At 44.7% G+C, this 461,373-nt stretch carries 372 protein-coding genes, 7 tRNA genes, 7 pseudogenes and 1 riboswitch (2 of these 387 running past the window's edge); of the genes and pseudogenes, 161 read left to right on the top strand and 225 right to left on the bottom strand.

Going from position 1 to position 461,373, the window contains the following annotated elements; translation table 11 throughout:
* From KUA49_RS06290 to fucP, 6 genes are all read left to right on the top strand, one after another.
* Nucleotides 1-1,003, top strand: the 3' portion of a protein-coding gene (locus tag KUA49_RS06290; RefSeq protein WP_218412607.1) for a glucose-6-phosphate isomerase. 356 nt of this gene lie to the left of the window's left edge; the window shows 1,003 of its 1,359 coding nt (coding positions 357-1,359); its start codon lies off the left edge, out of view; its stop codon occupies nt 1,001-1,003.
* Nucleotides 1,004-1,006: 3 nt separating this feature from the next.
* Entirely contained in the window at nt 1,007-1,762 is a 756-nt protein-coding gene (locus KUA49_RS06285) for an HAD family hydrolase (RefSeq protein WP_218412606.1), read from the top strand.
* Nucleotides 1,763-1,892: 130 nt separating this feature from the next.
* Nucleotides 1,893-3,665, top strand: a complete 1,773-nt coding sequence (gene fucI / locus KUA49_RS06280) for an L-fucose isomerase (RefSeq protein ID WP_218412605.1) — start codon at nt 1,893-1,895, stop codon at nt 3,663-3,665.
* Nucleotides 3,666-3,714: 49 nt separating this feature from the next.
* A complete protein-coding gene (locus KUA49_RS06275) occupies nt 3,715-4,350 on the top strand; it encodes a class II aldolase/adducin family protein (protein ID WP_218412604.1) in 636 nt (211 codons plus the stop codon).
* Nucleotides 4,351-4,467: 117 nt separating this feature from the next.
* Nucleotides 4,468-5,859 carry a rhamnulokinase gene (locus tag KUA49_RS06270; protein WP_218412603.1) on the top strand — a complete coding sequence of 464 codons (1,392 nt, stop codon included), beginning with the start codon at nt 4,468-4,470 and terminating at the stop codon, nt 5,857-5,859.
* Nucleotides 5,860-5,892: 33 nt separating this feature from the next.
* Entirely contained in the window at nt 5,893-7,221 is a 1,329-nt protein-coding gene (fucP, locus tag KUA49_RS06265; RefSeq protein ID WP_218412602.1) for an L-fucose:H+ symporter permease, read from the top strand.
* A gap of 119 nt (nt 7,222-7,340) precedes the next feature.
* Here the strand turns inward: fucP and KUA49_RS06260 are convergent, their stop codons facing one another.
* A complete protein-coding gene (locus KUA49_RS06260; protein ID WP_218412620.1) occupies nt 7,341-8,969 on the bottom strand; it encodes an HAD-IC family P-type ATPase in 1,629 nt (542 codons plus the stop codon).
* Between the two features lie 388 nt (nt 8,970-9,357).
* Between KUA49_RS06260 and KUA49_RS06255 the strand changes: the two genes are divergently transcribed.
* The 3 genes from KUA49_RS06255 to KUA49_RS06245 all read left to right on the top strand — a co-directional run bounded on the left by KUA49_RS06255 (nt 9,358) and on the right by KUA49_RS06245 (nt 13,846).
* Entirely contained in the window at nt 9,358-10,707 is a 1,350-nt protein-coding gene (locus KUA49_RS06255) for a sigma-54-dependent transcriptional regulator (RefSeq protein WP_218412601.1), read from the top strand.
* Nucleotides 10,708-10,970: 263 nt separating this feature from the next.
* A complete protein-coding gene (locus KUA49_RS06250; RefSeq protein WP_203039394.1) occupies nt 10,971-11,210 on the top strand; it encodes a hypothetical protein in 240 nt (79 codons plus the stop codon).
* A 206-nt stretch (nt 11,211-11,416) separates the two neighbouring features.
* Nucleotides 11,417-13,846: a hybrid sensor histidine kinase/response regulator gene (locus tag KUA49_RS06245; protein WP_218412600.1), complete on the top strand. Its 2,430-nt coding sequence runs from the start codon at nt 11,417-11,419 to the stop codon at nt 13,844-13,846.
* Here KUA49_RS06245 and KUA49_RS06240 read toward each other — a convergent pair.
* A complete protein-coding gene (locus tag KUA49_RS06240) occupies nt 13,803-14,627 on the bottom strand; it encodes an AraC family transcriptional regulator (protein ID WP_218412599.1) in 825 nt (274 codons plus the stop codon). The genes KUA49_RS06245 and KUA49_RS06240 overlap by 44 nt on opposite strands.
* A gap of 184 nt (nt 14,628-14,811) precedes the next feature.
* Here KUA49_RS06240 and KUA49_RS06235 point away from each other — a divergent pair, with 184 nt between their 5' ends.
* From KUA49_RS06235 to KUA49_RS06210, 6 genes are all read left to right on the top strand, one after another.
* Nucleotides 14,812-16,164 (top strand): TolC family protein, encoded by a 1,353-nt coding sequence (locus KUA49_RS06235; RefSeq protein ID WP_256624834.1) that lies wholly within the window; start codon nt 14,812-14,814, stop codon nt 16,162-16,164.
* A gap of 22 nt (nt 16,165-16,186) precedes the next feature.
* Nucleotides 16,187-17,224, top strand: coding sequence for an HlyD family secretion protein (locus KUA49_RS06230; RefSeq protein ID WP_218412598.1), 1,038 nt, complete (start codon nt 16,187-16,189; stop codon nt 17,222-17,224).
* A 78-nt stretch (nt 17,225-17,302) separates the two neighbouring features.
* Nucleotides 17,303-18,844, top strand: a complete 1,542-nt coding sequence (locus KUA49_RS06225; RefSeq protein WP_218412597.1) for a hypothetical protein — start codon at nt 17,303-17,305, stop codon at nt 18,842-18,844.
* Nucleotides 18,845-19,006: 162 nt separating this feature from the next.
* Nucleotides 19,007-20,209, top strand: coding sequence for a uracil-xanthine permease family protein (locus KUA49_RS06220; protein ID WP_218412596.1), 1,203 nt, complete (start codon nt 19,007-19,009; stop codon nt 20,207-20,209).
* Between the two features lie 91 nt (nt 20,210-20,300).
* The gene (locus KUA49_RS06215) at nt 20,301-21,023 is read left to right on the top strand and encodes a phosphatase (protein ID WP_218412595.1); all 723 of its coding nucleotides are present in this window, start codon (nt 20,301-20,303) and stop codon (nt 21,021-21,023) included.
* A 37-nt stretch (nt 21,024-21,060) separates the two neighbouring features.
* Nucleotides 21,061-21,603: a beta-class carbonic anhydrase gene (locus KUA49_RS06210; protein WP_203049569.1), complete on the top strand. Its 543-nt coding sequence runs from the start codon at nt 21,061-21,063 to the stop codon at nt 21,601-21,603.
* 78 nt (nt 21,604-21,681) lie between these two features.
* On the opposite strand, the gene KUA49_RS06205 is transcribed toward KUA49_RS06210, so the two are convergent.
* Nucleotides 21,682-21,966, bottom strand: a complete 285-nt coding sequence (locus KUA49_RS06205) for a putative quinol monooxygenase (protein ID WP_218412594.1) — start codon at nt 21,964-21,966, stop codon at nt 21,682-21,684.
* A gap of 178 nt (nt 21,967-22,144) precedes the next feature.
* Between KUA49_RS06205 and KUA49_RS06200 the strand changes: the two genes are divergently transcribed.
* Nucleotides 22,145-22,429 (top strand): hypothetical protein, encoded by a 285-nt coding sequence (locus KUA49_RS06200; protein ID WP_218412593.1) that lies wholly within the window; start codon nt 22,145-22,147, stop codon nt 22,427-22,429.
* Between the two features lie 331 nt (nt 22,430-22,760).
* Here the strand turns inward: KUA49_RS06200 and KUA49_RS06195 are convergent, their stop codons facing one another.
* The 13 genes from KUA49_RS06195 to KUA49_RS06135 all read right to left on the bottom strand — a co-directional run bounded on the left by KUA49_RS06195 (nt 22,761) and on the right by KUA49_RS06135 (nt 39,304).
* Entirely contained in the window at nt 22,761-23,252 is a 492-nt protein-coding gene (locus tag KUA49_RS06195) for a hypothetical protein (protein ID WP_218412592.1), read from the bottom strand.
* Between the two features lie 2 nt (nt 23,253-23,254).
* Complete coding sequence (locus KUA49_RS06190) at nt 23,255-24,823, bottom strand: ATP-binding protein (protein WP_218412618.1); 1,569 nt, start codon at nt 24,821-24,823, stop codon at nt 23,255-23,257.
* Between the two features lie 35 nt (nt 24,824-24,858).
* A complete protein-coding gene (locus tag KUA49_RS06185; RefSeq protein ID WP_218412591.1) occupies nt 24,859-26,874 on the bottom strand; it encodes an AAA family ATPase in 2,016 nt (671 codons plus the stop codon).
* Nucleotides 26,874-27,098, bottom strand: a complete 225-nt coding sequence (locus tag KUA49_RS06180) for a hypothetical protein (protein WP_203039415.1) — start codon at nt 27,096-27,098, stop codon at nt 26,874-26,876. Before KUA49_RS06180 ends, KUA49_RS06185 begins: the two co-directional genes overlap by 1 nt.
* Nucleotides 27,099-27,127: 29 nt before the next feature.
* Nucleotides 27,128-29,500: a DEAD/DEAH box helicase gene (locus KUA49_RS06175; protein ID WP_218412590.1), complete on the bottom strand. Its 2,373-nt coding sequence runs from the start codon at nt 29,498-29,500 to the stop codon at nt 27,128-27,130.
* A 13-nt stretch (nt 29,501-29,513) separates the two neighbouring features.
* A complete protein-coding gene (locus KUA49_RS06170) occupies nt 29,514-31,364 on the bottom strand; it encodes a site-specific DNA-methyltransferase (protein WP_256624832.1) in 1,851 nt (616 codons plus the stop codon).
* Between the two features lie 541 nt (nt 31,365-31,905).
* Nucleotides 31,906-32,136 (bottom strand): hypothetical protein, encoded by a 231-nt coding sequence (locus KUA49_RS06165; protein WP_218412588.1) that lies wholly within the window; start codon nt 32,134-32,136, stop codon nt 31,906-31,908.
* Between the two features lie 36 nt (nt 32,137-32,172).
* Nucleotides 32,173-32,571, bottom strand: a complete 399-nt coding sequence (locus KUA49_RS06160; protein WP_118253543.1) for a HEPN domain-containing protein — start codon at nt 32,569-32,571, stop codon at nt 32,173-32,175.
* Nucleotides 32,565-32,903, bottom strand: coding sequence for a nucleotidyltransferase domain-containing protein (locus KUA49_RS06155; RefSeq protein ID WP_118253540.1), 339 nt, complete (start codon nt 32,901-32,903; stop codon nt 32,565-32,567). The genes KUA49_RS06160 and KUA49_RS06155 overlap by 7 nt, the downstream gene beginning before the upstream one ends.
* Before the next feature lie 77 nt (nt 32,904-32,980).
* On the bottom strand, nt 32,981-33,619 hold the full coding sequence (locus KUA49_RS06150) for a hypothetical protein (protein WP_218412587.1): 639 nt from the start codon (nt 33,617-33,619) through the stop codon (nt 32,981-32,983).
* Nucleotides 33,620-33,917: 298 nt separating this feature from the next.
* Complete coding sequence (locus KUA49_RS06145) at nt 33,918-35,312, bottom strand: hypothetical protein (RefSeq protein ID WP_218412586.1); 1,395 nt, start codon at nt 35,310-35,312, stop codon at nt 33,918-33,920.
* A gap of 34 nt (nt 35,313-35,346) precedes the next feature.
* Nucleotides 35,347-38,178 carry a TonB-dependent receptor gene (locus KUA49_RS06140; protein WP_218412585.1) on the bottom strand — a complete coding sequence of 944 codons (2,832 nt, stop codon included), beginning with the start codon at nt 38,176-38,178 and terminating at the stop codon, nt 35,347-35,349.
* A gap of 52 nt (nt 38,179-38,230) precedes the next feature.
* The gene (locus tag KUA49_RS06135; protein WP_218412584.1) at nt 38,231-39,304 is read right to left on the bottom strand and encodes a metallophosphoesterase; all 1,074 of its coding nucleotides are present in this window, start codon (nt 39,302-39,304) and stop codon (nt 38,231-38,233) included.
* 333 nt (nt 39,305-39,637) lie between these two features.
* Here KUA49_RS06135 and KUA49_RS06130 point away from each other — a divergent pair, with 333 nt between their 5' ends.
* A complete protein-coding gene (locus tag KUA49_RS06130) occupies nt 39,638-40,213 on the top strand; it encodes a hypothetical protein (RefSeq protein ID WP_218412583.1) in 576 nt (191 codons plus the stop codon).
* A gap of 165 nt (nt 40,214-40,378) precedes the next feature.
* Here KUA49_RS06130 and KUA49_RS06125 read toward each other — a convergent pair whose 3' ends face one another.
* Nucleotides 40,379-42,169 carry a 1-deoxy-D-xylulose-5-phosphate synthase gene (locus KUA49_RS06125; protein WP_218412582.1) on the bottom strand — a complete coding sequence of 597 codons (1,791 nt, stop codon included), beginning with the start codon at nt 42,167-42,169 and terminating at the stop codon, nt 40,379-40,381.
* Between the two features lie 167 nt (nt 42,170-42,336).
* A complete protein-coding gene (locus tag KUA49_RS06120) occupies nt 42,337-42,705 on the bottom strand; it encodes a winged helix-turn-helix transcriptional regulator (protein WP_153083221.1) in 369 nt (122 codons plus the stop codon).
* A 374-nt stretch (nt 42,706-43,079) separates the two neighbouring features.
* Here KUA49_RS06120 and KUA49_RS06115 point away from each other — a divergent pair, with 374 nt between their 5' ends.
* Entirely contained in the window at nt 43,080-43,529 is a 450-nt protein-coding gene (locus KUA49_RS06115; protein ID WP_218412581.1) for a cupin domain-containing protein, read from the top strand.
* A 150-nt stretch (nt 43,530-43,679) separates the two neighbouring features.
* A complete protein-coding gene (locus tag KUA49_RS06110) occupies nt 43,680-45,476 on the top strand; it encodes an ATP-binding protein (RefSeq protein WP_218412580.1) in 1,797 nt (598 codons plus the stop codon).
* A gap of 64 nt (nt 45,477-45,540) precedes the next feature.
* On the opposite strand, the gene KUA49_RS06105 is transcribed toward KUA49_RS06110, so the two are convergent.
* Nucleotides 45,541-45,909 carry an MmcQ/YjbR family DNA-binding protein gene (locus KUA49_RS06105; protein ID WP_218412579.1) on the bottom strand — a complete coding sequence of 123 codons (369 nt, stop codon included), beginning with the start codon at nt 45,907-45,909 and terminating at the stop codon, nt 45,541-45,543.
* A gap of 183 nt (nt 45,910-46,092) precedes the next feature.
* Between KUA49_RS06105 and KUA49_RS06100 the strand changes: the two genes are divergently transcribed.
* The 5 genes from KUA49_RS06100 to cydB all read left to right on the top strand — a co-directional run bounded on the left by KUA49_RS06100 (nt 46,093) and on the right by cydB (nt 52,783).
* Entirely contained in the window at nt 46,093-48,342 is a 2,250-nt protein-coding gene (locus tag KUA49_RS06100; protein ID WP_218412578.1) for an outer membrane beta-barrel protein, read from the top strand.
* A gap of 137 nt (nt 48,343-48,479) precedes the next feature.
* The gene (locus KUA49_RS06095) at nt 48,480-49,499 is read left to right on the top strand and encodes a helix-turn-helix domain-containing protein (protein WP_218412577.1); all 1,020 of its coding nucleotides are present in this window, start codon (nt 48,480-48,482) and stop codon (nt 49,497-49,499) included.
* Nucleotides 49,500-49,731: 232 nt separating this feature from the next.
* Complete coding sequence (locus KUA49_RS06090) at nt 49,732-49,944, top strand: DUF4492 domain-containing protein (protein ID WP_040552976.1); 213 nt, start codon at nt 49,732-49,734, stop codon at nt 49,942-49,944.
* An 80-nt stretch (nt 49,945-50,024) separates the two neighbouring features.
* Nucleotides 50,025-51,560, top strand: coding sequence for a cytochrome ubiquinol oxidase subunit I (locus tag KUA49_RS06085; protein WP_218412616.1), 1,536 nt, complete (start codon nt 50,025-50,027; stop codon nt 51,558-51,560).
* Between the two features lie 86 nt (nt 51,561-51,646).
* Complete coding sequence (cydB, locus tag KUA49_RS06080; protein ID WP_218412576.1) at nt 51,647-52,783, top strand: cytochrome d ubiquinol oxidase subunit II; 1,137 nt, start codon at nt 51,647-51,649, stop codon at nt 52,781-52,783.
* 275 nt (nt 52,784-53,058) lie between these two features.
* Here the strand turns inward: cydB and KUA49_RS06075 are convergent, their stop codons facing one another.
* Nucleotides 53,059-54,516: an IS1182 family transposase gene (locus KUA49_RS06075; protein WP_218413607.1), complete on the bottom strand. Its 1,458-nt coding sequence runs from the start codon at nt 54,514-54,516 to the stop codon at nt 53,059-53,061.
* Between the two features lie 369 nt (nt 54,517-54,885).
* Here KUA49_RS06075 and KUA49_RS06070 point away from each other — a divergent pair, with 369 nt between their 5' ends.
* The 3 genes from KUA49_RS06070 to KUA49_RS06060 all read left to right on the top strand — a co-directional run bounded on the left by KUA49_RS06070 (nt 54,886) and on the right by KUA49_RS06060 (nt 58,823).
* Nucleotides 54,886-55,998: an aminodeoxychorismate synthase component I gene (locus tag KUA49_RS06070; RefSeq protein ID WP_218412486.1), complete on the top strand. Its 1,113-nt coding sequence runs from the start codon at nt 54,886-54,888 to the stop codon at nt 55,996-55,998.
* Between the two features lie 38 nt (nt 55,999-56,036).
* Entirely contained in the window at nt 56,037-56,657 is a 621-nt protein-coding gene (locus KUA49_RS06065; protein ID WP_218412487.1) for an aminotransferase class IV family protein, read from the top strand.
* A gap of 390 nt (nt 56,658-57,047) precedes the next feature.
* On the top strand, nt 57,048-58,823 hold the full coding sequence (locus KUA49_RS06060; RefSeq protein ID WP_256624826.1) for an ATP-binding protein: 1,776 nt from the start codon (nt 57,048-57,050) through the stop codon (nt 58,821-58,823).
* 79 nt (nt 58,824-58,902) lie between these two features.
* Here KUA49_RS06060 and KUA49_RS06055 read toward each other — a convergent pair whose 3' ends face one another.
* On the bottom strand, nt 58,903-61,791 hold the full coding sequence (locus tag KUA49_RS06055; protein ID WP_218412488.1) for a DEAD/DEAH box helicase family protein: 2,889 nt from the start codon (nt 61,789-61,791) through the stop codon (nt 58,903-58,905).
* Nucleotides 61,792-61,797: 6 nt separating this feature from the next.
* Nucleotides 61,798-63,714 (bottom strand): site-specific DNA-methyltransferase, encoded by a 1,917-nt coding sequence (locus KUA49_RS06050; protein ID WP_218412489.1) that lies wholly within the window; start codon nt 63,712-63,714, stop codon nt 61,798-61,800.
* 556 nt (nt 63,715-64,270) lie between these two features.
* Here KUA49_RS06050 and KUA49_RS06045 point away from each other — a divergent pair.
* The 8 genes from KUA49_RS06045 (at nt 64,271) to KUA49_RS06010 (ending at nt 71,010) form a co-directional block, all read left to right on the top strand.
* Complete coding sequence (locus tag KUA49_RS06045) at nt 64,271-65,263, top strand: hypothetical protein (RefSeq protein WP_203049517.1); 993 nt, start codon at nt 64,271-64,273, stop codon at nt 65,261-65,263.
* Nucleotides 65,199-66,041 (top strand): hypothetical protein, encoded by an 843-nt coding sequence (locus tag KUA49_RS06040; protein ID WP_318331679.1) that lies wholly within the window; start codon nt 65,199-65,201, stop codon nt 66,039-66,041. The genes KUA49_RS06045 and KUA49_RS06040 overlap by 65 nt, the downstream gene beginning before the upstream one ends.
* Nucleotides 66,042-66,477: 436 nt before the next feature.
* A complete protein-coding gene (locus KUA49_RS06035) occupies nt 66,478-66,864 on the top strand; it encodes a hypothetical protein (protein ID WP_218412490.1) in 387 nt (128 codons plus the stop codon).
* 211 nt (nt 66,865-67,075) lie between these two features.
* Nucleotides 67,076-68,410, top strand: a complete 1,335-nt coding sequence (locus tag KUA49_RS06030) for a hypothetical protein (RefSeq protein WP_218412491.1) — start codon at nt 67,076-67,078, stop codon at nt 68,408-68,410.
* 41 nt (nt 68,411-68,451) lie between these two features.
* Nucleotides 68,452-69,597 carry a CHC2 zinc finger domain-containing protein gene (locus tag KUA49_RS06025; protein ID WP_218412492.1) on the top strand — a complete coding sequence of 382 codons (1,146 nt, stop codon included), beginning with the start codon at nt 68,452-68,454 and terminating at the stop codon, nt 69,595-69,597.
* Nucleotides 69,598-69,648: 51 nt separating this feature from the next.
* A complete protein-coding gene (locus tag KUA49_RS06020; RefSeq protein WP_238405365.1) occupies nt 69,649-69,876 on the top strand; it encodes a DUF4248 domain-containing protein in 228 nt (75 codons plus the stop codon).
* Between the two features lie 257 nt (nt 69,877-70,133).
* The gene (locus KUA49_RS06015; RefSeq protein WP_218412493.1) at nt 70,134-70,334 is read left to right on the top strand and encodes a hypothetical protein; all 201 of its coding nucleotides are present in this window, start codon (nt 70,134-70,136) and stop codon (nt 70,332-70,334) included.
* A 64-nt stretch (nt 70,335-70,398) separates the two neighbouring features.
* Entirely contained in the window at nt 70,399-71,010 is a 612-nt protein-coding gene (locus KUA49_RS06010) for a DNA-binding protein (protein WP_218412494.1), read from the top strand.
* A gap of 72 nt (nt 71,011-71,082) precedes the next feature.
* Here KUA49_RS06010 and KUA49_RS06005 read toward each other — a convergent pair whose 3' ends face one another.
* Together KUA49_RS06005 and KUA49_RS06000 are read right to left on the bottom strand one after the other, a co-directional pair.
* Nucleotides 71,083-72,984 (bottom strand): SLC13 family permease, encoded by a 1,902-nt coding sequence (locus KUA49_RS06005; protein ID WP_218412495.1) that lies wholly within the window; start codon nt 72,982-72,984, stop codon nt 71,083-71,085.
* 79 nt (nt 72,985-73,063) lie between these two features.
* Entirely contained in the window at nt 73,064-73,990 is a 927-nt protein-coding gene (locus tag KUA49_RS06000) for a radical SAM/SPASM domain-containing protein (RefSeq protein WP_218412496.1), read from the bottom strand.
* 430 nt (nt 73,991-74,420) lie between these two features.
* On the opposite strand from KUA49_RS06000, the gene KUA49_RS05995 reads away from it, so the two are divergent.
* Nucleotides 74,421-75,749 (top strand): inositol-3-phosphate synthase, encoded by a 1,329-nt coding sequence (locus KUA49_RS05995; RefSeq protein WP_218412497.1) that lies wholly within the window; start codon nt 74,421-74,423, stop codon nt 75,747-75,749.
* Between the two features lie 179 nt (nt 75,750-75,928).
* Nucleotides 75,929-76,414 (top strand): low molecular weight protein-tyrosine-phosphatase, encoded by a 486-nt coding sequence (locus KUA49_RS05990; RefSeq protein ID WP_412178604.1) that lies wholly within the window; start codon nt 75,929-75,931, stop codon nt 76,412-76,414.
* Between the two features lie 285 nt (nt 76,415-76,699).
* On the opposite strand, the gene KUA49_RS05985 is transcribed toward KUA49_RS05990, so the two are convergent.
* Both KUA49_RS05985 and mnmA read right to left on the bottom strand, forming a co-directional pair.
* On the bottom strand, nt 76,700-79,150 hold the full coding sequence (locus tag KUA49_RS05985; RefSeq protein WP_256624827.1) for a TonB-dependent receptor: 2,451 nt from the start codon (nt 79,148-79,150) through the stop codon (nt 76,700-76,702).
* A 182-nt stretch (nt 79,151-79,332) separates the two neighbouring features.
* Nucleotides 79,333-80,460, bottom strand: a complete 1,128-nt coding sequence (mnmA, locus tag KUA49_RS05980; protein ID WP_218412529.1) for a tRNA 2-thiouridine(34) synthase MnmA — start codon at nt 80,458-80,460, stop codon at nt 79,333-79,335.
* A gap of 399 nt (nt 80,461-80,859) precedes the next feature.
* Between mnmA and KUA49_RS05975 the strand changes: the two genes are divergently transcribed.
* From KUA49_RS05975 to KUA49_RS05965, 3 genes are all read left to right on the top strand, one after another.
* Nucleotides 80,860-82,548, top strand: a complete 1,689-nt coding sequence (locus KUA49_RS05975) for a putative transporter (protein WP_218412499.1) — start codon at nt 80,860-80,862, stop codon at nt 82,546-82,548.
* Between the two features lie 9 nt (nt 82,549-82,557).
* Nucleotides 82,558-84,018, top strand: a complete 1,461-nt coding sequence (locus KUA49_RS05970) for a threonine/serine ThrE exporter family protein (RefSeq protein ID WP_218412500.1) — start codon at nt 82,558-82,560, stop codon at nt 84,016-84,018.
* A 145-nt stretch (nt 84,019-84,163) separates the two neighbouring features.
* Nucleotides 84,164-85,075 (top strand): LysR family transcriptional regulator, encoded by a 912-nt coding sequence (locus KUA49_RS05965; protein WP_203041830.1) that lies wholly within the window; start codon nt 84,164-84,166, stop codon nt 85,073-85,075.
* A gap of 205 nt (nt 85,076-85,280) precedes the next feature.
* Here the strand turns inward: KUA49_RS05965 and KUA49_RS05960 are convergent, their stop codons facing one another.
* Nucleotides 85,281-86,516: a hypothetical protein gene (locus tag KUA49_RS05960; RefSeq protein ID WP_218412501.1), complete on the bottom strand. Its 1,236-nt coding sequence runs from the start codon at nt 86,514-86,516 to the stop codon at nt 85,281-85,283.
* Nucleotides 86,517-86,746: 230 nt separating this feature from the next.
* On the bottom strand, nt 86,747-87,634 hold the full coding sequence (locus KUA49_RS05955; RefSeq protein WP_218412502.1) for a hypothetical protein: 888 nt from the start codon (nt 87,632-87,634) through the stop codon (nt 86,747-86,749).
* An 843-nt stretch (nt 87,635-88,477) separates the two neighbouring features.
* On the opposite strand from KUA49_RS05955, the gene KUA49_RS05950 reads away from it, so the two are divergent.
* Entirely contained in the window at nt 88,478-89,131 is a 654-nt protein-coding gene (locus tag KUA49_RS05950) for a hypothetical protein (RefSeq protein ID WP_218412503.1), read from the top strand.
* A 142-nt stretch (nt 89,132-89,273) separates the two neighbouring features.
* Here the strand turns inward: KUA49_RS05950 and KUA49_RS05945 are convergent, their stop codons facing one another.
* Nucleotides 89,274-91,019 (bottom strand): ATP-binding protein, encoded by a 1,746-nt coding sequence (locus KUA49_RS05945; protein WP_218412504.1) that lies wholly within the window; start codon nt 91,017-91,019, stop codon nt 89,274-89,276.
* Between the two features lie 252 nt (nt 91,020-91,271).
* Between KUA49_RS05945 and KUA49_RS05940 the strand changes: the two genes are divergently transcribed.
* Both KUA49_RS05940 and KUA49_RS05935 read left to right on the top strand, forming a co-directional pair.
* The gene (locus KUA49_RS05940; RefSeq protein WP_218412505.1) at nt 91,272-91,742 is read left to right on the top strand and encodes a hypothetical protein; all 471 of its coding nucleotides are present in this window, start codon (nt 91,272-91,274) and stop codon (nt 91,740-91,742) included.
* Nucleotides 91,743-91,766: 24 nt separating this feature from the next.
* Nucleotides 91,767-92,321, top strand: a complete 555-nt coding sequence (locus tag KUA49_RS05935) for a hypothetical protein (protein ID WP_218412506.1) — start codon at nt 91,767-91,769, stop codon at nt 92,319-92,321.
* A gap of 125 nt (nt 92,322-92,446) precedes the next feature.
* Here KUA49_RS05935 and KUA49_RS05930 read toward each other — a convergent pair whose 3' ends face one another.
* Nucleotides 92,447-93,325: a DMT family transporter gene (locus KUA49_RS05930; protein ID WP_218412507.1), complete on the bottom strand. Its 879-nt coding sequence runs from the start codon at nt 93,323-93,325 to the stop codon at nt 92,447-92,449.
* A gap of 305 nt (nt 93,326-93,630) precedes the next feature.
* On the opposite strand from KUA49_RS05930, the gene KUA49_RS05925 reads away from it, so the two are divergent.
* The 5 genes from KUA49_RS05925 to KUA49_RS05905 all read left to right on the top strand — a co-directional run bounded on the left by KUA49_RS05925 (nt 93,631) and on the right by KUA49_RS05905 (nt 98,764).
* Nucleotides 93,631-94,500, top strand: coding sequence for an aldose 1-epimerase family protein (locus KUA49_RS05925; protein WP_218412508.1), 870 nt, complete (start codon nt 93,631-93,633; stop codon nt 94,498-94,500).
* Between the two features lie 23 nt (nt 94,501-94,523).
* Nucleotides 94,524-96,503 carry an OPT family oligopeptide transporter gene (locus tag KUA49_RS05920; RefSeq protein ID WP_218412509.1) on the top strand — a complete coding sequence of 660 codons (1,980 nt, stop codon included), beginning with the start codon at nt 94,524-94,526 and terminating at the stop codon, nt 96,501-96,503.
* 514 nt (nt 96,504-97,017) lie between these two features.
* Complete coding sequence (locus KUA49_RS05915) at nt 97,018-97,281, top strand: hypothetical protein (protein WP_218412510.1); 264 nt, start codon at nt 97,018-97,020, stop codon at nt 97,279-97,281.
* 699 nt (nt 97,282-97,980) lie between these two features.
* Nucleotides 97,981-98,505, top strand: a complete 525-nt coding sequence (locus KUA49_RS05910; protein WP_218412511.1) for a hypothetical protein — start codon at nt 97,981-97,983, stop codon at nt 98,503-98,505.
* A 163-nt stretch (nt 98,506-98,668) separates the two neighbouring features.
* The gene (locus KUA49_RS05905; protein WP_238405158.1) at nt 98,669-98,764 is read left to right on the top strand and encodes a smalltalk protein; all 96 of its coding nucleotides are present in this window, start codon (nt 98,669-98,671) and stop codon (nt 98,762-98,764) included.
* A 68-nt stretch (nt 98,765-98,832) separates the two neighbouring features.
* On the opposite strand, the gene KUA49_RS05900 is transcribed toward KUA49_RS05905, so the two are convergent.
* From KUA49_RS05900 to rsmA, 5 genes are all read right to left on the bottom strand, one after another.
* On the bottom strand, nt 98,833-102,489 hold the full coding sequence (locus KUA49_RS05900) for a two-component regulator propeller domain-containing protein (protein ID WP_218412512.1): 3,657 nt from the start codon (nt 102,487-102,489) through the stop codon (nt 98,833-98,835).
* A gap of 129 nt (nt 102,490-102,618) precedes the next feature.
* Complete coding sequence (locus KUA49_RS05895) at nt 102,619-103,533, bottom strand: helix-turn-helix domain-containing protein (RefSeq protein WP_218412513.1); 915 nt, start codon at nt 103,531-103,533, stop codon at nt 102,619-102,621.
* A 47-nt stretch (nt 103,534-103,580) separates the two neighbouring features.
* The gene (rsgA, locus tag KUA49_RS05890; protein WP_218412514.1) at nt 103,581-104,513 is read right to left on the bottom strand and encodes a ribosome small subunit-dependent GTPase A; all 933 of its coding nucleotides are present in this window, start codon (nt 104,511-104,513) and stop codon (nt 103,581-103,583) included.
* Between the two features lie 42 nt (nt 104,514-104,555).
* Nucleotides 104,556-105,116, bottom strand: coding sequence for a ribosome recycling factor (gene frr / locus KUA49_RS05885; protein WP_203041437.1), 561 nt, complete (start codon nt 105,114-105,116; stop codon nt 104,556-104,558).
* Between the two features lie 23 nt (nt 105,117-105,139).
* Complete coding sequence (gene rsmA, locus KUA49_RS05880) at nt 105,140-105,949, bottom strand: 16S rRNA (adenine(1518)-N(6)/adenine(1519)-N(6))-dimethyltransferase RsmA (RefSeq protein ID WP_203041456.1); 810 nt, start codon at nt 105,947-105,949, stop codon at nt 105,140-105,142.
* A 221-nt stretch (nt 105,950-106,170) separates the two neighbouring features.
* Between rsmA and KUA49_RS05875 the strand changes: the two genes are divergently transcribed.
* From KUA49_RS05875 to KUA49_RS05860, 4 genes are all read left to right on the top strand, one after another.
* On the top strand, nt 106,171-107,169 hold the full coding sequence (locus tag KUA49_RS05875; protein WP_218412530.1) for a lysylphosphatidylglycerol synthase transmembrane domain-containing protein: 999 nt from the start codon (nt 106,171-106,173) through the stop codon (nt 107,167-107,169).
* A gap of 11 nt (nt 107,170-107,180) precedes the next feature.
* The gene (locus KUA49_RS05870; RefSeq protein WP_218412515.1) at nt 107,181-108,644 is read left to right on the top strand and encodes an aminoacyl-histidine dipeptidase; all 1,464 of its coding nucleotides are present in this window, start codon (nt 107,181-107,183) and stop codon (nt 108,642-108,644) included.
* A 366-nt stretch (nt 108,645-109,010) separates the two neighbouring features.
* Nucleotides 109,011-109,937, top strand: a complete 927-nt coding sequence (locus KUA49_RS05865; protein ID WP_203041439.1) for a magnesium transporter CorA family protein — start codon at nt 109,011-109,013, stop codon at nt 109,935-109,937.
* Between the two features lie 165 nt (nt 109,938-110,102).
* Nucleotides 110,103-111,869 (top strand): DUF349 domain-containing protein, encoded by a 1,767-nt coding sequence (locus tag KUA49_RS05860; protein ID WP_218412516.1) that lies wholly within the window; start codon nt 110,103-110,105, stop codon nt 111,867-111,869.
* A 160-nt stretch (nt 111,870-112,029) separates the two neighbouring features.
* On the opposite strand, the gene KUA49_RS05855 is transcribed toward KUA49_RS05860, so the two are convergent.
* Together KUA49_RS05855 and KUA49_RS05850 are read right to left on the bottom strand one after the other, a co-directional pair.
* Nucleotides 112,030-112,100, bottom strand: a tRNA-Gln gene (locus KUA49_RS05855).
* Between the two features lie 36 nt (nt 112,101-112,136).
* A tRNA-Gln gene (locus tag KUA49_RS05850) sits at nt 112,137-112,207 on the bottom strand.
* Nucleotides 112,208-112,408: 201 nt separating this feature from the next.
* Between KUA49_RS05850 and rsfS the strand changes: the two genes are divergently transcribed.
* Genes rsfS through KUA49_RS05835 form a run of 3 tightly spaced genes read left to right on the top strand, consistent with a single transcriptional unit; the run spans nt 112,409 to nt 115,820 of the window.
* Nucleotides 112,409-112,768, top strand: coding sequence for a ribosome silencing factor (rsfS, locus tag KUA49_RS05845; RefSeq protein WP_203041441.1), 360 nt, complete (start codon nt 112,409-112,411; stop codon nt 112,766-112,768).
* Nucleotides 112,769-112,815: 47 nt separating this feature from the next.
* Nucleotides 112,816-114,945 carry an ATP-dependent zinc metalloprotease FtsH gene (ftsH, locus tag KUA49_RS05840; protein ID WP_218412517.1) on the top strand — a complete coding sequence of 710 codons (2,130 nt, stop codon included), beginning with the start codon at nt 112,816-112,818 and terminating at the stop codon, nt 114,943-114,945.
* Between the two features lie 8 nt (nt 114,946-114,953).
* Nucleotides 114,954-115,820: a phosphatidate cytidylyltransferase gene (locus KUA49_RS05835; protein ID WP_218412518.1), complete on the top strand. Its 867-nt coding sequence runs from the start codon at nt 114,954-114,956 to the stop codon at nt 115,818-115,820.
* Between the two features lie 364 nt (nt 115,821-116,184).
* On the opposite strand, the pseudogene lpxB reads toward KUA49_RS05835, so the two are convergent.
* Nucleotides 116,185-117,324, bottom strand: a pseudogene (lpxB, locus tag KUA49_RS05830) (lipid-A-disaccharide synthase); the annotation flags it as partial.
* Nucleotides 117,325-117,334: 10 nt separating this feature from the next.
* The gene (gene surE, locus KUA49_RS05825) at nt 117,335-118,099 is read right to left on the bottom strand and encodes a 5'/3'-nucleotidase SurE (RefSeq protein ID WP_218412520.1); all 765 of its coding nucleotides are present in this window, start codon (nt 118,097-118,099) and stop codon (nt 117,335-117,337) included.
* A gap of 154 nt (nt 118,100-118,253) precedes the next feature.
* Here surE and KUA49_RS05820 point away from each other — a divergent pair, with 154 nt between their 5' ends.
* The 6 genes from KUA49_RS05820 (at nt 118,254) to KUA49_RS05795 (ending at nt 125,713) form a co-directional block, all read left to right on the top strand.
* Nucleotides 118,254-119,018: a ParA family protein gene (locus tag KUA49_RS05820; protein WP_203041446.1), complete on the top strand. Its 765-nt coding sequence runs from the start codon at nt 118,254-118,256 to the stop codon at nt 119,016-119,018.
* A gap of 63 nt (nt 119,019-119,081) precedes the next feature.
* The gene (locus KUA49_RS05815) at nt 119,082-119,993 is read left to right on the top strand and encodes a ParB/RepB/Spo0J family partition protein (RefSeq protein ID WP_203049488.1); all 912 of its coding nucleotides are present in this window, start codon (nt 119,082-119,084) and stop codon (nt 119,991-119,993) included.
* A 42-nt stretch (nt 119,994-120,035) separates the two neighbouring features.
* Entirely contained in the window at nt 120,036-120,755 is a 720-nt protein-coding gene (locus KUA49_RS05810) for a DUF5683 domain-containing protein (protein WP_218412531.1), read from the top strand.
* A gap of 62 nt (nt 120,756-120,817) precedes the next feature.
* Nucleotides 120,818-122,209 carry a lytic transglycosylase domain-containing protein gene (locus tag KUA49_RS05805; protein WP_218412521.1) on the top strand — a complete coding sequence of 464 codons (1,392 nt, stop codon included), beginning with the start codon at nt 120,818-120,820 and terminating at the stop codon, nt 122,207-122,209.
* Nucleotides 122,210-122,312: 103 nt separating this feature from the next.
* Nucleotides 122,313-124,595, top strand: coding sequence for a RelA/SpoT family protein (locus KUA49_RS05800; RefSeq protein ID WP_218412522.1), 2,283 nt, complete (start codon nt 122,313-122,315; stop codon nt 124,593-124,595).
* A gap of 128 nt (nt 124,596-124,723) precedes the next feature.
* Nucleotides 124,724-125,713: a pectinesterase family protein gene (locus KUA49_RS05795; protein ID WP_218412523.1), complete on the top strand. Its 990-nt coding sequence runs from the start codon at nt 124,724-124,726 to the stop codon at nt 125,711-125,713.
* 12 nt (nt 125,714-125,725) lie between these two features.
* On the opposite strand, the gene KUA49_RS05790 is transcribed toward KUA49_RS05795, so the two are convergent.
* Nucleotides 125,726-126,073 (bottom strand): MerR family transcriptional regulator, encoded by a 348-nt coding sequence (locus KUA49_RS05790; protein ID WP_203041451.1) that lies wholly within the window; start codon nt 126,071-126,073, stop codon nt 125,726-125,728.
* Between the two features lie 178 nt (nt 126,074-126,251).
* Between KUA49_RS05790 and alaS the strand changes: the two genes are divergently transcribed.
* From alaS to KUA49_RS05765, 5 genes are all read left to right on the top strand, one after another.
* On the top strand, nt 126,252-128,915 hold the full coding sequence (alaS, locus tag KUA49_RS05785; protein ID WP_218412524.1) for an alanine--tRNA ligase: 2,664 nt from the start codon (nt 126,252-126,254) through the stop codon (nt 128,913-128,915).
* 281 nt (nt 128,916-129,196) lie between these two features.
* Nucleotides 129,197-130,321, top strand: coding sequence for an AAA family ATPase (locus KUA49_RS05780; protein WP_218412525.1), 1,125 nt, complete (start codon nt 129,197-129,199; stop codon nt 130,319-130,321).
* Between the two features lie 60 nt (nt 130,322-130,381).
* Nucleotides 130,382-130,894, top strand: coding sequence for a gamma carbonic anhydrase family protein (locus KUA49_RS05775; protein ID WP_218412526.1), 513 nt, complete (start codon nt 130,382-130,384; stop codon nt 130,892-130,894).
* A 147-nt stretch (nt 130,895-131,041) separates the two neighbouring features.
* A complete protein-coding gene (locus tag KUA49_RS05770) occupies nt 131,042-132,745 on the top strand; it encodes an ISL3 family transposase (RefSeq protein ID WP_318331677.1) in 1,704 nt (567 codons plus the stop codon).
* A 167-nt stretch (nt 132,746-132,912) separates the two neighbouring features.
* A complete protein-coding gene (locus KUA49_RS05765) occupies nt 132,913-133,131 on the top strand; it encodes a hypothetical protein (RefSeq protein WP_218413004.1) in 219 nt (72 codons plus the stop codon).
* 620 nt (nt 133,132-133,751) lie between these two features.
* On the opposite strand, the gene KUA49_RS05760 is transcribed toward KUA49_RS05765, so the two are convergent.
* The 21 genes from KUA49_RS05760 to KUA49_RS05660 form a co-directional block, all read right to left on the bottom strand.
* Complete coding sequence (locus tag KUA49_RS05760; protein WP_218413005.1) at nt 133,752-134,762, bottom strand: helix-turn-helix transcriptional regulator; 1,011 nt, start codon at nt 134,760-134,762, stop codon at nt 133,752-133,754.
* A 298-nt stretch (nt 134,763-135,060) separates the two neighbouring features.
* Nucleotides 135,061-135,534, bottom strand: coding sequence for a DIP1984 family protein (locus KUA49_RS05755; protein ID WP_022120469.1), 474 nt, complete (start codon nt 135,532-135,534; stop codon nt 135,061-135,063).
* Between the two features lie 60 nt (nt 135,535-135,594).
* Nucleotides 135,595-136,488, bottom strand: coding sequence for a hypothetical protein (locus KUA49_RS05750; RefSeq protein WP_218413006.1), 894 nt, complete (start codon nt 136,486-136,488; stop codon nt 135,595-135,597).
* Nucleotides 136,460-137,272, bottom strand: coding sequence for a hypothetical protein (locus KUA49_RS05745; RefSeq protein ID WP_218413007.1), 813 nt, complete (start codon nt 137,270-137,272; stop codon nt 136,460-136,462). Before KUA49_RS05745 ends, KUA49_RS05750 begins: the two co-directional genes overlap by 29 nt.
* Nucleotides 137,235-138,002, bottom strand: a complete 768-nt coding sequence (locus tag KUA49_RS05740) for a hypothetical protein (protein ID WP_218413008.1) — start codon at nt 138,000-138,002, stop codon at nt 137,235-137,237. Before KUA49_RS05740 ends, KUA49_RS05745 begins: the two co-directional genes overlap by 38 nt.
* A gap of 140 nt (nt 138,003-138,142) precedes the next feature.
* A complete protein-coding gene (locus KUA49_RS05735) occupies nt 138,143-138,799 on the bottom strand; it encodes a hypothetical protein (RefSeq protein WP_218413009.1) in 657 nt (218 codons plus the stop codon).
* A 3-nt stretch (nt 138,800-138,802) separates the two neighbouring features.
* Nucleotides 138,803-139,393, bottom strand: coding sequence for a DUF4112 domain-containing protein (locus KUA49_RS05730; protein WP_218413010.1), 591 nt, complete (start codon nt 139,391-139,393; stop codon nt 138,803-138,805).
* Between the two features lie 5 nt (nt 139,394-139,398).
* Nucleotides 139,399-141,573, bottom strand: a complete 2,175-nt coding sequence (locus tag KUA49_RS05725; RefSeq protein ID WP_218413011.1) for a hypothetical protein — start codon at nt 141,571-141,573, stop codon at nt 139,399-139,401.
* A 24-nt stretch (nt 141,574-141,597) separates the two neighbouring features.
* Entirely contained in the window at nt 141,598-141,927 is a 330-nt protein-coding gene (locus tag KUA49_RS05720; RefSeq protein WP_218413012.1) for a hypothetical protein, read from the bottom strand.
* Nucleotides 141,928-141,957: 30 nt separating this feature from the next.
* Nucleotides 141,958-142,494, bottom strand: a complete 537-nt coding sequence (locus tag KUA49_RS05715) for a hypothetical protein (protein WP_218413013.1) — start codon at nt 142,492-142,494, stop codon at nt 141,958-141,960.
* Between the two features lie 103 nt (nt 142,495-142,597).
* Complete coding sequence (locus tag KUA49_RS05710; protein WP_256620698.1) at nt 142,598-142,723, bottom strand: hypothetical protein; 126 nt, start codon at nt 142,721-142,723, stop codon at nt 142,598-142,600.
* 14 nt (nt 142,724-142,737) lie between these two features.
* Nucleotides 142,738-144,249, bottom strand: coding sequence for an AAA family ATPase (locus tag KUA49_RS05705; RefSeq protein ID WP_218413014.1), 1,512 nt, complete (start codon nt 144,247-144,249; stop codon nt 142,738-142,740).
* 11 nt (nt 144,250-144,260) lie between these two features.
* The gene (locus KUA49_RS05700) at nt 144,261-145,418 is read right to left on the bottom strand and encodes a hypothetical protein (RefSeq protein WP_218413015.1); all 1,158 of its coding nucleotides are present in this window, start codon (nt 145,416-145,418) and stop codon (nt 144,261-144,263) included.
* A 15-nt stretch (nt 145,419-145,433) separates the two neighbouring features.
* Nucleotides 145,434-146,105 (bottom strand): hypothetical protein, encoded by a 672-nt coding sequence (locus KUA49_RS05695; protein WP_218413016.1) that lies wholly within the window; start codon nt 146,103-146,105, stop codon nt 145,434-145,436.
* Nucleotides 146,106-146,109: 4 nt separating this feature from the next.
* Nucleotides 146,110-146,427 carry a hypothetical protein gene (locus tag KUA49_RS05690; RefSeq protein WP_218413017.1) on the bottom strand — a complete coding sequence of 106 codons (318 nt, stop codon included), beginning with the start codon at nt 146,425-146,427 and terminating at the stop codon, nt 146,110-146,112.
* A gap of 117 nt (nt 146,428-146,544) precedes the next feature.
* Nucleotides 146,545-146,955 carry a GIY-YIG nuclease family protein gene (locus KUA49_RS05685; protein ID WP_218413018.1) on the bottom strand — a complete coding sequence of 137 codons (411 nt, stop codon included), beginning with the start codon at nt 146,953-146,955 and terminating at the stop codon, nt 146,545-146,547.
* A 15-nt stretch (nt 146,956-146,970) separates the two neighbouring features.
* Nucleotides 146,971-147,717: a hypothetical protein gene (locus KUA49_RS05680; protein ID WP_218413019.1), complete on the bottom strand. Its 747-nt coding sequence runs from the start codon at nt 147,715-147,717 to the stop codon at nt 146,971-146,973.
* Between the two features lie 15 nt (nt 147,718-147,732).
* Nucleotides 147,733-147,954: a DUF6140 family protein gene (locus tag KUA49_RS05675; protein WP_256624869.1), complete on the bottom strand. Its 222-nt coding sequence runs from the start codon at nt 147,952-147,954 to the stop codon at nt 147,733-147,735.
* A gap of 602 nt (nt 147,955-148,556) precedes the next feature.
* Nucleotides 148,557-149,780 carry a DUF4421 family protein gene (locus KUA49_RS05670; RefSeq protein ID WP_218413021.1) on the bottom strand — a complete coding sequence of 408 codons (1,224 nt, stop codon included), beginning with the start codon at nt 149,778-149,780 and terminating at the stop codon, nt 148,557-148,559.
* Nucleotides 149,781-150,229: 449 nt separating this feature from the next.
* Entirely contained in the window at nt 150,230-151,678 is a 1,449-nt protein-coding gene (locus KUA49_RS05665; protein ID WP_218413022.1) for a SusD/RagB family nutrient-binding outer membrane lipoprotein, read from the bottom strand.
* Nucleotides 151,679-151,695: 17 nt separating this feature from the next.
* Nucleotides 151,696-154,920, bottom strand: coding sequence for a SusC/RagA family TonB-linked outer membrane protein (locus KUA49_RS05660; protein WP_218413023.1), 3,225 nt, complete (start codon nt 154,918-154,920; stop codon nt 151,696-151,698).
* Nucleotides 154,921-155,406: 486 nt separating this feature from the next.
* Between KUA49_RS05660 and KUA49_RS05655 the strand changes: the two genes are divergently transcribed.
* Nucleotides 155,407-156,435, top strand: a complete 1,029-nt coding sequence (locus KUA49_RS05655; protein ID WP_218413024.1) for a hypothetical protein — start codon at nt 155,407-155,409, stop codon at nt 156,433-156,435.
* Between the two features lie 38 nt (nt 156,436-156,473).
* Nucleotides 156,474-158,612: a M3 family metallopeptidase gene (locus KUA49_RS05650; RefSeq protein ID WP_218413025.1), complete on the top strand. Its 2,139-nt coding sequence runs from the start codon at nt 156,474-156,476 to the stop codon at nt 158,610-158,612.
* A 104-nt stretch (nt 158,613-158,716) separates the two neighbouring features.
* On the opposite strand, the gene KUA49_RS05645 is transcribed toward KUA49_RS05650, so the two are convergent.
* The 3 genes from KUA49_RS05645 to KUA49_RS05635 form a co-directional block, all read right to left on the bottom strand.
* The gene (locus tag KUA49_RS05645; RefSeq protein ID WP_203041780.1) at nt 158,717-159,280 is read right to left on the bottom strand and encodes a TlpA family protein disulfide reductase; all 564 of its coding nucleotides are present in this window, start codon (nt 159,278-159,280) and stop codon (nt 158,717-158,719) included.
* Nucleotides 159,281-159,368: 88 nt separating this feature from the next.
* Nucleotides 159,369-159,872, bottom strand: a complete 504-nt coding sequence (locus tag KUA49_RS05640) for a thioredoxin family protein (protein ID WP_203049477.1) — start codon at nt 159,870-159,872, stop codon at nt 159,369-159,371.
* 56 nt (nt 159,873-159,928) lie between these two features.
* Nucleotides 159,929-160,594 carry a SprT-like domain-containing protein gene (locus KUA49_RS05635; RefSeq protein WP_218413026.1) on the bottom strand — a complete coding sequence of 222 codons (666 nt, stop codon included), beginning with the start codon at nt 160,592-160,594 and terminating at the stop codon, nt 159,929-159,931.
* Nucleotides 160,595-161,015: 421 nt separating this feature from the next.
* Here KUA49_RS05635 and KUA49_RS05630 point away from each other — a divergent pair.
* Nucleotides 161,016-161,097: transfer RNA gene (locus KUA49_RS05630), tRNA-Tyr, on the top strand.
* A 113-nt stretch (nt 161,098-161,210) separates the two neighbouring features.
* On the opposite strand, the gene KUA49_RS05625 is transcribed toward KUA49_RS05630, so the two are convergent.
* From KUA49_RS05625 to KUA49_RS05610, 4 genes are all read right to left on the bottom strand, one after another.
* On the bottom strand, nt 161,211-162,770 hold the full coding sequence (locus KUA49_RS05625; RefSeq protein WP_218413027.1) for a hypothetical protein: 1,560 nt from the start codon (nt 162,768-162,770) through the stop codon (nt 161,211-161,213).
* A gap of 127 nt (nt 162,771-162,897) precedes the next feature.
* Complete coding sequence (locus KUA49_RS05620) at nt 162,898-164,106, bottom strand: GDP-L-fucose synthase family protein (RefSeq protein ID WP_218413028.1); 1,209 nt, start codon at nt 164,104-164,106, stop codon at nt 162,898-162,900.
* Between the two features lie 47 nt (nt 164,107-164,153).
* On the bottom strand, nt 164,154-165,266 hold the full coding sequence (gmd, locus tag KUA49_RS05615; protein ID WP_203041784.1) for a GDP-mannose 4,6-dehydratase: 1,113 nt from the start codon (nt 165,264-165,266) through the stop codon (nt 164,154-164,156).
* A 278-nt stretch (nt 165,267-165,544) separates the two neighbouring features.
* Nucleotides 165,545-167,068, bottom strand: a complete 1,524-nt coding sequence (locus KUA49_RS05610; protein ID WP_218413037.1) for an ATP-dependent DNA helicase — start codon at nt 167,066-167,068, stop codon at nt 165,545-165,547.
* Between the two features lie 153 nt (nt 167,069-167,221).
* Between KUA49_RS05610 and KUA49_RS05605 the strand changes: the two genes are divergently transcribed.
* From KUA49_RS05605 to KUA49_RS05595, 3 genes are all read left to right on the top strand, one after another.
* Entirely contained in the window at nt 167,222-167,704 is a 483-nt protein-coding gene (locus KUA49_RS05605) for a hypothetical protein (protein ID WP_218413029.1), read from the top strand.
* Between the two features lie 39 nt (nt 167,705-167,743).
* Nucleotides 167,744-168,553 (top strand): DUF3822 family protein, encoded by an 810-nt coding sequence (locus tag KUA49_RS05600; protein ID WP_203049471.1) that lies wholly within the window; start codon nt 167,744-167,746, stop codon nt 168,551-168,553.
* A 114-nt stretch (nt 168,554-168,667) separates the two neighbouring features.
* A complete protein-coding gene (locus tag KUA49_RS05595; protein WP_218413030.1) occupies nt 168,668-169,198 on the top strand; it encodes an RsmD family RNA methyltransferase in 531 nt (176 codons plus the stop codon).
* Between the two features lie 79 nt (nt 169,199-169,277).
* Here KUA49_RS05595 and cls read toward each other — a convergent pair whose 3' ends face one another.
* Both cls and dnaG read right to left on the bottom strand, forming a co-directional pair.
* Complete coding sequence (gene cls, locus KUA49_RS05590; protein ID WP_218413031.1) at nt 169,278-170,702, bottom strand: cardiolipin synthase; 1,425 nt, start codon at nt 170,700-170,702, stop codon at nt 169,278-169,280.
* Between the two features lie 16 nt (nt 170,703-170,718).
* Nucleotides 170,719-172,680, bottom strand: coding sequence for a DNA primase (gene dnaG, locus KUA49_RS05585; RefSeq protein ID WP_203041355.1), 1,962 nt, complete (start codon nt 172,678-172,680; stop codon nt 170,719-170,721).
* 221 nt (nt 172,681-172,901) lie between these two features.
* On the opposite strand from dnaG, the gene KUA49_RS05580 reads away from it, so the two are divergent.
* From KUA49_RS05580 to tnpC (KUA49_RS05530), 11 genes are all read left to right on the top strand, one after another.
* Complete coding sequence (locus tag KUA49_RS05580; RefSeq protein WP_218413032.1) at nt 172,902-175,436, top strand: glycosyl hydrolase 115 family protein; 2,535 nt, start codon at nt 172,902-172,904, stop codon at nt 175,434-175,436.
* 228 nt (nt 175,437-175,664) lie between these two features.
* On the top strand, nt 175,665-176,174 hold the full coding sequence (locus KUA49_RS05575; RefSeq protein WP_218413033.1) for an RNA polymerase sigma factor: 510 nt from the start codon (nt 175,665-175,667) through the stop codon (nt 176,172-176,174).
* Nucleotides 176,171-176,776, top strand: a complete 606-nt coding sequence (locus tag KUA49_RS05570) for a hypothetical protein (protein WP_218413034.1) — start codon at nt 176,171-176,173, stop codon at nt 176,774-176,776. The genes KUA49_RS05575 and KUA49_RS05570 overlap by 4 nt, the downstream gene beginning before the upstream one ends.
* Before the next feature lie 45 nt (nt 176,777-176,821).
* On the top strand, nt 176,822-178,066 hold the full coding sequence (locus KUA49_RS05565; RefSeq protein WP_218413035.1) for a hypothetical protein: 1,245 nt from the start codon (nt 176,822-176,824) through the stop codon (nt 178,064-178,066).
* A 97-nt stretch (nt 178,067-178,163) separates the two neighbouring features.
* Nucleotides 178,164-180,560: a TlpA family protein disulfide reductase gene (locus KUA49_RS05560; RefSeq protein ID WP_218413036.1), complete on the top strand. Its 2,397-nt coding sequence runs from the start codon at nt 178,164-178,166 to the stop codon at nt 180,558-180,560.
* A 371-nt stretch (nt 180,561-180,931) separates the two neighbouring features.
* Nucleotides 180,932-181,342, top strand: coding sequence for a hypothetical protein (locus KUA49_RS05555; RefSeq protein WP_270532637.1), 411 nt, complete (start codon nt 180,932-180,934; stop codon nt 181,340-181,342).
* Nucleotides 181,330-181,677 carry an IS66 family insertion sequence element accessory protein TnpB gene (gene tnpB, locus KUA49_RS05550; protein ID WP_218413625.1) on the top strand — a complete coding sequence of 116 codons (348 nt, stop codon included), beginning with the start codon at nt 181,330-181,332 and terminating at the stop codon, nt 181,675-181,677. The genes KUA49_RS05555 and tnpB (KUA49_RS05550) overlap by 13 nt, the downstream gene beginning before the upstream one ends.
* Before the next feature lie 101 nt (nt 181,678-181,778).
* Nucleotides 181,779-183,359: an IS66 family transposase gene (gene tnpC / locus KUA49_RS05545; protein ID WP_318331635.1), complete on the top strand. Its 1,581-nt coding sequence runs from the start codon at nt 181,779-181,781 to the stop codon at nt 183,357-183,359.
* 168 nt (nt 183,360-183,527) lie between these two features.
* The gene (locus tag KUA49_RS05540; protein ID WP_270532637.1) at nt 183,528-183,938 is read left to right on the top strand and encodes a hypothetical protein; all 411 of its coding nucleotides are present in this window, start codon (nt 183,528-183,530) and stop codon (nt 183,936-183,938) included.
* On the top strand, nt 183,926-184,273 hold the full coding sequence (gene tnpB, locus KUA49_RS05535) for an IS66 family insertion sequence element accessory protein TnpB (protein ID WP_118189835.1): 348 nt from the start codon (nt 183,926-183,928) through the stop codon (nt 184,271-184,273). The genes KUA49_RS05540 and tnpB (KUA49_RS05535) overlap by 13 nt, the downstream gene beginning before the upstream one ends.
* 101 nt (nt 184,274-184,374) lie before the next feature.
* Nucleotides 184,375-185,955 (top strand): IS66 family transposase, encoded by a 1,581-nt coding sequence (gene tnpC, locus KUA49_RS05530; protein WP_318331635.1) that lies wholly within the window; start codon nt 184,375-184,377, stop codon nt 185,953-185,955.
* Between the two features lie 482 nt (nt 185,956-186,437).
* Here tnpC (KUA49_RS05530) and pepI read toward each other — a convergent pair whose 3' ends face one another.
* The 3 genes from pepI to KUA49_RS05515 are packed head-to-tail and all read right to left on the bottom strand — an operon-like array spanning nt 186,438 to nt 188,328.
* Complete coding sequence (gene pepI, locus KUA49_RS05525) at nt 186,438-187,319, bottom strand: proline iminopeptidase (protein WP_218412353.1); 882 nt, start codon at nt 187,317-187,319, stop codon at nt 186,438-186,440.
* A 54-nt stretch (nt 187,320-187,373) separates the two neighbouring features.
* On the bottom strand, nt 187,374-187,565 hold the full coding sequence (locus KUA49_RS05520; RefSeq protein WP_218412352.1) for a PDDEXK nuclease domain-containing protein: 192 nt from the start codon (nt 187,563-187,565) through the stop codon (nt 187,374-187,376).
* The gene (locus KUA49_RS05515; RefSeq protein WP_203050302.1) at nt 187,552-188,328 is read right to left on the bottom strand and encodes a DUF1016 N-terminal domain-containing protein; all 777 of its coding nucleotides are present in this window, start codon (nt 188,326-188,328) and stop codon (nt 187,552-187,554) included. Before KUA49_RS05515 ends, KUA49_RS05520 begins: the two co-directional genes overlap by 14 nt.
* Nucleotides 188,329-188,530: 202 nt before the next feature.
* Between KUA49_RS05515 and KUA49_RS05510 the strand changes: the two genes are divergently transcribed.
* Complete coding sequence (locus KUA49_RS05510; protein ID WP_218412351.1) at nt 188,531-189,133, top strand: riboflavin synthase; 603 nt, start codon at nt 188,531-188,533, stop codon at nt 189,131-189,133.
* A 147-nt stretch (nt 189,134-189,280) separates the two neighbouring features.
* On the opposite strand, the gene KUA49_RS05505 is transcribed toward KUA49_RS05510, so the two are convergent.
* Nucleotides 189,281-190,447, bottom strand: a complete 1,167-nt coding sequence (locus tag KUA49_RS05505; RefSeq protein ID WP_218412350.1) for an adenylyltransferase/cytidyltransferase family protein — start codon at nt 190,445-190,447, stop codon at nt 189,281-189,283.
* Nucleotides 190,448-190,777: 330 nt separating this feature from the next.
* Here KUA49_RS05505 and KUA49_RS05500 point away from each other — a divergent pair, with 330 nt between their 5' ends.
* The 4 genes from KUA49_RS05500 (at nt 190,778) to KUA49_RS05485 (ending at nt 195,560) form a co-directional block, all read left to right on the top strand.
* Nucleotides 190,778-191,647 carry an electron transfer flavoprotein subunit beta/FixA family protein gene (locus KUA49_RS05500; RefSeq protein WP_006847063.1) on the top strand — a complete coding sequence of 290 codons (870 nt, stop codon included), beginning with the start codon at nt 190,778-190,780 and terminating at the stop codon, nt 191,645-191,647.
* Between the two features lie 57 nt (nt 191,648-191,704).
* On the top strand, nt 191,705-192,727 hold the full coding sequence (locus KUA49_RS05495; protein ID WP_006847062.1) for an electron transfer flavoprotein subunit alpha/FixB family protein: 1,023 nt from the start codon (nt 191,705-191,707) through the stop codon (nt 192,725-192,727).
* Between the two features lie 35 nt (nt 192,728-192,762).
* A complete protein-coding gene (locus KUA49_RS05490; protein ID WP_218412349.1) occupies nt 192,763-194,466 on the top strand; it encodes an acyl-CoA dehydrogenase family protein in 1,704 nt (567 codons plus the stop codon).
* 92 nt (nt 194,467-194,558) lie between these two features.
* On the top strand, nt 194,559-195,560 hold the full coding sequence (locus tag KUA49_RS05485) for a hypothetical protein (RefSeq protein WP_218412348.1): 1,002 nt from the start codon (nt 194,559-194,561) through the stop codon (nt 195,558-195,560).
* Nucleotides 195,561-195,626: 66 nt separating this feature from the next.
* Here KUA49_RS05485 and KUA49_RS05480 read toward each other — a convergent pair whose 3' ends face one another.
* From KUA49_RS05480 to KUA49_RS05470, 3 genes are all read right to left on the bottom strand, one after another.
* Nucleotides 195,627-195,983 carry a hypothetical protein gene (locus KUA49_RS05480; protein ID WP_153086463.1) on the bottom strand — a complete coding sequence of 119 codons (357 nt, stop codon included), beginning with the start codon at nt 195,981-195,983 and terminating at the stop codon, nt 195,627-195,629.
* A gap of 6 nt (nt 195,984-195,989) precedes the next feature.
* Nucleotides 195,990-196,205 carry a hypothetical protein gene (locus KUA49_RS05475; RefSeq protein WP_153086464.1) on the bottom strand — a complete coding sequence of 72 codons (216 nt, stop codon included), beginning with the start codon at nt 196,203-196,205 and terminating at the stop codon, nt 195,990-195,992.
* A gap of 195 nt (nt 196,206-196,400) precedes the next feature.
* Nucleotides 196,401-198,467 carry an ATP-binding protein gene (locus tag KUA49_RS05470; RefSeq protein ID WP_218412347.1) on the bottom strand — a complete coding sequence of 689 codons (2,067 nt, stop codon included), beginning with the start codon at nt 198,465-198,467 and terminating at the stop codon, nt 196,401-196,403.
* 179 nt (nt 198,468-198,646) lie between these two features.
* Here KUA49_RS05470 and KUA49_RS05465 point away from each other — a divergent pair, with 179 nt between their 5' ends.
* The 3 genes from KUA49_RS05465 (at nt 198,647) to KUA49_RS05455 (ending at nt 201,137) form a co-directional block, all read left to right on the top strand.
* Nucleotides 198,647-199,249, top strand: a complete 603-nt coding sequence (locus KUA49_RS05465) for a hypothetical protein (protein WP_218412346.1) — start codon at nt 198,647-198,649, stop codon at nt 199,247-199,249.
* Between the two features lie 227 nt (nt 199,250-199,476).
* The gene (locus KUA49_RS05460) at nt 199,477-200,142 is read left to right on the top strand and encodes a DUF4476 domain-containing protein (protein ID WP_203050315.1); all 666 of its coding nucleotides are present in this window, start codon (nt 199,477-199,479) and stop codon (nt 200,140-200,142) included.
* A 215-nt stretch (nt 200,143-200,357) separates the two neighbouring features.
* Nucleotides 200,358-201,137, top strand: coding sequence for a class I SAM-dependent methyltransferase (locus KUA49_RS05455; protein WP_218412345.1), 780 nt, complete (start codon nt 200,358-200,360; stop codon nt 201,135-201,137).
* 59 nt (nt 201,138-201,196) lie between these two features.
* Here the strand turns inward: KUA49_RS05455 and KUA49_RS05450 are convergent, their stop codons facing one another.
* Entirely contained in the window at nt 201,197-201,850 is a 654-nt protein-coding gene (locus KUA49_RS05450) for an MgtC/SapB family protein (RefSeq protein WP_218412344.1), read from the bottom strand.
* A gap of 200 nt (nt 201,851-202,050) precedes the next feature.
* Here KUA49_RS05450 and ettA point away from each other — a divergent pair, with 200 nt between their 5' ends.
* Complete coding sequence (gene ettA, locus KUA49_RS05445; RefSeq protein ID WP_006847047.1) at nt 202,051-203,748, top strand: energy-dependent translational throttle protein EttA; 1,698 nt, start codon at nt 202,051-202,053, stop codon at nt 203,746-203,748.
* A 157-nt stretch (nt 203,749-203,905) separates the two neighbouring features.
* Here the strand turns inward: ettA and KUA49_RS05440 are convergent, their stop codons facing one another.
* From KUA49_RS05440 to KUA49_RS05395, 10 genes and pseudogenes are all read right to left on the bottom strand, one after another.
* Nucleotides 203,906-204,874, bottom strand: coding sequence for a DUF4465 domain-containing protein (locus KUA49_RS05440; protein WP_218412343.1), 969 nt, complete (start codon nt 204,872-204,874; stop codon nt 203,906-203,908).
* A gap of 68 nt (nt 204,875-204,942) precedes the next feature.
* On the bottom strand, nt 204,943-206,058 hold the full coding sequence (locus KUA49_RS05435) for a PKD domain-containing protein (RefSeq protein WP_218412342.1): 1,116 nt from the start codon (nt 206,056-206,058) through the stop codon (nt 204,943-204,945).
* 10 nt (nt 206,059-206,068) lie between these two features.
* Nucleotides 206,069-207,232, bottom strand: coding sequence for a hypothetical protein (locus KUA49_RS05430; protein WP_218412341.1), 1,164 nt, complete (start codon nt 207,230-207,232; stop codon nt 206,069-206,071).
* 46 nt (nt 207,233-207,278) lie between these two features.
* Nucleotides 207,279-209,207 carry a TonB-dependent receptor plug domain-containing protein gene (locus KUA49_RS05425; RefSeq protein WP_218412340.1) on the bottom strand — a complete coding sequence of 643 codons (1,929 nt, stop codon included), beginning with the start codon at nt 209,205-209,207 and terminating at the stop codon, nt 207,279-207,281.
* 135 nt (nt 209,208-209,342) lie between these two features.
* Nucleotides 209,343-209,563: riboswitch (cobalamin riboswitch) on the bottom strand.
* A gap of 120 nt (nt 209,564-209,683) precedes the next feature.
* The gene (locus KUA49_RS05420) at nt 209,684-210,322 is read right to left on the bottom strand and encodes an HAD family hydrolase (RefSeq protein WP_218412339.1); all 639 of its coding nucleotides are present in this window, start codon (nt 210,320-210,322) and stop codon (nt 209,684-209,686) included.
* A 70-nt stretch (nt 210,323-210,392) separates the two neighbouring features.
* Nucleotides 210,393-211,511, bottom strand: coding sequence for a glycerate kinase (locus KUA49_RS05415; RefSeq protein ID WP_218412338.1), 1,119 nt, complete (start codon nt 211,509-211,511; stop codon nt 210,393-210,395).
* A 9-nt stretch (nt 211,512-211,520) separates the two neighbouring features.
* Nucleotides 211,521-212,891, bottom strand: coding sequence for a RhuM family protein (gene rhuM / locus KUA49_RS05410; protein WP_218412337.1), 1,371 nt, complete (start codon nt 212,889-212,891; stop codon nt 211,521-211,523).
* 260 nt (nt 212,892-213,151) lie between these two features.
* Nucleotides 213,152-213,884, bottom strand: a pseudogene (locus tag KUA49_RS05405) (response regulator transcription factor).
* 82 nt (nt 213,885-213,966) lie between these two features.
* The gene (locus tag KUA49_RS05400) at nt 213,967-215,490 is read right to left on the bottom strand and encodes a sensor histidine kinase (protein WP_218412335.1); all 1,524 of its coding nucleotides are present in this window, start codon (nt 215,488-215,490) and stop codon (nt 213,967-213,969) included.
* Nucleotides 215,491-215,530: 40 nt separating this feature from the next.
* Entirely contained in the window at nt 215,531-216,274 is a 744-nt protein-coding gene (locus KUA49_RS05395; RefSeq protein ID WP_218412334.1) for a hypothetical protein, read from the bottom strand.
* A gap of 194 nt (nt 216,275-216,468) precedes the next feature.
* Between KUA49_RS05395 and KUA49_RS05390 the strand changes: the two genes are divergently transcribed.
* Entirely contained in the window at nt 216,469-217,695 is a 1,227-nt protein-coding gene (locus KUA49_RS05390) for a hypothetical protein (RefSeq protein ID WP_218412333.1), read from the top strand.
* A 15-nt stretch (nt 217,696-217,710) separates the two neighbouring features.
* Nucleotides 217,711-218,517: pseudogene (locus tag KUA49_RS05385) on the top strand (outer membrane beta-barrel protein); the annotation flags it as partial.
* A gap of 74 nt (nt 218,518-218,591) precedes the next feature.
* On the opposite strand, the gene KUA49_RS05380 reads toward KUA49_RS05385, so the two are convergent.
* The 3 genes from KUA49_RS05380 to xyl3A all read right to left on the bottom strand — a co-directional run bounded on the left by KUA49_RS05380 (nt 218,592) and on the right by xyl3A (nt 225,859).
* A complete protein-coding gene (locus KUA49_RS05380) occupies nt 218,592-220,274 on the bottom strand; it encodes a RagB/SusD family nutrient uptake outer membrane protein (RefSeq protein ID WP_218412332.1) in 1,683 nt (560 codons plus the stop codon).
* 12 nt (nt 220,275-220,286) lie between these two features.
* Nucleotides 220,287-222,983: a SusC/RagA family TonB-linked outer membrane protein gene (locus KUA49_RS05375; protein ID WP_412178599.1), complete on the bottom strand. Its 2,697-nt coding sequence runs from the start codon at nt 222,981-222,983 to the stop codon at nt 220,287-220,289.
* 185 nt (nt 222,984-223,168) lie between these two features.
* The gene (gene xyl3A / locus KUA49_RS05370; RefSeq protein ID WP_218412331.1) at nt 223,169-225,859 is read right to left on the bottom strand and encodes a xylan 1,4-beta-xylosidase; all 2,691 of its coding nucleotides are present in this window, start codon (nt 225,857-225,859) and stop codon (nt 223,169-223,171) included.
* 338 nt (nt 225,860-226,197) lie between these two features.
* Between xyl3A and KUA49_RS05365 the strand changes: the two genes are divergently transcribed.
* The 13 genes and pseudogenes from KUA49_RS05365 (at nt 226,198) to KUA49_RS05305 (ending at nt 240,847) form a co-directional block, all read left to right on the top strand.
* A complete protein-coding gene (locus tag KUA49_RS05365) occupies nt 226,198-226,635 on the top strand; it encodes an Hsp20/alpha crystallin family protein (RefSeq protein ID WP_203050350.1) in 438 nt (145 codons plus the stop codon).
* Between the two features lie 166 nt (nt 226,636-226,801).
* Entirely contained in the window at nt 226,802-227,923 is a 1,122-nt protein-coding gene (gene dinB / locus KUA49_RS05360) for a DNA polymerase IV (protein ID WP_203050352.1), read from the top strand.
* An 84-nt stretch (nt 227,924-228,007) separates the two neighbouring features.
* Entirely contained in the window at nt 228,008-228,901 is an 894-nt protein-coding gene (locus tag KUA49_RS05355; RefSeq protein WP_203050354.1) for a helix-turn-helix domain-containing protein, read from the top strand.
* A gap of 124 nt (nt 228,902-229,025) precedes the next feature.
* Nucleotides 229,026-229,853, top strand: a complete 828-nt coding sequence (locus tag KUA49_RS05350; RefSeq protein ID WP_318331676.1) for an MBL fold metallo-hydrolase — start codon at nt 229,026-229,028, stop codon at nt 229,851-229,853.
* Nucleotides 229,850-230,734: an NAD-dependent protein deacetylase gene (locus KUA49_RS05345; RefSeq protein ID WP_218412330.1), complete on the top strand. Its 885-nt coding sequence runs from the start codon at nt 229,850-229,852 to the stop codon at nt 230,732-230,734. The genes KUA49_RS05350 and KUA49_RS05345 overlap by 4 nt, the downstream gene beginning before the upstream one ends.
* Before the next feature lie 2 nt (nt 230,735-230,736).
* Nucleotides 230,737-231,417, top strand: coding sequence for a hypothetical protein (locus KUA49_RS05340; protein WP_218412329.1), 681 nt, complete (start codon nt 230,737-230,739; stop codon nt 231,415-231,417).
* Nucleotides 231,410-232,234 carry a Fic family protein gene (locus tag KUA49_RS05335; RefSeq protein WP_218412328.1) on the top strand — a complete coding sequence of 275 codons (825 nt, stop codon included), beginning with the start codon at nt 231,410-231,412 and terminating at the stop codon, nt 232,232-232,234. The genes KUA49_RS05340 and KUA49_RS05335 overlap by 8 nt, the downstream gene beginning before the upstream one ends.
* A 32-nt stretch (nt 232,235-232,266) precedes the next feature.
* The gene (locus tag KUA49_RS05330) at nt 232,267-234,252 is read left to right on the top strand and encodes a heavy metal translocating P-type ATPase (RefSeq protein WP_218412327.1); all 1,986 of its coding nucleotides are present in this window, start codon (nt 232,267-232,269) and stop codon (nt 234,250-234,252) included.
* A 66-nt stretch (nt 234,253-234,318) separates the two neighbouring features.
* Nucleotides 234,319-235,227 (top strand): annotated as a pseudogene (locus KUA49_RS05325) (Rpn family recombination-promoting nuclease/putative transposase).
* Nucleotides 235,228-235,320: 93 nt separating this feature from the next.
* Entirely contained in the window at nt 235,321-235,575 is a 255-nt protein-coding gene (locus KUA49_RS05320; RefSeq protein WP_218412324.1) for a hypothetical protein, read from the top strand.
* Between the two features lie 47 nt (nt 235,576-235,622).
* On the top strand, nt 235,623-237,728 hold the full coding sequence (locus tag KUA49_RS05315) for a DUF262 domain-containing protein (protein WP_218412323.1): 2,106 nt from the start codon (nt 235,623-235,625) through the stop codon (nt 237,726-237,728).
* A gap of 302 nt (nt 237,729-238,030) precedes the next feature.
* Nucleotides 238,031-238,876, top strand: coding sequence for an Rpn family recombination-promoting nuclease/putative transposase (locus tag KUA49_RS05310; protein ID WP_218412322.1), 846 nt, complete (start codon nt 238,031-238,033; stop codon nt 238,874-238,876).
* 1,131 nt (nt 238,877-240,007) lie between these two features.
* Nucleotides 240,008-240,847, top strand: coding sequence for a CPBP family intramembrane glutamic endopeptidase (locus tag KUA49_RS05305; RefSeq protein ID WP_218412321.1), 840 nt, complete (start codon nt 240,008-240,010; stop codon nt 240,845-240,847).
* Nucleotides 240,848-240,916: 69 nt separating this feature from the next.
* Here the strand turns inward: KUA49_RS05305 and KUA49_RS05300 are convergent, their stop codons facing one another.
* On the bottom strand, nt 240,917-241,390 hold the full coding sequence (locus KUA49_RS05300; protein WP_022121659.1) for a PaaI family thioesterase: 474 nt from the start codon (nt 241,388-241,390) through the stop codon (nt 240,917-240,919).
* A gap of 368 nt (nt 241,391-241,758) precedes the next feature.
* Here KUA49_RS05300 and KUA49_RS05295 point away from each other — a divergent pair, with 368 nt between their 5' ends.
* On the top strand, nt 241,759-242,799 hold the full coding sequence (locus tag KUA49_RS05295; RefSeq protein WP_218412320.1) for a carbohydrate porin: 1,041 nt from the start codon (nt 241,759-241,761) through the stop codon (nt 242,797-242,799).
* Between the two features lie 488 nt (nt 242,800-243,287).
* Nucleotides 243,288-244,319: a CNNM domain-containing protein gene (locus KUA49_RS05290; protein WP_218412319.1), complete on the top strand. Its 1,032-nt coding sequence runs from the start codon at nt 243,288-243,290 to the stop codon at nt 244,317-244,319.
* A gap of 63 nt (nt 244,320-244,382) precedes the next feature.
* Here KUA49_RS05290 and KUA49_RS05285 read toward each other — a convergent pair whose 3' ends face one another.
* Both KUA49_RS05285 and KUA49_RS05280 read right to left on the bottom strand, forming a co-directional pair.
* A complete protein-coding gene (locus tag KUA49_RS05285) occupies nt 244,383-246,419 on the bottom strand; it encodes a family 20 glycosylhydrolase (protein WP_218412318.1) in 2,037 nt (678 codons plus the stop codon).
* Between the two features lie 32 nt (nt 246,420-246,451).
* Entirely contained in the window at nt 246,452-246,829 is a 378-nt protein-coding gene (locus KUA49_RS05280; RefSeq protein WP_089544357.1) for an L-rhamnose mutarotase, read from the bottom strand.
* A 143-nt stretch (nt 246,830-246,972) separates the two neighbouring features.
* Between KUA49_RS05280 and KUA49_RS05275 the strand changes: the two genes are divergently transcribed.
* The 7 genes from KUA49_RS05275 (at nt 246,973) to KUA49_RS05245 (ending at nt 252,300) form a co-directional block, all read left to right on the top strand.
* Complete coding sequence (locus KUA49_RS05275) at nt 246,973-248,628, top strand: carboxylesterase/lipase family protein (RefSeq protein WP_218412317.1); 1,656 nt, start codon at nt 246,973-246,975, stop codon at nt 248,626-248,628.
* Nucleotides 248,629-248,658: 30 nt separating this feature from the next.
* Entirely contained in the window at nt 248,659-248,952 is a 294-nt protein-coding gene (locus tag KUA49_RS05270) for a hypothetical protein (RefSeq protein WP_218412316.1), read from the top strand.
* Between the two features lie 169 nt (nt 248,953-249,121).
* Nucleotides 249,122-249,589, top strand: a complete 468-nt coding sequence (locus KUA49_RS05265) for a copper resistance protein NlpE (RefSeq protein WP_218412315.1) — start codon at nt 249,122-249,124, stop codon at nt 249,587-249,589.
* A gap of 549 nt (nt 249,590-250,138) precedes the next feature.
* Nucleotides 250,139-250,540: a C-GCAxxG-C-C family protein gene (locus tag KUA49_RS05260; RefSeq protein ID WP_256624802.1), complete on the top strand. Its 402-nt coding sequence runs from the start codon at nt 250,139-250,141 to the stop codon at nt 250,538-250,540.
* 6 nt (nt 250,541-250,546) lie between these two features.
* Entirely contained in the window at nt 250,547-250,738 is a 192-nt protein-coding gene (locus KUA49_RS05255; protein WP_218412354.1) for a 4Fe-4S binding protein, read from the top strand.
* Nucleotides 250,739-250,756: 18 nt separating this feature from the next.
* Complete coding sequence (locus tag KUA49_RS05250; RefSeq protein WP_218412314.1) at nt 250,757-251,335, top strand: 4Fe-4S binding protein; 579 nt, start codon at nt 250,757-250,759, stop codon at nt 251,333-251,335.
* Between the two features lie 38 nt (nt 251,336-251,373).
* The gene (locus tag KUA49_RS05245) at nt 251,374-252,300 is read left to right on the top strand and encodes a LysR substrate-binding domain-containing protein (RefSeq protein WP_218412313.1); all 927 of its coding nucleotides are present in this window, start codon (nt 251,374-251,376) and stop codon (nt 252,298-252,300) included.
* A 204-nt stretch (nt 252,301-252,504) separates the two neighbouring features.
* On the opposite strand, the gene KUA49_RS05240 is transcribed toward KUA49_RS05245, so the two are convergent.
* Complete coding sequence (locus KUA49_RS05240) at nt 252,505-253,794, bottom strand: ATP-binding protein (RefSeq protein WP_218412312.1); 1,290 nt, start codon at nt 253,792-253,794, stop codon at nt 252,505-252,507.
* 560 nt (nt 253,795-254,354) lie between these two features.
* On the opposite strand from KUA49_RS05240, the gene KUA49_RS05235 reads away from it, so the two are divergent.
* Nucleotides 254,355-255,359, top strand: a complete 1,005-nt coding sequence (locus KUA49_RS05235; RefSeq protein WP_203050378.1) for a TerC family protein — start codon at nt 254,355-254,357, stop codon at nt 255,357-255,359.
* 183 nt (nt 255,360-255,542) lie between these two features.
* On the opposite strand, the gene KUA49_RS05230 is transcribed toward KUA49_RS05235, so the two are convergent.
* The 4 genes from KUA49_RS05230 to KUA49_RS05215 all read right to left on the bottom strand — a co-directional run bounded on the left by KUA49_RS05230 (nt 255,543) and on the right by KUA49_RS05215 (nt 260,035).
* On the bottom strand, nt 255,543-257,159 hold the full coding sequence (locus tag KUA49_RS05230; RefSeq protein ID WP_218412311.1) for a vWA domain-containing protein: 1,617 nt from the start codon (nt 257,157-257,159) through the stop codon (nt 255,543-255,545).
* 56 nt (nt 257,160-257,215) lie between these two features.
* Nucleotides 257,216-257,683, bottom strand: coding sequence for a C-GCAxxG-C-C family protein (locus KUA49_RS05225; protein ID WP_217764574.1), 468 nt, complete (start codon nt 257,681-257,683; stop codon nt 257,216-257,218).
* A 77-nt stretch (nt 257,684-257,760) separates the two neighbouring features.
* Nucleotides 257,761-259,017 (bottom strand): AAA family ATPase, encoded by a 1,257-nt coding sequence (locus KUA49_RS05220; RefSeq protein ID WP_218412310.1) that lies wholly within the window; start codon nt 259,015-259,017, stop codon nt 257,761-257,763.
* Between the two features lie 4 nt (nt 259,018-259,021).
* A complete protein-coding gene (locus KUA49_RS05215) occupies nt 259,022-260,035 on the bottom strand; it encodes an aspartate-semialdehyde dehydrogenase (RefSeq protein WP_089544301.1) in 1,014 nt (337 codons plus the stop codon).
* A gap of 498 nt (nt 260,036-260,533) precedes the next feature.
* Here KUA49_RS05215 and KUA49_RS05210 point away from each other — a divergent pair, with 498 nt between their 5' ends.
* Together KUA49_RS05210 and KUA49_RS05205 are read left to right on the top strand one after the other, a co-directional pair.
* The gene (locus tag KUA49_RS05210) at nt 260,534-262,066 is read left to right on the top strand and encodes a Na+/H+ antiporter NhaC family protein (RefSeq protein ID WP_218412309.1); all 1,533 of its coding nucleotides are present in this window, start codon (nt 260,534-260,536) and stop codon (nt 262,064-262,066) included.
* A 38-nt stretch (nt 262,067-262,104) separates the two neighbouring features.
* Nucleotides 262,105-262,584 (top strand): DUF4186 domain-containing protein, encoded by a 480-nt coding sequence (locus tag KUA49_RS05205; RefSeq protein ID WP_218412308.1) that lies wholly within the window; start codon nt 262,105-262,107, stop codon nt 262,582-262,584.
* A 169-nt stretch (nt 262,585-262,753) separates the two neighbouring features.
* Here the strand turns inward: KUA49_RS05205 and KUA49_RS05200 are convergent, their stop codons facing one another.
* Nucleotides 262,754-264,982, bottom strand: a complete 2,229-nt coding sequence (locus KUA49_RS05200; RefSeq protein ID WP_203050386.1) for a DEAD/DEAH box helicase — start codon at nt 264,980-264,982, stop codon at nt 262,754-262,756.
* Nucleotides 264,983-265,058: 76 nt separating this feature from the next.
* On the opposite strand from KUA49_RS05200, the gene KUA49_RS05195 reads away from it, so the two are divergent.
* Nucleotides 265,059-265,304 carry a hypothetical protein gene (locus KUA49_RS05195; RefSeq protein WP_203050388.1) on the top strand — a complete coding sequence of 82 codons (246 nt, stop codon included), beginning with the start codon at nt 265,059-265,061 and terminating at the stop codon, nt 265,302-265,304.
* Between the two features lie 1,068 nt (nt 265,305-266,372).
* Here the strand turns inward: KUA49_RS05195 and KUA49_RS05190 are convergent.
* The 6 genes from KUA49_RS05190 to KUA49_RS05165 all read right to left on the bottom strand — a co-directional run bounded on the left by KUA49_RS05190 (nt 266,373) and on the right by KUA49_RS05165 (nt 268,709).
* The gene (locus KUA49_RS05190; RefSeq protein WP_218412307.1) at nt 266,373-266,528 is read right to left on the bottom strand and encodes a hypothetical protein; all 156 of its coding nucleotides are present in this window, start codon (nt 266,526-266,528) and stop codon (nt 266,373-266,375) included.
* Nucleotides 266,529-266,995: 467 nt separating this feature from the next.
* On the bottom strand, nt 266,996-267,229 hold the full coding sequence (locus KUA49_RS05185; protein WP_203050392.1) for a dephospho-CoA kinase: 234 nt from the start codon (nt 267,227-267,229) through the stop codon (nt 266,996-266,998).
* Between the two features lie 145 nt (nt 267,230-267,374).
* On the bottom strand, nt 267,375-267,896 hold the full coding sequence (locus KUA49_RS05180; protein ID WP_203050393.1) for a DUF6169 family protein: 522 nt from the start codon (nt 267,894-267,896) through the stop codon (nt 267,375-267,377).
* Complete coding sequence (locus tag KUA49_RS05175; RefSeq protein WP_117661216.1) at nt 267,890-268,045, bottom strand: protein tyrosine phosphatase; 156 nt, start codon at nt 268,043-268,045, stop codon at nt 267,890-267,892. The genes KUA49_RS05180 and KUA49_RS05175 overlap by 7 nt, the downstream gene beginning before the upstream one ends.
* 386 nt (nt 268,046-268,431) lie before the next feature.
* Nucleotides 268,432-268,608 carry a hypothetical protein gene (locus KUA49_RS05170; RefSeq protein WP_203050394.1) on the bottom strand — a complete coding sequence of 59 codons (177 nt, stop codon included), beginning with the start codon at nt 268,606-268,608 and terminating at the stop codon, nt 268,432-268,434.
* A complete protein-coding gene (locus tag KUA49_RS05165; protein ID WP_218412306.1) occupies nt 268,563-268,709 on the bottom strand; it encodes an XRE family transcriptional regulator in 147 nt (48 codons plus the stop codon). The genes KUA49_RS05170 and KUA49_RS05165 overlap by 46 nt, the downstream gene beginning before the upstream one ends.
* Before the next feature lie 128 nt (nt 268,710-268,837).
* Between KUA49_RS05165 and KUA49_RS05160 the strand changes: the two genes are divergently transcribed.
* The 5 genes from KUA49_RS05160 to KUA49_RS05140 all read left to right on the top strand — a co-directional run bounded on the left by KUA49_RS05160 (nt 268,838) and on the right by KUA49_RS05140 (nt 273,903).
* Entirely contained in the window at nt 268,838-271,180 is a 2,343-nt protein-coding gene (locus tag KUA49_RS05160) for a VapE domain-containing protein (RefSeq protein ID WP_218412305.1), read from the top strand.
* A 548-nt stretch (nt 271,181-271,728) separates the two neighbouring features.
* Nucleotides 271,729-271,938: a DUF4248 domain-containing protein gene (locus KUA49_RS05155; RefSeq protein ID WP_203050397.1), complete on the top strand. Its 210-nt coding sequence runs from the start codon at nt 271,729-271,731 to the stop codon at nt 271,936-271,938.
* Between the two features lie 114 nt (nt 271,939-272,052).
* The gene (locus tag KUA49_RS05150; protein ID WP_218412304.1) at nt 272,053-272,601 is read left to right on the top strand and encodes a DNA-binding protein; all 549 of its coding nucleotides are present in this window, start codon (nt 272,053-272,055) and stop codon (nt 272,599-272,601) included.
* Nucleotides 272,602-272,765: 164 nt separating this feature from the next.
* Nucleotides 272,766-272,864, top strand: coding sequence for a smalltalk protein (locus KUA49_RS05145; protein ID WP_218412303.1), 99 nt, complete (start codon nt 272,766-272,768; stop codon nt 272,862-272,864).
* A 613-nt stretch (nt 272,865-273,477) separates the two neighbouring features.
* A complete protein-coding gene (locus KUA49_RS05140; protein ID WP_218412302.1) occupies nt 273,478-273,903 on the top strand; it encodes an N-acetylmuramoyl-L-alanine amidase in 426 nt (141 codons plus the stop codon).
* A 78-nt stretch (nt 273,904-273,981) separates the two neighbouring features.
* Here the strand turns inward: KUA49_RS05140 and KUA49_RS05135 are convergent, their stop codons facing one another.
* The 5 genes from KUA49_RS05135 to KUA49_RS05115 form a co-directional block, all read right to left on the bottom strand.
* A complete protein-coding gene (locus KUA49_RS05135) occupies nt 273,982-274,314 on the bottom strand; it encodes a type II toxin-antitoxin system RelE/ParE family toxin (protein WP_203050403.1) in 333 nt (110 codons plus the stop codon).
* Nucleotide 274,315: 1 nt separating this feature from the next.
* A complete protein-coding gene (locus KUA49_RS05130) occupies nt 274,316-274,567 on the bottom strand; it encodes a hypothetical protein (RefSeq protein ID WP_203050404.1) in 252 nt (83 codons plus the stop codon).
* A gap of 624 nt (nt 274,568-275,191) precedes the next feature.
* Nucleotides 275,192-275,797: a GNAT family N-acetyltransferase gene (locus tag KUA49_RS05125; RefSeq protein WP_203050405.1), complete on the bottom strand. Its 606-nt coding sequence runs from the start codon at nt 275,795-275,797 to the stop codon at nt 275,192-275,194.
* Complete coding sequence (locus KUA49_RS05120; protein WP_117588040.1) at nt 275,769-275,963, bottom strand: hypothetical protein; 195 nt, start codon at nt 275,961-275,963, stop codon at nt 275,769-275,771. Before KUA49_RS05120 ends, KUA49_RS05125 begins: the two co-directional genes overlap by 29 nt.
* 326 nt (nt 275,964-276,289) lie before the next feature.
* Nucleotides 276,290-277,249: a nucleotidyltransferase family protein gene (locus KUA49_RS05115; RefSeq protein ID WP_218412301.1), complete on the bottom strand. Its 960-nt coding sequence runs from the start codon at nt 277,247-277,249 to the stop codon at nt 276,290-276,292.
* Between the two features lie 102 nt (nt 277,250-277,351).
* On the opposite strand from KUA49_RS05115, the gene KUA49_RS05110 reads away from it, so the two are divergent.
* Nucleotides 277,352-277,606, top strand: a complete 255-nt coding sequence (locus KUA49_RS05110) for a hypothetical protein (protein WP_089542550.1) — start codon at nt 277,352-277,354, stop codon at nt 277,604-277,606.
* The gene (locus KUA49_RS05105) at nt 277,603-277,908 is read left to right on the top strand and encodes a type II toxin-antitoxin system RelE family toxin (protein WP_203050407.1); all 306 of its coding nucleotides are present in this window, start codon (nt 277,603-277,605) and stop codon (nt 277,906-277,908) included. Before KUA49_RS05110 ends, KUA49_RS05105 begins: the two co-directional genes overlap by 4 nt.
* A 249-nt stretch (nt 277,909-278,157) precedes the next feature.
* On the opposite strand, the pseudogene KUA49_RS05100 reads toward KUA49_RS05105, so the two are convergent.
* The 4 genes and pseudogenes from KUA49_RS05100 to KUA49_RS05085 all read right to left on the bottom strand — a co-directional run.
* Nucleotides 278,158-278,402, bottom strand: a pseudogene (locus tag KUA49_RS05100) (GDP-mannose 4,6-dehydratase); the annotation flags it as partial.
* Between the two features lie 29 nt (nt 278,403-278,431).
* Nucleotides 278,432-278,575 (bottom strand): annotated as a pseudogene (locus tag KUA49_RS05095) (NAD-dependent epimerase/dehydratase); the annotation flags it as partial.
* A gap of 43 nt (nt 278,576-278,618) precedes the next feature.
* On the bottom strand, nt 278,619-279,611 hold the full coding sequence (locus tag KUA49_RS05090; protein WP_203050408.1) for a hypothetical protein: 993 nt from the start codon (nt 279,609-279,611) through the stop codon (nt 278,619-278,621).
* A 23-nt stretch (nt 279,612-279,634) separates the two neighbouring features.
* Nucleotides 279,635-280,600: a leucine-rich repeat domain-containing protein gene (locus KUA49_RS05085; RefSeq protein WP_203050410.1), complete on the bottom strand. Its 966-nt coding sequence runs from the start codon at nt 280,598-280,600 to the stop codon at nt 279,635-279,637.
* Nucleotides 280,601-281,526: 926 nt separating this feature from the next.
* On the opposite strand from KUA49_RS05085, the gene KUA49_RS05080 reads away from it, so the two are divergent.
* A complete protein-coding gene (locus tag KUA49_RS05080) occupies nt 281,527-282,750 on the top strand; it encodes a transposase (RefSeq protein WP_153093847.1) in 1,224 nt (407 codons plus the stop codon).
* A gap of 185 nt (nt 282,751-282,935) precedes the next feature.
* Here KUA49_RS05080 and KUA49_RS05075 read toward each other — a convergent pair whose 3' ends face one another.
* The 50 genes from KUA49_RS05075 to KUA49_RS04830 all read right to left on the bottom strand — a co-directional run bounded on the left by KUA49_RS05075 (nt 282,936) and on the right by KUA49_RS04830 (nt 333,126).
* Entirely contained in the window at nt 282,936-284,297 is a 1,362-nt protein-coding gene (locus KUA49_RS05075) for a nucleotidyltransferase family protein (RefSeq protein WP_218413558.1), read from the bottom strand.
* 129 nt (nt 284,298-284,426) lie between these two features.
* Nucleotides 284,427-285,137 (bottom strand): WecB/TagA/CpsF family glycosyltransferase, encoded by a 711-nt coding sequence (locus KUA49_RS05070; RefSeq protein ID WP_218413557.1) that lies wholly within the window; start codon nt 285,135-285,137, stop codon nt 284,427-284,429.
* A gap of 15 nt (nt 285,138-285,152) precedes the next feature.
* Nucleotides 285,153-285,707, bottom strand: a complete 555-nt coding sequence (locus KUA49_RS05065) for a hypothetical protein (RefSeq protein ID WP_218413556.1) — start codon at nt 285,705-285,707, stop codon at nt 285,153-285,155.
* Nucleotides 285,673-285,825 carry a hypothetical protein gene (locus KUA49_RS05060; protein WP_218413555.1) on the bottom strand — a complete coding sequence of 51 codons (153 nt, stop codon included), beginning with the start codon at nt 285,823-285,825 and terminating at the stop codon, nt 285,673-285,675. Before KUA49_RS05060 ends, KUA49_RS05065 begins: the two co-directional genes overlap by 35 nt.
* A gap of 1 nt (nt 285,826) precedes the next feature.
* Entirely contained in the window at nt 285,827-286,549 is a 723-nt protein-coding gene (locus KUA49_RS05055) for a TIGR04255 family protein (RefSeq protein WP_218413554.1), read from the bottom strand.
* 14 nt (nt 286,550-286,563) lie between these two features.
* Nucleotides 286,564-287,646 carry a glycosyltransferase gene (locus tag KUA49_RS05050; protein ID WP_218413553.1) on the bottom strand — a complete coding sequence of 361 codons (1,083 nt, stop codon included), beginning with the start codon at nt 287,644-287,646 and terminating at the stop codon, nt 286,564-286,566.
* Nucleotides 287,643-288,773: a CDP-glycerol glycerophosphotransferase family protein gene (locus KUA49_RS05045; RefSeq protein ID WP_256624947.1), complete on the bottom strand. Its 1,131-nt coding sequence runs from the start codon at nt 288,771-288,773 to the stop codon at nt 287,643-287,645. The genes KUA49_RS05050 and KUA49_RS05045 overlap by 4 nt, the downstream gene beginning before the upstream one ends.
* Nucleotides 288,774-288,810: 37 nt before the next feature.
* Nucleotides 288,811-289,884, bottom strand: a complete 1,074-nt coding sequence (locus KUA49_RS05040) for a pyridoxal-phosphate-dependent aminotransferase family protein (protein WP_218413551.1) — start codon at nt 289,882-289,884, stop codon at nt 288,811-288,813.
* Between the two features lie 11 nt (nt 289,885-289,895).
* Nucleotides 289,896-291,239, bottom strand: coding sequence for a Gfo/Idh/MocA family oxidoreductase (locus KUA49_RS05035; protein ID WP_218413550.1), 1,344 nt, complete (start codon nt 291,237-291,239; stop codon nt 289,896-289,898).
* Between the two features lie 53 nt (nt 291,240-291,292).
* Nucleotides 291,293-292,435 (bottom strand): glycosyltransferase family 4 protein, encoded by a 1,143-nt coding sequence (locus KUA49_RS05030; protein ID WP_218413549.1) that lies wholly within the window; start codon nt 292,433-292,435, stop codon nt 291,293-291,295.
* A gap of 94 nt (nt 292,436-292,529) precedes the next feature.
* The gene (locus tag KUA49_RS05025; RefSeq protein WP_256624946.1) at nt 292,530-293,192 is read right to left on the bottom strand and encodes an acyltransferase; all 663 of its coding nucleotides are present in this window, start codon (nt 293,190-293,192) and stop codon (nt 292,530-292,532) included.
* Nucleotides 293,193-293,297: 105 nt separating this feature from the next.
* Nucleotides 293,298-294,986 (bottom strand): IS1182 family transposase, encoded by a 1,689-nt coding sequence (locus KUA49_RS05020; RefSeq protein ID WP_318331588.1) that lies wholly within the window; start codon nt 294,984-294,986, stop codon nt 293,298-293,300.
* 165 nt (nt 294,987-295,151) lie between these two features.
* Nucleotides 295,152-296,261, bottom strand: a complete 1,110-nt coding sequence (locus tag KUA49_RS05015) for a polysaccharide pyruvyl transferase family protein (protein ID WP_218413211.1) — start codon at nt 296,259-296,261, stop codon at nt 295,152-295,154.
* On the bottom strand, nt 296,258-297,475 hold the full coding sequence (locus tag KUA49_RS05010; protein WP_218413210.1) for a Coenzyme F420 hydrogenase/dehydrogenase, beta subunit C-terminal domain: 1,218 nt from the start codon (nt 297,473-297,475) through the stop codon (nt 296,258-296,260). The genes KUA49_RS05015 and KUA49_RS05010 overlap by 4 nt, the downstream gene beginning before the upstream one ends.
* A 5-nt stretch (nt 297,476-297,480) precedes the next feature.
* On the bottom strand, nt 297,481-298,404 hold the full coding sequence (locus KUA49_RS05005) for a glycosyltransferase family 2 protein (protein ID WP_218413209.1): 924 nt from the start codon (nt 298,402-298,404) through the stop codon (nt 297,481-297,483).
* Nucleotides 298,385-299,326 carry an acyltransferase family protein gene (locus tag KUA49_RS05000; RefSeq protein ID WP_256624893.1) on the bottom strand — a complete coding sequence of 314 codons (942 nt, stop codon included), beginning with the start codon at nt 299,324-299,326 and terminating at the stop codon, nt 298,385-298,387. The genes KUA49_RS05005 and KUA49_RS05000 overlap by 20 nt, the downstream gene beginning before the upstream one ends.
* A gap of 104 nt (nt 299,327-299,430) precedes the next feature.
* On the bottom strand, nt 299,431-299,835 hold the full coding sequence (locus KUA49_RS04995; RefSeq protein WP_256624892.1) for an acyltransferase: 405 nt from the start codon (nt 299,833-299,835) through the stop codon (nt 299,431-299,433).
* A gap of 40 nt (nt 299,836-299,875) precedes the next feature.
* Entirely contained in the window at nt 299,876-300,139 is a 264-nt protein-coding gene (locus KUA49_RS04990) for a hypothetical protein (RefSeq protein WP_218413207.1), read from the bottom strand.
* A gap of 9 nt (nt 300,140-300,148) precedes the next feature.
* The gene (locus KUA49_RS04985; protein ID WP_218413206.1) at nt 300,149-301,129 is read right to left on the bottom strand and encodes a glycosyltransferase family 2 protein; all 981 of its coding nucleotides are present in this window, start codon (nt 301,127-301,129) and stop codon (nt 300,149-300,151) included.
* A complete protein-coding gene (locus tag KUA49_RS04980; RefSeq protein WP_218413205.1) occupies nt 301,095-302,369 on the bottom strand; it encodes an O-antigen ligase family protein in 1,275 nt (424 codons plus the stop codon). The genes KUA49_RS04985 and KUA49_RS04980 overlap by 35 nt, the downstream gene beginning before the upstream one ends.
* A complete protein-coding gene (locus KUA49_RS04975) occupies nt 302,363-303,565 on the bottom strand; it encodes a CDP-glycerol glycerophosphotransferase family protein (protein WP_218413204.1) in 1,203 nt (400 codons plus the stop codon). The genes KUA49_RS04980 and KUA49_RS04975 overlap by 7 nt, the downstream gene beginning before the upstream one ends.
* Before the next feature lie 7 nt (nt 303,566-303,572).
* Nucleotides 303,573-305,009 carry a lipopolysaccharide biosynthesis protein gene (locus KUA49_RS04970; protein WP_218413203.1) on the bottom strand — a complete coding sequence of 479 codons (1,437 nt, stop codon included), beginning with the start codon at nt 305,007-305,009 and terminating at the stop codon, nt 303,573-303,575.
* Nucleotides 305,010-305,012: 3 nt separating this feature from the next.
* Complete coding sequence (locus tag KUA49_RS04965; RefSeq protein WP_218413202.1) at nt 305,013-305,831, bottom strand: acyltransferase; 819 nt, start codon at nt 305,829-305,831, stop codon at nt 305,013-305,015.
* Nucleotides 305,832-305,833: 2 nt separating this feature from the next.
* Nucleotides 305,834-306,826 carry an NAD-dependent epimerase/dehydratase family protein gene (locus tag KUA49_RS04960; protein WP_218413201.1) on the bottom strand — a complete coding sequence of 331 codons (993 nt, stop codon included), beginning with the start codon at nt 306,824-306,826 and terminating at the stop codon, nt 305,834-305,836.
* Entirely contained in the window at nt 306,814-307,539 is a 726-nt protein-coding gene (locus KUA49_RS04955) for an IspD/TarI family cytidylyltransferase (protein ID WP_218413200.1), read from the bottom strand. The genes KUA49_RS04960 and KUA49_RS04955 overlap by 13 nt, the downstream gene beginning before the upstream one ends.
* Before the next feature lie 204 nt (nt 307,540-307,743).
* Entirely contained in the window at nt 307,744-308,010 is a 267-nt protein-coding gene (locus KUA49_RS04950) for a hypothetical protein (RefSeq protein ID WP_218413199.1), read from the bottom strand.
* Nucleotides 308,011-308,386: 376 nt separating this feature from the next.
* Nucleotides 308,387-308,656, bottom strand: a complete 270-nt coding sequence (locus KUA49_RS04945; RefSeq protein WP_218413198.1) for a hypothetical protein — start codon at nt 308,654-308,656, stop codon at nt 308,387-308,389.
* A 41-nt stretch (nt 308,657-308,697) separates the two neighbouring features.
* Entirely contained in the window at nt 308,698-309,696 is a 999-nt protein-coding gene (locus KUA49_RS04940; RefSeq protein WP_218413197.1) for a ComEC/Rec2 family competence protein, read from the bottom strand.
* Nucleotides 309,697-309,705: 9 nt separating this feature from the next.
* Complete coding sequence (locus KUA49_RS04935) at nt 309,706-310,416, bottom strand: hypothetical protein (RefSeq protein WP_218413196.1); 711 nt, start codon at nt 310,414-310,416, stop codon at nt 309,706-309,708.
* Between the two features lie 17 nt (nt 310,417-310,433).
* Entirely contained in the window at nt 310,434-312,194 is a 1,761-nt protein-coding gene (locus tag KUA49_RS04930) for a DUF262 domain-containing protein (protein WP_218413195.1), read from the bottom strand.
* A gap of 2 nt (nt 312,195-312,196) precedes the next feature.
* Nucleotides 312,197-313,021: a hypothetical protein gene (locus tag KUA49_RS04925; RefSeq protein ID WP_218413194.1), complete on the bottom strand. Its 825-nt coding sequence runs from the start codon at nt 313,019-313,021 to the stop codon at nt 312,197-312,199.
* 205 nt (nt 313,022-313,226) lie between these two features.
* Nucleotides 313,227-313,565 carry a hypothetical protein gene (locus tag KUA49_RS04920; RefSeq protein ID WP_218413193.1) on the bottom strand — a complete coding sequence of 113 codons (339 nt, stop codon included), beginning with the start codon at nt 313,563-313,565 and terminating at the stop codon, nt 313,227-313,229.
* A gap of 7 nt (nt 313,566-313,572) precedes the next feature.
* Nucleotides 313,573-314,160: a dTDP-4-dehydrorhamnose 3,5-epimerase gene (gene rfbC, locus KUA49_RS04915; protein WP_218413192.1), complete on the bottom strand. Its 588-nt coding sequence runs from the start codon at nt 314,158-314,160 to the stop codon at nt 313,573-313,575.
* A gap of 98 nt (nt 314,161-314,258) precedes the next feature.
* Nucleotides 314,259-315,167 carry a glucose-1-phosphate thymidylyltransferase RfbA gene (gene rfbA / locus KUA49_RS04910; protein ID WP_218413191.1) on the bottom strand — a complete coding sequence of 303 codons (909 nt, stop codon included), beginning with the start codon at nt 315,165-315,167 and terminating at the stop codon, nt 314,259-314,261.
* A 678-nt stretch (nt 315,168-315,845) separates the two neighbouring features.
* The gene (locus KUA49_RS04905; RefSeq protein WP_218413190.1) at nt 315,846-316,817 is read right to left on the bottom strand and encodes a hypothetical protein; all 972 of its coding nucleotides are present in this window, start codon (nt 316,815-316,817) and stop codon (nt 315,846-315,848) included.
* A gap of 2 nt (nt 316,818-316,819) precedes the next feature.
* A complete protein-coding gene (locus KUA49_RS04900; protein WP_218413189.1) occupies nt 316,820-318,937 on the bottom strand; it encodes an NACHT domain-containing protein in 2,118 nt (705 codons plus the stop codon).
* A 58-nt stretch (nt 318,938-318,995) separates the two neighbouring features.
* The gene (locus KUA49_RS04895) at nt 318,996-320,990 is read right to left on the bottom strand and encodes an ATP-binding protein (RefSeq protein WP_218413188.1); all 1,995 of its coding nucleotides are present in this window, start codon (nt 320,988-320,990) and stop codon (nt 318,996-318,998) included.
* Nucleotides 320,987-321,235: a hypothetical protein gene (locus tag KUA49_RS04890; protein ID WP_218413187.1), complete on the bottom strand. Its 249-nt coding sequence runs from the start codon at nt 321,233-321,235 to the stop codon at nt 320,987-320,989. The genes KUA49_RS04895 and KUA49_RS04890 overlap by 4 nt, the downstream gene beginning before the upstream one ends.
* A 112-nt stretch (nt 321,236-321,347) precedes the next feature.
* Nucleotides 321,348-323,255 (bottom strand): IS66 family transposase, encoded by a 1,908-nt coding sequence (gene tnpC / locus KUA49_RS04885; RefSeq protein WP_318331659.1) that lies wholly within the window; start codon nt 323,253-323,255, stop codon nt 321,348-321,350.
* Nucleotides 323,256-323,319: 64 nt separating this feature from the next.
* Nucleotides 323,320-323,655: a hypothetical protein gene (locus tag KUA49_RS04880; RefSeq protein ID WP_203041573.1), complete on the bottom strand. Its 336-nt coding sequence runs from the start codon at nt 323,653-323,655 to the stop codon at nt 323,320-323,322.
* Nucleotides 323,652-323,984, bottom strand: a complete 333-nt coding sequence (gene tnpB, locus KUA49_RS04875) for an IS66 family insertion sequence element accessory protein TnpB (protein WP_218413610.1) — start codon at nt 323,982-323,984, stop codon at nt 323,652-323,654. The genes KUA49_RS04880 and tnpB (KUA49_RS04875) overlap by 4 nt, the downstream gene beginning before the upstream one ends.
* 2 nt (nt 323,985-323,986) lie before the next feature.
* Complete coding sequence (locus KUA49_RS04870; RefSeq protein WP_218413609.1) at nt 323,987-324,331, bottom strand: hypothetical protein; 345 nt, start codon at nt 324,329-324,331, stop codon at nt 323,987-323,989.
* A gap of 344 nt (nt 324,332-324,675) precedes the next feature.
* Complete coding sequence (locus KUA49_RS04865; RefSeq protein ID WP_218413585.1) at nt 324,676-324,912, bottom strand: hypothetical protein; 237 nt, start codon at nt 324,910-324,912, stop codon at nt 324,676-324,678.
* Between the two features lie 212 nt (nt 324,913-325,124).
* Nucleotides 325,125-325,535 (bottom strand): type II toxin-antitoxin system VapC family toxin, encoded by a 411-nt coding sequence (locus KUA49_RS04860; protein ID WP_118201387.1) that lies wholly within the window; start codon nt 325,533-325,535, stop codon nt 325,125-325,127.
* A complete protein-coding gene (locus tag KUA49_RS04855; protein WP_119229824.1) occupies nt 325,532-325,795 on the bottom strand; it encodes a hypothetical protein in 264 nt (87 codons plus the stop codon). Before KUA49_RS04855 ends, KUA49_RS04860 begins: the two co-directional genes overlap by 4 nt.
* 463 nt (nt 325,796-326,258) lie before the next feature.
* Entirely contained in the window at nt 326,259-326,426 is a 168-nt protein-coding gene (locus tag KUA49_RS04850; RefSeq protein ID WP_217764881.1) for an ABC transporter ATP-binding protein, read from the bottom strand.
* A gap of 102 nt (nt 326,427-326,528) precedes the next feature.
* A complete protein-coding gene (locus tag KUA49_RS04845) occupies nt 326,529-328,508 on the bottom strand; it encodes a hypothetical protein (protein WP_318331675.1) in 1,980 nt (659 codons plus the stop codon).
* Between the two features lie 574 nt (nt 328,509-329,082).
* Complete coding sequence (locus tag KUA49_RS04840; RefSeq protein ID WP_218413587.1) at nt 329,083-330,039, bottom strand: tyrosine-type recombinase/integrase; 957 nt, start codon at nt 330,037-330,039, stop codon at nt 329,083-329,085.
* A gap of 338 nt (nt 330,040-330,377) precedes the next feature.
* Entirely contained in the window at nt 330,378-331,541 is a 1,164-nt protein-coding gene (locus tag KUA49_RS04835) for an IS4 family transposase (RefSeq protein ID WP_218413642.1), read from the bottom strand.
* An 802-nt stretch (nt 331,542-332,343) separates the two neighbouring features.
* Nucleotides 332,344-333,126, bottom strand: coding sequence for a glycoside hydrolase family 25 protein (locus KUA49_RS04830; RefSeq protein WP_218413393.1), 783 nt, complete (start codon nt 333,124-333,126; stop codon nt 332,344-332,346).
* A gap of 222 nt (nt 333,127-333,348) precedes the next feature.
* Between KUA49_RS04830 and KUA49_RS04825 the strand changes: the two genes are divergently transcribed.
* Nucleotides 333,349-333,627, top strand: coding sequence for a hypothetical protein (locus KUA49_RS04825; protein WP_218413392.1), 279 nt, complete (start codon nt 333,349-333,351; stop codon nt 333,625-333,627).
* 347 nt (nt 333,628-333,974) lie between these two features.
* Here the strand turns inward: KUA49_RS04825 and KUA49_RS04820 are convergent, their stop codons facing one another.
* From KUA49_RS04820 to KUA49_RS04800, 5 genes are all read right to left on the bottom strand, one after another.
* Nucleotides 333,975-334,376, bottom strand: coding sequence for a DUF1810 domain-containing protein (locus KUA49_RS04820; protein WP_218413394.1), 402 nt, complete (start codon nt 334,374-334,376; stop codon nt 333,975-333,977).
* Between the two features lie 319 nt (nt 334,377-334,695).
* A complete protein-coding gene (locus tag KUA49_RS04815) occupies nt 334,696-338,718 on the bottom strand; it encodes a WG repeat-containing protein (RefSeq protein WP_218413391.1) in 4,023 nt (1,340 codons plus the stop codon).
* A 93-nt stretch (nt 338,719-338,811) separates the two neighbouring features.
* Complete coding sequence (locus tag KUA49_RS04810; RefSeq protein ID WP_218413390.1) at nt 338,812-339,492, bottom strand: WG repeat-containing protein; 681 nt, start codon at nt 339,490-339,492, stop codon at nt 338,812-338,814.
* A 188-nt stretch (nt 339,493-339,680) separates the two neighbouring features.
* On the bottom strand, nt 339,681-342,296 hold the full coding sequence (locus tag KUA49_RS04805) for a leucine-rich repeat domain-containing protein (protein ID WP_218413389.1): 2,616 nt from the start codon (nt 342,294-342,296) through the stop codon (nt 339,681-339,683).
* Between the two features lie 249 nt (nt 342,297-342,545).
* Nucleotides 342,546-343,277, bottom strand: a complete 732-nt coding sequence (locus tag KUA49_RS04800) for a UpxY family transcription antiterminator (protein WP_218413388.1) — start codon at nt 343,275-343,277, stop codon at nt 342,546-342,548.
* A gap of 610 nt (nt 343,278-343,887) precedes the next feature.
* Here KUA49_RS04800 and KUA49_RS17625 point away from each other — a divergent pair.
* Nucleotides 343,888-344,196, top strand: a complete 309-nt coding sequence (locus KUA49_RS17625) for a hypothetical protein (RefSeq protein ID WP_412178615.1) — start codon at nt 343,888-343,890, stop codon at nt 344,194-344,196.
* A 298-nt stretch (nt 344,197-344,494) separates the two neighbouring features.
* On the opposite strand, the gene KUA49_RS04790 is transcribed toward KUA49_RS17625, so the two are convergent.
* The 3 genes from KUA49_RS04790 to KUA49_RS04780 all read right to left on the bottom strand — a co-directional run bounded on the left by KUA49_RS04790 (nt 344,495) and on the right by KUA49_RS04780 (nt 348,424).
* The gene (locus KUA49_RS04790) at nt 344,495-344,836 is read right to left on the bottom strand and encodes a hypothetical protein (RefSeq protein ID WP_218413387.1); all 342 of its coding nucleotides are present in this window, start codon (nt 344,834-344,836) and stop codon (nt 344,495-344,497) included.
* Between the two features lie 702 nt (nt 344,837-345,538).
* Nucleotides 345,539-347,125 (bottom strand): ATP-binding protein, encoded by a 1,587-nt coding sequence (locus tag KUA49_RS04785; protein ID WP_218413386.1) that lies wholly within the window; start codon nt 347,123-347,125, stop codon nt 345,539-345,541.
* A 159-nt stretch (nt 347,126-347,284) separates the two neighbouring features.
* Nucleotides 347,285-348,424, bottom strand: coding sequence for an MFS transporter (locus tag KUA49_RS04780; protein ID WP_218413385.1), 1,140 nt, complete (start codon nt 348,422-348,424; stop codon nt 347,285-347,287).
* 206 nt (nt 348,425-348,630) lie between these two features.
* Here KUA49_RS04780 and KUA49_RS04775 point away from each other — a divergent pair, with 206 nt between their 5' ends.
* The 5 genes from KUA49_RS04775 (at nt 348,631) to KUA49_RS04755 (ending at nt 364,246) form a co-directional block, all read left to right on the top strand.
* A complete protein-coding gene (locus KUA49_RS04775) occupies nt 348,631-350,763 on the top strand; it encodes a cation:proton antiporter (protein ID WP_218413384.1) in 2,133 nt (710 codons plus the stop codon).
* Between the two features lie 212 nt (nt 350,764-350,975).
* Nucleotides 350,976-352,199 (top strand): transposase, encoded by a 1,224-nt coding sequence (locus tag KUA49_RS04770; RefSeq protein WP_153093847.1) that lies wholly within the window; start codon nt 350,976-350,978, stop codon nt 352,197-352,199.
* Nucleotides 352,200-352,440: 241 nt separating this feature from the next.
* Nucleotides 352,441-353,226 carry a UpxY family transcription antiterminator gene (locus tag KUA49_RS04765; RefSeq protein ID WP_218413516.1) on the top strand — a complete coding sequence of 262 codons (786 nt, stop codon included), beginning with the start codon at nt 352,441-352,443 and terminating at the stop codon, nt 353,224-353,226.
* A gap of 109 nt (nt 353,227-353,335) precedes the next feature.
* The gene (locus KUA49_RS04760) at nt 353,336-362,443 is read left to right on the top strand and encodes a DEAD/DEAH box helicase (protein ID WP_218413515.1); all 9,108 of its coding nucleotides are present in this window, start codon (nt 353,336-353,338) and stop codon (nt 362,441-362,443) included.
* 12 nt (nt 362,444-362,455) lie between these two features.
* A complete protein-coding gene (locus KUA49_RS04755; RefSeq protein WP_218413514.1) occupies nt 362,456-364,246 on the top strand; it encodes a nuclease-related domain-containing DEAD/DEAH box helicase in 1,791 nt (596 codons plus the stop codon).
* On the opposite strand, the gene KUA49_RS04750 is transcribed toward KUA49_RS04755, so the two are convergent.
* On the bottom strand, nt 364,182-365,717 hold the full coding sequence (locus KUA49_RS04750) for an ISL3 family transposase (RefSeq protein ID WP_318331687.1): 1,536 nt from the start codon (nt 365,715-365,717) through the stop codon (nt 364,182-364,184). The two genes, KUA49_RS04755 and KUA49_RS04750, sit on opposite strands and share 65 nt — an antisense overlap.
* Before the next feature lie 368 nt (nt 365,718-366,085).
* Between KUA49_RS04750 and KUA49_RS04745 the strand changes: the two genes are divergently transcribed.
* On the top strand, nt 366,086-366,412 hold the full coding sequence (locus KUA49_RS04745) for an ATP-binding domain-containing protein (protein ID WP_218412358.1): 327 nt from the start codon (nt 366,086-366,088) through the stop codon (nt 366,410-366,412).
* A gap of 65 nt (nt 366,413-366,477) precedes the next feature.
* On the top strand, nt 366,478-368,172 hold the full coding sequence (locus tag KUA49_RS04740; protein ID WP_218412359.1) for an RNA-binding domain-containing protein: 1,695 nt from the start codon (nt 366,478-366,480) through the stop codon (nt 368,170-368,172).
* A 147-nt stretch (nt 368,173-368,319) separates the two neighbouring features.
* On the opposite strand, the gene KUA49_RS04735 is transcribed toward KUA49_RS04740, so the two are convergent.
* From KUA49_RS04735 to KUA49_RS04715, 5 genes are all read right to left on the bottom strand, one after another.
* Nucleotides 368,320-370,788 carry a glycoside hydrolase family 2 TIM barrel-domain containing protein gene (locus KUA49_RS04735; RefSeq protein WP_218412360.1) on the bottom strand — a complete coding sequence of 823 codons (2,469 nt, stop codon included), beginning with the start codon at nt 370,786-370,788 and terminating at the stop codon, nt 368,320-368,322.
* A 15-nt stretch (nt 370,789-370,803) separates the two neighbouring features.
* On the bottom strand, nt 370,804-372,060 hold the full coding sequence (locus tag KUA49_RS04730) for a rhamnogalacturonan acetylesterase (RefSeq protein WP_218412361.1): 1,257 nt from the start codon (nt 372,058-372,060) through the stop codon (nt 370,804-370,806).
* A 138-nt stretch (nt 372,061-372,198) separates the two neighbouring features.
* Nucleotides 372,199-375,207 (bottom strand): DUF4450 domain-containing protein, encoded by a 3,009-nt coding sequence (locus KUA49_RS04725; protein ID WP_318331674.1) that lies wholly within the window; start codon nt 375,205-375,207, stop codon nt 372,199-372,201.
* Between the two features lie 76 nt (nt 375,208-375,283).
* On the bottom strand, nt 375,284-376,888 hold the full coding sequence (locus KUA49_RS04720; RefSeq protein WP_256624810.1) for a rhamnogalacturonan acetylesterase: 1,605 nt from the start codon (nt 376,886-376,888) through the stop codon (nt 375,284-375,286).
* A gap of 106 nt (nt 376,889-376,994) precedes the next feature.
* Nucleotides 376,995-379,112 carry a rhamnogalacturonan lyase gene (locus KUA49_RS04715; protein WP_256624805.1) on the bottom strand — a complete coding sequence of 706 codons (2,118 nt, stop codon included), beginning with the start codon at nt 379,110-379,112 and terminating at the stop codon, nt 376,995-376,997.
* A gap of 239 nt (nt 379,113-379,351) precedes the next feature.
* Between KUA49_RS04715 and KUA49_RS04710 the strand changes: the two genes are divergently transcribed.
* The 6 genes from KUA49_RS04710 to rhaM all read left to right on the top strand — a co-directional run bounded on the left by KUA49_RS04710 (nt 379,352) and on the right by rhaM (nt 389,331).
* Complete coding sequence (locus KUA49_RS04710) at nt 379,352-383,716, top strand: hybrid sensor histidine kinase/response regulator transcription factor (protein WP_218412363.1); 4,365 nt, start codon at nt 379,352-379,354, stop codon at nt 383,714-383,716.
* A 370-nt stretch (nt 383,717-384,086) separates the two neighbouring features.
* Nucleotides 384,087-384,962, top strand: a complete 876-nt coding sequence (locus KUA49_RS04705; RefSeq protein ID WP_218412364.1) for an AraC family transcriptional regulator — start codon at nt 384,087-384,089, stop codon at nt 384,960-384,962.
* A gap of 113 nt (nt 384,963-385,075) precedes the next feature.
* Nucleotides 385,076-386,575: a rhamnulokinase gene (rhaB, locus tag KUA49_RS04700; protein WP_218412365.1), complete on the top strand. Its 1,500-nt coding sequence runs from the start codon at nt 385,076-385,078 to the stop codon at nt 386,573-386,575.
* Nucleotides 386,576-386,617: 42 nt separating this feature from the next.
* Entirely contained in the window at nt 386,618-387,871 is a 1,254-nt protein-coding gene (locus KUA49_RS04695; RefSeq protein ID WP_218412366.1) for an L-rhamnose isomerase, read from the top strand.
* 97 nt (nt 387,872-387,968) lie between these two features.
* Complete coding sequence (locus KUA49_RS04690; protein WP_203040168.1) at nt 387,969-389,000, top strand: L-rhamnose/proton symporter RhaT; 1,032 nt, start codon at nt 387,969-387,971, stop codon at nt 388,998-389,000.
* A gap of 13 nt (nt 389,001-389,013) precedes the next feature.
* The gene (gene rhaM / locus KUA49_RS04685) at nt 389,014-389,331 is read left to right on the top strand and encodes an L-rhamnose mutarotase (protein ID WP_022110650.1); all 318 of its coding nucleotides are present in this window, start codon (nt 389,014-389,016) and stop codon (nt 389,329-389,331) included.
* Between the two features lie 109 nt (nt 389,332-389,440).
* Here rhaM and rhaD read toward each other — a convergent pair whose 3' ends face one another.
* Complete coding sequence (gene rhaD / locus KUA49_RS04680) at nt 389,441-390,250, bottom strand: rhamnulose-1-phosphate aldolase (protein ID WP_218412367.1); 810 nt, start codon at nt 390,248-390,250, stop codon at nt 389,441-389,443.
* A gap of 290 nt (nt 390,251-390,540) precedes the next feature.
* Here rhaD and KUA49_RS04675 point away from each other — a divergent pair, with 290 nt between their 5' ends.
* The 12 genes from KUA49_RS04675 (at nt 390,541) to KUA49_RS04620 (ending at nt 405,497) form a co-directional block, all read left to right on the top strand.
* Nucleotides 390,541-393,573, top strand: coding sequence for a sugar-binding domain-containing protein (locus KUA49_RS04675; protein WP_218412368.1), 3,033 nt, complete (start codon nt 390,541-390,543; stop codon nt 393,571-393,573).
* Nucleotides 393,574-393,849: 276 nt separating this feature from the next.
* Nucleotides 393,850-396,429, top strand: coding sequence for a glycosyl hydrolase (locus tag KUA49_RS04670; RefSeq protein WP_412178598.1), 2,580 nt, complete (start codon nt 393,850-393,852; stop codon nt 396,427-396,429).
* Nucleotides 396,430-396,458: 29 nt separating this feature from the next.
* A complete protein-coding gene (locus tag KUA49_RS04665) occupies nt 396,459-397,586 on the top strand; it encodes a glycoside hydrolase family 88 protein (protein ID WP_218412369.1) in 1,128 nt (375 codons plus the stop codon).
* 22 nt (nt 397,587-397,608) lie between these two features.
* Nucleotides 397,609-399,000, top strand: a complete 1,392-nt coding sequence (locus tag KUA49_RS04660) for a glycoside hydrolase family 28 protein (protein WP_218412370.1) — start codon at nt 397,609-397,611, stop codon at nt 398,998-399,000.
* A gap of 174 nt (nt 399,001-399,174) precedes the next feature.
* Nucleotides 399,175-399,924, top strand: a complete 750-nt coding sequence (locus KUA49_RS04655) for an ABC transporter ATP-binding protein (RefSeq protein WP_218412371.1) — start codon at nt 399,175-399,177, stop codon at nt 399,922-399,924.
* Between the two features lie 31 nt (nt 399,925-399,955).
* Nucleotides 399,956-400,798 (top strand): S1 RNA-binding domain-containing protein, encoded by an 843-nt coding sequence (locus KUA49_RS04650; RefSeq protein WP_218412372.1) that lies wholly within the window; start codon nt 399,956-399,958, stop codon nt 400,796-400,798.
* Nucleotides 400,799-400,896: 98 nt separating this feature from the next.
* Nucleotides 400,897-401,979, top strand: a complete 1,083-nt coding sequence (locus KUA49_RS04645; RefSeq protein ID WP_218412373.1) for a PDDEXK nuclease domain-containing protein — start codon at nt 400,897-400,899, stop codon at nt 401,977-401,979.
* A 596-nt stretch (nt 401,980-402,575) separates the two neighbouring features.
* Complete coding sequence (locus KUA49_RS04640) at nt 402,576-402,788, top strand: integrase core domain-containing protein (protein WP_228119428.1); 213 nt, start codon at nt 402,576-402,578, stop codon at nt 402,786-402,788.
* Between the two features lie 518 nt (nt 402,789-403,306).
* Nucleotides 403,307-403,777, top strand: a complete 471-nt coding sequence (locus tag KUA49_RS04635; protein ID WP_153127799.1) for a hypothetical protein — start codon at nt 403,307-403,309, stop codon at nt 403,775-403,777.
* A 245-nt stretch (nt 403,778-404,022) separates the two neighbouring features.
* Nucleotides 404,023-404,385 carry a hypothetical protein gene (locus tag KUA49_RS04630; RefSeq protein WP_256624806.1) on the top strand — a complete coding sequence of 121 codons (363 nt, stop codon included), beginning with the start codon at nt 404,023-404,025 and terminating at the stop codon, nt 404,383-404,385.
* Between the two features lies 1 nt (nt 404,386).
* On the top strand, nt 404,387-404,734 hold the full coding sequence (gene imm40 / locus KUA49_RS04625; protein ID WP_203040154.1) for an Imm40 family immunity protein: 348 nt from the start codon (nt 404,387-404,389) through the stop codon (nt 404,732-404,734).
* A gap of 262 nt (nt 404,735-404,996) precedes the next feature.
* Nucleotides 404,997-405,497: a hypothetical protein gene (locus KUA49_RS04620; RefSeq protein ID WP_218412374.1), complete on the top strand. Its 501-nt coding sequence runs from the start codon at nt 404,997-404,999 to the stop codon at nt 405,495-405,497.
* Here KUA49_RS04620 and KUA49_RS04615 read toward each other — a convergent pair.
* A complete protein-coding gene (locus KUA49_RS04615) occupies nt 405,475-405,753 on the bottom strand; it encodes a hypothetical protein (protein ID WP_218412375.1) in 279 nt (92 codons plus the stop codon). The two genes, KUA49_RS04620 and KUA49_RS04615, sit on opposite strands and share 23 nt — an antisense overlap.
* A 248-nt stretch (nt 405,754-406,001) precedes the next feature.
* The gene (locus KUA49_RS04610; protein WP_153098155.1) at nt 406,002-406,223 is read right to left on the bottom strand and encodes a dephospho-CoA kinase; all 222 of its coding nucleotides are present in this window, start codon (nt 406,221-406,223) and stop codon (nt 406,002-406,004) included.
* A gap of 381 nt (nt 406,224-406,604) precedes the next feature.
* Between KUA49_RS04610 and KUA49_RS04605 the strand changes: the two genes are divergently transcribed.
* The 4 genes from KUA49_RS04605 (at nt 406,605) to KUA49_RS04590 (ending at nt 408,032) form a co-directional block, all read left to right on the top strand.
* On the top strand, nt 406,605-406,772 hold the full coding sequence (locus KUA49_RS04605) for a hypothetical protein (protein ID WP_203050707.1): 168 nt from the start codon (nt 406,605-406,607) through the stop codon (nt 406,770-406,772).
* Nucleotides 406,773-406,812: 40 nt separating this feature from the next.
* Nucleotides 406,813-407,214, top strand: coding sequence for a DUF5053 domain-containing protein (locus KUA49_RS04600; RefSeq protein WP_203050705.1), 402 nt, complete (start codon nt 406,813-406,815; stop codon nt 407,212-407,214).
* A gap of 88 nt (nt 407,215-407,302) precedes the next feature.
* A complete protein-coding gene (locus KUA49_RS04595) occupies nt 407,303-407,611 on the top strand; it encodes a hypothetical protein (protein ID WP_218412376.1) in 309 nt (102 codons plus the stop codon).
* A gap of 97 nt (nt 407,612-407,708) precedes the next feature.
* Nucleotides 407,709-408,032 (top strand): hypothetical protein, encoded by a 324-nt coding sequence (locus KUA49_RS04590; protein WP_218412377.1) that lies wholly within the window; start codon nt 407,709-407,711, stop codon nt 408,030-408,032.
* Between the two features lie 81 nt (nt 408,033-408,113).
* Here the strand turns inward: KUA49_RS04590 and KUA49_RS04585 are convergent, their stop codons facing one another.
* From KUA49_RS04585 to lptB, 29 genes and pseudogenes are all read right to left on the bottom strand, one after another.
* Entirely contained in the window at nt 408,114-409,964 is a 1,851-nt protein-coding gene (locus KUA49_RS04585) for a TlpA disulfide reductase family protein (RefSeq protein ID WP_318331690.1), read from the bottom strand.
* 73 nt (nt 409,965-410,037) lie between these two features.
* Nucleotides 410,038-411,652 (bottom strand): annotated as a pseudogene (locus KUA49_RS04580) (AAA family ATPase).
* A gap of 94 nt (nt 411,653-411,746) precedes the next feature.
* On the bottom strand, nt 411,747-412,385 hold the full coding sequence (locus tag KUA49_RS04575; RefSeq protein ID WP_218412379.1) for a hypothetical protein: 639 nt from the start codon (nt 412,383-412,385) through the stop codon (nt 411,747-411,749).
* Nucleotides 412,386-412,766: 381 nt separating this feature from the next.
* On the bottom strand, nt 412,767-414,776 hold the full coding sequence (locus KUA49_RS04570; RefSeq protein ID WP_218412380.1) for a family 20 glycosylhydrolase: 2,010 nt from the start codon (nt 414,774-414,776) through the stop codon (nt 412,767-412,769).
* 64 nt (nt 414,777-414,840) lie between these two features.
* Entirely contained in the window at nt 414,841-415,386 is a 546-nt protein-coding gene (locus KUA49_RS04565) for a 2-oxoacid:acceptor oxidoreductase family protein (protein WP_218412381.1), read from the bottom strand.
* Nucleotides 415,387-415,391: 5 nt separating this feature from the next.
* Nucleotides 415,392-416,156, bottom strand: coding sequence for a thiamine pyrophosphate-dependent enzyme (locus tag KUA49_RS04560; RefSeq protein WP_218412382.1), 765 nt, complete (start codon nt 416,154-416,156; stop codon nt 415,392-415,394).
* A gap of 79 nt (nt 416,157-416,235) precedes the next feature.
* Entirely contained in the window at nt 416,236-417,324 is a 1,089-nt protein-coding gene (locus KUA49_RS04555; protein WP_218412383.1) for a 3-methyl-2-oxobutanoate dehydrogenase subunit VorB, read from the bottom strand.
* Nucleotides 417,325-417,327: 3 nt separating this feature from the next.
* Nucleotides 417,328-417,558, bottom strand: coding sequence for a 4Fe-4S binding protein (locus tag KUA49_RS04550; protein ID WP_203050688.1), 231 nt, complete (start codon nt 417,556-417,558; stop codon nt 417,328-417,330).
* Nucleotides 417,559-417,625: 67 nt separating this feature from the next.
* Nucleotides 417,626-417,805, bottom strand: coding sequence for a tetratricopeptide repeat protein (locus KUA49_RS04545; RefSeq protein WP_203040144.1), 180 nt, complete (start codon nt 417,803-417,805; stop codon nt 417,626-417,628).
* Between the two features lie 196 nt (nt 417,806-418,001).
* The gene (locus KUA49_RS04540; protein WP_218412384.1) at nt 418,002-419,288 is read right to left on the bottom strand and encodes an MATE family efflux transporter; all 1,287 of its coding nucleotides are present in this window, start codon (nt 419,286-419,288) and stop codon (nt 418,002-418,004) included.
* 86 nt (nt 419,289-419,374) lie between these two features.
* Nucleotides 419,375-420,460: a tryptophan--tRNA ligase gene (gene trpS / locus KUA49_RS04535; RefSeq protein ID WP_117586858.1), complete on the bottom strand. Its 1,086-nt coding sequence runs from the start codon at nt 420,458-420,460 to the stop codon at nt 419,375-419,377.
* Between the two features lie 214 nt (nt 420,461-420,674).
* Nucleotides 420,675-422,102 carry an asparagine--tRNA ligase gene (asnS, locus tag KUA49_RS04530; RefSeq protein ID WP_218412385.1) on the bottom strand — a complete coding sequence of 476 codons (1,428 nt, stop codon included), beginning with the start codon at nt 422,100-422,102 and terminating at the stop codon, nt 420,675-420,677.
* A gap of 65 nt (nt 422,103-422,167) precedes the next feature.
* Nucleotides 422,168-423,691 carry a pseudouridine synthase gene (locus KUA49_RS04525; RefSeq protein WP_218412386.1) on the bottom strand — a complete coding sequence of 508 codons (1,524 nt, stop codon included), beginning with the start codon at nt 423,689-423,691 and terminating at the stop codon, nt 422,168-422,170.
* 111 nt (nt 423,692-423,802) lie between these two features.
* The gene (purB, locus tag KUA49_RS04520) at nt 423,803-425,152 is read right to left on the bottom strand and encodes an adenylosuccinate lyase (protein ID WP_218412387.1); all 1,350 of its coding nucleotides are present in this window, start codon (nt 425,150-425,152) and stop codon (nt 423,803-423,805) included.
* A gap of 141 nt (nt 425,153-425,293) precedes the next feature.
* Nucleotides 425,294-425,368 (bottom strand) — tRNA-Val (locus KUA49_RS04515).
* 52 nt (nt 425,369-425,420) lie between these two features.
* Nucleotides 425,421-425,495 (bottom strand) — tRNA-Val (locus KUA49_RS04510).
* A 51-nt stretch (nt 425,496-425,546) separates the two neighbouring features.
* Nucleotides 425,547-425,621: transfer RNA gene (locus KUA49_RS04505), tRNA-Val, on the bottom strand.
* A 50-nt stretch (nt 425,622-425,671) separates the two neighbouring features.
* Nucleotides 425,672-425,746 (bottom strand) — tRNA-Val (locus KUA49_RS04500).
* 138 nt (nt 425,747-425,884) lie between these two features.
* Nucleotides 425,885-427,051, bottom strand: a complete 1,167-nt coding sequence (locus KUA49_RS04495) for an OmpA family protein (RefSeq protein WP_218412388.1) — start codon at nt 427,049-427,051, stop codon at nt 425,885-425,887.
* Between the two features lie 102 nt (nt 427,052-427,153).
* Nucleotides 427,154-429,031: a DNA mismatch repair endonuclease MutL gene (gene mutL, locus KUA49_RS04490; RefSeq protein WP_218412389.1), complete on the bottom strand. Its 1,878-nt coding sequence runs from the start codon at nt 429,029-429,031 to the stop codon at nt 427,154-427,156.
* A 30-nt stretch (nt 429,032-429,061) separates the two neighbouring features.
* Nucleotides 429,062-430,846, bottom strand: a complete 1,785-nt coding sequence (locus KUA49_RS04485) for an OstA-like protein (RefSeq protein ID WP_218412390.1) — start codon at nt 430,844-430,846, stop codon at nt 429,062-429,064.
* A complete protein-coding gene (locus tag KUA49_RS04480; RefSeq protein ID WP_203050672.1) occupies nt 430,843-432,294 on the bottom strand; it encodes a peptidylprolyl isomerase in 1,452 nt (483 codons plus the stop codon). Before KUA49_RS04480 ends, KUA49_RS04485 begins: the two co-directional genes overlap by 4 nt.
* Nucleotides 432,295-432,321: 27 nt before the next feature.
* Entirely contained in the window at nt 432,322-433,803 is a 1,482-nt protein-coding gene (locus tag KUA49_RS04475; protein ID WP_218412391.1) for a peptidylprolyl isomerase, read from the bottom strand.
* A gap of 17 nt (nt 433,804-433,820) precedes the next feature.
* Nucleotides 433,821-435,305, bottom strand: a complete 1,485-nt coding sequence (guaB, locus tag KUA49_RS04470; RefSeq protein ID WP_203040132.1) for an IMP dehydrogenase — start codon at nt 435,303-435,305, stop codon at nt 433,821-433,823.
* Between the two features lie 103 nt (nt 435,306-435,408).
* Nucleotides 435,409-437,592, bottom strand: coding sequence for a DNA helicase RecQ (gene recQ / locus KUA49_RS04465; RefSeq protein WP_218412392.1), 2,184 nt, complete (start codon nt 437,590-437,592; stop codon nt 435,409-435,411).
* A 114-nt stretch (nt 437,593-437,706) separates the two neighbouring features.
* Complete coding sequence (clpX, locus tag KUA49_RS04460) at nt 437,707-438,939, bottom strand: ATP-dependent Clp protease ATP-binding subunit ClpX (RefSeq protein WP_218412393.1); 1,233 nt, start codon at nt 438,937-438,939, stop codon at nt 437,707-437,709.
* Nucleotides 438,940-439,004: 65 nt separating this feature from the next.
* Complete coding sequence (gene clpP, locus KUA49_RS04455; RefSeq protein ID WP_218412394.1) at nt 439,005-439,667, bottom strand: ATP-dependent Clp endopeptidase proteolytic subunit ClpP; 663 nt, start codon at nt 439,665-439,667, stop codon at nt 439,005-439,007.
* A 135-nt stretch (nt 439,668-439,802) separates the two neighbouring features.
* Nucleotides 439,803-441,161, bottom strand: a complete 1,359-nt coding sequence (tig, locus tag KUA49_RS04450) for a trigger factor (protein ID WP_203040124.1) — start codon at nt 441,159-441,161, stop codon at nt 439,803-439,805.
* Nucleotides 441,162-441,316: 155 nt separating this feature from the next.
* Nucleotides 441,317-442,132, bottom strand: a complete 816-nt coding sequence (gene lptB, locus KUA49_RS04445) for an LPS export ABC transporter ATP-binding protein (RefSeq protein WP_203040123.1) — start codon at nt 442,130-442,132, stop codon at nt 441,317-441,319.
* Between the two features lie 145 nt (nt 442,133-442,277).
* Here lptB and KUA49_RS04440 point away from each other — a divergent pair, with 145 nt between their 5' ends.
* Both KUA49_RS04440 and KUA49_RS04435 read left to right on the top strand, forming a co-directional pair.
* The gene (locus tag KUA49_RS04440) at nt 442,278-443,024 is read left to right on the top strand and encodes an MlaE family ABC transporter permease (RefSeq protein WP_218412395.1); all 747 of its coding nucleotides are present in this window, start codon (nt 442,278-442,280) and stop codon (nt 443,022-443,024) included.
* Between the two features lie 47 nt (nt 443,025-443,071).
* On the top strand, nt 443,072-443,881 hold the full coding sequence (locus KUA49_RS04435; RefSeq protein ID WP_203050668.1) for an ABC transporter ATP-binding protein: 810 nt from the start codon (nt 443,072-443,074) through the stop codon (nt 443,879-443,881).
* 374 nt (nt 443,882-444,255) lie between these two features.
* Here the strand turns inward: KUA49_RS04435 and KUA49_RS04430 are convergent, their stop codons facing one another.
* The 14 genes from KUA49_RS04430 to rpmF all read right to left on the bottom strand — a co-directional run.
* Complete coding sequence (locus KUA49_RS04430) at nt 444,256-445,137, bottom strand: Rpn family recombination-promoting nuclease/putative transposase (protein ID WP_218412396.1); 882 nt, start codon at nt 445,135-445,137, stop codon at nt 444,256-444,258.
* Nucleotides 445,138-445,423: 286 nt separating this feature from the next.
* Nucleotides 445,424-445,780 (bottom strand): transposase, encoded by a 357-nt coding sequence (locus KUA49_RS04425; RefSeq protein ID WP_256624809.1) that lies wholly within the window; start codon nt 445,778-445,780, stop codon nt 445,424-445,426.
* A gap of 365 nt (nt 445,781-446,145) precedes the next feature.
* Nucleotides 446,146-447,417, bottom strand: coding sequence for a hypothetical protein (locus KUA49_RS04420; RefSeq protein ID WP_218412397.1), 1,272 nt, complete (start codon nt 447,415-447,417; stop codon nt 446,146-446,148).
* 24 nt (nt 447,418-447,441) lie between these two features.
* Nucleotides 447,442-448,500: a hypothetical protein gene (locus KUA49_RS04415; protein ID WP_218412398.1), complete on the bottom strand. Its 1,059-nt coding sequence runs from the start codon at nt 448,498-448,500 to the stop codon at nt 447,442-447,444.
* A 111-nt stretch (nt 448,501-448,611) separates the two neighbouring features.
* Nucleotides 448,612-453,882, bottom strand: coding sequence for a hypothetical protein (locus KUA49_RS04410; protein ID WP_218412399.1), 5,271 nt, complete (start codon nt 453,880-453,882; stop codon nt 448,612-448,614).
* Nucleotides 453,883-453,894: 12 nt separating this feature from the next.
* A complete protein-coding gene (locus KUA49_RS04405) occupies nt 453,895-455,430 on the bottom strand; it encodes an ISL3 family transposase (protein ID WP_318331687.1) in 1,536 nt (511 codons plus the stop codon).
* A gap of 285 nt (nt 455,431-455,715) precedes the next feature.
* Complete coding sequence (locus tag KUA49_RS04400) at nt 455,716-456,474, bottom strand: hypothetical protein (RefSeq protein ID WP_218413566.1); 759 nt, start codon at nt 456,472-456,474, stop codon at nt 455,716-455,718.
* Nucleotides 456,475-456,913: 439 nt separating this feature from the next.
* Nucleotides 456,914-457,129, bottom strand: coding sequence for a PD-(D/E)XK nuclease domain-containing protein (locus KUA49_RS04395; protein WP_256624950.1), 216 nt, complete (start codon nt 457,127-457,129; stop codon nt 456,914-456,916).
* Between the two features lie 13 nt (nt 457,130-457,142).
* On the bottom strand, nt 457,143-457,283 hold the full coding sequence (locus KUA49_RS04390; protein WP_256624951.1) for a hypothetical protein: 141 nt from the start codon (nt 457,281-457,283) through the stop codon (nt 457,143-457,145).
* 30 nt (nt 457,284-457,313) lie between these two features.
* The gene (locus KUA49_RS04385; protein WP_254880744.1) at nt 457,314-457,679 is read right to left on the bottom strand and encodes a hypothetical protein; all 366 of its coding nucleotides are present in this window, start codon (nt 457,677-457,679) and stop codon (nt 457,314-457,316) included.
* A gap of 83 nt (nt 457,680-457,762) precedes the next feature.
* Complete coding sequence (gene der / locus KUA49_RS04380; RefSeq protein WP_203041941.1) at nt 457,763-459,076, bottom strand: ribosome biogenesis GTPase Der; 1,314 nt, start codon at nt 459,074-459,076, stop codon at nt 457,763-457,765.
* A gap of 152 nt (nt 459,077-459,228) precedes the next feature.
* Nucleotides 459,229-460,110 (bottom strand): GTPase Era, encoded by an 882-nt coding sequence (era, locus tag KUA49_RS04375; protein ID WP_203041943.1) that lies wholly within the window; start codon nt 460,108-460,110, stop codon nt 459,229-459,231.
* Nucleotides 460,111-460,271: 161 nt separating this feature from the next.
* Nucleotides 460,272-461,285 carry a beta-ketoacyl-ACP synthase III gene (locus KUA49_RS04370; RefSeq protein WP_217761756.1) on the bottom strand — a complete coding sequence of 338 codons (1,014 nt, stop codon included), beginning with the start codon at nt 461,283-461,285 and terminating at the stop codon, nt 460,272-460,274.
* Nucleotides 461,285-461,373, bottom strand: the end of a protein-coding gene (gene rpmF, locus KUA49_RS04365) for a 50S ribosomal protein L32 (protein ID WP_006848356.1). Its footprint extends 97 nt past the window's final position; only the last 89 of its 186 coding nucleotides appear in the window; its start codon lies off the right edge, out of view; the stop codon is at nt 461,285-461,287. The genes KUA49_RS04370 and rpmF overlap by 1 nt, the downstream gene beginning before the upstream one ends.

Raw genomic sequence — 461,373 nt, 5'->3', positions numbered from 1 at the left:
TGAGGATTACCTCTTCGAGTTGACTTCTTTCTTGAAGGACAAGAAGTTTGGTGTCATCAATATCTCTAAGTCTGGTACCACTACTGAGACAGCTCTCGCTTTCCGTCTCTTGAAAAAGCAGTGCGAGGATCAGCGCGGCAAGGACGAGGCTAAGGATGTTATCGTAGCCGTTACCGATGCCAAGAAGGGTGCTGCCCGCACTTGCGCTGACAAGGAGGGTTACAAGAGCTTCATCATCCCTGACAATGTAGGTGGTCGCTTCTCTGTATTGACTCCAGTAGGTTTGTTGCCTATCGCAGTAGCTGGCTTCGATGTAAAGCAGCTCGTTGCAGGTGCTGCTGACATGGAGAAGGCTTGCGGCAAGGACGTAGCCTTCGAGGAGAACCCAGCAGCTATCTATGCAGCTACACGTCAGGCTCTCTATACACAGGCTGGCAAGAAGATTGAGATTGTATGCAACTTCCAGCCAAAGCTTCACTACTTTGCTGAGTGGTGGAAGCAGCTCTATGGTGAGAGCGAGGGTAAGGACCAGAAGGGTATCTTCCCTGCAGCTTGCGACTTTACTACCGACCTTCACTCTATGGGTCAGTGGATTCAGGAGGGCGAGCGCTCTATCTTCGAGACTGTTATCAGCGTTGAGACTCCTAACGAGAAGTTGCTCTTCCCACACGATGATGAGAACCTTGATGGTTTGAACTTCCTTGAGGGCAAGCGTGTTGACGAGGTGAACAAGATGGCAGAGCTCGGTACCCGTTTGGCTCACGTTGACGGTGGTGTTCCTAACATCTTGGTTAACGTACCTGAGTTGAACGCTTACTACCTTGGTCAGTTGATCTACTTCTTTGAGAAGGCTTGCGGTATCAGCGGTCTCTTGGAAGAGGTAAACCCATTCAACCAGCCAGGTGTTGAGGCTTACAAGAAGAACATGTTCGCATTGCTCAACAAGCCAGGTTATGAGGCAGAGAGCAAGGCTATTCAGGAGCGTTTGGCTAACGAAAAATAATAGATGAAAGATATTATTTCAAAATACTTAAAAGACCACGGCTTTGGGGAATTCAACCCTAAAGCCGTTCTTTTTGATATGGATGGCGTATTATATAATAGTATGCCTAATCATGCCGTAGCTTGGCAGGAATCGATGAAGCAGTTTGATATCCACATGACTGCCGCCGATGCCTACGCCACCGAGGGAGCCCGAGGCATCGACACCATCCAGATGATGGTGAAGAAGCAGAAGGGGATCGATATCTCCCTGGATGAGGCACAGAAGATGTATGATGTGAAGACCGATATCTTCCACTCGATGCCTACCGCCGAGATATTCCCTGGCGTGAAGGAAATCATGCAGAAAATCAAGAATGCCGGTATGCAGGTGGGAGTTGTAACGGGCAGCGGTCAGCGTCCGCTCATCATGCGATTACTCAACGACTTCGGCGACTTTCTGGACGAAGCACATATCGTAACCGCCTACGACGTGAAGCGTGGCAAGCCAAATCCTGATCCATATCTGATGGGCTTGCAGAAGGCAGGCAATCTGAAGCCTTGGGAAGGCATCGTGGTAGAGAATGCACCCCTGGGCGTTCGCGCCGGAGTTGCCGCCAACATCTTTACAGTTGCCATCAATTCCGGTCCACTTCCAGACAACGAGTTATCAGACAAGGGCAGCAACCTGCTCTATCATCAGATGACCGAGTTCTGTAATGACTTTGAAACCCTAATAGCTGCAACCGGAAGTATCAGGCACAACTGCGACACCAAATAAAGGAAAAAGAAACATAAAAAAGTATAAAGGAAGTGATAAGTATCAGGTTTTATCACTACCTTTGTGCTTGTATTATTGCATACAATGTACGCAGAAAATAATAACCTATAAAACTTAAAAGATAAAAATTATGAGTAACTACCCTAAAATCGGTATCCGTCCTACTATCGACGGACGTCAAGGAGGCGTACGTGAAAGCCTCGAGGAAAAAACCATGAACTTGGCTAAATCCGTAGCCAAACTCATTTCAGAGAACTTACGCAATGGCGATGGCTCACCAGTGGAGTGTGTGATTGCAGACAGTACAATTGGTCGTGTGGCAGAGAGTGCAGCTTGCGCTGAGAAGTTTGAGCGCGAGGGTGTTGGCTCTACCATCACCGTTACTTCCTGCTGGTGCTATGGTGCTGAGACTATGGATATGAATCCACATTGGCCTAAGGCTGTTTGGGGATTCAACGGTACAGAGCGTCCGGGTGCTGTTTATCTGGCAGCTGTTCTCGCAGCTCATGCCCAAAAGGGATTGCCAGCTTTCGGCATCTATGGCCATGACGTACAGGACTTGGAGGACGACTCTATCCCTGCTGATGTAGCAGAAAAGATCTTGCGCTTTGCTAGAGCTGCCCAGGCTGTAGCTACCATGCGCGGAAAATCATATCTTTCTATGGGTAGCGCCTGCATGGGTATTGCAGGTTCTATCGTTGACCCTAATTTCTTCCAGGAGTACCTCGGCATGCGCAACGAAAGTGTTGACCTTACTGAGATTATCCGCCGCATGACTGAGGGTATCTACGACCCTGTGGAATACGAGAAGGCTATGGCATGGACCCGCGAGCACTGTATGTGCAATGAGGGTGAGGACATCGCCAACCATGAAAAGGCAAAGACACGTGAGCAGAAGGATGCTGACTGGGAGTTCATCGTGAAGATGACTATCATCATGCGCGACTTGATGCATGGTAACCCAAGATTGAAAGAATTAGGTTTCAAGGAGGAAGCATTGGGTCACAATGCCATCGCCGGTGGTTTCCAGGGACAGCGTCAGTGGACAGACTTCTATCCTAACGGCGACTATCCTGAGGCACTCCTTAATACTTCATTCGACTGGAACGGTATTCGTGAAGCTATTATCCTCGCTACAGAGAATGATGCAGGCAACGGTGTAGCTATGTTGTTCAACCACCTGTTGACAGGTCGTGCTCAGATCTTCAGCGACGTTCGTACCTATTGGAGTCCAGAGGCAGTGAAGCGTGTTACCGGTAAGGAACTTACAGGTCAGGCAGCTGGTGGTATCATCCACTTGATCAACTCTGGTGCTACCACACTCGATGGCACAGGTCAGGCTACAGATGCTGAGGGCAACCCTATCATGAAGCAGCCTTGGGAGATGACCGAGGAGGATGTAGATAAGTGCTTGAAGGCAACTACCTGGTATCCTGCTAACCGTGACTATTTCCGTGGCGGCGGTTTCTCTTCCAGCTTCCTCAGCAAGGGCGGCATGCCTGTAACCATGGTTCGTCTGAACCACGTAAAGGGTCTTGGTCCTGTGCTCCAGTTGGCAGAAGGTTGGACCGTTGAGATTGATCCAGAGATTCACAAGGTTCTCGACAAGCGTACAGACCCAACATGGCCTACTACCTGGTTCGCACCACGCCTTTGCGACAAGGCTCCATTCAAGGATGTATATTCAGTGATGAACAACTGGGGCGCTAACCATGGTGCTATCAGCTACGGCCATATCGGTGCCGACCTCATCACCCTCTGCTCTATCCTTCGCATCCCAGTATGCATGCACAACGTAGAAGACGACAAGATCTTCCGTCCTGCATCTTGGAACGCATTCGGTATGGACAAGGAAGGCGCAGACTTCCGTGCTTGCAAGAACTACGGTCCTATATATAAATAAGGTGTAACACCATCAGTACGAATATCATTCAAATAGAAAGAAAAAGAAAATGATTACAGAAGAGCATATTCAGAAATTCCTGGAGCAGGCTCACCGCGTAGGCGACGCTGGTCTCACCATCTGCAGTAGTGGCAACCTTTCTTGGCGCATTGGCGACGAGGCACTTGTCTCTGGCACAGGTTCATGGGTTCCTAGTCTCCAGAAGGAGAAAGTATCTCAGTGCCTGGTAGCAACGGGCGAAGTACTCAATGGCGTTAAACCTTCTATGGAGAGCGGATTCCACCTCGGCGTACTCCGTGAGCGTCCAGATTGTGATGTGGTTCTCCACTTCCAGTCTCCTTTTGCAACAGCAGTAGCTTGCATGCAGGAAACTCCAAAAGACTTCAATGTAACCGCAGAGGTACCATGTCATGTAGGTAAGGAAATCCCGGTGATTCCATACTATCGCCCTGGTTCTCCAGAATTGGCAGCAGCCGTTATCGCTGCATTGAAAGACCACAATTCTGCACTCTTGCTGAAGCATGGTCAGGTGGTTTGCGGAAAGAATTTCGACGAGGTGTTCGAGCGTGCCATGTTCTTTGAGATGGCTTGTCGCATCATCGTTCAGAGTGGCGGCAAATACACCACACTGACACCAGAAGAAATCGACGATCTTGAAGTTTACGTTTTAGGCAAGAAACAATAAGCCTCTATCCTCTATATGAGAGAAGCGGTAGGAGAGAAAGCTGCCCGCTAACGGGGCACTCTCCTACCGCTTTTTACCAATTAACAGTTTATCTACCCTAACTTTTTAGAAATAACCATGATTTATCTAGCTATTGACTTCGGTGGAGGAAGCGGAAGAGTACTCGCCGGCAAATTGGAAAACGGCAAATTAGAAATGGAACTCATCCATCGTTTCCCTAACCGACAGGTAAGATTAGGCAATCACGTATATTGGGACTTCCTCGCCCTCTTCGAGGATATGAAGACGGGGCTGAAAATGGCAGGAGCCAAAGGTCTCAAGGTAGATGGCATCGCCATCGATACCTGGGGAGTGGATTTCGGACTCATCGACAAAGACGGTAACCTTTTGGGCAACCCAGTCTGCTATCGCGATGCCCGCACCAAGGGGATGCCGGAAGAAGTATTCAAGCAGATTGACCCATCGGCACATTATGCCATCAACGGCACGCAGGTGATGGAAATCAATACCCTCTTCCAACTCTACAGTATGAAGAAGGCCAACAGTCCGCAATTGGAAAAGGCTGCTCATCTGCTGTTCACCCCAGACCTCTTCAGCTATTATCTCACAGGCGAAGCCAACAATGAATATACCATCGCATCCACTTCAGAACTGCTGAATGCCAGCACCAAGGATTGGGATTGGGAAACCATCGACCAGCTGGACCTTCCACGCCACATCTTCGGTAAGATTGTGATGCCAGGCACCATAAGGGGAAAACTGCGCCGTGATATTGCAGAAGAAACCGGATTGGGCGAGGTAGATGTCATCGCAGTAGGCTCTCACGATACAGCTAGTGCCGTTGCTGCCGTACCAGCCACAGAAGATGAGAGCCCGGTAGCCTTCATCAGTTCAGGCACCTGGTCGCTCCTAGGCGTTGAGATAGAAAAGCCTATCCTCACCGAGGAAGCCCGAAAGGCTGAATTTACCAATGAGGGCGGCATCGGCGGCCGCATCACCTTCCTGCAGAACATCACAGGACTTTGGATTATGCAGAGACTGATGGCAGAATGGAAAGAGAATGGCGAGGAACAGCAGTTTGATGTCATCCTTCCTCTGGCAGATGAGGCTCACATCAATGCCATCATCCCTGTGGATGACGCAGCTTTCCAAAATCCAGCATGCATGCAGCAGGCCATCATCGACTATTGCGCCACCCATCAGTTGCAGGTTCCTCAGACCAAGGCAGAAATCGTGCGCTGCGTACTCCAGTCACTGGCAGCCAAATATGCCGAGGCCACTGCTCACCTCAACGAGATGTTGCCACAACCTATCAAGAGTATGCACATCATCGGTGGCGGTTCACAGAATAAGTTACTCAACCGTCTCACCTCCGAAGCCCTAGGTGTACCAGTGGTTGCAGGACCTATCGAAGCCACAGGCATGGGCAATATCCTGACCCAGGCACTCGCCAAGGGTGAAATTAAGGATATGAACGAGCTGAGAGCCGTTGTAAGACAAAGCATCTAGTTTAAACAAAACAACAATACTTTTCCTAAAAACATGGAACAGAAAAAGAAAGAATCAATTCTCATGAAGGATGGGGTTAGCTACCTCGTACCCTTCATCTTAATCACATCGTGCTTTGCACTTTGGGGATTTGCCAACGATATCACCAATCCGATGGTGAAGGCATTCTCCAAGATTTTCCGAATGTCTTCTACGGATGGTGCCCTGGTACAGGTAGCCTTCTACGGCGGTTACTTCGCCATGGCATTCCCAGCCGCCATCTTTATCCGCCGCTTCTCCTACAAGGCGGGCGTACTGCTGGGATTAGGACTCTATGCCTTCGGTGCCTTCCTCTTCTATCCGGCTAAGATGATGGGCGAATACTATCCATTCTTGCTCGCCTACTTCATCCTTACCTGCGGACTCTCCTTTCTGGAGACATCGAGCAATCCTTACATTCTCTCGATGGGAACGGAGGAGACGGCTACACGCCGACTGAACCTGGCGCAATCGTTCAACCCGATGGGTTCGCTGCTGGGTATGTATGTGGCAATGAACTTCATCCAGGCCAAGCTCAACCCGCTTGATACGGCGGGGCGCACCAATCTCTCGGAGAGCGAGTTTGAAGCAATCAAGGAATATGACCTTTCGGTATTAATCAATCCATACCTGATTATCGGTCTGGTTATCCTCACCATCTTCTTCGTCATCCTGTTCACCAAGATGCCGAAGAACAGCGAGAAAGACAACAAGATTAACTTCATGCCTACCCTGCGCCGCATCTTCCGCATGCCACACTATCGTGAAGGCGTATTCACCCAGTTCTTCTATGTGGGTGCGCAGATTATGTGCTGGACCTTCATCATCCAGTATGGTACCCGCATCCTGATGCAGGAAGGCATGGCAGAGATTGATGCCGAGGTAACCTCGCAGAAGTTCAACATCGTGGCAATGGTACTGTTCTGCTGTTCACGCTTCATCTGCACCTTCATTCTCCGCTTCTTCAATGCAGGTCAGTTGCTGATGATTCTGGCGACAGCAGGTGGTTGCTTCACCGTGGGTGTCATTGCACTCCACAACATCTGGGGTCTCTACTGCCTGGTAGCAGTCAGTGCCTGCATGTCGCTGATGTTCCCTACCATCTATGGCATTGCCCTGAGGGGTCTTGGCGACGATGCCAAGTTTGGTGCAGCAGGTTTGATCATGGCTATCTTGGGTGGTAGTGTCTTGCCACCTTTGCAGGCATCCATCATCGATATGCATACCGTATTCGGCATGCCATCAACCAATGTATCGTTCATCCTCCCATTCATCTGTTTCGTGGTCATCGCCATCTACGGATACCGCACCAAGTTGCGTAGCATAGGAAAACTATTCGGATAAGTTCCTATATAAAAGAGAAGTTCCTATATAAAACAAGAAAAAGCTGTGTTCATCTACGGATCAACACAGCTTTTTTATTTCATGAAGCCTCCACGCTTGCTGGAGGCTCCACACCATTCTTATCTCTTCTTCTTCAGCGTTCGCATAGCATTCAATACCGCCAGCACCGTAACGCCCACATCAGCAAATACCGCCATCCACATGGTGCCCAAGCCGACGGTGGCAAGAATCAAGACTGCCATCTTTACAGCGATAGCAAAAATCACATTCTCGTGAGCCACGTGGATCGTATGGCGAGCAATCTTCATCGCCAGTGCTATCTTTCTCGGGTCATCGTCCATCAATACCACATCGGCAGCATCAATGGCAGCATCACTTCCCAAAGCACCCATCGCTATTCCTACATCAGCACGCTTCAATACAGGGGCATCGTTGATACCATCACCCACGTATGCCAAGGTCTTGCCGGAAGGCTTCATCTTCAACAGTTCTTCCAGATGAGTTACCTTATCAGCAGGCAGAAGTTCGGCATAATATTCATCAACGCCCACTTGTCCGGCCACCTTCTTTCCAATCTCCTCATGGTCGCCCGTCAACATCACAGTCTTCTCCACGCCAAGTGTCTTCAGGCATCTCACAGCCTCAGCACTTCCCTCCTTGATGCCATCGTTCACCACCACGGGTGCTCCTTCATCAGCCTGTACAAGCACCTCGCCATGCGTCAAGGTTCCCGTCTTGTCGAACACAACGGTTCCTATTTTGGCAAGCGCATCCATATAATTACTTCCCTTAATCAGAATACCATTTCTTGATGCGCCGCCAATTCCACCGAAGAAGGTGAGCGGCACACTAATTACTAGGGCGCAAGGACAGGATACCACCAGGAATATCAAGGCACGGTTCAGCCACAGAGGGAAGTTTTCGCCAAAGGTTCCCCCACCCATCAGGCTGGTGGCGATGCCCATCGCTCCCAACATAGGAGGAATAATCGCCAAAGCCAATGCGGCGAATACCACGATAGGCGTATAGATTCGGGCAAAACGAGTGATGAACGCCTCGCTCTTCGACTTGTTCTTATCAGCACTCTCCACCAAAGCGATAATCTTAGATGCCGTACTCTCGCCGAAAGTCTTGATGGTACGAACCTTGAGTTCGCCTTTCAGGTTAATACAGCCCGAATAGATTTCTTCTCCTTCCTTGATAGCACGAGGCACGCTTTCGCCCGTCAACGCCACCGTATCCAGCAAGGCAGATCCTTCTGTCACGATACCATCCAGCGGAATCTTCTCGCCTCTTTTAATCAGGATAGTCTCTCCTATCTTTACCGTATCTGGAGCCACCGACTGTACTTCTTTATTCCTGATTACATTCGCCACATCCGGACGGATATCCATCAGATGCGAGATACTATCGCGGCTCTTTCCCTCGGCATATCCCTCGAAGAGTTCTCCCACCTGGAAGAAGAGCATCACGAAGACTGCTTCTGGAAATTCCGTTTCAGCCCCCGGGAAGAATCCGATGCAAAGAGCGCCGATGGTAGCTATCGCCATCAGGAAATGCTCGTTAAACATATCGCCCTTGGCGATGCCTTCTGCCGCCTCGCCCAAGGTCTCATGTCCTATTAATAAATAAGGTATCAGATAGACCAGGAGCAACTGCCAGGTGGCAAGGTCATAATGCTTCTCGATAAACACGGCGACAATCAGGAGGATGATGGTTACACCGATAAGATAGAGTTTCGACTTCAGGCTCCCTTCTTCGTGGTGATGATGATGGCAGCCACATCCATGATGCTCATGGTGCTCATGATGTTCATCCATGGAACAATCACAATGATGATGTTTCATTTCTTCCATAATTTTACAATACTTTTAATTCTATATCATTCGAAACATAACGTTCCGTTCTTGTTTTCGGTTGCAAAATTACGAAAAGGCTTCTGCAACTCGGTTGCAAAAGTCCATTCATGGTGAGATAAAAGCTCACTTTTATGAACTTTTGTGAGAAAAGCACCAAAATCTTTGGCGAAATTTCAAAATAAACTACCTTTTTCTTTGCTTATATCAAATATTAATGCTAACTTTGCGCACGCAATAAAGCATCTTTACGAGAAGAAAGTGACAAAAGGATTGTAATATGGAAAAGATTCTAATAGTTGAAGACGATATCGCATTTGGAACCATGATTCAGACATGGCTCAAAAAGAAGGGATTCGAAGTAGAGAAAGCTACTTCGGTAAAAGCGGCCATACAGATTTACGAGAAGACTGAAAGCGGATTTGATTTGGTTTTGTCCGATCTTCGTCTTCCCGACCACGATGGCATCTTCCTGTTACAATGGATGAGAAAGCACGGTATGCTGGTTCCATTCATTGTAATGACCAGCTATGCCGAAATCCAAAATGTGGTACTCGCCATGAAGTCGGGTGCCACCGATTATGTGGCAAAACCTTTCCAACCTGATATTCTCCTGGATAAGATTAAAGAAGCCATCAAGGCTCCGAAGAAGACTCAAAATACAAGCACCACAGAAGACAAGAACACCAAGGTGGCAGCACCTGCCGGCGATGTTCCTAAATATCTGGAGGGCGAAAGCGAAGCTTCCCGTAAGCTCTATAGTTTCGTTTCTCTGGTGGCCCCTACCCCTATGTCGGTTCTCATTCTAGGAGCCAGCGGAACGGGAAAGGAGTATGTGGCTCGCAGAATCCACGAATTAAGTCAGCGGGCAGGAAAGCCATTCTTCGCCCTCGACTGTGGTGCCATCCCAAAGGATGTAGCAGCTTCTGAATTCTTCGGTCATGTGAAGGGAGCCTTTACGGGAGCCGAGCAGGATAAGAAGGGTGCATTCGAGATGGCGAATGGCGGAACGCTCTTCCTCGACGAGATGGGAAACCTGAACTATGAGGTGCAGGTGCAACTGCTCCGTGCCCTACAGGAACGAAAAATCCGTCCGGTGGGAAGCACCAAGGAGATAGACATCGATATCCGACTGGTATGTGCCACCAATGAGAACCTGGCGCAGCGTGTGACAGAAGGAAACTTCCGTGAAGACCTCTACCATCGCGTCAACGAGTTCACCATCTACATGCCCGAGCTGAAAGACCGTGGTGCCGACATCTTCCTCTTCGCCGACCTCTTTATCAAGCATGCCAACAAGGAGCTTAACAGAAATGTAGAAGGACTCGACAGCAAGGCGAAGGAGCGAATTGCCGCCTACAACTGGCCAGGCAACCTGCGAGAATTGAATAATGTAATGAAGCGCGCCACCCTTCTCGCCACCGGCAGATACATCGGAGTAACCGAACTGGAACAGAGTATGGCACACATCCAGCCACAAGCCCCAACCACCCTGCACGATGAGGAAACCGAACTGCAGCGAATAGAGGCTGCGCTGAAAGCTGCAGGAGGCAACAAGAGCAAGGCTGCACAATTGCTCGCCGTGGATAGAAAGACGCTGTATAACAAGATGAAGAAGTACGGCATCTGATGATGTGGGGAAGTGGGGAATCTGATGCCATTCCCCAACTTTTTGGGGAATAATTCCACACCAGTTCCCCAACTTCCACAAGTTTGAAAACTGGCACAAAGAGAAGCTCTTACTGATTATCAGAAACTTACACTTTTTCATCATCTTTTGGCACGCAGATTGTGATATTAGATAGTGAACTCGCAAACAAGCAGCAATGCAAGTAAGGCAGTTCATGAAAGAAGTAATAAACATAATATTCACAATTAAAAAAATAAAAGATTATGAAAAAGTTAGTATTCGCAGCTATCGCTGCTATGGTAATGGTATCAGTTAGCAACGTATTCGCCAGCAACAAGATGGCAAGTGTTTCATCAGTAGCTCCAGTTGACACAGTAGCTCCAGCAGAGGCTCCAGCTGACACAACAGTAAAAGCAACAGAGGATTCTGCAGAAGAGAAGGCAGCTCCAGCAGAGACTCCAGTAGAGACTTCTGTAGCAGCAGATTCAACTGTAGCAGAGTAAATCACCTTTAAAAACAGTAATTAAAATCAAGATTACAAAGTAAAGTTAAAAACAACAATTACGCGTCGCTTTCAATCAGGCAGGAGACTAATGATGAAATTCATTGGTCTCCTGACTTGTTTTTACCCCTTTCTTTTCTTGGAATCATTTTTTTGTCGTATCTTTGCAGAAGATATAAACAAGGTAATTAATTAAATAGATTTCTCATGCACAAGAATAACATTCCTATCAAGGTAGCCCTCGGATATAGCGCCATTGCCATCATCATGATCCTGGCCATCAGTCTGGTGTATAGCAACACCAAGAGCATCATCGCCGTCAATGAGGCATCGCGCGATTATATACAGAAAAGAAGTGCTGCCGATAGCACCATATCTTCTCTGCTCAAAGAGGAACAGAAAAACCTGAAGCAACTATCCGACGTCATGGCAGGGAAACCAAACAAAAATTATCTGCACGATAAGGTAAAGAGTCTGAATACGGGCAAGGATTCTATCCTCGTTCACTCCAAGGCGCCACAAACCCACGAGGCGAAGAAGACAACGGTAGAGGTATTGAAGACCCGAAAGGGATTCTTCCGCCGACTTGCCGATGCCTTTAAGAAAGAGCACGCCGAGACCCTGAGCGTAAAGCAGGACAGCAACCGAGCTGTCATCGATTCCGTCACCACCCCAGTGAACGTGGCAGGAAACGTGGCAAACATCCTCGAACAGATAGACAGAAAGGAGAAAGTGGAAACACAAGACCATAAGCGGAACATCAACAGAGAGATGGAAGAGCTGAAGATGGTGAGCGCCAAACTCGCTCTCCGCTCCGCCAAGCACCTGAGCGATGTACACCAGCGAGAGAAAGATGCCATGCAGGAATCCATCAGCAAGGCGATGGAAGCCAGAAAGCATCTGTTGTGGCAGATGGAATTACTCGCCATCGTAGCCTTCCTAGCCATCGTTGTCATGATCTGGCTCATCTGGCGCGATGCCAAGAAGGAGCGCATCTATCAGGAAAATCTGGAGGCTGCCAACGAGGAGATTCAGCGCATCATGAACCAGCGCGAGCGCCTGCTCCTCACCATCACCCACGACATCAAGGCACCAGCTGCCTCCATCTCGGGCTTCATCGACCTGATGAAAGACTACGTCAGCAATCCTCAGGGCATCGAATGCCTCCAGAACATCAAGAATTCTGCCGCACATCTATCTCATCTCGTTGCCTCCCTGCTCGATTATCATCAGTTGGAAAATGGCTTGATGAAAGTGCAGCCTACCTCTTTCTCGCCAGCGCAACTGGTAGCAGAATCGGTAGAGGGAATGAGATTGCGGGCTGAAGAGAAAGGATTGGAGATTTCATTCGAATGCAAGATGAAGGGAATGGGAACTTCGGATTCTCCAATGAAGAAGGAATTCTTCCGTGCCGATGCCTTCCGCATTCGTCAGATTTTGGATAACCTGGTAAGCAACGCCATCAAATATACCGACCAGGGCAGCGTCACCATCCAGGCACAGGTTTCGAAAGTCATGGGCAAGCCAATGCTTACCCTGAGCGTAAAGGATACGGGCAAGGGAATGACCAACGAGGAAAAACAGAAGGTGTTCCACGCTTTCACCAGATTGAAGAGTGCTCAAGGCATCGAAGGCACCGGTTTGGGATTGTCCATCACCCAGGAACTGGTTTCGCTGCTCGGCGGAGAAATCATTCTCCACTCTACCCAGGGAAAAGGGTCCACCTTCATCGTCACCATCCCTGTAGAGCCTGCGCCAAAGGAAGAGACACAGAATAAAAACCAGACTGGAGTTGGCGATGACAAGGCACTAGATTCCAATCCGGAAGAGAAAGAAAATGATTCAGCAAGCCATCAGGTTTCTGAAGAAAAGAAGAAACCGGAATTTGCAAACCACAAGATTCTGATTCTGGATGATGACAAGCTGCAGCTCCAGCTTCTCCAGGAAATGCTGCGCCGCATCGTAGGCGACACCTGGCAGGTATTCGCCTGCAACCATGTGATGGATGCCCTCACCACGCTGCATAACGAGCAGCCAGCCCTGATGCTGATGGATATCGAAATGCCCGAGATGAACGGCATGGATATGATTACCCACATCAACCATACCCAGATGACGGTGGTGGCGATGACGGCTCACGACACAAGCATCCTGGAACAGCTCCAGAAAGCAGGCTTCGACGACTGCCTGTTCAAGCCATTCAGCATGGAGAAACTGTCTGATATTCTGGGAATAGAGTCCCAGCCTCAACTGGATGTCCAGTCTGAAACTCCATCCCAGCCAGATTTATCATCTCAGCAGAAATCCAAGCCTCAGCTTGATTCTCTCCTGGCTTTTGCCGGAGGCGATGAAGAGGCTGCAAAGGAGATTCTCGATACCGTGAAGCAGGAACTTGCCGCACACCTCGAGAACCTGAAAGAAGGCATAGAAGAGGAATCCTTATCTACCGACCGCATAGGAAAGGCGGCACATAAGCTCCTCCCTATCGCCACCATGATGCAGATGGGATGTCTCGAAGAACTCAAGGCTCTCTCCCCAGAACACATCGGCAAGATTGAAGAAGCTGAAATCAGAGCAAAACTGAAGGTTGTGATTACGACCTTATCTGCTGCGGTGTCAGACCTGTATGCTTCTTGAAATACCGGCAGAAGAAACTGACGTCGGCAAAATGAAACTCCCAAGCCATCTCCTTGATGCTTTGCGTGCTTCGCTTAAGATGCAGCTTGAGCTGCAGAATCACGTATTGATCGATGATGGTCTTGGGGGTATGCCCCGTCACCTGGTTCACGATGTTGGTCAGATATTTCGAAGAGATATTCATCTTTTCGGCATAATAGTTCACATCTCTTGAAATCTTGTAATCCTTCTCCAGAAGCATCATAAACCGATTGAACAGTTCTCTTACGCGATACGATTTTACCTCATCTGGCCGGTATTGCGGATTGCGCTGAAGATACTCATGAAAACCGATGAAGAATGCCTTCAACTGGCATAATACCAACTGCGAGATGCAGGTACATTCCGACTGGTCGAAATATACCTTCAATAAACCAAACATCCCATTGATGATGTTTGTCACCACAGGGGTATCCTTCCTGCAGCGGTCTTCCCGCAAGGAAGAATACACCGTCTGCTCCAGCTGCAAACTGGCTTCACGAAGCAAGGAAGGATTATATTTCAGGATTTCGACTTCAAAATCCCCATCAACCTTCAATTCCACCACATCATTCGGAAACAGCGTAATCACCGCCCCCTCATAAAGTTCCCAATCCTTATAATTCACATTCAGCATCGCCTTTCCTTTCCGGCAAATCAATATCGCTCCGTAAGTCAATACTTGCGGACCCTCCTGCCATTCCTCCAAACCAGAGCGAAAAAGGCTTGCTTCCTGATAACTGCTTAATTCTGATAATTCCATCTACACCTTATTATATATAGAGTTATTATGTCTCTTTATTCCTATTTCGGTTGCAAAATTACACAAAATATGTGATATAAAAGAACTATTATTCCCAAATCGTCCATCCGCCGCGAAAAATTTAAAGTGATTGTTCGCCCAAAACTCCGTACCTTTGCACCCGAAATTCAAAAAGTAATAATCAATGATTAAGAACATCTTATTTGTAAGCCTTCTGCTTGCAGGAGGAACCCATTGGGCTTCGGCTCAATCACAAACCACCGTAGGGGCGGCTGCTTCCTTGCCTGCCAGCAAGAAAGAAAACATGACCATCAGCCAACTCTTCCAGAAGGTGGAGGATAACAGCAAGAGCCTTCGCACTTCATTATCAGGAGTAGAAGCAGCCCACCTAGGCATCGAATCGGCTAAAAGCAAGAAACTGCCCGACCTTGATGCTTCCCTCTCATTCAGCTATATCGGCAATGCGCTGATTACCGACCGCGACTTCAGCAACGTTCACGGCTTGAAATCTCCACATTTCGGCAACAACTTCGCCTTCCAGGCACAGCAGGTGGTTTATGCCGGTGGAGCCATCAACGCAGGCATCAAGCTCGCCGAACTCGGAAAGCAGCAGGCAGAGGTAGGCGTGAAACTCACCCGACAGCAGATTCGCTTCATCGCCCTAGGACAATATCTCGACCTCTATAAGATAGACAACCGCATCAAGGTGTATGAAAAGAACATCGAGTTAACCCGCCAGCTCATCGACGACATCAAGGAGAAACAGACACACGGAATGGCGCTGAAGAATGACATCACCCGATACGAACTCCAGATGGAAAGCCTCAAACTCGGTCTGACGGCGCTCCGAAACAACCGGAGCATCCTGAACCATCAGCTTTGCAATACCCTAGGAATGAACCAGGATGCACAGATTATCCCCGATGCCACCATTGCCGACAAAACCTACAGCAAGGAAGGCGAGGCTTACTGGCAGACAGCAGGAACCCTGAACTCCCCACTCCTGGAGCAGAGCAGTAACGCCATCCGCATCGCCGAACAGAAAGAAAAGATTGCCAAGAGCGATCTTCTGCCAAAGGTAGCTTTCGTTGCCGCAGATAACTTCGATGGACCTATCCTCTTCGAATTGCCACCTGTTGACAAGAACCTCAACGTCTGGTATGTGGGCGTAGGCGTGAAATACAGCCTCAGCTCTCTCTTCAAGAGCAACAAGCGCATCAAGCAGGCAGCCGTGGAAACCCGACAGGCAAAAGAGGCACATGCCGTTCAGGCTGAGCAGCTTAACAATAATGTGCAGGCTGCCTACGTGCAGTATCAGCAAACCTACGTGGAACTGGAAACGCAGCGAAAGAGCGTAGAGCTGGCACAGCAGAATTACGACGTGATGAATGCCCGCTATCTCAGCCAGCTCGCTCTGGTTACAGACATGGTGGATGCCTCCAACCTCAAGCTCAATGCCGAGCTCAACGAGGTGGATGCCCGCATCAATATCGTCTATGCCTACTATCGCATGAAGTACGTGGCAGGAGAAATTTAGAAACAATAAAATAAATAAAGCAATGAACAAGAAGATTATCAAGAGAATATATAATGTAGTGATTATCCTCCTTTTTCTGGGAGCTATCGGCTGGTGCTTCAGCCATTTCTATCATGGCAGCGATGTGGCTTACACAGATGATGCACAGGTAAACCGCCATATCACCCCTATCAATACCCGTGTACCGGGATTCATCAAGGAGATTCGTTTCAACGACTATCAGCACGTAAAGAAAGGCGATACCCTTGTTATCATCGAGGATGCTGAGTTCCGTCTGCATGTGGCTCAGGCAGAAGCCGGCTTGCGTGGATCCAAGTCAAGTTCTTCGGTGGTAACCGCCAGCATGGGCACCACCAATACCAATGTGCAGACAGCGGCTGCCGGCATCGAGGAGGCTCGTGTGGATATGATGAATGCCAAGCAGGACTTCGACCGCTTTGCGGCTTTGATGAAGAAGGATGCAGTAACACGCCAGCAATACGACAACGCCTATGCCCGTTATCTGGGAGCCAAGGCACGCTATGAGCAGGCAAGCAGCCGCAAGGCCAGCGCCGCATCGGTTCGCAATGTACAGACCCAGCAGCTCGGCGGTTCACGTGCCGGAGAGAGCGTGGCAGAAGCACAGCTCAACCTGGCTCGCCTCAACCTTTCCTATACTGTAATCGTGGCAACCTGCGATGGCGTGATGGGAAGAAAGGATATTCACGAAGGCCAGTTGGTACAGCCTGGTCAGTTGCTGGCTCGCATCGTGGATGATAACGATGTATGGGTGGTAGCCAATTATCGTGAGACTCAGATGGACGGCATCACCGTGGGAAAGAGCGTAGATTTCACCGCCGATGCCATCCCGGGTGTAGTATTCCATGGCAAGGTAGAAGCCCTTTCTGCCGCAGCCGGCAATGCCTATTCCATGATTCCAGTGGATAATGCCACCGGCAACTTCGTAAAGGTAGAGCAGCGCGTGCCTGTTCGCATCGCCCTCACCAAGGACAATGACCCGAAACAGATAGCCTTGCTCCGTGCCGGACTGAACGTAGAGACCAAGGTTCGTATCAAATAGAATGTTCTATAAACTATAAATTATAAACTATCAAGAATGTTCTATAAACTATAAACTATAAACTATAAATTATAGAAAATGCCAGGACCTCCAATGCTTCAGGGACCCTTCCGGGTTCCATCGTTCAATGGATATATTCCTCGCCGGTTACAGCCATGGATTTATCTCCTCTTCGCCTTCATCTTCCTGATGTCGGGCGGAATCTATGGAGGAGCCATGAGCCAGGTGATGGGCGAGTACAGTTTGATGAGAGAAGACGTGCTCATGATTATCATGTTCAACGTAGTGGGCGTGGCGATGCCATTCCCCTTCCTCTTCAAGATGAAGTTCCACTTTACCAACCGCCAGCTCCTGCTGAATGCGGCACTGGTAGTGGCAACCTGTAATTTCCTCATCATGTGGACCGACTCGGTACCCTTGATGTGCATTCTCGCTTACATCGCAGGCTTCTTCAAGCTCTGCGGAACCTTCGAATGTATGAGCACCATCCAGTTGTGGATGACCTCCAAGCGCGATTTCACCATCTTCTTCCCCCTGCTCTACTGCATCGTTTTGGGAAACATGTTCCTCTCGCCCTGGGTCACCGAACACCTGATTTACATCTATCAGGATTGGCGCATCATCAACTGGGCGATGACGGGAGCCCTGCTCCTGGTGGCACTCATCGTGTATGTCACCACCCACGACTTCCGCTTCATGAACCCCCTGCCCTTCATCAGTCTCGACTATCTGGGCTGCATTCTGTGGTCGGCATGGATGCTGGAGTTCATCTTCTTCTTCACCTATGGCGAGCACTACAACTGGCTCGATTCGAAGATCATGCAGGTGGATGTATTGCTCTTTATATTTACCGGATATTTCTGCATCCAGCGAATGCTCCACATCCGTCACCCTTACATCGCTCCGGCGGCGTGGAAGTACAAGCGACTCATCCCGCTGCTCATTCTCTTCGCCTTCGTAGAGTTCATGGGCAGTACGCCTAAAGTGCTGCAAACCGCCTTTACGGGTGGCGTGCTGCATTTCGGCAACATCACCACCAATGTGCTCAACTTTGTGGAATGGACGGGAGCCATCGCCGGCTGCCTCTTCTGTCTCTTCTGGTGCAAGGTGCTCTGTCAGAAATACACCCGTCTGCTCACGATAGGTGTGGCAACGATGGTATGTTATCCTGTGATGATGTATTTCCTCATCGATCCGGGGCTCAACATCGAGGCGCTCTATCTGCCTTGTTTTCTCAGAAGCTTCGGCAACGCCATCTTCTTCTGCATGCTCACCGTGTATCTGGAAGAACTGATGCCGTTCCAGCATTTCTTCATGGGATTGACGATGGCAGGCATCATCCGCAACGGTCCGATGTCGGCGATGTGCTCAGGTCTGTACAGTTTCGGACTCCGTTATCAGATGGCAGACAACATGTCGCGCGGCTTACCCTACGATGCCACCAATCTTCTGATGCTCAGCATCCGGAATCTCTATGGCGTCACCTGTCTCATCGGCATTGCCGTGCTGATCATCTTCCTGCTCTGGGATGTACAGCCCGTGAGAAGTACCCTGAAGAAGATGCCTTCCTGGAACTTCGTGGGAAAGAGAATGAAGAAAAAGAAAGTATTTGCGAAATAAAACCTATTATCATTACGGCTGTCAGTTTCTTATAAACTGGCAGCCGTTTTTGCTATTCAGCAACCTAAAATAACCCCAAAAAGAGAAAAAGCCCGAAGAATCTTTGCTTTTTCAAACTTTATTTGTATTTTTGCAAAAATTTAGCAACAAATATTAAGAATTATGGATACAGAACAACTTTCTATGACCAAGAAAACCCTTGTGGGAGTACAATTCCTATTTGTGGCTTTCGGTGCAACGGTTCTGGTGCCTCTCCTGATAGGCATCAATCCGGCAACGGCTCTCTTCACCGCAGGTGTGGGAACCTTTCTCTTTCACTTCATCACCAAGGGCAAGGTGCCTATCTTCCTGGGCAGTTCCTTCGCCTTCATCGCTCCTATCATCGCTGCCACCAAGCAGTGGGGACTTCCGGGAACCATCGCCGGACTTACCAGCGTCTCCCTGGTGTATTTCATCATGAGCGCCCTAGTAAAATGGCAGGGCAAGAAACTGCTGGATAGGATTTTCCCTCCGGTAGTCATCGGACCCGCCATCATCCTTATCGGTCTTTCCCTTTCGGGCAGCGCTGTGAATATGGCTAAGACCAACTGGGTTCTCGCCTTCGCATCGCTTATCACCGCCATCCTGGTACTTACCTTCTGCAAGGGACTGATAAAGCTGGTGCCTATCATTTCGGGCGTTATCGTGGGTTACGTCATCGCCATCTGCATGGGCGAGGTAGATTTCTCGGATGTAGCAGCGGCTTCGTGGTTCTCCTGTCCGGTAAGCTTCGATACCATCACCCATTTCTCCTGGGCGCCATTTCTCTATATGTTACCCGTGGCGATAGCACCGGTGCTGGAACATATCGGCGACGTGTATGTGGTGAGTGCCGTGGCGAAGAAGGATTTCGTGGCTGATCCGGGATTACATCGCACGATGTTGGGCGATGGAGTGGCGTGTCTCTGTTCCGCCTTCCTGGGTGGTCCTCCTGAGACTACCTATTCTGAAGTAACGGGAGCGATGTCTATCACCAAGGTCACAAGTCCTGCCGTGATTCGCATATCCGCAGCCACCGCCATCTGTTTCTCTATCGTGGGCAAATTGAGTGCCTTGCTGCAGAGCATACCTCAAGCGGTATTAGGTGGCATCATGCTGCTTCTTTTCGGCACCATCGCCAGTGTGGGTGTTCAGAATCTGATGCAGAACAAGGTAGATATGAATGAAACCCGCAATGTCATCATCATCTCGGTGATGCTGACGATGGGCTTGGGTGGTGCCGTCCTCTCCTCCGGTTCCTTCGCCATTTCCGGCATCGGTCTCTCTGCCGTCATCGGCGTGATTCTCAACCTCGTACTTCCTAAAACGAAGAAGGAGGAGGCGTAAAAAGTGGGAAAACATCTATTTTCGAAGAAAAAAAATGTTTTTTAATCATGGAGAAATAAACTAATTCGCAAAATATCCGTACCTTTGCAGTATGAAAACATTATTAGACGTTCATACACATACCATAGCATCGGGTCATGCCTTCAGCAGTTTGCAGGAAATGACCATGGCTGCAAAAGAAAAGGGGTTGGAAATACTGGGAATCACAGAGCACGGACCACATATCCCGGGCACCTGTAATCCCATCTATTTCAGAAACCTGCATTGCGTTCCCCGTCAGCTCTATGGAATCAGGCTGATGCTGGGAGCAGAACTCAACATCCTCAATACCCAGGGCGATATTGACCTCGATGAGGATTACTGGCGCATACTTGATATCCGAATCGCTGGCATTCATAGCCTTTGCTGGCAGGGAGGAACCAGGGAAGAAAACACGCAGGGAGTCATCAACGCCATGCGCAATCCATTCGTGCAGATTATCTCCCATCCTGGAGATGGAACGGCAGAACTGGATTTCGAGGCTCTGATGAAGGTTTCCAAGGAGACGCATACCTTGCTCGAAATCAACAATCACTCCATGGCTCCCATCCGTCACAAAACAGTGGCAGCTCCTAATAACCTGGAACTGCTGGAACTTGCCAAGAAGTACGAAACACCTGTCATCTTCGGAAGTGACGCCCACTTCTCTGCCATGATTGCCGACTACAGCAACATCATGCCGCTGGTAGAGAAAGCAGAGTTCCCGGAAGAGCTGGTTCTCAACTATCAGCCGGAGAAGTTCATGGCTTATCTCAAGCCTACCCCAGAAAAATAGGAAAAAAATCGTTTCACATTTCATTTGCACTACTATGATTATAGAGGAAATTATCAAGTATAACGAGGAATTCGTAGCCAACAAGGGCTACGAGAAGTATCTTACGAGCAAATACCCAGACAAGAAGCTTGCCATCCTTTCCTGTATGGATACCCGCCTGACAGAGCTTCTGCCAGCAGCATTAGGATTGAAGAATGGAGATGCCAAGCTCATCAAGAATGCCGGCGGACTGGTTATCAGTCCATTCGACTCCGCCATGCGCAGCCTTCTGGTTGCCATTTACGAACTGGGTGTAGAGGAAATCATGGTCATCGCCCACTCCAACTGCGGTGCCTGCCACATGAACGGACAGCAGATGAAGGAATTGATGCTCAAGCGCGGCATCCATCAGGATGTCATCGACACCATCGGACTTTGCGGCATCGACCTAGACCATTGGCTGGAGGGCTTCCACGACACCGAGGATTCTGTAAGAAATACGATTAACACCATCCGTACCCACCCTCTTGTACCAAAGGATGTCAATCTGCATGGTTATATCATCGATTCCCAGACGGGTAAGCTCACAGAAGTAAAATAGAACTATATAATAATAATGAGAACATCAGCCGGTGATGAAGAAGACAAAGTATCACCACTGGCTGATGTCTGAAAAGATTTAGAAAGTGAACTGCTCCAGTTTCAAGCCGTTCTTGGTAAGAGCTTCAATCTTTGGAACCAATGTAGTGAAATGCTCAGAAGCCATGTGAGCTTTCAGAACTTCCTCGTTCTCCCATGTCTCGCAGATCATCATCACCCCATTACGAGTTCCACTGGTGAAATAGTCGTAGGCAATATTGCCATGGTCCTGCAAAGACTTCTCTACCAGTTCCTTGCATAAAGCGTTGATTTCCTCAACCTTTACCTCTTCCTTTTTCTCAAAAAATACATTTAATCTAATCATAGTTCCTTATTTTTAATATTAACTTTGTATTCAACAACTGGTTGCAAAATTACCATTTTTTTATGAATACCCAACAAATTATGCGTTATATTTTTGTTAAAATTAGAAGTTTTTCCATTTTTTCTTGCATCATTAAGATAAAAAACGTATATTTGCAGCAGATTAAATACGCAAGCTTATGAAAGAGAAAAGATATACATTGCCAGAAGAGCAGGAAGATGCAGCTTTCGTAGCAGAGTCAGCACCAGCCTATCACGGAAATGCCGCCATAGCACTTCCCGAAGATGAATGTGCAGAAGAAGATATTGACTGGAATAAGATTCCAGTGGGCTGGCATCCGGCCAATGAAGAAGAAGCCGTGGCTAGGATTGAAGCTATTGAGGCGGAGTATGAGAATGGGCAATATATTGATGCAGAAGAATTTGAAAAAGAACTAATTGCACAATATCCATGGCTAGCATAAGATTAACACTTTACCTCCGCCCTTACCATAGTGCGATTATCAAGGAGAATTGGAAGATTATCTATCGCTACGACGAAGCCAACGACCTCGTCATTTTCGTAGATTTATGGGATATGAGAAGAAGTCCCAGATATCTGATAAGGCAATTCAAAAGAAAACTATAAAGGAAAGAGCTCTAACTGTATGATTGAAACGGGCTGAAGGCCCAAAAGCTCTTAGCCCAGGGCAGCACCCTGGGTATGCTAGCAATCAGCAATGCGCCCTGTAAGGGCAAAAGCTTTGCATAATATTTTTATCACCAACAAGCATTCATAAATACTTCGGGATTGATTTATACGAGTTCCCGAAGCTTACACTCCAGTATTACAGCAGACTCTCTATTAACCATTAAATCATATAATTCCTGGTCTATTTCTGCATAAGCAAAACCATCACGCAAAGACTTTAAGCTAGAATAAAACTTACTTTCTTTGCATTTTTCATTTTTTACCAATCGCCAAAAGGGTTCATGCTGCAAATGATAATAGGGATTCTCTATGCTACATTTAAAAGGATAACTATGAGGTATATCCATGGCTAAACCCTCTGCTACAAAAATACTACCAACTGTATTCTGTTCACCAATATACAATCTCCATAACCTTTTAAACTCCCCAACCAACTCACTTGAAAGAACGATATGATTATCTTTTATGAACCCCCGCTGGCAGAGATTTAAAATAGCCAAGAGCAAAAGAGGCTTATGCGGAGCTTTTACGCCCCGCATAAGCGCCCTTTTCATCTTTTCAAAAGCACCCAGATAATAGTCTATATCTTTATCCATTATCAAATAAGATGAGTAACCTTAATTTTCTTCCAATGTTTGCCGATGCCGAGAGTCATAGCCTGGGCATCCTTGGTTATCAGTTCACCCTTCTGTAAACCAGCAATGGCTTGCTTCAGCTCCTGCAGAGCCATGCCACTCACACCAAACAAATCCTTCAACACTCCATCATTCTGTTGCTGTTGCTTCATAATGAGAGGATATTGGGCATTGGCATAGAAATCAAAAGAGGCTTTCTTAAACGAATCCATATTCTGTGTAGCAAGGATGATGCTCATACCCTTGTTTCTACCCACAGCTATCAAGTTCTGTAAAGGCTTGTTTTCGAAACCAAGCATATAGTGAGCCTCATCAATGATGGTGAAATGGCGTAGTTCCACCCTGTCCTCATTCTTTGCCTGTGGAGGCAGTTGCTCATAGATATTGTTCAACTTAGATGTCACGAAATATACGATAGCCTTTGCCATGATACCTTCCTTGTCAAACTTTCCTAAATTGATAATATAACAACCTTTCACCAAATCTACCTTGTCTTCCTCTGCAAAAATATTATTCAGAATCAACTGGTTTAAGACTGATTTTACACTATCCATATTACCCTGTTTCTTCTCGGGCATCAACATCGTATAATGGTCAAAAACTTCCTGAAAGGTGATTGGTTTCTGGTTCTTCGCCTTGTAGGCTTTGATGATAGCTTCGCTCAGTCTGTTATCCATCAAAGCACCAATCTTAGCGGAAGATATAGCACAGATGGCATTTGCTAAGGTCGTGGAATACAGGTGGATTTCATTGACAGGTCTGCCAGTAAAGTCCTTGAACGGAGTAAACGGCAAAGGTTTCTCCATCGGATTCAAGATGGCAGAGGAATCGGTCTCAAACTTCGACAGCCAATCGGCATGGGCTGGATCAGAGAACTCCCCCTTGTAATCGAACAAGAGAAAGTTGACAGGATAGTAGGTATCAGCCGATGCCATTCTGATTTGGTTGATAAGGACAGCCAGCAAATTTGACTTTCCAGAGCCAGTAGTTCCTGCCACCAATATCTGCGTATTGGCGATGGCTGTACTATTAATATCGAGGGCAGCATCCATGCCATTCTCGTATTGTCCGACATAGAGATTCAGCTCAGGAATATCCATCAACGACTTGCCACCTCGCAACGGACTGTAGTGCAACCACTCATCTATGCCACCTTCTTCCATCAAGATGTTCTTGCCTCTCATCATCTCGCTAAAGAGCACCTTGCTCAGAAACGTTGAGTTCTGCCAGTCGGCATCAATGTCGCAATAACGCATTTTAATAAGAGCCACGAAAACTTCCTTTATGTTCGACTTGGTAAAGAACGAACCACCCAATGGCTGCATACCAGCTGAGGTTTGAAGTTCCTCTACCTTTGCCTTGCTCCTTGGCGTCTTATCACTCAATCCAACGAGGAGGCAGATTCGCATAACCGTAGTAAAGTTCAGTACTACAGGGCGAACCATATCTGAGTAATCCGAAAGGTTTAGTTTCTGCTCGATAGCATATTTCACTTCTTCAAGCAAATCATGAGTTCCCTCCAGAATTCTCATTCCCTCAAGTTTTATATCTTGTACATTCATTTCTTCTAGAAATCGTAAATTTGTAATCCAAAGTAATCCTCACTTACCGTGGTACACTGTTGTTCCTGGTCTCTATGCAAGGTATAGGTCCTTGCCACGTATGCCACGATTTTCTTGAAATCCGTCTCGGTAGTGATCTCCGTATCCGTACTGAGCAAAATAGTTTGATGAGCCAAGTCTGGGAAGTATCGATTGATGATTACCTCTCGGCTCTCCTTGTCGAGTACACCCATCACGGTGTCTATCATCACAGGCGGGTCGTAGTCACCCAACTCATACAGCACTTTCAAAAGTACTTGCATCACCGTCTGCTTGGCACCGGCATTCAACTGGCTCAGATAAATCTCGTTACCATTCTTGTGGAATATCTTGAAGGATATTTCCTCGGAATCATCGGCTGACAATTCTACCCTACCGATATAGCCAGCATAAATCACCAAGTTGATGTTCAACTGCTCCTTCATCATACGTTCAATGCTCGCCTTCTTGGCTTGCAGCAATTTTCTCGACAGGGTCTTGAAGAAACCAGGCAACTTGCAAAGCATGTCATACTGTGGATCTGGCACTTGCGGCATATCATAATCGTAAGTGGAGATTTTCTTCTCCAGTTCCTTGATGCTTACTTTCTTCTCTGCTATCTTGGCTTTTATTTCCTCTATTCTTCGGTCGTTGGCCTCATAGAGTTCGATGATGCTATAGTCGCTTCCTGTCAAGGCTCGCTTATACTCTTCGAGTTGCTCTTTTTTCTTTGGCATGTCCACCAGTTCAAGATCCAAATTCTCACGTCGCTCATCCAGGGCTATATAAGGATTTGAATAGGATTGCTGCACGAGATTCTTCAGCACGCTGACATCCTTGTCGCTCAGATAGCTAAACTTGTCGTTGTAGTCTTCGCTCGCATCTTGTGCCTTTTTGATTTCAGCTATAATCTCCGAGATAGACACCTCGGCAAGTTGTGGATACTTTGCTTTCAATAGTTCCACCACTTCTTGCGTCACCTTTTCTATCTGTTGGTCGTTCAAGATGTTTCCCCTTGCCGAAGCTACCTGCTCCTTCTCATTCAGAATGAGTTCCACTTCCGTACTGATGATGTTGGCTACTTTCGGCAGGAAGACTCTCAGTTCCAAGTCCTTCGAGATAGCCTCGGCATCCTGTCTGTATTCCTTCTCCTTCTGATAGTAACAGTTGATGCTCTCCTCTATCTGGCGCATCTTGTCACGTATCACCTCGTCAGAGTTTCTACCATCTTTCAGTTGCTCATATTGCTGTTTGTGGTCGTTGGCATAGTTCAATGCATCGTTGTAAGCATCGTTGAGACTTGCCACATCCCTTTCCATCTCCACCTTCTGCTTGGTCAGTTTCAGGTATTCGGCACGCAGGTTTTCGTTCTCCAAGCGTTCCGCCTTCTTCTCGTCGAGATAAGCCGAGGCTGCATTTTGCAACTGAGTGTATTTATTGAAACCCATCACCGAATTGATGTTCTTCATGATGAGCTTGTTGATTTGCTCTTCCTTCACGAGGTCGGAAGTCTTCATAGCATCAAAGAGAAAATAGTTACTCAATTCAGCAGGCAGATTGGCAGAGATAATCTTGTTGACTATCGCTTCATTGGTGCTGCGTTTGACAGCCGTAGAACCAGTACCATAAGTATAACTGTTACCATTCATATTGAGCACATTGCTCTCCTGTATTTTGCCATCAACAAACTTATAGGCACGGCGCAACCTATAGGGCGTTTCCTGTCCTAGCACCACCCCAGAGAAAGTAATCTCCAGCATGATGGTCTTGCCTTCTATACCACTCTCGTTCTTCACCCCCGAATTGAAGATTTCCTCAAACTGTCGCTTGTTGGATATCTTCAATCCATAAAGTGCAGAATAGATGGCATCGAAGAGCGTAGTTTTTCCACAACCGTTGGCACCACCTATCAAGATGATGGGACGATTGCTCGTTACCTCTAAGTTCAAGTCCAACTTTCTGTAAGTCTTATAATTCTCTATGTAGATACGCTTCAGTTTCATTACTTCTTAATTTCTTTGAGAGCCTTCTTGAGTATTCTTGTCACCTTCTTTTCCTCAAGACTTGGCTCATTTTGGTTATTACGCTCTTCATGGAAAGGCTTGAGGATATAATCCTTGAGCCATTCAGCATCTATACCCTCCGATTGGCATGCACTCTCTATGAGTTGCATGTCTTCCTGCCTGATTCCATAATTCAGAAATGTTCTGTCCAAGCTTTTCTTCATACCTTATTATATATGATTACCTTATTATATTATAGGGTTTCCAGATGCAATGCCGACCACCCATCTATACTGTCGGTGTTATCGATAATGCCTCCAGGATAATACCAGTTATCTGTTCCTTCATCCTTGATAAGCACACCTCCCACAATCTTCTTTCCCTTTGCCTGATAGGCTTCAATGTATTGCATCAAGGCATTGTTCTTTTCTGGAGCATCCTCATCGCTACCTAGGGTCTTGGTATCAAAAAGACAAATGGTACCAGACTTTAATCTAACGATGAAATCTACATAGAAACAACGTTCTCTATTTCCTGAATCAGTATATGGCACAGCGAAATGCTGCTTACCCTCATCGCCATTCTTATACCACCAATCCACATATTCCATTTTTTCATCCAACCAACGGGCAAACTCCCGTTCCGGTCCTGATGCCTTAAACTGTTCAAAATATGGATACAGAGCATGATTAAAAATCTCACCCTCCGTGGTCTTTACAGCTGCGGCATTGTAAAGTCTTGTCTCCGGCACCTGCCATAATGACTCTTGATATTCTGTCTCCTTATCCTTGGCTTCACGCTTCATCATTGCCTCGTAGCTAACCAAAGCCTTACGAATCAGCTCCTCAAAACGGGGACGGTTCTGATGATAAAGCACCACCTTCGGAACATCCATCGAAAAGACCTGCAGATACTCCTCTAACGCACTTTCTATAGCTCCCTGCAATACTGGTGTACTATCAAATTTAGAAAAATTACCTACATTTTTGCGACAGAACATAGTGAAAAGGCTCTGCAGTTCGGAAGCGTTAAGAGCTAGTCTGGCCTTGTCAGTTATCTCTACAATACCAGAATCACCCGTAATCGGCGTATCCTTTGGTATAGCGACCAATATTCTGGAAACATCAGTCTGCACACCATGACGCTTGGCATTATAACGGTTCAACTTGATATTTTCATCCATGCCAGCCTCTTTCTTTTCTGCCTCGTCCTGGTCTTCCACTTCGCCATCATCCTCGAAGAAATCCTCTGGCGAAAACAGTAGAAGAGGATTCTGCTCCCATTCACGTTCCATGGTCTTATAAAAGACACTTCTGAATTGAGAACCTAATCGATTTCTCGTTGCCCCATGCTTATCCTTATAAGAAGAAAGAAGCAAAATGTTTTGAAGATCCCGTCTTCTGTTGGCATAGAGTGTACTGATATAGTTCATGTCATCACCAACAATGCTAATCATATCTGCCGCCAAATCTGTATAAACATAGCCATAGTTCAAACATTCATTTTGGTAGAAATGCTGTTCAGGCATACGCAAGATACGTCCCACGGTCTGCGTGGTAAAGGTCATGCTCTGCAATTCTCGGAATATCAGGAGGACGGATGCACGAGGACAATCCCATCCCAAGGCTATGGCCTGCTTGAACAGCAACACCTCGGTAATATCATCAGAATGAGTGATATTCTGAAGATTGGGCGATTTATCTTTTGATAGCCATACAGCCAACCTGCCATTTGCCACGCTGATGTCGCAAACCTGTTCTAAGTAGGCTTGCATCTCCTCGGCGATGGTCTTGTCCTTCGACGACATAGATTCGCTGCTATCATTAGGCAACTGAATGAGCAACAGCGGATTGATACCATATTCCTTGTAAGCCTCAGCCAACTCTTTGCGCTTGTCAAGTGCTTTCTTCAAGAGTCGCTGGTTAACCGTCAGTTCCGATTGTTCCTTACTGCTCTTTACATTCGGATTCAGTTCTATGCCCTTCTTAATCATCTCTTCATTGATTACATCTTGGCGTTTCACAAGAACTGCATGATAGCTTTGGGTGACTGGCGTTGCTGATACACGAAGTTCTATGTGTGGCTGGATAGCTTGCAATACCATCTCGCTTTTCTTGGCATTACGTCCTGCAAACATGTGTTCCTCGTCTATGATAACCACCACTGGCAGATGCTGCTCTATCTTGGTCTTTCGTATCAGTTCGTAGAGCGTGCGGTTCTGCTCATTATCACGTATCATCACGGCATTATCCTTATTGATGCTCTCCCAGTTTAAAAAGAGCACATCGCCAGGATGCAGACCATCCACATGATCACACTCATCAAACATAACAGGACGCAACGATCTTCGTTCACTAAAGAAATTGCGCATGGAGCGATAACTCTGCTGATGCAACTTGTTAGGAGCAATCCAAACCCATGCTACACGAGAATATCGGCACTGCCCATTCATAGGTAGGTCACGAGTCAGCTCATCCAGCAAGGTACTCACCATCACCGTCTTTCCTGCTCCTGTAGGAGCCTTGAATATCAACTTTTGGCGGTCTTCAGAATCATTGAGCATGTCAATCATCTTCTGTTTCAGTTCACGCACCGCCTTTTTCTGGTAATCTCGTAGTTCTATCATTTTCGTTACCTCCTTAGTCTATTATGTCATTAGTAACATTATCTTCTTTCTCCTTCAACACATAATCATAGTCATCGCTGAGAGCTTCTTTCACAACCTCCTCGTTTTGCATGGCGAGTTCCTCGTTTTGCTGAAACTCTTTCATCATAGCCTCACTATACTTTTGCTTTGGCAGAATATCCGTTCTACCTTCTAAAGCTTGCAAGAAAGCATCTGGCATGGCACACAGTTCTATAACAGGCATGACTTTATGGAATTCGTCCTCATATGCGTATGCGCCATCACTATAAACATAAACCTTCAAAGGATTCTGCTTGGTCGCAACCTCAGCTATCATCGGAATGACGATACTGACTACACGCTCGTCGAGGACAACAAGCATCTGTCCAGCCTCATCCTTAAAATAGCGCAATACGCTCTTCTTAAATTTCTTGCCTCCAAATGCTTCTTGCTCTTTATAGATATTGTTCTTGATGCAGAGGAGGTCAACGAGAGAAGCCATCAAGGCTCGACGACTTTTGGAGTTACTTTGGTCACGAGGCACAAACTCCGTTTTATAATAACGAAGATTATTGTGAGTCAAGCCAGGGACTTCTTCACCCTTCTGGTTCGTATAACCATTAATGACTCGTTTGTTTCGCTCGTAGGTTACTTTTTCGCAGATGTTATTCTCGTTGTTGGTCACCAAGATACATTTGCGATGACCGCCGTCTTCTGAGTTCAATTGCATCGTTGCGTGGAGAGTAGTGCCTGAGCCAGCGAAGAAGTCGAGGATAGTGGAGTCTTTTCCTTTTGTTATTGATATCAAATGTTTTAGCAACAACAATGGTTTTGGATATCCAAAAGGTTTATTACCAAATATTTCTTTAATATCATCGTTTCCACTTTCCGTTCGACCATAAATTGCATCAATTAAAAGACTCTTGGGCGTAATACCTTCAGGTCTATAATATTTAGTATATACCTTTCCATTTTTAAAAACAAGTTCATTATATTGCTTTGCCACTTTTGCTTTACTCCATCGCCAACAAGATTGTTTTCCTTTAACTACACGAGGATAATATTTTGTCCCATCAGGACCTATTATCTCATATATTAAGGACTGACTAATTTGAATAGAAGCCTTATCTAATGTAACCAATCCGTATTCTCCTTTATCGTCTTTGTATGGATATAAAGCTTTATCCAATTGATAATTTCTATCGAGCCCTATTATTTTGCCATTTAACAAACGTTTTGCATAACACAACACATACTCGTGTTCCGTAACAACATTACTTGAATCGTTACCTCCTCCTTGCTTTTTTTTCCAAATAAATTGTGCTATATTATTATTTGCTCCAAATAACTTATCACATAAAAGTTTTAACTGAGCTTGCTCATTATCATCAATAGAAATGAATATTACTCCATTGTCTGCAAGTAAGTTTTTAGAAACAATTAACCTTCTACTCATAAACGACAACCATTTGGAATGGCGAAAGCTATCATCTTTATCTACAAAAGAGTCATTGTAGATAAAGTCTTTATTACCTGTGTTATAAGGAGGATCAATATAAATTACATCAATCTTCCCTGCATAAGCATAAGTAAGAGCAGCAAGAGCATTGAGGTTATCACCTTCTATCAACACATGGTTAGGCGAACCTTCTGGCGCAGAATCCAAACGTTTACTTTCGTCTTCAACAAAAACAGGAAGTTGGTCTTGCATGTCATCCCAAGCTGTTTCTGAGCTATCTTCCCACACAAGTCCATAATGCTTCTTCTCATTAATAACCTCCAACAAATCATGCTTTAACTCCTTATCTATCTGAAGTTCTAATATCTGTTGGCGCAAAGCACCCAAATCCATTTTCTTCGCCATAACGGTGTACATTCCTCCCCCTTTTCCGTGCTCCACCGACTCCCTAAGTAGAGAAGATTATTAGATACAGGATTGCTATTATAAAATGATGGCGTAGGAATCTTATTACCTTTAGCCTCATCCTTGCCTTTCAGGTACCTCGGAATGGACCACAGCGTCAAGGATAAGAAGCAACAGATGCCTACGCCAAGCAGGTATATATATGATAGCATAGGGCGTACCCCCTCAGACGAAGGGGCACACCTATGCCATGTGTATATACACAGTGGGTAGACGCCCACCGCAGTCTCCATCTGAACGCTTATGAAATTTCCGAGGTTTCGAAAGGTCAGAAGAAACGTCAAGCAAACGTCTTCAATTTTAAAATAGGCCAAACCATGGATTTTTACCTAGCCAGCGACTCATCGCCAGCCATCCACGGCAAGACGATTGCAAAAGTACAAAAAAGAATTGGGATTTGCAAGAAAATCGAAAAGTTTCTTGCAAATCCCAATAAAATAGTTGATGATTTACTTCTAAAGCAGGTATCTTATACTCATGTCTAAGCCTCTAGATAGTTCATCATATCCTCCAATGTATCGAAGTTCTTGACATTGCCCATCTTTACATCCATAATAGCTTCCAACAAATCGCCCTCATACACTTGTGGTCTAGTATGCTTCTTATCATCCATAAAACGAACCACACGTACATAGCCAGAGCGACAAACCTTCGATTTTTCCTTCTTGGAACAATCAAAAGCGTTCTTAAAATCTATAGTAATCTGCTCCATTATTAAACACTATCATTTTAAATATTTACCCATGTTTTACTTATGAGTAATCAACGCTTCCATATCTTTGATAAAATTCTCTACTTTCTCAAAATACGGCAAAACCTCCTCTTCTGTAGCATCAAAGGTATCATCATAATCACCAGACTGCCGAAGCTCATAAAGACGAGAGAACAACTTTCCATAAGTTCGATCCAACAAACCTGTTGCAATAAATTTTTCTCCAACTAAATGTATTACGCCGGCATGGGTCTTTGCAGTAAAGCCCTTGTCAAGTAACAATGCAGAAGCCATATGGAATACAGTATAATACAAACGATTTCCCGTCAAATTCCAAAACTTCAATTTTGCCACACCTTTAGCCTCTTCAAAACTCTTATAAGCTTTTTCTATCCTGTAGCGTACAAGATCTCTACGTTGTTGACTCTCTAGCATAGCATCACCCCTTCCTCTTCCACGTTATTATAAAAAGGACTGCCTTTTTTGCTGTTCCAATCCTTCATCGAATACACTATCGGGTGAATCATCTGATTGATTTGCCATCCCAATTCCCAAAGAGGATAGGTGTAATTATCATGATCCTGCTCGTCTATCTTATCCTTATTCAGAAGCACAAGGATGTCCCAGTCGGAATCTGCCTTGGCATCCCTTCTGGCCCTTGACCCGAAAAGGATAACCTTGGCATCTTTCGGCATAATCGACTCCGCTTTCTTCTGAATCGACTTGAGTACCTCATCTTCAAGATGTTCCCTTGTTACTGTTGTCATAACACTACCATTTAAATCACACCGCAAAAATACGAAAAAGAATTGAAACTAACAAATATTCTGAGAGATATTTGCATTTATTCTTTTCTCTTCACCCAAACCTTGTGGCTGCCGCTGCCCATCGAATCTATCGGCGAAGTTTGGTCGGCGGTGATTTCCTTCAGCTCCAGGGAGGCGGCGGTGCGGCTCAGGTTGTTGATGTAGGCATAATCAGAGAGAGTGATGAGACCATTGGCTTCTATCATCTCCAGGGCACGAGCGATGCGCTCTTCCCTGGAATAGAGCTGCTTGCGAATCACCTTTACACCACCCATGTCTCGCTCCAGGTCACGATCGGTTTCATGCTTCACACTCTTGAGTAATTCAGGAGATGCCTTGAAGTTGATGTCCTTCACGCCCACCTTGCGATACGCCATCTTATCCTCTTCACCCTGCATTTCCGTAGGCTTATCGTCCTCGAAACCGAGGGAAAGGGAGAAGGTGCCGAGGCCTTCTAGATTCACATTGTAGCCCATGGAGAGCATTTCTACCAGCATATCAGCCACATCCATCAATACTGCCTCCGTGGTACTTTCCGAAATACCACGATGGTAGCCCTGCATCTTCTTGACGAACTCTTTTCTGGATAGTGTCCGATTGGTCACCATCTTGGGATAAACTCTGCGCTTGCCTTCATTACGCATATCAGTTAACTCTTGCAACTTGTACTTTGCCATAACGATTCCTTTCTTATTAATATTGTTATCACTCCATATTGAGATAGCCATTACAGTCAAGAGTAATGATGATTGCTCCTCATCATAATAGTTCTCAAACCTAGAGATAAAAGTATTTATCCCTAGATGAAAGTTCCGTTCAACGACGTTGAACCGACATTCAGCGACGTTGAATGCAGATTCAGCGACGTTGAACGTACATTCAACGTCGCTGAACGAAACTTTCTACTAGGCAAAAGTACATTTTTTCCTAATAACAACCAAGACTTTTCCTAAGATTAACACAAAATTAATCATTTTACAGCCACGCTCCGAATCTTGCGCTTGGCAATGGGGCGGCGAAGTAATAGTTCTGGTCGTTATTCTTATCCAGGAAATTCACCTGCTTCATGCCGAAGAATGGCAGACCCTCCGGGAAGAGGCGGGAGAAATCGGTGACACCTCCTGAGAGGGCAGGACTGCCTGCCTGATAATCGAAATTCCAGGTCTTGTCGAATGCCAATGGAGCACCTTGGGCTACATTATCTATCTCGCAATTGATATTCATCTTCTCGCTCTGCTTGAAACTCTTGAAGAGTGGGTTGAGCTGACCTGCCACGCTGCTCTTGATATCGGTATCAAACCAGATGCCGAGCTCTGCACCCTTCGCCATCTGCGCTACGCCTGTCTCTGTAGATGCAAAGTAGTAGTTTGGTGTAAGACGACTGTGCTCCATATCAGCACCATCCTTCTTTGGCTGCTTCAGTCCGAAACGGGAATCGTAGATGAGATTGTTCACGAAGATTGGCTTCGCTGCCTTCTCTACCCAGACAGAACCACCCTTCTTGTTTTTGGAACGCCGCCAGCCGCAATTGATGATGGTGTTGTTATAGGCGGTCATCTCAGAGAGAGGGATCACCTCGCTATTGCCGGCATTCGAAAGCTTGAAGGCGTTGGTGCAGGCGTTGTAGATGATGTTGTTGGCTACATCGAGCTTGCAACCTGCCTTTACGTTGATGGCCTCACCACCATCGGCTGCATTTCCGCTATCGGCAAAGATATTGCTGATAATCACGCCGTTACCACCGGTAAAGTAAGTCTGGTCGTTGTAGTTGTCATGGAAGAAACTGTTTGCCATCACAAACTTGCCGTTTACATTACAGAAGTGGAAGGCTGGCACACCGCCATCGATGGTGGTCTTGAAAAGCTTGTTCTGGAAAGAAGCTGAACTCTCGGTAGGAGTAGCGCCGGCATAGGCCACATCTACGTGGTTGAGCACCACCTCTTCTGAATTATATCCGCAGATGATGCCGCCCCAATCGGCAGGCTTTCCGGTATCAGAAGTAAAGACTACTGGCTTCTCGGCGGTTCCCAGGCAATAGAGATTGCCCAATACTACGATCTCTACCGGTACCTGAACCTCTGACTTGCAGGTAACGGTTACACCCGGCTCAATATAGAGCGATGCTCCTACTGGAATCTCAACGCTCTCGCTCAGGGTAGTATCCTTGCTCCAAACCACAGAACCTGCTGGATATTCTGCCACCTTCGTTGTGATGACATCCTTAGAACCCTGGTTCTCATTACCATCACTTCCATTACCGCCATTATTCACGTAATCGTATGGATTGAAATTATCGTTCTCGCAAGATGTGGAGAACATTGCAGCTGCTGCCATCAACAGCAAAGCAGCAAAAGTATTTATCTTTTTCATTTTTTACTTTTTTACCTTTTTACTTTTTTACCTTTTAAAGTTTATATCTTACTCCCAGCAGGAAGGTTCTGCCATACTGATAAGTGCCCACGATGGTCTTATCGCTCTTCTGACCCTCATACTCCAGGTTGCTCTTGTTCACGGTCTTCAAGAATCTCTCGCGCTTGGCATCGAGCAGATTGTTTGCCTTGAAGAAGATGGAGAAGCCGTTCTTGAATTGCTTCTCGGCACTCAGGTCGAGACCGAACATCGCCTTGTCCCACTGGTCGGCATCCTTGAAAGGAGAAACCAGGGCAAGCTTGGTGCCCGTGAAGGAAGAGGCCAGCTGCGCATTCCAGCCATGCTCCGTATCCTTATATAATAAGGAGATATTGGCGGTATGAGGAGCCTGGTTAACCAGCGGACGGGTCTGGGTTACGCCCGTTTTATACTCGGCACTACCCTCCTGGTACTCACGCTTAGAGGTGGTGATTTCAGAATGGGTGTAAGTATAATTCGCCTTCACTCCGAAGTGGCGGATGTACTTGATGAGGTCGATTTCGAATCCCATGTTCTTGGCATTACCCAGGTTATCCGGCATGTAGTAGGCATCGGTTCCGGCACCAATCTTGCCATCCGATGTTACGAACACCTGCTCTATAGGGTCTTTCAGATACTTATAGAATACGCCGGCAAGAATCTGTTCGGTCTTGCTTGGGAACCACTCCCAGCGCAGGTCGATGTTGTCGATGCGGGCACGCTTCAGGTTTGGATTACCTTTTTCCTGATACTCCTCGCCCTGAATCTGATAAGGCACTATCTCGTAGAAGCCCGGACGGTTGATGGAGCGATAGTAAGAGAGACGCACGTTCATCTTCTTGTTTGGTGTCCACTTGATGGATGCCGATGGCAGATAATCCCAATAGCTCTGCTCGCCCACCTGCCCCATGTTGCGGAAGTGCTGGAGCATGGTGTAAATCTGGTTGGTATGCTCGGCACGGAAACCGGCATTCAGTTCGCCCACCTCGCTCTTCAGGGTTACCATGGCGTAGGCTCCGCCGATGTGCTCCTTGGAATCGTAGTTGAGCTGAGAAGCCTGAGAATAAGGAGTCTTGCAAACCCAATCGATGTTGTCATACTGGTCTATTCCGTTGCCATCCAATCGCTGCGAGATGTCGGCAGGATTGAAGATGTAAGAATAATATCTATTGCTGCGCTCCTTTCTGCGATACTGTGCTCCCGCTTTCCAGAGAGCCTCCACAGAGTTGGCGAAATGGGTATCGTAAGAGAGATTGATGTAACCCGCCCAGTCGGTATCCTTGTTGTGCTGGAATCGGCGCTCGGCACTCTTAGGCAGGGTCTTGATGATGTTCTTGTCGCCTTCCCAGATGGAACCCGAAACGGCATCGCCGCCATTCTCGGCAGTTCTGCTTATGGTGTTGGTCAGGGTAACGTAAGTTCTGTCCGGATCTTCCTCCTTAGCCTGCGAGAATACGCCCGACCAATCGAGGGTAAAATCCTTGGTAAGATGATGCGTACCCTTCAGATTGGTGGCGAAGATGCTCTGGGTGGTTGAGAGAGAGCGAACTTCATCGTCCTGGGTATAGCTGTCGGCTCCGATGTATTCGGTATTGACGCTGTTATTGTATCTGATACCCTTGGAATTGGTGCGCACATACATGTTGTACCATTCCAGCTTGTGGCCAGGCAGGGTTAAATCTATCTTGGCATGAGCACCCGCAGTAAGGTCGTGGATGCTATAGTAGCGATGCTGCAGATTGGAAATGTACATGGCCTGCTCGCCCGAAGCCATCTTTACGGAATTGTAGGTACGCTCGGTGCCACGGAAAACATTCTGCACGCTTCCGGCAAGCATCACGCCCAGGCGGTCGTTCCAGAAGCGGTTGCCGATGCTCAAGCCTCCTATAAAGTTAGGAGCAGGCATGGAATGACTCTTCAACTGAACAGGACCGTTCCTGAAATCGCTCATCTGCGCCTTGTAGTCTTTTCCGAAAGCCTCGTAAGGAGATTTCTTTGTATAATCAGAGCGGTTGCTGGTAAGATAATCTCTGCCATCCTTCCAGAAATAATCACTTGCTCCGATGGCAGCATTCGCCTGAATCTGAAAGCGGGATGGGGCATCCTTCATCACCATATCCACCACGCCGCCGGCTGCATCGCCTTCCATATCGGCAGTCAGAGACTTGGAAACTACGAGGCGGTCCATCAGATCTGAAGGGAAGATATTCAATGGGATGTAACGGTTTTTATCATCCGGACTAGGAATCTTCACGCCGTTTACCAGGGTGTAGTTGTAGCGCTTGTCCATGCCTCGGAGGATGGCGTAGGAAGCCTCGCCCGATGCATCACGCTCCATGGTTACACCCGATACACGCTGCAGAACGCTCGCCACGTTGACATCAGGCGAAAGCTGGATGCTCTGCTGGCTCATCACGTTGAGCACGTTGCCGGCATTCTTCACGGTTTCTATGGCACTTCGGTCGCTGCGGTATTCACGGTGGCCGGTAACCACCACTTCGCCCAACTGCTTCTGGTCTTCATCCATGGCGATGGTCAACAGTCCATTCTTTCCCTCTTTTCCATCTTTGGAGAAGTCTTTAGCCACATCCACTACCATCTCCCTGCTCTTGTACGACATGTAGGAAACGATGATGGTCACCTTGCCTTTATCAGGCAATTCATGCAGGGTGAAAGTACCATCAAGTCCGGTGGTGGTACTCACGTTGGGCAGCTCCTTTACTCGGATTACGGTTCCGATGAGGGGTTCGCCCGTTTTGTTATCCTTGACTACACCATCCAGCGTGTGGGCCTGGATGGCGGTAGTCGCTGCGGCAAGAAGCGCCGCACTCAGTAAAAATCTTTTCATCTATATCGCTATTGAAATCTTCATTCGTTTCTTTTCGCAAAAAAGCTCCTTTTTACTTTTTTACCTTTAAAACCGTGTGGATGATTTTTCCATCCTTATCTATCATTGACATTCTCAGCTGCTTCTTATCTGCAGTAAAAACAGAGAAACCATCGGCTGGACTGCAGAACACGGTGCCATCGATAGGCTTCACAGGACGGGCCAGAGACGAAGAGGAATTGACTACGTAGTCGATGTTGTCGTCCTTTTTCTGGATATGCTGGAAGTTGTGGATGTGACCGCAGGCATAAATCGCCACATTATTATATTTATGGAGGATAGGCAGAAGGCGCTTCTGCATGTCGAGTCGCTCGCTCTCCTTCTTCGTGGTGTAGGCGTAGATAGGATGATGGCCTACCACGATGACCCAATCTTCCTTGGCATTCTTCAGAGTTTCGTCGAGCCAGGAGAGCTGAGCCTCAGCATCCTGCTTGCAGGCATCAGGATAGACTTCCGTATTCTTGCGATAGGAATCAATGAGGGGTGTGGTGTCGAGGAAGATGACGCGCACGGTGGTTCCCTTGTGGTCGAACACCTTGGTGTAATATTTGGCTGGCATCATCCAGCGGCGGCTCACCTTGCCGTAGTCCATAAAAGCCTGGGTATTACCACGATACTCATGGTTGCCGCAAACCGGGAACCAGTTGAGCATCAGGTCGGGATGAGAATAAACCCATTCGTAATTGGTAAGCCACAGAGGATCCTGGGTGGAAGCCACGCCATTGAAATGGTGGATGTCGCCCACGGCAAGTACGCATTCCGGATCTACCGTACCCGCCATCTCGCCCATCAGTTCGGCGATAGGCTTCTGGTCGTAGTAGCCGTTGCGGCCCATATCATTGGTCATGTAGAGGGTGATTTCACCCTTCAGTTTCTGCCATTCGGCAGCATTCGCCTTCCAGTTAGGATTCTGCGGAATGGCAGTTGCTGCACTCTGAGAGCAGGTGGTTAATGCTGTGTTTTGAGCCTGAGCAGTCAAGCCTCCGCCCAACAATAAAGCCGAAGCCAAAACTACAGTAGCTACTCTACCTTTCATCATAGCAAAGCCATTCATGCTGCTATGCTTACCCGATACTTTCTTTTCCATTTTTCTTTATTTGACTATAATACCTTTTATTAAAAATTGATGATACCTTTCCCCTTTCGGGGTGGTACCTGTTAAATCTCGGGTGCAAAGGTAGGGGTATTATGTGTCAAAGAGGTTACAAGGATTTGAATTAGCAGATAAAAGATACTACAATTTTATTACGGGAGTTTCCCCCGATGCTTTTAGGGAAAATCATACGCTGGTTTATGGTTTTCCCCTTGCTATTTTCAGCTATTCTCCCTATCTTTGCACCATCAAAAAGTTGATAGCGGCACCAAGTAGCCTCTTCAATTAAAATAAATGCAGTAATAACCCTTTAAAGAGAAGATAGTTATGAAAAGAATGATTATGACAATCGTAGCAATATGGATGATGATAACATCTATGAATGCTCAGAGACTGACAAACATTCAGGCAGAGGCTCGTTTTATCACAGATAAGATGGTGGTGGAACTGGGATTGAGCAGCGCCCAGCGCAACAATCTCCTGAACATCAACTTCACCTACCTGGACGGCATCCGCAGCTATCGCGACATCGATGCCTACGGCTGGCATTATCGCAACAAACAGCTCAAGCGCATGATGAGCGCCAGACAATGGAAGAAATTTAAGAACTCATACTATTTCTATCGCCCTATCGGCTGGCAGAATCATGTGTATGTTCACCATATTTACACCAAGTATCCAAAGCATAACTGGGGTCACGACAAGCGCCGCCCTCGCCCTGAGTGCAGCTACGGAAGACCAGGATGGCCAGGCGGAACCCATGTAACTTATGGACCAGGAAAGCCGGGCAAGCATCACAAGCATCACAAGCACGACAAGAAGTGGAAGCACGACAAGAAGAAGTGGAAGCACGATAGAGATTGGGATGATGATGATGACGATGATGACGATGACGATGATTGAGATAATGACTGGGATAATGACTGGGATGATGACTAAGATTAAGACAAACATTCGATGATAAAACAGAAGAAATCCAAGCTAGAGTTCATTCTCCGGCTTGGATTTCTCGTTAAATAAAAACTAACTATGCCGACTAACTAATCATTAAGAATTAATCATTAATAATTAATCATTAATCACTAACAAGATGTCTTCCACAATCTGCTCATCGAGCAGGCGATTATCCGAAAGCAACTGCTGCACATCATATCTATCGTAGAGACCCTTTCTGATGCCGCCCACCATCACCTTCATTTCTGAAGTGCCATAGTAAGAGGCGATGCGCTCTCCGAATCCGCCATCCTTCGAGCCATCCTCCAGGGTTACCACCAACTGATGGTTTGCCTTCAAGCTATCCAGCGTCTCGGCATCCACCTCATTCAGATAACGGGGATTGATGAGCGTTGCATCGATACCCTTATCAGCCAACAGGCGGACTACATTCTCGCCCTTCTGATAGAACGAACCGGCAGCGATGATTGCCACCTTCTCGCCCTGGTGCATCACCCTGTACTTTGCCTCGTAGCCATACTCAGCATCAACGGCTTCTGACGTATGAACCACGCCATTGCTTGGCACGCGGATGGCGACAGGTTTCTTATCCTGCAGAATGCTCCAGCGGAGCATGGCGAAATACTCCTCGCAGGTGGTTGGAGCCAGATAGATGAGCCCCGGAATGCTGCAGAGCATCGGAATATCGAAAAGGCAGATGTGGGTGATGTCGTTCATCGAGTTCACTCCGCCTCCTACCACGTTGATCACGGCTGGATTGGAATTGATGCAGAGGTCTTGCGCTATCTGGTCGTAGGTGCGCTGGATGAAGGTGCTGTAAACGGTCCAAACCGGATGCAATCCGCCCTTTGCCATTCCCGAAATCATCGCCACCGCCTGCTCTTCGGCTATTCCCATATCGATGTGCTGATTGCCAGCCTGTTGGCGCTTATCGGCAGTAAAGCCACCTGCGGTAGGAGTACCGGCGGTTACGGCGATGAGCGTCCTATCCTGCTTCATCTCGCTGAGCATCCAGTCAGAGAATAATGTACCGTAATCCTCTGTTGGAGCAACCTCCGGGAGGGTTCCATCGGCATTCTTTCTTGGTCGGCTGCCATCTTCCAGGTTGAAAGGCAATCCCCAATGCCAAGCCTCCTTGTTGGCTACGGCTGGCGCAAAGCCATGACCCTTCTCTGTGTGAATGTGAACCACGGTAGGCTTATCCGTATCCTTTACGCTCTCGAAAACCTGGATGAGTTTTTCGATGTCGTTACCCTCTTCCAGGTACTTGTATTCAAAGCCCCACGCCTTGAACCAGTTGTGCTCACAGGTGCCGTTGCTCAGGCGCAAGGCACGCAGGTTCTTATAGATTCCGCCATGATTTTCAGCGATAGACATTTCGTTGTCGTTCACCACGATGATGATGCCCGTACCGAGTTCCGAAGCCTCATCCAGTCCCTCGAAAGCCTCGCCGCCCGAAAGGGAGCCATCGCCGATGATGGCGATGATGTTCTCATCGGTACCCTTGATGTCGCGCGCCTTCTGCAAACCGGTGGCAAGACTCACAGAAGTAGAAGTATGCCCTACCTCAAAGTTATCATATTCCGGACATTCGGCAGGAGAAGAATAGCCCGAAATGGCATTCATGTCATCCACATCGCCGAGGAATCCCGCAGCTCGCCCGGTGAGCACCTTATGCGGATAGCATTGGTGGCTTACGTCAAACACAAGCTTATCCTTTGGCGCATCAAACACGTAGTGAAGCGCCACGGTAGCCTCCACGAATCCCAGGTTCGGTCCCACATGACCGCCATGCTTGCTCACACGGTTCAGCACAGCCTGTCTGGTTTCATCAGCCACCACCTGCAACTCCGTCAAATCCAGCTTCTTCAAGTCGACTGGCGACTTTATTTTCTCAATATACATTTTCTTATATTTATAATTATGATTTCCGGGTGCAAAGATACGAAGAATCCTGGAAACACGCATTACCCAAACTACAGAAAAAATGAATAATTTTCCGGAAAACTCATCTTGGAATATTTTTCAGAAATATCATCTTGGAATATTTTCCGGGAAACTCATCTTGGAAATCAGCCTACAGCCTTATCCCTATCCTTCAGAATCACAGCCATGTTATCCAGCGCCCATTCTATCAGATGATCCATAATAGGAATAAGGGTTTCTGCACGGGGTGTGAGAGAATACTCCACTCTTGGCGGCACTTCGGCATAAGCCTTGCGGGTAACGTAGCCATCAGCCTCCAACGATTTTAACGTGCTGGTAAGCATTTTCTGCGAAATATCCGGAATCAGCTTACGCAGGGCATTAAACCGGAGGGGGCCATCCTGATGATATTTCAGGGTGTAAATTACCAGTAGCGACCACTTGTCGCAAACACGCGCCAGGACGTTACGGATGGGACAGTCCTGCACTACCATTTCTTTTATCATTCTTCCCATAATCAATCTTCTTATATTCTACTATAATATTCTGCAATAATCTATAATATTCTGCAAAACTCTGCAATATTCTGCAATAGGCTACAAAAGTAACTAATATCCGGAAAGATACCAAACATGCAAAGTTAATCTAAGTTAACGCTTCATTTTTCTTTCTCCCATTCCCACGCAATAGTTACCTCCCGGTAACCATCTTACCCCCAAGTGCCCTCTTGCAGGAACCAGTTTTTTGCAGTATCTTTGCAGGGCAATTCAGAAATGAAAGCTGAAAGTAAGCGCTATTCAGAATTGAAAGCTGAAAACAGAAGTATTCACAAATTCACAATAAGAAATAAAAGAAAGAGAAATATAAACATTTAAAAATAACAGACAAGATGAAAGAAACAAAGACTATTGCAAAGGCTGCTAACTTTACAGCCGTAGATTTTGGTAAGATGAGTGAAATCAAGGATTACACCTTAGAGATGGGTCCTGAGATTAAGATTCCCGGAAAGGTATTCGGAGGTCAGAGCGTAAACGCTACTGGTGGTGAGTTCTCATTCCAAAGCTTTGCTCCTGGCACAGAGACAGGATTCCTCCACACCCACAAGAACCACGAGGAACTGTATTTCTTCCTCAGCGGAAAGGGCGAGTTCCAGGTGGATGGCAAGGTATTCCCAGTTCAGGAGGGAAGCGTGGTAAGAGTAGCACCAGCCGGCAAGCGCTCTGTTCGCAACAATGGTACAGAACCACTCGTGATGCTCTGCGTGCAGTATAAGGGCGAAACCTTTACAGCCGAAGATGCAACCGATGGAGTTATTCTCAACGATAAGGTAGAGTGGTAATCGAACTTCAGGGAATCTCCATACTTTTTTTAATGAATTTCCTTCAAATGCCTCTACTTTTTCATCCCCCAGCCCATTTTTTCCTTCCAAATCGCTTGCATTTCAAAAACTTTTCGTAACTTTGCCACAAAGAATAAAAATGCAAAGACTATGGCAGAAAGAATTTATCCTGTGGGAATACAGACATTCAGCGATATCATCAACAGAGGATGCGTGTACGTGGATAAAACAGACTTGATATACAAGTTGACCAAGAAGTACAAGTATGTATTTCTCAGTCGTCCCCGTCGGTTCGGAAAATCCTTGCTGAGCACAACCCTCCATTCCTATTTCGCTGGCGAGAAAGACCTGTTCAAGGGGCTTGCCATCGAAGGTTTGGAAAAGGACTGGACAGAATACCCTGTCCTGCACTTCGACATGTCCACATTCAAGTATTGCGACATCAAATATTTTGATGAGAAATTTGACATACAACTTGAAGATTACGAGAAGAAGTACGGAATAGAGCGCAGCAAAAAAACCCCTGGAAACAGATTGACGACGCTGATCAAGACCATCAAAGAGAAGACTGGTAAAGACCTCGTCATCATCATAGATGAATACGACGCTCCTCTGCTCGATGTTCTTCACGACAAAGAGAAATTAGAGCAAGTAAGAACCATCATGCAGGAATTCTACACTCCTATCAAGGAATGTGACAAGTATTGGAGATTCGCCTTCATCACGGGAATCACCAAGTTCTCGCAGCTCAGCATCTTCAGCGCCATCAACAATCTGACCAACATCTCCATGGACCCAGAGTTTGCTGCCATCTGCGGCATTACCAAGGAGGAACTCACCACCACCCTGAGCCAGGACATCGAACTGATGGCGAAGCACAATGGGGTGAGCAAGGAAGAGATGGCACGGTTGCTCCAGGAGAATTACGACGGCTATCATTTCACAAGAAACAGCCCCGACATCTTCAATCCGTTCAGTCTGATGCGAGCCTTGGCGTCGGGCGAGATAGAGGACTACTGGTTTGCATCGGGCACTTCTACCTATCTCATCAATCAGATGCAGAGATTCAAGACTGACGTGACGGAGCTGGATAATGTCTTCGCCTTCTCGTCTTCGTTCGACCGTCCTACGGAGAAGATGACGGATGCCCTGCCATTGCTCTATCAGAGCGGCTACCTTACCATCAAGGACTACGACCCTCTCACCAAAGGCTACTTTCTCGGCATTCCAAACAAGGAAGTAAGGGCCGGCTTGATGGAAAACCTGCTGCCGCTCTACACGAATCTGAGCGACGGCACATCGCTGGGGTTTGCGGCAAGATTCTATCAGGCATTGGTGTATGGAAACATCGACAAGGCGATGACGCTGATGAAATCCTACTTCGCTTCCATTCCTTATCCAGAAGGCGGGAAAGATGTATTGGCAGACATGCAGAAAAACGAGTATTATTACGAAACCGTTTTCTACATCATGCTTTCAATGATGAACATAGCCGTTCTCACGCAGGTGAAGAGTTGCAGGGGCAGGGCCGATGCCGTGATGTTCTCGCCCCACACCATCTTCGTCTTCGAGATAAAGATCAACAAGCCTGCCAAGGAAGCCCTCGCCCAGATAGACGAAAAAGGCTACATGGTTCCTTTCGAGGCTGATGAAAGAAAGCTCGTAAAGATTGGCATCAGCTTCAGCACAGAGACAAGGACTATTGAGGATTGGGAATACAGGGTTCTGGATAAAGCTTCAACAAAACCAACACATAAGAAAGCGTATTCTGTCGAAGAAAAAAGAAAAGAACACGGAAACGCCTATCTTCCTTGGGAAAAAGAAGCAGATGATATTCTGATAAAATTTTATAATGAAGGAAAAAAGATAAAGGAAATAGCAGAAATCATGGAACGCTCGAGAGGAGCGATTTACTCCAGACTCAAAAAGCTAGGAATTATAAATTAATAAGAAGACTCTGAATCAGCATTTCTTATGGCTAATTCAGAGCCTTCTTCTTTTTACTTTCTCCCTATTCCTTCACATCCAGCATTTCCGGATGCTCCATCCGCTCCTGTTTCTTGAGCTTCTTCACCACTTCGGAATAGCTGTGGCGAATCAGGGCCTGGATGAAATCATCTTCCAGCGTGCCATAAAGGTTTACCTGATTCCAGTATTTCTTATTCCAATGCCATGCGCCTTCTATTTCGGGATGCACTTCCCGGAGTTCGAGGGCGTAATCGGCATTACATTTCATCGTAACCCACTCGGGGCGCTCCAGGTCAACACAGGCAAAGATCTTGCCCAAGATGCGAAACACCAAGGTCTGCTCATCAAAAGGAAAATCCTCGGTTACGAGGGGAAGCGAGAGGCAATACTCTCTAACAGATTCTATATTCATAATCTTTTTTTTTTTGCAAAGATAATGATTTCTGATGAAACCGCAAGACTTATCTCATAAAAACACGAAGCTTATCCGAAAAAATTCCGTTATATTAAAATCCTTCTGTTTCCTTATCCGTAATTTTGCAACATCATTCGCATTTTTTTGCGGCATATTTACATTAAAATAAGAAAGAAGATTATGAAACATGAATTGATCATGAGCAGCTTGCTCATCCTGGGAAACCCGATGATGGCAAACGCTCAACAGACAAAGACCACTACTGCAGAGAGTATTTCTACAGCAAAGAATATTTCTACTGATAGCATCCAGGCGATGAAGGAAAAGCTGCGCCAGGACAGCATCCAATGGGAGAAACAGCTCTCGGCCGTAACCGTCAAGGGAACCCGCTCGCAATTCCGCCAGAAGAACGGAGGAATCGTGGCTCGCATCTCGGGAACTTCGCTCGAGAAGGAGCCAACAGCTACGGAAGTGCTTGCCAAACTTCCCGGAATGTTCAAAAACAAGGATGGCAAACCGCAGGCATTTATCGGCGGCGCACCCGAAATCTACATCAACGACAGAAAGGTGCAGGATTACAGCGTGGTAGAAAACCTGCCCGTTACACAGATAAAAGAGGTGAAAGTGATTCATCATCCCGGAGCCGAATACGGCAACAACGTGGGCTGCGTGCTGCTCATCACAACCAAGAAGAACCTGCAAGGACTCGCCATCGTGGAGAACTCCGGCTTCCTCTTCGACTCCTTCGTGAGCAACAACCATGACCTCGACCTTACCTACACCCGCGGCAAGATGACGTACTACGGCAAGCTTGGTTACGCCAACTGGCAGGGGAAATGGAAAGAACAGGACATCACCACGAATTACGTAAGCGGCAGTAATACAGGCGATAACGCCACCACTTACATTGCCTCCTCCACCCTCGACTGCAAGCATAACTACAACGACCACTTCTACTGGAGCGCCGGAGCCGACCTCGCCCTGACGGAAAAGCAAACCATCGGAGTGAAATACAATGGCTACAACATCCATCAGCCGATGCCTTTCAAGATGACGAGCTATGCGATGACCAACAATCAAGTAGATGACAACGTAACGGGCAACAACAAGTTTTTCTATTACGACTGGCAGCACCACGTGAACGCCTTCTACCAGGGTAATTACGGAGAAAAATGGAAGCTGAACTTCTTCGGCGACTTCGTGAAGCTGCACACAGAGCAAGGCCAATTCGTGGATGAGATTTCGGAGAGAGAAGCAGCCTCTACCCAGCAGGAAGCCAGAAACAAGTTTACCCTCCTGCCGCAAAGCGATGGAACCATCTGGGGAGCAAAGGCCCGCGCCAACTACACCATCAACGACAAGCAAACCTGGATGATGGGCGCCGAGTACAACTACGTGAAGAGCGAATCGCGTACCGATTACACCCCTGCCGATAAGGGAACCTCCACCCACAGCATCACCAAGGAAAATCATGCTGCCGTCTTCGCCGAATATTCACTCGACTTCAAGCCCTTCTCCCTAAGAGTAGGATTGAGATACGAGCACGTGGACAGCCGCCTGAACTATCTGAAAGATGAAACAGCCTCCACCGAGCCGCTTCATCGTAAATACGACAACCTCTACCCATCCCTCCTGCTCTCTCATCAGTCAGGCAGATTCTCCCAGTCCCTAAGCTACCGTTCCTCCGAAACCCGCCCATCCTTCCAGGAGCTGAACACGGGCACGGTTTACGCAAACCGCTACATGAGACAGGTAGGAAACAGCCAGCTGGAGCCATCCAAGCGCCACGAGTTCCAATACCAGGCAAGCTACGGCGACCTCTTCCTCCAGGCAAGCTACACCTACGTAAAAGATTACATCACCAGCATCATCAAACCCGATTCAGATGACCCGCAAACGGGCTACATCACCTGGACCAACATCGACCATTGCTGGAACTGGGGCAGCTTCCTCGGCTACCGCCACCGCTGGGGCTTCTACGAGCCGCAGCTACAGGCAGGCATCCAGCAGGGCTTCATCAAGGCCGTCAGCATGGGCAAGGAGAAAAGCTTCCACGACCCCTACTACATCTTCAGCCTCTACAACGGCTTCCATCTTCCAAAGGGCTGGTACATGAACCTCTCGTTCTCCTACCGAAGCAGCGGCACCTACAATTTCCTCACCATCTGCAGCGTGCACAACTTCGACTTCCAGCTCTACAAGAGTTTCCTGAAAGACCGTCTCTCGCTAAGCCTGAACGTGAACGACATCTTCAACACCAAGCGTCAAAAGACCGATGGCACCTACGGCAACGTGAGGTTCCAGCAGCAGAAGTGGGAAGACATCCGAAGCGTGCAGCTCCGCCTCACCTATCGCTTCAACCAGGCCAAGAAGCAATACCGTGGCGAGAACTCTGCCCAGGAAGCCGTGGGAAGAATGGGAGGAAAATAGAACAGAGACTTTTTTTTGCGAAAAGGGGTATAATTTTATAAATAAACTTGCATATTTTCTTAGAATATCGTATATTTGCAGCGTGATTCTTGCTTAATTGCAATTTCGCAGCATAAAAACAAATTAAAATAAAGCTAATGGTTGACTGTCAGATAATAAGAGATGGAAAGGTAGAAGGAGAGGTAAGACAGAACGGCCTTACCTTCATCGACAACCATGGGATGGAACGGAGCAATCACATCGAATCGGATGCAATGGAAGTTTCGCTCAAGGAGTGGCATTACCAGAAGTTTGGCATTATGAACCAACACTATTTTGGCAAGGCGAACAACTCCAAGTTTATCGCACAGCACGAGGTCAGACCAGCCCTGCTCTTCTCCATGCCAACCCTTGGCGGCAGCATGAAAGAAGTGTACGGCAGTCGTGGTGCGAAAAAGGAAATGATGTGGAAAACAGGCGAGGCAAGCCTCTGTTTTCTAAGCGGCGAAGGTGGTGCCAACACTCACCTGAACCAGGGCACCCAATTCGAAATCTTCAACGTGGTCATCCCGCAGCAATTCATAGAAGAGTTGATCGAGCACGACCCGGAGGCTTTTGATCAGCTCTCCCCCCTAACCAATCCTACCTTCGATACCCAGACCATCATCAAGTACAACCAGCCTGCCATAGCAGCAGTCATCAAGGCGGCACGAGACATCCAGCGTTCCCGCCTGTTAGGCAACCAAGCCTCCAAATACCTGGAATCGAAGATCTTCGACTGCCTCTCGGGATTCCTCCTGCCTGCCAGTCTCTTGCCAAGCAGCCAAGCCCTCAGCCTCAGCATCCGTGACAAGATACACGATGCCCAAAGCATCATCCGCACCCATTACCAGGAAATGCCTTCGCTCCACGAGTTGGCGGCAATGGTGGGCACCAACGAATGCACCCTGAAGAAAGCCTTCAAGCAGGAGTTTGGCACCACGGTATTCCAGTATCTCTTCGATTTCCGCATGGATTTAGCGGTTCATTATCTCCTAGATACGAGTTTGCCGATTGCCGACATCGGGGTCAAATTGGGCTACGATTACCAGAGCCATTTCTGCACGGCATTCAAGCGGAAGCACGGGGTGAGCCCGATGGAATTCAGATTAAGACGTGGAGTTATTGCAAGAACCTGATGATTACTTGCAATAACTCCAGAAATCCTGCAGCCTCGCCACCTTGATAATAAGCTATTTTTCTCATGGAGATTTCAACATAAGGGAATAAAATGCAAATTTTAGAGAAGATAGCCCCATTACATACCATCTAAAAACAAATTCTTTCCTTTTTTGTATATTTTTCAACAAAATATTTGGTAGTTACAAATATTTATTGTAGATTTGCAGCAGAATTTAAAAAAAGAAGCCAATGAAACAAGGACTGCTTTCACGGATATTCCATCTCTATTATGATGGTTTCAGGACGATGACCCTGGGCAAGACGCTCTGGACCATCATCCTCATCAAGCTTGCCATCATCTTCCTGGTGCTCAAGCTCTTCTTCTTTCCTGATTTTATCAATACAAATGCAAAGAATGGAGACAAGGCTGGATTCGTATCCAAGGAAATTCTCAACAGATAAAACTCTGAATTCAGACCTATTTCCATCGAAAGAAATACAAAAACATTATATAATAACAATTTTAAAACCATTAAGCTATGATGACAAATCTTTTGTTAGACATTACATCAGCCACCATCGACTGGTCGAGGGCGCAATTCGCACTCACGGCCATCTACCATTGGCTGTTCGTCCCGCTCACCCTGGGACTGGCAGTAATCATGGGCATCGCCGAAACATGTTACTACCGCACCAACAAACCGTTCTGGAAACACGTAACCCGTTTCTGGCAAAAACTCTTTGGCGTCAACTTCGCCATGGGCGTTGCCACAGGAATCATCCTGGAGTTTGAATTTGGCACCAACTGGAGCAACTACTCCTGGTTTGTGGGCGACGTATTCGGCGCTCCCCTAGCCATCGAAGGCATCCTGGCTTTCTTCATGGAGAGCACCTTCGTGGCGGTGATGTTCTTCGGCTGGGATAAGGTGAGCCGGGGCTTCCACCTTGCCTCCACCTGGCTCACGGGACTTGGCGCCACCATTTCTGCCTGGTGGATTCTCGTAGCCAACGCCTGGATGCAATATCCGGTGGGACAGGAATTCAATCCCGACACCATGCGCTTCGAGATGACCTCGTTCCTGGATGTGGCACTCTCGCCATTCGCCATCAACAAGTTTACCCACACCGTCACCTCATCCTGGATCATCGGAGCCACCTTCGTGGTAGCCGTAAGCTGCTGGTATCTCCTGAAGAAGAGAGAAACCCAACTTGCCAAGGCGAGCATCAAGATGGGTGCCGGCGTAGGACTCATCGCCACCCTGCTGGCTGCGATGACCGGCGACAATTCCGCCTATCGGGTGGCACAGGTGCAGCCAATGAAACTGGCTGCGATGGAAGCATTATATAATGGTGGAAAGGGTGAGAGCCTTACAGCGATAGCAGCCGTTCATCCCTTCAAGCAGCCCGATTACGAAAGCGAGCAGGAGCCAGCCATGCGCATCGCCATCCCCAACATGCTCTCGTTTCTAGCCACCCGCACAGCCGATGGCTACGTGCCTGGCGTGAACGATATTCTCAAGGGTTACACCCGCGAGGATGGAACCCGGGAACCATCAGCCCAGGAAAAGATAGCCCGGGGCAAGAAGGCGATTGTTGCCCTGAAAACCTATCGCGAAACCCAGGCGAAAGACCAGCTCCCTATCCTCAGGGAGAACATGAAATACTTCGGATATGGTTACATCAAGGACACCAAGGAACTGGTGCCGAGCATCCCGATCTGCTTCTACGCCTTCCGCCTGATGGTGGGAGTAGGATGCCTGCTCATCCTCTTCTTCGCCCTCAGCCTCTTCCTCGTCTATAAGAAGGAAATCGCCCAATACCGATGGTTCCTCATTTCCGCCATCATCATGATTCCGCTGGCTTACATCGCCTCAGAATCGGGCTGGATAGTAGCAGAAATCGGTCGCCAGCCTTGGACCATCCAAGACCTGCTGCCAGTAAGCGCCGCCATCTCCGACATCGAGGCAGGCAGCGTGGCCACCACCTTCTTCATCTTCCTGGCACTCTTCACCACCATGCTTGCCGTAGAAATCAGCATCCTGGTGAAGCAGATTAAGAAAGGACCGGAATACGAATAATCTCTCTGATAATCAATATTTTTCAGAAAGATTTCGAAAAGAATCATAGGATAGTTTTTCAGTAAACAACAAAACCCGAAAGTATTATGACATACGAATTTTTGCAATCATACTGGTGGTTCCTCGTATCATTATTAGGAGCCCTGCTGGTGTTTCTCATGTTTGTACAGGGAGCCAACACCTTGATTTTCTGTTTAGGGAAAACAGAAGAAGAGCGTCGCCTCATCATCAACTCCACGGGCAGGAAGTGGGAGTTCACCTTCACCACGCTCGTCACCTTCGGCGGAGCCTTCTTCGCCTCGTTCCCATTGTTCTACAGCACCAGTTTCGGCGGAGCCTACTGGCTGTGGATGATTATCCTGTTCTCGTTTGTGATTCAAGCCGTGAGCTATGAATTCCAGAACAAGATAGGTAATTTTCTTGGACCGAAGACCTTTCAGATCTGTCTTATCATCAACGGCATCGTGGGTCCGCTGCTCCTTGGTGGCGCCGTAGCCACCTTCTTCAACGGCAGCAATTTTCTGATTGATAAGGTCAATATTACCAACAGTCTGCAACCCGTTATCAGCCGCTGGTCAAACGCCAGTCATGGTCTTGATGCCCTGCTCGACCCATGGAACGTGGTGCTGGGACTTGCCGTACTGATGCTAGCCCGCATCCTGGGCATGCTCTACATCAAGAACAACATCGAGCACCAGCAGATTCAGGAACGCTGCACTCGCCAGTTGCCATGGAATGCCCTGATTTTCCTATTGTTCTTCCTGCCATTTCTCATCAGATTGCTGGTAAAGGATGGATTCAGCACTTCTTCTTCCAGCATTACGATAGAGAGCATGAAGTATCTTCACAATCTTCTGGAGATGCCAATCCTGCTTGTAATATTATTAATAGGTGTAGTACTCGTTCTCTTCGGCATTTACAAGTCATCGAGAAGCGTGCAGTATAGAAAGGGAATCTGGTTTACGGGCATCGGAACCGTGCTCACCGTGCTGGTTCTGCTGCTGATAGCCGGTTGGAACAACACCGCCTACTATCCGTCGAACATCGACCTTCAGAGTTCGCTCACCCTCGCCAACAGTTGCAACAGCGAGTTCACGCTCCGCACCATGGCGATAGTTTCCCTCCTCATCCCGTTCGTCCTCGCCTACATCGTCTTCGCCTGGCGCGCCATCGACCGCAAGCGCATCACTCAGGAAGAAATAGAGCAGGGAGAAGCGTATTAAAAAGGCAGGAAAAGCCTATTGAAAAGGCATGAAAAGCCTATTAAATATGCGCCACACGCCCTGAAAGGGCAGAAGCTCCTAGCCCAGGGAGGGCACTGAAAAAGGTACCCAATTTTAAGTTGCATAGCTTGTTTTTGAACTTTAATTCTTGTCCAAGAAGCATTTCATCTTTTAAAAGTGGAATACTTTTTTGGACAGGAATATAGCCCCAAATAGCTTTCTATAGCCTTTCTGGCGCTTAATTCGGCAATATATAGAGGAATCTACTTCCCCCCTTATGCATTTTGCATCAATTTGATGATTCTTTTCACATTTGCAGCGAAAATAGTCAAAGCACCCTGCATTTCCATGCACGACAAACCGTATGACAGGGCTCTGTCATATCCTAAGACATTCTTAAGTTCGGAGTTCTTGGCTTCTATCTTGTATCGTTTCCTCTGAAGATTTATAAACTCTTCTGTTTTTTGATATTCGATTTGCTCCAACTGTTCATCCGATTTGATGGTAACCGCATATGTTTTTGTCTTGGCTCCTTCCTTGTAGCAACCTTCACGCAATGGACAGACCTTGCATTTGTCCACATCAAAATAATAGGTAATGCTGGAGTTTCTGTGACGCTTGTCATTTTTGCGATTATTCATCTCTTTCCATTTCGCCAGATGCCCTGCTGGGCAGACGTACAGATCTGCATCCTTGTTGTATTCAAAAGGGAGTTTGTTTGTTCGATTACCGTCAATTACAGAGCTTAAACGAGCAGAGAGGCGCATATTGTTTTCCTTTGCCATTTTGAGATTCTCCTTGCTGGAATATGCCTTATCTGCTACTATGGAATCAACTTCCATTCCTGCTTCCTCTGTCTTTTTTATCAATTCCGGCAATTGCTGTCCATCACCCTTCTCGCCGGAGGTGACGGTAGCTGCGGTGATAATTCTCTCATCGCTCATAGCTATATGCGTCTTATAGCCAAAGAATGAAGAATGCGCTGTTTTATGTCCTGTACGGGCATCTTCATCTTTTGATATTACGCCTCGGGTCTCTGCATCGGAAATGGTTTCTTTCAGCATGTTAAGACGTTCCTTGACTGCAGGCATATTGGCAGTTGCAGCGTCAGCTTCTACTGTTGCAACTATTGTTTTGGCAGCAGTCATGATAGAAGAATACTTCTTTTCTTTTGGAAGCTCAGGCAATTCCATGCTGTCATCTACAGAATCAACGACCTTGATTACGTCCTTGCAATAATACTCCAAACTCTTTGCTGCACTGATAGGGTTGGAACGAGAATGCGTATGGGTTGCATCAACAATGATGGTTCTAGACTTGAGGACACCAGCTTCTATAGCAATAGAAACAGTCTTCTTGATGAGAAGATCCAACAGGTCCATATCCTTCAGGCGAAGTCGACGGAATTTGGTCAAGGAACTAGGATTAATCAGATTAGTCTCCTCAGGAGTTAATCCCAAGAAGTACTTAAACGACATATCATAGCGAGTACGTTCAACAACATCAACATCCGATATGTTATAGATTACCTTTAAAAGAAGATACTTAAACATACGGATAGGACTCTCTGCTGTACGACCATTGTCATGACAATACTTGTCCTGCAATTCCTGGTATACGAAACTAAAGTCCACCAGGTCAGTAATCTGGCGGAGCAGGTTGTCTTTTGGGATAATCAAGTCATACAAACTTGAATAATCACTGAATGATATGGTCTGTTGTTGCTCTAGCATAATCCTTGTATTTTCCTACAAAGATACAAAAAATATTGCACATATGCAACTTTTGGGTACACTATTTCAAAGATCGAATGTTAAACTAACATAACCAATGAAGGGACTTTTTCAGTGCCCTCCCTGGGCATCGCCCTGGGTAAACATGCAAGCAACAACGTCGCCCTGTAAGGGCAAAAGCTTTATCATCGCCGCATTTTAAAGCTTTTGCCCTTACAGGGCGCATTGCTAAAATCTTGCTAAAACCCAGGGTGTTGCCCTGGGCTAGGAGCTTCTGCCCTTTCAGGGCGTGTGGAGAAGGCGTCCCATCAAACAAAAATCTGTAACCAATATTTTGCCCTTCCAAAGAAAAGCAGTATCTTTGCAGGCATGAAACAGGAAATCATAGATAAAATCAATCGATTGGCAAGCCAGGATGAGCCTTTTCTCTTTGTTATTAACTATCAGGGAGACAAGGCCTTCATCCGCTTGCTATCCGATATAAATCCCGAAGAATGCCTCTTCGATTTTGAAGGAAGAGGAAACTTTTCTCATGCCAGGAAAGAGACTTTAAAGGAAGAAATTTTGAAGAAAGAGACTTTGAAGGAAGAGACTTCGGAGACCACCTGGCAGATAGAACCCCCACTTTACGAGGATTACGAGCGAAGCTTCAACATTGTGAAGAGCAACATTATGGCGGGCAACAGCTATCTTACGAATCTCACCTGCCGGGTTCCCGTGAGCTGCAATCTCTCTTTAGAGGATATTTTTCATCGCGCAAAAGGGAAGTATAAACTGCTGCTCAGAAGAAAGAGAAATCTCACCCCCTTCGTCTGCTTTTCTCCCGAAACCTTCGTCAGAATCAAGGGCGGAAGAATCTACTCCTATCCCATGAAGGGAACCCTGGATGCATCACTCCCCGATGCCGAAAAGCAGCTGATGGAAGACCGGAAGGAGGCGGCAGAACACGCCACCATCGTAGATTTGATAAGGAACGACCTGAGCCGGGTGGCAGAGAATGTAAGAGTGGATAAATACCGTTACATCGACGTGCTGCATACCAACAAGGGCGACATTCTGCAAACCAGTTCAGAAATCAGCGGTCGCCTGCCCGAAGATTACCCACATCATCTGGGCGAAATCCTCGATGCCCAGCTCCCAGCCGGTTCCATCACGGGTGCCCCGAAGGATAAAACCATGCAGATTATCCAAGAGGCAGAAGGCTACGACCGCGGCTTCTACACGGGCATCATGGGAATCTACGACCAGGTCGAGCTCAACTCCGCCGTCATGATAAGATTCATCGAGGAAGAAACTTCACCGGTTGATTTTGAAACAGATGGAGAAAAGAATTTCAAGGCAAAGGAAGGAAAGGCAAGCGAAGGAAAGGAGCCGAAGGCAAGCAGAAAACTGTACTTCAAAGCAGGCGGCGGCATCACATCAAAGAGCGATTGCCGGAAGGAATACGAGGAAGTGATTCAGAAAATCTATCTTCCGTTTTAAAACCACCTTTCGTCTTAGAAAAAAATATATAAGAGATTATGAAACAGCAATTTGTAGAAACAATAAAAATCAAGAACGGCAAGGCCCTGGCCCTGCCCTATCATCAGGCAAGAATGGAGAGAACCATCCGCAGGTTCTTTCCATCCTTTCTATCCCTCGCATCTGAAGAAATAAAACTCTCATCCCTCATTTCCCCAAATGAGGAAATGAACCTTTACAAAGCACGAGTGGTTTATGGCATCCAGGGCGTGGAAGCCATCGAATACGCCCCCTACAAGATGAAGGAGATTCATTCCCTCAAGGTGGTAGAGGATAATAATATCGACTACACCTACAAGAGTACCGACCGAAGTGCGCTCAACGCCCTGGCAGCCCAGAAAGGCGATTGCGATGAAATCATCATCGTAAAAAACGGCTTGATCACAGACACCTCCTTCACCAACCTCGCCCTCTTTGACGGCAACAGATGGCTCACCCCCAAGCATCCCCTGCTCCTGGGAACCAAGCGAGCCCAGCTTCTGGAAGCCGGCATCATCGAGGAAGCCAAGCTCACACTAGAAGACCTCAGAAAGGCGGAAAAAGTGAGCCTCTTCAACGCCATGATAGATTTCGGAGAGCGGGAAATAACCAAGATTCTCCTACCGGATTCTGGTGAATAACCCCATTAATTCATTAATTCAAAAGTCCCACAGATTCCACAGATTTACACAGATTCATTCTTGCCATAATCGGGAGAAGGATTCCCCCAAATATCCAAACAAAAAATCTGTGTTAATCTGTGAAATCGTAGCGTTTCCCGTACCCAGCATCGTAATTTGATTCGCAATCTTATTCGTTGTCTTATCCATTGTCTTATTCGTTGTCTTATCCGTAATCTTATTCATTATCTCGTTATTTCTCGTTATGATTCATATTTCGTTATCTATTTGATACCCGTCCGCAAAACTACTCATTTTTTTGATAAACCACCAAGAAAAAGCCCCAAAATCTTTGCGTATTCCAAATAATAATCTTAACTTTGCGGCATCAAACAAAAAATGGTTTCGATTATGGCAAAAATAGAAAGAATAGAAAGACAAAAGCGAATCTATCGCAAACGCATCCCTTACGGAATGCAGAACTTTGAAGATGTTATCAAGGACGATTGCTACTTTGTTGACAAGACTCCCTTCATCGAGAATATAGAAGAATCAAACAAGTATTTCTTCTTCATTCGCCCTCGCCGATTTGGCAAGAGCCTTACCCTCTCCATGCTCGAAAACTATTACGACATCAACAAGAAGGATAAGTTTGAAAGCCTCTTCGGCAAACTATACATCGGAGAAAATCCTACCCCCGAACGCAACAGCTACCTCATCCTGCATCTGAACTTTGCCATGATTTCAGCAGGATTGGATAATTACAAGAAGGGACTTGATGCCCATTGCAACAACAAGTTCAATTCCTTCTGCAACAGATACGCCAACCTTTTGCCACCAGGCATAAAGCAAGAGATGAACCAGAAGGAAGACGCCGTTGCCCAATTAGGATTTCTCTGCGACCAATGTGCAGAAGCAGGCCTGAAGATTTACCTCTTCATCGACGAATACGACCATTTTACCAATCAGATTCTTGCCCACAAGGAGCATGAAAAACGATACCGCGAGCAGACTCACGGTGAGGGATATTTGCGCCATTTCTTCGACACCATCAAGGGAGCCGCCGGAGATTCACTGGGCAGAGTTTTCGTTACAGGAGTTAGTCCCGTTACAATGGACGATCTGACCAGCGGTTTCAACATCGGCACCAACTATTCCCTATCACCGGAATTCAACGAAATGGTGGGATTCACCGAGGAGGAAGTGCGCCAGATGCTGGCCTATTACGCTAGCGTGCTGCCATTCCGCCATAGCGTGGATGAACTGATAGAAGTGATGAAGCCATGGTATGACAACTATTGCTTCGCCATCAAAAGATACGGCAAGACAACCATGTACAACTCTGTTATGGTACTTAATTTTGTGGACAATTATATCCGCAACGATTACGATATTCCTGATAGCATGTTGGAAACCAACATCCGCATCGACTACGACAAGATACGCATGCTCATCCGCCACGACAGGGAGTTTGCCCACGATGCCAGCATCATACAGGATATCGTGACCAAGGGATTCACCACGGGAACCCTGATGGAGAATTTCCCAGCCGAGCGCATCAACGATCCAGATAATTTCCTGAGTCTGCTCTTTTATTTCGGCATGGTAACGATAGACGGCACCTACCAGGGCAACACCCGCTTCGTGGTTCCCAACGAGGTGGTGCGCGACCAGATGTATACCTATCTGCTGGATACCTACAAGGAGAACGACCTCACCTTTGAGCAATACGACAAGACCCAGCTGGAGAGTAAGTTGGCTTACGAAGGCGCATTCAAGCCCTACTTTGCCTACATAGCCGATTGCCTGAAGCGCTTCTCCTCCCAGCGTGACAAGCAGAAGGGCGAGGCTTACGTTCATGGCTTCACCCTGGCGATGGCGAGCCAATGCAAGTTCTACCGTCCTATCTCAGAACTCGACAACGATGGCGGTTATGCCGACATCTTCCTGCTGCCCCTTTGCGACATTTATAAGGACATGGAAGACTCCTACATTGTGGAACTGAAGTATTGCAAGTCGGGCACCAGCGATGAGCAGTTGAATCATCTCTTCGAGGAAGCTTCTGCCCAGATAAGGCGCTACGCCGATAGCGACATCGTGCGCGAATCCGTGAAGACCACGAAGCTTCATCAGCTCGTTGTGATTTACCGGGGAGCAGAAATGGCAATGTGCGAGGAGGTGGAATAAAGTGAAATAAAAGACATACAGAGAGAAAGGGCAAAAGCATTTACCCGATAGATAGGATAATGCTTTTGCCCTTTTATCGTTAACGGATAATGTATTTCAAGATGCCGATGGTAGCAATCTTGGCTTCATTATCTTCTGGAATTTCTATGGTCTGGAAGCCATCTTTGTTGAGCGGCTGCAGTTCTATCTTTGAATGAACTTCCACCCCTTCTTCATTCACAGTTTTCTCACTATGAAACTTTTTGATGGTATATTTTCCGCCATACTCCTCGTAATATTCATTCACCTGCGAGAGTACGATTTCTCCTTCTCTCGAACCTCCTTGATAACGCTCAAACACGCATAAGTCTCCATCCTTAATTTTCGGCAGCATAGAGTTGCCTTTAGCGTGAACCACGAACATTTCCCTATTCGGAGTGAATGGTAACGAGGATACATCCACCCATCCTTCCGCCTCGGGTTCCTCATATTTATCAAAGTAGCCGCAGGCTGCCTGGATGGAATACAGAGGGAGGAAACGGGTGAAGCGGTCGGAAGGAGAGATGGCATGAAGAATTGCAGTATTCGAACTGTTCTTTTTCTTCACCTCATCAAACATATCTTGCATCATTTTCCAACCATCAGTACTACCAGGCTGATAGACATATTCTTCATTATTATTATAATACCATGTGCCATTAGCTGTTATTACAATACCGCCAACGTAATTTATTCTGCCTCCAGCCAAGTTGTTCAACATTGAAAGACGCTTCTGCAAAGCCTCAGCCTTGTTTTTCGTATCTTTAGATGCAGCCGTCTGCCCTCCTTTGGTATCAAAGATACCGATAGTACCATTCTTCTTTTTGAAAATCCAGTCGGGATAGAAAAGTGCTTCTTCGTTGCGCTCTTCGCTGAAATAACGAATGGCAAGCCAGTCCTTACCGCTATCTCCATTCTTAAACCACCATTCTATACCATCCTGGCTCTCAAGATACTTGTAAAAACTCTCTTCCGTTTTTCTGCCAGTATAGTCTTGCCCCAAGAAGAAAGGATGCAACAGACATTTCTGCTCCGTCAACTCATCATGTTCTTCTGTATAAGAATACATCTTCTTCAAGACAAAAGGAACACTCTGCCGTTTTCGGTTTTCCTCTCTGCGCTTACGTAATTGTTCTTCGAGCAAAGGATGGTATGCCTTAAGCGTTTCTGTGATAAGACGTCTGAATATACTTGAAGCTGAACCGTTTAATGCGTCATACAAGAAAATACGATACCATTTATCTTCGTCTTCATTCTTCAGAGCATAATACTTGAACCACAAGCGTATGGCACTTTTCAAAGTTGGTACAGAACGCACGATGTTTCCTACCTTGCAATCATTATCTGATTGCGAACGCAGGATTTCCACCAAAGTGAAAGTAAAGAGTTTCTGCACATCACTCCTACTCCACTCAAGCTCTACTCCTTTAGCTTCCTTGAGGTTGATTCCAATATTTTCGTAATCATAGAATTGAGCATCTGAAACTATCTCATGCGCCAAATTTCCCTTCAAGTTGAGTCCTTTAGTTTCTAGTTTTCTTTTTACAACATCATCAAACACATCCTCATCAGTAATGCCGAAATAGCGATTGAATGTATCAAACAAACATTGTTGGAATTCACCCGATTTACCCAAATCTCCATAATCTACACGCGACAGCATATCTGTCTTCAGATTCGGGTCGATGATGTAATCTTCCCCCTTTTTGTTGTAAGAGATAAGCGTTTTTGGCTTGTTGCCCATTCCGCCATAATCAGCCTCTGTTACAGCTTTGCGCGAGAAGTTGGTATAAAGATAACCATTACGGAAAACCTTAGACACTTCTTCGTGCATGATTGGAACACGGAGAATTCTACCGATGGTCTGAGTACTGAAAATTTCAGATTTAATATCACGAAACATGACCAGAACCTGAGCACGGGGACAATCCCAACCTGTACCGGCTGCAGTTTTAAACAGAAGGTATTCGTATTCGCTATCATTCCGTTCCAGCCCCTCAGGCTTAGCCTTACCAGTAAACCAGGATGCAATTCTGTTTGCCTTTACCCCCTGCGAGATAAGATATTCTTTCGTAATCTCTTCCTTGGTAGGCTGCCCCTGTTCTATCAAGGTTTCATCATCATTTGGCAACTGGATGATAACAAGCGGATTCACATTTTTGCCGAAGGCCTCAATCTCCGCTTTAAGTTCCCTGCGCTTTTCGATAGCAAGTTTCAGCAGGACATGATCTTCATCTTCGCCTTGATATTTATCCAAATCCTCTTTCGTCTGGGTAATGATGCTCTCCTTGATCAACCCTTGTGCTACCACATCTTCATGTTTTATTACCACATTCGAGTCATAATCTGCAGCTTTTGCCATCACTTCAGGAGGCGGAGTAGCAGAGACATGAATGCAGATTTTCGGGTCGAGTTTGCTAATCACGTCACGATTAGCTGCTTCGGTTACATTCAGATGGCACTCGTCGATTATAAATACTATTTCCACGCCGTTGGCATGGGTATTCTCTACAAAATCCTCGAAGTATACTCTACTCTCATGTCGCTCATCTGGATTTTCCGGTCGTCTGTATATACGGTTTCCGGCTTTCTCGCTCACCAGTTTTTGCCAGTTAATGAAAAGCACATCGTTTTTCAGCAGAGCCCCAAGGCTAAAATCTTCTATCGTCAACAATCGACCATGCTTACTCGTAGGGAAGTAGACATCAAACTTATGTTTGCTCTGCATGGCGAGGTCGTCGGAGAAGGTGATCCATACATAAGCCACATCTCTATCCCAATCTGGCTGTTCTGCCATCTCGCAAATCATCTTCTGAGTCATATAAGTCTTACCGCTTCCTGTAGGAGCTTTCAGAACAACAGGAATCTGGCGATCTCTATGTCCCCATAATCGCTTTATATTAGCCACCAGTTTATCAACGGCTTCTATCTGAAAAGGTATCTGTTCCATACTTTCTTAAGCATTTAAAGATTTGTAAATATCGAGGATTGGCTGAGGAATGCTCTTCAGATTTACCCCAGAAAGATATTCGAAATAGGAATCGAAAGAACCTACGTCGCCCCAACTGATAATATATACATTCTTCACGCCCTGAAGCTGCTCTACTTCATGAACAAATTCGTTGAAATATTTCGGGCGATAATCTTCTTTGAAATAGATTGCCGTCCATACCTCATGATTTTTGTCCTTGAATATCTGATAGCTATCAGTTTTCTTCATTTCGTAAAGCGTATTCTCAGCCAAGGCCAGCAGGCATCCAGCCTTTTGGGCAAGGATTGTCTTGTCATGGTCTGTAGCCTGATTAGCCGTACTTGTTCCTACGAAAGAAGTGCGATAGTACTTGAGAGAATTGCCGAGAGGTGGGACATCAGCATTCATTTTATGAGTTCCTTCCAACACTAGGGCATCTTCTTTTATTAAAGTCTTAAACGACTCATAATTATTTTCGTTATCTAATTGTATTTCTCTAATCTGAGACAACAAGTCTTCGGATTTCAAAATATTCTTTGTTGTAAGTTTTATGCGACACAACTCTTCCGTCAAATTATTGTGAGCTACATAGCCTTTTATTGCAGCAGAAACTCGCGGATAAGTAAAAGAAGAACACACTTTATCCTCATCATCGTTAGATTGACACAAGATACATTGTCTAGTTCCACCATCTTCTTCATTCAATTGCATAACAGCCTGTAACGTAGTACCAGTACCAGCAAAGAAATCCATGACGCAAATGTTTTTATCTTCATAGAATCCCATTTTTACCAAATATTTTATTAAGGAAAGTGGCTTTGCATAATCGAAACTTCCCACCAAACCTATACTACGCAATTCCTTCTTTGCATCCTCATTTGTTCCAACTCCTACTTGAGAATCTATTATGTTAGAGGGTATTTTATACGACTTATTAGCCTTCTGATAACGTATAGAAAACAACTTACTTTTAATCAAACAATATGTACCATTCCCTATTTCGTTCATCAAATTATTCTGCCCCCATTTAAAATGACCTGAAGCTCTAAACTTTTTGGCATTCAAACCATTCTTTACCACCACCTCATCCAACAATTTTATTTTTTTGTCATCAGATGCAGAATACACACCATCGGCTATGTTGAAATGTACAGAACCTATAGGAAACTCTAAAGTACCAATAGGATTACCTGCATTCAACAAAGGGGCATCATCTCCATCCACATAACCCTGAACAAACTGCCGTTTAGGAAGAGGTCTTGATGTATAACATAAGACATACTCTAATTTTCGTCTTACTTTATTCGACAAAGAAGGTGGCGTATCCGTTCTTTTCCATAAAAAGACAGCTGCAAAATTTGTTGAGTCGAAAATTTGATCACATAATTCTCGTAACTTTGAAAACTCATTATCATCTATAGAAATAAAAATAACTCCCCTATCAGATAAAAGACTTTTTGCCAACTTTAAGCGTTTAGCCATAAACGAAAGCCAAGAACTATGCCTTAGCGGATGGTTTGAAGGAACTTTTGCCCCATCAGGATATTTATCAAGGAATCTCTTATCCTTATACGTAAACCCATCACTACCCGTATTATAAGGAGGATCAATATAAATTACATCTACCTTACCTTGATGCGTATAATTAAGGCAAGTAAGAGCATGATAATTATCACCTTCTATGAGTATATGAGTAGGTTTTCCATCATCTGTCGTGATGGAAAGATCTGATACTTCCTCAAGAATCGGAATAGCATTTTCTCCCCCAGCTTCAAAAGCTTCAGGCACATCTATCCAATGAAGTCCGAAACGATTATCTTGCTTCAGCTGAGCATTAAGATAAGCCACTTCACCCTCCAATTCTTTTATTTTCCGATGTAGTTCATCAATATTGTCTGCCATATTCTGATAGTTATTAATAGCTGCATCCAACTATCAAAACGGCTTACATCAGGGGACTGGAATGAATAAAAAAGGTGCGGACACCTTTCCTTTCGCGTTCACGGGAAGCCTGAGAATGAAAACCCGATGCTCACATAGGACCGGATGTCCACACCGTATAGGTATGAACATCGACTTACTAATGTGAGCATACGGGCAATCCTCCTCAATAGAGGTCTTACCGCTAACAGCATTCCGATTACTCCTTCTGCGGAAAAGAAATCAGTTTCTCAGGCTTTTTCTTTATGAACGCGAAATAATAGTCAATGCTTTGTTTTTACTAAAATGTCTGGAAGCGGCTTCTGCCGAATCCATGCGCAAAGGTACAAAGAAACTGGCAAAAGACAAAATGAAATGGGATTTATTTTCATTTTTATACTCAAATATAACAAATATCTCACTTTTTTATATTCATTTCTCATTTTCTTACGATAATATTTTGTCAATTCAGTTATTAATTGTACCTTTGTATCTATAAAGCATCGTTTACCCTTGCTAAAAAAAAAAATAATATCTAATGAAACAACAGAAATTCATTTTTCTTAGATATAGCTTCCAGGAAGATCCTGATACTATACCTGATAAGAGAGTAACCATCGAAGAGATCAGAAAGCGTTTTACTGGCCTTTTCCATGCCGGAGAGAAATTAACTATGTACATGAAGAAAGGTAAAGCTGATGTCAGCTTGCGAAATGATACCTTTGCCGTGCGCAAAGATATCATCGTGTTTAGACTCAACGATGACAAAGATCTGAAAAGAACCTTGCCAACAGGTACCACAACCAATGCCGTAGATGACTATGAAGAAACGACAGAAACATCATATCCTTTTTGCCACATCATCTTCTTAAATCAGCCAGAAATGAAATATGTGGCTATAGAAAAAAAAGCGGGTGCATTCTATGGAAAGATGGACAAGATTACCAAGATTCTGAAGCAGAACTTCGATCGAATGATAAAGACATTTGGCTATACTGTAGACTTTGAGGAAATCTATATGGAAGCACAGGCATGGGATGTTGTAAAAAGAAAATGCAGAGAGAACAACGACTATGTAACCCAAGTTTGCCTGTCGGCCAAGCGTGACAAAGATAACACCACGTATTCTGATTACACCCGCAACAGCAATATCAATGGTTTTATCGAAGAAGGATTGGAGAACGAAGCCAAAGAGGTGTTTGCCGGATACAAATATGGCAAAGAGGCAAGCGAGCAGAGCGTTAGAAACTCTATCGATAAAATGTTCTATATCAACAAGTTTATAGAGAATAACGAGTGTGAGGTAAAGGTGAAATTGAGCAAAAGCGGCATCATCTGCCTCAACGACGAAGTAGTGCCTATGTACTTCCTCCCAGAGAGAGCTATAGAGAAATTCCAGATAGGTTCTTCTATAAGTGCAACCGAAGATGTTTCCACTCTGGAGGAATGGCTCAAGAACAGTATAAATGACATTAAGAAAACAGAAGATGCAACAACGCCTCCCAAAAAACTCACAAGACCTCATCAATAATTCTTTCAAGGACAACACTATTTTAAAGGTGATAGCCAAGAGTTGCAAACAGTATGAGAGCCGCATGAATGCCATGCGGTTCTCTACTATCGAATTTTTCGTGGAAGTAATAAACATGATAGACGATATAAAGGAACAATCAGAAGATTATGACTTTGAGAATGCTTTCGACAATCTTTTCTGTCGCCTGCGTGAATTCGACTCTAGCGAAAATAATGTCGATTCAAAATTGGCCACTAGTGTCAGTATAACATGGGTAGCCTACCTGCTTTTCCAATGTTATGACAAAAAAGATGCCTACGACCATTGGGCACATCGTCTGACGGGGAATCTTAAATCACATGATATTGATTATCGCAAGATCCTCGAAGATATTAATTCAAAACTTCCAGAACAGCAGCACGAAGAAATCAAAGTCTATACACTGGGCTATATAGATGACCCCGACAAATGGTTGTCGCAACTGATAGAAGATACCATTAAGTATGAGGGTATGAACAGAAAACTCATCCAAGACCTGAAACCATTTTTCTATACAGGCGAAGACCAACTGGCTCATATCATCGCCTATATAAAAGAGGTAAAAGCCGCCAGTTCTGATCCTGCAACAGCCAGGATTACAGCAAAATACATTCATGAAAAAAAGATTTCTAACTATGATAACTCTTTCAAAAGTCCTCTGTGGAAGATTCTGAATGAACATGAATTGTATAAAACCAAGAAAGACAATTGGAACAAGGCAATAAGCAAGGCAATAAGCAATGCGATGAACCAATAATCTTACTTTTTTATTGTTGTAGCCGAATATATTCCACATATTTCCGCAAAAATCTCCCGATTTTCCGCACAAATTCCTCGTTTTTCCGCTCATTTTCCTCGATAAGATAGAAAATCAGAGCGGAAAAACGATTTTTCCTTCCATAAAAACTGAAAAATACAAATTCATCAGAGTTCATTTCCCCTATTTTCCTCGATTCTTTCCTTTTTCTTTCCTTTTCATTCCTTTTCATTCCGCAGCCTGACGAAAGATTCTTTTTTCTCCCATGAGCTTTTCCTTTTTGCCTATCTTTGCATCGTCATTTGAAAACAAAATGACTACCCATCAAGTGAGTTGCAAATCACAAAATGGGGAATGACGGTACTAGAAAAGATGACAGGGAAACCTCTTCGAATGTCACCGTACCAGAGAGGCTTATTTAATACGCTAATAAAAGATGAATGCAGTATTAAATGCCAACATGAACGAAAGTTCTAAAAAGTTAGAAAAAGGTTTCTACCCCAACACAGAGTTGGGAATCGACCTCAAGTTGATAACCCGCAAGCCTGGACGCCTGGGCATAGGCGAGTATCTGGACGGAGCCATCACGCACGACGGCGAAGACCACTTCACATTCGTGCAGAACGACTCCGAGAAGAAGACGGATAAGGTGGTGCAGAGAAATCCGCACGTGTATGAAGGTACATACATCAACGTGAACCGCAAAAACGACGGTACACTCTATCCAACCTTCAACCGACCTCGGTTCACGGAGAAATTCACCTTCCAGAATTTCTGCCTGCTGGCAGCCAAGGAGCTGTGTGCAATAAGCGGACAGGGATAGAAAATCTCTCAAATCTCAGTCTCAGTTAGGAAAAAAGTCACAATCCAACCCTTTACCCGCTTTTAAAGCGTTTATAACTTATTGATATTTAATTAGTTATATATATAATATAAAGAGGCGGATGCCACATTTAAAACAACTGAGAGACTGAGACTGAGATTTTTGACCAGCCAACGACAAGTAATATTTTAATTTAATTCTCTAGAAAGCAATGAGTTACAATATTTTCAGCAGCACCGCTCCGGCGATGCCCAAACCCAGCAAAGGCACGGAATTCGTGAAATTAGCCATCTCGCAGGCATCAAAAGACATGCGAGAAGTGCTCATTCCGATGGCAATTCCGGCTTTGGCAGCCCATCTCACGGGCGTAAGATTCATGTATTCCGACAACAAATTCTATGAAATGTGCGGTCAGATGGGACATTTGATAGGCCCTTCGGGTATCGGAAAGGCGCAACTGGGTCATCTTGTAGAGGCCATCATGCGCACTTTTCGCAAGCATGATGAGACTGAGTTCAAGAAACTGGTGGATTGGCAGCGACAGATGAAAACCAAGGGCGCCAACAAGGAAAAGCCCGAGCGTCCTGACGTGAGTTTCTGGTTTCCACCTGCCGACGTAACCAACCCCGCCTTCATTCAGAATGCCATGGCATGCGAGAAACTGGGCGAGAGAACCCAATACATCAACCTGCCCGAGGTGGAGATGGCGGATAGAATCTGCGGTGGCCATAAGCAGGTGAGCCAGATGGTGAGAAACATCTACGACTGCCAGAGAGCAGGTGCCTTGCGCGCCACGGCTGATGGCGTAACGGGTAATCCCGTGCTCCGTGTGAATCTTACCTTCACTTCTACCCCAGAAGCAGCCCGCCTGTTCTACAAGAAAGACATCACCAATGGTTTCTTCGGGCGCATCCCCTTTGCCTACAAGGCTCGTGGCGAGCGTAGCGGCAGGATTCCACGACAGGGTTCGTATGACGAGGAATTCCTGAAGAATCTAGACAGCTATCTGCTGCGCCTGGACAACTGCAAGGGTACCTTTGTGGTGAAACAGCTCAACAAGGTGGCCGACCAGCTGGCAGAAGAAATGGCCAGGCTTGCCGACCTTGCCGATGATGATACTCTTTGGGAACTATCCCACCGCAGCATCTTTTCGGCATGGAAGAAGGGGGCTGTGCTCTGGATTCTGAACGACCAGACGTGGACGCGCTCCATCGGCGAGTTCGTAGTATGGTTTTGCTATTACGACCTGTGGTCGAAGGTGAAGGTGTTTGGCGACATGTTCAAGGGATATGATGCCCACGAAGAAGAGGTGCAGAGAAGTGGTCCTAAGAACATGCTCGACAGTCTTGAACATTCTTTCAACGAGCAGCAGCTGGAAGCACTTCGCCTGAGCCTTGGAAAGAGCAAGGAAGGCACCAAGCATCAAATCGACGTATGGAAGAACCGCAAGTTCATCACCTACAGCAGCCAGACAGGGCTTTACACGAAGACGCAGGAGTATCTTACGGGGTCGCCGGCAGCAAAGGTTAAGAGTAAGGAAAAATGAGATTAAATTGGAGAAATATAAGATTTTGAAAATGAAATTTTATGGAGAAATATGAGATTCAGAAGCTGCGCGACCTGCCTATTGAGGGGGTCGCCGAGCAGCTGGGAATGGTGGTGAAGCGGCACAAGGCGCTCTGCCCCTTTCATGACGACCACCACGCCAGCCTCTCGTTCAACACAAGAAGGAACAGCTGCCGCTGCTATGTTTGCATGGGGGATTCCGTAGGCACCATCGACCTGGTGATGAAATACCTGGGGAAGGATTTCCTCTCGGCCTGCCGATGGCTGGCGGAGGTGAATGGGGTTTATCTGGAAGATTCGCATCCGAAGGTGGTTTCTTCCTCTTCACCCATCTCCCTATCCTCTTCCTCTTCGGAAACATCTTCGGAAACTTCTTCGGAAGATTCTTCCGAAACTTCTTCGAAGGCATCACTATCCTCCTCCTTCGATGCCGGGAAGTATGCGAGATTCTTTGAGCATCCCTGGCTCAACGGGGCGGCCAGAAGATTCCTTTTCGATGAAAGAAGGATTGATGAGAGAGTGGCGAGATGGTGCAGATTGACTTCGTGGACGGATAGAAAGGGGGTGAACTGGCTGCAGATTCCCTACTTCGACATGGAGGGGAACCTGATCGGGATTCAAAACAGAAATCTGGATTACAAGAAGATGCCCACGGAGGCGAAGGGGCTTGCTGCTGACAAATCGCCCACAGATTTCACAGATGACACAGATGATACAGGTTTCACAGATGACACAGGCTTCACAGATGACACAGATGCTCCTTCACACGGGGTGGAAGGTTCACATCAGACGGAGCCGACAGCTCCCCGCTTCCGCTTCCCTTATGGTGCCCGATGCAGCATCTATAATCTTCCTGTGGTGAAGATGCTGAAGCCGGGCGAGAGGCTTTTCATTACGGAGGGAAGCAGCGACTGCTGGGCGATGCTCTCTGCCGGGCACAAGGCGATAGCCATCCCTTCTGCTACGCTGCTGAAGCCGGAAGATAAGAAATGGCTGGCGGAAATAGGAGAAAAGCTCCACACGGAGTGGCACATGTTTCCCGACAGGGATGCGCCAGGCGAAAGCCTCTTCATGCAGCTCAAGGAGATTCTGCCCCAGCTGGTGCACCACCAGTTGCCACCAGAGTGCAAGGACTTCAGCGAATATTATCTGAAAGAGAAAAAATAGAGTTTAGTAATTCCTTAAGCAAATAGAAGGATTATGATAAATTGAAGGATTATGATGATAGAAGATTTCAAGATTCGTACGTACACCAAGAAGGAACTTGCCTTGATGTACTTTCCCGAGAGTTACCCTCGCACAGCTGTCAACCATCTGATGGTCTGGATTCGCCGCTGCACCCCACTATGGGAGGAGCTGCAGATGATGGGATACTGCAAGACGAGCAAATCGTTTTCGCCCAAGCAGGTGAAGGCTATCGTGGAGTATCTGGGGGAACCGGGATAGAGCTGAGAGTTTAGAGTTAATAGTTTAGAGTTGATAGTTTAAAGTTATTAGCTTAAAATGTGCCGCCATCGCACGGCATCAGCCACCATCGCACAACTGATGGTGGCTGTTTTTGTATCTTTGCATCGTGATTCAGAAAGCGCTGGAAAATCACTTTCCTAGTTGGAGAAAAATATTTCTCCAGTTGGAAAAATGGAAAATGGCTTCTGGGGGAAAGACCGGATTGCTAGTATTAACAATTTAAAATCGTATTGCTTATGAAACAGAACATGAAAGTGAACATGAAGGCATTCATCAAGTATCTCATCGTGGCCGTATGCTCTGCCATCGTCACCTTCCTCACCAGTTCGTGCACGGCGGGGCTCGTGATTGGGAAGAACCAGCGGCAGCAGCAGGAGAACAACATCTCGACAAGGGCCGACTCGAGCCACTTCGTGCCTACTATCACCATTAGATAGTTTAGAGTTAAAAGTTTATAGTTTATAGCTCACAAAGTATTAACAATTTAAAATTCAAGATATTATGGCAATTAATCTGAAGGCAAAGGAAACCCTCATCCAGGTGGGTGAGTTGAAAGGTAAGTATCGTTTCGTGCTCGGCACCGAACTTTACAGTAAGCTCTCTGAGAGCAAGGTGATTAAGGAGGCGGCGCTCCGTAGTGGTGTGAGCCGCGGCGTGATGCAGGCGTGCTGGGACGCGGCTGGCGAGGTGATCAAGGCGTGGGCCACCGAAGGCCACTCCGTAGCTATTCCTGGTTTGGGAACCATGAGATTCGGCGTGAGAGCCAAGAGCGTGGAAACCGTGACGGAGGTGGCTAGCGGGCTCATTACCGCCCGACGCGTAATCTTCACTCCTAACGTGGATATCAAGGACGAACTGCAGCGCACCGCTATCCAAATCACCTGCTACGACAAAGACGGAAATGTAATCAAGAAGGTTACTTCCGGCGACAAGGGCGACGTGGAGGAGCCTGATAATTCTCCAAGCGGCGGTAACAATCCAGGCGGCGGAAATGCCCAGGGCGGCGGTGACAATCCAGGCGGCGGAACCGGAAACCCGGGAAGCGGCAATACCGACCAGGGCAAGACTGACACCGGCGGAAGCGACGGCGATTCTGCAGACGTAACCATCTAGCATAAAAAATAGAGATGCCACATGGCAAGCATTCATCATGCACCATGTAGCATCTCTTTTTTTATTCTGTCCCTAATATTCAAACAGCAGCGGCAGGACAAACGTCATGACCACGCCGATGATGATCTGCAGCGGCAATCCCACCTTTACGTAATCCATAAACGTGTAGCCGCCGGCCTTCATCACCAGCGCATTAGGCGGGGTGGAGAACGGCGAGGCGAAGCACATGCTGGCTCCCAGGGTCACGGCAAAGAGGAAGGAGTATGGACTCACGCCCACCTGCTGCGCTGCCACCAGGGCTATCGGTGCCATCAATACGGCGGTGGCGGTGTTGCTGATAAACATCGTCATCAGCGAGGTGGTGAAGTAGATGCCGGCAAGCAGAGCCGTAGGACCCATCGCCCCGAGACTGTCTACCAGCCCCTGAGATACCAAGGCCGATGCTCCCGTCTTCTCCAGTGCCGTAGACATCGGCATCATGGCGGCTATCAGCACGATGCTCTCCCAGTTGATGGTCTTGTAGGCCGCCTCCACGTTGCGGAAACAGCCGGCAAACACGGTGAGCAGTCCGGCGATGATGACCGCCGTTACGGGAGCCACGGGGATGAAATCGAACACCATCATGGCTATCATCAGGAGCATGATGGCTGCTGCCACGGGTGCCTTGTAATCCAGCAAAACCTTGTCGGCAGTCTTCTCAGGCTGATCCAAGACCACCCAGTTGGTGGTGTCGGCGGTGAGATGCGCCAGGTTGGTCCATTCGCCCTGCACCAGCAGCATGTCGCCCACGTGCAGTTTGGCGGCTATCAGATTATCCGTGATGTATTCGCTGCCGCCTCTGCCACCCTCAGAAGAAGAAGAGGATGATGAGCCTCGCTTCACGCCCAGCACGTTGATGCCGAATCGCTTGCGCAGGTTGGCCTCGCCTATGCGCAGACCGGCGAAATTGGAGGTTGGCATCACCACTATCTCGGTCAATCCCAGGTCGTAGAAATCTATCTTCACGTCCTTCATCTTCCGGAGTCCGTAGTCCCGGGCAAAGTGCTGCATCTTCTGCTCGTCACCTATTATATATAAGGTGTCGTGCACCTGGATGGTGCTGCTGCTCTTGGCCATGTTCTGGTTCACGTCTTTCACCAGCCCGAGTCGCGATTTCTTTTCGTTTCTTATCTCGATGATGCTCACGCCGTATTTCTTCTGTATGCTGAGTTCCTTCAGGGTCTTTCCCACGATGTCAAGCTGGTTGCCGTTTTCATCGCGGGCGGCAGAGGTGCGGCTGCTGGGCACGATGTAGCGATGCAGATTGTCGAGCAGCCGGTATTCATCCACCAGGTCGTCGAGCGACTTGGCGTTTTTCTTCTTCTTGCTTCCCTGGCTTTTGCTGAGGAAGATTTTGCTCAGGGGCATGAGCACGATGATGCCGATGGCGATGACGATAATGCCCACGGGGAAGAAGCTGAAGAAGGCGAGCGGCTGATAGCCGGCTTCGGTGAGCACCTCGTCGATGACCAGGTTGGGCGGCGTACCGATGAGAGTGAGCATTCCGCCCAGGCTTCCGGCGAAGGCGAGGGGCATGAGGAATCGTGACGACTGCATGCCCGACCCGGCTGCGATGCTCATGATGATGGGCATCATGAGGGCCACGGTTCCGGTGTTGCTGACGAAGGCTCCGATGAAGGATGTAACGAGCATCACGAGGAGGAAGGTGATGGTTTCGTTGCCTCGCGAGAGTGCCATGAGCTTATTGCCCGTGAGCTTGGCGAGGCCCGTCTGCATGATGGCTCCTCCCACCACGAAGAGTCCTATCATCATGATGACGATGGGCGATGAGAAGCCAGCCAGGGCTTCGGCGGGGGTAAGGATTCCGAGCACCAGCAGGGCTGCCAGGGCTGTGAGTGCCACGATGTCGGCCCTCACCCTGCCCCATATAAACATGGCAACCGTGATAACTAATATGATAAGGGTTATTGTCATGCTATATTTTTTTAAGATTTATATATTACTATTTTTTATTTTTCCGAGAGATTTTCCGAGAGATTACGAGCCGGAGCTTTTATTTTTCCGAGCTTCTGGCTTTTCCCCTGAAGCTGTTGCCAGCCAGGGCTGATTCGCAGTTCTGGCAGAGTTTTTCAGAAGCCGTGTGATGCTTGAATCCTTCTATCAGCGCCTGCGCCCGGGGCGAAGCGAGAATTTCTTCGAGAGATTGATGCAGAAGATTGCCCAGCACCACATCGCCATCGTGGTCGAGGCAGCAGGGCACGAGGCTTCCATCGGATAGGACGCCTATCTGCTTAATCAGGGCCTTGCAGAAAAGCTGTTTCTTTTCTTTTTTAGGAGATTCCTCACCTGATTCATTCTCCGATTCATTCTCCGATTTCTCCTTCAGATTCTTTTCCGATTCCTCCCCAGCCGTAGGCCATTCGAATTTCCGGTCGAATTCCAGATAGAGATGGTCTGTGAGTCGGAATCCGTCGGGGCGTTCCTTCCAGGGTTTCGGAACGTATTGCTCTATGAGCTTCATCACCTCCTCGTTTTCCAGGTCTCTTCCGCCCTGGTTCCAGAGTCGGAGCACCATGCAGGTGCCCTTTTCGGCTGCCTGCATGGAGAAATTCATCACCTCCTGCATGTAGCTTGCCAGTTCGCCCCGGGCATTACTTTCGTGCGAATGCAGCGAGAGCTGGATTTTATGGGGCAGGGCTTCGAGCAGCGGCAGGCATCGATGGAGCAGGGTTCCATTGGATGTGAGCACCGTCTTGAACCCCTTTTCGTTAGCCATCCTCACGAACTGCGGCAGCAGCGGATGGAGCAGCGGCTCGCCCATCAGATGGAAATAGAGGAAGCACACCTTGCCCCTCACCTTATCCGTGATGAGATTGAACTCCTCTGCACTCAACTGCCTCTTCTTGCGATGATGCTTGGGGCAGAAATCGCAATTCAGATTGCAGGTATTGGTTATTTCGATGTAACAGCGGTCTATCATAATTACTATTTTATTATTTTTCTGTATTCTTATTTTATTCTATTTTCTGTTTTCTATTTTATCATTAACTCTAAAACTTCTTACCTGCAAAGATACGGCAAAAAATAGAAAAACGAGAAAATATTCAAGAAAAAAAACATCTTCCTACATTTTGTCACAAAATCAATCCCCTTTTCCTTCAAATTATTGCCATTTTTACCATTCTCATGCTAATAATCTCGAATCCAATGCTAATATTTCTAAATTTCATGAAGAATTTCATCAAAAACTACACTTTATCCATCAGTTTTCATTATCTTTGCAATCAGAAAAGCGACATTCGGCTATCGGGGAAGGCACTCTTCCACCTTATCCGATGGAACAATTCAATCAATCAATCAATTCAAAAAAAGTTTAGAAGACTTAAATAACTGTTTAATAACTGTTAGTAATGGAACAAAACAATGTAAAGCCAGCTGAAGGTAAGCTGGGTATCATGGTCGTAGGTTGTGGAGCCGTAGCTACCACATTCATGACAGGTGTTTTCATGGCTCGCAAGGGACTTGCAAAGCCAGTAGGTTCAATGACTCAATACGATAAGATTCGCGTGGGCAAGGGTGCAGACAAGAAGTATCTGCACTACAAGGACATCGTGCCTATCGCCGACCTCAACGATATTGTTTTCGGCACTTGGGATGTTTATCCGCAGAATGCTTACCAGGCTGCCATGTATGCCGAGGTTCTGAAGGAGAAGGACATCAACCCTGTGCGCGAAGAACTGGAGAAGGTGGTGCCTATGAAGGCTGCCTTCGACAAGAACTACGCCAAGCGCCTGGAAGGCGACAACGTGAAGGACTGCAAGACCCGCTGGGAGATGGTAGAGGCGCTGCGCCAGGACATCCGCGACTTCAAGGAGAAGAACGGCTGCGCACGCATCGTTGTAATCTGGGCTGCTTCTACAGAAATCTACGTACCGGTGGACATGGAAATCCACGGCACACTGGCTGCTCTCGAGGCTGCGATGAAGGCCGACGACCGCCAGCACATTGCCCCATCCATGTGCTACGCCTACGCTGCCCTTACCGAGGGTGCTCCTTTCATCATGGGTGCGCCTAACACCACAGTTGATATTCCAGCCATGTGGGAACTCGCAGAGAAGACCAAGATGCCTATCGCAGGCAAGGACTTCAAGACGGGTCAGACTCTGGTGAAGAGCGGTTTCGCTCCTATCATCGGCACCCGCTGCCTGGGCTTGAACGGATGGTTCTCAACCAACATTCTGGGCAACCGCGACGGTCTCGTTCTCGATGAGCCAGCCAACTTCCACACCAAGGAGGTGAGCAAGCTCTCTACGCTGGAGACTATTCTGAAGCCAGAAGACCAGCCAGACCTCTATGGCCACGGCAACGATGAGGACACCCAGTATTACCACAAGGTTCGCATCAACTACTATCCACCACGCAACGATAACAAGGAGGGTTGGGACAACATCGACATCTTCGGATGGATGGGTTATCCTATGCAGATCAAGATCAACTTCCTCTGCCGCGACTCAATCCTTGCAGCTCCATTGCTGCTCGACCTCACTCTGCTGAGCGACCTTGCAGCCCGTGCTGGCCGTTACGGCACCCAGCGCTTCCTGAGCTTCTTCCTCAAGGCGCCAATGCACGACTATACCAAGGGCGAGGAGGCTGTGAACAACCTCTACCAGCAGTACACGATGCTGAAGAACGCCATCCGCGAGATGGGCGGTTACGAGGCTGATGAGGAAATCGACTAATTTTTTTATTAGTAATACTCCCCCTTTTTCCCGATAGAGACAGATTCCTGTTCTTTATCGGGATTTTTTTTGCCCTTTCTTTTTTTAAAAGGAAATAAAAAAGAATGGAAAAATCTTGCATAATAAAGATTATTATACTAACTTTGCAAACAAAACAATAAATATTAGATTTTTAAATGATGACAAAGAAAGGTAAACATACGGTATTATTCATTTGCCTGGGCAACATCTGCCGTTCGCCTGCAGGCGAGGGCATCATGAAGAGCCTGGTAGAGAAGGCTGGACTGCAGGATGAGTTTGAAATTGATTCTGCGGGAATAGGCAACTGGCACGTGGGTCAGCTGCCTGATAGCCGCATGAGAAAATGCGGAGCTGAGCATGGCTACAACTTCAACAGTCACGCCCGCCAATTTCAGAAATCAGACTTCAAGAAATATGAAACCATCGTGGTGATGGACAACGAAAACTATCGCGCCATCACCTCTATGGCTTCCAGCCAGGCGGATAAGGATAAGGTGGTTCGCATGGCCGATTTCCTGACGACTCATCGTGAATACACCAGCGTTCCCGACCCGTATTACGGCGACTACAGCGACTTTGAACTCGTCATCACGCTGCTGGAAGATGCCTGCCAGGAGTTGCTGAATAGCATTATGAATCAATAGGAAATACAGAATGAGGGTGTGTCATAAACCACATCCCATACGCCCTGAAAGGGCAGAAGCTCCTAGCCCAGGGCAGCGCCCTGGGTTTTAGAATAAATACAACAAAGTCGCCCTGAAAGGGCAAAAGCCTTCTATTTCAAAGCTTTTGCCCTTTCAGGGCGACTTTGTTTTTTGTCAACATTACCCAGGGCGCTGCCCTGGGCTAAGAGCTTCTGCCCTTTCAGGGCGTTCTCGGCTGCCATTATTTAGACTTGTGACACATCCTCATTCTTTTATCAGTAAGCATTAAAAGCGGAAGCTTACATCCACACCACATTGGAATGGATTGCCACGCTGGGCAAAGTATTCACGCTTGCCCGTAGCCGCATTATCCACGGCAAAGGTGTTGTAATTGGTGTCCGTAAGGTTCTTGCCCCACAGATTCAACTGCACCTTGCCCAAATCGAAGGCCACATGCGCACCCAACACGGCATAAATATCCTGACCATAACTGTTGGCGTTATCCCAATAAATCTTGCCCTGCATGTTGACGTTGGCACCCAGAACCATACTGCGCAAGAGACTGGAATCAAACTGCAGGCGATAATCCGCCATCGCCGAGAGAGTGTGCTCCGGAACATAAGGCACCTTCTTATCCTTGTAGCTCACGGCCTTATCTCCTTCTCTATCCGTGTATTCGTCAAACTCGGCTCGGGTGTAACCATAATTCAGCATCCAGTCGAGATTGCCGTTGGCAAGCTGTCCGCGCAGGGCAGCCTCGATGCCGCAACTGTGGCTCTTTCCGGCATTCACCATCATTCTTCCGAAGCCGTAGTTGCCAGCCATCACGGAGAGCTGCTGGTTCTTCACCTTCATGTAGAAGGCACCCAGGTCGAAATGGAGCGCATGGTCGAAGAGATTGAGATGGGCACCCACCTCGTAGTTCCAGGAAACTTCGGGCTTGTACGAAATCGTCTGGTTCACCTTTTCGTAATCTTCCGGCGTATGAGGCACGTCGTAATCGCCACGCATCGCCTGCTGGCGGTGGGCATTCAGTTCGGTTTGCAGAATGTCGCTGAACATCTGGATATTGTATCCTCCGGCACGATAGCCCTTGCTCACGGTGGCGTAGAGATTACTCTGCCGGTCGTCAAGCTGGTAGGTGATTCCTATCTTCGGCAAAATCTGGTTGTAATCATCTTTCGCCTTTCCATCCAGGGCACTCTTCAGGGTAAAGGTGGCCTTCTGCCCCATCATGTTTGCCGTCATTGCCATGAAGGCAGCCGACTGATAATGGATGCTGGTGTGCATCAGGTCGTAGCGGATGCCGAGCGTAGCCACCAGTCGGGAGGTGAGGTTGAAATTGCTCTCGTGATAGAAGCCCAGGTTGGTTTGCGGCGTATGGTAAACGCCCGGAGCGCCCATGCTCACCGCCATACTGATGCCGCCCGCCTTCTCTATCGCAGCCGCAGCCGCCGCATTGGCCGCAGCCTCGGGCATTCCCTTATCCATCATCGTCTTCACCATCAAAGCATGGATGGCGGAATACATCTGCTGCTGAATGCCGTTGCCTATCGGCGTGGTCATCGCCTCATCGAAGAACACGGGACCATTGGTCTTCAGCCATTGACGGGAGAAGAAGCCGCCCACGGCCCAATTCCAGAATCCGCCCACGGCACGATTGCTCTTGAAGGAGATTTCCTGGGTGAAGGAGTTCTGAAGCTGCTCCTGCAGGATGCGCATGTAAGGAGCAGAGAGATAATCCTGATCCATGAGCATGCGGTCTTTCAGATACTGGTAGCTGGTGACGGAAGAGAAGTCGAAGCCCCTGCCCGAATAGCCCAGTTTGAAACCCGAAATGAGATTGTTTCTTCTATAGGTGCCTGGGAAGGTGGAGGCAGGAAGATCTGCCTTTCCGGTTTCCAGGTTCAGCTTGCCATAAGGAAATCCATTCTGGTCTACGTATTGGTAATTGGCAAGCACATCCATCTTCCAGCCCGAATTGAAGCGAGCCTTGAGCAGCAGTTTGCCGCCAGCCTCATCATATTGGTCGGAACGTTCGCCCGTAAAGGTGTTTTTGAAGAATCCCTTTCCTCCCTCGTAGAAGCCCGCCAGGGAAAGGGCGAGATGATTATTGAACTTATGATAATGGGCTGCCTCTACGTTGCGATAATACTTGCTGCCGTAGCTGAGCTTTACCTCAGAGCCTTGATAATCAAAGGGATTGTGGGAATACATTTTTACCAATCCGCCCTCCGTATTCTGGCCGTAGAGGGTTCCCTGAGGACCGCGGAGCACATCCACCCTACTCAACTGATAGTTGTGGAGATTGAAAGCCGACTTGCTCATCACGGGGATTCCATCGAGATAGAGTCCGATGGCAGGACTGTTGACGCGGCTTCCGATGCCTCTTACGTAAACTGAAGAAGAGAGTCGGCTGCCGTAATTCGGCATCACGAAATTGGGAACAAAAAGTGAAAGGTCTCTCAAATCAGAGGCTCCCATTTTCTTCATCAGCGAGCTGCTCATCGAAGTGCTGCTGAGTGCCTGCTGGCGGAGTCGCATCACCTCCTTGGGTTGTGAAACGACCACCACTTCGTCAATATCAAATACCTTGCTGCTATCCGACAGGGAAGTATTTTCGGCATGGGCAGCAGTTGGGGCTGCATCGGTCTTAGCAGCCGCAGTTGCAGCATCAGCCGATACGGGCAAGACGATGCCGCAACCCGCCATCGCCATCATTACGATTCGATTCATAATATCCTGTTTTTATTATCTTTTTCGTTATCTTTTTTGTTATCATTCTAAAATCGGGTGCAAAGGTAATAAGAAAAAAAGAAATGGGGAATCCCCATTAATTAGGAAATCCCCATTTTTCGAAGTTCAAGAAGAAAAAGCTTCACCTTAATCTCATTTAACTACAGTAATCTCACCTTATATTATACCGTAATCTCGCCCGAACCATAGCAGCGATGATGATGCTCATCATACACTACGCAAAACTGACCGGGAGCCACGCCGTGAATCGCCTCCTCTGAATGAATCATCCATCTGCCATCTTCGAGCTTTTCGATAGTAGCAGGATGATACTCCGGCGTATGGCGAATCTTGAACGTTACCTTCTGCATCGCCACCTCGCGGGTGAGGAAATGGAAATCCTGAAGGGGGAAATCCTGCTTGTAAGCCGACTGAGGGTCGTAACCATGACTTACATACAGAATGTTGTTCTCCACATCCTTCTTAATCACGAACCAAGGACCGCCGCCGAAGCCCAGACCCTTGCGCTGGCCGATGGTATGGAACCACAAACCCTTGTGGCCGCCGATGCGCTTGCCCGTCTCCATCTCAATCACATCGCCCGGGTTCTCGCCCAGGTATCGGCGGATGTAATCGTTATAGTTAATCTGCCCCAGGAAGCAAATTCCTTGACTATCCTTGCGCTTGGCATTAATCAAATGCTCCTCTTCGGCTATCTCACGAATTTCATTTTTAATGTGATGACCGATAGGGAAAATCGCTTTTCGTAATTGCCAGCTCTCTATCTGAGCCAGAAAATCGGTCTGGTCCTTCACGGGATCAGGACTCGTTACGAGCCATTTGTCGCCGTTTTCATCCGTCTCGGTCTGCGCATAATGACCTGTGGCGATGAGGTCGTAGTTGTGGCCCATCTTCTCATCGAAGGCACCAAACTTGATGAGCCTGTTGCACATCACATCGGGGTTGGGAGTGAATCCCGCCTTCACCTTATCCATGGTGTAGCGGGTCACCTCGTTCCAGTATTCCTGGTGACAGTCAATCACTTGCAGCTTGCAGCCATACTTGCGTGCCACGGCTGTAGCCATCTCCAGGTCTTCCTCAGAAGAACAGTCCCATTCCTCCTTCTCTTCCGGTCCAATCTTGATGTAGAAGCAGTCAGGATGCAAGCCCAGACGGGCAAATTCCCACACCACCACCGAACTATCTACGCCGCCCGAAAGCAGCACGGCAATCCTCTTGTCCTTCACCTCGGCAAGAAACTGCTCGTCTCTGGTCTCCAATTCCTTTTCTCTTGGAGTATCTGTTATCATCTTATCCATTTATTATTCGATATTTACTATTCTATTTTCAATTCTATTTTCCAATAACTAAATCTGAAGGCAAAGTTACAACAAATTCCGCAAAATAGCGCCTACTTTCTCATAAAAATCTATTATTTCCCCGAAAACTTTTCCTTTCCCCAGCAAAATCCCCATCCATCCGCTTTATTTTCTATCGAAAATGCTTATAGCAGAAATCGACTCATTCCAACGCCAATCCTTTTTTGCTTTCGATTTTATCCATACCTTTGCAATCGAAAATCAGAGACATGCGAGTATAGTAAAATACTACAACAAGCATAGAAGATGGCGAAAGTAGTTATGGTAGAAACCAATAACATATAAAAGAAGAAATAAAAATAAGAAATCAATAACATATAATATAAGAATATGGATATCTTAAAAAATCTGTTTTATGGCTTCCCTGACCTATGGGGAGGCGGAGTGGCCCACTCCGTGCTGATCTTGGCGTTGGTCATCACCCTGGGCTTGAGTTTAGGAAAGTTGAGAGTGAAGGGTGTTTCCCTGGGATTGGCTTGGATTCTCTTCATCGGCCTCATCTTCGGTCACTTCTCTCTCAATCTCGATGAGCATCTGCTCCACTTCCTCAAGGAGTTCGGATTGATTCTCTTCGTCTATTCCATCGGTCTGGAAGTAGGACCAGGTTTCTTCGCTTCGTTCAAGAACGGCGGCAAGAGCCTCAACCTGCTCAGCATCATCGTGGTAGCGTTGAGTATCGTCACCACCCTCGCCATCTTCTCGTTCTCGGGAACATCCATCACTTCTATGGCTGGTATTCTCTCGGGTGCCGTTACCAACACCCCTGGACTCGGTGCTGCCCAGCAGGCATTCAGCGACCTGCGCCACATCGATGCCCCTTCTATCGCAGCCGGCTACGCCATCGCCTACCCTATGGGTGTGCTCGGCGTTATCCTCTCCTTTATTATATTAAGGTACGCGTTACGTATTAATAAGAGCGAGGAGGAAGCTGCTGCCAAGCGCGGTATGGGACACCTGGAGGCGATGACCCTGAACACCTTCTCCGTGCAGGTGACCAACCAGATGGTATTCGGCGACACCATCAAGCAGATGAGAGAAATCTTGAAGCGCGACTTCATGGTTTCCAAGATTATCCGCAAAGATAGCGATAAGCACGATGAGGTGGTGAACGGTCAGACCCGGATTAATGAGGGCGATATTCTGCAGATTGTAGCCAACCCTACCGTAGTGGAGCCTGTCATCGCCCTGCTCGGCAAGAAGGTACAGGTGAGCGAGGAGAAGTTTGGCGAGGATTTGATTACCCGCCGCATCCGCATCACCAAGCCAGGCATCAACGGCAAGAGCATCAGCCAGTTGCAGATTCGTTCAAGCCTCGGCGCCAACATCACCCGTGTCAACCGCAACGGTGTGGATCTGATTGCCACTCCACAGCTGAAGCTGCAGTTGGGCGACCGTGTCACCGTGGTGGGTACCGAGCTTGCCATCGCCCATACCGAGAAGGTTTTGGGTAACCAGATGAAACGCCTCAACTACCCTAACCTGATTCCTATCTTCCTGGGCATCATGCTGGGTTGTATCGTGGCAAACATCCCATTCTTCATCCCAGGCATCAACGAGAACCTGCGCCTCGGTTTGACCGGCGGTCCATTGGTAGTTGCCATTCTGATAGGTTACTTCGGTCCGAAGTACAACCTCGTGACCTACAACACCATCTCGGCCAACCTGATGCTCCGCGAAATAGGCATCTGCATCTTCCTGGCTTGCGTGGGACTGGGCACCGGCGAACAGTTTATCCAGACCGTGGCATCAGAAAGCGGAATGACCTGGATTCTCTACGGCGTTGCCATCACCATGATTCCAATCATCGTGGGCGGCATCATCGGAAGATACGTGTTCCACATCAACTATTACACATTGCTCGGTGTATTGGCAGGTGCCAACACCAACCCATCTGCCCTGGCTTACGTGCGTGAGCAGACTTCGGCAGATGCACCATCTGTGGGCTATGCGAATGTTTATCCATTTGCCATGTTCCTCAGAATCGTAACTATTCAGATTATCATTTTCGTATTCGGATAAATAAAATATATGGAAGAAAAAAACATGAAGACCTGCGACTGCGCAGAAAAAGGTATTGACAACTGCAACTGCAAGGAAATAGCAGAAACAGAACTGAGAAGAAAACTCGACTTGTTGTTACGCACCGGTAGCATTCTCATGGAGAGTGCTGCCGACACATCGCGCATCATGCGAACGATGAAGCGTGCAGCAGCTTTCCTCGGACTCGACGAACGCTACATGCACCTCTACATCAACTGGAATGTGCTGATGGTGAATTATAGCGACGAGGCGCACTCCTTCTCCAAATTCCAGCGCTGCGAGAAGCACGGCATCAACCTTACCTCTATTTCGATGGTAAGTAAGCTCACCTGGACAGCCATCAAGGAAAACTATTCGCTCGAACAGTATGAGCAGGCCCTGAACGACATCAAGGCTACCCCACGCAGCTTCACCCCATGGCAGGTGGCTATAGGCGGCGGATTTGCCTGCGGCGGATTCTGCATCCAGTTTGGTTGCGACTGGCCAGCGTTCTTCTTCTGTTCCCTGGCAGCCATCCTGGGCTTCCGCCTGAGAATGTTCCTGCCTACCAAGGGCTGCAACAACTATGTGGCCATCGGAATTTCGGCATTCGTGGCAACGCTGATTGCCTGGTTGACCTCGTTCCTTTCGCTCAACCCATCCATCGCAGCTGCCCTTCCGGGCTTCATGCATTCGGATACCCCTTGGCACCCATTGATGGCGTGCGCCCTCTTCATCGTGCCGGGAGTTCCATTAATCAACTTCGTGAGCGACATGCTCGACGGCTACATCGAGGTGGGAATGGTTCGTGCCCTAAACACCCTGCTGATGCTCTTTGCCATGGCATTCGGTATTGCCTTTGCCATCCAGGTGTGCCACATCGACAATTTCGTGACGGATCTCACCATGACTCCTCACCACGAATACTGGGAGTTCGCCATTGCGGCAGCCGTATCGGCGATGGGCTTCTCTACCATCTTCAGCATTCCTAGACGCCTGTTGCCAGCTGTGGCTTTGGGCGGTATCATCGCCGTCTGCTTCCGCAACTTCGTAAACCTGGGTCCATCCAACGGCAACATCGGTCTCGACATGGGCTTGAGCATCGGTTCGCTTGCCGGATCTGCGCTTATCAGCGTCATCGTAATCAAGGCACGCCACTGGTTCCACACCCCTCACCAGTGCATCACCATTCCTAGTGTCATCCCTATGGTACCTGGAGTTCTGATGTATCGTGCCCTGTTTGCCTTCATCGACATGCACGGCGTGGTAGGCGAGGTAACCGTGGGAATGAACAACCTGATCAAGGCTTCGCTCGCCATCATCTGCATTGCCCTGGGTGTTGCCATTCCTAATGTATTCTTCCGCCGCTTCATCGCCGACAACCGCAAGCGCCGACTCCTCAACATGCTGGTGGAGAGAAAGAAGAAGAATGGCGAATTCGTGGATTTGCACGAAGTGGAAATCAAGTAAAAATCTGTGTAATTTGTGTAATCTGTGGGACATTGAAACCCACGGATTACAGGATTTACCTGATTATTTTGCCCGAAAGCAGGGCTAATTAAAATAAAAGTTTTATCTTTGCACGCGTAATTATAAGACTAGTGAAAAAAGGAAAATGGAAATACGACAACTCAAATATTTTCTGAAGGTAGCCGAGACGCTCAATTTCTCGGAAGCATCACGCAAGCTCTACATCACGCAGAGCACCCTCTCGCAGCAGATTTCGCATCTGGAACAGGAAATAGGCTTGCCGCTCTTCGAACGTAACTCGCACGAGGTTTATCTCACCGAGGCAGGAAAGGAGCTTCTTCCCTATGCCCAGAATGCCGTAAACTGCACCATGGCTTGCGTTGACCACATGAACGACCTGAAGGAGATGCTCACCGGCGAACTGAACATCGGCGTTACCTACTCCTTCAGCAACATCATGGCAGAAACGCTCATCGCCTTCCTCCATGCTTATCCTCACGTGAAACTGAACATCCAGTACCGTTCGATGCAGGAACTGATGGATGGCCTGAAGAAGCGTGAACTCGACCTTGCACTTGCCTTCAAGCCTCTGAAGACAGACAAGGCGATAGACAGCCGAGCCATCTTCAGCAACCGCCTGGCGGCGATTGTGAACGAGAACCATCCCCTGGCGCGTCTTTCATCCATCAAGCTCTCTGAGCTGGAGCGTTACGACCTCATCCTTCCATGCAAGGGTCTGCAGGCCCGCAACGCCTTCGACTATCTGATAGACGGCAAGGACCTCGACTTCAAGATTATGGTAGAGGTGAACAATGTAAATATCATCTTCGACCTCTTGCATCGCAGCAACCTGGTAACGGTGCTTTCAGAATCCACCACCATCCTGGAAAAAGGCATGAGAGCGATTCCGATAGATGCGGCAGACAACGAGATGGATGGCTGCATCCACATCCTGAAGGATGCGTACATGAAGAACTCGGCGCAGGAGTTCATCCGCATGCTGAGCCAGAGCACCAGCATCCTAGCCAACTTCGCGCTGAAGGATATTCTGAGATAAAGAAAATGATTCTGAAATAAAGATGATTCTGAAATAAAGGAAAATAAAATAAGAAGAATAAAGGGTAAGATTATAATTCAATCTTGCAAGGCTGTCTCCGATTTCATTGCGGAGGCAGCCTTGATTCGTTTATTGCAGATAAGCAGGTCAACAACCTGTTACCCCCATGCTTTCTAACACAAAAGCATCATGGGAACCAGCCTAATTACTTACCCGCTTGAATTCTGTAATACTGCAATTGTTCGTCCGGATTAAAGTCGGAAGGCACAAAGACTACATTCTTGGCACCATTCTGCAACTGCTGCAACTTAGCTGTGCCACTATCCGTGAAGAAATCACCAAAAACCTCAAAGGTAACCTTTCCGTTCTCAAACGATGCAGTAGCCGATAATGTTTCTGGATTGTATGACCATGAGATACTCTTACCATATTGTTCTACTATCTTGCAATATGGGTCTTCTACACGCAAGACAACATTTCCAAATTTCACTGGAAAAACGTAAGACCCCACCTCTATACATTTAATCTTTCCATCTGGACTTCCGATGGCAGTAAACATAGTAGATCCAGTGCTGCTATCAAAAGCATAATATTTATCACCATCTGGTGCCTGCATGTCATAACAATTGTTGTAAACATCCTGCAAAGACTTAGGGAGCGTGTTTAAATCAGCACCAAGTTGCACAGGTCCAATACCAGTAATTGTAAAAGAAGGTCTATAATCCAAAATCTGATTATCATCAAGAATTAATATCTTGTCTATGCTATCCAACTCCAAACAAAAATTCATCATCATTTTGTATTTATCCTCGGAATTACAGGCTTTCAGCATCCCCTCCATATCGAGCATAACGTGGTCCATCATAATTGTCATTTCATACGAACCAGGAGTTTGCTGCTCTTCCAAGTTTCCATGCCTTATCGCTTTTCCCTGTTTATCGACCCCTGCATAATGCAAGATATTTTGTGGCAACTTTTTCACTTCCTCCGGATTTGCTTCAAATACAAATGCAATATCATGAGACTTACCATACGAATGTTTTACGCCAAGCTGAATCTTTGCCAGCTTCACGTTACATGATGTCTTATTCTCCCAGGCAACATCCTTCATTGATAGAAGCCTAGCAGAATCTGCAGCCAGATCTTCCAGCAAATCATCTGCACAATGCTGGTATCTCTCTTCCATCTTCGTTATTAAGTTGTGAATCTTTTCTATATCTTCCTTGGTCATCTTTCCCGACAACTGGGTATTGTCATTCTGGATATCTACACAAATATCTCTAGCCGTAGCCAATCTTACAGCTTGTCCCATAGGAATTTTTCCCAGGATTCCATCACAAGAAAAGTCGTAACCATCCAATACGGCACTTCCACTACTACCACACGATGCCAATAGAATCGCCATGACTCCAAGGCACAAATTAAAAAGAATCTTTTTCATTGTCTAACGTTTAGTTTAAGCTATTATTTAAGAATTTTCTGCTGGCAGGAACCATTCCTGCCAATATCAATACGAGCCAACTTACTCATTCCACATAAGTCTAGTTTTCTTCATAATTTTCTTTGTTTAGTTATTACTAGAGATAAAAATACATTTTCATATAAAACTATAAATCCATCTGCTGCATTTTTTCCAGGAAATGCAACAAATGGATTATAAGTGTTGGGTTATTATTTTGTGATAGAAATATCGTAGAAACGGGCTTTTGTATCAGCCCATGGATAGATGCCACTTGCAGTTGAAACATAGCCACTCAGAGCTGTAGCATTTTCACGTACGCTAAAAACCTTAACAACGAAGGTCTTGGTTTCACCAGCTTTCAAGGTTACTTCCTGGCTTACACGGAACTCTCCACCCTCAATAGCAATATCTGCATTATACTCCTCATTTGTATTATCCTTTACCTGATCATGGCCACCAAAATTCTGCAAGAAATTAGGAATATCCTTTGAAGAAGTGTTCTTTACCTGATAAGTAAGATAAACTCTATTTACCATACCATCCAAGCCGCCATCTTCCTGCACCATCTTGCAGCTAACAACCTTATACTCAAGAATCTGATCATTGGTATCAAATCCATTCTTCAAGATTCTGTTATCAACAACCTTGATATTGTTCACCTCAGCACGACCATCAAAGCTAACAGTCTGGCAACGGCCATTGAATATAAGATTGAATTTCTTGGAAGAGTTGGTAAGGTCATAGTTTTCTACCAAGAAAGAACCAGATACCGAAGCACCTTTAGCCAGGTTGGTCTCTACACTCGTCTTCCAATCACCTCCCTGCAAGGATACTGAAGAATAGTACTCTGAGCCCAAGTCATCTTTGCATCTGTCAGAGCCTCCACCATTCAACATAACGCCCTGCAGGTCCTTTCCGCTGATGTTCTTCAAGTTGAAATCAACTTTCAGGTTAGCACCAACACGCTCGCACTTAGTAACCTGCATACTGAAATAATCGGTAAACTTAGGCTCCTTGTTCTCGTCGTCCTTGTCTTCACATGCGGTAAATGCCAACACAGCCAGCATCACCATCAATAAATACTTCAATTTGTTCATTTTGTAAATTATTATTTAGTTAAAAATTAATAAAAAACGAAGATTTAGGACACAAAAAAAGCGTGAACCAGTCTGTCACTCGTTCCGCGCTTCGAGGCCTTCGCATTGCCCAGTGTTGTAGAACGAGCAACGTCGAAGCCCACGCCGATATGGATATACTATTCCCCTACGAACGCAGTTGCCACATTGTATATGGATACAATACGGCCTACGAACCATGGGGGATATGAATAAACATACCCCGGAGCATCTACCGTTGCTAAGTTCATGACAACACTAAGAAGTTTGCGAAGTTTCGAAGTGCCAAGAACAAAGCGTTAAGTAAACGCTTTCTCAAATGTCTCGATTCTATTTACCCACCCATTGCTTTCTCTGCGTCACACCTTATTATATAGTAACAGGTGGTCAACATCATCGGCGTAGGGCTTGAACCTCAAAGAACCCGATGCCTAAGCTAGTCGAATTCTTGCAATCAAACTGACCTGAAGTCGTAGAATCGTTTGCAAATATATAAAGAAATTCTTAATACACCAAATTTTAGCCTCAATATTTTCCCTTTTATCTGATTTTTCTCGATTTTCAAGAACCACAACCATCTTCATCCGCTATAATCATCCTCCCCTGTCCCAGCTTCCGAGACTCCAACTCCCGAACAATTCTTGCATTTCGCCCCTTGATTTTGTATCTTTGCAGGCGAAAAGGTTCTATCCGCCAGTGGCGGATGCACATCCGACAAAGGCGGACGCTTATACGCCAACACCGGATAAACGTACGCCAATGGCAAACGGAACCTATCACGAGAATTAAAAACAGGAATGTATCACCTAAAAATAATAAAAGACTATGGCTAATTACAAACTGCAAGAAATGAACGACCTTCGCAATACGGGCAAAAGAACCGTTTACCCCAAGGTGGTAACCAACCGAACGATGGACACCAACGACATCGTGGAAAAGATGAAGGGCTACAACCTCGGCATCGCTCCCAGCACCACCAAGGCTGTATTGGAGAACATCTCCAATATTCTTGTCACCATGCTTTCGATGGGCTACAACGTAAAACTCGATGGCATCGGCATCTTCTCCCTCACCATCGGTTTTGAAGATAACAAGCCCAAGGAATTGGAGGACGATGCCGACAAGATGCCCTATCGGAAGGTGGGCGTAAAAGGCATGAACTTCAAGATAGCTCCCAACCTCCTGAAGCGTCTGAAAAGCGAAACCGACCTGGAGCGTTGCGAGAGTGAAGTAACTCAACTCGCTAAGTCTCCATACACAGAAAAAGAGCGAATCCATCGTGCCCTGGACGTCATCAAGCACCACGGATTCATCAATCTGCAAACCTATGCCAACATCAACGAACTGAAACGCACCGCTGCATCAGAAGATCTGCGGAGAATTACGGCAAGAGAAAATCCGCCTCTGATGAGCGTGGGAAGCGGAACACATAAGGCTTGGATTGCAACTCCTCATCCAAGTGCGGAAATCGACAGATAAAAACAGCAGCGGCAAAGCGCAGGATTCCTGTGCCTTGTCGCTGCTGTCTTTTTCCTATCAGCCATAACTTTTCCTAAACTTTTCTCCCCAAATCCTTGCGAGTTACAAAATCATATATTATATTTCCATACTTTCCTCCTTTTTACACCTCATCCATCCTATACAATTTCCAACCGTCAAATTGCAGGATGATTCTGTGCAACTGGGTGCCCTGACGAAGCGCTTCTACCCTTGGAGCCTCAGCATATCGCTTGATTTGTGCTTCAGCATCTGACCATTGTTTTTGGATGGCAGACTGATAAGCCTCAGCTGTCATACCTTTCTCCTTTTTGGGAATCAGCTTCAACTCCAAAATATAACTATGCTTCGTTGGATAATGAGTCAAATCCGGCAAAAGGAAGAAATCACAGAAACCATGATTCAACTCTAGCTCCGGAGCCGTACAATAGTAATTGTTCAGATTCAGATACGCCATGAAGAAACCCTGCAGATTGCGCTCTGCCTCAATACCATCACGCACAGACGAAACCTTAGCATAACTATCTGCCAAAAACTGCAAACCCTCACGCCATCTACCATCATACGCCATATCGTAATAATAATCGGTAAGCTGATTGGTATTCAGATATGCTTTCTCCGAAAACATCTCCAGCAAATAACTGTAATACTGCTTCCTCACATTATTATTCGGAATCCCAAGAATCAGTTTATCCCCTCGGGTTGCCTTGATGGTAAGCATGCCGTAATAGAACAGCAGACTTGGAAAAACATCGGGATCCGTAATCTGATGTGCCGGGAAAGTTTCCTCCAGCCTGCAGGTTATCTCGCCCGTCTCGGCAATATTTCTGATAATGCCCTTGCGGTCGCCATCCAGTTTGTCGAGATTGATAAGCCGGCGCATCTTGTTGTAATCCGTCTTGGTGTTGGGATCAATCATCTCCTTCGGAGCCTCACCCGAACTCATGTAATTGCGGAGATAATAGAGAATCATATCACAATTAAACACCTTGCTCTGAGTTTCCAAAGCATCCACCGAGAAACAATAGTTATCATACCAGGGTTTCATGTTACTGATAATCGCCTCAATATCACTATCCGGACGGATGGCTCCCTTTTCCTTATAATAGGTAAACATCTCCCGAACATCCTCCGTAGAAAAGCCCAACATCTGGTTGAACTCCGGCTTCGTAGAAATATGCCAGCCGATGTTGAAACCACTCGTCACATCATCCAGGGTCACAGGACTTACTCCCGTGATGAAAATCCTGTCGAAATTGCCCTTGAACTTCTTGAAGATGTCACGATAGAAACCTTCGGCATGGGTGATTGCCCAATACACATCCTCACCCTGTTCGTTAAGCACGGTGTTGGTGAAGTTGTCGTATTCGTCGATAATCAGGTAAAGAGGGTATCTTTTTGATTTCGCCTCGTTCAGGATAACAGCCAGTTTTCCCGTCGCAGTTTCCGTTTCTTCCACCTTTTTAATCGCATACTCGCTATAATATTCCTGATAATCCCGGATAAAGCCGTCCAATTCCACACCCAGATAAAAATTGAAGTTCTGTTCAAGCTTTTCTATGCTGCCTCCTACCTGCGAAAAGTCAAGATGAAGAACCTGGAATTTACCCTGCAAGGGAGTAGGATGCTTGCCTATCCACAAATCACCAAACCACGCATCAAACCTATCCTGGGTTCGTAGGTCGTAATAAGCATGGAGCATGCTGATGAATACGCTCTTGCCAAAACGGCGAGGGCGAATAAAAAAGAGATTGTCTGCCTCCTCTTCCAAAAGAGGCAGATACATGGTCTTATCCACATAATACTGATTTCGCTCCACAACTTTTACGAAATCCGAAACTCCGTATGGTACTCTTTTCACATTCTCCATAATCCTACGTTTTAATTCTATCCTGCAAAAGTAAGCAAAAATATCGTAATCACAAAATTATATGCAATAAAAAATCCTAAGACTATGAGAGAAAATCCTCCCCTGATGAGCGTGGGTAGCGGAACGCATAAGGTTGGGATAGAAAAGCGTTAAAAAACGCTTCGAAAATAAAAATAATCGCATCAGAATTTGTTGATTTGAAATTAAATCCATATCTTTGCCATTAATTTTACTAACAAAAAACTGTGAACTATGAGAAAAAAGAAAATGATCAGATTGCTTTTAGCTTGCGGTCTGTTGATGTCGCCGGTTATTGCACAGGCTAACAACGAGCCCAAGATGGTTGTAACCACAGTTGAGGGGAGTTCTTATGAGTTCTTCATCGCCGACAATCCAACCATCCAGTACAAGGAGAACCTGTTGGTTTGCCAGAACGACAAGGGACTGTCTGTCTCCGTAGAGGCAGCTAACGTCAAGTCGTTCAAATTCTTCCCATCAGAGAGCGACACCGGAATCAACCAGGTTAGCTTCTCCAGCAGTTTCGGCTCGAAACTCTCTGGGCTGACAGCCGGTTCTAAAGTGCTGGTAGTATCCCTGGATGGCAAAGTAGTAAAAAGCCTGAAGGCCAACGACTCGGGCACCATCGACATCGACTTCACCCAGTTGCCACACGGCATCTTTGTGGTAAAGACGGAGAAAGGCGCATTCAAAATTCAACATTAGCAACAATTTTAAAATCAGACGATTATGAAAAAGAACTTTTTACTTGCAATGGTAGTTATGCTGATGACAGCTGTCAGCTCTTTCGCTCAGAAAGAATACAATATGGTGATTACGCTCAGTAACGGCACCACAGTAACATTGGGTCACAACGACATCAAGGAGATTACCTTCAATGATGGCGAGGTAGCGATTTCAGGCAACATGGTGAACACCATCGATAGTCTGGCTAAAGTTAGCCAGGATCTGGAGTATCGTATAAAAGAGGTAGAGGAAAGATCAATGAAAATGAGTTACGATATTTTAAATAGAACAGAAATGCTCAACCAGCAAGTTGAGGAAAAGATGGCCGTAACAAATACCAGAATTGAGAATTTGGAGTCTTATGATGGTGCGTTGAAAAACAATATTGCACTAGCAGAGGACAAGATTGCTGAAACCAGCGCTAGAGTTGCCAATACTGAGGCGGTTTTACAAAATGCCAATGAAATGATAAAGCTACAAAGTGAAGAGATTAATGCTTTGAATGCGAAAATTGCAATTCTCGAAACTTTAATCAAGAAATATCATCCGGAAGAATAACATCTAGCATTCAATAAAAAATCCTAAGATACATCATTCTTTGTATCTTAGGATTTTCTATTTTCTTATTTTCTTCTAATCTTGTATTTTCCTATCTTCTTTATCCTCCTATCTTATTTCTTCTCTTATTTCTTCCTGGCTATGATAATCGTTACACCTGCAAGGATGGCGAGGATGCCGATGGCAAGCTGAAGAGAGAAACTCTCGCCGAAAATGCAGACACCTATGATTACCGCCGTTACAGGCTCCAAGGCTCCCATGATGGCGGCTGGCGTGCTACCGATGAGATTGATGGAGATGGTCATGAAGAAAAGCGACAATACCGTTGGCAACAATGCAAGCTGGGCGGCATAAGCCCATTGCACCGGAGTTTGCAGCATCTGAATCTTCTCGCCCGCAATGAACGAATAGATGAGCATCGTGATGAGTCCGAACACCAGAATGTAGAAGGTGAACTTGATGTTCGACATGCCCGGATTCTTCCACTGGTTCACCGAGATGATGTAGAGCGAATAAAGCAGCGACGAACACATCACCAGCGCAAAACCAGCCGTGCTCAACTTGTCGTTGCCGTCGCCCTGATAGAGCAAGCCCACTCCCGATACTGCCAGCAGAATGGCGAGCGTGGTGGTCCACGTCAACTTCTCATGGAAGAATACCGTCATCAGAATCGCCGTCATGATGGGATAGACGAAGAGGATGGTGCTGGCTATTCCCGCCGCCATGTAGTGGAAACTTACGTAGAGCGTGGCCGACGAGAGGGAGAACATACAGCCCAGCGTGGCAAGACGGATCATGTGCCCCCACTTCACCTTGAAACTCTCCTTGCGGAACAGCATCACCACGGCAAACATCAATACCGCCAGTAGATAGCGATAGATGAGCACCGAACTGGAATTGAATCCGTCACCATAGAGCACCAACGTGCCCAAAGGATTGGTACCATAACACACGGCAGCTACAACGCCCGCCGCAAAGCCTTTCACTTTATTACTGCTTGTCATTTTTAATTAAAATGCTTTTTACTAATTACTAAGTTTTTTCCTATACCTTATTATACTTTTTATATATGATATGTATCTATCTATAATTATATATTAATATGTTTCTATTTCTATTGGCTTGCAAAAGTACTGCAAATTTTCGAGATAAACTAACAAAATCGGATAAATATCTTCTATCAACAGAGAAAAACTCCACATTTCTTGTTCTTTACAAAAATAAATAGTACCTTTGCAATATCTTTGCATTAAAGAATACAAACAAAATAGAATCAGAAATATAAACTAAACAATAAACATTTGTAACTATGGAACAGATTAAAAACGATCAGCTCACCGTTGAAATTTCAGCGCACGGAGCAGAACTCAAGAGCATCAAGGATGCTGATGGTAACGAATATCTCTGGGATGGCGACAAGGAATTCTGGGGCGGACAATCACCTCTCCTCTTCCCTATCGTAGGCGGATTGTGGAAGAACACCTACCGCATCGGCGACAAGGAGTACACCCTGTCTCGCCATGGCTTCGGCAAGCTCGTTGACTTCCAGCTCGTAGGCAAGACCGGCGACCGTCTTACCTTCGCCCTCATCGACAACGAGGAGACTTTCAAGAACTATCCATTCCACTTCAACCTCGCCGTTTCCTATCGTCTTGCCGGCAACGAGCTCCACGTTATCTGGCACGTTGAGAACACCGACGACAAGGTCATCTACTTCCAGATTGGCGGTCACCCAGCATTCAATGTGCCTGGCTGCAAGAAGGGCGAAAAGCTGAAGGCTTTCCTCAAGCTCGACAACGAGGCTCCTACCCGCCTTTTCGCAACCATCGGCGGATGCGTTGACCCTAACGCCCGTGAGACCGTACAGACCGACAACGGAATCCTGGAGGTAACAGACGAATCATTCGCAGATGATGCCTACATCTTCGACAAGAGTCAGGTGAAGCAGATTTCCCTGCTCAACGAGAAGGGCGAGCCACACGTAACCGTAGAGTTCAAGACTCCAGCCGTGGGTATCTGGAATCCGGGCAACCACGCTCCATTCGTCTGCATCGAGCCTTGGTTCGGCACATGCGACTGGGCTGAATACACCGGCGAGTTCAAGGATAAATACATGATGAACAGCCTGCAGCCAGGTGCCAGCTTCATGAGTGAATACATCATCAGAATAGAAAAATAATCCATCGTTCATAGCAATAAATAATGGAAGAAAAAGATAATATGCAGCTCCCCGAGAATGCATTCCGCGAACTCAAAGACGGGGAGGAATACAAGCCGCTGATGTCGCCAGACAAGGTTTATCCCGAGGTAAACGGATGGTCGGTGACCTGGGGCATCGTGATGGCCATCATCTTCTCCGCCGCCGCAGCCTATCTGGGCTTGAAGGTGGGTCAGGTGTTCGAGGCAGCCATCCCTATCGCCATCATCGCCGTGGGCGTAAGCACCGCCACCAAGCGCAGCAAGGCACTGGGCGAGAACGTCATCATCCAGAGCATCGGAGCCTGCTCGGGTGCCGTGGTGGCAGGAGCCATCTTCACCCTGCCAGCCATCTACATCCTGCAGGCTAAATATCCGGAAATGACAACTTCGTTTATGAAGATTTTCATGGCTTCTGCCCTGGGAGGCGTGTTGGGAATCCTGTTCCTCATTCCTTTCCGCAAATACTTCGTAAGCGATATGCACGGTAAATATCCATTCCCAGAGGCCACAGCCACCACACAGGTGCTGGTGAGCGGAGCCAAGGGAGGTGACCAGGCTAAGCCCCTGCTCATCGCCGGACTGGTGGGTGGTCTTTACGACTTCATCGTAGCCAGTCTGGGATGGTGGAACGAGAACTTCACTTCCCGTGTGGTAAGTCTGGGATGCGACCTTGCCGACAAGGCGAAGCTCGTGTTCAAGGTAAACACAGGTGCAGCTGTATTGGGACTGGGTTACATCATCGGATTGAAATACGCCTTCTACACCTGTCTGGGTTCGTTCGTAGTATGGTGGCTGATAGTGCCAGGCATGAGCGTCATCTTCCACGACAGCGTGCTCAGCGCCTGGGATCCTAGCATCGTGAAGACCGTGGGTGAGATGAGTCCGGAGGAAATCTTCCGTGCCTACGCCCGCAGCATCGGTATCGGCGGTATTGCCATGGCAGGCATCATCGGCATCATCAAGAGCTGGGGCATCATCAAGAGTGCCGTAGGACTTGCCGCCAAAGAACTGAAGGGCAAGAGCGATGTGGATGAGAACGTGAAGCGCACCCAGCGCGACATTTCTTTCAAGATCATCGCCATCGGTTCGCTTGTCACCATCCTCATCACCTTCCTCTTCTTCTGGTTTGGTGTGATGGATGGCAATCTGCTCTTCGCCGTCATCGCCATCCTGCTGGTGGCAGCCATCGCCTTCCTCTTCACCACCGTGGCAGCCAATGCCATCGCCATCGTGGGTTCCAACCCTGTATCGGGAATGACCCTGATGACGCTCATCTTCGCCTCTGTGGTAATGGTGGCAGTGGGCTTGCGAGGTCCTGGCGGAATGCTTGCCGCCCTGATTATGGGTGGTGTGGTTTGCACAGCCCTTTCGGTGGCAGGTTCGTTCATCACCGATTTGAAGATTGGTTACTGGCTGGGTACTACGCCTAAGAAGCAGGAGGGATGGAAGTTCCTCGGCACCCTGGTGAGTGCGGCTACCGTGGGCGGCGTGATGATGCTGCTCAACGAGACCTACGGATTCGCTTCCGGCTCTCTGGCTGCTCCTCAGGCCAATGCGATGGCTGCGGTCATCGACCCTTTGATGAATGGTGTAGGTGCGCCTTGGGTGCTCTATGGCATCGGTGCCCTGATAGCCATCGTGCTTACCTACTTCAAGATTCCAGCCCTGGCTTTTGCCCTGGGTATGTTCATTCCGCTGGAACTGAACGTTCCGCTGCTGGTAGGTGGTGCCATCAACTGGTATGTTACTTCGCGCAGCAAGGATGCCAAGGTAAATGCGGAGCGTGGCGAGAAGGGTACGCTCATCGCCAGCGGTTTCATTGCCGGTGGAGCCTTGATGGGTGTGGTCAGCGCCCTGCTGAAGTTTGGCGGCGTAGAGGCCAGCATCGCAGACAGCTGGTGGGCAGACCCAATGTCAGAAGTTTGCTCGCTCATCGCCTACATCTGCCTGATAGGTTTCTTTATCAGAGCAACGAAGAAATAAAAAGATTGATTTTCGGAAGAGATTGATTTTCGGAAGAGATTGATTTTCGGAAGAAAAGATTTTAAAAGATAAAAAGTCGGGACATACGATTGCATGTATGATTCCCGACTTTTTTGTTATGATGCACCTGATTCGATATTTAAAAATATCGTATTTACCAACACTAAAGTATTCAAGTTTCGCAAGTAGCATCCTGCCGTCCCCGAAGGGGGCGAATGTGAATAACCGCGGGTGGAATGACCGAAGGGAATGGAACCTGCGGATAGTGACAGATTCTCTCTTATCGTCCCCGAAGGGGGCGAACAGGGGCAAGACTGGATGTGGTTCGCCTCCTTTGGGGACGCTTTCTCCCTACTATTGGTTGTCCGCAGGTTCCATGACCTTCGGTCATTCCACCAGCGGTTATTGAAAGTTGGCCCCCTTCGGGGACCGGAGGTTACTTGCGAAACTTGAATAAAAAAGATGTAATATGTAACTTTGCAGCACCCAAAAATGAGAAAAAACTTCAAAAAACATGGGCAAAGAGGGATTTATTGCATTTTTAAACAAAACCAAAACATCAAAATATTATATTCCGTTCAATATCCGTTTATCCTGCATATTTTCAGCTATTTATAAAACATGCTTATGTTATCTTTGTTATGAAAGATTATATTATCTGCACGGAAAACGGCAAGAGAGAAAGAAATGGTTTTTCCAAGAATTATTAGCAGAAAGTAGCACTCGGGGCTATGAAAATGTGCCTCCGATGGCACTTTTCACCCCTACAGAAGGGTAAAAAGAGAGGGGCAAAGGAAGGTTAGAGAGGGCTCGAAAAAGCTATTTTTAGAACATATTTTACATTATTCACAAGAGTAAGAGGAAGGAAAAAGGGAACAAGAAGAGAGATAAAGCCCCTTAAGCCCCCCTTACCGGAACATAAAGCAAACTATCAAACGAATCAACAATAGTACATAACAGACTAATTATCAGTAGCTTAATTTTAACAAAAGCTTTCAGAAATAGTTTTCTTCAGAAGTTCTATCCGGTCATTTCCGGTCATGGTCATTTTCGGTCATTTTGGTTTCGGGGGCGCTAAATCCCCTTATAGTATAATATAAATATATATTTATATTATACTATAGAACAAATGACCAAGTTCCATTTGAAAATGACCGAAAATGACCATGACCGAAAATGACCGGGGGAAATGAACATGCAAAAATAGCATTTAGTTAAATTGTGACATATCAGCCACTTACGCCATTTTCACCATCTTATTCCCGTAAAAACTTGATTTCAGCCTCAAAATTTTGTATCTTTGCACCGGCAATCGAAAGAACAGCCTTTTGTGCCTCAGGGCGGTCATCATAGAAGACCGCAGCGGGTCTTAAATGATGGCAGGCGCCGGTCATCAATGAAGACCCAAAAAAGCACAGAAAACGGGGCTTTCCGGGTAGTTGTGATTTTAACGAACTCATTAAACACAAAAACGAGTATGATTAACTACAGCATCGTAATGCGCAGCGTGAACGCAAACCTTTTGGAGATTAACCAGGCAAAGTCACGCATCAACCAGGCTAAGCAGGAGGGTAAGAATCCTGACCAGAAGGACCTCGACCTCGTGAAGACCGAGAAGCAGAATGCGTTCGCCATCTCGCAGTACACCGATGTGATGACCATCGAGAAGTTTGCCAAGCACATCACTTCTCACGGCAGTGTGTATTCAAGAGCTGACATCAGCGCCATCCTCTACATGGCAGTGGACTGCATGAGAGAGATGCTGCTTGAGGGCAAGACCAACGTTGACCTCAACGCCCCTATCGACCCTGATGGCGGCGACGACGGCAACGGCGGAAGCAGCACTACTGGCGGCGGAAGCAATGCAGGCGGTAGCGGAACCACCGGCTCTGAGGGCGGCAACAAGGGTGACACGGGTACTTCCGGCGGCAATACCGGAGAGGGCTCAGGCAAGACCGACCCAGGTTCCAGTGACGGCGACAACACGGATGTAACTATCTAGCCGATGAGAGAGTGCCATAAGTATCTTGCCTAGGGTATAATAAGGCACGGATTACACGGATTTAGGCACTCATGTAAATAAAGCCGATTATAAATCTCATCAAGAATCCGAATGATCGTGAAAATCCGTGTAATCCGTGTAATCCGTGCCTAAAAACTAAAAGATGATGAAAAAGGAAACCTGGAAAATGGTGATTCAGATAGCCATCAGCATCCTGACGGCTATCGCCACCTCGCTCGGCGTAACGAGCTGCATGTAAGCTAATAAAAGAAACTGAAAAGAAAAGCAAACCGCTCCACCTATTTATATATATAGGCGGAGCGGTTTTTACAGCAGATTCACATACTCTGCCGGCTTCATGCCATACTGCTTCTGGAAGCACTTGGCAAAATAGCTGGAACTGCTGAAACCGGTCATTTCGCTCACTTCGCTGATGCGATACTTGCGCTCCTGCAACAGGCGGGCAGCCGTGCTGAGACGTATCGCCTGTATCAGTTCGTTAGGCGTTACCGCCAGCAGCGTCTTTACCTTATTAAATAAGGAGCTGCGACTCATGCCCAGCTTATCTGCCAAGAACTGTACATTCAAATCCGGATTCGCAAGATTGTCTTTTATCAGCTTCTCCAAATCCACCAGGAACCTGCGCTCTGGAGAATAATTCTCTTCCTCTGCTGCAGATGATTCCGCCGAAGAGGCAAAAGATACAAATTCTGCTGCTGGCCCTGATGATAGTCCTGCTAATGGTCCTGCAGATAATCCAGCTGATGGTCCTGCAGAAGAATTTGCAGAAGAAGCCTTAGATGAATCCCCGGCGGCTGTTTCCTTAGGGAATCGGAATATCAGCGTGCGGCGCATTTCTATCAGCTGGTTCACACTCGCCACGAGATATTTCATCGAGAACGGCTTGGAGATGAATACATCAGCTCCGCAAATCTTGCTCTGAGCCTTGCTATCCTCATCAGTCTTCGCCGACAGTATGACGATTGGCAGATGGCAGATACTCTTGTTCTGGCGCACCTTCTGACAGAATTCAACTCCGTTCATCACAGGCATTATCCAACTGGTGATAATCAGACTCAGCTCGTCGTGCTTAGACAATATACGCAGTGCCTGCACGCCGTTATCTGCCACCAGCATTCTGTATTTTTCTGACAGAGAGTTTACGATGAAATCTCTCATGTCCTTATCATTCTCCACTACCAGGATGGTAGGGCGATTGTCCATAGGAGCCTCAGGAACAGGCTCAGAAGATGGCTCAGAGGCTGATGCTGAAACTGCCGATGATTCTGCCGATGATTCTGCCTCCATCAGCTCTACCCTATTGCCATCGAGCAGCTGGTCTACGAGAGTCAGCATTCGCTGGGAATTGCGGCTGAAAACATCTATCAAACCATCCATCTCGTCGACGTTCTTCATATCATCCTTATTCATACGATTCTTCCTCGAATCTTCATTCTTCATATCGTCCTCCATCAATCCTTCCTTCACTTTCTGCCACTTCTCCTTCAGAGCATCCAGCGGACCGAGTATCAGGGTGAGCGGAATGCGGATTTCGCGGGCTACCATAGCGAAGAACTGCAGGCGAGCATCGCGCAGCTCCAGCTCCTTCTTCTCAGCCAGGCTGTCCAGCTCTTGCTGATGGCGAAGCTTCAGCTTCTTCCATTGGTACCATACGAGCAGGCCAATGAGAAGCAGATAGATGAGCTTGGCAGGCAGCGACCACCAGAATGGCGGATGCACCACTATCTGAAGCGTTGCCTCGTCCTCAGACCACACGCCGTCGTTGTTGGTGGCCTTCACACGGAAGGTGTAACTGCCGGCTGGCAGATTGGTATAGGCGGCACGGGGTTCGTGGGTGGTGGTCCATTCGTCGTCGAATCCATCGAGCTTATAGCTGTAGAGATTCTTCTCGGGAGAGACATAGCTCAGTGCCGAAAACGAGAAGGTGACGGCATTTTCATCGTGAGAGAGGCTGATTTCATCTACCTTGTCCAATGCCTCGGGAAGCTTATCGGAGCCCACCTCCATGCGCTTGTTGAAGAGCGAGAGAGAAGTGATTGCCACGGGCGGCGCTATACGGTTGAGCGTAACCTGCTGCGGACGGAAGGCGTTGAAGCCCTGAGTAGTGCCGAAATAGATTCTGCCATCGGACGACAGAAGACAGGAATTGGCAAGAAACTGGTCGCTGGTCAATCCGTCGAAACGGCAGAACTTCTGCACCAGCTTGTCCTCGGAATACTTCACGATGCCCTTGCCCGACGACAGCCACATGCTGCCCTGGGCGAAGAGAATGGACTTGAAATCCTGACTTGGAGCATCGACGGCGATGCGGCGAAAGGAGTCGCTGGAAGGCTGATATTCACACAATCCCTGAAGGGTGGCTACGAAGAGGCGCCCCTTGCCGTCGGTCTGAATGCTGTTTACCTGGTTGCTGCCCAGCGAACTGGTGTCCTTCTCGCTGTAGAGATACTGCTTCCAGGTGTTGTTGCGACGAAGACACCAGAGTCCGTTTTCCTGGGTAGCAAACCAAAGGTTGCCCTGACGATCCTCCTCCATATCAATGGTAAGGCCGTTGAAGAGTTTTACTCTTCTGAACTCCTGCTTCTGATCATCAAACAGGAAGGCACCCAGCATGGATGTGGCCCAGAGACGGTGTTTCCTGTCGCGGAAGAAATTGTAGCAGCTGCTGCTCAAGACATAGCTATCCATCCTGACGGGCGTCTGCGCCCCCGTAGTCATGTTCATCCTGATGATGCCCCTGCCATAGGTTCCCACCCACAAGTTGTCGCCATCCACGAACAGCGCATGGGCGTTGTATTTCGCCATCTCCTGCTTGCCTGGGAAATCAACGAAACTGTCGGTCTGCGGGTCGTAGCAGTCGAGGCCTGCATCGTCGGTGGCTATCCAGATGCGATGGCGGGCATCCTCGGCAAAGCGGCTCACCACGCTGCCCTGCAGTCCGCCCAGGGTAGGGAAATACATGTCAAACCGGTTGCGCATGGCAGAAGACGGGATGTAGTTCACACCACCATAGTAGGTGCCTATCCAGAGACCATCTTCCCTATCCCTCATAATGCCATATACAAACCGCTCGGCGGTGCGGCGTGCAGGATTCTCCACCTCCGACAGCATGCGCCACTGGTTGGTCATCCTGTCATACTGCACCAGTCCATCATCGCTGCCAACGAGCACATAGCGGCTGTCTCCATAGAGCTTGTGGATGAAGTTCATACCGTTGCCCGGCACAGGGGGAATGAGGAGTTTGGCAAAGCCGTCGTTGCTCACGCGAAAGAGTCCTTCCTTCCAGGTTCCCACCAGAATGCTGCCATCTGCATTTGCCAGCATCGCCATTCCCCTAAGCTGGGTAGCATCTCCCTTCAGGGCGAAAGGCTTGAAGTTGTCGGCAGTTTTCTGAAGGCGGAAGAGCGAAGCCCCTGCCTTGAGGCTGAGCGCCCACACATGGCTGTTGACATCAATGAGCACGCAATCTACGCTGCCCCTGCTCGCCTTCATGGGATAATGGTGACAGTAATGGCTGGTAAGGTTGAATTTGAAGATTCCCTGGGTTCCGGTGGAAATCCATGCATTATGTTCCCCATCAACAACAATATGGTTGACGGAGGAAGTAATCTTTTCATCGAGCTTCTGAAATTGCTCGGTGGTGAAATTGAAGAGGAAGACTCCCTTAGAGGTTCCCACCAGGAGACCTTCGTCGCAGACGGCAAGTGCCAGGATTTCCTGGTTGAGCTGCATGGTGGCATTGTAGTAGGTGATTACCTGGTAGCCGTCGTAGCGGCAGAGTCCGTAATCGGTGGCTAGCCATACAAAGCCGTTTTTATCCTGCACAATGCTCTTCACGGCATTGCTGGGCAATCCCGTGTTCATAGTAATGGAGCGCATTTGCGGATTTCCGGTCATATTCCTGCCCCATGAGCTGGCTGGCACCATTGCCATGCAAAGGGCGCCAGCTAGGATTATCATCATTTTCTTCATTTTCAAGTAATTTCAGTTCAGTTCTTATTCTTGTCTTTTCTATCTCTCTTTTACTTCTGTTATTTTACTGTTTCTTATATTATTTTGCCTGTTTCTTCTATTTATGAATCTCTCCGTTCATTATTTCTTTCTGACACTTTCACGGTATTTCAGCGGTGACGTATGCAGATGCTCCCTCACATACTTGCCGAAGAACGAAGTGTTGGAGAAGCCCAGAATGCACGATACTTCCTTGATAGACATGGAGGTGGAGCGCAGATAGTACGTAATATCTGCCAGGGTGTATTCCGTAATCCAATCGATAGCCGTCTTGCCCGAATGGCGCTTGCAGATGATGGAGAGGTACTTGGGCGTGATGCAGAGCTGGCGGGCGAAATACTCCACCGGGCGATGCTTGATGTCCTCCTGCTGCAGATTCTCAAGAAACTTGTCGAAGAGTTCGACGGTGCTGGAGTTCAGATCGTCTGCCGACATATCCTCGAGCAGCAGATTGCTCACTGCCAGCAGGGCGCTCTTGAGCAGCGTCTCCACTATCTCGCGGCGATAGGGCTTCCACGAGGTGCGCTCGCTGAAGGTGGTGTCGAGGCAGAGGCGCACCAGTTCTGTAAACTTGGCGTAGAACTTCATATCCACCTCGTTCATCTTCAGTACCAGTACCTTGCTCACATACATGGCGCGGTTCCACACCGAGATATGCGACTGAAGGATGCTGAGCAATCCATGGTTGCTTACGCACATCGCCGTGCACGCAAAATCATCCGACACCTCCTTGATGTCGAGTATGGAATTGGGCGGACTGATAAAGATGTCGCCCCTTTCTACGGAAAATTCCCGCCCGTTGAGTTCAGCCTTCAGGCTTCCCCTGTGGCAAGATGCAATCATGTTCATCTGGAACCTCATCGGGTCGGGGTTCTGCAACACCTTGACATTGTCGATAATCAAGATATCCTCGTCGAGATAGCTGGCGCTGATCTCGGCACTCTGCGCAAACTCACCTTCCTCGATGCGCTGCTTCACGTCCTTCTGTTCTTTCATTAATACGTTTTTAAAATCTTCATTCTTCGTTCTTCACTCTTCACTTTCTAGAACGCTTCCCTGTACTTATTTTCATCCTTATCCTCCAGCATGGAGAGATAACTCTGGTAGCGACTGGCTGCAATGTAATGGTTCTCCACTGCCTTGATAACGGCACAGCCAGGTTCGTGGGTGTGGGTGCAGTCGGAGAACTTGCAGTCTTGCGAGAACTTGAATATCTCCTTGAAGTAGCTGGTGAGTTCCTCCTTCTCAATATCGAAGGTTCCGAAGCCCTTGATGCCCGGAGTATCAATGAGATAGCCGCCCTCAGGCAGGTCGAGCATCTCGCTGAAGGTGGTGGTATGCATTCCGCTGTTGTGCGCCTCGCTGATTTCGGCGGTGCGCTGGGCAGCATCGGGGATAAGCTGGTTGATGAGCGTGGATTTTCCCACACCGCTGTTGCCGCTGAGCAGAGACTTCTTGTCCTTGATGAGCGGGCGCAGTTCGTCTACTCCTTCACCCGTGGCTGCAGAGATTTCCACACACTTGTATCCGATGGTTTCATAGAGGGTGCGCATCATTTTCTCGTAGTGCAGCTCTTGCTCGGAGAGCAGGTCGCACTTGTTGAACACGATGATGACAGGCACTCTGTATGCTTCGGCTCCGGCCAGGAAGCGGTCGATGAAGGTGGTGGATGTCTCCGGATAGTTCACGGTAACCACGAGCAGTGCCTGGTCTACGTTGGCTGCCAGGATATGACTCTGCTTGCTGAGGTTAGGTGATTTTCGGATGATGTAGTTCCGGCGGTCTTCGATGGAAGAGATGAAGGCGGTGCCTTCCTGGTTGGTGATAAGCTGCACGTAGTCGCCCACCGCCACGGGGTTGGTGCTGCGGATTCCCTTCAGTCGGAAATTGCCTTTTATCTTGCTTTCAATCAGCTGGCCATCGTCAGTCTTGACGGTGTACCAGCTGCCTGTATTCTTAATAACGAGTCCTCTCATTATCACATACTAATAATGTAATCCTAAAAAGGGTGAGCCTTTCTAGACTGTCATGATTTCCTTTTCCTTCTCGTCCATCAAACCTTCGAGCTGCTTGATGTACTTGTCGTGAAGCTTCTGCAAATCATTCTCTGCATCCTTCTCCAAGTCCTCAGAAAGACCATCCTTGATAGCCTTCTTCAGCTTCTCCTTCACCTCCTGGCGCACGTTGCGAACCTCAATCTTGGCACGCTCGGCAATCTTGTTACACTGCTTAACCAGCTCCTTGCGGCGCTCGCCAGTAGGCTGAGGAATACCGAGGCGAACAATCTCGCCATTGTTCTCTGGAGTAATACCCACTCCGCTATCCATGATAGCCTTCTCGATGTCCTTGATGGCCTTCTTGTCCCAAGGGCGGATGGCGATGGTACGCGCATCAGGAGTTGTTACGGTGGCTACCTGGTTCAGGGGAACCATGCTGCCATAGCTGTTAACACGCACGCCGTCGAGGATTGCTACGTTGGCGCGACCTGCACGGATATGAGAGAGTTCTTCTGCGAGATACATCGCAGCCATCTCCATACGCTCTGCTGCAGAATTCAAAGTTTCTTTTACGTCGATCATAGTCTGTATATTTTTATTTTTTATTATTTTATTAATTCCAATCTTTTGAGTTCCTCACCCACATAGTTGGTAAGTTCCACAAACTGCGGGATGCTGAGCTGCTCAGGGCGCTTGGTCATGATGTCGGTGGTGTAGAAATCCTCTCGTGGAGTTACACCCGGAAACATCTGCTTCAAGCTCACGCGCAGCATCTTGCGGCGCTGGTTGAACACGGTCTTCACCAGTCGCTTGAAGAGCTTCTCATCGCAGCCCAGGTCGGTCACCTTGTTGCGGGTCATGCGGATTACGGCACTCTTTACCTTTGGAGGTGGATTGAACACGCCCTCGTCTACGGTAAAGAGATACTCCACATCGTACCATGCCTGGATGAGCACGCTGAGGATGCCATACGCCTTATTGCCTGGCTCGGATGCCATACGCAACGCCACTTCTCGCTGAATCATGCCGGTGCAGCAAGGAATGAGATCCTTGTAGTCGAGCATCTTGAAGAAAATCTGCGAGGAAATGTCGTAAGGGTAATTGCCCGTGAGCACGAACTGCTTTCCGTCGAATATCTGGTTGAGGTCCATTCTCAGAAAATCCTCTCCTATGATATTGTCCTTCAGCTGAGGGAAGTTTTCGTGCAGATAAGCCACCGACTCTGAGTCGATTTCCACCGCCTTCACGAGGCGTGGCTTCTCTACGAGATATTGCGTAAGCACACCCATTCCCGGTCCGATTTCGAGCACGGGAATATCAGGGCAGGCATCCACCGTATCGGCGATGCGCTTGGCTATGTTGAGGTCAGTAAGGAAGTGCTGACCCAGATTTTTCTTTGGCTTTACAGCTTTCATCATTCTCTATCTGTTTCCGACCTTTCGGTCTGTTTGTTATTTCTTACTATATATATTTTGCAAAAATACGATTATTTTTCGAGAAATCATCGCTTAGATGCGATTTTTTTTCTCTTTTATATAAAAAAGAGGAAATAAAAAGGGGCAGAAGCGTTTATTTATGCTAAAAATATGCAGAAACCGCACCATATAAGCGATAAAAGTATTACCTTTGCACTATGATGGAAAAGAAAAAGATAGCAAACAATATCTGGAAGGTGGCTCTCTCGCTGTTTCTGGGCGGAGCCATCCTCTACTGGATGTATCGCGGATTTGACTTCAGGCAGGTGGAGGACGTGGTGCTCCACAGGATGAGTTGGACCTGGATGCTGCTGTCGTTCCCCTTTGGCATCTCGGCACAGCTCTTCAGGGGCTGGAGATGGAAACAGGCGCTGGAACCCATCGGCGAAAAGCCCCGAAGCAGCGTAAGCATCAACTCCATCTTCATATCCTACGCCCTGAGCCTCGTTATCCCGAGATCGGGTGAATTTGCAAGATGCGCCGTGCTGAAGAGATGGGACGGAATCTCGTTTCCCAAATCGCTGGGTACGGTGGTAACAGAAAGAGCCATCGACTCGCTGCTCGTGCTGCTCATCGCCGGACTGGTGTTTCTGATGCAGATTCCCGTGTTCCTGAACTTCTTCGACAAGACGGGCACCAGCATGGACAGCATCTTGGGGAAGTTTACCGCCACGGGCTACCTGGTTACCGCCATCTGCGGCGTTGCCGTGCTCATCCTGGCACACATCCTGCTCAAGAAGCTGGCTATATATAATAAGGTGAAAGCCACGCTGAGCGGACTGTGGCAGGGAGTGATTTCGCTGAAGGGCGTGAAGAACGCACCCCTCTACATCGCCTTTACCCTGGGCATCTGGCTGAGTTATTTCCTGCACTATTATCTCACATTCCAGTGCTTCGAATCAACCAGCCACCTGAACCTGATGTGCGGACTGGTTACCTTCATCGTGGGCAGCATTGCCGTGGTGGTACCTACCCCCAACGGAGCGGGTCCCTGGCATTTCGCCGTGAAGACGATGCTCATCCTCTACGGCATCCAGCAGAACGACGCACTCTACTTCGTGCTCATCGTACACTCGGTGCAGACGCTGCTCGTCATCCTGCTGGGCATTTACGCATGGATAGCCCTGGCGTTTACAAGAAAAAAAACATTAACATTTTAAATAAAGATATTATGGCTGACATTAAGAATCTAAGTCCAGTTGAAATCTGGCGCAACTTCGACAAGTTGACACAAGTTCCACGTCCATCAGGACATTTGGAGAAAATTCAGGCTTATTTGCTCAACTGGGCAAAGGAGGCTGGCGTAGAGGCTTTCCAGGATGCTGCTGGAAACATCGTGATGCGCAAACCTGCTACTCCAGGCATGGAGAACAGAAAGGGCGTTATCATGCAGGCACACATGGACATGGTGCCTCAGAAGGCTCCTGAAAGCAACCACGACTTCGAGAACGATCCTATCGAAACCATCATCGATGGCGACTGGGTACGTGCCAACAAGACTACACTGGGTAGCGACGACGGTCTGGGCGTGGCTACTATCATGGCTGTGATGGAGTCTAAGGACTTGCAGCACGGACCTGTAGAGGGTCTCATCACCGCTGACGAGGAGACAGGCATGTATGGTGCCAACGACCTGCCTGAGGGCGAACTGAACGGAGAGATCCTCTTGAACCTCGACACAGAGGTATGGGGCGAGTTCGTAATCGGAAGTGCCGGCGGTATCGACATCACAGCAACACTCGACTATAAGGAGGTGGAGACAGACAAGGAAGATGCAGCCGTAAAGGTTACCCTGAAGGGATTGAAGGGCGGTCACTCCGGCATCGAGATCAACGAGGGCAGAGCCAACGCCAACAAGTGCATGGTTCGCTTCGTCCGTGAGGCAATCTCCGAACTTGACGCACGCCTGGCTTCATGGCAGGGCGGCAACATGCGTAACGCCATTCCATTCCAGGCAGAGGTGGTACTGACTCTGCCAAAGGAGAACGTAGAGGCCTTGAACGACATGGTAGCCGACTGGAAGGACGAGTTCTGCGATGAGTTCAACGGCATTGAGAACATCGAGAACATCGAGTTCTTCACCGAGAACGTAGAAACTCCAGCCACAGAGGTTCCTGCCGAGATTCAGGACAACCTGGTAGACGCCATCTTTGCTTGCCACGACGGCGTATTGCGCATGGCTCCATCCATGCCTGACATCGTAGAGACATCATCTAACCTCGCCATCATCGAAATAGGTGGCGGTAAGGCTGCCATCAAGATTCTGGCACGTTCTAGCCACGAGTATTACAAGATGTATCTGGCTACCATGATGGAGAGCTGCTTCAACATGGCTGGCATGAAGGTAGAGTTCAGCGGCGCTTACGGCGGCTGGAACCCTAACCCAAAGAGCGACATTCTGGAGCACGTATTGAAGGTGTACAAGGAGCAGAACGGCAAGGACGGCGTGGTTCAGGCTGTTCATGCGGGATTGGAGTGCTCTATCATCCTGGGCAAGTATCCTAACCTGGATGTAGTATCATTCGGTCCTACCCTGCTCAGCCCTCACACTGCCAACGAGCGTTGCCAGATTAGCTGCGTGGCTCCATTCTGGAACCTGATGAAGCAGCTGCTTGCCGAGATTCCTACCAAGTAAAGAAGGAAGAAATTACAAAAAGATTAAAAAAGGAAGCCGGGAAAGAATTTTCTCGGCTTTTTTGTCCCTTTTCTCAATAAAAATCATTATCTTTGCACCCGATTTCGCAAGCACTGTCATATCTGCCAAGAAAAGCAGAAGCTTCTCATCCCAAAAGACGGATGCGATGCTGCAGCCCACTTGCATAAGTTTCATCAAATTAACAACAAAATGGACGATTATCACGCGGAGAACAATTATGAATTGTAGGCGTGGAGATTCAGCATTCAGGAAACAGCCCCCCGAATAAAGAACGGTAAGGGCTAGAAAATCCAATAGCCAATCTCCATACCCAAACGTTTATTATTTTTTGGAGATTAGCAAACAATGAAGACATACTGGAACATAGAAAAGACTCTGTCTCCACTCAACGAGTGGCAGCCAAACTGCTGGATACAAGTAACATGTCCAACTGATGAAGACCAGCGCCTGCTGGAAGAAGAATTCAAAATCCCTGATTATTTCCTTTCGGATATCAGCGATACCGATGAGCGTGCCCGCTACGAATACGACGATGGCTGGATGCTCATCATCCTCCGTATCCCCTACGTCAAGGAAATACGCAGCCGCACACCTTACACCACCGTGCCGCTGGGCATCATCCACAAGCGCGACGTAACCATCACCGTATGCTTCTACGAAACCAACATGATGATAGATTTCGTGAGCTATCAGCAGAAACGCGGCGAGGGTTTCACCGACTACGTGGACATGATTTTCCGCCTCTTCCTCTCGTCGGCCGTATGGTACCTGAAGCGATTGAAGCAGATCAACTCGCTCATCGAGAAGGCGAAGCGCAATCTGGATCATGGCGTGAACAACGAGAGCCTGATAGGACTGAGCCGCCTGCAAGACTCCCTCACCTACTTCATCACCTCTATCCGAGGCAACGAAAACCTGCTCTCGAAATTGAAGTTCAAGCTACAGGTGGACGAATTGGATGCCGACCTCATCGAAGACGTGAACATTGAGATGACGCAGGCGAGAGAGACCACCAGCATCTATTCCGACATTCTGGAATCAACGATGGACACCTATTCGAGCATCATCAATAACAACATGAACACCACGATGCGAACCCTGACCAGTATCAGCATCGTGATGATGTTGCCAACGCTGATATCCTCCTTCTTCGGCATGAACCTGGTGAACGGCATGGAAGAAAGTCCCTACGGATTTGCCCTCGCCCTGGTCATCTCGTTTGTGGTATCCGGACTCACTTGGGGCTTCCTAAGATACAAAAGACTGCTCTAAAAGGCATTCTACATATAAAAAACATTAAAAAAATCGGATATCTTGACGGATATTCGATTTTTTTGTTTAAGTTTGCACAATATTATAACATTAGATTTGTGGCCGACTCGCGCAAGGCACGACAAGCGACCAAAGAAACTCGAATCATAAACTAAACAAAGTGACATGATGGACTCTCAAGAAAAAGCTCTGTTTCCACAGAGCGCCCTGAAAGAACCTGCCAAGAAGGCTTACGCCACCAAGCAGGAAGTACTCGAAAGAGTAAAAGAAATTGCCCACAGTGCAGAGGCTCCCAACAAGGAGGAACTCGACAACCTGAAGACAACGTTCTACAAGATTCATCTCGCCGAGAGAGATGCTCAGATGAAGGAGTATCTCGCAGCAGGCGGTGACCCTGAGAAGTACGTTCTCTTACCTGATGACACAGAGGAAGCCTTCAAGGCGGAAATGCAGATCATCAAGGAGAAAAGAGCGAAGATCTTCCTGCAACAGGAAGAGGAAAAGCAGGAAAACCTGGCGAAGAAACTTGAGATTATCGAAAAGATAAAAGCCATGGCTACCTCGCCTGAGGAGGCCAACAATTCATATCAGGAATTCAAGAACCTGCAGCAGGAATGGAAGGAAATCAAGGCAATTCCTGCAGACAAGGCTAACGAGGTGTGGAAGAACTACCAGCTATACGTGGAGCAGTTCTACGACCTGCTGAAGCTCAACAACGAGGCGCGCGAGTACGACTTCAAGAAGAACCTGGAGGCGAAGACCAAGCTGTGTGAGGCTGCCGAAAAACTGGCCGAAGAGCCAGACGTTATCTCTGCCTTCCACCAGTTGCAGGACTTGCATCAGGAGTACCGCGAAATCGGACCTGTGGCAAAGGATCTGCGCGAGTCTATCTGGACCCGCTTCAAGAATGCCAGCACCGTGATCAACAAGAAGCACCAGCAGCATTTTGAGGATCTGCGCGCCAAGGAAGAGGATAACCTCGCCAAGAAGACTGCCCTCTGCGAGAAGATTGAGGCTATCAACCTCAAGGAGAACAAGCAGGCTAATGACTGGGAGGAGGCTACCAAGACCATCATCGAAATTCAGGGCGAATGGAAGAAGATAGGCTTTGCTCCTCAGAAGATGAACGTGAAGATTTTCGAGCGCTTCCGCATCGCCAACGATGAGTTCTTCAGCAAGAAAGCAGAATTCTTCAAGACCATCAAGAGCCAGTATGCCGAGAACCTGGAGAAGAAGCAGAAGCTGGTGGAGAAGGCTAAGGCTTTAGCCGACAGCACCGACTGGAAGAAAACAGGCGACAAGCTGGTTCAGCTTCAGAAAGAATGGAAGACCGTGGGCTTCGTGCCTCGCAAACAGGGCGACCAGCTCTGGAAGGAATTCCTGGCTGCCTGCAACAAGTTCTTTGATGCCCGCAACAAGGAAAATGCAGGCACAAGAAACGAGGAGCATGCTAATCTCGAAAAGAAGCGCGGCATCATTGCCCAGCTCAAGGATTTGGCTGAGAACCCTCCTGTAGACGGTTTCCAGAAAAAGATGCAGGATTTCATCGCACAGTATAATGCCGTGGGCCATGTTCCTTTCAAGGAGAAAGACAAGCTCTATAAGGAGTATCACGACGTGATGGACAAGCTCTACAAGCATCTGCGTTCAAACAATGCCAAGCGCCACATGAACAACTTCAAGAGCAATCTGAAGAGTGTTGCCGAGAAGGGAGCCAACGCTTTGGACAACGAGCGTGGCAAACTGTTGCGCCGCTACGACCAGCTGCGTGCTGAGATTACCACCTACGAGAACAACCTCGGTTTCCTCAATGCAGCAAGCAAGAAAGGTAACAGCCTCGTAGAGGAGATGAACCGCAAGGTAGAGAAGCTGAAGGAAGACTTGAAGCTCGTAAAGGAGAAAATCAAGGCTATCGATGCTGAGAATAAGTAATTTGATGCAGAGATACAGTAAAAGAAATCATTGAATTCATCATAAACCCAGGGCGAAAGCTCTGGGTTTTCTTTTTGATACCTGGCAAAATGCGGGGACATATTGAGGAAAGCCTTGGGGATATAAAAAAAGCATCTTTCGAATGAAAGATGCTCTCTAGTTGGGATACCCGGACTCGAACCAGGAATGACAGGACCAGAATCTGTAGTGTTACCATTACACCATATCCCAATTTTGCGTTTAAGAAGAACCACTTGAAAAATGAAGTTGGGATACCCGGACTCGAACCAGGAATGACAGGACCAGAATCTGTAGTGTTACCATTACACCATATCCCAATATCATTGCAACTTCATCAGGTTGATTTCTCAATTGCGAGTGCAAAGGTACAACTTTTTTTTGAATCACCAAAATTTTTCGGCACTTTTTTTTAAAATATCTCAATTTTTTCTGTTTTTCATGGGTTTTTCGGGTATTTAGCGTATCTTTGTACCATAATTACATATAATAAGGTAGAAAATAAAAACAAGAAAGAATTAATGAACACAGTTAAACAACTCGTAGAGACTATTAAAGAAGGTATACAAGAGAAAAAAGGTCAAGATATCGTAATCGCCGACCTCAGTGAAATGGATGGCACCATCGCCAAATACTTCGTCATCTGCCAGGGCGGATCACCTACCCAGGTGGAGGCTATCGCAGAATCGGTGGGCGACATGTGCCGCAAGAACCTCGGCGAAAAGCCGGTCAACGTGGCCGGACTCGGCAACGACCAGTGGGTAGCGATGGATTTCGTGGACGTGCTCGTCCATATCTTCCTGCCAGAAGTTCGTGCCTATTACGACCTGGAGCATCTGTGGGCTGACGCTAAGCTCATCCATGTTCCAAATCTCGACTAAGCTTCGGGATTTGACACCTTACCATTGCATACAAAAATATATAATATATGAATCAAAGCAACAATTTAAACAACCCGGGCGGAGGAAATGGTCCTAAGATGCCTAGGTTTAACATGAATTGGCTCTACACCATCATCCTCATAGCACTCATTGCGCTATTCTTCAGTGGTGGTGGAGATGCCTTGGGCGGAAGCGCAGCCAAGGAAGCTACCTACACAGAGTTCAAGCAATACGTAGACAAGGGGTACGTGCTCAGCGTAGTGGCAAACAAGACTGAAAGCAACCTCAAAATATACATCAACCCTAAATATACGCGCGATGTATACAAGATGAGCGCCCAGAACGTGGGTCCTAACCCATACGTGAAAGTACAGTTCGGCTCTATCGACGAAATGGATCGCTACGCCAACGAGAAGGTGAAAGAGGGAAAGATTCATTCCTTCAGTTATGACAACCAGAAGGACAACGACTTCTGGAGCCTCATCATGAGCCTTGCCCCACTGCTTCTCTTCTTCTTCTTCATCTACTGGATGTCGGGCAGAATGGGCAGCGGAATGAGCAACATGGGCGGCGGCATCTTCAACGTAGGAAAGAGCAAGGCGAAGATGTATGAGAAGGGAAATGCCATCGGCATTACCTTCAAGGACGTTGCCGGACAGGAAGGTGCCAAGCAGGAGGTGCAGGAAATTGTAGATTTCCTGAAAAATCCGCAGAAATACACCGACCTGGGTGGTAAGATTCCTAAGGGCGCCCTGCTCGTAGGTCCTCCGGGAACCGGTAAGACTCTTCTGGCGAAGGCGGTGGCTGGCGAGGCTGGCGTACCATTCTTCTCAATGAGCGGTTCTGACTTCGTGGAAATGTTTGTCGGCGTAGGTGCATCGCGTGTGCGCGACCTCTTCCGCCAGGCAAAGGAGAAATCGCCTAGCATCATCTTCATCGATGAGATTGACGCCGTGGGCCGTGCCCGCAGCAAGAACCCAGCCATGGGTGGAAACGATGAGCGAGAGAACACGCTCAACGCCCTGCTCACCGAGATGGACGGTTTCGGCACCAACAGTGGTGTGATTATCCTGGCTGCTACCAACCGTGTGGACATGCTCGACAGTGCCCTGCTCCGCGCAGGCCGTTTCGACCGAGAAATCCACGTAGATCTTCCAGGCTTGAACGAGCGCAAGGCCATCTTCCTGGTTCACCTGAAGCCTATCAAGATTGACGAGACCGTGGATGTAGATCTGCTGGCACGTCAGACTCCGGGCTTCTCGGGTGCTGATATTGCGAATGTCTGCAACGAGGCAGCCCTCATCGCAGCCCGCCACAACAAGAAGGCGGTTTGCAAGCAGGATTTCCTCGACGCCGTAGACAGAATCGTAGGCGGATTGGAGAAGAAGACCAAGGTGATGACTGCCGACGAGAAGCGCAGCATCGCCCTGCACGAGGCTGGCCACGCTACCATTTCATGGTTCTGCCAGTATGCCAACCCACTGATCAAGGTAACCATCGTACCTCGCGGTCAGGCACTCGGCGCAGCCTGGTATCTGCCGGAAGAGCGCCAGATTACCACCAAGGAGCAGATGCTCGACGAAATGTGTTCACTGATGGGTGGACGTGCCGCCGAGGAACTCTTCACCGGTCATATCTCTTCCGGAGCGATGAACGACCTGGAGCGTGCTACCAAGAGCGCCTATGGCATGGTGGCTTACCTGGGTATGAGCAAGAGCCTGCCAAACATCTGCTATTACAACCAGAATGAGTATTCGTTCCAGCGTCCTTACTCAGAGACTACAGCCCGCGAGATAGACAAGGAGGTGCTGCAGATGGTGAACGAGCAATACACCCGTGCCAAGAACATCCTGATGGAGCACAAGGAGGGTCACAACGCCCTTGCCGAACTGCTGATTCAGAAAGAGGTGATCATGGCAGAGGATGTGGAGCACATCTTCGGCAAGCGCCCATGGCTGAGCCGCTCGCAGGAAATCATGGAAGACGAGCAACCTAAGATTGACGACGCCGTGAAGGATATGCCTGAGGTTCAGGCTGCCATCAAGGAACATGAAGAGGCAAAGAAGCAGGCTGGAGAGGATGCTTCTGAAACTTCTTCTGAGAATTCTTCTGAGAATTCTCCTAAGGATGCTTCTGAGACCAAGGCTTCTGAAAACGAGAAAAATAACGAAAAATAGGAAGGCCTATGACTGATAAACAAAAAAATCTAGTAATAAGATCCATCACAGGCGTACTCTTCGTCGCCTGTATGGTATCTTGCTTCCTGAATCCCAGGGCGATGATTTTCCTCTTCGCCCTGATTACAGGACTAAGCATTTGGGAGTATTGCGGACTGGTAAACCAGAAGGAAGACATCTGCGTAAACCGCTTCATCACCACCGTGGCAGGCGTATATTTCTTCCTAGCCGTGGCAGGTTTCCGCACCGGCATCGTGAGCAACTTCGTGGTATTCGTACCTTATCTGCTCACCATCGTGTATCTTTTCATTGCAGAGCTCTACACGGGCAACAAGAATGCCATCAACGACTGGGCCTACACCATGCTTTCACAGATGTATATTGCCCTGCCATTCTCGATGATTAACGTTTTGGCGTTCGAGACTTCGGCATTCGACGGTCAGATACATTACGACATGCTCTTGCCTTTGAGCATCTTCATCTTCCTTTGGACCAACGATACGGGTGCTTACTGCAGCGGTTCGCTTTTCGGCAAACACAAGCTGTTTCCCCGCATCAGTCCGGCAAAGAGTTGGGAGGGCAGCATCGGCGGCGGCATTTTCGTGATTATCGCAGCCATCATCATCGGTTACATTGCCAATGATGGTGCAGCCCATCGCCTGAGCATTCCTGGCTGGGTGGGTCTTGGAGTGGTTGTAGCCTTCTTCGGCACCTGGGGCGACCTGGTAGAGAGTCTCTTCAAGCGTACGCTGGGTGTGAAGGATAGCGGAACCATCCTGCCAGGCCATGGCGGCATGCTCGACCGTTTCGATTCATCGCTCATGGCAATACCGGCAGCGGTGATTTATCTCTACACCCTCCAGCTTTTCGGATAAATACAATAAAAAATCGCAGCTCGCCCCTTTCTGGGTGTGCTGCGATTTTTCTTATAACTAAGATTTCTCTTATAGCAATATACTATTTCAACTCTTCCTGCTGCGACTGACTGAGCTGTTCTTCTGCCAGTCGGGCACGCTCGGCTTCTTCTTCGGCAAGCCTTCTGGCTTCCTCGGCTCTTCTCCTAGCCAATTCCGCTTCTTTCTCAGCCTTCAATCTTGCAGTTTCCGCCTCCTGCTCAGCTTTCTTCTTCGCTGCTTCTGCTTCAGCCAAAGCTTTCAATCTTGCACGCTCGGCGGCCTCGGCAGCAGCCTTGGCTTCGGCCTCCGCTCTTTCTCTAGCCAGCTTGAGGAGCATCTCGCGGCGCTTTACCAGCAAATCATACATGATGGCGGCAGCCTCATCCGGAGCCACCTGATTGCCCAAGCGCTCTCTCACCTCACGATATTCCGCAAGCATGCGCTCCCTACCCTCCATACCAGGCAGAATCTGATAAAGCTGGTCGGCAATAGCATCCACCTTGAAGCGGTCGGCAAACATCTCCTGAACCACCTCCTTATCAGCTATCAGATTCACCAGCGAGATATACTTGCACGACATTATATGCTTAAACGCAAAACGAACCAGACGAGGCAATGGCGTTTCATAACAAACCACCTGAGGCACCTCGAAAAGCGCCGTTTCCAGCGTAGCCGTACCACTCGTCACCAAAGCAGCCGTGGCATGGGTAAGAAGCGGATAAGTCTTGTTGCGCACCAGCTTGACAGGCGTACCCTTCAGGAACTTCTCGTAGTAAGCGTCCTCTATGGAAGGAGCCCCGGCAAGCACCATCTGGTAATCCTCAAACCGCTCAGCCACCTCAATCATCGCTGGCAGATTATCCTTGATTTCCTGCAATCGGCTTCCGGCAAGCAGGGCGATAATCGGACGATGTACGTCAAGATTATTCTCCTGACAAAATTCCAGGGCAGTCTGCTTGTAAGAAGCCCTGAATGCAGCTACTTCCTCGGCCGTAGGATTGCCCACGTAATGAATGGGATAGCGATGCTTTTTCTCAAAGAAAGGAACCTCGAAAGGCAAGATGGAGAAGAGTTCGGCGATATCGCGCTTGATGCTGCGGATGCGCCATTCCTTCCATGCCCATATCTTAGGCGAAATATAATAGTAAGACGGAATATTCGTCTTCTTTTTCAAGAACTTAGCGATATTCAGATTGAATCCCGGATAATCTACCAAGATTACAACATCAGGTCTCCATTTCACGATATCCTCCTTGCACTTCTTCATGTTGGCAAAGATGGTGCGAAGATGCAGAAGCACAGGAACAAAACCCATATAGGCAAGCTCCTTGTAATGCTTGACACGAGTGCCTCCTTCGGCAGCCATCAAATCGCCTCCGAAGAATCTGAATTCAGCAAACTCGTCAACATTTTTTAGCGAACGCATCAACCGGCTTGCATGCAGGTCGCCACTCGCCTCTCCTACTATCAAATAATACTTCATAACTCAAACTTCATAACTCAAACTTCTTGATCCAATCATAATCTGTGACATCAATCTTGGTTGGCGTAATGGAAATATAGCCATTGTTCACCGCCCACTGGTCAGTATCCGTAGCCTCAGGCTCATCATTACGGTAGTCGCCCACCATCCAGTAATAGTCGTAACCGTGCGGGTGCGTGCGATGCTCCACTTCGTTAATCCACGATCCATGCGTCATTCGGCAAGCCTTGAATCCCTTGAACGGAGGCTGCGCCGGGAAGTTGACATTCAGGCAGGTATATTCAGGCAAGCCCTTCTCGAGCACCATCTTCACCACCTTGAGAACACCCTCACGCAGCGGCGAGAGATCGGCATTCTCATCATAGTTGCAACTGCTGAAGGCTATGCTTGGAATATGCTGCATGCATCCCTCCTTCGCCACACCCATGGTGCCCGAATAATGGTTGTTCACACTGGAGTTATCGCCATGGTTGATTCCGCCAATCACGAGGTCGGGACGGCGATGTTTCAAGAACTGGTCGAGTGCCAGCTTCACGCAGTCTACCGGTGTTCCGCTGCACGACCACACCTCCACATCCTCGCCCATGTTGTGGCGTCGCTTGAGGCGCAGCGGCGTGGTAGCCGAGAAGGCGCAGGCGAATCCGGAGCGGGCACTTTCGGGAGCCACAACCAGCAGGTCGCACCAGTCCTTGAGGAAGCTCACGAGCGTTTTAATACCATTGGCATGATAGCCATCATCATTAGAAATTAACACTAAAGGTTTCTTATTTTCCATAAAAATATCTTTCTTTTAGGTGCAAAAGTACGAAAAAACCTTTAAAGTAACATATTTCTCGCATATTTTTTGTATCTTTGCCGAAAAATTCTGCACTCGAAAGCCATTTTTAGCTCACGGGCGCACACTTTAGGTTATTATATAGACAAAAGAAATGGGAAAAATAATCGCATTAGCTAATCAGAAAGGTGGTGTCGGAAAGACCACTACGACCATCAACCTGGCAGCATCGCTCGCCACACTGGAGAAGACGGTGCTTGTCATCGACGCCGACCCGCAGGCGAACGCATCCAGCGGACTGGGCGTTAACCTTGGCGAAGTGGAATGTTCGCTCTACGAATGCATCATCGACCATGCAGACATCCGGGATGCTATCTATACCACCGACATCGACGGTCTCGACATCGTGCCAAGCCACATCGACCTCGTGGGTGCTGAGATAGAAATGCTCAACCTGAAAAATCGAGAAAGGGTCATCAAGAACCTGCTCGAACCCATCCGCAACGATTACGACTACATACTCATAGATTGCTCGCCTTCATTGGGACTCATCACCGTGAACTCGCTCACCGCAGCCGACAGCGTTGTCATCCCAGTGCAATGCGAGTATTTTGCGCTAGAAGGTATCAGCAAACTGCTCAACACCATCAAGATCATCAAGAGCAAGCTGAACCCGAAACTGGAAATAGAGGGATTCCTGCTCACGATGTACGACAGCCGCCTGCGCCTTGCCAACCAGATTTACGACGAGGTGAAGCGCCACTTCCAGGAACTGGTGTTCAAGACGGTGATTCAGCGCAACGTGAAGCTGAGCGAAAGTCCGAGCCACGGACTCCCCGTCATCCTCTACGATGCAGAGAGCAACGGTGCCAGAAACCATCTGGCATTGGCGAAGGAAATTATCAACAGAAACAGTTAGGAAAAAGAAATTGAACCCTTCAGAAAAGGTAAATGTTCAAAATTCAAAGATCAAAAGTAAAAAATGGCAGTACATAAGAAATTCAATAACGGCATGAAGAGCAATGCCCTGGGACGCGGTCTCGATGCCCTCATATCAACCGAGGGGGTCCGCACGCAGGGCAGCAGCACCATCAACGAGATTCCGCTCGACCAGATTGAGGCTAACCCCAACCAGCCCCGAAGAGAGTTTGACGAGGAAAGCTTGCAGGAACTGGCTGACAGCATCCGTGCCATCGGCATTATCCAGCCCATCACCCTGCGACAGATAGCAGAGAATCACTTCCAGATCATTGCAGGTGAGCGCCGCTGGAGAGCCTCCCAGCTGGCGGGTCTAACAGCCATTCCAGCCTATATCCGCACCATCAGCGACGAGAACGTGATGGAGATGGCGCTCGTGGAGAACATCCAGCGCCAGGACCTCAACGCCATAGAAATCGCTCTGGCTTACGAACATCTGATGGAAAACGAGGGAATGACCCAGGAGAAAGTTTCAGAACGCGTGGGCAAGAGCCGTGCTGCCATCGCCAACTATCTGAGACTCCTGAAGCTGCCTGCACAGGTGCAGATGGCACTGCAGAAGAAGGAAATCGACATGGGCCACTGCCGTGCACTGCTCGCCCTGGACAGTCCTTCACTGCAGATCAAACTCTTCAAGGAAATCCAGAAAAACGGATACTCCGTAAGAAAGGTGGAAGAGATGGTGCAGCGACTCAAGAACGGAGAAGACGTGGAGAGCGGCAAGAAGACCATCACAGCCAAGGCACAGGTGCCAGAGGAGTTTGCCATGCTCAGAGACCGCCTCTCTTCCTTCCTCAACACCAAGGTGCAGTTCTCCTGCTCTGCCAAGGGCAAGGGAAAAATCAGCATCCCCTTTGCCAACGAAGAGGAGCTGGAGCACATCATGAATGTTTTCGATAAACTGAAACAAGAATAAAAAGTGAAATTGAAATTATCACATATCTGCATCTCGGCTCTCATGCTGGCAGCCTCGCTCAATGCTTCCGCACAGAAGCAGAAGGCGAAGGCCGAAGTGGCCGTACCTGCCTTCGCAGCCTCCGACTCAGCCCGGCTGGCTACCCAGGAGGCCAAGCTCTCGGTGGATTCTGCCATCACCAGCCAGGACAGCATGAATCTGGCCAAGCTCAACACATCGTTGCAGCCTGTGCAAAAGAAGAAACGCGACTGGACCACCTGGAAGCCTGAGGCTAAAAGAGCCATGTGGCTCGCCCTGGTACTGCCGGGTGCAGGACAGATCTACAATCGCAAATACTGGAAGCTACCTATTATATATGGAGGCTTCGTGGGCTGCGCCTACGCCATCACCTGGAACAACCAGATGTATCACGACTATTCGCAAGCCTACCTCGACATCATGGACGACGACCCGAACACGCAGAGCTACAACCAGTTTCTGCACCTGGGAGCCACCATCGATGCCTCGAACATAGAACGCTACAAGGAGATATTCCGCAAGCGTAAAGACAAATTCCGCCGCTGGAGAGATATGGGAACCTTCGTGATGATAGGCATCTACGCCTTCTCCGTCATCGATGCCTACGTGGACGCATCCCTCTCGGAATTCGACATCTCCGACGACCTCAGCCTCAGAGTGGAACCGGCTGTGCTCAACAACGGACGCTCTGCCAACCCGCTGCGTTCGGGAACCCTGGGAGTGCAATGCTCCCTCACTTTCTAAGATTACAAGACAAGACATCAGGTTTAAATAAAATCAAACAGATAAAAAAGAAATTAGGATAAATGAAGAAAATCATCATTTTGGCAGCAGCGATGCTGTTTAGCTGGCAGGGCATTCAAGCCCAAAACGACAATTCAGATGAAGATAACGATGTGATTACCGTGACCGACAAGGACGGTAAATCAGAAGAATTTGAAGTGCCTGTAGGTTTGGAAGACAACCTGGATAGCCTACTGCACTTATACAATACTCAGACTTACATGATGGCCGACACCTCGTGCAAGTATCGCGACGTGAACCCAGTGTTTGAAACACAGGTTTACATCGACCGCTTGAAGCGACTGCCTACCATCATCGAAATGCCATACAACGAAGTGGTTCAGAAGTTCATCGACCGCTACAGCGGCAAGCTCCGCCGATCAGTAAGCTTCATGCTCGGCGCCAGCAACTTCTACATGCCTATCTTCGAAGAGGCACTGGATGCCTACAACCTGCCACTGGAGCTGAAATATCTGCCGGTAATCGAGTCGGCGCTCAACCCTAAGGCAGTATCCCGCGTGGGAGCCACCGGACTCTGGCAGTTTATGCTCAGCACCGGAAAACGCTACGGTCTGGAGGTAAATACCCTCTACGACGAGCGACGCGACCCAGTGAAGGCATCCTATGCAGCAGCCCACTATCTGCGCGACCTCTACAAGATCTACGACGACTGGAACCTCGTCATCGCAGCCTACAACTGCGGACCAGCCAAGGTGAACAAAGCTATCCACCGTGCCAAGGGCGAGACAGACTATTGGAAGATCTATCCATACCTGCCAAAGGAGACCCGTGGATACGTGCCAGCCTTCATCGCAGCCAACTACATCATGAACTATTATTGCGACCACAACATCTGTCCGATGGTAACCGAGTTGCCAATGAAGACGGACACCGTGGAAGTGAACCAGGACGTACATATTGAGCAGATAGCCAAGGTGCTGAACATCGACGTAGAGCATCTCCGCAACCTGAACCCGCAATATCGCCGCGACATCATCAACGGAAGCCACAAGCCAATGCCTGTACGCCTTCCGGTTTCGCTCATCGGAGCATTCATCGACAAGGAAGATTCTATCTTCAACTACAGAGCCGACGAACTGCTCGTGAAGCGTGATGTGGTGGATGTGAACGATGACGAGCCAAGCTACAGCCGTTCTTCACGCAGCAGTCGTTCACGCAGCAGCGTTTCATCATCACGCAGCAGCCGCAACAGCAAGTCGGGCAGCCGCAACAGCCGTGGAAAGAAGGGTAAGAAAAACAGCAAGAGCAAGGGCGAAAAGAGCGTAACCATCAGAAGAGGTGATACGCTGTCGGAGATTGCAGCTCGCAACGGAACCACCGTGAAGAAACTGCGCAAGCTCAACAAGATTTCAGGCAACAGCATTCGCGCCGGAAAGAAGCTGAAAGTAAAGTAATCACATAAGATTAGGAATAACCATTCTTATTGGATTAGAGATAACTATTAAGATTAGAAATAACTATTCTTACATTATTAATATATAACTGGAGGGTACGATTATGGACGACCAGAACTTGAAAGACCTAGAAAGAGAGCAAGCCGACAACAAACTGATAGGCGATGCCTTTCAGCATTTGCTCGACACCTACCTCAGCTCGCGACATCGCAAAAAGGTAGATATTGTGACCAAAGCCTTCAACTTCGCCCGACAGGCGCACAAAGGAGTGCGCCGTCTTTCGGGCGAACCCTATATCATGCACCCTATCGCCGTGGCTCAGATAGCCTGCGAGGAAATGGGACTCGGTTCTACCAGCATCTGTGCAGCCCTGCTGCACGATGTGGTGGAAGATACCGACTACACCGTAGAAGATATCAGCAATATCTTCGGCGAAAAGATTGCCCAAATCGTTGACGGACTCACCAAAATCAGTGGTGGAATCTTTGGAGACAAGGCTTCGGCACAGGCTGAGAATTTCAAGAAACTCCTGCTCACCATGAGCGACGATATTCGAGTGATTCTCATCAAAATCTGCGACCGACTGCACAACATGCGCACGCTGGAATCACAGCCTGCCAACAAGCAGTATAAGATTGCCGGCGAAACCTTATACATTTATGCACCACTCGCCAACCGACTCGGTCTCAACAAGATCAAGACCGAGCTGGAGAACCTCAGCTTTCGCTACGACCATCCGCAGGAATACGCCAACATAGAGCATAAGCTTGCTGATACCGAGGCGCAGCGTGACACGCTCTTCGCACAGTTTACAGCCCCAATATGCGAAGTGCTCGACAAATTGGGCGTAGAATACAAGCTCAAGGCACGTGTGAAGAGCCCTTATTCCATTTGGAACAAGATGCAGAACAAGCACGTAACATTTGAAGAAATCTACGACATCCTCGCCGTCCGCATCATCGTAACGCCGAAGGTACGCGCCAACGAGGTAAACGAATGCTTCAATGTGTATGTGGCAATCAGCCAGATATACAAGAGTCACCCCGACCGCCTGCGCGACTGGCTCAACCATCCGAAGGCAAACGGCTATCAGGCCCTGCACGTAACTCTGATGAGCAAGCAGGGACGATGGATTGAAGTGCAGATCCGTTCCGACCGCATGGACGAGGTGGCAGAGAAGGGATTCGCAGCCCACTGGAAATACAAGGAAGGCGGCGAATATACGGAAGACGAAAACGAACTGAACGACTGGCTCAGCACCATCAAGGAAATCCTCGATGACCCGCAACCAGACGCCATGGACTTCCTCGATGCCATCAAGCTCAACCTCTATGCATCAGAAATCTTCGTCTTCACACCTAAGGGTGAAATCAAGACGATGCCAGCCAACTGTACGGCACTCGACTTCGCCTTCCAGATACACACCTTCCTGGGAAGCCACTGCATCGGAGCCAAGGTGAACCACAAGCTGGTGCCTCTGAGCCACAAGCTCAACAGCGGCGACCAGGTAGAGATTCTCACCTCCAAGAGTCAGCACGTGCAACCCGACTGGGTGAACTTCGTCAGCACCGCCAAGGCAAAGAGCAAGATTATGGCAATATTGCGCCGCGACTCACGAGAAGTTCAGAAGAAGGGTGAGACCATCCTTACCGACTGGCTCAAGAAGAACAACATGGAGATGACCAACTCCATCGTGGACAAGCTCTGCGACTTCCACAACATCCAGAAGCACGAAACCTTCTTCCAGTCTATCGGCGAGCATTGCCTGATACTGGGCGAAAAAGACCTCGACGAGCTGCAGGGCAAGAACAAGAAGCCAAAGCAAGCTGCAGGCTGGCGTAATTTCATCCCATTCCTGGGCAGAAACAAGAGTAAGGAAGAAACTGCGGGAACCGTAAAGCCTCAGGAACTCTTCGTGGTGGGCAAGGACTTCAATAAGAAGAAACCACTCATCCTTACTGAGGAAAACATCAACCAGTTTATCTTCCCATCCTGTTGCCACGCTATCCCAGGCGATGACATCATGGGATTCATCGACAATAAGAACCGTATCGAGATTCACAAGCGTTCCTGCAACATTGCAGCCAAACTGAAATCAAGCTACGGCAACCGCATCGTGGATGCCAAGTGGGATATGCACAAGCAGATGCTCTTCGATGCAACCATCGAAATCAAGGGTATCGACCGCAAGGGCATGCTCCTCGACGTGAGCAAGATTATCAGCGACCAGCTGGGCATCAACATCCACAAGCTCACCATCAGCAGCGACAACGGTATCTTCGACGGAACCATCGAACTGCGTATTCACGACCGTGAGGAAGTGAAGGTGATTATGGATAAGCTCAGAACCATAGAGGATCTGCAGGAAGTGCAGAGAATCCTGTAATGTCTAAGGCTGGAGATTTTTGAGTTAGAAATTATCAATCAGATATTATCAGATATTATATAAGTATGGAGTTGGGAGTTTGTTCTTCTAACTCCTAACTTATATATAAACTACAATCTTTAAAACAAATGAAACAGATTTTCTTATCAATGATGATGATGTTGACGATGCTGCCTATAGCAGCTGCCAACAAGTATGACAACCCAGATACCCTGGTAGTATCCCGTGACGGAACAGGCGAATTCCGCACCATCGACGAAGCCATCGAAGTGTGCCGCGCCTTCATGGACTACACCAAGGTAATCTATGTAAAGAAGGGAGTTTACAAGGAGAAGCTCATCATCCCAACCTGGCTCACCAACATCACCATCTGCGGTGAAGACCGTGACCAGACTATCATCACCTGGGATGACCACGCCAACATCCTGATGCCTATCGGCGGTCTTGACTCCGAGGCAGCAGCCAAAGGCAAGAAGATGGGCACCTTCCGAACCTATACCCTCAAAGTGCAGGGCAATTATATCACGCTGAAGAATATCACCATCGAGAACAATGCCGCCAAGCTGGGACAGGCTGTATCTCTCCACATCGAAGGCGATCATATTCTGGTGCAGAACTGCCGACTCCTGGGAAATCAGGACACCGTATATACAGGCAGAGCAGGCTCGCGCATCGCCTTCTACGACTGCTACATCGAAGGAACCACCGATTTCATCTTCGGTCCTAGCCTGGCATGGTTTGAGAATTGCGAGATTCACAGCAAGGCCGACAGCTACATTACAGCCGCATCAAGCCCAGCCGGTCAGAAATACGGCTATGTGTTCAACAAGTGCAAACTCACTGCAGCCGAAGGTGTAAAGAAGGTGTATCTAGGCCGTCCTTGGCGTCCGTTCGCCAAGACACTCTTCATGAATTGCGAGATGGGCAGCCACATCCGTCCTGAGGGTTGGCACAACTGGAACAACCCTAAGAACGAAGAAACGGCAGAATATAGCGAGTACAAGAACCATGGTCCAGGTGCCGCCACCAAGGGCAGAGTAGCCTGGAGCCATCAGCTGAGCAAGAAAGAGGCAGGCAAGGTTACTATCGCCGAGGTTTTCGGCGAAGAAGCGTGGTAAACCCAGCCTGTTTTAAACCAGTCCATCGAGCTGCTTCTTGAGCTCCTTAAGCTGGTCTCTCACAGATATCAGGGTGTCGAGAACGTCAGACGACTTCTCGGCACCCGTTCTGTTTTGATTCAGATACTTACGTGCCGCAGCAATCTTGAAGCCCTTCACCTTGATGAGGTTGTAGATGAGCTTCACCTGCTCAATATCCTTCTCGGAATATTGGCGCACCTTGTTGGCAGAAACCTTCGGACGGAGGAACGGAAACTCCTTCTCCCAATAACGGAGCGTAGACTCACTTACGCCCACTTCCTCAGATACTTCCTTGATAGAATAGTACAATTTTACGTTTTTATCTGTATTTAATGCCATTTTTCCTAACTTTAAATTCAAAAATAATTAATTTAGTTGCAAAATTAAACAATTCTTCTTATCTTTGCAAAGATTTTCGGAAGAAAATGCCCTAAAGGGCAAAAATAATTCAAAGAGAGGACTTCCAATCCCCTCCTTAAAACGAGAAATTGAAATTAAAAGATAAATATAAAAAGATATGATGACAGCTAATGAAGTGCGCGAATCCTTCAAGAAATTCTTCGAAGGTCAGGGCCACAAAATTGTTCCATCAGCACCTATGGTTATCAAGGATGACCCAACGCTGATGTTTACAAACGCTGGTATGAACCAGTGGAAAGACATCATCCTCGGTACAAAAGACCCAGGCAAGGATGTTCGTCGTGTTGATACTCAGAAATGTCTCCGTGTAAGCGGTAAGCACAACGACCTCGAAGAGGTAGGTCATGATACTTACCACCACACCATGTTCGAGATGCTCGGTAACTGGAGCTTCGGCGACTACTTTAAGGAGGGTGCCATTGATATGGCATGGGAGTATCTTACTGAGGTTTTGAAGCTCAACCCTGCCGACCTCTATGTTACCGTATTCGAGGGTTGCAAGGAGGAAGGTCTGGAACGCGACAACGAGGCAGCAGGTTACTGGGCTAAGCACGTGCCAGCCGACCACATCATCAATGGCAACAAGCACGACAACTTCTGGGAGATGGGCGATACAGGTCCTTGCGGTCCTTGCTCAGAGATTCATGTGGATTCACGTACTCCAGAGGAGAAGGCTCAGGTGCCAGGCCGTGAGTTGGTAAACAAGGATAACCCACAGGTCATCGAAATCTGGAACATCGTGTTCATGCAGTACAACCGCAAGGCTGACGGTTCTCTCGAACCTCTCCCAATGCACGTTATCGATACAGGTATGGGCTTCGAGCGCTTGGTTCGCATGTTGCAGGACAAGCACTCTAACTATGATACAGATATCTTCCAGCCAATCATCAAGGAAATCGAGGCTATCTCTGGCAAGAAGTATGGCTTCACTACTCCTACTGGTGAGAATGGCGAGGGTAAGGATGAGCAGGAGAAGATCGACATCGCTATGCGTGTATGTGCCGACCACCTCCGTGCCGTAGCCTTCTCTATCGCCGACGGTCAGCTGCCAAGCAATGCCAAGGCTGGTTACGTAATCCGCCGCATCTTGCGCCGTGCCGTACGTTACGCTTACACATTCCTCGGCCAGAAGCAGGCATTCATGTACAAGCTCGTCAATGTATTGGTAGAGCAGATGGGTGCAGCCTTCCCAGAGTTGCCAGCTCAGCAGGAGCTCATCACCCGCGTGATGAAAGAGGAAGAGGATTCATTCCTCCGCACCTTGGAGAAGGGTATCAACCTCCTCAATGGCGATATGGACGAACTCAAGGCTCATGGCGAGACTCAGCTTGATGGCGTAAGCGCATTCCGCCTCTTCGATACATACGGTTTCCCTCTCGACCTTACAGAGCTCATCTGCCGTGAGAATGGTTACACAGTAGATGCTGCAGGCTTCGACGAGGAGATGAAGAAGCAGAAAGAGCGTGCCCGCAATGCTGCTGCCGTAGAGAACGGCGACTGGGAGGTTTTGAAGGAAGGCGACCAGAACTTCGTGGGTTACGACTATACAGAATATGAGTGCCACATCCTGCGCTACCGCAAGGTGACTCAGAAGAAGAACTCTTTCTATGAGTTGGTACTCGACAGCACTCCATTCTATGGTGAGATGGGTGGACAGGTTGGCGACAAGGGTGTACTCGTTAGCGAGGATGAGACCATCCAGGTTATCGACACCAAGCGCGAGAACAACCAGAGCATCCATATCGTAAAGGAGTTGCCAAAGGATGTAAACGCTGATTTCATGGCTTGCGTTGATATCGAGAGCCGCGAGGGAAGCGCTGCCAACCATACAGCTACCCACTTGCTCGACTACTGCCTGAAGCAGGTTTTGGGCGAGCACGTAGAGCAGAAGGGTTCTTATGTAGATAAGGATACATTGCGTTTCGACTTCTCTCACTTCCAGAAGGTAACAGATGAGGAGCTCCGCAAGGTAGAGCACATGGTAAACGAGATGATCCGTGCCGACTACGCCCTGGATGAGCACCGCGATACTCCTATCGAGGAGGCTAAGGAACTTGGCGCTATCGCCCTCTTCGGCGAGAAGTATGGCGACAAGGTTCGTGTGGTTCGCTTCGGTCCATCTGCTGAGTTCTGTGGTGGTATTCACGCCAAAAGCACCGGTAAGATTGGTTTCTTCAAGATTATCTCTGAAAGCAGCGTAGCAGCCGGCATCCGCCGTATCGAGGCTTTGACAGGCAAGGCATGCGAGGAGGCTATCTACGGCTTGCAGGATACCATCGTAGCCTTGAAGGGCTTGTTCAACAACGCCAAGGATCTCGAGGGTGTTATCAGAAAGTACATCGACGAGCACGATGCCCTGAAGAAGGATGTTGAGAAGTTCCAGGCTCAGGCTGTGGAGCGTGCCAAGGATAAGCTTGTAGAGAATGCAAGAGAAATCAACGGCGTGAAGGTTGTTACAGCCGTATTGCCAATGGAGCCAGCAGCTGCCAAGGATTTGGTATTCAAGGTTCGCGAGGCTTTGCCTGAGAACATGATTTGCGTGGTAGGTTCTGTTTATAACGACAAGCCTATGCTCAGCGTGATGTTCAGCGATGATATGGTAAAGGATCACGGCTTGAACGCTGGTAAGATGATTCGCGAAGCTGCCAAGTTGATTCAGGGCGGCGGTGGCGGTCAGCCTCACTATGCTCAGGCTGGCGGTAAGAACAAGGACGGCTTGAGCGCTGCAGTAGATAAGGTTGTAGAGTTGGCTCAGCTGTAATAAGCTTCCACATTTGAATATATGATAGAGTTATCTTAACTCTTATATATAATAAGGTATAAAGGGTTGTAATCCATCTTTTCGAGGATTGCAACCCTTTTTCTATTGACATTAGAGGAGTCTCCATGTCATAATTATCAATTTATGATAATCATCAAATGATAAAATTCCTTATTTCATTATCATTTTATGATAATCACTTTATGATAATCGGAATAAAAGTTGTATCTTTGCAGAAGAAACAGCAAACGTTGAACTTATAATAAGGTATAGATATGGTAATGAAGAATCCTTTTGTCACAAATGGTTACGCCGGTCCGGAATACTTCTGCGACCGTGTGGAAGAAACCCAGCACATCACAGAGATGCTGATCAATGAGAATAACATGGCTCTGATTTCCCCTCGACGTATCGGAAAGACAGAGCTGATTCACCATTGCTTTGCCCAGCCAGTCATCCAAAAAGATTATTATACTTTCATCATAGACATCTATTCAACCAATTCCGTCAGAGACCTGGTCAATATGTTCGGCAAAGCCATCATTGACGCACTTCGCTCTAAAGGCAGAAGCGCTTGGGAGAAATTTCTGATGGCGCTCTCTTCTCTCCGTTCAGAAATCTCTTTCGATATCAACGGGGCTCCAATTTGGGGAATAGGCATTGGCAACATGGTGAATCCGGAAATTACGCTTGATGAGATATTCTCTTATCTCAACCAAGCCGACAAGCCATGTCTTGTTGCCATCGACGAGTTTCAGCAAATCACCAACTATGCCGACAATCGCATAGAGGCATTGCTCCGTACCTACATCCAGCGATGCACCAATGCCCACTTCATCTTCTCGGGTTCTCATCGCCATCTGATGGCCGAGATGTTCACATCTCCTGCCCGCCCATTCTATCAGAGCGTGACGCTGATGAACCTGAAGCCTCTGGATGTGGAGAAATACAAGGAGTTTGCCACAGCCAAGTTCGAGGAGCGCAACAAACATCTGGATACTGCCATTATCGGAGAACTCTTCGTCCGTTTCGGTGGTGTCACCTCATACATCCAGCGAGTAATGAATGTCCTCTTCCTCAAGACTCCCGAGCAGGGTACCTGCACTCTGGATATGGTAGATGATGCCATCAACTACAATCTCAACATGGCATCAGACACCTATGAGACCCTTCTGCGCCAGATGCCGGAAAAGCAGCGCAATGTCTTCATCGCCATCTCTGCAGAGGGCGAAGCCAGAAGCGTAAAGAGCGGAGCCTTCGCCAAGAAATATCATCTCCCGTCGCCAAGCTCTGTAAATTCCGCCCTGAAAGGATTGCTGGAGAAGGATTTTATCACCCAGCAGGATGATGCCTACGTAGTATATGATAAGTTCTTCGATTTGTGGCTGAAGAAGTATCTGAAATAGTATAAGGTGATTCCAATATTTTTTGTTACCTTTGCACCCAAATTTAAATATATATTCAATATGGCTATTATAAAGACAGTAGAAGGAAAGACTCCCCGATGGGGAAAGAATTGTTTTATCGCTGAGAATGCCGTACTGACAGGTGACTGTATTCTTGGCGATGACTGTAGCATCTGGTATAGTGCGGTATTGCGCTCTGACGTGGATGCCATCAGATGCGGAAACAGAGTGAATGTGCAGGATTGTGCATGCATCCATCAAACCGGTACGATGCCTTGCATTCTGGAGGATGATGTATCAGTGGGACATGGTGCCATTGTTCACGGAGCGAGAGTTAGGAAAGGGGCACTCATCGGAATGAATGCCACTGTGCTTGACAAGGCAGACATTGGCGAAGGAGCCATCATTGCTGCAGGTGCTGTAGTTACCCATGGCACCAAGGTTCCTGCACATGAAATATGGGCAGGTATTCCAGCCAGGAAAGTAAAAGCCTGTGCTCCCGGACAAGCCGAGGAGTTTGCCAAGCATTATTCCGGGTGCATCAAAGACTGGTATCTGAAGGAATATAAATAATCACTTTATGAGGTTCTTCTCAAATTTTAGTACAAAGCCCCAATTTTTATATGAAGGAGCAATATTTTTGAGAAAGTTTAATATAAAAAATTAGCGATTGTCTCCAAAAATATGTAAGTTTAAAGTGATCATAAAATATGACTTACAATGGATACAATCGCTAACAGATGCAAAATTATAAAAAAGATAAGGAACAACCAAATAAAATCCGATATAAATGCTTCTATGGCCGGAGAAAAACTTCTTATGGACATTTTTCCTGCCATAGATGGCTTTTTTATCACAAGTTGTGACTTCTCTTCCACGGAACTCAAAATGGTTCTCGTGAGTACGGCTACCCATGCCTTCTGCGACCGTTGTGGCCAGAAAACCACTCATACCCGTGGCTGGCAAAAGAGAACGGTCACGATGTGTCCTTTAGGGTGTAAACGGTTTGTTCTCACCCTTTACATGCGCCGTTTTTACTGCCAGTCTGATAAACATATATTTGTAGAGCAACAGACGAAGTGGCTAAACAAATATGCAAGATTCAGTGTAAGATGCATAGAGTTGATGAACCAGCTTCATATACATATGTCATCTGTGTCGACCTCCAAGGTCATGAGAAAGATGGGAATCACCTGCTGTCCAAATACTTGCATAAATCATTTGAAAAAGATCCAAAGACTTCCAGACAGGACTGCCAGGAATATAGGCATAGATGACTTTGCCAAGAGAAAGGGACATACCTATGGCAGTGTTATCGTAGACCATGACACAGGCGAGATTTTGGAACTGATAGACTCTAGAGATTCTTCGATTGTGGCAAATGTCTTGAAACAATACAAGAAAGTCGATACTATCACTCGTGATAGGGGACGATGCTTCATTAAGGCTATCAAGCAAGGAGCCCCATCAGCACATGCTATCACAGACAAATTCCATGTCATTGAAGACTTGACGAGCGCAGTCTTTCCAAAGATTCTGCAGGAGTTTTTGCATAAGAGAATGGAGTTGCTGACTCAAGGTCTAGTTGGTCCCATTAAGCCACAAATAAGTAGAGGTTGGCTTTATACCAGCATATATGCAGTCTTGGAATCGATGTGCAAGGATAAAAGAAGAATCAAGAAAATGGCTGAATGGAACACTTTCATGGATCTTTATGCAAGGCAAGGACTGACTTTGAGTGAAATCCATGACAAAACAGGGTTTGATGGATTTAAGATGGGAAAGCTAAGGAACACCAAATATGAGGACTTGCTCAACCCAACGCAACTAAGGGCTTACAAAGCCATAGAATCTATTACAAACAGGATTCTCTGTAAAAAGTCATTGGATTACTCTGTGGTTACCAAGGGGTTACATTCTACAGAGAAGAAAGAAATACTGAAAAGACTTCTTTTTCTACTGAGAGAAAAATGGAAGGAAGACTGGAAGGCATACGATGATGCCTACAAGGCATTTCTTGCAAAGGCAACTATCAGGAGCGAAGAGTATGACCTTTGGAATTCAATAGTTCACTTCAACTGGAAAACCAAGACTGATACAGTCAGATTGTTTCTGCAGGACTTGCATATTACCGATTTAGCCTATTATATAACAACATTTCAAGGCATTTTGAGCGGAGAGGTCAAAATGAACTTGTACAAATGGATTAACATGGTCATAGGATGTGGTAATGAGAAAATGGAAAAGTTTGCCAAAGGACTGATTAAGGACTATTCCGCCATCAATAATTCTATTGCTAGCAAATTGAACAATGGAATCCTTGAAGGTTCGGTCAACAAGATAAAGACCGCAAAGCGAATTATGGGTGGAAGAGCATCGATTTCTCTTTTGCAGATAAAGGTCTCCTCAAACTTAGATACATAAATGTACCAAAATTTGAGAAGAACCCTTTATGATTATCATAAAATGAGAATAAAACGCCATTTTTTATCTTTTATAGAAGATAAAAGCAAAATATTTAGAATTTTCATCCATTATAAAAGATAAAAATCGTATATTTGCAGAAAATTTCATTTATAAGTGATAAAAATATGGCAACTATTATTCGTCAATCATATATCGACAAGATAGAAAGGTATCTTGGTAAGGAGACTATCATCGTATTAGTAGGTCAACGTCGTGTAGGTAAAAGCTGCATGATGAAAATGATTCGTGACCGTAAGAAGGCAGATGACTGCAACAATATCATCTTTATAGATAAGGAGAAAACCATGACTCCTCTCCTCACCAATATTCCTTATTTGTCATGATAATAATTTCTCCTTTCACAACACCTTCAACATCCTGATATACATATACTTAAGTATGAAGACATTTTTATCAATATAGCTTCACACCGCCTGTAACAGCAGTAAGAGATGGAACCAAAAACAGAGAATGATGGAGCAGATTCAATGGGGAGAAAGAACCATTGCCAAAGGGAGAAGGAATGTGGAATAGAAGGAGGAAATACACTTTCCTTCCATTGGTTGACTACCGTCATCCATATAAATCACTCCAGTCATCCATATAGATGACCTGAGTCAGCTATATGGACGACCCGGATCAAACGATACGAAGAGAGTATCTTTTCGCCTTCTTCTATAGGCATATTTAACCTATCATCATAGTTTACCGCCCCCATTGCCATCGAAACAGCAGGAGGCTGGCATCATCCAGGAAAAGTCCTTTCACACTTAACTCTCTGTTTCTCTGATATAAAAAGACTTTTGTGAAAGGACTTTTTTCATACGATAAATTATTATCGTCCAACACACAAACAGACGTAGAAGATTACAAGAACGCTAATGGGTTGAAATCGATTCAACTCTTTACATAGAGATAAATCCTCAGATTGAGCTCACAGTGTATTCCCAATCTGAGGATTCTTTTATTCCTCCCCATTCAGACATTCGCCCGTCTCATAACTCTTCGTCATATCCTTTAAGATACCAATCATCTCCTGCCTCAAGCTCTCAGGCTTCAGTACGATGATATTTCTGCCATGCCACAACAGTTCCTGAAGGAAATCACGGCTGGGACGAATGGTGAGGGTATATTCCCTATACATTCCATCTTTCGACTCCTTTACTTTCTGCTGACTTTCGTGCAGCGGAACCTCCTCGATGTAATTGTATTCCGGATAGAAGGCACGGATGCGGATTTTTTCCACGGGCACATCTTCCATCCGATAGATACCAAAGCAATCTTCATAATAATTCTCTGGAGTCAGAAACTTCTTCATCTTTGCCGACAACGGATGCTTCTCGCAAATAAGCTTCAGGAAACTGATGCGGTCGAAAGGAAGACAACGAACGAGTTTTCTCACATCAACCTCAGCATTCAAATCAGCATCTCCATCAACCTCAGCACTTGAATTCTTCACTCTTCGTTCTTCACTCTTCACTTTCACTCCCACAACGTACCACCGTTGTTTGAAGTATCTCACGAAAGCCGGTTGTAACACGATATCGCTCTCTGCTCCGAACCCCGAAACATACTTAAACTTCAGCAGATATTGCTTATCTATCGCTGCAAGAATATCATCCAGATATTCCGTGTTATATGGCGGTGTATCGAGCATCACTTTATTGTGAAACTTCAGCATATCACCTAACGAAGCCAGCCGCAGGGAACTCAGCATCCATTCCGTCACATCATCATTAGCGATCGGATCACGCTTCAGATAATACCGATAGCCGTCGCTCTTGTCGCATTCCACAGTAATGCCAAACTGCGACTGGATATTTTCACGATAACGATGAAAGGTACGTTTGTCCAGCTCATCCTCATCCTGATTAGCGTTGGCATCACGCCACTCATTAGCAATCTCCTCAAAGGTAAGATGCTTACGATCCAAGAGGCCTATCAGCCAACTATAGAATTTTACACGATTGTCCATAATCTCTAAACATCTAATGAATATTTACAAGAAATGCCTAAAAAGAAAAGGAGAAAAGATAGCCAACAAAATGGTAATGCTAAATGCTGGCATTTCTGACTTTTGTCATATACCAATGCGCGATACACTTGTGCCCGATGCTTGAAATGAACTGTGAACAAACTCGTCTCTTTGCATGAAACACATGAATTTTTAATAATGCTAACACAGACCTATTGCCTGATGTCAGCCTCTTGCTGCCTCTATCTTTTCTCCGAAAATTTTAATCTACTCAATGAAAATTTCAATCCTCGCTCCATTATCGGGGCAAGTCTTGCAAATCTACCAAATCTACAGTCCAGTTCAAACTCTGAATTTTCAGGTCGAGCTCCCGATACTGCTTGGCATAGGTATCAGCCTCCTTGCGAAGAGCCTTTATATCTATGGTTCTAACATATTTCAGTTCGTTTCTGCCAAAGCGAGTATCGTTGGCAGCTACGTAGTTCACCACCTCTTTCAATGCCTTGACACGCATCGACAAGACGTCTCTCTTGGCTATCAATCGAGTCAAGGAGTCTCCGTCCTGAACTATCTGAACGTTGGTGATGTTGATGCGATAAATCAAGTCTTCCAACTGGACGAGTGCTTCATCCAGTTCCTTGTACAGTTCCTCCACGTTATCGCAAGGTTCATCACCTTCCTGCACCTTGGCGCTCTCCTTGATACGTTCTTTCAGTTGAGCCACTTTCTTCTGCAAATCGGCTCTGATGCTCAATGCTTCTGCTAACTTCATAATCTTCTATTTTTATATATGACGTTCTAATTTTATTTTTATTGCATCACAAATTATTTTTCACCTTTCCAAACAAGGTACACCCTCAGGCCAATGAGGGTCATTCTCGTTTACATCAGGATAATGAATATCTCGCTGCTCTGACACGCTGCGCTCATAATTCAATTTCACATTAATAGTGAAATCATCCATACGAAGAATGTCTGGCAGGCACCAAGGCTCATGAGTATGCAAGGCATGCATCGCATAACAGATACACAAATGGTCGTACGCCTTGTTGTGCAGATAGCCTTCCGCCCACGACGTGCCATCGTCGAGCGTATCAGTCAACTCTCTCAACGTATCCTCTTCGTTGCCGAAAAAGTTGGCAGACGCACCATTCACGATGGTATCCATCTTGCAATGTCCTGTACTGAGCAACTCATCTGTCAGATGAATCATATAGTCGAAGTCGGAACCGTAATAGTCATCATTCTCCAGATGCAAGACCGAGTCTTTGTCAGCATACTCGAATCGAAGCGTACTGTCCAAGTCGTAGCAGAAACGGTCATCCACCTTGTATGGCGAACGGTAGAGCATAAGCCAAAGGTTACGGCACTGCTCAAAACACTCCAAGGTGAGCTTGTAGAGTTTGTCGTTCAACTGGCTCAATCGTTCCACCTCGGCAGCAGTAGGATGAAGCATCATCTCATCGAGCGTCACCTCACGAAGCCCAAGCAAATCGTCCAGCAAATCCCGCTCCGTATCAGTGAAGTTACGGAAGAACCAACCTGGATTATTATCCTCACGATTCACCACCTTCTTGATACGACGTTCCACATCTTGTATGATGGCACGCTTGTCCTCTATCGTTGACTTTTCTCTTAGAAAATCAACGAAATTGCAGTGAGGCTCCGAACTATAGCTACGGTTGTTCTCAACTTCATCAATCAGTTTTTTCCATTCCTTTTCCATTTACTTCCTCTTTAAAGATTACGTTTCCTTTTTTCCATTGATACACCTCTCGCTCATATCTCAAGCTGACATCCGTCCAAAAATCATCCATACGGAGGATGTCAGGCAAAGAGTAATGCTCATGACTATGGAGCGAGTGAAGGAGATGGCAGATGCAAAACTTGCCAAAGGCAGGATTATCCAGATAATCAAGATTCCACGACGTGCCATCATCCGCCACCAAAGGTTCACCCACATAATACCGCCCACTATCCCTAAAATTGCAATGAAAATGGAGCATATACTCGAAGTCTGAGCCATAATAGTCATCATTATCCATCTTGAGGACGGAATCCTCATCATTCCAACTGAAATCAACGTGCTCCTCCACATCATAATAATCCTCATTTGCCATCAAGCTCGGTGAGTGCAACAAAGACTTCCAGAGGTTGCGACCTTGCGCAAAGGCATCCTTCGACAGTTCATGAAGTTTATCGTTCTGATGTCCCAAACGCTCGATTTCTTCCTCTGTAGGATTTAACATCATCACATTGAGAATCTTTACCCGAGTACTCCAAAGGGAATCAAGCACCTCCCGCTCCTGTTCACTGAACTTACGGAAACTGAAACTCTTGTCCGCATCATAACGGGCAATCATCTTGATGCGACGCTCTACTTCTTGTACAACTCTGCGCTTGTCATCATCCGACGCTTCGCCCACATACTCCATCAAAGCGAAGAAAGCCTCCGTTTCAAACGGATCTTTCTCAATTGTATCGATAAGTTGAATCCAATTTTCCTTCATCTTCACCTACGATTTCACCATTACTAACTTCTATTATCTTATCATCGCCAAAGCTTCCTCCCCGTATCTTGTAGGGAGAGTTTCGCTTCAACGTCTTCTCCAAATACTCCAAGTCCTTGGGACGGAGATGAGTGAGAGCGAAATCCACCTCATTCAGTTGCGACTGATTGCTCAGGGCGAGATGCTGAAGATTGTGACACATGAAGATGTCCAAGCGACGCAACTTGTCGTTCTTGCTCAAATTCAAAGACACCAAATCTTTGGCTCCATCAATATGCAACTCCTCCAAGAGTGGATTGGCAGAGAAATCCAACTTCTCGTTTCTTATCTCGTGGAAGTCGATGAACTCCAGCAAAGGATTCTTGCTCACGTCGAGTTTCTCCTCGCCATACCCAGAATAGCCCAAGATACGCAAGTTAGGACATTCCGTGAGAATCACATCCAAGGTTTTCACCTCGAACATGCCACATCCATCAAATCCGATAATGGCATCCTCCTCTTCCGAACAGATGGTAATGGTGTAGTACATGCCCTTCTCAGGATAGGAATGACCTGCCTCCACCCAAGCCAACTTTTCGGAAGCAGGTTTCTGTTTGCCTGTCACGACCTGTACCTTTCCATCGCCCCAAGCAATTCTTGCCTTGCTGTCTTTCTTCAGCATCAAGTGCAAGCCTACGGTTTCCCCCATTGTCCAGTCCAACGTCTGGATATTGATTGTAATCTGTGCCATAATTCCTTGTTTTTAATGTTTACGACGGCAAAGATAATGCAAACGAGCGCAATGAAAGCTTGCTTTCAAATTGCCGAGTGCAGCTTATCTTATGCAAAATTACAGGTTAGATGTGTCAAATCGTGGCACAAGCGAGAAAATTATCTCAAAAATCTTTGTATCACCTTGTACCAATAGTCCCAGGAGTAGCCTACAGAAGGATGATTCACCACAAGAACCTTAACATGCTTGCCACCAGGCATCATGTAGAATCCATTAGGCACCCAAGTGCCTTCCACTTCGATGTCATTGCAATCCACCCAGTGAACATCAGAAACTTGCTCTTGGCGCCAGTGACCGCCAGGCAAATTATTCCAAAGCCTCTTGCCCCATACGATGATGTACTTAGGCTGATACTTTTCGATGACCTCGAAGAAAGCCTTGCCAGCCTGGCGATATTGCTCGGCAGTGCCAGCCTCGCGAGGGCCACCCATCGCCACTTGCAGATAGTTGAAGAAGATGACCGAGTTCCAAATCTTCAGCCTCATCGCCTGATTTGTCTCCTCTCCCACTAACGAACGCTCAAACTTCAGGAAAGTCCGCATCCAGTTCTGCCGTTCCTTATTATCATTGAGATAATCATCAAGCACCTGCTGCGTAAAGTTCATACACTCACGATGCAGACGACAATCACCACAATCCACACATTCCTCATCACAATAATGACTCTCGCCCAATATCATGATTCGCTTGCCGAATATCCCCCCGTTGGCATAATCCTTGCCAACGAAGGGTTGAAAGAAAATGTTGCTATTCATATTTTAAAATAATGAAACTATCCAATCATAAGCCATGGTTCCCAAGCGAATGGCCCACGAAATCACCACATAAATCAACCAGCAAAGCACGACAATGAACACAGCCGTCCAGAATGCCTTCTTGTTCACCTTGTTGATAATCTCCTTATCATCCTCGATATAGCCAGTAATCAATCTCAGGTTCTCTACATACGAACGCTTGAATACATCCAGCACATCACCTATATAGAAAGGTATGGCACCAATCAGCACATCCATCAAGATATTATAGATGACAGCCAAAGTCAGCGGAATAGACTTAACCACGCAAAGACTGTAATAGATGAATGGGAATGCAAACACGCTCGTCAAAGCATCACCGATACCGACAGGAAGGATGAAGCCAAGGATAGGATCCAAGAACCACTTGTCCATATACTTCGCCGTACCTACCATCAGACGATAAGATGGCATGTTCATCATCTTCTCACGCTTAGCAGCTTTTTTATCAGCCCTCGCCTGTTCTTTGGCAAGAGCCGCCTCTCGCTTTTGATCTTCTTTTGCGAAATCCATGCCCAAATCAGCCTGGGCTTGCTGTCTTCTTGAATTTTCCATACGCCTTATAATTCTATTTGTTTCTTACCATTTATAAATTCTGTGAACTCCTGTTCCGAAAGAGAGAAACCGCTCAAGTCGCTCATCAACTCCATAGCTTGCTTACGTTCCTCCTCGCTACCAGCCAGATTGATGCGCTTGAACACCTCACGAAGATAAGCACTCTTGTTGTCTATCTTAGCCATTTCACGCTTAAACTCATCAGCATGTTTCTTCAACTCCTTATCGTATGCAGCCGAAGCCAAGCTACCACTGAGCTGCTGCGCTTTGAGCTTAGCGAAACTACCAAACAGAGCGATACCTTTCTGTAAGGATTGTTCCATAGCACCAGTTAGCTGCGCCAAGTCTTCCTCGCTATACTCTGCAGGTTTGTTCTGTTGTGCGGTCTTGCCCTCTATCTTCTTAGGGTCTTTCGTGTATGCTTCAACTCCGTCAAGCAGATTCTTAGCCATATCCTTGTCGGCATGAAGATTGTCTGCCAACATTCCTGTAAACAGAGAAAGGTTCTGCTCCACATCAGCAGGAAGCTTGGCTGCCTCCCGATAATCGGGAATATCTACCGTATGCACCAACTTCTCATCTATCTTACTCTCCATGATTTCACGTCCAAGTTTCAGCATGGCAACCATATCACGGAGATGTTTCAGCATCTTCAGCTTCAAGTCGTCAGAGCAAACTATCTTGCTTCTGATCTCCTTAGAAACCTTATCCAGTTCACTGGAGAGTTTGGCATACTCATTTTTGATGCGGGTTTGTTCCTCACGATGCGATTCCAATTCCTCCTTATCCAACTTCAAATCTACCTGATAGCTCTCGTATTCTCTCACAAGAGGGAAGCATACCGCATTCCATTCGGTGAAGTCACGATAGTAGTTCTTGTTGGCCATACCAAAGGTAATCCAATTGACGAGGAAGAAAGGTCTGGAAGGCTTCTTCGCCTTCGCTTCCATATAGTTTCCCTGCTTAGACTCCAAGGTAGCGGTGATGTCATTAATCAGCGAGGTATAGACATCGATGTTCTGAAGATGGTCGTTCATTTCCATGTCCAGCGCCTTCATCTGCTGAAGCAGACATTTTCGCTGCCCCTCCAATGGACGAATAGTCTCATCCGCATACAAGACATCAAGTGTCGCCTTCAAGTCTGAAGCCAACAGTTTTTCTCCATAACGCAAGAACACATTCGCCTTCGGGATTATCACATCATTGAGCGTTTTGCAGATTACCAACAATCGTCCCATATCAGCCTTGATGCGAGTGGCATCATGCTTCACGCTGGTTTGGAAAACTGACAAATCTGATTTCAATCGATTAGCGCGTTCACTTGCTCCCATATAGTGTTCGAGCATGGTCAGTCCTGCCATCGCCAAGCCCAATGACTTGTTGCCGTTCGACAAAGACTTATAAGCCTGCAAAGAACCCTGCAAGGAAGTACGGAAACTAACAGAAATCTCACCAATCAAAGCTGCACATTTTTCCGTGAGCTTGTTATATTCCAACTCCACATACTTAAGCATCTCGTCCACATCCAGCCATTCTATTCGCTTGAAGTCGAACAGATCAGGTGAAACCATCTTGATAGAGTCGCCATAGATATCAATCAGTTTCAGGGCATAATCACGATAAACCGTCCCGATATCACTACGCAAGGAAGTAAAATCTTCGATGTTTCCACGAACGCTATCCTCAGCATAGTGATAAGCCTCCACCATCTTGGTATATTTATCAAACATGGTAGCCGCCTTACTTCTTACATCTTTCACGCCATTCGTACCCATGACAATATCAGCCATCTTCGACGTTCCCTTAGCAAGAACCAGGTTAAGGTTCAATTCCACTTGCTCTTTCAACTGCTCCAAAGCAGATGAAGACAACGCCAGTTCCGTCTCAGCTATCTTCAAAGCCTCCTCCTTGTTGCCCTGTTCCAGGCTGTCATTCAACTTGTATTCAGCCACAAGGGTTGTACGTGAATTGTTGGAAACAAAAGCAATGGCGATATTGCCATTATCATGGAAATATCTGTAGGCATCAAATACCAGCTTACTCACCTCCGAGGAATCGGAAGCTATACCATACTTCTTCAGTTCAAAAGCCAAATCTGCACGAAGATACGTCTTGTTCTCCTTGCAGAGCTCATCAGCAATCGTCTTGATTGCCTCATATACTTTTTGATTATCAGCCATACTGTTCATCGTATTTTTATTTATTTATTCTTTATCACTACCTACAAATACCGATGCCTTCATAAAAGAGAAGGTTGCATCTACGAGCCAACCGATGCACGAACCGACTGTAGCTATCCACCAGGCAACATGATAACCTGTAGTACAATTGGTAGCCTTGAAAAGGACATCGCCGTCAAAGAGATGCCTTACCAGATTAGGCAGGAAGAACAATCCATGCGCCAATCCAGCTTGCCATCCATACAATTCCGTACCATTGATGTTGACAAACAATACTGCTGCCACTATTGCAACGATTGGTTGCCAGGACAGGAACATGAAAGCCATTACTAAAAGCCCTATAATTTTATTCATTTTTCGTTATACTTTATTTATACTATGATGTCATCTATACAGACAATTATCTTTTAGATACATCTTGTTGTTTCTAATCTTAGTTGGAGTAAGTTTCTCTTTACGATAATCCTTCAAGGAATCCTTCTGCACCTGAAATCTACTCGTTTCCACAAAGATCAGGCTCTTGTGAATCCTCGTCTTGACATGTTCCTCCATCCATTCTCTGCCTTTAGCGAGAGAAGACATATACCAATATCTCGTCTCAGCCCAAGCATTCCTTGTAGGTTGCGCAGTACCATGAATGAAGTCACGATAAACGGGAAGCGAGAGACCAGTTAGCCAACAAACCAGGACCGAATCCCCCTTAGCCATTAGCGTCATGTCCGACAACATCTGTTGCATGGTCATTTTCTCCGACTTCCGCCAAAGTATCCTCCTATCCATATATTCATTCTTCTCAGCCTCCTTCTTCTTTTGCCAATAGCCATGAGGGTTCAAGAAGAACCAATAGCCAAATAATACTACCAGCCCGGCACTCAATACCGCAGCCAACCTACATACTCTTTTCTTGATGTTCTTTTCCATTGTTACATTACCTTAATATAGTTATACATTTGATTTCGGCTGCGAAATAACTATATAGAGATGTCAAATGGTGACAGAATATCAAGAAAAAAGTATATGAGGCTTACTTTTTCTTGGTAAACAAGCTTATCAACCAGCCAGTAAAGCCTCCGACTTCAGGAGCAGGATCTTCATAAATCTTGCCTCTTCGTCTTAACTCCTCTAAGATTTTATTTTCATTCTTTGCCATAATGCTTCATTTTTTTAAGTTGTTGGATCACCAGTTGTTGCATCCTTGAAGTTATTCTCCTTGAATGCTTTTTTCATATTATCAATCTGTTTCTTGCAAGATTTAGAGATGCTTATCGTCTGACGAGCAATATCTTCCAAGACACTTTTGCTCAGTTCTCTCACTCCCGACAAGAAACACTCCTCCACCGCTTCATTAACAACCGATTCAATATCGGCGCCATTAAATCCATCCGTTATTTGACAGATACTATTCAAGAATGCATCATCCAAAGACTTTTTCTTTTTCTCCAGATGAATCTTGAATATATCCTTGCGCTCCTCCTTATCAGGAAGGTTTACACAGAATATTTCATCAAATCGTCCCTTACGTTTTAACTCAGGTGGCAAATTGTCGGCATTGTTGGCTGTTGCAATAACATAAACACTACTCTGTTTCTCCTGCATCCATGAAAGGAAATATCCAAACATACGAGTCATAATGTCGTTGTTACCACCGACACCCGAAAAGGCTTTCTCTATCTCATCAATCCATAGCACACAAGGAGCAGCAGCCTCAGCAATCTTGATGGCCTTACGGAGATTTCTCTCACTCTCTCCTACATACTTACCCATCATGCTGCCCATATCCAACTTCAACAAAGGAGTTTTGAAAAGTGCAGCAGATGCTTTGGCGCAAAGAGACTTTCCACAACCAGGCATTCCAACGATAAACACACCTTTCGGTATAGATACGCCAAACTCTTGTGCCTTTGGCAAGTCAGAAATAACCCTTGACTTTCGTTCCAAATAACCTTTCAAGGCATCCATACCTCCGATGCTGTCCAATTTTTCAGGGGTATCTATCAACTCCAGCAATCCAGACTTTTTAACCATCGCCTTCTTCTGCTGAAGAATCATCTCCGTATCCTCTGCACTCAACGAGCCATTGCTGCTCATCGCCATATCAAGCATTCGGTCTATCTCAAAGCTCGTCATACCCTTCAAAGATGGCATCAGTTTCTTTCTGTCCTCATCTTTGAAATTGTCATAGCAGTTCACCTCTACATGCTCGTCTATAAGCTGATTGATTTCTTTTTCTTCAGGGAATGGAATATCCAAGTAGGACACATACTTCTCCAATTCTTGCGGTACTTTAAGAACAGAGGAAACTATAATGACTGTTGTATTATAATCCCTATCATACAACTTACGTTGAGCTATTAACTGAAGCAATGACTTGATTGCCGGCTCTTCAATAAAATCTTGAATATCCTTCAACACCAAGAACTTTTCCTTCAGATTGACATCAACAGTATATTTATCACGCAAGAATTGCTCCAGTGTATCATTCTCTCCCAAGCCTTGACTTTCTTTCGTTTTAAAGTTGGTTGTGCCTGTTGCAGGATTCCATTCAAACACCTTGCTATTGCCCACAATCTCAACTATAATTTCGTCTATACGGACAAAATCATAATCATTGACATAGATGATAGGTGTATTGACATCTATCATCTTCTGAAAATCAGAAATAACTTTCTTGTTCATATCGCAAGGTTTTAATATTTAAACAAATGGTCAACGATAAAACTCAATTGCTCAGGAAACTTAGCTTTAATGAAACAGAATCCATCAATGAGTGTTGACGGGTGAGGGAGAGTAGCAGTAGGTATCAATATACAGCCTATCATACTATTCAATCCATTTCCAATGGTATTACGAATCATATATTGTGCTAATGGGTAATGATAATCTTTAGCTAACTTTACAAACAAGCCAGGTATTTCTTTACTATAAGAGTAACGTACCAAATCCAACACAAACTTACGTTCCTTGAAAAACACATCCGATTCCTCAAGGTTGTCATATTTAGCTTCTGCTTCAGCTCTAGTAGCTTTCCAATCATGTATTACAGAAGTACTCCATAATGAGGTAAATTCCTGTAGTAATTTCTTAACATCTCGAACAAAATCCTCATCATAAGCTGTTTTTTTTGTTATAAAGCCTATCTTATCATTCTTCCATCTGCAAATCAAATTGTCAATTTTCTCTTTTACTTTAGGAGTCAACATCGCTCTCTTCTGAGCAGCACCAAAGGTGTTAGAATTAACAAAATCAATAGCCTTCTGTTTTTGAAGTTCGGCCGCCTTTTCTATCAGTTTTATGCCAAGCACAAGATTTTTGTCGAAGTTACTTCCATTACTTTTCGTAAATCCCTCGAATGCAAGTTTTCCTTGTTCAAACAAGAAATCAGGATCTACAACATTTTCGAATGTACAGAAAACATCCCACCATTCACCATCAGAGACCTCCTCTGGATACTGCTTAAATATAAACTTAGCACCTTCATATTTGCTCAGCAAGTACTTACGCAAAGAATCATAATTCTTGGACTTTCTCTTTTCACAATCATGCCAAAATGAGAATAAGGAATATAGTTCCGTTACGTGAGGCCCAGCAAGGTCATCCTTCAGAAAGATAACCAAAACTTTGAAATATGTCGAGAAATCAAGTTGACTCTCAGACAAAGCATCAATATCATGAGCCAATTCCACTTCACCCAACTGCCTCAACCATCTTGACAACCGCTTGTCTTTTATCAATGGCCACAAGTCTTGCACACAGAGATTCTGACGCAAAGAGTCAAGTGAGGAGTGTTCCTCCCCACCAGACTTTATTCTTATTCGTATAGGCTTTGCCTTTGCTATAATTCTCATAACCAACAATGCTTTTTAACTCACCAGCCAAGAAGCAAACTTCTTAACCCCATTTTTCAATGTTTTAACCGTTGAGCGAATAAAAGACTTCGCACCTTCCGCCACAACAGACAATCCCTTTCTTACCGCCATCTTAGCAATAGGCACTATATATTTCTCTGTCGCTTTGATAACAGGAACGAATACTGCAGCAGGAGGATAAACTCTGGCTATTACTTTACAAAGTTTATCCAAAACAACAGGAACTCCCCTCTCTATCACTTTGTCAGCAACTGTCACTACACGAGCAACAGTAGCATCTATCAACTTATCCGCCACCTCAACGACATCAAGCTCCTCTTTCGAAACTTTGTATGCAAACTTAACACGATTTAATCCCTCATCAATGGCACTTGCAATAGCTATTGGACTTTTGTCTGCAAGAGAGAAAGGCAAAGTCCCCTGCTCTTGTGCCATTATAACGGCAGCAGCAAAAGCCTTCTTCAACTTTGCTTCTGAAGCATCACCGATTGGGGAATCCAAGAATTGCTGAACAAGCTTAAACTCTCGAAGACTCTCTACCTCATCCTTTTCCAACAGTTTACCAGCCAACAAGGATTGAAGGGCTGAATACTTTCTGCTTTCACTCTCCAAATGAGCACTAAACTCATTGCGCCCTGCATCTTCATTATACTCAGTGTACTTCATAAGTTTATTCCTCCTCGTTAGTTAAAGTTTCATTGTTCACATTCTCACCAGCATAAGAAATGGCAGAGACGATTTCAGCCTTCTCCTGCTCGTCACGTCCCTTCAATATTCGGTCCATCTCCTCAAGCATCCATTGCTTACGAGACTTTCCATCCTCCTTAGCCGTTTGCAATGCAGCCATTTTCTCTGCAAAGCCATCAATATACTCGTTAGTCTCGGAGAGCAAAGCCTTGCCTTCCTCCGAAACTCCCATTTTCTCACACTCATCCTTAACCAGTACATCAATATCCTGGTCAGGATTATTCTCTAATTGTTCTAACATAGAAGTTAGAATATCTTCAAAATTCTTTGCCATACTATATCTTTACAACATTATTATATTTAGGAATTAGACCGCTTGAGGTAATATTTTCAATTACCATAAGGAACAAGCTTATTACTACCATACCGTTCTTCCTATTTTATTATATTTAGGATTCATTTCTGATATTAAATATTCTTCAAGAGAATGGCAAGTATAAGGTTCTTCTGGGATACAGGAATAACATTGAACATAGAAAATCTCAGCCACTCGTTTATCCCTTAAGATACATTTACCATTTTTCCCATATCCAAAATAATGACTAAGCCTTGCCCCCATTTGACTTGCTTTTCCTATATACACAATGGTCTTATTTGAATCTAAGAAAGCATAGATTCCTGCAGAATCCGGAATTGGCCAAGGTTGCGGCCAACCATATTCTCCTTCACTAGGATATAAAGAATAAATCACTGCCGGTGTAAAACGCACACAAAACCTATCTTCATACCATTTTATTGCATTTTGTAGACAATCTAATCCTTTCGTCATATCGTTTTTATATTTTTAATTTGCATTATATTCTACCGAAGCAAAAACCTTACTGTCCTCACGCAAATGCTTCATCAAGCGGTTTGCCTGCGGCTTAAAGGTAAAATATGTTATACCACCAGACAGTCCAGCTCCTAAAAAAGGAACCACCTTAGCCGCTCCCTTAGCCAAACTATCTTTTGTTACCTTGATACCTAACCATTTTGCTATCTGCTTAATTATAGGATACCAAACTGTCTTAGTCAAGGCCATACGTGGCAAACGCTTAACCACTTGCTCAGCAAAAGCCTGCGACATTTTTGACAATGTTTGATTAGCTAATGAAACGCCAAACATAACACCGACAAAAACTGTCAATACATTGATAGCATTATCTGTCAGATTTCCATTTTCGTCCAGCAAAGAAGGATATCCATATATGTAGGCTAATTTCTGAGCAAGCTTTAATACATGATAATAATATTGCGCAGTATCAGCAGGTAATGTTCCTATCATAGCAAAACCACCTGGAATTCCAGCTGCAGCAGATATAGAAGTAACCTTTATCGTATGATTCTTGATGCAAGCTTTTGCTATTGCATCAAGCTTATCCATGGTTATATGTTTAACAGGATTTTCTTGTATACACAAACTTATAGTGTTTTGGTCAATATGACGGTTAGAAAGTTCTTCTTGCAAAAAGGAAGCTCTATTCACCTTTATACCAGGAACAGCCATTGCTGCCACCATTATCTGGTTCCATTTATTAGATTCATTACCCATATCATGCTTTCATTTTTAGTCCAACTTTTTAAATTCAAAATCATTCGGATTGCAGCATGCTTTCTTATAATCGAAAGCATAGATGCGCATGTAGGCTTCTTGCACCTCCTTGGCTCCATTATAAAAAGGGGTGGCGGTGTGCTGCATGGTTGTTACTGTCACTACCATATCGGGAGTGAGAACTGTGTTGTTCGAGCGTTTGAGGCGCTTAGGCTTTATTTGAAACACCTTACTCATAAGCATTCCGTTTTTAAGTTATTGTATATGCTGCCCCGACTTTTCTGCCGAAACTGCTAGTTGTTTACTTTCAAGGGGCAAAGATAAGAAAAATCTGCGAACCAAACAAGTTCATAATGGTTCATAAGTAAAAAAAATGGTGCGAACCCCTACTTTCTTCACTTTCTTGTAAGTTAGGCTCTGGTAAAACCCGTAGAAAAGAAAATGTGAAAGAGGAATCCACACCATATGACGGTGTAGACTCGCTCAAACAAATTCTCGTTCTTTCTACGTTTCAATTTACCAGATTTCAACCTACAGAACTGAATAGTTTGCTCGTGTCCACAAGATTATCTTGTTTCTCTGCATCATAGCGACTTCAAGCAAGGACTTTCACCTGCCCTGTCACTAATCCAATGGCAAATTTAATAAAAATCTGATGAACCACCAAACTTTTAACAAGAAATCTTATGGATTCCTCTTATATTTCACTTTTCAGGGACTCCTAACCCTTCTTCTTTCTGCATTCATACCTTATTATATATAGAGTTATTGTAATTTCTGCCGCAAAAGTACAATCAGGATGCGTCAAAAACTGACATAGGAAGAAGAAAAGTATGTTCCTAGAACCTGAATCCGAAAAACATTCTTACTCGCCATTTGTTTCTCTTCACTTGCAGATGTTCCTCGTCTCCGGCTACTGAGAAATTATAAACAGCAGTGGCACCGGCAAACTTGTTGCGCCAGGAATACACGGCCGCACCTCTACCGGTAATGATGGCAGACGGGAAATGATACTTCATGCTGTTTTTAACGGTTGGGATTTCTGTATCACTACTCCCCTCTTCTGCTTCAGCCCTCATCTTGGTATAATCATGAGAATATACCGTGATGGTTGGCAAGGCTGACAGATGGAACAGCAGATGGGAGGATGGAACAAGGTTATATCCATAGCCTGCACCGAGCGTCAACTCGTTAAGACGGATGGTCATCCCCTTCACCTTCGTCTTGGAACCGTCGAAACTGGCGCCAACCATCCAACTTCCGGCACTTTGCTTCTGAATGTAGCTCTGGCTGAAGGCTGCCGGGAAGGAGAACTTGCGATAGTTGAAAGCATAATAGAAATTGAGATTCAATGCCTTCTGCGAGATTTCTCCCTTATGGATATCTATCTCGCTACCTCCCATTTCCTGATGACCATGGAATGTCTTGGACGAGAGATAGACTACGTCGAAGTCATAGCGGTTGCTATAGGAATTGAGGTTGAACTCAAAGTCCTGATTCTTGCCAGCCAGCTTGGCAGGATTTACAGCCAATCCAAGTCCCAATCCCCGATAAGCTACAGCCATGGAGAGGATTCCACGGCAGTCGGCCATCACCTTGGTATGGGTTTCCGTTCCATCCGTCTTCGCCGTAGTTTCCAAATCGGCTCCAGAAAGATTGCCTCTCAGTTTGATAGTCCATCGGGCATTGGGACGGGAGATGTAGGCAGTATCATATTTTATCTTGTAATAATTGGCTGCCAGCAGGGAATCTCCTCTGAACAATTGGCGGTCATAGAGGCTCAAGCGTCTTTGAATCTTGACATAATGCTTCATGAACCTCTGCTTTTTCTTCTCACTCATCTTGCTTTTGCCTAATTCTGCCATAAGAAGGGAGTCGCCCCATTGGAGCATACGACCCCTATCGGCAGATTGCCGCAACTGGAGTCGCAGGCTATCAGCCATCATCAGTAATTCCTTCAGTTTTTTGCGAGGCTTCTTGTTCTGTCTGGTCTGGGCGATGGCAGGAGCCAGCACCCCCATCAAAAATACCACTACAAGAAAAGACGCTTTCAACGTCATCATTGAGTCTGTTTTTATTTTCCGTCTATTCATCTTATTGATTTTTCTTTCCTATTCCACAAATTCAGTACAAAAGTACTGCAAAACTTCGAAACAGAAAAGGAAAAAGCAAAAAAATAAGAAATGAAGGCAAATTTACCGCACAACATTCCTTATACTTTCCAACTACTTTCTGTTATAGCAAAGAAGCTATGTAAATATTATTCTATTTAAATATAACACTTCTCAAATACCCTTAAAATGGGGGAAGAAGAGTTTCAATATTTTCCCTTAAGGCTAAAAATAAATAACCTTAAGGGAAAATATATTTTTCCTTAAGGATATGAAAATTTCTCCTTAAGGAATTTTCTCAAAGCACCTCACTTGTAAAGATAATAAAAACTTTCTTGAACTATCAACTTTGCAAGAAGAAATGCTTGCAGCTGCCTTTTTTTGCAGTTTAACCAATTTTCCTATCTCTTCTTATCAGCCACATCAAACCACAAACGGGTAGTGATTTCATCTTCACCCTGTTCACTTACTGCCTGCTTGAAACTCTCACCGTTCAAAGACTGTTCTGTGGATGGATAGAAGAAACGATGCGGATGGTCGCCATGAGACAATACAGACTTAGGACCTGGTTTCAAATCAGGATAACCCAAGCGACGCCAATCGGTAAAGGCATCAGGACCCTGTCCGTAGAAAGCTATCCATTTTTGCCATCCTATGCTCTCGTACCATCGGGCTGCATCATACTTCACACCATCCTGAGCAAGATAAGCAGAGATAGCGGAAGCATCTGTTACACCCTGCTGCTGAAGGGAAGCAGTGACTGCCTGCTGGTAGAGTGATTCTGCATCTGCTGATATCCATCCTCTAGCTGCAGCCTCGGCATAGATGAAGAGTACCTCGGCATAGGTTACAAACACTGCCGGTGATTCATCCTGCAAGAATGCAGTGCCCGGACGGGATACCTTATAGAAACCCTGGTTGTTGGCAAGGTCGGCAGAAAGTCCGTTGGCAGCACCTTCGTAGGTTGTGACTGTCTCATCCTGCGGTTTCTGGGCATAGATGGCAAGACGAGGGTCGTTCAAGGACTTCAACTTGTCGATGAGCGTCTTGGATACTCGCTGGTCATCACGGCTGGAAAATGCCGATGCCCACGGGTTCCACTGTGGTGATGCTGCAAAGACGAACTTGGCATTATCGGCATTGCTGCTGATCAGGTTGCCGCGATCAGCATAGAGCGAAGAGATGATTCCCTTGGCGGTGGTCTCGTCACGGTCAGCTATCTCTAGGGCGATGCGCAGACGAAGACTCTTGGCAAGCTTTTTCCACTTATTGATATCGTTATCATAAATCAGGTCTCCTTCAAGGCTACCACCACCTGCAGACAAGGCTGCATCGGCATCAGCCAAATCGGTGAGCAAACCACGGAGCACTGTTTCCTGAGAGTCGTAGACAGGTGTGGTACTCTTGCCATACTCTTTATAAGGAATGGCTCCATAGAAGTTGGTAAGCTGCAGATAGGCCCACGAACGCCAGATCTTTGCCACCGCCTTCTCATTCTGAGAACTTGCCGACTGCTCATCAATAGCCTGAAGATTAGAGATGATGGTAGAATAGAAGGTGTTCCAGGTGCTGGTGAAATCCGCGTTGTCCACATCATAACAATCTGGCTCAGTGTATTGAATCTTTGCCCAATGCTGAACCCAGAGAAGCGTGCTGTTGTAATTGGCTGTACTACCCCAGTAGGCCTGGGCACTCTGATACTCGGTGGAAGTGAGCAAATATGCCGGGTCTGGAACCTCTGTGGCATTTGGATTGCGGTTGATATCGCTCAAGGTATCATCGCAAGAAGTGAAACTTACAGCAAGACCAAGTGCCAATGTTCCTATCAATATTATCTTGTTTCTTTTCATGTCGTAATCTCCCTCTATTAAAATTTCACATTCAAGTTGATACCAATCTGGCGGGTAGTTGGCAAGGTATATGCCTCCACGCCCTGTGCATTGCCCGAAGAGATGGCTGCCTCTGGATCTATATCCTTTGCATCCTTGTGGATGGTCCAGAGGTTGCGGGCTGTAAGCGCCACGCTGGCATCCTGCAGATGAAACTTGCGGACAAACTTCACTGGCAACTGGTAGGTCAATGATACCTCACGCAACTTCACATAGTCTGCATCAAAAACGTTCGCCTCGGCAATGCTATACAGACGGTGATAATAGTTTTCTGCAGAAACCACCTTAGTATTTTTCTCGCCACTGGCAGTAACACCATCCACAATGATACCATCCTGGTAAACTCTGGTCTGCTCACCATTGATGGTGGCATAATACAAGCCATCGCTGCTCATGGTGTATTGTGGAGCATCTATCTGCTGATTCGCATCACCATTCTTATAATACCACAATCCTCCATGATCGGCATCACGACCAGGCAAGGTGGCTGCCAACACACCGGTATAAAGACCCGTCTTGTTGGTATTTGAAAAAATCTTTCCACCAAAGCTGGCATCAATCAGGAACGAGAAAGTCAGATTCTTGTAGCGGAAGGTATTCGTGATACCACCCTGCCAGTTGGGTGTAAAGTGCCCCAGCGTCTTGGATGTGGAAGAAATCTTTGGCAATCCGTTGTCATCCACCACGATGCGACCTTGATCATCACGGGTATAGGCACTTCCGAAGAGTGTACCATACGCATCACCTACCTTTGCCAGAATCTGGATGCCGGATGAATAGAGCTGGTAACTGGTTATCTGTCCGGCATCATCCAACTTTACCACCTTGCTGCGGTTGCTGCTGTAGTTGATATCAGTACTCCACTCAAAATCCTTGATGCGAACAGGTACCAGCCCCAATTGAATCTCATAACCACGATTGCGGATATGACCGGCATTCACTACCTGAGAGGTGTATCGGCTGGCTGCAGAAGTGGCAAGACTCAATATCTGATTCTTACTATCGGTCTGATAATAGGAGAAATCAAGACGTACTCTGCTGTCGAAGAATGCACCTTCCAAGCCCACCTCGGTAGAGTTGGTCTGCTCTGGCTTCAAGTTTGGATTCTTACCCTCAGTTGAGGCTGTCAACATAGGGTTGCCATTGAAGGCTGTCTGAATGTTGTACACATTGGCAAGCAAATATGGATTGGCATCAGCACCTACCTGAGACCATCCACCTCTGAGTTTCAGATAATTCACCTGCCGGCTGGTAAAGCCCAGTGCTTCGTTAAGCAGTACACTCGCCGTAACGGATGGATAGAAGTAGGAATTGTTATCCACCGGCAACGTAGAAGACCAGTCGTTGCGACCGGTGAGACTGAGATAAGCCCAGTTCTTGTAGTTGACGGTGACAGAACCATACACACCATACTGACGGAGGCGATAGAAATCATTGGATGAGGTGAGCTGGTCACGGGAATTGGTAAGGGTATAGAGATCAGGCACAGCCAGACGAGGGGCAGCCTGATAATTATACTCATATTTTTTGTTGCGCACATTGAAACCCACCAGGGCATCTACATTCCAATCATCACTCAGCTGCTTCTGATAAGTGAGCACTGCCTCGGAGTTGTTCTCCTGAACAGTATAGTTTTCCTCATTATAGGTACCGTAAGGAGTTCCGCTGGTACCCCACTTCACCTTCGACTTACGCTTGTCATTATACCAGTCGGTGCTGGTACGGAGACGCAAATCCAACCCATCGAGAAGATGGAAGGCCAAATGGAAATCACCAATCAGACGATGACGATCCTGGCTCTGGGTATTGTAATAGGCACTCCAATAAGGATTGCTGTAGTAGCTGCTGTTCCAGTTACGAGAATAATCATCCTTCAAAGACTGGGTGTTCACCTGACGGCCAAACCAGAGAAACTGCAACATGGTGCTGCTGCTTCGGGCATTGCTGCCGGATGCCATGGCTGAACCAGGAAGGCTGGGTGCTGAATAGAGAATATAGTTGGCTGTGGCACCTACAGATACCCAAGGAGCTAACTTATAATCGGTATTGAGAGTGAAATTCGACTTGTTGGTAGAAGCACCCGGTACGATACTGCGCTGATGCTCATTGTTATAGCTGATGCGGAACTGATACTTGTCGTCCGCCTTGGCTATGGCTACACCATAATTCAAGGTTGTACCTGTGCGGAAGAAGTCCTTCACATTATCGGGATTGGACACCCAAGGAGTGGCGGTACGGTTGCCGTTGGCATCCAACGGACTGTCAAACTGAGGGATATTAAGGCCCACATCGAGTCTAGGTCCCCAACTCTCATCCACGCCATCGTTGATACCAGCACCCTTTCCATCAACATAACTGAAGCGACCACCTGCACCCTGTCCGAAGAGATTCTGGAACTCTGGCAAGTTGGTGGCTGATGAAACCTGTGCCGAAAGATGACCGGTAACTCCCAGTCCCTTCTGTCCCTTACCGGTCTTGGTGGTAATGATGATGGCTCCATGTGCCGCACGGGCACCATAGAGGGCAGCAGCATTAGGACCCTTCAATACAGACATAGAAAGGATATCCTCAGGATTAAGGTCGGCAATGGCATTCTTGAAATCGCGCCCCACACCCTTGGTATTGAGCTGCGAATTGTCTACCGGGATGCCATCCACAATGAAAAGAGGCTGATTCTCTCCTGCTATGGAGGTCTCACCACGTATCACAATACGGCTGGAACCCACATCACCCTGACTGTTGGTAATGCGGACACCTGCCAACTTACCTGAAAGTGAATTAAGAATATTGTTATCCTTACCTGTGGTCAATTGGGCAGAAGATACTTCCTGTGTGGCATAACCCAGAGCCTTCTTTTGTCGGGAAATACCCATGGCTGTTACCACCACCTCGTTAAGGTCGGTTGCATTTGGGGCAAGCACCACATTGATGATATTACCCTTGATAGTCACGGTCTGTGTCTGCATACCGAGATATGAAACCGTGAGTTTTTTAGCTGCCACAGGAAGCTTTGAAATGGTCAGTTTACCATCTACATCCGTTACACCTCCCACCTTGCTGTCTTGTATAAGGACGGCTGCACCAACTACTGGCTCGCCATCATCGGCAGAAGTAACATTAATAGTTATCCCCTGACTCTGTGCTGCGGCATAAGGAGCGCCAGCAGTCAACAGAGATAATGCGAAAATAATCTTCTTTACCATACTAACATCTTTAAATTCAATATTACACTATGTCTAAAATCGAGTGCAAAGATATAACTTTTTCATAATATTACAAAATATTTAGTTAACTTTTGATTCAAATATACCATATTACATAACTTTTTGATACCACATTATACCATAATTATGGTATATAACAACCAAAGATTTAAATACTATGACATATTGAAAAAAGAATGTTGGGCATGCAGACATTTTAAGTATTATAAAAGTGCCAATAATGTCAAAACAAATTATATTTAATATAAAATAATGCTTTGAATGCCAAATACTTATCATAAAATTTGGAGATTTCGCTTTTTTTTTGTACTTTTGCATCCTACAAAAGAAATAAGCATGAATTTACGACTCAGTTAATTCAGATAATAAAAACAAAATATAATGTATCAAGAAAATTTAGACAATGACATATATCAGTTAGATAACGATATATATCAAGATGACAATGACATATATCAGGATGATATGTATTATCCTCCAATTGACAACTACAATTGGAGCCCCAATTTATTTGCCAAACTCACATCCTTCTTGCAGGAATCAACCTCTCCTGATGTGATTAGAATGGGCATCATCGCTGGTATCAGAAATAGCGTATCCACAGAGGAAACACCTACCACATGGGACAAGGTGGAAGCCATGCGCCGCTATGTGGACAGTGTGAACCGTGGACTGGGATTACCGGAGGACACCACCCTTATGTCGCTTCTTCGTTCCACCCAATGGACGGGCTACGGTTTGTTTTCAATGAATTTTATCTCTGAAAAGAATCTTGATTTTAAAGGAATCTGCATGGATGAACAGACTTCACTCTCCTATACAAGCATGGTATTTCTCATTGCACTTGTCAAGGGAATGAGCATACTCAACCTGAAGCATCCTTCCCCAGATGGTGCAGACCGCAATATATATACATTTTTAATTCCAAGCCAGTTTTCAACATTCGCATTTATCTCATTCCTCAATGTTGCCAATAATCGCCTCTCAAGCAAAGAGGAGATTTCACAACAGGATATTGAAGAACTGACAAACCTTGCCTTCAAGAGTCGCTATTGGAAACAGGGAACCTGTCTGAAGGGAAAAGACAGCGAACTGTTTGTCTATGTTCTGAAAAACATCATTTCAGACATTCTTGGACTCACGCTCAATGTTGATATGGACTCTTTCTCACAGCATGCCAAGAAGGAAGAGCGCATAGCTGATAAGCCAAAGCAAGCACTCTTCACAGAAGAAATAGGAACAACCACGAAGTTGTCCATTGTAAAAGCCGTAGAGATAGTCCTCACTGGGTGTTCTGTCCCTATAGAAAGAGATCAGCTTTTTTCTGATATTCAGGAACTCAGACCATCCACAAATGAGGATAGCTTTCGTGCAATGATTACCAAGATGCATAGGGAAGGAGCAATTTCCTATTTTAATGGAAGCCTGATAGGTTTTTCTGGCAGAAGCTATGGAAGAGGATATAAAAAAGTCAACCGCTATCAAAAAAAATAAAATATTTGCGGAAAATTTCAAAAAAACAAAGAAACATAATGAAATTAAACAAGACATTTTTAACTCTCGGACTGGCTGCTGCACTCCTGCAGATGCCAGCCTCATCGTTCGCCCAAAATGCGGGCGGCAACCGTCAGAACCCTCTTCTGGTGAAGAGCAATCTGCCTTTCGGTGCTCCTGACTTCAGCAAGATTCAGGAAAGCGACTACCTTCCTGCCATTGAAACTGCCATCAAGGAGCAGCGTGCCAACATCCAGAAGATAGTCAACAACAAGAAGAAGCCAACCTTCCAGAACACCATCCTCGCTTACGAAAACAGCGGTATGTTGCTGGAGCGTGTTTCCAGTGTGTTCTTCGGTCTTACCAGCGCCCACAAAACTCCAGGCATTGCTGATACCCAGAAGAAGGTAATGCCGCTGCTCACCAACCTGGACAACGAGATTTCATTCAACAAGAAACTCTTCGAGCGCATCAAATATGTTTACGACAACGAATACAAGAAGCTCAAGGGCGAGGACAAGCGACTCACCGAAGTAATCTACAAGAGTTTCGTCCGCTCAGGAGCCTTGCTTTCTCCTGAGAAGATGGAGCGCATGAAGCAGATTAACTCACGCATCTCTGATCTTCAGGAGCAGTTTGGCAATCTTCTTCCTGCTGCTACCAACAACGCCGTGGTTTGGGTGAACAGCAAGGAGGAACTCGCCGGTTTGAGCGATGCCGACATCGCACAGTGCAAGAAGGATGCTGAGAGCCGTGGCGGCAAGGCGCCTTACTGCATCGTCATCGTGAACACCACCCAGCAGGCTATCCTCACCAATCTTCAGAACCGTGAGCTTCGCCGCAAGGTGTATATGGCCAGCATCCATCGTGCGGATGGCACCAATCCTGAGTTCAACACCTTCCCTATCGTTACCGAGATTGCCAAGTTGCGTGCCGAGAAGGGACAGCTGATGGGTTACAACAACTACGCCGAGTACTCTCTGGAGAAGACGATGGCGAAGAACACCAAGAATGTAAACGATTTCCTGCAGCAGCTCATCAAGGAGTATGCACCTAAAGCTGATGCCGAAACCCGCGATATCGAAGCTTACGCTCAGAAGACCGAGGGCAAGGACTTCAAGCTGCAGCCATACGACCGCTTCTATTATTCTGCCAAGATGAAGAAGGAGATGCTCAACATCACTGATGATGAGATTAAGCCATACTTCAACATCGACAGCGTGCAGGTGAACGGTGTGTTCTATGCCGCCCATCGTGTTTACGGCTTGAACTTCAAGCAGCGCAAGGATATCCCAACCTATCACCCAGACATGAAGGTATTCGAGGTGAGCGACAAGAACGGCAAGCCTATCGCCCTTTTCTATAGCGACTACTTCCGCCGTCCTACCAAGCGTGGCGGTGCCTGGATGAGTGCTTTTGCCAAGCAGAGCGACAAGTGGGGACAGTTGCCTATTATATATAATGTATGCAACAACGCCAAGGCTCCAGAAGGTCAGCCTACGCTGATTACATGGGATGAGGTTTGCACCCTTTTCCATGAGTTCGGTCACGCCCTCCACGGCATGTTGTCAAAGTGCGGCTACAATACCCTTTCGGGCACAGCTGTGGCTCGCGACTTCGTGGAGATGCCTTCTCAGTTTAACGAGTCGTTCGCCAGCATCCCTGAAATCTTCGACCACTATGCCCGTCATACACAGACCGGAGCAGCCATGCCAGCCGACCTGAAGGAGCGCATGCTGAAGAGCATCAACTTCCAGACAGCCTATTCGCTGGGTGAGAACCTGGCAGCTACCTGCCTCGACCTGGCTTGGCACGAGTTGACACCAGATGAGATTCCTTCTCCATACATGGCAGGCGCCTTCGAGAAGGAAGCCCTGAACAATGTAGGTTTGCTCAATTCACAGATACCTCCTCGCTACAGCACCACCTATTTCAACCATGTATGGGGCGGCGGTTATGCAGCAGGTTACTACAGCTATCTCTGGACAGAGGTGCTCGCCGTGAACGTGGCTGATTACTTTGCCAAGCATGGTGCTTTGGATCCAGCCGTGGGTCAGGCATTCCGTGATAAGGTTCTGAGCCGTGGTAACACCAAGGACCAGATGGAAATGTTCACCGACTTCACAGGCATGAAGCAGCCAGATGCTTCAGGACTGTTGAAGGCTAGAGGTTTGTAAGAGAAGAAATAATATATGATTAGAGGGTGTGCCATTAGTTCATGACACACCCTCTTTTTATTCCAGATAATTCCAGATAGGAACACCTATATATATATTACAATCTATTTCTTGATGGTATTCACTGTCAACTTACCCTCCTTGTCAAGCGAATCCAGTTTCTGCATCATCTCCTCAGCCTTTACGGTAGAGAAATAAACCTTGCCATCCGGGTCGATGAGATAAGAAGTTGGAATCCATGAAATGTGGTAATCCTTGGAAATCTTTGTTTCTTTCCATTTCTTAAACTCACAATATTGCAACCAGGTATAATTGTTATCTGCCAGGTATTTCTTCATTCTCGCCTCATCGGTATCGAAAGAAACACCCACCAGCTGAACCTTGGTGTTGTACTTATCAAAAATCTCCTTCACCATCGGCATGTCTCTTCTGCAGTCAGGACACCACGATGCCCAGAAATCAAGCACGGTCCAAACTCCAGCTACAGCCTGTCCATCTTTCGAAGTCTTGTTCTTGCAATCAGAGAGTTGGAAGATTTTCTCTCCCGTCTTGCTATTGGTAACCGTGAAATCAGGAGCCACTGTGCCTACTGGCAACAAGTCGAGCGAAGTCTGTGCTCTACCGATGACTGCCGTCATCAGGAGCAAAAAGAATAATACTTTCTTCATACAAATTATCATTTAAGTTAATATTGATTTACAATCGAATTATCTTTCAAGTTTATGATAATCTACTATCAAATTACCTTTCAAGTTATTATTGATTGACAGCCTTTGGAGTCCAGTTCTTCAGGAAGCGGAGCACCTTTTTCTCATCATAGCCCTTGCCTTCTTCCAAGAAACTGGAATCCTGAATATGAAGCACCTTGCCATCTGCATCCAGAATCACGAAGACAGGGAAGCCGAAACGCCTAGGATTATTCAGGCGCTTCATCAATGCCTCAGCCTTCTTCACGGCATCACCACCTGCCGACTGGCGAGGGTTATAGTTAACATGAAGATAAACAAAGTTATCATTCATCATCTGGTTCACAGCCGTATCCTTCTCTACGAAATCGGCAAACTTCAGGCACCAAGGACACCAGTTGCCCCCCAGCTGACAAACCACAAACTTGCCCTCGGTCTTCGCCTTCTGCAAGCCGGCATCAATCTGCCCCATCGGGTCGATGCTTTCATTATACACTTTTTTCAATCCACCCTGAGCATGCGCCATCATCACAACCATGGTCATCATGAAGGCAAAAGTAATCATTCTTCTCATAAATATTCTTTTTTTTATTATCCGAATTTATATTCTGTCAATTCCCTATTACAATTCTACAATTCAAAAGGCACCAGTACATTCTGAAGTTTCTCGAAATCATTCTTCGTAATGCGGCGCCCACGAAGACTGCGCACCTGCGGATAATCCTCGAAATAAGACTCCTGCGTGGTGTACCAACGATGGGAACGAAGTTCGCGAACCATCGGAAGCTGCTTCTCTATGCGGCGGGCAAAGCCAGGGTTCACCCTGGAGAGATAGAACTTGCCATCCTTCAGTTCGATGGCAAGCATCAGATAGGTTTGCGGTCCCTTCGCCTTCTTCTTCTCCGCTACCCTCTCACTCACCTTCCATCCCTTGGTGGAGATCATCACCCGGATATCCCAACCGTATTTGCGGTTCAGATTGTCCATCATCCCCCGGAACACGACACCATGAGGCGAAGTATCTTTCAGTCCGGTATAGCCGATGATGTAATGAATCATCTCATGCAGCAGTACACTCTTGGCCTGCTGCTCGGTCATATCATAATAGGTGCTCATCGAGAGCTTAAAGTCGTAAAGCTTGGTGCGCCCCCAGCGGGAAGCGCGCTTAAAGGCAAGCTGTCCCAACCGGGTCTTGGCTCGGGTGAGCGACAACTCCGGCAGTGGCAGTTTACCACCGAAATATTCCTGGTCGAAACGCTTGAACCATTCCTCCATCCAGTCAATTGTTACTATCATTCTGTATAATTATTCAATTTCTATTCAGACTTACGTCTGTTGTATTACAAAACGACTGCAAAGATACATTTTTTTCGGGAAACACATACATATTTATTGAAAAATGAGTAACTTTGCGCCCAAATTTACAACAAAAATGAATAAGACTGCACAGCACATCATTGATAACGTATCTAAAAGAACATTATAAACACAGAAGATTGTCGAGGAAACATCGCAGACATCATGTGATAAAAGTTAGAAATTAAGCTCCCAAAGGGCAAAAACACCCCTTTTTTAGGGAAAAATGAAGTTTTTTGAAGAAAAAGTGAAAAAAGTTAGTGAAAAATTTGGTGGAATGAAAAAAAAGCACTACCTTTGCACTCGCTTTTAAGAACAAAGCTTTTACCAAATAAAGATTGTTAGTAATTCAAAAGCTTTCGGGTAGTTACCAGAGTGGCCAAATGGGGCAGACTGTAAATCTGCTGGCTATGCCTTCGGTGGTTCGAATCCATCACTACCCACTTTTCCCAAAAATAACTCAAAAAAATTAAGAGTCCGATTTTCGTTATGAGAATCGGATTTTTTCTTTTTAATATATCCACATAATTTCAGTAATAAGAGGGCACTAGGCACCTTACAGCCTAAAGACTGTAAGGTGATCATCATATACAGCTAGCACATTTCTGCCTTTGAGCAGGGCGGCTACAGGCTTGCCTTTCAGTTTTCCGATAGAGGAACCATCGGGATGAATCAGCCTAAAGTTGGATTTGTCATCCCTGTTTTGTATGCAAAGCACATCATCCAAACGGAAACAAACGGAGAAAGTCTCGTAGAGATCATAAGATTCAAGAATGTCCAACTTGTCATTGAAGACAAAAAGCTTGTTGGTACTGGTCTGCATCGGGCACACCTTGTCGAATGCCTCCACTAAAGTCAGCTTTGGTGCAAGTCCATGAAACGCATAGAATGGTTTTCTCAACACCATAGTCAAAGCCCCATTGGCACTGCGATCCCAATCTTTGCTGATGACAGCAGAATCAGCAAATGACAGATATACAGCCTTGTCGGAACCAGCAAGGAAGACACCACTCTCCGTGAGCATTCCGTCGTTCATGATATGCTTCTTGTCGTATAAAGGAAACATCTTCTTCCTATCTCCCGTCTGCGCATCAAAAGAAGCCAAGAAAGGCTTGCCACACTTCACCGTACCTCTCATAAGACTCTTGCCATAACCGTAATTGAGCATCAATATCTTGCCATCCCTAAGCAGAAGATGAGCCGTAGAAGCCTCCTTGTCCTGGAAATCATACTTCCAGCGTGTTTGCAAACTGTCCGCTCCCAAACAATAGAGGCTTTTTCTATCACTAATATACAAGTCAGAGCCCACTTGAAGGATATTGGAAGTCAAGCCCGTAATGAGATATGGATTAAGATTATAATAATAGTAATAAAAAGGAGAATTAAATCCGATGGTGACTGCCGCAGACAAGACATTGGTCAATGCCAAAGCCATCATTCCCTTTGTATCACTGATACCAGTCACAGCCTTTACCTTCTTGATTTCACCCGAATGGATGTTGATTTCGTTGATGGCATCCCCCACAACCACCAGGTGAGTGGAATCCACCATGCAAGCATCTTTCCATCCCACGTTTTTGGTCATCGGAATCTCGTCATCCCACAACAGCATTCCTGTGCTCAGGCGATAAGCGTATGTCTTGCTGCCTCCCACTTTCTCTAGTCCTATCACGATATCCAAGCTATCATTGAAATAGACAGGATAAAGATACTGCGTCCATAGCGACCGGCCCGTCTTGGTATCAGACAAGGTCAAGAGCGACTTGCCTGTGCTTTTCAGAGTGGAGGAAAGCAGCACCCCCTTGGAACAGACGCCATAGAGTTTTGACAAAGAAAGTTTCAGCGACTTTTGCCATTGTACTTCCAGGGTATTGGCTTCTAGTGAATAGAGATAGCCAGAATCGGTATTTTTTCCTTTTTTAGTGGTATCACAAGCGAAGACGATGAGCGTACTATCGCAATTGTAGGCCTGGAGAATGCGTTTGTGCAAATCTATTGACTTGCCACAGATGGGGGCACCTTCATCCATATCCGCAACTTGGACTGATTCTACAGTCGTCTGCGCTGACATCCCTATCGAGAAGATCAACTGCAAGAATAAAATAATCTTTTTCATTTTTTATGTTAGCCTTAATTCTGCAACACTATTATAAATTAAACTTTTTAAGTAACTGGGTGGGCAAGTTACAAGAAGAAGAGCAGCGATCCAACCGTCGCTACTCTTCCCTATCCATATTTTGTATTTAGTCTTTCAAACTATTCTTATACCACTCGAAGAGCTTCTGTACACCATCCTCGATTTCTACCTTGTGAGTCCAGCCAAGGCTGTGAAGCTTATCCACAGAGATGAGCTTACGCATGGTTCCATCTGGCTTGCTGGCATCAAACTCAACCTCGCCTTCGAAACCTACGGCCTTTACCACAAGTTCTGAAAGTTCACGGATAGTGAGTTCCTTACCGGTACCCACATTGATGTGGCAGTTGCGAATCTCACCGAGAGATGGGATAGCACCACCACGCCCCTCAGAGTTGTTTCTATCCACAGCACCATCTACCTTGGCACCATAGAATACAGAGCTGTATTTCTCGATACCGATGATATCCTTGAAATCTACATTCAGAAGTACATGAACGCTGGCATCAGCCATATCTTCGCTCCAGAGGAACTCGCGCAATGGCTTACCTGTTCCCCAAAGCACCACCTTGTTGTCGTAGATGCCATAGAACTCCAGTGCCTTCAGAATGCGCTCATGAGGATTGTTTCCATCCACATTACCCTCGCCGATGATTTCGCGAAGCTTATCAGTAGGATTGATAGGACGCTTGTTCATATCTACCTCGATGCTGTGCCAGTCGCCATCGTGAATGAGCTTGGCAAGATAAATCTTGCGCATCATTGCAGGCATTACATGGCTGTTCTCCAAGTGGAAGTTATCGTTAGGACCATAGAGGTTGGTTGGCATCACTGCGATATAGTTGGTACCATACTGAAGATTGTAGCTCTCGCACATCTTCAATCCGGCAATCTTAGCGATGGCATATTCCTCGTTGGTATATTCCAAAGGAGAAGTAAGGAGCACATCCTCGCTCATAGGCTGCGGTGCATTCTTTGGATAGATGCAGGTAGAGCCCAGGAAGAGGAGCTTCTTCACGCCATGAGAATAAGCATTGCTGATTACGTTGCACTGCATCTTCATGTTCTGCATGATGAAGTCGGCACGATACAATGAGTTCGCCATGATACCGCCCACGAAGGCAGCAGCCAGAACAACTGCATCAGGCTTCTCCTCGTCAAAGAACTTCTCCACTGCATACTGGTCGGTCAAGTCGAGTTCTTTGTGAGAACGACCTACCAGATTGTTATAGCCTCTCTTCTTGAGGTTATTCCAGATAGCAGAACCCACGAGTCCGTGGTGTCCTGCTATATAAATCTTAGAATCTTTTGATAACATTGATTATTATTGTAAACTATCAACCGTTAACTATCAACTGTTAACTATTACTTAACAATACCCTTTTCCAAGTATTCCACGAGGTTGCAACGAACCTTCTCGCCGGCATCCTCAGCAGCCACCTTAGCCATATCACTCTCAACCATGATCTTGACGAGATCCTCGAAAGATGTGGTGTTAGGATTCCAGCCGAGCTTAGCCTTAGCCTTTGTTGGGTCACCCCAGAGGTTCACCACGTCGGTAGGACGATAGAAGTCAGGAGAAACCTCAACGAGTGTCTTGCCGATAAGTTCCTCAGGACCCTCAACACAGATACCCTTCTCGTTCTCTTCCTTGCCTTCCCACTTCAACTCGATGCCTACATAGTGGAAAGCCAACTGAGCGAACTCACGAACTGAGTGCTGCTTACCTGTTGCGATAACGAAATCCTCTGGCTTCTCAGCCTGGAGAATCAACCACATGCACTCTACATAATCTTTGGCATAACCCCAGTCGCGGAGTGAATCCAGGTTACCCAGATAGAGCTTGCTCTGCTTACCCTGCTTGATGCGTGCCGCAGCCAATGTAATCTTACGGGTAACGAATGTCTCACCACGGCGCTCACTCTCGTGATTGAAGAGGATACCAGAGCAGCAGAACATGTTGTATGCCTCGCGATACTCCTTGACAATCCAGAAACCATACTGCTTAGCTACAGCGTATGGAGAATAAGGGTGGAATGGTGTGTTCTCGTTCTGAGGAACCTCTTCTACCTTACCATAAAGCTCAGATGTTGAAGCCTGATACATGCGGCAAGTCTTTTCCAAACCGCACTGGCGGATAGCCTCCAGGATACGGAGTACGCCTGTGGCGTCAACATCGGCAGTAAACTCAGGAGAGTCGAAGCTCACCTGTACGTGGCTCTGAGCCGCAAGGTTGTAAACCTCTGTTGGCTTCACCTTGTTCATTACCTGAATGATACTCATAGAGTCACCGAGGTCGGCATAGTGAAGGTGGAAGTTTGGAGTACCCTCCAAGTGAGCAATACGCTCGCGATAGTCTGTAGAAGAACGACGGATAGTTCCGTGAACATCATAACCCTTACTCAACAACAACTCTGCCAAATAAGAGCCATCCTGACCTGTAATACCTGTGATTAAAGCTACTTTTCTATTTTCCATTTATTACTAAATATATGATAAATTAATAATTTATTCAGTATCATATTACCTCAATCTTTTTACATGAATGATGTAGCCATCTATTCACTCTTATATAAAAGATGTGTATACGTAAGTGCAAAAGTACTACTTTTTTCTTGAACCATCAAACTTTTAACCATTTATTTGCCGATTAGTATGGTTTTTGAATGATTTGAAAACAAATTGGTACAATAATACTGATTTAGAGTGTATGATCAGCCCATTTCGACCTGCTCGTTCAGAATAGCCTGTTCCAATCAACTTGTTTCGATTTGCGTTTCCGGCCAGTTCACAAGATAAAGCATCTCCGTGGCACGGGTGAAAGCAGTATAGAGCCAGTGGATGTAATCGGGCGTAAGCATGTCATCCGTCATATAGCCCTGGTCCACATAAACATGTGCCCACTGTCCACCCTGCGCCTTATGACAGGTGACGGCATAGGCAAACTTCACCTGCAAGGCGTTGTAGAACTGGTCCTGCCTGATTGCTTTCATTCGGTCTGCCTTAAGCGGAACATCCTGATAATCCTCTTCTATCTGATGGAATAGCTGTTCCTGCTGCTCGTGGGTCAAGGCAGGTGCCTCGCTCGTCAGGGTATCCAGCAGCACGGTAGCCTCCAGCTCATAGTTGCCGTAATCAGGAAACTGAAGCAGAAGGGTGGCAAAGCGGAAGCCATAGAGGTCGATGCGGCGGCGCACCTTCAGCACCTTCGCCCTGTCACCATTCGCCAGAAAAGCAGGAATATCGTTACTTGGAGCTTTGAGCTTTGAACTTTGAACTTTATGATTAGCTAAGCAATTGAATTCTTCACTCTTCACTCTTCGTTCTTCACTTAACTTCTTCCTCTCTTCCTCCATCCAATAATAATTGTTCTTCACAATCATAAGTATGTCGCCCTGCGAGAGTTCCTCTTCCCTATCAAGCACCATATTTCGGATACCCTGGTTGAAGATGTTTGCACGCTTGTTGCTGCGGGTCACCACGATGGTATCATCCAAACCTACGTGATGATAACTGTCGGCAAGCGCCTCTATCAGTTCGGCTCCAGGCATCGGCTTGATATCCGAAAAGCCCGCAAAGCGAATCTTCGGGAGTTGGGTGATGTCATCATGGGTTATCATCTGACGAATCATCGTGGCATTATAAAGAATGCCCGACTGCTCGCTCTGGCGAAGCACCTCATTCAGATCGCACTCATAAACCGTCAATCCATATCCCTGCAGCATGGCAGCATTGAGGGCCGGCGATTCCTCTTCGCCAACAGGAGGCAACTGCGCCTTATCGCCGATAAGCATCAGGCGGTCGTTTCTGCCCTGATACACAAAATGTACCAGGTCATCCAACAGGCATCCGCTGCCGAAGTTCATGCCACCCAATCCCATATTGGCAACCATCGAAGCCTCATCCACCATAAAGAGCGTATCGGTGAAGAGATTGTCGTTGAGATTGAACTGACCATCTACCCCGGAAAACGACTTTTCGCGATAGATGCGTCGATGGATGGTATAAGCCGGCGTTCCACTGTTCAGCGAAAACACCTTAGCCGCCCTGCCCGTTGGAGCCAGGAGCATCACCTTCTGCCGGATGGCCTGCAAGGTGCGGACGATGGCACCCGAAAGCGAAGTTTTACCCGTACCCGCACTACCCCGGAGAATCATCACCACCTGCGGGTTCCTATCGGTAAGGAAGCGTGCAAACACATCTAGTGCATTCGCCTGCTCCTGGGTTGGCGGAAAGCCAAATTGCTGCAATATCTTATATTTTAACTCATCAACTACCATCAAAATTTCTTTTTATAATTAATAATTAATAATTTCAACGCCATTTATTTTGTATTGTCTGTATTTTGGCGTATCTTTGTACCCTAGTTAGGCATCGCCACTGATCAAGAGACGAAAGCCGATGCAAAAGTAATAATACTTTTTGAAATGAGAATGAAATTAAGGAAAATAAACAATAATGTTATCCTGGGAGCATGCGTGGTCGTCATGATGCTGCTCTGCGTGCTCAGCATAAGCCAGCCCATCCGCTTCCAGAAATCGATGGATAGCAGAGAGGCTGAGGTGAAGGAGAAACTGATGCAGATTCGCTCTGCCGAGGAGAAATACAAGGCAAGACATGGGGTATATACGGGCGATTTCGCTACCCTCATCAAGGGAAAGTATCTGAAGGCAGACGACGCAATCATCCCTTACTCCGATGGCAAGAAATTCTCGCTCGCTGCCGCCACCATCGTGGGAAAAAGCGGAAAGCAGATACCACTGATGGAATGCAGTGCCGCCTACGAAGACTACCTGGATGGGCTCGACGAGGAGGCTATCATGAATGTGACGGAAGAAGCCAACTATGCAGGCCGCTTTCCCGGACTGAAGATTGGCGACATCACAAAAGACAACGACAACGCAGGAAACTGGTAAGGAAAACAACCCAGGCGACTGATTAAAAACAAGATTAGAATGCAGATAACTGGTAATAGAACACAACAAGCACGGCTCACCATCAGAGTGAGCAAGAATACACTCAGCTTTTCGGTTGTTGACCGGGAGGCCGAGCATCAGTTGATATACGAGCCTTACACCGTGAAGAGCGGCGTATCGATAGCTGCCAACTTGCGCCAGGCATTCAGCGAGAGCGATCTGCTGCAACGTGGCTACACCAAGGTGCGCGTGTATATTGACTCCCCTATTCTGCTGGTACCCATCGAGGAGTTTCATGAGGAAGACCTCCCCGTGCTCTATCAGCATGCCTTCACCGGGCATAATGGTGATGTGATTCTGCACAAGGTACAGCCCAACCTGAATGTGGTGGCGGTGTTCCCTATCAACAAGGACTTGAAGATGGTGGTGGAGGATAATTTCAAGGATGTGCGCTTCACCCCTATCATGCAACCTATTTGGAACTATCTGCACCAACGCAGTTTCACCGGCATCCATCGCAAGCTCTACGCCTACTTCCATGATAAGAAAGTAGATATCTTCTGCTACGAGAAGAACCGCTTCAAGTTCTTCAATTCATTCAAGGCAGACCACGCCAAGGATGCCCTCTACTTCATCCTCTACGTATGGAAGCAGGTGGGCATGGACCAGGTGCAGGACGAGCTGCATGTGGCAGGCGATGTGCCAGACAAGGACTGGTTCCTCTATAATGCAAAGATATATATCAAGAAGACCTTTCTCTTGAATCCGAGTGCCGAGTTCAATCGTGCCCCAATCACGGAAATCAAAGGAATGCCGTTCGACTTGGTAACACTCTATTTAAGCAAGTAAAAAGAGTTAAAAGTTGATAGTTTAAAGTTGATAGTTAAGAGATCAACAAAACAGCTAATCATAAAGTTCAAAGCTCAAAGTTCAAAGTTCAAAGTAAAATAATTCAAAGTAAAAATGAGAATCATAACAGGACAATATAAGGGTCGCCATTTCGACATTCCCCGTTCGTTTAAGGCTCGACCAACCACCGATTTCGCAAAGGAGAACATCTTTAATGTTTTGCAGAATTACATAGACTTCGAGGATATTACAGCCCTCGACCTCTTTGCCGGCACAGGCAGCATCTCCCTGGAACTGGTTTCCCGTGGCTGCCAGCGTGTCATCAGTGTAGAAGCTGACCGCGACCATGCCAACTTCATCAGAGAGTGCTTCAAGAAACTGGGCGAAGACAAGGATCTTCTGATTCGTGGCGATGTGTTCCGTTTTCTGAGAACCTGCAAGCAGAAGTTTGATTTCATCTTTGCCGATCCACCTTACGCTCTGGAGAAACTCCCTGAAATTCCAGACCTCGTATTGAATGGTGACCTTCTGAACGAAGATGGCATCTTCGTTTTCGAACATGGCAAGAATTATGATTTCTCCGAGCATCCAAGATTCCTGGAACATAGAAGTTACGGAAGCGTGAACTTCTCGATATTCAGATAAAAGCAAATTTTAGGCACGGATTACACGGCCGTGTAATCCGTGCCTAAATAATCCATATCTAAATAAAAATCCGTCCTAATCACAGCAGCGGCGAAAGCAATCTTACGATACTCTCGAACAGGCGCTTCATGAATGGGCGCTTCACGAAATACGCCACATCATCCACCAGGATACTCTTGGCCTCATCCTTGAGATAAATCGTCTTGATGCGCTGTGCCATCTCCTCATCATAGAAGAAGGCATTCGCCTCGAAATTATTCTCGAAACTACGGAAATCCACATTCGTGCTGCCCACCGTGCAGAGATTGTCATCACTCACCAGCAACTTGCTGTGGTTGAAGCCACCCATATAAAGATAAACCTTCACGCCGGCCTCTATCGCCTCCATCAGATAAGAGCGGGAAGCCCACTCCACCATCCTGGCATCCGCATGCCGGGGCACCATCAGGCGAATATCCACTCCGGCAAGTGCAGCCGTGCGCATCGCAAAGAGCACAGGCTCCGTAGGCAGGAAATAAGGCGTCTCCATATACACATACTTCTGCGCCTGGAGCAGGATGCGAACATAGCCCTGCATGATATCAGGCCAAGGCATAATCGGACTGCTCGTCACTATCTGCACCAGACAATTATTGTTGATATGGATATCCACCGGCGGATAGTACTTACGACTGCTTACCAATGTTCTATCTACAAAATACCAATCTATCAGAAAAGCCCGCTGAATGGCATAGACCCCACCGCCTTCTATCCTGAGATGGGTATCCCGCCAAGGTCGCTTCCCCGTACCCTTCACGTATCTCAAGGCGATATTCATGCCACCGATGAAGCCCACCTTTCCATCTATCACGCACAGTTTGCGGTGGTTGCGATAGTTCACCTTACTGGTAAATGCCGGGAATCTAACCGGCATAAAGGCATGAACATCAATGCCCGCATCACGCATCCGCTCGAAGAAAGCATCCTTCACCTTCCAGCAACCCACATCATCATAGATGAGTCGCACTTCCACTCCCTGCTCCGCCTTGTCTATCAGGGCATCGGCTACAAGATTTCCCAAGGCATCATCTTCCATGATATACGTATCGAGATGAATATGATGCTTTGCCTGACCTATATTATATAATAAGGTGAGGATGAAATCGTAGCCGCTGGTAAAGATATCCACCTTGTTGTCCTTGAAGGGAAAAGCCCAGTTCTGGTTGGTGAAGAGATTCACCAGCGGCTTGTTGCTGGCAGGCAGATGGAGATTCTCCTGCTCGGCAAACTCCAGCATGGAACGCTTGGTGAGTTGGTCCATGCTTCGGTCGCTGATGAGCCGTTCCTTTCGGGTGTTCTGTCCAAAGAAAATGTAGAAGATGATTCCTACGAAAGGCATGAACGAGAGCACAAGAATCCATGCCATCGTCTTAGCCGGCTGCCGATTGTCCATCAAGACGGTGATGATAGCAGGTATCATAATCGCTATATAAAGCAACAGATAAATCCAATGAAAATATATCATACCTTTCGTTTTTTATCTAATTAAACACTGAGTTGGTCTGACTTGCCAGGAGGGTATTCATCTTCTTGAGTTTCATGAACTCCTCAAGCAGTTCCCTGTTGGTAGGATTCCTGGCAAACTCCTGCTGCACCTCGATGATTCGCTGGGCAATGTAATGGGTGCGGAAACTGAGCAGATCCTTGAGCACCAGCTGGCGCAGTTTCTCCTGACTCATCTTGAGCTGAAGACTAACCGTAGAAACCTCCTGGTCGCCGGTAGGCAAACCGGCTATGCGACTGATTTCCGGGTTCGGATGATTGGCGAAATAGTTTTCTGCCACAAATCCTTCTTCCTCCACATGCTCCACAGCTTCCTGCAATATCTGATTGTAGAGTTCATTATGAAACTTGAAATCATCGCCAGCCAGATCAAGACTGATGTATTGCGCCACCGGCAACTCCACATTATTGCCATCCACATCCTGCACTACGATAGTCTTGTCACCATGATGAATGACCACCTGAACCAGCAGGGTTTCCACTTCCAGGAGCTTATCCAGCGGTGTGGTTCCCTGAAGCGCCTGCTGCATGCCCTGCTGAGGCGATGTGGCTTTAGGGTCACGAAGACCAGCCGCCCTGCGCTCAGCCTTCACCTGCTCGCTCATGCCATTGCGCACAAAGTTATTGAGGGCATTTACGATGATGGCTTCGTTCACGCCGAGCCGATGAGCACAGTCGGTGATGTAAGAGGCTCTGGTAATCTGATTCTTGATTTTCGAGATGCTCTCCACGATGCTGTTGATAGCCTGACTTCGCTTCACGGGGTCGGTGACCCCACGCAGCATCAAATCGGTCTTAAACTGAATGAAGTCTACCTGATGATCCTCAATATATTTTCTGAAGTCCGCCGCCGTATGGTTGCGGGCAAAGCTATCCGGATCGTTGCCATCCGGCAGGAAGAGCACCTTTACGTTCATCTCCTCCTCCAGCAGCATATCGGTTCCTCTCAATGCAGCGTGCACACCGGCATCATCGCCATCATAAAGGAGCACGATGTTGCTGGTGAATCGATGGAGCAATCGAATCTGGTGGATGCTCAGGGCAGTACCCGAGTTTGCCACCACATTCTCGATGCCGCACTGGTGCATGGAAATCACATCGGTGTATCCCTCCACCATGTATACGCAGTCTTCCTTGGCTATCGCCTTCTTTGCCTGATAAAGACCATAGAGTTCTCTTTCCTTATGGTAAATCTCGCTATCCGGCGAGTTGACGTATTTCTGGCTCACGCCCTTGGTACGGGTATCGAGCACTCGTCCACCGAAAGCCACCACTTTGCCACTCACACTGAGCCACGGGAAAATGGCACGCCCCGAGAATCTATCCAGATACTTATCCTGCCCGCTCCTGTTGTTCTCCTCGTCCTTATCCACCTTGAAGCAAAGACCTGTGCTCACCAGGTACTTCGGATTGTATCCCTTCTTCACAGCCTCATCATAAAGGGCTGTGCGCTGAGGAAGCGCAAATCCCAACTGGAACTTCCGGATGATGTCATCGCGGAATCCACGACTGCGAAAATACTGCATACCGATGGCACGTCCGTCCACATCATTCTGAAGAATGTCCTGGAAATACTTCGCAGCCCAGTCGTTGACGATGAACATGGATTCCCGTTCACTCTCGCGCTGCTTCTCCTCGCTGGTCATCTCCCGCTCCTGAATCTCGATGTTATACTTCTTGGCAAGCCAGCGAAGGGCATCGGGATAGGTCATCTGCTCCAGCTCCATCAGGAAGTTGACGGCATTTCCGCCCTTGCCGCAAGTAAAGCAATGGCAGATGCCTCGGGTTGGAGACACGGAGAAAGAAGGATGGGAATCGTTATGGAAAGGACAGAGTCCGACATAGTTGATGCCTCGCTTCTTGAGCGTGACAAACTCAGACACCACCTCTTCTATCTTGGTGGAGTCCATAATACGGGCTATGGTCGGTTTGTCTATCATGTTTCTATTCCTATATTTATATTTCTATTTTCTATCCTATTATTAATGTGCAAAGGTACTATTTTTCTGTGAAAACACAAAAAGAAACAACAAGAAACATGAAAATGAAACAAATAAGAAAGTAAAGACTACAGAAAACAAAGTAAAATCAACGAATATTCCATACCTTTGCACCCGACAATAATAAGTTGAACTACAAACATCTATACACATTACAAAGTATGAAGCTAAACAAAAACAAGAAGATTTTCTTCGTGAGCATGGCTTTGCTTTCATCCTTAGGCATGAGCGCAGCCGACCAGTTTGTCTCCTTCCAGAAAGGCGACTTACTCATCAATCGTGATAATAAGGTAGAAATCTATATGGATGCCAACGACTGCAAAGGTGTGAGCTATGCAGCCAATGCCCTGGTCAAGGATATCATGAAGGTGAGCGGAAGCAAGGCTGTCCTTACCTCCGATGCCGGACTGAAAGACAAGGATGCTGCCGGCAAACCTACCATCCTCGTAGGTACCATCGGCCATTCTGCGGCCATCGACCAGCTCATCCGCCAGAAGCGCATCAATGGAAATCTGTTGAAAGGAAAACGGGAGAAATTCATCATCACCGTGGTAGATGGTCAGCTCGTCATCGCAGGTAGCGACCGCCGAGGCACCATCTACGGCATCTACGAACTCTCACAGCAGATGGGTGTATCGCCTTGGTATGACTGGGCTGACGTACCCATAGCTCATCACGATTCCATCTTCGTAAACAAGGGTGTCTATACCGATGGCGAACCAGCCGTCAGATATCGTGGCATCTTCCTCAACGACGAAGCACCTTGCCTCACCTCGTGGGTGAAGAATACATACGGCACCGATTATGGAGACCACCGATTCTATCAGCGCGTCTTTGAACTGGTATTGCGACTGAGAGGTAACATGATGTGGCCAGCCATGTGGGGCTGGGCTTTCTATGCCGACGACCCGGAGAACGAGAAGACAGCCGACGAGATGGGCGTGGTGATGAGCACCTCACACCATGAGCCGATGGCTCGCAACCACCAGGAATATGCCCGCAACCGCAAGGGATGGGGACCTTGGAACTATCAGAAGAACAAGGAAAACCTGCAGAAATTCTTCCGTGAAGGCATCGAACGCATGAAGGGTACCGAACAGATTGTAACCATCGGCATGCGTGGCGACGGCGACGAGGCGATGAGCGACGAGGCTGACACACGACTGATGACCAACATCATCAACGACCAGCGCAAGATTATCGCTGATGTAACGGGAAAGAAGGCAAGCGAGACCCCACAGGTATGGGCGTTATATAAAGAGGTGCTGGATTACTACGACAAGGGTATGAAGGTGCCTGATGACGTAACCCTGCTGCTCTGCGATGACAACTGGGGCAACGTACGCCGTGTGCCTAACGCTAAGGAACGCAAGCACAAGGGCGGTTGGGGATTGTACTATCACGTAGATTACGTGGGTGCGCCAAGAAACTCGAAGATGCTCAATGTTACCCCTGTGCAGAACCCTTGGGAGCAGTTGACACTTGCCTACGAGAACGGCATCGACCGTCTCTGGATTCTCAACGTGGGCGACCTCAAGCCGATGGAATATCCTATCAGCCAGTTTATGGACATGGCCTGGAATCCTCGCAAATACGATGCGAACAACATTACCCGTCATACCCGCAACTGGTGCGCCCAGCAGTTTGGCGAATTGCAGGCAGATGAGGCGGCACGCATTCTGAATCTTATCTGCAAATATAATGGTCGCTGCACCCCTGAGATGCTCGACAAGAACACCTACAGTCTGGAGAACGGCGAATGGCAGGAGGTGGTAAACCAGTATCTCCAACTCGAAGCCGATGCGCTGCGCCAGTACAACAGTCTGCCGGCATCCTATCACGATGCCTATCGCCAGATCATCCTCTTCCCTATCGAGGTGATGAGCAATCTGCACCAGATGTATTTTGCCCAGGCACAGAACAACGCCCTCTACAAGCAGGGCAATCCGAAAGCGAATGTGTGGGCGGACGAGTGCGAGCGCTTCTTCAAGCGCGATTCAATCATCTGCGATTATTACAACCACAAGATGGCTGGCGGCAAGTGGAACGGCATGATGACCCAGAAGCATATCGGCTACACATCATGGAACGATGCCTTCGAGAAGGACACCTGTCCGCAGCTCTTCCGAGTATCCACCAAGGATGGCGTCATCATCAGCGAAAACAACGGCGTGGTAGAAATCGAAGCTCCTTACTACAACAGCAAGACGGATGCTACCGAGGCAAAATGGACAGAGATTCCATTCATGGGCAAAAGCGTATCGGCAATGACTCTGATGCCATATACCAAGAGTGTAAAGGGAGCTAGCATCACTTACAAGTTTAAGCTGAAAGCCGAGAAGGCTTCGGATAGCAATGCTTCTAACGGCAAGCAGAAGGTTCGCATTCATGTGATTACCAAATCAACCTTGGATTATCTCAACAAGGGCGGCTTAACCTATGGTGTAAGTTTAGATGGCGCTTCTCCTGTAGAGGTTAACTTCAACAAAGATTTGAACGAGAAGCCGGAGAACATCTACAATATCTATTATCCAACGATAGCCACTCGCATCGTGGATCAAGTGATAGAGTTGGAACTGCCGGCTACTGCCGATGGCATCCACAGCCTCACCCTCACTCCTAACGACCCAGCCATCGTTTTCGAGAAAATCGTGATTGATGGAAGAGGAGGAAAAAAGAGTGTCAAGGTGATTTAAAGGTAGCATATAATAAAAGGTATAGGCACGCACCCACGAAAGGATGCGTGCCTATTCTTTTTACGCAAACTATCACTATCTTCTTATGTTCCATACTTCGTAGCATTCATTTTTACATAAACAATCACAATAGTAACAAATAAATGAAAAAAAAGAGTATTTTTTAAATCTTTTTTGAGAAATATACGTTTATATGAGTAAAGTTAGAAACATAAAAACAAGAAACGAATGAATATAGGCAACCCAAAACTCATAAAACAACTGGAGAGTCTTGTCGACAATCGGCAAGACTGGCTATTTCGTTTTGCCTATATTCGAATCGGGCAACGTGAGGATGCAGAAGATATTGTGCAAGAGGTGCTGCTTGCAGCTTTCAAGAAACTGAAAGAAGGGCAACAAGTGGAAGAGTTGGACCGCTACATCATTCGCTCTGTTAGCAACGCATGCCGAGACTACTTGCGCAAAAATCGTCCGCAAATCATAGCTATCAATGAAGCTGCAAGCATGCCTACCAGCAATGATGACAAACAAATACACGAGGAATTTCTCAGAATATCAAAACTGCTGGAAGATATTCCACAGGAGCAAGCGGAAATCGTAAGAATGAAATGTTACGACAACTTGACGTTCCGGGAGATAGCCGAACTGGAGGAGATACCAGAAGCTACCGTGAAATCTCGCTATCGCTATGCCATCCAACATATCCAACAACGACTCAGAAAGGAGAAAAATATATGAAAGATCAAATGAACATCCATAATGACAAAGGATTTGAGGATATAGAGCAACTGCTCCAACCTCAATGTGATTTCCATGCCTCCTCCCAAACCAAGCAACAAGTAATAGAGAAGGCAAGGAAGAGCTTGGTCAGCCATCGCACCTTGCGTATCTTTCCATGGATTTGCGCAGCATGCGTGGCTGGCATCATCGCTATCATCCTGCAACCACCCAAGGATACCACTTCTGCGTCTGGCAATGCGACAATGGCTGTGAGAAAGGCTACACAGCCGATGCAAAAAGCTATGACGCAAGAAAAGAGTTTGACGGCAGAAAAGGAAAATACAGCAGAAAAAGCCATCACAGAAGAGAGCAGAACATACGAGAAGAAAAAGACTTTCGCCAAGCTCAATGCTCCCAAAAGGGAGGCTAAGCCTAAAGCTGAGTTTGGAGATGACATGCCAGACACCGAAGAAAAAGGTCCGGTACTCTTCCCTATGTCAACCTTGCCCAAAGAGCATCTTTTCAAAATGCAGACAGCAGAGGTTCAAGCCACTACATGCAATGCCGTGCAAAGTGAGGATGACCGCCAACAAATACGGCGAATCACCGTTAAACTCTAAAGAAAGTATATATAATTAAGGTATAAACATTAAAGAACAAATAACATGAAAAAGTATATCATATATTTATTGCTCATGATGTTCTCATCAATGGGAGCACAGGCACAAAAGTCTTATTTCAAAGAGGCTTTGGAGAAATTGGTAAGCAACAAGGCGTTCACCATAAATCAATCAGGAGCAAAAAATGAGGTTGGTGACACAGCACAATGGAGTTGGAAAAAATATCGCTTTAAAACTCTCAAGAAAGACGAGTTTCTCAAGGAACTGGACAGAATCAACAAGGCTTTTCAAAAAGATTGCAATCAGCCTGTAACTGACTTTTACTATATGGTAGATGGAAACAACAACCCACTTGAAACATGGATGAACTTTGACATATCTGTAGGCAACGACCTTATTATGGTTGGAAATTTCTCGGCATATAGCGTCCTTATCAATCGCCAACAAATGGGGCACTCTGGCATGCGCAGAGTCTGTGCCATAGAATGGGACCATATCGTAGAGAATGGTTGGGTTAACGAAAAAGGCTATGAAGGAAACATCTGCATCGTAGAAGGAAAAGCTCCTTTAAACAAGCACCGCGTAGCTGACGAAATAAAACAGCAACCATATAATGCCGTCCACTATACAGGTGTTCTTACCCCAATAGACACCCAAGAAGAAAAGGCAGCTCCTAAAGAAGAGACTAAAGAAGAAAAAGAAGTACCTAATGAGCAGTTGACCAAGATGCTTAAAGATGCTCAGACCAACCTGAAAGGCAACTTTGAGATTATTGGCAAGCGTGACCCTGAACTTTGGGACCGTGGCTATTTTATCTGTTACAAAGACGAAACAGACATGTATGTAGAACCCATCCTTGTGGCTACCAACGGCACTAACTTCTCATACAAGCACGACCTGAAGGACATTACCATGGGAAGAGTGAGAGCACTGATGAAAGATGGAACCATCTGCTCGGAATGGATAGACATTCCTTTTGTACCAGGAGAGATAGCAGAGCTAAGCGTACACAATGGTTACTACAGCCTCACAGGATCAAGTTTCTATAAGCAGTGGGTGGAAGAGGAAAGCAAAAACCATGATGGCTGGGACGAGCGCAAGTATACGGCTTACGCACTCAGCAATATCCATTCTCCTGGCATCATCTGCTATCTGTTCTATCAGCATTTGATAAAAGGTTCTTCGAATCAAAAGAAAATATTCAAAGCCCTCCCAACAACTCTACAAGAGAATCATGTGGGTCGCTTTATCAAAAAGCATATGAACAATAAATTATTGCCCCCACTTTAAAAAGTAAGGCCTGTTTAAAGTGGGGTCAGTTAAGTAACGTTATACTAATTAATATATACTGCTTTAAATAGTATCAATCCAATAAAATAATCGAATTATGAAAAGAATCTTTTGTGTACTTATTGCAGCCATCTGGCTCTGCACTTGCTGGGCAGGGAATGGCAAGAAACCTATTGTCTGGGAACAGCCGATAGCTGAATCGAACCAGCTATTTAATGATCCTTTTCAATCTCAACTCAACATCTATCGTGTGGAATTCGCAGATGATGAAACACGAGTGTTCATGCACATCACTTTTCGCCCACACTATTGGGTAAAGTTTGTGAAGGAAACCTATCTCCTTGCTGATGGCAAGAAATATCTCGTCAAGAGCTGTGACGGACTGAAACTTGACGAAGAACACTATATGCCTAGTTCAGGCAAGGAGGATGTGGTCTTCCATTTCGCACCGCTCCCCAAGAAGACCCGAAAGTTTGACTTCCTGGAAGGTGACGGCAAAGAGAACTTCAAGATATTTGGCATCGAGAGTATCGATACCCGTATCAAACAGCTCTTCTCCTCGCTTTGGCGAAACGATGCGACCGGCGATTGGGAGATAGGATTCTACGATGATTTCGCCATCTACGACTGCCGTTACTGGCAATACAAGCAGAAGAATCAGAAGGGCGACAAGTACTCTTTCATCCTTACCGATGGCAAGAGCGACCTGGCTGTCAACATCGACAAGTCTCAACATGGCAAGCGCACGATGAGCATCAACGGCAAGAAAGCAGAATATTCGCTCATTACCACTTCCATCCTTCCGGATTATCCGCAGAAAGATGAGACCACATGTCTGAAGGATACTCATAACAAGCCCGATACGGCTATTGTTGTGGGATGGCTCAGAAATATGCCTAAGGAACTTTGGGATAGAGGGCAGGAGTATAGTGTGCAGTATTATGATCTCTTTTACACATTCAAGGAAGTGAGCAATTATAGCAAGCTCGATTCTCTTGGCAGATTTGAGATCAAAGTGCCTCTCATCAACTCTACCGAGGTTTTCATGGACTGGAAACATACTTATATCAACACGGTATTGGAGCCAGGTGAGACCTATTATCTGCTCTATGACTTCAAGTCTGGACATTCCATCTTCATGGGCAAAAAATGCCGCTTGCAAAACGAACTGCTCGCGCATCCTATTCCAATGATTGACGCAGAATATGCAGGAAAGTATGAAAATAAGGTTCCAGCCCAGGAGATGATGCAGATTCTTGAATCCAGATATAAGGAGGCTGAAGGGAACTTACGGAAACAGATAGAAAAATCGGCATCTATTTCCAGATGTTATCAGGAGTATGCGGCTCAATACCTTCTCTGCACTTATGCTTCGGATATCTTGCAAGGAGCATATCACGTGAAAGACTATGTTTTCCCTCAGGAATATGTGAGCCAAGTGGAAAAAATATGGAAGGAGATTCCGCAGCCTTATACTCAGTTTCGTGACTATAATGCGCTGACTAAAGATCTCATCTTCCAGGAAGTAAGATTAAAGTACAGTACACCCATGGGGAAGACCTATGGATTCTTATTCACCAATTATTATCCGGAACTGTTGAGAAAGCACAAGGCTCAGGGGGATATTGCGATAACCGATTCAGAAATTGCTACGGTGGAACAATGGGCTAAGAATCTGGATAGCATGACTATCAAGCAATATCAGACGACAGATGCCAGGGAGCAGGAGAAAATAGAAAATGCTTTTTCCAACTCAGCCCTTGCCAAGCGCGCTACGGCTATCATTGGAAGAGAAGATATTGCCAAGATGCTTAAGGATGAGACTCCTCTCCTCGATGTATATTATGCCCAGCATATAGCTGATAACATGGGGTGCAGCCAGCAGCAGAAAGATGTCATCATCTCCAAAGCCTTTCTTGAGATGTTGGAACGACTTGCCATGCCACTCAATAGTTATGGACTTGACATGGCTGAACACAGCATCAGTTCTGAAGTTATCAGGGAAAAAGTATTGGCAGAACACCGTAAGTACCTGTCTTTGCAGAACAGGGACATTACTGCCAGTATCAAGACAGCTCCGCAGGATATGAGCGATGGGGAGAAGCTTCTTCGCCATATATTGGAGCCTTATAAGGGAAAGCTTGTATTGCTGGATGTCTGGGGAACCTGGTGTGCCCCGTGCAAGATGGCTCTAGCCCATTCGAAGGAAGAGTTCGAACGCCTGGCACCATACGATGTGGTATATCTTTACATGGCAAGCAACAGTCCTGAAGAGTCATGGAAAAATCTCATCAAACTGAATAATCTGGTTGGCGACAATATCGCCCACTACAATTTGCCAGCGGCTCAGCAGAGTGCCATCGAGAACTATCTCAACATTCGCTCCTTCCCATCCTATCGCCTCTTCGACAAGGAAGGAAATCTGGTAGATGTGAAAGTGGATGCCCGCCAGCTTGACAATCTGGAGAAAATCATCAAGGAACTGAGTAAATAAAAAAAGATGGCCTCGCAAAATGCGGGGTCATCTTTTCTGTAATCAAGGATTATCTATCAATAGAGCATGCCAAACATCCATAACGGGATGATGTTGCCATAACCCTATGATGATGCAAAAAAGAAATAATCCTCTTTTTCGCACACGTATATTTTTTTTAGAAAAAAAAAGTCTCATAGTCTCATTTTTAGCTGCAAATATCACGTTATATTGTTGATATAAAGATATTTATAACTAATGAGATTTCTTACAAAAAGTAGAAAGAAGTATCATAGAAGTATCATTAAAAAGTAAGCGGCTCCGCGTTTATACCATTGTAGTCTTCTCATTTGTTCGTACCTTTGCACCATCATTTTAAAATCAAACAAATTATGACAGCAAACGAACGTTTTGAGAAGGCTTGGGATTCCTTCTTAGTCTATCTGAATCGAAACCCCAAGGCCCAACTTACTCCTTTCTTGAAGGAAAGACATGTAAATCATCGCACCATGATGAACTGGATGTGCGAAAAAGGATATTCAGTTTTACGTGCCAAGCAGGAAATCCGCCAAGCCCAGGAGGCAGCCCGCAGAGAAAAAGCAGAAGCATCTGCATCAAGTACAGGCATGATGTTCGTGCCTATGGAACCTCCTACCATAGATCTTCCTATGGAGGACCTCCTTTATGGCATAAACATAACCTTTCCAAATGGAACTTTGGTTTCCGTTAAAAAAGGATGTGCCAAGTCTGTTATGGCGTTGATGAAACTTTATGAGAAGGAGGATGCAGTATGTTTGGATTGAATGAGAGTACCCAGTACTATGTCTGCCAGAGATACGTACGAATGAACATGGGCATAAATGGCTTGTATCAGATAGTGAGAACCGAGCTGGAACTTCCGCCACTTGGTGGTGCGGTATTCATCTTCTTCTCCAAGAACCGCCAGCAGGTAAAAATGCTCAAGTGGGATGGCGATGGTTTCTTGCTGTACCAGAAGCGATTGGAGCGAGGAACCTTTGAATTACCATTCTTTGACCCCAAGAACAAACAATGCAAAATGCCGTACAGGACACTATCGGCCATCATGAGCGGAATTTGCCTAAAAAGCATGAAATATAGAAAGAGACTCAATCTATAGTAGCGGCAGGAAAATTCTAACATATTGTACATCAATAAAATAACTAAAAATAATATATAAGAATACTTGCATATCTCGATATTTTTTCGTATCTTTGCACTATGACAAAGGACGAAATTATAGTACTTTTGAAGGAACAACTTCAGCTTGCCAACGAACAACTTCAGCAAGCTAATACTACAGTGAGTTCGCTGACCCTACAGGTCAACGAACTCATTATACGTATAAAGTCATTAGAAGAACTACTCGTCCAGAAAGGAATCGCCATAGACAAAGCGAATCGTCAGAACAAGGCACTCGGCAAGCTCGTTTCAGGCAAGAAGTCCGAACGTCAGGAGAAGAATCCACAAGACTCGATGCCCCAGGAGGAATTTGACAAGAAGAAAAAAGAGCAGGCCGAAAAAAGAAAGGCACGCAAAAACAACGGAGCCAAGCGTGACATGCATTACGAAATGAAAGAAGTGCATGTTACGATAGATCCAGTCATGGATGCAGAGCTTTTGAAGACGTTGCGTCTCTTCGGGACTCGTACCTGTATACGTTACAGCATGGAACCCATCAAGTTCATCAAGACCGTGTATCACATCAACACTTATACGGATGGAAGTATCATGTATCCGGGGAAGACTCCGCCGGCTCTGTTGTTGAATTCTTCCTATTCACCTTCCTTTGCAGCAGGTCTCCTGCAGATGCGATACATCTATTCCATGCCGGTAGAGCGAATTACCAAATACTTTGCCGACAATGGGTTTACGTTAAGGAAAGCTACGGCAAACAAGCTGATTGCCAGAAGTGCCGATGTACTGGAAAACTTCTATAAGGCTATCTGCCAAGTAGTGTTGCAGCAGGATTATGTCTCGGCAGACGAGACATATCATAAAGTGCTGTTAGCCAAGACAAAGCCTACGGACAAGGGTTCGAAGAAAGGCTACCTCTGGGCTGTAAGTGCGCCTGAACTGGGACTTGTCTTCTTCGTATATGAGGATGGTTCACGTTCTGAGCAGGTCATACTTAACGTATTCTCTGATTATAAAGGTACCATACAGAGTGATGCATATGCTCCTTACCGGAAACTGGAGTCGGATGCTTATCCTGACATTATGAGAATCGCCTGCCTACAGCATGTCAAGAGAGACTTCATCGACTGCGGCAAGGAGGACAAGGATGCTCAGAAGGTCGTAGATATCATCAACAGATTTTATCGAGAAGACAAAAAACATAAGGTTGGGGTAAATGGATGGACCGTTGAAGACCATCTTGCCTATCGGCAGTCATACGCACCAGACATTTTACAGGATTTATTGGAGAAACTGGAGGAAATATCTTCCAGGAAGGATTTGCTGCCCAAGTCTACCTTGGCGCAGGCGGTCGGCTATGCCCTTAATGAATATAATGCCATTTGTGACATCTTCAAAAGAGGTGATACGGCTCTCGATAACAACTACATTGAGAGAATCCAGAGGTACATATCACTATCAAGAAGAAACTCTATGTTCTTTGGCTCGCACGAAGGAGCAAGACGGGGAGCTATCCTATATTCTATAGCTATTTCATGCAAGTTGAATGGCATCAATCTGTTTGAATACATTAGCGATGTCATAGAAAAGACCATTGAATGGCAACCGAATACCCCACTGGAGAAATATAGAGACTTACTTCCTGACCGATGGAAAAAGCAGTAACAGCATTTGTTTAATCAGCTGTTACTGTTTTTTTTGAATTATGCAAGGTATAAACGCGGAGCCGCTTACATTAAAAATCATAGAAGTGTAAGCGGCTCCGCGTTTATACCATTGTAGTCTTCTCATTTATTCGTACCTTTGCACCATCATTTTAAAATCAAACAAATTATGACAGCAAACGAACGTTTTGAGAAGGCTTGGGATTCCTTCTTAGTCTATCTGAATCGAAACCCCAAGGCCCAACTTACTCCTTTCTTGAAGGAAAGACATGTAAATCATCGCACCATGATGAACTGGATGTGCGAAAAAGGATATTCAGTTTTACGTGCCAAGCAGGAAATCCGCCAAGCCCAGGAGGCAGCCCGCAGAGAAAAAGCAGAAGCATCTGCATCAAGTACAGGCATGATGTTCGTGCCTATGGAACCTCCTACCATAGATCTTCCTATGGAGGACCTCCTTTATGGCATAAACATAACCTTTCCAAATGGAACTTTGGTTTCCGTTAAAAAAGGATGTGCCAAGTCTGTTATGGCGTTGATGAAACTTTATGAGAAGGAGGATGCAGTATGTTTGGATTGAATGAGAGTACCCAGTACTATGTCTGCCAGAGATACGTACGAATGAACATGGGCATAAATGGCTTGTATCAGATAGTGAGAACCGAGATGGAACTTCCGCCACTTGGTGGTGCGGTATTCATCTTCTTCTCCAAGAACCGCCAGCAGGTAAAAATGCTCAAGTGGGATGGCGATGGTTTCTTGCTGTACCAGAAGCGATTGGAGCGAGGAACCTTTGAATTACCATTCTTTGACCCCAAGAACAAACAATGCAAAATGCCGTACAGGACACTATCGGCCATCATGAGCGGAATTTGCCTAAAAAGCATGAAATATAGAAAGAGACTCAATCTATAGTAGCGGCAGGAAAATTCTAACATATTGTACATCAATAAAATAACTAAAAATAATATATAAGAATACTTGCATATCTCGATATTTTTTCGTATCTTTGCACTATGACAAAGGACGAAATTATAGTACTTTTGAAGGAACAACTTCAGCTTGCCAACGAACAACTTCAGCAAGCTAATACTACAGTGAGTTCGCTGACCCTACAGGTCAACGAACTCATTATACGTATAAAGTCATTAGAAGAACTACTCGTCCAGAAAGGAATCGCCATAGACAAAGCGAATCGTCAGAACAAGGCACTCGGCAAGCTCGTTTCAGGCAAGAAGTCCGAACGTCAGGAGAAGAATCCACAAGACTCGATGCCCCAGGAGGAATTTGACAAGAAGAAAAAAGAGCAGGCCGAAAAAAGAAAGGCACGCAAAAACAACGGAGCCAAGCGTGACATGCATTACGAAATGAAAGAAGTGCATGTTACGATAGATCCAGTCATGGATGCAGAGCTTTTGAAGACGTTGCGTCTCTTCGGGACTCGTACCTGTATACGTTACAGCATGGAACCCATCAAGTTCATCAAGACCGTGTATCACATCAACACTTATACGGATGGAAGTATCATGTATCCGGGGAAGACTCCGCCGGCTCTGTTGTTGAATTCTTCCTATTCACCTTCCTTTGCAGCAGGTCTCCTGCAGATGCGATACATCTATTCCATGCCGGTAGAGCGAATTACCAAATACTTTGCCGACAATGGGTTTACGTTAAGGAAAGCTACGGCAAACAAGCTGATTGCCAGAAGTGCCGATGTACTGGAAAACTTCTATAAGGCTATCTGCCAAGTAGTGTTGCAGCAGGATTATGTCTCGGCAGACGAGACATATCATAAAGTGCTGTTAGCCAAGACAAAGCCTACGGACAAGGGTTCGAAGAAAGGCTACCTCTGGGCTGTAAGTGCGCCTGAACTGGGACTTGTCTTCTTCGTATATGAGGATGGTTCACGTTCTGAGCAGGTCATACTTAACGTATTCTCTGATTATAAAGGTACCATACAGAGTGATGCATATGCTCCTTACCGGAAACTGGAGTCGGATGCTTATCCTGACATTATGAGAATCGCCTGCCTACAGCATGTCAAGAGAGACTTCATCGACTGCGGCAAGGAGGACAAGGATGCTCAGAAGGTCGTAGATATCATCAACAGATTTTATCGAGAAGACAAAAAACATAAGGTTGGGGTAAATGGATGGACCGTTGAAGACCATCTTGCCTATCGGCAGTCATACGCACCAGACATTTTACAGGATTTATTGGAGAAACTGGAGGAAATATCTTCCAGGAAGGATTTGCTGCCCAAGTCTACCTTGGCGCAGGCGGTCGGCTATGCCCTTAATGAATATAATGCCATTTGTGACATCTTCAAAAGAGGTGATACGGCTCTCGATAACAACTACATTGAGAGAATCCAGAGGTACATATCACTATCAAGAAGAAACTCTATGTTCTTTGGCTCGCACGAAGGAGCAAGACGGGGAGCTATCCTATATTCTATAGCTATTTCATGCAAGTTGAATGGCATCAATCTGTTTGAATACATTAGCGATGTCATAGAAAAGACCATTGAATGGCAACCGAATACCCCACTGGAGAAATATAGAGACTTACTTCCTGACCGATGGAAAAAGCAGTAACAGCATTTGTTTAATCAGCTGTTACTACTTTTTTTGAATTATGCAAGGTATAAACGCGGAGCCGTTTACATAGAAGTATCATTAAAGATAATACAAAGCATGCGAAAAGCCAGTTTGAACGTTAAGAAAAGCCAGTTTAAACCTGTTTAAACATCAGAAAAAGTCATTTTAAGCATCGCAAAAATACATTTTAAATATCGCAAAGAATCAAAAGAATATTGCCCAAAAATGAGTCCGATATTTGGGCACTCGTTGCCCCGCGTTATGGGCTGTGGTTGCCCAGAACAGGGGCTGTCGATGCCCACTTGGTGGGCTACGGATGCCCGTGTAACGGGCACAAGCAGACCAACCGAAGGGCATAGAGGGACCTGTGGTTTAAAATAGCAAACTAAATGTACATTTCATCCAATCGATTGGACGGTTTTACTTTATTTTGTCCAATCGATTGGATGAAATTCCATTTTTCTAAAGTTTGAAGAAGCCTAATCTTTCTCCCCTAACCATTCTTCCAATACCTCGCAATACTCATCATTTTGCTCGGCAAATGGCATGTGTCGGGCTTCTACGAAGAGATGCCACTTGGAATCTTGGATACCATCGTAGAGCGTCTTTGCTACCAATGGAGTACAGAGGTCGTTGGTGCCACTCATCACTAGGCATGGCACTTGTATCTCGCCCAAGCGGTCGGTGTAGTCATAATCTCGGAGCGTACCTGTCGGGGTATATTCATTCGGTCCCCAACCATAGAGATAAGCCTCGGCACCAGCACGCTTTTTTCTACGAAGGCATTCTGGACTATCCTCCGTTACCTCGCCAGCACAATGCAAGAGCATAAAGTGTTCGTTTGCCTTGGCGTATGCCTCGCTCGAAAAATCATCCTTTGCCTCTGCCTCAGCAATGGCTCGCTGGTCTTCCTCTGCCATAAACTTGATCATGCGATGCTGCTCACTCGCCCACAATTTGCTGCTCGAAAGGGTACTGCTGAGGATGGCTGACTTCACGCCCTTTGCTTGCTTCTCTATCAGATAGATGATGGCGAGCATGCCACCCCACGACTGTCCCAAGAGATGAAAATGGTCGATGTGGAGATAGTCGATGAGCGCACAGAGTTCGTTGAGCCAAGTCTCAGGAGTCCAGAGTTCGGGATGTCCCTCCACAAATGAGTTGCCACAGCCCAACTGGTCGTACATGATGACAGCTCTACCTGATTCCGCGACCCTATCCAATAGCTCGAAATAGTTGTGGGTACTGCCTGGTCCACCATGCAAGAGGATGATAGGACTCTTGCCCTCCTCTGTTTTACCTACGATACGATAATAAGTTTGATAGCCCATGAAGGGCATATAACCTTCCTTGATTTCCATTGTCTTCAAATGTTTTTATTGTTACCTAAACAGTGTTATCTAATTTTGCTGCTCCTATACCTTATTATATAGTCCCTCATTTTCCTTACGCAAGAACTCTGTCATTCGTTCCTTTGAAGGCACATTGAGTTGATACTTGGAGATAAACACGCTCTCGTCCAAATCGAGCAAGGAGTATTCTGCCATTTCTCGTCCTACTGCTGAGCAAAGGAGGATACCGATTGGGGGATTATCATCTGGCTGCATGATATTCTTGCGATAGTAAGCAAGCTTGCAAACCCAAGAACTCAAAGGTAAATGGCGACTTGATGTCAAGGGCGAGCGTATCTGTCTCAGCCTTGCCATCCACCAACTTAGCCAACGCCTCAGGCTTTTGACTCCATCCACTGCGGAAATAATAGTTGGAATCAATCTGGCGTTGCAATTCTCTGACACTCCAAGTGCCACGAATTGCCATCGTCTCATAGAAAGCACGCTCCAAAGGGTCAGTAATAGGGAGAATGGCAACTAAATGAGTAAAAGACAACTTATTAAAAAGCAAGTTTGACTTTACTGCCAATGGAGCTATTTTGTTAGAGACTGCAACACCTCCAAATTGGTCAGTCAGTGACTGACCAATTCTATTTTGCTTTAAATCTGCTATTTGCAATTGGTCAGTCACAGATTGTCCAATTTGACTTTGAGACAACAAGAAGCCAGCAACCTCTTTATCCAAGTGTGAATATACTTGATAAAATTGACGATAGATTTTCAATGTTGTCACACTATACTTCTTTTTACCAAGTCTTTCAGAAAGGCTTTTCAAAAGTTGCTCACCATACTTTGCTCTATCAGCTCCCTTCTGCTCATACTCCACAATATAATAGCCCGTCAACCAAGCCTTGGCTGTGACGTGGCGATTAATCACTAAGCGAGCATTGTTCTGCAATACATCTTGCGTTTGCTGAATATGGGCTACAAGACCATCGAAGTCATTGTTTTGCGCCATTTGAGTTTCATTATTCTTCATATTCGGTGGAGTTTTGGAAAGACATGTATATCACATTTATCATGTGCACTTATTACAATGTGCAAAAATATAAAAAATATGGCAATTAAACAAATATATCTTGCTTATTTTATCAAAAGAACTTAAATGATTTGGCAGTTTCAAGCTAATGCAATATCTTTGCAAACTGAAATAATCATGAAACCAAATAAAAATAGAATATATGTTTAGTGGAATCGTAGAAGAAATGGCCACAGTTGTGGCGATTAAGCAGGATAAGGAGAACATCGACTTTACCCTGAAATGTTCGTTCGTAGATGAACTCGGCATCGACCAGAGCGTGGCGCACAATGGCGTCTGCCTCACCGTGGTGGAAATCAAGGACGGTACCTACACCGTTACCGCCATGAAGGAAACCCTGGACAGAAGCAACTTGGGACTGCTGAAGGTGGGTGACAAGGTGAACGTGGAGCGCTCGATGATCATGAACGGCCGACTGGACGGTCATATCGTGCAGGGACACGTGGATGAAACCGCCAAATGCATCGCCATGAAGGATGCAGACGGTTCAACCTACTTCACTTTTGAGTATGAGCTTAACAAAGAGATGGCGCGTAAGGGATATTTCACCGTAGATAAGGGCAGCGTAACAGTAAACGGCGTTTCTCTCACCGTATGTGAGCCTACCGACAACACCTTCACCGTAGCCATCATCCCTTATACCCGCGAGAATACCAACTTCTGCAACATTGAGGTAGGAACCGTGGTGAATATCGAATTCGATATTCTCGGTAAGTACATCGCAAGACTCAAGAGCTTCGAATAAGAGGGTGTAAGCAGATTTTAGGCACGGATTACACGGATTACACGGAGATTTAAGACGATAATGCAAAAAACGCATTTATAATTTAAAGGAAAATCCGTGTAATCCGTGCCTAATCTATATACAGGGGAGATGATTCAACCGCCCTCGCTACTTTCTTCTAATCGTCAAATCGATGGTTTCAGGATGCTTCTCCTTGAAATCCTTCACATCATCAACAACCAGTACCAGATAGCCGCCGCCACCTGCACCCGGCATCTTCCAGGCATGAACCTCAGGCAGGGCAGAATACCTATCTATAAATCCCTGCACACAACCCTGAATCATGGCTGGGAACATGGCAACCTGCGCATCAAACGAAGCCTTGAAGGCAGAGGCAAACGCAGCAAAATCCCTGTTGAGAATCGCATTCCAGCAATCATCGGCAGCCTTGGCAAGATTCTTCACCTTAACCTCGTTGATATCCTTGCCTTCAATCACAGAACAGCCCGGACGACGTGGCTCCATCGGAATCATGCAGACGTGGCTCTCTACCCAAGAGAGAACATCCTCGTCATCACAAGTCTCAAACTTATCAGGCCAGAAACGGTTGTCATAATGATGGCGCACCAAACCAGGCATGCAGATACCGATGGAATCCTGGGCACCGCTGATGATGCCGTCGCTGCGCTCCGGGTCGTTTTCGAAACAGAACACCAGTTTGGCAAGAATCTCAGGATTCATATCAGGCAACTTCACCGGCCATATCTTCTTAATCATGTTGCGGGTTGAAGTAGAAAGACCACAGCGTTCACGTACCTCGAAGGTAGGAATAAGCGACATGGTTATCGCCCAGCCCGGCGCATAGCAACTTACGTAAGGCTGGTCTATCCAGGTGCCCGCCAGGTCGAGACGGGTGGGAAGCTGGCAGGTAGAATCCTTGATATCCGTGCTCGAACGCGCCTTCAAGCCTTCGGCAGGCGTACGCTCCAGCACCACATACTCAATGCCACGCTCCTCGCAGAACTTGCGCTTGGTTTCATTGCTTCCATCGGCATTCACCACAAAGATATCGGGCTTCACCATATCCACCGTAGGGATAAAGTCCATAATGCCATCCCCCTGGTTGATGTAGGCATCCTTCACATATTTAATAGACTTCACCATGAAGAGACGCTCCTGTTCAGGATAGAACGTCTTATGGTGCTTATAGCCAAGAATCGTCTGGTCGGAACCGATACCAACGTATAGGTCGCCATACTGAGACGCCTGGCGGAAAAACTCAACGTGGCCGCTGTGCAACAAGTCATAACAACCACTTACAAAAACTTTCTTCATTATTTTTAGCTACTTTTCTTTATTAACATTCAACAAAGACTAAAGTCTTTCGGCTACAAAACTACAACTTTTCTTTCATTATTCCAAGAAAAACCTGCACAAATATTCTTTTTTGGGCACAAACCAACCCTTTTTGTGCATTTTTATAAAGAAATATTTGTATAACACACAAAAAAGTGTTACTTTTGCCGACGTGTTTTGTCCCAAATTGAACATTGGAAAGTGAAGAAGAGGGCATCCAAGCGCCCTACAACCGAACTCGAAAACGCCCAACTTGAGTACCGAGCACTAACAACTTAAAGGAAATTATAACAATAACCATTTATTAATATGAGTTTAAAAATCGTTGTACTTGCCAAGCAAGTACCTGACACAAGAAATGTGGGTAAGGATGCGATGACAGCCGAAGGCACCGTAAACCGTGCAGCTCTTCCAGCCATCTTCAATCCTGAAGATTTGAACGCATTGGAGCAGGCTCTCCGTTTGAAGGAGCAGAATCCAGGTTCTACAGTTGGAATTTTGACCATGGGTCCTCCACGTGCTGGCGAAATCATCCGCCAGGGTCTCTATCGTGGTGCAGATACAGGTTGGTTGCTCACCGACCGTCTCTTTGCTGGTGCTGATACATTGGCTACTTCTTATGCCCTTGCTACAGGTATCCAGAAGATTGGTGACGTTGACATCGTAATCGGTGGTCGCCAGGCTATCGATGGTGATACTGCTCAGGTGGGTCCTCAGGTGGCTCAGAAGTTGGGATTGAACCAGGTTACCTATGCAGAGGAAATCCTCAAGGTAGAGGATGGCAAGGCTACTATCCGCCGCCTCATCGATGGTGGTGTTGAGACCGTAGAGGCTCCATTGCCATTGGTTATCACCGTAAACGGCAGTGCTGCTCCATGTCGTCCTTGCAACGTGAAGCTCGTAATGAAATATAAATACGCTACCTGCCCTATGGAGCGAAAGGGCGATGAGCCTTGGGCTAACCTTTATGAGGAGCGCCCTTACCTGACTCTGAACCAGTGGAGCGTTGCCGATGTGGATGGCGACCCTGCACAGTGCGGTTTGAGCGGTTCTCCTACCAAGGTGAAGGCCGTGAAGAACATCGTGTTCCAGGCTAAGGAAAGCAAGACCCTGACCAGCAGCGATGAGGACATCGACGGACTGATGAAGGAATTGTTGAACGAAAGTATTATCGGATAATCATCGAAGGATGATTCAGACTCCGATTCATTTAAAAATGCTTTATTAAAAAAGACAATGAACAACGTATTTGTATATTGCGAGGTAGAAGGCACAACCGTTGCCGAAGTATCTCAGGAATTGCTCACCAAGGGTCGTAAGCTCGCCAACCAGCAGGGCGTGGAGCTCCATGCCATCGTGGCAGGTACCGGCATCAAGGGCCAGGTAGAAGATCAGATTCTCCCTTATGGTGTAGATAAATTATTTGTTTTCGATGCTGAGGGATTGTTCCCATATACTTCAGCTCCACATACCGACATTCTCGTCAACCTCTTCAAGGAGGAGAAGCCTCAGATTGCATTGATGGGTGCCACCGTTATCGGTCGCGACCTCGGTCCGCGTGTTTCTTCTTCATTGACCAGCGGTTTGACTGCCGACTGTACAGAGCTCGAGATTGGTGATTACGACGACAAGAAGAGCGGCAAGCACTACGAGGGTCTGCTCTATCAGATTCGTCCAGCTTTCGGCGGTAACATCGTGGCTACCATCGTAAACCCAGACCACCGTCCACAGATGGCTACAGTCCGTTCCGGCGTGATGCAGAAGAGCATCTACGAGGGTGAGTGCAAGAAGGAAGTGGTTTATCCAGAGGTAAGCAAGTATGTTCCTGCCGAGGATTTCGTAGTAAAGGTACTCGACCACCACGTAGAGGCTGCCAAGCACAACCTGAAGGGTTCTGCCATCGTTGTAGCCGGCGGTTATGGTGTAGGAAGCAAGGAAGGTTTCGACCAGCTCTTCGAGTTGGCTCATCTCCTCCATGGCGAGGTTGGTGCTTCGCGTGCTGCCGTAGATGCAGGCTGGGTAGATCACGACCGTCAGATTGGTCAGACTGGTGTTACTGTTCATCCTAAGGTTTATATCGCCTGCGGAATCTCTGGTCAGATTCAGCACATCGCCGGTATGCAGGATTCAGGCATCATCATCTCTGTAAACAACGATCCTGATGCTCCAATCAACAAGATTGCCGACTACGTTATCAACGGCAATGTTGAGGATGTGGTTCCTAAGCTCATCAAGTACTACAAGCAGAATTCTAAGTAATCTGCATTACACATTATTTAAATAAGAAAAGTAAAATGGCTAATTACTATAGTGATCACCCTGAGATTGAATTTCATCTCAATCACCCATTGATGAAGCGTGTTGTTGACTTGAAGGAGCGCAACTACGCAGAAAAAGATCAGTTTGAAGATGCTCCTGTCAACTACGAGGATGCCATCGAGAACTACAAGCGATTGCTGGATATTACCGGCGATGTAGCTGCTAACATCATCGAACCAAACTCTGAGGATGTTGACCTCGAAGGTCCACACCTGGAAAACGGTCGCATGATTTATGCCAGCAAGACATTCGAGAACCTCGATGCTACCCGCAAGGCTGGCCTCTGGGGCTTGTCAATGCCTCGTCGTTACGGCGGCTTGAACCTGCCTAACGCCATCTTCTCTATGGCTTCAGAAATCATCGCTGCTGCTGATGCAGGTTTCCAGAACATCTGGTCTCTGCAGAGCTGTATCGATACGCTCTATGAGTTCGGTTCTGAGGAGCAGCGCCAGAAGTACATTCCTCGCATCTGCGCTGGCGAGACCATGAGTATGGACTTGACTGAGCCTGATGCAGGTTCTGACTTGCAGCGCGTGATGCTGAAGGCCACACAGGATGAGGACGGCACATGGCGTCTGAACGGTGTGAAGCGTTTCATCACCAATGGTGACTCAGACATCCACCTGGTTCTGGCTCGTTCAGAGGAAGGTACCAAGGATGGTCGTGGTCTTTCTATGTTCATCTACGACAAGCGTGATGGTGGCGTAACTGTTCGTCACATCGAGCACAAGTTGGGTATTCATGGTTCTCCTACCTGCGAGTTGGTTTACAAGAATGCCAAGGCTGAGCTTTGCGGTAACACCCGTCTTGGATTGATCAAGTATGTGATGGCTCTGATGAACGGTGCCCGTCTGGGTATTGCAGCTCAGAGTGTAGGTGTTGAGCAGGAGGCTTACAATGAGGGTTTGGCTTATGCCAAGGAGCGTGCTCAGTTTGGTGAGAAGATCATCAACTTCCCAGCCGTTTATGACATGCTTTCAAGAATGAAGGCTAAGTTGGATGCAGGCCGTTCACTCCTCTACTGCTGCGCTCGCTACGTAGATATCTACAAGGCTTTGGAGGATATCGCCCGCGACACTAAGCTCACTCCAGAGGAGCGTCAGGAGATGAAGAAATACACCCGCTTGGCTGATGCATTTACTCCATTGGCTAAGGGTATGAACTCAGAGTATGCTAACCAGAATGCATACGATGCCATCAGCATCCACGGTGGTTCTGGTTTCATCATGGAATACAAGTGCCAGCGCCTGTTCCGTGACGCCCGCATCTTCTCTATCTACGAGGGTACTACTCAGCTTCAGGTTGTTGCAGCCATCCGCTACATCACCAACGGCACTTATCTCAGCATCATCAAGGAGATGTTGGAGAACGAGGTATCAGATGATTTGAAGGCATTGAAGGAGCGCGTGGCTAAGCTCGTAGATCTTTACGAGGCTGCCATCAACAAGGTGAAGGAAGCTAACGATCAGGCAGTTCACGACTTCCTGGCTCGCCGTCTCTACAACATGACTGGCGACATCGTAATGTCTCTCCTCATCCTCGACGATGCTACCAAGGCACCAGAGATGTTCCAGAAGAGTGCTAACGTATATGTTCGCATGGCAGAGGAGGAAGTTCTCGGTCATTCAGCATATATCCAGAACTTCAAGGCAGAAGACTTGGAGAGCTTCAAGGCATAAAGGACAATTATAAGATAATAGGAGATAAGCTACTATATTTCTACTACTTATCTCCTATTTTTACATCTACAATTTTTCAATATACATAAAGTATGAAACAACATGTTAATATAATTTCCGCAAGTATTAGAGATTCTAAAGTTTTACATATTGGTATTGTGTTACAATGCAATGAGCATGATACTTTTGGTATTGTAGTAGGCTATTCTTGCTCAGAAATTCGGGGAAGTACCATGATAAAAATGGGATTTCCGATATTGAGCTATTTTGAAAAAGAACGTGGATTTCAACTAAAGGAAAAGACTTTTGTTGTATACCTAGTAAATAGCAACGATTATGAGCATGCTTTAGAAATAAAGGAATTATCATCATTTAAACTCATCAATGGTTCTCTAGATAATGAAATACAAGCTTTATCACCATTTATACAAATGGAAAAGGGATTTAAATGCTTATATTATCCAACAAAAAAACAAGAAGCAATAATATATCTAGAAAAAGTACTCACAGCAGAAGACAATACTCTTTTCGAATATTTTTTAACATTAAAAGAATTTGAATTTGGCGAAATACCTTCTCAAAAAGAAAGGGAAGATACGCTTTTAAAAATTCACACATATGTTCAAAGTTTTGAAATAGAAAAAGAATTACAAACTTATTGCGTTACACAATCCGCTTGGTTTCAGTGCCGACCAGGAAGAGACAATCATTATTTTATGGAAGAGAAAAGAAGTATAGAATCCACAGATCCATATATAAGATCACTACTCCCTTTGTGCAATGATCTAAATTACTATTCGTGCAATGGGCGTAGTTCAGAAGAAGTAGATTTCTCTAGAAAAAATGAGCAACAAATAAAAGTAGATAAAACAAATGCAATAAAAATGTACTCAAAAACCAACCATATCAACTTTCTCATTAATGATTACTACGAGCACATTTTTTCTAATAAGGACAAAAAAAATAAAATCTGGGCAGATATTGAAAGCATCTTAGACTATTATCACATAGAGAAATGCTGTGGCAAATATTTCTACAACACCCTTACTATAAAACATTACAATAATTTAAGACAGAATATTACAACCAAATAGTTTAATATATAATTAACATTTCATTAACGAGGAAGAACAGAAAACCTTATTCTTCCTCGTCTACTATTAACAAACTATTTTTTGATAAGAAACAACGTATCGAATTCTTGCCATATAGCCATCTTTATCAAAAACAACATCTGAAGAAGTTGAAGATTCAGAAATTCCAGATATTCCTACATTTAAGACAAACCATACATTTTCTTCCTTCAACCTTTTTTGAAAAGCAAGCAACCATAATTCCACAGCATTCTTAGTAATTGTAGGTGGCAACAATATCACTACATTTTTCGCAGCATAGGATAAAACAGAAACCACATCTGACATTCTATCCCACGTGCCGATAATTTTATCACTATACTCCTCTTTTAGTTTTCGATAGTGATTTGCATCAACAAAATCAATAAAAATACAACTATTCATAATTTATTATTTATAAAGTTCAACATCAGCATTACTAGTACATATGCACTGATAACGCCCTTCTCTAATACAATCTGTAGCATCAGTGGTATCCCAAACAACATCAGTATTAATAACATCAACTATAAGAGGACACCTATAAGCACCTTTAGGAAGACCAGCATCTTTTATTTTGTTTGCACAATCTCCACAAACATACAATCTAGCATTAACAGTATTCATAACTTTATCTATTTAAAAATTATGGTTAGCACTATCACTAAACCATTCGGGGGCAAATATACACATTACAGATTACCTAACAAAACTAATTATTTTTTTTAACGTACAGTTAAGATTCTGTAACAAAATGACCAACATCAGTACAAATAAGAACCAAAAAGTCCATGGGTAAGTAAATACCACACGGACTTTTCTTTATTTTTTCTGTGTATTACTTCTCGCCATCGAAGGGTCAGCAACATACTTTTGAAGAGGATGATTAATCATTTCCGGAATCCAATAGAAGAGCTTGTTTGCTAATCGTAAAGGCTTTATGTACTTATCCTTCATAGGCTTGGCCGCTCTTTGAATTATCAAAGCAAGCTCTTCGTAGCTATAAGGCTTAAAAGCGCATAAATCTACAAGGAGTTGACTAACCTTTTCCCGAGATGCCCACTTTCCTAGTTTTGAAACTCGTTCTTGGAGCCCTTTAGGAAGTTCCCTCAGTAATTCGTTACGACTTTTCGGTTGGCTTTCGATCTCAAATGTACCATGCTGAGGTGGTATCTTTTCGCCTTGAGGTGGTATCTTTTTGCCCAATGTACCATGCTGAGGTGGTATCTTTTCTCCCAATGTACCATGCTGAGGTGGTATCTTTTCTCCCAATGTACCATGCTGAGGTAGTATCTTTTCTCCCAATGTACCATGCTGAGGTAGTAACCTTTCGCCTAATGTACCATGCTGAGGTAGTAACCTTTCGTCCTGAGGTCGTAACCTTTCTCCTAAGGATACCACCTTGGAGGTTCTTATATAGTAAGTGTTACGACCCTGCCCCTTCTTCTCTAGGAATCCAAGATCGCAAAGCTTATGAATCTCCAAGCGTGCACGGGCATGAGTAATCGAAGAATCCAGCTGGCGATACGTAGCATTATCTATCGCACCCACTTCTCTCACGAAGACTAGAGCCAGCTTCTGCTCATTCACCAAGCCAAACTCGGCATATTGAGCCAACCACTCCATATTCTCCTTGCTGAGGAAATGATGGAGCAGAAGTCTTGCCGTAAACTTATTCGCTTCATGGTTCGACTCAAAAGTCGGCGGCATCAAGCCTGCCTCCTTCATCAATCTGCGCATCGCACCAATACCAGTACCCTTAGTCTCAGCAAGATTCGTATCATGGAAAATCTCACTGATTCTTGGATTGCGAAGCATAGAGCCTGGCTCTCCCCAATCATCCTGAGGTTTCAGAGAATAGCCTGGGTTGTGAATCTCAATACGATTGGAATAGCGGATAATCTGAATCGGCTGATTCACTCGATTAGAACGATGAATATACGAATTGACTATCGCCTCACGTAATACCTTATTGGGAAGAATCGCTGGTGTAGATGCCTGCATGGAATCTTTCTTCAGTTCAAAGCCTTTTGGCAGGTCATCCATCACAGCACTACATGCCTTGTTTACCATGAGGATTAATGGTCCGCGCATATCGATAGTTTGCTCAAAGCGATTATCGCCATCAGCTAACCATTGATTGCCAGAAATTCTAATGTAATCAACTCTGAAAGAAGGAACCAAACGACGAAGCGACATTTGTTTTCCAAAAACCAAGAGCCCCGTATAAGTCAAATCATATCCACCTTGCTTATTCTTCTTAATAGCTCCTAATGCCCTCAACAAATCTACATCATTCAGCGTCAGTTCTTCCGCATCAGGATTCACTTCCTTGCGAAGTTTACGATAGAAATTGAGTGCATTCTCATCTATATCATCAAGGTCTGCATCATCTACAATACAACTATCATAGGTATCAGCAGATTGATAGAAAAGATACATATCCTCTTCTGAGCATTTTTCATCAGAAGGACCTATACGACGAAACGCCCCCTCAGGCAAACCACGCTTGGCAAAATACGCAGGCTTCTGACTCTCAGGTAACTCTTCGATTTTGACAACAATAACTGTCTTACCCAAATATTCTTCCACATTAATAATCGGGCGAATACGGACATTGAACATAGAATTGCACATAGCGACAAAATCAGATTGAATCTTGTCAGTATTCTCTATATTCTCAGGCTCATAAATAGGCCTGCCGTCTTCAGCTATTCCGGTACGCTTGGCACCTAAAAGCAGATAGCCACCGCACAGACCTGGCTCGTTGGCAAAAGCACAAACCGTTTCCATCATGCTCTTGCCAACAGCCGATGCCGACTTGGCCTCTATTCTTCTATTTTCATCAAAGCTATTTAGCTCTGCAAATAATTCCTTCGCTGTTCTCATTTTCTTAATTATATTATAGGTAAGGGGAACTTCATTTGTCACCCTCTTTAGCCTATTCGGCGGTAAAGTTAATCAAAAAATCACAAACTTACAAACAAAAGATCGATTTTTTCGCTTTATTCTTCTCATTTTCAGATATAATTAGTATCTTTGTGGCGTTTTAATTGGAGGATAGAGATATGAGTTTAAAATTAATTGATAGGGAAGAGAAGAAAGGCCTTGCCAAACTATGGGAAAACATAGATATTTGGTGGTATTGCCATATTACAAGCAAATATCGTTCTGTTTGCTGTTGGTTTAGAGTGTGCTGTAACAAAAGACGTTGGAAGCTCGTAAAACAAGCAGCCTTCCATACATATCCATTCTCTTATGAATATTTTTATGATTTGCAGAAAACATACATGGAAGAGTTAATAGCACATTATAAACATGGATATTTCGCTACAGCAGAAACTTACGAGCCAATAGTACGTTGGATAAAAATGGCGGTCAAACTCCATGATATTATGCTTGACAATAATGTTGATCTTTTCGAATATGAAGGAGAGATGGAGTTTGTGCCAATAGATGATGGAAAGTTCTATAAAATGAAAGACGACAATGTGAAGTACCATTGCTTGGTAAAGGTAAATATGAAAAACCTTGACCGCTATCTGAAATTATCACATAACCAAAAAGCTAAAGATTGGTATATAGAGCATCCTCATGAACTATACCAGTTGAAAGCATGGTACTTATACCATAAGTTACTTGCCTACTATGCACAAACGTGGTGGGACTAAGACCATTTTTTCGAAGTATAGAACAATCATACGACCAATGGATATATAGCAATACAACAAAAGGATGTATAGTCGTACAACCAAAGAATGTTGCCACTAGGCTCTGCAAATCGGGAATAGGGATTTTCCCTTCTACTTTAGGGAATCCTCCTCTTTTTATTTCAAAAGAAAGCTGTACTTTTGCAACCATAAAACAATATAATAACTTATAAAAAACAGTTTAGCTTATGAAAAGAAATGAAGTAATGGCGCTTATCGCCACAACCATATTGATGTTTGCCGTATGCCTCTCGGCTTCGGCTAAAGGAAAAAGAAACGTGGAGCGGGGAATGACCAAGCAGGAAGTAATAGCCATTCTTGGAAAACCTAAGCTCACCAGTTTCGACATGTATGGGGACAAATGGGAATATGACAAATATAATTATCTGTCTGGAGATTCCAAGTACATCACGGTCTTCTTCGACAGAAACGGAAAGGTTGTGCAGTACGATACAAAAATCATAGAACCAAACAGCCAAACATCGAATGTACAGCAGCCACAACACCCTACCCCACCCATCTACGATGGAAAATGTGATCCAGATGGCAGAATGGATTACGGCTATTGTCTCGATGATGCTTCCTTCTCCAAACTATATAATAAGGTGAAGAAGGCAAGCTTTGATGACAACAAGTTCGATCTGATAGAAATAGCCAGCCTCGGCTGTTACTATTCCTGCGCCCAGGTGGTCCGCATCATGAAGATATTCCCTTTCGACGATGAACAGCTGAAAGCGCTCAAAATGATGGCGCCACACATCGTGGACCCACAGAATGCCATCGTCATCTATCAGCTATTCAGCTTCGACAGCGAAAAGCAAAAGGTGGGAGAAATACTAAGCTGCAGCAGATAATTATCTGGTATCTTAAAAAATGATATCAGCTATGATATAAAGAGACTTTTATGTTAAATTATGCATATTGTTTAGCCGGTTTAACAAAATAGGTGTATTTTTGCAAAATCAATTAAACAATATTGAGTTATGATACAAAAAGAAGTAATCAGAGAAATACTCTTGGAGAACAGAAAAGAAGTAAAAATATTATAGCATCTACAGGTGCAAAACAAATGAATACAGATATACTATCAAAAGACAAAGACCCGATGGGCGCCGCTATCCTTGATTATCAGAAATCGGGAAAAGCAGGAAGATTACGTGTGCTATCATCTATGTTCGAGGAAGATGAAATGCCGGTGAAACATCTCTTCAGAAAAGTTGAAGAGATGCCGATGCTGGAGCAGAAGGCTCTGAAGCTTGCCAAGGGAAAAGTACTGGACGTGGGAGCCGGTGCCGGTTGCCATGCACTCGCCTTGCAGAAGGAATGCAGCACAAAAGATGCTTCGGCAAAACAAGAGAATGCATCCGAAAAACAAGATATTTCTTCGGTAAAAGCCATAGATATTTCTCCTCTGAGTTGCGAGGCTATGAGATTGAGAGGCGTAAAGGATGCTGAATGCATCAACCTCTTTGATGATCATCTGGAAACAGGTTTCGACACCATCCTCCTCCTGATGAACGGAACGGGTATCGCCGGGAAAATAGAAAACCTCCCTGCCCTCTTCAACCGTCTCAAGGCTTTGCTCAACCAGGGCGGACAGATTCTTATCGACTCCTCCGACCTCAAATATATCTACGAGAATGAAGACGGAAGTTTCGACATCAATCTGAATGGTGCCTACTATGGTGAAGTGGATTACCAGATGATTTACAAAGATATAAAGGGCGACAGGTTCGACTGGCTCTACGTAGATTTCCCACTGCTCAAATCCATCGCCGAAAGCTGCGGCTTGCAGGGCGAACTCGTGGCTGAAGGAGAACATTACGACTATCTGGCTAGGATTTTCTAAGCATATAAAGATAAAAAGGAGTTAAGATGATGGTCTTAACTCCTTTTTATCTTTTCTTTCTATTTAATCGTCGAAATCGTGACGTCCGAGAAATCATTCATATAATCCAGAATCTCCAGCGTATGGAAACCCCGTTTGGCTTTTATTTCAATGCTCGCCTCCACAAATTCTTCCTTAGAAAATCTCCGTTCTTTCAGTTCGTAAGAATGAACTTCCATGCCTTTCTGCTTGATTTTACTGATGAATTCCTTCACGCTATCCCTTGATGGTGCAGAGAAATTCAGCTCGATGGTAGAGGTTCCCAACTGCGGTATCAGATAATTCAGCACCTCCAATCCCATCAACACCATCGCCGTGGTAAGTATCGCCGCCATATACATGCCCGTACCGCATGCCAGACCTATCGCCGCCGTTACCCACAAGCCAGCTGCCGTGGTCAGGCCTCGAACCACATTTTTCTGAAAGATGATGGTACCGGCACCCAAGAATCCGATGCCCGACACCACCTGTGCCGCCACTCGGGAAGAATCCTTCAGTTCGAATCCGAATCCATATTGAGAAACCACACAGAAAAGCGCACTGCCCAAAGCCACCAGGAAGTGAGTGCGAAACCCCGCCTCCTTGGCACGATACTCTCTCTCGATGCCTATCGCTCCGCCCAAAGCCAGGGCGAGAGACAGACGAATGGTAAGGTCTACATAGGTTGCATCCATATTATTCCTTTCTTTTAAAAATCAAAAGATGAAAGAAGCCCATCGTGAGCCTCTTTTTTACTACAATAAATGCAAATATACAACTTTTTTTTGAAAGAAAGGCGAGAATTACAAAAAAATAATGTATCTTTGCAACTGTTAGTGCCAAACTCGGCAATTTACTCAATTTATTCACAAATACACATTATTTAATAATATATATGGCAACAGTTGACGACAAGAAGATCATCTTCTCAATGGTGGGCGTATCTAAGATTATCCCACAAAACCAGAAACAGATTCTGAAGAACATCTACCTATCGTTCTTCTACGGAGCAAAAATCGGTATCATCGGTTTAAACGGTGCCGGTAAATCTACGTTGATGAAAATCATCGCAGGACTTGAGCAACCTACCCAGGGTGAGGTGGTTTGGAGCCCAGGCTACTCTGTGGGCTACTTGCCTCAGGATCCTCCGCTCGACGAGAACAAGACCGTGAAGGAAAACGTGATGGAGGGTGTGCAGAAAATCTATGATGCACTCGCTGAATACGAGGACATCAACAATAAGTTCGGTCTCGAAGAATATTACGGAGACCCTGATAAGATGGACAAGCTGATGCAGCGTCAGGCTGAGGTGCAGGATATCATTGATGCTACCGATGCCTGGAACATAGACTCCAAGCTGGAGCGTGCGATGGCTGCCCTGCATTGTCCTCCTGGTGATTGGCCAGTTACCAATCTCTCGGGTGGTGAGCGCCGCCGCGTGGCTCTCTGCCGCCTGCTCCTGCAGAAGCCGGACGTGCTCCTGCTCGATGAGCCTACCAACCACCTGGATGCTGAGAGCATCGACTGGCTGGAGCAGCACCTGCAGCAGTATGAGGGTACCGTAATCGCCGTAACCCACGACCGCTACTTCCTCGATGACGTGAGCGAGTGGATTCTGGAGTTGGACCGTGGCGAAGGTATTCCATGGAAGGGCAACTACTCTTCATGGCTCGACCAGAAGACCAAGCGAATGATTCAGGAGGAGAAGACTGCCTCTAAGCGCCGCAAGACATTGGAGCGCGAGTTGGAATGGGTTCGCATGGCACCTAAGGCCCGTCAGGCTAAGGGTAAGGCTCGTCTGAACTCTTACGAGCAGATGCTCAACCAGGAGCAGAAGGAGCGCGAGGAGAAGCTGGAGATCTTCATCCCTAACGGTCCTCGTCTGGGCAACAAGGTGATTGAGGCTCAGCATGTAAAGAAAGCGTTCGGCGAAAAGGTTCTCTTCAACGACCTCAACTTCATGCTTCCTCCTAACGGCATCGTAGGTGTGATTGGTCCTAACGGAGCCGGCAAGACTACCCTCTTCCGCCTCATCATGGGCTTGGATCAGGCTGATGGCGGCACATTCGAGGTGGGTGAGACCGTGAAGCTGGCTTATGTTGACCAGCAGCACAAGGACATCGACCCTCAGAAGACTGTTTACGAGGTAATTTCCCAGGGCAACGAGACCTTGCGTCTGGGTGGCAGAGATGTGAATGCACGTGCTTACATCTCCCGCTTCAACTTCTCGGGCACCGACCAGAGCAAGCTCTGTAGTGTTCTCTCGGGTGGTGAGCGCAACCGTCTGCAGTTGGCTTTGGCATTGAAGCAAGAGGGCAACGTATTGCTTCTCGATGAGCCTACCAACGATATCGACGTGAACACGCTACGTGCATTAGAGGAAGGTTTGGAAGCATTTGCCGGTTGTGCGGTGGTTATCAGCCACGACCGCTGGTTCCTCGACCGTATCTGTACCCACATTCTTGCCTTCGAAGGCAACGGTGAGGTATTCTTCTTCGAGGGCAGCTATTCTGAGTATGAAATCAACAAGGCGCGCCGTCTTGGCGATACAGAAATCAAGAAGGGTCGCTATCGCAAGCTGATGGAGGAATAAAGATTCGAAAAAGGAAGCAATGATAGATTCCTGGGAAAGGAATAAAGTTTCGAAAAAGGAAGCAATAATAGATTCCTAGAAGCAATTAAATATTTAGCCTTAAGGGAAAAAATATTTTCCCTTAAGGCTATTTTTTTTTTGCCTTAAGGGTAAATATTTACTTTACTACTACCTTGCGGGTAGAACCATCGCTCATGCGGATGATGTTGAGACCCTTCTGAGGAGCAGAGATTCGCTTGCCGTCAGCAGAGAAGCGAGCCACCTCGCGAAGCTCTACGCTGTTCCACTTGCCAGTAGCAATACCAGTAGAAAGATTCTTCTCACAGCCCACATTGTCGATGCAAACATAGGTTGATGTATTCAGATAGCCATAACTCTTGTCTGTACCATCAAAGCTGATGCTCAGGGAAACAACCTTGCCCAAAGAAGAAAGGTCAAGCCAATCCCAATCTGTCAGACAAGTCCAGTCTGCCTCATTCTCAGAACGGTAATCAGCCAGATAATACTCTACGGAAGCTGTTGACTTGTCAGCCTTAGTACCAGTAAAGATTACCTTGAACCAAGAACCCTGCTTAAACTTATTGGCAGCTCCATTGCCATTCTTCACGCATTCTACAACCCAAGCAGAGTTGGTGATGTTCATACCCTTTACTACTCGTCCATCAGGAGCATCAGCCACCTTGATTACTTCCATAGGTGTATTAGGAAGAGAATTTCCATACAATACTCCGTAATTGGTAGAACCCTCAGCACCATGGCCTGCAGCAGAATTCCACTGGTCTTTGTCCAAAGATTCAAATGAGGTTGCGGTCATGTTGCTGTAAGAACAACCCATCCAGGAACCCCAAGCTGGGTTTACAGAGTTGACAAACTCATAAGAACCACTCTTGAAAGTACCAACCCATTCCGGACCATAAGCACCAGATACTTCCTCTGCATTATCAGCAGGACCAGCCCAGTGGCTTTTAGGCTCCAAGGTCAAATCCTCGAAGGTAGCCACAGCAGCATCCTGCGAAGCCTCAGCAGTCACTGCTGCATTGTTATCCTGTGCATTCGCTACAGATGAAACACTCAACAAGGCTGCAACGAAAGCAGCCAACAAAGAATACGAGTAAATCTTTTTCATACTTTACATTATTTATTATTAATAATTGAATTTTCTGTTTGATTGATGATTCGCCCCAGAAGAGGACTTTACTTGAAGATTATCTTCTTGCCATTCTTGATATAAATACCCTTCTGCGGAGTAGCCACACGGCGACCCATCAGGTCGTAATAGCTATCATCCTTGGCGGCAAACTTACTGTCGGTCTTGATGACTGAAAGTCCTGTAGAGGTACGAGGGGTGATGATGATAGGATTCTCATCATAACCTTCTACCAGATGAAGATCCTGGAAGCCTGTTACCTCGGTAGAAGTCTCGCCCAGCCAGCCACAATACTGGAAGGTTCCGTTCACCACCTTCACGAAGTTGATTTCCTCCAAATCCACGTGGTTGCCCTGCTCATCCACCGCCCAGTCGATATCGAAGGTGGAGTAATCATCCGTATTGAGCGAAGCATCCACATAGCCATACGCATCCTTGGCGTAGCGATAGAGCACCCAGTATTGCTTAGTTTCACTACCGTAATTCACGGCATTGTTCGGCAACTTACCTCCCTTGAAGGTTAGGGTTTCTCCTTCCTCCCACAAAGGCCAGAAAGACTGCTTGTGGAATGAAATCTTCATATGATAGCCCGTAGAATCCCGGCGTTCACCGTTCTTATCAGTCCATGAAGCCTCCCACTTGATGTAGTTATCAAACGAAGAGAACATCTGCGAATGCTCTCCTTCCTCTGCCACTGGCTTGTGATAGGTGATGGAGAAATCGTGAATCTCATTTGTATAATACTCAGAACCAGCCAGTTCATACCACTTGCAGGTGTTCACATCATTGCCCACACCCACATAAACAATACCAGGCTCAAAAGAACCGCCGATGGTCTCCTTGCCATATTTCGGGTCACCGCTGCTATAGAAGCCGTTGCCCTTGATGCGGAGGTCGGAACCTCGTTTGTTCTGTACTGGGTGGTCGAACTTCACGGTTACGTATCCGCCGTAAGTACCCAGATGCACAATCTGACCATCATTCAAGGCTTCGGTAGCCTCCTTGCAAACCTCCTCGTGGGTGGTTCCCTCCTCAGCCTGAGGCATGGTGTTGACAAACTGTCCTGGAGCTGGATGCAACTCCACAACTTCTACATTCTGTGTCTGTGCCGAAGCCACTCCCATGGAAAGGCTCAGCAATGTGCTCATTAAAATTCTATTCATATCTTTCATCTTACTTGTTTTCATAAATCGGCAAAGCCAGGATATGCGCCGGATTCACATACGTTTTCTGCGGCGCAAACACCGGCTGTCCCTCCTTGGTGTAGCCATAAAGATAACCCGCTGAGCCATAACTGCCCGCATCCGTGAAATACACGTTTTGGGTATAAGGCGAAATATAAAGCTCGTATGGCGAAGTTATCTCCTTGATTTTCTGGGTGATGGTTTCACAGAAGATACCATCTTTCACCTCCTTGGTCTCAGGATTGATGGTCTTGATCTGATAAACATACGCCCCCGTATTATACGAGAATTCGGAACCAACGGTATAAAACAGTTTGCCATCGGTGGTATTATAGGTACAAGGGAAATCGAAAGTAGAAACCTTATCTGTCTTGCAATCCACTATCACCGTCTTAGGCTTCACATTGTAATAATCTCCGCAGGAATTGATGCAGAGATACTGGCCTGCCTGCGACATTTCGCCATAGAGATTGATGCAGCCCGTATCGATGGTCTTGATGGATTTCATCGTCTCAGCATCCACCACCTGCACGGTGGTTTCATACGCATGATTCTCAGAGAAAGCGTAGCCTCCGGTATTTGCCACATAGAGTTTGCCCTCATAAAGACGCACTCCCTCAGGCTCCCAGCCCACCTCGCAAGTGGCAACCACCTGCTTGGTCTTCACATCAATCTTAGCCACATACCCCTTTTCGAAGGTCTGGTTGCCGCATTGGTGGGCGTAGGATGTGATGTAGAGATAGTTGCCGTCTGCGCACATTCTGCGATTGTTGGGCACATTCTCGGTAGCCCCGCAAGCCGTTCCGTCGGGATGAATATACTGGATGATGTTCGACCAGTTCACGGCGATGGCAATGAGCGTATCATTCACCTGGACGATGTCATTGGGCGTATCTCCCAGTTTGCTGCCGTTCACCTGTCGGAACCACTTGTTGGTGAGCACACCCGCCGTTCCATCGTAATAGGAAAGCTGCCCGTTATCCGACTGCCAGTTTCCCTCGTTGCAGACGATGAGATTCTCGCCGATAAGCGTAGGAGGATTTACCGGCTGGGAATCATCCGCTCCATTCTCGTTGGAACAGGCGACAAAACTGAGCGATAATCCTATCATCGCCAGCATTCCTAATATCTTATTTCCAAATTTTATTCTCATTTTCAGAAAATCTATCATCTATAAACTATTAACTATAAATTATCAACTATAAACTCTCAACCCTAAAGGTTACGCCAAATCTCCTTCCCGGCATCGGCCAGCGCTGAATCATCTCGTAACGCTCGTCAAAGATGTCCTGGCACTCTGCCTCCACCGTATAGTGGCGCAGGAATCGGTAGCCTATCTTCAGGTCGGTGCAGTTATACGCAGCCAATGGGTCTTCGATGGCATTCTCCGCCGTCCAATATCGCTTATCCACAAACATGTGGGAGATGGATGCAGTCCAACCCTTATATAATAAGGTATAGACCGCCGTCATCGACCACCTAGGCGAATAGGCGATGAAATCATTGTAGGCATCCTCCTTCGGGTTGGTGCGGTTCCGGTCATCCTGATACGTGCCCGTAAGGAGCAGGGAATGCTGACGATAATGCGCATTCACGCTCACATCCACACCCATGCAGCGGGTGTAGCCATAGTTGAGCATCGTCCACTGATACGAACCCTTGAGCGGCAGACAGACGATGCGGTCTTCCACCCGGTTGTAATACCAGTCTGCCTGCACATCGATGAAAGGCTTGCGGAAGGTAATTCCCACATCCACCTGTTTGGTAAATTCCGGCTTCAGGTTGCGGTTGCCCACCATCGTATAATAGAGGTCGTTGAGGGTTGGTGCCCGGAACACGGTTTTGTAGAACGAGCGGAGGGTCCAGTCGCCCAACGTATAGGAAGCCAGCGCATTCCACGTCATCTTATGCAGAGGTTTTGCCTTGCCCTGGGTATGGTCGGCGAGATGCGTATAAAGTCCGCTTACGCTAGCCTTCAATCCCCCATGCTGATAGAACGCCGAGAGCGAGCTCTTGCTGTCCAGGCGATAGACGTAATGGAAATTCTTCACATCGGTGGTGAGGTCACTCCATCGCAGGTCGCTGGAAGCTGAGAAGCCGAAATCGCGAATCTGATAGGAAGCCGAGAGCGCCACATATACATCCTGCTGATGATACCTGTTGTTGGCGTGAACCGAGATGTTCTCCGGATAATCCGAACGGTAATGCAGGAAATCGTTGGCGTATTTCAATATTGCCCTGATGCCTATCGAATGCAGATTTTCCGATGAAGGCTGATGCTTTCCGAAAGGAATCTGCGTGCGATACGACAGTTGCGAGAAGAAGTTGCGGTCCCATTCCCTGCCCACATCGGTGTAGGTATCCGAGAGTCGGCGCACGATTCCGCCCGGCAATCCCCTTCGGGAATTGAAGTAATACGTGTGCCATTGCAATCCCTTGTAGAAGGCGCAGCTTTCGATGCGGAACATCGTGATGTCGGAGTTGCGGCGGGTTCCCGTGGTGTCCTCGTATTCCGTATGATATTCAAACGGATAGTTGCCCTTGCTATGAGTAAAGGCAGCATCTATGAAGCCCCAATTCCGATAACTGTAAGTGGCTGCCAACTTGTGGGTTCCAAACGAGCCCAACTGGTAGGAAGCCTTGAGCTGAGTGCTGTCGGGGCGATGGGTCTTGAGATAAACCGTGGAGGCGGAAGCATATTCCGAAGCCGTCATCAGCATCTCTGTCTTGTTGGCATTGAAGAGCGAAACCGATTCCAGGGTAGAGAGCGAATACTTTCCCAAATCCACCGTACCGTTCTGGGCATTGGTGATGCGTACTCCATCCAGATAAACGCCCACATGCTGAGATCCGAGCGACCGCACGTTCACGGTCTTCTGTCCACCCAATCCGCCATAGTCCTTGATTTGCACGCCCGCCATATATTTCAGCGCATCTGCCACATTATTGGAAGGCAGGTTCTGCAACTGCTGATAGTTGATGGATTGGTGGGGAGTAACCTCCTGCATTGCCTTCACCACCACCTCGTCCAAGGCCTGCACCGAATCGGTTCGAAAACTCTGCCCATACGATACAGCATTTGCTGCCATGCATCCCCCGACGCACAGCAGTAATTTTCCTATTCTCATTTAATCTCCTTATACCTTAAACCTTAATATAATAAGTAAATATCTGTATGTCTCCATCACGAACCCATCCCACGGGGTTGGATAGAATCATCGGAATCGTATTCTTTTTATATCCCAGAGATATTCTTTGGGAATTTCTTTTCCGATGGCAACGGCAGGTCTTCTGACTTGCGTCCTCCCAGCATCTCACTCTATGTAAACATAAAAAGATGCAAAACTCATGGCAAGCGGTCTTCCCGAAAAATTGTCAGTGACCATGGTGCTTGCCGCAATAAGACGCTTACAGCAGCGGGACTGTCCGGGCTTCTCACCCGATTCCCTTTAAATCACTACGCACCAGTCCTGCCTAGGGCGGCAGAAGGTGGCAGCAAACCAATTGCGAGTGCAAAGGTACTATAAAAAAATGAATAAAAAGATAATTTTATCAGCTTTTTTATTACATCAGCGATAAATTTATCTTTTTACTCATTTCCTTTTTATTCTTTTACGATTTTCAGAAGTTCTGCGAAATCATCTATAATCCATTCGGCAGAAGCGAGCTGCTGGCGGGTTCCGTTGCCATAAGTCACGGCACAGGCCTTGCAGCCGGCATGATGCGCCATATCCACATCAAAGTTCATATCGCCCACCACGAGGGTTTCATCAATAGTTCCCTTCATTTCTCCCAAAGCCTTGAAAACCATATCGGGAGCCGGTTTTACATGCTCCACATCATCGCCTGCCACGATAGAAGAGAAAATATCTTCCAGCTGCATCTGCTTCACATATCCATCCAGCGAGCAATGGTTGCGGCTGCTGGCCATTCCCAGAACATAGCCCTGACGGTGCAACGCTCTCAGGGTTTCTATCACATGAGGGAAGGGCTGCACGATCATCGTCTTCTTGTTCTCCAGGAAGATTTCGCGATAGGTTGCCGCACATTCCAGTCCCTCCTCAGCACTCATTCCGAAGAGCGAAACGAAAGCCTCATCCAGTCTTAAACCGATGGTCTTGGCACAAGCCTCATCCGATTTCACCTCCAGTTTTCTTGCACGCATCGTATCCTGCAGGGTCTTCACGATGAGACTCTGCGAATCGCCGATGGTTCCATCAAAATCAAAAATTATATACTTCATTATTTTCTTGTTCTTATTCTTTTTACCCTGTTTTGATAATCGGGCGCAAAGATACGGATAATAACTGAAACTACAAAGCAAATTGCCTACGAATCGCCTTGATGATATTGTTACGGGCTACATCCGGCTTCATCGCTTCTTCTAAAGGCATGTTATCAGGAGTAACCTGAATCACTCTATCAAAACCTGCATTCAGCATCGCCTGCCTGTCGCTTACGCCACCCGACACGAGCCACACAAGGTGGAACGAAGATTCCGGGGATTTGCAATCCCCGGCAAGCTGCGAACAGACAACATGGCTTTTATCCGATTTCTTACACTTCAGAACATGCTCCAAAATCCTTTGCGGCAACTTCCCCATCAGGGTCTGACGGTCGCTATGTCCCTCGCCCGTAATCACGAGATCTGCATCCAGAATGAGTGCATCAAAACCAATCTCATCCAAGAGAAGTTCAGCCCCAGGACGAGCCTCAGCATTGAAATATTGCAGGAAAGCATAGCCCAGTCCGCCGGCAGCACCAGCCCCGGAAACCATACTTCTATCATATCCGAAATACTTGGCGCTTACCTCGGCAAACTTCCTCGCCCTATCATCCAGCATCTGCACCATCTTAGCATCAGCTCCCTTCTGAGGCGCAAAGACGTGAGCCGCCCCGTTTTCGCCACAGAGCGGATTGGTAACATCCGAAGCCAGCACAAAACTGCATTCCTGTCGGATTTTCTTCCAGTCGTCGCCCATCGCCTTGAGCATTCCGATGCCGCAATCAGATGTGGCGCTGCCGCCCAAGCCCACGATGAAACGGCACACGCCCCGGCGATAAGCATTCATAATCATCTCGCCCACGCCCCAGGAAGTAGCCTTCATCGGGTTGCGCTGTTCAGGCTCAATCAGAGCCAGTCCTGCGGTCTGCGCAATCTCAATAATCGCCGTATCATCCACGATTCCGTATTCATCCTCAATCCATCGCATCAGCGCATCATGGGCATGAATCCTCACTCGCTCTCCCTTCATCGCCAAGAGAAAAGCATCGAGCATTCCCTCTCCCCCATCACTCATTTCCAGGGTAATGATTTCGGGAGAAGCCTCATCCGCATTCCATTCCTTCACTCCCGAAGCAATCGCCTCATTCACCTCTCTGCTCGAAAGGCAGCCCTTATAAGAGTCGCAAGCAATTATTATTTTTTTCATGCTTAATCATCATTTATCAAACAACCCCAATTCTCCTTTTAACCTCATCACTTCCTTGTCAAAATCCGACAAGAACTCACGGTCTTGAATCACCCTGAACTTATCATATTCCTCATAAGCTTTCAACCGAGCTTCAAGAGCCGAAACCTTTCCCTTATCTATCAAAATTGGATAAGATGATAATTCAAGAAAACCATCCAAGAACTTGACCCATTGTTCCATAGTCGTTGGAATATGGCGTTTGGCACGATTGGCAGCTAAGTCAATATAAGCAGAAACAAGACCATTCAATTCCTTCATCTGTTCTATATGCAAATAATTCTTTGCTATTGTCACATCCGATTTCAACACCTTACCATCGGGAGCTTGAGCCCAAGAAGTTAATCCCATGTGTTTCTTGGTTGCATCGGCAGAAGAATAAACGATTTCTGCTGCCGTCTTACCCGTAATTGCCCAATGCAACTTATTCTGTACCTTGGCATAAAACTCCTGCGTTGTAGTAGCATTCTTCTGATAATCGCAAGCCGTGGCATAAATATCTGTTATTTTTTGATAAGCCATACGCTCGGATGCTCGAATCTCCTGAATACGTTCCAGCAACTGATCAAACTTCACCTGAACCTGCTTTCCACCTTGCTTAAAACGCTCATCATCTAACACGTAACCGTTTCGGATAAATTCGCTCAAGGTATTGGTTGCCCATTGACGAAAACGAGTTGCCTTGTAACTGTTCACACGATAGCCCACCGCAATAATCATATCCAGATTATATACATTCATTTCGTATTTCTTCCCATCATCCGCAGTTATCCAAGATTTTTGGATAACTGAATATTTATTGAGTTCTCCGCTGTTCAAGATTTCATTGATGTGATAGCTCACTGTTCGCACATCTACTTGAAAGATTTCTGCAATTCTCTTCTGTGTCGTCCAAACCGTATCTCCATCAAAGACTAATTCCACTCTCAGTTTTCCTTCCGAATCAGAGAAGAACACAATATCCGTATTGCTATAAGTATCAGCATTTTGCAATGAAGAAGAAGATAAATTCTGCTTACCAGAAAAATACTCTAATGCAGGCAATGCATTCTCTTTCTTGGAACTGAGCGACATAGAAATAAGAAGGCAAGCATAACGGGAAAGATGGTAGGACTTCAGCTTTCTCTTTGCCTCACTACCAATAGTAACCATTTCGTTGACTTCAACGAAATGGTCTTCTACACTCTTATTGTTTTGTACACATAAGACCTTAGCCTTATCTATGATTTTGCAAAAATTACGATAATCTGCATAACCAATAACAGATGCCAATTCCCTAGCCGACCAAAATTCTTGTCCAGCCTCATCCATCTGTCTGATACTATCAAATCTCTTATTCATATCCTATTTATTTTATCATTCCCTAAAGCATCACCAATGAGGAGTGACGCTTTCCCGCCCGCAAAATTAGCCATTATTCCTGAAACCACAAACCTTTTTGGGAAAAACTTTCAAAAACAAAGCTTTTGACGGAGACCTTCTAGCAACATCTCTTCGAAACAAACATCCTGATTGGATAGATCGATGGATAGATGGAATACTTCAAAGAAGCATTCGATGCGCTTGTTGATGGCGAGGAAGAATAGTTCTTTTACAAGATTCTAGCAAATCATTTTATACCCAAATCCCCCTCACATTGATGATTCTGATATTTTCATCGGCAGATAACTTGTGGCGGAGCTTGGTGATGAAAACATGGAGACTGCGGGAATTGAAGAAGCTGTCATCGCCCCAGAGTTGCAGGAGAATATCCTTGCTCTCTACCACATTGTTCTTGCTCTCCACAAGCATGCGAAGGATTTCGGATTCACGATGTGACAGTTCTGTATCCTTACCTTCCAACTGCAGAATCTGACTGGTAACATTCAGGCGATAACGACCGATGGAGAGCCATTGATCAGCAGCATTCGGATTATCAGGAGAAACATTCCCCCCTTCCTGTTCTTCAGAAGAAATATTTCCTACTGAAGCCCGATGACAAAGCGACTTGATACGGACGATGAGCTCCTGGATGGCAAACGGCTTCTTCAGATAATCATTGCCACCCAATTCAAATCCCTCTACCACATCATTCACCGCCGAACGAGCCGTGAGGAAAAGCACAGGGGTACGGGAATCCGTCTTGCGGATACGGCGCACCATCTCGAAACCATCCATTTTGGGCATCATCACATCCGCAACCAGCACATCAGGCTTCTGTTCATCGAACATACGAAGCCCCTCTTCGCCATCATGCGCCGTGCGCATCTCGAAGCCCTGCGCCTCCAAGGTGTCGCTCAGAATCATCGCCAAGGATGTTTCGTCTTCTACCAATAATACTTTTATCTTATTCATTGCTTCTTTTTTACTTTTTACTTTTAAGATTAAGACTGGGGGACCAGCGATGGAATCGCTGGGAACGGGGGTGCAAAGGGGACTATGTTCTTTTTACCCTTTTACCTTTAAGAAAATGCAAAGTAAAGCAGCTTCCTTTTCCCGGCTCGCTTTCTACGGAAACAGAACCGCCCATTTTATCCATCAGGCTCTTGACATAGAAAAGCCCGAGACCATAGCCCTTGACCGTATATTTATTGCCATCCGTCACCCGATAGAACTTGTCGAAAATATAAGACAATTTATCGTGGTCAATACCGATTCCATTATCTGATACGGAAACCAGCACTTCATCCTCGGCTTTTTGGAAAGCCTTGATTTCTATCTTCACGCTATCTTCAGAATACTTGATAGCATTGTCTATGAGATTGCTCACGATGTTTGAGAAATGCATCCGGTCGGCATGAACCATCAGATTTTCCGGTTCTACAGACAACGAAACATTCACTTTTTTATCCGTTCTTACTCCTGAATTCACTTTCAGCTGATGCTGGGAGATTAATGGTTCAATCACCTCCTTTATTGGAACTTCCACGATATTGAGAAGCATCGATTTCCGTCGTTCCATACTCATCGACAGAATCTGTTCCACCAATCCGCTGAGCGTCTGCAACTGCTCCTGGGCGATGGTGAGATACTTGCGCGCCTTATCAGGATGCTGGAGCATTCCGTAGTTCAGCAGGGAGTCGGTGGCAGCATAGGCTACGGCTATCGGAGTCTTCAATTCGTGCGTGATATTATTGGTAAAATCACTCTTCATCTCATCAAGCGTTTTCTGCTTGAGCATCGTATGAATCAGGAACCAGAAGACGAAAGCCAGGATAAGCATGATGAAGAGCGATGTGGCAAGGATGCCTGCCATCTGGCTGAGCACAGTCATCGTAAGCGGCTCTAGGGTAAGGACATATTTCTCCTCATTCGCCTCCCCCTCATTACAAACCACATATTGGTATTGCTTGGCATTGGCGGAAGGCACATACCCCTTCGTCGTCACTTTCGCCAAAACCTTCTTTCCTGCAAAAAGCTGAATCTGATGCGGAAGTGGATGAGCATTATCGCCCACCAACAAACTGTCTGAAAGCATCTTGGCAACCCATGCACTGTCATAATCATTGATGTCTGGTTTGGCAATTTCATTCAATTTGCCAAACAGCGCTTGTTGCACCATAGTTGCCAGCTTGCCCGACATCATCATCATCAATTCCTGGTCCTTGTCATCTTCACTATGCTTCTCTTGCTTGGTAAAAGTTGTTTGAACAGACTGAACGATCTTTCCTCCACGAACCTTTTTAACCTTTACCTTTTGATCTATATCATCGTCTTCATCCATAGAAAAGGCAACAGCACCCGTCAGTTGTCTATGAGGTCCTTTATCATCATTGCGCAATCGTTCGATTCGCTTCTTCATCTCCATGAAGTGAGCGTACTCCATTCCACCCTTGATTTTCGCTTCAACCCCTTTTTCCTGAGACAGATAAAGCCCCACGAGCCAATAGGTCTGATATGCGAAGATGCAGACCAAAGCCGTGATGACGAGCGTAACTATGTATTTAAGATGTAACTTCATTCTTTCCTTTATTAAAGATTTTTCCAGATGAATTAAATACTCATTTTCTGAAAATCGGATAAACCTCCGTGGTATTCTTCCATCCCCATTTACCATTCTTTTGTGGCGCAAACTCTCGTCCCATCTTGGCTCCTATCCCCCAATGTTGATTGAACATCACTTCCATGAAGCCACCATAGCTGCTCTTGGGATTGAAAGGAGACATGATGACGCTTCGAGGGTCAGAGGTTTTCGTTGGAACATATTGTCCATAGAATCCCACTGTGAACCAGTCGTTTACCTGATAAGCCATTCGCCCACCAAAAGAAGCTTTGGTGAGATTGCCCAATCCATATACTCCCGTGTTTATCTTTTCTATCCCGACATAAGGAGAAAAAACAAAACGCCCGAAATTTTGTTGATAAACAACCCCTGCAGTCTGCCTATTCATCAGTCCAGGGACTTCAATACCCGAAGAATATACCGCCATCGTACCCAAATTCGGGGAAGGAAGAGAAATATGAGGTATTGCATTCGGCGCAATCTCTAAAGGTTTTCCTTCTTCCGACATCCAAGGTGCATTCGATTCAGAGTAATAAGATTTGCCTTGAAGTACAGGAAATCCACCGAGCGAAGGACGAGAATATTCCAACGACATACCTTCCTTAAACGACATACCTTCCTTAGGTAAAGATGCCTTCGGAATGGAATCCAAAGAAACACTCTTCACTTCCTGTGCTTGCATTACCAATGTACAAAAGCAAGCCACAACTGCCAATATGAATATTCTTCGTTTCTCTTTCATGCTTGCAAAAGTAATAAAAAAGAAGATAAGTAAGATACTTTTCAGGGAATTATTTCTGATTTGATAAGACTAAATAACACTTCTGATAAGACTTGATAATCAAAATTCCTTGCTGACACGAGATTTTTGCAGTACTTTTGCAACCGAAATCGGGAGGGTTCCTTCCAAAAGAACGATAAAAAGATAAGAAGAATATGAAAAGATTGGTTATATTAAGCGCTTGTCTGGCCAGCAGTCTTGCCGACTGGGCACAAGAAAACAGAAATGATTCCCTGAGAATGGACAGCATCATCCATTCCCTCCCCGATGTGATGGTAAAAGGCAACCGACCTATCGTAAAGGTGAAAGGAGCAGCATTGACCTATGACCTGCCTCAACTCATCAAAAACCATCCGGTGGATAATGCCTATGAAGCCATCAAGCAACTGCCTGGCGTGAGCGAACAAGATGAAGCCTTGACTCTCAACGCCCAATCCGTAACCGTGATGATAGACGGCAAGGCTACCACCATGACGAGCGAGACGCTCTATTCGCTTCTGAAAACGATTTCTACCAGCCGCATCGCCAACGCTGAAGTTGTCTATTCAGCCCCAGCCCGCTATCAGGTAAAGGGACAAGTCATCAACCTCCTGCTGAAGCACAACACAGGCTTTCACTCCCTGCAAGGCGAGTTCTTCGGCGGCTACACCCACCAGAACCGCAACAGTTACACAGAGCGCGCCTCCTTACTCTTCACCAACAAGAAATGGGAAATAGACATGCTCTATTCCTTCGGTCATGGCAAGAGATATTATTACTATGAAAATGAGTTTGCCCACACCTTGACTGATGGCACTTCCTATGCCTTCTCTACACATAGCGACAATATCAAACGTCATCTCAACCACAATATCCGACTGGGAATCAACTATCATCTGGCAAAGGATCATCAGCTCAGCTTTGCCTACACCTCACAACTCAATAACACGAGAGGAACTTCAGAGGATGATGGCGATTTCACATCCCTTCTCAGAATCCATGCCAAGAGTCAGTTTCACAATTTCCGCCTGGATTACTCCACACCATTCGGCTTCTCGGCAGGAGCTGAATACACCTATTATAATTCTCCGGATGAGCAATGGCTGAAAAGCAGTCTCTACGATGAGATTTACGACATCACAAGCCAGCAACGAATCGACAAATGGCACGCATACCTCAAGCAGGAGCACGACTTAGGAAAAGACTGGGGCTTGAACTACGGCATCAATTACACCACATCAAGAGACAAGAGTTCGCAGGAAAACAACAACAAGTCTTCTGATGGCAACACCATTCAAACCGAAGATCAAATGTGTTTCTACATCGGAGCCAGCAAGTCGTTCGGCCAAAAACTCACGATGGAAGCATCGCTCATGGAAGAATATTACCACACCCCAATCTGAGATGAGTGGAACCTCTTCCCTACACTCTCCATCACCTATCTCCCAAAAGCTGGACACATCATCCAATTCGACTTGGATTGCGACAGAGACTACCCTACCTATTGGTCAGTGAAGAACTTCACCACCTATAATGTGGGCGGATATGGAAAGATTGTTGGAAACCCGACGTTGAAGCCATCACGAGACCTCAGCCTCTCGCTTACCTACATTCTGCACAGCAGATACGTGGCAAGTCTCTTCTTCAACAATTCGAAAGATGAATTCCGTCAGCTTCCTTACCAGAGCGACAAGAAGAAGGAGATGGAATACAAGCATGTCAACTTCGACCATGTAAACCAGGTAGGCTTGATGCTCACAGCCCCAATCAACATAGGCAACTGGTGGCAGAATCGCCTTACCTTCACTGGCGTATATCAGAACGACAAGAATTCCCACTTCTATGATCTTCCATTCGACCGCAGCAAATGGTTCTGTCAAGCCCAGTGGAACGGCACTTTTCTCTTTGGAAAGCATGTGCTTCTCAACCTCGATGCTTCCGTCCATACCGACGCCATCCAAGGAATCATCGACATCCCTGCCTCAGGCAATCTCAACGCTGCCCTCACCTGGAAGCCTCTCAAGGATGACAAGTTCCAGCTGAAAGCCTACTGCAACGACATCTTCGAGACAGGCGACAATCATCTGCACGACACCTACCGAGGTCAGCACGTCATCAACAACATGTACTTTGGCAGAATCATCGGCCTCTCCCTCATCTATCGTTTCGGCGGCTACAAGGTCAAGCAGCATGAAGAAGTAGATACTTCCAGATTCGGGAAATAAAACGAGAAAAGCTCACCAAGACCCTCAAAGTCCTGACGAGCTTTTCTCTTTTCATATACTCTATTCAAGTTTCTTTACTTCAAAATATTGACATATCCCTTATTCTGTACCAATTCAGAATTTAAATCGATGCATTTCTGAGGAATCGGGAAGACAGTGGTGTAGCCGGAGGATTCACCCTGAAGAGGCATACGGAGATCGTAGGCACCGGTGAATTTGCCGAAACGGATGAGATCCTGACGACGCCATCCTTCCCATACCAACTCCAGCAACCGCTCTTCCAGAATGTTATCGAGCGTAGCCTTACGGTAAGGCATTCCCACACGGGCACGAATCCTATTCAACTCCTCATCACCATTCTCTCCGTTTCGAACCTTTGCCTCTGCCTTCATCAATAAAGCATCTGCATAGCGGAAAAGAACTATGTCGTTACTCTGCAACTTGCCGTCCATATAAGAGGTTCTATCCACCTCATACTTCGCCATTCTCGCTCCAGCCGTCTTGACAAACTTACTGTTGGTCAAGTTTTGAGCCACTTCAAAAGGCTGATACTCCAACGGCTTTCCATTATCCATCAGCAGTTCATGACCATCTACCTTTACCACTCCCGCCACAAAGTTCATCTTGCAACGGGCATCTTCATCAACCTCGCCATAATGATTGGCTTTCATCGTAGAAATCGTAGCACAGGTACCATTCTCACTTCCCCATCCCAAGACACCGCCATGCGTATAATGGTAAGAGCGGAAGAGATAATGGAACTGGTTGGTATAGATATTCTTATCCATCGGAATCGTGAAGATATTCTCCTTCGATGTCTCATTATGCGTAGAGAAATTGAATGAATCATCCGACTCCAGGACATAGCCTTCTTCTGCCAGTTTATCACAATAATAAATGCAGGTTTCCCAGGCATTCAACTTCCTGCAGTCCACCTTATCGCCATTACGCAAAGAGGCATCAGAAGCCGGCACAGAGAAATGAATGTCACTTCCCTTCGGACGGCTCGCATAACCCTGGGTCCAGTCATCATACATATAGATTTCTGCATTCAAAGCCAATTTCGCCAACAGAAAGTTGACTACCGGCTGGGTGATGCGACCATAATAATTGCCTTCCTTATTGCTGTGCTGGTCGGGAAGTGAAGGCAATACCTGCTGCAACTCCAGAAAGACAAACTGGAAGATAGAACTGCGATCTGTCTGACCTTGGAACAGGCTGGAATGGAGCTGTTCTGCACTGGAAAGGACCAATGGAACCCGACCGAACATGTCCATAGCATAGTAATAGAACATAGCCCGGATGGCTCTTATCTCAGCCCGATATTCCTCCTGCTGTGCGGCAGAAAGCAGGGCCGACTTGTTGCTGATAATATCCAAAGACTTATTAGCCAGCACGATAACCTTATAAAGGTACTTCCACGTATCATAAAGAGACTGGTCATCGGCACTCCACCGATGCTGGTACATGGCATTCCAGAGGCCACCATCATACCAGTCGCCGCCTCGAATCGGAATCATCGCCTCATCGGTGGTCAGCGTATTATAATCGTAAATGCCACGGCAGGTGCCCTGGATGCCCTCACTCTCGTTAGCTCCACCTATATAATTATAGAGAGAAGCCACGGCATTGATATAAATATCAGATGCAGAGCCATAGATGGCATCCTCGTCCAACTGATCCTTAGGATGTTCGTCCAGGCAGGATGTCATAGACAATGCCGCCAACAGCAGAAATAAAAATCTATATCGTTTCATAACTTTCTGATTTTAGAATTGAACACTTAAACCCAATGAGAAGGTTCTGTAAACAGGATAAGTCCGCTTATCATCAATACCCATCGTACTATTCACCACGTAGCTGTTAATCATCGGAGTCAAGCCGCTGTAACTGCTGATGGTGGCAAGATTGTTGACACTCGCCGAAACTCTGAGCGACTGCACCACGCCCTTTTGGATAGGAATATCATAGCCCAGCGTGAGATTCTCTAAGTTGAGATAATCGCCCTTCTCCAGCCAATAATCAGAAACATTCTGGTCAACGATATTCTTCTCTGGAGCTCCCTTCAGCACATTATAATCCGGGAAACTCGACATATTGGTGTAGGCTAAGCCCGTACCATTGAATATCTTATGTCCGAAGGCTCCGTTCATCTGCAATGAAAGATACCAGTCGCGATAACGGAAACTGATATTGGAACCCAACGTTACCTTAGGAGTAGCCTGACCGGCAATATATCTGTCACCGCCATCACTCAAATCTACGGTTCCGTTCTTGTCCAAATCTTCGATATCATAGCGGTAATGCCCATTTCCATCTTCTATAATTCCCTTGCAATGAGGAAGATAGAACACCCCCAAAGGCTGACCAACTATCTGATAGACCACATTGTTGTAACCACCATGCTGACCGGCACCCGACAAGGCACCCATCGCAGTAATATCGGCTGCCGACATCTGCATTCCGTCATATTCACCACTCAGCGAGAGGAGTTTATTCTTCTGCCAGGAGAGATTCATATTGATGTTCAGTTCCATGTCCTTCTTCTGGATAGGAGTGAAGGAAACGCCGACCTCCAAACCCTGGTTGCTCATAGAACCCAGGTTTGCCAACAGTTTATCATAGGCAAAAGGCGGAACCGGCACATCATAGGCATAGAGCATGTCGGTGGTCTTGGAATAGTAATATTCTGCCGTCAGAACCAGCCGGTTGTTCCACACTCCCAAATCAGCTCCGATATTCCAGGTAGCGCGGGTTTCCCACTTCAGATCAGGATTGTTATTGCTAATCATTCCCATCGTAACCGTAGGAGAACTGTTCACCGAAACAATACCATTCTGCCGCACCGTATTCAAAGTGGTATAAGAAGATATTCCGCCAAGATTACCTGAGCGTCCATAGCCCGTACGCAGTTTCAGCATAGTAATTTTCTGGAGAGAACGGAGCCATTTCTCCTGCTTCATATCCCAGGAAAGAGAGACGGATGGGAAGAAACCCCAGGTATGGTCATTGCCCACCATCGAAGAACCGTCGCCACGCATGGAAACCGAAAGACTATACTTATTATATAAGGTGTAGTCGACATTGCCCATCACAGAAGCCAGGGTCGGATCTTCGTAGTTGCTGTCTGTCCCACCGAAAGGCCGTGATGCAGCAGCACCTATATTATGGTAATACATGTCGTTGTTGGTGATTCCCTTCGCAGAAGTCCAGAATCCCGTTCGGATATCCTTCTGATATTCTGCACCCACCATTGCCTTCAGATTGTGGATTCCCCACGAATGCTGATAGTTAAACGATACATTGGCAAGCCAGTCCTCGCTCTTGAACTCCCCACGATAGAGATTGCCCTGCGCCCAAACCCAGGTTGGACAGAACTGGTTGTTCTCGTTGGAAGCATAACTGTATGCTCCGAAGGCAGAAACACTCAGAGAATTTGTCATATCATAGTTCAACTTCAGATGAGCATTGAAGTTCATGTTCTTCGTATCATTACGCTCCTTGAGCAAGGCACCAGGAGGATTCACCTGAGATGCAGCCCCATTCTTCACCCAACTGCCGTTCAGCTTATCATAAGGATAAGTAGGATTCATGGCATCGGCAGAATAGAAAAGCATCTGACTGTCGAAGATATCATTGTTCTTGAAAGACGAACCGAACACGCCGAAATCTCCCGTCAGTTTATCGCCAAACGCCTTCTGGGTGACATCAATCTTAGCCACCAGATTACGATAGCCCTTGCTCCGAATAATCGTGTTATGGTCGATATAGCCAAAAGAAGCGCGGTAGTTGCTCTGCGGAGTGCCACCGCTGAAGGCCAGATAATGGTTCTGAATGTTTCCGGTTCGGGTAATCGCCTTGCGGAAATTGGTATCATATCCCTTATTGTTATACTCCAGCCCATACTTCTGTGCAGCAGCTATGTATTCGGCGGCATTGAGCATCTCCATACTTTTGTACATCGCCTCTATACCATAGTTTCCCTCGTAAGAAATCTGAAATCCCTTACCAGTACCCTTCTTGGTCTTTACCTGGATAACGCCCGAAGCACCACGGGAACCATAGAGTGCCGTTTCGCTGGCATTCTTCAGTACTGTAAAGCTCTCGATATCGGCGGGATAGATTGTAGCAAGCGTCGCCACATCAGAAGTAACACCATCAATAATCACCAGAGGATCATTGCCGCCCATGATAGAAGTTGTACCGCGAACCCGGACGGAGTTCAACATAGCAATACGGTCAAGACCATTGGTAGTGACGTTAACACCTGCCGTCTGTCCGCTCAAGGCATCCAGGGCATTATTGAGCACACCCTTCTTCAGAAGTTCAGGCTCCACTACACCCACCGAACCTGATAAGCGCAAGGAGTCTAGGCCTTCGATGTTCACAGACTGAGCACAGAGGGTTTGGGGTGCAAGAATCATCGCACCCATCGCATAAAATATGTTTTTTAAGTTCTGTTCCATAACTATTTCATCATTTAGTCAAGGTTCAAATCGATTTTCGATTGCAAATATAATAAAAAAGAGTGATTTAAAGTCCATTTCCTTGAAAAAACTTCAAAAAAACGCAGACTTAAGAGTTAAGACAGAAGAAAAGCTCGCCAAGACGTTCAAAATCTTAACGAGCTTTCTCTTTTTATATCAGTATTTTATTTCACTTTCACTTCTATCACATTCTTCGCAGCCTCAGCACTCGAACCACCTACGAAGATCTGATATTTGCCAGGAACCACACGCATGGTATTGGTCTGGGAATCCCAACCCTCGAAACTCTGGCGAGGCAGACTGATGGTTACCTGCTGCTTCTCGCCCGCCTTCAAAGTAATGCGCTTGAAGGCTTTCAGGGTCTTGATAGGTCCCTCAGCATCATCCATTCTACGAATGTAAACCTGCGCCACTTCCGTTCCTTCCCTATTACCTTTATTAGATAAAGAGAAGCTCAAGGAATAAGCCGAAGAATTCTTCACTTTCCGTTCTTCATTCTTCACTCTTCGTTCTTCATTCTTAACTTTCTTCAATGTCGGCTTTCCATATTCATACGATGTATAGCTCAATCCATGACCGAATGGGAAGAGAGCCTCACCCTTGAAATAACGGTAGGTGCGATTCTTCATCGTATAATCGAGGAAATCAGGAAGATCATTCACGCTCTTATAGAAGGTTACCGGAAGCTTGCCCGATGGATTCACCTCGCCAAAGAGTACCTTTGCCACAGCTTCGCCACCCCGTTCGCCCGGATACCAAGCCTGAAGGATAGACTCCGCATTTTCGGTTTCAGGAACCATGGCGATGGCACTGCCCGAACAGTTGACGAACACCACTCGCTTGCCAGCCCGATGCAACATCTCCATCACCTTGCGCTGAGCCTGAGGCAATTCGATATCTGTTCTGTCGCCACCCTTGAAACCCGGCTCAGAAACCTTCATCTCCTCACCCTCAAGACCAGGAGAGATTCCGCCTACGAATACCACTACGTCAGCATCGCCAACCTCAGCCAGAAGCTGAGACTCGGTTGACGTATAGTTCTTTACGATGTCAAACTGCATCACCGCCATATCAGTCTTCTGGAAATAATCCACCTGTATCTTCACCGGCTTTCCAGCCTTTACGGAGATTGGCTTGTTGAGCATCTGCACACGGGCACGTCCCTTCCATACATTCGCCACCGTATCGCCATCAATGATGAGTCGGTAGCCATCATCGCATCCCATTCTGACGTTCAAGGTTTCATCCTCTTCCGGAGTAAACAGACCCTCGTATCGGGCTGAGAAGTTGGTAAGGTTCACGCCCGGTGCAAAGACGGTATTTCCGCCATTGCTCTGGTTGATAGGCGACGTCATCACGGCAGTAGCCACAGGCTCGCCCTTCATCTCGGCATTGTTCCAATAAGTAGCCTTCATGCCTTTGCTTCCATCGGCAGAAGTCAGGAGATTGAACCGGCTTTCTGAAACTTCATTTCTTGTCAACGTGCAGGCAGGAATATACTTGGCGTCCTTCACATATTTTCTGATGCCCTTCAGGATGGTGGTGGTAGAAGTAGGATAACCCGAATAGTTGCCCCACTGCATGATGGAATCGTTGGCGTTCGGCCCCATCACTACCAACTTCATTCCTGATGATTTCAGCGGCAGAAGATTGTTCCGATTCTGAAGAAGCACGATTCCCTCTTCTGCCATTTTCTCTGCCAAATCCTTATGCGCCTTGCTGGCGACGACGGAAGATGGAATCTGAGTCCAAGGCACGTTCTCGTCCTGATCGAAATCACCCAGGCGGAAACGGGCTATCAGCAGGCGCTTCAAGCTCTCGTTCACCTTTTCCTCGCTGATCATTCCTGTCTTCACCGCCTCAGGAAGCGAACGGTAAACGCTTCCGCATTCCACGTCGGTTCCGGCACCAATTGCCTGCGCCGTAGCCTCAGCCGGAGTCTTCGCCGTACCATGTCGGCCAGGCACATAAAAGTCGTTGATGGCTCCGCAATCAGAAGTAATCAATCCCTTGAATCCCCATTCATCACGAAGAATCTGTCGTTCATACCTGGCATTGCTGCAACAAGGCGCTCCGTCAATCCGCTGATAGGCGCACATCACCTCAGCCACATTTCCATCCTGCACCAGCGATTTGAAGGCGGGCAGATAAGTCTCCCACAAATCCCGCTCAGGCAAATCCTCTACATTGAAACTGTGCCGATTCCACTCCGGACCGCTATGTACGGCAAAATGCTTGACACAGGCCAGGAGCTTGACGTATTGGGGAGCCTGTGAGGAAGCCGGAGCCAGAACTCCCGGAGCCGACATCGGTTTGCCATCAAAGGTCTGTCCCTGCAAACCATTCACCACAGCAAGTCCCATTCTTGTGGTCAGATAAGGATCTTCTCCATAAGTTTCCTGTCCACGTCCCCATCGTGGGTCGCGGAAGATATTGATATTCGGAGTCCAGAAACTCAGACTCTGGTAGCGCTTGATGTTGCCGCTCTTCTTCGCCTCCTGCGCCTTGGCTCTTGCCTCATCGCTCACGGCAGTAAACACCTTATATAATAAGGTATCGTCCCACGAAGCCGCCATGTGCATCGTGATAGGAAAAACGGTAACAAATCCGTTTCGTCCCACTCCGTGCAGCGCCTCGTTCCACCACTGGAACTGCGGAATACCCAATCGGGCGATAGCCGGAGAAGTATCCATCATCAACTTCGTCTTCTCCTCCAGGGTAAGACGGGAAAGCAAATCGTTGGCTCTAGCCTCAGCAGAAAGGTTCGGATTCTGATAAGGAAGCAGTTGCTGGGCGCTGGTTGAAAGCGACATCGCCATCAGCATCGCCATAGAAAAAAGTAGTTGTTTCTTCATTGATCTTTTATAATTTATTCGATTCATGCATTGATTTTTAAGTTGGTGACAAAGTTACACATTTTTTTTGAGATTACCGCATTATCTGGCAGAAATGTTTAAAATATTTAGCTTTTCATGCCAACTTTGTCACCCTTCAGCCGCTGGCACGCAAGTTGCTCAGCATGAGAGTGAAAGCTGAAGCCAAAAGATGAAGGAGTTCGAAAGAACAACGGAGTTCGAGACGGAGGCAATCAAAAAAGTAACAGATAAAGAACATTAATAAATAACAAGCAGAAATCCCGACGGGGCCGCAAGGAACCGGGAGGACGAGTAAAATAAAATTGGAGGTTTTAATTATGTTGTTAGCACGTAGAAATAATAATTCAGATTGGTTGAGTAACATCTTTGATGATGTATTCTTTGATACAGACGCAACACCACGTATGAATGCTACAGCCCCTGCCACTAACATCAAGGAAAGTGACAAGGATTACACCATGGAGGTTGCAGCCCCTGGCTTGAAGAAGGAGTGGGTTCGCGTAAACATCGACAATGATGGTAATCTGAACATCGCCATCGAGAACAAGATGGAGCACAAGAACGAAGACAAGCACGAGCACTATCTGCGCCGTGAGTTCTCTTACAGCAATTACCAGCAGACCTACACACTCCCTGAGGATGCCGACCGTGAGAAGATTTCAGCTAAGGTAGCTGATGGTGTTCTTGAGGTTCTGATTCCAAAGCTTACTCCTAAGGAGGAGACTAAGGCTACCAAGAATATCGAAGTCAAATAATCATCTCCCATAAATGATCGAGGCAGATTCCAAGGCAATTTGGAATCTGCTTTTTTTTGTGCCTATACCCCATGATTTCTTTCCTGATTCTTGCTCCTTTCATAAATAATGTGTAATTTTGCATCCTGAAACAAAATAGCAAGTAAGCAAATAGGCTACAAGATAGATGGAAGAGCGAAAAATCATACACATCGATATGGATGCTTTCTTTGCGGCAGTAGAGCAGAGAGACAATCCGGAGCTTCGAGGCAAACCGATTGCGGTGGGCTTCGACGGTCCCCGTGGTGTGGTTTCCACTGCCAGTTATGAGGCCCGCAAATGGGGCGTTCATTCGGCGCAATCCATCGCCCAAGCCAAGAAGCGCTGTCCGGAACTCATCATCGTACCTTGCCGACACGAACATTACGCTGAAATTTCCCAACAGATTCACCGCATCTTTCAGGAATACACCGACCTTATCGAACCCATTTCCATCGACGAAGCCTTCCTCGATGTTACCCAAAACAAGAAGGGAATAGAGCTGGCGGTGGATGTGGCCAAGGAAATCAAGGCAAGAATCAAGGAAGCTACAGGACTTACCGCCTCGGCAGGCATCAGCTATTGCAAGTTCCTGGCAAAGGTAGCTTCGGATTACCGCAAGCCCGACGGCATCTGCACCATACATCCCGACAAGGCACTCGACTTCATAGCCCAGCTCCCCGTGGAGGATTTCTGGGGTGTAGGCCAAAAGACCCTGAAAAAGATGCATTTCATGGGCATCTTCAATGGTGCTGACCTGCGAAAGGTTTCGGAAAAACATCTCGTAGAGGTTTTCGGAAAGGCTGGTCACATCTTCTATAATTTCGCAAGAGGAATAGACAACAGGCCCGTCATCACATACCGAGAAAGGAAATCCGTGGGCTGCGAACAGACTTTCCTGGAAGACATCTCAGCAAAATCGGCAGTGGTCATCGAGCTTTACCATACGGTAATGGAACTTCTGGAGCGCATCGAAAAGAGCGGTTTCGAGGGTCGCACCCTGACACTGAAAGTAAAGTATTCCGACTTCACCCAGATAACCCGTAGCATCTCGCAAGAGAAGATTCTAAAGAAAAAAGCAGACATTCTTCCGCTAGCCAAGCAATTGCTGCAACTGGTGGATTACTCCTCCGCCCACCCCATCCGCCTGCTGGGCTTATCGGTGAGCAACGCATCATCAGAAGAAGCCAAGAAGGAAGACAAGTTGAATTCTTCCCGAAAACCCGAATACAGGGAATTGGAACTGGAATTCGAGGAATGGGAATCGTGAGAATGGAAGCGGTAAACGGAAAGCGTGCATGTTCTGTTTGATTAGATAAAGATTAAGATTAAGATAAAGACAAAGATTAAGATTATGACAAAGCAAAGACAGCGTCTGGTAGAAGTGCCGTTCAACAAGACGGATTGCGGCGTAGATTTCTACATCAACACAGCTTATGGCAGCGAGTGCCTTTGGGTGCTTACGGAGCATGAAGTATTCAAGACCGACTTCTTCGAGATATTTTTCATCAAGAAAGCTAATGGCTACGTGCTGATAGACTATAGGAAGATAAACCTGAAAGACGGCATGGTGCTCATTGTGAAGCCACACCAGCAGCAGGAATGGCACATTGATGAGGCGGCTCTCGACTACGAATTTTTGATATTCCGTGAAGATTTCATGCGAACCTTCATTGCCGACAAATTCTTTGTCTATCGTCTGCAATACTGCCAGCAGACCGAAACACCACCCTATTTGATGTGTTCGGGAAATGAATGCGAAGAATATCATCAGCTGCTCAAGAAAATACGGGCAGAGCTTCGGCAGCCTCAAGCCGACAGCTACAACATCATCGTCAGCGTACTCTACTATCTGCTGGCAATTATGAATCGCCATTATGTCCGTGAGCATCAATTGCCTCAGGCTGCACCTAAGAATTCTTATGCCTTTCAGTTTGTGGAATTGATGGAAACCCACATCCGGAAGTTGCAGCGTGTGCAGGACTACGCCTCGCTGCTCAAGATAAGCCGCATCACACTGAACCATAGCGTGATGGCGCAGTATGGAGTGTCGGCTACCTATCTGCTGAAACAGCGACTGTTGGCAGAAATCAAAAACGAGCTTCTGTTCACTAGCAAGTCCATAAGTGAGATAGCCTATGCTTTCAGTTTCCCCGAACCACCCCACCTGATGCGTTTTTTCAAGCAGCAGACGGGCAAGACATGTAGAGAATTCCAGGAGGACTATAAGAATGGGGTGTATGAATGAGAATGATTTATCATTTTGGTAGTTTTTAGCGGTTTTCTGGTATCTGATAAATCAGCATTTTCTCATACTTTTGCAGTCGAAATAATGAAGGTAAATATTTAATGAAAATAAAAATCACATAAGTATGAAGAAAATGATTTTGATGCAGACTTCAATGTCTGCTTTTACTCAGTTGAATGCAAAGAACTACATCCGCCTCATTCGCAACGCTACGTTGAAGATGGAATATGCAGGTAAGCAAATTCTTGTTGATCCATTGCTTGGTGCCAAAGGCTCTTCCGTGTCGGCTCTTGGCGTAAATCCAAATCCCCGAGTAAACTTGACGATGCCCGTGGAAGAAGTGCTTGATGGACTGGATTTCACACTCTTGACTCACAACCATCCTGACCATTATGATGAAACTGCAGTCAAGCTGATTCGCAAGGATATGCCTTGGTTCGTACAGACTGAAGATGTAGAGCAGGTTAAGGAGAAAGACGGTTTTTCTCGTGCAGTGGGCATTGCAGACTGCATTGAGTATGAAGGAATCACCATTATCCGCATCAGAGGTAATCATGGACGTGGACAACTTGGTGAGCAAATGGGACCAAGTTCTGGTTACATTCTCAAAGCCAAGAAACAGCCAACCATTTACATTATGGGCGATTGCATTTGGGATGAGAAGACCCAGATAGCAGTATCAACCTATAAGCCAGATTATATAGTAATCAATACTGGTGGAAACATTTTCCTTCCACAATCAAAGACAGATGGAGATATCACGATGAATGAAATGGAAGCTATGCAAATGCTGAAGGACTGCGATCCTCAGATTCGTTTTATTGCGGTTCATATGGATGCCATAGATCATGGACAGACAACAAGGGCTATTCTCCGTAATCAGGCTGAATACGAAAAGGTGGATAAAAAACGCCTGATGATACCAGAAGACGGACAAGTATTGAAATTATGACACAGATAGAAATACTGAAAAAAAATATTCAGGAGGCAGAAGCCATCATCGTGGGTGGCGCCTCTGGATTGTCGGCAGCGGCAGGTTTCCGCTTTTACTATATGAACGATGCCACATTCAAACAGATAGCCGGACAGTTGGGCGAGAAATATCATGCTGATGGTTTTTTCCCACTGTTTTATCATCCGCAAATCAAAAAAGGGGAGCTATGGGCAGCATTGCTCCGCGAGTACAAATACTTGTATGAGTGTTATACTGGTGAGCCATACGAGGATCTGGCTGAACTACTCAAAGGCAAGAACTATTATATTGCCACCACCAATCAGGATGCGCAGTTTTTCCGCACCTTCCCTGCCGAGAAGATTACTCGCATTCAGGGCGATTTCCGCTACTGGCAGTGTAAGCATACTTGTACAGACGAGATTTATCCCAACAAGGAGAAGGTGTATGAGTTGCTGGACAAGATAGAAGGTGACAGACTGCCCGACGACCTGATTCCCCGTTGTCCACATTGTGGTACGGAGATGGTTCCATGGTGGCGCAGTCGTGAGTTTCTGGAGGGTAGCTATTACCGAAAAGAAATGCAACGCTATCTGGATTTCCTCAAGGAGAACATGAACAAGAAAGTGCTTTTCCTCGAACTTGGTGTGGGTATGATGACTCCAATGTTTATCAAGGAGCCATTTATGAACATGGTATATCGCTGGCCCAATGCCACTTATGCTGTAATCAATCCAAAGGATGCTTATGTTCCAAAGGTGATTGCCAAAAAGAGTATTGCCATTAAGGAAGATATCGCTGTGACATTAAAGAAACTGTTGGGCAAACCGGCAGATCATATCGTATCAGATACAAATTTCGAACCAGGAAGAATATATTAAATATGAATGCAAATATCACTCTTGCCCAAGAATGGATTGCCCAAGCAGATGCCATTCTCATAGGAGCCAGCAACGGACTCTCTATCGCCGAGGGCTATCATATCTTTGCCAACAACGAGATGTTTCGAAGGCAGTTTGGCGACATGCAGCAGCAATATGGTTTCAGAAATGTTGTGGAAGGTCTTTACTTTCAATATCCTACTGCTGAAGCACGCTTAGAGTTCCACAGACGATTGGTGAAGTTTTGGGTAGACGATTACGAACCTTCACAGGTAATGCATAACCTTATGAAAGTGATTGGCCAGAAGGATTACTTCATCCTTACCAGCAATGGCGACTTGCATCTGGAGAAATCAGGGTTTGATGAAAAACGCATCTTCGAGATAGAAGGTGTCATGACCGACCTTTTTGCAGCGCCAGACCCCAAGAAAAAAACACTCTTCCATCACTTTCTTACAAAATATTCTGGCAAAAAACTCGTTATCTTAGAGTTGGGTATTGGTTCGCGCAACCGACTCATCAAGCTACCTATCATGCAGCTGGCTTATCGTGAGCCGAATGCTAAATATATCACGCTCAACATGCCACAAGAGCTCTATATTCCACAGGAGATAGCAGAAAAGAGTGTGGGCATTGCTGGCGATATTGCCCAGTCGCTCATAGAATTAAATACAAATGGATAGACAAGGACATTACAGAACAATAGGAAGGGACGAGGGAGCATACCGCTCTTTCGTCCCAACCCCTTTGCAGGATATTCACCTGGAAATGGATGAAGAAATGCAAACATTGCTTGAGCAAGCACATGAAAGATTGAAGAATCGCAACCTCTCTGATATTGATGCATTGCAGAAGGAAGAAGTTGAGAATTCCGTGAATCTGGTATATGGCGAAAAGAAGTCTTTAGCCTTAGCTTTCTTTCAAACAGATGATAAGGAAGATAAGGAAGACAAGGAAGACAAGAAACGCAAATTTGATGAACAAAACCTTCTTCAAGCCACAAGGTTTGCCATAGAGCGTATGCAGAAACTGCCTATTAGCAGCCGATTGCTCAAGGATGTTCACTGGGTAATGATGCAAGGAGAGCACAATGAAAGGAAATACCCTGGTGAGATGCGCACCTCACCCATCTGGCTTGGAACAAAAGATGACACGCTGGCAACTGCTCCCTTCATTCCACCGGTCTATGAGGATATGGCAAAGTCTATTGCCGACTTAGAAAACTATATCCATTACGAGGAACAGACTGATGTCCTCATCATGGCGGCGCTCATTCATTATCAATTTGAAATGATTCATCCATTCATCGATGGAAATGGAAGAATAGGCCGGTTGCTAACCCTGCTCTTTTTGATGGATAGGAATGTCATCCAGCAACCTGTGCTCTCGCTTTCAAAAAATCTGATGAGCAGTTCTTTCAAATACTTCACCGGCATTGCTTCTGTTGAAGTATCTGGAACATACGAAAAATGGGTGAAGTATTTTCTACAACAATTGTAAGAAATAAGAATAGAATTTAGAATAGAACAAAAATGAAGAAAACAATTCCAGTAATAGGCATGGCTTGCAGCGTATGCTCTGCCAATGTTGAAAAGAAACTGCAGTCGCTAGAAGGCATCAACTCCGCCTCGGTTTCCCTGGCGAGCCGAACTGCCCTGGTAGATTATGACCCCGACATCATCTCTCTGGAAGATATGAAACGGGAAATCAGCAACGCCGGCTACGACCTCGTCATCGAAAACGACAAAAGCGTGGAGGAAATCAACCGCCGTGAGTTCACCCTCCTGCGCCGCCGAACCCTGGCATCCTGGCTCTTCGCCATCCTGACCATGTGTTTCTCCATGGGCTGGATTTCCCTGGGCATGGAACAGAATATGATTTCAGATGGCGTTGCCTCGGCTCATCATACCAGTTCCTTCGCTAACCAGATTTGTCTGCTCCTGGCACTCGCCAACCTGCTCTACTGCGGCAAACAGTTTTATGTTTCCGCCTGGAAGCAGCTCCTGCATCATACGGCAAACATGGATTCGCTCGTGGCACTCAGCACCCTCATCGCCTTCCTCTTCAGCACCTTCAACACCTTCTTCGGCGAAATGGTATGGGGAGCGAGAGGCATAGAATGGCACACTTATTTTGATGCTTCCGTGATGATCATCACCTTCGTGCTGACCGGCAGATGCCTGGAAGAAAAGGCGAAAGACAGTACGGCGAGCAGCATCCGCCAACTGATGGGAATGCAGCCGAAAACCGCCCGACTGGTGACTTACGAGAAGATAGAAGGCACCAACGACTACAAGATGGAGGAAGTTCCGATTTCCACCATTCAGATAGGCGACATGATAGAGGTAAGAGCCGGCGAGAAGATTCCGGTGGATGGCGTGGTTACCCAGGCAGAGAGTTTCATGACTCCCGATGCTGCCTATGTAGATGAAGCGATGATCAGCGGCGAACCGACTCCGGCGATGAAAAAGGCAGGCGACAACGTGCTGGCTGGCACCATTCCGAGTCAGGGAAAGCTCCGCATGAGAGCCAAGCAGATTGGCGAGAACACCGCCCTGGCACACATCATCCGCATGGTTCAGGAGGCGCAGGGCAGTAAGGCACCCGTGCAGCGCATTGTGGATAAGGCGGCTCTGATTTTCGTTCCAGCCGTGGCAGCCATCGCCCTCATCACCTTTTTAACATGGTGGCTGACAGGCGGCAACGCTGCTCTTCCGCAGGCCATCCTTTCAGCCGTAGCCGTATTGGTCATCGCCTGTCCATGCGCCATGGGCTTAGCTACTCCTACCGCCCTGATGGTGGGCATCGGCAAGGCGGCGCAGAAGCAAATCCTTATCAAGGATGCGTCGGCGCTGGAGAATCTCCACAAGATCAACGCCCTCGTCATCGACAAGACCGGCACCCTCACCATTCCTAACCAGAACATCGATTTCACCAAGCAGGAGGATTTGGATCTGGAGACGAGAGAGACCCTCAAGCCTCATGCCCAGGAAGCAATGAAGCAGTTGCAGGAAAGGGGAATAGAGGTCTATATGATGAGTGGCGACAAGGAGCAAGCAGCTCACTACTGGGCAGAGAAAGCCGGCATCAAGCATTACCAGAGCAAGGTGCTGCCTGGCGACAAGCAGGCATTGGTAAAGAAACTTCAGGATGAAGGCAAACAGGTAGCAATGGTGGGCGACGGAATCAACGACACCCAGGCCCTGGCCCTTGCCAACGTGAGCATGGCGATAGGAAAGGGAACGGATGTGGCGATGGATGTGGCGCAGATTACGCTGATGAGCGACGACCTTCTGGCACTTCCAGAAGCCGTAAAACTGAGCCAGAAGACGGTTCACATGATTTGGCAGAATCTCTTCTGGGCGTTCATCTACAACATCATCTGCATCCCGCTGGCAGCCGGCGTCCTTCATATCTTCGACATTGATTTCCAGATAACTCCGATGTGGGCAAGTGCCCTGATGGCCTTCTCAAGTGTGAGCGTAGTACTTAATTCGCTGAGACTGAGATTGGCGTAAAAGTTGAATAAAAAATGGCAGAAATTCTTGGTAGTTTCAACAAAAAAGTGTATCTTCGCAGCAGAAATGCAATATTGCGTCCACGACCATATAAAACGTAAGAAAATGGCAAGATTTATAGACCCACGTGTCGATTGGGCTTTCAAGCGAATCTTTGGAAGCGAAGACACTAAAGAATGCCTGATAACATTCCTCAACGGATTGTTTGAAGACGAGTTGGTAATCAAGGACGTGACGTTTGCCAAGACCGAAAAACTTGGCTTGCGCCCCGATGACCGTGGTGTGGTCTTCGATGTCTATTGCGTCACAAACGAGGACAAGCATGTCATCGTCGAGATGCAGAAGAAAGAACAGGAATACTTTGCCGACAGGGCATTGTATTACACGGCACGTGCCATTGTGCAACAAGGCGTTCGTGGAATCTGGGACTATCACTTGGCTCCAGTCTATACGGTATGTTTCATGGATTTCGTGTCGTCGAGTCCGATATTAAAGAAGTTTCGCACCGACTTGGTGCTTACCGATTTGCAGACACGCCAGCTAGTGTCCGACAGGATGCGTATTGTGTACCTCCAACTGCCCTAGTTCGACAAGCATACGGAGGCAGAGTGTATGGATATATTTGATTGTTGGATTTATATAATGAAGAATATGAATATGTTTGAGCAGATGCCATTCAGCGAGAAGTATCCAGTCTTCCGCAAGTTGGCAGAGATAGGCGACCTCCGCAAGCTTTCCCGCGAGGAACTTGAGCTTTATGATGAGGACATCAAGAATATGCGTGATATATATGCCACCAGAAAGTTTGATGAGAAGAGAGGTATGGAAAAAGGAATAGCGAAAGGGCGTGCTGAAGGTGAACTGTCTAAAGGTTTGGAAGTAGCCCGTAACTTGTTGACAATGGGGATGTCTTGGCCTCAAATCATGCAGGCTACCGGATTGACAGAAGAACAATTGAAGCCGCTTAAGTCTTAGTGTACGTTATCCTCTTTACACTTTTTGTTGTGAAGTTATCCGTCTATTCTGCATTTCATCGTTGAGATGCAGAACAGATGGGTACCCTTCTTTGTGAATCGTACTAGTGGTTCTTATATCTCTATCCTTTTGGACATCCTGGAATACTACAAGCCATATATCAACAAATATAAGACTGTGGTAACAGGTAAGGAAAGCCGATTTACCTACGACCATACCGGCAAAGGTAATTTTACTTTCTTCCTGGACTATGCTTTTACAAATACAGAAGTTAAAGACTATAAACTATATTCCTGGGAGAAGTCCAATAGGATGAGTGACCATCTTCCGATCTGTGTTGAGGTCTAGAAATGTGAAATATATTACTTTTTGTACAGCATTTAAACATTGAATATATGAAAGGATATGCAAAGCCATTAAATGAGTTCATCTGTGGACAACAAATCCAATTTGTGATTCCGGTTTACCAGCGTAATTACGACTGGTTACAAGATAATTGCGACCAGTTGTTGAGTGATTTAGTTAAGTTGATACACTCAGGTAGAACATCCCATTTTTTCGGTTCTATCGTAACATCAGTAGCAGGAACCGGCTTCAGTCGTCTCGTCATTGATGGGCAGCAGCGTTTGACAACAATCTCTCTTCTGCTTCTTGCTGGAATAAAAGCCGTCAATGACGGATTGCTTGAAATCTCTAATGAGAGCCGCAAGGATGAAGCTTATGATTTGTTCTTGAATGCAAAATATTGCAATTCAGAGCGCAAGATAAAACTTGTTCCTATTGAAAACGACAGATTTGCTTATGATAAAATCTTCAATGGTGAAGATGAATTGGATGAGGATTCAAAGATTACCCGTAATTTCCGCCATTTCTATGATAAGCTGACAAGAAAGCCGCAACAACTGACATTTGATAATTTGCTTGATGCTGTTGAGCATCTTCAGATTATTTCTATAGAGTTGGATGCTGATGATGATGCGCAGCTAATCTTTGAAAGTTTAAATTCAACAGGTCTAGCTCTTACAGAAGCTGATAAAATAAGAAATTACCTTCTGATGTCATTAACAGCAGAAGAGCAACAGTTGTGCTTTAAAAATTATTGGCAGAAGATTGAGTCTGCAACCGAATATAATCCGACAAAATTCCTTCGAGACTATTTAACCATAAAGCAACAGTTGCAGCGCCCTGTTCGTCTTTCTAACATATATTTTGAGTGGAAAAAGTATATGGATGGTCGTGATAGAAAACAGGAAATGGTGGAGATGTTGGATTATGCCCGCTATTACCAGCAAGTTACGGAAGCTCAGATGGAAACAAGCAAATTGTCGGCAAAAATGCGCCATATTTGCAATATAGAATCGGATGTAACCAATGTTTTCTTTATTCAGTTCCTGAAGTATGCGGCAACGAATAATTTATCCTATGATGAAATAGATAAGGTGATTGACGTTGTAGAAAATTATTTGGCAAGACGAATCATTTGCAATATGCCTGGTAATGCTTTAACTCAGGTTTTCTGTGCACTTCATAAGGATGTTCTGAAAAGTATAGATGAATACCAGTCTGCAGGTATTCCGTTAACATATTCTTACTCAGATATTCTTGCTTATCATATCATGCGTCGAGATGGTAATTACCAGTTGCCAAGAGATGTGCAGTTTGTAACAGCAATTCAAACCCGTGATGCTTATCATATGTTGAAGCCTTATCAGATATTCCTTTTTGAACGATTGGAAAATTCTGTACCTGGAGAATACAATGATGTTGCGACAGATATGAAAAAGAAAGATGCAACGATAGAACATATAATGCCGCAAACCCTCAATGGTGAATGGAAGAATATGCTGGGCGACAACTATGAAGAAATTCAAGAGCAATATCTACATACTTTTGCCAACTTAACGCTTACAGGTATTAATAGTGAATTAAGCAATAAGGCCTTTGAAATAAAACGTGACGGCAAGAACAATGGTGATGTAGTTTGCCCTGGATATAAAGATTCTAAATATCGCTTGACCAAGTGGGTGACGAAATGTGAAAAGTGGAGTGAAGAGGAATTGCAAAAGAGAAGTGAAGAAATTGTGAAAACATTTCTGCGTCTCTATCCGTTGCCAAAGCCAACTTTCAAACCTTTGGCAAAACCGATAGATGAGGTCTCACTGGATGAAGAAACTTTCACACCAACAAATAGAGTTTTGACAGGTTTCCGTTTGTTTGGTCGTGACTATACGGAAACTACATGGAAGGACATGCTCTTGACAGTGGTAAAGGTGGTCATGGAACAACATGCAGATGTTGTTGATAGTCTTTATGATAAAGAGGGATTTTTCTGGTCTGAGAAGAATGCCGATGATAGATATTGCACACAAATTGCTCCACATAAATATTTGTGGACATCAATGGATAATAGAAGTAAGCTCCGCTGTTTGCGATATTTGTTTGATAAATGCGACATTGCAGAATCAGAATTAGTTATGTTGCTTGAACCTGTTAAGGAATAATTACTATTAAACAAGTCACCCTGTAAGAAAAAGCGTTATAATTAGATGCTTTTGCCCTTACAGGGCGATTTGTGGATAACTGGTTTACCCAAGGTGCTGCCCTGGGCTAGGTGGTTCTACCCTTTCAGAACGTGTGGAGCTTACTTGAGAGAGTTTAGTTCTTCCTCTTTTCTCTCCCCATACCTTTTCCTTACCCTCTTTTAGAAAGAAAATTCTAGAAATTCTTGGCAGTTTCAATAAAAAAGTGTATCTTCGCAGCAGAAATGCAATATTGCGTCCACGACCATATAAAACGTAAGAAGATGGCTAGATTTATAGACCCACGTGTCGATTGGGCTTTCAAGCGAATCTTTGGAAGCGAAGACACTAAAGAATGCCTGATAACATTCCTCAACGGACTGTTTGAAGACGAGTTGGTAATCAAGGACGTGACGTTTGCCAAGACCGAAAAACTTGGCTTGCGCCCCGATGACCGCGGTGTGGTCTTCGATGTCTATTGCGTCACAGACGAGGGCAAGCATATCATCGTCGAGATGCAGAAGAAAGAACAGGAATACTTTGCCGACAGGGCATTGTATTACACGGCACGTGCCATTGTGCAGCAAGGCGTTCGTGGAATCTGGGACTATCACTTGGCTCCAGTCTATACGGTGTGTTTCATGGATTTCGTGTCATCGAGTCCGATATTAAAGAAGTTTCGCACCGACTTGGTGCTTACCGATTTGCAGACACGCCAGCTAGTGTCCGACAGGATGCGTATTGTGTACCTCCAACTGCCCTTGTTCGACAAGCACACGGAGGCAGAGTGTATGGATATATTTGATTGTTGGATTTATATAATGAAGAATATGAACATGTTTGAGCAGATGCCATTCAGCGAGAAGTATCCAGTCTTCCGCAAGTTGGCAGAGATAGGCGACCTCCGCAAGCTCTCTCGCGAGGAACTAGAGCTTTATGACGAGGACATCAAGAATATGCGTGATATATATGCCACCAGAAAGTTTGATGAGAAGAGAGGAATGGAAAAAGGAATAGCGAAAGAAAAGATAGCCACAGCTTACCGCCTTTTGTCAATGGGACTTTCTGAAGCACAAGTATCAACGGCCACAGAGCTTCCACTGGAGGAAATTCAGAAAATAAGAAAATAAGAACTGGCTTTGAAAAATTGATTTATGAGACTTCTTGGCATTCAAACCAAGAAGTCTCTTTTATAAATATAGACAACACACTTTTCCTATAAATCAATAGTTAAAAACTACACTTTTCCTATAAAAACGAGGGATAAAAAACACACTTTTCCTACGAAAATAGGGGTTAGAAACCACACTTTTCATCCCCTCAGAAGGCAAAAATAAGAGGGGGTAAAAGGCAGAATAAAAGGGAGAAAACGAGGAATTTCTTGATTTATTTTGTCAAGATTCTCGTAAAAAGAGCAAAAACTGGGATAGAGCGAAGAGGAATATGTACTGTTTTAGCTGTACAAAGCATGGTACTCTACAGAAGTACTGCACAAAACTATCCCATTGATTATCATTATCTTACAAACAAACATCATCCTTTTCCGAATAACTTTCAGAAGCCAGATCCGGTCATTATCGGTCACGGTCATTTTCGGTCATTTTCATTTTCGGGGGCGCAAATCTCCCCTATAAGTATTATATAAATATATATTTATATATACTATAGACCCAAATGACCGAATCATTTTTGAAAATGACCGAAAATGACCGTGACCGATAATGACCGCTTTCCAAACATCAAAAAACGATTCCAAAGGCGGCTTTTGCAATCAGATGCGAAAATCGAAAACACTTATATCTCTACACATCAGCTACTTACGCACTATTTTTCAACATTCTACGGGAAAAAGCTTGCTTTCTGCTTCGATTTTTTGTATCTTTGCACCGGCAATCGAAAGAACAGTCTTCTTGTGCCAAAAGTCGGTCATCAATGAAGACCGAGGCTGGTCTTAATAGATGGCAGGCGCCGGTCATCAATGAAGACCACAAAATGGGCAGGAAACGGCTTTCTGGGGAATTGTGATTCAAGGAACTCTTAAACGCAGACAGAGCATGATAAACAAAACTAAACTTCTTCGAGGGTGGCGATATTTTAACATAAAAATAACATGCACTTAACCCAACAAGCCAGGATTTTATTATACCTTTGCCCCCAGATTTGCAGCACTCGGCAATCTGAAAGTAAGTTTTCATTGTGCTCGTTGGCAGCATCTCTACAAACGACAAGATTTCAGTAACAAACAAAACAACTACAGCTTTATGGAAAAAGAAAAACTTTCAGCAATCCTGTCAAAGGGAAGAAACGGAACCAAGGGATGGTTTCTGTATCGTGCATGGCCTGGCACCAGAAGTGCCATCTACGTCTATCTGATGTCCATGCTTGCAGCCTTTCCGGTTGGCATTGCAGCAGCTTTGAGCTGCGAATTTATCGAATTCCTGACGAAGACAACCATCAATAGTTCTGCATGGATCCCGGCAATTTACATGCTGGCAGCAGAGCTATATATGATTCATAAATGCCGGAAGAAGTTCCATCTTCGTGTTCGCCTGGAAAAGATTCAGCAGATGCCTAAGACCATCATCTTCTTGCTGGTTTTTTGGGTGGGATTGTTCCAGTTCATTCCTATGACTACATTAGAGAACTTCATGAATCTGCCTGATTACATGGAGCAGGATTTTGCTGACTTGGCACATAATCCGATTGGAATCCTGATGCTCTGCATCATTGCTCCTATAGCCGAAGAATACCTCTTCCGCGGATTGATGATGCGAAAGATGCTGAAATGGAACATCAGTCCCTGGTATGCTATCATCGGCTCAAGCATCATGTTCGGGCTCATCCATCTCAACCCGGCACAGATTCCTGGCCCCATCATTCTGGGAATCGTCATGGCGTGGATGTGTTACCGAACCAGGAGTTTGATTCCGGGCATCATCATCCACATCACCAACAATACGCTCTGCCTGATTCCTGAAGAATGCTACAATACTTACATCGCCAGCACTCCGATGATAGAAGGAGGCCTCAGCCTGGTAAGTATCGCAATCATCATCCTGTCGATTTGGCTCTTCAATAAGAAAGCAGTTGCTGCATCGTAAGAAGACTTCATAAAAGGAAGTCTTCATAAGAAAGGCTTCCTTATCAAATTCCTCACCATAAGGGGAGAGTTATTCCTCCCCCTCTACCTTGCAGCTGTCGAATCCCATCTCCTTGGCTTTATCAGGACCGAAGGTGAAATAGATGGCTTCGCCCTCATCACAAACCTCGCCTTTGGAGTTCTCCAGAGTCAGGTGGATAGTGACGATGTTGCGGCGCTGACTGGCGATGTGACCACGCACCGTAATCTGCGAATCGGTGGTCATCACAGGCTTCTTGTACTTCACGTTGAGCTGCATCGTCACACCCGTGGTCTGCAGTTTGCGGTTGATGACCCAGCCTGCCACTTCATCCATCAGCATACTGATGATTCCGCCATGCAGGGTATTGATCCAGCCCTGGTAATTCTCGCCGGGATTCCAGATGGTAAGCACATCCTCACCCTCTTCCCAAAACTCAAGATGCAAACCTACAGGATTGTTGGGGGCACAGCAAACGCAGTTGTAACCCTCCTTATTCAAATATGGATTTAATATCTTCTTCATTTTTCTAACCGATTAAATTGATTAAACTGATTTCTAACTGATTAAACTTTTTAAAACAATGCAAAGGTACAAATAATATCTGATAAGGCAAAGTTTTTAAAAAATATTATTGTTTTTCCGTCTGACTACCTAAAAATAAGGAGTCAGACGGAACCCTAACTATTTAGAAGAAACAAAAATACCTAGAAATGGGGATAAGAAAGGAAGCCCTTTTATTTAGAAGAATTAAAAATACCAACTATTAAGTATTGCAGGATTTTGAAATATCCCGTACCTTTGCAGCATGAATTAGCAAGATGCTCGCGAGTAGCGAGTAAGTGAACAAGAAATGATACAAAACATGAAGATTATACAAAAACATAAAAGAAATGAAGAGAATTATTTTTATTATTTTAGGCTGCATCAATATTTGCCTTGCTTATGCACAGAGCTTTAACGGACAATATATTTCTGAATGGCAATGGGACATGAACAAGAATACGAATCTGATTAATCAGCTGAGATTGGAACTGAGTGTACCGATAGGAAAAGGAAAGGATTCGTTCGAGGCGGCTACGCTGCATGTGGCAAAGACCAATGATGGCATTATTGATGACTGGCAGGGATTTTCGAACATAGATGCGGACAATAACTTCGCCATGCTTGCCGTGCTGGGCTACATGCACGAGTGGAATTCGGGCCATCTGTTTGTGGGTGTGAGAAACGTGAACGAGGATTTCTTTACCTCTGATGTTACGGCACTCTTCCTGAACAGTTCTGAGGGAATCTTCCCTACGGTTGCATCCAGCTATCCGATAGCCAACTATCCGTATTCGGGGCTGACCCTTTACTTTGATGTAACCAAGGGAGGATGGACTTTCAGAAACAGTCTGTATAACGGCGTAGGATATAATGGCTGGAAAGCCCACGACAATCCCTTCCTGGTTCGCCCGAAGAAGGATGGAATCTTCAACATGTCGCAGTTGGAGTATGAACATAAAGGTGGAAAATATTTTGCGGGTGCTGCCGTCCATACCCGTCAATATCCGATCAACGAGGATGGCGAAATGGTTTCTGCCGATGAATCCAAGGGCAAAATAACCTGTGCCTGGTGGATTTACGGAGAGCAGAGCGTTTGGAAGGCTGGCGACAAGAACATTTCGTGCATGATGCAGTATTCCGAGAACACCAGTCATCAGAATGCCTGCTACCGATACGCAGAACTGGGCGGTGCCTATCAGGACGAGAAGAACGAGTGCGGTCTGTCAGGCCAGTACGCCCGCTTCCAGCAGGGTTCCGAATATTCACTGGAAGTAATGTGGAAAAGACAGCTGACGGAATCCATTTCCCTTCAGCCATCGTTCCAGTACATCAAAAACGACAATGGAGATTTCACGGCACTCAGTGCCCGACTCTATGTCAGTTTCTAAAGGAAGAGAAAATAGAAAAGAAGGAAAGGTATGGCATAAAGTCTATCCTTTGCGGTTTTTAGGTACGGATTACACGGGTTTTTTATGAGAGATGATAATCGCTTTACTTATATTAGCGCCATAAATCCGTGTAATCCGTGTAAATTTTTAAGTTTTTCACCAAAGGCTGCTGCAATGTGGGTTAAAGAAATTCTTAGCAGTTCAAGGACTGCAAAAGTAAGTTATCCTTTATGAGCAATTTACTTTTTCATAACAAAGTTTTACTAAAAACGTATTAAAACATTCTAATATTCTGCAAAACAATATCAAATTCTCATTTTTTGTAATATCTTTGCAGAAAATTAAAACATAATTATGATGATATTTACCAATACACTTATATCGAATCAAACTGGATGTAATGTCCCCCATTACATCCTCAACTGTAATCTTCGGAAATAATGGTTATCGCTGTATAGATAACATATTATTAACGAATTAAAAATTACATGGGCTTAATCATATTATATTTTTTAGGTGCTCTGTCACTTTCCTTTTTATGCTCCGTCCTTGAAGCGGTGCTACTTTCTACTCCGATGTCGTTTATCTCGATGAAGGAGAATCAAGGCAACAAGACAGCCTCGTTGATGAAACAGTATAAGAACAACGTAGATCGTCCTGTGGGAGCCATTCTTTCACTCAACACCATCGCCCACACCATCGGTTCTGCCGGCGTGGGTGCCGAGTCTATCAAGCTCTTCGGCGAAGAATACTTCGGTGTTATTTCTGCCATTCTCACCTTGCTGATTCTGGTGCTTTCAGAAATCATCCCGAAGACCATCGGTGCTTCCTATTGGCGTTCGCTGGCAATGCCATCTACCAAGATTATCCGTGTGCTCATCTTCATCACCTACCCCCTGGTGCTGCTCTCGGAACTCATCACTAAGGTATTTACCCCTAAGAGTCATCAGGCTTCCATGAGCCGCGAGGAGGTTTCGGCGATGGTAGATGTAGGAACCACAGAGGGCATCTTCCGTGAATCGGAAAGCAAGATCATCAAGAGCTGTATCCGCCTGGCTGGTGTAAAAGCCAAGGAGGTGATGACCCCATCCATCGTGGTAGAATCAGCCTGCATGCATCTTACCACCAAGGAGTTTTATGAACAGAAAGAGTGGAAATTCTCGCGCATTCCGGTGTATGATAATAATAAGGATTACATCGTGGGATACGTACTGAAGGATATGGTTCTCAAATCAGTATCCGATGATGACTTCCAGACCAGATTATCCGAGTTGATGCGCCCAATTCTTTCCTTCAGCGAAGATGAATCACTATACCAGATATGGGAAAAGATGCTCGAAAAGCGAGAGCACATCTCCATCATTGTGGATGAATACGGTTGCCTTCGCGGTGTGGTTTCTATGGAGGACGTGATAGAAACGATGACAGGCGTGGAAATCGTAGACGAAGACGATGTGGCTGTGGATATGCAGGCCTTGGCCAAGGAGAAATCGCGCATAATGATGCAGAAAAAGAAATAAAAATGGCTCAGGAGGAATTGTCTATCCATGGACAATCTCCCCTGAGCCATAAAACTAAAGAAATTACTTCTGAGACACCTTCACTCCCGTAATGCGGCTCTTGAAATCGCCTGCCTTCTGGAGTGGGAACACCAGCGTGCGCTGATAGTGCATCTTGGCAGAAGGATTATACACCACAGGCTGCCAGGCTGTAGCATCGCTCTTCTGGAAAGTAGCCAGGTCTTTCTGCTGCATGGCATAAAGAGTAATCGGACCAAGCTCCTCGCGCAACTTGCCATCTACATAAAGACAGGTCTTCCTGTTGTCGCCCGTAATCGCCAGAGTTACCTTCTTGCCCTTCTCTACCCTGTAGTTGAACTTGTTGAGATAACCCTCGTGGGCAAAACCAAGCTGACCGCTTTCAGGGTCGGAAAGATAGAAGGTAGCGTTATCAGATGAGAACAACACCGTGCCCTTCGGCTCATCGGCTCCCTCGATGGTGAACTCCACCCGATAGCCATAGCCCACTTCCTTCTCGCCCGTGGTCTGACCAGGGTTCAAAGTCTCTATTCTGAGCTGCTTGCCCTTCTGCCAGCGTGCCGCCTCGTTTACCGCAGGAGCCTCGCTGAGCGCAAGACGAAGACGATTGAAATCTTCAAAGGAGAATGATGTGGCTGCACCCGTCCAGCACTTTGCCGACAGCGTCTGCAGGGCAGGGAACAGTCGGTCGTGAATATCCTTCACCGTAATGCCGTTGCCCGCATGGTCGTTCCATACGGCAAACATTCCGCCGAGAATGGCTGAGTCGTTCTCATCAAATTTCTCGTTGCCAATCTGCGCCGGAGTCCACGAATCGTAGAGATACTGGCAATTCAGATAATCGTAATAATAGCCCGCTGCCGGAACGATGTAAACCAGTCCATCAGGAATGCTCACCAGTTTGTAGCCCTGGCGCTTCATCTCCTTCGGGTCAGCATAACCATTGTACCAGCAATGCATCATCACGTTCTCTGACTTCACCTTGGTGTTGCCCTTGGCGTGCGTAAGTGCGCCCCAAACGGCAGCCTGCTTGCCAAACGACTCTACATATTTAATATAATGGTCGGTGAAGTAGCGGAATTTCTCCACCACCTCCTTCTTGGCGTTGGAATACTCATCGGTTCCGATGTGCACTACCTTACCACGGAACACGGGGTTCTTGCCCTCCAGATACTCCTTGAAGAGCCCATCCACAAACTTGTAGGTCTCGGGATTGAAGAGGTCGAGATGATCCATGCCATATTCCCTGGAACCGATTTCCGGCTTGTAATGGGTGAAGGCGAGTGAATGGGCAGGCACATCTATCTCGGGGATGATGTTGACGCCATACTGCTCTGCCAGCTTCTGGAGTTCGATGAACTCAGCCTTGGAGTAGCTGCCATCCTTAGCCGTGAGTCCCGGATAAGTATCGCATTCCAGTCGGAAGGCTGCCGGGGTCTTCGCCCAGTCGTTACCGAAATACTGTCGGAATCCATTATCGTTGAGATGAATCTGCAGAGTGTTCATCTTGTAATAAGACATCATCTTGACCAGCGAGCGCAGATAAGACATCGGGATGAACTTTCTTCCGCAATCCATCATGAAGCCTCGCAGCCCGTAGGCAGGCTTATCCTGGGTTGAACCCTTAGGCAGCACGAAACCAGCCGAGCGCTGCTGCTCTGAAAGCTGCAGCACGGTGCGGGTACCCCATACCAGTCCTTCTACCGAAGAAGCCGTGATGGTGGTTACGTCGCCGATGGTGAGGCGATAGCCCTCCTTGCCGAGCAGTCTGGCTGATTTTCTATCAGACTGAAGCACCAGCACGATGTCGCCGGCAGAAGGTTTTCCCGTCTTAGGCGTGAGCGATTTTCCCACCAGGTCATGGTAATCGGCAGCAAAGAGTTTCGCCACATCCTGGGCGTTTTTTCCGCCCTTCACCACGTATTTGCCCGATGGGGTAAACATTCCCTCTGCCCCGCTCCATTGCTTGAGTTCAGGAATCACAAAAGGTTTTTCGTTGACCGTTGCCCAGCCACACGAAAGCACCAAAGTGCAGCAAGCCGTCAGCAAGAGACGCTTGCAGTCATTTAGGTTTTTCTTCATACTTTTCCGTTTTTATCGTAAAGATACATCTTTTAATCATAAAGATAGAAAATACGCTCCATCATGTGCCACTTCTCATCGCTCGTAGCACCCTTGCCGCACTTCTGGAACTTGCCTACCACTTCCTCCCACTCAGCCTGTCTAGGGAGGGTGGCGAGTTCTGCCATTTTCTTGTCCCAATCGAAATCTACGGGAGCATCCACAACCATCACCAGTCGGTTGCCGAAGATGTAAATCTCCATCTCTAGGATTCCCACCTGTCGGATTCCGTCACGAATCTCCTTCCATTGCACACCTTCTGAATGCAGGCGGCGATATTCACGGATAGCCTCCTCATCAGATTCCAGTTCCAACCACTGCACGTAGCGCTTGGTGGCTACCGGATACTTCTTCTGTTCATAACCTTTCATCATAATCATTAGGGGTTTAAAGATTAAATAATATGTTGTTTTGTTTATTTAGTGCAAAAATATAAAAAAAGATTGAGCAAAACAAGCTAAGATAGAAATATTTTAGTTACTTTTGCATTATCTTATCAAATAACAGAACAATTATGAAGAAACTACTCTTATCCATCGCCTTTCTGCTCCCTGGTATGGGAATGATGGCGCAAACTCAGGTGAAGACTGCCGGAGGTATTCTCGAAGGAAAAGACCTCTCAGGCATCACGGTCTTCAAAGGCGTTCCGTTCGCTGCCCCTCCTGTGGGAAACCTCCGCTGGAAGGCTCCGCAACCTGCACAGAAATGGCAGGGCGTTCGCGAAGCTAAGGAGTTCGGACCGAACCCGATGCAGGAACCTATCTTCGGCGACATGAACTTCGGTACGAAGGCAAACAGCGAAGATTGCCTATACCTTAATATATGGACTCCCGCAAAGACCATGAAGGAGCATCTGCCTGTGTTGATTTATTTCAACGGCGGAGGCTTGATGGCTGGCAGCGGAAGCGAACCTAGATATGCGGGCGATGCAATGGCGCGCAAGGGAATCATCTCCATCACAGCCAACTATCGTGAGGGAATCTTCGGCTTCTTTGCTCATCCTCAACTCTCCAAGGAAACATCCTATAAGGGTTCCGGCAACTATGGATTCATGGACCAGGTGGCTGCCATACAATGGGTGAAGGATAACATCGAGGCTTTCGGCGGCGACCCTAACCGCATCACCATCGTAGGCGAATCGGCTGGTTCCATGTCGGTTAGCGCCCTGATGGCTTCCCCTCTCTGCCAGGGACTCTTTGCCCAGGCAATGGGTTCCAGCGGTTCGGTAATGGGATTCAAGAAGATTGCTACCCAGAAGGAAGCCGAAGAACTGGGCGTGAAGCTTGCCCAGAAAATAGCCGAGAAGATGGGCAAGAATATGGGCAAGAAGGTGAAAAAGAACGTAGGATTGAAGAACCTCAACGAACTTCGTGCCCTGCCTGCCGAGGAACTGATGAAGCTGGCGGGCGTAAGAACGGTTCCTGTCTATAACATCGACGGATATTTTATGAAAGAACAGCCTGTAGATGTCTTCGCCAAGGGCGAGCAGACCAAGGTGCCTCTGCTCATTGGCGGCAACAACCAGGAGATGACTCCATGGGCGGTATTGATGGGCAAACAGCCTACCGTTGAAGATCTGAAGGCTGGCGCCAAGGCTACCTTCGGGTCAGAGAACATCGACGAACTCTTCCGTCTTTACGGAATCAACAGCGACAAGGATGTGTTGGAGCAGCCGGGTGTGAATCTGGCTTCGGATATCTTCCTGGATTATTCTACCTGGAAGTGGGGCAACATGCACAAGCTGACCGGCGGACAGCCAGTTTACCGCTATCGCTATTGTCATCCTCGCCCAGCAATGGCCATCAAGGGCAAGGTGGCAGCTTTGGCTGGCGGCGTGGTAGATGCTAAGGAAGATGCAGCTCCAGCTCCACAGGATAAGGGAGCCGTTCACTCTGCCGACATAGAATATGCGATGGGCACTTTGCCAACCAACCACGTGTTCAACTGGCAGCCGGAGGATTACATGATTAGCGACATCTTCAGCCAGTATTACGTCAACTTCGTGAAGACCGGAAATCCAAACGGTCTGGGTCTGCCGGAGTGGCCAACCACCAATGGCAAGGCCGTAGCTCCTGTGCTTCAGATAGATGTGAAGACAGAAGTGAAGGCTGATGCCCAGATGGAGAAGCGCTATAATTTCATCGACAAAATGTTCTGGGAGAAGAAATAAGTCTCATTATAAATTCAATCAGAAATAGAGATGTTTCAGAAATTCATCATCAATAGAGACGGAGTGCTGAAGTTCGGCCACGTCTATCTTCACCGTGACATGCTGGCCCCGGGCGAGCAATGCACCTACGGCGGAGGTTTATGGAAAATTGATGAAGGCAGGGGCGCCATCGTTCTCTATGGAAGAAGTTTCGACTTCGGTCCTCCCGATTTCGACTTTGTGAAACAGATAGACTGGACGGGCTTGGGGGGAACTCCCCGCCCGCTGCTCTATCTGCCCCATTGGCCTAACGAAGAAGAAGTAGTACCCATCATCATCAATTAAGAAAAGAGGAAGTTTTTCCAATCATCATCAATTAAGAAAATTGTATAATTTTCCATAAATTATAAGTAATAAGTTTGCAAGAAAGAGAATAAATGTGTACTTTTGCCGAAAGAATTCGCTTTAAAAAGAATTCACTAAAAAAAGTATTCACTTAAAAAGCAGTAGAGATATGAAAAAGAAATTACTTTTAACAGCAGCCGTTATCGCTGCATTGTCAGTAGCTTCTTGCAACAGCAAGAAAGCGGGACAGAATGGAAACGATGAAAATGCCAGCTATACAGAAGATTCTGCCTTGGTAGAAAAAGACGGAAGCGTAAAATTGCCAGCCGTGGAAGGCACTTACGAGGGAACTCTCCCTGCAGCCGACTGCCCAGGCATCAAGACGGTGTTGACGCTCAAGGCAGACAGCACCTATCAGTTTACTTCTGATTACATCGACCGCAAGGATGGTCACGATGAGTTCAGCGGCATTTACAAAATGCTTGCCAACGGCGTGGTAATGATTACCCGTCCATCTTCTGGCGAGAACTCTTTCTATAAGGTAAAGGATGAGCATAGCCTCATCATGACCGATTCACTCGGCAATGAGCCAGAAGGCGAGATAGCCAAGCACTATGTGTTGACTAAGAAGAAGTAAATTCCTTATTACACCCCCTCGCCCTTTTCATCTCATTCCCTCATATAAAGAGCGCGGCAATGCGTGGCATTAAGTGGCAACAGAAATACCGCTTATTGCCACGCATTATTCACTTATAATCATGGAGTAAAACTTATGGGTGATAGATGGGAAATATAATCATTAATTCAAGTTTCGCAAGTAACCTCCGGTCCCCGAAGGGGGCCAACTTTCAATAACCGCTGGTGGAATGACCAAAGGTCATGGAACCTGCGGACAACCAATAGTAGGGAGAAAGCGTCCCCAAAGGGGGCGAACCACATCCAGCCTTGCTCCTGTTCGCCCCCTTCGGGGACGATAAGAGAGTATCTGTAACTATCCGCAGGTTCCATTCCCTTCGGTCATTCCACCCGCGGTTATTCACATTCGCCCCCTTCGGGGACGGTAGAATGCTACTTGCGAAACTTCAGTCATTAATAGAAAATATCTATAATAAAATAGCCAATAACTTTTGTTTATCTATCATAAAAACCGTAACTTTGCACCAGATTTTTAAATAAAACAAAAATAATGATGGAAACAAGAAAAGAAATAGCAGCAGAAAAGAAGCGTTGTGGGTCTCATAATTGTACCCAGGCAGTGGTTTGTACCTATTATGATTATACTGGTATGGACGAAGAGACCCTTAGAAATGTGGGCAATGCCTTTGCGGCAGGAATGGGTAATATGGAAGGAACCTGCGGTGCCCTAGTAGGAGCAGGAATGGTATTGGGCCTTGCTACAAAGGATAAGGCTAAGTCTGTCAAGGCGATGCGACAGATCATGACCCAATTCCAGCAGCGCAATGGGGCTACCCAATGCAAGCTTCTCAAAGGGGTGGGCACTGGTAAGATACTCAGAGAATGCCCACTCTGCGTAGCCGATGCGGCAGAATTCCTGGAAGGCCAATTGGAAACACTAACCGATCAATAAAAGCAGATGGCAAAATACAAGGCGCAAAGCGAGCAAGACCGCTGCGTGGCATGTGGTGTTTGCGTAAAGGTATGTCCCAGAGAAGCCGTAAGCATCTTCCGGGGATGTTATGCTGTAGTAAATGAGGATTTGTGCATAGGCTGCAGCATCTGTGAAAAGAACTGTCCGGCAGGAGTCATGCACAAGATATTGAGATAACAGATTAAAAGCATTTTTATGGCAAGACAAAAAAGCAAGAAATGGAGTGATTATATGTGGCTGGTATCCGCTACCTATTTCACCCTTGGGTTCTTCAATATCGTGTTTGCGTGGCTGGGAGTCATCTGTTTTATGATTCCGCTGCTCATGGCTGTTTTCGGAGGCGGCAAGGGATATTGCAACAACTATTGTGGGCGAGGTCAGCTTTTCCTGCAAATAGGCAACACCCTGGGATGGTCGCGCAAGAAGGTGGCACCAAGATGGCTCTCATCAAAATGGTTTCGTCATGGATTCCTGCTGTTCTTCATGTTCTTCTTCATCCAGATGATTATCCTCACTGTGATGGTGGCAAAGGGTGCGGAGAATCTCCATCAGACCATTCACCTGCTCTGGACCTTTGATGTTCCCTGGCACTGGGCATATCCAGTAGAGATTGAACCCTGGAAGGCACAGTTTGCCTTCGGTCTCTATGGCATCATGCTCACCTCGCTGATAGTGGGTGTGCTACTCACCATCTTCTATCGTCCTAGAACCTGGTGTGTTTTCTGTCCGATGGGCAACATGACTCAACTCATCTGCAAGCTCAAGGCAAGATAAGCCCTGTACTTGGCTGATGATATAAATAGAATAACGATATGAATTTACAGCAACTGAAATACATTGTGGCACTCAACCGCTTTCGCAATTTTGCGAGAGCGGCAGAGGCTTGTCAGATTTCGCAGCCTACACTCAGTGCCATGCTTGTGAAACTGGAGGAAGAACTGGACACCCGTATCTTCGAACGAAGCAACAAGACTGTATCTCCCACAGCATCAGGCAAGAAGATTATCCGTCAGGCTGAAACGGCATTGCAGGAAATAGACCGCATCTCAGAAATCGTGATGGAAGAAAAGGGAGAGATAGGTGGAAAGTTGTCGCTCGCCGTGGGACCTACCATTGCACCTTATATCCTGCCCAAGTTCATCAAATACTATCGGGAAAACTATCCATCGGTAGATCTCAACATCCTTGAACTGAAGGCTGATTTCATGCTCGATTCCCTGCTTCGTGGCGAGACGGATGCCGGCATAGCCATCTCCGACAATAGCCGTAAAGGCATATTGGAGATTCCGCTCTACACAGAAAAGTTCTATGTGTATCTTGCCGAGAGCTGCTGGCGCAAGCTCCCAGTTTTCAAGCCTGAGAATCTGGAGTATGAGAATATGTGGATTATGAAGGAGGCACAATGTCTGCGCAACAGTGCCTTTTCATTCTGCAAGGCCCGCAGCAAGGGTCATCATATCTATGAAGCGGGCAGCATCGAGACCCTGATAAGGATAGTGGATGAGAATGGCGGCTTCACAATCATCCCAGAGATGCACCTGCCTTTTCTGAGTGAGGAGCAGCGCAGAAATGTGAGAAAGATAGAGGGAGATTACCTGTCGCAGAGGCGCATATCAATCTACATCAGAGAGGATTATATCCGTGAGCGTATGCTGAATACCCTTGCCGATACCCTCAAAATGTTTATTCCGGAAGAGATGATGGGAGAAGGTATCAGGAAATACGGCATCAAGTTGTAGGACTTGACTTCAAAAAGCCCTGATGCCTTTTGCACCAAGGCTTTAACTGCGCCACAAGGCGATAAGGAAATAAAGGGTTGCAATCCTTCTTTCCGAAGATTACAACCCTTTTTCTTTTATCCGTATATCCGTATCTAATGACTATCATCTATAGTTATCATCATAACGTGGCATTAATGAGAAAAAAAAACAAGAAATAGATTCCTAATCTCTCAAGCACCCTACCGGCACAACATATACGCCGTCCTGCGGACGCTGGTAGGCATATTTACCGACACCAGTCAGCACCATTTTGAAAGATGGAGCCTTCATCTTATCGGTATCGATTTTGCTTTCCAATGTCACCAGGTTTCCTGCGCCCTCCTCTATGAGTTTGTCGCCACCCAGCTTCACCTCAATCAATCCATACTTACCATTACGAAGATGAACCACAGCATCACACTCCAGACCTTTTCTATCACGAAAATGATAAACGGAGCCGCCTAATGCATCGGCATAGACTCTCAAATCACGCACACACAAGGTTTCAAAGAATAAGCCAAACGTACTCAAATCATTGATCAAATCATCCGGTCCCATTCCCAAAGCTGCCGTTGCTATCGAAGGGTCGGTAAAATATCTGGTATCAGAAGTACGTATCGCCGACTTGCTTCTCATATTCGGGTTCCAGGCTGTAGAATCCTCTATCACAAATATCTTCTTCAAAGCCTTGATGTAGGAATAGATGGTATTCTCACTAACCTCAGTACTTTCATTGTTGGCAATATCTGCCAAAATGGTACCTGCCGTAGCCTGACTTCCCTGATTTCTCGCATACGAACGCATAATCCTCCGTGCCAATTCACTATCACGGTTGACTCCATCTACACGGGATACATCGAATCTGGTTACTGCCTCAAAATACTCAATGGCCTGCTGTAAAGCTGCTTGTTTGCTTTTCTTATCCAAGGCTTTCGGCCAGCCACCCCGACAAGTCAAATATGCCAGATGCTCCAAGTCGATTGGGTTGATTCCTTCTACGAAGTAATCCGTCCTGTCGGCTGCAAACAATTTGGCAAGGCTCACCTCTCCTGTAGAATCTCCTGATTCCCACAAACTCATTGTTCGGAGTTTGAGCCAGGCAAAACGCCCCGTTCCCGTATGAAAGATTTCATCATAACTAGGTGGCACAGCAGACCCGGTTAGTATGAACTGCCCATCATCATCACGCTTATCCACTTCATTTCTCACGGCATCCCAGAACTTTGGTGCTATTTGCCATTCATCTATCAATCGTGGTGTTTCACCCCGAAGCAACAGTTTGATATTGGTATTGGCCATAGCTATGTTCTGCTCCATGGTATCCGGATCAGACATAGACAGAATACTTTTAGCCTGTTGGCTGGCTAGAGTAGTCTTACCGCAATACTTAGGACCTTCTATCAAAACAGCCCCCATCGCATCCAGTTTTTCTGCCAATAATTTATCTGCAATTCTTGCTTTATATTCTTTCATAAAATCTTATTTTTAATTTCTGATGCAAAAATAATATATTTTATTGAATATCAAGCAAATAAAATAGTTAAACCTTGTTATTTTCCTATTCTATTGTGGCAGTTGGCGCATTTTCGTTGTGACAGTTGGCGCATTTTTATTGTGGCAGTTGGCGCATTTTTGTTGTGGCAGTTGGCGCATTTTCATTGTGGCAGTTGGCGGAATTTCGTTGTGGCAGTTGGCGAGATTGTCAGTTTTACTCATAATCACAGAATCAAATATGACTATGATTATTTAAAAACGATAATGCAAAATTTCAGAAAAACGACGAGAGCGAAGGGTATTTTTCGGGAAATCAGGTGTACTTTTCGAGAATTCAAGGGCTACATTCGATATGATAGGTATTACAAAGCTATTACATTTCAGTCTTTCACGTTAAATTCAATTAAGTTTTACCTCATAACTTTCGCTATTTCAGATATTTTTCCTAATTTTGCGTCCACGTTTCCAACGGATGAAATGAATATTAAGATTAGATTATAAAATTAGGTATTATATAAAATAGACAAGGAAAAAGAAAAATGGAACATGTTTTTACTGAATCGATGTTTTTGGTGGGCTTCGTGATATTCATCGCCGCCATACTCGTATTAGACATGCTGGTCATCGACCGAAAGGCGCATGTGGTTTCCATCAAGGAAGCTGGCTCCTGGACGGCAGTATGGATTATTCTCGCTCTCGCCTTCGCCGTATTCATCTACTTCCATGGCGACATGGTGCACGGCATAGAGAACTTCGACGACCTGAAGCTGATAGCCTCGCGCTATGCTTCTCATCTCAAACTGGATCCGAACGATTATGAAGGGAGTCTGCAGCAATATCGCCACTACATGACCATCTCTTACATCTCGGGTTACCTGATAGAGAAAACGCTCTCGGTGGATAATCTCTTCGTGATGATGATGATCTTCAGTTCGTTCGGAGTGGATAAGAAAGATTACCAGCACGTATTGAACTGGGGTATTCTGGGAGCCATCGTGCTTCGCTTCGTCTTCATCTTTGCAGGTGCCGCCCTCATCAGCCGATTCGCCTGGATATTGCTCATATTCGGAGGATTCCTGGTTTACAGCGGCGCCAAGATGTTCTTGAACAGGAACAAGAAGGAAGAGATCAACGCCCTCGACCATCCGGTGGTGAAGTTCATGCAGCGACGCCTGCACCTGGGACCTCTGGTAATGACGGTGGTGTTCATCGAGTTCTGCGATCTGATTTTCGCTTTCGACAGTATCCCTGCCGTATTCTCGGTTTCGCTCGACCCATTCGTGGTGTTCTTCTCCAACATCTTCGCCATCCTGGGCTTGCGTGCCCTCTTCTTCCTGCTGGCAGCGATAGCCGACAAGTTCCGCTACTTGAAGGTGGGTGTGAGCGTGCTGCTGGTGTTCATCGGTGTGAAGATGCTCATCCACGATTTCTTCGAGATTGATGCAGTAAGTTCGCTGGTATTCATCATCCTCGTACTGCTCGTCAGCATCGGAGCTTCGGTGGTGATTCCGCAGAAAAAGGAAGCTTTGGAAAATGTGAAATAAGTAAAAGGAAACTTAAGGAAACACGAAACGCAAACAATACGCCCTGAAAGGGCAGAAGCTCCTAGCCCAGGGTAACACCCTGGGTATAAGCAACCATAAACAATACGCCCTGTAAGGGCAAAAGCTTTTAAGTACCTGGAAAGTACAAAGTTTTTGCCTTTACAGGGCGAACTGTTTATATTCCTAATACCTCCTCAACAGTCTATACTTTATGGTATAAATCCAGTTGAAATAATCCTTCCATTCATTCGGCTCCTTGTCATCATCCCGAACAATCCGGATGCCATAAAACCTGGTGCCGGTTTCCTTATACTCCTTGAACCTCGCCAACATCTGCTGCGGCGGATTCGGAATCAGGAAATCCGTAATCCAAAGCACATCGGCATTCACATAATGCAGACCATCGTTATCCAGCAAATCAAACATCTGGTTCATCATCTTCTTTGCCGAAGTTCCACCGCCTATAAAAGGCAGATGGGTTGTAGTAGGCTGGCGCCGAGTTCCGGGAATTTCAGAAGATTCATGAGCTTCCACAACCGTGATTCCAATCCTCTTCAACCGCTCCGCCTTCCGCTTCGCCATCAAATCGATGGCACGGGTGCTTACGGAGAAATCTATCAGAAAACAATCCCGCTCCAAATCCTCTGCCGTTTCTTCCAACAGGGAAATCAGCGTAGAAGAAATTCTTTCAGGCGTTCCATACATACTCGCCGAAGTGTCCAGACAGACTATCATCGGACCCTTTCGGGAAGCATGGGTAAAGCCGAGTTTGCGGGATGGCTTCGACATTTCGCTCTTATAACGGAAAGTCTGGAGCCTGCGTGTTCGATACTTATAGATAAAAAGCCCCTCCATATCCTCATCGCTGTATTGCGCCAACTCCAGCGGAAGAAGTGAGTTGAGATCATCGCCCACGGTAATGCCCTCGATGTCGCTTCCTGCGGAATGCTCCATCTTCATCTCCACCCCCGAAGCGATGGTGAGCCTATCTTTGCCGTTGGCATCTGCCACACGACCCATCTTCGCCACAATCTCCTTGATTTCCGGATATTTATCCTGAATCTTCACCTGGTTCAAGCGGCGTTCAAACTCCGTTTCCGTCCATCCGTTCGTCATCAGTTCCCAGGCCTGTACGGCTCGCTGCTCCGAAACGCCCTTCGTCTTCATGTTGCGGGTTATCTGGTCCATCATGCGAACCAATCCCGTTTCGAAGTTATTCTGACGGAGAGAAATAAAATCCTTCAGCTTGCTGAGCACCTGATGGTCGATGCACACCTTCCAGTCTCTTACCAGACGCTCCCAGTTTTCGGGTTTCGAAGCTCCATCGCCAGCCATCAGTTTCAGGAAGAAAGACTTATCGAATCCATCCTCCCGGTGTTCCTGCTCCAACTGGTCGATGAGCGGAAGCCACACCTGCTCATCCATTCTCTTAAAGGGAGTCCAGTCGAGCACATCATCAGCCCGATGACTTTCGGTCCAGGCACGCTGGCGCTGGAATCGCATGTGATGAACACATTCCACGATGAACTTTCCCACACAATCATAGAATACCTTGCTCTTGATCTTACTATTCACCACCTGACGCATGAATTTCTGCACCTCTTCACCAGTTTCCGGAATCGTCACTTTCAGGGTAAAGAGATGAATGAGATAATCCTTCAGCGGGTCTTCCTTCAAATCCCAAGGCATGGCTGCGCCTGTCGGATCAGGAATCTTCACCTGCCCCGACTTGCAGAAGTCGTCCAGCATCTTCAAGTAATACTGTGCTTCCGCCAAGTCCTTGTTATTCTGGTATTTCATCTTATTCGATATTTTTTACCAAATTGGTAAAAAGCTTCTTATATATTATAGGAAGACTAAGCCTTCTCTTTCTCCATCAGATATTCTGCGAAGATTCTTGCGGCACTCTCCACTTTGGCAGCGCAAGGACGAGACTTGTAGTATTCTGCCGTTCTTGCCGAAGCCACATAGCTGGATTGCGCCTTCTCATGGCCCTTCAAGCCCAGAATCTCGGCACAGATGATACTGCCATTCTGCTCCTTCGATTTGGCTAACAAATCCTGCACCACCTTGTAGCAGGCCGACTTTCCCTCGCGGTCATCCCCCTCGGTCTGTCCGCAATCCAAGCCCACGAGCACCACAATGCCCGAAACGGCTCCACACATCATTCTCATTCTGCCAACTCCACCACCGAAGCCGGCACCAATGCGCTTTGCCATCTCATCATCAAGACCATACAAATCGGCAAAGGCAGCCACCACCGACTGGCAGCAGCCATAGCCCTGCATAAAATTCTCCACCGCTTGGTGAACACGTGTCTCCAATTCAGAAGTCAATATTTTCTGTTCGTTCATAATGTTTTGAGTCTTCTATATAATAATGTATAAGTAATAGGAGGCGATTAAACCTCATAAAGTTTCATCGTATCCTGTCGGGTAAACGCCAACTCCTTATAGAAATCACGGAGATAGGCCGAAATTTCAGCCTTATCATCCGAAAACACAAAGAGATTCTCGCCCAACTGCCTTTCCAGCGAAGTCAAGCCATCCGAAAGGGTTTCGATTTCCCCCTCGTAATCTCTGCCATCATCAGGATTTCTGCGAACCCGATGATACTTGATATCCTCGGCAAGCGCATTCTTCATCTCCACGAGTTTTTCTGCGAAAGGAGAAAAGAGTGCCCGGATTACGATGCTTCGGATAGCATCCCGCTCTTCCGGTTCCTGCCACAGACAATGGTAGATAGGAAGCAGGTCGCAGATATCCACCTTTTCCCTATCCTGCATGAAGGCAGAAGTGCGAAGCAGGCGAACGATATTTTTCCATCGGCGGTCGCTCACATAGATATTTCTGCGCTCGGCAGCCTCATCCACATTCACGGCTCTCAGAGATTTACGGATGGCGGAAATTGCATCAAGCACCTCCTCCTTCACGCCAATCTTACAGATTTTCTCCGCCCATTCAGCATACTCCTCTCCAGTAATCTTCAAATCAGAAGAATCTGCGTTATCTGCGAAATCTGCGTGACCTAAAACCCCTGTGGAACCAGAGAAATCTGCGTGACCCAAAGCCCTTGTAGAACGAGAGAAATCTGCGTGAGATTCCAGCAGCATTGCCCGGAAATTCTTCTCCAGCTTAATCGGTCGGCTCTCTATTCTAATCACGAATCGGTCCCAAAGCGCCTCCAGTCCCTCTCCCTTAGCCGGCAACTCATTACTAGCCGCCACGAGAAGTTTCAGCGGGAGATGCATTTCGCGATTGCCATTTCTGAAGATTTTCTCATTAATCACCGTGAGGAGCGTGTTCTGGATAGCAGGACCCGCCTTCCAGATTTCATCCAGGAAAACCACATCGGCAGTAGGCAGATAACCCTCCACCGCACGCTCGTAAGTATCCGAAGTCTTCAGTTTCTGAATGCTCACCGGACCGAAGATTTCATCGGGCGTAGAGAATCGCGACATCAGATACTCAAAGCTCTGAGCATCCCTGAACGCCGTCTTCAACTGTCTGGCCACCATACTCTTCGCCACACCCGGAGGGCCTAAAAGAATAACGCTCTCGCCTGCCAGAGCGGCAAGAAGCGAGAGCGAAATTTCAGTATTTTTTTCATAAATGCCCCGGTTCATCTCCTGGAGCAAAAGTTTGAATCTTTCCAGCATGTAATTACTTTACGTTGCCCACCTTAATCAAATACTCAGCAATCTGAACTGCGTTCAGGGCAGCACCCTTACGAATCTGGTCGCCGGTCAACCACAATGTGTTACCATTGTCATCAGCCAAATCCTTGCGGATACGACCTACATATACATCGTCCTTACCGGCGCTCTCCAATGGCATTGGATAAACGTAGTTCTGGGCATCATCCTTTACAGTTACGCCAGGAGCAGCCTCCAAAGCCTTGCGGATGTCCTCTACTGCCAATGGCTTCTCTGTCTCGAACCATACACTCTCTGAGTGAGAACGGAGTGAAGAAACGCGAACGCAGGTAGCACTGGTGCGAACATCAGAGTGCATAATCTTGCGGGTCTCGTTAAACATCTTCATCTCCTCCTTGGTGTAATCGTTAGGAGTCATCTTGTCAATCTGTGGGATGACATTATATGCCAACTGATGAGGGAACTTATTGATATGCTCAGTCTTACCAGTCTCGATGATATCCTTATACTGCTGCTCAAGTTCAGCCATGGCAGCAGCACCAGCACCCGAAGCACTCTGATAAGAAGAGATATGGATCTTCTTGATATGGCTTAAGTCATCGATAGGCTTCAACACTACTACCATCATGATGGTGGTACAGTTAGGGTTGGCGATGATGTTGCGAGGGCGGTTCAAGGCATCCTCAGCATTTACCTCAGGCACAACCAGAGGCACGTCGTCGCACATACGGAATGCGCTAGAGTTATCAATCATCACGGCACCATACTTGGTGATAGTCTCGGCAAACTCCTCTGAAGTGCCGCCACCAGCAGATGTGAAAGCAATATCGACATCTTTAAAGTCATCGTTATGCTGCAAAAGTTTGACCTCATAGTCCTTTCCCTTGAAGTTGTATTTTCGTCCGGCAGAACGCTCAGAACCAAACAACACCAAATCATCCATAGGGAAATTTCTCTCGGCAAGGATACGCAAAAATTCCTGTCCTACTGCGCCACTTGCACCAACAATTGCTACTTTCATAATCGAATCTTTTAATTTATAAAGTTGTTATAAGTGAATCTACGGATGAGCCAGATGCACATTCCCTGCCCGATGATTCCTCACCTTTCTGACGGCCGGAAACTGCTTATCTTCTCAAATCCGCTGCAAAGTTAAGACTTTTTCTACAATATCAAGCATAAAATTCCAAAAATTATTGCTTTTTGCTGCATTTTTATCATTTTCGCTTACTTTTCTGTAAGAATCTGCATAAAAACGGAGAAAAATAGTTGCAATTACGTTTAGTCGTTCAAAAGAAAAATAACCAAGAAAAATCCAAGGAACTTATAATTTTTTATAAAAAGAACAACATATTACACCTTTTCTTGCGTAATCTAGGATTTTTTGCTACCTTTGCAGGAAAAGTACAATATAAGTATGAAGCACAGTATAGGTATCATCACACTGGTCTTCCAGATGACAAACGCAAAGTAAATGAAAGACTTTGATTTTAAATAATTGTATAAGAGAGCATTAAAAATGGAACAAAAAGAAAAGAAACAGAAATCTCAAGCTGCAGAGAATCAGGTATCCTGCCCACCGCAGCAGCCAGCTAGTCCACATCCTTTCATTTCTGTCATACCACTGGCAGTACTTATCGCCCTCATCGTCCTGGTTGTCAAACTCTTCCCAGACGATGCCCTGGCTGGTGCCTCCCAGGTGGCCCTTATGATAGCCACAGCCGTATGTGTGGCACTCGGCATGGGCATCTATATGATGAAATGGAATATCTTTGAAGAGATGATCAAAAAGACGGTGGGCGATGCCGGAGTATCTATCCTGATCCTGCTGCTCATCGGAATGATGTCAGCTACCTGGATGATCAGTGGCGTAGTACCTACATTAATATATTATGGCGTACAGATTATGTCACCAACCTTTTTCCTTCCCTGCGCATGCATCATCTCCAGTATCATTTCTGTGATGACGGGAACCTCATGGACCACCATTGCCACCATTGGCATTGCCCTGATGGGAATCGGAGATGCCCTGGGAATACCAGCCCCTTACACGGCTGGAGCTATTATCTCCGGTGCCTATTTTGGTGATAAACTCTCGCCAATGAGCGATACCACTGTCCTGGCTTCGAGTATAGCAGGAGCGGATCTCTTCTCACATATCCGCTATATGCTCTACACCACCATACCAAGCATCCTGCTCTCACTGGTACTCTATCTTATCATCGGTCTCTGCTATGATTCCAAGCCAGTGGATATCAGCCAGTATCTTACCGGTCTGAGCCATGGATTCAATATCTCTCTGTTTACCATGCTCGTTCCGGCTTTTACCGGATGGCTCATCTACCGAAAGACGCCATCCCTCATCACCCTTCTGCTTTCTGCCCTCTCTGCATGCATCTGTGCCCTCATTCTCCAGCCGGAAGTACTTGTGGGGATAGCAGGCGAAGACTGTATTTCTGCCAAAAGCCTCTTTCAAGGAATCATGACCACCTGCTATACCCATACCCAGGTAGATTGCGGTATGGCGGACATCAATGATCTTGTTGCCACCCGAGGCATGGCTGGCATGCTCAATACCATCTGGCTCATCCTCTGTGCCATGTGCTTCGGATCATGCATGGTAGCCAGCGGCATGCTCCACGCCATCACCCACATGCTCCTGAAAAGCATCCACAGTACCATCTCGCTTGTCTGCAGTACCGTGACATCAGGCGTCTTGCTCAATCTCGTAATGGGTGACCAGTTCCTGAGTATCATCATGAATGCATCTATCTACAAGGATGAATATGCCGAACGAGGTTACCGACCTGAACTCTTGAGCCGAAGTACAGAGGATAGTGCTACCGTGACGAGCGTGCTGGTTCCATGGACTGCCTGCGGTATGACGCAGAGTACAGTTCTTGGCATCCCGACTCTGGTCTATCTCCCCTTCTGCTTCTTCAACATCATCAGTCCTTTGATGAGTTGTCTGGTTGCCATTCTGGGCTTCGTACCCAACCCACAACCCAAGGAAAACAAAGCATCTGTAGCAGAAGAGTCTGATATCCATTAAATATATAGGAGATTCATATATATAGGAGACTCATAAAAATGAAAAAAGATTCAAAAGGAAACCAAGCAAAATATGTAGAACTCAATTTGTTTCCTGAGGAGATAGAGGTTCATCAGAAAGACTCTATCTCCTCAGATAGTAAAGAAGACCATACTCCTTCAGACAAAGAGTATGATTTGACAGATTTGTTTGAAAGACTTTCCCAATCAGCTTTCCGCAGCCGTTTCCATCTCTCGAAGAAGGATAAGGAATATATTGCAGAAAAGGGGTTGGCTACCATCCGTAAGCATGCGGAGGATTTCGTTGCCAAACGCCTTGCTCCTGCAGTGATTCCCAATGACGGCAAGCAGACACCGATGAGAGGTCATCCCGTATTCATTGCCCAGCATGCTACTGGCTGCTGCTGCCGTGGTTGTTTCTTCAAATGGCATCATATACCTGCCGGAAGACAGTTGACAGAAGAAGAACAGCAATATGCAGTGGCGGTACTTATGACTTGGATAGAAAAACAAGTTTGAAAAGGTATTTCTTTTTCCTATAAAGGCTAGAATTTTCATGTCCAAAACTCTTCTTCGCCAGTGGGTTGCATCTTGCCCCAGCACTTTGGGCAACCATCTATGATTTGCTCTATATTAACCCCAAGCCGCTCGGGAAAAGAAAATCCATGCTACACCCAAATATCCCCCGTTATTTCAGATGGATGGTCTGTGTTTTGCCCAGGATGCCTGTTAGCACGGCGATTCCATTATCACGAATCTCCACCTTTTCATATTTGGCATCAACTATCACTTTTCCATTTAATGTCATAACACCCCAATGTCTGGGTATCTGTTCAAAGGCGCAATAGGCACCGACAGGTAGCGCTATATGGTGGTAGAGGGGTGGCACGATAACTTTACCATCTACCTTTAAGCCCCATTTCTTTCCGGCCTGATACAATTCCACATGACCTGCCTCTGACTTCTCATGCAAAAGAAGCAACTCACTTGCTTCCATTTCCTTCTTCTGTAACATCGCCTCTTGATAGTATTTCTTGCCAATCCGAGGCATGACAAAATTCAAATCTTCATTTTTATTCTTTGGCTGATTGCACCCTATATAGGTCTTCTTCAAACTTGAATCCACCAGGTAGTAGTCCTCTTTGCTGTCCATGACAACGATACGTTCACCATACAGGACTGCACATAACCAATACACATGTTCGTAATCATTACGCAGGAAACATACATTCCTGCTCTCTTCATGGCCCATGCGCATCTTCCCTTCACTACCCTCACAATAGTACCATACCTGACAACCGGGAGCAGAAGGTCTGAATCTGAATATCATATAGTACCCATAATTCAGAAAATCATATTGTAAAGGACGATAGGGCAAAGAAAATTCTTCTTGGGTTCGAGACATGAAAATGTCGTTATATTCTATAAACTCCCATCCTTTGATGTTGACAACCTGGGGAGCTTCTGCTACGTTAGTGCCATCGTCGATGACAGCTTTTGCCAACAGGTCATAATAGCATATCGCCTTTCTGCGAGGTCGGTAGAATAGGATGTTGCCATCCAACAGCTTCATGTCATAGTAATCGCCTGGCTCCAGTACTTGTTCTCCTTGTCGGTTCACTACCGTCATCTTTCCATCAGGCAGCTTGATGATGGCAAACTCCCCTTTGCTATCCACAAACTCACGATACTGTATCGTTTGGAGCAATTCCTCATGGCTCATCACCATCATCATTTCCGAGTCTGGATGAATCGGAATATCGTCTTGCACCTTGCTCATCAGGAAAAACTCTCTTTCCTTCGGAGTCTCCTTTTTCTTGCCAACTTTCAGCTTTCCTTCAAACATCGCATTCCAGTTCCATACCTGCGAAGGCAACCCGAACACCCGATACAGTCCCACATTATCTATAATCACGCAGTTCTTCTTTCCTTTGGCTACTCGCAGTCCTCGTCCCACCATCTGCAGGTACTTGGCAAGCGACAGCGTAGGTCGAGCCAACTGTACAAACTCCACATCCGGACAGTCAAATCCCTCCGAGAAAATGTCCACATTCACCAGCACTTGGATGTCACCTTTCTTGAAGGCTTCAATGTCTTGCTGTCTTTCCGCAGCAGGAGTCTTCGAGTCTATGGCAATGGCTTTCACGCCATGTTCCTGATACAGTTTTGTGATTTTCTGAGCATGACTGATATTGATAGCATACACGATGCCCTTCCTGTCTTTGCCATATTCCTCCAAGCTCCGGTAAAGTCTTTCGATGCTCGGCTTCTTATTCAGCAACATATCCATTTCCTTGTTCTGGTAGTCACCATCTGCACCTCGCTTCTGCAAGGAGTCAATGAGCCGTTGCGTCACACCATCCGACTTGATGCTCACGAAATCGTATGTCGCCAATCTTCCCTTGCTGATAAACTCAGGAACACCCCACGACTGCACCAACACATCAAACAGGTCTGTGAAACCCTTACCGTTCAATCGGCAAGGTGTAGCCGTCAGTCCCAGGAACTTAGCCTTCGGGAATCTCTCCCACATCTCCTTATAGGTCTTGGCAAGCGCATGGTGCGCCTCGTCAATCACAATCAGTCCAGGCTCTTCCTCTATCTCGTCATAGTGTCTCATCAGCCACTGGATGGACATCGCCTTGACGGATGACAACAGAGAAGAGGTGGCTGAGGAATAAGAATGAAACTTTCTTACGGTTTCATCAATCTGGGATACCAGCTCCCTTCTATGGGCAACAATCCATACTTTCGCCTTAGGATTGGCTCTCACGAAAGAGTCTATGACTGCTGTAAGCAGATAGGTCTTACCTGTTCCCGTAGGCATCTGTGCCATCACGGAACGGTGAAGGCACAAAGCCTTCTCTATCCGTGCTTTCATATCCTCTTGGTAATCAAAAAGTTCTATTTTCTTCATTCTAAAGAAATTATTTCTTCAATAATTAGTCTTCAAAAATCAACACTTAACATTCAATACTAAACATGACTATAGGATGCTTCCCAAATCAGAAAATCGCTATACAACCTATTGGAAGAAGAAAAATTTCGACCCCAATTTCAAATCACAGGTCGAGAAGAGCATCATTGATGACGAGATCGGTGAGCTAAAGACACAAGGTGTTAAAGATGCAATTGCCCAATTACATCAAGAAGGAAAAATCACAATCAAAACTTTCAAAAGCAATGACAAACAAACGCTTGTATGGAACACCTTGGTTAATACAAAAGGAATTAATTGAAATTCCATGTGGCTCCCCTTCCGTCTTGTAGCGGAACCAGAATGTCTGAAAGTCTTTGTCGCTGTACATTTTACTTACGTTTAAAATTACTGGCGACAAAGTTACATCATCTTTCTCAAATCACCAAATCCGTTTTTGGACGCTTACCTGCAACTTTGAGTACCTTGAACATATTATCTAAAAATGTATACATAATTATGCTATTATGTTAATTAATGAATCTGCTTACACAAAGCTTTTACTCCCTGGCGGTCCCAACCCGCACAACATGGCAAGGGTTTTGATGCCCCGCCAACCTTATAGCGTAGCGGTTCCGAGCACCGGAGGGCGGTTACATCCTCTCGTTTCTGAGGAAAGAGAGGCTTGGTGAGAAAGGTGGAGCCTTCCTTAAGGGTAAGGAAGGACGGGTAGGTTTTCGAAAAAGATTAGATGATTTTAGAAATCAAAATTCTTTTAGTGTAAACCACCAATACAGCGTCCCCACTATTTAACAGCGGGTTAGCCGTACCAGTATTTTTGAATAAAGTTTTGATTTTCTAAAATTTAATGGCTTGAGAAACTTACCGTCAGTAAACCACTTCGAGCAAAGAACCCAACCATTTATATTATAGTGCAAGATTTTAACCTTGCGATAGTACTTGGAATAAAAGACGATAGTACTTCTTGTACTGGATGAGCCAGTCATAATCTACTGCTTCATCTTTGCAATACTTACGCAGACTACGCCCCTTTCGGTTCTAGTTGTAGTCCTGCATTACCTTTCCAAAGTATTCCTTTGTTTCCATTATTCTGACATTTAAGAATTCGGATGCATAGGTTAATACATAATGTATTAAAACCTTACTCTGTAAAGGTGATATACATTAATTCTCATTTGAAGTCAACTTCTTCAAATCATAGTACATCAAACGAGTGTGCAAAGTCTTTGTTATGTCATAGCCAAGATTCTCTGCTTCTTGCTGTTCCGTAGAAAACAAAAACAGGAACTCATTCTTAACGGATGACAAATCTCCAATATCTTGTCATCCAACTTTACAAGTTTGCATTTTTCCAATAAGAACCCCATAATCAAAAGCCTGCCTTTCTCAAAATGGCACGAGCTTCAGCTACTTTTGCAGAGAAGTCCACACGATTATTATTATTCATAACTTCTTCCGCTCTCTTCACAAAGCGAACAGCTTCATCTCCTCGAAGGGTTGGTATCACTTTAATATCTATTGCCATAATCTTCTCCTTATTAAACATTTAATTCTGCCGCCAAAGTTACGCTTTTTTCTCGAAACCACCAAGAAATTAACAAGAAATCTGAAAGTTATCAGCAAATTACCACGAAATCAACCGTAAACTATAAACTATTAACTGTAAACTATAAACTGCTATTCCCATGCGGTCCCATCCCGCAAAACATGGCGAGGGCTTTGATGCCCCGCCAACCTTAGAGCGAAGCGGTTCCGAGCACCGGAGGGCGGTTACATCCTCTCTCTTCGGGCAAGAGAGAGGCTTGGTGAGAGATGTGGAATCCTCCTTGGAAGGAGGAACTAGGTGGTTCGAAAAAGCTTACGCTATAATTATAATATACAGTTATAAACTCTCTATCCACTTCTTACCGCTTTTCGTAAAAGCTGACCAAAGATAAAGGCAGCATGCAACGATTCCTACACCACCTAAAACAATATACATTCCTTCCATAATCATTTCTTTTTTAACTTGTATGGAGTACGTTCATGGAGATGCCGGAAACTCTCGATACGTTCTTCATTCAGGGTTCCTTCATTCCACATCCTATCTAATTCAGCATCAGCCATCTGAACAAAATAATCGGAGATTACCTTATTCAAATCTCGCAAAGCCTCAGGAGTCTTGATAAATGACAGCATATCGAGGATTTGCAATTGAGCTTGATTCATTGTTGCTACCTGTGCCATAATAATTCATTTTATTAACATCTAACCGCAAAAGTACACTTTTTCCTCGAAGCCACCAAGAAAACCACAAGACATCTGCAAGTTATCAGCAAATTACTCGCAAAATCTACAGACTTTGGGGAAGAATTGGCACTATTATATAAATCTATTCATCAAAATCTTCCGGCTTAGTATTTAGTAAATTCACGGTAGCCATGAACTCGCTTACCAAATCAGCGAATTGAGGATTATCCTTACGAATGATTAGTGCTGCATAGTTATCATTACCCTCCTCGTCTGTAATCGTTTGCGGCAGGAAAACATACTCCTTTCTTTCCCCGTAGATGCCAAACCAGTATTTGAATAAGCGATTACGCATCTTCTGCATGCCACCACTTGTATCACAGATATAAAGAAATGCCGCATTGTTCTTTGCAAAGAATTCCTCCACTATGGCAAGAATAGTCTCTCGCACCTTAGGATCACGAGGAGACTTCACTCCCTTCGGATTAGAGATACCAAATTGATAAACTAACCCATTATGAAGTATATCATCCCTTTCAAAAGTTACGAAAATTTCAGCATCATAATCTGTGATGAAACACAATGTATCATCAGCTAGAGCCACTTTTACCTCATAGGGCGAATTGGCATTAATCACAGCCAGAGACATTTTTTCTACTACCATACTTCTACCCCTATAGGTTCTTTACCAGTACGTTCCAGACAGCTTTTGCGAACCAAGTTCTCCAGTTTCTCCACCATTTTACGTTTGTTTTCCTTAGAAGCATTCCAACGGCGTAGAGCCTCTTCTCTTGTTAACTTTGTTGTATCCATATATTCTTCCTCCTATTTATTCTAGTTCAACATTCAGCCGCCAAAGTTACGTTTTTTTCTCGAAACCACCAAGAAATTAACAAGAAATCTGCAAGTTATCAGCAAATAACCACGAAATCAACCGTAAACAATAAACTATTAACTGTAAACTATTAACTATTAACTGTAAACTGCTATCCCCATGCGGTCCCATCCCGCAAAACATGGCGAGGGCTTTGATGCCCCGCCAACCTTAGAGCGAAGCGGTTCCGAGCACCGGAGGGCGGTTACATCCCTTGCCCTTTTGGAAAGGGCGAGGGCTTGGGAGTGGGTTAAGGACCCTCCCCCAGGGGAGGGACAGGTGGGGCATCCACAGCACTGTAGGGCGGTTTTCCTCGAAAAAATAGTTAGATCACGTCAAACTCGCTCAACGCCTCTCCCCATCTGCGCTTTACTTCCTTGAATTCATCTTCGTCAACAAACTCTCGGAAGGCAAGTAACACTTGCTGATAGTAACCCAGGGGATAGGCACTGGTTCCTACACCCTTTTCAAATCTGAGAAAGCACTGCGGTCGAAATGACAATGCTTTCTGAAAGTCTCCACCGTGATGCAGTGATGCTTCAACTCTGCACGAAGGAATGCTCCAAACTGGCGGTTAACCGCCTTGAAATTTGATTTTGGCATAACTTTTTGATTAAAAATATTAAAAAATGTAATTAAATATAAAATCCGCCTTATCATGTTAAGGCGGCTGTTTCTGTCATTATTATATCTTTGCCACGTAAAAATGAACCAACTAACACTTAACGATTATGAACGTAAGTATTTTCCATGACATGACCTGCAAGCTGCCCTTACCGGGGCTTCTTGAAGGCGTCGCCAACCTCATTCGAACCGATGAGAAGTTGGCAGTTTTCACCCGGTCTTATCGCCAGACCGGTAGCAAGACTTTCAAGAACGAAAGCCAGTTATTTGCCGTGCCTTGCCTCTTCGAGGGAGGAAAAGGCAGAAGCAACATCAGACAACTCACGGGGATGTCGCTCGTGGACTTCGACCACGCCATAGGGAGTGAAGAACGAGGAGTGAAGAGTGAAGAATCCATCAGCGACGGAGAATGGAAAGCCTTTGTTGCCAAAGAACTTAACATCCTGAAGCGAAAGGCGATAGCCGATCCTCACACCCTCCTTTGTTACATCACGATGAGCGGCAACGGACTCCGTGTCATCTTCACCTATGAGATAGCCCCGGAGTTTTCGGGAGTTCCCAAGGACGAGGAAGAAGTGAAGAAGTTCGAGGCATACTATCAGCAGGCCTTCTATGCCGGCAATGCCTATTACGAGAAACTTCTGGGAGCCAAGGCAGATATGCAGTGCAAGAACATCACCCGACTGAGCGGTCTTGCCCACGACCTAGAAGTCTTTTTACGCCCCCAATCCGAAGTCATTCCCTTCACGGCAGAAGAAATCTCCACCGCAGCAACAGCCTATGTGAAGCAGAGCAAGGAAGACAAGCAGATGCAGCGCATCCAGACCTACTTCGACACCCTCATTGCGCCCCAGCTGGCGAAGGCAAAAATCGAATTCCGCAGCGGCAGCCATAACGATTATGTGATGCGGGTCGGCTACAAGCTTGCCGAACGCCGTTTTTCAAAGAAGGTCGCCCTCAGATGGGCGATGCAGAAGTTCGGGAAGGACTATTCCGACACGGAGCAAGTCATCAACTCCTGCTTCGCCAACGCTTCTCCTCACGGCAAGCAGGGAGGAAGTGGCGACAACAGAGGCGACAGCAAAACGGCAACAGTCGAGGAAATCAAGTCTTTCCTGGATGGTCATATATCCCTCAGATTCAACGAGATAACATCCCGTGTAGAATATGAAATTCCCGCAGATAACACAGATACACACAGATTCATGCCTGTCAACGACCGCATCGTCAACTCCTTATGGAGCCAGATGTCCACCATTACCCGTGTCAACATCCAGGATATGTATCGTGTCATAGAATCAGACTATGTCCCAGTATTCAATCCCTTCAAAGAATACTTGAATAGTCTCCCACAGATAACACAGACAAGCACAGATCATGTCTCTGACGAGCCAGGGTCTTGCAAGCCTGTTGTCCTACAACAACAAAATCTGTGTCAATCAGTGCAATCTGTGGGAGAAAAGAATCATCCATCTGTGGGAGTTCAAGATAAAAAACAATCTGTGGGAGCAAAAGATTATATCCGTGAGCTAGCTCAAACCGTCCGAGTAAAGGGCGGCGAGCAGGAGCAGAAGCTGTGGCACCTCTACCTGAAGAAGTGGCTCGTCGGCATGGTGGCGAGCTGGATCTCAGATGATGTGGTCAACAACGTCATCCTCGTACTCATCGGAGAGCAGGGAGCGTACAAGACCACGTGGTTCAACTACCTTCTTCCACCCCCACTGAAGCAGTATTTCTATACCAAGACCAACGCCAACCGCATGTCGAAGGACGACATCCTGACCCTGGCGCAGTATGCCCTCGTCTGCTGCGAGGAGCTAGACACCATGCGCCCAGCCGAACTGAACCAGTTGAAGGCAGCCGTCACCATGCCGAGCATCGACGAGCGAGCAGCCTACGCCCATTATCATGAGCACCGCAAGCACATAGCGTCGTTCTGCGGAACGGGCAACAACACCCAGTTCTTGTCAGACCCCACAGGCAACCGCCGCTGGCTACCCTTCGAGGTGGAGAGCATCCTCTCGCCCAGGGACCATCCTTTCCACTACGAAGGCATCTACGCCCAGGCTCTCTCCCTCTACACCAGCGGCTTCCAGTACTGGTTTACGAAAGAAGAAATCCAGGAGTTGAACCGACACAACAAGCAGTTTGAGACACCCCATCTCGAACATGAGCTAGTGGACCTGTATTTCCGCAGACCAATCGATAGCGAGTTAGGCGAGTTCATATCCGTGGCCCGAGCCCTTCAGATGATCAGCAACGGAATCAGCCAGAAGCTGAGTGCCGTGAATGTAGGCAGAGCCTTCAGCGACTTAGGCTTCAAGCGTGTACGCACCAACAGCTGCCGGGGATTCATCGTAGTCTGCCGCACGCCGGAGGAGATAAAGGCATACCAGCACCGCCTCCTGATGAATGCCGAGCCGGATTCGTCCCCCGATGCGCCCTTCTAAGCCGTCCACCAGCGTGACACATGACACTTGTGACACCTGTTTTCATAAAAACCCTCGCGCGCAGGCAGGAAAACAGCATCTTAAAAATATAAACTAATATATAATTAGAAGAAAATAAAAAAAAGAAGAGTCACATCCGTCATCTGTCACTCATAAGTGCCATAGATAACCCCCGTAAGTGCCATAGATAGGCATCCTAACCAGCATAGAAAGATATCCTAACTAGCATAGAAAGATATCCCAACTAGCATAGATAAAAAATTCACTCTGTTTGCCCCACCTCCAACCAAGGCGGTATAACACCGCACAAACAATCGCTACTCTGTTGCGTAAAAACTCATCGCAAGCCCTTTAGGGCACAGGCTCCGCTTGCGATACCAAAACTCTGGCAGAGCTATAGCGTCGCCAGCTACATCCCTTGTCCCCTGAGGGGAAAAGGGCTTGGGAAAAGAGGTGGAGCTCCCTTTGGAAAGGGAGACGGAGGGATTCGAAAAAAACTCCCTCTTTGGAAAGAGGGACGGGGTGATTCGAAAAAAAACATTATCATTATGAAAATAAGAAGTTACAGCAAACAAGAGCTTGCCATGCTCTACTTTCCCGACAGTGACCCTCGTACGGCAACCTGCCATTTAATGCGTTGGATCAACCGCAATCCCACGCTCCTACAGGAGCTGAAATCAACCGGCTATTACCGCAGCAGCAAGTATTTCACCACTCGCCAGGTATGCATGATCCTCGATTACCTCGGCGATCCATGATAGAAAAGTCACAAAAGCACCAAAAAGTACACATAAGAGCATGAAAGTGCCAGAAAGTGCCAGATGCCCCATCCCCGATGTTGTATCTTTGCATTGTCTTAAAAAACAAAGCGTATGTTAAGAATTTCATTGTATCAAAACAACAACGAGAAAAGTCAGGCTTACCAGAAGTGGTATCCACGAGTAGTGGCAGAGGAGACCATCGGGCTTGACGAGTTGGCTGAGCACATGGCGAGCCACAACACGCCATTCAGCAAGGGAGCCATCAAGGGCATTCTGACCGATGCCGTAGTCTGCACCAAGGAGTTACTCCTTCTCGGCAAGAACGTCAAGTTCCCCGACCTCGCCATTTTCTCCATCGGTCTGAAGGTGAAAGGCGGAGCCGACACCAAGGCAGACTTCAGTGTAGCGAAGTACATCATTGGCTTGAAGCTCCGTGCCAGAGCCACCGGCGAGTTGTCATCCGCCAACCTTGACACATCTATCAAGCGAGTGGATGCCGTAAAGAGCAGCAGCACCCAGAGCCCAGGCGATGACAGCACGCCTGGAGGAACCCCTCCGAGCGGCGGAGATACCACACCAAGCGGCGGTGGCACAACTCCAAGCGGCGGTAATACCGGAACCGATTCTGGAACCGGAGATAGTGAAGATGTAACCATTTGATAGCATCTGAAGACAAGGCAGGGTGCAGTCCGGAGTATTCCGATGACGCTCAAGGCTGCCATCAGCAAACAGTAAAGAATCCCCGTCATGAACGGATACTTGCTCATCCTGCCCATCTTCAGAGTTATCAGTATATTGTCAAACATTAAACAAAAAGAATGAACATGAAAAAAGAGAATTGGAAAGCCATCATCAATTTCCTCATCACCATCCTCACCGCCGCCCTCAGTGCCTTCTGTGTACAGAGCTGCACCCAACTTTAAGCGGTATAGCAGCCCCACCTTTAGCAAGGCGGTCCCAGCAAGTATGTCCCCACTCCCCCCCAGGCGGTCCCAGCCCGCACAATCTGGCGAGACCTTTGATTGGTCCGCCAACCTTATAGCGTAGCGGTTCTGAGCACCGGAGGGCGGTTACATCCCTTGTCCCCTGAGGGGAAAAGGGCTTGGGAAAAGAGGTGGAGCCCTCTTTGGAAAGAGGGACGGGGTGATTCGAAAAATCCCTTTTTAATAGCAAAGAGGAACAAGGTGATTCGAAAAAGCAGCCCCCACCTCCAAGCAAGGCGGTATCCCCACCTACAACCAAGGCGGTATAACACCGCACAAACAATCGCTACTCTGTTGCGTAGACAATCATCGGCAGCCCTTTAGGGCACAGGCTCCGCTGCCGATACCAAAACTCTGGCAGAGCTATAGCGTCGCCAGCTACATCCCCGCTTCCTGAGGAAGAGGGGCTTGGGGAGAAAGTGGAGCCCTCTTTGGAAAGAGGGACGGGGTGATTCGAAAAAACCTCTTTAATAGCAAAGAGGAAAAAGGTGATTCGAAAAATAATACTATTAATCAAAGAAGAAGAAAAAGAAAATCTTTAAAAAATTTTTCTATGAGAAAAATCAACTTAATTATAATCCATTGCTCAGCGACCAGAGCCAACCGCAATTTCACGGTAGAAGACCTCGAAGCCTGCCACAAGGCACGAGGCTTCACCACCACCGGTTACCACTACTACATCACCAAAGATGGCGAAATCTACCCATGCCGTCCCGAGGAGATGATCGGTGCCCATGCCAAGCATTACAACGCCCACTCAATCGGCATCTGTTACGAGGGCGGTCTGGATGCCAACGGCACTCCCGCCGATACGCGAACCGAAGCCCAGAAGCGCAGCATGTTAGAGCTTCTGAAGAGCCTCTGCCTCGACTATCCCGATGCCGAAGTCATCGGTCATCGTGACCTCCCCTGGGTCAGAAAATCCTGTCCATGCTTTGATGTAAAGAAGTGGTTATCACAAGTAAACTTCCACATTTAGAAGACCATCTGTACAAATTCCTCCCATGCTTTTATCCCAATCTGTAAGTCCTTCAGCTTACGGATTGGGAATTGTTGATTATAAGTTTTTAATCAAGAATTCTATAAATTCATCCTTGACATTAGAGATTTCTCCCTTGTCATATATTGTAAGAAGAGTTACATTCATACCATCCTCACTAACTTTTACATTAAGAGTTAGGATTCTTGCACCACCACTTTTGCCTTTACCCTTGTCAGCAATGGCCATTCTTATCTTACGAATGCCACCACCAAGGTCATCTCCAACAAGAGGATTCTTATAAATTTCATCTAACCAAGCATCATAGTCAGACTTCAATGAATGATATTTTTTAGCCAAACGTTTAAACTGTCTTTTAAACTCAGGGCCATACTCAATATGAACATTCATGTCAATCCTCCATTTCTAAATCTTTTAATAAATCCCTTGCATCTGGTAATTTTCTTCCTTCCAACTTAGCAAGTTTAACTTCCTGCAAAGCTCTTGTCAAACTTTCCTTCACAAAAGCTTGCTGCTTCTGTGTCTTTGTCAAGATTGGTTCTTTTACAACTGTAGTTGACACAACACCACGAAGCATATTAATAGCCTTACGAATGTTTTGCAGAGGCTGGTTCGTATCTACCGTTACTAATATCTGTTTCATAATCTTCTCTTTTTAAACGTTTAATTCTGCCACAAAAATACGCTTTTTTCCCGAAACCACCAAGAAAATCGAAAGAAATCTGCAAGTTATCAGCAAATTACTACAAAAATCTGTAAACTATAAACTATTAACTGTAAACTGCTATCCCCCATGCGGTCCCATCCCGCACATCATGGCGAGGGCTTTGATGCCCCGCCAACCTTATAGCGAAGCGGTTCCGAGCACCGGAGGGCGGTTACATCCCTAATCCCTATGATAGGGATTTAGGGCTTGGGTATAGGGTAAGGACCCTCCCGCAGGGGAGGGACAGGTGGGGCAAATATAGCACCGGAGGGCGGTTACATCCTCTCGTCCCTGAGGTTTCTGTCCCCTAGAATGGGAACCGAAGGGGTCGAAAAAACTATTAAGGATATTCAGTAAGGGCATAGTTCACTGCCTTGAGAAGTTCAGAGTGTCCCTGCTTCGATGTCAAGAAATGGTTGAAAGAAATCAACTTTCATCTCTAGCAACCATTCTTCATCTCATCTCTTTTCTTTAATATTTCTCCTTTTATTTGCCCAACCCGCTGATGTGACATCACCCGGTTGGGCTTTTTTTAAAAAAGCACCGGAGATTAGAATTTATTTATCTTATGTATCCCAATAAATCAAGATACATCATCCTTGACTCCAATTGTTCATCTTCTGGAATATGATTTGCCTCTTTCTCCAATTTTTCTGATGAGTACAAGAATTTAAAACCATTTTTTTCATAAAAGTGAAGCACATTCTCCTTATTGTAAGCATCAACAACTATGAAACGGCAACCTGTCTTATTATCAGGTAACAAAAACCAAGATATGATATAGTCTATTGCTTGTGAGCCAATACCATCATTAGTACCTTGAAAATTCTTTGCAACACCAAGTCTTCCTATCAATACTGCCGGATAACTTCTTGTTCTTTTGGAATTAGGAATTTTTCTCTGTATTTTGTTTCTTGAAGCATTCGGAATCAAAGCTGCCTTGATACTATCATTTGCCAATGTAAAGGCACAAACGATTTCATCTTTGCCACTTCTTTCCGTAGCAAAGAAATATGTTTTTCCCAATAATTGCCCATCATAGAGACAAGCCTCCTGATGAAAGAAATCATCAAGATCTTCATCTCCACAACTAAAAGAGTCAAGCTCTTCTTTTGTCGTAACACGATAAAGCGAACAATTACTTTGCAAAAGGACTCTTTCCTCCATGTGCTTTCAAATTAGCAGTTGAACGAACCAAGATTTTCTCCACATCAGCAAATGACATCCGCAAAGCTTTTCTTTGTGGATTGCGTTCATTTTCCTCTGCCTCACGAACAAATCGTTCGGCAGTCTCACCTGTCAAAACCGGAATACTTCTTATTTCTAATGCCATAATCTTATCTCCTATTATTTAGTTTATATAACTTGCCGCCAAAGTTACGCTTTTTTCTTGAAACCACCAAGAAAATCACAAGAAATCTGCAAGTTATCAGCAAATTAGCCTCAAGATCAGTAATCTATCCCCCCATTATAGCAACCCCACCCCATACTGTCCCCACCTTTCCCCATGCGGTCCCATCCCGCACAACATGGCGAGACCTTTGATTGGTCCGCCAACCTTAGAGCGAAGCGGTTCCGAGCACCGGAGGGCGGTTACATCCTTCCCTTTTCGAGAAGGGTTTCTGTCCCCTGTGAGGGGAACCGAAAGGGTCGTAAAGCCTATTGTGGCTTGGTTAAGATGTGGAGCTCTCCTTGCAGGAGAGACGGAGAGGTAGAAAAGTCAGCACTAAGGGCGGTTACATCCCCGCTTCCTGAGGAAGAGGGGCTTGGGGAGAAAGTGGAGCCCTCTTTGGAAAGAGGGACGGGGTGATTCGAAAAATTGACGGGGTGATTCGAAAGATCATTATCCAAAAATACATTTTTAGAGAAATCATTGACTACAAGAAAATAGTCAATGATTTGCCTCATTCCAATCCCTTCATCAAAGAAATGGTGATATAGATGCGTCAGCTGATAAATCACATTAAATGCTGTCGTTGGTATAGCAATATCCCCTGCCCCATCGGGCAGCCCCACAATATGCGAGCATTGCAGATCCGCATTTCTTCGAAACCATTTCTGCAATCTAGCATGATAGATAGGATTATTCATGGAGCAAGGAAAGAAATGCAACTCTATAGGCACACCATCCAAGGAAGTCTCCAGATGCTGCAGTCTGATATCATCTTCCAGTTCAAACTTCTTTTGAGCATACTCCATAATTCTCTCCCTACTAGCATCAATCCAGACATCAATATCTCCAGGAGTACGAGAATAAGGATTCGGATACATCAAGGTATTCCCCTGACCTTTCAGGACACAGCATCTCAGCCCATCCTCCCTCAGCATCGAGAAGAGCTTACCAGCCACCGCATTCACCTTCATGTTCTGTCTGCGAATCTGTTGCGCCTTACCCATCCAGGTCATCAGCAGTTCCCTCCCAATCGGGTTCAGCCTCAGCTTCTCAGGATACTCCTTCCCCAGTCTCTCAATACCATCAAAGCAAAGCCCCAGCAGAGCCTGCTTAGAAGTAAAGGAATACAGCTCCTGCCAGTCCATCCCTGTCACCACACTACTCATATCCCCCTTATATCCAAGGCAATATCTTAGGAAAGCGAAAAAAGCAGTTATATCATTCATTCAACTATTAATCTTTATTAATTATACATAGAGATATACCATATATATGAAATATATTATGTATCTTTGCACCAAAGTAGAAACATTTAAATAAATACACTTATGAGTACAGTTTCAGTAACACCTTCTAAAAGAAAGATCATTGACTTAAAAGATGATACTTTTAAGACCCTATCCATTATGGCTATTCAGAAGGGAACCAACCTCAAAAACTATATTGAGGATATACTTAATGGTATAGCCGAGGATTACGAAGACGCAAAGCTCTATGCCAAATTAAGAAAAGAGCAGCCAGAGGGTCTCATCCGTGCCAACAAAGAAGAACAAGAAGATTTTGAAAAGTGGTTAGGCGTATGAATGTCGAATTTTCCAAAGCCTTTATCAAAGCTTCCAAACGTCTTTCAGGCAAGATGCTCGATTCTTTAAGACGTACGATAGTAGAAGTTAAAGCAGCCAAAGGTATTCAAGATATCTCTGACTGCAAGAAACTTGTTGGGTATCGTAATATATATAGAATTCGTTTAGGAGACTATAGAGCACTATTTACTCTAGAAATTGAGTTTTCTGGCGATACTATATTCTTTCAATATCTTGCTCCACGAGGCGAAGCCTATGGTAAAAAGATGAAAACAGAACTTAAACGAATAGACAAAGAATAATTATATTATTCAATCTCCAATGTATCTCCACCATTAGCAAGGCTGTCCCATCCGCACAACCTGGCGAGACCTTTGATTGGTCCGCCAACATTATAGCGTAGCGGTTCCGAGCACCGGAGGGCGGTTACATCCCTTGCCCTTTTGGAAAGAGCGAGGGCTTGGGAGTGGGTTAAGGGCCCTCCTTCAAGGGTTTCTGTCCCCTACAAGGGGAACCGAAGGGGTCGTAAAGACTATTGAAGACAGGAGGGTCTATTTACAATACATCTCATAATACTTCTGATACTCCCCAGAAGTAACATGATCCATCCATTCCTGGTTATCGAGATACCACTTCACCGTTTCCTCGATACCCTCCTCAAACTGGAGAGATGGCTCCAACCCAATTCATTCTGCAACTTGCGAGAATCGATAGCATAACGCATATCGTGACCATTTCTATCGGTTACATAAGTGATGAGATCCATATCCTCGCCTTCCTTTCTGCCGAGCAGAAGGAAAAGGTAAGATATAGTTTTCAATATCCTTATTTCAGATATTTCCTGTCATTATCCTCAAACCAGTCAGCAAGCGCTTCCTCAAAACTCCACATAAACTGATAACCACAGTTCTTCAACTTCTCACCACAGATATTCGTAGAAATCTGGAGTTTCTTTACTCTCGCAGGACAATCTGTTCAGTAAATTTTGAAAATTTAATAAAGCACATACACACTAATGAAACGGAACTTTATTTAAATCAGACTGAAGCATCGGAAAAGAAAGAGAATATTTTTTCTTGACAATGTTAAAAACTAATTTTATAAACCATTTATCCACTTTCGGAGAAAAATAAATACTTTCAATAAGCTTGTTCAAATCCACAGGAACGAGTAAGTCGCCAGAGTCTGTCAACTGCTCTATTTGGGGGGTATCAGAGATTATTCTAAACTCTTTCTCGTGAGCAAAGGATAATCTTTTATACCATGGAGCATCAAACATATGAAAGTATTTTCCTGGTGTTCCAACATTATATTCTTTGTAATCTATATAATTCACCATTCCGAATTTACAATTTGCCGTAAGAGGTAGTGCTTGATAAAGACGCTCGAACGTAGTCTGAATAGCAATTCCTTGTTTAGTATCCCTAGAATACAATTGCCACATAGCTTCAGACTCGACATCAGACTGATGCCAACAACTTATGTAGTTATTTAAGCGCCACTTCCTAATTGTTCTTCTATATCTATCAAATTCATATTTGGCTTTTTCTTCGTCATTTCTCCCATCGTCAAATTCATCCAAATTAACGAATGGTGCTCTCCGTTGTAATTCCATTTTAATCCAAGCATCTTCATTTTCTAAAACTCCCAACGCTCCTTCATAAGGGTCATTAAAATGATCTATACGAGTGAAATATAAAGAACTTTCATCCAACAAAGAAAGGAACTTTGCTAAATCCATATATCTCCATAACTTTGCAGAAGATCTTGGAATCGTGCGGTGATTATTCCCACTGATTGAATACAACCTTGCATCACTCATATTAGAACTACATTCTTTACAAGTATGAGCCAATTCCCCACTATCCAAATGTCCAATAAAAGTTTCCTCCCCATTGCTAAATTCTTTTCCACATAAAGTGCATTGACTTCTATGGATAATATAGAACCATCTTTCTTGCTTAATGCTTTCTAAATCATATTTTTTATACGCTCCCATCATCATATTGTTTTAATGTCAAGACCAAACTATTCGACCTCTATTATTCTCTGAATTTCATCCATCAATTTAAGAAATACTCTTTCTTGTGCAGGTTTTTCCATTTCCGCCAAAGTTTCCTCAGGCTTATTTACTGCTTGGAATTCTGACAATTCTGATTTTAAAAAGAAACTCGGTTCTACCAATAAACACAACACCTTAGTATTCTCAGCCTCAGCCTTCCTTAAAATCGGTGGAAGTTCATTGTTTTTAATAAAATCAGAAGCAAGAAAGTCTGTAGATACCAAAAGTATTGCTATGTTAGCATCATCCAATGCCTTTTTTATCTCTTCTTTCCAGTGTTGTCCAGCATGAATTTTCTTGTCAGACCATTCTTCAAAACCTCCTATATACTTTTTCAGCACACTCAAATGGGTCATCAATCTATTGTGGAAATTTTCATCAGCATGAGCATAGCTGATAAATATTTTTTTCTTATCTTTATGCATAATAATCTTTTTATTTTCAGTTTCATTCTTCGGAAGTTGCATAGAGGGTATTACAACCTTCTTATCATCCTCAATTACCAGTTCATCAACATACGACACAGGATTATCTACAATATCCAATTTTGTGATACGACTTATCAAACTTTCATCAAGATGTTCTATTTTATTCTTACTAAGAATGAGTGTAGTAATCTTCGAGTCAAGTATTTGCTTGGGTAAATGCTTAATTTGGTTACCATGCAGATTCAAAATCTTCAACTTTGGCAGTTTAAATAAGGCGCCTTGTAATACCTTTAAATTATTAAAAGCCAAATCTAAGGTTCGAAGTTTTTTGAGTTTCAATATTTCTTGAGGAATTACCTCTATCCTATTGTAACTTAAATCGAGCTTTTCTAGATTTGTATACTGATATACATTATCAGGTATTGTCTTTAGATTTTTATGGGATAAATTAAGTTTTGTAACTTGCTTTATCGTTTTTCCTTTAATTTTTATTGGATATTCCATAATATTTATGTATCTTTGCACCCATAGTCGGACTATGGGGGTAGCGACTTAAAATAAGTGATGTTCAGAGTGCACTCCTGCGGGAGGTCAATCTGATTAATATCTTGAATGGAGTCTAAGCGTAGAGGAAGGACCTCTAATAGACGGGGAAGAAGAACTTCAACGGTTTGCTTAGAATCCCTTTAATTCATCGCAGCTTCGGCATCCCACGTTTTTCGCTAGCGAAATTGTGTTCTGTCATACAAAAGAACACATACAGCATTTTGAGGTCGTTCGATTTGAACGACCTCATTTATTTACTTTTATCTCCCTATAGCATTCTTCCATTTTCTCCAGCATCTCCGGTAGAGTGACAGCAGGAGTACAACAAAACATCATTTCTGTCTTGGGCACACAAAACGCCTCGTTCTTGGTAACGGATGGAAAAAAGGCAGAGGCGGCATAAAGATAAAGGCGTATGTCCTCATAACTCAAACGTCTTACAAAGTACACACATTCTGAATGAGATTGAGCCTTCAAACCTTCTGTTAAAAGACCTTTACCCTCAAAATCTTTATTTTATAAGTCCATTATAGCAAGACATAGTAAGACCATCCCAGGCGGTCCCATCCCGCACAACATGGCGAGGGCTTTGATGCCCCGCCAACCTTATAGCGAAGCGGTTCCGAGCACCGGAGGGCGGTTACATCCTCTCGTCCCTGAGGGAAGAGAGGCTTGGTGAGAAAGGTGGAGCCTTCTTTAATGGTAAAGAAGGACGGGATGATTTTAGAACACTCTTCTTTAATCAATACTGCGTTAAATTAATATTTAATCGTCTGTAAATCAATAACTTATATTAAGAAATGCTTATGAAAACTTAACTATAGAAAGTTGGTCAAGTCGCTGATTTTCAGTAACTTTGCAAATCACGACAAACGCAAAATTATATGAATACAGGACTTGACCAATATATGGATATCTTTAAAGATGCAGTTGAAGATTCGGCTGCAAAGTTAACAAAAAGTTTCGAGAAAATACTCATCGAGGTGATAATTTTGTTCATGGTAATACCAAGAAAGATAAATTTCACCCAAATGGGGAGGTATGGCTCGCATGTTGAGCAAACCTATCGCAACGCATTCGGCTTAAAAAAGTCGAAAAGCATTGACTGGCTCAAACTTAATGTCTCACTTGCCAAGCGCTTCTTTGGTAAACAGGGAAGATGGGCTATTGCCATTGATCCCAGCTACATCAGCAAAGCTGGCAAGAAGACTCCACATATCGGTCGTTTTTGGTCGGGATGTGCACAGTCTGTTAAACATGGTCTCGAAATCATGGGTATTGGCCTCATTGATATTGATGCCAAAGACTGCATGATGTTAAAAGCACACCAGTCGCTAAGTAATAAAGAACTGAGTCTTAGAAACAAGACTATGGTAGATTTCTATATCAGCGTCATTAAGCGTTACCGCAAGGAACTTCTTAAACTCTCAACCCTCATAGTTGCAGATGCTTACTTCTCTACAAGTACATTTGTTAATGGGATAAAGAAAGAAGGGTTCTCTTTGATAAGCCGCTTTCGTGACAATGCTTGTCTCTTTTATGTCTATGCTGGTCCACGTACTGGAAAACGTGGTCGCCCCAAGACCAAGGATGGCAAGATTGATATGAAGAATCTTGACCTCACTCGAATGGAGAAGATGGAGATGAAAGATATAGAAGGAACAGCTTATACTTTGATAGCCTATTCCAAGGCACTCAGGTGTAAAGTTAGACTTGTCATCTGGCAGATGCCGAATGGCAAGAAGAAACTATTCTTCTCTACAGACACCTCACTTTCGGGTGAAGAAGTACTTCTTTATTATAGAACCAGGTTCCAGATCGAATTTTGCTTTCGTGACGCCAAAGGCTATACTGGTCTTATGGACTGCCAGGCTCGCGATAAGTGGAAACTCGATTTTGCTTTCAATGCTTCGTTCACATCACTAAATGTTGCCAAGGTAACTATGAAGGAGATGGGAATGGAATATTCTATGTCTTCATTCAAGTCACTGATGACCAATATTTATCTGGTGAAACGAATTTTTAAAGCAAGCGGGTACACCCCGAACCGAACTTTAATTAGCAAGATTTTCAAAGATCTCTCGTGCTTACAGCGTATAGCTGCTTAGCACATTATTGAATTATTAACGAACTATTGTTTAATGGTAAAGAAGGTTTCTGTCCCCCACAAATGGGGGAACCGAAGGGGGTGTAAAGACCATTGAGGGTAGGTTTTCGAAAAAGATACCCCCATCAGCCTCAGGGTGATAGAAGTTATTTCACTTATAATGGACAGAAGGTCTCTTGATAACTATTATTCTATTCCATGAATCTTCTTCCACACTGCAAACCACGTTCTGAACAATGGTTCACTCAAAGCCTCAGCAGGATAATGCTTCACGAATCTGAGATTCCTGAGATTCATCCTGAAGTAACGATGAATCTTACTTTCACCGACCTTACTTCCCATCCTATCATCATACTGTCCGAAGTTTCCTCCTCTCATGATTTCATCAAGCAAAAACCTACCTTCCTTTTCATCCATAGGAGCTATCATCCTATCTTCTGATAGCCCGAACACCTCCTTCATCACGAACATCACAGCCTGGGCAAACTTCCATAACCCCAGATGCTTCAATTCCCTCTGCACCACATCTAAAGCAACAGAAGAACAGGCAGAGAAAGAAGAAGAGCCGGCATCCAAAGAACAAGCCGAAGTCGTATTCCCACTACCATCCAGGCGGTCCCAGCCCGCACAATCTGGCGAGACCTTTGATGGTCCGCCATCCTTAGAGCGTAGCGGTTCCGAGCACCGGAGGGCGGTTACATCCCCGCTTCCTGAGGAAGAGGGGCTTGGGGAGAAAGTGGAGCCCTCTTTGGAAAGAGGGACGGGGTGATTCGAAAAATTACTTAGATGATTCGAAGAGATTTGATAGACTTTACAAAAGTCGCAAACCACATAGTAGTAATCCAGAAGCTGCCTCAATCCGATACCCTCCGTAAAGATATGCCGATACAGATGAGAAAGGATATAGATAACGTTGAATGAAACCTGAGGCACATGAATCTCCCCATAACCATCAGGCAATGAAACCCGATGATTACACTGTTCGCCCATCACCTCCTTAAACCACTTCTGCATTCTCCGATTATGAATCGGACAGAACATATACGAAGGAGTGAAATGCACCTCTATCGCCGTCTTCATCACCGGAAAATCAACATGATGATACCGCATCACCTGATTCGGACACACTTGATCCACATACTTCATGATTTTCCTGCGACCACCCAAAAGATAGATATCTATGTCCCCGGGAGTACGCATATAAGGGTCAGGATAAAGCAACGCATTCCCCTGTCCCTTCAAGATACAGTTAGCAAAGCCCTCGTTCTCGAAGTTCTGACAAATCTTCACGGAATTCTGAAACAGTCTGATATTCTGTTTTCGTATCTGTTCCGCCATCACCATCCATTGCATCAGTAGCTTCTGCTCTGGTGCCAACTGCTTTGGCAATTGCCGGATACCATGAAACAGAACACCAAGCAAAGCCTGCTTTTGGGCGATAGCATACAGCTCCTTCCAATCCGCTTCCTTCAAAGAACCAGGTATTTCCTTGGCAGAACCAATGCAGAATCGCAAGAAATCAAAGAAAATCTTTTGTTGTTTCAACATAAAGTTGTACTTTTGCACGCATGAAAGATAAATTACAAAGAGCCATCGGTCATATTATACCGACGCTCCTATTCATTATATTACTTCCTATATCGGTAGTCTTCACTCCCATTCACTGGCTGTACAAGACTATCCGAAGATTTTTTCTGCGATAAATCTTGCAGGAAACAGCAAGCCTGCCATCACATAACGCTTACGGGTATGCGGTTCTTTCCACATTCGATAAACAAAGCGAAGATTCGTTTTATCCACCCATGCTGGATAGTAATCTATCTCATTCTTGGAAGTCTGATGGATAAATCCACCACAGGTAAATCCGACACCCTGATAACCGGCATTCTTCACCTTTAGCAGGAACTTCTCTTGCATCAAGGCTCCCATTCCAACTATCAAGAAATCTGAATTCAGTTTAACGATATGCTTTGCCTCTTCATCCATTTCTTGTTCTGAAGCAAAGTAACCATTACGATAACCAGCAAACTTCACCTTTGGATACCGCTCACGGAATATCTCCACAGCCTTCTCCACCTGCTCCTGCTTAGAAGCCACAATATAGATGGTCTTTCCATGCTCCTCTGCATAAGAGAACAACTCCGGTGCCATCGAAGTCATGTCAAAACTTCTTCGAGTCACCAATTTGCCATAAACCAACTTGATGGCTTTCACCAACAAGCCACCATCGGCAAATATACCATCCATCTTACCAAACAGCTCCTTATTATCCAGAGCTGTGAGATATGAAACAGGATTGAGGTAAGTATAAACCTTACCCTTTGTTTCAAATATCTGATTGACGGAATACTTCTCCGTCAAAAGTATTTTGTCTACTAATACGGACATATTTTTCTATTTATTTTAATCAGGAAGTCCTATTCGGGACTGAAAGAATGCAAAACGTTGAGTAATTTTTTCTCTATACAAATCTGCAAGTGAAAATAAGCGTTTATCAATGTTTAAATATAAATAATCCGTACTTATGGTAAAAAAATGCTTAAAATCAATGATGTAATCTGGAAGATTTTGATTTTCATCAAAATGTAAAAAATGAAATCGTGGCTCATCATTATTCATGATTTTTTTTACTGCTGTATCTTTTCTTTTCATATGAGGAGCAACCATAAATAAGTCTCCCCAATGTTCTCCTTTTAGGAATTCGTCAAAATTGAAAATTGGAGCAACAATCAAATGAAGTAATCTACAATTTTTATTTGAATGTTCTTCTTGTTTATCTCGAAAATCACTATTCAAATCACAATCTTGATTTAGGCAAATTACCATAGGGAAATGCAATGTTGAAACAATAACTTTTCCCTCAGTTTCTTTCACATACTCTACAACGTCAACATCCTTAAAAATATCACATTGAGAGATTCTTTCAATCGGTTTTTGAATTTTTGCTGTAATCGACATATTCCTGACTTATTTCGTATATTTTCACAAGACGTTTCGGCTTCATTGTGTCTTTATCTATAAAAACAGGATTTTCAGTATTAATATCTTGTGGAACATCTATATAATTATCTGCCATACTATTTTAATTTTCCCAAATAATCCTCTTTTATAAATAGGCGAAAAACTTCAAAGGCTTTATGATTGCAAACTTTAACAGACTCTGCCCAGTCTGTAATAAATTGAGCTCCTGCTTGAAAGACATCAATATCCAACAATAAATCTAAAGATTTGATTAGTGACGGATAAAACTTATTTGGAATTCCATATTGCACTCTAGCATAACAATCCTCATGTTGGTATTCTTCCAAAACAATTGCTCTTGTCAACTGTTCTGACTTCAATATACTTGAAACAGTTGCTCCATAAGTCAAATTTAAGACTTTTCGCACATCAGCAACTTTTGCACATGGAAAAGAATTCACATACCTTAATCCTATTCGTCTTGCTGTGACTTGATCTCCCACAGCAGTCATTATCATTCCAATTAAAACATTTAATCGTTCTTTATATATAGAATTATCTAAATAGTGATTTGTTTCAAAAACAATCGCTTTTTCTCGAGTTTGCAGTTTTAATGTTGTTCCATCAGAGGAATTAAATACATAATTTACAAAATCTCTTTTTTCCAGATTTTCTTCTTCTACAAGAATATTTAAATTATGCTCCATCTCTGATTTGTAACTATCAAACATTTTTTCAATTTCAGGAACAATCATATCAAACTTTAGACCTCTATCATCTAAGAGATCTATTCTTAAAATAAATTGATTAATTTTATTTTGCGCTAAAGTATTACCCATCTTATCTTTAAGTTTTATCCATTATAAATCTTCAGCAATTCATTTGCTTCATTCTCTATGTTATACCCAGCCTTGGTAATTAACTCATAATTATTATGGCATCTTACCTCACGACTTATTGCATAATCAAAAGAATCTATTGAGTCTGCCCAATCCTTAACCCCATCCGCCAAATCCTTCATCTTTACATCTTGACCAATATTAACATCATTCGTCACATTAGATGAAATCAAACATGGAAGGCCAGAAGCCTGAGCCTCAAGCACTGTTAATGGCATGCCTTCATATATCGATGGAAAAACAAAAATATCCATGGCTTGAACAATAGCTGGAATATCAGAACGTAAACCTGCTAGAATTATAGAATCAGCACAGCCACTATCAGCGACCCAGGTTTCAACTTTCGAACGCCATTCGCCATCACCAACAAGAAGCAATTTAGAATTAGAATGCTTCAAATGATATTCAGCAAATACCTTTATCAAAAACTCATGATTCTTTGCATCCATGAATTTGCCAATATGCCCAACAACAAAATCCTCTTCTTTTATGCCAAACTCATTTCTTATAAGTACACGTGCATCATTATTATATTCAAACTTAGCTATATTTATTGCATTTCTCAAAATCTTATAGTTATTCTTTCCAAATAACCAATCTCCAGCCAATTGAGAACAAGCGATTGCATCTGTAAACGAGTGCATAAAGAAAGGATGTAAAACAGCATTAATAAACGGATGCTGAGTTTTACTTGTGTGATTATGGTGAATACGCTTAGGAACTCCTGCTGCAATAGCAGCAGAAAGTTCGATTAAAGCTGTAGAACTATTAGCATGAACATGAAGAATATTATAATTCTTTGAAAGAACCCGAACAGCATTCCAATACTTCAAAACATTTCCTCTTCTTGGTAGTTGAATATAGTTACTACCATAAGCTGATATTTCAGAAAGCAATGAAGAATCGATTTCATTGGTCGAAGCAAAATCAATTTGAATCTTTGACTTATCTAATACACGATAATAATTCATCATCACCGTAGCTAACCCACCAACAGGAGAAAATGCAGTTGTAATAATTACTAATACTTTTTTCATAAACTCATTCCACTAAGTTTAACGATACGCTCACAACTTTTTGCATCTTTATATTTAAAAATCTGATTACAAACCCAATGACGCTTATCTTTATAAATATCTCGCTCATTAGCAAAATCATCTATAAATTGTTCAAATTGCTTTTTTGTTTTAACAATATGTCCTCCCATATATGCTTCGGGATCATCATACACAAAACCACGAGTATTTTTATAGTCTTCTAGATCTGGTACAACATAGGCCTCTGGTCTATCCAATAGTAAATACTGTAAAGACGCTGAGGAATAATCACCTATCAATCCGTCTGCATGTGCCATCAATGTATACATATCATATTCTGTCTTTATAAACTCATCATGAGAATATACTCTTAGATGACTAAAATGACGTTGACACCCATTAGGTGCACTCTGAGCAGGATGCAACTTGACTATAAGAAGAATATTATATTTAGCAAGCAACTTATTCAAATTCTCATAATCGTCATCTGCAAAAAGAGGTATTAATGTATCTAAATGAGAATCATTATAATTTAAATAATCCGATTGTCTGAATGTTGGTACCCATAAAAGGACTTTCTTATATTTACTAAAATCATAAACATTTTGTGGAACGGTCAGCAACTTATCACACATTGGGTCTCCTAGACCAACAATATTTTCTTCTTTGCACTTATATGCCCTTGCATTAACCTTTATATTCAAGTCTGATGAAATAATCATATAAGTAAAAAAGAATTCGTCCCCATTATTAATTTTAGTGTTTGCTCCCATGGATTTAAAATCCTCATTACCATGCTGCATATGAATTACACACTGCTTTCTTGAAGGCTTGATAGGAAGCTGACCCGCAGTATAAAAAACATGTTTTGCATGCAAAAAAGTCCACACAGATTTAACTCCACTAACAAACGTTACATTTTCAGTATCATCAGCATAGCACATATTTTCTATGCCACAAACTATTTTATACTTTTTATCAAAGCGATTTCGGAGTAAATAATCTCTTAAAACAAGATTACAAAAGACAACCCCCTTATTGGCTGAATATAACAACACCAAATTCTCATCCTTTGGTATAATCTTATTTATTTGAGTGAAGATGGGAAAAACAAGACTCTTCAGCATCTTCTTTAATCTGACATTGTTAATCATCTTACCTTATTTAAATAATACCATTTTTTTTCAAATCATAGAATGCTGCAATTAACTTATCATAATCTTCATTCGTCAATGCACCAATATGTCCGACACGGAAAATTGTATCTTTCATGTCACCTCCATTAGGACAAATCCACATACCATACTCATCCTTAATTTTCAAGAAGATATCGTAAGCTGAAGCGGTTGTAGGATGAAGCGGTGTTACTGCATTCGATAAAGATTCTGATACAATTTCAAAAGGCAAATCCTTTATTTTCTCTCGGAAATATGAAGCCAAAGCACCGATTCTAGCTATTTCTCCTTCAACACCACCATTAGCGTCTATCTCTTTCAAACGAGCATTAATCTGGCGAAGAATACCAACAGCTGGGGTCCAAGGAGTCTGCCCACGTTCCATATTCTTCAATGCTATCTTCAAATCAAAGTATTGACATACACACTTAGTATTGTTAACTCGATTAATTGCCTTTGGAGAAAGTACCATTACAGAAATACCAGGAGGACAAGCCAACGCTTTCTGACTACCAGTAATCATAATATCAGCCCCCAACTCCTTCATATCAAAAGGATCAGCCAAGAATGTACTAATACAATCAACAATCAAGAAAAGCTGATTACGCTTACAAAAATCACTAATCAAGTTCATATCATAGTGAACACCCGTTGAGGTTTCATGCTTATTAACCAAGAAAGCCGTATATCCTTGTCCCTCATATGGAGCAAGATGCTCAGCTTTTAACGCCTTACCATGTTCTAGCTTGATTTCCGTATAAGGAACATGATGAAGTTCTAGCAATTCAACAAAACGATGACCAAAACTACCACCATTCACTACCAAAGCCTTATCATTTGGTGTAAGGGTATTCATGATAGCTGTCTCCATCGCTCCAGAACCTGAAGAAGTCAAGAATACGACTTTAGAATCATCAGAAGCTTTTGCAAACTTCTTAATGAGTCTCTCGTTCTCAAACATAACATCAGAAAATTCCGATGTTCTAAAATAAGGTACTTGTTCTGCACCTATTGCTCGTACAGCTTCACTAGACTGTACAGGACCTACTGTGAAATTAATCATATCAATAATATTTAAATTTCAAAAAAGTTTTTTCGATTCATAAATTGTTCCATCACTTGTGCCATGCAAATACTCTCTTTTCTACGCAAACGGGCAGAAGAGAAACGTTTGTTTACTATACAACTGATGAATTCCTGTATCTCATAACGCAAACCAAAACCATCCCATTTATAGAAATACTTTTTATTATCGTTTTGGTTTTCATAACGCAACTCAAAATAATCCGTCTTCCACCATGGTGCTGGCACATAAGCATATCCCTTGGTTCCTGAAATCACCAAGCATCCTTCAGTTTTTACACCCAATCCTACTTTAAAAGAACAAGTAGCTTTAGGATAATGGAAGACGCCACGAGTATAAATATCAATTCCATTCTCCATACGAGAATAAAGATTCAAATTTTCATAATTGATACCCATCAACTTGATTATAGGTAATAATGGATAACTTCCTTCCTCATACATGGAACCACCCGCTTGCTTAGGATCAAATTCACGACCATTCTTATCTAAAAGTTGTGACAAAGAAGCTTCTATGTCAACCACATCACCTATCAAACCAGACTTAATGATAACCATCAAGTGATTAAAAGCAGGGCAATGAGCCGTTTTGTTTGCTTCCATCAAAATAACCCCACTATCTTCAGCCAACTGATACAGCTCTTGTGCCTGAGCCTTTTCTAAGACTAATGGAGTTTCACAAAGCACATGCTTATGAGCCAAAATTGCGTCTTTAATATCTTGGTAATGAGAAAGATGAGGAGTTGCAACGTATACTGCATCTACTGAATTATATAATTTCTCTGTATTTTTACAAGCAATTACATTTTCATGCTTCAAAACATATTTTTTGCAATTAGTCTCATCAATATCATAAGCAGCAACAACATCAACTCCACTAACTACAGATGCTTCAGAAGGAAATCTATCTGCTACTCGACCACAACCGATAACCCCAACCTTTACAACATCCTGCGATTCGTTACGAAGCATTGTAGATGATATACCTTGAGTTCGTGGTAGATAAACAACCTCACAGAATTCATTAAGGTAATCAAATTTTCCTTCCCAATCCGAACCTATAGCGAATATGTCAACGTTATATTTTTGTATATCATCGATTTTCTGACCGACATAATCCTCTATAATAATCTTGTCTGCATACCCAGTAGCTTTAACAGCTTCCACACGTTCCAAAACATTATTGCGGACATTTAATTTACCTCTATCTCGATCAAAGCTATCATTGGTAACACCCACAATCAGATAGTCGCCAAGTTCTTTTGCTCGACGAAGAAGGTTAATATGGCCTTGGTGGAGAAGGTCGTATGTTCCGTATGTAATAACTGTTTTCATATTCGAAATTCTGTTTTATATTTAAAAAATATATTATGCATAAACTCAAAAAACTACATATATTTCTCGTTCCATTCCAACGAATATATTTTCAAAAGCGAAGTACGTATCGCTTTTTCATTAAAATGGGTACTATAATATAATTCTTGTTTCCTTTTCATCTCGATATTATCCTGTCCCAACAAACAAAGAAGCTTTCTAATTAAATCATCTTTATCTCCATTTTTAAATAGCAAACCACCTTGCGATACATCAATGATACTCTTAAAAAATGGCACATCACTTGCAAGAACAGGAGTTCGATAGTAAAAGGCTAAAGAAAGCACACCACTTTGCGTTGCCGAAATATATGGATAAATTACACACTTGGCATTTTGATACATATAAGCAATCTCGGAATCCAAAATATAACGATTAATAAACTTCACATTAGAATCATTTTTCATTCGTTCGAAACCAAGCTCCCCATTTCCGGCAACAACCAGATAATACTTTTTTTGTAGTTCTTCACATTCCATAAAAGAATGATATAAAAGAGAAATACCTTTATAAGCTTCTATACGACCAAAAAAAAGAATATAAGGTTTATCTAATTCTTTTAATTCTTTCGGCACCACATGCCCATCTAGAATACCTTTAGATACTAAAGAAGGGAAAGAATGATAAGACACCTGTTTATCTGGAAATTTTTTTTTCAAATTATGATATTGCTCGACACTATTTGTTACTAAACACTTCGCTTCAATAAGATTTTCCTTCAATCTTTTATAGCTTATACGTTGTCTTAGCATCTTGTACCATGCTTTCTTTGCTTCATGTGGTTCTAAGTCATGAACTGTAGAAAGAACATGAATCCCCATAGATTGAAGCTTACGTTGCATTTTAACTGTAGGAATACCATTAATATAATGCACAAGCTGAATTTCATATTCTTTACATAATTCGGAAATTAACCAATCATAACCTTCCGAATTAAATAATAATTCTTTAAGCTTATTTAATGCCGAATTTGCTTTTTTATAAAACACGCTTTTCTTATGCAGTTCCTTTTTAATATTCTTCCTAAAAAAATCGTCTTCATAATCATGAAAGAAAAAATACACATCATCTTGTGGAGAAAATGTATTTACTATCTCACTTACATATGGTCCCATACCTGCGTATGAGGTCGTAGCTACTATTAATGTTCGTTTCATATTTAATTTCAAAATACTTGTCTAAAACTATTAATGCCTATTCACGTGATTAATCAGAATCATACAGTCCAATAAACTTACAAGTCATCGTATATCATTTCTCAAAAAAATATTGTTGGCGAGCCCGAATTAGCTCACTCTCACTCATTTTATTCTTCTTCTCTAAAGGCATCCATGGAAACTCATGCGACTTTTCTTTCAGCTTATGGGCATACTCCTCTGTCGTCATTATAAACTTGGCAGGAATACCACCCCAAACTTCATTGTCTGGAACATGCTTGGTTACAATACTACCTGCAGCAATTACAGAATTCTTACCTACGGAGCAATTTGGCATTAAAATAGTACTTGTACCTATGAAGCAATTCTCAAATAGTTCAATACTGCCCACTTTATCAATATCACCACGCCTTAGTCCTAGCAATCTTGCCACATTGAATACACTAACATCATGATTGACAAAATTAACTCCAGCAGCAACTATTACATTATCATGTATGCTAACAAGATAAGGTTCTGTTCCAAAATTGATGGTATAAAGTTCTACATTTTTACCAAGATAATAAAATTTATCTCTCATCAACTCTGCTCTTTCCTTTGGATTTGCCTTTTTCAGTTTCAATCTAAACCACTTATTATGAAGGAGATTTATTGCCCCCCAGCCCGTCCGAGAACGGCCGTTTTGGGGTGTATCATAGAGGGCAGAACCGCTATCACGACTCCACCTAAGTCCCTCTAAGGGCATATCTTTTTTCATCTTAAAATTTTAGTTTATGTTAAACAATTCGTCATAAGGGCTTAAAATGGCCGATATGAACACTAATAGAGCGTGTTTTTCGATGGTATTGATCCCTACAGGTCATTATCCAAGAGAAGCAATCAAAGCAGGTACACCTTTGAGAGATATGGCACGACGAAGGTTATAAGATAGGCAAAAGAGACCCATCTCAGCAGTTACTTTCAGTTTGCCTTTCAGTAAAAAGTAGTATTGCCCAAGTGCTCGCTTCATGGTTCCAAAAGGATGCTCGGAGAGGCATTTGCGATTGTCCATCTTGTTCTGATCTAGATGTAAAACGTAACGGACAACCTTCTTCACGATCTTCATTCTTGGAGGTTTTGGCTTGTCCTTATTCTCTTCTTTGAGTTGCTTGCGTTTTGCTTCGGTTGCCTTTATCAAGGTGTCTTTGTTGAAGTCTGCCTCCTTGAACTTCTGGATGGTACACTTGCACTTGCATTTTTTACATGCAAGCTTGTTGCAATAGCGGATCATACCGTTTCTTTTGATAGACTTTTGCCTCAGGATTTCTCCTTGCGGACAATAGACAAGATTGCGTTCGGCATCCCTCACGAAGTATCCTTCAAGAGCCTTGGCACGCATCTGCCCGGGAGTCATCTTCAGTACAGCAGACTCTGCTACATCAGAAGTGTACTCCTTGACCTCTACAATCTGTGCATCGGTTAAAAAATCCTTGTAGGCTTCCGGTATGACTGCTGCTTCAAGACATGCCTTCAAATCTTCTGGATTAGTACTTGACTTTTGTTCGTCAGTTATGGTAGCTTCGTTATAGTCAAACTGAACCTGCTCCGTGCAGCTGCCATCACGTTGGATGACATTTGGTACGATACCATTAGCCAATGCATCTGCATGATCCTCGGGACACTCGTACCCCTTGTCTGCAGTTGATTCAAGAACGTCAACACCATAATCGGCTTTCACCTCAGATGCTACGCTTGTAAGCTGACCATGGTCTGTTGGACTGTTGGTTACCAGGAAGCCTGCTATCATATGGCTCTCCGCATCAACTGCAGTTTGCACATTATAACCGACACAAAAGCCTTCGTTGGCTTTCATTAGTCGGGAATCAGGATCGGTTAAGGAAATCTGGCTTTCACCACTTTTCTCAAGTGTATCACGGTATCCCTCATAGCGTTCCTTGCGCTCCTTGCAAACATCAAGCTTACGTTGCAACTCATCTTTAGAGAGCCTGCGTCCTTCCTCATGATCGTATGCTTCAAGTTCTTCCATATAGATTGAAATATGTTCATCAAGACGCTTGATTCGGTCATCGAGTTTGCTTAGAGTAAGGTTGTTGTCTTTAGCATTTACAGCCTTAAACTTGCTTCCATCAATAGAGATGTACGACTTGGAAAAGAGCTTCAGTCCCATACAAAACTTGTTGAACTCTTTAAAAACTTTAGTAATAGCCTTCTTGTTGTCCTTGCGGAAATCGGAGATTGTACGAAAGTCAGGAGTCAGCTTGTTGAGCAGCCACATTACCTCTACGTTACACTTGCACTCACGAGCAAGTTTGCGAGAGGAACGTACCTGATAGAAGTAACCATAAATATAGAGTTTGAGGAGATCGCGAGGATCATATCCAGGAGTACCTGTCTCTGCAGGAGTACTGCGGACGAATCCCAGTTCATCCATTTTGAGATTATCGACAAAAGCATCAAACAAGCGAACAGGGGCGTCAGCCTCTACATACTCGTCAATGCAATCAGGGAAAAGAACCCTCTGTCGTCTATCTTGTCCTTTTTTATATGCCATATCTTTCTTGTTTTTTACTACAAAGATACATAAAATAATTGAGAATCAAGAAGATACGAAGTTAATTAACTATAAAGAGCAAAAGAAAAATGCCCAATTCAGTTGTTTGCTTCCCTAATTAAGTTTTCGGACGGCCTCCCCCGAATTTTTCAAACACACCCATTTTTAAGCTTTTAACATTTTATTTAAAATTGCAAGCGATTTCTTTCTTTCCCCATCAAGGATTTTATTGACAGAAAAATAATCAATATCGCCAAAACTATCAATTGAACGGCTATCATCAGTTACAACCCTTGATTCTAAGCCAGTAATCTGCAACAAACTCATAACTCTACTGTTAAACTTCTTTGGTGATACAGTAATAAAAGGTTTGTTGAAATTTATAGAGAAAGCTGTTCCATGAAACGAGCTGACCACTATAAATGAAGCATGAAGCATCAAATTAAGGAATTGATCTGGCGTCGCATAAGTAAACACCTTATCATAATAATTATCAAATGGCTTTCCACCATATGTAATATGATATAATTTCAATCCTTTCTTTTCTGCAATTTGCTTGGCATAATGCTTGATATAAGAGTCTTCCTTTCCATATTCTACACTATATGTCAGCAAATAAGGTTCAGACTCTTTAAAAGCATACCTTTCTGCTATTTCAGACCATGCTACTTTATCCAGCAACAACGTAGGATCAAGAACAACTTCTGATGCTACCCCAAGACTTTCCAATATTTTTTTAGCAGACAATTCTCTTACCGTAATATATTGGTATTTTTCTAATAGTCTTTTGGTATCATCAACCTCATTCTCTGGAAAGTTAGGCATACCAATACTTGCTGCATAACTTATTTTCTTTTTACCTTCTGGAACAAAATCTAAATAATAGCTTTTATCTATTCCTCGGTTATAGAAACTATTCCATACTTGATCACTACCGGTAATATACACATCTGCCTGAGGTGGATTAGCAATAAGTGATTTAAAGCCTATATATTCTGATGTTACAGGCAAATAGCATTTCAAGAAATCCATATCAAGCTTTTTGAGTTGATAAGATTTCCTAGAATATTTCAATACACAACGATAAAACCATCTGATGAAACCTCGATCTTCATAAATAGCTTTAGAATTTCCTTTAGGTGTCATACATGGTCTAGTGTAATGTATAATTTCCACTTCATGCCCTAGTGACTTAACAGCCATACCAGTAGCAAGAGCCTGCAAATATGTACCATAGTTGGTATTATCTAAAATAGTTATTATCGAAACTTTCATTTGATTAACTTCTTAATTCTAGAGATTAATAAAAACAACCAAGGGTAACGTCTTATATTATATTCAACTTGTACCTTCAAGTTATTAATAAAATAATTACCTTCATAATACTTATCAAGAAAAGCAGGATAATGATTCAATGCCAAATCATAACTCATTTCTCTGTCTTTTGACAATGGTGTAGGATGACTTAAATTCGCATTTGTTTCCACAGCCATATCCATAGGAATTACCTTCAGAACAAACTGATTTTTCAAGCTATCTAAAGCCTGCGCTCCTTTAGCAGTATTGACAAGTAACAAACTTACACCTCGATGAATAAATGGAAAATCAGGAATACTTTCTCGCACACCCCAAAAATCAGCCAAAGTTATATCGCCACACCGATGAGTGTTTGCAAATGGACATTGATAGCAATTCATTCGCATAAGATGACCTGAAATAAATGCCTTAAAGTACGCCTCCATATCTTTGGAATAATTTACATACTTCATCTTGCCTGAAGAGCGCATTTTGTAAGAAGAAGAAGAAGAACAGCTCCAACCACGGACTCTCTTATCTCTAAAAGAATAGTCAACGAAATCAGCATCCATCTTTTCTTCAACATGGCTAATCATATTCTTGAAAATCTCAGGCGATGGAGTTCCATGACATATTAAATCAGAAGTTAGCAAATTATCATATTCCTTTCTCAGGAAAAGCTTTAAGCCTGCCACTTGACAAGGTGTACCAACAAAGTAAACAATACGTTCCTCTCGTAAATCCTTTTTTACTTGTTTATAGGAATCACCTATATCAGATTGAACATATTTGCTACCTTTCAATTTTTCTAAATCAGAAGATTTCTCAACCCTAATATGACATACTTTTGGTCCATTCTTGTAAGCAGCTCCATAGACAACACCATTTTGAGACAGAATTTTTTTGGCAATTGCAATAAAGCCACCTCCAGAAGAACTCGTCTTAAGATCACCGACATTCTTATTCTGTGCAACATAAGCTTGACCTTCATCCTGTCGAACAGTTTTAGCCTTCATCATTGGACAAACACTTTCACATAATCCACAATTCACGCATTTCGTTGCATCCAATTTAGGATAAAGGAACCCCTCTTCATTTGATTCCATTTGTAAAGCCCGGTGTGCACACACTTGCTCACAAGCTCTACATCCACAACAAGTAGCTGCATCCATGGTTGAAATATACTTTAACATATATATTATCTTTTTATATTAACCAATATTCTCACAAGAAAGCATAAGAAGGATATATTGTGTCCTTCACAAAACTCCACAATCGATTCTTCTATTACTTCTTTTGGTGTATACCTACTAAACATTGCAACTCTACTTACAAACGCTCTCATATTCGTGAAAAGATGAGCCTGATTTCTTGCTTTAAAATACGAATGTGCCCATTTGAAAAAAGCGACCAATGCTCTAACTTTTCTAACAGAAATAGGCAGACTAACATTCGGTGAAATATTTTGATTTCCACATCTCCATAAAACATGTGAATTATTTATCGTATGGAAACCTTTCTTTTCAGAAAACAAAACCCATGTAGCAGTATCACTTCCCCAAGCCAAATCAAATTTTTTAAACCCATTATATTTTCGGTAAACTTCCCTACTAAATATATTTTCTACTACAAGACTGGCATATTTACCTTTTAATTTACCTTTATAATAAGAGAAATTATCTAAATCTTGAGGATATTTTTTAGGAATACTTGTTATCTTTCCATCATCGTTGATAACCTTCACATCAAAATGATACAAATCATAGGAAGCATTTGTTTCTTGTAAACTTTTACAAAAATTTTCAACACAAGATGCTTCCATTACGTCATCATCCGAGAAAAGCCATATCCATTCCTCTCCCTGGCTCATATCAATGCAACGCTCCCATTGTGCTACCAAATCCTTACCACCAAAATTGGTATCAAAGCGGCGATACACCAAGTTGATCTTATCCCTGTACCTGTCCACTATCTCCCCAAGATTGTTGGGGCTACAGTCATCGCCAATATAAAGCGTGAAGTCTTGGCACGTCTGAGCCGCGATGGAATCCAACGCTGCTGCCAAGAACGTTGCCTTATAAGCAGGGATGATAATAGCTAAATTATTTTGTTTTTCTTTCATATGATAATCGTTTTCTAATATACAATGCACCTATCGGCACACAGATACCCACGAATGAATATAGCGGCCAATACATAAGGGAATATCCCTTGATGATAGGGAAACCAGCCAACTGCTCTATCGGCAAGGCATACACCCAGATGATGAGGAGAGAGATGAGCTTGAACGACAAGAAATGCCACGTCAAGACCTCCAAGGTATGGTCGCCCACAAACATCAAGAATCGCTTAGCCCAGTTCTGATAAAGACTCAGACGATGACTCAAATTCAGTATCATAATTGTTCCCAAAATGGCACACACCGAATAAGGCAATATCTGGATGGCAGAATAAGACAGCATGGATGTGCCACACCAAACAGAACCCATCGATACGATGATGAAAGCCATAATCGTAATCGGCCACTTATCAGCATCCACATTCATCCGCTTATATGCCCTTCCCATAACGATAAAGAAACCAGCAAAGAAAGTGCGAGAGGCAATATGGACAGCAGGAACTTCGACATCAAACCACGACATCACGATAGCTATCAAGAGCAGAATCGAAGCCCCTAAGAAGTCATTCTTCAGATACTTAAAACAGCCCAAGGCCAAGAACGACCCCAAGAAAAGTTCCTTCAAAAACCAGTAGCCTCCCAAGAGTTGCTCCGTCTCGTTCATAGCCAGAACTATCTTTGCCACATTCTTCACCACATCTTTCCAACCATACAGCAGCGACACCACACCTTTCCATCCACATACATCATTATAAATGTTTAGATGGAAGAACACATTGTGCAACACGAGGAAGAGCAGCGACCATTTTACGAATGGCACATACAATCCCTTGACCTTGTTAATGGAGAACTGCCTCACATTATTGAGGTACTTATCCTTGAAACAGTAGCCACTGACAAAGAAGAACAGCGACATGTGGAACATCGTCACAAATTGCCCCCCCCCACATGTGGCAATCCAGCATGACAAATCACCATAAGCATGATGGCAATAGCCTTCGCTATCGTTATTTTCTCATCTCTCATGAATCAATAGAATCTACAAGATTTTCCTTTAAAATTATACGTTAGGTTACGAGGACGCTCGCTTACCCTCTTGGCTGGGATGCCAGCCACTACTGAATATGGCTCCACATCCTTGGTAACCACACAACCAGCGCAACAAACAGCCCCTTCGCCGATATGCACTCCTGGCAAAACAATAACGTTAGAGCCTAACCATACCCTGTCATCAATCTCTACCGAAAACTTCACCTTATCCTCTGGAGGACAATCGAAGTTAAGGTCACGATGGTCATGCTGGAGCGTATAGATGGAAACGTTGCTGGAGAGGTTGACATTGCGTCCCATGGTCAAACCTCTGCGAGCATCCAATATGGCATTGTCACCGATAATTGTGCCATCGCCAAGAGTAAGCCTTTCGGGGCATCTCATCTCCGTACGGAAGTGTATATGGTTACGTTCTTTCCCATTTTCACACCCAGTCCCTTATACAGCCATATACGCAGATGTACGGATGGGATGGTAGAAATTTGAAAGAGCACGAATCTGTCCCCCCGAATCTCAGAAAATGTTCTGCCACACGAAGAGGAAACCGCATGATTTTCTTTATTTTCGGATTGCTCTGGCGGCTGCCCAAGGCAGATAATGCCATGAGCGGATAAAAGAGGATAGCGAAGAACCACTTGAGATAAAGGATGGCTACCGCTATGATTAGAATGATTAATATTGTATTCATTGGGTTATCTTATTTTAAAAGTTTAGACTTCAAGAGATACAAATTCGGGAAATATTTGAAACAGACAAACTTAAACGTACCAGAGAAAGAACGTCCCTTGCGGTAAATACAAATATCCTTCCTCAACATTTCCTCAATAAACTTACAGTCATCTGGACGTTTTTCTTTAAGAATCGGGAATTTCAATATTTGGTCACAAGCATGTATCAAAATACCCTCCATAAAAGGAATAACAGAAGAAAGCATAGGCTTATTCCATCGTTTCAAATCTTCCATTATCTCTTTCAAATTAAATAATGTATCAAAAAACAATCTATTCACCGAAACATTTACCTGATGACAAATACTCAGAGGATTATCACGATAATAATAATGAGGATTGGCAGAAACAGCCAACAGCTTACCAGAACCAAACAACGGCTTCACATTATAATACATAAAGAGATAGTCCTCATTGTTGCGCCCCTCTCGGAAGAGAGTTTGGATGAACTCACGCTTATAGAGTTTATTCCATACCGTGGCATCCATACCAAGCCCCAAGAACATTTTCATATACAGAGCAAAAGGCATAGTCTCGCCATCCTTATACTCATACGATCCAACCATATACGGAGAAAAGGCACCATTCTTATTGCGAATAATAGGCGAAGAGACAACCATTGTATTCTCATTCTGATTCATCACTCGCATCAGATCCTCATACATAGTCTCATCAACATAGTCATCGCTGTCCACGAAACCGATGTATTCTCCTTTGGCAACCTTTAAGCCAGCATTACGAGCCGAAGAAAGTCCACCATTTTTTTTATGTACTACTTTGATGCGAGCATCCTTCTTTGCCCACTCATCACATTTTTGCGGGCACATATCAGGAGAGCCATCATCAACTAGAATTATTTCCAAGTCTTTATACGTTTGATTGATAACAGACGTAATACACTCGTCAAGGTATTGCTCAACCTTGTAAATTGGTATTATTATTGAAATCATAGTTCTTGCTTTTTAATAGATTGTCCCACTTATAATAAACTGTATAAAAATATAGAGGCAACAAAATACTCAATCCAGGCAAATTCGTTGCAGAATCAATGATAAGCCATCCTAACATAAGGCATAAGCAAATGGCTTTCTTATCTACTTTTATTGCACAAAAACAAGCATCAATTGTTATGTACAAATATGCAACCATTCCAACAAGTCCTTGTTTCATCATAATCGGAAACCAAACGGATTCTGCTCCAAAAATTTGAGAGTACATTTTTCCCCCTTGGAAAATGTCAAAGTTATGACCATTGCCAAACCAAAAGTTTTGCATCCAAAAATAAACAGAATATTCCAATTGTCCTAAACGCATATCCCAAGAACTTGCACCACCCATATCTGTATTACTATCTGTTGTTAAAGAATCAAACATTGTTGAGAGATAAGCACCACCAAAATAAACAATAACGACCGATGCCATGACTACAAAAGCAAAGTTTTGAGCATTAAACATTTTTCGGTTTGCTATAAGTGGTAACAATATAACGACACCTCCCAAAAGTGGACTTCGAGACCCCGAAAGGAATATGCCTAACAAACAAACTCCCATATAGAACATTGACTTTTTCTTTTTTAAGAGATTTTGCCCATAAACATAAAGCATCAAGAAGAAGGAAAAAAGCACCATGTTTTCAACACCATATCCTATAGAATGCGGAACAAAAGAATGTAGTCTGATAAACAAACCTCGAGTTCCAGCATCAACAGCCCAATAAGTTTCTGGGTACATTATTGTTAGAAGTTGACTTCCTATAATATTATTTCCAGCTAATTCACAAATGGCATTGCCATTTAACAAGAGAACATATCCACAAATAACTTTTATAAAAAGCTTTAAATCTGCTTCGTTTTTTATAGCATCAAAAAACATGATGAAATACAGAAACGGACTAAGGGAGTCTACCAAAGTAATAATGGCAAACTGAGGATTGCAAGCGTAAATGAAGCTTGCTACAAACATTATAACTAACGACCGCCTTAAAGGATTCTTCCCCAAACTATCATTATTTCTCAAAAGCCATAATAGGAACAAGCATAATGTAAAAAATGCATCCAATTCAAATTTACCGATATGGGATGGTATTCCATGACTAAACATAAACTTGAATGGCGCATAAACTATTATTCCTCTTTTGAAATTCTTGATAAAGACAGTTATTAATATAAGAAATAATAAATATATTAACATGACTTTTTAATAATTGTTTTCTCTAAATATTCTTCTATTCTCACACAAGAAGTACCATTTTCACTCATTCCAATTTTCTCCTTGTAGGACGCAAGTCGTTTTGCATAATTGCTAAAATCAAACAACTGTACAGTTTGTATTAATTGCTTTTCATCAAAACTATAAGGAAATGGCATTTCTTCAGGCTTGAAGTACAAGCCTCTGTCATAAGTATTATAATCAGGGATATATAAAAAACATGGTTTATCTTGCATGACGAACTCCGTAGAGACAGAAGAAAAATCGGTTATCAATACATCTGAAGCGCATAATAAATCTTGTATATCAGGATATGATGTAGCATTGAACACTTTTTTAGAAAGGTACTTTGCATATATTTCTGGTAATGGTTGTCTTGCTACATTTGGATGTAATCTAAGAAGTAACACATAATTGCCCCCGAATTTTTTTGAAAAAGTTTGTAACAAAGTATTTACATCTATACTATTTTGAGCTATTTCTCCAAAAGATCTAAAAGTAGGAGCATACAAAATGAGTTTGGTATCTATGTTGATATGATAAGTTTCATATACCCTATTCTTCTTTGTTTCATATTCATTAGCAATGAAAAAACAATCGTCTCGTGGAGTACCAACTTCTAATATTCGTCCTTTATACCATGTGGAATTTCTTATCCAATCCGTTTGCCATTTGGAACCACTAAGCATGATATCTGTTTGATTGCAATCTTTGATAGCATTCTGAATATATTCATAACTTAATGCTTCTATGCTGTCTTTCTCTGATTTCTTAGGTCCCATTCCATGCCAAGTCTGTATATAAATCTGACCTGATTTTTTCTCAAACTCAGACATACGTACATTAGCTATAAAAATTTTACATGATAATTGGGCAATTAAGTGAGCAACTGATTTTGTCTTGACGAACTTAATGTTTGGGTATTTGTTTTTATAAAGCTTTGGATTATCCACTACTGCTATAATCTGTAAGCTCATTTGATTGTGATTACCTATATATGTAGCAATCGCTTTAGGATTACAATTGAAATACTTTCCTCTCCAACTTATAACACACATCTTCTTTTCATTGATAGGTAACTTATTATATAGCAACTTATATAATAAGTTCCATCTCCAATAGGTCGCCCACCACATGATAAAATGCTGTATCTTTTTGATGTTAACTTTCTCTTTCATCTTTTTCTCATTTCTTTAAAATAATGTTTTTGAAATCATTAAAAGCAGCCAGCTTGCACACATAACAAATAGGCAGATAAATAGCTGCATACACAATTGTTCCTATCAATAATGATAAAATATTATTATCTATTAAGCAACAGCTGATGTAAGCAACACCAAAAGCGCATACTGCAATACCTAAATATTTCAAAATATCCTTAAATTGAAGCCAATAACCATAGTCAAGAAGACTTTTGGTAGGATACATATTTACAATAGCCGCTACAACGTTATAAACACTACAACTGACAACTACACCTGTTAAGCCAAACGGAGCACCGCATAAAAGCAACATCAGACAGATTGGCTTTTTGAAAAACTCCAACTTTAGGGTCAAGTCTGTACGATTCAACAATTGAAGGAGACTAAAGTTCAATTGGCTTATTGGTCCCCAACAAAAACCTGCGCAGCAAATCATGAATAACGTTATTGTAGCCTCCCACTTGGATGTCCAAAGGATGAGAATTAAAGGCCGAGCGACTGCTATCAAAAGAAAATACACTGGGAAAACCACAAAACAAACCATTTGAATGAGCCGTGAATAAACGGAACGCACCTTGTCTGTATCTCCTTGCGTTTCCACCATGATAGGAAGAACCACTCTGTTAATGACATTTGTCAAGATACTTCTTGGCTGCGTGGCTAAATTATTCGCTTTCGAATAAAAGCCCAACTTGCTTGCGCCCAAGAAACGGCCTATGAAAAAAGAGTAAATTTCATTGAAAAACGCTCCTATCAAATTGGCACTTAACAATTTCCAACCGAAATTGAAAAGGTAATGAAAAGACTCCTTGTTAAACACTAACGATGGTCTCCATTTGGAAAGTACCCATAGTAATAATGTCTTAAAAAACGAACTTCCCACTTGCTGAATAACTAAAGTCCATACTCCAAATCCTTTGTAGGCAAAATAAATACCAACAAGTCCCATTGGTATCTGTGTACAAACATTTACTGTAGCTATCGTCTTTATCTTTAAGTTCGCAGTGAACTGAGCTGTTTGAACTATTGACAAAGAATTAAAGAACACGCACAAAGCCAGTACCCTAAGCAAGATTTTCAAGATTGGCATCCTAAAAAAGTCTGCCACTAATGGTGATACAAGGAACAATACAAGATATACAAATACTCCTAATCCTACATTAAAGTAGAATGCGGTTGACATATCCTCTTGCGTCCTTTCTTTTTTTCTGATGATTGCTGTTCCAAATCCACAATCTACAAAGACGTTAGCAAGTGACAGAAATATACTTAATACTCCGACTGTACCATAATCGGATGGTGAAAGAAGTCTTGCTAATACAACACCTATGACAAAAGAGCAACCTATTGTCATAAAGTTGTCTACAAAACTCCAAATGGTTCCTTTGACTGATTTCTTTTTTGTGTTATTTTGTGACATAAATTATATGTGATTCAAGCACTTTTTCAAATCCTCATCAGAAAGCGAAATACTCCGAAATTTCTTATGCGCTCCTTCTTTCTGAAAATATGAAAATAGTTCGGCTTGTATTTTGTTGTCTAATATTCGATAAAATCCTTCTCTCTTCAAACGGACAGGCATACCGACCCAAATTCCTCCCTCGAAATCATTTTCAAGTTTCTTTGAAACGAGGGAATTGCTTCCGATTATGGTATAGTCTGGCAACAAGGCCCCTTTGGCTATAGTGCAACGATTGCCTATCCAGACATTGTTTCCCAAACGTACAGAGCCAAGTGCATTGCCTATTAAATTATTAACACCATCGTAGGTAAAATGAAAATTAGAGTCATATATTTGGGTCTCCCATCCTATACGAACGTGATTCTCAATATTGACAGAATTTGCGCAATACAGTCTACTCTTTTGGTTCATCAAGAAGTCGTTGCCAATATTGAGCACTCCCTCATAAGTTACAATGATTGAGCACCCAGAATATATCTTAATGTCAGCACCCAAGATTAGCTTACCATATTGGGTAATACGCAATAGGGTTGTAAGACCTTTATTGGAAATCATAGGATGTAGGCAAATGCCAAGACTTACCATTCCTTTCCTTATCTCCACACCCTTTTGAAATTCAATACTCCCTTTATGAATTTCGTTTATATCTACTTTCTTTCCAACATAGACAGGAAGTTCCTTAGCTATGCTTATAGGAAAGACCTTAAAATTCAAATAAACAGTCTTGATCATATTGACTGTAGAAAAGAAGTCTATGATTCTTTTGATTTTTCCTAACATACTTATCCTTTTATGGTTTCAACTAGTGCTTCTTGCAGTTTATATTGCGGAATCCATTCCAAGGCTTCAAGCTTGCTTGTATCAAACACGGCCTTACGAATTACAGAGAATCCTTGTCTTTCAACTTCAGATGGCAAATCAAAGACAACCTTACTTCCGCCTATATGTGCTATCATCTCTGCCAATTCACGAATCGTGACACACGAATTAACATCAGCTACATTATAAGCCTCTTCATTTAAACCTTTCAACAAAATTGTCAATATCGCTGATGCGCAATCCTTCACATAAAGCCAAGAACGGTATTGTTCTCCTCTGCTTTTTAATACAATATCCTCATGATTCCTGGCATTGCGAACAAACTGAGCATAAGCACGAGTATCTTTATCCGTAAAATGTGGCCCAAACGTATGACATGGGCGAGCCACAACAGCCTCAATGTTATATTGGTGGCTATAAGCTACACATAACGTTTCAGCTGCACGTTTGGAAGTTGGATAGCAAGAGCGCAAAGTCATGCAATCCACATATCCACTATCCGATTCTTTCCAATTATCCACATCACCATTTCCATATACTTCACCAGAAGAAACATACAGAAAACGTTCCAAACTATGCTCCCTACCATAATCAAGAAGATTCTTGGTACCATTAATATTTGTCCACATGGTTCCTACTGGATCCAAAGCGTAAGCATTAGGATTTGCATTACTGGCTGCATTAATTATATAATGGAAAACTATGTTTTCTTTTATCGGAGCATTTACATCTCCTTCAACAATATGTAAAAGAGGATTATCCAAATACTTAGCAAAGCATTTTTGGGCATTGTTTCGATTGCGGGCCATTGCATAAATATTGCATTCCACATTGTTTTCAATGAGGAAATCAATAATGGCACTACCTATCAAGCCACAAGCACCTGTTATCAGAATGTTCTTACCATTGAGTTTCTCGAATGGTATATAATCGTAGTTCTTCATCATTTCAACCATGGCGCTTTTGATACATGTTTTAGAGCTTTAAATAGCTCTATATCCTCTACATTGGTAAGTTTCAGTCCATTTTTCTCAGAACCTAAAACTAAATGTTGGTTATTGATACCTATTTGGGCCACCAACTGACATGATGCAGCTGTATCTTCCAATTTATTGTCAATTGCTGTCTGTTGAGCTTTCAGAATCGTTCCCAATTTATAAGTGTGTGGAGTCTGTGTTCTTACTAATCGTTCACGAGGTATCGGCAAATAGCTGAGATTATTTTCATCTGCATGATATTCCATGATAACCTCTTTACATAAAAGGCCTGTCACAGCATAACCATATTTCTTACAAGTCTCAATATTTCTTGAAATAATGTCCTCTGATACCAAAGGTCTAACGCCATCTTGGATAACGATTATATCATCATCAGAAATACCACATTTTTGCAAGCCAAGCAATCCATTACGTATAGAATGGAAATTACTATCACCTCCTGGGAAAATGTATTCAAGTTTAGTTATACCATATTGGCTGGCATAAGCCTTCAATACAACTTCCCAACCCTGCAAACATATAACGGCGATGGCATCTATTTGCGGATGATGCTGAAAAGCCTGCATAGTGTATATGATGACAGGACAATCATCAATATTCATAAATTGTTTCGGAATATCCTGTCCCATACGAGAACCAGAACCCGCTGCTGTTAATAATGCTATATTCATAATAATACTATATTTTCACTAGGGTCCCTTTAAAAGGGACGATTATTAAATATGTTGCTAATACTTTTTCTATTGATTCTATAAACACATTTCTATCATCCTCCTAAATTGTATCATCCTCAACCTCTGGTAAATGAAAGAACTCTATCAAATGATCCTTTAGCTGATTCAACATACTAATGCTGTTGAATGACTTGACGGCACTTATTTGAGCTTACCGGATTCATATAATCGCAGTTTTATACCTTTCAAAGCCATATCTGCCCACCGCTCATGATTTTGCTTCAACTCCTCCTTATCAGCATCAGTGAGATTCAACTGAATAATATAGTCTTTCATACATTCTACAGCTATCTCCTTGATTTTATCAAGATCAGAACTGAGAACTTTACCTTGAAGCAAATGCTCTGTTACCTTCGCATGGATATAACCCTCGAGGTAAGATAAAGCTAAATCTTTGATTTCTAACATAAGAATCTATATTTTTATGAAACCTTCATTACTTTGTTCAAAATCATCCCGTCCTTCTTTACCATTAAAGAAGGAGTTTTTTCTACCTCTCCGTCTCTCCTGCAAGGAGAGCTCCACCTTTCTCGCCAAGCCTCTCTTCCCTCAGGGTCGAGAGGATGTAACCGCCCTACAGTGCTATAAATGCCCCACCTGTCCCTCCCCTGCGGGAGGGTCCTTAATCCTAAACCAAGCCTTTCCCTTATTAAGGGAAAGGATGTAGCTGGCTCTGCTATAGCGCCGCCAGAGTTTTGGTATCGTCAGCGGAGCCTGTGCCCTAAAGGGCTGCCGATGAGTGCCTACGCAACAGAGTTGCGATTGTTTGTCGGCTAGCGCATCTTCAAGATTCTATCAATCTGCCGCTCTCACGCAAACGTTTTTTAAAACCTTGCATCACTGTATCTGCCCATTCATGAAAGTTTTCTTTCATCAACTGCTTTTGCTTTTCATCAAAACTAGAATAGGCAATCTGTTGCTCCATACATGTCTGAGCCGTTTCCTTAGCTAAGTCCAGTGTACGTTCTGTCACTTTACCATTGGTAAGTTTCTCGCCTAATTGGGCGTAGAAGTAGCCATCACAAAAGGCTATACAATATTCTTTTGCTATCATAACGCTTCCTCTTCAATTATAAAGCTCGTAAGTAATCTTATTTACTGTATGCTCTGCTTCTTTTTAAGGGGTTCTGCCGGATGTTTAACAGGCATACTTTGATATGTTAAAGTTCCGGATTTCGCAGTAGAATATACATTACAATATTTACTGAGCCAATAAACAACTCCACTATTAGGATGTTTCTTACTTCCCTTACAACTGATTGTAGCGCTAGTCGGAGCCAATAAATCTATCACATCTGTAGTAAGATTGTGCTTACTGCCATGATGAGGGACTTTTAATATGCCGTATTTAACTTCATCACCTAGATTATCAACAACATCATGCAAACTTTTAGCACAAGCATCACCAGCCAAAAGGAACTTTTGGTTTCCTGGATGAAACAGCAATATTAAACTAGCCTTATTGGTTGCAGAAGTTTCTTTCTCTGTATCCATGACACTTTTTACCTCTTTATCTGTCAGAATCTCATCTTCATTATATAATTCAGCATCTGCCTCGTCTGTTATTTCAGCAAAGTCCAAAGCCATCTCATAAATGGAATCTTGCAAAAAATGATCCTCAGGACCAACAATTTTCAAAGGAACGCCAACAAAATCCATATTATAAGACCACTGATAAATCTGAGAGTTACTTCTTCGAATGATATCTATCAGATTTTTACTACTGTCTGTTGGATGATTATAAGTCTCTTTGCCTTTTTGAGCAAGTAGTCCTGTTTGGTAATTCAATCTGCGCCAATCACAAGAAAGGATACTCTCTGGATTTGCAAAAACAAAATTTGATATTACAACAGTCGCATCATTATATAAGTCAAAAAATCCGCCCTTATGATCTTTGTCAGGATGAGTACATACAGCATAATCAATAATGAAACAGCCATTCTCTATATGTTTTATGTAGCGCTTGACTTCTTCTCCATCTCCTACGTTACCCGCATCTATAACAATTGTCCACCATCGAGTATTATCATCCAGGTAGTTTATCACAATTGCATCAGCATCGCCTACACTCAAAATATGTACATAATATTCCATAAGCACCTCTTATTTAGAAATAAAAGTTATTATTAAAGTCCTTGCATAATTTCTTGCAGCATACTTCATAAAAAAGAAAGCAACAACTCCTTGAATGAGAACTAATATCAAAGCTAGCCAACAACCAGCCATATACTTCAAATTATAAACATAACTGGCAATTAGCAAAAGCAATACTATCATAAAAGACCACACAAGTCCACCTAGCAGATTTCTTTGATAGCCATATCTATAGTTACATTGAAGTAACATTTTGTTTCCTCGCGTTGCCTCTTTCATTATACCAACAGCCCCAACTATGTTTCTTCTCGCTTCCAGTTCATCAGCATACTCTTGCTGTTCATCTAGCATCAAATAACCATATTGTGCTTGCAGCTTATGGTGGACTTGTTCTATCTGAGAACGTGAAAGCAACTTATTCTTCCACAACAAAAGCTCTGTAGTTGGCATTCTTGTCTCATCCTCCTTAAACATCGGAAATTGAAATATCATTTTCGAGGTACTGCGAAATAACTCTCGGATATAAAATCCTAGAGCAGCATACACCACTGCGCTAGATGCAACAATTCCCAATGTTTTCTGTATCATATGGATTGTATCTATCTTGCTCGGTAATATACTACTCCACGTAACCCATATTGTAACCAACCATGGTACAAGCAACGCTGTCCATGCTGAATACAAATACGCATGGCGTTCATATTCATTCATTTTTCTCATAACAGAGAGACTTTAACTTATTCCAACCAAATACTTTTTATCTTACTCATAAAGTCATCGTTGCGTAGTTTCCAAAAGTACAGGTCATCATTTCCAATATACTTATCGATCTTTTCTATATAACCTTTCTCCTCTAGAAGCTTTATCCTCTTCACTTTTGGCAAAGAATTCAATGACTCCAAATCATATCTTCTAACCAAGCAATAATTGGCCACAGAAACTAAATTACTCTGATTACTTATGTAATCTCTTGTCTCATTATTGTCATAGTCAGAATTTTGAATGATCTGATATAATACATACGAGTCATGCTTTCTGCTACGCAGTAAACTTTCAAAAGAGAGTTCGGGTTGATTATTGAACTTGATCCTTGCCAAAAAATAATGCATATAGGCTGGTGAATAATTGCCTAAAACCATATTGTCATAAAACTCATCCAAAGGCTTATATTTTGTTTTCAATACTTCCACCAGTTCTTCTGTTGATAGATTCCGTATCTCTTTTACCAAGTCGTATATGGTGTCACGAATCGTACTCTGGGTTACAGAACGAGCAGATAACGTTCGTATATTAATAAAACTATCTACAAACAAATTAACTTGCTCAATCTTATCTTTTATCGTTTCTGGTTCATCCACCTTACATATAGAAGCCATTAGTAAAGGGATATATAAAGAATCAGCAATACAATAATTTGAGACTAAGTTTATATTAGAATCTTTATCCTGACGCATAGTTGCTATCGTCAAGAATAGCTTTGAGAAGAAATCGAAGTCTGACTTGACAAATAGATAAAAGTCTTTCGGTTTATTTAAATACAACTGCTTTAGATGTCCTTTCAACCAAGAGTGGAACTGCGTTCCTATGTTTTCAAAATCTTCATTTTCAGAATTTGCAGTCTTTGAACGCTTGGTGGTAGCATACTTGGCTCTTAGCCAAGCTCGGAAAAAGATCATATCGCCCTCGTCACCAGCTACTGCCTTGATTTCCATCATTCTATCCTTCCAAGCATTATTCATCTCCTCAGCCTGCTCCTCATTTTCCATCTTAGACAACAAAAAAGCCTTGACTATTTCTGTTGGGTTCAAACTCATTCCCCTGTCATTCATGGTCTCAAATATGATATAAGCATTATCTAAAGAAAAGGCCTTTATCTCTACTAATGTGACATTATGCAACAACCATTCTGCAAATAAAGGAAAGACTTTTACCTCTTTTAATTCCTCAGGAAAAAGGGAGACAATATCATCATACCTATCAATAATGTTGACTACAGACTCATCCGTAGGTTGAAGTTGCTCATATATATCGGCTGTCTTTTCCTTTTCTATCAAAAGTTCAACAACCTCATTTCTTGTTGGGACATCAAGAACAAGCGACTTTCTACCTCCCTTTTTCACGTAAAGATAATCTGCGAAGTCATGCTGTTCTTCTTCTAGGAGCATTAATTGACTTTGAAAATGGCTCATATAGATAAGCAACAAACTTAAAGAAGTCAATCGTTGCTGACCATCAATAATAGACATTCCATTAGTACCTTCTTGGCACAAAACGATAGGTCCCATATAATAATAATCGAATCCCTCTACATCTTCCAAAGAAGCTCCATCATGGTAATTAACCATAAAGTTGGAATACAAATCACTTATAAGAGCTTCTATATGGTTACGTTTCCACCGATACTCTCGTTGAAAAACATCTATCTTGAAACGATTATTGGTCAAGATGTCAATAAGTTGTTTATCTTTAGCCTCAATATGATTAGCTATATGTGTCATAATCAAACAAGTTCTTTTATTAATATTTTCTGAACGTGGTACAGATGTTCATAAATTGGCATATTAGCCAAAGTTGGCTCCAATTCTCCATGAAATATGATGCAGCGCAATTGGTATATCAACTGTATTATAGCTTGGGCATCCAAATTTATATCATCTGAAAGATAAAGTGGAGTGCGCTCATCTATAACTATGCTGTGCGCAGGTTTTCGACCTGTGGCGGTTGCAGGCTTTACAAAATTTGCAGGCTTATGTCGTAGAATATGTGAAAGACATTCTCGAACCTTGGCTTTCTTCGTATCTGTCGACAGTGCTACAAAACCGGCATTCGCCTCCAACTCATTGAAATCTTTTTTAAATAATTCGATAACATCTGTTGTTACACTGCTATTTCTGTTGATTACTTCTATTTTGTATTGCTTTGCACCTCTTGCAGCACCTGCAATCTTTTGAATCTTGTAAGAATAAGTACCATTACATAATGTATAACTATCTAAATTTGAATCAACAGCCCAAATTGTATGAAAAGACAAACGGTTTGTTCCATTCGGAATCGTATGACTTTCAAGTTGGCTGTAAAGCTGGGACAAATGAAAGCGAAATTCAGCAATTTCCTCTCCTATACCTCTACCTTCCAGCAGGTTCTTCAGCTTGTTCTTATACTTATTATCATTGTTTTTGACTTGTTCAACCATTAGTTTATCAGTTTTACAAGTCTGCTCGTCATAATAAGTTTCTTGATACCATGCATTAAATGGTATCCAAGAATTGATGAACATGGTATAGTAGTCCGCATAAGAGTGTTCAATCCATTTTTGAAGATGCATAAGAAAATATTTATAAATGAATTATCTTTGAAACTGCGCAAATGGCATATTTTCTGAGGATATGTCATCAGTAGCTGCTTACAGAATTTACTCTAGAGAATTACTCTTCAGTTCCTTACTGATTACCTTTCCCATCAGCTTCTCTATATCGAAGAAAGTCATAGGGTCGTTATAGTCAATCTCAGAAATGGTGTTGTCCATATCATTAACGGCATAGCCTTATCCATTCAATGGAGTCTTCCAAGTCTTTCATATTGATTCGAGAATAGGTTTTCTCGAAACGGTCGAGAAAGAAGGATACCACATTAGGATTCTTCTTTATGTACTGATGAAAGGTCTTGCAGACCTTGGCTTGCCCTTTGTAATTGAGCTTACGAATGTCTTCAAACATCGGCATAGCACAGGAATAGGACTTTACGGAAGAAACCTTCTTTTCCATCTTCTTGCGTATCTCCTTTGCCTCAGGAATCGTATCATCGTAAATGTCTTGAAACTCTTCTGGGAGCATCGAGAGCATTCGCTCTAAAAATTCTTTATCAGCCATAAGAAACTTATTTGTATAAATCTACATTGATATCGAAAGGTGAATCGAAGTCCTTCAGCATCGCATGCTTCGTATCTTTCTCTGAGAGATTGGCATGTTCTGTTGGGATTTTCCAATCGATACCGAGGGTGTCATCGAGGATGCTGATGCCTCCATCTGCCTCAGGATGATAGAAGTTATCACACTTGTACTGGAAGACGGCTGTTTCTGAAAGAACAGCGAATCCATGGGCAAAGCCCTTTGGAATGAAGAACTGGACATGATTGTCTTCTGTTAACTCTACGGCAACATGCTTACCATAGGTTGGTGATCCTTTTCGGATATCTACAGCTACATCAAGCACTCTTCCTTTTACGCAACGTACCAACTTGCTCTGGGTATAAGGTGGGCGCTGGAAGTGCAGGCCTCGCATCACACCATAGCTGCTCATAGATTCGTTGTCTTGGCAGAAGTGAACACTGTGTCCCAGGATTGGGGCAACCTTCTCTTCAAACTCTCGCTCGCTGAAGCTCTCGAAGAAGTAGCCACGAGAGTCGCGGAAGAGGCGTGGCTCTATAATGAGAACGCCTTCTATTTCTGTTTTGATTATATTCATCGTTTTATATTTTAAGAAAGGCAGGCTCCATACCAAGAGCCGAAAAGTAGCTTATAAAATAAGCCCCTGGCATTTCACCTGCCATAATTATTTTCTGCTTAAAATTCCAAATTCTTTTTTAATGTTTGATCTTTCTCTTCAAGTATTGAAAGGAGATACTTGCCATAGTCATTCTTCAGCATAGGCTGAGCATTCTCTCTCAACTGTTCTGCGGTAATCCAACCCTGGCGGTATGCGATTCCTTCCAAGCAAGCTACCTTCAAGCCCTGGCGCTTCTCCAGGACCTCAATAAATGTGGATGCTTCAGAAAGAGAATCATGGGTTCCGGTATCAAGCCAAGCAAATCCTCTTGCCATGGTCTGAACCTTCAGCTGCTTATCCTTCAGGAACTCCTGGTTTACGGTGGTGATTTCCAACTCTCCACGAGCGGATGGCTTGATATGCTTGGCTACTTCCACCACCTTGTTAGGATAGAAGTATAAGCCAACCACTGCATAGTTGCTCTTAGGATCTTCAGGCTTCTCTTCAATGCTCAGGCAATTGCCTTGCTCATCAAACTCGGCTACACCATATCGTTCCGGATCACTTACACGATAGCCAAAGACTGTAGCCTTGTTGTTCTGCTCTGCATCTACTACTGCCTGATGCAGCATCTGATTTAATCCTGCACCATAGAAGATATTATCGCCTAATACGAGGCAAGCGGAATCATTACCAATGAATTTCTCTCCGATAATGAAGGCTTGGGCTAAGCCATCTGGTGATGGCTGTTCTGCATACTCAAACTTCACACCTAACTGACTTCCATCGCCTAAGAGGCGCTTGAAAGCTGGTAAATCAAATGGTGTTGAAATAATGAGTATCTCACGGATACCTGCCAACATCAATACTGATATTGGGTAATATATCATCGGCTTGTCGAAGATTGGTATCAGCTGCTTGCTGATACCCTTTGTGATGGGGTACAAGCGGGTTCCGCTACCACCTGCTAATACGATTCCTTTCATATCATTATTATTTATTGATCAATAACATGTTTCGAAAATCATCCCGTCCTTCTTTACCATTAAGGAAGGATTTTTTCTACCTCTCCGTCTCTCCTGCAAGGAGAGCTCCACCTTCTCCCCAAGCCCCTCTTCCTCAGGAAGCGGGGATGTAACCGCCCTCCGGTGCTCGGAACCACTACGCTCTAAGGTTGGCGGACCATCAAAGGTCTCGCCAGATTATGCGGGATGGGACCGCCTTGATCATACCTGCATTGAGCAATCTAAAAATTCGATTTGATTATATGTCTGCAGTTGCGTCAACTTATGTTTAAACTCAATGAGCCAATCATAATCCACTTCCCAATCCTTACAATACTTGCGCAAGCTACAACCTTTACAATTTTGTTTGTAGTCCTACATCACTTTTTAGAAATATTCCCTTGTTTCCATTATCAAACTGTTTTGATTACGGATGCAAAGGTAATATATATATAGGTACCGCCATACGGGCTAATGGTAATTTACAGAAGTTATAAACTAATTTTTAATTATAATTTACTCATAATTAAAGGCATAACCACGAGAGTCTTTGAAGAGGCGTAGCTCTATAAAGAGCACGCCATCAATATTTATTTTTATCACTTCCATTTGTATAATATTTTAAAAAAAAGATGCAATGATTAAAGCATTTACCATTTTTTACGGCATGCCCCCCAATATCACTTTTACAGCATTATCTTCCAAAGAAGTTATTCGCTCGTCATTCAACATCTTCCTATTTATCAAAAATAGAGCAAACTTTGTTGACAATGGGGGTTTTACTGTCATTGACCACAACCAATTAGTAAATTCCTTCCTAGTAACATGCAAAATTTCTTTAGCAAGCCTTTCATCATTATCTAAAATCTCACAAAGCTCATTTGGAAGCTTTTCTTCGCTCATACGCTTACAAAGATGAAATCTAATCATTGCATCCCATGATTTATTTTTGTAGTTTTTATATGTTAACTCATGAATCATCTGGGATAATGCTCTTTCATTAGTTTCAAGCGATGCATATATACCATTCAACATTCTCGACTCATCCTTGCAAAAGTCCCACCAAGTTTCATCTTTGGTTTTATATCGCAAATCATGTTCAATTTCATGCCAACCTTCAGATAAAACAGTTCTCAACTGTACCTCATAAGTTGCATCAATAAGACTCGCATTATCTCCATACTCACTCAAAGCATCTTTCAATCTCTCTTGCTCTCGATGGTTCATTCTCATTACCAAATTCAATCTTTCCGGCATAAAAACTTTATCATGAAAAGGCAACAGTCTCTTCAATTTTTCATGTTGAGGGTCACCGCCATCAAAAGACTCTATAATATCAGTCAGTTCTTTGAGTTCCTTTGAAGAATTTGATTCATTCGTAGAATCATAACCTTCCATTGTCTTCAGCTTTTCATAAAAAATAGACACATCCTCTTGAAAATAAAAAATCACACGAATACCAATGATATCTTGCATCTTTCTACCGCTTCTTCTATAAGCATTAGCTTTAATATCCAGTTTCTTCTGAATAGACTCTTTGGATTTTACTCGTGAGAAGACACGATAATACATGCCTGCTTTTTCCAATAATGGTATGATTCTTCCTTCTATATTTTCTTTAATTGTTTCCATGACTATACATTTTTATTAAGGAAATCTAAACCAGAATCAGATATATGAGACTTATCACCATCTGTCAAAATATAACCACGAGTCACTAATGAACAGAAAACCTTCTTAAATGATTTCCCATCAACAAACTCATTCTTTAATCGTGATATGATTTGCATCTTTCTCCCTTTTGCCCCCTTCGGAATATACTGCCTTAAGATTTCCAATTCCATAGGAATTTGTTGGTTTCCCTTGTCGATAGTTTCAATAACTTCATGAAAATTTGGATCGAATCCAGAACCGTCTTTTACACATTCAAAGAAATCCACCCCTTCAGTTTTACCAACAATATCAACTTGATTGAACTTGCAACCAATAAACATACAGTCGTCAAAAACATCAAAATTGACTTTTCCTTCCTCAAAATTAATATTTACGAAATTACATCTAACAAAACTTGAGGGCGCATCAAAACATGTATTCATCAAAATTTTGCTTTCCAAATATGTCTCTTTAAAATTAGACTTTGGTTTATGCAGTAATTTAATTTCCGAAAACAATCTCAAATCAGGTGTCATTTTACTACACATATCCTCCAATTGCATACACGTGTATTCTCTTTTTTCCTCATCACAAGCAGCCATAGCTTCAATTACTTTTTCAAGAAACTGCAAGGACATATCTTTATAATAACCAGGAAGTTCATCATGCTTAACATCTATAAGAGAATAACCCAAAAATAGCCCCAAAATAAAATCATTAATGAAACCAATATTATTATCACCCTTTCTATCAAGCAAAGCATGATTTGTTAAGCTGTTTGCTATATTATCTGTATCTTTGCTTGGCGTAGCATATTTTTCCAAAATATCAGAAGATAACAACAGTATAGCATTCTTAACGTTCTTTCTTGAATCGGAATTTATATTGTTATATGCAAAAGCTGATGCCAAACGCTCATAAATAAGCTGCTGCTCATTAATATCCGAGAAAGGGAGTTGCTGGCGTTCAATTTCTCGAGTAAGAAGTTTTGTTACATAATTTTGCACTAGCGAATCAGAATGTGCCTCTGCTTTATATTCAACGTCACTAAGAAAATGTAGATATCCTAATATTACAGGATTAGACAAATCATGAATATTAGAAGGCAAAAGACGCATTTTAGCTTCACTCAGCCAATCCTCTATTCTTGGTTGCTCCAATTTATATCGAACTATGTCCACATCTTGCTTACTTGATGTCTTTTGCTCATACCAGTCATAAAACTCGGGACCAGAAAGAATGGCTGTTTTTCTGGTAGTCAAAATAATCTTGGCATTCCCTTCCAAAAGTTCAGCTATTGTTTCCAACATGGTTTTTCCCTTATTCTTTTCGGACTTAGAATTTCCGTGGTCCAAATCCTCATTCAGAAGCTCGTCAAATCCATCTATAATCAAAGGAATTCTTCCTTCTTTGATATTGTGCATCACGATAGTATCACCAAGCAGCACATTAAAGGTCTTATTAATTTGTGATATCAACAAATAATAAAAAGTTGGAGCTTGACGATCCTTATAAAGTTCCATATAGAACGGACGCACTTTTGATGTTACATCAGAATAACTATTAAGCAATTCCATTGCTGTTGATGTTTTTCCATAACCTGCTGGAGCTTCTACAATTACTAATCTTGCACCTTTCGAATCCAATTCACTTCGCAAAGAGTTTATTATAGGCACACCGCTTGTATATGCTTTGCTCGTATAATTACGCTCTACTGTATATGGGCATCTTACATATTCATACTTAGCAGCTGCTAATTGTTCTTGGTCTAATCCATAAGCATGCATAACAGCAGATGTATATTCTTTGTATCGATTTTTAATCTGAGCATTAGCTTGCTTTACTTGAAAGAACCAATCAAAAAGATAATCTTCTATGTTTTCGACTTCCGCCTCCTTACACACACGAACTGAATAATTCAAACTTCTGAATTCTTCCGTAAGTTTATCAATTCGGGCTGTATCAACATTATTAAAGCAAACAATTTCGACACCAGGATAAAGATTGCGACCTACGGCATAAACCATATAATCCTCTTCTTCCTTTAATAAATGATATTCATATAAATCGAATATTTTCTTTACTTCATTCTTATCCATAATAATTTATATTACTTCAAGAGTTCTACTTCCATAAGTTCCTTAAGTATATGCTACTTTACTTGATTGCAGCATTACTTTTATGCATTTCTTCCATCATCTCCTCTAACGTTTCAGACGAAGAAAGTTTTTGCCTTTCTATCAAGAGTTTGTCTAAAAGATACTTGTGTCGGAACTCCACGTCATTAATAACCTGACTCCATGTTTTGATATAGAACGACGCATTTGCTTTTGTATAAGCCCAGCCCGACAAAGGATCCTTTATTACAGAATCTCGAAGATTTGAATCTACATCCTGCCCTATCAATATAAATGTCCATCTTTCTCGATGATCATTAAACGCATCTGTCTTAAGGATTACATCACCATACGTTTGTATCTGTCCAAACTCTTTATATGTCAATTGCTTTATGTAAGTAGGACTTTTTATCTCTACTACCAAATTATGAGGAGTACCATACTGCGAATCCTGTCCAGTCAAAAATAAGTCCATTTCTTTATACTTATCTGGATGATTGATATATTCTTTTTCTGTTACTCCCAAAAGCTCGTATCTATACTTCTCTAAAGCCTGCGTAAATTTTACTTCTTCGGAACACACTAAATTATATTCTTCACCGAAAATCCAATAATGATCTACAAGAATTTTCTGCAAATGCTTAACTTCACCAGCTTTCAAAGAATGGTCAAAAAGGACTTTCTTCAAATCCTCTACAACCAAAATTCTATCTTTTATCAAATTAATTGTAGATATAACTCGCTTTAAACGAGTTGTTTCTAAGATTTTTGCAAATTCTTTTCTATCATCGGAGCTTAGTTCTACCACTGAATCAAGAATTTTAAACAAACTGTCTTGTTCATTAGTGTCCATAACCAAATTGAGTAACTCTAAGAATATACGCTTTTGATCTGTATTCAATTTCATAAAAACAGCTGGTCGTACTTCATATAAGCCCTTGACAAAATCTACAAATGTTTCTTTCTTCTTCAAATCCCATGGATTTGAACCAAAATCAGGCATGACCTTTTCTTTTTCAAAACTATCAATAACAGAATTTGCCTGTTTTTTTAAGAACGGACGACGCTTTTCTGCCAAAAAATCATTCAACTGTTTTTCCAAGCTTTTAAAAATAGTACGATTTTTGTCAGAATCAAACAAACTTCTAGTTTCCGTTTCTTCTTCACTCATTTCTGTTTTTGTAATCTCATCAAAGAAGTCATCAACCAAAATCAAACTATGATAAAAGTTATCTCCTTTATTATTCAGTTTAGTCGTTTTCCGATATTTTACCTTATACTCTTTATTTAGAAAGTAGAATTTTGAATATTCATCAGCCGACTTTTTGTTCCAATTAATGTAAACACCATGGAAAGTATGCCTAGTGTGCTCGATATCATATACATCGAATTTGACATCCTCTCTCTCCGCTATAACAGATTTATAATCTAATAGTTCTCCATTAATCTGAATTTTTGCTTCCTTCTTGACTTCTAGAAACCAAGCAAATCGAGTTTTCAGATAAGGAACGAGCTTTTCTTTCACATACCCAGATGTAATATCAGCATTAATATCTTTGAAAGAAACTACTGTACCTGATACATCACCAACAGCTAACTGTTTATCAGAAGCTTGATAGTGTTTTAAGTCTTCACTATTCACATCTATTCTGTATTCATAGATAGAATCAGCTAACTTGTATCTTGTATTCCAAGACGCAAATCTTGCAAATTTAAAGAATGTCAAACGTCCATATCCATTTTTACCATGAACCAAATCCGTTTTTTCCTTTTTACCTTTTCGCTTTGCCGAATCATAAAACACCTTAAATTTATCAGCCAACTCCTCATAGCAGATGCCATCACCATTATCAACTATCTCTATAGAATCTGCCAATCCAAACTTTTCGTTGGCATACTTTATATTGATGTCCACCTCTGTTGCATTAGCATCAAATCCGTTCCAAATATATTCTGAAATTGCCTTTTCTGGATTATATCCTTTCAGAATATGCTGAATACTCTTGGACGTTAAAATTACCTCATTAGTTTTCATAGTATAACAGTTTTATTAACTAAAGTTATATACAATTGACCTTGCATACAAACACCAAGATATCCTGCCATTTCAACCTTGCCATCTTTCCATAAATAGCGATATATCTCCATATCAATGCCATTCTCACCAACAACTATAAAAGCACCGAGCAGCGTATCATGAACGCAATCTGTGCGATTGCTGAGCGAACTTGGCTGAACCAAAGATATTAAACACTCTCTATCATTTTTGGCATTTTTCATCTTTCCTTTCGTAAATCACCGTTAGAACGTAACTACTGATTTTCAGCAGTTAGCACATCCAACAATTTTTCAAAAAAAGCATATTATTAATTGGTATTGCCAGAGCTGCCAATTAGGCAGCCTTGACATTCACCTTTTTGTTCGAGTTATAATTACATGGGATTAGGGACATGAAGTCTTGCTCCCCCTCCATAAGTCGGGTGAGTATATCTTCTATATAATCGCCAAAATTAATGTCATTCAACTTGCAGCTCTCAAAAAGTGAGAACATAAAAGCTATGTTTTCCGCACCTAAATGGCTACCGGTATGCATCCAGTTTCGCCTACCCATAGCCAAGTGGCGGAACATTCGTTCGACCGCATTGTTATGCATCTCGACACGACCATCCTGCAAGAACACCTTGAAGGCCTTCTCGTCATCAAGTACATAGTTGACTGCTCGCTGAACCATTGCACCATAAGAAGAATCAAGCTTGATCTTCTTCAACAACTTCATCAACTTGCCAACGATCGATGCACTGTACTTAAGTCTAAATCGGCGTCGCTGCTTTGCAGTATGTTTGCGTATCTTCGACTCTCGCTCTATCTGGAAGAGGTAGTTCATCATCAAGATGATTACACGCACTCGATGGTCAGAGATATAAGCATCCACGAAGCGATGGCGGGCATGGAACCAGCAAGCTGTACGCACCAGTCCCATTTCCTCCAAATCCTTCTCAATTGTCTCATACAAGACTGCTCTGTCTGCAGTAAACACCCTTATACAAGAGTCCTTGAAGATGGCATCTTCCTGCACACTGTGACTACGGCTACCCTCCTTATATTCCATCACACAAAGCTTGGCTTCCATGGAGAGGGCAGCATGGATGTACTCCACATTGTACTTAAACTTGTCTTCCTTACTCTCACGACTGCGAACCACGATTCTTGACTCGTCATTCTGGGTATAGACACACTGACGGATACGCTCAAGCATCACAGGTCCCAGGCGTTCACGAAGATAAGTCATGATTTGCTGCATCCAACCGTTCAGGGTTGACTGAGCTACCTTCATACCCATCTGTGACAACATATCCAACAAGCGGTTTTCGGAGAGATGATAAGCGAACTTCGACTCCAGATAGAACCTACAGAAGGATGGCATCAAAGGATTACCCTTGATGATACTCTGAGGATACTTGCTGCTCTGAGGATCAGAGCCAGGTACATTAAAGCGTGCTATCTTGTATTCCTTACAATAAACCTCTTGTTTCTGATAGAAGAACAGACGGACTACCCACATGTCCTTCTTACCCTTACGTATGATAACCTTTGCATTCTCAGGAAGATCAGATTTATCTATGCCGAAGGACTTCAAGACTCTAGCAGTTGTTGTATAACGCTTGCGAGGGAGTTGACTATCTGATTCCTGCTTTTCTTTTTCTGTTTTCTTGGGCAGTTTTACAGCTGGTTGCTCTGGAGCTGAAGATGCCTTAGACTCTTCATCCTTATGCTTTTCATCCAACGCCTCGTCAGCAGCATCACTGATTTTCTTTTTCAATCCATCAAGCCCCATCTCATTGACCTCTGCGTCGGATGTATCCAACACACCATTCAAGAGATTGGTCATATCTGAGTTATGAGCAAACTTCCTATGAAGGAGAACCTCGATGATAGTTTTATAATCAACCTGAGCCTTGTCTGCTATATCCAACAAGGCATTTGCCTTTTCATAATCATCTGCCTTGGAATGAAGTCGAGATACCTCTGCTCGTAATTCCGAGTTATCAGATTCCGCTTGGGTCAAAGCCACCTCCAACACATAGATACGAGCATTTGCATCTGATAAATCTTCGCTTAACATAGAGATACGCTCGTTTGCCTTGTCAAGTTCCTCCGACAACTCTGTATCACCTTGCTCAATCTGCTGTTTGAGCAAGCCAACAAGCTGTTTGGACTTGGCAAGGTCATTGCTAGCTTTAGTCAACATTGACTTATACGTAGCAAGCTGCATCTCTATATTACTCTTGTTATTTATCATGTGTACAAAGATACTAAATTTCTGCGACATATACAACTATTTCTTGTTAAGAAAAGTTATATAACTACTTGTTTTTCAGAAGCTTATAAGATTTCAAAAACAACTTTTCCTCGTATTCCTTGTTTTTCTTTTCCAAAGCTTCTTTTGCTGTCAGAAGAGATTTGCGCTCTCTCAATAGAGCAAGCAGTGCTTCCTGCTTGCCCAAAATATACTCTTGTATCTCTACCATCGCATCCATGATTTCAACCTGACGCAGATTCATTCGAGAAATTTCCTCTCGAATCGCCTTTTCATCAGATGAACCTTGCTGTAATGAGACTTGAAGCTCTGCAACACGAGATTGCATACGCTTCAGTTCTGCATGCATGGATGGTATCAAACTCTTAATATCAGTATTCATAATATGATTTCCGTTTGTACAGATGTTGATAGCAACAGTATCAATGTCTCACGGTTTATCTTATGACAGCGAGCTGCCTCCAAGAAGCGAGGCTTGAGAAACTTACCATCATCAAACCACTTCTGGTATAAGACAAAACCATTGATATCATAATGTAATATTTTAACCTTGCGGTAATCCTTGGAATAGAAGATGAAGGCTTCATCATAACTATAAGGATCATGCTGCATTTTTTCACGGATGATTCCTGCCAACCCCTCACGACCATTGCGCATATCAGTGGGTGTGGAACTCAAATAATAAGTTGTTCGAGAAGTGAAGTTCAGCATGGCTATGACATTTTATGCAGCAGTTCTGCAACTGCAAACAGGTTAGTACACTTGATTTCCATCTCATCACCAGTCGGAGACTTCAAAATCAGTCTCTCAACTTGCCAACCTGCAGGAGTTTGTTGCTCGGGAACAAAATTCTCCTCAACTGTCAAAGCGATAAACTCACCTTCGCCTAGCTTCTTGTTTTCATCTGGTTGAAGCTTATTTGAACGATATGATTTCTTAAACTCAATGAGCCAGTCATAATCCACTGCCTCATCCTTACAATACTTGCGCAAGCTACGACCTTTACGGTTTTGGTTGTAGTCCTGCATCACTTTTTCGAAATATTCCCTTGTTTCCATTATCAAACTGTTTTGATTACGGATGCAAAGGTAATATATTATATAGGTACCGCCATACGGGTTAACGGTGATTTACTTTCCTTTCTTTTTCATTTCTACTGCCAAATAATTAGGTTCGTATCCTCTGCTCTGAATCAACAAATCACTCACCATATATTTAGGGCGTTGCTGACTATTTTCGTAATGCTTAAAGTAAGCATCCAACCCCTATGGCAATACGACTCCATCCCCAGTGTTTACTGGGGATACAGAGTATTTTAAGAAATTGAACTTTTCTGATTTTTAAACAGGTTTAACTAAAAGTGCCTCTGTCATCAAGGCATAATCCCTTCTTCCAGCTACAATCATGTCAAAGAATCCCCTGAAGAAATTCTGCCATTATTCTTGCCATGCATCTTACGCCTACTGGCTTGCAGTTCTCCTGTAAGTTTGTCAACCTGAGCCTGCAAATTGGCAATCTTACGATCTGACTCTGTCTTTTGCTCCTTCTGCTTATTACCCAAGGCAATATTGGCATCCCGTAGCATCTGGACTGTCTGAACTAATTCCTTTATCTGATCTAGATATTGCTTACGTTCCATATCTGGCATATCACCAACACAGCGTCACCACTATATTACAAGTAGTTACACCTATCAGTTTTTGAAAAAAGTTATTTTTGTTCCCCATTGCAGTATCGCTCTGCACTTGTCGTCGCTCGAATGAGGAATATTTAGGATTGTGACAGCATCGGTCCATGGGATGACCGCATGACCAATGTTCAAGCTTCAACATATTAGTAGCTACGCCACCTTTATTGGTTTAAAATATTCAATAACTCAGCAGGAGTATAAACAGGTAAAGAAGAATTCGTAAAATCCTTCTTGTTACGAGTTACAATACAATCTCCCTCAGCTCGCAAAGCTGTGGCATTTTGAGTTGCATCTTCATAATCCTTCCAATCAGAAGAGAGCATTTCAATTACCGTATTGCCTTGCAAGTCCAAAACATCTACAAAATTCGACACCGCCAGAAGAGTTTCTTTTACATCTTGATACTCATACTTGTGTGCTATATACATGGTTGTAACATAAGACAAAGCTGATGTCATCAACTTTATGTCTCCTGTTATTCCAAGGGCAAAGAGTTTATCTGCATCTTCAGAAAAGCCCTCCCGATTTACAACGAAATCTATTAAGATATTCGTATCTATAAAAACTCTCATAATGCATATTTTTTATCAACCAACGCATCTAAGCTATTTTCATCTGCCGGTATCGGCTTGCCACCTTTTGCCTTTAATGTTTTAACATAAGACAAAGCATCATTAAACTCAGCAGTTTCTAATAGCTTTTGCTTAGGTTGTACCTTTTGCAAAAACAAAGAAATCGCCTTTTCTATTGCAGCTGTCACACTAATATTATGTAATTTAGCATAACTTTCTGCACCTTTATATATATTGCTGTCAATTGCTATTGTGTTCATAATTGCATCTCCTTTTTTGTCTGCAAATATAAGGGTTTTCTGTGAAACCACCAAATTTTTGGAGGAGTTTTTTCAACTCTGCCCAATTACTTGTAGAGGTCTATGTTAATATCGAATGGTGAAGCGAAATCTTTCAGCATTGCATGCTTCGGAATAAGCAGCTAACGCCCTATAACATTTTTCGACTCCCCTGTCCCCCTCTTGCGAAGAGGTGGTCCTTACCCTATACCCAAGCCCTAAATCCCTACCATAGGGATTAGGGATGTAACCGCCCTCCGGTGCTCGGAACCGCTACGCTATAGGGTTGGCGGACCAATCAAAGGTCTCGCCAAATTGTGCGGGATGGGACCGCATGGGGACGGCATGCTGATTGGGAACGCTAGGCTAATGTTCGGGTTTCAACATAAACATATTAACAGTATTGTTGAATTCTGATACGTAATCTACAAAATGCGGATTCATGTCACCAAACATTTACAAACTTTGGCTCTTCTCCTGTGCGAGCCAAATAATCCTGACGGAGCATCTGCTCTAACTCAGCCATACGCTTTCTTTTTCTTTCCTTTGATGCCATGAATCTTTTCATCGCAGCATCACGCTTCTCCCAAAATTCTTTATTCAATGTTTCCATAAAACCTCCTATTTTTTAATATTCAGTGCAAATATAAGGGTTTTCTTTGAAACCACCAAACTTTTGGAGGAGTTTTTGCTTCAAGTCCTCGCCATATCTTATTTACCTCGCCATCTTATCAATCTTTCTCGCTTGCTTGAGGAATGAGGGGAACTTGAAGTAGGTCCAAGAATCCTGTTCCTTCAATTCAACCATACCTTTATGTAGATGGGTTATTAACGAGGAACAACTTTTTTTCTTGCCGAATTGTTCTATGATAACATTGAACAGCTCGGTGAAGGTGTTGTCGGGATTAAATGTGTCTGTGACATAATTATACATCTCATCTTGAGCAAAATGAGATGAAAACACCAAAGAGGCAGAAAGGAGCTTGAAGACGGCTTTTGCAAGTTCTCCTTTTTCCAAATGTTCCTCTACGATTTTCCTTGCCTCTGCCAGGGCTTCGGAAATCTTGGCTATATCGAGTTTACCGTCTGCCTTTACAAACGCATCCTCCATCTTCGTATCAGGAGAGATGACGGATGGGAGGTCAACTACCGGCACCTTATGGAGCAGGACATAACGCTGGAGCAGCTGTCGCCACACCAACATACGTGCTCCCTGCCACATTTCTACGGCTGCAGCCGTGAGCTGAGTGAAAAGTGAAGAATGAAGGGTGAAGAATTCATGGGTTCTTCTTCCCAATTCTTCCATGTCATCTGTATAGTCGATGTCTGTTTCTATCGAAAATCCACCAACACCATTGGCATTTTCAAACTTATACTCGCTTTGTGTGAGCAAGTAGAGCAAGCGTGAATATTTCTTCTTCTCCAGATCGGCATAGAATTTTTCCCGTTCGTCCTTACTTTGCGAAGCATAATAATCATAGAAGCCTCCCCATGAGCAGATTGCCTTCATCTTGCCTTCAGTGGTCTTCAGGAGGGCAAAATGGGCATAATACTCATAGTCCTCGTCGAAAACAGGAGCATACTTGTCGGCCTCATACTCCTTGCCTCTGAAAAACTCCCGAAGGTTACATCTGAGGATAAACTCCAGGATGCCATCATGACGTAACACTGCATAGTCCTGTTCCTGCGGGATGGTCACTCCAGAAGTTGGGGTTAGAAATGGGCGGAGGATGATGTCTGGTATCAGTTCCTTCAATCCATGCTCTAAAGTTCCGCCGTCTGCCTTGAAGTAATTGGCGAGGATAAGGAAGTTGCTGCGCATAGAATCATCGATGTTGCTCAGGATTTCCTGCTGATGAGCCGTTATCTTCTCTGCCACCTTATTACTATATGCTATATCAGAGGAATGGCGATTGCGATATACCGTCAGCTTATTCAGATAGTTCTTGAAATGATTGCGCAGTGTAGCAGAAGCATTTTTCTCAGGCTCTTTGGCCTGCAAATAGCCTATCATCTGGTCGATGGCACGCCATGCTCCAACATCCTCGGATGGTGCCTCATGTTCTATCTGCATGTCGTATTGGCGAACATTGGAGATATTCAGACAGAGATTGTTACCAAAGCGCACGAAAAGATGACGGTCTTTCTTGCCCTTATGCTTCACCTGCTTGACTACACCTACCGAACCTTTCAAGGGACCGCTGAGAATACGGATGGTGTCGTTCTCCTTGATGAGGTCGCCGTACCGTTTGTCTACGATGCTCAATCCCTCAATGCCTTCGGCTATCTTGTCACTGAAATACATGAAACGTTCCATATCATCATCGGGAATCCTCGCCTCTTTCACGATTTCATCCAATGTTCGGGATTGACTGTCGGAACAAAGAATGTGCGCCTTAGTAAAAAAGGTTCGCTCTACGACATCATTACTTCTCGCTCCATAATCAACGCCCTTATACATGAAGTAGCCGTACTGGGAAAGGAGTCTTTCCAAACGCCTTTCACTCTCCACTCTGATAAAGAATAGTCCTTGCAAGACGGGTGTGAAGCGTACTTTTTCCTCACCCTTTTCGTTCGTGTAAGTCCTTCTTCCCATGGGAAAGTAGTAGTCAACAATTGTATCGTTAAATTTTTCACGCAGCAAATCCATTGATTTCTGCTCTGTGAAAACATCTGTCTTGACTATAAACCACATTGTTTTGAGTTGAGAGTTGATAGTTGAGAATTTACAGATAGAAGTTGCCAAATGTTAAAAGCATTTGGTGGCAGGATATACCTCAGCTTCCCCTGAAAAGATGCCTCTTTCCGAGTTATTGGGGTTGTGATATGTATCACAGCATTGAAAAATCAATAGACTAACTTCCACTAATCTTCAATACTATTATGTCTTTCAGCCTTCTGCATACATGATGCAGGCAGGCCCTTGTTCAGCAAGTTATATATCATACGCTTTGCTTATATGAAAGCCATATTAATCGTTCTTAATTCTCTACGTTCTTCTGAATCTCTACATAAGAGATACAGATTCACACTGCAAAAATACGAAAATTGTTGGAAACTAGCAAATTATGCGTGTTAAAAATTTGATATCATTCTACAATATTCAACGTTTTTTCAGTATTTTTATCAGACTAAATATGATAAGTCATTGATAGATAGAAAGTTTTCTAGATTTCTGTATCTCTTATGTAAAGATACAGAAAAATTGGTTCATTTTGGTTCATTTTGATTCATTCTACAAAATCCTTCTTTTTTATCACTTTTGAGGTTTATAGGGCAGCCAGTATTTTAGCGTTGGCATCATCCACTTCTGAGCTTTTGACGGAATTGAGATAGATCTGTGTAGTGGTTTCGGAATGATGTCCCAATGCCTCACTGATGACGGAGATTGGTATATTCTTGCCTCTTGCCGTCGTTGCCCAGGAATGGCGGGCAACATAGAGGGTGAGCTTGCCATTGATACCTATCTTGGCTCCTACCTTTCTGAGGTGATAGGAGATACGGGCTTCCGCATTGTGATACAGGCGCACCTCTTCCTTCTTTTTGTCAATAGTTTTATCCTGATTTTTGTTTCCATCATCAACCAGGAAAGGAAAGAGATAAGGTGAAGAGGCTGTCTGCGCCTGGTACTTTTCCAACAGGTTCTTCATATCCTTCTCCCATCGGATGGTGAGACGCTGGCCTGTCTTGCTTCTTGTGTAATGGAGAAAACCATCTCTGAGGTCGGATTTACGGAGGTGAGCCAGGTCGATGAAAGAGATACCACGCAGATAGAAGCTCATCATGAATGTATCTCTTGCCATCTCTTCCTTAGAAGAGAGATCCTTGACCGATTGCAGACTCTTGATTTGGCTGACGGATTCTGTAGGAATAGCCCGTTTACGGGTTGGAGCGATACCGGTATAGACTTCCTTGAAGGGATGCTGCTGTGGAGTAAGCCCTTTTACCACTGCCTTGTTATAGGTGGCACGGAGTATTCGGAGATAGAAGGAACTGGTGTTGCGGCATACCTTTGCCGTATGGTGCAGGTACGCTTCATACGAGCGCATCACTTCTGCATCTATCTCATTCAGGGCGATGTCCTTGTTGTCAAGGTATCTCTTAATACTGTTGAGCGTTGCCTTGTAATGCTGCATGGTGCGGTATTGACCGTTCTTCATCAACAGGGCGATGAGGAGGTTCATGAACTGGAATAGTGTCATTGATGTTTTCTTGTTTCTTGCCATTGTGTTTGCTTATTAATGATGTTTATATTATTGATTAACTATGATAGGAGCATTTCTGCCTCTTTTGTCTTAGCAACAGAAGCCCCCTATATATAAATAATATATAATAAATCATATTGACAAGGATTTTTAAAATAACAAAGGAACATACAATGATAGATACAAGACTGAAAGTTTACGTAACAAGATGATAAGGGTGATGATGTTGGTAGCATTCCATGGTTTGCCATTCTCTATTGCTGGCTCATCGGAGGTTGATATTGTCTGGTGAAGTTTGCCATTCCTTATTTATAAGAATGTATCATTAGTGTCCAATAAAAATTGGACACGTTAATTAATTAATCAAATAGTCCCTTAAAAAGGGGATAATCGAGTTCTTTGACATCGTTGAAAATAGTCTTATCAAATAGATCTCTTAGACGGGTTTTGTCCGTCAATGAAATGCTTAGAATCTGCAAAACTTCATATGTCGAGCGTTTCAATTGCATATCATGGTGCACAATAGCCACGAGACAATAAGTGATAATGGAAACACTAATCTGTATGCGTACAGCATTCTTCGTTGTGCCCCAGAATCTCTTTATCTTAAGATGCTGCTTTAGCCATTTGAAAAATAGTTCAACCAACCATCTTTTTTTATATAGATTCGCGACATCCAACGCAGAAAGATGCTTTGCATTCGTCAGAAAAGTAAACTCACGATCATCTTCTTCATCGTAGTATCGAATGAATCTGAATGATTCAGGATACTTCTTTTCGGAAAGATATCCTGTTAGTTTTACTTCTGCATCAGTTAGTACATTCTTTGGCATTCTTCGCTTCCATTTTACCATTTTGTACTTCAAGTTCGTTTTGGCTCTGACTACATAGTAGGAACCTGTAAGATGAATCTTATAAAGTTCCTTGAAAGTATCATAAGCCCTATCGAAAATGTAGTAACTATTTGGTTCATACGTAATTGAAGACATTGCTGTAGAATCATGCTTTGATGCTGTGGTCACAGTATAGAAAGCTGGAACTTGTGCTTCTACGTCATATAAGACATGTGCTTTGACTCCTCCTTTCTTACTTCTGAACTTTGCCCATGGAAAAGTTGCAAGACACAACGGAATAGTTGTCGAATCAAAAGCATACTTCTTTCCTGGTATATTCAAAATGTTGGTTTCTCGCTTTTTGCAAGCTTCCTTCATCATATAGAATGCAAAGTCTTCGAAAATCCTGTAATCACGAGTCTGATTGGCATAAGCAAGAGTTGCTTTTACGATAGTATTACGTCCAAGCCGCAGATGATATTGCTTAGCTCGATGAGCTTCCAACGCAACTATCAAGTCACGTAAACTCTCACGATTGCTCAGTTGCCCAAACATCATTGCAAGAAGCTGGTTCCAGCAAGTGAAGTGTTTCACGTATCGGTTGCCATCATACTTGCGTACGTAGTTGTTGAACTGAGTTCTATTCAGAAATGCAGTAAGTTGAGCGAAAACATATTTGTCTTGAAACATAGTAGCCAATTCTTTTTGGCTGCAAAGTTACAAAATCAAGTCCGTTTCATTGCAAAATACTGCATAAAAGACTATAATTCAACTGTTTCAAAGATCGAATTGCCCTTTTTTATTGGACAGTAGTGAGAATGTATATTATACCGACAGGGGAAAACATCCATGTGAAAAGTAGAACGATTCACAAATGGGGAAAGAATAGCAGAAGATCTGGACATCATCACTTACGATGATGAAAACTACAAGTAGTTGATGATGATTAATACCAGAAAAGAGATTTTTGTTGGAAATAGAGGGTGAGTCATAAGACCGTAGATGGACAGGTCATTAGTATAAGACAGAGCACAGAGGCAGAGAGTAAACTCTCCGCCATCTATGATTTGCTCTATATTAACCCCAAAGCGCTCGGGAAAAGAAAATCCATGCTACACCCAAATCAGACTTCAAAAAATCCGGATATTGGAAATCAAGGAGTTACATGACGGGTGACTGCAATGTGGGTTAAAAGCGGTTGCAACTGGGAATGTCAAAGATATGGCTAAAGAATCCAAAGTTTACTTTTGGGACAACAAAAAGAAAGCCATGTCCTTTGACAAAAAAAGATTTGATACCCGAATGAAAGAAAACTTCCATTATCGAAATGGAGGTCATCTCTCTAGAAAAGTATTGCGATTGCTATCCAAAGACTTTAGAACAATAAATCATTTGGCATAATTAGATTACCGCCCTTTGTTAGCAGTAACATTCTAACAAAGGGCGTTTTCCTTACGTAATGAAAAAAATAACTTGGTACATTTTTTATTTGTTACAACATCAAATCCTTGATGGTTGTACCATTCATGAATCTGCTTAAATCCACCCTTTCTCCAATACCATGCAAATGTCCGGTTTCGGAATATTGCCAGATATTACACTTTCCTCTGCCGTCGATAGAGGGTTGTCGGGAGTTATAATTGGCGATGAAGAGATAATAACGATTGAACTTCGCCCCCATCTCCTTATTATAGAAGCTCTCGTTGCTATAGATGATAGGATACTTGCCATAGTGTTTCTTCACCAAGTCAGCAAACACCTGTATGCTATCCTGCAGCTGTCGTCCCTTCCATCTTCCCTGGATGCCTTTCTCCTCCACATCCAATACAGGAATCAAGTCCTGCTCGCCCTTCTTCACCATCTTTTGGAAATCCAGGAACTGAGCAGTTACTGAAGAGCCGGCAGACATCAGATGATAAGATCCCACCTTCAACCCATATTTACGAGCCAGTCTGATATTTCGGCGATAATGTCGATCCATATATCCTTTACCATGTGTAGCTCTGATATAAACGAACTTGATTCGCTTATTCTTCGCTATTTCCTCCCACTTGATAACTCCATTGTGTTTCGATACATCAATGCCGTCATACCCGCCACGAGTATAAGGTTGCCCTTTCAATCTATCAACGAACACATCAGAATAAGATGAAGCGATGCCCAACCACCGCTTCACCTTATATGGTGACACCACATACATAATCCCCAGGCCAACACCAGCCAAAACGACCAGGCTGCCTAAGGAAATCAAAGTATATTTCAATCCTTTCTTCATTACGTTTTATCTTTTAGTTGTTTTCAGGGGACAAAGATAATGATTTTATTCGAAACGGCATAGAAAGTTGGGGGATAAATGTATGAAATGGGGGTCTGGAAGTACGAAACTCAAATTCTTTAGGATTATTCATAAGAAAAGAGAAAAAAACTTTGGTACTTTCAAATATTAATCGTAATTTTGCAACATATTAGAGTAACCAAAATTAAGGAGGATTACAATATGACTAAAATAATGTCAAACTCAAAAGAACGATTAAACGATAAAGCCCAACGCTTTTTCGAGGATAGCTGTACCGTTCAAGAACCAACAGTTGCCTATCGTCACGATTATGCATCAGAGGCTCATAACGAATCCGAAGAATATCCTTTTATGACACCATGCAATAATGACGAGTTGGTGAATCATGTCTTAGCTCGTGAAGAAGAATATGCAAGAACAGGCAACGCTGTTGACTTTCTAGAAATGATGGCCAATTTCAAAAACGAATTCGAATGGTAAAGATACGAGTATTACCACCAATGCCTATTCTGAAAGACTTTCATCGAAATTATCGTAGCGCACTGCTAATGGACAACTTCAAGCTCATTTATCGCTACGACAAAGAACGTGATGAAATCGTCATTGTTGACATTTGGTACACCAAACGTTCTCAACAAGCATTATTGAGACAATTCAAAAGGAAACTATAAAAACTTAGCGAGCAGAAGGATTACTCCCTTTTGCTCGCTATATTTTTATCTTCTACCATTTCACCACCACCATAATCCTTATCGTCGATGGGCAAAATATAGTTTCGTATATTACTTTACATTATTGTTCCCTGATAAAGACTTTTCTGAACGTTTTTAAAAGAAAGCATCCAATACTTCCTCAAATACATCATTAGGACTCACTTTATTGAAGAGACACATAGAAGTTTTGAGCTTCAGCACGTCAATTCCGCTTCCCATGATATATTTGATGTCCTTATCCTTGTGAAGCAAGAGCGCCTTGCAGCATTCACGGAGTCTATCACCCAGAATTTCATGTTCAACAAAGGCTCTGGCTTCACCCTCGCCATCCAAGCCATAGTATTTTGAATTGTAACTATGTCCGAGTCCCTTCTGTTGCGGGAAGATATACCATATCCAATGGCTTTGCTTTCGGTCTGTCTTCAGTTCTCTCAAAGCCTGGGCATAAGCAAACTTCTGAGCATCCAGGAAACGTAAGAGATCATAGTGTGGCTGCTGAACCTTAGGGCATCCGATAAGAATATCCTGACGAGTTCTCTATGACTTCACCATAGCTTTTACTAAATTGGCAAACAATTTAAAATAATTCATTCTTGTTCAAACGTTTTATTAAATTCTACAACAGTTTCGTTTATAAATGAAATAGGTAGCAATAAGCTTCTTCATTGCCTACAACATCAAATCCTTGATGGTTGTACCATTCATGAAATTGAAAAGCAGAACTGAAATCTTGGTACCGTTTGCAGCGATACAAGCGGTACCGATTGCAGTGATAGCATGGTACCGATTACAACGCTATGCGTGGTACCGATACAGTGCTATCGTCATTGTACCTTTAATCTATGTTCCACGTTAGGCTGGGGTCACCTTCAAATGCTTCGCCAATCGTTTGGTCATCATAGCCATTGTATTCTCCGTACTTGCTATATCGGCCATCATCGTCATAATACCCACAACTGTAATATTCATAATAACTAGGTTCTTTTTGGGGTATATAGTCGCTTAGTATATCTTTGAGCTGCCCTGCATCTACTACATGTTCGTCATCATTCGAATCTTCATAAGTATATTTAATTTCAGGTTTCTCATCAAGTGTACATTCTTGGATGAACTCACCATTTGAATTTATAATACCCCATTTGGCATTACGAATTTTTCGCTGCCAACCTTCTAATTCTCCACCTAAGCTAACAATGGCTTGGTCCCTAATAAAGGAGGATATGGAAGTATATTTGACAGGAAGTATTTCTTTGCCATTTTTATCTAATAACCCATAAAGCGTGTTGTCCTTATTTGCAACTTTTATCAATCCATTTTCTAGTAATATAATGGAATCATAAATCCCATGAGGAACTAGTATACCTTCATTAGAAACAACTCCTCGGTTACCATCATATTCCCCCTTAGAGTTGGAATTCCAATCATCATCGGATGAAATATATTTCCCATTTTCCGTATAAACCATTCTACCGTATACATCTATTTCCCAAGCATGTTTGATAGTGAGATTATCGAAAAACTTAACGCTTTTATCTTCTAAATTGGCAATTCCACGTATATGACCTTTAGTTACACGCGCATATTGGGTGTTGAATAATTTAATATAATCATAGTCATTGGACAATATACTATTACCATTTATATCTATAACTCCTATACCCTTTAGTTTTATTTTATTATTTTCGAACTCTATGGTTCTACATGTTATAGCGTATTTTCCAATAAATTTTCCTACGCAAGGCAATGATACGTCATTAAGAATCTTACCTTCATAATTACATATTGCTGACCTATTTTTAACCGTATAATTCAGATCATATTGTTTAGCAAATTTATCCTCAGTCACCGTATATGGCTTGTCTGTACCTTGCCAATCATTTGAAAAAATTAAATTCCATAAAACCCGAAGCCTATCCTTTCCCACAAAATCTATACTAGTAAATATTGTCGGTAAGATGCATTTACCATCTGATGCGAATAGTCCATAGCAATCTTTTTCTTTAACAAAAATAGTATTGTTTGATAAGAAAGATATATAATCATATTTTGCTTCCAACACTGTGGTACCATCTTCTTTAATTACTCCGAGAAAATCTCTATACCCTTTAAATTCTCTAACAATGCTTAACCCATTTAAGAAATTTGTTCCCCAATGATACTTCTTCGGCAAAATTATTTTACTATTGTTCTTATTGATTACTATGACATTATTCTGCCGGTCAATTATATGTGGCTTGTCGTCTCCCTTTATGTAGATGTTAGAAAAACCGTTATTGAACTTCAATTTATTTGCATATCTAGGAGGAATAATAATATTTCCATATATGTCTGCCATACCGTTTCCATAACGTCCCGTTATAAAGATTGTTGTATCATCTTTAATATCAATATTGTAATAGTACTTTTCAAAAACTTCATTACCAACAGAATTTACCAAATTATATGTTTTAAGTACATTGTCATAATCAATAAATTCCAATTTCTCAACCTTAAAATACCCGTTCCTAAGGTATACGATGTCATTGCATTCCCAGTTATCATAAATTATTTTACCCGCAAAATTTGCAATTCCAATATGAGATCCGTAATCGCCACGACTAAATGTTATTTTAAAATATGTGTCTTCTATTATTTCAATTTCTTTGAAATCGGTATTTATTTTGGAATTATCAAAAACTTCATGTCCTAGATAATCTATCAAGCGCTTCATCGAACAATAATTATTTGATTCTCCATCTACTATAATAAAACGGTTATCTAACTTTTCGCATAATGAATACCCTGATATCAACTGGTGTAATGTGGGAGATAAAAGGGAATATCCTTCGCCATCTTTATAGACACAAATGTATCCATTATCCCAAAAACTTATATCTTTATATTCGATTGGCAAAACTATTTCTCCCATGTTATCTATAAGACCATATTTCATATTAGGTATGTGCCAAAAATCATCGAACGAATATATGCAACCTTCGTCAGAATTACCAATGATCGCATAAGAATATTGAAATTTGTCTATGTACGTATATTGTGGTTCTACTAAAATGGAATTATCGATGTGAATTAATCCCCATTTTTCATTTTTCATGACTCGAAGCATTGATAGTCCACTAGAATATGCAAGCATATATTCTTTAGGAACTCTAACTTTCCTTCCTTTATCTATAAGCAGAATCTGTTGACCTACAAAATTATATTTTGCAGAATATTGTACAGTTTTGCAGGCATTATATGATTTTTCAAATACGTTACATTCAAGTTTATCGTCGTTGACTACAATATCATCAAAAATGATAGGAATAACCAATTCCTGGCGATTATCAAATGCTCCTTTTTTGTATTGACTATAACCAACGGAGCTAGTTACTATCCATAATATATTACCTTCATGAGATATGGGTTCTATTTCGTGATATTTATGTGGAATTAAAATGGTACCATGAGAATCAATTACTCCATAATTATGAGAATGCTGTGTACTTGACCCATTCTGCTTTGTTGATGCCAATGAAACAACAAACTTTTCTTCAATACAGGACGCGACATTAGCATATAATGGTTCTATGATAATATTTAACAGGAAGTCCATAATGCCCCACTGATTATTCTCTTGAAACTTTAAATAATTGGGACTTATTGCTTCTATTCCGTCATATTTACAAGGTATAACCTCTTTACAGTTTGAATCAATAATACCATACTTATCATTTTTTATGACGGAAGCATAGCCATAAACAAAGTTTAGTGCAAAATCGTATTGTTTCGGAATCTCAATATAATGATCATTAAAAAAAGACACAATCTCAAATTTACGATTGATATGTCCTATTATTCCATCCTTTACGATTTCGGCAATACCATCATCTGAAAAACTTCCACACGTTTGTGCAATATGAGAAGGTACTAATAATATGGAGCCGTTGACATCATGTGTTATAAGATTACCTTTTTCGTCAATAATTTGTTTTGATGCATACGGATTATTTCTGTTCAAAGAAACAGAGAAACGATTAATGTCTTTGTCAAATGTAATTAAAGAATACCATGGATAGATTAAATAGTTTCCGTCAATTCCCAATACGCCATACTTGAGATCAGGGTATGTCTCATGTTTACCCATACTTAATATGCCGACAATAAGCCACTTATCGTTATTTTCTGTGAAACGTATTTTTTTTATATTGGATTTAGTTAATTCTCCATTTTTTATAGTGACAATACCATATGAAATATCTTTTATATAGGATTCGTCCTTACTAAGAAGCATAGCATGATAATATTTATCTATATTATAGTTGTTTACAGGGTATTTTTCATCCACTGTAAATGCAAACACTTCGCCAACGACGTATAGCAGAAAGCCATATTTAAATGGTATTTTAATATTATCGAAATTGTCTATTACACCAAATACTAAATGATTGTTATCTTCTTGGTTAGGAATAGCTGCAACAAACAAATCTTTACAAGCGAAATTAATATAATCATACTTAGGAGATATGATTATATTTCCTTCAATATCTGCTATTCCCACTTTGTTATTTTCATCTATTATTTTCTCATAACCTTTTGCCAGGTATTCATGTCTATATTTAAGATAGTCTAAACGAATTGACTTTCTAGAAACACAAATTGGTACTTGAGACCATCCGTTTGTAAACTGTGGGAGAACAAATAAATTTCCCTCACAAGTGCATTCAATGGACAATCCATTTACTTTAAATAAAACCGATTCTTTATTCTGTCTGATATTGTCAATGCAATAAGGTATAGTTTCTAGTTCACAAAATTCTTTATCGTAGAATAAAGTACTATTCTTTGTTGCACCAATGTTTGCCTTAATGGCAAAAAACACAGAAGAAATATCATATACATCGTCACACTCTATAGTCTTTTTTATCTGACCATCTAAAGGATTAAAGAAGCTATACTGTTGATTATCAGTCTTTTATACCAACAAGCCACATTTTAGCCTATTAAGATTATCGTACTTTACTGGTAGTACAAGATTGTTTTTTTCATTTAACAGCCCATAAAATTTGCCATCGGTTAAACTACTAATAATTTTATAGCCATCAGTGTAGATATTTTCTAGACAATAACAAATTCGGCCTTCGGTATCTATCATTACAGTTTTTTCAGTACCCTCAAAAGTTGCATACCCATTGATATAACTATCAAAATGGGTATAACTACAGTCTAGTATAGTGTTAAAATTGGAATCAATAACCCCATATAGGCCATTTTTAATAACAACGCAAAGATTACCATCGAAATCCATACCCCAATCATATTCTTCAGGGAGATAAACTTCATTTTCATTATGCATTACACATATCTGCCCAGACATGTTAATGCTTCGTTCTTCTTGTTTTTCTACTCCATTTATATGTATGGTATATGATGCTTTTGCATATCCACAATCGAAATCACTTAACTTTTTATATATTGGTTTAATGATTTCTTTTCCACCTACCATTATAGCACCAAATAGATTATTTTTCTTTACAATAGCCACTCCCTGCTTGTATTCGGAAATAACTTCGATTTTATCTTCATTGAACGTGCCTTTTTCAAAGGCATCCCAATCAAAATCATTAAGTGGCTGAACATTTTTTAAATCTGCCATAATATATTATTTACCAATGTTATACTCTTTGTTCAAACATATCTATAGAATATTCCATAGAAAAAATCTCTCCAGAACGCATCTTTGTCATATATATATATCCAACGTCCTCCAAATTTTATATATTCTTAAAATCCGCAACACTATTAGCAACTACCCATGCCCATAGGGGTTAGCAACTTCCTATTTTATTGTACGTGGAGCAAATAATGAAATTCAGATGGTATCTTTGAGTAGAATAGAGCCTCATTATCTTTAGATAACGTTATTTTCTTTAGAACGGGGGTCCTTTTTAAATTGAAATCTTCGAATCCATGGAGAGAATTACACTTTCCTGTAACTACTACTTCTTCTAGCATTGGACATGAGTGGAAGAAATTTGAAATACAGTTAACACTACCCTTAAATTCTATTATCTTAAGAAAAAACTTGTGGCCGCAAAACCCGAAAGCATTACTATCAATTTTATCTACATGTCCCTTAAAGCATAGATACTCAAGCGATGAATCACTAAAAGCATCATACAAATAATCGATATCACCTGGAAATATCAAAGATTTAACATTGATAGAATTATTTAGAATGCTACCAGAAATTTTATGCAATGATGAGGGCAGCTGAATCTTGTAAAGATTATGACATCCTCCAAAAATACTACCACCCTGAAGAATTTCTACACCTTCCTTCAAGATAATTTCCTCAACAGTTTCGTTGTACCAGAATAAAGCCTCATGAATTTCTCTAATCGAACCTGCAATAACGACTTTTTTAACACCACTCCCAGAAAAAGCACTTTTGGCTATTTCAGTTGTACCCTCTGGGACTTCATAGAATGGTCCATATGGCACAGAAACTAACTTAGTACCTTCAAATATAGCTTTTGGAGGTATAACATTTCCTTGCTTATCCTTAAAATTAGCCACATCGTGTTTTGAAAATATTTTCTGATATTTTTCAATAACAGAATTGGGTATAATAATTTCTTCTAACTTATCACATGTAGAACTAAAACTACACTCTACTGATTCTAGCCCAGAATTTATAACAACACTAGTTAAACTGTCCTTACATGTGAGTATAGCTCTGAAATATACACGCTTTGTACCTGATGCAATTCGAACAGATGTAGCTTTAGGAGGGAACATCAGCAAACATTTTTCGTTGTTAATCATAGAATATACGACACCTGACTTATCAACAAAGCAATCATCTCTTTTACATAATATAGAATAGAGAGTCGTTGTGTCATCTTCTGTTATTCCTTGATGATAATAGTCATATCGACATATTTTATCAGGCATGAAAGCATCAACCAGATCAGTTTGGGATTTAGAGCCTAATTTATAACCATTTTCTAATAAAAACAGAACATAATCCGCATACTTAAAATAACTGTCTGATTTATAAAAATTAAAGTATTCATGTCCTTCTTGGAAACAACTTTCAATAAAGTTGGTTTCTGTATTAAAGGTCAGATGACTCCATTTTGAGCTTTTTTCTGCCATAAAAAACATACATATCCCATAGTTTTGCCAATCTTCCTGTGTCAATGGAGGAAAATCTTCCCAATTACGATTATACTTTAGAGCCATCGTCCTAAGCTGATCAATCTTACACTTATAAAGATCGCGGTAATGGACTCTTAATATAGCCGCATTATCAAAACTTGCATACAATTCACCTAAACAGGGTAATTGTTCTCTGTATAAAGGTCTATCATTGTGCAAATTATAGAAATAATAATATACAAACCTGTCTGACAAAGGCATTGAAGGAATTGCTCCTTGTGCAATATAATGTATTGAACAAGAACCATTATTAATCACAAGTTGACGTACAGCACAATTAAGTTCATCTAGTTTAATTAACAACGAATTCAGGGCATGAATAATATATGGTTCTTTACAACCTAGTTCGACTAGTTTTTCAAGAACCATTAATAATGCATTGTTTCGGCTTGTACTATTTGCATCAATATTATATCTTTCCCAATGCTCTATTTCCCGTAAAAGAAATTGCATCGGTTTAGTTTTTTCTGCTGGCAACACTCCGTAATTTTCGTACACAAAACATATGTATTCGTAGTTAACGTCGCGCCTCCATCTATAGTATTCAGGATTGTCACTCATACGAACTATCCTTTCTGAGTGTACGAGAAGCACTTCCTCCATTTCATGAGCTGGCATTGGCCCAAATTTAGTATTAGGCAGTGGAAATAAGGATGATGATACATAGATGTACATCAGCCTTTTAACATCAGGTTGATCTGAATGTTTTTTAAATAAGTTACGACAAGCATAATATTGTGACGGATTCTCCTTAACAGCAGGAATGCGTTTCTCTTCTTTTAAAACTTGCTCAATTTTTTCTAATTTGTCTTTGAAATATGCACTTCCCCCATTTTCTATATTACATAATTTCTTTAATTCTTGCAATTCATCTCGGTCACCATACCGTTTTAAGTAATAGTTGATTTTAGCATACGCTGCACTATCTTGAGATTGGCTTGGCATGCCATTATATTGACGAACAATTTCAAGCAACTCCTTTGCCTTCTGTTCAAAATCATCATTACCAGGACCTCTCCGAGTTCCTTTGCCAATGGATAGATGACTATCTATCACATTAAGCTTAAATTCATCAATTAAATTGATAAATTCTGGTTCGTTTGCATACCTTTTAAAGCTAGCATAAATTTTAGCATAGGCTTTTCTGTCAACATTAGCTGATGGTACACCATCGTACTTAATTAACAAAGCCTTAATCTCAGCTGCTAGTTTTGGAATATCTGCTATTCTGGCCATATTTTTTAAGTAATCTTTAATTCCGCAACACTATTATAAATTAAACTTTTTAAGTACCTGAGCAACAAAAAAGTTGCCCAGGGGTTTGTCATATCGAAGAATTCACTTATCTTAGTGTTGCAAAAACAAACAAGAGAATCCTACGATAGACATGGCAAAAATACAAATTAAATCTGGGAAACCCACTCCTTTTGGAGGGATATTTTCGAACCATGGAGAAATTTAACTCCACATTGTTATAAAAGGTATTTATTTTATTAACTCTATAAACGCGCTTGGAATATACGCTGTCACAACTGTCACCAAGTCATCTACTACAACCCCAACTCTCTGCTGTCCTTGCCAGCGTGCAACTCTTCCTATCACTCCTTTGAACGCTCCTTCAGTAACCTTAACCAATTGTCCTTTCTCGAACTTTGACACTTCGACAAATGACACGATGGTATTGTCCGCATCGGCAGCACAGATGATTTTGAGACTTTCCATCTGATAGTTGGGAACAATCAATGGAATTTTCTCTATTCTGCGCCCAACGTGGACGTGACGATAATAAAAGCGGAGAAATGGGAGGTTTACGTTGTCGTAAACGAAAGATTTGAGTTGCTCTTCTGTACCATAGGCGAAGAAGATATTTGGTAAACGTGACTCGGTAACCACTTTGCGCTTACCTTTTATAAGTTTTACAGTATCTGTAGTAGGATAGAAAGCAGTGATGCCTTTGACTGTCATGTAGTCGTATGCCTTTTTCTCTCTACCATATGTGGTACGTAAGGCATACCAATGAGGGATATCTTCCTCTTTTTGTGCTTTAGGCTTACTTGCTATATGGGCATTTCTGGTGGACACCCCTGTTTGTGAACTCTCAGCGGAAACAGTGCATTGAGCTTCGGGGAGGGCGTTGGAGGTAAGTCCAGCGCAAGGAGGAAGTTCACCACCTCCTGAGGTGTGTACATCTTCTGATGCCCATTCATCGACTTTCATATCGGTGCTAACTTTTTTCTAGACAGAAATCCGTTAAATTGCGACAGAAAAAAAGCGTGGAATCGTCCTGTTGTCTATTCCACGAACTGAGGCTCTTCCAACTGCCTATCAAAGTTGAACAGACAACGTCAGAGCCCACGCCGATATGAAAATCATTACCGTAAAGAGACCTATATAATACATTAGACTGCGCCAAAATGGTACAATCTATGCTTACAGGTCTCCACGGGATTGATATAATCACACCCGGGACATCTACCGTTGGCTACGTTCAAGACTTTGATACTGATAGTTTTGGAAGATTTCAGTTCGCCTTAAACACAGCGTCAATAAACGCCTTCTATGTCTGGATTGTCTTCCCACCCAAAGCCCGCTTTCGTATAGATATGTCATGGCTGACTTCACTACACTAAGCACGGCGTAGGCTGCCGACTCGGTTGTCATAAAAGAACTCGCCTTACAGTGACAACTGCAATCTGGCTATACAATCCAATTGCAAAAGTACGGAATTTTATTGAGAAAAGGCAAGAAATGGTAGAAAATATCAACGCCCCAATGAAAATTTAAGGCTATTTAACCTAAATTTCTCAACACATAACTACTCACTTGTATGTTTGCATCTGGTCAACTGAAAGAAGGTGAGAAGTATGACGTTGATTTCAACCATCAGTTTATAGAGACTGAACTGTATGATGCAAAGCCTACATACAAGAAGTTCTCTAGTTATCGCCCTGGGGTGAAGGAAAGGAACGTATCTTCGATGATAACTTATGGGTATGATACTGCATATTGTCTCAAGTCGCATTGTGGGGTAAGGGGATGTCGTAGGCAGAAGGGATGTTTCAGCCTCAATTTATCTGATAATTCAGTAATGAGAGGACGTGTACACGCAAGAAGAAGGATGTTGAAGGGTTCCTAACCAAAGATCTTGACCGTACGATATATGAAGAATGGCATGACTGCCAGCCCACGCACTTGTGCCCTAAAGCCTTTCAGCTTAGAGTTGAAAGATTCTGTAGAAGCATTGGTAGATCTATTTTGAAATAATTGAGCACATTGTCTTTCCTCTCCATAATCGTGTCTCTTACCGAAATGAGTTCACGTATATGGCTTCTGCCAACATTCTTTCCCCATCTTTTCAAAACTAGTCCTGCTCTCTTTAGAAGTTACGACAGAAATCTATCAAATATAGCCAATTTTCTATCTTCCTTTTCCGTTTAGTTCTTCACCACCGTTCCCTTTCCGGCATTCAACGTAAAATTACCAAGGGATGTCTTGACTTTATAAATGCCATTCTTCGATGATACCAGCTTCGCCGACATTCCCATAAAGCTGACGCCGCCGTCCTTCTTCTCTATGGTGTACTTTCCGAAAGGAGTAGCTACGGTGATGTGGTGCTTGGTGTTTTCAACTACACCATACACTATGCCGGATGGTGCCTGCTTCACCTGCTCGGCTACGCTCTTTACGGCATTTGCCACATCGGTGTTGTTACTCTTTGCAAAACTGGTTGTGGTGGCAGCTACTACCAGCATCAACGAAATCATAATCTTCTTCATACCTTATTATATATTAAAGGGTTATACTTCATTTTCCTCGTTCTACGATTCTTTCTTTTCCATCGCTTCCCGATTACGAGTGCAAAAGTAAAAAGATCATTTCAATCAGCCAAATATCCAAACTTGTCTTGTATGAAATGCCATTCTGAATGTACCAAATGACAAAACGGATGCTAGACCTTACGCTTGGTTTCCTTGTTTCTATTCTCCTTTCACAACCTAATCTTCATCTCAGCTAATCAACTTATTAAGTGTGAAAGGAGAATACCCAACCTCCCGTCAATATTTATACTCAAAATTCATATACTTACAAGTTTGGAATCTAGCGACAAAAACGAGGGATTTGAAAGGCTGGAAATCCCCGTTTTCTGCTCTCTATTAAGAATAAGACCTATAGTTGTACGACTATAAAGTTACAGTTGTACGACTATACATGCTATGGTTGTACAACTGTAGAGTTATGGTTGTACAACTATAGGGGTTATAGTCGTACAACTATAGATTTTCCTCAACGTCACCATCTTGTCAAGAAATTATAAACACTTGATTATCAATAAGTTTCTATCTCTCTTCATATTTACGATATTCTCAAAGAAATAATAAGCGTCTGGAAATACGAGAATCTCAGGCAAGCTAATGTAAAGAAGATTCATTCTCAATAACGCCACATCACTACATCTTCGGGTAATTCTTGCAAATTATCTACTTCATTTTCCACCCATCAATGGTTCCCGTCTTCGATGAGAAGTTGCAGCCTATCTGATAAATCTTTCTGCCATCTGCTGCATATTCCCTAGCATAGCCCATTTCCTCTATCTGCTTCAGGGCTTCCTCTGCCAAACCATCACGCTTGAACTCGAAGATGTAGATATAGTTCTGGGTCTCAACCACGCAATCTACCCTACCTTCGCTTTGCTGCTTTTCGATGAAGACCGTGAAACAGCTGATCATTCTCAATACGAGATAGAAGGTATATTGGAAATAGCGCTCTTTCTCTCGCTCGTCATCCTTACGGCGTTGACCATAAGGGATGCTGGCAAAGAAAGAAGTGAGCAGTTTCTCCAACTGTTTACAATCGCCCACGTCCATAGCACTCACCACTTGTAAAACAAAAGCATCAGTCGACTCTTTTGGCTGTAAATAGCTAGTAGCCACCAAAGTAAGGAAACCATTTTTTACCTCATCATTCGGAAAATCCAATAGATAGGAATCCATATTCATGTTCCAATCCTTTATCGTAAGATAGCCACTCTGATAAATCATAGGCAATGGCGCTTCTACATCTGCCCGATAATCCACGAAACTACTTGTTGGATAATACTTGCCAGTCAACTCATTCAAATTCTCCTTAAAATGGGAAAGCAAGCGAACCAAATAAGTTGGTGTACCAGTACGAAACCAAAAGTCGCTTAGTCTCCTCTTGCTCAAGGAATTCAAGATACTAAACGGATTATAGATATCGAGCATGTTAGAGCTAAAATGATAACCGTCGAACTTACGTTTCAACTTATACTTCATCTCATCCTCTGAAACCCTATATCTCTCTGCCATTGCCTTGATTTGCTCCCTAAAGGTCGTATATAATTCTTCCTTGGTGATTCCACAAAGAGCCTCATAGTGCTCATCCAAGCTAATGTCATCAGGTTGGTTAAAACCGCTGAACACACTCACCTGAGAGAACTTGGTAACGCCAGTCAACAAAACAAACTGCAAATCGGCATCGGCTTCCTTAAAAACGGAATAAAAACCTTTGAGAAGATTGCGATTATACTCTTCCAAAGTCATTTTATTCGGAGTTTCTCTTACAGGAATATCCATATCCATTACGTCCAACAACGGCTTATCGTATTCATCAATTAGCACGACAGCCCTCATTCCTGTCTTCTGATGAGCTTTCCCCAACACTGCCTTAAAGCGGCTGCCTAAAGTCTCGGCCAACTCCTCACGTCCATAGATACGTTCTGCCATGGCAACAAACTCCTCCAACACTTTGTCTAACGCATAAGGCTCTACAAAGTTTTGACCACCAAAAGAGAGATGGAACACAGGATATTGCTTCCAATCTTTCTCCAGTTTATCGATGGCAAGGCCCTTGAACAACTCCTTTTTTCCCTCGAAATAGTATTTCAAGGTAGATACGAGCAACGACTTTCCGAATCGTCTAGGACGACACAGAAAGTATATATTGCCATTTTGCACCAAATCATAAACGAGGCCAGTTTTATCAAGATAAACATATCCACCCTCTATGATTTTTTCGAAGTCTTGTATTCCTATAGGATATTTCATATTGCTGCCTTTTTAAAATCTTTCGGCAAAGTTACAAAAAATAATGATACAAGCAAAGGAATATCCCGAAAAAAAAATAAGTGATGCAGGAATTCCCGTCTTCGACGAGGAGTCTCTACCAATAAAGGAAGGAGGAATGAGTATATCTCAAGGGGAAGTTTACTCGTATTTACGATGAAACACCAGAAGACAAACGGCTCCAGCCAATGCCATCGGCACACCGATGAGCGCAGGATAATTATATCCCAATCCCATCGCCACAGGGATTCCGCCCAAGAAGGCACCCAGGGCATTGCCCAGATTGAACGCTGCCTGGATGCAGCAACCGCCCAGCATCTCGCCTCCCTCGCTGTGCTTCACGATGAGAAACTGCTCTGGCGAACCGATACCGAAAAGGCAGGCACAACTGATGAACATCATCGCTGCCGATACCCAGCCATTGTACGAGAAGAAGAAGGTGGCAAGCAAGGCTGCAGCAGCCAGAAACTGAAGGCAACAGGTAAAGCGACCCGGCTTGAACCTATCTGCCAGCAAGGCACTCAGCTGGTTTCCTACCACCATTCCCAAACCGGCAAGTATCATCAGTACAGAGATTGATGCCGCATGGAATCCGCCATCTATCTGCAAAAGCGGTGAGATATAACTGAACCAGCAGAGAATACCGCCATTGCCCAGGAAGGTGGCGGCGATGATAAGCCACGGAGCCAGATTGCGCATGAATCTGAACTGCGCCTTCATGCCCTTGTTAGGCAAAGCCTCTACATCAGGAACCCACTTGTAAATCATATAAAGCGTAATGACTCCCAACGCCACCGACATCAGGAAAGGTACTCGCCAGGAGAAGGCATGACTCAGAAAGGTGCCCAGCGGAACACCCATCAGGTTGGCAAAAGGCATACCGGCACACATCATCGCCACCGCCTTGGTTCCCTTGCCCTCCTTTGCCATCTTCACAGCCACGATGGTACCCGTGCCGAAGTAGGCACCATGAGGAAGTCCCTGAACAAATCGGGCACAGAGCAAAAGCCAGTAGCTTGGGGCAATCGTTGCAATGACGGCACCCAGTGTAACCAGCGAAGTGAGAAACAGGAGAATCTTCTTGGGGCGGTACTTATGCATCAAGATAAGAGAAAAGGCACCGGCGCAAACGCCCAGCGCATAGATGGAGATGAGATGACCAGCCTGAGGGATGGACACGTTCATATCGTGCGCCACATCGGTGAGGATTCCCTCGATAATAAACTCTGCCATACCCAGAGTAAAGGTACCCAGGGCGAGAGCAAACAATCCTTTTTTCATATGTGCTATCCTAATTCTTTTTATCTTATATATTTGTTTTCGGGGTGCAAAATTACAAAAATATCTCCACAATGAAAGGATAAGAGGGCAAAAACTTTGCTCTTTCAAGAATTATTCGTAATTTTGCACTCAAAAACGAAAGAAGAGGGGTGATGGCGGATGCCGGAATCCCTCTTTCAACATAACTAATAAAAAGAAGAAAGCCAATGATAAATATTGCCCAATACTTCCCGATTACCGACCCTACGTTGATCTTCTTCGTAGTGCTCCTCATCATCCTCTTTGCCCCCATCATCATGGGTAAACTCAGAATTCCCCACATCATCGGAATGGTGCTGGCGGGTATCCTCGTGGGCAAATACGGACTGAACATCCTGGAACGAGATGCCTCGTTCGAACTCTTCGGAAAGGTGGGACTTTATTACATCATGTTTCTCGCAGCCCTAGAGATGGACATGGAAGGCATGAAGAAAAACAAGTTGCGGCTCATCATCTATGGTCTGCTCACCTGCTTCATCCCCTTCTTCCTCACCTTCGGCATGAGCATCTGGCTGCTGCATTATTCCCTCAAGGCTTCCTTCCTGCTGAGTTGCATCATGGCTTCCAACACCCTGATAGCCTACCCTATCGTTTCCCGATTCGGATTGCAGCAGAAGCCGAGCGTCACGCTGAGTGTGGGTTCCAGTATGCTTTCGCTGCTGATAGCGCTCATCATGCTGGCGGGTCTCGTCGCCTCGTTCTCCAAGCACGACGGCGTTCTCTTCTGGCTTTTCTTCGCCGCCAAGTTTGCAGCTTACTGCGGAGTCATGATTTTCCTGATTCCTAGATTAACGAGATGGTTCCTGCGCCGGTACAGCGATTCCGTGATGCAGTTTATCTTCGTGATGGCGATGCTCTTCATGAGTGCGGCTCTCTCGCAGATGGTGGGCATCGAGGGCGTGTTCGGTGCCTTCTTCGCAGGTCTTATATTAAACAGGTATATCCCGCACGTTTCTCCGCTGATGAACCGACTGGAGTTTACGGGCAATGCACTCTTCATCCCTTACTTTCTGATAGGTGTGGGCATGCTCATCAACGTGGGACTGCTCTTCCAGGGCGGTCATATTCTGTGGGTCATCTTCTGCATCGTGTTCTTCGGAACCTTGGGAAAAGCCATTGCAGCCTATGCCGCCTGCTTCGGATTCCGGTTGCCGCTGTCATCGGGTCACATGATGTTCGGTTTGACTTCTGCCCATGCTGCCGGCAGTATCGCCATGGTGATGGTGGGTATGAACATCCTGGTGGGACCTAACACCTATCTGGTGAACGATGACATGCTGAATGGAGTGGTAATGATGATTCTCTGCACCTGCGTCATCTCTTCGATGCTCACCGACTGGAGTTCCAGAAAGATTATCCTCCGCGACAAGGAGCTTCCAGATGCCGAGGATACCAAGAAGGTTAGCGATGAGAAGATTCTCATACCTGTGAAGTATCCAGAATATGCCGATAATCTGATGAGCCTCGCCTTCCTGGTGAGAAACCAGAAACTGAACAGAGGACTGGTCTGCCTGAACGTGGTATATGATGATAAGGACATGCGATACAAGCAGGAACAGGGTCGCCAGCTGCTGGACCATTGCAGTCAGCTTGCCGCAGCCACGGATGTGATGACACAGACACAAGTTCGCATTGCTGCCAACATTGCCAACGGCATCAAGCATGCCTTCAACGAGTTCCAGTGTTCAGAAATCATCATCGGCATGCACATGCACCCGGAGGTTTCGCCTAAGTTCTGGGGAGAGTTCCACCAGAGTCTCTTCAACGGACTGAGCCGTCAGATTATCATGGCGCGCATCAAGCAGCCGCTCAATACCATCCGCCGAATACAGGTGGCGATACCATCGAGAGCCGAGTTTGAACCGGGCTTCTACCGATGGGTAGAGCGACTCGCCCGACTTGCCGGTAACCTGGATTGCCGCATCCAATTCCATGGCAGGGAGGAGACGATGGCACTCATCAACGAGTACATCACCAACCGCCATCATGAAGTGAGAGCCGACTACACCCTGATGCACCATTGGAACGAGATGCCGCAGCTTGCCTCACACATAAGCAAGGACCATCTCTTTGTGGTGGTAACAGCCCGAAAGGGAACCGTTTCCCACAAGTCGGCATTGGAGCGATTGCCGGAAGAGCTTACACGTTTCTTCTCGGGCACCAACCTGATGATAATCTTCCCTGACCAGCACGGAGATTCATCGGGCAATGTACTGACATTTGCCGAGCCTCAGCACCAGGAGGAAATCAGTGCCTACGTGGCATTCAACCAATGGTTCAAAAAGAAATTCAGAAAATAAAGAGAAAACAAAGGATACTAAAAAAAAGGTCGCCAGCATTTTGGCGACCTTTTTTAGTATAACAATCAAAACAATACTGCGTTAAATTAATATTTAATCGTCTGTAAATCAATAACTTATATTAAGAAATGCTTATGAAAACTTAACTATAGAAAGTTGGTCAAGTCGCTGATTTTCAGTAACTTTGCAAATCACGACAAACGCAAAATTATATGAATACAGGACTTGACCAATATATGGATATCTTTAAAGATGCAGTTGAAGATTCGGCTGCAAAGTTAACAAAAAGTTTCGAGAAAATACTCATCGAGGTGATAATTTTGTTCATGGTAATACCAAGAAAGATAAATTTCACCCAAATGGGGAGGTATGGCTCGCATGTTGAGCAAACCTATCGCAACGCATTCGGCTTAAAAAAGTCGAAAAGCATTGACTGGCTCAAACTTAATGTCTCACTTGCCAAGCGCTTCTTTGGTAAACAGGGAAGATGGGCTATTGCCATTGATCCCAGCTACATCAGCAAAGCTGGCAAGAAGACTCCACATATCGGTCGTTTTTGGTCGGGATGTGCACAGTCTGTTAAACATGGTCTCGAAATCATGGGTATTGGCCTCATTGATATTGATGCCAAAGACTGCATGATGTTAAAAGCACACCAGTCGCTAAGTAATAAAGAACTGAGTCTTAGAAACAAGACTATGGTAGATTTCTATATCAGCGTCATTAAGCGTTACCGCAAGGAACTTCTTAAACTCTCAACCCTCATAGTTGCAGATGCTTACTTCTCTACAAGTACATTTGTTAATGGGATAAAGAAAGAAGGGTTCTCTTTGATAAGCCGCTTTCGTGACAATGCTTGTCTCTTTTATGTCTATGCTGGTCCACGTACTGGAAAACGTGGTCGCCCCAAGACCAAGGATGGCAAGATTGATATGAAGAATCTTGACCTCACTCGAATGGAGAAGATGGAGATGAAAGATATAGAAGGAACAGCTTATACTTTGATAGCCTATTCCAAGGCACTCAGGTGTAAAGTTAGACTTGTCATCTGGCAGATGCCGAATGGCAAGAAGAAACTATTCTTCTCTACAGACACCTCACTTTCGGGTGAAGAAGTACTTCTTTATTATAGAACCAGGTTCCAGATCGAATTTTGCTTTCGTGACGCCAAAGGCTATACTGGTCTTATGGACTGCCAGGCTCGCGATAAGTGGAAACTCGATTTTGCTTTCAATGCTTCGTTCACATCACTAAATGTTGCCAAGGTAACTATGAAGGAGATGGGAATGGAATATTCTATGTCTTCATTCAAGTCACTGATGACCAATATTTATCTGGTGAAACGAATTTTTAAAGCAAGCGGGTACACCCCGAACCGAACTTTAATTAGCAAGATTTTCAAAGATCTCTCGTGCTTACAGCGTATAGCTGCTTAGCACATTATTGAATTATTAACGAACTATTGTCAAAACGATTCTTATGATTTATTTCTTCTTACAATCGTCTCTCTGGGAAAACTCGCCAAGCATTGTCAAATGTTAAAAAGCGCCCTCAGCACAAAGTTTTCCACTACAAAAGTCTTAAATCTCAATCTTTTTTCTTACCTTTGTGTTCAATATTTGGCAATTCTTATAGAGAAAAGTCAGTCGGTTTTTAATCTAACCTCTGAATATAACATTGGAAGATAAAATCAAACAGCCTTTAACGGCTAACGCTTCATTGTATAATGGGCAACCTACTGACACAGGTTCATCGTGTCCAAGTGCAAGACTTACCTCTTGTACGCCCTCCACTTCAAAGAACAGAGGTGGGGTGTCGGTAGAGAATGTGCCTTCACGAAACAAGCAATGGTTTGTATTAAGAGTTTCTTATGGGCGTATTATCAAAGCAAAAACATTCGTTGAGGCTAAAGGATTGGAATGTTATGTTCCTTTGCGATATAAAGAGGTAAGAAAGCAAGGAAAAAAGCGAATCATCACGGAGCCTCTTATTTCATCTTTTATGATTGTTCATGCAACAGCAGAGCAAGTTGACTCTCTTTTGCAAGATAAGAACATCAAGGCTTTTGAAAATAGAGCTTTGTTGAGTTACTATTACGACCATACTTCACATTGTGAAAATGCGCCAACCAAGAATCCTCCTCTAATCATTGCCGATACTGCTATGGATAATTTCATCCGTTTAACCTCCATACATAATCCTCACATTATCCCTGTTACTTCTGAGAATATCAAATATAAGTTAGGGGATGAAGTCGTGATTACAGAGGGTGAGTTTAAGGATATACATGGTAGAGTGACAAGGATTGCAGGTCAGCAGAGAGTGGTGGTAGAACTTTTTGATGGATGCTTGGTGGCTACGGCGTATATACCGAATGGGGCAATGGAAATGTATAATGAACATAAGATCATCAGTATGTGTATGACAGATAAGACAAAAACTTCCGAGTCTCAACAATTGTGATTTCTTTTACAAAAGATTTCGAAGGTTATAGCTTTTTTTAGCCTGCGACCTTAAAATAGAATTGACAATACATTAACAGTTTATAAACAAGTAAAATAACAAGTCCGATATGGCACAGAGAATTACAATACAAGAATATGCAGATATCAAAGGCCTAATGGTCTATGACATAGTTCAAAATGCTAAGGAAAAAGGAGTAATACTACCTGAAGACCCAGAGTATGTATTAGATGATTCGCAACTTAGACAAATTGATCCAATATTCACCCATCAATATAAATATAAACAGATAATACCTAAAAGTAATATTGATTCAAACGAATCTGCACCGAAGATATTCACGTTAAAGAAAGAAAATCAAATTAATAAGGAGCCTAGGGTTCTTGGTAAAATAGATTTAAGTTCATTAAACCAAAGTACTAGACCTAAGCATAGGACAAAGAAAGAACAGAACCCCAAAAATCTTCTTTCCGAAGAAACGATTGCACAGTTAAGAGAATTTGGCAATACACATCAAAACGAGCGATTTACAGGAAAGGTTCAACGAGTTATGCCACATGGCGCATATGTAACCGTTGAAAAACTTTCTGCTTTCTTATACACTAAGGATGTCACATGGGGGTATATCGACGACATAAATAACTTTTTGTATGAGGGGATGGAAATAGAGGTCACCATTATTGGTTATGAAGAAGAAAAGAAAAAACTGAGAGTTGGAAGAAAACAATTACTGGATGACCCTTTACTATCACAAATTGATCAGTTCGCAACAGGAAATGAAATTCAAGGTATTGTTAAAAAGATATCTAAAAGCCGTGCATATATCGAAATTCAGAATGGTGCCATTGTTGAAGCTTCTATTCCGAACGGATATACTTATCCAATTGGAAAAACGATTTCTGGTAACATTATAAGTATAGATATCAGTAAGCATTTAGTTGAAATTGACATCACAAGTCAACTTATGCCAAAAGCTGACCATGGCTCAAAACAACCAAAGGAAAAAGAACAGCTTAAACTTGACAAGAATATTGCCATAGTTCAATTCTATGATAGTCGTGTTAATAATTTCGGAAAAGTTCTCACTAACGCTCTTGGCATAAATAACGAAGATACTTCCGGCAAATTATACACTTTCAATCTCAATGAGAGAAATTGGAAATCAGAGGTTTATCCTGAGGAAGATGTATGGATTATAATGAATCCATCAACATTTAGGGGAAGACGTGAAGCTATAAATGGTGATTGGTTGACATATGACAAAAATGGACTTTTATTAGCTCTTCCTTATAGAGGAATTTTCGCTAAAATAGAAGGGCAAGATTCAAAAGGATCGTATCATGATCATGACGTAATCTGCCATGTCGTAGGCAAGATTCTAAGAAAGCCTGAAGGAAAAGAAATAGTAATAGAAACTTTCGCAGAGTATCTATCGAATTATAGCAATGTGGAATGTTCTCAAATAATTGAAGAATTTCTGCAGGATAGCAATTTGCTTAAACAACTAATTGCATTGTTGCCAGAGTTAAAGTCATACACATCAGATAATGGTACTTATTGTAATGCTATAAAATCAATAACAGCTACCGTAGAAAATAGTATTTTCACCCAAAAAGATATAAGTATCTTACAGGCACTACCTGATGATTTCGATTTTTCTTCATGTCTTACAGAGACCATTGAATCCCTTGAAAAATCATCAGAAGAGCACTTAACAGAAGTTAGACTTTGGATTTCGGCACATACTTCCATATTAAATGCTTTATTGGCAAATCCGACAAGCCTTTCGATGAATCTGCTTTATGTAATTTCTCTTATTACGCAAAATAATTCTATCTACAATGACGCAGGTAAGCCCTGGAACGAAGCATACAAATTTCTCAAGGAAAAATCTGAATCTGAAGCATTTTCTTTCTTGATTTATTATTTTTCAGATAAAGACAAAGCGTTCATAGAACAAGCAAATTTAATAGATGAGCTTGACTATGAGACGTCAAAAAAACTGGTTACTAAGTTATTAGATAATCCACAACATCATTTAGAAGTCCTAAAACTGTTGGCTGGAAGATTTATACAAAATGATTTCGACATCATTAACAATTATATACTAAACGGAATAGATGTACGACATATATACCCACAAATAGGAGAACATCTGAATACTCTGATAGCAGACAAAGAGCCAGAGGTACGTTCGTTTTTCAATTTGTGCATTAATAATAACAACCAACCTGCAGATATTATTTCCATCACTGCCTCAGTGAAGGATGAATTGTATGTTGAACTATTTGCATTAACTGCTAATCCAGATAATCTAAATGAAATAGAAGATTTTGATTCTATACCTCTTTGGATAAATGAGCAAGAGCCTTCATTTGTAAGTCAATTTCTCCTAAGTTGTCAGAAATCTTTTATTGATGATGAAGATAAAGAAGCTATTGCTGAAACCCTTACATCTATAAATAGTGAAAAATTTAGAGATTCTATAATTGAGTTATCTGAAGATGACCAGTATAAGATTCTGCAGTTATGTCCTGAGACTTATGCAAAAGACATAGTTGTTCGGTATTTTGCTTCAACAAAACTCTTTGATCTGTTTATTGGTGAACAATGGAAGAAATTAAAATCACAAATTCCATATGTGGCTTTCGATTTAGAATCAGATGGGGATACTATTAAGGAATTTGCTTTTAGAAAAGATGAAAGCACAAAGATGTACCAAGGAGAAGAGCAGCTAAATACACTTCTACGTGCATTAAAAGGAACTGAGATTATTGTTGGTCACAGAATCAAAGCGTGGGATTTGGGCTGTATATTAAGCAAGAAAGGCTTTGAGTCAAATGCATTTGTTTGGGACACTTTAGAAATAGAGATTCTATTAAATCCTTGCAGATACTCATATGCACTTCACACAGGACATACAGCTCAAGAAGATACAGAACTGGTAGATCGATTATTCTGGAATCAGCTTTATAGACTCTCAAAGAATGTGTCTTTGTGTGGCGAACTTAAAGACTTACTTCCTGCCAAAATTAATGAGATCTTAGATGTTTTGAGACAACCAGAATTTTCTGATTTCTTTAGCAAGGATTCTAAAGAAGACAACTTTTATCAGGTTCTTACTGATACAGATGAACAAGTTGTATCTCGTATAAAGGCAATTAACGATATTGATTCAAAGAGGTTAATTATTGCTCCTAAACGTCTATGGTCAAGAATTGCTGAATATGTGGATATGAAATTTGTCCAGAAGCAGGAAGACATTGATTACATGTCTATTAGTAAAAAAATGCTTCATGAGAAACCTCTTGACGATACTTTCCTTAATGCACTTTTAAATAGATTTGTTACCATGTCAAAAACTCCAGTTGTAGCAAATCTTGCTCAATATCTTAGGCTCAATTATTTATCTGATAATCTACTTGAAGAGTACGTTATTGAAAGCTCCGGAAATGTAGATTGTGCAGACATGGAGTTTCTAAGGGAAAATAGTAACCTAAAAAATTACGAACATATTTGGTTTGTTGGTTGTGAAATTGAAAATCGAGTAAACCAATATTCATTGCCAACTCATTATTCTCCTTCTGTTTTTTGGCTAAATGATAGCAGTATCCCTATGCGATTAGGGGCATCCAGTTACATTGCTGTAAATAAGGAAGAACGAAAACTAAATATTTTTAATGATGTACCTTCGGAAGCTGCTAACGTATGGATTGAGAGAACTAGAGAAGGCAAGTATGTCGTTAGCTACAATTATGATTTCTTCTCTATTTTAGAGTCACTGAACAATGGCTCTGAGGGGGTGACAATAGAAATAATTCCATGGATAACAGACAGCGGAAATAACAACTCAATACATTTAGTATATAGTGGACATGGCAAAGGATTTGATGCTTTACAAAAGCGCGTCAGTGCAACATCAAGGTATAGAGCCACCTACTGGGCCTATCAAATGGCTTTACTTAAAGACATTCATTTCTATAAAGATCATCGCCCTATAATTCTATTATTAGAAGATTCTCTGGAAATAGAAGATGTCGTGTCTTATGCAAGAACATTAGGTTTCTATATTCCTGACAATGGTTCTTTGGTCAGAAAACTTGAGTTGATAGACCATCATGAAAATGGTATGCTTGTAACAAGCAAAAATCATTTCTTTGATATCGTTGATTGGCGAAGAGACACACCATATTGTTATGTGTGGGATAACCTGGCCGTTGAGAAACATATGATGATGTGGAATGGTCTTACAAATGAGTTTAACAAATCATTCTTGTATGATGGTATAAAAGAAAAAGGAACATCTGTTGCAATAGGTTCGGCAAAAGATACTTACCAGTCTATTTTGCTGTCTATATGGCCTGTATATGAATATTATTATCATTTTATAAAAGCTAACAGCATTGAATCAACAATGTATGTACTTGACTCTTTCCTAGAGGAATATCACTTTCTTTCAGCAGTATGGGGTGTATCTTCTTATAGGGTAAAACAATTATGGAATAAAGAGGAAGATTTTAATGATTCACTAAATATTTGCAAGACTTTCTTTACGGATAGCTCATCCATTTATGAAAATGATTCAGATATTGAAAAGGCTAAAGACCTTATTTTTTCGATATTAGTAAATCCAGAACATGATCCTGAAAAGAAATGGAGCCCTATTCAAGCGGAGATTATCCCTCATATCCTTAAAAGACAAGGAAACTATCTTGTCTCACTACCTACAGGTGGTGGAAAATCCGTTTTATTCCAAGGACCTGCGCTTTATAATTCAGCATATACAAATAAACTGTCTATTGTAGTAACTCCATTGAAGGCATTGATGCAAGATCAGGTAAAAGAACTAGGAGAAAAAGGCTTTATATCCAATGTAGATTACTTAAATGGAGACAGATCATACCAAGAAGTAAAGAACATATATAGAAAAATTAATGGTGGTGAAATAGCGATTCTTTATGTAACTCCTGAGCGTTTCCGTTCAAGAGCATTCTTAAATGCTTTATCCTCAAGAATGGCAAATGATCATGGACTTGAGTATATGATATTTGATGAAGCGCATTGTATTTCACAATGGGGAATGGAGTTCCGTCCAGAATATTTAAATGTTATAAAAATATGTAAGAAGTTCAAGGATACTTATGGCGATGACATGTGTATATCAATGTTTTCAGCGACAGTAACCGACATGATATACGATCAAATAAATGATGTAATTCCTGTAAAGCGATTGGGACAAGAAAATGATAAGAAGATTTACAATCCTATCAGGAGCCACATCAAAATGGACTTTAAATTGGTGTTTCATGATATACCTCATCGTTTGAAAGAAATCGTTGACTATATCATAAAAAATAACATCAAAGCTCAAGATAGCCGAATGCTTGTTTTCTGTAAAACTAGAAATCAATGTGAAGAAATGTCTTTGCTTCTAGCGGATGAATTGTACAAGGCAGAAATCTTAAGTAAAGAATTGTCAACACAAGCAATAGGCTATTTCCATGCTGGCATGGATGGCGATGATAGAGAAGAAACATATAAAAGATTTAAAGATAACAATGATCCATTATATATACTTTGTGCAACAAAGGCATTTGGTATGGGGATGGATATACCTAACATTCACTATATTGTCCATTTGATGCCGCCAAGTGTAATGGAAGATTATCTTCAGGAAGTTGGTAGAGCTGGACGAAATAAAAAAATGTATATAGATGCAGGATTTAGTGAATCAAATCCTATACCGACCTTGTGTCTGTTCTCAAAGGATGATATTAAGAAAGCTAAAGAGCAGCTTCTCCAAAGCACCTTAAGTTGGAAGAATCTTGAGGAGATTAGAGTAGCTATTAATTCGTACATTACAAAAATACAGTCAATTGATAAAACTAAAGAATATCCTGTAGTAGTTCCAAATACGTTATGGGCAAATGGCCAGTTCGATTATGACTTTACAGACTTCAAAATTGGCCAGTATTGGCTTGAGCGAATGGGAAGAATCAAGATGGGATATTTGAGTCCTGCACATATTAATATTACAATTCTTGATAATAATTCAGCAGATTCAAATGAAGAGACGTTAGAAGAAAGAATCAAAAGGCTTTCTACATCCCGTAGCGCCACTTATGCTACAGCTATTTTAGCTGAGTTGAGATTCATTCAAACAGAACAACAAAATTCAAATATTCAGGTCTCCATTCAGAAACTTGCTGCAAAACTGTCAATGCCTTCAGCCAAACTGCTAGACAGTTTGATTTGGTGCGAGAAACATAAAATTATTCGAATAGAACAAGAAACTCGATGCCACATTGCGTTCACTAGACTGAGTGAAGTTTCCTACATGATGGACTGGAATTCACATGAAGTTGCATTTCATATAATTTTGAATGCCACAAGATCACTGTTGCTGAATAATGGATTAAAACTCGAAAAGAATTATACTCTTTCCGATATTCGTCAATTCATTAAGGATTCAGATACCCTAGAAGAAATTGTAAAGAAGGTCACTAAGACCGATGAAGACGGCAATCAGTCTACAGAAAAATACATGACTTGGTATAATGAGAATGATAAACAAAATAATAAAGGCTTATCTATTGCCCATTCATACCATGACGATTTATACAAGAAACGCCTGAGACAAGTCATATCATTATTGGAGATTATTCCTGATGTTAAAGTACAATCATACATAGATACAAAGAAAAAATGTGTTCTTCAATCTGTAATAGTAGAGAAAGACACATGGAAAGAATTTTTAAATGATTTTCAGGCAGACTGTTTGAAAACCTTGGAATATATCAATAAATGCCAAAGCACTATAATCCGCTGGTCTGATGCTATTGTTGAGTTGGGATTTGAAAATAAAGGATTCGTATATTTCGAGAGCCTTTTACGATATCTAAATGGAATGGCATACATCTCCACGGATGCATTGCTTCCTACTGGCATTGAGATATATACAACTGACAATTCTGAAGAAGTGATTTTAGAGAACGTTGAGCCAGATTCTAAAGATTATCAAGACAAAGTCGCATTTGATGAAGCTATAGAAATCAGAAATCTTCGTTTATGCGTTATGGACGTTCTTACAACGAAGATTCACTCAAAACAGGAATTCCAGGAATTGATCGGATCATATTTTTCATTAAAAAACTCCGAAGACTTTAAAACATTATTAAGTAACTACTATGAAGAATCTGATCCTATCTGGGATGCTCTTCGTGCCACGGCAATAAAAAAAGCGGAAAAACAATTACAAGACAATCCGGAACAATGGGCCATCTACAATGAGAACTCAAATGAAAATGTTAACGTAGAAGCAGGCCCTGGATCAGGAAAAACACATGTCCTGACATTAAAATGTGCAAAACTAATATACCATCAACATGTAAACCCTAAGAGCATCTTAGTGTTGGCTTATAACAGGGCTGTAGTTGTTGAGCTAAAAAGTCGTTTGGCTAAACTATTCGCGTCACTTGGATTGAGTCGTTCTGCAAGTCAATTACATGTATACACTTTCCACAGTCTTGCAAAAAGAGTGTGCGGAGATACTGCGCTCTCCGGACATGAAATGAATGAGTGGGAAAGAATACTACTTAGAACGATAAAAAACAAGCCAAATGACGTTCGAGCAGCAATGCCAGATCTTCAATATGTATTTATTGACGAGTTCCAAGATATTACTCAAACAAGACTTAATGCAATGTTTGGGTTGAAAGAAATCTATAATGACCTCACGTTCTTTACAATTGGAGATAAAGATCAAAGTATATATGGATTTGAGAAAGAAGAGTCTATGGATCCAAATTATTATTATGAACAGCTTTATAAGACTTTAAGTCCTAAGAAAATGACAATGAGCACTAATTATCGTTCATATCCAAAGATTCTCAAAGAAGCCAGTCGCTATCTACCAGCAACTTCTCATGTACCAGTTCCATGCAAGAAGAATATAGAAAACGAACCACAATCAGAGTATGTGTATATTTACCAAGACAGCAGAGAATGGTCAAACGATTTTGGTGGATATGTTCAATGGTTAAAAGAGCAAGGTATCACTGATTTGGCCGTGTTCTTCAGAACGAATAATGAAGTCTATCACGGTTACTCACTTATAAAAGCCCTTAATCTACCAGGTATTAGAATCAGGATACAAGGTGCTTCTGTATGTGAGTTATATAGAATGCGAGAAATTTATGCTGTACTTACACTACTGGATAAAGAATGTAATAAGAAGATCAAACTGGAGAATAACCAAACAGAATATGAATTGAAGGAAAAAATTGCATATTGGATGAGTCAACGTCCTAATTGGGACTCATTCTATATGGATTTTGCATTTGTATTAATACTTGATTATCTTGATTTTGCATCGACAGATGAGGAATTACATACTTATGGGGATATGGCCGATAGTATCAGAGAGACTTTAAAGGAAGATAATCCACAGCTATATAAGTTATATGATGACAAGCGGTTCCAAAACAGACGAATATTATTAGACCAACAACTTAATGTAGTGCTTACCACTATGCATAAAGTGAAGGGATTGGAGTTTGATGCTGTCATTATAACACCATCGGTAACGTCTCTTCCTTTTAACCCAACTGAAGATATTGATGAGTCTACCCCACTCTCCTCTAATGACATTGAACAAATAGAAGAAGAGAAAAGACTACTATATGTTGCATATACTCGTGCAAGAAAATACCTATTCGTATACAAAGGAAATAGGGAGAAGGCGGTTGAAAACATGCGTCGCTTTACCAGCCTTGAAGACCAATGGGGAATAAGAGAAAGAAAAGTTGGACTCGATAATTATAATATAGGGTTTAATGCTGGATATAATTTTAATGGTAACAAAGCTATCGCATATAATGTGCGTAAGAATGATCCAGTAGAAATTAGACGTTACAGAGGTATGAACAGAAATGGCCAGCAATTCACTACATATAATATTATTCATAATGGAAGCATTGTTGGTCAATTATCCAGAAGAAGCAGTATAGCCCACCATATGGAAGCAGATGATATAGAACTATTGACTGGTTTTTTTGTCAGCGACGTTTTCTATTGGACGTATGATGATACACTTGTTGCAGACAGGCATGCAGAAGAGGAAACAGGAAGGAATCCTAATTATGCGTTAGGATGGTCACAAGATGCCCAAAAGCAAGGTTATATATTTATTGTTAACATTGCCGGATATGGCAAATAAATTATAAGAAATATGAGTTTAATAACATATGAATTTAATAAAGCTGATAATGCTGGAGAAATTAGTCAATTTCGTTCCACATTGCCAATCATGCAAAAACATTATCAGGGAAAGAACGAAGTTGTACTATATTTAAGTGGCAAACTGAATATTAACGGAGTTGATATTGATGGGCTAATAATCAAAGAAGATGCCATTGTATTAGTTGAATTTAAGAACTATGCTGGTGAGATTAAAGCTCAGGCGAACGGTGATTGGTTTCATGGCAGCGAAAGAATAAATGGAGGAGCCAAGAAGAAAGATGGTTCCAGTAAAACTGTATTTGAGCAACTTAAAATCAACCGTCGAGCTTTACGAGATGGGTTATCGAGATATATCAAGAATGAAGATGCATGTAATAATATACAAGCACTTGTTGTGTTTTCTTCAATTTCATCCTTAAAATTGGATGAAGATTTTAAATGGGGAGCAAATGCGTGGGTGAATGTATCTGATGTAGAACATATTTGCGAAGAGTTAGATACAATTAAAGCAAGGACACGTTCGAATAAATCAATTATTTTGACCGATGGTGATATATTTGATTTTATCAGAAGCAAGGGACTAGATGAGCGTTATATAATCACAAAATATAGCGATACAAACGTGATGCCGGGAGATTTATTCCACGAAGAGTTTGCTCATAACGGAGATGATTTCTCCCCTAACGTCCTTCTCGCAAAAGAAAAAGAGGATAATGCCAAGAACAAAGAAACAATACATGAGGCTGTAGATTTACTTCAGACTATGATGGCTAAAATGCAGAAAATGGCAGAAGAAAAGGATATAATTATCCAACAACAGCAGGCAGAGTTGCTTCAGATTAAAGTAGAACGATTGGAAGAAGCTAATAATCATGTAGACACTTCTGCAGAGCAATTATCTGTGATTAAAGAAGATGCAACTCAATTAATTGAGGACATTAAAACTGTTGAAAATGAAGTTGATAATATTGTTAATCAACCTAATAATATTATAATAGAACAAACTTCAAAGCCTAAGAAACGATTTGGCTTGAAGCAAAAAATATTAAAAGCATTCAATGTCGATACAGAATCTATGGACGATGATCAATTAGACCTAATTGGAGATAATATTGGAAAATCCATGATTGTAGCAGGATGTGCAGGAAGTGGAAAATCTGTTATTGCTATGTACAAAGCTCAGCAAATTCTAGAAGCTGGAGGTGATGTAATATTAATCGCCTTCACCAAATCATTAAATAGATATATGAGTCAAGGAAAAGCAAATACACTTGATAAGAAGTTCTTTTATCATTGGCAATGGATTGACCAAGGTATGCCATCTGCAGATTATATAATTGTTGATGAGATACAGGATTTTGATAAAAAAGAAATATTGCAGTTTATACATGCTGCAAAAAAATGCTTTTATTTTTTCGGAGATACAGCTCAATCTATATATAAAGCATTTGGAAAGATGACAATGACAATAGATCAAATATCTCAGATGACAGGAGTAGCTGTGTCACGGCTCTACAATAATTATCGTCTTCCTAAATCTGTTGCTAAAATTACACAGGATTATCTTGGTTTGGATGAAAAAAACGATAAAGTTAGAGATTTCTCTGAAAGCCTTTATTTAAGCAAAGAAAATGCATTACCTGTAATCATGAGTTGTGAATCAAAACAAGAACAAATTAACAAGATTATTTGGTTCTTCTCAAATTTTGGTACATTTATGTATCTAAGTTTGAGGAGACCTTTATCTGCAAAAGAGAAATCGATGCTCTTCCACCCATAATTCGCTTTGCGGTCTTTATCTTGTTGACCGAACCTTCAAGGATTCCATTGTTCAATTTGCTAGCAATAGAATTATTGATGGCGGAATAGTCCTTAATCAGTCCTTTGGCAAACTTTTCCATTTTCTCATTACCACATCCTATGACCATGTTAATCCATTTGTACAAGTTCATTTTGACCTCTCCGCTCAAAATGCCTTGAAATGTTGTTATATAATAGGCTAAATCGGTAATATGCAAGTCCTGCAGAAACAATCTGACTGTATCAGTCTTGGTTTTCCAGTTGAAGTGAACTATTGAATTCCAAAGGTCATACTCTTCGCTCCTGATAGTTGCCTTTGCAAGAAATGCCTTGTAGGCATCATCGTATGCCTTCCAGTCTTCCTTCCATTTTTCTCTCAGTAGAAAAAGAAGTCTTTTCAGTATTTCTTTCTTCTCTGTAGAATGTAACCCCTTGGTAACCACAGAGTAATCCAATGACTTTTTACAGAGAATCCTGTTTGTAATAGATTCTATGGCTTTGTAAGCCCTTAGTTGCGTTGGGTTGAGCAAGTCCTCATATTTGGTGTTCCTTAGCTTTCCCATCTTAAATCCATCAAACCCTGTTTTGTCATGGATTTCACTCAAAGTCAGTCCTTGCCTTGCATAAAGATCCATGAAAGTGTTCCATTCAGCCATTTTCTTGATTCTTCTTGTATCCTTGCACATCGATTCCAAGACTGCATATATGCTGGTATAAAGCCAACCTCTACTTATTTGTGGCTTAATGGGACCAACTAGACCTTGAGTCAGCAACTCCATTCTCTTATGCAAAAACTCCTGCAGAATCTTTGGAAAGACTGCGCTCGTCAAGTCTTCAATGACATGGAATTTGTCTGTGATAGCATGTGCTGATGGGGCTCCTTGCTTGATAGCCTTAATGAAGCATCGTCCCCTATCACGAGTGATAGTATCGACTTTCTTGTATTGTTTCAAGACATTTGCCACAATCGAAGAATCTCTAGAGTCTATCAGTTCCAAAATCTCGCCTGTGTCATGGTCTACGATAACACTGCCATAGGTATGTCCCTTTCTCTTGGCAAAGTCATCTATGCCTATATTCCTGGCAGTCCTGTCTGGAAGTCTTTGGATCTTTTTCAAATGATTTATGCAAGTATTTGGACAGCAGGTGATTCCCATCTTTCTCATGACCTTGGAGGTCGACACAGATGACATATGTATATGAAGCTGGTTCATCAACTCTATGCATCTTACACTGAATCTTGCATATTTGTTTAGCCACTTCGTCTGTTGCTCTACAAATATATGTTTATCAGACTGGCAGTAAAAACGGCGCATGTAAAGGGTGAGAACAAACCGTTTACACCCTAAAGGACACATCGTGACCGTTCTCTTTTGCCAGCCACGGGTATGAGTGGTTTTCTGGCCACAACGGTCGCAGAAGGCATGGGTAGCCGTACTCACGAGAACCATTTTGAGTTCCGTGGAAGAGAAGTCACAACTTGTGATAAAAAAGCCATCTATGGCAGGAAAAATGTCCATAAGAAGTTTTTCTCCGGCCATAGAAGCATTTATATCGGATTTTATTTGGTTGTTCCTTATCTTTTTTATAATTTTGCATCTGTTAGCGATTGTATCCATTGTAAGTCATATTTTATGATCACTTTAAACTTACATATTTTTGGAGACAATCGCTAATTTTTTATATTAAACTTTCTCAAAAATATTGCTCCTTCATATAAAAATTGGGGCTTTGTACTAAAATTTGAGAAGAACCGATTATTTCTATAACAAAAAAGAACAAATATCGAAATGTTGGAATCTTAGTAGCTGATAATGAAATGGTTATTGAAATAATGAATTCATTTACTTCTTCTAAATTTGCATGCGAATTTAAATACAATGCTGGTTATAATGACTCAAGAAATAAGGACACACTGAACTTTAAAACCGAACATCCAAAACTCATGACTTATCATAGTGCTAAAGGCCTACAGTTTGAGACTGTAATTATACCATTTTACAATGGTGCACGAAATACAGACGAAAAGAAGGCACTTTACGTGGCAATGACCAGAACATATAGAAACTTGTATATTCTGTATGATGGCAAATTACAAGAACCCCTAAAAAGTGTTCCTGAAAGATTATATGAAAAAAAAGAATAAATATGATTTTTCCTATTAGAATAGAGAAGAAAATGCACGAATAATCATAAAAGTAAATATGTGATATGCTCGAACTCGAACTACAACAATACCTCTTCCGCGAATACCCACAAGAGAATGCTCGCTGTGAATGGAAGGAATTTAAAAATCTGAAGAACTCGTTCTGTGGGGACGAGAAGGATGATGTTATTTCCTACGTGTCAGCTATTGCCAACATGGAGGGTGGACATCTTGTGATTGGTGTAAAGGATAAGACGCTTGAAATTGTTGGGACTGATATTTCAAGGCTTACTTTTAATGGGCAACCTGCAAACACTCAGTCGACAACGTTCAAACTCACAGAACAATGCACTTATCTTTCATCTGAAGGTCTAAGCATTGAGGAGTTTATAACCGATGATACAAATAGGCGAGTATGGATAATACATATTCCAAAGCACTTGCCTCGTCGCCCTGTCCTTGCCCACAAGAAGGCATGGCAACGCATAGAAGATTCGTTGGTGGAACTGACCCAAGAAAGAATGGCTGTCATTCTTGAAGAGCCAATCTACGCAGCAAAGGACTGGTCTGCAGAAATTGTACCAGATGCGACAATAGATGATTTGGATGAGGTTGCTATTGCCAAAGCTCGAATGATGTTCAAGAAAGTACATAGCCGTATTCCTGCTGAAGAAGTGAATGCCTGGAATGTTCAAACTTTCTTGAGCAAGTGTGGATTAACGAGAAACGGAGGTATTACTCGGGCAGCTATCATTTTGTTGGGCAAATACGAATCCGCTTTCAAACTGCGTCCTGCTGTTGTACAGGTTACTTGGACACGGCGAGACAAGAACCAGGAAGTGGTTGACTACGAACACTTCACAGTTCCATTTATATTAACGGTGGACGAAATCCTCTCAAAGATAGAGAATCTGACATTGCGTGAAATGCCTGGAGGTACGCTTTTCCCCGACACGATGAAGCAGTATGACGACTATACCATCCGTGAGGCCCTTCATAATTGTATTGGCCATCAAGACTACACTCTTCAGCAACGCATCAATTTCGTAGAGAATCCAGGATATCTGTATTATTCCAATGCTGGCACATTCATTCCTGGCACTTTGGAGAATGTTTTGAGGAACGAAGAGCCTCAGACGCATTTCCGCAATGAATGTTTATGTAGGGCGATGGTAGATTTCAACATGATTGATACCGTAAGCCGTGGTATCAAGAAAATGTTCAATGAGCAATGGCGCAGACACTTCCCTATGCCTGACTATGAGATTGACCAGATCAAGAAGAAAGTAGTTGTCCGCATCTATGGCAATGAAATCAATAAACGATACACTGATTTGTTGAAGACAAACGACACTCTATCTCTCTGGGATTGCATCTCTCTTGACGCAGTACAAAAAGGCAGAACTATTCATGAGGATATAGCGCAAGACTTACTCAAACGTGGACTGATAGAAGGTGAGGTCCCGCATTACAGTATTTCTCTTAGCATTGCCAAGAACACTCACCAACTGCCTTCTTACACAAAGACCAAAGGATTGGATAAGGAGAGATTGCGTCAAATGGTTCTACAGTATCTCAGCAATGCAGGAGACGAAGGCGCCAAGCGAGATAGTATATACGAATATCTGAAGGATGTTCTTCCGCAAAACAAGACGGAAGAACAAAAAATTCGTATGCTCGGAGATTTGCTCAAAAATATGAGCAAAGAATATTTAATAAAAGCGGAAGGACGAACTTGGTATGTCATGCCTCAATCATAGAGGACATATTATAGCGGATTATAGCGGAATTATAGCGAATTCGGCATTCTTATAGCGGAAAAACCGTCGAATTTCGACGGATATAGCGAATCTAAATATACTAAAAAAAGGTCGCCAGCATTTTGGCGACCTTTTTTAGTATCATATTTACTTCGTATTCAAAACCAGCTTCTTGGCTTTCATCTTTTCACCAGCTACCGAAAGTTCTATCTTTCCTGGCTTATCGCCGGCTCTCAATATCACGAGAGCAGAACCCTGGAAGAGATTGCGCTGAATGGTCTTCTCCAACTGGGTCTTTCCGATATGAAGTTCATTCGATGAGATGTTTCCATTATCCACCGCCACGATATTCGCATCGCCCTTCACGGTGAATGTCAACTTATCGAATGCCTTGGCGTCTTTCACGTTCAGTACTCTTCTGCCCTTCTTGTCCACGGCATAGATGCGAACGTGCATCAGATCCTTACCATCCGCATGCCAGTTTTCAGCATCAGGCACCAACTTCAAGGCAACAGCCTCGCCCGTGGTCTCTATCTGATGGCGAGCCACCACCTTGCCGTTTTTCTTAGCCACAGCCACAAGTGTGCCTGGAGCATAGGCGATGTTGTCCCACTTGATTCGGGAACGGAGCTTAGGGTCGTTACTGTTCTTCTTCACACCCAGGCTCTTGCCGTTGAGGAAGAGTTCCACCTCGTCGCTATTGGTATAGGTATAGAGCGATACCTGCTCGCCTGCCTCACGGTTCCAGTTTTCTGAAAGCTTTCCGGCAGAAACATTGATGCCATTCCACTGGATGTTGCCACCCGATTTCTCGATAACACCGATGTGAACGGTTGGCTCGTCAGTAAACATGCTCTTCACGAAATAAGCATCTGGCTTTGGCTGAAGAGAAAGGTCGAACACACCCTGATTCCAACCCTTGATAGGCCATCCCATGCTCTCGCCCAGATAATCGATGGCACCCCAATAGGCAAGACCAATCACCTTGTCGAGATCCATCTCGTAGAAGTTTGGTCCCATGGCAGCCACACTCGCCTCGCTCTGATAGAAGGTTTTCTCAGGATAGCGCTTGCTGTCGCCAGGGAAATACATGTAACGATAGTTATATGAGTTTACCTCTGTCTCTATTGCCAAATCGGCTGGGATGGAATCCGTCTCCAGGTTGCGATAGCGCGGATGCATCGCCACGGTGGTGAGTCGGGTATCGTCATAACGGTGCAGCAACTCCTTCTGAAGCTTATAAGCTGTAACGCCCCAATCGTTGAAAGGCAGGTTGCTATACTGCTGCAACTCATTTCCCAAGCTCCACATCACCACCGAAGGATGGTTTCTGTCTCGCTTCACCCACTCGGGAACATCCTTCTGCCAGAGACTCTCCCAATCCACTCTGCCACCGGCATACTGGGTGAGCCACTTGTCGTAAAGCTCATCCACCACCAGAATGCCATACTTATCGCAGAGTTTCAGGAAGTCCTCGCTATATGGATTATGAGAGGTGCGGATATGGTTCATTCCGAATTCCTTCATCAGTTTCAGTCGCTTCTCGATGGCACGCGGATAGGCGGCAGCACCCAGGGCACCGAGGGTATGATGGTTGGCATAACCTTTCAAAAGCACCTTCTTGCCGTTTACCAGCAAGCCCTTCTGCGGAACGATTTCGATGGTGCGCACACCAAACGGCTCCTTAATCTGGTCGGCGATGTTGCCCTTACTGTCATAAAGCGTCACCTCGGCAGTATATAAATAAGGTGAATCCGGCGACCACAACTTGGCATTTTCCAAAGAGATGCTTGGCAATTCATACTCTCTGTCTCTCCATTTGGCATTGAAGTGGATGTCGTTCTTCTGCTCAGCCACCACCTTGCCATCGGCATCGAGAATACGAACACCCACCGGCATCTTGGCAGCGCTCTGCCCCTTAGCTACCTTCTGCTGGTTGATGATTTCCGCCTTGATCTTCACCTCCTTGTTGTCCTGTGTACGGATAAAGAGCGGATGGCGAGGGAAGAACAGATTCTTATTGGTAACAATAAGGTTGACATCACGATAGAGACCGGCACCCGTAAACCAGCGGGAGTTGCTTGGATTTTGCGTATCCGCCTTTACTGCGATTTCGTTAGACTGTCCCCACTTCAAGAGTTTGCTCAGGTCGATATCGAAGCCCAGATAGCCATAGTCTGTGCCACCGATACGCTTTCCGTTCAGATAGACATCTCCTACCAGCATGATGCCCTGGAAGTCGAGCACGATGCGCTTTCCCTTCCATTCATCCTTGGGAGTGAGTTCGTAGCGATACCAACCGATGCCCATCTCCTTGAATCCACGGGAACTCAATCGGCTGCGCACATTGCTGCCCGCATCACTGTTATCTGGTCGCTCACTGGCATCCGGAGCCACCCAATCCTGTCCTATCAGGAAATCATGTGGCAGATTCACCACATCATCCCCACTTTGAGTTGACTTCAACTCAGCAATATTCTTCACATCACCACGATGAAACTGCCATCCCTGGTTGATGCTGATTGTATCGCGCACCGCAGCCTCAGCCGAAAGGGTTCCCATCAAAGGCAAACCACCCAGCAACAACGAGGCGAAAAGTATTGTCTTTTTATTCATTCCAAATTCATTTTATTAATTTCCGTCTGGCTTGGTTACATCCAGATTCACGGATGGATACCACACGAATTGATTGAAATCATCTGGCTGGGCAGGATTGTAGTCCTTCCAGTCACTGCGTAGATACTTCACGATAGGCAGATTGAGCTGCTTCATGCCCATTACCACCATCTTAGCCACCTCGTAGGCTCCGTATGGATTGAAGTGGGTGTTATCCTCCAGAGCCTTAGGCTGGTTAGGATAAGTATTTGCCGGATAGTGAACCAGCGACTTCTTACTGTTCTCGTAACCCAAAGTCTCAAAGAAAGTGCGGGTCATATCGTGAAGTTCTATCACAGGCACGCCCTCTCGTTTCGCCACTGCTCGCATGGCATCAGGATAATCGCCATGAGTTTCCTGAATCTTGCTATGGGTAGCCTTGTCGAACATTCGGCGCTGGGTAGGAGTTACGAAGATGATGTTGCCACCATTCTTGCGTACCTCGTCAATGAATTTCTTCAGGTTGAAAGAGAAATTATACCAGGCACCACTGCCTGCATACTTCTCCTTCTGGTCGTTGTGTCCGAACTCACAAATCACATAATCGCCCTTCTTCATCATCGCCAATACCTTGTCCAGACGGTTGGAAGCGAGGAAAGAACCTGCAGTCAATCCGCTCTCGGCATGGTTGGAGATAGCTACCTCAGGACCAAACCATCGGGTAATCATCTGTCCCCAGGAAGCGTATGGCTCCGTAAACTGATCTACTACCGTAGAGTTGCCACAAAGGAAAACGGTGGTAGTTTCAGCAGGAGCCGGTTCTACCTTGATACTCTTTACTGCTGGGGCTGCACCAGTAAACTCCAAGGTCAGCTTTTCATCCCAGGTAAAGTATCCTTTCTCACGGGCTTTGATTTTCACATTCTTCTTATCAGTAATATAAGGAGAGCGCTTGTTCACGATGAAGGAGTAAGTCTTGAACTCACCCTTCCTGGTGCTCACCTCATCGAGCATCAATCTGCGGCTTTCGGCACGCACCACCGTTTTGCCCGCCTTTTTCTTTGAACCGAGCACCACGGTCACCTTATAGTTGCCATCAGCCACCTTCACGGAATAGAAGAAAGGCGCATTACTCTTTGCCTTTGGAGCAGCCACGATATCGTATCCCTGTCCGTTCTCTACGGAATAAACAGGCTGCGCCTTCAACATATCAATATCAAAAGTCTGGGCATTGGCGGTTACAGTAGAAGCCAGTGCCAGCAGACTGGTGAATAAAAAATTTCTAGTTTTCATATAAATCATTTTTTCTGTTGTTGTCATTCATCTTGGTTATGATTGAATTTCGAGAGCAAAGATACATAAAAAGGACAAAAAGATATTATGCTTTTTATCCTTCTTATATAAAAATCGTTCAAAAACTATTATTCCTGTCTATTTCTGCAGGGTAATTCCCATTAATCCGACAACCACCTCGTTGCACAGCGCCCTTAAAGTGAAACGCTTCAATTTCTTCCTTGCATCCAGTGGCATGTCGAGCAATATCGCAGCTCCACCCTCTATCTCTGCCACGGCTTTCTTGAAACCAGGCACATCTGCCATGTTTTTATTGGCAGCAAGATGGAGATCACGGAAGAGATGCCGGCTCACCTTTCCCGATGCCAGACCTACTCGATAAGGACGAAGTTCCGGCTGCGGGAAGGCAGTGGTATTCTCCAGGAAATCCTGCTCTATCGGACACCAGTTGACCGGTGGCACCAGCATCAGTTCATCGCTTGTTCCATCCGAATACTCCACCCTTACCACGGCATTTCCTATGGCATACTGCATTGCATTAGTAGAACCCGCCATCAGAAGATAGGCATGAGATGCCTTACCCTTCAAGGCTACGGAGATGCTATCCGGATAGTTGTCCCAAAGAGATGTATAGGCGATGTTCTTGCCTTCCTTGGGAGAGCGGAACGACAAATCGCCATCCACCTGCGCCATGAACTCGCCATCTTGGATAAGACTTCTGAACTTCGTATCATCGATGTTTGCCGTCTTCTTGGTGGAACACCAGTCGCCGATGCCTTGGGTTGGTACACAGAGTGTAGTGTATGGTGAACGAGGCGAAAGATACTGGTTCTTGAAGATGTCGCTCACGTTTGCATTAAAGGCCTTGTCCATGTTCACCTTACGGCACTCCTTCGGGTTTACTTCGGCAAAGTCGTTGCCCACGCCCTTGATAGAAGCCCAGGCATCCACAGCTTGCTCAGCAATGCTTTCTGCCAATGGATATTTTCCAACCATATCCTTTTCATCTTTCATATCCCTTTCTTCCTTTGGCAGGATGGTTGGCAACTCAATATGCTGCACCTTATCTGTAGAGAAAGCAGTATCCTTATACTTGCCGCCTCCCAGGTTCTGGCGAATCACCAGTTTCAAAGGTCGCTTGAAGTTCTGGGTAACATCGAACACATCCTTTCCGTTTACCCGCTTAAATGCATAGTCTAGATAAGGCGTATGCACCGAGGCACTATCCCAAGCGGCAGGGAAGCCTGGACGGATGATGCACTCACCCTCCAGGGCATTCGGCGTGATACCGTAGAGTCCCTGGATGAGGGCACGGGATGAGATGCCCGTTACATCGGCAAAGTCGCGATAACCCTCACCGGTGGCTGCATCCAGCTTCGACAACTGCCCGAAGTTGGCAGGACTGCTTCCCAAGTACATGAAGTCGAGCACATTGGCTTTCAACAGGCAATAAGCCTCTTCCACTCTGCCCGCCTGGTAATAAGCCAAGACGGTATGCATCACCTCTGCCATTGCCACATTGTTGATGCTCCATTCGTAAGGTGCCCAATCAGAAGTGCTCAAGGTCTGGTATTCTGTCCCCTTATATATATAAGGTATATGAGGCGTATGGCGATCCACATATCGGGTGGCGCTATAGTTCTGCTCAGCAGTTCCCACCCCACAGTCTATCGGAGTATAGATGCTCCAAAGCGCTGCATCGCGATGTACTCGCTTCAAGCCCATGAAGTCTTGATATTCCGCCCAATGACCGGAATCCTTCAGCCACAGTCTCTCGTTCATCGCCTTCAATATTCTGTCGGCTTCATCCTGATAGGGTTTCGGATTCTCACCGATGATTTCAGCTATGCGGGCCGCCAGGCGGTTGCTGCGATAGTTGTAGGCGGAAGAATGGGTCACGGCACCACTGTTGTATTGCAGGGCATCGCTCGCCCAGATGCAGCAATAGGCATCGTAAAGTCCATCGTTATCGGAGTCCCAAGCCTGCTTCTCCCATGCCAGATGGCGCTGGATTACCGGCCACATCTGGCGCATATACGTGGTATCGGCATCAAACTGGAAGTGCCACAGCAGTTCGTCTATATACACCAGATTCATGTCGTAATGATGAAATTGGTTGTTCTTCTCCGGATTTCTGCATATATAGCCCGTGCTGTACATCGGCGTTCCCCACTTGTAGGTACCACGCGCCAGGTTATTTTTCTCATCCATCAGATGAGGTTCTGTAACGGGCACATCGGTTACCTGACTCTTGGCGTATGCATCAAAGTGGGTGCGTTGTCTGTCTGGCATTCCAAGAAAATCGCCCATGTAGGCAGCTCTCCATCCAGGCAGCGGCATGCGCCATCCCACGGCTCCATGCTGCCACACCTTACCATCCCAGGCACCATCGGCAGCCATCACCAAAGCTCCACCGATAGGATTGATATAGGCATCGGGGGTATGGAAACAGACTGATGAAGCAAGCAGACTTCGCCATTGCTCGGCTGCATCGAACCGAGGCTGCATCAGAGAGTTCGGGGCTGCAGAAAGCTGATTATCTCCATCTATTGAGAAATAGAAGATGGAACTTGGAGAAGACTGAGATACAGTTCCGAGAACTGCCGTTTCTGATGTAGCAGCTTCGAAGGTACCCGGTTTCAGGAAACTTCCAATATCACCCGAACGGGCTGGTTTAGGAACTGCAGTTTTGCTCAGGATAGCCTCCACCTTCATTTTTCTGTTATCGAATCCATGAGCAGCAAAGCGCCAGATAGCTCCTTCAGCATCAGAAAATGCCAGGACCGATATGTCGAGTTCCCCCTTTCCCCATCGCCTGTCTTTCAGAAGATAGTCACGACGTCCAGCTTCATAACTCGCCTTGCAATATTCAACCTCATCGAGCCACATCACCTGTCCGGCATACGAGATTCGGAACCTAATATTACCCGTCTGGTTTTTCTTATAGGTGGCGAAGATAGGACGGTCGCTGGTTTCCACTCGCCATTCCGCCATACTTCCATAAAGGGCACGGGTGTAGCGATGATTACCATTCACACAAACAAAGGCATTGCCTTCGGGATAATAGGATGCTTGGCGAACCACCCCTGCCGAAAACATCGGTAGAGCCATGTTCGCCAACAATCCCCAAACAGCAATTTGCTTCATATTGCTTTTATTTAAGAAACATTTAAATTCAGAAGAAATCAGAGTGTTTTAAATTCTGAAAAATCAGAGTGTTTTTTTACTTCAGATACTTAGCCAATGGGCTCTTCATCTTCTTCAAACCCTTGGCCACACACTTGGCATTGTGCTGGGCACCCTTCAGACTGGTGTGTGTATGATCCTTCTTGTAATATGCCTTCACCTTTTCCTTGCCTATTTTATCGTATGAATCGGCAGCGATGTTGTGGAGATCAAGGAAGGCAACGCCCGTCTCAGCCACGATTTCGCGATACCACTTGCCGTAGGTATCGTTGCGGCGCTCCATCTTGCCCTTTGGCCACTCGTTGCGAGGAGTCAGGGAAACGAGGATTGGGGTAGCTCCCTTCTCACGAACATCCTGGATGAACTTCTTCAGGTACCAGCCGAAAGAATAAACCACCTCATACTGCTTGCTTTCTTCCATCTGATAGACATGACAGGTATCCTTGGCACAAGGAATGGAACCACGCATCTTCTTATCGGTCATAGAACAGATGTCGTTATGACCGAACTCGATAAGCACGTAGTCGCCTGGTTGAAGACTGTTATACACCTTCTCCCATCTTCCTTCATTAAGATAAGAACGGGAACTGCGACCCGCCTTGGCTGCATTTACACAGGTAATCTTCTTTGGGTTGAAGATGGTATAAGCCTGAGAGCCCCAGCCCCACATGCCGTCTTCTTCCTTATCGGCATTCTTCACAGTACTGTCGCCTGTGAAGAAGACTACAGGTTTGCCCGGCTCACGCTTGAAATTCTCTACAGGCAAAGCCACATTGACCATCATCGCCTGCAATGGAGCCAGACTTGGGTCTTTGCTCTCAGCCAATCCCTCGGCTGCCGAACGGGCATTCATCATCGCTCCGAAACGGGAAGTATGGATATGGTCGGTAAAGAAATGATACTTCTCCTTCCAATGACCATAGCTGTCGAGCTTGGCTGCAGAAATCTCATTCAAATCAACGAAAGGAACGCCTTCCTGCTCAGCCACCTGCTTTGCCCACAAGCCGAAGGTCTTGTTGACACGAACTATCTTATCATTCTCATCGTAGGCATCACGTGGAGTCAACGACATCAGGATAGGATGAGCCCCCAGCGCCTTACAGTCGTTGATGTATTTGCGCATGTATTCGCCGTAAGTATAGACGGTTTCCTTCACACCCGTCTCCTTGATGGTGACATTGAGCGAATCCTTGCCGATGCCAGGGATGCTGGCACGTGCTCTGCCGCTATCGTATGGTCCATTGTCGTTATGACCGATGGAAATAATCACCCAGTCACCTGCCTTGATGCCCTTGCGCACATCCGGCCACAGACGGTTGTAGAAGGTACGGCTGCTCATGCCGCCCAAAGCCTGATTCTCTACGGTAATCTTGTTGGCATCAAAGAACTCATGCTCGTAATAGCCCCAGCCCCACTGACCGTTGTTACCATTACCCAGGGTACCATTTCGCATGGTGGAGTTACCAATGAGGAAGAGCACAGGATTGTTGCCCTTTCTGCTGGTACCCGGTTTGATACGTGCCGTCATCGCCTTGTTCAGGCTATCCACGGTATTATCAATCACATGATTTACATCTTCCATAGGTCCTGCCACTGTAGGCTTCGCCTTATCTGCAGGTTTTGCAACCTGTGCATAGCTCATGCTAGTAGCTGCTGCCATCAAAGACATTGCAAATAATAATCTTCTCATTTGTCTTAGCGTTTATATGTGTTATATGTTTATTCAAATTATTTTTTAACTCTTTATCTTACTTCACTTTCTCTGCTTTATCGGGCATATAATATCCCAGATGAGGCGGCTGGTTGTATGCCACATTCTGCCATGCCACACCCATGCGATAGATATGGTCGTGCATCAGGGTTGGCACACGATACTCCGTAGGAATGTTGGTGGTGAAGATATTCAGGTGCGAGGCGTCGCTCTCATCCCAATAGATTATTTCCTCTCGCCAATCGCCGAAGAGGTCGGCTTGCAGGTTAGGCGTTGCCTTCGACCAGTTGCAACTAGCCGAATGTCCCATCTCGTAGAGTTGCCTGCCATTGCTCAGCGGCAACGGAACGGCTTTCTTACCATCCCATTTCTGGAGATAAGGTACGAAATGCGGTCTGCCCTGGTTGGCGAGCAGTTCTTCCTGCAAGTCGCCATCCCAATAGATGCGGAAGTTCATCGCCGGCCATCTGAATCCGGGGGTATAGGATTCCCGCTCACCATATTCGTGCTTTCGGAAACCACCCAGTGAAATCTGATCTCCCTTGATATTTCTTACGCCTGGAACATCTATGCTCCAGAGTTCACAACCGCGATACTTGGCATCAATGTCGGCAGCCACGCCTCTTCCGGTATCATCCCTATCCGTATGATAGAGCAGGATTTCGCCCGTTCTGGCATCACGCAGATCGGAACCGTAAGGGTATTCCTCGTGCACCATGAATACTTCCAAGCCCGGACGGTCGGGATCCAGGTCGCTGAAATGCAAGGCATCACCATGTCCCAAACCGGTGGAATATAATAAGGTACCATCGTTGTTGATGGCAGCCGAACCATAAGTGATTTCGTCGCAACCGTCGCCATCCACATCACCCACCGCCAAACTGTGGGCACCTTGGGCGAAGGCTGTGGCAGAAACTTCATTACCTTTCGGATCTCTGTTCTTCAATCCGTGAGCCTCTCTGATTATCTTTCCTTCAGCATCTCTCACCTCCCAATCGTTAGGGGAAACGGATGCGTGGAGCCATCTGGTCTTTAATTCCTTGCCGTCGAAATCCACAGCCCAGAGATAAGAGCGGGTATAATAGCCACGACACATCACGGCACTCGGATTCCTGTCTATGCCATCGAGATGAGCAACACCCGCCAGGTAACGCTCGCCACGATTGCCATAGTTGTCCTTATCGCCCCAGATGGAAGAATACTGAGGATAGCCATTGAGCAGACTTTCGCCTTCTGCCACCTGCTTGCCTACACCAAAGGCGCGGTTTGGATTATACCAGACGGTATGAATCGCCTCGCCCGAAAGTCCACGGAACACGGTGAGCATCTCCGGACCTTCCATGATGCGCCCCACCTTGTTGCGATAATCTGCCTGGTTATCCACCGCCCTGATTTCTGCATCGGTGGCAGCCAGGTTCACGAAACGTCCCTTGCCATCTAAGCTTCCTGCCGAGGTCTTGCAAATCAGTTCAGCCTTGCCGTCGCCATCGAAATCATAGACGAGAAACTGGGTATAGTGCGCACCGGCACGGATGTTCTTACCCAGATTGATGCGCCAGAGCTGGGTACCATCCAGTTTGTAACAATCCAGGATCACATCGCCCGTATATCCATTATGCGAATTATCATGGGCGTTACTTGGGTCCCATTTCAGAATCAGTTCATATTCTCCATCGCCATCCACATCGCCCACGCTGCAATCGTTGGGGGTATAGCTATAGCTTTTCCCATCGGGAGTGATGCCACCCTCTGGATGGTTGATGGGCAGAGAGCGATATAAATCCGCCCAAGGCTTGACCGCCTTCGACACTTCCCGCCTTGCAGCAGCATCTATCTTGGGTTCATCCTGATAGGTGATGATGCGATAGGTATGGAATGCCAAACCTTTGACATCTGTATAGTTGGTAGCCTTGATGTGATGGGCGATAACCTTTCCGTCTCGTTCCACATCGAAGCATACGTTCTTGCTATCGGTACCCAGCATGCGCCAGCTGATGAAGATGCCCTTGCCGGCAGCAGGCAATGCCACCACGCCACGGTCGAGTTTCTCCATTGCAGCTACAGATGGACAATTCTGTTTCTCGCTGGCTTGCATCGGCATGCATCCCATCAGGAGACAAGCCGCAGGAACCAACAATTGCTTGAATTCTATCATAATTTACATTCTTAGGTTATTATTTGCTGCAAAATTACTCATTATGATTGTTACCTACCTTGCAATATTATTCAAAAGTACGAAATATCATCCAAATTGTTAAAGTTATCTGTATTTTAGTACAATATTCGCCATTTGTTTTGCCATTTTATTTTTTTATCGTACTTTTGCCATTGAAATCAAATCAAACCATTCGGAAACCATATTAAACGGCCGAAATAGAAAAAGTGAAACAAAAAATGATAAACAAAAACAACTACAAGGCGTTCTACACCTTATTATATATAGTAACCGTCAGCCTGCTGATGGTGGCTATAGACGTGCATGCCTACGACCTCAATTTCAACGTAACCCGCCTGTCGGCAAAAGACGGACTCTCGTGCAACACCATCAACAGCGTGCAGCAGGACAGAGATGGATTCATCTGGCTATCCACCCCCAACGGCATGAGCAGATACGACGGTTATCAATTTCAGAACTTCTCAAAGTTCAACAACAATGCGAAACAGAGAAACTACTCCTCGATATCGCAGCTCATCAGTGATAACACCCACGGACAAATCTGGGGATTCACCCCGAACAATATCCTGTGCTGTTACGATCTGGAGGCGGCACGCTTCTCAGATTATTTCGACCTGGATGCCACCACTACCCTTCTGGGCAACCGATACCAGAGTTCAAAGGGAACCTGGATTTCATCTGCCGACTTCGGTGTACGATTCATTTACGTGAAAGAAGGAAAGATGCAAAGTATCGACTTTACCCCGCAAAACGGAAAACTGCTGGATACCCATAAGCTGAACTTTGGGGAAGACGGCAGGAACAACATCTGGATTGCATCCGATAAAGGCGTGAACCTGATTACTCCCGACTTCAAGAGCCGCATCATCCTCAAGAACAAGAAGATTATCGTGATGACCTGCGACGGTTCGCACATCGCCCTGCTCACAGACAAAGGCGAAGCCTTCCTCTACAACGACCACGCCCAGCTCATCAAGCATTCACAACTCCCATCTATGTTGGGTTTTGTGGGTAAGTCGCGTGCCTCTTTCTTCTGGCAAGGCTGGTGGTACATCTTCACCCAAGGTGAAACCTTTGCCATGGATTTGAAGACGGGACAATTCCAGAAACCTGCCCTTCAGATTCCGAACGCCATGGACAAGAACCAGCTCAAGTCATACCATTTCCTGTACGACAAGCAGGGCTATGCCTATCTCTTCGGCAAGCATTCGGCACTCTTCAAAAAGTTTCATCTGCTGGATAACCCTACCTACATCAATGCGCGCGACAAGAACTTCGTGGCTGCAGAAAGCCAGGACAAGAAGGTGTATATCGCCTCATACGGTAGTGGTTTCTTCGTATATGACCCGAAAACCGACATCCTGCAGCAGTTCTCCGTGCAGAACGAAAATTCACTCTTCCATTCCGACTTTTTGCTCAATGTATTCGTAGATAGAAGCGGTTGCGTATGGGTGGGCACAGGCGACGGCGTGTTCTGCTGCGTGGAGCAAAAGGAACTGAACTCCGAGTTTATAAAGATGGAACCAGAGAGCAAACATGAATGGAGCAACACCATCCGCCACATCAGCAAGGTGGCACCCAACAAACTCGCCGTCAGCACCCGCGAGAACAAGACGTATCTCTTTGATACTCAAACCCAGCAACGCACCCTGGTACTGCAAACCGATGCCTGCGTATATTGCTACGGCATAGACGCACGGGGCAGAGCCTGGATTGGCACCAAGGGAGACGGCATCCTCATCGATGGCATCAAATACTCGAAATGGGAAAAGGAGCACTATGCCCCAACCATCAACTTCTACGACGTTGCATTCGACAAGATGGGAAAAGCCTGGCTCGCTACCTGGGGAGACGGATTGCTCTGCACCCGGGCAAACGATGCCAATACGGGAAACCTGAAGTTTGAATCGTTCATGGCAACCAATGGTAAGGAGGCGCAAATCCACGACCTGTTCCTGGACAAGAAAGGCAGACTGTGGGCTTCCACCAACAACGGTATCGCCATGATTGATACCCGCGAACGACAAATCACCGACAAAAAGATTCTGAGATTCAACGAGGAAAACGGGAAGCTTCCGGTGAGCGAAGTGGATTGCGGAATTGAAGCGCACGACGGAAGTCTATGGTTTGGAACTACCAAAGGCGTGATGAGATGTACCTACGATGAGAAAACGAAAAAGCTGGATTGCCAGCTTTTCAATACCACCAACGGACTTACCACCAACACCGTACGCTCGGTGGCAGAAGACCGGTTTGGCAATATCTGGATAGGAACCGAGGAGGGTATATCGAAAATTAACAGCCATACCCTCGACATCCGTACCTACCAACTCAGGAAAGACATCCAGAGCAACAATTTCACGGAAAACTGTGCCGTGAGTCTCGAAGATGGTCGCATCGCCTTCGGTACCAGCAACGCCCTGCTCCTCCTTACTCCAACCCAGAAGACCAAGGAGTATCCGCACGGCACCAAGGCAACCATCACCAACATGACCATCAACGGCATCTCTATCTACGAAGCCGAAAACGAAGATCTGCTCACCAAGGCACTGAACCATACCCAGGAAATCAGTCTGCCTTCCGACAAGAACTCACTGAGCATCTTCTTCTCGAACTTCGACTATCCGCACATCAAGAATGCCATGTACCAGTATTATCTGGAAGGACTCGACAAGACCTGGTGCCCGATGACCAGCGTGAACCATGCCGACTTCAGCAGTTTGCAGCCAGGCACCTACACGCTCCACCTGCGCACCTTCATCGGCAACAACAAGTGGAGCGAGGAGACGCTGTTCAAGATTACCATCCGCGAACCTTGGTACAACACCTGGTGGGCATGGACAATATACCTTATTATAATAGGTAGCGTCAGCTTCCTGTTCTACCGTTCATGGCTGAGAAACTTCAACCTGAACCAACAGATAGAGATGGAGAAGCAGATGTCGAACTTCCGCATCGAGTTCTTCACCCACATCTCGCACGAGTTCCGCACTCCACTCGCCATCATCCAGAGTGCCGTGGCAAAGCTGAACAACAAGGAAGGTTCATCAAGAAACGCCCTGCTCACCCTGACCCGAAGCACCCGAAGGATGCAGCGGCTCATCAACCAACTGATGGAATTCCGCAAGGCGAACACGGGCAACATGAAGCTCACCATGGAAGAGGGCGACATCGTGGTATTCATCAAAAACATCTTCAGCGATGTGAGACTGGTGGCACAACAAAAAGGCATCAACATGCTGATGACACCATGGAGCAGCAACTACAAGATGTACTTTGACCACGACAAGATGGAAACCATCGTGTATAATCTGCTGAGCAACGCCGTGAAATACACCCCAGACAATGGCGCCATCGAGGTGAAACTCGCCCTGAAAGACGAGGAACTCATTTTCCAGATAGAAGACAATGGTCCTGGCATTAAACCGGAAAGAGAGAAAGACCTCTTCAAACCATTCATGCACGGCTATGTATCGAAGGGCGGTATGGGTATCGGACTCTATACTGCCTACGAGATGGCGAAGCTGCACAAAGGCGACCTGAGCTACCAGCGTTCCGGCAACCTGGGCGGAAGCATCTTTACGCTTACCCTGCCTACCGACCAGAATCTGTTTGAACCAGAAGATTTCGTAACCACAAAAGCCATCGATAGCAGCAGCGTGGATAAGGAAGAAATCGACATGATGGTGAAGGAGATGACACCGCAGGCGATCAACAACGTGACGGTGGTGGTTATCGAAGACGACCCAGACATGATGGAACAGATCAAGTCTGAACTCTCTACCTACTTCCGCGTGGAAGCTTTCATGAACGGCAAGACGGGGTACGAAAACATCAGGCAAATCAAGCCAGCCCTCGTGATTAGCGACATCATGTTGCCAGGCATGAGCGGCTACGAGATTGTAAGCAATCTGAAGGCAGAACCAGAAACACAAGACATCCCAGTAATCATGCTCACCGCCTTTGACGATGCCAACCACATACTGAAGGCATACAAGAGTTTTGTGGATGACTACATGGTGAAACCTTGCAACTTCAAGCTGCTCGTGGCAAGAGCCCTGCAATTCGTGGCATCAGACATGAAGCAGAAGAAATCTGCCCATGAAAAGAAGATTGAAGCAGAAGCAGGGAAAGAAGTGACAACAGAGGCAGAGAAAGAGCTGGCTACAGAGAAAGCCGAGAAAGAGCTGACTACAGAGAAGACCATCAAGATCAAGCCTGTGAAGGAACTGAAAAAGGATGAGCCTACCCTCTATATGTCTGCTCTCGACAAGAAGTTTAAGGATACATTGGAAGCCATCGTGGCACAGCACATCGGTGACAACGGTTTCAATGTGGATAAACTGGCTGAGCTGCTCAACCTGGGCAGAACCACGGTTTACAACCGCACGAAGAGCATCATGGGTGTATCGCCTAACATGTACATCCAGAACGAGCGTCTCCGCATCGCCGCCAAACTGCTGCTCGAAGGCGAATACTCCGTGGCAGAAATCAGCGAGAAAGTGGGATTCTCTGATTCCACCTATTTCTACAAATGCTTCAAGAACAAATATGGCGTGGCACCAAGCAAGTATGGCAAATAAAAAGAGAACCGTGGGAACTTCACAGCACCCACGGTTCTTTGTTTTTTTAATCTACTAAATTTATACCTAATAACACTTAATTAAAAAACTTATATACTTAAACCTAAAATATACCAATTTCTTTTACTGGGTGCAAAAATAGCACTTTTTCCATCAATCAACCTTCAAATTCTGCTCAATGAATCGTGTTTTTTGGGAAATATTCTCCTTATCGTCCAATAATTGATAAATTCATCCATTTTAAAGCTTTTTATATATAATATAATAAGGTGTAAACCGATTTTTTTGTATTTTTGCAAAAGAAAATATGATAGAACCAACGATAAAATAATCAATAAATATAGAATTAAACAATTAATAAAAAAACAATATGCAAACCAGTAAATATCTGATAGCAACAGAAAGAGACGCCGAATGGGGTCTCACCATCAGTACCGTGGGACGGGAAATCATCGCCCCAGGAGAAGCCTATCCCACCAAGGGACACGCCGACGGTTATTACTTCGATATCCAGAAAGGAAGAACCCTCGACGAATATCAGCTCCTCTACCAGCCTGAGGGCGAAGGCGTATTCCAATCGGAACACATCCCGGAAACCCGAATCAAGGCTGGCGACATCTTCCTCCTCTTCCCGGGAGAATGGCACACCTACCACCCTTCTGCCACAAAAGGCTGGAAGAGCTACTGGATAGGTTTTAAGGGAAAGAACATCGACGACCGCGTGAAGGCGGGATTCCTCTCTCCCGAGAAGCCCATCTATCACGTAGGATTCAGCAACGAGATTCTAGCCCTCTACGAAGAAGCTTACAAGACAGCACAGGAAGAGGCGGCATACTCGCAGCAGACCCTGGCAGGCATCGTGAACCATCTCATCGGCACCATGTACTCGCTGGAGCGAAACATCGTGCTCAACAAAAACACCCAGCACGTAGACCTTATCAATAAAGGTAGGCTCCGCATCCGAGAAACCCTGGAAGAAGCCGTCTCCATCCAAGACATCGCACAGGAACTGGGCATCAGCTACTCCAGTTTCCGAAAGCTCTTCAAGGAATACACCGGCATGGCACCAGCCATGTATCAGCAGTCGCTGAGACTGCAGCGTGCCAAGGAACTCCTCTCTACCACAGACGAGAGCATCAAGGAGATAGCCTATCGGCTAAACTTCGAATCGCCTGATTATTTCTCTGCCAAATTCAAGAATCAAACCGGCATGAAGCCATCAGATTTCAGAAATATGACGAGATAGACAAAAAATCATGCTTTAAAATCAATTTCTCGTGTTCCTTATCTCTTTTTTGCCCTATCTTTGCAACCGAAATCAATAAACAATAAGGCTTAAAGACATAACTTAAAAAGATAATGGAACAAAAGAAATACTTTTTCGCCGTAGATTTAGGTGCTACCAGCGGAAGAACTATCGTAGGAAGTTTATCGGATGGAAAATTCGACTTGGAGGAACTGACTCGCTTCGATAACAACCTCATCGAAACAGGCGGTCACTTCTATTGGGACATCTATGCCCTCTACTTCGAAATCATCAAGGGCTTGAAGCTCGTGGCTCAGCGTGGCATCGCCATCCAGAGCATCGGTATCGATACCTGGGGATGCGACTTCGTATATGTGGGCAAGGATGGTGCCATCCTCCGAAACCCGATGGCATACCGCGACCCTCATACGTTCGGCATGATGGAGAAATACTTCGACGAGAAGATGAGCAAGGAGAAGGTTTATGAAAAGACTGGCATCCAGTTTATGAACTTCAACTCATTGTTCCAGATGTATGCCATGCGCAAAGCAGGCAACGTAGCTCTGGAGAATGCCGACAAGATTCTCTTCATCCCTGATGCCCTGAGCTACATGCTCACCGGCAAGGCTATCTGCGAATATACCGTGGCTTCAACATCACAGATTCTCAACCCGATGACGGGCGACCTGGACAACGATCTCGTGGAAAGTCTCGGATTGAAGAGAGAACAGTTTGGCGAGATGACCAACCCTGCTACCATCATCGGCACACTGACCGAAGAGGTGCAGAAGATGACTGGCTTGAATGCCGTTCCGGTCATCGCCGTAGCAGGTCATGATACAGCCAGCGCCGTAGCAGCCGTTCCTGCCAAGAACGAGGAGTTTGCCTATTTGAGTTCAGGAACCTGGAGTCTGATGGGCATCGAGACCAAGAACGCCATCATCAACGAGAAGAGCTACGAGCTCAACTTCACCAACGAGGGCGGCATCGAGGGCACTACCCGATTCCTGAAGAACATCTGCGGCATGTGGATTTACGAGCGTTGCCGCAAGGAATGGAAAGACGAGGCTGCAGCCAAGAACAAAGACATGGCAACTCTAGCACACGGTGCCCTGATTGCCGAGGCCATGAAGCAGCCAGCCTTCCAGAGCATCATCAATCCAGACGATACCTGCTTCGCCAACCCATCGAGCATGGTAGAGGCCATCAAGCAGTATTGCGAGAAGACAGGACAGCATGTGCCTCAGAGCTATGGCGAATTCTGCCGCTGCATCTTCGAGAGTCTTGCACTCCGCTATCGCCAGGTATTCACATGGCTCAAGGATTTCGCCGACATCGAGCTCAACGTGCTCCATATCATCGGTGGAGGTTCGCTCAACCAATATCTCAACCAGTTTACTGCCAACAGCTGTGGCGTAACCGTATTGGCAGGTCCTCAGGAAGGCACCGCCATCGGCAACATCATGCTCCAGGCAAAGGCATCCGGCGACGTGAAGGACATCTGGGAGATGCGACAGATCATCGCCAACTCGCTTGAGCTGAAGAAATTCGAGCCACAAGACAAGGAGGCATGGGATGCGGCTTACGAGAAGTTTTTAAAGGTAAAAGGGTAAAAAAGTAAAAATAAACAATAACAAACAAAATACATAAAAACAATGAAAGCAGATTTGATTTTAAAGAATTACGAGATTGCAAAGGAGCGCTATGCTGCTCTGGGTGTGGATACAGACAAGGCTATTGAGACTTTGGAGAAGACTCCTATCTCATTGCACTGCTGGCAGGCTGACGACGTGGTTGGCTTCGAGCGCGGCGAGGCTGCTTCTGGTGGTATCCAGAGCACAGGTAACTATCCTGGCAAGGCTCGCAACATCGACGAGCTCCGTCAGGACATCGAGAAGGTGAACTCTCTCCTGGCTGGTACTTTCCGTCTCAACCTTCATGAGATTTACGGTGAGTTCGGTGGCAAGCAGATTGACCGTAACGAGGTTTCTGTTGACCAGTTTACAGGCTGGATGCAGTGGGCTAAGGAGCAGAACATGAAGCTCGACTTCAATTCTACATCTTTCTCTCACCCTAAGAGTGGCAGTCTCTCATTGTCAAATCCCGACCCAGCTATTCGCGAGTTCTGGATTGAGCACACCAAGCGTTGCCGCCGCATTGCAGACGCTATGGGTAAGTTCCAGAACGACCCATGTATCATGAACATCTGGGTACACGATGGTTCTAAGGATATCACCGTTGAAAAGGGTCGCTACCGCGAGATCTTGAAGAACTCTCTTGATGAGATTCTGGCAGAGGAGTTGCCAAACATGAGGTCTTGCCTGGAGGCTAAGCTCTTCGGTATCGGCTTGGAGGCTTACACCGTAGGTTCTCACGACTTCTACGCTGGCTACTGCGCTAAGAACAACGTGATGTACACCCTCGATACAGGTCACTATGAGCCAACAGAGAACGTATCAGATGCTGTTTCAGCACTCCTGCTCTTCGTTCCAGAGTTGATGCTCCACGTATCTCGCCCAATGCACTGGGATTCAGACCACGTAACACTCTTCGACGACAACACCCGCAACCTCTTCTCAGAATTGGTTCGTGCCAACGCACTCGACCGTGCTCACATCGGTCTCGACTACTTCGACGGTTCTATCAACCGCATCGGTGCTTACATCATCGGTGTACGTGCAGCCCAGAAGTCATTGTTGCAGGCATTCCTTGAGCCACTTGATACACTCCGCAAGTATGAGGACGAGGGCAAGCTCTTCCAGCGTCTGGCTCTCCTCGAGGAAGAGAAGACATTGCCATTCGGTGCTGTATATGATTACTTCAACTTGAAGAACAACATCCCAGTTGGCGAGGAGTACATCGCTGACATCGAGAAGTATGAAGCAGAGGTTCTCGCTAAGAGAAACTAAGATATAAGTTATTAAAGCAGGCTAAAAGTCCTAGGCTCAGCGAAGCCTAGGATTTTTCAGTCTGTTTTAACCTAAAAACCAAGCAATAAACAATACAATGGAGATATTAATAGGACTTTTAATCATAGCCATCGGCGCATTCTGCCAGTCCAGCTGCTACGTCCCAATCAACAAGATTAAAGATTGGAGTTGGGAATCCTACTGGATAGTTCAGGGTGTGTTCGCATGGCTTATTTTGCCTTTTTTCGGCGCTATGCTTGCTGTACCAAGCGGACATTCCTTCTTTGAATTATTCGACGGTTATGGCTTCAATGTAGCGATGACCATGCTCTTTGGTGTGCTCTGGGGCGTAGGCGGACTGACTTTCGGTCTTTCCATGCGCTATTTGGGAGTAGCTTTGGGTCAGAGCATCGCCCTGGGAACCTGTGCAGGTCTCGGCACCATCATGGGTCCAGTATTGCTCAACATCTTCTTCCCAGAGATGGACGCCCTCTCATCACTCACCTTCAGCGTAATTCTCGGTGTGGTAGTCACTCTTCTCGGTATTGCCATCATCGGTGTGGCAGGTAGCATGAAGGCGGCTTCGCTCTCAGAAGAAGAGAAGAAGGCGGCAGTGAAGGACTTCAACTTCCCTAAGGGTCTTGCCATCGCCTTGCTGGCTGGTTTCATGAGCGGATGCTTCAATGTGGGTCTTGCCTTCGGCGACGACATCCATTTCGGCAGTTTCACTCCTGATATGTACAAAACCTTGCCAGCCACCTTCCTGGTTACCCTGGGCGGTTTCATCACCAACGCCATCTACTGTTTCTATCAGAACACCAAGAACCATACTTGGGGCGATTACCAAAAAAAGGAGGTATGGGGCAACAACCTTCTGTTTTGTGCCCTTGCCGGTGCCTTGTGGTACAGTCAGTTCTTCGGTTTGTCATTGGGAAAAGGTTTCCTCACCGAGTCTCCTACCCTCATGACCCTGTCGTTCTGTATTCTGATGGCACTGAACGTAGTGTTCTCTAATGTATGGGGCATCATTCTGAAGGAATGGAAGGGCTGCTCCAAGAAGACCATCACCGTATTAATCGTCGGCATCATCGTCTTGATTATCTCAAGCTTCTTGCCACAGTTGATTTAACACATTAAATAAAATGAAAAGATTTGCATTTAAAATGTATCTCAAGAAGGGATGCGAAAAGGAATATGCCAAGCGCCACGCTGCGATTTGGCCAGAGTTGAAACAGATGATCAAGGATCAGGGTGTGAGCGACTACAGCATCTTCTGGGACAAGGACACCAACCTACTCTTTGCCGTTCAGAAATGCGATAGCGATACCAACAGTCAGGACACCACCAATGTGGATCCTATCACCCAGAAATGGTGGGATATGATGGCAGACATCATGGAGGTGAATCCGGATAATTCGCCAGTCAGCATCCCATTGGAAGAACTCTTCCACATGGACTAAGATAGAAGTAGAAATCTATCATTTTTACATATTAATAATATAAGTTACTAAAAATCCCCAGGCATTTTCCAACGCCTGGGGATTTTCTATTTTAAAGTTTCCTCTTATATTATCTTGGCAAATTGAAAGCCTTGGTCATCTCAGCCATCTCTTCCTGGCTCATACCATCAGGCTCGAATCCCATGCACTTAGAATCGATGTAGATTTTGGCACTCTTAGAGAGCACGTCAATCTGGTCGAAGGCATCCATCACGTCCAAGCCCTTGGCAAAGACGCCGTGCTTCTCCCACATTACTACATCATAATCCTCCAATTCCTTCAAGGTTTCCTCAGCAAGCTTCAAGCTGCCAGGCAACTGATAAGGAACGATGCCCAGACCGAGTGGACAGAACGCCTTGGTTTCAGGAATCATGCTCCAGAGCAGGTTGCTCAACACGTCCTTGCCCATGAACTTCTTATTGTGACTCATGGCGATGAGCTCGATAGGATGAGTATGAACGGTAGCCTTGTAGTTAGAACCCTTCTCGATGAGACGGGCATGAACGCTCAAGTGGCTAGGCAACTCAGATGTTGGCATCACGGCGTTATCTGCGATGATGACATAGCTGGCGCAATCGTCGAGGATGCGGATGATAGAACCATTCTCCATAGGCCAGCGAGCCAAGTCGCGCATGCGCTTGCCTGTACCCTTGCAGAAGAAGTAGCAGCCCTTCAAAGCAGGTAAAGCTGTACCGATCTGATTCACTTCGCTGATGGCAGGCAAAGCCTTGATTTCGTCATCTACCAAGTCGGTGATGTTCACGGTGATGTTACCACCATTACGCTCAGCCCAACCATTCTGCCAGAGGTATCCAGCAACTTCAGCAATCTTCTCGACCTCCTTTTTCAAGGCAGGACGACCTTCTAAAACACTATTCATAATAATCTTGTTATTAGCTTGTTTAAAATTTCTGCTGCAAAAGTAATCATTTTCCCCCATATTCACCCTATTCTTTTGATATTTCTGCTATGACATTTGGCATCTTTGCATCATTTACTGATTACAGAAGAGGCTTTCTATCTTCCATCATCCCCTAAAAACAAATGGCGGACAAAAACACAAAATTTTGAATGGAAAAACAAAAAAACATCGGATATTTTTCGTAATTTTGCATCACAATAACATCGCAATAATAAATAACGCAACAAAACAATCAAAACATCAGTAGAATGAGAAAAAGACTATTTCTGCTTCTACTCGCTTTCATCTCGCTATGCCAGATGTATGCAGTAGAAAGGACAAAACTCAATTTCAATGGAGGATGGTTGCTCAAGGTGGGCGACTTCCCGGGAGCAGAACAGGCAAACTACAAGGATGCCGGTTGGAAACAGATTACGCTGCCTCGTGCCTTCAACGAGAAAGAAGCGTTCAAGGTTTCTATCGAACACCTCAGCGACACCATCACGTGGTATCGCAAGCACTTCCATATCCAGGAAGTGGGCGACCGCAAGTATTTCATCGAGTTTGAGGGCGTGCGCTTCGGTGCCGACATCTGGCTCAATGGCAAGAAAGTGGGATATACCGAGAATGGTGTGATGGCAAGCGGATTCGACCTGACACCTTATATTATAAAAGGTGAAAATGTCATAGCCGTACGTGTGGATAACTCCTGGAACTATCGTGAGCGTACCAGCGGTCAGCGTTTCCAGTGGAACGACAAGAACTTCAATGCCAACTATGGCGGTATTCCAAAGAATGTGTTCCTCCACATCACCGACAAACTCTACCAGACTCTTCCGCTCTACAATAATCTTAAGACCACAGGTATCTATATCTATGGCAGCAACTATGATATTGCGGGAAAGAAGGTAACGGTAAATGCAGAATCGCAGGTAAGGAATGAGGATTCCAAGTCTCGCTCTTTCCGTTTCTTCGCCAAGATTCTGGACGCTGACGGCAAGGAAGTAGGCCATTTTGAGGGCGAAAGATATACCTTGAAACCAGGCGAAACCAAGACTGTAAAGGTGAGCGGACTCCTGAACAACGCCCACTTCTGGAGCTGGGGATATGGATATCTCTACACCGTGAAGACTCTTCTAAAGGCGGATGACGGCAGCAAGATAGACGATGTCATCACCAAGACCGGTTTCCGCAAGACCCAGTTCGGTGAAGGCAAGTTCTACCTCAACGACCGTGCCATCATGATGCACGGCTATGCGCAGCGCACCTCCAACGAGTGGCCTGGCGTGGGTATGAGCGTTCCTGCCTGGTTGAGCGACTACAGTAACAGACTGATGGTAGAATCGGGCGGCAACCTGGTTCGCTGGATGCACGTCTGCCCTTGGAAACAGGATATCGAGAGCTGCGACCGTGTGGGACTGATTCAGGCGATGCCAGCAGGTGATGCAGAGAAGGATGTCTTCGACCGCAGATGGGAACAGCGCCTGGAACTGATGAAGGAAGCCATCATTTACAACCGCAACAACCCTAGCATCATCTTCTATGAAAGCGGAAACAAGGGCGTGAGCCGCAAGCACATGCTACAGATGAAAGCCATCCGCGATGAGTTCGACCCTCACGGTGGCAGAGCCAGCGGCAGCCGAGAGATGCTCAACATCAACGAGGCTGAATATGGCGGCGAGATGCTTTACATCAACAAGAGCAAGAAGCACCCGATGTGGTCGATGGAGTATCATCGCGACGAGGGTTTGCGTAAATACTGGGATGAGCAGAGCTATCCTTACCATAAGGAAGGCGACGGACCATTGTATCGTGGCAAGCCAGCCTTCGAATACAATCACAACATGGATACCTTTGCAGCAAGCATGGTAGAGCGCTGGTTCGAATACTGGCAGGAGCGTCCGGGCACTGGCAAACGAGTAAGCGATGGCGGTACCAAGATCATCTTCTCGGATACCAACACCCATCATCGTGGTGAGGCAAACTACCGTTCGAGCGGTGTGACCGATGCGATGCGCATCCCGAAGGATGCCTTCTTTGCTCATCAGGTAATGTGGAATGGCTGGGTATCTCCTGAAAAAGATGCCACCTATATCGTAGGGCACTGGAACTACAAACCAGGAACCATCAAGCAGACAGAATATGTGGTAAGTACCGGCGACGAGGTAGAACTCTTCGTCAACGGCAAGAGTCTGGGCATGGGCGAGCGCAGCAACCAGTGGCTTTTCACCTGGAAGAATGTACCTTTCGAGGCAGGCAAGATTGAGGCTGTGGCCTATACATACAATCATGCAGATAAGAATTCTAAAGATTCAAAAATCAGGAAAGAGTCAAGCCGATATGCCATCGAAACTGCGGGCAAGCCTCATCACATCAAGCTCACCAGCATCCAGAACCCGGAAGGTTTCAAGGCTGACGGTGCCGACATGGCGCTCATCCAGGTAGAGGTGGTTGATAAGCAGGGCAGACGCTGTCCACTCGATAACCGCACCATCCACTTCAACTATCAGGGCGAAATGGAATGGATTGGCGGATTGGCAACTCCTAACGAGGATTTGGACTCTACAGATAGCGACAACACCTTTGACAATTATATCGGAATGATTGATTTACCTGTAGAATGCGGCGTGAACAGAGTTCTTATACGCAGTACCGTAAATCCTGGCGATATCAAGATTTGCGCTGGTGCTGATGGCATCAAGGGCGTGGCAAGCATCGATTTAAAGACAAACAAGGTAGATATCGAACACTATTTGCCTCAGATGACTCTAAAGGGAGATCTCTCCCGTGGTGAGACTCCATCTACCCCATCCTATACCGATATCAAGGAGACCATCGACATCACCGGTGCCGTGGCTGGCGTAAACCAGGAAAATGCCCAGAAATCTTTCGATGACGATGAGACCACAGAATGGAAGAGCGATGGCAAACCTGAGAATGCATGGATTACCTATCAGTTTGCCAAGAAAGAGATGGTGGATGAAATCACCGTAAAGCTCACGGGATGGAGAGACAAGATGTATCCGCTCGCCATCTTTGCCGGCAAGAAGAAGGTCTGGGAGGGTTATACCTATGCCTGCCTCGGCTATGTTCACATCAATATCGACAAACCAGTGAAGGCAAAGGACATCACCATCAGGATGATAGGCGATGCCAAGAGCAAGACCCAGCTCAGCGACACCAAGGAGCTGGCGGGCGGCAAGGCAAGCACCCTCGATTTCATAGGAATCAAGAAGGGCAAACCGGTATTGAGAATCGTAGAGATTGATTTTCTGAAGAATAAGAAGAGATTGTTTTTCTGAAGAATAAGAAGAATAAAAAGAATAAATAGCAGGAGAGTTTATTAAAAAAGAAAGCTAGTTGCCTTTGTTGGGCAACTAGCTTTCTTTTGTGTGCAATTCCTTGACTTTTTGGCAAAATACCTAGCAATTTGTACTATTTTACATTTTTAAGGACCATAAGACAGATATAATTGAGTATTTTTCATTATCTTTGCAACCGAAGTAACAAACATTGAAGTTACGAAGTAATAAACATTGAAGTTAATAATCAATAAGATAAACTTAAAAGCCATCAATATGATGAACAAGAAACAAAAATATAAATTCATAGGATTATCCTTTGCCATGGCATTGATGTCGTCACTCAACTGCCAGGCTCAGTTCCTCCCTACCCCTACGCAGGAAGCCAAACCAGGCGTAAGATGGTGGTGGATGGGATCTGCCGTAGATAAGGAAAACCTGAAGTGGAACCTTGACGAATACGCCAAGGCGGGCATCGGTGCCGTGGAAATCACACCACTCTATGGTGTGCAGGGCAACGACAAGAACGATATCCCTTATCTCTCGCCTAAATGGATGGACATGCTCAAGTTCGTGGAGAAGGAAAACAAGCAGGTGGGCATCGAGACGGATATGGCCACCGGAACAGGCTGGCCTTTCGGAGGTCCTTGGGTGCCTATCAGCGAGGCGGCATGCAAGGCGGTGTTCGTAGATACCATCGTGGATGTGAAGCAGAAACTGATGGAGATAGAATTCAACGTGCCACAGAAAGAACGTGCCTTCGCCAAACTGAAGGTCATCAAGGCATTCCCTGTGGAGGGTGAAAAATACAAGAAACGCGTCATCGCTCTCTATGAAAGCCGCACACGACAGAAGGTGAAGCGTGCGGCTCCGGGCGGAGAAGGATACGTTATCGACCACTTCGACTCTACTGCCGTGGCGAATTACCTGCACCACATCGACAGCGCCTTCGTAGCATCGAAGGCTCCATATCCGCATACCTTCTTCAATGACAGCTACGAGGTGTATGGCGCCAACTGGACGCCTAACCTCCTGACAGAATTCGAGAAATATCACGGATACAAGCTGCAGGATAAGTTCCCAGAGTTCCTTGATGGCGATGCTGGGGTGGTAAGCGATTACCGTGAAACCCTGGGCGACATGCTGCTCCATAACTTCACCGAACAGTGGACCAAATGGGCAAACAAGCGTGGTGCCATCACCCGCAACCAGGCACACGGTTCACCAGCCAACCTCATCGACTGCTATGCAGCCGTTGACATTCCGGAAATTGAAGGCTTCGGACTGACCGACTTCGGCATCAAGGGGCTGCGCAAGGATCCGGGCAAGACCCGTCCTAACTTCAGCGACCTCAGCATGCTGAAATATGCTCCATCGGCTGCGCACATCACCGGAAAGAAATATACATCCAGCGAAACCTTCACCTGGCTCACCGAGCACTTCAGCACTTCCCTGAGCCAGATGAAACCGGATATGGACCTGATGTTCTGCGCCGGAGTAAACCACATGTTCTTCCATGGCACCGCCTATTCGCCTAAGAACGATCCATGGCCAGGCTGGAAGTTCTATGCTTCGGTAGATATGAGTCCTACCAACAGCATCTGGCGCGACGCTCCGGAACTGATGAAATACATCACCAACTGCCAAACCTATCTGCAGTGGGGACAGCCAGACAATGATTTCCTGGTTTATCTGCCAGTAAGAGATATGTGGCGCAAGGATACCAAAAACTGGCTGATGCAATTCGATATCCACAGTATGGCGAAGAAGGCACCGGAGTTTATCAAGGTGATTCTCGACATCGACAAGGCAGGATTCGACTGCGATTACATCAGCGACAAGTACCTTCGCACGTGTACCTTTAAGAACGGTATGATTGAAACGGCTGCCGGAACCCGATACAAGGGTATCATCATTCCTGGCAACAACATCATGCCAAGCGATGTGATTGAGCACATATCAGAATTGAAATCACAAGGCGCCAAGATTATCAAGGGCGATAATATCAAGGCAATGGAACAGGCGGCAAAACCGGAACTGATGAGAAAGAACCTGGGCTTGAAGATGATTCGACGTGCCAACAGCATCGGTCATCATTACTTCATCGCCAACCTCACCAGCAAGGACATCGCCTCTAGCGTGGCATTGGCCGTGAACGAGAAGCATGGCATCTGGTACAACCCTATGACGGGCGAATACCACGAGGCTGCCATCGGTGACAAGGGCATCCAGCTGAACCTGAAGAGTGGCGAGAGCCGCATCCTCATCACATCAAACAAACCAGTGAATGAATGGAAGCTCGGTTCTAACGTGAAGGTGGGCGGCAAGGAAGCCATCGCTGCTACGGATAGCAAGACCATCGACCTGACCGCAAATTCCTGGAAACTGTCGTTCATCGAGGATGCTCCAAAGGTAGACGAAACCTTCAACCTGAAGGGCGTAAAGTCTTGGGAAGGTCTCAGCGACAAGACGAAGGTGATGATGGGAACTGGTGTTTATGAAACCACCATCAAGCTGTCGAAGGACGATGCCAAGAAGCAGTGGGCCATCGACCTGGGTGATGTTCGCGAGAGTGCTCGTGTCTATATCAACGGCGAGTACGTGGGTTGTGCCTGGGCTGTGCCTTACATCCTCAACTGCCAGGACAAGCTGGTAAAGGGCAAGAATACCCTCCGCATCGAGGTAACCAACCTGCCAGCCAACCGCATCGCAGAAATGGACCGTCAAGGCGTAAAGTGGCGCAAGATGAAGGAAATCAACGTGGTGGACATCAACTACAAGAAGACCACCTACGAGAAATGGACTCCTGTGCCAAGCGGTCTGAACAGCACCGTGAAACTCGTGGAAATCAAATAAATAATAAACAAACATTAATAACAAGACAAATGAAGAAACTGATCTTTTCATCGCTCTTCATGCTCCTGGGTCTGACCTCTGTATCAGCCCAGAACGCATTGCAAAATGAAATTCTGGAGGTAGCCCATCGCACCAACAACTACTTCATGGCGAAGTATAGCGACCCTACTCTCGACACATTCGTAAAGAAAATCCGCACCAGCAACCTCTGGACCCGTGCCGTGTATTACGAGGGATTGATGGCGCTTTACGAGATTGACCCTCAGCAGCGCTATCTCGACTACACCGACAAATGGGCAGATTACCACAAGTGGACAGCCCGTGGCAGCGTGAACGATACCGATGCCGACAACCAGTGCTGCCAGCAAACCTACATGGACCGCTACGTTCAGACCGGCGGCAAGAAGGATTTGAGCAAGGTGAAGGAGAACCTGGACCACCAGATGAGCACCAAGCGTGTGAACTACTGGACTTGGATTGACGCTATCCAGATGGCGATGCCAGTCTACGCCAAGTATGCCAAGATTACCGGTGAGCGCAAGTATCTGGATTATGCGATGAATTCCTATAAATGGAGCCGTGATACTCTGGCTAATGGCCTCTTCAACAAGAAAGAAGGTCTCTGGTGGAGAGACAAGGACTACGTGCCGCCTTACAAGGAGAAGGATGGCAGCAACTGCTACTGGAGCCGTGGCAACGGTTGGGTATATGCTGCCCTGGTCCGCGTGATGGAGACTTTGCCAAAGAAAGATAAATACTATCAGTATCTGAAAAAAGACTTTATCTTGATGAGTAAGGCTATCCTGAAATGCCAGCGTGAAGATGGCTACTGGAACGTGAGCCTCGTTTGTCCAGCCAACTATGGCGGTCCTGAAATGACGGGTACTGGTCTCTTTCTCTATGGTATGGCATGGGGTGTTCAGCAGGGCATTCTTCCTAGAGCCACCTATCAGAAGGCGATGGACAAGGCATGGAAGGCGCTTGCCGCATCGGTTCACGAGGATGGCTTCATCGGCTACAATCAGGGCACAGGAAAGGATCCTGCAGCCGGTCAGCCTGTCACCTTCACATCAGTCCCAGACTTCGAGGACTACGGCACAGGCTGCCTCCTACTTGGTGCTGCAGAGTATTACAAGCTTGTAAAGGTAAAAAAGTAAAAAGGTAAGAAAGAAACAAATCATGAAGAAATATATCTGGCTGATGGCTTGCCTGGTGGCGTTTTCGCCACTAAGCGCCAACGCCGCTAAGAAACAGAAGAAAGCAAAGAAGGCACAAACCGAGCTTTGGCCTGATGGCACAAAGATGGATGCCTGGTTCAGCAACGCCCAGAAGGTGAACGTGGATACCCTGGGCAAGAAATACGTTCTCACCGACTATGGTGTAAAGGCGGATAGCACCCTGATTCAGACCAAGGCTATCCAGGCTGTCATCGACCGTGCTGCCCAGGATGGCGGTGGCGTTATCGTGGTACCTGCCGGAACCTATCAGAGCGGTGCCCTCTTCTTCAAGCCAAAGACTCATCTCTATGTTTCAGAAGGCGGAAAACTGAAAGGAAGCGACCGCATCGCCAACTTCCCTGTGGTAGAAACCCGCATCGAGGGCGAAACCTGCAAATACTTCTCGGCATTCATCAATGCCGACAAATGTGATGGCTTCACCATCGCCGGTCCGGGTACCATCGACGGAAACGGTTATCACTACTGGGAGGAGTTCTGGATTCGTCGCACCTGGAACCGACAGTGTACCAACAAGGATGCACAGCGTCCTCGTCTCGTTTATATCAGCAACTCCAGCAACGTAACCTTGCAGGATGTGCATATTCAGAACAGTCCGTTCTGGACCAACCACATCTACCGTTGCGACCACGTCCGCTTCCTGGGCTGCACCATCTTCGCCCCTACCAGTGGCATGCGGGCACCAAGCAGCGACGCCATCGACATTGATGTCTGTCACGATGTGCTGGTGGATGGCTGCTACATGAGCGTAAACGATGATGCCATCGCCATCAAGGGCGGTAAGGGAACCTGGGCAGACCAGGCACTGGAGAATGGTCCGGTATATAATGTGCTCATCCAGAATTGCCATTACGGAACCGTGCATGGCTGTCTGACTCTTGGCAGCGAAAGTGTGAAAGACCGCAACATTGTGCTCCGCAACATCAAGGTGGATAAGGCACAGCGCGTGCTCTGGCTGAAGATGCGCCCTGATACGCCTCAGCATTACGAGTACGTAACGGTGGATAACATCCAGGGCATCACAGGCAGTTTCCTCGTCATCCGCCCATGGACCCAGTTCTTCAAGCCGGGCGACCGCAAGGACATGCCGTTGAGCCAGTGCAACAACATCACGATGAAGAACATCCAGATGGATTGCGACAACTTCTTCGATGTAGCCAAGAGCGACAAGTATCGTCTGGTGGATTTCACCTTCGAAGACATCACCTGCACCGACAAGAAAATGGCATTCGATGCCAGCCTCATCGAGAACACCATGGCAAAGAAAGTGAATATCACCCCTCGCAGCAAGAGCAACGGATTGAAGACCACAGGCGATGCCGACGGGTTGAAATAACACATACATTTTATAGAAAGTAATACAGAATTGAGTACTGAAACGAGCTTTATTTGCAAGAATAAGGCTCGTTTTGTTTTTTTATATCTCTACTTATTTCTTTTTATCTCTTAAAATTAGGCATTTTCAAATATTTTGCTTAATTTTGCCTGCAAAATAACTTTGAATAAGAAAATGATTGATATAAAAGGTATAACCAAGAGCTTCGGCTCCCTGCAGGTGCTTAAGGGCATCGACCTGCATATTGACAAGGGCGAGGTGGTAAGCATCGTCGGACCTAGTGGTGCCGGCAAGACCACACTTCTCCAGATTATCGGTACCCTCGACAAGCCAGATAGTGGCAGCATTGAGGTGGATGGTGTGGATGTGCGCAGCCTCAGCACCAAGAAGCTGAGCGATTTCCGCAACCAGCATCTCGGTTTCGTCTTCCAGTTCCATCAGCTTCTCCCTGAGTTCACCGCCCTGGAGAACATCATGATTCCTGCCTTCATCGCCGGAAAGGGCAGAAAGGAAGCCAAGGAGCGTGCCGAGGAGTTACTGGAATTCATGGGTTTGAGCGACAGAGCCAACCACAAGCCTGCCGAGTTATCCGGTGGTGAGAAGCAGCGTGTAGCCGTGGCAAGAGCCCTGGTCAACAACCCTGCCGTCATCCTTGCCGATGAGCCATCAGGAAGTCTCGACACCAAGAACAAGGCAGAGCTTCACCAGCTCTTCTTCGACCTGAGAGACAAGTTCGGTCAGACTTTCGTCATCGTTACCCACGATGAGGGTCTTGCGTCCATCACCGACCGCACCATCCATCTCAAGGATGGAATGATAGAGAAAACGGTGGAGGCAGGAGCTGCTGATAACAAGGAAGAAACTGCTGATAACAAGGAAGAGTCTGCTGCAGAAGAACCAGAATCATCCGCAGATTGCATCTAAAAGCATTTTATATTCTCGAAAATAATATGATATGGCAAAAAAGATAAAACTCGGCGATTACAATCGCCTTCGCATCGTAAAGAAAGTAGATTTCGGTCTGTATCTCGATGGTGGTGACGAGGGAGAAATCCTCCTTCCATCCCGCTACGTTCCAGAAGACGCTGGCATCGGAGACGAGCTGGATGTCTTCATCTATCTCGACCAGGAAGAGCGCCTCATCGCTACCACCGAAACCCCATTGGCTAAAGTCGGCGACTTCGCCTATCTCGAAGTGAAATGGGTCAACGAATACGGAGCCTTCCTGGGCTGGGGACTGATGAAGGACATCTTCTGCCCGTTCCGCGAGCAGAAGAAGCGCATGGTGCTCGGCAACTCCTACATCGTGCATATCCACATCGACGAGGAGAGCTACCGCATCGTTGCCTCTGCCAAGATAGAGCGTTATCTCAACGAAGACCATCCTCACTACAAGCATGGCGATGAGGTGGATCTCCTCATCTGGCAGAAAACCGACCTCGGCTTCAAGGTTATCATCGACAACCAGTATCCGGGTCTGCTCTATCAGGACCAGATCTTCCAGTACATCCACACGGGTGACAAGATGAAGGGCTACATCGGAAGAGTTCGTCCTGATGGAAAGATAGACGTCACCCTGCAGAAGACCGGCATCCAGCAGACAGCCGATTTCGCCGAAACCCTCTACCAGTATCTTCTGGACAACGACGGCGAGTGCAACCTTGGCGACAAGAGCGAGGCCGACGACATCTACGAGCGTTTCCACGTGAGCAAGAAGGTTTACAAGCGTGCCATAGGCGACCTCTACAAGAAGCGCCTCATCACCGTAAGCCCTATGAGCATCCGACTGGTAGAATAAGGCTGTTTTAATGGGTCACCTGTAAAAGCGTGTGGATGCAATATAGGTGATCCTGTTTAAAGCCATAGTGTTGTGGCAGATTTGAAAAGGTATAGAATATGGCAAATATGACATTGGCAAGCAATAGCGAGTTCAAAAGCTGGGTCTCGCTGTTGAAGAAAGATATACGCAGCGCACAAATAAAGGCGGCAATAAAGGTGAACACAGAATTGCTTCGCCTTTATTGGCGTATGGGTGCTGACATCTGCGAAAAGCAGAAATCTGCATCTTGGGGCGATGGCTGGCTCAAAGAATTGAGCCGTGAACTTATGGCGGAGTTTCCTGATATGAAAGGGTTTTCCTATCGTAATCTAAGGTATATTCGCCAATGGTATGAGTTTTATAATCAGCGAATTACAATTTGGCAACAACCTGTTGCCAAATTAAGCAAAGATGATGGGCAACAACCTGTTGTCCAAATAAGCGAGGAGGCTTTCTTCTCCGTTCCTTGGGGGCATCATCTGTATATCATATCGCAATGCAAGGACGTTAATCGTGCCGTGTTCTACTTGAAAAAGACTGTAGAAAATGGCTGGAGCCGTGCAATTCTTCTCAATTTTCTTGATACCAATCTGTATGAGCGACAGGGAAAGGCTGTGAATAATTTCACAAGACTGTTGGCTAATCCTCAAAGCGAATTGGCTGCTCAAACATTGAAAGACCCCTATAATTTCGACTTCCTCACGCTTGATGGTGAATACAGAGAGCGAGAGTTGGAACATGGACTTACCCAAAATGTCACACGTTTCTTGCTTGAATTGGGTACCGGCTTTGCTTTTGTCGGGAGTCAAGTTCCACTACAAGTAGGAGAAGATACGGTATATCCCGATTTGCTTTTCTATCACTTGGAACTGCGCTGCTATGTGGTCGTTGAGCTGAAGATTACTAAATTCAAAGCAGAACATCTGGGACAGTTGGGCGTATATGTGAGTGCAGTAAACCATATAAAAAAGAAGCCTACTGACAACCCTACGATAGGTTTGCTTATCTGCAAAACCAAGAACAATGTGATGGCTCAATATGCTCTTGAATCAACCAATCAGCCAATAGGCATCTCCGAATATCAGTTATCTAAGCTCATGCCTGAAAACATACAGAGCCAGTTGCCTACAATTGAAGACATTGAAGCAACACTTTCTTAATCTATTGCTGTCCGATATTAGACAACATACGTGCTAGTCAAACAAAAGGTGGCGCATCAAATAAGATGCGTCACCTTTATTTTCTTATACGGTTTACCGCCCAAACCAAGGGCAGCCATCGTATGATCCTTGATAATCAATTTACCAGCAAGAAAATCTTGCCATACTTGATGGTATTCGCTTTGCCTTGAAATTGCAATAACAAGGCAATTGGTGTCCAAAACAATATTCATAACTATCGGCGATAAGGAGTTCTTTTGTGCAATGTCTCAAAGCTCTTCAGCTTTTCTTCTGTCATTTCCCCACGCTCCCACATTGCATCTAATTCTTCCTGTCCCTTCTTGGCTAAGAAATCAGAGTTCTGCCAATGCTTCCGGGCTTTTTACCCATTGCATCATATCTAAAAGTTCAAGCTGTGCTTGATTAAAAACAGTTGCTGCCATATCAAAATCCTTTCTTTTAAATTAACGCCACAAAATTAACGAAAAGAATTGGAAATGCCCAAAAAAGAACGACTTTCTTCGCTTTAAGACACAAAAAACCTTTCAGCATCAGATAATGTTCAGAAGTTACAGGAATATGATATCAGTATTAGCATGACGGAAGACTATAAGCCAACAGACAATGCCATTGCCGAACGTGTGGAATGTGCTAGGGATACCATCGGTCGTTATATACAATTCTATAATAACCGCAGACCACACATGAGTATAGGCTATAAAACTCCGTCAAAAGTACATTTGGAGCAAGGAATCCAACAAAAGATGTGGAAAAAGAAAATTTATACTTCGAAAAAGAAGGATTCTTAAAAAGATTGTGTATCTTTGCAGGACCAAAAGAGCAAGTCCGGGTTCGGTAAGTCCAGTGGAAGAGTAGTGACTACAAATATAGTACGATTCTTTTTATTGTGTCTATCAAATTAGGAACAAAAAATAAGGAGTGTCTACTATTTCAGTTTTATGAAATTGATAGTGTCTACCTTTCTAGTTTATAAAGTAAAAAAGTGTCTACTGAAATCAGGAAAAGTCAGAGTACGGATATCTCATAAATCCCCATGAAAGAAGGCTTTATGTACCTCTATGCTATAATAGACGTTTACAGCCGTTTCATCGTCGGCTGGAGACTGAGCAATACACTCTCTGCCAACATTTGGAAGTGAAATAATAATTGCTTAACTTTGCTGTGACCAAAACAAAAAGTCTTGCTAACAGCAAGCCAGAGCAAGACAGAGAGGCTTATACCTCTTTCTCCTTGTTCTGAATTATATTCTTAAATTAATATTAAACGCTGTCTAATAAACGGCAGTACTATAAATAATAATTAAAATATGAAGAAAAGAAATTATCTGGGAACATTTGTATATTATTACAATATTCTAAATTATGTTATAAGCGATATGCTTTCCCAATGGGATTTGGCAATAGACGCAAAGATAACATTTGGTAAAAACATACTAGGGCATAATGATAAAAAACGATTAAGACGTGATTCGCTATGGGTGGCAAACAATCATTCAATCGCTATAATTGGTGTTCTTTCTGCACCTATAGCCTTGTTGTTTATGGTTTTAGTTAGCCTCTTTCTAGGGCACAAAATAACGGCCTGCTATATTGTATTGATATTATTTTGTTTGTCGCTTTATATTATGTCCATATCAAAATATGACCATTGCTATTTTGAGTACTTCGAAAGCATACGTGACATCAATATAAAAAAATGGCGTTATCAATGCTTGATGTTTGCGATTGCTGACATGATAGTGGGGGCGGTTCTTGTATGTGTTTTAATTCATATATGAGCCCACATAAAAATTTGGGGTCGATTTTTATGCTAACAAAAACACCCTGAAAATTTTTGAAAAATAATTTTGGTCGTAAAAATCTTGGCTAAAAGAATTGAAACGAAAACAATTTGATATAAGCGTAATTTATTAATGCTGACGGCTATCATAAGATCAACCTGTGGATATAGTTCTGCTCTGTAAACCATTATACCACCATCCACACTATCTGATTCATGTTTGCGCTACTTGTCCGAAATGAGATGAGACAAGGCAGGGGTATTAATTACTACCGTCTCACGAAGTCTTACATCGACAAAAATGGCAAGACTAAGCATCGTAGTGTCCTTTGTCTTGGAGAACTTCCCGGCTTTGACAAGGATGAACGTAACCGACTGGCAGCCATGCTTACCACTATGATTGAGGATGGCCAAAGCGTGATGTGCAATAACCCAAAGCTCTACGAGGAAGCCATGTCTCAATATGTGAAGTACCGTAGCAGCAAGTATGCCCAGGAGAACAATCCCCGTCTCATCGCCGAGCGCAAGGCTCGCGAAAAAATGGTGTATTTGAATTTATCAAAGAGCCAAACGGATATATTAATCATAGATTATTTAGACCCTTAAAATGAAACAGAATGATATAATTTCAATTATTCGAGGTAATAATATTACAGAATATTATTCCTTGAAGAATTTAGGTATTGAAGGCTATGCTTTTCCATACCAAGAAGCACTTAAAATAGTGCAATTATGCAAACTTTTAGCGATTCCGATTTTGGGTGGTGATGTATATAGTATGAATAATTCTGCTATAGACTACTCGGATGATAATTGGTATTATGATAGAACTCCAAATGAGTCATATTACGATTACGTGCAAAATAGTTGCAATAAATCCGAATCTTACATAAGAGGTTTTAAAAGTCATTTTTGTGATATGCCTTTATTTTCATTTGTCCTAGAAGATCAATAAGTGTAACCGAATACTGGCTGAATAAACAGTGTTGGTTTTGGCGGATTAATTGATTCGTCTCAAAAGTCCTGTTCTTCTTTGTAGAGCTGGTGGTTGTTACGGAGGAGAATTTGAAGGACGGCTCTCTGATTCTATTTTTCGATTTGTATGGTTGGAACAGCCTGAAAGGGCAATTTCAACCATACAGATTGTTCTATATATTTCGATTAAGAAGCAGCGTAAGCCATTGACTGATCAGTTGGTAACGGGACTGAGAGTGAATATGAAAAGAAATTATCTGGGAACATTTGTATATTATTACAATATTCTAAATTATGTTATAAGCGATATGCTTTCCCAATGGGATTTGGCAATAGACGCAAAGATAACATTTGGTAAAAACATACTAGGGCATAATGATAAAAAACGATTAAGACGTGATTCGCTATGGGTGGCAAACAATCATTCAATCGCTATAATTGGTGTTCTTTCTGCACCTATAGCCTTGTTGTTTATGGTTTTAGTTAGCCTCTTTCTAGGGCACAAAATAACGGTCTGCTATATTGTATTGATATTATTTTGTTTGTCGCTTTATATTATGTCCATATCAAAATATGACCATTGCTATTTTGAGTACTTCGAAAGCATACGTGACATCAATATAAAAAAATGGCGTTATCAATGCTTGATGTTTGCGATTGCTGACATGATAGTGGGGGCGGTTCTTGTATGTATTTTAATTCATATTTCAACTTCCATGACTAATTCTCCTCATCAAGTTTAGCCATAAAATCAGCAAAACTCATCGGCTTAGTCCCATTCTTCTTATGAGCTTCCATTTCATCAAGAGCACGGTTGAGGCTTTCTGCCACATAGGCTTCCTGCTCTGCCTGGCTCATATATCTTTCCTGGTAACTATTTCCTGATTTGGAGATAGAAGCAGCTAATTTTTCAGCATAGTCTTTGAGCTTAGCGACAAATTCGTCAAGCGTATATTGACCTGTAGAAGGTACTTGAAACTGAATATTAATCGTTTCCATCTTGTTCCTTTCTTTTAAATTAACGCCACAAAAGTAACAAAAAGAATTGGAAATGCCAAAGAAAAGAGTGACTTTCTTCATTTTAAGATACAAAAAAGCCTTTCAGAATCAGAAATGCTGAAAGGCTGGATTTATTCTGAGATAGTTTGAAGTTCCAACATAAACTCCCTTAACTTAATCACATCTACCTTAGGAAACGGGATTTCTTTCAAGACATCATAATGATGATCTTCTGTTACTATGTATAACTATCGGCGATAAGGAGTTCTTTCGTGCAATGTCTCAAAGCTCTTCAGCTTTTCTTCTGTCATTTCCCCACGCTCCCACATTGCATCTAATTCTTCCTGTCCCTTCTTGGCAAAGAAATCAGAGATAACTTGCTTCAATTCTGCCAATGCTTCCGGGCTTTTTACCCATTGCATCATATCTAAAAGTTCAAGCTGTGCTTGATTAAAAACAGTTGCTGCCATATCAAAATCCTTTCTTTTAAATTAACGCCACAAAATTAATGAAAAGAATTGGAAATGCCAAAGAAAAGAACAACTTTCTTCATTTTAAGACACAAAAAAGCCTTTCAGCATCAGATAATACTGAAAGACAATGATACTTATTCTGCGTATGGTCCATTTTCACGTTTATCAAGCAAAAAACTGATAAACTCATTAGAGATATTAGAGATAAATATTATTAAATATAAATATATCAAACGTCGATGGCTTTTTTGTGCCCAAATGTTAAAAACGAGTCAAACATAAAAGAAAGTTTATGTTTAATTTGGTTATTAAAAGACTTTTATGTATCTTTGCATCGTGAATAGATAACTAGATGTTTAACAATTTGAAACTCAATAGATGAATGAAGAAGAGCTAGAAAAGCAGATTAGAATTAAGAAGAAGCTGCTAAGTGATTACATCAGGCTGAGAGAGGCTTATCACATTGATGATGAAACATATTGGAAGTTTACAGACAGCGTTTTAGACCAGCTTTCAGTTCTGATTAAGAAAAGAAAAAAGAATTAAAAATCTCCCCTCCTTCGGAAGGGGATAAAAAATGATAGATATGAATAATAACACGGATTTACTTAAGGAATACGCTTCTCTTGCAGGCAAGGAAGACGAAAAGAGCGAAGCTCGAAAAATAGAGATTTTAAACTACATCAAATTGAATGCTGATGATAGTGATAGAGAAGAGGCGAAGGCTTTCATCAGCCAAAAGATGGAGCAGCTTCAGAGTGAAGTCCTGACTTTGCGTGAGCAGCTCGCAGAGGAAGATTACAAGTTGCTGCCACTTCGATACATCGCACAGGAATACTTCGGTAAAAGCGCAGCATGGCTCTCTCAGCGCCTCAATGGCTCAGAGGTTCGTGGTCATATTTACACACTCAATTCCGAGCAGAAAGATATTTTCAATCGTGCCGTCAAGGAGATTGGACAACGCATTAGCTCTTTGCAGTTAGCATAGGGTTATCTATTCACACAACCGTCCCCGACATGATTCCGTGCCGGGGACATCTTCTAAACAAAAAGAATATGAGTCTCAGGCTACTGCAATGTTTAATAATGAGCGTCAGGGAAAGCATATTAGATATGCACCAGCGGGAACGGAAGTTCAGAAATGCTATCCAGATAAACAGAAGATGATAGATAAAATATATGAACTAGGACCATATAATGTGTCCCATCATTGTGGAACACCTGAAACATTAAAAAGAATGAATGTTATTGATATTTCTTTTCAGAGAGTTCCTATTGATAAACAATCAGCATTTCACAGTGCGCTATCTAGGAGAGTGACAAAATTATTAGATCCATTTAATTCTCATGATCCTGCGTTTCATATAGAAATCAGGCAGTACTAATTATAGAATCAAAAATTTATAGTCTCATTTTAAAAAGAGACTACACAATTATACTATATTCAACAATTAAGTTATATATTACATAAGATATTCAAATATGAAAAATATATATATTATTTCAATAGTAGTTTTTATTATGCTGTCTTGCATGGCATCTTCGCCTCAGCATAGTCTTCAGTCCCGATTGTTTGGGACTTGGGCAGCAAGTGATGATAAGATTGCTGTATTCCAAATCGACAAGGATAGTTTGTATTATATTGATGAAGATCCTATTGTGGCGATATCTTATAAGTTTGCAGGCGATAGTATGTCCCTAGACTATTGGGGGAACACTATCGTACAACACATCTCATTTCGCAAGGATACGCTCGTTATGCAAAACAAGTTGGGCGAGGTTAGTCGTTTTGTACCTGTTAAATAATTCGATCTGTATGGTTGAAACTGCCTGAAAGGGCAATTTCAACCATACATAAACGGTATCTCAAATGTTCAGTGCCGAATGTTAATGCATGGCAGATACCAGTTGCTCCCTTAACGTTTCCACTCCAGGAAAGCTTGTCTTCTGATAGGTTATCTTTCCTTCCTTATTTACAACAAAATAGGTAGGAATGCCTGAGAACTTATGAATTTCGGCAAGAGCAGCAGCCTGTTCTTTGGTCAAGCGCACATGCACGCCACTTATTGTCTTTATCATCTCGCCCCATTTATCTACAGGCGATGAGGCATCGGCTATATAGACATACACCACATCATGAAGTTGTTCTTTCAAAGGACGAATGGCCGACATTGCTGCCCTGCATGGCACGCACCACGTGTTCCAGAAATCGATGAGCACAGCTTTACCTTTATACTTATCTGTTATCGTGGGTAATATCTGCTGGGCAGACATCTTAGGGTCTATGTCAATAATTGATAAGTATGAAGAAGAGGTATTGGCCGTCTTTTTAATCTCTTCCATTTTTTTGTTGGCAGCTGACAGTTGCGACTTTAAATCATCGTTATTGGCAAGAATTAATTCGCGCACCATATCGTTGGCTATACTGTCATGAGCCACCGCTATCTGCTGTTCTGTAAGAGGACATTTGCGGTTGAACGAACGGCTTAGACGCTTACCAATAGCGATATCGTCCAACAAAGGGTCGGCAGACATATATTGACGGCGAAGAGCTGACGTGAAGTCGGATAGATAATGATAGTAACGCTGATTCTTTGAACGAAGCACGGATAGTTGCTCCAGCGGCTTGAAGTAAGACAGCGTGTCGATACGCATGTCGGCACGTGGCACTCCTCTTTTACCAGTTATCATTGGAGCCATAGATATATTGTTTTTAAAGCCAAACAGAGCCGATGCATAATTCATAGACAGGATATTCTGCGCCAATGTTCGGGTGGCGGAGCCAATAGCTGCATTGGAATTGATGGCAGCCGATAGTCGTTCATAGCTCTGCTGCACATAATTACGATATTGCAATGGAGTCATTCCGCAGATATCATCAAAGAAAGTATCGCCATATACATCAAGCATATTCTTTACGCTCTGCAATTCGGTATCTACAGCAGCGTGTTTGCCTTCAAACCATACAAATTTCTTTACTTCAGAATCATTTGCAAAAAGGTGTGTAGCAGCAAGGGTAAGTGTTGGTAGGTCGATGGTCACGGTTGTCGTGTCGTTAGGTACGGCAAGAAACGGTATCTCCATTCTGTTTATGCGTATAGTTGCTACAGTTGGCAATATCGCATTGGCGCTGACTCGACAAGTGCCATCTACGCCTATAGAGTCATGGGCGAATGGCATGCGTTGTGGCGAGAACCAATTATCAACTATAATATCGAGCGTGGTCTTGTATTCTGGTTTATATCCAAGCAAGCGCACGGCTACAACAGTCTTGCCAAGATTAAGGTCGGTTGCTGGTAACTTGCTGTTCTTATCAGGTGCTTGTTGCAGTAAGTGTTGCGGAATGTCGGCCTGTGGAAGCTTGCCATCGAGACGCACTCCATAAATATTCCAGCCGGAATTGTCGGCTATTTCACGAAAGTCAAACTCTGTTGTAGTCTCGGGCATTGGTTTAAAGCGCAATGTGGCTGCAACATATCCACATTCGGGCACTTTCACGAATACCCCTTTAGGCAACTGCTTGCTGCCAATATAGTCATATTTCACTCCATTTGCCATAATAGAAGCATGTGAATCTATGCCCACCTCTCCACTGGCCTGATATATTTTCACGGCAAGAAATGTAGCTTTCTTATCGAGTGTAACACGCTCAATCTCTAATTTGTGATTGTTTGAGCCTAAGAAGTAAGGACGCTCAACAACTCGCTTGGCTTGTGCTGTAGTGGCAACAAGCAGCATCAACAGTCCAACAAAATAATTTATTTTTTTCATATCAATGATAATTAATTGTTCTGATAAAGATACGGTAACTTTATTCTATCTCCTCACACACCACCATATCCACGCTTCTGAATATCACAACAATCTTGTGAAGGCGGGTGGTCTTTACCTCAGATTTCACCACATCACTATCTGCATAGCGATTGACCTGAGCGATGGCTGCCTCTCTCAGCTTCTCTACCTGCTCATCGGTGGCATCCGACTTGCAATATTTCAACTCCACAATATATGAATGCTCCATATCCGGATAATTCTCCAAGAGCGGACGCAGGAAGATGTCGGCATAACCAGCCTGGTTGTCCAGTTCAGAGATAGGACGATAGAACATATTCTGACAGGTCATCGCCAAGGTAAAGCCATGCACATACGACTCACCCTTCTAGCAAATAAGCATAAATCAGCTCTTTAGCCACCTCGTTAGGAATCACAAACTTGGTCTTGCCACGATAGGTTCCATCAATGGTCAACATGCCAAAGTAAAAGAGCAAACTGACGAAATTGTCCGGATCGTTGATGCTCTCGGCAGGAAATCCCCTTTTCAAGTTTCCCGTAACAAATCCATCCGTAACCAGATGCTGGATGATGCTGGCATCATGGGCAAACTCCTTGTCGTGGCGGATGAGCATACGAAGCTTGTTATAATCTACACGGATATTATCCTCTATCATATCACGAGGAATATCACAATTATTGTGAATATACTGGTCGATGAAATACAGCACCATTACAGAGTTATACATCGTTACCTGACCATATCTGTTGATAGCAAAGCAATAGTTATCATACCATGGCTTCATCACCTGGATAAGTTCATCCACGGAATGACGGAAAGGACAAACCGAAGAATAGTAGGTCAACATCTCACGTACTTCTTCCTCCGTAAATCCCGTCATCTCGTTAAACTCGGCGCTCAAGGAATAGTTGGTGCCGATGTTGAAACCACTGGTCAAATCATCCATCGTCACAGGACTGACACCCGTCACGAAAACACGCTTCAAGGATGTACTTGTAGCCGCCTTTACCGCATCGAAGAAGAGACGCAGATAGCCTTCGCCATGCGTCTGCTTGCGATAATTGGTCATATATTGCGGCTCAGCAAGAATCTTATTGGTAAAATGGTCGTACTCATCTATGAAGAGATAGATTTGCTGACCAACTTTATCACACTCCTGACAGATATATTGCAATTGGTCGATACACCCTTCCTGCTTATTCATTTCCTCCTTGATATCTTTAGGAAGATACTGCTGATAAACATCACAGAAAATATTGTAACTGATATTACAGGTAGCATCCAAACCATCCTTATAATCGTCGATACCAGCTGCAACTACAGAGAAATTCAGATTCAGCACCAAAAAGGAATTACGCTCAGGGGTTGGATTCTTACCTATATAAAGATCACCAAAGAGCTGCTCAAACTTATCCTTCTTGTTCACATCATAGTAATTCTGGAGCATAGAAAGGGTAAGGCTCTTGCCGAATCGGCGAGGGCGAACATAAAAGAAAAACTTATTTGCTGCCTCTATTTCTTCTATAAACGGAGTCTTATCCACATAATAGCAATCATCCTTTCTAACATCCTCGAAATTCATCATGCCATAAGGGATGCGCTTGCGATATATGCGTTTCTTCTTCTGTTCCATATCTACTACTTTTTAGACTTTATTCTTTCTTTGTGCAAAACTACAATAATATTTCCTAACTACCAAAGAAAATGATGAGAAATCATACTTTATCTTATTTTTTTCTCCTCACCCAAACCTTGTGACTGTGCTGACCCACTGAGCGGATAGGGGCTTCATGGTCGCTATCTATCTCCTTCAATTCCAAGGAGGCGGCGGTGCGGCTCAAGTTGTTGATGTAGGCATAGTCGGTAAGACCGATGAAGCCATTCTCATCGATGACATCCAGGGCTCGGGCGATACGCTCCTCGCGGGTATATTTCTGCTTCAAAATCTGCTTCACTCCACTCATTTCACGCTCAAGATCGGGGTCGGTTTCCCGCTTCACAGATTGGATGAAATCGGGAGATGCCTTGAAGTTGACGTCTCTTACGCCCACCTTACGATAGGCCATCTTATCATCATCACCCTGCATCTCGGTAGGCTTGTCATCCTCGAAACCCAAGGATAGAGAGAAGGTGCCGAGACCTTCCAGATTCACATTATAGCCCATGGAAAGCATGCGAACCAGCATATCTTCCACATCCATCAGCACGGCTTCAGTGGTACTCGGAGAAATGCCACGATGATAACCCTGCATCTTGTCGATAAACTCCTTGCGAGATAGTGTACGATTGGCCACCATCTTGGGATAAACCTTACGCTTGCCGTCATTATTGAAATCAGGCAATTCCTGCAACTTGTACTTTGCCATATTGTTTCTTCTCCTTATAGTTATTGATGTTATTACGATTGATAATTGTTTCTAATCCTAGCAGAAAGCTTCGTTCATAAGCTTTGAACCTATGTTCAAAGGCTTTGAATATAAGTTCAAAGGCCCTGAACTTAAGTTCAAAAGCTTTGAACATAACTTTCTCCACGGCAAAGATACAATTTTATCTAGAGATAAACAAGAATTGTTCAGGATTTAAACTAAATTAAACAAGTCGCCCTGAAAAGACAAAAGCCATTTGAAAGCTTTTGCCCTTTCAGGGCGACATGATTGATAATATATTTACACCAGGGTGTTGCCCTGGGCTAGGAGCTTCTGCCCTTTACCTTTCCCTTCGGCCGGTGACCGTTGGTTCAGGGCATGTTATTTCACGATAATTTCATCCACAAATAGCCAGCCGCCGAAGCTGCTTGGCTTTGCCTGAACCCGGATGTAGCGGGCTGTCTTGCTGCCCTTCCAGGTAAGCGTCTTGAAGTTCAGAATCGGCTCCTTGCTCGACTCATATTTCTTGTCGAATACCTGGGTGAAGTTCTTGCCATCCTCACTAACTGATACCGTATATTGAGAAGGATAGAAAATCTCAGGACCGCTGCTCTGCATGAAGTCGGTGCCTACGCTGCTGATCTTGGTAGAATTACCCAGATCGATGGTAACATCGAAGCAATCCTTGCCGATAAAGCCCTGCCAGCGACCGTCGCCATGAGCCCAACCGCCCATATTGCCATCCACCAGCGTCTGTTCGCCAGCCGCAGGATAGTAGCGGTTGTAAGCATGGTTATAGGTAACCTTGGCACCCACAGCCTTGTGCTGCACCGGCTTCATCTTCTCCTTGCGCTCACCAATCTCCTTCTTCAGCTCGAATGGATTCACGCCTTCAGCCTTCAGGTGTTCTATCTGCGCCAGGGCACGGGTCTTAAACTCAGGATAGTTCTTGGTCTTGGTTCCGTTCCAGCCAATCTCTGCCAGAGCCAAGGCACGAGGATAAAGCATATACTCGGCATACTCTGGAGTAGGAATATGCTCGGTCCAGAGGTTTGCCTGCACACCGGTAATCATATTGCGCTCCGCCTCAGGAAGATCGCTTCCCGGCACGTAGCTATACACCTTCTCGGTAGGAATGAAACCGCCATTTGCCACTGGCTGGGTGCCCGGTGCATCCTGATACATATCGAAGTAACAGTAGGCTCCCGGCGACATCACCACGTCGTAGCCATGCTTGATGGCCTCGTGTGCCAGTTCGGTGCCACGCCAAACCATCACGGTGGTATTCTTGGAGAGATTTCCGGCTATCACCTCATCCCACCCCACGAGCTGGCGACCATGCTCGTTCAGGAACTTGCCCATGTGGGAAATGAGATGAGCCTGCAATCCATCCACATGGTCGATGCCCAGCTCCTTCATCTTCTTCTGGCAGAGGGCACAACTGCCCCACGACTTCTTCGCAGCCTCATCGCCACCCACATGGATGTAATGAGAAGGGAAGATATCCATCACCTCTTTCAAGACATTCTCCAGGAAATCGTAGGTTCCGATGTTGCCCGGACAGAAATCTGCCTGCTTGTAAGGTTCATGGGTACAGGATAACTCTGGATATGCGGTAAGCACCTCCTCTGAATGACCCGGCATCTCGATTTCCGGAACGATGGTGATGCCACGCTCGGCAGCATATTTCACCAGGTCGCGGAGTTCATCCTGGGTATAGTAACCACCCTCGGCACCCTCGCTGCCCTGCTCCAGATACTTGTTGCCATTGGCATTCCAGTCTTTCCATAACTTACCCGAACGCCAGGCGGCGAAATTGTTGAGTCTAGGATAACGCTTGATTTCGATGCGCCATCCGGCTGCATCAGTCAGATGGATATGGAGACGGTTGAACTTATATTCCGACATCACATCAATCTGCTTCTTGAGGAAGGAGATTGGGAAGTAATGACGGGAAACATCGAGCATCAAGCCGCGCCACTTGTAGGCAGGTGCATCCACGATGTCGCAGCATGCGATGCCTTTCTTGGTGGTAAGCTGCTTCATGGTCTGCCAGGCACGAAGAAAGCCTTCGCTGCTGGCGGCACTGATTTCAATGGCATCAGGTGCCACACGAAGCCGGTATGCCTCTGGCGAAGATGCATTGGCGAGTGGAGTAAACTTCACCACTCGCTTGGCTGCATCGTTCACCTTGACATTCCATGCCTTGGTATAGATATTCTCGGCATCAGCGCCTACTTGGTTTTCTACTTTCACACCGTCGCTGGTGTTGAACACGCCCTTGCCCATCGTAACCTGCTGCGGTTTTGGCAGCAGACTCTGGGCCTGGAGCGACGAGGTTAGTAAGAGTGCCCCGAAGAGGGACAATAGATTGTTGGATTTTTTAGTCATACGGCAAATATTTAAATTATTATTCGATATTTTCGAAATGAATGATTCGACTTTCTCTAAAGGATTAATCAATCTTTTCGATAATCTTCATTCCCTCTTCCACAGCCTTCATATTCAATGGAATCAGACCATGATGACGCTCTGGCAATGATTTGTAGAGTGCCTTGTTCAAACCGCCGGTGCTCACCACTGGGCAAACCTTCAGCAGTCCGCCCAATACAATCATATTGAACACCTTTGAATTCTTCATCTCGGCAGCCTTGTCCATCGCATCAATGCGATAGATGGTGATGTCCTTGCGCTGTGGAGGATTCATCACGCCATAACCATCATAAATAAGAATACCGCCAGGCTTAATCTTTGACTCGAACTTATCGAGCGATGGCTGGTTGAGCACGATGGCTACATCGTAATGGCTCAGGATAGGCGAAGAGATGCGGCTGTCGCTCACTATGACCGTCACGTTGGCCGTACCGCCACGCTGCTCTGGTCCGTAAGCAGGCATCCAGGTTACCTCCTTGTCTTCCATCAGTCCTGAATAGGCCAGGATCTTTCCCATCGAAAGGACACCCTGACCACCAAAACCGGATATAATGATTTCTGTCTTCATTGTTCTTACAAATTTGTTGTATCCTTCAGGTCGCCCTTAGGATACTGCTTAAACATGTTCTCTTCCATCCACTTGTTCGCCTCAACAGGTGAGAGCTTCCATCCGCTGTTGCAGGTAGAAACAATCTCTACCAGGCTGGAACCCTTGCCCTGCATGCTTGCCTCGAAAGCCTTGCGGATTGCCTTCTTTGCCTTCTTGATGCTTGCCACGGTCTCCACACTCTGGCGGGTTACATAGCAGGTACCCTGCAGATGGCTGGCAAGTTCGGTGATGTTCAGTGGATAACCATGAAGATCTGCCTCTCGTCCGTAAGGACAGGTAGCGGTCTTCTGACCCAACAGGGTGGTTGGAGCCATCTGTCCACCGGTCATACCATAGATGGCATTGTTGATGAAGATGATGGCGATATGCTCGCCACGGTTCAGGGCGTGGATGGTCTCGCAGGTACCGATGCACGCCAGGTCGCCATCGCCCTGATAGGTGAAGACGAGACGGTCTGGCCACATACGCTTGATACCCGTAGCCACAGCAGGAGCACGGCCATGGGCAGCTTCCTGCCAGTCGATATCCAAATAGCGATAAGCGAATACGGCACAGCCCACCGGACAAACGCCCACCGTCTTATCCTCCATGCCCATCTCCTCGATGACCTCGGCAACGAGCTTATGAACTACGCCATGCGAACAGCCCGGGCAATAGTGCATCGGGGTATCGTTCATCAGCGTAGGCTTCTTATATACCAGATTTTCTGGTGAAATTATATCATTCATTTTATTTAATTTATAGTTAATAGTTTACAGTTTATAGGGCGCAGCCTCCTATTAACTATAAACCATTAACTGTTAACTATCAATTGTTAACTGTTAACTTTTTCAGCGCTTCAACGATTTCCTCTGGCTCAGGCACGATGCCGCCCAGGCGACCGAAGTGCTCCACTGGAGTCTGGCCATTCACAGCCAAACGCACATCTTGAACCATCTGACCTGCATTGATTTCGGCAACCAGAATGCCCTTCTTGGTCTTGGCAAGTTCATGAATCTCCTTTTCAGGGAAAGGCCAGAGGGTGATAGGACGGAACAATCCTACCTTGATGCCCTGCTCACGAGCATTCTCGATACTCTTCTCGGCGATACGTGCCGCACTGCCGAAGGCTACGATAACATAGTCGGCATCCTCCATCTGCTCCATCTCATATCTTACTTCGGTATCACGAATCTTCTGATATTTCTCCTGAAGGGCGATGTTGCGTGCCTCCATGACCTCAGGCTTGAGTTCCAGAGAGGTCATAATGTTGACAGGGCGACTCTTAGGACGGCCGATGGTAGCCCATGGACACTCCTTAGCAATCTCCTCCTCGGTGCGACGTGGTTTTACCGGAGGCAGAACCACCTTCTCCATCATCTGTCCGATGACGCCATCGCTCAGAATCATCGCCGGATTGCGATACTTGAAGGCAAGGGTGAAGGCGAGATCTACGAAATCAGCCATCTCCTGAACCGATGCAGGAGCCAGCACGATGACGTTGTAATCACCATTACCGCCACCACGGGTAGCCTGGAAATAATCACTCTGTGATGGCTGGATGGTACCCAAGCCCGGACCGCCACGCTGCACGTTGACGATAACACCCGGAATCTCGGCACCTGCCATATAGGAGATGCCCTCCTGCATCAAAGCCACACCTGGACTTGACGAGGTGGTGATGACACGCTTTCCGGCACCGGCGCCACCATAAACCATGTTGATAGCCGCCACCTCACTCTCAGCCTGCAGAACCACCATTCCCGATGTCTCCCAAGGCTTGAGCAGAGCCAGCGTCTCAATAATCTCACTCTGAGGTGTGATAGGATAGCCAAAGAAGCCATCCGCACCACATCTGATGCAGGCATGGGCTATCGCCTCATTGCCCTTCATTAATGTTACTTCTTGATTTGCCATTGTTTAGTCCTCCTTCTTTCGATAAACAGTGATGCAACCGTCTGGGCAGACGATGGCGCACGAAGTACAGCCAACGCATGCATCAGGCACAGCTGCCTCTACATAGCGATAACCATGCACATTGACCTTCTTCTCGGCCAATGCGATGACATGATGAGGACAAGCCTCTACGCAGAGCGCGCATCCCTTGCAACGCTTGGTATCGACTACAATAGCCCCTTTAATCTTGCTCATATTCTAAATTTTTTCTTATTATCTTTACTTTTGGAGTAGCCAAGGCTGCTGCGGTCCACATAGAGCATTATGGATTGTAGTAGTCTTTGCAATAAAAGCTCATGATATTATCAAGCATCTCCTTTGCCGCTACAGCCGGACTCTCGGGGTCGAGGGCGATGGCCTCCATATAGCAGTCGAGGGCATGCTTAAAGTCGCCTTGCTTCCGCCAGGCGTTTCCCTGCTGATAATATTCTTCTGCTGTCATTTTACTCTATTTTTTTCTAGTTTTGCTGTGCGAAATTACGAAAATTATGCAAAGAAAAAGAATATCGGCGTAAGTTTTAAACTAAATTAATGTAGTTTTTCCCGAAAATGCGCACACAATATTTCAAGTGTGCAATTTTTCAAGAACAATGTGCATTATTTCTAGTATTATATCCCATTAAAACACAATTCGCCATTTACCGCAGTTGGCTACGGTAAATGACGAATAATACGATACCTCGCAAAACGAGGTAGAGGATAAAGGCAAGCCACAGGGCATGGTTGCCTAGCAGAGGATGTAGCCCGAAAAACAATGCGAAGAACGAGGCTGAGGCCACGGCGGTGGAACAGAGCATCGACTTCGAGCGGGTGATGCCCACGAAGATGCCATCGAAGACGAATGCCGGCATTCCTGCCAGGGGTATCAGTATCGCCCAACCGAAATACTCACCCGATGCCGCTATCACCCGCTCATCACTGGTCAGTAAAGAGAGGAAATTCTCGCCACCTATTATATATAATAAGGTGAAACCGATGGCTACGCCCACTCCGAAACCCATCGTCCGCCTGACCACCTCCCGGAACGCTACCCTATTCCCGGCACCATAATACTTGCCGCTCAATGCCTCTGCCGCATAAGCAAAGCCATCCATGAAATAGGAGAAGATGGTGAAAAGCGTCATCAGCAACGTGTTGACAGCCAGCACCAGCGTACTCTCGCGGGAACCTGCTGCCGTAAAGAAGAGGTTCACTGCCACCAGACATACGGTGCGGAGGAAGATGTCTCTGTTTAAAGAGAAGAATCGCTTCAGCGGTTCAGAGTCGAAGAGATGCTGGCGATAATCATACTTGCCCAACCGGCGATAGTAAAGCCGATAGAGCACGCATGCCAGCAGGAATCCCCACCATTGGGCGATGACCGTGCCGAGCGCCACGCCCTCTACCGTCATCCTGAAAACAAAGACGAGCACCAGGGAGGCTACGATGTTCACCACATTCTGAGAGAGCGACACCACCATCGGGATTCGGGTGTTCTGCATACCGATAAACCAGCCCGTGAATCCATAGAGTCCGAGCACGGCAGGCGCTCCCCAGATACAGACATAGCAATATCTGCGGGTCAGTTCCACGACATCCGCTTCCGGTGACATCGCCCACAATCCGCAGCCGATAATCCATCTCTGCAGGATAAAGAACAGGAGTCCTATTCCTACGCCGATGCCCAGAGAACGAACCAGAAGCCTCAGCACTTCGGCAAAGTCTCTCCTGCCCAAAGCCTGCGAAGTCATTCCGCTGGTTCCCATTCTCAGGAATCCGAAGAGCCAGTAGATGACATTGAAGAGCATCGAGCCCACGGCGATGGCTCCGATATAAGCCGCATCACCAATATGGCCCACGATGGCAACATCCACCAAACCTAAAAGCGGTACCGTGATATTGGATATTATCGACGGCACCGCTAATTGCAATATTCGTTTATTCATAATTAAAAATCAATAATCAATAATTAAGAATGTACTTTCCGAAACGGCGTATGCCTAACTATCAATTATAAACTATTAACTATAAACTAAATTCTAAACTTCGCAGCCTGCTCCTCAATATAGGCAGCATCGCTGAAGTAGTCGATGCGCATTGCCTTGCGAACCTCGTCCATGGTCTGGGCTGCAAATTCGCGGGCATCTTCGCTACCCTTCTTCAGGATATTGAATACCTCAGGAATATCCTGCTCAAACTCATGACGGCGGGCACGGATTGGGTCAAGCATCTTGTTGATGACGCTGTTCAGGAACTTCTTGCAGGTGCCATCACCGATACCACCCTTCACATACTGCTCCTTCAACTCATCCAAAGTCTTGAACTCTGGCCAGAACTCAGCGAAGTCCTCAGGAGTAGAGAATGCCTCCAGATAAGTGAACACGGCATTTCCCTCCAGATGTCCAGGCTCTTCCATGCTCATGCGTGGCTCACCGTTAGACATCTTCTTCACCTTCTTCCAAACGGTCTTCTCGTCATCGCTCATGTAGATGCAGTTGCCGAGACTCTTACTCATCTTCTCCTTACCATCAGTTCCTGGAAGGCGACGGCAGCAAGCAATCTCAGGAAGCAGAATCTCTGGCTCTACCAATACAGGCGCATAAGTCTGGTTAAAACGGCGAACCAATTCGCGGGTTACCTCCAGCATAGGCTCCTGGTCCTCACCGGCAGGCACGGTTGTTGCCTTGAAAGCGGTGATGTCGGCAGCCTGGCTCACAGGATAGCAGAAGAAACCGAGAGGAATGTTTGCCTCGAAGTTACGCATCTTGATCTCTGTTTTCACGGTTGGGTTACGCTGAACACGAGATACAGAGATGAGGTTCATCAGGTAGGTAGTCAACTCTGCCAACTCAGGAATCATACTCTGGATATAGAGTGTACACTTCTGTGGATCGAGACCCGCAGAAAGATAATCGAGTGCTACCTCTGTGATGTTCTGGCGAATCTTCTCCGGGTTATCGGCATTATCTGTCAAAGCCTGAACGTCGGCCATGAAAACGAACATTCTATCGAAGTCGCCAGCATTCTGAAGCTGTACTCGGCGCTGCAATGAGCCGATGTAGTGACCCAGGTGAAGTTTACCTGTAGGACGGTCGCCCGTCAATATAATCTTTCCCATTTTTCTTACGATTTTAATAATTTAGCTGCAAAGGTACAATAAAATAATGAAAAAGAGGAAGAAAAGATGTAAAAATAACCAAAACCCAGAGCTAAGCAGGCGAAATATGAGCCTAGCTGCCAAAATATGAGCTAAGCAGGCAAAATAAAAGCGAGACCTCTGAAAAAGAAGCCTCGCTTATTCTATATTCTGTTTTCGTTGATATCAACGGAAATTAGAACTCTGCATTCTTTGGTGTACGTGGGAACGGAATCACGTCGCGGATGTTCTGCATACCGGTTACGAAGAGAATCAGACGCTCGAAACCGAGACCGAAACCTGCGTGTGGGCATGAACCGTACTTACGGGTATCAAGATACCAGTTCATATCCTTCATAGGGATGTTGCGGTCCTCAATCTCACCCATCAACTTATCGTAGCTCTCCTCACGGACAGAACCGCCGATAATCTCACCAATCTGTGGGAACAGTACGTCGGTACCCTGAACGGTCTGACCGCTCTTGCCGCCGAAGCCGCTCTCCTCCTCGTCTATCTTCATATAGAATGCCTTGATGGCCTTTGGATAGTTGGTCATGATAACAGGACGCTTGAAGTGCTCCTCTACGAGGAAACGCTCGTGCTCTGAAGCCAGGTCGTCACCCCACTCGCATGGGAACTCAAACTTCTTGCCGTTGGCAATAGCCTCCTGCAGGATGCGGATACCCTCGGTATATGGAAGATGAACGAAGTCTGAATTCAATACGCCCTCCAGACGAGCAATCAAACCCTTGTCAATCATCTTGTTCAAGAAAGCAAGGTCGTCCTTGCAGTGCTCCAGTGCCCAACGGATACAATACTTGATGAAGTCTTCCTCTAGCTCCATCAAACCATCCATATCCAGGAAAGCAACCTCTGGCTCAACCATCCAGAACTCAGCCAGGTGGCGAGGAGTGTTACTGTTCTCTGCACGGAAGGTAGGACCGAAGGTGTAAATAGCACCGAGTGCTGTGGCACCCAGCTCACCCTCCAACTGACCAGAAACGGTCAGTGAAGTCTGCTTGCCGAAGAAATCATCAGAATAGTCAATCTTGCCATCCTCGGTCTTCTTCAGATTGTAGAGGTTCTTGGTTGTAACCTGGAACATCTGACCTGCACCCTCACAGTCGCTGGCTGTGATGAGAGGAGTATTGAAATAGAAATATCCATGCTCGTGGAAGTAGGTGTGGATAGCCATCGCCATGTTGTGGCGGATACGCATCACGGCACCAAAGGTGTTGGTACGAAGACGGAGGTGAGCATACTGACGCATGTACTCGAAGCTCTGTCCCTTCTTCTGCATTGGATAGTCACTGCCGCAGAGACCGTAGATTTCGATGCTTTCGCACTGAATCTCAACACTCTGACCGGCACCCTGGCTCTCTACCAAGGTACCTACTACGCTGATGCAGGCACCAGTGGTAATCTGGCGGAGCTGATTCTCATCGACCTTTGATGGGTCGACTACTATCTGAATATTATTAATAGTAGAACCATCGTTAAGAGCGATAAAATCGACTGCTTTGCTACTACGATGGGTACGTACCCATCCCTTAACATTCACGATTGAGTCGTAGGCTGTGCTCTTGAGCAAGTCAACGACTTTAGTTCTTTTTACTTTTTCCATTGTTAATTAATAGGTTAAAAAGGAGACTAAAGACTAGTCTCCTTTCTTATAATTTGATATGTTCCTTATTCAAAAGCACCCATGCGGAGCATGTCAACTTCCTTCTCTGTAAGGAAGCGCCAGTCACCACGACGGAGGTTCTTCTTGGTCAAACCTGCAAACTGTACACGGTCCAACTTGGTTACACGATAACCGAGGCTCTCGAAGATACGGCGAACGATACGGTTCTTGCCGCTGTGAATCTCGATGCCTACCTGTGACTTGTCGCGATCGTCAGCATACTCGATAGCGTCTGCCTTGATCTCGCCGTCATCCAAGGTAATACCCTCACGAATCTGATCCATATCGTGAGAAGTGAGGTTCTTGTCGAGGTGTACGTGATATACCTTCTTCTTCAAGAACTTAGGATGAGTCAGCTTAGAAGCCAGGTCACCATCGTTGGTCAACAGGAGCACACCTGTTGTGTTACGGTCGAGACGACCTACAGGATAGATACGCTCAGGGCATACATCCTTCACGAGGTCCATCACAGTCTTGCGCTGCTGAGGATCATCGCTGGTTGTCACGTAATCCTTTGGCTTGTTGAGCAATACATATACCTTCTTCTCCAAAGATACCACTGCATCGTGGAACTTCACCTCGTCGGTGCGAAGAATCTTGGTACCCAACTCGGTAACTACCTCACCATTGACAGTTACCAGACCAGCCTGGATGAACTCATCAGCCTCACGGCGAGAGCATACACCAGCATTGGCAAGGAACTTGTTCAAGCGCAATGGCTCTGTTGGGTCGATATTCTCCTCCTTGTACTCGATGCGCTTCTTCATGCTATACTTAGCATTTGGATCGTATCCAGGAGTGTGCTGGCGGAAGCCGCCACCACGGTTGTTGTTATAGCCACCACCACGGTTGTTGCCATAGCCACCGCCACGGTTGTTGCTGTTATAGCCACCGCCACGGTTGTTGCCATAGCCACCGCCACGGTTGTTGCCATAGCCACCGCCACGGTTGTTGCTGTTATAGCCACCACCACGGTTGTTGCCGTAACCACCGCCACGGTTGTTGCCATAGCCACCACCCTGTGGACGGCCGTAGCCACCCTGCTGACGTGGCTGGTAACCACCATTAGACTGATGCTGGTCGTCACCTTCTGCATTATTGTTGAAACGAGGACGGCTATTGTAACCACCCTGCTGAGGACGGCTGTTGTAGCCACCCTGTGGACGGCCATAACCACCGCCACGGCTGTTACCATAGCTGCTGCCACCACGGTTGCTGTTGTAGCCACCCTGTGGACGGCCATAGCCACCACGGCTGCTGCTGCCATAGCTGCTGCGCTGTGGACGATCGCTGCTGCCCGAATTACCCTGCAGGCCAGCTCCGAATCCTTCTGGGCGGAAGCCACCCTCGCTACTGCTGTTACTACTTCTATCGCTGCCATAAGATGGGCGATGACTGTTAATACGTGGACGCTGTGAGCGACCTACACTACGATAACTCTTCTGATAACCGCCTGCGCTGAAGCCCTCTCGGGTGTTCTCGTTGCCTGACGATTGACTCTGTGGTTTGTTTTCGATTTCTGAATCCATATTACTTCTTAAATAAAAGCCTCACGGCCGAGTTAATAAATCTTATTATTTATATTTAAACTTGATATGATATGTCTGTACTTTTCCTGCCCTTAGGGGATCAGATAATACTTAAAATATACCTGTATAATTACTTGGAGTGATAGCCATCAGCTCAGCCTTCACGCTGTCGCTCACGTTCAATCCCTTGATAAACTCGTGGATAGTCTCCTCGGTCATGTGGGTATTGGTACGGGTGAGAGCCTTCAATGCCTCGTATGGATGAGGATAAGCCTCACGGCGAAGGATGGTCTGGATAGCCTCAGCCACTACAGCCCATGTATTATTCAAATCTTCCTGCAATTTCTCCTCGTGGAGGATGAGCTTGCGCAAGCCCTTCAATGTGCTCTGGATGGCGATGACACTGTGACCGAGAGGCACACCGATGTTGCGGAGCACGGTGCTGTCGGTAAGGTCACGCTGCAAGCGGCTTACTGGAAGCTTCTGTGCCAGGAACTGGAGAATGGCATTGGCAATACCGAGGTTACCCTCGCTATTCTCGTAATCGATAGGGTTTACCTTGTGTGGCATCGCACTGGAACCAACCTCACCAGCCTTGATTTTCTGCTTGAAGTAATCCATAGAGATGTACATCCAGAAGTCACGGTCCAAGTCGATGATGATGGTATTGATTCTGCGGATGGCATCAAAGATGGAACCCAGATGATCATAGTTGCTGATCTGTGTGGTATACTGCTCGCGCTCCAAGCCCAGCTTCTCGCTTACGAACTTGTTGCCGAAGGCACGCCAGTCATACTCTGGATAAGCCACATGATGAGCATTGTAGTTACCAGTGGCACCACCAAACTTAGCTGTAATCTTGCAAGCCTTCAAAGACTCGAGCTGCTCGGTGAGACGATAAACGTAAACCATGATTTCCTTGCCCAAGCGGGTTGGAGATGCAGGCTGACCATGAGTCTTTGCCAACATTGGAACATCCTTCCACTCATCAGCGTAAGTCTGGAGCTGTGCAATCAACTCCTCTACCTGTGGGTAGAAGCACTCTTCCAGAGCCTCCTTTACTGAGAGAGGCACACTGGTGTTGTTGATGTCCTGAGAAGTCAGACCGAAGTGGATAAACTCCTTGTAGGCATCCAAGCCACCAATCTTGTCGAACTCTTCCTTGATGAAGTACTCAACGGCTTTCACGTCATGGTTGGTAATCTTCTCAATGTCTTTCACACGCTGTGCTCCCTTCTCGTCGAGATTGCGATAGATGTCACGCAAACGCTCAAACAGCTGCTTGTCGAAAGAAGCCAACTGTGGCAAAGGTAATTCGCATAAAGTAATGAAGTACTCAATCTCTACGCGCACGCGATAACGAATAAGAGCATACTCTGAAAAGTAGTTAGCGAGTTGCTCTGTTTTTCCCCTGTAACGACCATCAATAGGTGATATGGCAGTCAATAAATCTAAATCCATAATAATTAATAATACGTATTATATATAATATAGGGTGCAAAGTTAAGCAATTCCTTTGAAAAAACAGAATAACAAGGAATTATTTAGCTTTAATTAAAACAAAAAGGTCTCCCAACTTTTGTTGGAAGACCTTCATAAGGGTGGGCGCTGACGGATTCGAACCGCCGACCCTCTGCTTGTAAGGCAGATGCTCTAAACCAGCTGAGCTAAGCGCCCTTATGATAAATAAATATTCTTTCTAAAATTAAAATCACGAAACCAAGTTCCGTGGGCGCTGACGGATTCGAACCGCCGACCCTCTGCTTGTAAGGCAGATGCTCTAAACCAGCTGAGCTAAGCGCCCTTATGATAAGTAAGGATTTCTTTCTTCAGTTAATCACGAAACCAAGTTCCGTGGGCGCTGACGGATTCGAACCGCCGACCCTCTGCTTGTAAGGCAGATGCTCTAAACCAGCTGAGCTAAGCGCCCTGAAAAAAAATCCCTGCAACCACAAAAGTGAGTCACAGGGAACACCCCTGTGGGCGCTGACGGATTCGAACCGCCGACCCTCTGCTTGTAAGGCAGATGCTCTAAACCAGCTGAGCTAAGCGCCCTTACTTTTCGTAAGCGGTTGCAAAGGTACTACAAATATTTGATTCCACCAAACTTTTTCCCGTTTTTTTTCAAATTTCTCAAAAAATACATGAAAAGAAGGCACTTTTCACGGGGAAAAGTGCCTTCTTATAGGGAGATTACTCTGCAATCTGAACGGTTGCACGACGATTATAAGAGTTTGGCTTCAACTCCTTCACACCGCCGTTTGCCTTGATTTCGATGTTATTCTTATCCACACCCATCTTCACAAGCTGCTTTGCCAACTGCTCAGCACGCTTCTGAGAGAGTTTCTGATTGAATGCCTGAGAACCTGTAGCACAGTCAGCATAACCGGTAACCAGCAATTTGGTATCATTCTCTTTCGCAAACTCAGCAAGAGCCTTCACATTTACCAAATCCTTCTTGGATGCAATAGAAGACTTGCCGATATTGAAGAACACAGAAAGTGGAGTGTTGGCGAATGCAGGAGCAGCAGCCTCTGTCTTGGCAGCAGCATCATTCTTTGGCTGGTTCTCTACCAGCTTCTGCAAACGCTCATTCTCTGCATTGGCATCTGCCAGGGCTGCATTCAAGGCATCAAGCTCTGACTGATGAAGTGCATTGACTGCATCCATATCCGGAGCCTTCTTCCATTTTGCACTACCCAGGTTGAAGGTCAAGCCCACCTCGGCATAGAAATTGTTGCAACGGCGCTTCCAGCTCTGGTCGGCTACACCCTTGCAGTTGTCGATGTTATGATCGAAGGTATTCACGCCTGCCTCCACAAAGACGCTGGTCTTCTTGGCTACCTTCCAGGAAGAGTGAACACCGGCACTATAATCCAGGGCGTATGTGTTATAGGTCATCGAACGACCCACACCGGCACCGGCAAATGCCATCACATCCCAGATGCGGTTTTCTCTGTAGCCCTTGAAAAGATTGCTCAGGTTGAACATCACCTGCTCGTTCAATGCCCAATACTTGTTGCCATTGCCTTCGTTGGTACCATCGTTCCAGTCGGCATCCACCTTTTTGCCCCAGATGCCTTGAAGCTTGGTACGGAGACCGATGCTTGGTGTAAACCACTTACCGATGGCAAGTGATACACCTGGATTAGAGCGGAACTTCTTGAATGGACTCTTCGCCATGCCATGTCCTCTCTCCTCGGCAGAATACCAGGCATTCCAGTCGGCACCTACCTGCACGAACCAATTGCTTGCAAAAGAATTGGTGGCAATACTATACTTTTCATCAGGAGTCACGTCCTGAGCAAAACTTCCCATTGTAACGCTAGCCAAAGCCAGCATAGCTAATAACTTTTTCATTTCTTTCTGATTTTAACTTATGGTTTACCTATACTATAATTATATATACATTATTATATATACACCTTATTATATATGTACATTATTATATATCCGCCCGCTCTATCCCAAAAGATGCTCTATCTCCTGCTGCTGCAGGATGCAAAGCACCGACTTGCCGTCGGGGGTGTAGTTCACATTCTCGCAGGCGAAAAGTCCGTTCACCAAACCCTCCATCTCGTCGTTGCTCAACACCTGTCCATGAGGTATAGCTGCCTGGCGAGCCAGCGAGAGTGCCAGGGATGTATTGATTTCTTCCATGGCAGATACACCTTTCTCTACAGCACTCGCCACCATATCCTGTACCAGTTTTACGGGATTCATTCCCTCCAATCCGGCAGGCACTGAGTTGACGGCATAACTGCCACCACCCAAGTCTTCCAATTCGAAGCCCATCTCGTTCATCTCGGGCAATATCTTTTCGAAGATAACCTTCTCCGACATCGGAAACTGAACCACTTCCGGGAAGAGAACCTTCTGAGAATGGAAGGTGCGATCCTTCAACTGGCGCAGATACTGCTCAAAGAGGATGCGCACATGGGCACGATGCTGGTCGATAATCATCAGACCCGATTTCACGGCGGTCATGATATACTTACCCTTATACTGATAATGAGAAGGAGATTTCTCTGCAATGATACTGCTTGGCGAAGTTCCTTCACTCGCTTCCTGATCCGGATTATCAAAAAGTTCCATCGTATGCTGCTGTTCATCCTGGTCTTTCAGCCCCTCGTAGAGCTGCTCCCAGTTCTGGTCAACCTCCGGTTTGGTGCTCGAAGGTCCCGGAAAACCGGCACCCACAGGCTTGGCATTGGAAGAAGAATGAACCTTGAAAGGATTGTAGCTAGGATTCAGACTGATTTTCGGAGCCGGCGTGGATGCAGGAACTTCAGGATTGTAAACAGGAATCTCCGGTTTATCCTCAGTATCGAAATCGATGGTAGGCACATCATTGAACATGCCGATGCTTTCCTTCACTGCCGCCGAGAGAATCTGCCAGATGGCCTGTTCGTTCTCAAACTTGATTTCGGTCTTGGTAGGGTGAATGTTGACATCAATGTCTTTTGGGTCTACCTCGAAATAGAGAAAGTACGGCACCTGCTCGCCCAGCGGAATCAGCCGGTCGTAAGCCGCCATCACAGCCTTGTTGAAATAAGGGTGCTTCATGTATCTTCCGTTGACAAAGAAGAACTGATGAACTCCCTTCTTGCGTGCCGACTCAGGCTTGCCCGCAAACCCAGTCACCTTGCACATGGTGGTTTCCACGTTCACTGGCAGCAGGTCGTGATTAAACTTCTTTCCGAAAATATCCAGAATGCGCTGGCGCAGATTCGCCGCACGAAGATTGAACACCTCGGTGCCATTGCTGCGCAGGGTAAAGGTAATCTGCGGATTCACCAGGGCAATGCGCTCAAAGGCAGTCAGGATATTATTCAGTTCGGTGGCGTTCGACTTGAGGAACTTTCTTCGAGCCGGAACATTATAGAAGATGTTACTCACCGAGAAGATGGTTCCCACGGCACAGGCACAAGGTTCCTGCCGTTCGTATCGGGATCCTGAGATGGCAACCAGCGTACCTATCTCGTCACTATCCTGTCGGGTTTTCAGTTCCACCTGCGCCACTGCGGCGATAGAGGCGAGAGCCTCACCACGGAATCCCATGGTGCGGAGTGCAAAGAGATCATCTGCCTTGCGGATCTTCGAGGTGGAATGACGCTCGAAAGCCAATCGGGCATCGGTCTCCGACATTCCCTTGCCATCATCAATGACCTGGATATTGGTGCGACCGGCATCCACCACAGATACATGGATATTCCGGGCGCCTGCATCCACAGCGTTCTCAACCAGCTCCTTGATTACGGAAGCTGGACGCTGTATCACCTCTCCTGCCGCTATCTGATTGGCAACAGAATCGGGTAAAAGTTGAATGACATCACTCATCGTCGTTTAGATTTTAAAATAAGAACTATACTATCGAACACCTGGTTTCTTCTTGGCTCTTGCCTTGGAAGTCTTCTGCTTTGCCGAAACCTTGGAAGATACCACCTTAGGCTCTTCTACTAAGTCTTTTTCCTTTTCAGGCACTTCTACCGATGCGTTTTTCTGAAGCGTCTGAAGCGGAGCCTGATGGCGCTTGATTTCCTTCAGCTCGGAACCCTTCGCCTTGCCGCGCCATACAAAGATGTCGTTTTTATCCTTAGGACGGATATCTTCGAACCAGGCAAAATTAGGCAGTTTATATTTGGCTGGCGGAATCTGGGTCATCGGATACATCGTACTGGTAAACTTGTTGGTCCAAATCTTGTCCAGCTTGCGTGCCGCTCCCAGATACATACGCATGGTATCGGTCTCCAGATAATTGAGACCCACCAGCGAACTGTCCTTGTCGTTAGTCATGTAATACACGGTCTGCACATTACCGATGGCTTCCGACATCTTCATCTCGCCCTTGTCGAAATAAGACTTCATCTCGCTGGATGTAATCTGATTGAAGTGCTCCTTGTCGGGCATCTGTTCGATGGAAAGTGCCTGACGCAGCACATGGGCAAAGCGGATAGTGGAATCAGCCATATATACCTTGATTTCCTCACCCAGCAACTGGCGATTGAGATTCCAGGTAATAGGATCCTTATACATCGTCATGCAGGAGTCCTGGGAATTGAATACCAGGGAATCACATACTGCCTGGATGTCATTGCGGAAGGCACGTACATGAGGATAGGCATGCACCTTGCGGTAAACGGAATCGGTATTGATGTTGAAAGTGTAGATGCGCATCGTATCCGAATGCATCCACAAGGTATCTTTCTGCGAATAGTCGACAACAACAGGATTCTTGGTTGCGAATCCCTTACCGGTTTTCTCGTTATATCGGAGATAGTTGCATGTCAGCGTATTCTTATTCTTCTTATCCACATACACCACATTGCCATAACCCGTGCTCTCGCCATTCTTTACATAGTAGAGACTGTCGCCGGTGATGGACTTGTCCTTATCCACCAGCGTAGATCGGCCAAAGAGCTTCGCCTTATCGGTCTTGGTATCATAGTAACCATCGTGGGTATTCACCACGCTGGCACCCGAGATAATCCGAGATGGTCCCACCAGATGGGCAGTGGATGTAGGTACGTCATAATACAAGGTATCGGTGGTAATCACATCCTTGCCGCTGCGCAGCTTTACGTTGAAAACAAACTTTGCCTCTCGGGTCTCGGTGTGATACTCTCCCCAGTCGGAAACCAGCTTATCCTTGCCGTCAATCAGCGTACCGCCGTCGAAGAAGTTAGCCATGTTATACAGACGGTCGAAATCCAGACTGTCGGTAAGCAGCGTCTGTCGGCGATGGCGCAGCACCACGTTCTTGCGGGCATGCATCATCTGCATCATTCCATCGTAATCAGCCCTTTCGCAGGTAAGCGAGAGGGTGTCTCCCTGGCGATAATGCACATGACCGAATGCCTTCACCGAGTTGGAACCCTGATAGAAATAGGCACTGTCGCAGGTGAGGTGACCGCCCTGATGCATGAAGGAAACCTTGCCCTTCACAATCTGGGCATCCGGATTGTTGCCATACATGTCGTAGCGCAGCTCATCGGCATGGAGAAGATAGACTCTGTCTCCCTGAGGGCGCTTCTTGTGCTTCCTCTTAGGTGCCTGCATAGCTAGCACCAAAGAAAACCCAAATAGGCATAGAATCAATGCGAAAAAGATTCTATGCCCGTTCTTGATATTATTATAATGTCTGTTACTGATCATTTAACCCAACCTTGATATTCAAATTTGCAATCTTTGTAGCGGTCGTTCATGCGAACGTAGGTCCTCTTAATCTTGTCGACTACCCAATCATGCAAAGTCTTTTCTCTTTCCTTGGCAAGTACCACGTCCTTCATCACCTGGAAGTCCTCGGTGATGGTGGCTCTGTGACCATCTACACGGCTCACCAGCTTAATCAGGGCGCAAGTGGTCTTGCCCTTGCTGTTTACCATGGTGAAAGGCGCTGATACCTGACCCACCTTCATGGTGTCTACCACGCGTGCCACCTCGGTAGGAAGATCCTTCATCTGGAACTTAGAGGTGCGGTCGGCAGAAGTGGCATTTGCCATCAGACCTTTGTTGTTTCGGGTATCCTTATCGTCAGACAAGGCACCTGCTGCATCCTCGAAAGAGAATTTCTTGGCACGGATGTCGTTGCCGATGGAATCCAAACGACCGATTGACTTGTCGATAGCCTCCTGAGAAACCACTGGCTTCAGCAGAATGTGACGGCACTTAATCTTGTCACCGCGCTTGTCGATGAGCTGGATAATATGATAACCGAACTCCGACTCCACAATCTTGGAAATCTTCTTCGGGTCGGTTAGGTTGAATGCCACGTTGGCAAACGCTGGGTCCAACATACCTCTACCGATATAATCCATCTCTCCACCCATGCGGGCAGAACCCGGGTCTTCACTATACAGACGAGCCAAGGTTGCGAAAGTGGTCTCACCCTTGTTCACACGGTCGGTGAAGTCACGCAACTGGTTCTTGACACGGTTGATTTCCTCCATAGGAATACGAGGCTGCATGGTGAGAATCTCCACCTCCACCTCAGTTGGCACGAAAGGAATGCTGTCGGCTGGCAAGTTGTTGAAATACTTGCGCACCTGGGCAGGCGAAACCTTGATATCCTTCACCAGTTCCTGCTTCATCTTCTGGATGAGCTGCTGGTTCTTGAAATCATCGTGCATCTGCTGGCGCATCTGGGTAACGCTCTGCTTGCGGTATTCCTCCAGTTTCTCACGCGAACCAATCATGGAAATCCAGTGATTGATCTGGTCGTCGATGCCCTGCATCACTTCCGATTCAGAAACCTCGATACTGTCGATGGCTGCCTGATGGAGGAAGAGTTTCTGCACGGCGAGCTGCTCCGGAATGGAACAGTCAGGGTCGCCAGCATATTTGATTCCTTCTGCTTCAGCCTGAAGTCGAGTCACCTCGACATCCGACTTCAAGATAGCCTCATCGCCGACTACCCAAATCACCTCGTCAACGACGCTGCCTGGGGCTATATTCTCCGAGTCACCCTTCGCTTCCTGCTGGCTCGAATCTGCTTCGGCTGCAGAAGCATGGCGGCTCATCCCCATACGTGAGGCGCTTGCACTCATGCCTATTACCAAGAGCAATGCCACAAACGCCAGACTCATTTTATATCCAGTATTCATTGATACGTCCGTTCTGATAAATATATATTAATGTTTGTTTACCGTAGCCAGCACCTCAGGGTCGACCACGAACTGATATTTCTTTCTCAAACCAGCCACCCAGTCTTTCTCCAGCTGGTCCTGATAGTCGGCAACCACCAGCGCCTTCACGTCGGTATATTCCTTAGGACCCTTCTTGAGAATCTTTCCGAAAGTGGCATCGATAGGATAATCCTTCACCTTCTCTACCTTGGCATTCTTCTTGAACACCACCGAGTCAATCAAGGCATTGTCTCCCTCCTTGAAGATACCTTTCTCCACGCGAATGCGCACCACCGAGTCGGCATTGAATGCATTGCGCAGCAACTCAGCCCATTCGCTGAAAGGTTTACCCTTCACACATTTCTTCACGGCTGCCACGTCAGCGGCATCCTTCACATGGTAAGCAATGCCCTTGAAACGAGGCTGCTCCCACTTGTATTTCTTTTTGTTCTTGGCAAAATAAGCAGCCAAAGCCTTTTCGTCTTTCGCAGCCTTTTCCCAAACCATGCGGTTGCTGATCTCATAGAGCATCAGTCCGTCGTGGTATTCCTGTACCAGATACTTCAGATTGCTGTCCTTGGCAGTCAACTCGGCTGTCTTCTTATCCAGAATTGTCTCGCGGTCGGTTCCCGCAGGCAATGTCTTCACGATGGAATCCAGCTTCTGGTCAACGATTCTTTCTCTGATTCCCCTTGCATCGATGAAACGGAGAATATCGTTCTTCACCGAATCGTACGGGAAGAAATCCTGCTTATCCTCCAACTTGATGATGTGATAGCCAAACTCCGACAATACAGGCTTACTGATTTCTCCCTTCTTCATGGAGAATGCTGTTTCCTCGAAAGCCTTTACCGTCTGTCCCTTCGAAATCCATGAGATATCGCCACCTCTTACGGCAGAGCCCTTATCATCTGAGTATTTCCTGGCCATCTCGGCAAAGTCAGCACTCTTCACCAACTTCTTTACCTTCTTGTTCTTTACCTTCTCGATAACATAACGGTCGGCAAGGGCATTATAGATAGAGTCAGCCTTCAGCTTCGCCTTCTCCTGTTCCTCGGCTGTAGCCTTCTGGCCCAAACGTATCATGATGTGGGCTGGTCTAACCATACCGCCCGCCTTGGTGACACGCTCTCTGGTTTCATTATAAATCTTATGCGCTTCCGCAACGACATCTGCTTCATTGATCATCGTAGGACGAATCTGCTGGTCGCGATACTGAAGGAATTCCTTCTTGAAGGAACTGAGCGTATCGATACGGGCATCCTTAGCTGCCAACACCTTGAGCTTGTAGTTGACGAACAGGTCGACATACTCATCAACAGATTTCTTGTCGATGACACCCTCGGAATTGTTTTTGTTGTAAGAATATTCAAATTCGGAACGACTGACAGGCTGACCATTGATGGTCATGATAGTAGGGTCGTCGTTTTGAGCAAAAGCTATGCCCCCCGAAAGGAGCATAGCTGCGAAAAGCGCATAAAATTTCATTTTTTCTATTCAAATAATTATTCAGGACGGCTGTAGTTAGGAGCCTCACTGGTGATAGTGATATCATGTGGATGGCTCTCCAATACACCGGCATTTGTAATACGAGTAAACTTAGCGTTGTGCAAGTTCTCAATGGTGAAAGCACCGCAATAACCCATACCTGAGCGCAAACCACCAATCAACTGGTAGATAACCTCCTGTACAGTTCCCTTGTAAGGTACACGACCTGCGATACCCTCTGGTACGAGCTTCTTCACGTCCTTGGTGTCGCTCTGGAAGTAACGGTCCTTAGAACCATTCTTCTGCTCCATAGCCTCCAGTGAACCCATACCACGATAGCTCTTGAACTTACGGCCATTGAAGATGATAGTGTCGCCAGGGCTCTCCTCGGTACCAGCTACCAAAGAACCGATCATCACGCAGCTACCACCAGCAGCCAAAGCCTTCACGATATCACCAGAGTAGCGCAAGCCACCATCGGCAATCAAAGGAACACCTGTGCCCTGCAATGCAGAGTAAACATCATAAACAGCGCTCAACTGTGGTACACCCACACCAGCAACCACACGGGTAGTACAGATGGAACCAGGACCGATACCCACCTTTACGCCATCAGCACCATTCTCTACCAGGAACTTGGCAGCCTCGCCGGTAGCCACGTTACCTACCACAACATCTACCTGTGGGAAAGCAGCCTTTACCTGCTTCAACTTCTCAATCACACCCTTAGAGTGACCATGAGCAGTATCAATGACGATGGCATCAGCACCAGCCTCAACCAAAGCCTTGGCACGATCCATGGTATCCACGGTAACGCCTACACCGGCTGCTACACGCAGACGACCCTTAGAGTCCTTGCAAGCCATTGGCTTGTCCTTAGCCTTGGTGATGTCCTTGTAAGTAATCAAACCTACCAGGTGATTCTCGTTGTCAACTACAGGGAGTTTCTCAATCTTGTTCTCCTGCAGGATGGCAGCGGCAGCAATCAGGTCGGTCTGAATGTGAGTGGTAACCAAATTCTCGCTGGTCATCACCTCATCAATCTTCTTGTCCATGTGGCGCTCGAAGCGGAGGTCACGGTTGGTAACAATACCTACGAGATGGTTCTCATCATCCACCACTGGAATACCACCGATATGATAATCGTGCATCATATCAAGGGCATCCTTCACTGTACTACCGCGACGGATAGTAACAGGGTCATAAATCATACCATTCTCAGCACGCTTCACGATGGCAACCTGACGAGCTTGCTCCTCGATGCTCATGTTCTTGTGGATAACACCAATACCACCTTCGCGGGCGATGGCAATCGCCATTGAAGCCTCGGTAACGGTGTCCATCGCTGCTGTAACGAATGGAACGTTCAACTCGATGTTACGAGAGAACTTGGTTTTCAACTCTACCTGTTTTGGTAGTACCTCTGAATACGCAGGGATCAGAAGGACGTCGTCGTAAGTGAGACCGTCCATTACAATTTTATCTGCAACAAATGATGACATATTGTAACCTTTAAAAATTTATTGCGTGCAAATTTAGCAATAATTTCTCAGATAGAGTTCCATTTTCACGAAAATCTTACCTTATTAATGCTATTTAACGTGATTAGTTGGCTTGTTCGGACAAAAACTTGATTCTAATCAGTCTAATGTCCTCTTCTGTGTAGTCTTCGTCCAACTCATCAAGTGCCGCTTCCAAGTCGTCTGTTTCACTCTCCATGAAGTAGTCGTAGATGTCGTCTATCTTGTCGTCATCCATCCTGTCTTCTATGAAATAATCAATGTTCAACTTGGTGCCGCTATACACGATTGCTTCTATTTCATCCAACAAATCGGCAAATTCCAGCCCCTTGGCACTAGCCAGGTCTTCCAGGTCCACCTGGCGGTCGATGCTCTGGATGATGCTCACCTTGAGCAGCGACTTCTTCGCCACGGTCTTCACTCTGATTTCCTCAGGGCGCTCGATTTCGTTCTCCGCACAATAATCCTGAATCAGCTTGCAGAATTCCTTGCCGTAGCGCTTCGCCTTGCCGGCACCCACGCCCTGGATGTTCTGCAGCTCCTGAAGGTCGTGCGGATACATGGTAGCCATCTGCTCCAGAGAAATGTCCTGGAAGATGACGTATGGTGGCAGCTTGTGCTTCTTAGCCACACTCTTGCGCAGGTCTTTCAACATGGCAAAGAGTGCCGGGTCCAATGCCTCCACATTGGTGCCGCCATCATGACTGCGCTCCACATAATCGTCCTTGAATTCCTTGTCGGCTACAATCATGAACGATTTCGGAGCCTTCAGATAGCGCTTGCCGGCTGCAGTGAGCTTCAGCAAGCCATAGTTCTCTACGTCTTTCTTCAGATAACCCGCTATCAGCGCCTGGCGAATCACCGGATTCCATACCTTGGCATCCATATCCTCGCCTGCACCAAACTCCTCCAGCTGGTCGTGCTTGTGAGATACGATATCGTCGGTGCCACGGCCCTTCACGAAGTCGATGATATACTCCTGTCGGAAGTTCTCCTTCACGGCAGCCACCGCCTGCAATACAACCACCAGGGCATCCTTCGCCTCAAACTTCTCGGTAGGATGCAGACAGTTGTCGCAGTTGTGGCAGTTCTCCACATTATACTCCTCACCGAAATAATGCAGCAGCATCTTGCGTCGGCACACCGAAGACTCAGCGTATGCCGCTGTTTCCTGCAAGAGCTGTCGGCCGATGTCCTGTTCTGCCACAGGTTTGTTCTCCATGAATTTTTCCAGCTTTCTCAGGTCCTTGCGTGCATAGAAAGCAATGCAGATGCCTTCGCCACCGTCGCGTCCCGCACGTCCAGTCTCCTGATAATAGCCTTCCAGACTCTTAGGAATATCATAGTGAATGACAAATCTTACATCCGGCTTGTCGATACCCATACCGAAGGCGATGGTAGCCACAATCACGTCGAGACGCTCCATCAGAAAGTCGTCCTGAGTCTGCGAACGGGTGGCAGAATCCAGTCCGGCATGATAAGGCGCTGCCTTGATGTCGTTAGCCTTGAGCACTTCGGCAAGTTCCTCCACCTTCTTTCTAGACAGACAATAGATGATACCGCTCTTACCAGGATGCTGACGGATAAACATGATAATCTGGCGGTCTATGTCGTTAGTCTTCTGACGTACTTCATAGAAGAGGTTTGGACGGTTGAACGAACTCTTGAACTCGCGGGCATCCACTATGCCCAGATTCTTCTTGATGTCTGTGCGCACCTTGTCGGTAGCCGTTGCCGTAAGGGCAATCACCGGTGCCTTGCCTATCTCGTTGATAATAGGGCGTATGCGTCGGTACTCTGGGCGGAAGTCATGTCCCCACTCAGAGATACAGTGCGCCTCATCGACAGCATAGAACGAAATCTTGATGCTTCTCAAGAATTCCACGTTATCCTCCTTGGTCAAGGATTCCGGTGCCACATAAAGGAGTTTGGTCTTACCACTCAGGATGTCGCCCTTCACCTTCTCGATGGCCGATTTGTTAAGGGATGAATTGAGATAGTGAGCCACGCCATCATCCTCGCTCAGTCCATTGATAACATCCACCTGGTTCTTCATCAAGGCGATCAATGGAGAGATGACGATGGCTGTACCATCCATAATCAAGGATGGCAACTGATAGCACAAGCTCTTACCACCACCTGTAGGCATCAGCACAAAGGTATCGTTGCCGTCCATCAGGTTCCTGATAATAGCTTCCTGTTCGCCTTTAAAAGAATCGAAACCGAAATAATGTTTCAATTGCTCCGTAAGATTTACCTGTTCCGTCATATCCAACTTGTTATTTTTTTATGTCTTTATATGGTATGTAGAAATCAATTGGGCGACGAAGCCCAACTGATTTTCATTTATTTCATCGAATCACGATTAGCACCTTTGCAGCACTTATGCTGACTCCAACTGACCCAGATGTGCCTTGTCAAGCTGGTGCTGGGCGTAATCCAATGTTACTTCAAACTTTTTCACCTTCTGTGAAGGAACCTCAAACATGGCGTCTGTCATCACAGCCTCCACGATAGAACGAAGTCCACGGGCTCCCAACTTATACTCCACAGCCTTATCCACCATGTAGTCGAGTGAATCCTCGGTAAAGCTGAGCTTGATGCCGTCCATCTCGAAGAGCTTCATATACTGCTTCACGATAGAGTTCTTTGGCTCTACCAGAATCTTGCGCAGGGCTTCACGGTCTAATGGGTTGAGATAAGTGAGCACTGGCAGACGGCCGATGATCTCAGGAATCAAGCCAAACGACTTCAAGTCCTGTGGCAGGATATACTTCATCAGGTCCTTCTTGTCTACCTTGGCTACATTCTGCACAGAGTTGTAACCCACCACATGGGTGTTGAGTCGCTGTGCTATCTTACGCTCGATGCCGTCGAAGGCACCGCCGCAGATAAAGAGGATATTCTTGGTATCCACATGGATGTAATCCTGGTCTGGATGCTTGCGGCCTCCCTTTGGCGGAACGTTCACCATGGTTCCCTCCAGCAGTTTCAGCAGTCCCTGCTGCACACCCTCACCGCTCACGTCGCGGGTGATGGATGGATTGTCACTCTTGCGGGCAATCTTGTCAATCTCATCTATGAACACGATACCGCGCTGGGCAGCCTCCACATTGTAATCGGCTACCTGGAGCAGACGGGAAAGGATACTCTCCACGTCCTCACCCACATAACCTGCCTCTGTAAACACTGTGGCATCCACGATGGTGAAAGGCACGTCGAGCATCTTGGCAATGGTGCGTGCCAGCAGGGTCTTACCGGTACCCGTGCTGCCCACCATGATGATGTTGCTCTTCTCAATCTCCACGCCATCCTTGTCGGCAGGCTGCTGCAAACGCTTGTAATGGTTATACACCGATACAGCCAAATGGCGCTTAGCCTGATCCTGTCCGATGATATACTCATCCAGATATTTCTTGATTTCCACAGGCTTTGGCACATTCTTCAATACAAACTTGCCTTCAGCTCCATCCTGTTGGTTCAACACGCCAGTCTGCTGCACAATATCGTATGCCTGCTTGGCGCAATCCTCACAGATGTAGCCGTTGATACCTGTAATCAACAACTTAACTTCCGTTTCACCTCTTCCACAGAAGCTACAAACTTTCTTTGGCATAATGTTTCTTCCTTTTCTTTCTTCTTTATACCTTAATTATATATACCTATTTATATATAGTAGGATTACTTGCGTACCAGCACATTGTCAATCATACCATACTCCTTAGCCTCCTCGGCAGTCATCCAGTAGTTGCGGTCGCTGTCGGCATAAACCTTGTCGTACGGAGTATGAGAATGCTCAGAGATGATGGTATAGAGTTCCTTCTTCATCTTCAGAATCTCGCGAGCCTCAATCTCGATGTCGGAAGCCTGACCCTGCACACCACCCAATGGCTGGTGAATCATCACGCGGCTATGAGGCAAGGCAGAACGCTTACCCTCCTGACCTGATACGAGCAGCACGGCAGCCATGGAAGCAGCCATACCGGTGCAGATGGTAGCCACATCGCTGGAGATAAACTGCATGGTATCATAGATACCCAATCCGGCTGTAACACTACCGCCAGGACTGTTCAGATAGATAGAGATATCCTTGCCGCTATCCACAGAGTCGAGATAGAGCAGCTGAGCCTGCAGCGTGTTGGCAGTGTAATCATCAATCTCGGTTCCCAGGAAGATGATGCGGTCCATCATCAGTCGGGAGAACACGTCCATCTGGGTAACGTTCAGCTGACGCTCCTCCAGAATGTAAGGGTTCAAATACTTAGCCTGCGCATTCATCACGTCGTCAAGCACCATACCATTCATACCAAGATGCTTGGTAGCATATTTTCTAAAATCGTTCATATCTTATAGCTTTTTACTTCGTTTTTTAGAACAGAAAACGAGGTTATCGACCTCATCATCCCGTTCGGTGGAACAAAGATAATAAAAAAAGTCGATAACCTCGTAATTATTTGAAGTTTTTTTTCAAAAAAACGCTTATTCCTGCATCATCTTGTTGAAATCCTCTACAGAAATCTCTTTTTCGTTGAGTTTTACGGCCTTCTTAAGAGCCTCAGCCAACTTGCGATCGATAGAACGGTCTACCAATGCGTCAACTGACTCACCCTTCTTGAGAATCTCGTTTGCGTAGTTCTCGATGTACTCCTCAGGAATGTTGGTCATACCATACTGAGCGAACTGAGCACGAGCTGCTTCCTTGGCAGTCTCCTTGATGTCTTCGTCGTTCACCTTGATATCCTGAGCCTGGATGAGCTGCTCCTTGATGAGGTGCCATGTCAACTCCTTGATGCTCTGCTCGTAGTTCTTCTCTACGAACTCCTCACCCTTATCCTTGTTGTTAGCCAACATGATGCGCTTCAACAGAGCGTCTGGGTAAGTCAACTCGCCCACCTTCTTCTCGCAGTGCTCGCGTACGTCGAGGATGAACTTGTAGTCAGAGTCGTTAACCAACTGCTCCTGCAAGCCCTCAGCGATCTTAGCACGGAAAGCAGCCTCGTCCTTCACGTCAGTATCCTCACCGAATACCTGCTTGAAGAGCTCCTCGTTTACCTCGTGCTTCTTGAAGCGCTGGATTTCTGTAATCTGGAAGCTGAACTCAGACTCCAGGTCAGCCACAGCCTCACGCTCGATCTTCAAGAGAGTAGAAACCTCTGTATCGTTCTCTGGGTAAGCCTTCTTAGGGTTGAAGGTGATGATGTCACCGAGCTTAGCACCGTTGAAGAGGTTCTTCTGCTCCTCTACCTTGATGTAGCTAGGCATCAGGATAGCACCCTCTACTGTGATACCGCCTTCCTTGGTGTTACCGTTCTCGTCGAGCTCACGGATGTCACCCTTCAAAAGGTCGTTCTCCTCATACTGCTCGCCCTTCTCGTAGCTACCTGCACGCTGAGCGTACATCTCTACCTGCTGGTCGAGAATCTTGTCGTCAACCTTGATGTTATAGTAATCTACCTTGTCACGACCGTTGAGAGTTACCTTGAACTCAGGTGCAACAGCGATGTCGAACATGAATGTGAATGTAGTACCCTTCTCCAAGTCAGCTGGCTCCTGCTTCTCTGATGGGAGAGGCTCGCCGAGCATCTGGATCTTGTTTTCCTGTACATACTTGTAAATCTCCTGGCCTACGATCTTGTTGATAGCCTCCATCTTTACAGATGGGCCAAACTGGCGCTTGATCATACCCATAGGAGCCTGACCAGGACGGAAACCTGGAACATTAGCCTTCTTACGGTAGTCTTTCAATGTTTTCTCAACCTCGTTCTTGTAGTCATCTTCCTCTACTACGAGAGTCAAGAGACCGTTAATCTTGTCAGGATTTTCAAATGAAACTTTCATCTTGATTTCTTTTTTTATTTTGTTATTATTAATATTTCTATTTCAATTGGTTAGGCTCTCCAACTGTCCTTTTGGCTCGCACACTACACAATCGGCTTGCAAAATTACACAATTTTAATGGATATACCTAATATATAAGAGAAAAATTTGATTTTTTAACCATCTTTCTCTGCTTCTTTCGCCTTTTTCTGCTCATCAAGCAGCTGGAAGTCCTTCTTGCGGAGTACAAAACTGGTGGTAAGATACTTCTCCTTCACCGTCTTGTTCTCTGCCAGTTCCTCCGGAGTGCCCTGGAAAAGAATGCGGCCTTCGAAGAGCAGATAGGCTCTGTCGGTGATGGTAAGCGTCTCATCCACATTGTGGTCGGTGATGAGGATTCCGATGTTGCGGTACTTCAGTTTCCACACGATGTGCTGGATTTCCTCCACCTGGATTGGGTCTACTCCGGCAAAAGGCTCATCGAGCATGATGAACTTAGGGTCGTTGGCAAGGCAGCGGGCTATCTCCACACGGCGGCGCTCACCTCCCGAAAGCTGGTCGCCCAGGTTCTTGCGCACCTTCTGAAGGTCGAAGTCGTTGATCAGGCTCTCCAGCTTCTCCTTCTGATACTCCTTTGGCTTGCCCGTCATCTCCAATACCGACATGATGTTGTCTTCCACACTCATCTTGCGGAACACGCTCGCCTCCTGAGGCAGATATCCGATGCCGGCACGTGCACGCTTGTACACCGGAAACTTCGTAATTTCCTGGTCACCCAGATACACATGGCCCTCGTTAGGTACTACCAGACCCGTGGTCATATAGAAAGAGGTGGTCTTGCCTGCACCGTTAGGTCCCAGCAAACCCACAATCTCACCTTGCTTTACATTTATCGTCACGCCGTTGGCAACGGTACGCTTGCCATAGCGCTTTACCAACCCTTCCGTTCTGAGAACCAGTTTTTCCTCGGAAGAAGGTTGTACTTCATTCATTATTTCGTCCATAATTAGCTAATTTGGTTGCAAAAATACTAAAAAAGGTGGAAATATCGCTTTAAAAATCAAAAACTATTCATAATATTGCAGTTTTTTAGAGGATTTTGGTTAATTTTGCACCATATTTTATAGATTATACAGCATGATAATAGAAAAATGGCTTACCACCTTCGGTAAATATCTCATATTGATGGGGCGTGCTTTCTCACGCCCTGAACGTATGCGCATGTTCCTGAAACAGTATATCAAGGAGATGTCGCAGCTGGGTGTCGACTCCATCGGCATCGTGCTTCTCATCTCGTTCTTCATCGGTGCAGTTATCTGCATCCAGATGAAACTCAACATCCAGAGTCCTTGGATGCCGAGATGGGTTTCGGGCTATACCACCCGAGAAATCATGCTGCTGGAGTTCTCTTCCAGCATCATGTGTCTGATTCTGGCGGGTAAGGTAGGTTCCAATATCGCCTCCGAGCTGGGCACCATGCGAGTAACCCAGCAGATTGATGCCCTCGACATCATGGGTGTCAACTCGGCGTGCTACCTGATTCTTCCTAAGATTCTGGGATTGGTTACCATCATGCCGTTCCTCGTTATCTTCTCATCCCTGCTGGGCACGGTGGGCGCTTACGCCACGGCATATATCGGGCACATCCTGCCGCCCGACGACCTGACCCTGGGATTGCAGCACAACTTCAACCAGTGGTTTGTGTGGATGAGTATCATCAAGAGTCTCTTCTTCGCATTCATCATCTCGAGTGTGGCATCGTATTTCGGATACACCGTAGAAGGCGGTTCGGTAGAGGTGGGTAAATCTTCCACCGACGCCGTGGTATGCTCCAGCGTACTCATCCTCTTCTCTGATGTGTTCCTTACCCAGATACTCTCTTAAACTCTCTCTACAATTCTTTCTAAAATTCTCAGTTAAAGAAGTGAACTATGATAGAAGTTAAAAATCTTACGAAAAAATTCGGCGATAAGACCGTACTCGATAATATCAGCGTGCAATTCGAAACCGGCAAGACCAATCTGATCATCGGTCAGAGTGGTTCGGGAAAGACGGTTTTGGTGAAGAATCTCGTCGGACTCCTGGAACCTACCAGCGGTCAGGTGCTCTACGACGGTCGTGACTTTGTTCACATGAACAAGAATGAAAAGGTGATGATGCGCCGTGAGATGGGAATGATTTTCCAGAGCGCCGCCCTTTTCGACTCGCTCAATGTACTGGAGAACGTGATGTTTCCGCTCGATATGTTTTCCAACCTTAATTATAAGGAACGCGTGAAGCGCGCACAGGAATGTCTCGACCGTGTGAATCTGATAGAGGCACAGCAGAAATTCCCTGGTGAGATTTCGGGAGGTATGCAGAAGCGTGTGGCGATAGCCCGTGCCATCGTGATGAACCCGAAGTATCTCTTCTGCGATGAGCCAAACTCTGGTCTCGACCCGAAGACATCACTCGTCATCGACGAACTTCTCTCGGGCATCACCAAGGATTACAACATGACCACTATCATCAATACCCACGATATGAACTCGGTAATGGGCATCGGCGAGAACATCTGCTTCATCTACCAGGGCCACAAGGAGTGGCAGGGCAACAAGGACCAGGTGATGAGCGCCACCAACGAGAAGCTCAATGACCTCGTCTTCGCCTCCGATTTGTTCAGAAAGGTGAAGAAGGCTGAGATGGAAGAATCTTGCAAATCATCTATCACCCCTCACGATTTCCTGAAAAAAAGTTTTTAAGCTATTGAAATATAGCGGGATTACCTGCGTGACAGATACCAGAAAATAGGGATTTATCCCTCACGCATCCCTCACGATTTTGGCTTTATCCCTCACGATTTTGCGTAAGCAGTGAAGCAAAAAGGCTTCGCTGAATCTCGAAGCCTGCTTCATGAATCAGTGAAGCAGGCTTCATTGATTATTGAAACAGGCTTCATTTGCCAATGAAGTAAGCTTCATCTCAAGTTGGTTTGAGGCTCAGATAAAGTTTACGTGAGCCTCTATTAAGGTTTACTTGAGCCTCACTTCAACTTCAAATGAGGCTCAAGATAAACCCATTTTGCCCTTACTGGGTGCCTTCACACAGATTTCACCCTAGTGGATATGTACATACACTACGACTGAAGTTGCTTCAGCTGGTCTTCCGTCAATCCAGTAGCTTGTATGATTTGAGTCCAAGACATACCCATTGCCAACAAGTTACGGGCTACTTCCAAACCTTTAGACAGTTCACCTTTAGCCATTCCTTCTGCCATTCCTTCTGCACGCCCTTTTTCCATTCCTCTTTTCTCATCAAACTTTCTGGTGGCATATATATCACGCATATTCTTGATGTCCTCGTCATAAAGCTCAAGTTCTTCGCGGGAAAGCTTGCGGAGGTCGCCTATCTCTGCCAACTTGCGGAAGACTGGATACTTCTCGCTGAATGGCATCTGCTCAAACATGTTCATATTCTTCATTATATAAATCCAACAATCAAATATATCCATACACTCTGCCTCCGTATGCTTGTCGAACAAGGGCAGTTGGAGGTACACAATACGCATCCTGTCGGACACTAGCTGGCGTGTCTGCAAATCGGTAAGCACCAAGTCGGTGCGAAACTTCTTTAATATCGGACTCGACGACACGAAATCCATGAAACATACCGTATAGACTGGAGCCAAGTGATAGTCCCAGATTCCACGAACCCCCTGCTGCACAATGGCACGTGCCGTGTAATACAATGCCCTGTCGGCAAAGTATTCCTGTTCTTTCTTCTGCATCTCGACGATGATATGCTTGTCCTCGTTTGTGATGCAATAGACATCGAAGACCACACCACGGTCATCGGGGCGCAAGCCAAGTTTTTCGGTCTTGGCAAACGTCACGTCCTTGATTACCAACTCGTCTTCAAACAGTCCGTTCAGGAATGTTATCAGGCATTCTTTCGTGTCCTCGCTTCCAAAGATTCGCTTGAAAGCCCAATCGACACGTGGGTCTATAAATCTTGCCATCTTCTTAAGTTTTATAAGGTCGTGGACGCAATATTGCATTTCTGCTGCGAAGATACACTTTTTTATTGAAACTGCCAAGAAATTCTGGGATTTTCTTTTTAAAAGAAGAAAAGGAAGAAGTATGGGAGGATAATGACACAGATTTTAGACCTGTTCGGTTTTGGGGCTGAAACACAACTCAGGTAGAAAGATTTTACCCGTCAGGTGCTCCAGCAATTTGAAATTCAGAGAAACACCTGACGGGTAACTTATGCTAAGAGAAACGCCTAGTGGATATGTACATACACTACGACTGAAGTTGCTTCAGCTGGTCTTCCGTTAATCCAGTAGCTTGTATGATTTGAGTCCAAGACATACCCATTGCCAACAAGTTACGGGCTACTTCCAAACCTTTAGACAGTTCACCTTTCGCCATTCCTTTCGCCATTCCTTCAGCCATTCCTTCTGCACGCCCTTTTTCCATTCCTCTTTTCTCATCAAACTTTCTGGTGGCGTATATATCACGCATATTCTTGATGTCCTCGTCATAAAGCTCAAGTTCTTCGCGGGAAAGCTTGCGGAGGTCGCCTATTTCTGCCAACTTGCGGAAGACTGGATACTTCTCGCTGAATGGCATCTGCTCAAACATGTTCATATTCTTCATTATATAAATCCAACAATCAAATATATCCATACACTCTGCCTCCACGTGGATCTATAAACCTTGCCATCTTCTTACGTTTTATATGGTCGTGGACGCAATATTGCAATTCTGTCGCAAAGATACACTTTTTTATTGGAAACGCAAAGAAAATCAACGACTTTCTTCAAAAAAGGAAATAGGGATGGGTCTCTCGGGGTAAGGCACTAACCTTCAGACTCCACAACCTCTTGGTTTACTGTCTTGCACCCATTAGACAACATACATGCTAATCAAACAAAAAAGAGAGGCATCTTGCGATGCCCCTCTTAAATTTATACTTTTTTCTTACTATTACACCTATCAGCGGATAGGGGAAGTCACTCGTACTACTTCACAACCTTAATAGCCTTACCATTTCTGATAACTACGTTCACACCCTTAGCAGCCTTGTTCAGACGAACACCACCGATAGAGTAAACAGCCTCAGCATTCTGGAAGTCTGCATTGATACCATGGATACCAGTAGCAATCTCATTCTGAGCCTTAACAGCAGCAGCAACGATATCCTTAATCTGAGCAGCAAATGCATTGATTTCAGCAGCAGCCTTATCAGCTACTTCCTGTGTCAACTCAACAGCAGCGTAGAGAGAACCAAGCTCCATACCCTTCTGATTAACCTGAGTTGCAATTTCTGCCAACTGATCAAGATAAGTATCCTTAACGTCTGGGCACTCATCGTTGATCTTAGCATCAGCGTCATTCAACAGAGTAGAAATCTCAGTAAAGGCAGCCTGGAATGTAGCGTTAGCAGCCTCGTTAGTCTCGAACTTCTTAGTCATCGCAGCAGCCTCATCAAGGATTGCCTGAATCTTTGTCTGAGTCTCAGCGCAAACTGCAACGAAGTCCTCAACATCCTTCTCTGTTAACTCGATAGCAGCATACTTGGCGCTCAACTCCATACCCTTCTGGTTGATAACGGTAGCGCAGTCAGCCAATTTGTCGAGATAACCTTCTCTCAAAGACTCAAGGCAGGTTTCGTTGATTGTAGCATCAGCAGCATCCAATGCAGTCATTGTAGTCATGAGAGCCTCATTGATCTTGGTATTTGCAGCCTCGTTAGCATCCCACTCGTCCTTGATGTTGTTGACTGTGATTTCTGGCAAAGTAAGATAACCGCTGGTAACACCAATAGCAGCAAACATTACTTCTCTAAGCTCAATCTTAGCGTCCTTAGCCAACTTCTCATTAGCCTTAACCTTGAACTTGCACAATGTACCCTTCTTCAACATAGTGTTCTTTACACTAAATACGATGAAGAAAATCTCATTGTCCTTGAATGAAATATCTGAAGCATGATACTTAGCAGAGCAAGCATCACCAAGAGTACCATAGACAATCTCACCCTCTTCGTCCTTTTCCTCTACTACTGAAAGACCTTCAGGCAAAGCAACCTTCATCTGGTAACCAGAGTACTCATCTTTACTCTCGTAGTTAATGGAAATTTCAGCTTCCATTCCAGGAATCATCTTGATAGGACCATCGACTGTAATTGTAGGCGCAGCCAACTGAACGAGATCCGCACCATTAACAATAGAAACACTACCGAAAAGCATCATCAGGAACATACCCAACTTTGCTACGAACATATTCTTTTTCATAATATTCATTTTTTTAAAATTATACTACTTCATTAATCCAACTACAGAATAAACATCATTGATATTTACCTGACCATCTTCTGTCATATCAGCATCAGGATGCACCTTTACACCCTTCATAACAGAAACAACGTCATAAACATCATTAATTGACCATTTATCTGCACCAACGAGAGTAGCATTCAACTTATAAGCAAATGCGTTCTCTACCAAGAATTCGATACCCTTAGGATTAGCGAACTTCACCTCAGAAAGAACCAAGTCACCACCCTTGAAGCCTTCACCTGCAACGAGATTCAAGCCAAAGAGAGCATCACCTTCTGCAAATACATCATTTGTGAAAGAGCTAAGAGTCAACTTATAAGTATTTGTCTTACCTTCTACAGCAGCAACATCAGCAACTACGTTTTCAGAAAGACGCTTGCCGTAAACCACCTTGTCACCTTCTGCAAATGTAACACCCTCTGGAAGAGTAACAATAGCAGACATGCCTGACAACTTCACATCATTCTTGACGTTGAAGTCAACAACAACCTTCTTACCAGCAAGGAAAAGATTCTTTGTGCTAGTTACTGCCAACTCACCTGCAGAAACTGAAGCCTTACCAGCAACGCCCTTTACAGGAACCTTTTCAACCTTACCAGCTACAGTAGCATCACTACCAGTAATCTCATTGAAAGTGATAACACCACCTTCGCAATTCTCCTCAGCCTTCACTGTAATAGAAAGGATGGCACCAGCCTTACCAGCAATAGCTACCTGAGCCTTGTCTTGAGCCTCATTAGAGAAGATACCAAAACGATAGTCTCCGTTCTTCTGCGCAACAACCTTTACGGTATGACTGGTACGAGTGATACGATCTGTTGCCTTAACAACACTACCATCTACGTAAGTCAATCCCTTAGGAAGTGCTATATCAAACTGCAATGAAGATAATGCGTTATCATCATTATTGAGTTCAATTTCCAATGTTTTCTGTTCTCCGGCGTTGATTACGAAATCAGCGATTCTGAGCGTGTTATCAGCATAAGTTGCGGCACTGCCCAATGCGAGAAACATCAGTGTGTTGAATAATTTCTTCATATTATTATAATTTTAAATGTTGTTTTAATCTTGAAGAAAAGGTATCAAGTATCAGTTGCCTTTTTCCAGAGGGAAAGCAGCAACTGATACCCTCAACTATTCTTTTTATTATTACTTCTTAACTACCTTGCGAGCAGTACCATCCTCACCAACGATGATGTTAATACCCTTCTGGATAGACTTCTTCACCATACCACCGATAGAGAAGATACGCTCCTTCATAGTAGGTGCAGTGATTGCGTTGATACCTGTGGTCTCGCCTGTACCATCACCGATGCCTCTAGTAATGCTATAAGAGCGTCCCTTTGCATCAGAGAAGATGACATTAGATACCTGGATATCGCCGCCATTGTAATCACTACCTACCTCGACGCTAAGCACTACGATAGCACCACTGTTGCCATTGAATGCATTGTTGTCGATAGTAGAAGCCAAGAAGCGATACTTGCCGTCTGCAATCTCGTTGCTCAACAACTCATGACCATTAGCACGATCTGACAATGTCTGACCTACGAGCTTCATGCCAGCTGGCAACTGGATATCGAACTGACCAGCAGTGAATGTTGCCTGATGAGCCACCTCAACTGCAATCTGAACAGTCTTACCGAATACGGTAGTTTCCTCACCAGTCTTGGTAACAGCAAGTTCACCATCAGCAGAAGTAGCACTTCTTACAACGCGAGCTCTTGTTGTACCACCCTCAGTTTCCTCAACCTTCTCACCAGCAGGGTCACCGTAGAAGATGATATTAGAAATCTGAGTCAAGTCAGCAACAGTGAAGAAGCCATCACCATTAACATCACCAGCCCAAGCCTTGTCAACTGCAAGATCCTTGTACTCCTTGTTCTCGATAATCCAAGAACGAACCTCAGAGTAGTCATTAACAGTTACAGTCTCATCAAGGTCAGCGTCACCAATATGGTTCTTAGCCTTCATGTTAATCAGATTCAGCTCCTTAGCGAGTTCATCTGCCTTAGTGAGAACAGCTGGATATACCTCTGCGAGATAGTCTGGCAACTTCTCCAACATAGTGATGTCCTTGCCATCCTTATCCTTAATCTGATTACCATTAATATCCTTTACATAAGAACGATTGCCATTAAACATATTGGTGTTGAATTCCTTCAAAGAAGAAATCTTATCATTAACAGCTATAGCATCACTCTTCAAAGTAGCATTGTAATTTGCTGATATAATACCATCACAGATACTCTGGATATCTTTGATAACACCAGTAGCTTCAGAATTGTGAGCACCAAGGTTCAAATTCTTAATGCTAGCAGCAATATTGTCTACGTTTGTCTTGTAAGAACCTTCAACAAGCTTTCCAGCCTGAGCTTCAAGAGCTATACTCTCAGTAACAGACTTAATCTCATCAGTAATATTCTTAACACTAACATCAAGAGTACCAGCTACATGAGGAAGCTCTGCGATAGCATCCACTACAGTCTCAAGCTTTGTGTTCAATGCCTGCAACTGAGTATCAAGAGATGCCTTCACATTGTCATTGGTCTTCCATGCTGTCTCCTTAGCATCAGCCTTCTTCAATACAGGCTCAATCTCGTCACCTAATGCATCAATTGCACTCTGACGCTTGGTATTGTAAAGCATAACAAAGCCATTAGCCTTATCGTCCTCCAAAGAAGCCTTAAGCTCGTTCACCTTAACACCAAGTTCAGCTGCCTTATCAGCATAAGCCTTCTTCACAGGCTCATGACCAGTTGTTACGATATTAGCAAGCTTATCATACTCTGCCTTAACTACATCGAAATTCTGAACCAAAGTCTTATAGGTAGACTCTGTCAAATCAGCCTTCCACAAGTTGATGATACCAGCATGAGCCTTGGCAACCTTCTTTTCCCAAGCAATATATGTAGCCTGAGTCTCAGCCAAGTCTTCTGGCAACGTCAATTTACTAAATTCAGCAGCCAAATTCATGCAATTTGTCTCGAAGAACTTCTCAATCTCTGTAGCCTTTTCTGTCTCACCTGCAGCATTGAAGCCTTTAACGGCCTGATCCTTATCAGCAGTAATACTAGCAATCTCAGCGCTAATAGCGGCCTGCTCTGTATTATTAGCACTTTCATACAGTGCCTCTATACGCTTTGCAAAACCAGCAATTGCAGTCTCATATTCACTCTTATTAAGCTTATCAACTCTAGCCTGTTCAAGCTCTGCCTTCTTAGTATTGATATCAATACCAATTGCCTTAGAAGCAGCCTTCAGTGCTGATGTATCAAAGAAGTAAGCCAAATAGTACTTTTCTGCGGCAGCCAAATTAGCATCCAACTCTGTGAACTTAGGTGCCAACTCCTTACGGATAACATCATTAGCCTTTGCGATACCATCAGCCTTCTTTGCTGTCTCATAAACAGCCTTAGCCTTATCATACTTAGCGAAATCAGCCTTAACAGCCTCATAATTTGTCAATGCCAACTTTTCAGCAGCAACCTTCTTCTTTGCCTCTCCAACAGATGCAGTTACATTCTCCTTGAAGGCATCAAGATCCTTATCTCTATCAGCATGAACAAACGCAGCCATTTCGGTTTCCTTTGCCTTTGCATCAGCCTCGAGTTCAGAAAGCTTAGCGCTATAATCATCATTCAAAGCCTTAGCTGTAGCCTTGTCAAGCAACTTTGCGTCTTCAGCATTCTGAATCTTGTCAAGAATCTGAGTATCAAGATTAATCATCAAATTAACCTGATCAGCAGCAAGTGCTGTAATCTCATCAATAACATTCTGAACATCTGTAAATGCAGAAGTTACCATCTTCTTGTCATAAACAACCTTATCCAACTCTGTCTTACGGTCTGTTACGCTCTTGGCAAGACCCTCAGTGAACTTAGCTGCATATAAATCATTAGCCTTCTTATTAATAATAGAAGACAAGTTATTCATTTTAAGGGTAACCTTACCCTGATAAGCATTAGCTGCCTTCTTATTATTACCAGCTACATCAAACAACGCAGGAGCCTTGGTATCCTGATATTCCTTGAGAGTCTTAGCCTTCAAGTCTTCCAAGCTAGCCTGATAAACATCAATCTCCTTAAGAGCCTTAGAAACCTTATCAAGTTCTTCAACATTGAGCTTCAAGACATCATGGTTGATATTCAGATAACCATTGATTGTAACCTTCGCATTATTGATAATGGTCTGGGTCAGATTAGCCTCACTCAGGAAGTCCTCGTAAACCACCTTGTTGTCGGCAGCAATAGCTGCATTGTAACCAGCTTCCTGCTCCTTCACAATAGAAGTAACCTCGGTCTGGATGGTCTCCAACTGCTTGCTGATTTCCAACTTCTTGCTATCAAGCAATGTTCCAGCATCATAAGAAGAAGCAACATTCTTCTTAGCTGCATCCAACAATACCTTCTGCTCATTCAGCTTAACCTGCCACTCCTTCACCTTAGATGAAGCATCACTATTTGTGATATCATTGAATGCCTTTGTCCAAGCTGCATCCAAATCAGAAGTGGTATTATCCAAAGCGTCCTTATTAGCAACAACAATAGGAACATTTGTAGCAAAGTTTGTCAAATTGTTTGCCAAGCTCTGGATACGCTGAGTAATTGCAGTCTGCTCAGCCTTTGCCTTGCCAGCCGTGTATGCATCAGTGATAGCCTTATCAATGGCAGCTTTTTCTGTCTTGTATCCAGCAAGCTGATCCTTAAATGTCTTATGCTCAAGTGTTCCAAGTGCCTTATCAGCCGCAGCCACCTTATCAGCAATACCATAAGTAGTAATTGCCTTTACAAGAGCATCCTTAGCAGTCAAGTTATCATTAGCTGCATTTGCATCAGCCTTCAATCCTGCAAGAGTTGTAGCGAGATCCTTCAACAGTGTCTCAAAACCCTTGATAACCTTACCATCCTTATCCTTAGAATCCTTCCAGTCTGTAACTAAGGTTTCAGCCTCATAAGATGTCTTAATATTGGCAGTTATGGTATTAATATCTTTCTCTGCGGTAGCGCAAGCTTCAGTAAACTTAGCAGAAGCATCCTTATTCAGAGCAACTACCTCCTTATGACTAGCAGTCAACTCGGCAACCTTAGAATCAGCTGTAGCCTTCAGCTCCTTAACAGGAACAAATGCGGTCTTAGCCTCATCAGCAGCGATGGTCAACTTATCCAAGTCTGCACTGACAGTTTTCAACGTTTCATTGATCTTACCTACGCCTTCAATAGCCTTATCAGGTGCACCATTTGGATCCAAAGCCTTGACCTGTACATCCAGATCATTAACCTGAAGGTTTACCTTACCCAACTGCTCATGCAATGTCTCAGCCTTCTTTCCGTAAGTATCGAAGTCGAACTTATAAGTATCAATTCTATCGAAGGCACTCTTGATGTCTGCCTTGGCTGCATCAACCTTGTCTGTAGCAACCTTAATAAGATTTGCGTTATCAAACTTATACTTATTAGCCTCGTAAGAAGTTGTCCAAGACTCTGCTTCTGTCTGAATATCAGCATCTAACTTCACACCAGCAATAGCAGCAGCAAACTTGTCATCAGCAGCCTTCTTTGCTGTATCGAAATCAGCCTGAACCTTAGCAACTCTTGTCTTCAAACCTGCAATAAGTTCTGCGTAAGTCTGAGTCTTATCCTTACCGTCAACCTTAACGGTTACGGTAACATTCTTATCTGTAGCAGTCTTCTCCAACTTAGCAATAGCTGCATTATAGTTAGTCAAGGCTATAGCAACATTATTATAATTACCTACAATTACACCTAGGGCATCAATATCACCCTGGATAGTAGTCCATGCATAAGTACCGAGCTTATGAGCGATAGCATCAGCCTTCAACTTAGCTGTCTCAGAAGCAATAGCAGTCTCAATAGTTGTAGCCTTCTTGGTCAACTGTGCAGATGTAGCATCAGCCTTAGCAGTCACCTTCTTCAAATTAGCAGTCTTTTCTGCAGACGCATTCAATTCTACAGAATAAGTCTTCTGCCAACCGGTATATTTTGCCACAACAGCATTGATATCAGCATCTACCTCAGCTAAAGCTGTCTGATTAGCCTTCTTGGTTGCTGTCGCATTATCATGAGACTCTGCTGTACCATTCTGAGCCTCAGTCTTTACAGCCAAGAGTTTCTTGTTCAATTCCCCAATTTCGTTCTGAGCATCAGTCAACAACTTACCCAAAACCTCATCATCAGAAGGCAAAAGCTTCAACAGTTCCTGAGTCTTTTCATTACGATTTGCCTCAGATGCAGCTACTAACTTAGCAACTTCATTATAATCGTTGTCATTGGCATTAGCAACTTCAATATTGCCTTTCAACGCCTTAATAGCAGCCAACTGTTCTGTCTGCCAAGCCTTAACATCCTTTTCTACGAAATCAGCAACAGCAGTACCCTTCTCATAAGAGGTTCTTCTCAAATTTTGGTACATTTATGTATCTAAGTTTGAGGAGACCTTTATCTGCAAAAGAGAAATCGATGCTCTTCCACCCATAATTCGCTTTGCGGTCTTTATCTTGTTGACCGAACCTTCAAGGATTCCATTGTTCAATTTGCTAGCAATAGAATTATTGATGGCGGAATAGTCCTTAATCAGTCCTTTGGCAAACTTTTCCATTTTCTCATTACCACATCCTATGACCATGTTAATCCATTTGTACAAGTTCATTTTGACCTCTCCGCTCAAAATGCCTTGAAATGTTGTTATATAATAGGCTAAATCGGTAATATGCAAGTCCTGCAGAAACAATCTGACTGTATCAGTCTTGGTTTTCCAGTTGAAGTGAACTATTGAATTCCAAAGGTCATACTCTTCGCTCCTGATAGTTGCCTTTGCAAGAAATGCCTTGTAGGCATCATCGTATGCCTTCCAGTCTTCCTTCCATTTTTCTCTCAGTAGAAAAAGAAGTCTTTTCAGTATTTCTTTCTTCTCTGTAGAATGTAACCCCTTGGTAACCACAGAGTAATCCAATGACTTTTTACAGAGAATCCTGTTTGTAATAGATTCTATGGCTTTGTAAGCCCTTAGTTGCGTTGGGTTGAGCAAGTCCTCATATTTGGTGTTCCTTAGCTTTCCCATCTTAAATCCATCAAACCCTGTTTTGTCATGGATTTCACTCAAAGTCAGTCCTTGCCTTGCATAAAGATCCATGAAAGTGTTCCATTCAGCCATTTTCTTGATTCTTCTTGTATCCTTGCACATCGATTCCAAGACTGCATATATGCTGGTATAAAGCCAACCTCTACTTATTTGTGGCTTAATGGGACCAACTAGACCTTGAGTCAGCAACTCCATTCTCTTATGCAAAAACTCCTGCAGAATCTTTGGAAAGACTGCGCTCGTCAAGTCTTCAATGACATGGAATTTGTCTGTGATAGCATGTGCTGATGGGGCTCCTTGCTTGATAGCCTTAATGAAGCATCGTCCCCTATCACGAGTGATAGTATCGACTTTCTTGTATTGTTTCAAGACATTTGCCACAATCGAAGAATCTCTAGAGTCTATCAGTTCCAAAATCTCGCCTGTGTCATGGTCTACGATAACACTGCCATAGGTATGTCCCTTTCTCTTGGCAAAGTCATCTATGCCTATATTCCTGGCAGTCCTGTCTGGAAGTCTTTGGATCTTTTTCAAATGATTTATGCAAGTATTTGGACAGCAGGTGATTCCCATCTTTCTCATGACCTTGGAGGTCGACACAGATGACATATGTATATGAAGCTGGTTCATCAACTCTATGCATCTTACACTGAATCTTGCATATTTGTTTAGCCACTTCGTCTGTTGCTCTACAAATATATGTTTATCAGACTGGCAGTAAAAACGGCGCATGTAAAGGGTGAGAACAAACCGTTTACACCCTAAAGGACACATCGTGACCGTTCTCTTTTGCCAGCCACGGGTATGAGTGGTTTTCTGGCCACAACGGTCGCAGAAGGCATGGGTAGCCGTACTCACGAGAACCATTTTGAGTTCCGTGGAAGAGAAGTCACAACTTGTGATAAAAAAGCCATCTATGGCAGGAAAAATGTCCATAAGAAGTTTTTCTCCGGCCATAGAAGCATTTATATCGGATTTTATTTGGTTGTTCCTTATCTTTTTTATAATTTTGCATCTGTTAGCGATTGTATCCATTGTAAGTCATATTTTATGATCACTTTAAACTTACATATTTTTGGAGACAATCGCTAATTTTTTATATTAAACTTTCTCAAAAATATTGCTCCTTCATATAAAAATTGGGGCTTTGTACTAAAATTTGAGAAGAACCTCATAAGAAGTAGCAAGAGCCTTAGCCTTAGCATCCTTTGCAGTTCTCAAAGCCTTTACCTGAGCCTCATAGCCCTTAGTTACCTTAGCGTAATCTGTACTGGTACCGATAAGTGTCTCGATTTCAGCCAACTGAGTCTCTACAGTCTCTATAAGACCAGACGCAGTATTCTTAGCTTTAAGATTATCATTTGCAGCCTTAACATCCTTACCCAACTGTTCCAATGAGTTATTCAGATCTCTAACATAGATAGAGTTATCTTCCAAATAGAGCTGCTGAATCTTATAGAAGTTATAATCACCCTTCTTCAAATTCTCTATTTTTGCTTCAATAGAAGCAACACTAGCCTGGATGGCAGCAGTATTATCTACAATACCAGCTGTAACGGTTTCAAGTTTCTTTGCAAAAGGGTCAGCTACAACCGCAAAATCATACTTGAGTGTCAACACAAATGCTGACTCAAACTCTGTCTTCTCATCAACAGTAGCCTGAATCTTCACATTGCCTTCTTTTTTTACAGTGAAGGTAGATACTTCCTTACCATCTACCATAACCTTCACGGTCTCGTTCTTAGTTGGCTTAGCTGCGATAGTATATTCGCCAGGCACCAATGAAACATCAAATGTCACAAATCCACCGGCAGAAGAATATACATCTTTTGCAGTAGGTACATTAGCATCAGCGAATGCTGCCATTGGGACAGTCATTGCCAACATTGAAAGTAGTACGTTCTGTTTCATACGTTGTAAGTTTTAAAAAGTTAAATTTATGTTCTTAGAATGGGAAGAGTAATCTCGGCAAAATTAAGTCCTTAAATTCTAAAACTGAGTTTCGTTGTTCTTATTTCGTTATTCATAACCGTAATTTCTTGTTCGGAATTCTATTTTTTCGTTGTTAGTTTCGTCATTCTTAGACTTTCTCTTTTTTGGTCATAGTTACGTCCCGATTCTTTATTTCGATGGCAAATTTAAAACAAATAATTGAAACCAGCAAAGAAAATAGTGTTATTTTTCGTTAAAGCAACGCATTTTTAACAGTGAATTGTTGTCTTTTCTGCATTTTTCCGTATGTTTGCGCAAACACCCAAATGCACATTTCCATCATTTCGGGCAAAAAGAAGCGAAAAATCCGCAGCCTTGATATAGGTCAAGACTGCGGATTTTCACATGATTTCTGACACTATTGCTCAAGCAGCTCCTCACATAGCACCATATCCACCCCTCGATAAACAACCACGAGTTTATGAAGTATAGTGGTCTTCACCAACTCTTTCACCATGTTGCTCTCGGCATAACGGGAAACTTGGGCAGCAGCATCCCTGAAAAGTTGCTGCACTTGAGAATCACTAGTGTTCGACTTGCAGTACTTCAGTTCTACAATATAAGAATCGGTCATATCCTTATAAATATCACAAAGAGAAGTTATCCGGGTCGTTGATACGCTCAGCAGGAAAATTCTCTACGAGATTACCCATAACATAACCCTTGGTAACCAGTTCCTGAATGATGCTGGCATCATGGTCGAAGTTCTTGTCATGACGAATCAGCATGCGAATCTTATCGTAGTCAATACATTACTCCTATCTCATCTTCCATTCACCCTTCACCTCCACCATCGGAACCACAATCTGCTCCTTGGTGCTGTCGCCGAAGGCTAGCTGCAGGAAGACATCGGCTACGTGGTGGGCGGTGTCTGCCTTGGCATTCAGCACGTTCACCTTCGCTATGCCCTGGTGCTCCAGCTGTTGCTGCTCCACATACATCCGGGCATTGAGCAGCAGCTGGTCATGATAGCCCTTCGGGATGCGGTAGGGCTGGTTGAAACCGGAAACATACTCCTCGTACTTGCCCTCAAGGAGCAAGTCGTAGTAACCCTTTGCGGCGATACCCGCAAAGTAAGAAGGGTCAGGACGCTCCTCCTTGCAGGAAGAAAGTCCCAACCCCATACTTATTATCATAAAAATCAAAAGTTTCTTCATCTTTATACATTTTGATTCTTCACTCTTCGTTCTTCACTCTTCACTTCCCCTTACTTCTGACGAATGAAGACGTTGATTGGACAACCATGCAACGACCAGTTCTCACGAATCTTGTTCTCCAGGAAGCGGCGATAGTTCTCCTTTACATACTGTGGCAAGTTGGCATAGAACACGAACGATGGAATCGTGGTGTTTGGCAACTGGGTACAGTACTTGATCTTGATATACTTACCCTTCACGCTCTGTGGTGGATAAGCCTCAATGATAGGCAACATCACCTCGTTGAGCTTAGAGGTTCCGATATGAGCCTTGCGGTTCTGGTAAACATCCTTGGCAGTCTCCAATACGCGGAAGATGCGCTGCTTGGTCAAAGCAGAAGCGAAGATGATAGGGAAATCCACGAACGGAGCCATGCGCTTGCGGATGGCATTCTCGAAGGTATCAATCACCTTCTGGTTCTTCTCCTCTACCAAGTCCCACTTGTTTACTACCACCACCAGACTCTTGTTGTTCTTCTGAATCAACTGGAAGATGTTCATATCCTGGGTCTCGATACCACGGGTGGCGTCGAGCATCAGGATGCAGACATCACTGTTCTCGATGGCACGGATGGAACGCATCACGGAATAGAACTCCAGGTCCTCGCTCACCTTGTTCTTGCGGCGGATACCGGCGGTATCAACCAGATAGAAGTCGAAGCCGAACTTGTCGTAACGGGTATAGATACTGTCGCGGGTAGTACCAGCAATCTCGGTAACGATGTTTCTGTCTTCACCGATGAAGGCATTGATGATACTGCTCTTGCCGGCGTTAGGACGACCTACCACGGCGAAACGAGGAATGTCTTCCTCGATGGCTTCCTCAGGATTGTCCTGAAGCTTGTCTAATATGATGTCGAGCAAGTCACCCGTACCGCCACCTGTTGCGGCACTGATACACTGAGGGTCGCCCAAGCCCAACTTATAGAACTCGGCAGCCTGATAGTATTCAGCACTGTTGTCCACCTTGTTTGCCACAAGGATTACAGGCAGTTTGGCACGACGCAAGATCAGGGCCACGTCCTCATCCCAGTCGGTCAAACCGGTGTTAACATCTACCAGGAAGAGTACCAGGTCGGCCTCTTCGGTAGCTACCAACACCTGCTTGCGGATAGCATCCTCGAAAATGTCATCTGATTTAACGACCCAACCACCGGTATCCACCACAGAGAATTCTCTGCCGTTCCAGCTGCACTTGCCATACTGGCGGTCGCGGGTAGTACCAGCTGTATCGCTCACGATGGCGCGGCGAGATTGAGTCAAACGATTGAATAAAGTAGATTTACCCACGTTAGGGCGACCTACGATTGCTACTAAATTTGCCATAATTAGTCATTTACCCTCCTTCCTTTGAGGAGGTATCATGGATGTGGTCTCTGCATCCAAGTTAATAATTTGCCGAAGCTGACCTTGCTCCGGCCCTCGCCCCTCTGGCGAGAGTTACTCCCTCGATTACATTCAGGGAGAGGTGGGGTAGATTATTCCGGATTATATCCGAAGGCATCGAGTTCACGCTGCGAACTGCGCCAGTCTTTGTCAACCTTCACGAAGGTTTCCAGGAAAATCTTCTTTCCGAAGAACTTCTCAAGTGCCTTTCTACTCTCGGTGTTCACCTTCTTGAGCGCCACGCCCTGGTGACCGATGATGATGCCCTTCTGGGAATCACGCTCCACGTAGATGACGGCATTGATGTGGATGCGGGTGTCATCCTCCTTGAATCGCTCCACCCTCACCTCTACGGCATAAGGAATCTCCTTGTCGTAGTAGAGCAGAATCTTCTCGCGGATAATCTCAGATACGAAGAAGCGGGCTGGCTTGTCGGTCAGCTGGTCCTTGTCGAAGAACGCAGGCGACTCAGGCAGCAGCTCCTTGATGCGCTTGAGGAGCATATCCACGCCAAACTTGTTTTTCGCAGAGATAGGAAGAATCTCGGCATTCGGCAGCAGCGAGTGCCATTTCTCCACGGTGTCACCCAGTTTGTTCGGGTCGCTCTGGTCAATCTTGTTGATGAGCAGAAGCACCGGAATCTTCATCTTCTTCACCTTTTCCAGGAAGTCGATGTTCTTCTCAGGGTTCTCAATCACATCGGTCACATAAAGCAACACGTCGGCATCCGCCAGCGCACTCTCCGAGAAGGCGAGCATCATCTCCTGCATCTTGTAGTTTGGCTTCAAGACGCCCGGAGTATCGGAAAACACGATCTGCATGTCATCGGTATTCACGATACCCATGATACGATGACGGGTGGTCTGCGCCTTGAAGGTAGCGATGCTGATACGCTCGCCCACCAGTTGATTCATCAGCGTACTCTTTCCCACATTAGGGTTGCCCACGATATTTACGAAACCTGCTTTATGCATACGATAAAAAAATTGATTGAAACGAAATGTTTAAATGAGTTTGCCAGAACCTGGCATGAAGCTAAAGAAACGCATCCTTGCTTAGTTCACTTTTGTTGAGATGAAATAAGAAAGATGCGTTTCCTTATATAGATAATTATTCTATCCTATTTTAATATGTCTTACTTGCCATAAGCAGCACCATCATAAGCCCACTTATAGAATGATGCACCGTGTACGAATCCTGCACCGAATGCTGTGAAGATGACGTTGTCGCCCTTCTTCAACTGGCTCTCTGCATCCCAGAGTGCCAATGGGATTGTTGCCGCACTGGTATTTCCATAATGGTCGATGTTAACTACCACCTTGTCAAGTGGAATTCCTGCACGCTTGGTCACAGCCTCGATGATACGGAGGTTGGCCTCGTGAGGAATCACCCAGTTCACATCTTCAGCCTTGAGATTGTTCATCTCCATGATCTTCATCACGTCGTTGCTCATGTCGGTTACTGCGTAACGGAACACGGTGCGACCTTCCTGATAAAGATAATGCAGACGATGGTCTACGGTGAAGTGTGAAGGAGGGCACACAGAACCACCAGCCTTCATGTGGAGGAAAGGCAAGCCTTGTCCGTCGGTACGAAGGTATGAGTTCTGAACACCTACATTTTCCTCTTCTGTTGCCTCCACAAGCACAGCACCTGCTCCGTCGCCGAAAAGCACACAGGTAGCACGGTCTGTGTAATCTACGAGTGAAGACATCTTGTCTGCACCGATTACGATGATTTTCTTGTATCTGCCGCTCTGAATCATGCTAGCTGCAACATCGAGGGTGTACAAGAATCCACAGCAAGCTGCAGAGAAGTCGAACGCAAAGGCATTCTTCAGTCCGAGCTTACCGAGGACAATAGATGCTGTAGAAGGGAACTTGTAGTCAGGTGTAGTGGTTGTCACAATCAGTGCGTCGATTGTGTCCGGATCCACGCCAGTCTTCTGAATCAGCTGCTTTGCCGCCTTACGCGCCAAATAGCTTGTTCCGAGACCTTCCTCTGTAAGGATGCGGCGTTCCTTGATACCCACACGTGTGGTAATCCACTCGTCTGTGGTATCCACCATGCGCGACAACTCCTCGTTGTTGAGGATATAGTCTGGCACGTATCCACCTACACCTGTGATTACAGCATTGATTTTACCCATTATTCAGCTGCTTCCTTAACGATTGCAACCTTACCACGATAGTAACCGCAAGTAGGGCAAACAGTGTGGTATACATAATATGCACCAC

This window comes from Segatella copri (assembly GCF_019249655.2).
Taxonomy (GTDB): domain Bacteria; phylum Bacteroidota; class Bacteroidia; order Bacteroidales; family Bacteroidaceae; genus Prevotella.
Note: the sequence above shows the minus strand (reverse complement) of the source record. Positions and strands in the feature narration are given on the sequence as shown.

What these genes read in the sequence shown, in the direction of transcription:
- KUA49_RS06285 (WP_218412606.1), top strand. Translation starts at nt 1,007, where the DNA reads ATGAAAGATATTATTTCAAAATACTTAAAAGACCACGGCTTTGGGGAA.
- fucI (WP_218412605.1), top strand. Translation starts at nt 1,893, where the DNA reads ATGAGTAACTACCCTAAAATCGGTATCCGTCCTACTATCGACGGACGT.
- KUA49_RS06275 (WP_218412604.1), top strand. Translation starts at nt 3,715, where the DNA reads ATGATTACAGAAGAGCATATTCAGAAATTCCTGGAGCAGGCTCACCGC.
- KUA49_RS06270 (WP_218412603.1), top strand. Translation starts at nt 4,468, where the DNA reads ATGATTTATCTAGCTATTGACTTCGGTGGAGGAAGCGGAAGAGTACTC.
- fucP (WP_218412602.1), top strand. Translation starts at nt 5,893, where the DNA reads ATGGAACAGAAAAAGAAAGAATCAATTCTCATGAAGGATGGGGTTAGC.
- KUA49_RS06255 (WP_218412601.1), top strand. Translation starts at nt 9,358, where the DNA reads ATGGAAAAGATTCTAATAGTTGAAGACGATATCGCATTTGGAACCATG.
- KUA49_RS06250 (WP_203039394.1), top strand. Translation starts at nt 10,971, where the DNA reads ATGAAAAAGTTAGTATTCGCAGCTATCGCTGCTATGGTAATGGTATCA.
- KUA49_RS06245 (WP_218412600.1), top strand. Translation starts at nt 11,417, where the DNA reads ATGCACAAGAATAACATTCCTATCAAGGTAGCCCTCGGATATAGCGCC.
- KUA49_RS06240 (WP_218412599.1), bottom strand. Translation starts at nt 14,627, where the DNA reads ATGGAATTATCAGAATTAAGCAGTTATCAGGAAGCAAGCCTTTTTCGC.
- KUA49_RS06235 (WP_256624834.1), top strand. Translation starts at nt 14,812, where the DNA reads ATGATTAAGAACATCTTATTTGTAAGCCTTCTGCTTGCAGGAGGAACC.
- KUA49_RS06230 (WP_218412598.1), top strand. Translation starts at nt 16,187, where the DNA reads ATGAACAAGAAGATTATCAAGAGAATATATAATGTAGTGATTATCCTC.
- KUA49_RS06225 (WP_218412597.1), top strand. Translation starts at nt 17,303, where the DNA reads ATGCCAGGACCTCCAATGCTTCAGGGACCCTTCCGGGTTCCATCGTTC.
- KUA49_RS06220 (WP_218412596.1), top strand. Translation starts at nt 19,007, where the DNA reads ATGGATACAGAACAACTTTCTATGACCAAGAAAACCCTTGTGGGAGTA.
- KUA49_RS06215 (WP_218412595.1), top strand. Translation starts at nt 20,301, where the DNA reads ATGAAAACATTATTAGACGTTCATACACATACCATAGCATCGGGTCAT.
- KUA49_RS06205 (WP_218412594.1), bottom strand. Translation starts at nt 21,966, where the DNA reads ATGATTAGATTAAATGTATTTTTTGAGAAAAAGGAAGAGGTAAAGGTT.
- KUA49_RS06200 (WP_218412593.1), top strand. Translation starts at nt 22,145, where the DNA reads ATGAAAGAGAAAAGATATACATTGCCAGAAGAGCAGGAAGATGCAGCT.
- KUA49_RS06195 (WP_218412592.1), bottom strand. Translation starts at nt 23,252, where the DNA reads ATGGATAAAGATATAGACTATTATCTGGGTGCTTTTGAAAAGATGAAA.
- KUA49_RS06190 (WP_218412618.1), bottom strand. Translation starts at nt 24,823, where the DNA reads ATGAGAATTCTGGAGGGAACTCATGATTTGCTTGAAGAAGTGAAATAT.
- KUA49_RS06185 (WP_218412591.1), bottom strand. Translation starts at nt 26,874, where the DNA reads ATGAAACTGAAGCGTATCTACATAGAGAATTATAAGACTTACAGAAAG.
- KUA49_RS06180 (WP_203039415.1), bottom strand. Translation starts at nt 27,098, where the DNA reads ATGAAGAAAAGCTTGGACAGAACATTTCTGAATTATGGAATCAGGCAG.
- KUA49_RS06175 (WP_218412590.1), bottom strand. Translation starts at nt 29,500, where the DNA reads ATGATAGAACTACGAGATTACCAGAAAAAGGCGGTGCGTGAACTGAAA.
- KUA49_RS06170 (WP_256624832.1), bottom strand. Translation starts at nt 31,364, where the DNA reads ATGGCGAAGAAAATGGATTTGGGTGCTTTGCGCCAACAGATATTAGAA.
- KUA49_RS06165 (WP_218412588.1), bottom strand. Translation starts at nt 32,136, where the DNA reads ATGGAGCAGATTACTATAGATTTTAAGAACGCTTTTGATTGTTCCAAG.
- KUA49_RS06160 (WP_118253543.1), bottom strand. Translation starts at nt 32,571, where the DNA reads ATGCTAGAGAGTCAACAACGTAGAGATCTTGTACGCTACAGGATAGAA.
- KUA49_RS06155 (WP_118253540.1), bottom strand. Translation starts at nt 32,903, where the DNA reads ATGACAACAGTAACAAGGGAACATCTTGAAGATGAGGTACTCAAGTCG.
- KUA49_RS06150 (WP_218412587.1), bottom strand. Translation starts at nt 33,619, where the DNA reads ATGGCAAAGTACAAGTTGCAAGAGTTAACTGATATGCGTAATGAAGGC.
- KUA49_RS06145 (WP_218412586.1), bottom strand. Translation starts at nt 35,312, where the DNA reads ATGAAAAAGATAAATACTTTTGCTGCTTTGCTGTTGATGGCAGCAGCT.
- KUA49_RS06140 (WP_218412585.1), bottom strand. Translation starts at nt 38,178, where the DNA reads ATGAAAAGATTTTTACTGAGTGCGGCGCTTCTTGCCGCAGCGACTACC.
- KUA49_RS06135 (WP_218412584.1), bottom strand. Translation starts at nt 39,304, where the DNA reads ATGGAAAAGAAAGTATCGGGTAAGCATAGCAGCATGAATGGCTTTGCT.
- KUA49_RS06130 (WP_218412583.1), top strand. Translation starts at nt 39,638, where the DNA reads ATGAAAAGAATGATTATGACAATCGTAGCAATATGGATGATGATAACA.
- KUA49_RS06125 (WP_218412582.1), bottom strand. Translation starts at nt 42,169, where the DNA reads ATGTATATTGAGAAAATAAAGTCGCCAGTCGACTTGAAGAAGCTGGAT.
- KUA49_RS06120 (WP_153083221.1), bottom strand. Translation starts at nt 42,705, where the DNA reads ATGGGAAGAATGATAAAAGAAATGGTAGTGCAGGACTGTCCCATCCGT.
- KUA49_RS06115 (WP_218412581.1), top strand. Translation starts at nt 43,080, where the DNA reads ATGAAAGAAACAAAGACTATTGCAAAGGCTGCTAACTTTACAGCCGTA.
- KUA49_RS06110 (WP_218412580.1), top strand. Translation starts at nt 43,680, where the DNA reads ATGGCAGAAAGAATTTATCCTGTGGGAATACAGACATTCAGCGATATC.
- KUA49_RS06105 (WP_218412579.1), bottom strand. Translation starts at nt 45,909, where the DNA reads ATGAATATAGAATCTGTTAGAGAGTATTGCCTCTCGCTTCCCCTCGTA.
- KUA49_RS06100 (WP_218412578.1), top strand. Translation starts at nt 46,093, where the DNA reads ATGAAACATGAATTGATCATGAGCAGCTTGCTCATCCTGGGAAACCCG.
- KUA49_RS06095 (WP_218412577.1), top strand. Translation starts at nt 48,480, where the DNA reads ATGGTTGACTGTCAGATAATAAGAGATGGAAAGGTAGAAGGAGAGGTA.
- KUA49_RS06090 (WP_040552976.1), top strand. Translation starts at nt 49,732, where the DNA reads ATGAAACAAGGACTGCTTTCACGGATATTCCATCTCTATTATGATGGT.
- KUA49_RS06085 (WP_218412616.1), top strand. Translation starts at nt 50,025, where the DNA reads ATGACAAATCTTTTGTTAGACATTACATCAGCCACCATCGACTGGTCG.
- cydB (WP_218412576.1), top strand. Translation starts at nt 51,647, where the DNA reads ATGACATACGAATTTTTGCAATCATACTGGTGGTTCCTCGTATCATTA.
- KUA49_RS06075 (WP_218413607.1), bottom strand. Translation starts at nt 54,516, where the DNA reads ATGCTAGAGCAACAACAGACCATATCATTCAGTGATTATTCAAGTTTG.
- KUA49_RS06070 (WP_218412486.1), top strand. Translation starts at nt 54,886, where the DNA reads ATGAAACAGGAAATCATAGATAAAATCAATCGATTGGCAAGCCAGGAT.
- KUA49_RS06065 (WP_218412487.1), top strand. Translation starts at nt 56,037, where the DNA reads ATGAAACAGCAATTTGTAGAAACAATAAAAATCAAGAACGGCAAGGCC.
- KUA49_RS06060 (WP_256624826.1), top strand. Translation starts at nt 57,048, where the DNA reads ATGGCAAAAATAGAAAGAATAGAAAGACAAAAGCGAATCTATCGCAAA.
- KUA49_RS06055 (WP_218412488.1), bottom strand. Translation starts at nt 61,791, where the DNA reads ATGGAACAGATACCTTTTCAGATAGAAGCCGTTGATAAACTGGTGGCT.
- KUA49_RS06050 (WP_218412489.1), bottom strand. Translation starts at nt 63,714, where the DNA reads ATGGCAGACAATATTGATGAACTACATCGGAAAATAAAAGAATTGGAG.
- KUA49_RS06045 (WP_203049517.1), top strand. Translation starts at nt 64,271, where the DNA reads ATGAAACAACAGAAATTCATTTTTCTTAGATATAGCTTCCAGGAAGAT.
- KUA49_RS06040 (WP_318331679.1), top strand. Translation starts at nt 65,199, where the DNA reads ATGACATTAAGAAAACAGAAGATGCAACAACGCCTCCCAAAAAACTCA.
- KUA49_RS06035 (WP_218412490.1), top strand. Translation starts at nt 66,478, where the DNA reads ATGAATGCAGTATTAAATGCCAACATGAACGAAAGTTCTAAAAAGTTA.
- KUA49_RS06030 (WP_218412491.1), top strand. Translation starts at nt 67,076, where the DNA reads ATGAGTTACAATATTTTCAGCAGCACCGCTCCGGCGATGCCCAAACCC.
- KUA49_RS06025 (WP_218412492.1), top strand. Translation starts at nt 68,452, where the DNA reads ATGGAGAAATATGAGATTCAGAAGCTGCGCGACCTGCCTATTGAGGGG.
- KUA49_RS06020 (WP_238405365.1), top strand. Translation starts at nt 69,649, where the DNA reads ATGATGATAGAAGATTTCAAGATTCGTACGTACACCAAGAAGGAACTT.
- KUA49_RS06015 (WP_218412493.1), top strand. Translation starts at nt 70,134, where the DNA reads ATGAAACAGAACATGAAAGTGAACATGAAGGCATTCATCAAGTATCTC.
- KUA49_RS06010 (WP_218412494.1), top strand. Translation starts at nt 70,399, where the DNA reads ATGGCAATTAATCTGAAGGCAAAGGAAACCCTCATCCAGGTGGGTGAG.
- KUA49_RS06005 (WP_218412495.1), bottom strand. Translation starts at nt 72,984, where the DNA reads ATGACAATAACCCTTATCATATTAGTTATCACGGTTGCCATGTTTATA.
- KUA49_RS06000 (WP_218412496.1), bottom strand. Translation starts at nt 73,990, where the DNA reads ATGATAGACCGCTGTTACATCGAAATAACCAATACCTGCAATCTGAAT.
- KUA49_RS05995 (WP_218412497.1), top strand. Translation starts at nt 74,421, where the DNA reads ATGGAACAAAACAATGTAAAGCCAGCTGAAGGTAAGCTGGGTATCATG.
- KUA49_RS05990 (WP_412178604.1), top strand. Translation starts at nt 75,929, where the DNA reads ATGACAAAGAAAGGTAAACATACGGTATTATTCATTTGCCTGGGCAAC.
- KUA49_RS05985 (WP_256624827.1), bottom strand. Translation starts at nt 79,150, where the DNA reads ATGAATCGAATCGTAATGATGGCGATGGCGGGTTGCGGCATCGTCTTG.
- mnmA (WP_218412529.1), bottom strand. Translation starts at nt 80,460, where the DNA reads ATGATAACAGATACTCCAAGAGAAAAGGAATTGGAGACCAGAGACGAG.
- KUA49_RS05975 (WP_218412499.1), top strand. Translation starts at nt 80,860, where the DNA reads ATGGATATCTTAAAAAATCTGTTTTATGGCTTCCCTGACCTATGGGGA.
- KUA49_RS05970 (WP_218412500.1), top strand. Translation starts at nt 82,558, where the DNA reads ATGGAAGAAAAAAACATGAAGACCTGCGACTGCGCAGAAAAAGGTATT.
- KUA49_RS05965 (WP_203041830.1), top strand. Translation starts at nt 84,164, where the DNA reads ATGGAAATACGACAACTCAAATATTTTCTGAAGGTAGCCGAGACGCTC.
- KUA49_RS05960 (WP_218412501.1), bottom strand. Translation starts at nt 86,516, where the DNA reads ATGAAAAAGATTCTTTTTAATTTGTGCCTTGGAGTCATGGCGATTCTA.
- KUA49_RS05955 (WP_218412502.1), bottom strand. Translation starts at nt 87,634, where the DNA reads ATGAACAAATTGAAGTATTTATTGATGGTGATGCTGGCTGTGTTGGCA.
- KUA49_RS05950 (WP_218412503.1), top strand. Translation starts at nt 88,478, where the DNA reads ATGGCTAATTACAAACTGCAAGAAATGAACGACCTTCGCAATACGGGC.
- KUA49_RS05945 (WP_218412504.1), bottom strand. Translation starts at nt 91,019, where the DNA reads ATGGAGAATGTGAAAAGAGTACCATACGGAGTTTCGGATTTCGTAAAA.
- KUA49_RS05940 (WP_218412505.1), top strand. Translation starts at nt 91,272, where the DNA reads ATGAGAAAAAAGAAAATGATCAGATTGCTTTTAGCTTGCGGTCTGTTG.
- KUA49_RS05935 (WP_218412506.1), top strand. Translation starts at nt 91,767, where the DNA reads ATGAAAAAGAACTTTTTACTTGCAATGGTAGTTATGCTGATGACAGCT.
- KUA49_RS05930 (WP_218412507.1), bottom strand. Translation starts at nt 93,325, where the DNA reads ATGACAAGCAGTAATAAAGTGAAAGGCTTTGCGGCGGGCGTTGTAGCT.
- KUA49_RS05925 (WP_218412508.1), top strand. Translation starts at nt 93,631, where the DNA reads ATGGAACAGATTAAAAACGATCAGCTCACCGTTGAAATTTCAGCGCAC.
- KUA49_RS05920 (WP_218412509.1), top strand. Translation starts at nt 94,524, where the DNA reads ATGGAAGAAAAAGATAATATGCAGCTCCCCGAGAATGCATTCCGCGAA.
- KUA49_RS05915 (WP_218412510.1), top strand. Translation starts at nt 97,018, where the DNA reads ATGGGCAAAGAGGGATTTATTGCATTTTTAAACAAAACCAAAACATCA.
- KUA49_RS05910 (WP_218412511.1), top strand. Translation starts at nt 97,981, where the DNA reads ATGATTAACTACAGCATCGTAATGCGCAGCGTGAACGCAAACCTTTTG.
- KUA49_RS05905 (WP_238405158.1), top strand. Translation starts at nt 98,669, where the DNA reads ATGATGAAAAAGGAAACCTGGAAAATGGTGATTCAGATAGCCATCAGC.
- KUA49_RS05900 (WP_218412512.1), bottom strand. Translation starts at nt 102,489, where the DNA reads ATGATGATAATCCTAGCTGGCGCCCTTTGCATGGCAATGGTGCCAGCC.
- KUA49_RS05895 (WP_218412513.1), bottom strand. Translation starts at nt 103,533, where the DNA reads ATGAAAGAACAGAAGGACGTGAAGCAGCGCATCGAGGAAGGTGAGTTT.
- rsgA (WP_218412514.1), bottom strand. Translation starts at nt 104,513, where the DNA reads ATGAGAGGACTCGTTATTAAGAATACAGGCAGCTGGTACACCGTCAAG.
- frr (WP_203041437.1), bottom strand. Translation starts at nt 105,116, where the DNA reads ATGATCGACGTAAAAGAAACTTTGAATTCTGCAGCAGAGCGTATGGAG.
- rsmA (WP_203041456.1), bottom strand. Translation starts at nt 105,949, where the DNA reads ATGAAAGCTGTAAAGCCAAAGAAAAATCTGGGTCAGCACTTCCTTACT.
- KUA49_RS05875 (WP_218412530.1), top strand. Translation starts at nt 106,171, where the DNA reads ATGGAAAAGAAAAAGATAGCAAACAATATCTGGAAGGTGGCTCTCTCG.
- KUA49_RS05870 (WP_218412515.1), top strand. Translation starts at nt 107,181, where the DNA reads ATGGCTGACATTAAGAATCTAAGTCCAGTTGAAATCTGGCGCAACTTC.
- KUA49_RS05865 (WP_203041439.1), top strand. Translation starts at nt 109,011, where the DNA reads ATGAAGACATACTGGAACATAGAAAAGACTCTGTCTCCACTCAACGAG.
- KUA49_RS05860 (WP_218412516.1), top strand. Translation starts at nt 110,103, where the DNA reads ATGATGGACTCTCAAGAAAAAGCTCTGTTTCCACAGAGCGCCCTGAAA.
- rsfS (WP_203041441.1), top strand. Translation starts at nt 112,409, where the DNA reads ATGAACACAGTTAAACAACTCGTAGAGACTATTAAAGAAGGTATACAA.
- ftsH (WP_218412517.1), top strand. Translation starts at nt 112,816, where the DNA reads ATGAATCAAAGCAACAATTTAAACAACCCGGGCGGAGGAAATGGTCCT.
- KUA49_RS05835 (WP_218412518.1), top strand. Translation starts at nt 114,954, where the DNA reads ATGACTGATAAACAAAAAAATCTAGTAATAAGATCCATCACAGGCGTA.
- surE (WP_218412520.1), bottom strand. Translation starts at nt 118,099, where the DNA reads ATGGAAAATAAGAAACCTTTAGTGTTAATTTCTAATGATGATGGCTAT.
- KUA49_RS05820 (WP_203041446.1), top strand. Translation starts at nt 118,254, where the DNA reads ATGGGAAAAATAATCGCATTAGCTAATCAGAAAGGTGGTGTCGGAAAG.
- KUA49_RS05815 (WP_203049488.1), top strand. Translation starts at nt 119,082, where the DNA reads ATGGCAGTACATAAGAAATTCAATAACGGCATGAAGAGCAATGCCCTG.
- KUA49_RS05810 (WP_218412531.1), top strand. Translation starts at nt 120,036, where the DNA reads ATGCTGGCAGCCTCGCTCAATGCTTCCGCACAGAAGCAGAAGGCGAAG.
- KUA49_RS05805 (WP_218412521.1), top strand. Translation starts at nt 120,818, where the DNA reads ATGAAGAAAATCATCATTTTGGCAGCAGCGATGCTGTTTAGCTGGCAG.
- KUA49_RS05800 (WP_218412522.1), top strand. Translation starts at nt 122,313, where the DNA reads ATGGACGACCAGAACTTGAAAGACCTAGAAAGAGAGCAAGCCGACAAC.
- KUA49_RS05795 (WP_218412523.1), top strand. Translation starts at nt 124,724, where the DNA reads ATGAAACAGATTTTCTTATCAATGATGATGATGTTGACGATGCTGCCT.
- KUA49_RS05790 (WP_203041451.1), bottom strand. Translation starts at nt 126,073, where the DNA reads ATGGCATTAAATACAGATAAAAACGTAAAATTGTACTATTCTATCAAG.
- alaS (WP_218412524.1), top strand. Translation starts at nt 126,252, where the DNA reads ATGATGACAGCTAATGAAGTGCGCGAATCCTTCAAGAAATTCTTCGAA.
- KUA49_RS05780 (WP_218412525.1), top strand. Translation starts at nt 129,197, where the DNA reads ATGAAGAATCCTTTTGTCACAAATGGTTACGCCGGTCCGGAATACTTC.
- KUA49_RS05775 (WP_218412526.1), top strand. Translation starts at nt 130,382, where the DNA reads ATGGCTATTATAAAGACAGTAGAAGGAAAGACTCCCCGATGGGGAAAG.
- KUA49_RS05770 (WP_318331677.1), top strand. Translation starts at nt 131,042, where the DNA reads ATGGATACAATCGCTAACAGATGCAAAATTATAAAAAAGATAAGGAAC.
- KUA49_RS05765 (WP_218413004.1), top strand. Translation starts at nt 132,913, where the DNA reads ATGGCAACTATTATTCGTCAATCATATATCGACAAGATAGAAAGGTAT.
- KUA49_RS05760 (WP_218413005.1), bottom strand. Translation starts at nt 134,762, where the DNA reads ATGGACAATCGTGTAAAATTCTATAGTTGGCTGATAGGCCTCTTGGAT.
- KUA49_RS05755 (WP_022120469.1), bottom strand. Translation starts at nt 135,534, where the DNA reads ATGAAGTTAGCAGAAGCATTGAGCATCAGAGCCGATTTGCAGAAGAAA.
- KUA49_RS05750 (WP_218413006.1), bottom strand. Translation starts at nt 136,488, where the DNA reads ATGGAAAAGGAATGGAAAAAACTGATTGATGAAGTTGAGAACAACCGT.
- KUA49_RS05745 (WP_218413007.1), bottom strand. Translation starts at nt 137,272, where the DNA reads ATGAAGGAAAATTGGATTCAACTTATCGATACAATTGAGAAAGATCCG.
- KUA49_RS05740 (WP_218413008.1), bottom strand. Translation starts at nt 138,002, where the DNA reads ATGGCACAGATTACAATCAATATCCAGACGTTGGACTGGACAATGGGG.
- KUA49_RS05735 (WP_218413009.1), bottom strand. Translation starts at nt 138,799, where the DNA reads ATGAATAGCAACATTTTCTTTCAACCCTTCGTTGGCAAGGATTATGCC.
- KUA49_RS05730 (WP_218413010.1), bottom strand. Translation starts at nt 139,393, where the DNA reads ATGGAAAATTCAAGAAGACAGCAAGCCCAGGCTGATTTGGGCATGGAT.
- KUA49_RS05725 (WP_218413011.1), bottom strand. Translation starts at nt 141,573, where the DNA reads ATGGCTGATAATCAAAAAGTATATGAGGCAATCAAGACGATTGCTGAT.
- KUA49_RS05720 (WP_218413012.1), bottom strand. Translation starts at nt 141,927, where the DNA reads ATGAATAAAATTATAGGGCTTTTAGTAATGGCTTTCATGTTCCTGTCC.
- KUA49_RS05715 (WP_218413013.1), bottom strand. Translation starts at nt 142,494, where the DNA reads ATGGAAAAGAACATCAAGAAAAGAGTATGTAGGTTGGCTGCGGTATTG.
- KUA49_RS05710 (WP_256620698.1), bottom strand. Translation starts at nt 142,723, where the DNA reads ATGGCAAAGAATGAAAATAAAATCTTAGAGGAGTTAAGACGAAGAGGC.
- KUA49_RS05705 (WP_218413014.1), bottom strand. Translation starts at nt 144,249, where the DNA reads ATGAACAAGAAAGTTATTTCTGATTTTCAGAAGATGATAGATGTCAAT.
- KUA49_RS05700 (WP_218413015.1), bottom strand. Translation starts at nt 145,418, where the DNA reads ATGAGAATTATAGCAAAGGCAAAGCCTATACGAATAAGAATAAAGTCT.
- KUA49_RS05695 (WP_218413016.1), bottom strand. Translation starts at nt 146,105, where the DNA reads ATGAAGTACACTGAGTATAATGAAGATGCAGGGCGCAATGAGTTTAGT.
- KUA49_RS05690 (WP_218413017.1), bottom strand. Translation starts at nt 146,427, where the DNA reads ATGTTAGAACAATTAGAGAATAATCCTGACCAGGATATTGATGTACTG.
- KUA49_RS05685 (WP_218413018.1), bottom strand. Translation starts at nt 146,955, where the DNA reads ATGACGAAAGGATTAGATTGTCTACAAAATGCAATAAAATGGTATGAA.
- KUA49_RS05680 (WP_218413019.1), bottom strand. Translation starts at nt 147,717, where the DNA reads ATGGGTAATGAATCTAATAAATGGAACCAGATAATGGTGGCAGCAATG.
- KUA49_RS05675 (WP_256624869.1), bottom strand. Translation starts at nt 147,954, where the DNA reads ATGAGTAAGGTGTTTCAAATAAAGCCTAAGCGCCTCAAACGCTCGAAC.
- KUA49_RS05670 (WP_218413021.1), bottom strand. Translation starts at nt 149,780, where the DNA reads ATGATGACGTTGAAAGCGTCTTTTCTTGTAGTGGTATTTTTGATGGGG.
- KUA49_RS05665 (WP_218413022.1), bottom strand. Translation starts at nt 151,678, where the DNA reads ATGAAAAGAAACAAGATAATATTGATAGGAACATTGGCACTTGGTCTT.
- KUA49_RS05660 (WP_218413023.1), bottom strand. Translation starts at nt 154,920, where the DNA reads ATGGTAAAGAAGATTATTTTCGCATTATCTCTGTTGACTGCTGGCGCT.
- KUA49_RS05655 (WP_218413024.1), top strand. Translation starts at nt 155,407, where the DNA reads ATGTATTATCCTCCAATTGACAACTACAATTGGAGCCCCAATTTATTT.
- KUA49_RS05650 (WP_218413025.1), top strand. Translation starts at nt 156,474, where the DNA reads ATGAAATTAAACAAGACATTTTTAACTCTCGGACTGGCTGCTGCACTC.
- KUA49_RS05645 (WP_203041780.1), bottom strand. Translation starts at nt 159,280, where the DNA reads ATGAAGAAAGTATTATTCTTTTTGCTCCTGATGACGGCAGTCATCGGT.
- KUA49_RS05640 (WP_203049477.1), bottom strand. Translation starts at nt 159,872, where the DNA reads ATGAGAAGAATGATTACTTTTGCCTTCATGATGACCATGGTTGTGATG.
- KUA49_RS05635 (WP_218413026.1), bottom strand. Translation starts at nt 160,594, where the DNA reads ATGATAGTAACAATTGACTGGATGGAGGAATGGTTCAAGCGTTTCGAC.
- KUA49_RS05625 (WP_218413027.1), bottom strand. Translation starts at nt 162,770, where the DNA reads ATGAAAAAGATTATTTTATTCTTGCAGTTGATCTTCTCGATAGGGATG.
- KUA49_RS05620 (WP_218413028.1), bottom strand. Translation starts at nt 164,106, where the DNA reads ATGTTATCAAAAGATTCTAAGATTTATATAGCAGGACACCACGGACTC.
- gmd (WP_203041784.1), bottom strand. Translation starts at nt 165,266, where the DNA reads ATGGAAAATAGAAAAGTAGCTTTAATCACAGGTATTACAGGTCAGGAT.
- KUA49_RS05610 (WP_218413037.1), bottom strand. Translation starts at nt 167,068, where the DNA reads ATGGTAGTTGATGAGTTAAAATATAAGATATTGCAGCAATTTGGCTTT.
- KUA49_RS05605 (WP_218413029.1), top strand. Translation starts at nt 167,222, where the DNA reads ATGAAATTAAGGAAAATAAACAATAATGTTATCCTGGGAGCATGCGTG.
- KUA49_RS05600 (WP_203049471.1), top strand. Translation starts at nt 167,744, where the DNA reads ATGCAGATAACTGGTAATAGAACACAACAAGCACGGCTCACCATCAGA.
- KUA49_RS05595 (WP_218413030.1), top strand. Translation starts at nt 168,668, where the DNA reads ATGAGAATCATAACAGGACAATATAAGGGTCGCCATTTCGACATTCCC.
- cls (WP_218413031.1), bottom strand. Translation starts at nt 170,702, where the DNA reads ATGATATATTTTCATTGGATTTATCTGTTGCTTTATATAGCGATTATG.
- dnaG (WP_203041355.1), bottom strand. Translation starts at nt 172,680, where the DNA reads ATGATAGACAAACCGACCATAGCCCGTATTATGGACTCCACCAAGATA.
- KUA49_RS05580 (WP_218413032.1), top strand. Translation starts at nt 172,902, where the DNA reads ATGAAGCTAAACAAAAACAAGAAGATTTTCTTCGTGAGCATGGCTTTG.
- KUA49_RS05575 (WP_218413033.1), top strand. Translation starts at nt 175,665, where the DNA reads ATGAATATAGGCAACCCAAAACTCATAAAACAACTGGAGAGTCTTGTC.
- KUA49_RS05570 (WP_218413034.1), top strand. Translation starts at nt 176,171, where the DNA reads ATGAAAGATCAAATGAACATCCATAATGACAAAGGATTTGAGGATATA.
- KUA49_RS05565 (WP_218413035.1), top strand. Translation starts at nt 176,822, where the DNA reads ATGAAAAAGTATATCATATATTTATTGCTCATGATGTTCTCATCAATG.
- KUA49_RS05560 (WP_218413036.1), top strand. Translation starts at nt 178,164, where the DNA reads ATGAAAAGAATCTTTTGTGTACTTATTGCAGCCATCTGGCTCTGCACT.
- KUA49_RS05555 (WP_270532637.1), top strand. Translation starts at nt 180,932, where the DNA reads ATGACAGCAAACGAACGTTTTGAGAAGGCTTGGGATTCCTTCTTAGTC.
- tnpB (WP_218413625.1), top strand. Translation starts at nt 181,330, where the DNA reads ATGTTTGGATTGAATGAGAGTACCCAGTACTATGTCTGCCAGAGATAC.
- tnpC (WP_318331635.1), top strand. Translation starts at nt 181,779, where the DNA reads ATGACAAAGGACGAAATTATAGTACTTTTGAAGGAACAACTTCAGCTT.
- KUA49_RS05540 (WP_270532637.1), top strand. Translation starts at nt 183,528, where the DNA reads ATGACAGCAAACGAACGTTTTGAGAAGGCTTGGGATTCCTTCTTAGTC.
- tnpB (WP_118189835.1), top strand. Translation starts at nt 183,926, where the DNA reads ATGTTTGGATTGAATGAGAGTACCCAGTACTATGTCTGCCAGAGATAC.
- tnpC (WP_318331635.1), top strand. Translation starts at nt 184,375, where the DNA reads ATGACAAAGGACGAAATTATAGTACTTTTGAAGGAACAACTTCAGCTT.
- pepI (WP_218412353.1), bottom strand. Translation starts at nt 187,319, where the DNA reads ATGGAAATCAAGGAAGGTTATATGCCCTTCATGGGCTATCAAACTTAT.
- KUA49_RS05520 (WP_218412352.1), bottom strand. Translation starts at nt 187,565, where the DNA reads ATGCAGCCAGATGATAATCCCCCAATCGGTATCCTCCTTTGCTCAGCA.
- KUA49_RS05515 (WP_203050302.1), bottom strand. Translation starts at nt 188,328, where the DNA reads ATGAAGAATAATGAAACTCAAATGGCGCAAAACAATGACTTCGATGGT.
- KUA49_RS05510 (WP_218412351.1), top strand. Translation starts at nt 188,531, where the DNA reads ATGTTTAGTGGAATCGTAGAAGAAATGGCCACAGTTGTGGCGATTAAG.
- KUA49_RS05505 (WP_218412350.1), bottom strand. Translation starts at nt 190,447, where the DNA reads ATGAAGAAAGTTTTTGTAAGTGGTTGTTATGACTTGTTGCACAGCGGC.
- KUA49_RS05500 (WP_006847063.1), top strand. Translation starts at nt 190,778, where the DNA reads ATGAGTTTAAAAATCGTTGTACTTGCCAAGCAAGTACCTGACACAAGA.
- KUA49_RS05495 (WP_006847062.1), top strand. Translation starts at nt 191,705, where the DNA reads ATGAACAACGTATTTGTATATTGCGAGGTAGAAGGCACAACCGTTGCC.
- KUA49_RS05490 (WP_218412349.1), top strand. Translation starts at nt 192,763, where the DNA reads ATGGCTAATTACTATAGTGATCACCCTGAGATTGAATTTCATCTCAAT.
- KUA49_RS05485 (WP_218412348.1), top strand. Translation starts at nt 194,559, where the DNA reads ATGAAACAACATGTTAATATAATTTCCGCAAGTATTAGAGATTCTAAA.
- KUA49_RS05480 (WP_153086463.1), bottom strand. Translation starts at nt 195,983, where the DNA reads ATGAATAGTTGTATTTTTATTGATTTTGTTGATGCAAATCACTATCGA.
- KUA49_RS05475 (WP_153086464.1), bottom strand. Translation starts at nt 196,205, where the DNA reads ATGAATACTGTTAATGCTAGATTGTATGTTTGTGGAGATTGTGCAAAC.
- KUA49_RS05470 (WP_218412347.1), bottom strand. Translation starts at nt 198,467, where the DNA reads ATGAGAACAGCGAAGGAATTATTTGCAGAGCTAAATAGCTTTGATGAA.
- KUA49_RS05465 (WP_218412346.1), top strand. Translation starts at nt 198,647, where the DNA reads ATGAGTTTAAAATTAATTGATAGGGAAGAGAAGAAAGGCCTTGCCAAA.
- KUA49_RS05460 (WP_203050315.1), top strand. Translation starts at nt 199,477, where the DNA reads ATGAAAAGAAATGAAGTAATGGCGCTTATCGCCACAACCATATTGATG.
- KUA49_RS05455 (WP_218412345.1), top strand. Translation starts at nt 200,358, where the DNA reads ATGAATACAGATATACTATCAAAAGACAAAGACCCGATGGGCGCCGCT.
- KUA49_RS05450 (WP_218412344.1), bottom strand. Translation starts at nt 201,850, where the DNA reads ATGGATGCAACCTATGTAGACCTTACCATTCGTCTGTCTCTCGCCCTG.
- ettA (WP_006847047.1), top strand. Translation starts at nt 202,051, where the DNA reads ATGGCAACAGTTGACGACAAGAAGATCATCTTCTCAATGGTGGGCGTA.
- KUA49_RS05440 (WP_218412343.1), bottom strand. Translation starts at nt 204,874, where the DNA reads ATGAAAAAGATTTACTCGTATTCTTTGTTGGCTGCTTTCGTTGCAGCC.
- KUA49_RS05435 (WP_218412342.1), bottom strand. Translation starts at nt 206,058, where the DNA reads ATGAATAGAATTTTAATGAGCACATTGCTGAGCCTTTCCATGGGAGTG.
- KUA49_RS05430 (WP_218412341.1), bottom strand. Translation starts at nt 207,232, where the DNA reads ATGAGAATAAAATTTGGAAATAAGATATTAGGAATGCTGGCGATGATA.
- KUA49_RS05425 (WP_218412340.1), bottom strand. Translation starts at nt 209,207, where the DNA reads ATGAGAATAGGAAAATTACTGCTGTGCGTCGGGGGATGCATGGCAGCA.
- KUA49_RS05420 (WP_218412339.1), bottom strand. Translation starts at nt 210,322, where the DNA reads ATGAAGTATATAATTTTTGATTTTGATGGAACCATCGGCGATTCGCAG.
- KUA49_RS05415 (WP_218412338.1), bottom strand. Translation starts at nt 211,511, where the DNA reads ATGAAAAAAATAATAATTGCTTGCGACTCTTATAAGGGCTGCCTTTCG.
- rhuM (WP_218412337.1), bottom strand. Translation starts at nt 212,891, where the DNA reads ATGAATAAGAGATTTGATAGTATCAGACAGATGGATGAGGCTGGACAA.
- KUA49_RS05400 (WP_218412335.1), bottom strand. Translation starts at nt 215,490, where the DNA reads ATGAAGTTACATCTTAAATACATAGTTACGCTCGTCATCACGGCTTTG.
- KUA49_RS05395 (WP_218412334.1), bottom strand. Translation starts at nt 216,274, where the DNA reads ATGAAAGAGAAACGAAGAATATTCATATTGGCAGTTGTGGCTTGCTTT.
- KUA49_RS05390 (WP_218412333.1), top strand. Translation starts at nt 216,469, where the DNA reads ATGAAAAGATTGGTTATATTAAGCGCTTGTCTGGCCAGCAGTCTTGCC.
- KUA49_RS05380 (WP_218412332.1), bottom strand. Translation starts at nt 220,274, where the DNA reads ATGAAACGATATAGATTTTTATTTCTGCTGTTGGCGGCATTGTCTATG.
- KUA49_RS05375 (WP_412178599.1), bottom strand. Translation starts at nt 222,983, where the DNA reads ATGGAACAGAACTTAAAAAACATATTTTATGCGATGGGTGCGATGATT.
- xyl3A (WP_218412331.1), bottom strand. Translation starts at nt 225,859, where the DNA reads ATGAAGAAACAACTACTTTTTTCTATGGCGATGCTGATGGCGATGTCG.
- KUA49_RS05365 (WP_203050350.1), top strand. Translation starts at nt 226,198, where the DNA reads ATGTTGTTAGCACGTAGAAATAATAATTCAGATTGGTTGAGTAACATC.
- dinB (WP_203050352.1), top strand. Translation starts at nt 226,802, where the DNA reads ATGGAAGAGCGAAAAATCATACACATCGATATGGATGCTTTCTTTGCG.
- KUA49_RS05355 (WP_203050354.1), top strand. Translation starts at nt 228,008, where the DNA reads ATGACAAAGCAAAGACAGCGTCTGGTAGAAGTGCCGTTCAACAAGACG.
- KUA49_RS05350 (WP_318331676.1), top strand. Translation starts at nt 229,026, where the DNA reads ATGAAGAAAATGATTTTGATGCAGACTTCAATGTCTGCTTTTACTCAG.
- KUA49_RS05345 (WP_218412330.1), top strand. Translation starts at nt 229,850, where the DNA reads ATGACACAGATAGAAATACTGAAAAAAAATATTCAGGAGGCAGAAGCC.
- KUA49_RS05340 (WP_218412329.1), top strand. Translation starts at nt 230,737, where the DNA reads ATGAATGCAAATATCACTCTTGCCCAAGAATGGATTGCCCAAGCAGAT.
- KUA49_RS05335 (WP_218412328.1), top strand. Translation starts at nt 231,410, where the DNA reads ATGGATAGACAAGGACATTACAGAACAATAGGAAGGGACGAGGGAGCA.
- KUA49_RS05330 (WP_218412327.1), top strand. Translation starts at nt 232,267, where the DNA reads ATGAAGAAAACAATTCCAGTAATAGGCATGGCTTGCAGCGTATGCTCT.
- KUA49_RS05315 (WP_218412323.1), top strand. Translation starts at nt 235,623, where the DNA reads ATGAAAGGATATGCAAAGCCATTAAATGAGTTCATCTGTGGACAACAA.
- KUA49_RS05310 (WP_218412322.1), top strand. Translation starts at nt 238,031, where the DNA reads ATGGCTAGATTTATAGACCCACGTGTCGATTGGGCTTTCAAGCGAATC.
- KUA49_RS05305 (WP_218412321.1), top strand. Translation starts at nt 240,008, where the DNA reads ATGGAAAAAGAAAAACTTTCAGCAATCCTGTCAAAGGGAAGAAACGGA.
- KUA49_RS05300 (WP_022121659.1), bottom strand. Translation starts at nt 241,390, where the DNA reads ATGAAGAAGATATTAAATCCATATTTGAATAAGGAGGGTTACAACTGC.
- KUA49_RS05295 (WP_218412320.1), top strand. Translation starts at nt 241,759, where the DNA reads ATGAAGAGAATTATTTTTATTATTTTAGGCTGCATCAATATTTGCCTT.
- KUA49_RS05290 (WP_218412319.1), top strand. Translation starts at nt 243,288, where the DNA reads ATGGGCTTAATCATATTATATTTTTTAGGTGCTCTGTCACTTTCCTTT.
- KUA49_RS05285 (WP_218412318.1), bottom strand. Translation starts at nt 246,419, where the DNA reads ATGAAGAAAAACCTAAATGACTGCAAGCGTCTCTTGCTGACGGCTTGC.
- KUA49_RS05280 (WP_089544357.1), bottom strand. Translation starts at nt 246,829, where the DNA reads ATGAAAGGTTATGAACAGAAGAAGTATCCGGTAGCCACCAAGCGCTAC.
- KUA49_RS05275 (WP_218412317.1), top strand. Translation starts at nt 246,973, where the DNA reads ATGAAGAAACTACTCTTATCCATCGCCTTTCTGCTCCCTGGTATGGGA.
- KUA49_RS05270 (WP_218412316.1), top strand. Translation starts at nt 248,659, where the DNA reads ATGTTTCAGAAATTCATCATCAATAGAGACGGAGTGCTGAAGTTCGGC.
- KUA49_RS05265 (WP_218412315.1), top strand. Translation starts at nt 249,122, where the DNA reads ATGAAAAAGAAATTACTTTTAACAGCAGCCGTTATCGCTGCATTGTCA.
- KUA49_RS05260 (WP_256624802.1), top strand. Translation starts at nt 250,139, where the DNA reads ATGATGGAAACAAGAAAAGAAATAGCAGCAGAAAAGAAGCGTTGTGGG.
- KUA49_RS05255 (WP_218412354.1), top strand. Translation starts at nt 250,547, where the DNA reads ATGGCAAAATACAAGGCGCAAAGCGAGCAAGACCGCTGCGTGGCATGT.
- KUA49_RS05250 (WP_218412314.1), top strand. Translation starts at nt 250,757, where the DNA reads ATGGCAAGACAAAAAAGCAAGAAATGGAGTGATTATATGTGGCTGGTA.
- KUA49_RS05245 (WP_218412313.1), top strand. Translation starts at nt 251,374, where the DNA reads ATGAATTTACAGCAACTGAAATACATTGTGGCACTCAACCGCTTTCGC.
- KUA49_RS05240 (WP_218412312.1), bottom strand. Translation starts at nt 253,794, where the DNA reads ATGAAAGAATATAAAGCAAGAATTGCAGATAAATTATTGGCAGAAAAA.
- KUA49_RS05235 (WP_203050378.1), top strand. Translation starts at nt 254,355, where the DNA reads ATGGAACATGTTTTTACTGAATCGATGTTTTTGGTGGGCTTCGTGATA.
- KUA49_RS05230 (WP_218412311.1), bottom strand. Translation starts at nt 257,159, where the DNA reads ATGAAATACCAGAATAACAAGGACTTGGCGGAAGCACAGTATTACTTG.
- KUA49_RS05220 (WP_218412310.1), bottom strand. Translation starts at nt 259,017, where the DNA reads ATGCTGGAAAGATTCAAACTTTTGCTCCAGGAGATGAACCGGGGCATT.
- KUA49_RS05215 (WP_089544301.1), bottom strand. Translation starts at nt 260,035, where the DNA reads ATGAAAGTAGCAATTGTTGGTGCAAGTGGCGCAGTAGGACAGGAATTT.
- KUA49_RS05210 (WP_218412309.1), top strand. Translation starts at nt 260,534, where the DNA reads ATGGAACAAAAAGAAAAGAAACAGAAATCTCAAGCTGCAGAGAATCAG.
- KUA49_RS05205 (WP_218412308.1), top strand. Translation starts at nt 262,105, where the DNA reads ATGAAAAAAGATTCAAAAGGAAACCAAGCAAAATATGTAGAACTCAAT.
- KUA49_RS05200 (WP_203050386.1), bottom strand. Translation starts at nt 264,982, where the DNA reads ATGAAGAAAATAGAACTTTTTGATTACCAAGAGGATATGAAAGCACGG.
- KUA49_RS05195 (WP_203050388.1), top strand. Translation starts at nt 265,059, where the DNA reads ATGCTTCCCAAATCAGAAAATCGCTATACAACCTATTGGAAGAAGAAA.
- KUA49_RS05190 (WP_218412307.1), bottom strand. Translation starts at nt 266,528, where the DNA reads ATGGCAATAGATATTAAAGTGATACCAACCCTTCGAGGAGATGAAGCT.
- KUA49_RS05185 (WP_203050392.1), bottom strand. Translation starts at nt 267,229, where the DNA reads ATGGCACAGGTAGCAACAATGAATCAAGCTCAATTGCAAATCCTCGAT.
- KUA49_RS05180 (WP_203050393.1), bottom strand. Translation starts at nt 267,896, where the DNA reads ATGGTAGTAGAAAAAATGTCTCTGGCTGTGATTAATGCCAATTCGCCC.
- KUA49_RS05175 (WP_117661216.1), bottom strand. Translation starts at nt 268,045, where the DNA reads ATGGATACAACAAAGTTAACAAGAGAAGAGGCTCTACGCCGTTGGAAT.
- KUA49_RS05165 (WP_218412306.1), bottom strand. Translation starts at nt 268,709, where the DNA reads ATGCCAAAATCAAATTTCAAGGCGGTTAACCGCCAGTTTGGAGCATTC.
- KUA49_RS05160 (WP_218412305.1), top strand. Translation starts at nt 268,838, where the DNA reads ATGAACGTAAGTATTTTCCATGACATGACCTGCAAGCTGCCCTTACCG.
- KUA49_RS05155 (WP_203050397.1), top strand. Translation starts at nt 271,729, where the DNA reads ATGAAAATAAGAAGTTACAGCAAACAAGAGCTTGCCATGCTCTACTTT.
- KUA49_RS05150 (WP_218412304.1), top strand. Translation starts at nt 272,053, where the DNA reads ATGTTAAGAATTTCATTGTATCAAAACAACAACGAGAAAAGTCAGGCT.
- KUA49_RS05145 (WP_218412303.1), top strand. Translation starts at nt 272,766, where the DNA reads ATGAAAAAAGAGAATTGGAAAGCCATCATCAATTTCCTCATCACCATC.
- KUA49_RS05140 (WP_218412302.1), top strand. Translation starts at nt 273,478, where the DNA reads ATGAGAAAAATCAACTTAATTATAATCCATTGCTCAGCGACCAGAGCC.
- KUA49_RS05135 (WP_203050403.1), bottom strand. Translation starts at nt 274,314, where the DNA reads ATGAATGTTCATATTGAGTATGGCCCTGAGTTTAAAAGACAGTTTAAA.
- KUA49_RS05130 (WP_203050404.1), bottom strand. Translation starts at nt 274,567, where the DNA reads ATGAAACAGATATTAGTAACGGTAGATACGAACCAGCCTCTGCAAAAC.
- KUA49_RS05125 (WP_203050405.1), bottom strand. Translation starts at nt 275,797, where the DNA reads ATGGAGGAAAGAGTCCTTTTGCAAAGTAATTGTTCGCTTTATCGTGTT.
- KUA49_RS05120 (WP_117588040.1), bottom strand. Translation starts at nt 275,963, where the DNA reads ATGGCATTAGAAATAAGAAGTATTCCGGTTTTGACAGGTGAGACTGCC.
- KUA49_RS05115 (WP_218412301.1), bottom strand. Translation starts at nt 277,249, where the DNA reads ATGAATGATATAACTGCTTTTTTCGCTTTCCTAAGATATTGCCTTGGA.
- KUA49_RS05110 (WP_089542550.1), top strand. Translation starts at nt 277,352, where the DNA reads ATGAGTACAGTTTCAGTAACACCTTCTAAAAGAAAGATCATTGACTTA.
- KUA49_RS05105 (WP_203050407.1), top strand. Translation starts at nt 277,603, where the DNA reads ATGAATGTCGAATTTTCCAAAGCCTTTATCAAAGCTTCCAAACGTCTT.
- KUA49_RS05090 (WP_203050408.1), bottom strand. Translation starts at nt 279,611, where the DNA reads ATGATGATGGGAGCGTATAAAAAATATGATTTAGAAAGCATTAAGCAA.
- KUA49_RS05085 (WP_203050410.1), bottom strand. Translation starts at nt 280,600, where the DNA reads ATGGAATATCCAATAAAAATTAAAGGAAAAACGATAAAGCAAGTTACA.
- KUA49_RS05080 (WP_153093847.1), top strand. Translation starts at nt 281,527, where the DNA reads ATGAATACAGGACTTGACCAATATATGGATATCTTTAAAGATGCAGTT.
- KUA49_RS05075 (WP_218413558.1), bottom strand. Translation starts at nt 284,297, where the DNA reads ATGTTGAAACAACAAAAGATTTTCTTTGATTTCTTGCGATTCTGCATT.
- KUA49_RS05070 (WP_218413557.1), bottom strand. Translation starts at nt 285,137, where the DNA reads ATGTCCGTATTAGTAGACAAAATACTTTTGACGGAGAAGTATTCCGTC.
- KUA49_RS05065 (WP_218413556.1), bottom strand. Translation starts at nt 285,707, where the DNA reads ATGTCGATTACAGCAAAAATTCAAAAACCGATTGAAAGAATCTCTCAA.
- KUA49_RS05060 (WP_218413555.1), bottom strand. Translation starts at nt 285,825, where the DNA reads ATGGCAGATAATTATATAGATGTTCCACAAGATATTAATACTGAAAAT.
- KUA49_RS05055 (WP_218413554.1), bottom strand. Translation starts at nt 286,549, where the DNA reads ATGGGTAATACTTTAGCGCAAAATAAAATTAATCAATTTATTTTAAGA.
- KUA49_RS05050 (WP_218413553.1), bottom strand. Translation starts at nt 287,646, where the DNA reads ATGAAAAAAGTATTAGTAATTATTACAACTGCATTTTCTCCTGTTGGT.
- KUA49_RS05045 (WP_256624947.1), bottom strand. Translation starts at nt 288,773, where the DNA reads ATGCTGAAGAGTCTTGTTTTTCCCATCTTCACTCAAATAAATAAGATT.
- KUA49_RS05040 (WP_218413551.1), bottom strand. Translation starts at nt 289,884, where the DNA reads ATGATTAATTTCACAGTAGGTCCTGTACAGTCTAGTGAAGCTGTACGA.
- KUA49_RS05035 (WP_218413550.1), bottom strand. Translation starts at nt 291,239, where the DNA reads ATGAAAACAGTTATTACATACGGAACATACGACCTTCTCCACCAAGGC.
- KUA49_RS05030 (WP_218413549.1), bottom strand. Translation starts at nt 292,435, where the DNA reads ATGAAACGAACATTAATAGTAGCTACGACCTCATACGCAGGTATGGGA.
- KUA49_RS05025 (WP_256624946.1), bottom strand. Translation starts at nt 293,192, where the DNA reads ATGAAAAAAGATATGCCCTTAGAGGGACTTAGGTGGAGTCGTGATAGC.
- KUA49_RS05020 (WP_318331588.1), bottom strand. Translation starts at nt 294,986, where the DNA reads ATGGCATATAAAAAAGGACAAGATAGACGACAGAGGGTTCTTTTCCCT.
- KUA49_RS05015 (WP_218413211.1), bottom strand. Translation starts at nt 296,261, where the DNA reads ATGAAAGTTTCGATAATAACTATTTTAGATAATACCAACTATGGTACA.
- KUA49_RS05010 (WP_218413210.1), bottom strand. Translation starts at nt 297,475, where the DNA reads ATGTTAAAGTATATTTCAACCATGGATGCAGCTACTTGTTGTGGATGT.
- KUA49_RS05005 (WP_218413209.1), bottom strand. Translation starts at nt 298,404, where the DNA reads ATGAAAGAAAAACAAAATAATTTAGCTATTATCATCCCTGCTTATAAG.
- KUA49_RS05000 (WP_256624893.1), bottom strand. Translation starts at nt 299,326, where the DNA reads ATGTTCCACATGTCGCTGTTCTTCTTTGTCAGTGGCTACTGTTTCAAG.
- KUA49_RS04995 (WP_256624892.1), bottom strand. Translation starts at nt 299,835, where the DNA reads ATGAGATGCCCCGAAAGGCTTACTCTTGGCGATGGCACAATTATCGGT.
- KUA49_RS04990 (WP_218413207.1), bottom strand. Translation starts at nt 300,139, where the DNA reads ATGAATACAATATTAATCATTCTAATCATAGCGGTAGCCATCCTTTAT.
- KUA49_RS04985 (WP_218413206.1), bottom strand. Translation starts at nt 301,129, where the DNA reads ATGATTTCAATAATAATACCAATTTACAAGGTTGAGCAATACCTTGAC.
- KUA49_RS04980 (WP_218413205.1), bottom strand. Translation starts at nt 302,369, where the DNA reads ATGTTAATATATTTATTATTTCTTATATTAATAACTGTCTTTATCAAG.
- KUA49_RS04975 (WP_218413204.1), bottom strand. Translation starts at nt 303,565, where the DNA reads ATGAAAGAGAAAGTTAACATCAAAAAGATACAGCATTTTATCATGTGG.
- KUA49_RS04970 (WP_218413203.1), bottom strand. Translation starts at nt 305,009, where the DNA reads ATGTCACAAAATAACACAAAAAAGAAATCAGTCAAAGGAACCATTTGG.
- KUA49_RS04965 (WP_218413202.1), bottom strand. Translation starts at nt 305,831, where the DNA reads ATGTTAGGAAAAATCAAAAGAATCATAGACTTCTTTTCTACAGTCAAT.
- KUA49_RS04960 (WP_218413201.1), bottom strand. Translation starts at nt 306,826, where the DNA reads ATGGTTGAAATGATGAAGAACTACGATTATATACCATTCGAGAAACTC.
- KUA49_RS04955 (WP_218413200.1), bottom strand. Translation starts at nt 307,539, where the DNA reads ATGAATATAGCATTATTAACAGCAGCGGGTTCTGGTTCTCGTATGGGA.
- KUA49_RS04950 (WP_218413199.1), bottom strand. Translation starts at nt 308,010, where the DNA reads ATGTTAGAAATCAAAGATTTAGCTTTATCTTACCTCGAGGGTTATATC.
- KUA49_RS04945 (WP_218413198.1), bottom strand. Translation starts at nt 308,656, where the DNA reads ATGATAGCAAAAGAATATTGTATAGCCTTTTGTGATGGCTACTTCTAC.
- KUA49_RS04940 (WP_218413197.1), bottom strand. Translation starts at nt 309,696, where the DNA reads ATGGAATATTATGTACATATTTTGAGTGTAGGCGATGCTGATGCAATT.
- KUA49_RS04935 (WP_218413196.1), bottom strand. Translation starts at nt 310,416, where the DNA reads ATGAGAAAAATGAATGAATATGAACGCCATGCGTATTTGTATTCAGCA.
- KUA49_RS04930 (WP_218413195.1), bottom strand. Translation starts at nt 312,194, where the DNA reads ATGACACATATAGCTAATCATATTGAGGCTAAAGATAAACAACTTATT.
- KUA49_RS04925 (WP_218413194.1), bottom strand. Translation starts at nt 313,021, where the DNA reads ATGCATCTTCAAAAATGGATTGAACACTCTTATGCGGACTACTATACC.
- KUA49_RS04920 (WP_218413193.1), bottom strand. Translation starts at nt 313,565, where the DNA reads ATGGCTGATAAAGAATTTTTAGAGCGAATGCTCTCGATGCTCCCAGAA.
- rfbC (WP_218413192.1), bottom strand. Translation starts at nt 314,160, where the DNA reads ATGAATATAATCAAAACAGAAATAGAAGGCGTTCTCATTATAGAGCCA.
- rfbA (WP_218413191.1), bottom strand. Translation starts at nt 315,167, where the DNA reads ATGAAAGGAATCGTATTAGCAGGTGGTAGCGGAACCCGCTTGTACCCC.
- KUA49_RS04905 (WP_218413190.1), bottom strand. Translation starts at nt 316,817, where the DNA reads ATGGAAACAATTAAAGAAAATATAGAAGGAAGAATCATACCATTATTG.
- KUA49_RS04900 (WP_218413189.1), bottom strand. Translation starts at nt 318,937, where the DNA reads ATGGATAAGAATGAAGTAAAGAAAATATTCGATTTATATGAATATCAT.
- KUA49_RS04895 (WP_218413188.1), bottom strand. Translation starts at nt 320,990, where the DNA reads ATGAAAACTAATGAGGTAATTTTAACGTCCAAGAGTATTCAGCATATT.
- KUA49_RS04890 (WP_218413187.1), bottom strand. Translation starts at nt 321,235, where the DNA reads ATGAAAAATGCCAAAAATGATAGAGAGTGTTTAATATCTTTGGTTCAG.
- tnpC (WP_318331659.1), bottom strand. Translation starts at nt 323,255, where the DNA reads ATGATAAATAACAAGAGTAATATAGAGATGCAGCTTGCTACGTATAAG.
- KUA49_RS04880 (WP_203041573.1), bottom strand. Translation starts at nt 323,655, where the DNA reads ATGAATACTGATATTAAGAGTTTGATACCATCCATGCATGCAGAACTG.
- tnpB (WP_218413610.1), bottom strand. Translation starts at nt 323,984, where the DNA reads ATGCTGAACTTCACTTCTCGAACAACTTATTATTTGAGTTCCACACCC.
- KUA49_RS04870 (WP_218413609.1), bottom strand. Translation starts at nt 324,331, where the DNA reads ATGGAAACAAGGGAATATTTCGAAAAAGTGATGCAGGACTACAACCAA.
- KUA49_RS04865 (WP_218413585.1), bottom strand. Translation starts at nt 324,912, where the DNA reads ATGGAACGTAAGCAATATCTAGATCAGATAAAGGAATTAGTTCAGACA.
- KUA49_RS04860 (WP_118201387.1), bottom strand. Translation starts at nt 325,535, where the DNA reads ATGAGAGTTTTTATAGATACGAATATCTTAATAGATTTCGTTGTAAAT.
- KUA49_RS04855 (WP_119229824.1), bottom strand. Translation starts at nt 325,795, where the DNA reads ATGAACACAATAGCAATTGACAGCAATATATATAAAGGTGCAGAAAGT.
- KUA49_RS04850 (WP_217764881.1), bottom strand. Translation starts at nt 326,426, where the DNA reads ATGGAAACATTGAATAAAGAATTTTGGGAGAAGCGTGATGCTGCGATG.
- KUA49_RS04845 (WP_318331675.1), bottom strand. Translation starts at nt 328,508, where the DNA reads ATGTGGTTTATAGTCAAGACAGATGTTTTCACAGAGCAGAAATCAATG.
- KUA49_RS04840 (WP_218413587.1), bottom strand. Translation starts at nt 330,039, where the DNA reads ATGGCAAGAAACAAGAAAACATCAATGACACTATTCCAGTTCATGAAC.
- KUA49_RS04835 (WP_218413642.1), bottom strand. Translation starts at nt 331,541, where the DNA reads ATGTTTCAAGACAAATATGTTTTCGCTCAACTTACTGCATTTCTGAAT.
- KUA49_RS04830 (WP_218413393.1), bottom strand. Translation starts at nt 333,126, where the DNA reads ATGAAGAAAGGATTGAAATATACTTTGATTTCCTTAGGCAGCCTGGTC.
- KUA49_RS04825 (WP_218413392.1), top strand. Translation starts at nt 333,349, where the DNA reads ATGACTAAAATAATGTCAAACTCAAAAGAACGATTAAACGATAAAGCC.
- KUA49_RS04810 (WP_218413390.1), bottom strand. Translation starts at nt 339,492, where the DNA reads ATGGCAGATTTAAAAAATGTTCAGCCACTTAATGATTTTGATTGGGAT.
- KUA49_RS04805 (WP_218413389.1), bottom strand. Translation starts at nt 342,296, where the DNA reads ATGGCCAGAATAGCAGATATTCCAAAACTAGCAGCTGAGATTAAGGCT.
- KUA49_RS04800 (WP_218413388.1), bottom strand. Translation starts at nt 343,277, where the DNA reads ATGAAAGTCGATGAATGGGCATCAGAAGATGTACACACCTCAGGAGGT.
- KUA49_RS17625 (WP_412178615.1), top strand. Translation starts at nt 343,888, where the DNA reads ATGTTTGCATCTGGTCAACTGAAAGAAGGTGAGAAGTATGACGTTGAT.
- KUA49_RS04790 (WP_218413387.1), bottom strand. Translation starts at nt 344,836, where the DNA reads ATGAAGAAGATTATGATTTCGTTGATGCTGGTAGTAGCTGCCACCACA.
- KUA49_RS04785 (WP_218413386.1), bottom strand. Translation starts at nt 347,125, where the DNA reads ATGAAATATCCTATAGGAATACAAGACTTCGAAAAAATCATAGAGGGT.
- KUA49_RS04780 (WP_218413385.1), bottom strand. Translation starts at nt 348,424, where the DNA reads ATGAAAAAAGGATTGTTTGCTCTCGCCCTGGGTACCTTTACTCTGGGT.
- KUA49_RS04775 (WP_218413384.1), top strand. Translation starts at nt 348,631, where the DNA reads ATGATAAATATTGCCCAATACTTCCCGATTACCGACCCTACGTTGATC.
- KUA49_RS04770 (WP_153093847.1), top strand. Translation starts at nt 350,976, where the DNA reads ATGAATACAGGACTTGACCAATATATGGATATCTTTAAAGATGCAGTT.
- KUA49_RS04760 (WP_218413515.1), top strand. Translation starts at nt 353,336, where the DNA reads ATGGCACAGAGAATTACAATACAAGAATATGCAGATATCAAAGGCCTA.
- KUA49_RS04755 (WP_218413514.1), top strand. Translation starts at nt 362,456, where the DNA reads ATGAGTTTAATAACATATGAATTTAATAAAGCTGATAATGCTGGAGAA.
- KUA49_RS04750 (WP_318331687.1), bottom strand. Translation starts at nt 365,717, where the DNA reads ATGGTTCTCGTGAGTACGGCTACCCATGCCTTCTGCGACCGTTGTGGC.
- KUA49_RS04745 (WP_218412358.1), top strand. Translation starts at nt 366,086, where the DNA reads ATGGTTATTGAAATAATGAATTCATTTACTTCTTCTAAATTTGCATGC.
- KUA49_RS04740 (WP_218412359.1), top strand. Translation starts at nt 366,478, where the DNA reads ATGCTCGAACTCGAACTACAACAATACCTCTTCCGCGAATACCCACAA.
- KUA49_RS04735 (WP_218412360.1), bottom strand. Translation starts at nt 370,788, where the DNA reads ATGAATAAAAAGACAATACTTTTCGCCTCGTTGTTGCTGGGTGGTTTG.
- KUA49_RS04730 (WP_218412361.1), bottom strand. Translation starts at nt 372,060, where the DNA reads ATGAAAACTAGAAATTTTTTATTCACCAGTCTGCTGGCACTGGCTTCT.
- KUA49_RS04725 (WP_318331674.1), bottom strand. Translation starts at nt 375,207, where the DNA reads ATGAAGCAAATTGCTGTTTGGGGATTGTTGGCGAACATGGCTCTACCG.
- KUA49_RS04720 (WP_256624810.1), bottom strand. Translation starts at nt 376,888, where the DNA reads ATGAGCTATGCACAGGTTGCAAAACCTGCAGATAAGGCGAAGCCTACA.
- KUA49_RS04715 (WP_256624805.1), bottom strand. Translation starts at nt 379,112, where the DNA reads ATGATAGAATTCAAGCAATTGTTGGTTCCTGCGGCTTGTCTCCTGATG.
- KUA49_RS04710 (WP_218412363.1), top strand. Translation starts at nt 379,352, where the DNA reads ATGATAAACAAAAACAACTACAAGGCGTTCTACACCTTATTATATATA.
- KUA49_RS04705 (WP_218412364.1), top strand. Translation starts at nt 384,087, where the DNA reads ATGCAAACCAGTAAATATCTGATAGCAACAGAAAGAGACGCCGAATGG.
- rhaB (WP_218412365.1), top strand. Translation starts at nt 385,076, where the DNA reads ATGGAACAAAAGAAATACTTTTTCGCCGTAGATTTAGGTGCTACCAGC.
- KUA49_RS04695 (WP_218412366.1), top strand. Translation starts at nt 386,618, where the DNA reads ATGAAAGCAGATTTGATTTTAAAGAATTACGAGATTGCAAAGGAGCGC.
- KUA49_RS04690 (WP_203040168.1), top strand. Translation starts at nt 387,969, where the DNA reads ATGGAGATATTAATAGGACTTTTAATCATAGCCATCGGCGCATTCTGC.
- rhaM (WP_022110650.1), top strand. Translation starts at nt 389,014, where the DNA reads ATGAAAAGATTTGCATTTAAAATGTATCTCAAGAAGGGATGCGAAAAG.
- rhaD (WP_218412367.1), bottom strand. Translation starts at nt 390,250, where the DNA reads ATGAATAGTGTTTTAGAAGGTCGTCCTGCCTTGAAAAAGGAGGTCGAG.
- KUA49_RS04675 (WP_218412368.1), top strand. Translation starts at nt 390,541, where the DNA reads ATGAGAAAAAGACTATTTCTGCTTCTACTCGCTTTCATCTCGCTATGC.
- KUA49_RS04670 (WP_412178598.1), top strand. Translation starts at nt 393,850, where the DNA reads ATGATGAACAAGAAACAAAAATATAAATTCATAGGATTATCCTTTGCC.
- KUA49_RS04665 (WP_218412369.1), top strand. Translation starts at nt 396,459, where the DNA reads ATGAAGAAACTGATCTTTTCATCGCTCTTCATGCTCCTGGGTCTGACC.
- KUA49_RS04660 (WP_218412370.1), top strand. Translation starts at nt 397,609, where the DNA reads ATGAAGAAATATATCTGGCTGATGGCTTGCCTGGTGGCGTTTTCGCCA.
- KUA49_RS04655 (WP_218412371.1), top strand. Translation starts at nt 399,175, where the DNA reads ATGATTGATATAAAAGGTATAACCAAGAGCTTCGGCTCCCTGCAGGTG.
- KUA49_RS04650 (WP_218412372.1), top strand. Translation starts at nt 399,956, where the DNA reads ATGGCAAAAAAGATAAAACTCGGCGATTACAATCGCCTTCGCATCGTA.
- KUA49_RS04645 (WP_218412373.1), top strand. Translation starts at nt 400,897, where the DNA reads ATGGCAAATATGACATTGGCAAGCAATAGCGAGTTCAAAAGCTGGGTC.
- KUA49_RS04640 (WP_228119428.1), top strand. Translation starts at nt 402,576, where the DNA reads ATGACGGAAGACTATAAGCCAACAGACAATGCCATTGCCGAACGTGTG.
- KUA49_RS04635 (WP_153127799.1), top strand. Translation starts at nt 403,307, where the DNA reads ATGAAGAAAAGAAATTATCTGGGAACATTTGTATATTATTACAATATT.
- KUA49_RS04630 (WP_256624806.1), top strand. Translation starts at nt 404,023, where the DNA reads ATGAGACAAGGCAGGGGTATTAATTACTACCGTCTCACGAAGTCTTAC.
- imm40 (WP_203040154.1), top strand. Translation starts at nt 404,387, where the DNA reads ATGAAACAGAATGATATAATTTCAATTATTCGAGGTAATAATATTACA.
- KUA49_RS04620 (WP_218412374.1), top strand. Translation starts at nt 404,997, where the DNA reads ATGAAAAGAAATTATCTGGGAACATTTGTATATTATTACAATATTCTA.
- KUA49_RS04615 (WP_218412375.1), bottom strand. Translation starts at nt 405,753, where the DNA reads ATGGAAACGATTAATATTCAGTTTCAAGTACCTTCTACAGGTCAATAT.
- KUA49_RS04610 (WP_153098155.1), bottom strand. Translation starts at nt 406,223, where the DNA reads ATGGCAGCAACTGTTTTTAATCAAGCACAGCTTGAACTTTTAGATATG.
- KUA49_RS04605 (WP_203050707.1), top strand. Translation starts at nt 406,605, where the DNA reads ATGAATGAAGAAGAGCTAGAAAAGCAGATTAGAATTAAGAAGAAGCTG.
- KUA49_RS04600 (WP_203050705.1), top strand. Translation starts at nt 406,813, where the DNA reads ATGAATAATAACACGGATTTACTTAAGGAATACGCTTCTCTTGCAGGC.
- KUA49_RS04595 (WP_218412376.1), top strand. Translation starts at nt 407,303, where the DNA reads ATGTTTAATAATGAGCGTCAGGGAAAGCATATTAGATATGCACCAGCG.
- KUA49_RS04590 (WP_218412377.1), top strand. Translation starts at nt 407,709, where the DNA reads ATGAAAAATATATATATTATTTCAATAGTAGTTTTTATTATGCTGTCT.
- KUA49_RS04585 (WP_318331690.1), bottom strand. Translation starts at nt 409,964, where the DNA reads ATGCTGCTTGTTGCCACTACAGCACAAGCCAAGCGAGTTGTTGAGCGT.
- KUA49_RS04575 (WP_218412379.1), bottom strand. Translation starts at nt 412,385, where the DNA reads ATGGCAAAGTACAAGTTGCAGGAATTGCCTGATTTCAATAATGACGGC.
- KUA49_RS04570 (WP_218412380.1), bottom strand. Translation starts at nt 414,776, where the DNA reads ATGACTAAAAAATCCAACAATCTATTGTCCCTCTTCGGGGCACTCTTA.
- KUA49_RS04565 (WP_218412381.1), bottom strand. Translation starts at nt 415,386, where the DNA reads ATGAAGACAGAAATCATTATATCCGGTTTTGGTGGTCAGGGTGTCCTT.
- KUA49_RS04560 (WP_218412382.1), bottom strand. Translation starts at nt 416,156, where the DNA reads ATGAATGATATAATTTCACCAGAAAATCTGGTATATAAGAAGCCTACG.
- KUA49_RS04555 (WP_218412383.1), bottom strand. Translation starts at nt 417,324, where the DNA reads ATGGCAAATCAAGAAGTAACATTAATGAAGGGCAATGAGGCGATAGCC.
- KUA49_RS04550 (WP_203050688.1), bottom strand. Translation starts at nt 417,558, where the DNA reads ATGAGCAAGATTAAAGGGGCTATTGTAGTCGATACCAAGCGTTGCAAG.
- KUA49_RS04545 (WP_203040144.1), bottom strand. Translation starts at nt 417,805, where the DNA reads ATGACAGCAGAAGAATATTATCAGCAGGGAAACGCCTGGCGGAAGCAA.
- KUA49_RS04540 (WP_218412384.1), bottom strand. Translation starts at nt 419,288, where the DNA reads ATGAATAAACGAATATTGCAATTAGCGGTGCCGTCGATAATATCCAAT.
- trpS (WP_117586858.1), bottom strand. Translation starts at nt 420,460, where the DNA reads ATGGGAAAGATTATATTGACGGGCGACCGTCCTACAGGTAAACTTCAC.
- asnS (WP_218412385.1), bottom strand. Translation starts at nt 422,102, where the DNA reads ATGGAAAAAGTAAAAAGAACTAAAGTCGTTGACTTGCTCAAGAGCACA.
- KUA49_RS04525 (WP_218412386.1), bottom strand. Translation starts at nt 423,691, where the DNA reads ATGGATTCAGAAATCGAAAACAAACCACAGAGTCAATCGTCAGGCAAC.
- purB (WP_218412387.1), bottom strand. Translation starts at nt 425,152, where the DNA reads ATGGATTTAGATTTATTGACTGCCATATCACCTATTGATGGTCGTTAC.
- KUA49_RS04495 (WP_218412388.1), bottom strand. Translation starts at nt 427,051, where the DNA reads ATGAAAAAGTTATTAGCTATGCTGGCTTTGGCTAGCGTTACAATGGGA.
- mutL (WP_218412389.1), bottom strand. Translation starts at nt 429,031, where the DNA reads ATGAGTGATGTCATTCAACTTTTACCCGATTCTGTTGCCAATCAGATA.
- KUA49_RS04485 (WP_218412390.1), bottom strand. Translation starts at nt 430,846, where the DNA reads ATGATCAGTAACAGACATTATAATAATATCAAGAACGGGCATAGAATC.
- KUA49_RS04480 (WP_203050672.1), bottom strand. Translation starts at nt 432,294, where the DNA reads ATGAATACTGGATATAAAATGAGTCTGGCGTTTGTGGCATTGCTCTTG.
- KUA49_RS04475 (WP_218412391.1), bottom strand. Translation starts at nt 433,803, where the DNA reads ATGAAATTTTATGCGCTTTTCGCAGCTATGCTCCTTTCGGGGGGCATA.
- guaB (WP_203040132.1), bottom strand. Translation starts at nt 435,305, where the DNA reads ATGTCATCATTTGTTGCAGATAAAATTGTAATGGACGGTCTCACTTAC.
- recQ (WP_218412392.1), bottom strand. Translation starts at nt 437,592, where the DNA reads ATGACGGAACAGGTAAATCTTACGGAGCAATTGAAACATTATTTCGGT.
- clpX (WP_218412393.1), bottom strand. Translation starts at nt 438,939, where the DNA reads ATGCCAAAGAAAGTTTGTAGCTTCTGTGGAAGAGGTGAAACGGAAGTT.
- clpP (WP_218412394.1), bottom strand. Translation starts at nt 439,667, where the DNA reads ATGAACGATTTTAGAAAATATGCTACCAAGCATCTTGGTATGAATGGT.
- tig (WP_203040124.1), bottom strand. Translation starts at nt 441,161, where the DNA reads ATGAAAGTTTCATTTGAAAATCCTGACAAGATTAACGGTCTCTTGACT.
- lptB (WP_203040123.1), bottom strand. Translation starts at nt 442,132, where the DNA reads ATGAATGAAGTACAACCTTCTTCCGAGGAAAAACTGGTTCTCAGAACG.
- KUA49_RS04440 (WP_218412395.1), top strand. Translation starts at nt 442,278, where the DNA reads ATGATAATAGAAAAATGGCTTACCACCTTCGGTAAATATCTCATATTG.
- KUA49_RS04435 (WP_203050668.1), top strand. Translation starts at nt 443,072, where the DNA reads ATGATAGAAGTTAAAAATCTTACGAAAAAATTCGGCGATAAGACCGTA.
- KUA49_RS04430 (WP_218412396.1), bottom strand. Translation starts at nt 445,137, where the DNA reads ATGGCAAGATTTATAGACCCACGTGTCGATTGGGCTTTCAAGCGAATC.
- KUA49_RS04425 (WP_256624809.1), bottom strand. Translation starts at nt 445,780, where the DNA reads ATGAAGAATATGAACATGTTTGAGCAGATGCCATTCAGCGAGAAGTAT.
- KUA49_RS04420 (WP_218412397.1), bottom strand. Translation starts at nt 447,417, where the DNA reads ATGAAAAAGAATATGTTCGTAGCAAAGTTGGGTATGTTCCTGATGATG.
- KUA49_RS04415 (WP_218412398.1), bottom strand. Translation starts at nt 448,500, where the DNA reads ATGAAGAAATTATTCAACACACTGATGTTTCTCGCATTGGGCAGTGCC.
- KUA49_RS04405 (WP_318331687.1), bottom strand. Translation starts at nt 455,430, where the DNA reads ATGGTTCTCGTGAGTACGGCTACCCATGCCTTCTGCGACCGTTGTGGC.
- KUA49_RS04400 (WP_218413566.1), bottom strand. Translation starts at nt 456,474, where the DNA reads ATGAAACAGAACGTACTACTTTCAATGTTGGCAATGACTGTCCCAATG.
- KUA49_RS04395 (WP_256624950.1), bottom strand. Translation starts at nt 457,129, where the DNA reads ATGACCGATTCTTATATTGTAGAACTGAAGTACTGCAAGTCGAACACT.
- KUA49_RS04390 (WP_256624951.1), bottom strand. Translation starts at nt 457,283, where the DNA reads ATGCTGATTCGTCATGACAAGAACTTCGACCATGATGCCAGCATCATT.
- KUA49_RS04385 (WP_254880744.1), bottom strand. Translation starts at nt 457,679, where the DNA reads ATGGGGTTGGGACTTTCTTCCTGCAAGGAGGAGCGTCCTGACCCTTCT.
- der (WP_203041941.1), bottom strand. Translation starts at nt 459,076, where the DNA reads ATGGCAAATTTAGTAGCAATCGTAGGTCGCCCTAACGTGGGTAAATCT.
- era (WP_203041943.1), bottom strand. Translation starts at nt 460,110, where the DNA reads ATGCATAAAGCAGGTTTCGTAAATATCGTGGGCAACCCTAATGTGGGA.
- KUA49_RS04370 (WP_217761756.1), bottom strand. Translation starts at nt 461,285, where the DNA reads ATGGGTAAAATCAATGCTGTAATCACAGGTGTAGGTGGATACGTGCCA.